Raw genomic sequence first — 461373 nt, 5'->3', positions numbered from 1 at the left:
ACTTTGACCGTGACCACAGGGTTGTCGCCGGTTAGTACCTTCACGGCCACACCGTGCGCCTGCAGCGCGCGAATGGCGGGAGCGGCGCTTTCTTTGGGCGGATCGAAGAAGGTCAGGAAACCGCGCACCACCAGGTCCACCTCGTCGGCCATGCGGTATTCGGCCTTGACCTGGTCGCTCGGGATCTGGCGTGTGGCGACAATCAGCACGCGGTAGCCCTCTTCGTTGTAGTCGGTCGCGCGCTGCAGCAGGGCGGCGCGGGCGGTGGCGTCAAGCACCTGCACCTGCTCGCCCTGTTGCCAGTGGGTGGCCACGGCCAGCATTTCTTCGACGGCGCCCTTGGACACCATCATTTGCGCGCCGTGCTCGTCGGCCACCACCACCGACAGGCGGCGGCGCACGAAGTCGAAAGGCATCTCGTCCACCTTGCGCCAGCCCGACAGCCGTGCTGCGATGGCAAGCTCCTCGGCGCGATGGACCACCGCGATGTCCATCAGGTTCTTTTGACCGCTCTGGTGGAAACTGTTGAGCCAGCCCAGCTCCAGGATGTGCGGATCTTTCTTGCCTTGCAGGTCGAAGTGGTGCTCCAGGATGATCTTGTCCTGCGTCAGGGTGCCGGTCTTGTCGGTGCACAGCACGTCCATGGCGCCAAAGTTCTGCACCGAGTTCAACCGCTTGACTACCACCTTGCGGCGTGACATGGCCAGCGCGCCCTTGGCCAGATTGGCCGACACAATCATGGGCAGCATCTCAGGCGTCAGGCCCACCGCTACGGCCAGCGCGAAGGTCAGCGCCGACATCCAGTCGCCCTTGGTGAGACCGTTGAGCAGGAAGACGATAGGCACCATCACCATCATGAATTTGATGAGCAGCCACGAGACGCTGCTGACACCGCGGTCGAAGCTGGTCTCGATGCGTTTGTGGCTGACCACGTTCCTCGCCAGCGAGCCAAAGTAGGTTTCTGCGCCGGTCGCTACAACGATCGCCGTAGCGGTGCCGCTGACCACGTTGGTGCCCATGAAGCAGATGTTGGCCAGGTCGAGCAGGTCGCTGGGGGCCTGCTCATTGACCTGTACCGACTTCTGCGACACCGCGCCCAGCGTGTCGTACTTTTCGACCGGCAGGGCCTCGCCAGTCAGCACGGCCTGGCTGATGAAGAGGTCGCGCGACTCGATCAGCCGGATGTCGGCGGGAATCATGTCTCCGGCCGACAGGTAGACGATGTCGCCCGGCACCAGCTCGCGCATCGGCACTTCCTGCTTGATCGGGCTGTTGGCACCTGAAATGCGGCGCAGCGCCGTGGCCGTGTTGCCCACCATCGACTTGAGCCGCTCGGCGGCCTGGCCCGAGCGGTACTCCTGCCAAAAGCGCAGCAGGCTGCTGATGATCACCATCGTCACCAGAATGATGATGCCGGTCCACTCGGCTTCACCCGGCGCCGCTAGATACACGTCGGTGACTGCGCTGACGCAGGCCAGGAACAGCAGCACCAGTACAAAAGGGTTCTTGAATGCCAGCAGCAGCTGGATCAGCGCGTGCGGCGGCTTGTCGTGCGCGACCTCGTTGAAGCCGTGCCGGGTCAGTCGTTCGCTGACCTGCGATTCGGTCAGTCCCGAGAGAGAGCCGCCGACGTTTTTGAGTGTGCGCTCCAGCGAGTTGTTGGCTTCGCTTTCAATACGGGCCGAGATTTTTTCTCCCTTGCCCAGCGCATTGCTGATAAATCCTATTTGCCGGGATTCGGTCTTGATGCTGTCGTGATGTGTCATGGATGGCTCCTTGCGGATGGGTCGGTGGCATGCGGTCACCGACGCCAGGGTTTTTCAGGACGAGTGAGGGCTGGCCAAAGAGAGAGAAACTCATGGCAAAGCCTGTAGCGTGGGCGCTCAGTGGCAAAGGGCTGGCCGCGCCAAGTCGTGCTCGGGTGGGCGCGCGACCGGGCGACGGGCCGCCTCTGGGCGGTCTCGTGCGGGGTTGAGACGGGGGGAAGGGGCCAAGGGCACGCCGGTCGGTGCGACGTCACGCGGCGGGTGGGCAGCGGCTGGCGGCGTGTTGCGGGGCGTCAGGCCCGCCGCGCGCAATGCACGGCCGTTGGCGGCCGGCAGGTGGAGCCAGACCGCCGTGCGCATGGCCGGCGGCAGGAGGGACAGCACGTCGGCAATGGCGCGGGCCGACCATGGGGACAGCGCCTGGGCAAACGCCACCAGACCGTGGCGCTGCAGCAGCTCGTAAATCTCGGAAGTGGCGCGCTGCGCAATGGCGGCGCGAAGAAAAAAAGACAGGTCGTTGTTCTTCACAGGAGTTCTCCTCGGGCAGGCGCCGAGAAGAATTCCTTTACGTGATCACGCGCAGGAACACCACCGAAGCCAAGCCGGGTTCATTTGAAAAAGTCAATTTGGAAATAAGAGGCGCAATCAAGCGCCAACTAGAACTGGGGTCCATGACTTCTCCTTTCGTATGAATGTGGTGAATGCGAAATGCGCAATATCAATCGCCGCGACGATGCGTTGCCTGCAGCGGTTGCGTGATGAGAAAACTGCGAATGCGATGGGTCGGCCAAAGCGTCACCTGATCCAGACGTGACTCGTGGCTCAGGGTAGGCGCATGCGCCGCCAGCGCGGGGGACGCGGTGGCGGGCAACTGCTGGGGTGGGTTGCAGAAACGCACGACAAAACTCCTTGGCGACAAGGGAGTCGTTCACGCAAAAGGGCGTTGAAAACAGATGGCCGCTTCTGGATGGCGCTGCAGGTTCAAAAGAACCCAGCCACGCCAGACCAGAGTGCTAAGCCTCAGTGCGTGTAAAAAAAGACCGGAAAGGACGAGGTACCTGATTGAAGCGGGTCAATCAAGCGGCTGCGGTACGCCAAGGTGGCTCCGCAGCCCAGGGAATTGGGTGTCAGGAAGCCAGGCGTGCCGCACCGACCAGGTCGGGCTTTACATCACTGAAATTACAACTGCCACTATCCACGGACGGACTCCAAAATAAAGATGTGGCGATTATTGCATTGCAGCATGGCCTCGGCAACCCCCATAGCCAACGAATCGATGCTGTTTCTTTGAAATACTGTGGAGTGGTTGCTGGCGCTGGGTTGTCTTGCCCGTTGCTGCGCGGGGCCGTGTTCGATTCATCGCTGACACTGCAAAAAGCCGCTGCGCAAGGGACAGCACATGGCCCACCTGTCTTTGGCGCAAAGCCCTGCCGGTTCAAGCTGGCAGGGCTTTTTTTGCTGTGTTTTAGGAAGTCAGAATCCCGAGCCGTCGGGATAAGCGCAGCAAGTTAGACCGATCAACGTGCAGCGCACGTGCGCTGCTGGCAATGTTGTGGTTATGTGCTTGGAGTGTCTGCATGATCAGCGTGCGTTTGAACTGATCGACGTGGGCATTCAGACTGGTGCTGTCGCTGGTGATGGCGTCGGGGAAGGCGCTGGCAGCGTCGCTCACAGGCTGTCCGGCGCTCTGTCTGGGCGCGGTCGGTGGTGTGTGAGGCAGCTTTAAATCTTCGGCAGTGATGCCCAGTGTTTGCTGGTGCGTGCGTGGGCGGCGCATGGCGTGCAGCACACTGCGGCGTATGCAGTGTTCCAGCTCGCGGACATTACCGGGCCAGTGGTAGTCCAGCAGGGCCGCTTGGGCGGCAGTCTCCAGCCGCACTTGGTCAAGCCCGAGTTCTGAGCGGGCCCGCTCCAGAAAATGGCCAGCAAGTACCAGCAGATCACCGTCACGATCCCGCAATCGGGGCACCTGAATGGGGAAAACGCCCAGACGGTGAAAAAAATCAGCGCGCATGTGCCCGCTGCGAACGGCCCTCTCCAGATCTTGATTGGTTGCGGCAATGATGCGCACATTCACCGTGCGTTCACGGTCCAGCCCCAGGCGCTGGATGTGGCCACTTTGCAGTACACGCAGCAGCTTGGCTTGGGTTGCCAAAGGCAGCTCACCCACTTCATCCAGAAACAGGGTGCCCTGATGGGCTTGCTCGAATTTTCCGGCTCGCTCCTGTACCGCGCCTGTGAACGCGCCACGGACGTGGCCAAACAGCTCACTTTCGACCAGGTTTTCTGGCAGGGCTGCGCAGTTGATGCTGACAAATGCCTGATCGGCGCGCAGCGACTGCGCATGTACGGCTTGTGCAACCAGCTCTTTGCCCACGCCTGTTTCTCCGGTGATCAGTACCGCTAAGTCGCTGGCTGCCACGGTGGCAATGTCGCGCTGCAGGTTGCGCATGGCTGCGCTGTGACCCAGCAGGCGGGTGTGGATTACCGGTGTGTGCCGACGAAAATGCTCCGCGCGTTGGCGCTCTTGCGCTGCGGTCTGCTCCAGCTCACGCATGCGCGCGGCAGTGGCGACGGTTGCTGCCGCCAAATTGCTGAAAGCCTGCAAGGCCGCCAAAGGCGCATCGCCTGCAAAGCTGCCGGGCTGCAGTGCATCGAGGGTGAGCAAACCCCATGGTTGCTCGTTCACCATGAGCACACAGCCCATGCAATCGTGCACGGGCAAAGGGGCATCGGTGTGGTGGGTGACCAGGCCGTCGTAAGGGTCGGGCAGCTCGGTGTCGGTGGGAAAGCGCATGGCCTGCCCGGCAGCCAGCAAGGCCGCAAAACGTGGGTGTTCGCTCACCCGGAAGCGGCGACCCAGTGTGTCAGGGCTCAGACCATCGATAGACAAGGGGCGCAGCCATGTTCCATTTTCTTCAAAACGTAAAAGTGCAGCTGCGTCTGCTGGCAGCACCGTGCGCAAAGCGGCCAGCAGACGGCGGTAGCGTTCAGGTTCAGACAGGTGGTTGGAGAGTTGCGCGATCAGTGGAAGCAGGGCGCTAAGCAAGCTGGCATCGGGAGTCATTTTGACATCTTATGGTGTCAAATTGACGGACATCATGCAGTGTCAAAAAGACATGGGTGCATGTAAGTGCATGAATTACAAGCTGTGCAAACCTGGCATGTACTTTGCCAGTGCTCAAGATGTCCTGGCGCATTGCGCTGCCGTGACTTTGTAAAAAGGAAAGATCTCATGCTGAATGAACGCCAACGTGCCATTGTCAAATCCACCGTGCCTTTGCTGGAAGCCGGGGGCGAAGCGCTTACTACCCATTTCTATCAGCTGATGCTGTCTGAAAACGAGGCTGTACAGCCACTGTTTAACAGCGTGCACCAGCAAACCGGTGCACAGCCTCGCGCACTGGCGCGCAGCGTGCTGATGTATGCCAAGCACATTGATGACTTGTCGGGCCTGGGCGATTTGCCTGCGCAGATCATTCATAAGCATGTGTCTTTGCAGGTGCAGCCAGAGCATTACCCCATCGTTGGTGCTTACTTGCTGCGTGCTATCCGCGAAGTGCTGGGTGCAGAAATTGCGACCGATGAAGTGATTGACGCCTGGGGCGCTGCCTACGGGCAACTGGCTGATATTTTGATCAGCGCCGAAAAAAGCATGTATGCAGACAATGCGCAGCTAGAAGGCGGCTGGGCAGGTGTTCGTCGTTTCGTGGTGGCACGCAAACAGGCTGAGACGTCAGAGATTACGTCGTTTACCTTGCACCCTGAAGACGGCGGCAAAGTGGTGGCTTACCAGGCGGGTCAATTCATTGGTTTGCGTCTCTTGGTCAATGGCAAAGAGCAGCGGCGCAACTATTCGCTGTCGCAGGCGGCGGATGGACGCAGCTTGCGCATCAGTGTCAAGCGTGAGGCACAGGGCGTGGTGTCATCGCACTTGCATACGCAGGTGCATGAGGGTGATGTGCTGGAAGTGTTTGCACCTGCCGGTCACTTCACGCTGGACGACAGCGACAAGCCTTTGGTGCTGATGGCCGCGGGCGTTGGCATCACCCCCTTGATGGCGATGCTGGAAAAAGCATTGGCTGCACAGCGGCCCACTACCTTGATTCATTGCACACGCAGCCCTGACTTACAAGCCTTTCGCACCCAGCTGATCGAGCTGGCCGCGCAGCATTCCCACTTGCAGCTGCGCTTTAGCTACGAGCAAGAAGCCGCACCCGAAAACACTGAGGGTGTGCAAGTTGCCACGGGCATGCCAGATGCCGCTTTGCTCCAGGCCTGGCTGCCGGTGCAGCGTGATGTACAGGCCTACTTTCTGGGCCCTGTCGGCTTTATGCGTTTGGCGCAAACCGTTTTGCGTGATGCTGGCGTGCCTAAGGCACAAAGTCATCACGAGTTTTTTGGCCCGGCACAGGCGCTGGCAGCTTAACTGGCATGATGGCCAAAGTTGGTTGGTGAGTGCTGACAAAGCACTGATCCACTGCGTTGGCACTTGAGCAACCCCGTCTGCCGTGACGGGGTTTTTTTTGTTATTAGATGAATATTAAAAATGCCTGGAAGCCCGCTGTTGCCCCTGCGGCGCGCCTTGATGTCTTTCGTGTAGGGCTGGGCGCTACGCTGGGTCTGGCCTTGGCCATGTTGCTGGTCTTTGAGGGCCGGCAACTGGGGTTTGCCATGGGCCTGAGCTTGTTTGCCCCTTTGGGGGCCAGTGCTGTTTTGCTTTTTGCAGTGCATACCAGCCCGCTGGCACAGCCTTGGTCCTGCGTGGCAGGTAACACTGTCTCGGCGCTGTGGGCGTGTCTGGTGGTCAGCTGCATTCCGCTGCAATGGGGGCCTGCTGTCGCTGTGGGGGGCTCCATCGTGCTCATGCAGCTGACGCGATCTCTGCACCCGCCGGGTGGGGCCGTGGCGCTGTTGTGGGCGTTAGAGGCACAGGCCGGTGTCGTGCATGACTGGGCGTACGCTCTGTGGCCCATAGGTGCCATGACGTTGTGCCTTGTGCTGGTGGCCATGCTCTACCACCGACTGTGGGGCAAAACGTACCCGCTACAGCCGCAGGCACCTGTGCGCGCATCAACAGCCCAGCACTTGCCGGCCATGGATTTGTCCACTGCGGATCTGCAGGCCTTGCTGGCGCGGTTTGACCAAGGCAATAACTTGACGGCACAAGAGCTGGGGCAACTGGTGCTGGCAGCCGAAGAGCAAGCGATTGCGCGGCGATTTGGCAGTGTGTCTTGCGGGCAGGTGATGTCGTCTGCCTTGTGGACGTGCGGCCCGCACGATTCACTGGCCTCCGTGGCGCTGAAGTTTCAGCAGCATCCGATCAAAAGCCTTCCAGTGGTGGATGCGCAGGGCCGTTTGCTGGGCGTAGTGGCGCGGGCCGCCTTGCTGGACTGGGCATTGGCACAGCGCACCAATGTTCACGAGCGCAGGCGTCAGCGGGTGTGGCGTTTGTGGGGCAAAAAACCCGTTCATGACACCGCATGTGCCGCAGATTTAATGCACGACGCGCCCATGCATGTGGATGCCAGCACGCCTGTGTCTCAGTTGCTGGAAACGCTGACACACCATGCTGTGCCTTTTGTGGCAGTGCTGCAGGCAGGCAAACTGGCTGGGCTGATTACGCGTACCGATGTCATGCGCTTGCTGCTGCACTGACCCTCAGTCAACCTCTGCATCAGCGCGCGTCAGCCCGCATCGCCCCGAATCTGGCCAGAAGCATCACTCAGGCACAGGTGCTAGAGCGATTACCTACAATCGGTCTGCCCACAAAACCGTCCAGCGCTGCTGCGTTCGATGGTTTTTGTTTTTGGATGCGTACGCCTTTTCAGGGAACGCAATGCCTGCGTACCCACTCTCTTTTCTCTATGCGCCTTTTCGCTTCGATTCCAGAATTTTTTCGCGACAACTATCCCTCATCTGAACGCCTGGGGGTGCCGGTGGCACGCTGGCGCCAGAGCATTTATCGCACGGTGTTTGAGAGCAACACCGAGATGGGCAAGCGCTTTGAGCGGCGGCTGACACTGACCATTATCTTGAGCCTGTGCGTAGTGATTGCGCACAGCATTCCATCGATTGCACAAGACTGGCGCCTGTACTACCTGCTGCGCGCGCTGGAGTGGGTGTTTACGCTGGGCTTTACTGTGGAGTATGCGCTGCGCCTGATCTCTGTGCGCCATCCACTGCGGTATGCGCTGAGTTTTTATGGGCTGGTGGATTTGCTGGCCATTGTGCCCACGTATCTGGGTATCTTCTTTCCCGAGGCGCATTTTCTGGTGGCCGTGCGGGCGCTGCGTTTGGTGCGCACGTTTCATGTGTTCCCGGTGTTGCGCAATTTCCTGGATGAATACCTGATGCTGGGTCAGGCGCTCAAGGCCAGTGCGCGCAAAATCTTTGTGTTCTTGAGCGTGGTGGCGCTGATTGTGTTTGTCATGGGCACGCTGATGTACGTCATCGAAGGCCCAGAGCATGGCTTTACCAGCGTGCCACTGGGTATTTACTGGGCCATCTCGACGGTGACCACGGTGGGCTATGGCGATGTGACGCCGTCCACTGCCATTGGCCGCATTTTTGCGTCCATCATGATGTTGCTGGGCTGGGGCGTGTTGGCCGTGCCAACCGGCATTGTCGGGGCTGAGCTGTCACGCAGCGCAGGCACCAAGGCCCGACTCAAAGGGGTGGACTGCGAAGTGTGTGGCCTGGCCCGGCATGAAGATGATTCGCGCTATTGCCGTCGCTGCGGCTCTCGGCTGCAACTGCCCGGCGCTGCGCGCGCGGGGGCCACGCCCACGGCCCCGGCCACGGCTGCGCAGCCAGCGGGAGCAGCCGCGCCGGCCCCATCCCGCCAAGACCAGGCATCAGCCACAGAGGCAGAAACTGCCTGAATGCGTTATTGATTTTGATAGTGGCTTGCGCGCATGGTTACCTCATTTGGTTACGTCATTTGAAGTACGAATGCATTGCAAAGTGCTGCGAACAGAGTGCAGGCAGCTCTTGTTTTAAATAATTTTCAGCCCATCTGTCATAGCTGATGCGCTGTGATAGCGCGGTATCCGGAGTAAAAAAATGCTTTTTAGTACCTACCAGCTGGGTCACCTGCAACTGCCTCATCGCGTGGTATTGCCGCCCATGACGCGCTCGCGCGCCGCAAAAGGCGATGTGCCTACCGATTTGATGGCCGAGTACTACGCCCAGCGCGCAACGGCCGGGCTGATCGTCAGCGAGGGTACGCAAATCAGCCCTGAGGGCCAGGGCTATGCGTGGACGCCCGGCATCTACAGCGCCGCGCAAATCGCGGGCTGGAAGAAAGTCACCGATGCCGTACACGCCAAGGGCGGGCGCATTTTTGCGCAGCTGTGGCATGTGGGCCGCGTGTCGCATGTAGCTTTGCAGCCGGGTGGCGTGCAGCCCGTGTCATCTTCTGCATTGCAGGCGCAGGGCGTGAAAGTGTTTGTGGACCCCGAAGGCAAAGGGCCTGAAGGCGGCGTGGGCGGCATGGTGCAGCACAGCATGCCGCGTGCGCTGCGTGAGGATGAAATCCCCGCCATCGTGGCTCAGTACGCACAGGCTGCGCGCAATGCGCTGGAGGCGGGCTTTGATGGTGTTGAGCTGCATGCGGCCAATGGCTACCTGATCAATCAGTTCATCGACTCGCAGGCCAATCACCGCACTGACGGCTATGGCGGCACCTTGTCCAAGCGCCTGCGTTTCTTGAAGGAGGTGACGCAGGCCGTGATTGCCGTGCTGGGCAAAGAGCGTGTTGGTGTGCGTCTGGCACCGCTGACCACGCTCAATGGCGCTGTGGACGATACCCCGCAAGCCACCTACCTTGCCGCAGCCAAACTGCTGGATGACTTGGGCGTGGCCTACATCCATATTGCGGAAGTAGATTGGGAAGATGCCCCGCAGATGCCGCTGGCGTTCAAGGAGGCGCTGCGCATGGTCTACGGCGGTACGCTGATTTATGCCGGCAAGTACACCAGGGAAAAGGCCGAGGCCGCACTGCAAGCGGGCTGGGCAGATCTGATTGGTTTTGGCCGCCCCTACATTGCCAACCCTGATTTGCCGCGCCGCCTGCAGCATGATTTGCCGCTCAATCAGCCCGATCCCAGCACCTTCTTTGGTGGCGCTGCCAAAGGGTTGACTGACTATCCGTTTGCGCAAGCTTGAAGGCAGCCCCGGGCATTCATGGCAACATAGGCGCTTTGAATGATTGGTGAGGGAATTCGCATGAAGCAGTGGCTGTGGGCAGTGGTGGGTGCAGTGGCTCTGGCAGGTTGTGCCAGCTCGGGGAAAAATGGCGTAAAAGACGCCGTTGTCCAAGTCAAAGAAGACAAGGTTGCACGCGTGAAAACCGTGGAGTTTGCCCCGCAACTGATTGATTGTGGCCGTACAGCGCAGTGCCCGACACTGGGCGTGCACTGGAGCAGCGAAGCCCCCAATCGCGCCATCTTGCTGGTGGGCACCTGGGGCGGCAAAGCCAAGGTAGAGGCGATTGAGTTCAACGTTCGCCCGCATGCACCATTGCGCGTGCGCTCCAAGGCGAGCGTGGCATCTGCATTGCCGGGCGTGACGGCATTTGCCGTTCCCATGGACACGCTCGAGCGTGTGGCCCTTGGCAAGGGTGCATGGGTGCGTGTGACCACCGATGGCGGCGTGCTCGAAGAAAACATGTACACCGGCGAGCGTTCCAGCCCTGCGGCAGACGCATTCAAGCGTTTTGTCTATGAAGCCTATAAGGGCACGGACAAGGAAATCAGCACCGGGCTGTCAGGCATCTTTGGTGACAAGCCCTATGAGCCTAATTACGCAAAATAAGAGCTACTAAGGCTTTCTGGCTCTACGTTTCAATGCTCTAGGGCATTGAAAGCTAGAGCCATTAAGCGTTAGGCGCTCATTTTTATAGAGTAATGGGGCAGAGCGCCACGTGTATTCGACATGGTTTTAGCCCGTGGTGAAGCGAGCCTGGCGCTATTTCAGGCATCATCGTGGGTTAGCCTTAGGCTCGTCGATATAACCAATGCATCTTATTACTTAAGCATTGCTTCTTTGGTGTTTTTATACCGACGCGTTACATTCCAACATCCCAATTTTTGAAAGCACGTAACTGGCGCCGGGTGGCGCAGCGTGCTGTGGCTCAATACATGATCGACATTCGGGATCTGTCCCTGACTTACCAAGGCTCCAAGGGGCCTGTCGAAGCGCTCAAGCACATCAATTTGCATATTGAGCAGGGCGAAATCTTCGGCATCATTGGTCGCTCCGGCGCGGGCAAAAGCTCGCTGGTGCGTTGCATTAATTTGCTCAACCGCCCCACATCGGGCCAGATGCTGGTTGATGGTCGTGATCTCATGACCATGAACGATGCGCAATTGCGCGCGGCACGCCATGAAATTGGCATGGTGTTCCAGCACTTCAACCTTCTGTCGTCGCGCACCGTATATGACAACGCTGCGCTGCCGCTGGAGCTGGCGGGCATGACCAAGGCACAGATCAAGGAACGCATTGATCCGCTGCTGGATCTGGTGGGGCTGTCGCACCTGTCAGACCGCTACCCCGCGCAAATCTCGGGCGGCCAAAAACAGCGCGTAGGTATTGCTCGCGCGCTGGCCTCCAACCCCAAGGTGCTGCTGTCGGACGAAGCCACCTCCGCGCTGGACCCTGAAACCACCCGCTCCATCCTAGACTTGCTGCGCAAGGTCAACCGCGAGCTGGGCGTGACGGTGGTCTTGATTACGCACCAGATGCAGGTCATCAAGCAGATTGCTGACCGCGTGGCCGTGATTGATGCGGGTGAAATCGCCGAGCTTGGCGCTGTCATTGACGTCTTTACGCAGCCCCAGCAAGCCATTACCAAGAGCCTGATTGACGAAATCGTGCCGCAAGAGCTGCCCGAAAGCGTGAGCAAGCGTGTGCGCACCCTGGCAGCCAAGTTGCCAGAAGGCCAAAGCGGCCAGTTGCTGCGCCTGTCTTATGCAGGCGAGAGCGCGTACGAGCCCATTTTGTCGCACCTGATTCGTGAGCTGGGGCTGGATTTATCCATCCTGCACGGCCAGATCGATGAGATTCAGGATCAAACCTTTGGCTCTTTGGCGGTGTACGCCAGTGGTGAGGCAGCCAAGATTGAAGCGGCCATTACGCACCTGCGAAACAGCGGCGTAGTGGTGCAAGTGGTGCAAGTGAAGGGCTAAGCGATGTTCGAGAATTTTTCCGAAATGATGATCGAGTTGTTCATCGACTCGTTCTGGGAGACGCTGATCATGGTCGGTATCTCCGGCCTGCTTGGCGGCATTATTGGTATTCCGCTGGGCGTCTTTCTGCGCCTGACCGACAAGGGCGGCGTGCTGGAGAACGCACCGCTGAACAACTCGGTGGGCTGGGTGGTGAATGCCGTGCGCTCCACGCCTTTCATCATCTTGCTGGTGGCCATTATTCCGTTCACACGCCTGATTACGGGCTCTTCGATCGGCACCTGGGCCGCCGTAGTGCCTTTGACCATTGCCTCCGCGCCGTTCATTGCGCGTCTGGTGGAAACCTCGCTGCGGGAAGTAGACAACGGCTTGGTAGAAGCTGCACAGTCCATGGGCGCAACCACCGGACAAATTGTCTGGAAGGTGCTGCTGCCTGAAGCCATGCCCGGCATCGTGGCTGGCCTGACCATCAGCTTTGTCAGCTTGACGGGCTACTCGGCCATGGCTGGTGCCATTGGCGGCGGTGGCCTGGGTGACTTGGGTATCCGTTACGGCTATCAGCGCTTCCTGCCGGACATCATGCTGGCGGTGGTGGTCATTCTGATCTTCTTTGTGCAGGCCATTCAAAGCTTTGGCGACTGGATTGTGCGCCGTATCAGTCACAAATAACTGGTGCTTCAAGCCCCAAAAAGCCCCGCAGGTTTTAAGCCTGCGGGGCTTTTTTAATGGGCGCCTGGTGCGGGTGAAAGTTCGTCAGGTTCTGCGCGAACACTTCGCAGCATCCGCTCAATCCTGCGAGCCGGGTGCAAGCTGCTCGCGCAGCGTCTGCAGTATTTCTTCTGACAGCTCGGGGTTGCCTGCCGCCGTTGCACGGGCGAGCACCAAGGCCCCCACCATGCTGCTCAGTGTGGAGATGGTCTGCGCGCGTCTTTCCGTGTTGTCGCCTTCTATGACACGCATAAACCGCTGAATATTGCGCTCTACCCCCTGGGCAAACACTTCAGACATTGCGGGGCCGGCACGCGCTGCATCCGTGGCCAAGGCGGCTGCCGGGCAGCCTTGGCCGGGTTGATCGCGGTGGCTGGTTGAAAGATAACCATGAACCAGAGCCCGGAAGTGGTCTGCCGTGGTGATGTCTGCAGGGGTGTCTGTGTCTGCAGTGGCACAGCCCGTGTGCTCCAGAGCATCCAGTGGTGTGATCGTCCATTCAAAAGCGCGCAAACACGCCTCGCGTGCCAGCGCGTCTTTGGATTCGAAGTGCCGGTACAAACCACCGTGCGTTAACCCGGCATCGCGTGTGATCTCGGCGACGCCCACGCCATCCAGTCCTTTTTCACGGTAGAGGCGAGCCGCTGCATCCACGATGCCTGCGCGGTTCTCTGCGGCCTGTGTTTTGCTCACTTTCATAAGTTAGATGATAACCATCATCTAAACTCATTTATGATGATTGCCATCATCAATAAGACCGGGCACACGAGACGTGCCTGGCAAGACAGGCGAAAGGCGCAGTATGAACAGGCGTGTTGTCATTACGGGCATGGGGCTGGTATCTCCTTTGGGCTGCAATGTGGAGCTGGCATGGAAGCGGCTGCTGGCAGGCCAGTCGGGTGTGCGTACCCTGGATCCTTTACTGGGCGCAGGCACGGGTGTTGCCGTTGCGGGGCGTGTGCCCGGACTGGATGAAGACGCTGAGGCTGGGTGGAATCCTGAGGCAGTCATTGCAGCCAAAGAGCTGCGGCGCATGGATCGTTTCATTGCATTTGCGCTAGGCGCTGCAGACCAGGCCATCGCGCAAGCGCAATGGAGCCCTCAGACAGCGCAGCAGCAAGAGCGCTCGGCCACTGTCATTGGCTCGGGTGTCGGGGGCTTTAGCACGATTGCAGAGGCGGTTCGTACCACCGATGCCAAGGGCCCTCAGCGCCTGTCACCGTTCACGGTTCCCGCATTTCTGGCCAATCTGGCAGCAGGGCAGGTGTCCATACGGCATCAATTCAAGGGTCCGCTGGGCGCACCTGTGACGGCATGTGCCGCCAGCATTCAGGCCATAGGCGATGCGGCACGTCTGATCCGTAACGATGAAGCCGACATTGCCTTGTGCGGCGGCAGCGAGGCCACGATCGATCGCGTGGCCCTGGGCAGTTTTGCGGCAGCCAAAGCACTGTCAACCCATTTCAACGACCATCCCGCCCAAGCGTCTCGGCCCTTTGATCTGGCTCGCGATGGTTTTGTGATGGCTGAAGGGGCAGGGCTTTTGGTGCTGGAGTCGCTCGATCATGCGCTGCGCAGGGGTGCAACCCCGCTGGCGGAGGTGATTGGCTATGGCACATCGGCTGATGCGCACCATGTCACGTCAGGCCCTGAGGACGGATCAGGGGCCGCACGGTCCATGCAGATGGCCCTGCGACAGGCGCAGCTGCAGCCTTCACAGGTGCAGCATTTGAACGCACACGCCACCTCGACCCCCGTGGGCGACCGCGGGGAGCTGGCCGCTATTGGCCGAGTGTTTGGTGCCGGCCACGGGCCATCCATCACGGCGACCAAATCAGCGTTAGGCCACATGCTGGGTGCTGCAGGTGGCGCAGCGGCCATTTTTACAGCGCTGGCCTTGCGCGATCAGCTGGTACCGCCTGTGCTCAATCTTGAAAATCCGGACCCATTGGCTGCGGGCCTTGATCTGGTCACAGGTGGTGCCAGAGCGCAGAAAATTGAGCACGCCATGCTCAACGGTTTTGGCTTTGGCGGGGTGAATGCCTCGCTGATACTCAAGCGTTATTGAGCTTGAGCACTGGGCTGGCCTTGCGGTTATTTGACGCGACACTGCCGCTGCGTTGAATCCGCATTCCACTCCATGGAGGCGGTGGTTTGTCTGCCCATGCCTTGTGCAGCCACGCAGATGGCCTGAGCGGCACTAAGAACTCTGGCGAGCCAAGGTGTGCGACCCCTGGATGCATAAATCTTCACTGACTTGCTCGTGCAGTACATGCTGGGTCAGCACCGGTTCAATATTGCTTGAGTCCATGGGGCCGTACCACTGGCCACCGGGGTAAACAATCATCAAGGGGCCATGGTTGCAGGGGTACTGGCAGCTGGTTTGCAGCAGCATGACCTTTTTCTTCAGGCCCGGGTTCTCGCGCACTGTGCGGGCCAAATGTGGCCACAGCTGCACGGCACCCTTGGCGGTACAGCGCGGGCCTGTGCACCACAGCACATGGTGCTGATGCTCGGGCACTATCGACCAGCCCTTGGGGTCGTGCTCCCAGTCGTCCTCACCCACTACGGCAGGCACATCGTGTGCAGGGGGTTGCGCTAACGCACCCTGCACCGTTGCGGCCAGTACATCGGCCAGCTGCGGTGTCTGCACCAGGGGGGCGGCAAAGATCAAGCGTTGGCTGTGTGGGCCGCTATCAGTACGGTCAATACGGTCAGCACGCCAGCGCATGATCAATTTGTGCAGCCAGCGGCGCAGCGATGGCTCGTCAGGCACCATCACCGGCAAGATGACGATGGTTTGCGCCGCGGCACACAGGTCCAGTGCTTGGGGCAGCGCGGGCTGAAAACGGTCCACAAACGCGGGCTGCACCGACAAGAGTGGCAGCCCCCGTGCCACCAGCGTGGCATGCAAGTGCTGGGCCAGTACAGTCAGCTCGCTCTCACCGCTGGCGTAGCCAGCACCCCGGCTGAGAAGAACGATGGCCAGTGATGCTCTGCAGCCCGCCGCGGCACTGGTACTGGGGGGCAAGGGGGTGCAGGTCATAGCAAGTTATCCGGCAGAAATTCAATCAAGGGCTTGCCACTGCGCGGGCTGGTACGCACCAGCGCACGCACGCCATACACATCGGCAATGATCTCGGGCGTCAGCACCTGTGCCGGCGTGCCTTGAGCGACTACAGCGCCATCCTTGAGCAGGTACAGCCGGTCACAGTAATGTGCGGCCAGGGGCAGCTCGTGCAGTGCAGCCAGCGCTGTCATGCCCAGGCTTCGGATCAGGTTCATCAGCTCGAACTGGTGTCGCACATCAAGATGGTTGGTGGGCTCGTCCAAAATCAGTAACGGCGCTTGCTGTGCCAGGGCGCGGGCCATGAGTACACGCTGCTTTTCACCGCCGGAAAGGGTGGAGAACATGCGCTCTGATAAAGCCTGCGCATCCACCCGCTGCAGCGCCTGTGCAACGATGCGAAAGTCTTCTTCACCATCCCGTGCGAACGGGGACTGGTGGGGGGTGCGACCCATCAGCACCACATCGCGCACGCGCAGCTCAAACTCGCTGGCGTTTTCCTGTGCCAGTACAGCCATGGCGCGGGCATTCTCGCGTGCACTGGTGTGCCAGACATTGCGCTCGTTGACTTGCACGCTGCCGCTGGCCGGTTTCAAGATGCGGTAGATCATGCGCAACAGCGTGGACTTTCCGCTGCCATTAGGGCCCAGCAGGCCAACCAGCTCACCTGGCGTCACATGCAGGCTGACATCGTGCACGATGCGAGCTGCAGCGGCTTGCCAGCTCAGGTTCCGGGCCTGCAGATGCGCGCTGTGTGATGGGCCGCTCATACAGACAATCTTTCACGTGCGTTCTTGCGGCACAGCATCCAGACAAAGAAAGGGCCACCGAGCAACGAGGTGATGACGCCGACTGGCACTTCTGCCGGTGCAAATGCAATGCGTGAAACCACATCCACCCAGATCAGAAAAATCGCCCCTACCAGTGCAGCCACAGGCAGCACGCGCCGGTGCTCGGCCCCCACCAGCATGCGGGTGACATGGGGCACGATCAGGCCCACAAAACCAATCGGACCGGTCAACGCCACCAGCACGCCGGTGACCAGCGAGACCAGTACAAACAGCCAGCGCCGTGTGCGCGTGGTATCCACGCCCAGCGTGGCGGCGCTTTCTTCGCCCGACAGCAGGGCGTTGAGCGCACGTGCCTGCGTCAGCAGCAAAGCGGCGCCCACCACCAGCAGCGCAGCAGGCAGACCCAGCTCATCCCAGCGGGTGCCGGCCAGGCTGCCCAGCGTCCAGGTCAGTACCGAGTTGGCCAGCTCACGCTGATCGGCAGTCAGAACGATGAGGCTGGTGACGCCGCCCAGACAATACGCAATGGCAACGCCGCCCAGGATCAGGCGCGATGCCTGCAAGCGCCCATTGGCGTAGGCCAGCAAATACACGCTCACGCAGGCGATCAATGCGCCGCCAAAAGCGCCCAGCGGTAAGGCCAGTTCACCCGCAAAAGCCAATGCACCAAAGGCAAGCACACTGACCGCACCCACCGATGCGCCCGACGACACACCCAGCAAATACGGGTCGGCCAGCGGATTGCGCACCATGGCCTGCATCGCCACACCCACCAGCGCCAGCCCTGCGCCAGCAAGCGCCGCCAGCAGTACGCGCGGCATGCGCACGCGCCAGACAATTTGAAATTGCGCCGTGCTCCAGTTGCCGGGCTGCAGATCCATGCCCAGCCGGGTGCCGATCTCATGTGCAGAAATCAACCAGGCTTGCTGTGGCGCAATGCGCACGGGCCCCAGCGTGATGGCCAGTGTGAGCGACACCAGCAACACAGCCAGCAGGGCTGCCAGCCATAGCGTCAGCTGGCGACGTTGCAGCGCAAAGGCCACGGTGGTGGATGTCTTCATGGCAGGGTGACTAGCTGGGGGTGCAGCGCGTGGGCCAGCCTGCGCGTTGCCTCCACGTTGCGTGGGCCGGGCGTGGCTTCAGAGAAATCCATCAGTACAAAATTTTGCTCGCGTATGGCGGTGACATCTGCCAGTTCAGGCTTGCTGAGCAAAAACTGGCGCTTGCCGTCGGGTGTGGGCTGGTCGTTGTCCACGATGACAATCCAGTCCGGGTTGCGCGCAATCACGTCTTCCCAGTTGCCTCGCATCCAGCTGCTGTTCAGGTCGGCAAAAATGTTGCTGGCCCCCGCTGCTTCGATCATGGCATGTGGCATGGCATAGGGGCCCGTGGTGACGGGAATGTCGGTGCCGCTGTCAAACACAAACACCTTGGGCTTGTGCGTCACATGCTGGAGTGCGCCGGTGATGCTTTTCAACTGGGCGCGCTGGCCATCCACCAGTTTCTGGGCCAGTGCTTCGATATCAAAAATACGGCCCAGCGTGAGCAGGTCTGCAAAAGTGTCTTCCAGCGAGACACGTTCACGCGCCACTTGGCGAATGCACGATTCAGTCAGTACATAGCTGGCAATGCCCAGCTCTTTGAGGCCGTTGGGCGTGATCTGCCCTTGGCGGAAACCGTAAGACCAGCCGCTGAAAACAAAATCTGGCTGTGCGTTCAACAAGGTTTCCAGATTCATGTTCTGGTTCGACAGATCGGGTACCTGTGTCAGCTGCGTTTGCATGGCGGGTGGCAGGCGGTGGATGTCTCGCAAGCCACCGTAACCGACCAGACGATCAGCTAAGCCCAGGTACAGAAATGTTTCAATGAGATTGATGCCGTGGACCACAGCGCGCTGCGGTACGCGGTCATAGGTGGTGGGCTGATCGCACACGGGCACGGTAATGGGGCCGCGCGGCGGTGCAGCCGCTTGCGCCATGTCTGGCTTGGATGACGCAGCATGGGAGGCTGTGGCCACCGGTTCTTTAGAGCAGCCCACCAGCACTGCGCTGGTCAGCAAAGAGGATATTAAAAATAAGAGCTGTTTGCGCATGAATACTGCGGTTTTCATATAGTTTTATATGTGAAATCGTTTAAATACAAGCGCTGATAGCTCTTATTTTTATAAAATTTGCAGATTAGAACGCGAACTCTGCAGTCACATCAAAGCGACGGCCTTCGCCGGGATAAGCCTGCCCCGCACCGCTGTTAGAGACTGCGGAAGAGACTGCTGAGTAGGTGTAAAGCTTATCGGTCAGATTGCGTACCGTCAGGCGGTAGGTAGTGCGGGCGCTGGGGTTCCAGCTCAAAGCAGCATCCCATACGGTATAGCCGGGGCTTCGGGACGTGTTGGCATCGTCCGCAAAGCGTGTACTTACAGCGCGCGCACCCAGTGATGCCTGCCAGTAGCCCATGGCATTGACGGTGTTGTAGTGCACCCAAAGATTGGCAGTTTGGCGTGCCACATTGGAGGGGGTTTTGCCGCTGAGGTCCTGGCCGCTTTTGATCAGCTCGTCATATTGGGCATCTACGAGCGCGAGGTTGCCGTCAATACGCCAGTGTGGGGTCAAGCGCAGCGCGGCAGTCAACTCCAGCCCTTGCGAGTATTGCTTGCCACCTTGTGTTTGCAGCTTCGTTTGCTGGTCGGTCGTGACGATGTCATTTTTCTCGATGCGGTAGGCCGCGACGGTCCATTCGCTATGTCCATTTGCAGACTGCTGCTTCAGGCCCACTTCCACCTGGCGGGCGGTTGTCAGTTTGTAGTGTTTGTTGGTGGTGTTGAGCGTCAGGATGTTGCCGACGGGGTCATGCCCTTGCGTGAACTGGCCGTAAAGGTTTGTGTGTGCGTTCAGTGCGTAGGTGCTACCCAAGCGCCAAGCTGTACCGTGCAAACGTGTGTCAAAAGCACCCACGCCAGATACCGGGTAGCGCGACATATCAGTCACGCCCTGGCGGATGCCACCCAGCAGCAGCCAGCGTTCAGACAGTGACCAGGCATCTTCGACATAAAAGTCATGCGTAGTGGCCTCTGTACGGAAGTTGGGCAACAGCGGCGAAGTATTGGGCCAGTGACTCCATCTTGGATCATTGACCCCGATGGTGTCGCTACCGGCGTAATCATTGCGGGCAAAGCGGAACTTGGCTTTGCTCACCTCCCATCCCAGCACCAGCTTGTGCGTACCGGCGTTGACGACAGCTTCCAGCCGGTTGCCGGTTTGATCCAGGTCGTGCGACAGTTCCAAATAGTCTGCAAGCTTAATCTGCTGAGTTGCTGGCCGGTAGCTGTACGCCTCAATATTGCGCCAGTAGCGGTCTGCCTTGAAGTGGTAGAGCTCATTGCGCACGGTCAGCTGGTCGTTGAGCTGGTACTCCACGCGCGCCCGCACACGTTGATCCTTGATGCTGATGGCACTGTCTTGCGTGTTGAAGTTGCGGCCCAGCAGGCTCTTCACGATGCGGCCATTGAGAGTAGGTGTACCAAAGTAGCGGGCCGGTTTTTGGTCGCTGCTGTCAACCAGCAACTCTGCGCGTAGTACGCCGCTGGGTTGCCAGCGCAAGGTGCTCATGAACTTGCTACCGTGGGATTGGCTCATTGCATGCTCGCCGCTGCTGGTGTGGCCGTACACGTCCATGCGGTAGCTCAGCGTTTCGCCCAGAGGGCCACTCATGCCCAGGCCTAAACGGCCTGTGTCGTACGAGCCAGCACCCACCATCACTTCACGCATCAGCTCGCGCGTGGGCTGCTTGCGTACCACGTTGGCTGTTGCTCCCACGGTGCCGCTGCCGTACAAAATAGACGCTGGGCCGCGCAGCACTTCGACGCGCTCGTAACCCCAGCTATCACTGGGGTAGGGCGTGGTGCTGGAGGCCACACCCAGCTTTACGCCATCTTCGGCAATTCCAACCGAATTGGTGCCTGTAAAGCCCCGTGCGCTAAAGTTCAGGCTGCTGTAACTGGTAGGCGACAGCGGCGTCATGCCTACGGTGCGGCCAATGATGTCGGCCATGCGGCTGTCGCCACGCTCTTGCCAGGTTTGTTCGTCCACATAGTCCAGGCTGGCTGGCAAGTCGCGCGTGGCAATGCCAGTGCGGCTGCCGGAGGTGCTGGCTTGCGACAGGCCCAGGCCGACATTGCCCAGGACCTCAACTGTTGGCAGTACAGGCAGTGCATAAGTGCTGGAAGGTATGGCCTCCTGCGTCTGCTCAATGCCGATATGCACAGCAGCAGGCTCAGCAGCGATAGCCATAGAGGCGGGCACCAAGCCGATCAGAACGGCAGGCAATTTGAAATGATTCATGGTGATCAGAGAATGCTGACCGCCTGCCTGCTGCTGATGAGATCTCGCTAGGGTTGTGGGCCGGTATCTGGTCCTGCCACTAGCTTGTTGCCATCACGCTGCTCCCCGCAGACGGTCGTTGCAAATGCTGGCGAAGAGGGGGGTGAACCCCATGTTGCACAGCGTTCAAACAGGCCGGTATCCGGGCTCACAGATGGCTTTGGGCTTGCCGCTCGCCTTCCCAATGTTGCCGCGCACCTCATGTTGAGGCCACGTAAAACATCAGTGGCTGGCCCTTGCACTGCATGCAAGAGCCTCGAGTCGGATTTATCTGTTTACCGTTGCGGGGGCAGCCAGGGCATTGCACCCTGTTCCCGTTTAACCCGGGAGTGAACCCGAGCACCTGTTGTACGAAATTGAATAAAAACATGGTGCACATCAGTTGTGCACAGCATCTTCATTCAATAAGCTGCGCAGTATATCGTGGCAAATCTCCGCACCGAGCGGCAGCGCCATTGAACAGCTGGCGCTTTGGCAAAGCGTGCATCGTCTTTTTCGAAGGGGCAGGCGTGCGCAAGCGACGTGTATGTCGATTGCCGGTGCTAGCAGCGAACGGCAGGTGATCGGAAAAACGGTGCACCAAGCAATTTCAGCAATGAAAAAGCCCCTTTCGGGACTTTTATGGGTTGCTTTGAACCCTGAATTTGGCGGAAAGCAGCTTCCGCCCCGAGCCTATATTTCATGCGCCTTGCGACGAGATTTATGAAACCTATAGACCATCCTACAGACCAATTCGTTTAGGACGCACGGGATACAGGCGGCTGCATTCGACCTCGAGCAGTCAGTGAGACGCCACTTTCTATTCGTAAAGGAAGTCATTAGACTCCAGCCAGTTTCACGTCACTAGCCTTGTTGAATGCCTGAAGAACCGACCTACTCACTCACTGACATCCCATTTATCGATCTTCAGAACGTCCAAGGACGATTCCTCATCTCAACATTGTTCTATAGCCAAAAAGCGTGGCGTATGTGGGTGCCTGCAGGAGGAAAACTGATGGAGATGCAGGTTGTTAGACCGGCGGAAATGTTCTACTTCGGGTCCGAGCCAGCATCAACAAACGATACTAAGTTTGACTTCCTGACCTTTATTGCCCAACAAGCAAGCTTTCCTCCGGTCAAGAAAGCGGTTGGAGGGCTGATGGATGACATTTTCAACCTCACCGCTTCAATAGCCAAGATCAAGCACTTGCACACCTCTAGAGCGGTACTTGGTGAGGGTGTGTCAAGGATGGCTGTCACGGAGGTTGAATACCTGATCTTCTTGTGCAGAGGAATCTTCGACTTTTTGCAGGAGGTGATATCCCGCTTATGGGAGGATGTAACTTTCTCCAACTTTTCACAGCAAAAGAGAAGTCTCAAAGATCGGCAGACGTTTTCCAAGGTCGTTGTTTACAACGGCGCTGAAGCCAGCTTCGAACAAATCAAAGAGCGTACTTCGATGCCTGACAGGCTGGTCGCTTGGTACTGCCGTCATACTCGCTTTTTTATGAGTCTCCGGGCGTTTAGGGATAACCTTGTACACTGCGGAACTCCCATTCAAACTCTTCTGGTTATGGAAGATGGTTTCGCTATCCAAGAACGAATGACGGCCTTCAAGGATATGGACGTTTGGTTTGACGAAGAAAGAGGGGCTAACAACATCGTTCCTCTGATGCCTGCCCTAGCGATGATCGTCTATAACACCTTGGCTGCATGCGAGGATCTCAGTCTTACCATGCGCGAGTGCATCAAATTCCCAGATGACCTCGCTCCAGGTATGAGCTTGTATATGCGCAGCTACTTCAACGAGACGTTCATGGAAATGCTCTTTGACCTCAACAAGCGCATGCAACTCTTGAGCCAACAACCAGGAGCGACGATGACAGGGATACGCATTAAATGACAGCAATGGGTCGATCTGCGACTGTCGCAGTCCGGTCATCTTGAGTCGCCCAACGGTCGACCCGCTCCGTCATTCGAGTATCAGCAATGATCCCAAAGCGCCGACACGTTCAACATCTCAATTTGCAGTCTCTTGCTGGCGCTGGAAACGGCCCAATAGCAAGGTATCGTGTCAGTCGCATCGCACGTCGTCAACCCAACATTAGGGTGACCGACGACATCGAGCTCGCGGGGTCGCCACCCCTCCACGCGTGTCACATGCTGATGACGACCGGTGACAGGCCCATCGATGTCACCACGACAACATATTGATCAATAAAAGGTTCTCAAACTATGAAGTTCATTCACGGCAGTGACATTCAGTGTGGGCTGCGTGAGATTTCACCGATCCAGATTGCAGTCGCGTACGTCGGAATCGATTGGAAAGCCTATATCGTTCCCGAGAAACTCCAAGACATCGTGGTATCTCCGACTGTCGGCACTAACCCCGCCGCGATCGTCGAGATCGCCGAAGCGATCGGCTGGGAACACGTCCATTTCCTCGACAACTTGCATGCCAAGATTTACCTCGGAGAGCACAGTGCAGCGGTCGGCAGCTTCAACCTGACGGCTAACGGCCTGAGCGCCGAAGGACTACAGGAAGCCGGTTTCCTTGTCGAGGATGCGCGGACGCTACTCGAATTGCGCGCGCGGGTGGATGACTACCGACAGCAGGCAGCAATGGCCTATCCGACCACTTCGGCTAAACTCGCGCGCCTCGCTGAACTGCGTGCGCTTTGGGATCGCGCGATCAAGCAGGGCGTAATTCGCAACGATGCGCGTGCTACCGCATTGGATGCTTACCGACCGGTGTCCGGCGATGAAATTTACGTGTGCTGGGGGCTCGGCAACATCGCATACACCGATCAGATCGTTTCGCCCGGGACGGTTAAAAACTCAATGTCGTTCCTCGAATCCGATATGGTGCGGTCTGACCGCTGGATTCTCTGCTGGACATCGACTAGCAGCGGGCACCCGGACAAACGCTACCACCCCTACTGGCTGCATATCGACGAGGTGGTCGAGGGGGGTGCGCAGGAAGTGCCCTATACAAAGGTCGCGGTCGAGCGAACCGGCCGGGCCGAGCTCTCTCCGCCGTTCGAGATTACTGACGCGGCTAGGAATGCATTGTATGCAGTACTGAACTCGGGTGAATTCCCGGAATTTCTCGACCATCACGAAACATGGTCGGTCGAGCCCACGCTGCCGCGCCTACCCGCGTTCCTGCGTGCGATGAGTGAGGCCGCAAGGCGCACCACCGTCAGCCCCCCCGAATCGGATGAGGCGCTGGTCCATGAATTCGATGCGCGCATCCGTGAGGCGATGGATATTTCGCTTTCGAAAAAGTACGTTAAGACAACAATTGATGGCCTGCTAAAGAAGTATTCGCCCGTCATTCTGGCCAAGCGGCTAGTGAAGCCCAACTCCGACATCAGGAGCGGCCTGAAAAGCCTCGCGAAGCACGGAGCGCTGCACCTGTCATTCGAAAGCATCATGCTCGAAACGTGTTTCGCCTCCCTGTTCAACAAGAACGACCTCGATTGCGCGCGCTTCAACTTGCGTGAGGCAGATCCGTCCTACCGACCTCCATTGGCGTAGCATGTCTTGGCTGGTGCTGTCCCTGCAACTGGCCCTAGCCGCCCCTCCTGCGATTCTCGAATCTTGACGGTCGTGAATACCGACCAGAAAAACAACGCCAGGTGACCGCTGAACTCCGATTTCTGCCTGTCGTGCAATTACGCAATGAATGGCTGCAAAGGGTCGAATTGCGACGGTCGCAGAACGGCCAGAAGCAGCCTCTCGCCAGCGACTGCTTAGCGGGCCACGCCAATGCATCCACGACAACGACGTTGTCATTTCAGGCAACAGCGTTTGTACTTACTCCCGCTCCCGCAGGGACACAGTTCGTTGCGACCTATTTTTCCGAACTCTACCGTCGACCGAGCAACTCGTCGCTCCTTGAGTGTCTTGGCTTGTTCACGCAAGACTTCGACCTCAGCATTAGACAAGCCCTTCAACGTTACTAATGTCATCGACAGCTCGCAGAGCACTAAATCGTCATAGGTCAGCTCTAGAAGCATACGGGCATCTTCGCCTGAAGCAGCCATGACTGTCCGACAGTGCTCAACAGATTTGTCGTGCGCCATGGCCACCACGCGCTTGATCCCCAGCACGACTGTCAGGCGTCCTTCCTTTACCACTGACATCGGTACGCAGCGGCCCCGAGCAACGACATCTGCTAACTCCGAATCGATCCAATCATTTAGTGCTGCGCGAACGTCAAATGGTAAGTCGAGTAGGTAACTTGCATTTTGTGATCTGCCTGACTGCGACTGTGACATCAAAAAATTGATGATCTCGTGAAGTCGATGCGGCACTTGCTGCAACGGTGCTTGCGCCGTATTTGGTGCAAGCAATTTTTCAGTATAGAACCTGTCGATGGACGAGCGATAGCCGTTGAACTGCACCCTAGCATTACTCTCCGCCAGAGACTCTGCATACTTGGCGTACTGATTGTGCGCAAGGTAGAGACCAAAATGATCCAGTTCGTCGTCTAGGCGCAGTGTGCTCGATATGCTCGCACGCATACGTTGCTCCACGAAGTGCAAGAACTCAAGCGGCCCTGCGAAGACATCGCGATACACCCGCAAGTCAGAGATCGATAGCGACCAGACTGGTCGACGTGCAAGTTCAACTCCCACTGCGTGCAAATGCTGGGACTGGGCAGCAAGCTCGGTGAACGGGTCCAGCGTCACCGCGCAGATCGTCTTGACCCGAAAGTCGGCCTTTCTCAGCGATCCGACCACCCGGTGTTTCGCGTCGAAGATTTCCACTTCGTCAGCGCTGTCCAGGTAATCCAAGAATCGGTCACCTTGTTGCGCAGGTGCACCCACCAGCGCCTGCAACGACTTCACGTAGGCCGGCAAGTCGTTAGAGGGCGACGTATAGGTAAATGCACCGGCTTTCACCTCAATGGCGAAGAGATGGTCGTCGTATATCAATATGCAGTCAGCTTCTGCAAAGTTCCGTCGCTTGCCTTGCTCTGCAACCATCGGGTAATACACCTCTGGCAAAACTGTTGCGCCCGGCAAGAGGCACAAAAAATGATCAATAGGCAATCTTTCGGAGATGTCCTTACGGTTTGCGATCCAGCGTTGCTTTTCCATCTCCGAGCGCAGAAAAATTCTCTTCTCGATCTGACGGTAAAAGTTATCGAACAAACATTGCAGATCGAAGCACAGGTATTTCCCGCTGACTTTAATGAACGGTCTGCGAAAAATAGGTTGAATTCGCAGCGGCCATCCCTTGAACACTCCCTCCGCCAGAAACTCTGAATCCTCCCCGGGTGACCAAGAGAAGTCGTCTAAGAATGCTTGGGGCAGGTTTGTGATCTGCTGCACATCGAAAAGTCCAAGACCCATGACACGCTCTGTATTTTTCTGTATTTTCTCAGTGAGCCCCAAGCGTTCGGTAATCTCCCGGAAGAAATCGCCTGGAGTCTTCCCCTTGAACTCCATATCGCCAGACTCGGACAGACGTTCGAGCTCAACCTTGAATACTTCATGTGCGTTCTTCAAAGCCGTCATTGCTTCGCTCAACCCATAAGTTTGAGCATGCCAAAGCTTATTTAGAGCCTCAATCAGTTGGGCTGTAGTTATCCCGTAGGCAGCCTCAATAAGCTCTGATTGGTTGAGTAAGAGGCCAGAAATGGCTTCAATCTGATGCTGGGAGTAGTGATCTCCACGAACGTTGCACCATTGCAACTGAGCCCGGACCATGAACTCCTCCAGCTCAAGCGAAAGCGGGGCATCGCTGGCCTGGCGGTGAGCAGTAGCGCAAATCAGGTAAGCGCCATGAAGCAGCTTGTACAGCTTCTCCACATTTGTTTTTAGCTCTGCCCAATCGCCGTCTGAGACTTTGGTTTTCTGGTCATTCCCCCGAGGAGCTGACGCGATAACACTCTGTATATAGTCGACCATTCGAGATGCGAGCGCATCGTCTTGTGTCACCTCAGCCTCAACTTCGATGTGCATGACTTGAAGGACTCGCTCGTGCCATGCACGCGATAGCAGTTGATCTGGCGGCAGGTTTCCTACGGCGGCGACGATCGAAGAGACATGCTCGTCGATCTTGTTCACAACCTGCGGATAGTCAGCAACTGCCTTGGCCATCATCTGGGCGTGCGCTGCTTCGTTTATTGTGGACTGCATAACTAGCCGGTTTCCAAACAGTGCGCCACTAATTGGTCCAAAGGAAATGACCTCATCCGGTCTCGCCGTCAAATTGTGTTGTGCGCGTTTTCTTTTGCTTCTCATGAGATATTTTCTAAACAGTCGAGTAATACAGTGCCCGTCGGCGTCGATAGCGCTGTTGGGGCAATGGCAGACTAGCGAAACCACAACCAGGAAATCAGGGTGGCGCTGCTGCGGGTATCGGAACCGTCAATCTGCGGCGGGATTCGCAAATGGTCAGGGTACCTGATGAGGTGTCGGAGCGCCCATGTACCTCCAAGAGTTCGTGAGCCAACTTCTGCTCGACTTATCTCTGTAACTCACAGAAGCGCAACAGTACACAGTGTACGTAGTTGAGCGTCCGCTCTGACGACCTACGTTTATCCAAGGAGTTGGCCGTTCCGTATCGCAAGCAGGCCTTGCCAGTAGGTTGATACCGGCCCATAACAGTGGCCTCGGCAGATAAGCAGCTTTGCAGGCCAACGTCAAAAGAGATTTACAAAACTGAGAACCGTCGACCAGGCCAGCTCAAGTAAAGCAAACGCAGAAAATAGTCCGTTCACAACAAGCAAAATCGCGCCAACGACAGCCACTAGCACTATGAGTTGCACAGTCTTCATACGGTGAAGTCTCCCGAAAAACCCATTCAATGATCCATCTTAGGTTGGTTATGCGCTGCACCCACTAGTTCGTTTGCAGTCAAAGGTAATGATGGTTCTTAATAAAAAAGCCCGGTGAGCTTTGATCACCGGGCTTTATGTCTTGTGGGCAGTCCCAATCGGAATTTAATTCAGGGCTTCCGCCAGCGCGACAGTGGGGCGGCTTTCCAGCCACTCGTCCACGTTGTTGGCCTTCCATCCAACTGCGCGGGGGCCCAGCTGGATGGGTGGCGGGAAGCCTTCGTTCAGCATCCAGTTACGCAGCGTTGATTTTGAGATGCCCAGCTTTTCCAGCAGCGTGGTACGGCGATAGATAAGGGTTTGAGTTTTTGCCATGGTGGTGCTCATGCGGGAATCGGTCGTTGTTCGGGGCGTAGCGATGGCTTGCTTGCCAGTTGCTGCAACTGTTCTTGCAGCACGTCGTCTTGTTTTACGTGCTCATAAACCGCCCAACCCAGCTGCTGGGCCACCATGTATTCCAGGCTGGCGCCTTTGGACTGTTGCCAGCCGGGCAGCAGGTAGATGGCGTGACAGGTCATGAGCTGGCTGACGCCCATGCGCATGTATGCGGTCCAACTGCAGTTATCGTTTACGTGCGGTACGGGGTTCTCGGCGGGGTTTTCTACATGCCAAGCCCTTTTCCGTAAGCGTGCTGCAGCGTCGTGAAAGGCGGGGTAGTTGTTATCTGGCAGGCCCGTCATGGGGCCGGCAATGTAGATGCGCAGGCTAGGGCACTCACGCATCAGCCACATCTGCATGGTGCTGATGCAGTGGAGTTCTCTTTTTTGCTAGAGACAAAGTCACCAAAGCGCTGGCACTCATCCACGATCAAGCGAGTGGCCATGCGCCAGCCGGTAGACCGGGTTGAGGGCACGCTGGAAATGTGCATGTGAACCTTGATGAACAAGGACAAAAAGACCAGTGGTGATTTCAAGGAAATTGACCTGCTGGGCCGCCAGATTGAGCATCTGGCCCGAGTGCACAAGTACAGCGAGACGGGCAAGGAAAGCGACCTGAACCCAAAGATTGACGCTGGCAACGCTGGCCCCAAGGCGCAGCCTGAGCGCAATCAGCTCGGTGGTCAGGAGAGGCTGGAAAGCTCACTCAGAAGGCCAATTGAAGTTGATATTAGTGGTCAGTAGCTGACCGTTAAAAACCAATAGGTGAGCAGTCGCCCCAATGAAAAAGCCCCTTTCGGGGCTTTTATGGGTTGCTTTGAACCCTGAATTTGGCGGAAGACAGCTGGAGTCGAACCAACCCAGGAGTGACTGACACCCCTCACCGGGTTTGAAGCCCGGCCGCACCACCGGGCACGATTGCCTTCCTTAGAAGAAGCTGCAGATTGTAGCGCGCAGTGGGTGTCGTTTGCCGCAAGTGCAAGTCAAACGCGGTATCAGCTTTGGGTATGCCACTGCGTATCGGGGCGCAGAACGTGGGCATCGCGCACGCGGCGCGTGTAGCCCAGGCGGTCAAAGCATTCAATGATCTGGATAGCGCGCTTGCGGCCCAGACCTGTGACATCGCGGAACTCGCGTGCCACCACTTCGCCGTTGGGGGTGGCGCTGGCCAGCTCTTTGATGGTGCGGGCCAGCTCATCCATGTTGGCAGCAGTGTAGAACAAGTCTTTGACCACCTGAAACACCAAGCCCTGGCGGGCCAGTTTGCGCAGTAACTGGCGCACAACCTCCTCGCCTGTGCCGGTGTCTGCGGCCAAGTCACGCACCCATGGTGGGTCAAAGCGGCCTGCGTCCAGCAGGGGCAGTAGTTGTTCTGACAGGGCTTGCTCCTGGGCGCTGAACTGCACGCTGTGGCTTGGCAGGTGCAGCCACGCGCCGCTGCTGGCCAGTTGCTGACCTTGCAGCAACTGATCAATCAGTGCTCGCCACAGTTTGTCGTGCTGGCTGTGTACCAGACCGGGCCATGCCATGCGGCGCAGGCGGGCCGCGTTGATACCGGGTTCGTCGGGGTACTTGTCGTGAAAGCGGGCAATGGTGTCCATGACCTGCTGCTGCAGTTGCTGCCAGCGTGCGCTGTCAAGCAGCAGTGCGTCGCCATCGGTTTGTGCAATACGCTGGGTGCCGGGTAAGTCCATGCCATCCATGGTGCGGCCACTCAGGCGCTGTAGTTGCGACAAGCTGATGCCGTGTGCCGCATGCGTTACTAAGGCCGCAGGTGCGCCTGTAGTAACCAGCGACTCCAGCGCTTGCAGATAGGCCAAACGCGCAGCACTGCGGCGCTTACGGGCCGGGGCGTAGGGGTCAAGCACCATGCCGCCCGCAATGGTGCGGCTGGCTTGGGCATTGCGAATGATGAGGCGGTCGCCCGGAATGGCGTAGACGGGGTGGTCCAGCACCAGTTGTGCGGCCACTTCCGTGCCCGGTTCAATCGCGCCATCTTGCAGCAGGGCTACGTGAGCGGTGCAGCGCTGGGTGCCGATGTGCACATGCACGGCAGTCCACTGCTGCATGGGCTGGGCTTCTGCCAGCAGGTGAAGGCGAATGTCTATGCGATCACTGGCTTGCAGTACACGTGCGTCGGCGATCCAGTCACCGCGAATGATGCCCTCTTTGGCAATGCCTGCCAGATTCAGTGCGCAGCGCTGGCCCGCCAAGCCCACTTGTGCCGCCTGATTTTGTGCGTGGATGCTGCGCACGCGCACGGCTTGACCACTGGCCGAGTGCTGCAACACATCGCCCACAGCGACTTGGCCGCTGAACACGGTGCCCGTCACCACCGTGCCTTGGCCGGGCAGGGTGAAAACGCGGTCTACCGCCAGGCGGAACAGTCCGTCTTGGGGCCTAGAAGGCATCATCAGCGCCTGTACTTCCAGGTACTCGCGCAGCGCCTGCACACCGCGGTCGCCGGGTTGGCTGGCTGCCGTTTCAAAAATGGGGCTTTCGTGCAGGCTGGAGACGGACAGGATGGCTGCAATTTCCAGCTTCACTTCTTCGATGCGCTGGGGCAGCACGCGGTCCACCTTGGTCAGGGCGACGGTGCCTTTTTTGACACCCAGCAGCTGCAAAATTTCAAGGTGCTCCAGCGTTTGCGGCATCACCCCGTCGTCGGCCGCCACCACCAGCAAGGCGTGGTCAATGCCCACAGCGCCGGCGGCCATGGTGTGCACAAAGCGTTCATGGCCGGGTACGTCAATGATGCCCAGCACATCTCCGTTGGACAGGGGGGCATAGGCATAACCCAGCTCAATCGAAATGCCCCGCGATTTTTCTTCTTTGAGGCGGTCAGTTTCCACGCCTGTGAGGGCGCGTACCAACGTGGTTTTGCCGTGGTCAATGTGTCCAGCGGTACCGATGATCATGCAAACACTTTCTAGTCAGCAAAAATATTTAAGCCAAATATGCCTCTGGCGCTTATCTAGTAAGCGCTGGTAGCTATTGATTTATTGAAGTGCGGCCAGTTGCTGCACAAACTGCGCTTGCATGGGCTCTTCCAGGCAGCGCAAGTCCAGCCAGAGTGCATCGTCGTGCAAGCGGCCAATGACCGGGCGGGGCAGGGCACGCAGCCGCACTTCCAGCTGGGTCAGCTGGCGGCCAGCTTGCTTGCCGCTGGCTGGGTAAAGCTTCAGCCCAAAACTGGGCAGGTTCTCTACGGGCAGGGCGCCACTACCAATTTGGCTGTGCATTGCGGCAGGCTCTACCACCCACGTATCCCCCAGCACGGTTTGCAGCTGTGGTGCCAGGCTTTCGGCCTGGGCCTGCATTGCAGCTTGGGGGCGGGTGAACAGGCGCAGCGTGGTCAGACGTTCGGCCAGTTTTTCTGGGTGCAGGTACAGGCGCAGTGTGGGCTCCAGGGCGGCCAGCGTGAGTTTGCCCACGCGCAGGGCACGTTTCATGGGGTTCTTTTTGATCTGCGCAATCAAATCCTTGCGGCCTACGATGATGCCCGCCTGCGGGCCACCCAGCAGTTTGTCGCCAGAGAAAGTGACAATGTCGGCCCCGGCATCCACCGTTTCTCGTACGGTCACTTCGTGGGGCAGGCCCCAGTGGCGCAGATCGACCAAAGTGCCGCTGCCCAGATCCACCATCATGTTCAGGCCGCGCTCATGGGCGATGGCTGTGACTTCAGCGTCTGAGACACTTTTGGTAAAGCCCATCACCTCGTAGTTGCTGGTGTGTACCTTCATCAGCAAGGCGGTGCGATCGCTGATGGCTTCTGCATAGTCTTTGGCGTGGGTGCGATTGGTGGTGCCCACTTCGAGCAGCTGGCACCCGGCACGCTTCATGATGTCGGGGATGCGGAACGCACCGCCAATTTCCACCAGTTCGCCGCGCGAGACCACAACCTCTTTGCCTGGGGCCAGGGTGGACAGCGCCAGCAGCACGGCAGCAGCATTGTTGTTGACGATGGTGGCAGCCTCGGCGCCGGTCAGCTCGCAAATCAGGGCTTCAACCAGATCATCGCGGTCGCCACGGCCACCGGTTTCGAGGTCGTATTCCAGGTTGGCAGGGTTGGTCAGTGCTTCGACCACTGCATCCACGGCCTCTTGAGGCAGCAGGGCACGGCCCAAATTGGTGTGCAGCACCGTGCCCGTGAGGTTGAACACGCTTTTCAGGCGGGGGGAAAAACGCTCGGTCAAGCGGCTTTGTACGGCCTGCGTCAAAGCGTCAGCGCTGACTTGTCCGGCTTGCAGGCTGCCATCGAGCAGGTGGTGACGCAGGCCATCGAGCACATGCCGTACTGCATCGGTCGTGCTGGAGCGACCAAATTCAATCTGCAAGCCTTGCAAGACGGGGTGTTGGAGCAGTTTGTCAACCGAGGGAAGACGTGGGGCGGCAGTGTTCAATGCAGCACTCTCAATGTGAAAACAATAAAAAAAGGCCGCCGCAGCGGCCTTTCGGCAAGTGGGCACAAGTGCTTATTCTGCCGCAGGGTCAACCAGAGCTTCGTCTTGGCTTTCTGTCTGCTCTTGCGAGACAGCGACAAATAGCAAGGGGTTCGCACTGGCGCGCTTGAACGTGGTGCTTTCGCTCATCAGCAAATCCAGCATCAAGCTGGCCAAGTCGTCTGCCAATGGCTCTGCCATCGGGTCTTTTTCTTGATTGACGATTTTGCGGTAGGTGCCGCATTCATCACAGGTTTCTGCTGTGATGACGTCTTTGCTGCCCTCAATGGTCTGGTAGTGAATGCCTGCAGTGGACTCGCAGTGCGAGCACTTCACGCGCACCATGTGCCACTCGGTACAGCAAGTGCCGCAGTGCAGGTAGCGGTGGCCGTTGGCCTTGCCGCCAATGCGCAGAACGCTGGCCACAGGTTCGCTGGCGCAAACAGGGCAGATGGAGGCCGGGTCGGTGTAAGGCACATCTGCTGCATTCAAGGCCGCTGCGCGCTTGGCGTAGGTGACCTGCAAAGCAGCCATGATGAAAGGTGCCATGCCAATGTGGCGGGCAGCGACTTCTTTTTCCAGCAGACGTTGAGCGATCTCATCGCGCTCTTCGTGGCTCAGTTCGCGCAAGGACTGAATCAAGGGCTGTAATGGCTCTGGCAGACCTTCGCTGCCTGCCAGGGTATCGAGCATGGCATTGAGTACTTGGTGCCATGCCGGATCGATGTGCTCAGCTGCAGGCAGCAAGGGCATGGAGTGCTGCTGTGCACGAGCCACGTCCGTTGTGTTCAGTGCTTGCAACTCTACTTTGGAGACAGCAGCATGCTGTGCATCCACAATTTTGGCTGCAAATTGCAGGTAATCGGCAATCGGATTGCCTTCGGAAAGCTGACGCAGTCGGGCTGCGCGCTCGGCAAACAGGCTGGCTACTTGAGGCAGCAGGATGCGAGGGAAGGAAGTCTTGTCCAGCGATTCAATTTCGCCGGGCTGAAGAATGCTTTGTTGCATGAAAAGGGGTTCCCTAAATTGAAGCCGCCGGTACGCCCAGCATGGGCTGTACCGGCGGCAATCAACAAGCGTCTAAGTGACTTTTATTTCGCGGCCAAACCAGCGACTTAGTCGTTGTCGCCGGTCATCTTGCGATACCAGCCGCGGTGGTGTTGCTTGGCCCAAGCACGTGTGACTGTGCCATACAACATTGCGCGAATGGTTCCACGGGTCCAAATAGCCGCGTAGACGTGCATGACGATCAGGCCAATCATCCATACTGCTGCAATAGCATGCAGGACGGATGCTGTGCGGACCAAGTCCACAGGCAGGTTCCACCAAGCGCGCCACATCAGAAAACCAGTGATGGTGATCAATGCCATGCCAATGACCAGACCCCAGAACAACAGCTTTTGACCACCGTTGTACTTGCCTTGTTCAGGCATGTCGTGGTCATCACCATCAATCATTTTGTTCACGTTCTTGAGCCACTCGATATCGCGAGGCTCAATCACGTTCAAGCGCCAGAAGCGGAACGCCATGATGATGAAGAACACAGCCATCACTACACCAATGTAGGGGTGCAGGATGCGGGTCCAGGGTCCGCCACCGAACAATTGAGTCAGTGGGAAGAACGCTGGATGAAAGAACGCCAAGCCAGACAGAGCCAGCAAGATGAAGCAAATGCCTACCACCCAGTGGTTGGCGCGCTCCGATGCGTTATAGCGCACGAGGTCGCGTGGATTGCGTTTCATTGGCCGTTCTCCTTCTTGTCGGCTGCTGCATCCTTGCGGTCCATTTCATCTTCCAATTCTTTGGACACGTCGTTCGGGCCCTTGGTGATGTAATGGAACAGGCTGCCGACAGCGGCTGCGCCCAAAGCTGCCATGGCCAGAGGCTTGGCAACACCCTTCCACAGAGAAACCATGGGGCTGATCTTGGGATCATCCGGCAGGCCCTTGTAGAGCGATGGCTTGTCAGCGTGGTGCAGCACGTACATGACGTGTGTACCGCCGACTGCAGCTGGGTCATACAAACCAGCATTGGCATAACCACGGTTTTGCAAATCGCCAATGCGGCGTTCTGCTTGCTCATGCATTGCTTTCTTGGTGCCAAACATGATGGCACCCGTTGGGCAAGTCTTGACGCAAGCAGGCTCGCGGCCCACAGCCACGCGGTCAGAACACAAGGTGCACTTGTACGCCTTGTGGTCCTTCTTGGAGATGCGTGGAATGTTGAATGGACAGCCTGTTATGCAGTAACCGCAACCCACGCACTGGTCTTGCTGGAAGTCCACGATGCCGTTGGCGTACTGCACGATCGCACCAGGCGATGGGCAGGCCTTCAGGCAACCGGGGTCTTCACAGTGCATACAGCCGTCCTTGCGGATCAGCCATTCCAGATTGCCTGTTGCTTCGTTTTCGTACTCGGCAAAGCGCATGACAGTCCAGGACTCGGCCGTGAGGTCGGTAGGATTGTCATAAACGCCAGCAGCCAAAGTGCCGACTTCGTCGCGCAGGTCGTTCCATTCCATGCACGCTGTTTGGCAAGCCTTGCAGCCAATGCATTTGGAGACGTCAATCAGCTTGGCCACTTCTCCACCATGCGCACCGCGTGCGCTGGGGGAAGGGGTAGTGGTCGCGGAGCGACGCTTGATATCGAGGGACATGGTTGAAGACATCAGCTATTTCTCCTTATGCCTTCTCGACCTTGACCAGGAAGGTCTTGGACTCAGGGGTGTAGCTGTTGCCGTCACCAATCGAGGCGGTCAGATTGTTCGCCAGGTAGCCCTTGCGTCCAGTTGACGAGAAGCCCCAGTGAATGGGCACACCCACGTGGTGGATGGTCTTGCCGTCAATCTGCATGGGCTTGATGCGCTTGGTAACTACAGCAGCGGCCTTTACAAAACCGCGTTTTGAGGAAACCTTGACCTTCTGACCCGTCTCGATACCCAGCTCCTTGGCCAGCGCTTCACCAATTTCGACAAACTGCTCAGGCTGAACAATGTTGTTCAACTGAACGTGTTTGGTCCAATAGTGGAAGTGCTCAGTCAGGCGGTAAGTGGTGCCTACGTGTGGGTACTCCTTTGGATCGCCTGCAGTGCCCTTGGTTGATTCCAAGATACGTGCAGCAGGATTGATGACCGCCAGTTTGTTTTCTGGATACATCGGGTTGTAGCCCAATGGATTGTCAAACGCTTCGTAGTGCGTTGGGAACGGACCTTCGTTCATTCCCTTGCGAGCGAAGAAGCGGGCCACGCCTTCCGGATTCATCGTGAACGGGTTGCAGCTAGGCGGCAGTGTTGCGCCAATGTCTGGTACGTCGGCGCCTGCCCACTTTGCACCATCCCACTTGACGAGCACGCGGTTCGGGTCGAAAGGCTTGCCTTGCGTGTCGCACGATGCACGGTTGTACAAAATGCGGCGGTTTGCAGGCCATGCCCACGCCCAGTTCAGCGTATTGCCGATGCCGGTTGGGTCGCTGTTGTCGCGGCGAGCCATCTGGTTGCCCGAAGACGTCCAGCAGCCCGACCAGACCCAGCATCCGCCCATGGTGGTGCCGTCTGCACGCATTTCACCAAAGCCAGCCAGCTGTTCACCCGCCTTGCGGATGACCTTGCCGTCAGCATCGGTCAAATCAACCAGTGCCTTGCCGTTGTATTCCTTGGCAATTTCCTCGGAAGTAGGGTGTGCAGCTTGCGCGTAAGGCCACCACAGGTTGACGATGGGGTCGGGGAACTTGCCACCGTCCGTTTCGTACAACTTTTTCATGCGCAGGTGCAGCCCGGACATGATGGCGATGTCAGTCTTTGCTTCACCTGGGGCATCAGCCGCTTTCCAGTGCCACTGCAGTACACGCGAAGAACTCACTACTGCGCCATCTTCTTCGGCAAAGCAGGTGGTGGGCAAGCGGAATACTTCAGTCTGGATAGACGCGGTATCTACATCATTGAACTCGCCGTGGTTCTTCCAGAACTCGGAGGTTTCAGTGACCAGCGGGTCCATGATCACCAAGAACTTCAGCTTCTTCAAGCCTTCACGTACGTTGTTCGAGTTCGCCAACGCAGCCAATGGGTTAAAGCCCTGGGCAATGTAACCATTGACCTTGCCTTGCACCATCATGTCTGTGATCTGCAGCATGTCGTACTGCTTGTCCAGCTTGGGCAGGTAATCGAACGCCCAGTTGTTTTCAGCAGTTGCAGCAGGGCCGAACCATGCCTTCATCAGGTTGACGTGGAACTTGGGCGTGTTCTGCCAGAAGTTCATCTGACCCGGACGCAGCGTCTTGGGTGTGCGAGCACCGATGTACTTCTCGTACTCTTGTTCGCTTTCGTTGGGTAGCGTCAGGTAACCCGGCAACGAAGCAGACAAGATACCCAGGTCAGTCAGACCTTGGATGTTGGAGTGACCACGCAGCGCATTCATACCGCCGCCAGCAACCCCAATGTTGCCGCACAGCAGCTGAATCATGGCGCCGGTACGCAGCATCTGTGCACCGGTGGTGTGCTGTGTCCAGCCCAGGGCGTACATGATGGTGGCGACACGGCCTGCTTCAGCAGTCGATGCAAACTTCTCCGCTACGTGCAGGAACTTTGCCTTGGGTGTACCGCAGATGCTTTCCACTTTTTCAGGTGTATAGCCTGCGTAGTGGCGTTTGAGCCACTGGTACACGCAGCGTGGGTGCTGCAGTGAAGGATCGACCTTTACAAAGCCGTCTTCACCCATCTCGTAGTCCCACGACGATTTGTCGTAAGTACGAGTTTCGGGGTTGTAACCCGAGAAGATGCCTTCGTCGAACGCAAAGTCCTCACGCACGATAAACGAGAAGTCTGTGTAGTTCTTCACGTACTCGTGGTGGATCTTGTCGTTGGTCAACAAGTAATTAATGATGCCGCCGAGGAAAACGATGTCCGAACCCGAACGGATAGGGGCATAGAAATCGGCAACCGAGGCAGAACGGTTAAAGCGCGGGTCGACCACCATGAAGTGGGCACCGTTGTGCTCTTTCGCTTCTGTAACCCATTTGAATCCGCAAGGGTGTGCTTCTGCTGCGTTACCACCCATCACCAAGATGACATCAGCATTTTTGATGTCTTCCCAATGATTGGTCATGGCTCCACGGCCAAACGTCGGGGCAAGACCTGCCACCGTCGGGCCGTGTCAGACACGTGCTTGGTTATCGAGCGCCAGCAGACCCCAGGAACGGGCTACCTTGTGTGTGACGTAACCGGCTTCATTGCTGGAGGCCGAGGCGGCCAGCATGCCAGTGGTGAGCCAGCGGTTAACCGTCTGACCCTTTTCGTTCTTCTCAACGAAGTTGGCATCGCGGTCATCTTTCAGATGCTTGGCGATGCGGTTCAGTGCTTCGTCCCAGGACATGCGCTTCCACTCATTGGAGCCAGGAGCGCGGTACTCGGGGTACTGAAGGCGGTGGGGACTGTGCACGAAGTCGAGCAGCGAAGCACCCTTGGGGCACAGTGTGCCGCGGTTGACAGGGTGATCGGGATCACCTTCAACGTGCATGACGGACAGCTTGGCATTTTTCACGCCGTCGCTGTACGAATACATCAATAGACCACAACCGACCGAGCAGTACGTACATGTCTGCCGTGTAACGGTAGCTGCGGCCAGCTTGAACTGGCGAACTTCAGCTAGTGCAGCGGTGGGCGAGAAGCCCATCACTGCCAAGCTGGATGCCGCCAGACTCGAACCAGTCACTTTCATGAACTGGCGTCTGGAGAATTGCACCATGGGGTTACCTTTTTTAAAACTTGACGCTTGTAGGCGGAATTCTAGTTATATGTCTCATACAAGACCCACTCACCTGCCTTTATCCGATGGCAGTGGCTGGTGAATGTGTGCATATGTTTGCATGGATCAAGTTTGCATATAGATGGGCAAACCCTTGGGAGCGGGTAAGACAACGTCTGAAATACAGCTGCTGCGCTTGCGGACAGCACAGTCAGACAAGAGCGGAGACAATTGCAGGCTGGTTATGAAGGTTCTCTGCAGCGCAGAGGGGTGTCGAGGCTCGACCAAGCTTTCTCTTGTCGTCCACACGGTTCTTGGATGCTTTGTTGAGCCTGAGCACCTTTTCTTTTTTGCACTGTTGAATTCTGATGTCCCACCGCCAACCCGTTCGTGTCACTGAGATTGCACAGTACAGCGCCATCATTGATGCCCGCACACCTGCTGAATTTGAGCTGGACCACATTCCGGGGGCCATCAATTGCCCTGTGTTGAGCAATGAAGAGCGGGCCATTATTGGCACTATCTATAAGCAGGTCAGTCCGTTTGAAGCCAAGCGTTTGGGCGCATCCATGGTGGCGGCCAACCTTGCTTTGCATTTGAAAGAGACATTTGCAGACAAGCCTGCCAACTGGAAACCATTGGTTTACTGCTGGCGAGGCGGCTTGCGCAGTGGCTCCATGGTGACTTGGCTACGCTTGGTAGGCTGGGATGCCCAGCAACTGGCTGGTGGCTACAAATCTTTTCGCCACCAAGTGGTCGAGCAAATTGATGCCATCGTGCCGCAACTGCAGTTGCGTGTGCTGTGTGGTGCCACAGGAAGTGCCAAGACGAGTGTGTTGCTTGCGCTACAGCAGCAAGGTGCACAAGTGCTGGATTTGGAGGGGCTTGCAAGGCACAAAGGCTCGCTGCTGGGTTCTCTGCCTGGGGTTGCCCAGCCCAGTCAAAAGAATTTTGAGACGTTGCTGGCACAGCAAATGCAGGCGCTGGATTTGAGTCGGCCAGTTTATATCGAGGGGGAGAGTCCCAAAATTGGCCGAGTGGGGTTGCCTGTATTGCTGGTGCAGCACATGCGTCAGTCTCCGGTGGTCGAAATCAAGGCCACCCCCGAAGCGCGCTTGGCATATTTGCTGCGTGACTACGCATATCTGGGCGACGACGTGGATACTTTGTGCGAGCGCTTGGGCTTTCTCAAAGAAATTCAAGGCGGCGAAACCATTGCACGCTGGCAGCAGTGGGCGCAGGAAGGCAATCTGCCAGCCTTGTTTGAAGAGCTGATGCGATTGCACTATGACCCACAGTATGAGCGCTCGCAGTCCAAGCATTTTGAGCAGTGGAGTCAGCGATCGAGCATTGCTGCGAATGACCTGTCTGAAACTTCTATTCAACAGCTCGCACAACGTATTGCTGGGTTAAATTCACCAGTATCTGTGACGTGATGACTGATTTCTTCTAAGCAGGAGCACCGTATGCCTGAACATGCATTTCCCCCCATCGATCGCATCCTTGCCAGAAAAGGCAGCTTGGGAGAGGGGATGGAGATTTCTCGTGCACTGCCCACACGCGGACGGCGCATGGTCGGTGCTTGGTGCTTTCTTGACCATCTCGGGCCTATCGCTTTTGATGAAGGTCAGGGCATGCATGTGGGGGCGCACCCGCATACGCGCTTGCAAACCTTTACCTGGATGATTGAAGGGGAAGTCATGCACCGCGATAGCTTGGGCTCGGAACAAGTTGTGCGGCCGGGGCAGGTCAATTTGATGACGGCCGGCTATGGCATATCGCACACAGAAGATTCAGTGACGCCCGGTGTACGCTTGCATGCTGCGCAGCTGTGGATTGCGCTGCCCCATGCGGTGGCGGATCAACCCCCCGCTTTTTCGCACTACGCTGACGTGCCGCAGTGGCAAGAGCAAGGCTGCCAATGGTCGTTGATGTCCGGTAGCTATCGCGCTTACACAGCACCCACCGATTTGCACTCGCCCATGCTGGGTCTGGAAGTGCTGAGTGCACAAGGTGCTGATTTCGTACTGGAAATGCGCCCAGATTTTGAATACGGGCTGTTTGCACTGACAGGTGGCTTTGCCCTCGAAGGCGAAACTTATGGGGTTGATGAGTTGGCCTACATAGCGCCGGGGCGCGTGTTTTTGAATGTACAAGTGCCCGCTGGTACGCGTCTGCTGGTGATCGGAGGAACTCCGTTTACCGACCCTATCACCATGTGGTGGAACTTCGTGGGTGCAGATATGGCCAGTATTCGCACATACCGTGCAGCTTGGGAGGCGGGCGATGCACGTTTTGGCAGTGTGCCTGGTGGTGAGCACCGCCGTTTGTCCGCACCGGCCTTGCCTTAGTCATTCAAAGCTCTACTAAGAGCCTGCCTTTGACAGGCAGTGGCAGCGCTTCGTGGTAGAGGCCGCATACCCCTGCTGCGTTGATTTGATGAGGTTTGAAATAGATCTTTGTAAGCCATTTGGACGGGGAGAATTTCTTCAGTGCATTCTCAGAGCAACGCCGCGCGCCGGTCACTGTGGCGCATGCAGGCAGGCATGGCGATTTTTTGGATGGTGGTGCTGGGTGTGATGTATGTGGCCATGGACCGGTACTTGCAGCCCTCGGCCTCCGTGATCACTTCTGACGGAGGGCTGCAACTGCAGCGCTACCGGGATGGGCACTTTTATGTAGACGGCAGCATCAATGGTCAGCCTGTGCGGTTTATGGTGGACACGGGTGCTACGTCGATTTCCGTAACCGATGCCCTGGCTCAGCGCGCAGGTCTTGAAGGTGGAGAAGTAGTCCAGTTTCGCACCGCCAATGGCGTGCGCATGGGGCGTCTGGTGCGTGCGCAAAGCGTGACTGTAGGGCCGTTGCAAGCGCGCAATTTGACCGTGGGCACCGGCTATACCGGCACCAGCGAACAAGACGCCCTGCTGGGGCAGAACTTCTTGCGCCAGTTTGATGTGCTGATGCGTGGAGACGTTATGGAGTTGCGGCCTCGCTAAATATTCATAGCTGTTAACACACGCTTTAGATGTGCTAACAGCCATTTTTATTCAAGTTTTGATGTGTGCTCACGCTGCAATGGCAGGCGTCGGTTCTTTGGTCTCCCGCAAAACCTCTACGGACAAAAACCGCGATGGCATGGTGAACTGCTTGACCGCCTTGTCCAGCACGCTGGCCTGGTCGTGCAGCGACGATGAAGCCGCACTCGATTGCTCCACCAAGGCAGCGTTTTGCTGGGTCATCTGCTCCAGTTCATCGACTGAGCGCATCACATTGGCAATCTGGCGGTGCTGCACGTGTGTGGCTTCGGTGATTTCGGCAATCACCTGGGCCACGCGGTCAACGCTGCCCACAATGTCATCCATGGTGCTCCCCGCCTGGCGCACCAGCGATGTACCGCTGTCGACACATTCTGTGGATGCGGTAATCAGCGCCTTGATTTCGCGGGCCGCCTCGGCACTGCGTCCAGCAAGTGAGCGCACTTCGTTGGCCACCACGGCAAATCCCCGGCCTTGCTCGCCTGCGCGCGCGGCTTCCACTGCTGCATTCAGTGCCAGGATATTGGTTTGAAAGGCAATGCCGTCAATCACTCCGGTGATTTGGGCAATACGCTCAGAGCTGTGTGCAATTTGCTGCATGGTGTGCACCACGTTGGCGGTCACTTGCTTGCCACGCTGTGCCACATTGGTAGCAGCCTGCGCTTGCTGGTGGGCCATTTCGCTGGATTGGGCGCTGTGTTGGACGCCCTGACCCAACTCTTCCATCGCGCCTGCAGTGGTTTGCAAATGGGTGGCTGTGCCTTCGGTGCGCTCACTCAGGTGGTGGTTGCCACTGGCAATTTCTGCACTGGCGGTAGAGACCTGACCTGCCGCTGCCTGCACTTGCGCGACCAAGCTGCGCAGAGCGCTTTGCATCTCGGCCATGGATTGCACCAACTGACCCACTTCGTCTCGGTTGAGCGGCACGATATCCTGCGATAAATCTCCTGCGGCCACCCGCTGGGCCATTTTGCGAGCCATTTGCAAGGACCGCATGATGTTGCGCACACTCAAGACTGTGATGGGCAGCATGACGAAAATGGAGGCCAAAACCACTGCTGCCATCAGCATTTTCATGTGCAGGGCTTGCTGTGCAATGGTGGCGCGGCCCGTTTCTAGCTCAGACTGGGCCTGCATGACCGCTGCGCCCAGCAGTGCATCGGCGTCATGGATGGCGCTGCGCACCACCTCAGCTTGCTCGGCGCCTTCCGCCGGGCTGACCAGACCTTTGTGCACTTGTTCCATGACAGGGGCGAGATCTTCACCGTAGCGCTCCAGTGAGGTGCTGACGACGTTGAGCTTTTGCGCATATTCGGAGGAGGGCGGTTGCAGCATCAGCAGCATCTGGACACGCTCTTTGAGGCTGGCAAGAGTGGTTTGCCAGCGTCCCAGCATTTCTGCGACCATGTCCGAGTTGTCGGAATTGACAATCGTGTTTTTTTCGGCCAATTGCACATTCCCTAAGTTGGTGCGCAGCTCGCTGATGTCTACCAATGTCTGCACCCGCGTGGTGAAGATATCTTCTACTGTCTTGCGCGTTTGCTCTAAGGCATAAAACCCTGCCCCGCCAATAATGACCAGCATGGCCAGGCAAAACAGGGTGCCGCAGTAAAGACGGCTTTTGATCGACAGGTTGGCTACAAACTTCATCCCAAATCCCTTCCATGTGCACCGCAACTTGTGGCTGCGATAGATGTAAGCATTCGTTGCAACATTCGCGCCAGCCATCGGGTTGTGGCGGTAAATGTTGAGAGTGGGCTTAGAGACCCAGATTTTTTGCAAGATAGTCGGCGTCTTTATCGCCACGACCAGACAGGCTGAACAGAATGTGATGTGCTCAGATCAGCGTGGAAGCCATTGCACATGGCCTATCCCACGGGGTGTTCGATTTTCAGTGCAGCAATGTTCAGCGTAAGAGGTTCACCCATATTGATAGCACACGATGTTTGTTCTCCACCATGGGCGATTGCCTGGCTTGTCAGAGCTACGGTGGTGCGATGGTGGATTCTTTATCGTTGCTTGTGTGCGGTTTGATAGCCGATTGCGGCACTAGGTCAGCACACTGACACCAGTCAACATGCCGACCGCTCTAAGCCAAATTGGCTGGAATGTCTGCTTCCACCAGCAAACTCAACAAATGCAGCGATTGCTGCCAGCCCAAATAGCAGGATTCCACGGGAATCATCTCAGGCAGGCCTTCTTGGACGATCTGTATTTCCGTGCCACAGGCAACTGCGCGCAGGTCGACTGTGGTGATCATGCTGCCGGGCAAACCGGGATCGTCAAATTGGTCACTGTTGCGAATGCGGGTGTTGGGTACCAGCTCTAGATAGACGCCACCAAAGCTGCTGCGCTCACCAGTGCTCAGGTTGATGAAGGCCATGCGAAAGTGCCCCCCGGGGCGTGCATCCATTTCCTGTACTTCGCAGACAAAACCGTGTGGAGGCATCCATTTGACGAGGGCTGCAGCGGTAGTAAAGGCGCGGTAGATGCGTTCTGGTGGCGCCTGAAGTACGCGGTGCAACTGAATGGTGTGCGACATGGCTGGATCTCCTGAACATTGAGCGAGCAGAACCAGCCTAGCTGCATCGCGGAAGCAAAGCGAGTCAAACCCATGGCGGCGAAATGGCAAAACAGGTACCACTGGTGCAGCCATCTGAGCGGTAGCGAACGAGCACTGGTTACTTCACTCAGGACTGGCCAGGGGTGCCCACGCAAAAGGTTGGATAAGCGTGTTAGCGATATTTTTAGGACTGTTTCAATGAATGTGCGCAGGCCTGAATACCCAGACGATAGGTTGTACCTGTCTATGCTGCAAGGGTGCCGCCAGCAGGGCTGTCAGGCTTGTCAGTGGCGCAGCAGGCTGGGGTGTCTTGTGCAGCTACACACGAGAGCGCCATGCTGCCTCCAGTCATGACGCTTATAGGTTGCAAGCTGCGCAGCGTTGTCTGCGCGGCCTGCCCTTACGGAATTCAAAAAGTATCAGAGCATTACTGCTTTTGCAGCAGCTTGATCACGCTGGAGAAGTCTTCTTTGCCATTCCCTGCAATGCTGTGCGCTGCATAAATGGCGCGTGCCATGCCGCCCAGCGGGGTGCTGGACTGGGTTTGGATAGCGTTTTCTTGTGCCAGCCCCAAGTCCTTGAGCATCAAGTCGGTGCCAAAGCCACCGACATAACCTTTGCTAGCCGGAGCGGCCTCGTGCACGCCTGGAAAAGGGTTGTACTTTTCCAGCGCCCAGTTTCCACCCGAGCTGCGGCGCATGATTTCGCTCAGCACTTTGGGGTCTAGTCCGTTGGCTACGCCCAGAGCGATGGCCTCGCTGGTGCCCACCATCAATATGCCCAGCAGCATGTTGTTGCAGATCTTGGCAGTCTGGCCTGCGCCGACGGTGCCAGCGTGGAAGATGTTGGCACCCATTTTTTCCAGATAAGGTTTCGCGCGCTCCAGTTGCGATGCAGTGGCACCCACCATGAACGTGAGCGTACCGGCAATTGCGCCGCCGGTGCCGCCAGAGACGGGAGCGTCAATAAAGTCGATACCTGCGGCATCAGCTGCTTTGGCCACTTTTTGGCTGGTGGCGGCCGCAATGGTGGAGCTGTCGATCACGAGGGTGTCTTTGGCAATGGCTGACAGCAGGCCGGGTGCCCCGTCTTTGCCTAGAAACAGCGCTTCTACGTGCTGACTGGCGGGCAGCATGGTGACCACCACTTTGGCACCTTGGACTGCATCTTGCGCGCTGAAGGCCGCGGTAGCCCCTTCGGCCACGAGCTTTGCGACGGCATCTTTGGACAGGTCAAACACGCGCACGTCGTGCCCGGCTTTTTTCAGATTGATGGCCATCGGGCCGCCCATATTGCCCAAACCGATGAATGCAATCGTTGTCATGTGTTGTCTCCTTGGGGTGGTTGTAATTGCGGTTTCAATAGCTGTCAGTGCTAGATGTGTACGCCTTAGACGGCTCAAAGTCTTTGTTCTTATGCATTGCAAATGTTTGCGCTACGTGCTGCCAGCAGACTGCGCAAAATGCTGCGGTGACAGTGCGCCTCGTCTTTGCAGTAACAGCCCACGGAGAAATTGGTCTGGTGTGACAGCGTGGCCAGCAGTTGCAAGGTGCGCTCGGCAGGTGGGTGGGCCAGTTGTTTGTGAAATTGCCTGGCAAAGAGTGCCCACTGCTTGTTAGCCTCTGCGGTCTGGCCAGCATCGTATAGGCGGTGCGACTCTTGTGCCAAGGCCATTGTTTCCGGCTCGGGCGACAGTTCTGGGTACCACACATCGTAGAAATCGCGACTTGCAAACGCGGTTTTTGGCACGCCACGCGGTGGGCGGCGCACAGTGCCAATACGCAAGCCTTCGTCGGGCGTGCGTGGGGTACCGAGCTGGACGATGCGAAGTGCCATGGTGTGTTTCCTGCGTGAGTCGAGCTTTTAAATACGGTGAAGGGCCTTGTTACAGCACATCGTCGTCATCAAACACCGAGTGCTTGCGCGCAGGTGCGGCGGCGCTGGAATGGTGGGCAGCATCGCTGCCCCTTGCTTTGACAGTGCGTTGGCCTGGTAACGTGGGCTGAGCTGCGGTGGCAGACGTCTTGCGTACTTTTTTGGGTGATGCCTTGGCCAGCGGGTTGTAAGTCAGAGCGGCATCTATCCAGTGCTGCCATTGCTCACGCGTGGCATAGGCAGTTGGGCTGATGTAGAAGTAACCGTCCATCAATCCCCTGCTGGAAAGAGGGCGCACGCCCGGTGTTTCTGCCACTTCAGCATGGGTAGCTGGCAGCAGACGCACCAATACCTCGTCACCTTCAACACCCAGACACAGCTTGCCATTGACCATGAAGACATGGCAACCAAACATGCGCTTTTCCTGCACATCACTGCAGTCTTGCAACGCACTGCGTACGGCGTCGATCAGGTGCAGGGTTTCGTCAGACAGTGGCTTGGCAGGCATTTTGAGTTGCAGTCAAATCGGTATTTTTTTTGGTGGCGTAAGCGTGTACAGCTATGGTTGTTGAGTTTAGCGAATGGCCTCAGGTGCATCGCCTTCCAGCATGCGTCGCGCAATGATGACGCGCATGATTTCATTGGTACCCTCCAGAATCTGGTGTACGCGTGCGTCGCGCACCAGGCGTTCCAGCGGGAAGTCGCGCAGATAGCCGTAGCCCCCGTGCAGTTGCAGTGCTTCGTTGCAGACCATAAAGCCAGCGTCGGTGGCAAAGCGTTTGGCCATGGCGCAATAGGTGGACGCATCGGGTGCTCCCGCATCCAGCTTGCTGGCAGCCAGACGCACCATCTGGCGTGCAGCGACAAGTTCGGTCGCCATGTCGGCCAGCTTGAACTGCAGTGCCTGAAAGCTGGCAATTGCCTTGCCGAACTGTTTGCGCTCTTGCATGTACTGCTGTGCTTGAGTCAGAGCCCCTTGGGCTGCACCCACCGAGCAGGTGGCGATGTTGATGCGCCCGCCATCCAGCCCCTTCATCGCAATCTTGAAGCCTTCACCCTCGTGGCCCAGCAAGTGGTTGGCCGGAATGCGCACATTATCAAAATTGATAACACGCGTGGGTTGGCTGTTCCAGCCCATTTTTTCTTCTTTTTTACCGTAGCTGATGCCGGGCAGGTTTGCAGGAACCGCAAATGCGCTGATACCTGCTGAGCCTGAGGCAGCTTCTCCTGTGCGTGCCATAAGCACCAGTACATCGGTGCTGCCCGCCCCGCTGATAAAGGCTTTGGCTCCATTAATCACATATTCGTGGCCCACTAACTCAGCCCGTGTCTTGAGCGAAGCCGCATCGGAGCCTGCACCTGGCTCAGTGAGGGCATAACTTGCCAGTTTCTGGCCGCTGGTCAGTGCCTCACCCCATTCAGCGCGCACGACATCGGTGGCCCAGGTGCCCAGCATCCATGTGGCCATATTGTGAATGGTAATGAAGGCGGTCGTGCTGGGGTCTACAGCAGCCATTTCTTCAAATATCAGGGTGGCATCCAGACGGGGCAGGGCCAGACCACCAGCATTTTCGGGGGCGTACAGACCGCAAAAACCCAGTTCGCCAGCTTGAGCAATCGCTTCGCGCGGGAAGATAGCTTCTGCATCCCAGTTCGCTGCGTGCGGTGCCAGGGCGGTTTGCGCAAACTGGCGCGCTGTGTTGGCAAAGGCGCGCTGGTCTTCGGTGAGTTCAAAGTCCATGGCATTGTCTCCTGGTCGATTGTTGTTGTTCTAGCTTGGGTCAGCCTTGAGTGCTAATGTGCTGCGCGCCCGTTGTGCAGCCAGTGCAGCAGGGTGGTGCGGCGGGTTTGCGTCTCTGTGTTCAAGCAGTCATGCAAGAGCTGTGGCCATTCGGCGCGCTGTTCATCGGTAGCGTGGCGGGCCTTGCAGGTCTGACTGCGCTGCCGGCTCCAAGCGTTCTGGTCTTTGCGCAACGCTGGGCGCTCGTTGGCCGATAGTGCCAGCATCACATCGCCGTAGAGAATGTTCTGCGCAGTATCGGTTTGCTGAAAACGCTGGACAGCACAGGCATTGCGGCTGGCGATACTGTCTGACTGAGGGTCGCAGGCTGCGCCCGCTTGGGCAAAGCTTGTACACGGCAGCAGCAATCCCGCCAGCACGGCCAAGGAAGAGAGGTTCAAACGCATGCGTTCAATCATCTCAAATCCTTGGCAATGCGCGTGCGTTTTACTTGAGGCTGATGGTGGTGTTCACGCCGTGACTGGTGGTGCTGTCATCAAACCAGCGGGCTGTAATGGTCTTGGTCTGGGTGTAGAACATCACCACTTGCTTGCCGTAGGGACCCAGATCACCCAGTTTGGAAGCGCGGCTGCCGGTGAACGAGAACAAAGGTACAGGCACAGGGATTGGCACGTTGATGCCCACTTGGCCCACATCAATGTCTTCCTGGAACTTGCGCGCGGCTGCACCCGACTGCGTAAAGATAGCTGTGCCGTTGCCGTTGGGGTTTGCGTTGATAAATTCAATGGCCTGATCGATGTTGTCGGCCGACACAATGCACAGCACGGGGCCAAAAATCTCCTGGTCATACACGCTCATGCCGGGTTTGACGCCGCTGAAAATGGTGGGGCCAACAAAGTTGCCCTTGTCGTAGCCAGTCACTTGGGGCTTGCGGCCATCCAGCTCCAGCACAGCACCATCGGCAATGCCGCGCTCGATAAGGCTTTCTACACGTGAAAGCGCAGCGCAGCTGACCACTGGGCCTACATCGGTTGCAGCTTCGGTGCCGCCAGACACTTTCAGGGTCTTGGCCTTGGCTACCAGATCAGGAATCCATTTCTGGCTTTCGCCCACCAGTACCACCACTGACAGAGCCATGCAGCGCTGGCCTGCTGCACCAAAAGCTGCTCCGGCCAAGGCGTTCAGTGACTGCTCTTTGTTGGCATCAGGCATGACGATGGCGTGGTTTTTAGCACCCATCATGCACTGCACGCGCTTGCCATTCAGGCTGGCGCGGTTGTAGACGTGTGTGCCGACCTTGGTGGAACCCACAAAGCTGATGGCCTTGATGTCTGGATGGTCGCAAATTGCGTTGACTGCATCTTCACCACCGTGGATGACATTCAATACGCCCGGTGGAACGCCAGCTTGCAGCGCCAGCTCGCACAGGCGCATGGTGACCATGGGGTCTTGCTCTGAGGGCTTGAGTACAAAAGTGTTGCCAGTGGCAATCGCCATTGGGAACATCCACAGCGGAATCATGGCCGGGAAGTTGAAGGGTGTGATGCCGGCACATACCCCCAATGGCTGGTTCAGGGTGTAAGTGTCAACGCCATTGGCCACATTATTGGCCAGCTCGCCCAGCTGCAGGCTGCCAATGTTGGCAGCGTGCTCCACCACTTCCAGGCCGCGGAAAATGTCACCTTCTGCGTCGGGCAGCGTTTTGCCTTGCTCGGCGGTCAGAGTGGCCGCCAGCTCTTTCATGTTCTCGCGAATGAGCTGCTGCAGCTTCAAGAAAATGCGGGCACGGGTGCCAATCGGGGTTTTCTTCCAGCTCTTGAACGCTTCTTTGGCGTTGCTCACTGCCAGATTGATTTCTTCAGGCGTGGCAAAAGGCACGCGGGCCAGCACCTCTTGCGTGGCGGGGTTGACCACATCACGCCATTGCGTGGTTTTGGATTCCACCAGCTCGCCGTTGATCAGCAGCTTGACGGTGGGGGCCAGCACATTCGAAGAAGTAGGTGCGTTCATTGGGCTTGTCTCCTTGTTTATAGGGTTGGGCTGGCCTTGTAAGCCATTCGTCGCATGGTAGATGTGCAAATCTGCTTGGGCAATACGCGTTTACGCACCTTGGCTTTGCAAAAAAGCACAGGCAAACTGCGAGCATGGACTGGGATCACTTGCGTTTTTTTGCGGCTCTGGCTCAAACAGGTACTCTGGCGGGTGCTGCGCGTGCTCTGGAGGTTGAGCACACCACGGTAGCGCGCCGCATTCAGGCGCTGGAGCAGCAACTGGGCCATCCACTGTTTGTGCGAGAAGCCTCGGGGCACAAGCTCAGTGAGGCTGGGCGTCAGCTATTGCCCGTGGCACAAAGCATGGAAAAAGCCGTGCGCGGCATTGAGTATCTGACGCAGCAGACCGCCTCGCAGCCAACCTCGGTGTCTGGATTGGTGCGTGTAGGAGTGACGGAGGGCTTTGGCGTTCAGCTTCTGGCCGCTCCCTTGGCGCTGATGGCCCAGCAATATCCGAAACTGTCTGTCGATCTACTGGCTTTGCCACGTTTAATGCAGTTATCACGACGTGAAGCCGATATCGTAATTTCACTCGAACGGCCCAAACGTGGCACGGTGGTGGTCAGCAAGCTGGCCGACTATCACCTCTACTTGTATGGCGAGCGGCAATATCTGGCGCGCAAACCACTGGTACGCACCAGCGAAGATTTGCGTCACCACCAGTTCATTCATTACGTGGACGACATGCTTTTTTCTAAAGAACTGCAATTGCTGGCGCAACTGTATAAGCCCACGCAGTTTGTTTTTCGCAGTACCAGTATTGCCGCACAGTACGAGGCAGTACGCGCAGGTGCTGGTTTGGCAGTGCTGCCCGCGTTCATGGCTGACCGTGATCCTTTGCTGCAGCGGGTGTTGCCAGAAGCAGCAAAATTTGAACGCACGTTTTGGATGTCTATGCCGCAAGAGGCCAAGGGTGTGGTGCGTATTCAGACGGTCTGGCGCATGCTCAAGCAACTGGCACTGGAGCGCCTTGCGCAGTTAAGGCCGATTTGACCCGGGTTTAGTTCTTTCATTAAACGACTGAGATTGTTGTAGCACGTGCTGTAGCAGGGTTATGCTTGAACGCTGGTTAATCTTTGTTAGCAATCGCTGGCAAGCCTCACCGTCTTTCTTCTTTTTTGTGCTTTGCTAATGAAATCACGCTCCAAACTCCAACAGCGGCTGCAAATGTGGTGGCCTACCGTTGCTGTGCTGGCTTTTGGCTGCGCGTTGAGCGTAGGTCTATGGCAGAGCCTTGAAGAGCGGCAAGCGCACACCGTGCAGCTGCGACTGGATCAGCAAGCTGAGATGTTCAGCGCTTCAGTGGCGCAAAGGTTCTATGCCTATGGCGACATCGTCCATGGGATGAAGTCTGTGCTGGAGATGAGCACAGTGCCTGCCCATGAGGTGTTTGCAGCCTCCAAGCTCACGCAGGACGCTGCTTTTCGCTACCCGGGTCTAGAGGCATTGAGCCTGATACGGCGAATGGATGCGGCCACCTATGCAGAACATAGGGAGCGCTTGCTGCGGGATATATCCGCGCAGCAGCGCGTTGATGAAAGTCAAATGCCTTCGCTGCCTTTGGTGCAGCCCGATTACTACATCGTCGACGATGTATGGCCTCTGGGCGCGCGGCGTGCTTTGAGGGGCATGGATGCTGAACGTTACCCGCCAATCAAAGCGTTGATTGCAAGTGTGCAGCACGTGTCCGGGCCTGTCATGAGTGCGCCGTTGGTACTGTCGCCAACGAACAATGCAACCACAGGGGTTCTGATCAGTGTGCCCTTGCGTACGGCTGGACAGGGAGGCGAGCTGGGTGCCCTGACGGGTGTCTTGAATCTCAGTGTGAATTTGGAGCGCATGATGGAGCGCTTTCTCGCACGAGGCATGCTTCCGCATACGGTGGTGTCCATTGAGGATGTAGGCGTTGTACCTGAGGGAATTCCTACCACGCAAGCAGACCAGGTGGTCTATGTCTCAGAGGGATGGGCTGATGTACCAGCTTCTGCGCCAAGGGCCAAAAAAGCGATTGTGATCTGGGGACGCATGTGGTCTCTGGAGTTTGCCTCCAATGGCTCGGTTCTGTCGGATGTAGAGCGCTCGTTCCCGGTGATTATTGCCAGCAGTACTTTGGGTGCCACATTGCTCCTGGCGGCCGTTGTGCTGCTGCTTTCGCTGCAGCGAATGCGTGCGCAAATTCAGGCAGAGGCCAAACACAATTTATTGAGCGAGCGTACGGACAGGCTCAAAGCCTTGTTCAACCAAACTGCGGTGGGTGTGGCTGAGATAGAACCAGCTAGCGGCCGCTATCTCAGCGTCAACGCGCGTTTCGCAGATGTCGTAGGGTTCGGCTTGGAAGCGCTTGAATCAATGACGATTTATGAGCGTATTCACCCGGACGACCGTGCTGAGTGCGAGAGGCTGGAGCGACAGCTGACCAGTGGCCGGCTTCCGCACTTTGTGAGCACACAGCGGATGCTGCGTGCAGACGGCGGGGTTATTTGGACCGAAGTCTGGGTTTCTCCACTGTTGAATGCGGGCGGCAGGGCTGTTGGCCGCCATATTGTCTTGCTGATGGATGTGACCGAGCGCCGTTTGCTGCAAGAGCAATTGCAGGCGCGTGAAGCTTATTCCAGCGAAATGTTGCGTTATATGCCGGTGGGTCTGGTGGTCGTCGGACCTGTAGGCAATATCGAGTTTGTGAACCACCAGTTTGAGGTCATGACAGGCTGGGAACAAAGCGATGTGCAGGATGAATCTGCTTTGTGGCGGCATTTGTGTGTTGATGCGCAGCAGCATGCAACGCTGTTGCAGCGTTTGAATATGGGCCGCTGTGAAGTGGTTCCAACAGGTGTGAACATGCCAGCCATGGAATACCTGTTGCGCAGCAAGAGTGGGCAAGAGCTGACGATGGAAGTCTCTGGCCGTTTCTTGGGTGGGCGCATCCTCTTGAGCTTTGTTGATGTGACGCAGCGCAAGGCAGCCGAGGCCGAGATTCGCTGGCTGGGCTTTTACGACAACTTGACGCAGTTGCCCAACCGTCGCCTGCTGCTGGACCGTTTGAGCGAGGCCCTGACACGCAGCCAGCGTGGCCATGCGGGGCGTGGTGCATTGCTGCTCTTGGATATTGATAACTTCAAGTCGCTCAACGAAACCCTGGGACACCAGCACGGTGATGCATTGCTGCGTCTGGTGGCAACGCGGTTAAGCAACTGTATTGCAGGGCGGCACACTCTGGCGCGGCAAGGGGGCGATGAGTTTGCGGTGGTTCTGGAAGATTTGCCAACTGACGCTTTGGAGGCGGGGCGTTACACCGAGCAAATGGGGCGCTCTATATTGGAGGCCTTGAGAACGCCTTTCTATTTAGGCAACCAGGATTTCCACGTCACCGTCAGCATGGGCGCTGTCATGTTTTGTGGTGCAGGCGATTCGGTGGAGGAGTTGCTCAAGCGGGCGGATCTGGCCCTGTATCAGGCCAAGAGCGCCGGACGCGATACTTTGCAGTTTTTTGATCCCAGCATGCAAAAAGCGGTCAGTGCGCGTGTTGAGATGGAAAAGGACATGCGCCTGGCTTTGGAGCGCCATGAGTTTGATCTGTTCTTTCAACCTCAGGTTCAGAGGGACAAGGTCATTGGCGCGGAAGCCTTGCTGCGCTGGAAGCATCCCACCAAGGGATTCATTCCACCAGGGGTATTTGTTCCAACGGCAGAAGAGTCCGGCCTGATTTTGCCTTTGGGCGAATGGGTGCTGTACGCGGCATGCCGGCAGTTGGCGCATTGGGCGCAAAACCCGGCGTTGGCCGAGTTGACCATGTCGGTGAATGTCAGTCCACGCCAGTTCTATCAGCCCAATTTTGTTGAGCAAGTGCAGCAAGCTTTGCAAGTTACAGGCGCCAAGCCGGGTTTGCTGGAGCTGGAGCTCACGGAGGGCATGCTGCTGACCGATGTGGAAGACACGATTCAGAAGATGGTGCAGCTCAAGGCCATCGGCGTCATGTTCTCGCTGGATGATTTCGGCACGGGCTATTCGTCGCTGAGTTACCTCAAGCGTTTGCCGTTGGACAAACTCAAAATCGACCAAAGCTTTGTGCGTGAAGTAGTCACAAGCACCAATGATGCGGCGATTGCACGCTCCATTATTGCCTTGGGTAACAGTCTGGGGCTGCAGGTGATTGCTGAAGGTGTGGAGACTGAAGCGCAACGGGTATTTCTGGCCAAAAATGGCTGCAGCTACTGGCAGGGCTTTTACTTCAGTCGTCCGCAACCAGCAGCTGAGTTTGAGGCGTGGGCCCATGCGTATGGTGCCGAGGGTAAGGCGCTGAGCGAAGCAGGTTGAAACTCAGTCTGTACTGAATGGTGTAGCACTCAGGCTGTAGTCTGCGTCAGATCTGCAGCGTGTGCTTTGTTTCTACTCCTGAATGTAGAGCTGCAAGCGCTTATTGTGTAAGCGTAAAAGCCTATTTTTGTTACAAACTCGCTGCTATCGCGTTCTCAGTATCTGTAACCGGGGGCGTTATCATCCCTGTTCATCTTCCCCCGTTGCATCGTCTGCTGCTGATTTCAAACCTCTGTGCGCCTTAACTCCATCAAGCTTTCTGGCTTTAAGTCTTTTGCCGAACCCACCAATTTTCTGCTGCCCGGCCAGCTGGTTGGCGTGGTGGGGCCCAATGGCTGTGGCAAGTCCAACATCATGGACGCCGTACGCTGGGTGCTGGGTGAAAGCAAGGCCAGTGAGCTGCGCGGCGAGAGCATGCAGGACGTTATCTTCAATGGGACCACGCACCGTAAACCCGCCAGCCGCTCCAGTGTAGAGCTGGTGTTTGATAACAGTGATCACCGAGCTGGTGGTCAGTGGGGGCAGTTCACCGAGATCGCCGTCAAGCGCGTGCTCACGCGTGACGGCAACAGCTCTTACTTCATCAACAACCAGCCAGTGCGCCGACGTGACGTGCAGGATGTGTTTTTGGGTACGGGTTTGGGACCGCGTGCCTACGCCATCATTGGTCAAGGCACGATCAGTCGCATTATCGAATCGCGCCCTGAAGAGTTGCGCCTTTTTCTGGAAGAGGCTGCCGGTGTTTCCAAATACAAGGAGCGCCGTCGCGAAACTGAGAACCGGCTCTCTGATACGCGTGAGAACCTGACACGTGTAGAAGACATCTTGCGCGAGTTGAATGCCAACCTCGACAAGCTGGAAAAACAGGCCGTGGTTGCTGCCCAGTACAACGCACTGCAAGGCAGCGTCACCCTCAAGCAGCACCAGTTGTGGTTCTTGAAAAAGCAAGATGCGGAAGGCGATCTGTCAAGAATTCGCCAAGAAGGCATGCAAGCCGTCAATGACCTGGAAAGCCGGATGGCAGAAATCCGCCATATCGAGGCTGATCTGGAAGCCATTCGCCAGGCGCACTACGAAGCGGGTGACAAAGTCAACCAAGCACAAGGCCGCCTGTACGAAGCAACTGCTGAAGTCGGTAAGTTGGAGGCGGAAATTCGCTATGTGGTGGAGGGTCGCCAGCGCGTTGAGCAGCGCATGCAGCAACTGGCCGAGCAAATTACCCAGTGGGCGCAGCGCAAGGACGATGCAGACATGGAGCTGGAGAGCCTGGCCTCCAGCGGCATGGATGCCGAAGAGCAGGCTGAAATGCTTGCAGCGCAACTGGAGGAGCAAAGCCTGCGTTTGCCTGACCTGGAAGACGCATTGCGCGTCACCCAGAACAAGGCCAATACCCAGCGCCAGCAAGTGGTGCAGGTGCAGCAGCAAATTCAGGTGCTGGCTGCCGAGCAGCGCAGCATCAACGAACAAAATCGTCAGCATGAAAGCCGCTTGGAGAGGCTGCGTAACGATCGCAATGCTTTGGCAACCCCCGACGAAGCACGGTTGCAGCAAATTACGGAGCAGTACTCCGATGCCGCTGAGATGGCAGAGATGGCGGAAGCGGCCTTGGTGGAGCTGCAAGACAGCGTTCCACAGCTTGATGATGGGCGCCGTAGTCGCCAGCACACACTGAATGCAGAAACAGCCAAGCAAGCAGAGCTGGCCGCGCGCATGGAAGCGCTTAAGGCGCTGCAGGAAAAGGTCAAAACCGACGGCAAGCTTCAGCCCTGGCTGGCCAAGCACGGCCTAGATGGCTTGCAGGGACTGTGGACACGGATTGCTGTGGAAAGTGGTTGGGAAAATGCGCTGGAAGCCGCCTTGCGCGAGCGTATGGGCGCGCTGGAAGTGAGCCGCTTGGACATGGTGCGGGGGTTTTTGGGCGCATCGGCCAAAGATGCTCCTCCCGCTCGCTTGGCCTTCTATTGCAAACCCGATGCCAGTATCAACCTGAGTGGAAATGGCTTGCCGCTGATGGCGGAGTTGTTGCGTGTCAGCGATGCCAGCCTGAAGGCGTTGCTGACCGAGTGGCTCACTGGCTGCTACACCGCCCAGAGTTTGGATGAAGCGCTGAACCACCGTGCCCAGCTTAAAGCCGGTGACACCATTTATGTGCCGACAGGCCATGCGGTCACCGCGTACAGCGTGAGCTTTTATGCCCAGGATTCTGAACAATCAGGCTTGCTGGCGCGAGCGCAGGAAATTGAACATCTGGAAAAAGAGCTGCGGGCACAGGCGCTGATCAGCGAGGAAGCGCGCAGCGCCTTGGTGAAGGCTGAGGCTGCCTATGCCGATGCCTCGCAGCGTTTGGTCAGTGCGCGCCGTGAAGCAACGGAGGCCAAGCAATCTGCCCACGAATTGCAGGTAGACATGCTGCGCCTGACACAGCAAGCAGAGCAAGCACGTGCACGCACCGCGCAGATTGAGGCCGACGTGGCCGAAGTGCAAGCTGCACTGGATGATTTACAAGAGCGCGCGGTGGCTGCAGAAGCGCGGTTTGAAGAACTGGATATGCAGCTGGCCGACAGCCAGGAGCTGCACGCCCAGCTGGATGACAAAGTTATTGAGTCTGAGCGCAAGCTGGCAGAAAGCCGCGAACAGCTTCGCACTTTGGAGCGCCGTGCGCAAGAGGCAACCTTCAGCCAGCGCAGCATGCAAGCGCGGCAAGGAGAGTTGCAGCGCACGCTGGAAACCGCTGAGCAGCAAACCAAGTCACTGCTCGAAGAGCGCGAACGAGCCCAGGTGGAGCAAGGGCGTTTGAACGACGCCGCCGCCCAAGGCGGTCTGCAGGATGCGTTGAACCTCAAAATGGAGCGTGAGCAGGCCGTGTCTGCTGCGCGCAGTGAATACGAAGACCTGACCAACAAGCTGCGTGCCAGTGATGAGCGCCGCGTCCAGATTGAACGGGCTTTGGAGCCCATGCGATCGCGTATTACGGAGTTTCAGCTCAAAGAGCAGGCCGCTTCGCTGGGCAGTGCGCAGTATGAGCAGCAGTTGGCGGAAGCGGGGGCTGATCTGGCCGCTGTGGCGCAATCCATTTTGGAAGGCAACGTCAAGCTGCATGGATTGCAAAGCGAAATTGATCGTTTGCAACGCGACATTGTGGCGCTGGGCGCGGTGAACTTGGCGGCTCTGGAAGAGCTGCAATTGGCCAAGGAGCGCAAGACCTTTCTGGATGCCCAGATGGCTGATTTGACGGAAGCCATGAGCACGCTGGAAAACGCGATCAAGAAGATTGACAACGAAACGCGCGAGCTGCTCTCGGGGACCTTCAACACCGTCAATGAGCACTTTGGCCGCATGTTCCCTGAGCTGTTTGGTGGAGGGCAGGCCAAACTGGTGATTACCGGTGACGAAATTCTGGATTCTGGTGTCCAGGTGATTGCGCAGCCCCCGGGCAAAAAGAACCAGACCATTCATTTGCTCTCGGGTGGCGAAAAGGCGTTGACCGCAATTGCGCTGGTGTTTGCCATCTTCCAGTTGAATCCAGCGCCATTTTGTCTGCTCGATGAGGTGGATGCCCCCTTGGACGATGCGAATACAGAGCGCTATGCCAAACTTGTGGCCAGCATGAGCAAGGGAACCCAGTTCCTGTTCATCAGTCATAACAAAATTGCCATGGAAATGGCGCAACAATTGATTGGCGTGACGATGCAAGAGCAAGGTGTCTCGCGCATCGTGGCCGTGGATATGGAATCTGCCCTGTCCATGGCCCACGCCTGAGTATGGATAACGGGACAAAGCACTTTCATGAGTACCCTTCAAATCAGTTTGGCCGTGGCGGGCGTGATCCTGCTGGGTCTGATCGTTGCCTACAACACATGGTTGTACCGTCGCAATGCACCCAAGCGGGCAGATGCGGATACCCGCGTCAGTGATGGTCACTCTCGCTTTGACCCCGCGCTGGATGGCGTGGATGTGACCAATCTTCCAGAGCACGCACATGTATCAGCGGCAGATCCGCTGTTTGACAGTACCCCAGCTTCTGCGGAGAGCAGCGGGCACACATGGGGCGCAGATACCGCTTTGGATGCATCGCCTGCTGCCGATGCTGCCGAGGGCATGTTGACCGCAACGCCTGAATCTGCTGCACGTGTTGCACAGCAAAATGCGGAACGCAAGCAAGCGCTAGACGGGTTGATTGATGCGATTGCTCCTATCCGTATAGAAAATGTGGTGACGGGTGATGCCGCGTTGATGGTGCAGCCCACCACGCGGCGTGCGGGTAGCAAGCAGTTTCGGATTGAAGGCTTGAATGCAGCGTCTGGCGAATGGGAAACCGTGCGTGCCGGGCAGCGCTATTCGGCTTTTCAGGGCGGTGTGCAATTGGCCAATCGTCTGGGTGCACTCAACGAGATTGAATTTTCTGAATTTGTGGCCAAAGTGCAGGGCTTTGGCGATGCACTGAACGCTGCAGTGGACTTGCCAGACATGCTGCATGAAGTGAGCCGCGCACGCGAGCTGGATCAGTTTGCCGGGGAACACGATGCCCAACTGAGCTTTATGCTGCGGCCCCGTCGTGCAGCCTGGAGCCCAGGCTATATCGAGCAGCATGCTGCAGCGGCGGGTTTTGTCTCTGCGGCGATGCCAGGACGTATGCAATTGCCCTCAGTAACACCGGCCCATGCACCACTGCTGACGTTGGTCTATGACGCACAAGCTGCGCAGGCTGACAATCTGGACCAGACTGCAGTGCACGAAGTGTGGCTGAGTTTGGATGTACCGCAAGTGCCGCGCACTGAAGAGCCATTTACGCGCTTGCGTGAAGTCGTTCAACAACTGTGCGAAGGCATGGACGGCATGCTGTGTGATCAAAATGGCTACCAGTTGCTGCCTCAGGTGCTGGACCCGATTGCTGCGGATCTGGACAAGCTGTACGACAAGCTCGACAGCCGTGAGCTTTCTGCAGGCTCCATGCTGGCGCGTCGTTTGTTTAACTAAGATGGTCAACGTGTGAATTTGGATCTTTTTGGCGATGCAACGCCTGAACAGCCTGCTCCTGCAGCGCCCAAAGCTGTGGTGGAAAAGGTGCAGGCGCTGCGCAGTCAATTGCAGCAGTGGGCACATGAATACTATGTGCAGGACGCCCCGACAGTTCCTGATGGTGAGTACGACCGTGTTTTTCAGCAATTACAGGCTTTGGAAGATGCCTACCCCGCATTGCGTACAGCGGAGTCACCCACCCAGCGCGTGATTGGTGCGGTGCTAGATGGTCTGAAACCTGTGCGCCATGTGGTGCCGATGCTTTCCATTCGTACTGAAACCGACAACGAGGCAACGGGCGCACAGGCATTTGATGCGCGCATTCGCCGCGAGTTGGAACTTAGTGACAGTGCCCCCGCGGTGGAGTACGTGGCTGAACCCAAGTTTGATGGCTTGGCCATGAGCTTGCGCTACGAAAATGGCCGCCTTGTGCATGCAGTCACTCGCGGCGACGGTGAGGTGGGTGAGGATGTCACCCACAACGTTCGCACCATTCGCCAAATCCCCTTGGTGCTGGGGGCATCCAACGTGCCTGCGGTGCTGGAAGTGCGTGGCGAGGTCTATATGCGCCGTGCAGATTTCGCCCAGCTCAATGCCAGGCAGCAAGCCGCGGGCGGCAAGCAGTTTGCCAACCCTCGCAATGCCGCTGCGGGTTCGGTGCGTCAGCTCGATTCCAGCATTGCCATGCAGCGACCCTTGTCGTTCTTTGCCTATGGTGTGGGCGAGGTGACTGCTTCTGCCCAGGGTGGGCCAGCTTTTGCGACGCATTACGACATGCTGCAGCAGCTGAAGGTTTGGGGCTTTCCGGTTGCTGAGCAAGTACGGATTGCGCATGGCGCTCCTGACCTGATTGCGTTTCATGCTCAATTGGGCGCGCAGCGCGCTGCATTGCCTTACGAAATTGATGGAGCGGTCTATAAGGTCAACAGTCTGGCTTTACAGCGGCAACTGGGTTTTGTGACGCGCGAACCCCGTTGGGCGGTGGCGCACAAGTACCCGGCTGAAGAGATGCCAACAGTGATGGAAGGTATAGACGTACAGGTGGGGCGCACAGGTAAGCTCACCCCCGTGGCGCGCCTGGCACCGGTCAGCGTGGGTGGCGTGACCGTCACCAACGCCACGTTGCACAACCTGTTTGAAATTCGCAAGAAGCGCGTGCGTGTGGGCGATACCGTTATCGTGCGCCGCGCTGGCGATGTGATTCCAGAAGTAGTAGGCAAAGTGCCTGGTGAGCGCCCCGCTTATGTGCCCAACTTTCAGATGCCCAAGAAATGTCCCATTTGCGGCTCTGAAGTGGTGCGTGAAAAAGGCGAGGCCAACCACCGTTGTACAGGGGGGCTGTTCTGCCCCGCACAGCGCAAAGAGGCGATTTTGCATTTTGCAGCGCGCCGGGCTCTGGATATTGAAGGCTTGGGCGGAAAACTGGTAGACCAGCTGGTCGATAGTGGTGTGGTGCGTACCTTGCCTGACTTGTATCGCCTTGGTTTGTCTGGGCTGGCCGCACTGGACCGCATGGCCGAGAAATCTGCGCAGAACCTGCTGGATGCGCTGGAACAATCCAAATCAACGACGCTGAACCGTTTCTTGTTTGGTTTGGGAATTCGCAACGTAGGCGAGGCAACGGCTAAGGATCTGGCGCGTCACTTTGGCCTGCTGGACGCCATCATGGATGCAAGTGTCGAGCAGTTGATGGAGGTGCGCGATGTAGGGCCTGTCGTGGCTGAAAGCATTCACACCTTTTTTGCCCAGCCGCACAACCGCGAAGTGGTAGAGCAATTGCGCGCTTGTGGCGTGCAGTGGGCAGAAGGCGCACCCGCTGAGAAGTCCCCGCAAATTCTGGCGGGCAAAACCGTGGTGCTGACTGGCACGTTGCCCACCATGGGGCGTGATGAGGCCAAAGAATTGCTGGAAGCAGCAGGGGCCAAGGTCAGCGGATCGGTCAGCAAAAAAACCAGTTATGTCGTCGCTGGCGCTGAAGCGGGCAGCAAGCTGGCCAAAGCCCAGGAACTGGGCGTGCCAGTGCTGGACGAGGCTGGCTTGCTCGCATTGCTTCAAGGCAAGGAACTCTAAATGGCACTGACCCCGCGCGCACCGAAGATTGGTTTAGCGCTGGGCAGTGGTTCTGCCCGTGGCTGGGCGCACATTGGCGTGCTCAAGGCGCTGGATGATGCAGGCATCAAGCCCGATGTGGTGTGTGGCGCTTCAATTGGTGCGCTGGTTGGCGCCGCCTATGCCGCAGGGGAGATAGAGCGGTTTGCTGATTGGGCGCAGAGTCTGGGCATGCGCGATGTGTTCGGCTTTATGGATTTCAACCTCTCGGGCGGCATGCTCAAGGGGGAGAAGCTGATTGATTTTTGGCGCCGCAATTTCGCTGACTTTGACATCGAAGACTCTGCGATCCCATTCGGATCGGTGGCGACCGACCTGCATTCAGGCGCTGAGGTGTGGTTGCGCCATGGCTCGATTGCCAGGGCCGTGCGTGCTTCTATTGCCTTACCAGGTTTGTTCACGCCTGTGGTTCGCGATGGTCGGTTGCTGGTGGACGGTGGTCTGGTCAATCCCGTGCCGTCTTCGTTGGCCCGTGCCATGGGGGCCGACATTGTGATTGCCGTGGATCTGAATGCGGATCTGGTGCATCGGCACATGCGCCCTCTGGCGGTAGTCCCAGCTATTCCTGGCGGCCAGCTGCCCGAAGTGGTGGAGGCGCAAAGTGCCGCATGGATCAGCCGCCTTCAGCAGGGTCTTCGAAGCTGGATGCCCGGGCAATCGCCAGCAGACTTGGCACCAGAGGAAACGATGCAAGTGCCTTCGTTGCTGGATGTGGTTATGACCAGTGTGAACATCATGCAAATGCGGATCACGCGTAGCCGCATGGCAGGTGACCCTCCAGAGCTGGTGATTGCACCACGCCTGGCACACATGGGTTTGCTGGACTTTCACCGTGCCAAAGAAGCCATGGCTGCTGGTTATGCAGCAGCGCAGGCCGCTTTGCCCGGTTTGCAACACTTTGGCTGGAAACCGGTCGATCAGAAAAAATAGCTGTTAACGCTTGTGCAATAAGCGATTACGTTGATTTTCGTTATTGCAGCGTTTGCTTATCGGCGGCGTACAGCACCCGCACGGCCTGCTTTGCTCCAGTCGTACACTTCGCCATCCGGGGTTCGGCCATTCTCAACCGCTGAAACACCCATGATGCCGACCATCTCGCGCAGCTCTGAGGAGATGCACACATGCGCATTGCGTGGGTCCATGCGCAGGCTCTGGCAGTGTGCAAGGGCCTGACTCATCTCGCTGTCGCTGTAGGCATGGGATTGGGGTAACCACTCGGGTGTCTGGCCTTCAGGCTGGAGGTTGTACATGTGGAAGACAACAATGCTCATGGCAACTCATTTACGTGGGTCGAAAAAATACTTTGTAACGCAAGCGCGGCTTGGTTGCAGTGCTATAGACCTACAGACCCCAATGTTGGCAGTGCAAAAGTAAACTGCGGGGTTAGATTTTTCGCACAAATCCCCCGATGAACGCACCGATTGATGTTTCCTTTTTTCAGCGTGATGCCAAGCCGCTGACCAGCTATCGTCCCTACTGGGCGAAGCGCTTTGGTACGGCACCGTTTTTGCCCATGAGCAGGGCAGAGATGGATCAGCTGGGCTGGGACAGCTGCGACATCATCTTGGTCACGGGCGATGCCTATGTGGATCATCCCAGCTTTGGTATGTCTGTCATTGGCCGTGTGCTGGAGTCTCAAGGCTTTCGCGTCGGCATCATTGCCCAGCCCGATTGGCAAAGCGCTGAAGCCTTCAAGGCTTTGGGCAAGCCCAATCTGTTTTGGGGTGTGACAGCAGGCAACATGGACTCCATGATCAATCGTTACACAGCGGATCGCAAAATCCGCAGTGACGATGCCTACACTCCTGGAGACGTGGGCGGCAAGCGTCCAGACCGTGCTGCCATTGTGTATTGCCAGCGCTGTCGCGAAGCCTTCAAGGATGTGCCCATCGTGCTGGGTGGTATCGAAGGCTCGCTGCGCCGCATTGCGCACTATGACTATTGGAGTGACAAGGTCCGCCGCTCTATTGTGGTAGACAGCAAGTGCGATATTTTGCTGTATGGCAATGCTGAACGTGCGCTGGTAGAGGTTGCCCACCGTATTTCACGCCGTGAGCCGGTGGAGCAAATTACCGACGTGCGCGGTACCGCCTTTGTGCGTCGTGCCTCTGAAGAAGGCTGGTTTGAGGTGGACTCCACCGAGGTGGATGAGCCTGGTGTGGTGGAAGCCCACATCAATCCGTACATGACAACCAGCGAGCAGGCAGCGGCACAAGGCCAAAGCTGCTCCAAAGAAGATGCACCAAATACAGTAGCTGTTAACGCAGGTACAGATTGCGCTACGGGCCAAAAAGATACTGCATCTGCCATGCCTTCGGTACAGCCCATTCAGTTTGTGCCTAACCTGTCTTTGCGCAGCAAGAGCAAGATGCCGCCTCGTGACAAGACGGTACTGCGCTTGCCCAGCTATGAACAGGTCAAAAGCGACCCCATTTTGTATGCACACGCCAACCGCGTTCTGCATCTGGAAACCAATCCTGGCAATGCCCGCGCCATGGTGCAGGCCCATGGCGACGGTGCCACGGCGCGTGATGTCTGGTTGAACCCGCCGCCCATTCCGTTGACCACCGCGGAGATGGACTGGGTGTTTGGCTTGCCGTATGCGCGGGGGCCGCACCCTAGTTACGCCGACGCAAACGGCAGCCATGAGGGCGAGACCAAGATACCTGCCTGGGAGATGATTCGCACTTCGGTGAACATCATGCGTGGTTGTTTCGGTGGCTGCACTTTCTGCTCGATTACTGAGCACGAAGGCCGCATCATTCAAAGCCGCTCCGAAGACTCCATCATTCAAGAGATTGAGGACATCCGCGACAAGGTCACCGGTTTTACAGGCACCATCTCTGACCTGGGCGGCCCCACGGCCAATATGTACCGTCTGGGCTGCTCCAGCCCCGAGATTGAAAAGCACTGCCGCAAGCCCAGCTGCGTGTTCCCCGGCATCTGCCCGAACCTGCACACTGACCACGGCCCGCTGATCAATATCTACCGCCGTGCCCGCAAGCTCTCGGGCATCAAGAAGATCTTGATTGGCTCTGGCCTGCGCTATGACCTGGCGGTGAAATCACCCGAATACGTCAAGGAGCTGGTGCAGCACCACGTGGGCGGCTACCTGAAGATTGCCCCTGAGCACACCGAAGCTGGCCCGCTCAATAAGATGATGAAGCCGGGCATTGGCAGCTACGACAAGTTCAAGCAGCTGTTTGAAAAGTACAGCGAAGAAGCAGGTAAGAAGCAATTTCTGATTCCATACTTCATTGCTGCGCACCCCGGCACCAGCGATGAAGACATGATGAATCTGGCCATCTGGCTCAAGAAGAATGGTTTCCGTGCTGACCAGGTGCAAACCTTCTACCCCAGCCCCATGGCTACGGCGACAGCCATGTACCACAGCGGCCGCAACACCTTGACCAAGGTGCGCAGAGAAATGCGGGACGAGGATGAGGAGCGCGTAGACATCGTGCGCGGTGAAAAGCGCCGTCGTCTGCACAAGGCCTTTTTGCGCTACCACGATGCAAACAACTGGCCGCTGCTGCGCGAAGCGCTCAAGGCCATGGGGCGTGCTGACCTGATTGGCAATAGCAAGCAGCATTTGATTCCTACGTTCCAGCCTTTGGTGGATGGCAGTTACCAAAGTGCCCGTAAGAAGAACAGCACGCAGACCAAGGCGACAACGTCAGGTCTGGGCTATACGGTGAACAAGGACGGAAAGGCTGTTGCCATGCGTCCACGGCCTATCGACGAGAACGCAGCCAAAGAACCCAAGGGTGATGTGCGATTCCGCGGCAATGATGCCGGTGGACAACCGCGTCCCGGCAGGTTGCTCACCCAGCACACAGGCCTGCCGCCACGTGCAGGTGTGAAAGCACGCCCTCAGGCGGGTAAAAAGCCGCAGCGCTAAAGCGGTGTTGCAAAAAAGGGCTGGTACAAATTGTGCCGGCCCTTTTTTTATGTACGCGGGATGCCTGCAGGCGTGCTGTTTTTTCTGGCCGGTCTTAGCTGTGGCGGTGGGCGCGATGCCTGCGTGAAAAAAGCAGCATCCAGCAAGACGGGGGGCGCAATGTAATAGCCCTGTGCGTAGTCGATGCCCATGGCCTGCAAGGCTTCGAAGGTGGCTTGATCGCCGACAAATTCTGCGACGGTTTGCTTGCCCATTACATGGCCAATGTGGTTGATGACTTCCACCATGGCGAAATTGTTGGGGTTTTTGAGCATGTCGCGCACAAAACTGCCGTCTATCTTCAGATAGTCAACGGGGAGCTGTTGCAGGTATTTGAAGCTGGCCATGCCGGAGCCGAAGTCATCCAGCGAGAAGCGGCATCCCAGTTGGCGCAATTCATTGATCATGGATGTTGCGCTGTCCATGCTGGCAATCGCACTGGTTTCCGTGATTTCAAAACACAGTTTTTCTGCAGCAACACCTTGGCTCAAAATGTTGTGGCGAATGAATTCGAGCAACTCGCTGTCGCCCAAACTGGTGCCAGAAAGATTGATGGAGCAGGTGCTGATATTCGCACCCTGGGCAAGGTGCATTTTCAGCAGCGTGAGGGTATTGCGCACGACCCAGCGATCAATCAGCGTCATCAGGTCATAGCGTTCAGCAACCGGAATGAATTCGGCAGGAGATAGCGGTTGCCCGGGCTTGTCAAATAGACGCAGCAGCACTTCAAAATGAATGCCGTCCATGCCCTTTCCCTGGGGTGTCAGGGGGTACACGGTTTGCGCATACAAGGTGAACTTGTCCTCTTCCAGGCTGGTGCGCAGGCGCTGCACCCAATCCATGTCGCCCTGATAGCGTTGAAATACACGGTTGTAGGGGTTGTAGACGGTGATACGGTTGCGGCCACTGTCTTTGGCGTGCTTGCAGGCACTGTCTGCCATGCCCAGAAGGTTTTGCGGATCGTTGTTCTGGCTGGGGTCAATGTGAACGACACCAATGCTCACCCCGGTGTGCAGGTTGTGCTGTCGCCACTGCACATTGAGCTCATGCACGGACTTGCGTAAACGCTCGGCAGTTTGCATGGCTGCATGGGGCTGGCAATGGTTGAGCAGGACGGCGAATTCGTCACCACCGACACGCGCCATTACGTCGCTTTCCCGCAAGGCCAAACGCAGCTGCTGGCACACCTGGCGCAAGATTTCATCACCTGCGGCGTGACCGTAGCTGGCATTGATCATCTTGAAATGATCCAGGTTCAGATGCAGCAGGCTGGCTTGGTATTTGCCAACGGCTTGAAACAGATACTTTTCAAAGGCTGCGCGATTGTCCAGGCCGGTGAGCAGGTCGTGGCTTTGTTGCCATGCCAGCATGCGCATGTAGTTTTGCTCTTGAGAAACATCGTGCAAGACCATCACCGAGCCAGAGTGCACGTCGTCTTGCTCCAGCGAAGTGATGGAAACACGCACAGCCACACTGTCTTGCTCTGCCCGGGTAAGCCAATGTACGCTTTCATCTCGGTGCTGGTGAATGCCTGGTGGCTGCAGCATTTCTGCGGAAAATGGCAAGACTTCAATCACGCTGCGACCCAGCAAGCGGCCAAGAGGCATATCCAGCAGGCGCGATACCGCTGGGTTGGCATATCGAATGCGTTGCTGCGTGTCCAGGGTGAGTACACCATCGCCTAGCGCCGCTAAGGTGACGTTGCTGCGCAGACGCTCTACCTCCAGTTCGCTGTTGGCTTTAATGCTTTCAGCAATGGCGCGCTGTACAGATAGCCAATACAAAATGCTCAAGACGAGCGCAGTCAGCAAGTTCACCAAAAGCAGCATATTGCCCAGACTGCGAGAATTTTCGCCCAGCGATGCGCTGAACTGCTTGGCCAGCGGCATGACGGTGCTGTCTATGGCCGCAATCTGCTGGTGCCATGCGGCGATTTCTCTGGGAGAAACTGGCTTGTCTGAGGAGCGGCGGATAAAAATCTGTTCACCCAGTTCACGGATGGACTGAACGTGTGCATCTCCTTGGCGCCATAGCGCTATGGTCGGCTGCAATACCTTCATGTTCCAAAACCATGGCAACACACGCAGCAGGCTGTCGATGTCTGCGGGGTGGTTTTCGCCTTGCAGCAGCCCTTCCCGCATAGCGTGCGTATCTTGCTGGCCTGCATCTAATGCTTCTCGGGCCTTGCCAACGCCCAGCGGAATGGAGAGTGCTTCTTGAAAGTTGATGTAGTCTTGCGCTGCCCCGCTGTCTGCATATTGGTGAAGGTTGGAGAAAGCGACATACAGCCCTTTGCTCCACAGACTTTCACCACTGACCACGACACGGACAGAGGACATCAGCACAATGCTTGCACTGGCGACCAAGAGCTGTACGGCCACAGCGCTGATGAATAACCAGCGCCGCCATTTGTAATGTTTACTGGTGAGAAGGCGGTTGGACATACAAGTCAGCTTTAAAGGGTTAAGAGGCGACTTGCTCTGGCGCTAGGGGAGTATGTGTCTCACACAAAACAGGTGGCAGGTGGCTTGCGTGCGGTCTGCGTGTCTCAGTGCAGCGCGCTGCATGTGTTAGTGGCTTGCTAGCTGCGACGCCATGGTGTGGCATGCATTGCTTCAGTGGCAGCGTTGTCAAAGGCACCATGGCCCTTGGTTGCTGGGCCTTGCCGGTGGTTAGGCGTACAACTTGAACTTGCAAACGACTGGCGGCGCACAGCGCTGAAAGCTGAACCATCTGAACCTTTCAAACAAGGCAATACACAGGGTGAGCAGTAAAGATTTAACGCGGTATGCCAATGCTGTGAACGCACCGTACTTGACGGTGGGTGCCTGATGTAATTATTTGTGCTTGACAGGGGTTAAATGTAGGGGGATGCCGCTTTGTCCTGCCATCGCCGCCAGTTCGTTGCATGTATGGCGCGCAAAAAAGCGTTTAAACGCTTGGTGCGTAGCGTGTTCGCGCATGTGTTCAATGCTGCCGTCAGCGCTCGGCAGCCCTGCGACGACGCACAAGCGCTGTGCAAAATGGGGCTCCAGCGCAGCCAGTGCGACCCAGCCGTCAGCGCAGCGGTACATGCCATAGCCTGCATGCGCGCCACCGACATCGCCTTGTGGTGTGGTCATCTGCCACTGGCGGGGCAGGGCCGTCCAATGGGCGGCCTGGGCCAGGCCAATGTCCACGCAGTGACCGGAGCCGCTGTGCGCTCGTGCCAGCAGGGTCTGCATGATGGCTTCACTGGCCATGACTGCGCCGGTCATGTCTGCAAATAAGCTCGCGGGCATATGTCCGCTATCGAGCAAGCCTGCCTCAGCTTGGTAGGTCAGATCGTGGCCGGCATGCCCCGCTTCTTGGGGGTCAGTGCTGCCAAAAATGCGCACCATGCACAGGCGGGGGTACTGTGCTTGAAGCTCGCTCCAATCCAAGCCCAGCTTGTGCAGAGCGTTTGGGCGAAAGGAGGTGAGCAGTACATCAGCTTGGTTGAGCTGCTCGTGCAGCAGTGCCTGTCCTTCAAGGGTTTTTAGGTTGGCCTGCAGCAGCTCAATGCCCTGATGCAGTTGCGTATACGCTGGCGCACTGTAGGCCTGCATGGGGTCTGCACTGAGCTGGCCCTGCGCGGCCACGGGTTCGAGCTTGAAGCACTGCGCGCCCATTTGGTGGCAGCGCATGAGGGCTGCAGGGCCGGGCAGATTCAGTGCCAGACTCAGAATGCGAGTGCCCTGCAAAGGCTGCAAAGTGGTAGAGGCTGATGGTGCGTGCATGCTGCTTTGTATGCTCAGCCGAGGGAAAAGTCTGCCGCTTTGGCGTCAATTTATTTATTGATAGCTGTCAGCGCTTATGAGATATGACTTTCAAATAGTTTTATATTTGAAACTGTTTGACAGTAAGCGTTAGTAGCTACCCTTTATGAAAACTGTGAACAACAAAAAACCGCCCGAAGGCGGTTGATTGCGCACAGGCGCAGCGCTTTAGATCACGGCAGCAATCGATTTGCAGACGTGCTCGATGTTCTTGCTGTTCAGTGCGGCCACGCACATGCGGCCAGTGTCTGTGCCGTACACGCCGAACTCGGAGCGCAGACGAATCATCTGTTCTTTGCTCAGGCCGGAGTACGAGAACATGCCGATTTGCGTGGTGATGAAGGACATGTCTTGCGTCACGCCAGCAGCCTTCAGGCCGTCAACCAGCTTTTGGCGCATGGCCTTGATGCGCACGCGCATTTCGCCCAGTTCTGCTTCCCACTGCGCACGCAGTTCGGGGTTGTTGAGCACTGCGGCAACCACGGCACCACCGTGTGTAGGTGGGTTGGAGTAGTTGGTGCGAATGACAATCTTCAGTTGCGACAGCACGCGTGCCGCTTCTTCCTTGTCGTTGGCAACCACAGACAATGCACCTACGCGCTCGCCGTAGAGGCTGAAGCTCTTGGAGAACGAGGTGGACACAAAAATATTCAGGCCAGCGGCCACGAACTTGCCGATCACGGCGCCGTCCTCGGCAATGCCATGGCCAAAGCCTTGGTAAGCCATGTCCAGGAACGCCACCAGATTCTTGGCCTTGACCACTTCAATGACCTGGTCCCATTGCGCGGCCGTGATGTCGTAGCCAGTAGGGTTGTGGCAGCAGGCGTGCAGCACAACCACGGTGCCAGCGGGGGCTGCGTTCAGGTCAGCCAGCATGCCGGCAAAGTCGATGGAGCGGGTGGCTGCATCGTAGTAAGCGTAGTTGACCACTTCAAAACCGGCATTTTGAAAAATGGCGCGGTGGTTTTCCCAACTGGGGTTGGAGATCATCACCTTGGCGTTGGGGTTGAGCTTCTTCAGGAAGTCAGCGCCAATCTTCAGGCCGCCCGTGCCGCCAATGGCTTGCACTGTGGAGACGCGGCCAGACTTGACCACATCGGAATCGGCACCAAACACCAGCGCCTTGACGCCGTTGTCATAAGCGGCAATGCCATCGATTGGCAGATAACCGCGGGGTGTGGGCTTGTCCATCATGGCTTTTTCAGCGGCCTGCACGCATTGCAGCAGGGGCAGCTTGCCGTTGTCGTCGAAGTACACGCCCACGCCCAAATTCACCTTGCTGGGGTTGGTATCGGCAGCGAATTGATCATTCAAACCCAAGATAGGGTCGCGGGGGGCCATTTCGACGGCAGTAAACAGAGACATGAATCGTCCTTGAGGGTAGAAAAATTGCAGCTCGCCCCCAACTGACTCCTGCGTTAGGCTTGAGGGTTAGCGCGCCATTTTACCCCGGCATCTGCCTATGCGCTGAAGACATAAAACCATGCAAGAAGAAACAAAAGCTGCGGTGCTGTCTGGCACCTTTGTCACTTATCCAGACTCGCCGTTTGAGTTGTTCCAGCCGTACCCGCCGGCAGGCGATCAGCCTGCGGCCATCGAAAAGTTGGTGGAGGGGGTGCAGGACGGCGAGGCTTTTCAGACCTTGCTCGGGGTTACGGGTTCGGGCAAAACCTTCACCATGGCCAATGTGATTGCGCGCTTGGGTCGGCCCGCCATCATTTTTGCGCCCAACAAAACGCTGGCAGCGCAGCTGTACAGCGAATTTCGCGAGTTTTTCCCCAAAAACGCCGTGGAGTACTTTGTCAGTTACTACGACTACTACCAGCCTGAAGCCTATGTGCCGCAGCGCGATCTTTTCATTGAAAAAGACAGCGCGATCAACGAGCACATTGAGCAGATGCGCCTGTCGTGCACCAAAAGCTTGATGGAGCGGCGCGACGTGGTGATTGTGGCCACGGTCTCGGCCATCTACGGTATTGGTGAACCAGAGAGCTACCACCGCATGGTGATGACGGTGCGCACTGGCGACCGCATGAATCAGCGTGATGTGATCGCGCAGCTGATTCGCATGCAGTACCAGCGCAATGATCAGGATTTCTCGCGTGGCACGTTCCGCGTGCGCGGCGACACGATTGACGTGTTCCCGGCAGAGCACTCAGAGCTGGCGCTGCGCATTGAGCTGTTTGACGATGAGGTGGACAGCTTGCAGCTGTTTGACCCGCTCACTGGGCGTATCAAACAAAGCATTCCACGCTTTACGGTCTACCCGCGCAGCCACTATGTAACGCCCCGCGACAAAGTGCTGGCGGCGGTGGAAACCATCAAGCTGGAATTGGCAGAGCGCAGCAAGCAACTGGTGGGCATGGGCAAGCTGGTGGAGGCGCAGCGCTTGGAGCAGCGCACGCGCTTTGATCTGGAAATGCTCAGCGAAGTGGGCCACTGTAAAGGGATTGAGAACTACACACGCCACCTGTCGGGCGCTGTGCCAGGTGAGCCACCCAGCACGTTGACCGATTACATGCCCAAAGACTCGATCATGTTTTTGGACGAGAGCCACCAGATGATTGGTCAGCTCAACGCGATGTACAGCGGTGACCGCTCTCGCAAGACCACCTTGGTGGAGTACGGCTTTCGTTTGCCCTCTGCCATGGATAACCGGCCACTCAAGTTTGAAGAATTTGAGCAGCGCATGCGGCAGGTGATTTTTGTTTCGGCCACGCCGGCCGATTACGAAAAAACCCATTCCGGGCAGGTGGTCGATCAGGTCGTGCGACCCACAGGCTTGGTGGATCCGGAAATTGAAGTTCGCCCAGCTACGCACCAGGTGGACGATGTGCTGCAGGAAATCCGTCTGCGTACGGAGCGTGAAGAGCGGGTGCTGATCACCACTTTGACCAAGCGCATGGCCGAGCAATTGACAGACTATCTGACTGAAAACGGCGTGAAAGTGCGCTACCTGCACTCGGATATCGATACGGTGGAGCGTGTCGAGATCATTCGTGATTTGCGTCTGGGTGTGTTTGATGTCTTGGTCGGCATTAACCTGCTGCGCGAAGGTCTGGACATTCCCGAGGTGGCTTTGGTGGCCATCTTGGATGCGGATAAAGAAGGTTTCCTGCGTGCTGAGCGCAGCTTGATTCAGACCATTGGCCGTGCGGCGCGCAATTTGAACGGCAAAGCCATTTTGTATGCAGACCGTATCACCGACTCCATGCGCAAAGCCATGGATGAGACCGAGCGCCGTCGTGCCAAGCAAATTGCGCACAACGAAGCCAATGGCATCCAGCCGCAGGCCATTGTCAAGAGAGTGAAAGACCTAATTGATGGCGTGTATAGCGAGAAAAGTGTGCGGGCATCCGATGAGCAAAGTCGGGCAATGGTTCGCCATGGCGCTTTTGAGCACATGTCCGACGCCGAGCTGGCCAAAGAAATCAAGAGAATGGAAAAAGAGATGCTGGAGCGAGCCAAGAATCTGGAGTTCGAAGCCGCAGCGCGCTTGCGAGATCAGTTGGCAGTTCTTAAACAAAAACTGTTTGGGGCTTGATTTCAAAGCTTTTTTTCTGCGGCAATAGTCTGAGTTAATGGCGTTGATTGCGTGTATCCGACAAAATTGATGGGGTTTCTGATATACTTCGTTTCAACATTCAACAACAACAAAAGACTTCTTAGAAGAAGGGCTCTGTGCCTTGACGAGGTGGCAGAGTAAGGGCGGAGACGGTAGTCAATCCGGTTGCCGCGATTGATGTTTCTGTAACTAACAGCCTGACTGAAGGAGCTCACGATGCGTCTTACTACCAAAGGCCGCTTTGCGGTCACAGCCATGATCGATTTGGCACTGCGCCAGAACAACGGTCCTGTCACGTTGGCTGCTATCAGTCAGCGTCAGCAAATTTCCCTGTCTTACCTTGAGCAGCTGTTCGGTAAGCTGCGCCGCCACGAGCTGGTTGAATCCACACGTGGTCCTGGAGGTGGCTATACCTTGGCACGCAAGGCTTCTGAAATCACTGTCGCAGACATCATTGTCTCGGTTGACGAGCCAATCGACGCTACCCAGTGTGGTGGCAAGGAAAACTGCATGGGTGAAGCAGGTCGTTGCATGACCCACGAACTGTGGTCTGCACTGAATCAGCGCATGGTGGAGTTCTTGGACTCTGTCACCCTGCAAAAGCTGGTGGATGAGCAACTGGCAAAGGGTATCCAGATCGAGGATAAGCCTGTTGTGCGTCGCGCCATCTCCACAGCTCCTGTGGTCAAGCCGATTCGTGTGAATGCGCCCAACTCAGTCTTTGCACTGGGCAACGTATTCGCCAAGTCTTGAGCGCATGAGTAGGCCCGCCGAACGTATTCGGCAGGTGTTATGAGTTTTCAATAGGCAGCTTGGTGCTTGCCAGACAGATATCAGTAGAGCCAGCCATGGACATGACCCCACATTTCCCCATCTATCTTGACTACGGTGCAACAACGCCTTGCGATCCTCGCGTGGTGGATGCCATGATTCCGTGGTTGCGCGAGCACTTTGGTAATGCGGCTTCCCGCAGCCATGCTTGGGGCTGGGAGGCGGAAGAGGCTATTGAGAAGGCGCGCACACAAGTTGCAGACCTGATCGGCGCTGATCCCCGCGAGATCGTGTGGACCAGTGGTGCCACAGAATCTGATAATTTGGCCATCAAGGGCGCTGCACACTTTTACCAAGGTAAAGGTAAGCACCTGATTACTGTCAAGACCGAGCATAAGGCAGTGCTGGACACCATGCGCGAGCTGGAGCGTCAGGGTTTTGAGGTGACCTATCTGGATGTGCAAGAAAATGGCTTGCTCGATCTGGAAGTATTCAAGGCGGCTGTTCGCCCTGACACTATCTTGGCCAGCGTGATGGCCGTTAATAACGAAACTGGTGTGATTCAGGATCTGAATGCCATTGGTGCCTTCTGCCGTGAAAAAGGCGTTATTTTCCACGTGGATGCTGCGCAGGCAACGGGCAAGATGCCTTTGGACATGTCCAGCATGCCGATTGACTTGATGAGCCTGGCCTCGCACAAGTCATACGGCCCCAAGGGGATTGGTGCGCTGTACGTGCGTCGTAAACCTCGTGTGCGTTTGGAAGCGCAGATGCATGGCGGTGGTCACGAGCGTGGTATGCGCTCTGGTACGTTGCCCACCCATCAAATTGTGGGTATGGGTGAGGCCTTCCGCATTGCCAAAGACGAGATGCAGCAGGACTACGCGCATGCACAACGCTTGCAGCAACGCTTGTTAGATGGTCTCAAAGACATCGAGCAAGTGTTTGTGAATGGTGATCTTGAGCACCGTGTGCCGCACAACCTGAATATCAGCTTCAACTATGTTGAAGGTGAGTCGCTCATCATGGGTATCAAAGGCTTGGCGGTTTCTTCGGGGTCTGCCTGTACATCGGCTAGCTTGGAACCTAGCTACGTATTGCGCGCCTTGGGCCGCAGCGATGAATTGGCACACAGTTCGCTGCGCATGACGATTGGCCGATTCACCACGGAAGAAGAGATCGATTACGCCATCTCGACGATTCGACAAAATGTGGCCAAGCTGCGTGAGTTGAGTCCTCTGTGGGAAATGTACAAAGATGGTATTGATCTGAGCACCATCCAGTGGGCTGAGCACTAAGCACACTGACGAACAGATTTTTTGAATTTGAAGAGGTAAACACCATGGCTTACTCCGACAAGGTTATTGACCACTACGAAAACCCCCGCAACGTTGGCTCCTTCGAAAAGGGTGACGACACGGTTGGTACCGGTATGGTTGGCGCTCCTGCTTGCGGTGACGTAATGAAGCTGCAAATCAAGGTCAATCCTGAGACTGGTGTGATCGAAGATGCACGCTTTAAGACTTACGGCTGTGGCTCTGCGATCGCCTCTTCGTCTCTGGTGACTGAATGGGTCAAGGGCAAGACGCTGGATGAAGCAGCTGCGTTGAAAAACAGTGTGATTGCTGAAGAGCTGGCTTTGCCTCCAGTGAAGGTGCATTGCTCCATCTTGGCTGAAGACGCAATCAAGGCGGCAGTGAATGACTACCGAGCCAAGCGCGGTGAAGCGGTTGTTGCTGAATAAAAATGGCAATTACGCTCTCTGACGCAGCAGCGCGCCACGTGAATCGCTATTTGACGAAGCGTGGCAAGGGGGTTGGGGTTCGCTTGGGGGTAAAGACCACGGGCTGCTCAGGCCTTGCCTATAAGCTGGAATACGTGGATGAACAAGATCCGGATGACGTTGTCTTTGAAAGCAATGGCGTAAGGGTGATGATTGATCCAAAAAGTCTGGCGTACATCGACGGCACAGAACTGGATTTTGTGCGCGAAGGTCTGAACGAGGGTTTTAAATTTCACAACCCGAATGAACGTGACCGTTGCGGTTGCGGTGAAAGCTTCCGCATTTAATTGCTAACGGGCTAGAGCCTTTAAAACAGAACCGCCAATGCTCCCGTGCTGGCGGTTTTTTATTGACATGAATCTGCAGTCTGATGATTTTGAGTTGATGGGTTTGCCCAGGCAGTTTGCGCTGGATCGTGTGCTGCTGGATGAGCGCTGGAAAGCGCTGCAAAAACAGGCTCACCCCGATCGCTTTGCAGGTGAGGGTGGGGTGGCTCAGCGTGTGGCCATGCAATGGTCAGTGCGTATCAATGAGGCATACCAGCGCCTTAAGCACCCCCTCAAGCGTGCAGCCTACCTGTGCGAGCTGTATGGCGTGCCGGTGCGTGCGGAGGACAACACGGCCATGCCTGCTGCATTTTTGATGCAGCAAATGGAGTGGCGCGAAGCGCTGGACGATGCGGTCAGCGAAGAGGGCATCAATTCTTTAGCGCTGGAGGTGGCATCAGCCAAGCGTGAGATGCTTGAAGAATGCGAGCAATTGTTGACATCTTCAGAGGGCGCTAAGGCGGCGGTTCAAACGGTGAGATCCCTCATGTTTGTTGAGCGCTTTGCGCAAGACATCGAACGTCGTCGCGAGCAACTGGAACAATAGTTGGCTACATCGACCTGCAGCTTGTGCTCAGGGTATTGGGACGGAGTGCCGTTCATTCAGAGACAGATTTACCATGGCTTTATTGCAAATTTCCGAACCCGGTCAATCGCCCAATCCGCACCAGCGTCGCATCGCGCTGGGTATTGATTTGGGAACAACGCACTCCCTGGTAGCTGCTGTACGCAATGGTGTTGCAGAGTGTCTGCCGGATGATCAGGGTCGTATCTTGCTGCCTTCGGTAGTGCGCTATGCGCCTGAAGGCAAACGCCAGATTGGATATGACGCGCGCGTGCATGAAGTGGATGACGCTGCCAACACCATCGTGTCCGTCAAGCGCTTCATGGGGCGCAGTCTCTCTGACCTGGGTGATCAGGTGCAGCATTTGCCGTACGCATTGGCGCAGGTGGCCGAAAACGCAATGGTTGCGGTGCAAACCCGCACAGGTCTTAAAAGTCCGGTAGAGATCAGTGCGGAAATTTTGGCCACTTTGCGCTACCGTGCAGAAGATACGTTTGACGACGATATTCACGGCGTTGTCATTACGGTGCCTGCATATTTTGATGATGCACAGCGCCAAGCTACCAAAGATGCAGCGCAATTGGCTGGACTGAATTTGCTGCGATTGATCAATGAACCAACCGCAGCAGCTATCGCCTATGGTCTGGATAATGGCAGTGAAGGTATTTATGCTGTCTATGACCTGGGCGGAGGTACGTTTGATATTTCAATATTGCGGCTGACAAAGGGCGTCTTTGAGGTGATTGCAACCGGTGGTGATTCCGCCCTGGGCGGGGATGACTATGACGCAGCTTTGGGTCAATGGGTGCAGGAGCAGGCTGGCGTTGCTTTGGTGGCGGCAGAAGATCGAGCGGCGTTGCGGGTGGCTTCAAAAGCCTGCAAAGAGCGCCTGACGCAGGCTGCGAGTACGCGGTTTGTTGTGACTTTGCCAAGTGGCCCCACTATCGATCAGATGGTGTCGCGTGAAGACTTTGTGCAATCTACCGCTGCCTTGACAAAACGATCACTGCAGGCCGTGCGACGTGCATTGCGCGATGCAGATTTGGCAGTGGAAGACGTCAAGGGTGTCGTCATGGTGGGAGGAGCTACTCGCATGCCTCAGGTGCAGGATGCGGTGGCGCAGTTGTTTGGGCAGCCTCCCTTGACGAACTTGAATCCAGATGAAGTGGTGGCGCTGGGTGCATCGATTCAAGCCAACCAGCTGGCAGGCAATAATTCAGCCGGTGAGCTGCTGTTGCTGGACGTGATTCCGCTGTCATTGGGTGTTGAAACCATGGGCGGTTTGGTGGAGCGCATTATTTCGCGCAACGAAACCATTCCCACGGCACGTGCACAAAACTTCACCACCTACAAAGATGGTCAAACCGCCATGGCAATCCATGTCGTGCAAGGTGAGCGAGACCTGGTGCAAGACTGCCGCAGCTTGGCACGCTTTGAGCTGCGCGGTATTCCTCCGATGGCGGCTGGTGCAGCCCGTATTCGCGTGAGCTTTACGGTAGATGCAGATGGCTTGCTTGCTGTGCATGCCAAAGAAGAAATCAGTGGCGTTGAGGCGCAGGTGGATGTCAAACCATCTTATGGCTTGTCGGATGAGCAAGTTGCCCAGATGCTGCAGGACGGATTTAGTACAGCGCAAGAAGATATGAAAGCGCGTGCACTGGTTGAGGCCCGTGTGGATGCGGATCGCATGTTAATGGCAACGCAAAGTGCGCTGGATGCGGATGGAGATGTCCTGACCGCGCAGCAGCGTGACGACATTTTTGCGCTGATGCAAGCCTTGCGCCAAGCTGTAACTTCTGAGGATGCTGCGCACATTGAAGCTTCGACGCAGGCGCTGGCTAAGGGTACTGAGGCATTTGCTGCAGAGCGTATGAACCGCGGCATTCGTGAAGCCTTGGCGGGCAAGAGTATTCAATCTATTTCGTGAGCGATATAAAACATGGCTGTTATTAAAATTCTTCCCCACCCAGAATACTGCCCTGAAGGCAAGCAACTGGAAGTGCCTGCCGGCACTTCAATTTGTGAGGCACTGCTGGACAACAATATCAAAATTGAACATGCATGTGACATGAGCTGTGCATGCACGACCTGTCATGTGATCGTGCGTGAAGGTTTTAACTCGCTCAATGCAGCAGAAGAAGAGGAAGAAGACTTGCTCGATCGTGCATGGGGCTTGGAGCCGCAATCGCGTTTGAGCTGCCAGGCCATCGTTGCTCAAAAAGATCTGGTGGTCGAAATTCCAAAGTACTCGATCAATCACGCTAAAGAAAATCACTGATCTATGTCGCGTCTCATCGTTCTGGATACGGAAACAACAGGCTTGTCTGCTGAGGGTGGTGATCGCATCATCGAGCTGGGCTGTGTAGAGCTGGTAAATCGCAAGCTCACTGGCAATAATTTGCACCTGTATTTCAATCCAGGGCGTGACAGCCACCCTGATGCGCTGCGTGTGCACGGCTTGACCACTGCTTTTTTGAGTGACAAAGCCAAGTTTGCTGAAAAAGCGCAAGAAATTTTGGCTTATCTGCAGGGTGCAGAACTCATTATTCACAACGCACCATTTGACGTGGGCTTTCTGAATAAGGAGTTTTCGCTTCTGGGGCTAAAGCCTTTGAGCCATTACGTGGATGGTGTGACCGACACGCTGGCCATGGCCAAGGATCTGTTCCCAGGCAAGCGAAATTCTCTCGATGCGCTTTGCTCGCGCCTTGAGGTGGATAACAGCGGGCGAACGTTGCACGGGGCTTTGCTGGATGCGGAGCTGCTTGCGGATGTCTACATCAATATGACGCGCGGGCAAAACGCCCTGGTCATGCCTGATGACGATGATGTCAGTGAGCAGCAATCGGGTGCAGATGTCCCGCAGGGCATTGATTTGCGTTCCATTCGCTTGCCTGTTTTGCAGGCGAATGAGCAGGAGCTTGTTGCTCACGAAGCGGCACTCAGCGAGCTTGACAAGGCTTCTGGCGGCAAAACAATTTGGCGTATTTGAAAAAAGCATAAGTCAAGCTGTGCAATAATCTAAGTCTTGTCGAAATAAAGGCAAGGGTGATTAGCTCAGCGGTAGAGCACTGCCTTCACACGGCAGGGGTCACATGTTCGATCCATGTATCACCCACCATTTTTAAGTCTGCAGCAATGCTGATTTGCGTGATTAGCTCAGCGGTAGAGCACTGCCTTCACACGGCAGGGGTCACATGTTCGATCCATGTATCACGCACCATCTCTTTGAAATAAAAAAGGGCTTAGCAAATTGCTAAGCCCTTTTTTGTTTTTGGAACAAAAATCTGACGAAGCGGCATTTTTGCAGCAGCACAATTTATATGTGGCGGTCAATGCTGCCCAGCTATTAGGGATGAATAGCTTGCGTTTGTCAGTGCGTCGTTCAAAGTCGCACCAATGGTGCCACGTCCCGCTAGAACGGGGGTGAGAGCGGGGTAAGTTTCATGCCTCAACTGAGCATGCAGGTACTTGCCCAGTAGGTGAACCATTAAAATGGGGCGCTGGCATGAGTTCTATGCCTCTTTTTTGCGGAATAACCGTTAAGGATTTGTTGTGCAGGTTGCGGCTTCTATTTTCAAGGCTTATGACATTCGTGGCGTGGTCCCTTCCACTTTGACGGATGAGGTGGCGCGCAGTATTGGCCGTGCTTTTGGAGTTGCAGTGCTGTCGGAGGGCGAGCGAACCGTGGCGGTTGGTCGTGATGGCCGTATCTCCGGACCCGCGCTGAGCCAAGCCTTGATGGCGGGGCTGGTGGATGTGGGTGTTGAGGTGATTGACATCGGCATGTGTACAACACCCATGCTGTATTTTGCAGCCAGTACGCTGTGTACCAGCGGCATCATGGTGACGGGTAGTCACAATCCCAAAGATTACAACGGCTTCAAGATGGTGCTCGCTGGCCGCGCCATTTATGGCGCAGAAATTCAAGCACTGAGACAGACCATCGAAGCCGAGAGCTGGGCGTTGCAAGAGGGTGGCAGCATCCGTAGTGCGGATGTGCTGGGTGACTACACCGCACGCATTGTGGGTGATGTGAAGCTTTCGCGCCCTGTCAAAGTGGTGATTGATTGCGGCAATGGCGTGGCAGGGGCAACCGCACCTGGTATTTTTCGCGCACTGGGCTGTGAGGTGCTGGAGCTCTTTTCTGATGTTGATGGTAATTTTCCCAATCACCATCCGGACCCCAGCAAACCAGAAAACTTGCTCGATGTGGTCAAGGCCCTGCAAGAGACTGATGCTGAATTAGGCTTGGCATTTGATGGAGACGGCGACCGGCTGGGTATTGTGACCAAAGATGGGCAAACCATTTATCCCGATCGCCAGATGATGCTGTTTGCCAAGGATGTCCTGTCACGCGTTCCTGGTGGCACGATCTTGTTTGATGTGAAGTGCACCCAGCGTCTGGCGCCAGTCATTCGCCAAGCAGGGGGTGTCGCTGAGATGTATAAAACTGGGCACTCCTTGGTCAAAGCGCGGATGAAAGAGTTGAACTCTCCTCTCGGTGGCGAGATGAGTGGCCACATTTTCTTCAAAGAACGCTGGTATGGATTTGACGATGGAACTTATGCTGGCAGCCGCTTGCTGGAGATTTTGAGTCGTGAATCCAACCCCAGCGCAGTACTTAATGCATTGCCTACCAGTTTTTCAACACCAGAGCTGAACGTTGCGTGTGCCGAAGGCGAGCCGCATGTCCTGACTGCGCAGTTGCAGGCGCTGGCACCAGATGTATTCGCCACGCCAGCACACATCAGCACAATTGATGGTTTGCGTGTGGATTGGCCCGACGGATTTGGTTTGATTCGCGCCAGCAACACGACGCCTGTGCTGGTGCTGCGCTTTGAAGGTCACACCGAAGAAGCGTTGGCGCGTATTCAGGCGCAAATGCTGGCACTGCTTGAACGCGTGAAGCCTGGTGCACAAGTCGGCAGTGCCGCGCATTGACTGATGGTGGGCTAGTAGCAATGGCGCAATACGTATGAACTGGAGTTTGGCCGCTTACTCGGTTTTGGCTTGGGCGGCGCAGCCGTTGCTTAAGCGCAAGCTGCGCAGACGTGCACAGGCCGAGCCTGGCTATGCTGAGGCTGTGCCTGAGCGATTTGGTCATTACACCCCGCCTCATTTTGGCGCGGATGGCAAGGGGCAATGGGTGTGGGTTCATGCCGTCTCGCTGGGCGAGACGCGTGCAGCGGCACTCTTGATCACAGAACTGCGTGCAGCACTGCCTGGCATGCGTTTGTTGCTGACGAATGGCACGGCCACAGGTCGTGCACAAGGGCGCAAACTGCTGCAACCAGGCGATGTTCAAGTTTGGCAACCCTGGGACAGTCGCAAGGCCGTGCGCCGGTTTTTGAAACAGTTTCAGCCCGCTATTGGTGTGCTGATGGAAACCGAGGTATGGCCCAATTTGGTGGCTGGCTGTCACCAAGCCGGAGTGCCCTTGGTGCTGGCCAATGCACGTCTCAATGCCAAGTCGCAGGCGGGTGCTCAGCGCTGGCCGTCCTTGTTCTTGCCTTGCTATGCGGCGTTGAAAGCGGTGTGGGCGCAGTCTGAGCAAGATGCACAGCGCTTGCGCAGTTTAGGGGCGCCTGTGCGCGCGGTACTGGGCAATCTCAAGTTTGATGTCCAACCTGATGCGGGTTTGCTGGCGCAAGGCACTGCATGGCGTGCTGCAAGCCCCAGGCCGGTTGTGATCATGGCCAGCTCGCGAGAGGGGGAAGAAGAGCAGTGGATTGCCCAGTGGGTCGGGCGAAAATTTCATGGTGTTGCCGGTCAATGCCAATGGCTGATCGTGCCACGCCACCCTCAGCGTTTTGAGGAGGTGCATGCGCTGCTGGAGAGCGCAGGCTTGAGTGTGGCGCGGCGCAGCCAGTGGGGCAGTAGCCTGCCTCCCATGGATGTCGACGTGTGGCTGGGCGACAGCCTGGGTGAAATGCCGCTGTACTACGCCGCCTCGCATGTGGGTTTGCTGGGTGGAAGTTTTGAGCCGCTGGGCGGGCAAAACCTGATCGAGGCTGCAGCCTGTGCTTGCCCCATGGTACTGGGGCCCCATACGTTTAATTTTGCGCAGGCTTCTCAAAATGCCTGTGAAGCGGGGGCGGCGTTTCGTGTGCTGGACATGGAGCAGGGCGTACAACTGGCCGCTGCGCTGGCACGCGATGCGCAAGGACTGGATCGTGCCCGGCATGCAGCCTTGGAGTTCGCACAATCACATCGAGGCGCTGCCAAGGCAACGGCACAGGCCATTGCCGCCATCGTGTGTTTGAAGCCTGCTCGCACTCCATAAATAATGTGAGCGGCTAGCGATTGCTGTATATATGTTTTCGGCCCATTTGGCTGAAAGCGCACACTTGCTTTTAATTGTTCATGCACAACACCCACGATCCCCGAGTTCTGCCTTTGCGCGAGGGCGTCAAGCCCAGTTGCATCGTCTTGCCGGGTACGGGAGCTGGCAGTTGCCTTGATTTTTTGGCGCAGCGGTTATCCGGTGTATCGCGCCAAGGCTGGCTGGACCGTATCGAGCGGGGGGAGGTTGTGGATGAGCTGGGGCGCTGCATTGAAGTGGCCACGCCTTTGCTGCACGGTCTGCGCGTGTATTACTACCGTGAGGTGGTGACTGAGCCAGAAGTGCCTTTTGAGGCTAGGGTGCTGTTTCAAGATGCACACATCCTGGTGGCGGACAAGCCCCATTTTTTACCCGTCACGCCCGGCGGCAGTTATTTGCAAAACACCTTGCTGATTCGCTTGAAAAATCAGCTGGGGCTGCCAGATTTATCGCCTGTGCATCGGATCGATCGCGATACTGCAGGCTTGGTGCTGTTTGCCATCAGGCGGCAGGACCGCGGCGCATATCAAGCCTTGTTCAGGCAGCGCACTGTGCATAAAGCCTATGAGGCGATTGCGCCCTGGAACCCGGCTGTTGCTTTTCCGCGCGAACATGCCAGCCGCATGCAAGAGAGTGAAAATTTCATTCGTATGCAGGAGGTCGACGGTGTTCCCAATAGCTTCACGCACATGGAGTTGCTGGAGCACAACGAGCGATGGGGGCGCTACGCGCTCAGTCCTGTCAGTGGCAAGCGGCATCAGTTGCGCGTGCATATGGCATCGCTGGGCTTGGGTCTCAAAGGTGATGGCCTGTACCCGGTTGTAGATGATGCTGCAGAGGGTGATTTTTCTCGGCCTTTGATGTTGCTGGCAAAAACACTAGAGTTTCAAGACCCCATTACCGGGCAGCAACACAAGTTCTCAACGCAGCAAAGCTTGGGTGCATTGCCCAGCGATTGACGTGTAGCAGCCAGCGCCAGTGGCTAGTGCGCATGTGCTGTATTGGTGGGCGGTAAGTCGCATACCGAAATGGCAGGATTTCTCAATCCTTTGCACGTCAAACAGCATGTATTTCTGGTGCTTGGCTTCATAAGCCTGCTGGGTTGTCGGTACGATGAAGACTCTCTCGTACGAAGCAGGGCATGAAACCTATAATCGCAGGTTGTCCCGTGCCGCAGGTTTGCGCACAACGAAAACACATATCCATGAGCACTCCCACTTTTTCCGTAGCTGACATTCGTAAGTCGTTTCTGGACTTCTTTGCATCCAAGGGCCACACCATTGTGGAATCAAGCCCTCTGGTGCCCGGCAATGACCCGACTTTGATGTTTACCAACTCCGGCATGGTCCAGTTCAAGGACGTGTTTTTGGGTACGGACAAACGCCCCTACACCCGCGCAACCTCGGTGCAGGCTTGCCTGCGTGCCGGCGGCAAGCACAACGATCTGGAAAACGTGGGTTACACCGCGCGCCACCACACCTTCTTTGAAATGCTGGGCAACTGGTCTTTTGGCGATTACTTCAAGCGCGAGTCGCTCAAGTGGGCCTGGGAGCTGCTGACCGAGGTGTACAAGCTGCCCAAAGAGCGCCTGCTGGCCACTGTGTACGCAGAAGATGATGAGGCGTATGACATCTGGACCAAGGAGATTGGCCTGCCCCCAGAGCGCGTGATTCGCATTGGTGACAACAAAGGTGGCCGTTACAAGTCCGACAACTTCTGGATGATGGCTGACACTGGCCCCTGTGGCCCCTGCTCGGAAATCTTCTATGACCACGGTGATCACATTGCCGGTGGCCCGCCAGGCAGCCCCGATGAAGACGGTGACCGTTTCATCGAAATCTGGAACAACGTGTTCATGCAGTTCGACATGGACGAAAACGGCAAGGTCACGCCACTGCCAGCGCCGTGCGTGGATACCGGCATGGGGCTGGAACGCCTGGCTGCCATCTTGCAGCATGTACACAGCAACTACGAGATCGATCTGTTTCAGAAATTGATCGCTGCTGCTGCCCGTGAAACGCACATTACGGATCTGGAAACACCGTCGCTGAAGGTCATTGCCGACCACATCCGCGCCACAGCGTTTTTGGTCAGCGATGGCGTGATTCCTTCCAACGAAGGTCGTGGCTATGTGCAGCGCCGCATCGTGCGCCGTGCCATTCGCCATGGCTACAAGCTGGGACAGAAGACACCGTTTTTCCACAAGCTGGTCAAAGACCTGGTGCAAGTGATGGGCGATGCCTACCCCAAGCTGCGCGAGCAGGAGGCTCGCATTACTGAAGTGCTGCGCGTGGAAGAGGAGCGCTTCTTTGAAACGCTGGCTCACGGCATGGAAATTTTGGACAGCGCACTGGCAGGCGATGTCAAGGTGCTGCCTGGCGACGTAGCCTTCAAGCTGCACGATACCTATGGTTTTCCGCTGGATCTTTCCAACGACGTGGCCCGTGAGCGTGGTTTGAGCGTGGATGAGGCCGGCTTCAAGATCGCCATGGAAGAGCAAAAGAACAAGGCCCGCGCGGCCGGCAAGTTCAAGATGGACCGTGCGCTGGAGTACACCGGTGCAGCCAACACTTTCACGGGCTACGACAAACTGGCTGAATCTGTAAATATCGTAGCGCTATACGCTGACGGTACGCCAGTCTCCGTATTGAATGCTGGTCAAAACGGCGTCGTTGTTACGGATAGCACTCCTTTTTATGCTGAATCCGGTGGACAAGTGGGTGATCAGGGCGTGATCTTTGCACCCGCAGGGCGCTTTGTGGTGGAAGACACGCAAAAGATACGAGCAGATGTGTTTGGTCACCATGGTGTACTGGAGTCGGGTAGCCTGAAGGTGGGCGATGCGGTGCAGGCCCAAGTGGATACACAGTTGCGTGCGGCTACCATGCGCAACCACTCTGTCACGCACATCATGCACAAGGCCTTGCACGAAGTGCTGGGCAGCCATGTGCAGCAAAAAGGATCGCTGGTCAATGCAGACCGTACCCGTTTTGACTTTACCCACAACGCCCCAGTCACCGCCGCTGAAATCCGCGAAATTGAACGCCGCGTGAATGCCGAAATTTTGGCCAATACGGCAACCGATGCCCGAGTGATGGACATCGAAGCGGCCAAGGCCACCGGCGCCATGATGCTGTTCGGTGAAAAGTACGGTGAAACTGTGCGCGTGCTGGACATCGGCACCAGTCGTGAGCTGTGCGGTGGCACGCACGTGCATCGCACGGGTGACATTGGTATGTTCAAGATTGTGGGCGAAAGCGGTGTAGCCGCTGGCGTGCGTCGTATTGAGGCCGTGACAGGAGAGAACGCATTGGCGTACCTGCAGTCTTTGGAGTCCACCGTAGACCAAGCTGCCGCCGTGCTCAAAGCCCCTGTGGCCGAGCTGACCACCCGCATCGGTGGCACGCTGGAGCAGATCAAGGCATTGGAGAAAGAAGTCGCGGCGCTCAAGGGTAAGCTGGCTTCCAGCCAAGGCGATGAAATGCTGAGCCAAGCGGTAGAAATCAACGGCATCAAGGTGCTGGCCGCCAAGCTGGAAGGCGCTGATGCCAAGACGCTGCGCGACACCATGGATAAGCTCAAAGACAAGCTGGGCGCTGCTGTGATCGTGCTGGCGGCTGTGGATGGCGACAAGGTGCAGCTGGCTGCAGGCGTGACCAAGGCCGAGACTGCCAAGGTCAAGGCAGGTGAACTGGTGAACTTTGTGGCCCAGCAAGTGGGGGGCAAGGGCGGTGGCAAGCCCGATATGGCCATGGCTGGTGGCACAGATGCTGCGGCGGTGCCTGCGGCGCTGGCATCGGTGCAAGCCTGGGTGACTGAGCGTATCTAAACCGCAATCACTGTATGCAAAAAGCCAGAGTGCATGAATGTGCTCTGGCTTTTTTTATCGGCAGGTGGTGGTTGGCAATGGGGTGGGAGGCGTTGGCCGGAAGCCGAGTCGCTCAATCAGCAGTACAAGGTCTTGTCACAAAGAGAGTGGTGCTGCTTGCAGATTGATTGAAGCAGCTCTGCCCACACTGCGCTTGAGCCAGAACTTAGAAAAGTTCAACGTCGTCGTGAGAAACCTGAGAGTTTTGCAGCAAGCCCTGGTCTTGCAGACATTCGTAGTGGCATACACGGTTGCGCCCATTTTCTTTGGCGTAATACAGCGCCTGGTCTGCTTGGCCCAAGATTTCGACAGGCGAGGACAGCTTGGCGCCCGCAAAGCCGACGCTGACAGTGACACGGCCCACTTGCGGAAATTCATGTGCTGCCAGCAGGTTTCTGAATGCTTCCAGGGCGGCCCTCGCTGCCTCTTTGCGTGAAGGGGGCATGAGGACGACAAACTCTTCACCACCAAAACGGAAGATGCGGTGCTGTGAGCCAAAGGCTGTGCGCAGTAAATTGGCGACCAAAATTAGCACTTCGTCGCCAAACAGATGGCCAAAGCGGTCGTTCACCTGTTTGAAGTGGTCAATGTCAATGACTGCCAGCCAAGAAAACTCTTCCGATGCCGTGGTCTGCGCTGCAGCAGCAAATCGCAGCAGATGCTCATCGAAGGTCTTGCGGTTAAGTAATCCCGTTAAGGCATCACGCTCGCTGTAATCGAGCAAGCTTTGGTAGTTCTGGTAGACATTGAAAACACCCGTAATGACGTCCAGGCTGTGCGCAGAAATTGGCTCTGACTGCGTAATCTCCACGCAGGCGCGCACTTGATCGTGCATCCATACGGGCAGCCAGATAATGTGCTGGCCAATGCCGGGTGAATGCTGCGCTTGCTGCTGCTTGTTTGCAATGCAGGCGTGCAGGTACGGTAATTCGTGTAGCGCAAAGCGCTGCGGGTCGTTGGCAAAGTCTTGGGGCGCCGAGACCAGTTGCCCGGCTTGCTGCCAGGTGCGTGGGCGAACCCAGTATTCATCGTCCAGTTTGAGTAGTTCCAGCGCCCGAACATTCGTAATGCGAGGTAACTGCAAAAAAGTCGATAAAACGGAGAGTTCCAAGCGCAAGTGATCGCGCTGGCCGGTCATCTGAACCAAGTTTTGCAGGATATGCATGAAGTTCGGGTCTGTTGGGGCGATGGCAGTGACGGGTGCTAGCGCTTGGTAAATACCAAGTCCCAAACCCCATGACCGAGCCGCAAACCACGGTTTTCAAATTTGGTCAGTGGCCGGTAGTCTGGCTTGGCGGCATAGCCCTGTGCAGTGTTGACCAACTGACTGTCAGCGCTCAGCACTTCCAGCATCTGGACAGCGTAAGGCTCCCAGTCTGTCGCGCAATGGAAATATCCACCCGTTTTCAAGCGCGAGGCCAGTTTGGCAACCAACGGGCTTTGAATCAAGCGGCGCTTATTGTGCTTTTTCTTGTGCCAGGGGTCTGGGAAGAAAATGTGCACGCCATCAATACTGCCTTCAGGCAGCATGTTGTCGATCACTTCCACTGCATCGTGTTGCAGGATGCGGATATTGTGAATGTCTTGTTCGCCAATGCGCTTGAGCAGCGCACCTACGCCAGGCTCGTGCACTTCGCAGCACAGAAAATTGTCTTCTGGTCGCACGCGTGCAATGTGCGCAGTGGCCTCGCCCATGCCAAAACCGATTTCTAGAATCAGTTTTCCTTCACGACCAAACGCAGCCTGCGCATCCAGAGGGGCGTTCGTGTAGGGCTGCAAAAATTGCGGGCCGATATCTTCGAATGCCTTGGCTTGGCCCGTGGTGACACGGCCAGTTCGGCGTACATAGCTGCGGATAGTTTTGGGAAATGCCACGTCCGCTGGAGGCTTGCCTTCAGCGGATTGGGAGGGGGAGGCTGCATTGGTGTCAGCCATGGGGTTGATTTGATGCTCAGTCACGGGGCACATTGTAAATGCCTTGCCATATGTTGACCCATTGAGCTAGCGCATCAGTCATCGTAGTTTCAGGGCATACCGCAGGTAGCTCCAGGCAGATTGCTGCAGCGTTCAATGCTTGGAGTGGACAACTGACATCCAGGGGCGGTGCGCCGTGCTGCTTGGAAAGTTTCTCGCCGTCAGGCATGCGTACCAGTGGGGTGTGCATATAGGTAGGGTGCGGCAGACCCAGAGCATGCTGAAGCAGCAGCTGGCGTGGGGTGTTGTCGGTCAAATCTTCGCCGCGTACCACGTGGGTGATGTCTTGCAAGGCATCGTCCACCACGACGGCCAGTTGGTAGGCGTACAAGCCATCAGCACGTTGCAGGACAAAGTCGCCTGCCACATCTGCGGGTCTTTGCTGCTCAGTGCCCAGACGGCGGTCTTGCCAGCACAGGAGGCCCTCTTTTATGCAAAAAGGAGCAGCTTGAATTTGTCTATCTTCGGACTGAGGCCAGCTGGATATATATTTTTCTAAAGCAAAACGCCAGCTGCGTGCGGTTTTGCCATGCAAACCGTCCCGGCAGGTTCCAGGGTAGGGGCGTTCGATGTGGCGCGCATGCGTCAGCCCCATGTGTGTCCAGGCTGCTTCGATGTCTTTGCGGGTGCAGCCACAGGGGTAAGCCAGTTGCGCGTCTTGAAGCTGAGCCAAGGCTGTTGCGTAGTGGCTGTGTCGTTGCGACTGCCAGGTGGGTGGCTCGTCCGGGATCAGCCCGCATTGGGTGAGCTGCTGCAAGATCACCGTGTCGGCACCTGCAGGACAGCGCGGAGGATCGATGTCTTCAATACGCACCAGCCATTTGCCGTGGTGGGCGCGTGCGTCCAGCCAGCTGGCCAGGGCAGCCACCAAAGAGCCTGCATGCAAAGGGCCCGTGGGAGAAGGGGCAAACCGCCCGCGATAAGCGCTAGAACGCATGGCCTACAGTTTTAGCGCGCTGATGTGGTCAGCGACAGGTGGTGATTTTCAAGCAAGGCTTGCTGTGTCACGGGGCTTTGCAGCTGGGTCAACCACCAGTGCAAAGCTTTACCCAATCCACCATTGCCTGGTTTTTTCCATGCATAGCGCATGCGGATCTGGCGTGTAGGGCGGGTGACAGCCTTGGTGAGCAGTAAACCTGCTTGCGCATAGGGCTGCACCATCGTCTCGGGCAGGAACCCGCAGCCCAGGCCACGCACCTGGGCATCAATCTTGGCTTGCACGGTGTCGACCGTGAAGATGTCCTGCCCATTAAGCAGTCCCATGGAGACGCGTTCTTTTTGTGCCGAGTCAGCCACTACGACCAAACGGTGCTCGAGCAGCATTTCATCTGTGATCGGCGTTTGTATTTGTGCCAAGGGGTGAAAAGGTGCCACGGCAAAGGCGAAGGTGATATCGCCCAGATCGTCCAGTTGCAGTCCCGTCACGCTGGTGTTGGTGGTGCCAACGCCCAAGGCTAGATCGGCACGCCCGGTGGTCAGGCATTCCACGGGGCCGGTGAGCGTGCCCATGCCCAGCTTGAGCTTGGTGGGTGAGCCCAGTGCATAAAACGCCTCGACCAGATCAAACAAGGTGGCCTGAGAGATTACGCCATCTGCCACGATGGTCAGCTCTGGCTCCCACCCTGTTGCCACACGGCGAACGCGGTGTGCGACTGCATCAATGTCTTGCAGCAGGCGTATGCCTTCGGATAGCAGCGCCTGGCCTGCTTCCGTGGGCTGGGCCTGGCGTGCGCTGCGGTCAAACAAGAGCACGTCCAGTGCTTCTTCCATTTGCCGAACCCGGTAGGTCAAGGCGCTGGGCACCAGCCGCAATTGCCGCGCTGCAGCCGCAAAACTACCAGTGTCGGCAATGACTTGCAGCATGGCGAGGCTGTCTGGGGTTAAAACGTCACGAGGGCTTGGCATGCTGCGATACGTTCATTCAAAGAGTTTGAATGATGCCATCAAACTGGCTTGATCTGTAGCAAGGCTTTCACTTTTACAGTCGAGGTATTGCAGCAAACCGCTGCCGATATTAAGGAGCCACTCATGATTCATATTCGCAAATCTCAAGACCGTGGTTTTGCCAACCATGGCTGGCTCAAGTCATTCCACAGTTTTTCATTCGCAGGCTATTACGACCCCAAACATATGGGCTGGGGTAATTTGCGTGTGATCAACGAAGACCGTATTGCAGCAGGTACGGGCTTTGGCGCACATCCCCACAAAGACATGGAAATTGTCAGCTATGTGATGGATGGTGCGCTGTCTCACGAAGACAGCATGGGCAATGTGCAGACCATTCAGCCCGGGGAAGTGCAGCGCATGACGGCGGGCACTGGCGTGGTTCACAGTGAGCACAACCGTGCCGAAGGCAAGGCCACCCATTTCCTGCAAATTTGGCTGCAGCCTAGTGGCACGGGCCTGGAGCCTGGTTATGAGCAAAAGCGTTTTACAGATGCAGAAAAAACCAATGTGCTGCGTTTGGTGGCCGATCCTCAAGGGTTGCAAGGTTCAGTGCATTTGAATGCGGATGCGCGTATGTATGCCAGCTTGCTGCGCCCCGCTGCAGGCCAGGTCGTGCAGTTGACCCATGAGATTGCTGTTGGCCGTAAATGCTATGTTTTTGTCATCGACGGTGAGGTGGTCGTTGCGGGCAAAAAGCTGACAAGCGGAGATGCCTTGCTTGCAGAAAATGAGCATGCGTTGCCGTTTGAAAGTGATCAGACCGCTGAATTACTGGTATTCGATTTGGCTGCATGAAAACTGCTCGGCATGGGGGAAGAGTTTTTATTCACAACACGGGCATTGCCCAAGGAAAGTACCGTATGAATCATTCAATGACTGCCACATTCGCACTGGTTGGTCGCATCTTGATGGCCTGGCTGTTCATTCCCGCTGGATTTGGAAAGCTGATGGGTTTTTCTGGTGCGGTCGGTTATGCCAGTGCCATGGGCCTGCCAATGCCAGAGGTCGGCGTTGCGGTGGGCCTGCTGATTGAACTGGTGTGCGGCATCATGATCTTGATTGGTTTTATGACGCGCCCTGCGGCTTTGCTGCTGGCTTTCTTTACGCTGGTTGCAAGTTTCTTCTTTCATGCTTACTGGTCGTTGCCAGCAGATCAGGCCATGGTGCAGCAACTCATGTTCAATAAGAACATTGCGGTCGTGGGTGGTTTGCTCGTGCTGGCCGCCTTTGGTGCAGGCACTTTCAGCGTGGATGCCAAGCGCAACCGTCTGTAATGCCAATCAACGCCACATTGCTGTGGCGTTGATTGCGGTGTAGACAAGCATTTGCACTGCTTTAAATGAAAAAAGAGCTACCTGTAGGTAGCTCTTTTGAGTGGGTGTTCTCTATGCTGGTGGCTTACACGGGCTGTGTGGGGGTCACCATGGTTTTGATGCGGTTGGCCAACTGGGCAATTGCCAAAGAGGCTGCGCAGCCTGGAGAGGCTTGAATCAGTAGCTGGCGACGCATGACGGCCTCACGAACTGCTTTGTCTGCAGGAATGTCTCCCATGTGAATCAGGCGCATAGGCAAGCCTGATTCAGAGTGAACAAAGCGATTGAGCACCTGCTGCAATTGACCGGTGATGGCGCGGCCATCGCCTGGACGCGCAGCTTGGTTGATCACCAAGCGCATGTTGTGGCGCTTTTGTTGCGTGGTCAGTACTTTGATGGCGGCGTAAGCGTCGGTCAGAGATGTGGGTTCCGGGGTTGCCACAATCAAAACTTCGTGGGCCAGAGAGACTGAAAACAGCACTACGTCCGAGATGCCGGCGCCTGTGTCCAGCAGCATGATGTCGTAGTTGGGAGCCAGGGTGTCAATGACATGAATGAGCTGGTTGCGCACTTCAGGGGTCAGGCGTGAATACTCCACCATGCCTGAGCCGGCAAGCAGCACATGAAAGCCGCCCGGGGCTGTGACAACCGCTTCTTGCAGCGAGGCCTTGCCGGTGAACACGTCATGCAATGTGACTTTGGGGTACAGGTTGAGTACCACGTCCAAGTTGGCCAGACCCAAATCTGCGTCCAGCACCAGAACGCGCAAGCCATGGCGCGTCAGAGCCGCAGCCAGGTTGGCGGAAACAAAGGTTTTACCCACACCGCCTTTACCGCTGGTGACAGCAATGATGTGGGCGCTGGATGCGTTGCGCGGGCGCGGGCCGTAGGAGGTGGTAGCCACTTTGGTCGGAGAGAGGGGGGACAGCACGTCGCTCATTTCAATGCATGCCTTCAGTTGACGCCATCAGCCGAATCCGTAGACGCGGCCAACACTTCGATCCAATCACCAGACCACGTGGACGTGTCGGCGCTTAACTCAGGGATGAAGAGCAAGTTTTTTTCCTCTGCAGTCACGGTGCTGTCAGGTTGTTGTTCGATTTCAATGCGGTTGCGGCCAGCGCCTTTGGCCACGTAGAGCTGCTGGTCTGCACGCTCTACCCAAAGTTTGCGTGTGCTGCGAATCCATTGCAGGGCATAAGCGCCGCCGATGCTGACGGTCACCTTGATTTCGTGGCCAGAGGCAATGCGAATGTGCAATGCTTCTACAGCCCGGCGTACTCGATCCGCCACGTTTTGGCCATAAGCCGGCTGGCAGGCGGGCAGCACAATGGCGAATTCTTCACCGCCATAGCGCGCCAGTGTGTCCATGGGCCGCACACATCCAGTCAGCGCATGCGCAACTTGCTGGAGTACAGCATCACCGACGTTGTGCCCATATTGATCGTTCACTTGCTTGAAGTGATCAATGTCAATCATGAGCAGCAAGGCCACATCCCCAGAGCGCGCAACGCGATCAAGTTCCCGGTCCAGTACCGAGTCAAAATGGCGGCGGTTGGCGGTGCCTGTTAAGGGGTCTCGCAAGGACAAGTCACACAAACCGTCAATGATGGCTTGCAGCCGGGCGACTGCATCGATTTGCGCGTGGGGCAGTGCGACACTTTCTTCTTCTCCAAGCAATGCCAAAGCTCCGTCCAAGCGGAGTTGCTGAAAAGCGGTCAGTGATAAGAAGTTAGTGCCAGTCACAAAACGATGGTTTAGCGCCATTAATGCGGTCAAGTGTAGCAGTCTGTGCAGTAACGATGCGGGCTTTCAGCCTATTTGGTTGTGCAAGATACACGCATTGTTAGCAACGCTTGCGCGTTGGTGCGTGACAGTTGCAAATCAGGCCCTGACGCCAGAGCGCCAGCCTTGTCCAGTATGGCCTGTACTGGCAACTTTAAACCGCCAATATGCAGGCAAATACCCTGCTTTCTCAAGCTTTGGCGCAGTCGCATGAAACTTTCTACCCCAGTCACATCAATGCGGTTAATGGGTTGCGCATCCAGGTACACGATTTGAATATGTGGCTGCTGCTGGAGTACTTGGGTGACGTAGCGCTCCAGAGCGGCTGATGAAGCGAAGTCCCACTCTGCATCCATGCGCAGTGCCAAGACGTGCGGAGCAATGGCAGGCAGGTCCCAAATGCCACGCGAACGCAAACTGCCATCGGCGTGTTCCCCAATTTCGAGAATGCGAGGGTGCAGCCGCTGGTAGAGAAAATGGCACAGACTGAGCAGCACACCTGTTAAAACGCCCCAGTACAGGCGCGGAGCAGTGGCCAGAGTGAGTACAAATGTTGTCAGTGCAATGCCGCCTTCAATGGGCGAGATGCGGAACAGGGCGCGCAAGCTGCGTGGCTGAATCAGGTTGATCACGGCAGACACTACCACTGCAGCCAATGCCGCCTGTGGTACGTGGTAGAGCACAGGGGTGAGCCACAGCACAGTCACCAGCACCATGGCAATTGCAAAGACAGTTGCCCAGCCTGTTTTTGCGCCCGAGTGCAAGGTGACTGCGGAGCGCGAAAAAGATGCGCTGATGGCAAAACTGCCACTCAAACCAGCGACAACTTTGGCCATGCCCTGTGCAATCAGGTCCTGGTTTTCATTCCAGCGCGTTCCGGTGTGGCGGTGTTCCACTTGCGCGCTGGATGCAACCTCCAAAAAGCTCACCAGGCTGATCATGAGCACCGGCAAAAGTAGCCGGGTGAACTGATCCATGGTGATGGCGGCAGGAATCGCCAGGCCAGGCAGGCCTGCAGGTAAGTGGCCTACGATGTTGCCATCGTGTTCGGCATAGCCCACTGCAGCGCTGATGATGCCGCACAAGGCAACCACCATGACGGCAGCCGGCAGTTTTGGGGCCAGCTTTTTGAGCAAGAGCAGGGCGGCCAGCCCACCGGCACCAAAGCAAAAGGCCAATCCATCAAAATGGTGAAGACTGGGGTCGTGAAACAAGGCGCTCCAGGAGCTGCGCAAACCCAGCAAGTCAGGCAACTGGGACAGGAAGATCAAAATGCCTGCAGCTTGGGTGAAACCGTTGAGGACAGGCGAAGTCACCAGATTCACCAGCCAGCCACTGCGCAGCGCACCCAGCAGCCACTGCACTGCACCCGCCATGATGGCCATCCATGCGGCCAATGTGACCCACTGGGCACTGCCGGGCTCGGCCATGCCTACCAATGAAGCGCCGATGAGCAAACTGGTCAACGCCGTAGGGCCAACTCCCAGACGTGGAGATGCGCCCCACAGAACTGCCACCAGCGAAGGCAGTAAAGCGGCATAAATGCCTGTAACCAGTGGCATGCCTGCCAGTGCTGCATACGCCACGCCCTGTGGCAGCAGCATGAGGCCAATGGTGACCCCGGCCAGCACCTCATCGCGCGCCATGGCGGGACTGAGTCTGGGCCATGACAAAAAGGGGAACCACTGTTTCAATTGCATAGGTTCGCAATTGTGGATGCTTTTTAGGCCTCGTTACATGATCGCGATTGTCCTACGGATGCTTAGGAGCCATCCCACCAGTTGTAACAAGCAGAGAATCTACATTGCATCCACGTGGTCATGATGCGCAGTCTTGACCTTTTTTCATTACGACCAAGGATGAGGAGCTTTCACACTATGTCTATTACTCAAAAGAATTTGCTGCAGGTATTGGCTGTTTCTGCTTTGGCACTGGGTTTGACCGCTTGTGGCCCTAACGATGGTCAAACAACTGGCCAGAAGCTGGATAACGCTGTAGATCGCACGGAGCAGGCGGCTGAAAAAGCCAAGAGTGAAGTCGAAAAGGCAGCAGAGACCACAGGCCAGAAGCTGGAAAATGCGATGGATGCCACCAAGGATGCTGCCAGCAACGCAACCGCAGCCATGGGTGAGGCCGGTGTGACTGCCAAGGTGAAGGCAGCGCTGGTCGGGGATTCTGAACTGAGTGCACTGAAGATCGAAGTAGACACCAACGGCGGTGCGGTCACCCTCAGCGGTGAAGCGCCCAATCAAGCTGCCAAAGACCGTGCCGAACAATTGGCCAAGGGTGTAGAAGGCGTCACGTCGGTCAACAACTTGCTGACCGTGAAGTCCTGAACCCATTCACCAGAGCATCTCTAAACAGCAAGGCTGCCTTCGGGCAGCTTTTGTTTTGGGGAGCCAGCGCAACTTGCCGCTTAACATGTCACCATGACTGAACAAGCACGCCACATCTCGACCGACTTGGTGCATCACAGCTACCAAGCCCCGCAAGCATTTTCTGCGCCACAGCCCGCAGTGCACAAAGCATCGACTGTCATTTTTGACAATGTGCAAGACATGCGTACACGCCGGTGGCTGGATAAAAGCGGCTACACCTACGGCCTGCATGGCACACCGACGACGTACCAGCTCGAAGAGCGCCTGTGCAGCCTGGAAGGCGGCAAGCAATGTCTTTTGGTGCCCAGTGGGCTGAGCGCCATCAGCACGGTGTCTCTGGCGCTGCTGTCGGCAGGCGATGAGGTTTTGATGCCTGATAACGCTTACGGGCCGAACAAGGACTTCGCCGCGCATGAGCTGTCACGCTGGGGCATTCGCCATGTGCTGTATGACCCCATGAATGTGGCCGATCTGGAGGGCAAGATCACACCCGCAACCAAGCTGGTCTGGCTGGAGGCACCGGGCAGCGTGAGCATGGAGTTCCCGAACCTGATCGCCATGGTGCAGACATGCCGTGCACGAGGGGTCACCTCGGTGCTGGATAACACCTGGGGCGCTGGTCTGGCCTTCAAACCTTTTGATTTGCTGGCGGATGGCGGAAGTCTGGCGACCGATGTGTCAGTCCACGCACTGACCAAGTACCCCAGCGGTGGTGGTGATGTGCTGATGGGCAGCATCATGACAGTCAGCCCGTCGCTGCACATGCGCATCAAGCTGACGCACATGCGCCTGGGAATCGGTGTGGGCGCCAATGATGCGGAGATGGTATTGCGTTCGCTATCGAGCATCGCGTTGCGCTACCACGCACACGATGTCAGCGCCCGCGTTCTGGCCGCTGGCCTGCAGCGCCAGCCTGCGGTGGTCCAGTTGCTGCACCCGGCGTTCGAAGGGGCGCCGGGGCATGCGCACTGGAAAGCACTGTGTGGCAGCGCACACCAGGGGCAAGGGGCTGCTGCAGGTTTGTTCAGCGTGGTCATTGATGCACAGTTTGGTCAGGATGCGATTGACCGTTTCTGCGACAGCTTGCAGTACTTCAAGCTGGGCTACAGCTGGGGTGGGCCCATGAGTCTGGTGGTGCCTTACCAGATTGAAAGCATGCGCGGCTGCGGCGGCGGGGCCCTGAAGGCAGGCACAGTGGTGCGCTTTTGTGTGGGGCTTGAGGACACGCAAGACTTGCTGCGCGATCTGGCGCAAGCCTGGGAAAAGGCGTTTAGCCAAGCTTGGCAAGCATAGATATCATTGAAAATAAGAGCTGCAATCGCTTGTATTAAGGTGCTTTCAAGATAAAAACTATCTGAAAGTGCCGGCTGTACAGCGAAAGCAGCTTCTTTTTTTGTGCACGTGTTTCTCTGATTGACGCCCGAACGAGGCTGTGGTCTTCTGTCTTCATACAGGAGGCAAGGCTATGGCGACACCTGATTCCCAGACGATGGCTGCATCTTCCACTGTGGGGGCTGCGATTCATCTGCGGCCAGTGAGCTTGGCTGCGCCACTGCACTGGCTGGCGGCAGGCTGGCGCGACATGCAGCGTGCATGGAGTGTGTCGCTGTTTTATGGGCTGTGTTTTTGGGCAATGGCGCTGGTGCTGGGCTGGGTATTTAATGCCAGCCCGCAATACACCATGTCGATTGCCAGTGGTTGCCTGCTGGTAGGGCCTTTTCTGGCGATGGGCCTGTACGACACCAGCCGCAGACTGGAGCAAGGGCTGCAGCCTGACCTTGGTCAGTCCATTACCTGCTGGGACAAGCAACTGGGCAGCATGGGCATGCTGGTGTTTGTTCTGATCGTGCTGGAGCTGCTGTGGGGACGCGCTTCTTTGGTGGTGTTTGCCGTGTTCTTCAATACCGGCATGCCATCGACCACAGGGGTGCTGCAGGCGGTCTTTAACCCTGAAAACTGGCAGTTCTTGCTGGCCTACGCCGTGGTTGGTGGTGTTTTTGCCGCCGTCGTCTTTGGCAGTACCGTAGTGGCTTTGCCGCTGATGCTCGATCGCGGCACCGATGCGCTGACCGCTGCCATCACCAGCTTTCGGGTGGTGTTCAGCCAGACAGGGGTTATGCTGCTGTGGGCAGTGCTGATCGTGACTCTGGTAGCTGGGGCGCTGGTAGTGCCCTGGCAACTGCCGTTGATTGTGGTTGGCCCCTGGCTGGGCTGTGCCACCTGGCATGCATACCGCGCCTGCATAGCGCCTGCAACTGGCTTGTCAGCAACATCTGAAGATGGGTGTTAGAGTGGCCGCATTCACTGCAAGCCCTTCAACGAAAGCAAACATTGGCTACACCCAACTACGGATACGAAAAGCGTCAACGCGAACTGGCTAAGAAAAACAAAAAAGCAGACAAGTTGCGTGAAAAATCGGAGCGCAAGACTAACCCAGAGCAAGCGCCTGAAGGCGAGCCGTACCAACCGCAAAACTCGCTGCCCACACCGCCTGCAGCGGAGTAATGCCTCAACCAGCCTCGGGCTGGTTTTTTTATGGTTTCAGCAGCGGTTGCAGTAGCGGCCAGACGTTGTTGAGCATGAGGGGCTGCGCGGCCGCGGTGGGGTGAATGCGGTCAGTCTGGAAAAGGGCCGTAGGATTGGCGGCATCAGCCACCCCCTTCAAAAAGAACGGCAGCAATGTGGCCTTTTGCTCTTTGGCCACTTGAGCGAACAGCTGCTCAAAGTCTTGCGCGTATTTTTTTCCATAGTTTGGGGGCATTTGCATGCCAAGCAACAGCACCTTCGCCCCCGCGTTTTGTGCAGCCTGCGTCATGGCGCGCAGATTGTCCAAAGTGCCGGTCAATGGCAAACCGCGCAGCGCATCGTTGCCGCCCAACTCAATCACCACCACACTGGGCTGGTGCTGCTTGAGCAAGGCTGGCAAGCGTGTACGGCCGCCAAAAGTGGTTTCACCGCTGATACTGGCATTGGCCACCTTGGCAGGGCGTTGCTCGTGAGCCAGTTTTTGTTCCAAAAGTGCCACCCAGCCAGTGCCTCGTGCCAGACCATATTCCGCGCTCAGTGAGTCGCCCAGAACCAGAATGTGCGGCGTATTGGCCGCGTAAGCCAGTGGCCAAACTCCGAGTGCGGTCACAGACGCGATAAAGTGACGGCGGTTTCCCCATGTGTATGCGTTGTGCATGCTTGCTACAAGGTCTTTCATGTCTAAGAATGCTCCCCTTTTGCCCGTGATTGAGGTTGATCACCTGTCCAAAGCAGTATCTGACTCCACTGGCACTCTGGAGATTTTGCGCGATATTCACTTTAGCCTGCAGCCGCAGCAAACGGCAGCCATTGTCGGCGCGTCGGGCTCTGGAAAAAGCACTTTGCTGTCGATGCTGGCGGGGCTGGATACGCCCAGCCAAGGCACTGTGCGTCTGCAAGGCCAAGATATTTTTGCTTTGAGTGAAGATGCTCGTGCTGCGTTGCGTGGGCAAAAGATCGGTTTTGTTTTCCAGAGTTTTCAACTGCTGCCCAATCTGACTGCGCTGGAGAACGCCATGCTGCCTTTGGAGCTGGCAGGTGTGCGTGGCGCGCGGCAGATGGCCTCTGAGATGCTGCAGCGCGTGGGTCTGGGGCAACGCCTGGGGCATTACCCCAAATTGCTATCCGGTGGCGAGCAGCAGCGCGTAGCGCTGGCGCGGGCTTTTGTGGTGCAGCCTGCAGTGCTACTGGCCGATGAGCCTACGGGCAGCCTGGACCATGCCACCGGAGCGTCCGTGATGGACTTGATGCTTGAGCTGAACCGCGAGCAAGGGACAACCCTGGTGCTGGTCACGCACGATAGAAGCATTGCAGCGCAGTGTGAACGTACGCTGACCATTGAAGCGGGCTGTTTGGTTTAACTGCCAGGATGTTCCAAATGCTGGACAATCGCCGCATTCGTGAATTGGGGGCTTGATCCCCGCTGACTTGGAAAAACTATGACTGAAGCTACTGCGCGCCCAGAACTGCCTGATCACCTGTCGATCGACCCTTCCAGCAAATTTTTCAATGCTGCCGTGTTTGAACACGATATTGGTATTCGCCTCAACGGCAAAGACCGCAATGATGTGGAAGAGTACTGTGTGAGTGAAGGCTGGGTCAAAGTACCTGCCAGCAAGACGCTGGACCGCAAGGGCCGCCCTTTGCTGATCAAAATTAAAGGTGTTGTGGAAGCCTACTACCGTTAAGTCGTGTCGGCTTTGGCCCGCCAGGCAGCCCCTTGAGGCTGCTTTTTTATGCCTGCTGCGCATGCGCAGGAAAGAAAAAAGCTCCCTCATGGGAGCCTTTTTCTTTGAGCGCACCAGCCAGTTACATCAGCTGTTGCGCTCTTCCTCAGCCATACATACCGCAGCGGTAAAGATGACATCGGTGGAAGAGTTGAGCGCTGTTTCTGCAGAATCCTGCAGCACCCCAATGATGAACCCAATGGCAACCACTTGCATGGCAATGTCGTTGGAGATGCCAAACAACGAGCACGCCAAAGGGATGAGCAGCAGCGATCCGCCGGCGACGCCGGATGCACCGCAAGCGCACACCGATGCCACTACGCACAGCAAAATGGCGGTGGGAATGTCTACCACGATGCCCAGTGTGTTGGCCGCAGCCAGCGACAGCACGCTGATAGTGATTGCCGCACCCGCCATATTGATGGTGGCCCCCAAAGGAATGGCGACGCTGTAAGTGTCTGCATCCAGATTCAAACGCTTTGCGATCGCAAGATTGATCGGAATGTTGGCTGCAGAACTGCGTGTAAAGAAAGCAGTGACACCACTTTCACGCAGGCACATCAGTACCAGTGGATAAGGGTTGCGACGAATTTTGCACCACACGATCAGCGGATTGATGATCAAGGCAACGACCAGCATTGAACCCAGCAGCACGGCCAGCAAATGGGCATAGCCTGTCAGCGCCTGGGTGCCGGTAGAGGCAACGGTCGAAGCCACCAGGCCAAAAATACCGATGGGTGCCACACGGATGACGGCCTGAATGATCAAGGTAATTCCGTTAGAAAAATCGGCCATGGCCTGGCGGGTGCTTTCAGCGCCCCGACGCAGGGCGATACCGATGGCAATGGCCCACACCAAAATGCCGATGTAATTGGCGTGCATCAAGGCGTTGACGGGATTGTCGACCGCATTTTTAAACAGTTGCATCAGCACTTCTGCAATGCCGCCTGGTGCGGCCATGCCTGTTGCGGCATCCTTGAGCATCAGCGTCGTAGGGAACAGCATGCTGGCAAAAACGCCCACAATGGCAGCACTTAAAGTGCCAATCGCATACAGCCACAAAATAGGCTTGAGGTGGCTGGTCTGGTCAGGCCGCTGGTTGCTGATGGCCGCAATCACCAGCACGAAGACCAAAATGGGGGCCACAGCCTTTAGTGCGGAAATAAACAACGTGCCGAGAAACTCAACGCGCAGGGCCGCCTGTGGCCAGAAGATGGCCAGCGCAATGCCCAAAACGAGTCCAATGACAATTTGCGTGACGATGCTGGTTCGCTTTGACCAGCTCAGCAAAGGTTGAAAGATCATGGAAAAACTTGCACCACTTACATTGAAAGACGGCGAGTTTAGGTGCTCAAGCTTCAATGCTGATGGATATACCCTCATAACTGCATGGCATGAAGTGATGCTTTGGAACAAAAGATTTATCTAAGTCAACACAAGGTATCTTGAAGCGGCTGTTCTGCAATGTGCGCTTCGCTGGATAATCCCTTCCCTATGTCGTCCCCCAAAGTTCTTTTCGGCTTTCATGCCGTCGGCGTGCGCCTCAAGACCGCGCCCCAATCCATTATTGAAATTTATTACGAGTCCACGCGCCGTGATGCCCGCATGCGCCAGTTTTTGGAAAGAGCCAAAGAAGCTGGTGCACGACTGATTGAGGCCGATGCCATGCGCATTGCCAAGCTGGCTGGCAGCCATGGTCACCAGGGTGTGGCAGCGCGTGTGCAAGAGGTTCAAGATACCCGTACGCTGGACGAGTTGCTGGATGATCTGGAGGAAGCCGGAGTCAAAAACCCTCTGCTGCTGGTGCTCGATGGCGTGACCGATCCCCACAATCTGGGTGCTTGCCTGCGTGTGGCTGATGGTGCCGGCGTGCATGCGGTAATTGCGCCCAAGGACCATTCCTCGGGCATCAATGCCACTGTGGCGAAAGTGGCCAGTGGGGCTGCCGAAACCGTGCCGTATTTCATGGTGACCAATCTGGCGCGCACGCTCAAAGAACTGCAAGCGCGCAATATCTGGATCATTGGCACCAGCGGCGACGCAGACAAGCACCTGTATCAGGTGGACTTGAAGGGGCCTGTGGCTCTGGTGCTGGGTGCCGAGGGCGATGGCATGCGCCAGCTGACCCGCAAGACCTGTGATGAACTGATCAGTATTCCGATGCAAGGCGCAGTGGAAAGTCTGAATGTGTCTGTGGCCAGTGGCGTTTGTCTATACGAAGCGGTGCGCCAGCGTCAGGCCCATTGAGTTTTAAAACTGTAGTTGCGAGCCAGCGTCATGCCAGACTTAGAGGTCGAAAGCGCGAAGAGCCTTGAGCTGGCGCGCCAATGGGCGCATGCGGCGCAGCACTTGGTGGTCCTGAGCGGGGCTGGCGTCAGTGCGGAATCGGGTGTGCCCACGTTTCGTGATGCTCACACGGGCTACTGGGCGCAGTTTGACCCGCAGGAGATGGCTTCTGAGGCTGGCTTTCGTGCGCATCCACAGCGGGTATGGCAGTGGTACAGCTACCGGCGCGAGCTGGTGGCTGCTGTGCAGCCCAATGCGGCGCACCTGGCTTTGGCAGCTTTTGCAAAAGCTCATCCCGGTAAGCTAAGTGTGATTACGCAGAATGTGGATGGTTTGCACCAGCGTGCAGGCAGCCACGATGTAATTAGCTTGCATGGCGATGTAATGCGCAACCAGTGGCTCGATGCCTGTGGCCCGTGCTGCGAGATGGCCAAGACAGTGGCGCTGGGTGGACAGCCGCCACGCTGCAGCACCTGCGGCAATATGCTGCGCCCTGGTGTGGTCTGGTTTGGAGAGCATTTGCCAGTTGATGCGCTGGCGCGCGCAGAAGCGGTCGTGAATGCCTGTGATGTGATGCTGGTGGTGGGTACATCGGGCGTGGTTTATCCTGCTGCGGGTCTGGTATTTCAAGCCCACCAGCAAGGTGCCAAGGTTGTGATCGTGAATCCGCAGGCCACTGAGCTGGATATGCTGGCAGATGCTCTGCTGCGAGCCCCCGCAGCGAAGGTGTTGCCAATGATGCTGGACGGCGTTGTTTAATGCGGCTCTAAATCCAGCCCAAAGCACCGAGCAGTGCACCGGCAGCGAGCATCCAGAGCAAGTGCAATCTTGTTTTCCATACGAAAAGTGTGGCTGTGGCAGTCAGCAGCCATGGTGCCCAGGCATGGGCTGCGCCGGTATCACGAGCCGCCAGAATCCAGCCCGTGGCGAGCACCATGCCAACCACCAGAGGCATCATCCCCCAGCGAAAAGCGCGCACGCTGCGTAAAGCGTGGTTGCGGCGCATCCAGCGGGTACTGCTCCATGTGAGCAAAGAGCTTGGTAGCAGCATGCCACCCATGCAGGCCAAGCAAGCGGCCAAAGCCGCCAGCCAAGCAGACCAGCCGGTGTAGGGTGCCATGGCGTTCAGGCCAATGTTCCAGCCCAGCAGGGCCACGTACATGATGTTGGGGCCCGGGGCGGCTTGGGCAATGGCAATCGAGTCGGAAAATTGCTGCGCAGACAACCAGCCTTGCTGTTCTACGGTATGTCGGTACATCTCGGGTGCAGTGGCCATGGCACCCCCAACAGACAGCAACGAAAGCGACAAAAAATACGCAATCAAATGCAGCCAAGCAGAGGTATCCAGGGCCAGTGGCGTCAGCGTAGAAGTCATGGTGTTGTTCGCAGCCAGGTTAATCCACAGCCAATGCCGCCAATAATGGGCAGCACCCACCATAAGGGCCACTGCAGAAAGACCACCATGGAAAATGCAAGCATGGCCAGGAGCCAGCCCAGCCACAAGGGCAGTGGGTGTTTGTGCAGCGCCACTGAAAGTTTCAGGCCCGTGCCAATGACCAGTCCTGCAGCAACTGCACCCATGCCGCGCAGCGCACCACTGACTGCCGGGTGGCTGGCCCACTGAAGGTACAAGCTGCCTACAGCCAGTACCAGCAGCGTAGGCGCAATCAGCATGCCTGCTGTGGCTGCAAAAGCCCCGCGCCAGCCAAAATGCCGCTCGCCAAACATGATGGAAAGGTTGACCACGTTAGGGCCCGGGAGAATCTGTGCCACAGCCCAGTCCTGCGCGAACTGTTCTTGCGTCATCCAGCGTCTGCGGTCCACCAGTTCGCGTTGAACAACAGCCATGACGCCGCCAAAGCCTTGAAGTGCCAAGCTTGCAAAAGCCCAAAAAAGAGCACGGGGTGAAGCTGGGCTGGCAGTGGGCGCAGGGGAGGTCATGGGTATCTAGAAAAGGACTGCGCCGATGCTAGCGCAGGAATCCGCGCTCGGCATGGTTCGTGGGTTGCTGCAGTCAGTCTGTGTCAGGTGAGTGAGATGGCCCTGCTTACACCGCAGTGCGTTCTTGTAGCCATTGCTCGTGCGCCTCATGCAGTTGAGCCGGAATGACAACCAGTTCCTGGCCCAGCACCCGGGCCATCTCTTGCAAGGTGGATAGACGTGGGTCTAAGCCGTTGCTCTCCAGGCGCTGTACGGTCATGCGCGACAAGCCGGCCTGGCTGGCAAGATCGGCCTGCGTCATCTGGCGTGACTTGCGTACGGCAGTCAGTGCAGCAACCAAAGGGTGGGAAGGCTTGTCAGCTAGTTCTGGCGTTGGCGTGGTGTGGTTCATCCCCGCAATGTAATGCGATTTACCTCTGCCAAAGTCGTGGCTCACGCCTTAAGCGAACAGATTAAGTTTGGTGCCCAGGTTGCCATAGCGCGCCAACTCGGGTTGCAAAATGCCCATCTGTGTAGCGTTGAGTGTGGTTGCCGTCTCTTGCGCAGAATTTTTTTGTTCTGTGTGCGCGCGCCTTTTGAGGTCCTGCATGGTGGTGGTGTCGGTCACACGGTTGTGAGACCAAGCATTGGTCGCGTTGCGCAAGGCATTGGTGTAGCGAAGATCCATGATGTTGAGCCCATGCAGTCAGAAAGTCAGAATGGACTGACTCTAAAACTGCACCGCCACAGCCAAAGGCGCAATAAAAAGTGCAATCGCCGCCTTCATCCGGCATTGGTGTTTTCAATTGGGCCAGAACTTCAGCCAGTCGATGCGCCCCTGACCGCCTTCGTTCAGGCGCTGTATGAGGGGGGCGCTTTGCGATTCAGCGAGGCTCCACTGCATGTGCACTGCAGTTTGGTGGCGCACGTTCAGCAGCGTGGCCTGGGCCAGCTCCAGTTCGCGCCGCAGCCATCCTTCCATGGAATAGGGGATGCTGCATTGCAGAGTGATCACGCGTTGCAATGTGATTTTTTCGGCGAGGAGCAATGTTTGTGCAACGCTGTCTGTATAAGCCCGCACCAGCCCTCCAGCACCCAGCTTGATGCCTCCAAAGTAGCGCACGACGGTGGCCAGAACACCTTCTAGCTCTTGATGTCGCAGCACTTCCAGCATGGGGCGGCCCGCAGTGCCGCTGGGCTCGCCATCATCAACCGCTGCTGATTGCCCGCCCGCCAGCAGTGCCCAGCAGACATGGGCTGCACCGGGGTGCTCTTTGCGCAGCGCATCGACAACAGCCTGGGCTGTGGGTCGATCTTGCATGGGTTGCACGCAGCAAATGAAACGGCTTTTTTTGATGATGAGTTCGTGGTGCGTAGCACGGGAAATGGTTTGCGGCATAGCCCGGCGAGCTTAAACCAAGGGAGTGGGCCCGCAGCGCAGGGCTTTGGGATCTCCGTGCGCGACAGTGTATTGAGCGACACGCCAAAAGCAAGCTGTCCTACGGGCTGCTGGGCGGTATCTTTTTAAAGTGTGCACAAGGAGATAACTGCCATGACCACGCTACCTTCTACGCCCAGCCTGCTTGCCAGTCATACTTTTGGTCGCGAGCATCTGGAGCCACCGCCGCTGCCATCGTCGACGCAGCTTGGTCAAGGTTTGGGCGCTGGATCAATGGGTGTTGCCAGCTCTCCAGCTGTTGCTGGTGCAAGCCTGCCGCAAGATTTTGATCACATAGTTCGCAGCGTGGGCGAATGGTGATCAGCGAATTACCGCGAACTCAGAAACAAATAATCCGCCAGTTGGCGGATTATTTGTTGAAGCCTCGGCTCACCCTTTTTCGGGCAGTTGCTGCGGGCTAAAAATATCCCAGCATGCAATAAATAGGGCGGCAATAGCAGGGCCAATGACAAAGCCCGTGAGTCCGAAAATGGACATGCCGCCTAATGTTGAGATCAAGACAATGTAGTCGGGCATCTTGGTGTCCTTTCCGACCAGGATAGGACGAAGTACGTTGTCAACCAAGCCGATGACGAGGACACCATAAGCTGCAAGGACCAGTCCTTGTGTGGGGTTGCCAGTGGCGAGGAAATAAATGGAGACAGGGCCCCATATCAAGCTGGCGCCTACGGCAGGCAGCAGCGACAGGAACGCCATCAAAACACCCCACAGCACTGGGCCTTGAATATCCAGAATCCAGAAAATCAAGCCACCCAGTGCGCCTTGTGCGGTAGCCACTGCAAGATTGCCTTTGATCGTGGCGCGAATCACCGTAGCGAACTTTTCTATCAAACTTTGCTTGTGCTCTTTTTCCATGGGAATGGCATCGCGGATGCGAGTGGCCAGCCTGGTTCCGTCGCGCAGCAGGAAAAACAGCAAATAAAGCATGACACCAAAGCTCACGACAAAGCCCAGTGTGTTTTGTCCAACCTCCATGGCTTTGCCGGCAATCAATTTTCCGGCTTCTGCGGCAACGCCAGAGAGTTTTTCTTGAATTTCTCGGGCAGATGCCAGGTCGATACGCTCTAAAAATTGCAAAAGCCAGCCGGGCATGGCGGCATTGATTTGCTGAAAGTAATTGCCAAAGTCCAGTTGGCCAGAAGACATGCGGTTGTAGATAAGCACTGTCTCATTGACTACCGATGTTCCAATAAGGACCAGTGGCAAGATGACCACCAGCAAACACAGGACTAGAGTGACCAGTGCCGTTAAATTGGGCTTGTTGGGAAATCTGTGTAAAAGCTTTTTGTTGAGGGGATGAAACAAAATCGCTAAGACCAGTGCCCAAAATACTGCGCCGATGAATGGCCACAAAATCATGGCAAAACCAGCGCTTACTGCCGCAAGCAGCAGTAGGAAAGTTTTATTGGTAGTGTTTTGAGAAGGCATGAGCCAAAAGTGCAGGGCACCAAGAGCAGGGAATATCCGGAATGTACGCGAGTTGCCTGTGTCTCAACAGATGGGCAGCGTCTGCGTGCAGCAACTTGGGCGATGAGGCCGGGGTTTCTGAACGTGGTAAGCCAGCCAGGCCATAACAGGGATCTGCATGACTAGCATTGGTAAATTGAACATTAATGATCTGACACCGGGTGCGTTTTGGCCTTACGGCTGGATGCTGGGTAAACCCATGCCCGATGGCAATGGCGTGCCGCTGTTTTCGAACCCTGCCACCGATTTCTGGCAGGAACACCTGTTCAATACAGGCGAGGGCGGTGATGCAGAACTGTTGTGGGTCAACTACCGCAACCGCTCTCCAGAGTTCTCCAATCTGGAAAAACACCTGCTGACGCAGCAAGCTATCGTGCCGCTGACAGGGGAAGTCATCCAGGTTGTTGCGCAAAGCGCTGTGGATGGCAGCCCCGATCTGGACACCTTGGCCGCATTCCGTGTGCTGCAAGGGCAGGGTGTATGCATGGCGCCGGGGTGCTGGCACACCACGCGTGTCGCAGGTGCAGAGGTTACATGTTTGATGATGACCCGTTGTTCGACCACGGCGGACCTGATTCAGCACTTGACGACGTCTGTTCGCGCTGCGGAAAGCGCCATCGTGGATATCCCTGTGCAGCGGTTGCAAGGCCTGACAGCACGTGCAGAAATATCGGAATAAGCAGCGCAATAGTGTGGCATCGGCCTGAGTGCGCACTTGTGGATGCGATTTTTGCTGCAGTGCAAGAACAATTTACTTCAGTCTTACATAAGACCTTCGCCGCTAACTATTGCTTTCAATGGCACAATACTGGCAGCAACATCAGGCCCTTCCTTAGCCACAGTCGCATCCGCAAATCGGTATAGCCGTGTCGCGGGAGGTTTACCAACCAGCTAATGCTTTCTCAAGGAAAGCTGAGGTCAGCGGAATATGAGCGATCAGCCCACTGTCTACCAAGCCTATCAAGGCAACACGTATCTCTTCGGCGGCAATGCCCCTTATGTCGAAGAAATGTATGAGAACTATCTGTCTAACCCAGGTAGCGTCCCAGATTCTTGGCGCGAGTATTTCGACGCCCTGCAGCACGTTCCTGCTGTAGATGGCTCAGATGCCAAAGACGTTCCTCATCTTCCTGTCATCAATGCTTTCGCTGAACGCGCCAAGCAAGGTGGTACCAAGGTGGTGGTGGCTTCGGGCGCAGATTCTGAGCTGGGTCGCAAGCGCACCGCAGTTCAGCAGCTGATTGCGGCATACCGCAACGTGGGTCAGCGTTGGGCGGATCTGGATCCCCTCAAGCGCACCGAGCGCCCCGAAATTCCTGAACTCGATCCTGCTTTCTACGGCTTCTCTGATGCCGACCAGGAAACCGTGTTCAACGTTGGCAACACATTCTTCGGCAAGGAAACGATGTCCTTGCGCGAGTTGCTGAACGCACTGCGCGAAACTTACTGCGGCACCATTGGTGTCGAGTACATGTATGCCACAGACCAGGTGCAAAAGCGCTGGTGGCAGCAGCGCCTGGAAACCATTCGTTCCAAACCCGTACTCAATGCAGACCAAAAGAAGCGCATTCTTGACCGTCTGACTGCTGCTGAAGGCCTTGAGCGTTATCTGCACACGAAGTACGTGGGCCAGAAGCGCTTCTCGCTGGAAGGTGGCGAGTCGTTCATCGTTGCGATGGACGAGCTGATCAGTGCCAGTGGCAAGCAAGGCGTGCAAGAAGTTGTGATGGGCATGGCCCACCGCGGCCGTCTGAACGTGCTGGTGAACACCCTGGGCAAGATGCCCAAGGACTTGTTTGCCGAGTTTGACCACACTGCACCTGAAGATCTGCCTGCTGGTGACGTGAAGTACCACCAAGGTTTCAGCTCTGATGTCTCGACCGCAGGCGGTCCAGTTCACCTGTCACTGGCGTTCAACCCTTCTCACCTGGAAATTGTGAACCCGGTGGTGGAAGGCTCTGTGCGCTCGCGCATGGATCGTCGCAATGACCCTCACGGCAAGCAAGTACTGCCTGTGCTGGTGCATGGTGATGCAGCTTTTGCTGGCCAAGGCGTGAACCAAGAGACTTTGGCGCTGATGCAAACCCGTGGTTACTCCACCGGCGGCACAGTGCACATCATCATCAATAACCAGATTGGTTTCACCACCTCTGACCCTCGCGACAAGGGATCGACCACATACTGCACGGACATCGTGAAGATGGTGGAGTCGCCCGTGCTGCACGTCAACGGTGACGACCCAGAAGCCGTGGCGCTGTGTATGCAGCTGGCACTGGACTACCGCATGGAGTTCCAGCAAGACGTGGTGGTGGACATTGTGTGCTTCCGCAAGCTGGGCCACAACGAACAGGACACCCCTGCGCTGACACAGCCGCTGATGTACAAGACCATTGCTGCCCACCCCGGTACGCGCAAGCTGTACGCAGACAAGCTGGCGGCCCAAGGTCTGGGTGACACGCTGGGCGAAGACATGGCCAAGGCATACCGCGCGGCCATGGACGAAGGCCGTCACACGCAAGAAGTGGTGCTGACCAACTTCAAGAGCCAGTACGCTGTGGACTGGAGCCCCTTCCTGGGCAAGAAGTGGACCGATGCCGGTGATACCGCCATCCCGCTGGCCGAGTGGAAGCGTTTGGCTGAAAAGATCACTACGCTGCCTGAATCTGTCAACCCGCACTCGCTGGTCAAGAAGGTTTATGACGACCGCGCAGCCATGGGCCGTGGTGAAGTGAATGTGGACTGGGGCATGGGCGAGCACATGGCTTTCGCATCGTTGGTGGCTTCTGGCTATCCCGTGCGTCTGTCTGGTGAAGACTGTGGCCGTGGCACCTTTACCCACCGTCACTCGGTGGTTCACGATCAAAAGCGTGAAAAATGGAGCGAAGGCACCTACATTCCGCTGCAGAACGTGGCTGAAAATCAGGCTCCGTTCGTTGTCATTGACTCCATCCTGTCTGAAGAAGCAGTGCTGGGCTTTGAATACGGCTATGCCTCGAACGATCCCAACACACTGGTGATCTGGGAAGCGCAGTTCGGTGACTTCGCCAATGGCGCACAAGTGGTGATTGACCAGTTCATCGCCTCGGGTGAAGTCAAGTGGGGCCGTATCAATGGTCTGACATTGATGCTGCCGCACGGCTATGAAGGCCAGGGTCCTGAGCACAGCTCGGCCCGTCTGGAGCGCTTCCTGCAATTGGCAGCAGACACCAACATGCAGATCGTGCAGCCCACTACGGCCAGCCAGATCTTCCACGTGTTGCGTCGTCAGATGGTGCGTAACCTGCGCAAGCCTCTGGTCATCATGACACCCAAGTCGCTGTTGCGTAACAAGGATGCAACTTCGCCATTGTCTGAATTCACCAAGGGTGCGTTCCAGACCGTGATTGGTGAGCGTGATGAGTCGATTGTTGCCAAGGGCGACAAGGTCAAGCGCGTGATTGCCTGTTCTGGCAAGGTCTACTACGACCTCGTCAAGAAGCGTGCAGAGAAGGAAGTTGACGACGTGGCCATCGTGCGCGTTGAGCAGGTTTACCCCTTCCCGCACAAGGCTTTTGAGACTGAACTCAAGAAGTTCCCCAACGCCAAGGACCTGGTGTGGTGCCAGGACGAACCGCAAAACCAAGGTGCGTGGTTCTTCATTCAGCACAACATCTACGAAAACATGCAAGAAGGCCAAAAGCTGGGTTACGCTGGTCGTGCTGCCTCTGCATCTCCAGCCGTCGGTTATGCACACCTGCACCAAGAGCAGCAAAAGAACCTGGTCGAAGCCGCGTTCTCCAAGCTCAAGGGTTTTGTCCTGACCAAGTAATCAAAGCTGACAGACCCTGCGCATGACGCAGGGTGTCAAACACTTTTTGGAAAGAATTCAAAATGGCAATCGTAGAAGTTAAAGTTCCCCAGCTGTCCGAGTCCATCGCTGAAGCGACCATGCTCACTTGGAAGAAAAAGGTCGGCGAGGCCGTCGCAGTGGACGAAATCCTGATCGAAATTGAAACCGACAAGGTCGTGCTGGAAGTGCCTGCCCCTTCGGCTGGCGTGATCACAGAGATTTTGCAAGGTGACGGCGCTACCGTGACGGCAGAGCAGTTGATCGCCAAGATCGACTCTGAAGCTGTTGCCGGCGCTGCCGCGCCTGCTGCAGCCCCCGCTGCTGCTGCTCCTGTGGCCGCTGCGCCTGCCGCTGCTGCCAACAAGGGTGATGTGGCGATGCCCGCTGCAGCCAAAATTTTGGCTGAGAACAACCTGTCGGCTGCCAATGTGGCGGGTTCCGGCAAGGATGGCCGCGTCACCAAGGGTGATGCACTGTCCGCCATCAAGGCAGGTGCAAGCATTCCTACAGGCGCACCCAAGGCTGCGCTGCCCCAAGTGGCCGCTCCTGCAGTCAAGGAAGACCTGTCGGGTCGCCCAGAGCAGCGCGTGCCCATGACACGTCTGCGTGCACGTGTGGCTGAGCGTCTGCTGCAATCGCAATCGACCAACGCCATCTTGACCACGTTCAACGAAGTGAACATGGCTCCCGTGATGGCCCTGCGCAAGAAGTTCCAGGACGACTTCACCAAAGAACACGGTGTGAAGCTGGGCTTCATGTCCTTCTTTGTGAAGGCCGCAGTGCATGCTCTGAAGAAATACCCCGTGCTGAACGCATCGGTGGACGGCAACGACATCGTCTACCACGGCTACTTTGACATCGGTATTGCGGTGGGCTCGCCCCGTGGTCTGGTTGTGCCGATCTTGCGCAATGCTGACCAGATGAGCTTTGCCGATATCGAAAAGAAGATTGCTGAATTTGGCAAGAAGGCTGCTGACGGCAAGCTGGGTCTGGAAGAAATGACTGGCGGTACCTTCTCCATCTCCAATGGCGGCACTTTCGGCTCCATGATGTCCACCCCCATCATCAACCCCCCACAGTCCGCTATTTTGGGCGTGCACGCCACCAAGGACCGTGCTGTGGTGGAAAACGGCCAGGTTGTGGTTCGCCCCATGAACTACTTTGCCATGTCGTATGACCACCGCATCATTGACGGCCGCGAAGCTGTGCTGGGCCTGGTTGCCATGAAGGATGCGCTGGAAGACCCATCGCGCCTGCTGTTTGACCTGTAATTGCTACGGGTTCACAGATCGATAAAACCCACCCTCGGCCACGCCCAGCGGTGGGTTTTTTCCAAGCACTTCAGACAAGAGATTTTGAGTTATGAGCAAGCAATTTGACGTTATCGTGATTGGCGCAGGCCCCGGCGGCTACATCGCAGCCATTCGTGCTGCCCAGCTGGGCAAGAACGTGGCCTGTATTGATGCATGGTCCACCAAGGCCGGCACACCAGCACCTGGTGGCACCTGCACCAACGTGGGCTGCATTCCTTCCAAGGCGCTGCTGCAGTCGTCCGAGCACTTTGAACACGCCAAGCTGCACTTTGCTGACCACGGTATCAGCACAGGCGACGTGGCCATGGATGTGAGCAAGATGATCGCCCGCAAGGACGCCATCGTGAAGCAAAACAACGACGGTATCCTGTACCTGTTCAAGAAGAACAAAGTCACCTTCTTCCACGGTACGGCTTCGTTTTCCAAGGCCGTCGAAGGTGGCTACGAGATCAAGGTGGCAGGCAAGGCTGAAGAGACTTTGGTGGCACCGCAGGTGGTGGTTGCAACTGGCTCCAATGCCCGTGCATTGCCCGGACTGCCTTTTGATGAGCAAAAAGTGCTGTCCAACGACGGCGCGCTGGACATCGGTGCTGCGCCCAAGAAGCTGGTGCTGATTGGCGCTGGCGTGATCGGTCTGGAAATGGGCTCCGTATGGCGCCGTCTGGGTACCGAAGTGATCGTGCTGGAAGGTATGGACAAGTTCCTGCCTGCCGTGGACGAGCAAATCGCCAAGGAAGCCAAGAAGGCCTTTGACAAGCAAGGTCTGAAGATTGAGCTGGGCGTGAAGATTGGCAACGTTGACACTTCAGGCAAGGGCGTGAAGCTGGAATACACCAACGCCAAGGGCGAAGCACAGACGCTGGAAGCCGACAAGCTGATCGTCTCGATTGGCCGTACTGCCAACACCAACGGCCTGAACGCTGAAGCGGTGGGCCTGGCGCTGGACGAGCGTGGTCAGATCGTGGTGGACGACAACTGCAAGACCAACCTGCCTGGCGTGTGGGCGGTGGGTGACGTGGTGCGCGGCCCCATGCTGGCACACAAGGCTGAAGAAGAGGCCGTGGCCGTGGCCGAACGCATCGCTGGCCAGCATGGTCATGTGAATTTTGCGACACTGCCTTCTGTGATTTACACCAGCCCTGAAGTGGCATGGGTGGGCCGCAATGAGCAGCAGCTCAAGGCTGAAGGCGTGAAGTACAAGGCGGGCTCTTTCCCCTTCCTGGCCAATGGCCGTGCCCGTGCGCTGGGTGACACCACCGGTATGGTGAAGTTCATTGCCGATGCTGAAACCGACGAAATTCTGGGCGTGCACATGGTGGGCCCGATGGTGTCGGAGCTGATCTCTGAAGCCGTGGTAGCCATGGAGTTCAAGGCCTCGGCCGAAGACATCGCCCGTATCTGCCACGCACACCCCTCGCTGTCGGAGTCGACCAAGGAAGCCGCTTTGGCGGTGGACAAGCGTACGCTGAACTTCTAATCTTTTTTTAGAAGCCACATAGCCGCCAAGCCCAGGTTTAGCCTGCGCTTGGCGCTATCGTTTTAAAGGTTTGTGTTTCACCACCTGCGGGTTGGGTTGCACAACGAGAAAGCTGGATGAGCATGAGTCTGTCTGTCCGTGCGGCCTACGAGGCCGAACTCGCCGCTAAAGGTTTTACCGCCGACCCCGCCCAGCTGCGCGCCGTAGATGCGCTGCAGCGCTGTGCCGACGACTGGGCGGCGTACAAATCCAAGCGATCGAACGCGATCAAGAAGATTTTTCAGAAACCAGAGATTCCGCGTGGCGTGTACATGTACGGCGGGGTAGGGCGTGGAAAAAGTTTTCTGATGGACTGTTTTTTCAATGCAGTGCCTATCAAACGCAAAGTGCGCTTGCACTTTCACGAATTCATGCGCGAGGTGCACCGTGAGCTGCACCTGCTGCAAGGTACGCAAAACCCGCTGGATGCCCTGGGGCTGAAGATTTCCAAGCGCTACAAGCTGATCTGTTTTGACGAATTTCACGTGGCGGACATCACCGACGCCATGATCTTGTACCGCCTGCTGGTGTCGCTGTTTGATAACGGCGTGGGTTTTGTGACCACTTCCAATTTCACGCCAGATGGCCTGTACCCGGATGGCCTGCACCGCGACCGTATCCTGCCAGCGATTGACCTGCTCAATACCCGCATGGATGTGGTGAATGTTGACAACGGCACAGACTACCGTCGCCGCACGCTGGAGTTGGTGCAGCTTTACCATTGCCCGCTGGGGCCTGAGGCCGATGCCTCCATGCAGGAGGCTTTTGAGCAACTGGCCGATGTGCCGGACGAAAAGCCGATATTCAAGATCGAGTCACGTGAAATTGCAGCAGTGCGCCGTGCTGGTGGCGTGATCTGGTTTGACTTCCGTGAGCTGTGCGGGGGCCCGCGCTCGCAAAATGATTACCTTGAAATTGCCTCGCAATTTCACACGGTGCTGCTGTCCAACGTGCCCTTCATGCCTGTGAACATGGCTTCACCTGCACGCCGGTTTACCTGGCTGATTGATGTGATGTATGACCGCCGTGTCAAGCTGGTCATGTCTGCCGCAGTACCGCCCGAGCAGCTGTACACCGAAGGGCCACTGGCCCACGAATTTCCGCGTACAGTGTCACGCTTGAACGAAATGCAATCTCAGGAATTCCTTGCCCTCGAACGTCGGGTGGTAGATACAGGACTGACCTGAACTTAGGCACTATGAAATCTTCTTGCTTGCTCTCCCGTACTCTGAGTGTGCTTGCCTTGGGCACGCTGACCTTGACTGCTTTCGCACAGCCTGCAAATGCCGTGAACGAGCAGGCGCACCAGGCCGAGCTGCAGCACGGTGCGCAACAGCGTGCGAAAGAGCGCCAAGAAATTGCGACCCAGCGTGCCCAGATTCAGCAGCGCAAGCTGGAAGCGGAAAAAGAGTGCTGGCAGCGCTTTGCAGTTGAAAGCTGCTTGCGCCAGGTGCGCAGCAAGGCGCGTGAGCAAGACACGGTGCTGCATGAGCGCGAACTGCAGCTCAACAGCGCAGAGCGGCAGGAAAAAGCGGCAGAGCGCTTGCGCACCATTGAGCAAAAGCGCAACGAAAAGCGCGTTCCTGCCCCTGTCAACGCTACATCCCGCTCGCAGGAGTCGGGGGCGCATCCGGCAAAATCACAGGCGGATGTGGAGCAGGCGCTGTCTGAGCGTGGCACGGTAGCCGGGGAGCGTGCGGCGGCGCAAGCTGCGCGGGTGCAAAAGCACCAGGCAGACACGGCCAGCCGTGAATTGACTGAGGCTGAGCGAAGTGCCAAGGCTCAAAAAGACACGCAAGACAAGCAAAAAGCCGCACAAGCGCGCCGTGCCAACAAAGCCAATGACATCGCCAATCGCAAGGGCGTGCCGTTGCCAATTCCATCAGAATTACCCAAGCCTTAAAGAAATAGGAGCTGCCAGCGCTGTGTTTGCAAGGGTTTCAAATAGAAAACTATTTGAAAACCCCGTCAATAAAGCGCTTTAAGCTACTTTTTTAATACCTTTGCCCAACAGCCCATGAGTTTGCACGACCAAGTGGCCGCCGCTTTTGCACAAGACGGCTGGCTTTCGCGTGCAGAACCCCACTTTCGTCCCCGCGCCGGGCAAACCGAGATGGCAATGGCGGTGGCACAGACCATTGAAGATGGTGGCGTGCTGGTGGTGGAGGCGGGCACCGGGGTGGGTAAAACCTTCTCTTACCTGGTGCCTGCGCTTTTGAGTGGGCAGCGCGTGCTGGTTTCCACGGCCACCAAGGCATTGCAAGACCAGCTGTATCTGCGCGACTTGCCTCGGTTGGTACAGGCGCTGGGCCTGCCACTGCGTGTGGCCCGCTTGAAAGGGCGCTCCAGCTATGTCTGCCTGCACCATCTGGGGCAGGTGCACCAGAGCAAAGTGCCGCTGGATCCACAAGTGCTGCGGGCTGTGGCACGGGTACAGGACTGGTCGCGTGGCACGCGCTCAGGAGATCTGGCCGAGCTGCCCGGGCTGGCAGAAAACTCTACGGTGGCGGCCTTGGTCACGTCCACCAAAGACAACTGCGTGGGCAGCAGCTGTGCGCACTGGGAACAGTGCCACGTCAACACGGCACGTGCGCAGGCCCTGCAGGCTGATGTCTGCGTGGTCAACCATCACCTGTTTTTTGCCGACATGGAAGTGCGTGACTCTGGCGTGGCGCAGTTGCTGCCAACGGCTGGCGTAGTGGTCATTGACGAGGCGCACCAGCTCAATGAAACAGGCATTCAGTTTGCCGGCTGGGTGCTGGGAACGCGCCAGCTGCAAAGCTATATCAAGGATGTGCTGGCCGATGTAACGTTGCATGCACGCGGTCTGGCAGACTGGATGCAACTGCTGGGGCAGCTTGAGCAAGCGCTCAATGAATGGCGTGCTGTAGGCGCCGGCATTGCCCCCGGCAGCCGCCTGCGATGGCTGGGGGCCGCCCCAGAAGGGGTGTCAGACAAAGCCTGGCGCGGTGGCCTGCATGCCGTAGGGCAATCCTTGCGCGCCTTGCTGCTGGTTTTGGCCAAGGTGGCAGAAACCGCCCATGCCTTGGTGGCTCTGTATGAGCGCGGCGCACGTCTGCTTTCGCAACTGGCCAGTTTTGCGCAGCCGGTGCCCGATGATGCCGTGCGCTGGCTGGAAGTAACGCGCCACCACCTGCGCTTGATGGAGTCACCCCTGACCATTGCGCATTTAATGCGTGCGCACATGCAGCCGCAAGAAGCGGACGATCCGGCATCGCAGCCCAGCAAAGCGTGGGTGTTTACCTCTGCCACGCTGGGAGATGACGAAGACTTGCGCTGGTTTACTGAAACCTGTGGTCTGCGTCAGGCCCAGGTGCTCAGAGTAGACAGCCCCTTTGATTACGCAAGCCAGGCCGTGCTGTATGTGCCCGAGGACATTCCAGAGCCCGCGCAGCAGGTGGCACACAGCGCTGCTGTGGCTCAGCTGGCGGGCGATGGCGCCGCCGCCTTGGGAGGGCGCACCTTGGTGCTGACCACAACGCTTAAAGCGCTGGGTGCCATTGGGCACCAGCTGCAGCAGCGCTTTGGGTTGCTGGAACCCATGGACGTACTGGTGCAGGGCCAGGGGCCAAAACATGTACTGATGGAGCGCTTTCGCGCAGGCACGCTCCATGGCCGTGGCTGCATTCTGGTGGCGTCTTCCACGTTCTGGGAGGGGGTCGACATTCCCGGCGATGCGCTCCAGCTGGTGGTCATCGACAAGCTGCCTTTTCCGCCGCCCGATGATCCACTGGTAGAGGCGCGTTCACGGCAAATGGAAATGCTGGGACGCAGCCCCTTTGCCGATTACATGCTGCCCGAGGCTTGCATGGCCCTCAAGCAGGGAGCAGGGCGCCTGATCCGCCGTGAGACGGACCAGGGTATTTTGGTGGTGGCAGATGCACGGCTGCGCACCAAGGCCTATGGTAAACGCCTGGTTGCCGCGTTGCCGCCCATGCAGCGCATTGGTACCCAGGAAGCCTGGCAACAAGCCTTGCTGCAACTGGTGCAGGGCAGCGCGCCCGTGCTCAGCATTCCTGCCAGCACACGCAACGAAGATGACACGTCCAAAGACCTGGGCTGAATATGGCGCAACTGCAGGGTTGGCCAGTCTGGCGCAACGAGGAGGCGGGCTTGAACGCCCTCAAGTCGCAGTACATGCAGCGCAAAGAGCGGAAGAGCGGATATAGATCCTCCAACCCTCAAGCTGCCCCCGTATGCCTAGTGTTTGCTGAGTTCTCTCGCCGCCTCGTCTATCAGCGCCGAGACCTCGGCCGCCCTCGAAGCCAGGGACGCATGGCTTGCTGCCAAGGTGAGCACCTTGCGCGGATTCATTCGGGCCGACATCATCTTTTGGTTTTCCGGATGAATCATTCGGTCTTCGCTGGAAATCTGGTACCAGCAGGGCTTGTTCTTCCATGCTGGTGCTGTGACGTTGTCGCCAAAGGTGCTAGCCAGTGGCGCTTTCTGCGTCACCGCCATGACCAGTGATTCATCTGCGGTCAAGTCCTGACAGAAACTCTCGTGAAACTTGTCATACCGGGCCCACAGGTAGCCATCACTGTCGGGTGCAAGATTGGCAAGCGCGGCAGGTGGGTGGGCTTGGCTGATACTGGCCGGGCTTTCGCCGGCGTCGGGTGCAAAAGCGGCGATGTAGACCAGGCCGACCACATTGTTCATGTCGCCTGCTTCAGTGATGACCGCGCCGCCGTACGAATGTCCAACCAGCAGCACCGGGCCCGGCTGCTGCGCCACCATCTTGCGCGTGCGCTCAGCATCTTCGGCCAGCGAGGTCAGCGGCATCTCAACCGCGCGCAGCTTGGTATAGCCCTTGCTCGAAAGTTCAACGATAACCTTGCTCCAATGTGCCGCCCCTCCCCAGAAGCCATGCACCAGGACGATTGTGGGTTTGTCGCTCATGATTTAACTCCGTAGTATGGAAAAGTTGCCCTTGTGCTTGCACATTCCATCGGATTTCGACGGGAGGGGCCTACGCATCCTACGCGCAGAGCAAGTGCTGGCTCAAGTTCTATCCACCATGAGCAGCGAGCCGCAGCCGCCTCGCTATGCTGGCCAACGCGCGCAGAGCGTGCACTCAGATGTGACCTGCATCCGCAGGCAGAAGGTGGCCGTTGCATCCACATTCGAGAACAGCCATCCCTCATGGGTGAAAGCATTCTGAGCCGGCTTAATCACGCGTTCAGCTCAGGAATTTCTACCTTGGCGTAGACCCAGCTTCATAAAACTGTATAAATGCACAGTAGACTTTGGATTTGTTAGCTGCAAAAAAGGCCCAGCATGTCAGTACAACTCGAACAAGAAGACCTCTCCATCTTCGAAGACCGCCTTTGGCATCACAAGGGCTGGCAAGCCCGCGTAATCAAGAATGAAGACGACGATGGCTGGGCTGTATCAATGACCCAAGACGGCCAAGCGGAACCCGCCTTGGTCGGCCCATGGACCATGGGCCGTGACAAGAAAAGTCCCAAGCCACTCGACGTGTCGGCCTTCAATACGCTGGTGAAAACTGCCAACGAAATAATACGTCGGCATGAACAGCACCAGGCAGCGCTGCTGCACAAAACGATTGAGATTGAAGTTCGCGGATTTCGCGTGACGGTGGCCCTTGATATTGAGCCTGATGAGGAGAACCCCACCGCCACTCTTACGGCCACTGCTGCAGACGGCAGCCAGCTGGCCAAGGTACAAGCCCGCCCCGATCACAGCCTCACCCGCACATCTGCGCAGCGCTGGGCAGATGCAGGCTACCCGCGCGCCAGTGAGGACTAAACCTCAGGGCAGGGCCCTTGCCCTGAGCATATGAATGATTAGAAAACGATGAGACCCTCATCGATCAGGTCTGTGGACGATTGCAACGAGTCGTTTGCGGCAGTCGAAAAACGGCACCAAGCAGCCACTCAGGAATCTTTGGCTTTACGAACTGGCGACGCTATCGGCTCACGTTGCCTAGAGATGGCTGCACGCATCAAGCGCTGAAATGTTGGGCACTCCAGATGATTTTGTTCAGGGCAATTGGCCGCATGTCTCAAGCCATCTCTGACTGCTTTTAGCCTTTTGATGTCGCTGTCCACCTGCTCGGCCTTGGCGAGAAGCGTGTCGCGCGATACCTGAATTTTCTCGTTCACAGGCAGCATCGAGTGAATTTCTGCGAGCGAAAACCCCGCCGACCGACCTAAGGCTATGACTGACAAACGCTCCAGCACCTTAGCGTCGAACAAGCGCCTTTGCCCTTGTCGGCCCACAGACTTGATCAATCCCTTCTCTTCGTAGAAGCGAAGGGTAGATGGGGGCAGCCCTGTTTGTTTTACTACTTCAGAAATATCCATATTTAGAGTTTGCGCTCAAGTGCACTTGAGCTTTTACAGTAGTTCTCCTTACTGTAACCACTCTGACTAGGGACAAAAAATGATGAACCAAACAAGCCTCTTGGCGATGTCGTTGGGCATTGGCATAGGCGCCACATTGATCATGGATTTATGGTCTGCAATCATGCGCCGCATAGGCATTGCTACCCTGAACTATGGATGGCTTGGGCGCTGGTGCCTGCACTGGAAAAACGGCATCTGGTTTCACTCATCCATCAGGGATGCTGCTCCAGTAAGAGGCGAAAACATCATTGGCTGGGCGCTGCACTACCTAACAGGAATTGTCTTTGCATTTGCACTGCTGAGCATCGTATCTCCTGCATGGATACACAGCCCAACAGTTGCACCCGCTTTACTATTTGGTGGAGTCACGGTTTTGATTCCTTGGCTGGTGTTGCAACCCGCGTTAGGAGCAGGTTTGGCAGGCACAAAGATGCCTCACCCATGGAAGAGTCGTGCAGCAGGATTTGCAACACATCTGATTTTTGGATTGGGTGTGTATCTCTCTGCTAAAGCCATTTCTCTGACCTGAGACTCATCGGTACAAATGGCTGCTTCTGGCCGCTTCTGATCGATTTGCGATTACCGCTATCGACCCTGAGCAGCCATTGGCTGCTCATCCTTTTGCAACTATGCTACCGTCAGTATCAAAAGGAAATTGAAGATGTAGATCGGATATGACTACCTGCAGTGCAGAGATGCCTTATGTCTCGCGCATGAATTTCAACCCAACTATTTATTAGCAAATGAAAATTTTAAAAAATATATTTCTTGCTTTGAGTTTTCTGCCAATACTAGGTACTGCTGCTGATCTTTCCCCAAAAGAAGAAAAAGAACTTTCTGAGCAAGTTGGCAGTATTTTTATTGCATACGAAAATGATGATGTAGATAAAATAGTAAAAATGACCATCAAACCTATTGTTACTATGTCTGGTGGTACTGAAGCCATGAAATCCATGATTTACAAATCACTTAATGCACAGAAGAATGCAGGAATATCCATCGAAAGTACGAATATCGGAAAACCAACTGAGCCAATAGTAGCGGGTGATGATATATTTACATTTATTCCTAAAATTACGATCATGAAATCGCCCGGGAAACGCGTTAAAAGTACTTCTTTTATGATCGCCTCACGAGGAATTAATGATAAAGATTGGTATTTTATGGATGCATCTGGTCTTAGAAAAAACCCAGGTATGCTTTATGTGATTTTTCCCAAACTACCTAAAGATATAGTTCTACCCAGCAATAATATTGAATTCATCCAATAGAATAATAGCATCTATTGGATGGAATTTAAATTCATCACGACATTGATATTGCACTGGTAAACCAATCGCGGTAACTAACTCTTTTTAATTCGCACTGGTCGGTCGGTAGTTAAAATAATCTTGCAGTTTTTTGCTGAGTTTTCTCCAAAGGCAAGGACTGCTTCTGGCCGATATGCGACTGTCGCTGATCGACCCAAACGTGACATTGGACACCATACCTCAATACTGTTGACTGAATTTCCAGCATTGCCTTTTCATTCAATTTAACGCTTTTCCCAGAACACTCTCAGTTCACAATAATTTGTAAAAAGTTAAATTTAAATTAATATTTGGGATTATTACTATGGATTGGAAATACTGGATCACAACAGCTATCGCTCTGTACGCCGCAGTTGTAGCTTGGATGGCACGTAAAGAGGCCAGAGAAACGTCGGAGAAAACACACTATCTGCAGGAGCGATTAGAAATTTATGAGCATTATCCAATTATTAATATTTCAATTGAGCCGGATGATAAAAAAATTCGGATAACCTTAACGAATTCCAGTTCAAAGAATATGGCGCTCAACGCTGAGATAATGGTCAATATAAGAATAACAGCAGGTAATGGAATGTACAGGGTCGAAAAGGAAAGAGTTAAATTTTCGACGGGCGTGATTGAGCCTAACTCCACTATATATATTGATCCAAAAGAGATTAATGATTTGATTTTCGATTCAATTCCTTTCTTGAATAGATATCCCAAAGAACAAAATCACTTCGTTGTCCGCGCTAATTTGGAGTGTTCTGCTCCACATCCGAAGTCGGAGAAAATACATGAAACAAAAGTGGCTTTCTTTTTAGTTGAAGGAGGCTGCCTTGCATTACAGCCTGAAGCCCATGGCTATATATAGCGCGCCAATCAAACCAAGGCTTGAACGTCTGCTCACTAAAAATTGCGATGACTGCTCCTGGCCGAATTCTGACAGTCGCAAATCGATCCAGAGCAGCCACTCCGATCAATGCCGTAAAAGCGTTATTTACCGTATCGATATGATCGCGCCATGACCCAAGAGACTCAGGCAGAAGAGGACACCAGCCAACGGTCGATTCCACTCGAGTGGCGACAAATGCTCCGAGATATCGTGACTGCATTTGTTGCTAGCGACCATCCACTAAGGGACGGCATCACTGGGGTCGAACCTATTCCTGCTGAGACAGCCAGCCAGATTCAAGATTACGTCCGAGACTATGGCGCCACATTAGTAGAGCTACCGGAAGCGACGTGGGAGTCTTCGGTTTGCATCTGGACCGGTAGTCATTGGAATGCGCTCATTGACCTATGGACTCAAGAGGAAGGAAGGAGCGACTTGGTGCTCGAAGTGCACGTAGCCGAGTCCGGCTCCGGTTTATGTGTCAAGGTTCATATGGTTTATGTGCCGTAACAAGGTAGCACCTAGCAAATTAGTCAGGCCGCGCCTCCTGATGCGAGACTGCGTATTTTTGCCCAGAATGGCCGCTTGCCTTTGCCACCATCGGCTGCTTCTGGCTGACCTGCGACTGTCGCAAGTCGACCCGTTGCTGTCGTTCGAGCTTCAACCGGCAATGTCTGATGTGCAGCGTGCTGCCGGTCACATCAGCCAATCGAAGACAGCTTTCAGCTTGATAACAGTCATCCTGATTACTGCTGCGGCCGATCCTCAATGACAGGTTTCTGGGGTGCAGCAGACAGTCGCGACGCAGGCCAATCTGAATGGCTGCGATCATGAGGTTGGTGTCATCGCTCCGCAAGGGAACGGACGTCGTCCGGAATTCGGTCTTCATCTGAAAGCGTCTTCTCTTATTCAATCACTGAGCGCTCGACAGAACTGCTGGATGGCTTCGCCGGCACGTTGCAGCGACGCATCATCCAGCGCGTAAGCGATTCGGATGTAGGGGCCCAGACCAAAGGCGCTGCCGTGCACGGTGGCGACGCCTGCCTCATCCAGCAGGGCGTTGACTACGTCTTCGTCGCTCACGAGCCGCTGGCCCGCAGCGGTCGTCTTGCCCAGCAGACCCTCGCAAGAGGCAAAAGCATAGAACGCACCTTGTGGCACTTGGCAATGCAGCCCCGGTGCCTGGTTGAGCAAATCGACTACCCTGTTGCGTCGGCGCTGGAACACCGCGCGCGACTGCTGGATGAAGTCCTGCGGCCCGGTGAGCGCGGCCAGCGCGGCGTGCTGCGAGATGGTGCAAGCCCCCGAAGTTTGCTGGCCCTGTAGCTTTTCCATGGCCTCGATCAACCAGCCGGGGCCAGTGCCGAAGCCGATGCGCCATCCGGTCATGGCGTAGGCCTTGGACACGCCATTCATGGTCAGGACGCGCTCGCGCAGCCGTGGTTCGATCTGCGCCAGGGTGAAGTACGCCAGCCCATCGAAGATCAGGTGCTCGTAAATGTCATCCGAGAGCACCAGCACCTGCGGATGGGCCAGCAACACCTCGGCCAGCGCCTGTAGATCCGCGCGGCTGTACACCGCGCCAGTGGGGTTGCTGGGCGAGTTCAGGATCAACCAGCGCGTGCGCGGCGTAATCGCGGCTGCCAGCGCATCAGCCGTGAGCTTGAAGCCGCTGTCAGCCCCGCAGGCAATAGTCACCGCCGTGGCGCCACATAGCTGCACGATCTCCGGGTAGCTGACCCAGTACGGTGCTGGCACGATGACCTCGTCGCCTTCATTGAGCGTGGCGGCCAGTGCGTTGAAGATGACCTGCTTGCCACCGCTGCACACCAGCGTGTCCTGCCAGCGCACGTCCAAACCGTTCTCGCGCTGGAACTTGGCGGCAATCGCCTCACGCAGCGGGCGCAGACCGGCCACCTGCGTATAGCGCGTGTGGCCGGTGCGAATGGCAGTGATGCCAGCCTCGCGCACATGCTCAGGCGTGTCGAAATCCGGCTCGCCGGCACTCAGCGAGATAACCTGAGCACCGCTGGCGCGGTGGGCGGCTACGCGATCCATCACCTTGTAGGTGGCCGAGGGCTTGGCACCCGCCAGGTGGCGGTTCAATTGATGCGGCTCGACTGTCATGCCTTGTACCTCCACTGGGTCAGGCCCATCAGTTCCAGCGTGGACTGTCCCTGGGACAGCGCCTCCATCATCTTGGTTTCTTTCTCGAAACGGGCTTGGCCCTGGTTCAGCGTGGCTTGCACATGGGCTGCTGGAATCACCAGCACGCCATCGTCATCGGCTACCACCAGATCGCCAGTGGCCACCGGCGTGCCGGTGAAGCTGATCGGCTGGCCCACCGACGGTGCGCTGGCTTTGATGGTGCCGCGCATCGAGATACCCCGGCTGAACACTGGGAAGCGTCGCGCCTTCAATGCCGCGATGTCGCGCACGCCGCCGTCGATCACCAAGCCAGCCACGCCAGCGGCCTCGGCGGCCACCGTGAGCACCTCGCCCCAGTAGCCTGCCACGAAAGCGCTGGTGGACACCACCAGAATGCTGCCGCGTGGCACACGCTCCATTGCAATGTGGATGGCCAAATTGTCAGCCGGATGGCATTCCAGCGGATAGGCCGCTCCCGCCACCGAAGCACCTGCCCACACGGGACGGATTGCCGGATCGACAGAGCTAGTGGCTAGGCCCGAGGCCTCGAACAGCGTGGAAGTGCCCAGTTGCCGGGCCTGCGCCAGTTGCTCGGCGCTGTAGGTGTGCGCTGTGTTCATGTGCTCATTCCTTGGTTTGCAGCGTGTGGTAGCCCAGCGCGGCGCGGGCATCGCCCAGCGATTTGCCCAGCGCGATCTGTTCACGGATGCGGGATTCGACGTTCTCGATCTTGCGTGCGGTTTCAGCCACTTCACGGGCACGCGCACGCGGCACGATCAGCACGCCGTTGGCGTCGGCCACCACGATGTCGCGCGATGCCACGCGCACGGTGCCGATGCCGATCGTGGTGTTGACCGATTCGACCTGCACGCGATCCTTGCCAGTGCGCATGAAGCGCCCTGCGGTGAACAGCGGGTAGTTGTCGTTCAGCGCCTTGCCCACGTCGCGGCAGACGCCGTCGATGACGGTGGCGGCGATGCCGCGCAGGCCGGCGTACTGGGTCATGATGTCGCCCCATACGGTGCAATCGGTGCGACCGTCGTTATCGATTACCACCACGTCGCCCTCAGCCACGTCATCGATAAAGTCGCCCACTGTGCCCGGCGGGTTGCTGGCCGGAACGTATTTGACAGTGAAGGCCGGCCCGACCGCAGCCTTGGTGTAGTCGGCCAGCGGCATGATGGCCAGCGCTTGGCCGTGCAGGCCCAGCTTGTCTAGGGCGTCGGATACGCCAGGCGTGTCAAGCCCTTCGAACAGCGCGACCAGTTCCTGGTCTTCGGCGGTGGCCTTCTTGGGATTTGTGCTCATGAAATTCTCCTTGGGTTCAGTGAGCGGCCTTGGCGTTGATCGCCTCGAATTCCTTGTCGTGCATGACATCGGCGACCGAGCGGCCCTCGCGCACGGCGGCTACCATGCCGTCCTGTCGGCGGGCAATTCGTTCGCCCAGATCCAGTACCTCCTCAATGCGGGCCGCCGCAATGAACACCGCGCCGCAGCGATCGGCGATCACGTAGTCTTCTTCGTGCACGGTCACACCAGCGATCTGCACGGGCTTGCCGGAGTCGATCTGGATCACGCGATTGCGCGCGCTGATCATGGTCACGCCGCGACCGTAGACCGGGTAGCCGATGGACTCGCTGCCCTCGATGTCGCGCGATAGTCCGTCGATGACCGAGCCTCGAATGCGCTTGGTCGTCGCTGCGTTGGCCAGGATGTCGCCCCAGCACGAGATGCCATCTACGCCGCCTGCGATGACCAGCACGCGGTCGTCGCTGACCACTGCGTCGATGACGGGCGAGATCAGATGCACGGTGGGTTTGGCATCAGCCTTGGGGCCAAGCTGGATGGTGCTGGCGCGGCCCACGATCTTGGGGCAGCCCCACAGCGGGCGAAGTCCGTAGGTGGCACCGGTCAGGCTCAAGAAGTCCAAGGCATCGGACACTGTATTGGTGTCTAGGGAGGCAAGGCGGTCGAGCAGGGAGGGCGAAGACATGTCGGTAAGGCTCCGGGTCAATAAAGCAGCCCGAAGCATCACTCGCTTCTTCTGATATGTAAATTTTCAATCTAGTATTACGGTGATACTAATTATTTAACACGCAATCAGGAGAACTCGCATGCTCGATAGCAGCTTTGACGTCCGGTTGATCCGCCAGCTCTGGATGTTTCTGGCCGTGGCTGAGGAAGAACACTTCGGGCGTGCAGCACAGAGGTTGCACATGTCGCAGCCGCCGCTGACGGCGCAAATCAAAGTGCTGGAGAACGCGTTGCGCCTGCAGTTGTTCGAGCGGTCTCGCCAGGGTACCAAGCTCAGCCCGGCCGGCGCGGCTATCCTGCCAGCCGTGCGCCAGTTTGCCGAACAAGCGGCACGGCTGGAGCGTGTGGTGCGCGAGGTTGCCGCTGGCCAGTCGGGTGTGCTGCACATCGGAGCAATCACCTCAGCCATGCTGGACACGGTGCCGGGGCTGTTGCAGGCATTACGCCAAAGCCATCCTCGGCTGACCGTGCTTGTGCAGGAAATCGACAGCGTGGAAGCGGTGCCACGACTTCAGGCTGGCGAATTGGACTTGGCCTTCGTGCGCCTTGACGGCGAGGTGGGTGGCGGCATCGCGACATTGCCGCTGACCGAGGATCGATTGGCCGTGGCCTTGCCCAAAGATCATGCGCTGGCCGCGCTGCCGCGTGTGCGGCTGCGTTCGCTGGCCGACGAACAGTTGGTGATGTCAGCGCGCCAGATCAGCCCGGTCTATTTCGACATGCTGACGGCGGTTTGCCGTGAGCATGGTTTCGCGCCACGGATTACGCATGAGGTGCGTTCCGTCACTGCGCAGATTGCCTACGTCGGTTGTGGGCAGGGTGTGGCCCTGGTGCCCGCATCCATGCGCAGGCTGGCACCCGAGAATGTCGTCGTGAGGCCATTGAAGGAGCGTGTCATGGTGGTCACGGCAGCTTTGGCCTGGAATACCGAGCGGCACCACCCATTGGTAGACGTTGCGGTGGCCTGGCTGCGGGGACAGCGGCAGCCGAATCTGCGTCCTCAGTCTTGAGTCCATCGGGCTATCCGTCTGAAATCGTGAGTACGAGAGTGAAAATAGAGATTCCTGGCCCCGTAGGCTGTATTCAGTTGATGATTGAAATGCCACGGCAGGCGGCTGCTGGAATTGCGTTAGTGAGCTATCTCCAACTGATGTGCCGCTCAGGTTGAACGTCTGCTGTGGGGATTCTTGTCGACCTCACGCTCCTGGCCAACAGACGACTCTCAGTGAGCCACAGAATGCAGATAAAAAGAAAGGTATGGTGAAGCTCCCGCCGGGGCAATACAGCGATACTTCAGCACCATGAACACCTCGCTCTCCACATTGCTCATCTATGCAAAGGACATGCAGCGTACAGCGCGTTTCTATGCAGAAAACTTTGGATTTGCCACGAACTATGAGGTGGTTGATGGCCTGATTGAACTAGTTGCTGGTGACGATGGTGCAGGGATTCTTATCCACCAAGCCGCAAAGAGTCTCAAGTTTGGCTCGGCGGTTCTGAAACTGTCTTTCAGCGTGACTGATGTCGACCAATTTGTTGCAACAGCAACTGCTGCTGGCCTCAAGTTCGGAGCAATTCATCGTGCTAACGGCTACGCTTTTGCCAATACAAAGGACCCGGACGGGAACTCCATCAGCGTATCGAGCCGCAAATACAGAGCGTAATACGACCTGTGCAGCAAACATGCCAATTGCTCGGGCATGAGCGCAGCTCGCCACAAGGCAGTTATCGGCCACTACCGGTCTTTTGCAGTTGTCGATTGAACGGTCGCTTGTTCAAGAAATTGATATTCCATGCCGAGTAAATGAAAATTTCTATCGCCTGAATCATTTATGGAGTGACTGCAATGAATGAAGCACTTGATTTCGTGATAGCTGACATGGCGCCACTCAGAGTAAAGCCCTCCAACTATCCGGAAGAATTTGCGCGACGCATGGGTGGACGCGATAAGCGACCACTTGGCGACCTATTTGGGTTGGGTCAGTTCGGAGTCAACTTGACAACATTGCACCCTGGCGCAGTCTCGGCACTTCACCACCAACACTCACTACAAGATGAGTTTATTTATGTGTTGTCTGGGGAGGTCGTGCTCCATATAGGTACTAAAGAGCACGTCTTGAAGACCGGTATGTGTGCTGGCTTCAAGGCCAGTGGGAAAGCGCATCATCTTCACAACTGCTCACAGACAGCCGCAACAATTCTCGAAGTCGGTAGCCGAGTTCAAGCAGATCAAGTTAGCTACCCTGAAGATGATTTGGTCGCCGTAATGGATACAAAAGGTCAGTGGTCCTTTGAGCACAAGAACGGTCAGACGTATTGAGTCCTGAACGGCTCAAATGGGTTGATAGCACCAAGTCAGCACACGCCCAAGCAATCACCTGGTGATCGTCAGATTCCAGTGGCAGCTTTGAGGCCTAGACCTGAGCTTCTCGAAAGTCTTGGTGCGATGACTGTTCTTGGGTAACAGCAGTCATTGGAACTTCTGAGGTGAACGACGGCAACCAGCCTGAGCCTGCTTCTGACAGTCTTGTGCTGAATGGCAGCTGATGACCCAGAGCACCAATTCAAGCACATTGCTCAATGTGATCTATGGCAGCCATGGCAATCAAATCGAGCATCTGCTGGCGCAGGCCATTTCCACCCCACACATTCGGCCAAAAGCTGCCATTTGATGTGTCGCGCATGGTGTCTGGCCGAAAGCGAACATTCCATAGCCCTGGAGTAGTCATGAGGCTGCTTGGTCATTCTGGCAATAATTCAACAATAGTTGTATTATTGAATGATGCAAGAAGCCCAAGTTATCCGTTCTCTTTGCGCTTTGGCCCATGAGGCACGGCTGCGCATTTTTCGTGCATTGGTCGTTGCCGGGCCAGAAGGCCTAATACCCAGTGCATTGGCAGAGCAGCTGGGTATTGCACCCAATGCACTGTCGTTTCACCTCAAGGAGCTCACCCATGCGGAGCTCGTGAGTCAGGAAAGGCAGGGGCGCAACGTGCTGTATCGAGCGGCGTTTCCTGTCATGAACAGGCTGCTGGCCTACCTCACCGAGAACTGCTGTCAGGGCGCAGCCTGCCCTCAAGACGCTGCGGCTTTGTGCAAGTGCTGATCACCAGCAGCCTTAGTTGCTAGGAACACTTCATCGTGCTGACGGCCATCCTGATTTTCATCTTCACGCTGACGCTGGTCATCTGGCAGCCACGCGGCCTTGGCATTGGCTGGAGCGCCTCGATGGGGGCGACTGCTGCGCTGCTGCTGGGGGTCGTGCATTTGGCTGATATCGCCGTGGTCTGGATTATCGTCTGGAATGCCACGGCGACTTTTGTCGCGGTCATCGTCATCAGCCTTTTGCTGGACGAAGCCGGATTCTTTGAGTGGGCCGCATTGCACTTTGCCCGCTGGGGGGGCGGCAGCGGAGTCAGGCTATTTGCTTTCATCGTGCTGCTGGGTGCCGCCGTATCGGCCGTGTTTGCCAATGACGGGGCTGCCCTGATTCTCACGCCCATCGTGATGGCCATGCTGGTGGCATTGGGCTTTTCTGCGGCAGCAACGCTGGCGTTTGTCATGGCTGCCGGGTTTATTGCAGACACAGCAAGCCTGCCATTGATTGTCTCCAATCTGGTGAATATCGTGTCCGCCGACTTTTTCAAGATTGGCTTCAACGACTACGCGTCGGTGATGGTGCCTGTCAGCATTGTCTCGGTCCTGGCCAGCCTCGGTGTGCTGCTGCTGTTTTTCCGGCGCGATATTCCTGCCACCTACGATGTGGCCCAGCTCAAGCAGCCGTCGGCTGCGATCAAGGATGTGGCCACCTTTCGGGCTGGCTGGGTCGTACTGGTCTTGCTGCTGGCCGGCTTTTTCGCGCTGGAGCCTCTGGGCGTCCCTGTCAGTGCGGTGGCAACCGTGGGTGCCGCCATCTTGCTGGCTGTCGCGGCGCGTGGCCATGTCATCAGCACCAAAAAGGTGCTTCATGGCGCTCCATGGCAGATCGTGGTGTTCTCGCTGGGGATGTATCTGGTGGTCTACGGGCTGCGCAACGCGGGTCTGACGGATTACATCGCCGTGTTACTCAATCAATTTGCAGATGGTGGTGTGTGGACCGCATCACTGGGCACAGGCGTGCTGTCTGCGGTGCTGTCTTCCATCATGAACAACATGCCCACCGTGCTGATCGGAGCCTTGTCCATTGATGCTTCCACGGCCAGCGGGGCGGTCAAGGAGGCCATGGTCTACGCCAATGTGATTGGCTGTGATCTCGGTCCAAAAATCACCCCGATTGGCAGCTTGGCCACGTTGTTGTGGCTGCATGTGCTCGCCAAGAAAGGTACAAGGATTGGCTGGGGCTACTACTTCAGAGTGGGGGCTGTGCTGACCATGCCTGTGCTCCTCATTACCCTCGCAGCGCTGGCCTTGCGGCTCAGTGTGGGTTCATGAACCTTTGCAACGTAAATCTAGCGCTATGAGTGACATCACGATTTATCACAACCCAGCTTGCGGCACCTCCCGCAATGTTCTGGCCCTGATCCGCAACAGCGGGGAAGACCCCACGGTCATCGAATACCTCAAGACGCCCCCGGATCGCTCCACGCTGGTGGGCCTGATCCAGGCCATGGGAATACCAGTGCGCGATGTGTTGCGCCAAAAAGGCACGCCGTATGAAGAGCTGGGCCTTGGCGATCCCAAATGGACGGACGAGCAATTGATTGATTTGATGCTCCAGCACCCCATCCTGATCAATCGTCCGATCGTGGTCTCCCCTTTGGGAACCCGTTTGTGCCGTCCCTCGGAGGCCGTGCTGGACATCCTTGCGCAGCCTCAACAGAACGCATTCTCCAAAGAAGACGGGCAAGCCGTCATTGACTCCAAAGGAAATCGAATTGGCAAGCTCTGACCTACCGAACCTCGACGAACAAGTCTTTGAAAAGCCCAGCCTGGAAGGTCTGTTGCCCGCACAGCGTGCTGCACACGGGCCGCGCATCTTGCTGCTGTACGGCTCGGTTCGCGACCGCTCCTACAGCCGGCTGCTGACCGAAGAGGCGGCGCGATTGCTGCGCAAGATGGGGGCAGAGACGAGGGTCTTTGACCCACGCGGACTGCCGCAGCCCGATGGCGCACCTGACGATCACCCCAAGGTCAAAGAGCTGCGCGAGCTGGCTGTTTGGGCCGAAGGTATGGTCTGGACGTCTCCTGAGCGCCATGGTGCAATGAGCAGTATTCTCAAAGCGCAGATTGACTGGATTCCTTTGTCCGTTGGCGCGTTGCGTCCAACACAAGGCAAGACGCTGGCGGTGATGCAAGTCTCGGGCGGCTCTCAGTCCTTCAACGCAGTCAACCAGATGCGGGTGTTAGGCCGCTGGATGCGCATGATCACCATCCCCAACCAGTCCTCGGTTGCCAAGGCATTCATGGAGTTTGATGAGGCTGGCCGGATGAAGCCCTCTTCGTATTACGAACGGGTGGTGGACGTGATGCAAGAGCTGGTCAAGTTCACGCTGCTGACGCGAGACTGTGCGGGCTATCTGGTGGATCGCTACAGCGAGCGCCGTGAAAGCGCTCAAGAAATGTCCAAGCGGGTCAATCAACGCAGCATCTAAGTGATATGGGCAAATAGCCCCCCCACATTTTGACGAAATTCTGTGGCTGCCTACCTTCTTTTAAAAGTGCAGCAATGGGTCAGCTGCTCAACTTCAACGTATGCGAGAGCGGCTACTTGCTCTGTGTCACTCTCCAATGAGCGCTTTAGGGGGGGGCAGACATGCCAGTGCCGCAGGTAGTGCCCCAGCTAGTGCCCCAAGCAAAAAGCCCAGCAACAGATGTGCTGGGCTTTTTGTTTAGGAGCCAAATTTCTCCAGCGCTGAGCTGGCAGCGCTGGCAGTTATGCATGCATTATTGAATGCTGGCACCAGATGCTTCAACCACTGCTTTGGAGTTGGTGAAGTCAGCGCGGTACATTTTGTCGAATTCGGCAACGCTCATGGCTTTAGGCTCGGCACCCTGGGCCAAAATGGCTTGCTGCACTTCGGGCTGGGCCAGCAGCTTGTTGATCTCGGCGTTCATCTTGGCAGCAATGTCGGCAGGGGTGCCCGCTGGCATGAACAGGCCGTACCAGGTGCTGACGTCAAAGCCCTTCATGCCTTGCTCTTGCATGGTGGGCACATCGGGAAGCGATGTAGAGCGCTGGGCCGATGTAACGGCCAATGGGCGCAGCTTGCCAGCTTTGATCTGACCAATAGCGGATGGGATGGAGGACACCAGCAGATCGACATTGCCCGCGATGGCATCCATCAGTGCCGGGTTGGAGCCTTTGTAGGGTACGTGCGTGAGCTGCACGCCAGCGGCTTTTTCAAACTGGTGGCCAGCAATGTGAATGCTGGTGCCGTTGCCTGGCGAGCCGTAGGTCACCTTGCTGGGGTGGGCCTTGGCGGCGGCAACCACGTCAGCAATTGTTTTGTACGGGGAGTTCACGCTGGTGGCGATGATGACGGGCGTGTAGGCCACGTGTGCCACGGGCGTCAGATCCTTGAGCGGGTTCCAGGGCAGATTCTTGTAGAGGTAGGGGCCCAGAATCAGGTTGTCTTTCTGGCCCATCACCATGTCGTAGCCTGTGGCTGGTGCTTTGACCGCTTCAGAGATACCAATGGTGCCGCCAGCGCCGGCTTTGTTCTCGGGAACCACGGTCCACTTGGTGGCTTCTGTCAGCTTGTTGGCCATCACGCGCGAGAGGATGTCGGTACCGCCACCTGGAGGAAATGGAATCACCAGGCGAATGGGCTTGCTGGGGTACTGGTCTGCCGACTGGGCAAAAGCGGGTGCTGCGGCACCAGCAGCCAAAGCCAATGTGGTGCAGGTGATCAGTTTGCGGTACATGAAGGTCTCCAAAAACACAGACATCTAAAACAGCGGTTGGTTCTGACATTGCAATGCAGAACAAAAACCATTTTCAAGCGAATTTGTGGGCCCTTAGATGGCACAAGGGTGGGGGCCATCGACATGGAGTACCTGTATGAACCTAGTCTGCGCACAGCCTGCCGGGGTTTGTGGCAGGTTGATCACGGGCTGCTACCACCGATCGGGTGGTGCAGCGCTGTGTGGCCCACTTGGCGCAAACAGGTTCTTGGGAATCGTCGATATTAGCGCTGGAATGCTCAAAGAGAATTCAAAACGAACAAAAAATGCATTCCGTTTGGGCATCAAGGCTTGGGCTCAAGCCTGCCGGACATCGGCCACTACAGGCTGGCCAAAGTCAGCACGATCGAGCCATGCCAGAACGCGAGCGCCAGCATCTTCAGCCGAGGTCAGCGCTCCGCTTTGCTTGAGGTTGGCAAACCGATCCACATCTGGAAAAGCCTGCGCACTGGCGCTGCGCAATTGCAGCTGCATGTCGGTGTCGATCACGCCGGGTGCGAGTGAGCAGATCTTGGCCCCATTAGGTTTGGCGGCTTCATCCAGTGCCACGGATACAGAAAAATGGTCCATGCCCGCTTTGGCTGCGCAGTAGGTTGCTTGTGAGGCAATCGCACGGCGGCCTAAACCCGAGGAGATGTTGAGTACCTGGCGCTGAATCTCCCATTCCTGTGTGGCTTGAAGGAATGCGGAAGTCAGGATCATGGGCGCTTCCAGACCTACGCGCAGGGCCTGACTGATAGCGGCCCAGTCGGTGTGGGACAGTGGGGCAATGGGCGGAATGACGCCGGCATTGTTGATGAGCACCACGCGGTCAAAGTTTTGTGCATGGTGCGTGCCCAGCCACTGCTGCAATTGCTCGGCGGCAGCGTATGGCTCGGCCAGATCATGCTGCCATTGACTGAGCTGGGCCTGATGCTGCTGGGCGAGCAAATCCAAATCTTCATTGCGCTGGCGTGCAATGGTCAGCAGGTGGTGGCCCTGGCTGAGAATTTGGCGGGCCATGGCCAGACCCATGCCGCGTGAGCCACCAGTGAGGATGTAGAGCTGAGGTTTCATGGCTGTCATCGTACTGCCTGCAGCTTTGCGTTTTGCCTTTACAGCAAACCTTCGCTCGACAGCGCTGACAGCGCGGGTCGGGTGGTGGGTGAAGTGATATTCGTAAAAGAAGAGCTACCAGCGCTTGCCAGTGCTTGTTTTCAGTATGAATACGTTCTGAAAGCTAGCATCAGCAAGCATTGGTAGCTCTTTTTATTGAATGACCTTTACCCGCCCAGATAGGCTTTGCGCACTGCGTCGTTCTTGAGCAGGTTGGCGCCGGTGTCTTCCAGCACCAGCTTGCCGGTCTCCAGCACGTAGCCGCGGTCTGCAATTTGCAAGGCGCGGTTGGCATTTTGTTCGACAAGGAAAACGGTCACGCCTTCACTGCGGATGGTTTGAATGATGTCAAAAATCTGCGCAATGATCAGCGGCGCCAGGCCCAGTGTGGGCTCATCCATCAGCAGCAAGCGGGGTTTGGACATCAGGGCGCGGCCAATGGCCAGCATCTGCTGCTCGCCACCGGACATGGTGCCTGCCCGCTGGGGCGCGCGCTCTTTGAGGCGCGGGAACAGGTGAAACACATGCTCAATGCCCGCCTCAATGTCTTGCTTGCTCAGGAAGAAAGCGCCCATCTGCAAGTTCTCCACGACCGTAAGGTCCGGAAAAATACGGCGACCTTCCGGAGAGACGGCAATGCCGCGCTGCATGATGTGGTGCGTGGCCAGGTTGGTGATGTCTTCGCCTTCAAAGTGAATACTGCCACCGGTGGCGCGCGGGTTGCCGCAGACGGTCATCAGCAGCGAGGTTTTACCCGCACCGTTGGAGCCGATCAGACTGACAATCTCACCCTGGTTCACATGCAAAGACACCTTGTCTACCGCACAGATAGAGCCGTAGTGGGTGCTGATGTGCTCAAGCTTGAGCATGGGGTTGGATTGCGTCATCAGGCTTCTCCCAGATAGGCCTTGATGACCCGCTCATTGTTTCTCACTTCTTGCGGCGTGCCATGGGCAATGGGCTTGCCATATTCCATGACGGTAATGCGCTCAGACACGCCCATCACCAGACCCATATCGTGTTCGATCAGCAAAATGGCCACGCCATACTGGTCACGCAACTGGCGGATCAGGGCTTGCAGGTCGAGCTTTTCCTGGGGGTTCAGGCCCGCTGCTGGCTCGTCCAGCATCAACACCTTGGGCTCGGTGATCATGCAGCGCGCAATTTCCAGACGGCGCTGGTGGCCATAGGCCAGGTTGCCGGCCTCACGGTTGGCAAATTCACGCAGGCCCATGTAGTCCAGCCAGTGCAGGCTGCGCTCCATGGCTTCTGACTCCTGGCGGCGAAAGCTGGGGGTGTTGAACAGTCCGGCCAAAACCGATGCCCGGTTCTTCTGGTGCTGTGCAACCAGCAGGTTTTCCAGGGCCGTCATTCTTTTGAATAAACGCACGTTCTGGAACGTTCTGACGACACCTTTGCGCGCCACCGTGTGACTGCCTAAACCGGCAATGCTCTGGCCCTGCAAAATCACGCTGCCGCTGGTGGGCGTGTAGAAGCCGCTGATGCAGTTAAAGACCGTGGTTTTACCGGCCCCATTGGGGCCAATGATGGCGAGAATTTGCTTCTCGCTAAGTTCGAGGTTGACGCTATCGACCGCAAGCAATCCGCCAAAGCGCATGCTCAGATCCTTGACGTCCAACAAATGGCTGCTATGCATGTTGGAGTTTCTTCTTCAATGTGTGCATGGGATGGAAGGTATTAAGGGGCCGTTTTCTGCGGCACTTGCACCTGAGGTCGCGTCACGGGGAACAGCCCCTGTGGACGCCACACCATCATCAAGATCATGACCAGACCAAAAATCAGCATGCGGTATTCCGAGAACTCACGCGCCAGTTCCGGCAGCACGGTAATCAAGATGGCAGCCACGATCACACCCAGTTGAGAGCCCATACCACCGAGCACCACAATGGCCAAGATCAGTGCTGACTCGATAAAAGTGAAGGATTCGGGGTTCACAATGCCCTGGCGGGCGGCAAAGAACGCCCCACCAAAGCCGGCAAACATGGCTCCCAGGGTGAAGGCCGACAGCTTGATGCGCATAGGGCTCAGGCCCAGTGAGCGGCAGGCAATCTCATCTTCACGCAAAGCTTCCCAGGCACGGCCAATGGGCATGCGGATCAAGCGGTTGGAGATCCACAGCGTGACCAGGGCCAGCATCAGTGCCATCAGGTACAGGAAAATGACCATGTGCACGGAGCTGAACTCCCAGCCCATCAGCTGGTGAAATGTGGTGCCGCCTTCCACGCTGGCGTTGCGGCTCATCTCAAAGCCCATGACCGTAGGCTTGGGGATGCCGGAGATGCCGTCAGGGCCGCCCGTCCAGTCGTTCAAATTGATCAGCAGCAGGCGAATGATTTCGCCAAAGCCCAAGGTCACAATCGCCAGATAGTCACCGCGCAGGCGCAATACCGGAAAGCCCAGCACAAAACCGAACAGGGCAGCTACGGCGCCCGCCAGCGGCAGCGCTTCCCAGAAGCTCCAGCCCGCCCAGTGAAACAGCAGGGCGTAGGTATAGGCACCGACGGCATAAAAACCGACAAAGCCCAGATCCAGCAAGCCAGCAAAGCCCACCACAATGTTCAGACCCAGCCCCAGCATGACGTAAATCATGGCCAGCGTGGCAATGTCCACTGCGTTGCGGCCTGCAAAGAACGGCCAGGACACGGCCATGAGCAGGGTGGCAAAAATCAAGGCATTGCGCACACCGGGCGACAGGCTGGGCACGCGGGGCAAGACAATACTTTTGGTGGCACCTTTGATTGCCGGCTTGAGCAGTTGCACGACAAAGACGAGCAGCGCCGCCCACAGCACGTAGCTCCAGTGGGGCTCCAGGCTCATCTGACCGCCTACGCGCTGCAGCTGCAGACCAAAAATCGGGGTAACCACCAAAGCCGTAATGACCGCAGCCATCAGCGCTGGGCCCAGGTTCAAGAGAAGACGCTGCATCAAACTTTCTCCACTTCAGGTTTACCCAGCAAGCCTGTGGGGCGGAAAAGCAAAATGAGCACGAGCAGGCTGAACGCCACGATGTCTTTGTATTCCGAGGAAATGTAGGCGGCGGCCAGCGTCTCGGCGACGCCCAAAATGACACCCCCCAGCATGGCGCCAGGAATGCTGCCGATACCGCCCAGAACAGCGGCAGTGAAGGCTTTGATGCCAGCAATAAAGCCAATGAATGGATTGAGCTTGCCCACAGCCAGGGCAATCAGGACACCACCCACGGCGGCGAGCATGGCACCCAAGATGAAGGTGAACGAGATCACGCGGTTGGTATTGATGCCCAGCAGGCTGGCCATGTGCATGTCTTGCGAGCATGCACGTGAAGCGCGGCCCATGCGTGAGTGCTTGATGTAGATCGTCAGCAAGATCATCAGCACCACTGCCACGGCAATGATCAAGATACGGGTGTAGGGGATAAAGACTTCAAAGCCATTTCCCATCTCAAACTGCAATGCGCCCGGCAGCAAGGATGGCACGGCCATGTCACGCGCGCCCTGGCCCAGAGCAACCCAGTTTTGCAGAAAAATGGACATACCGATGGCCGAAATCAACGCCACCAGTCTGGGGCTGTTGCGTACAGGCTTATAGGCGACTTGCTCAACAGCAAAACCATAGATGCCGGTGAGGATGACGGCAACGATCAGCATCAGGCCAATCACCATCCAGATGGGTACGGTGCCCTGAATGCCCACGGCAGACAGCGTGACCAGACCCACATAGGCACCGATCATGTAGATGTCGCCATGCGCAAAATTAATCATGCCGATGATGCCGTAGACCATGGTGTAGCCAATGGCGATCAGGGCGTAAATGGCTCCCAGAGAGAGGCCATTGAAAAGCTGCTGTAGCAGCTGGGGGAGAAATTCGTTCATGTGCGCGGAGGTCTAACAAAAAGGGGGGGCGCAGCAAAGCAAGCGGTGAACTGAAAAGCCCACAGGCTTAGAGGCAAGCGCTGTGGGCTATTTCTTTGGCTACGGTTTACTTGGCTGCAATGGATTTGCTGCCGTCCTTGTGCCATTGGAAAATTTGGAAATCAAATGCGCTCAGGTCGCCTTGCTTGTTCCAGGAAACGGGGCCAATCACGGTGTCAATCGTTGCCTTGTGCAGGTGGTCAGCTACTTTTTGTGGGTTGTCGCCCACGGCCTTGATGCCTTCAGCAATTGCTTGTGTTGCGGCATAAGCGGTCAGCTGGAAAGCGCCGGAAGGATTGCGCTTCTTGCTTTCGAACGCTTTGACAATGGCTGCGTTCTTGGGGTTGGATGCAAAGTCAGCAGGCAGTGTCACCAGCATGCCTTCGACAGAGTTGCCAGCAATGGCGTTGACTTCAGGGTTGCCCACACCTTCAGGTCCCATCATGCGTACTTTCAGGCCTTGCTCAGAAGCTTGGCGCAGTAGCAGACCCATTTCGGGGTGATAGCCACCGTAGTACACAAAGTCAACGCCAGCGCCCTTGAGCTTGGTGATGATGGCGGAGTAATCGCTGTCGCCGGCATTGATGCCTTCAAACAAGGCGACGTTGACCTTGGCCTTTTGCAGTTCATCGCGAACGGAAGAGGCAATGCCTTGCCCGTACGACTGCTTGTCGTGCAAGACAGCAACTTTGCTTGGCTTGGCTTTTTCGATGATGAACTTGGCTGCTGCAGGCCCTTGCTGGTCATCGCGGCCAATGGTGCGGAAGATGAAGTGGAAGTTCTTGCCTTCAGTCAGTGCTGGCGATGTGGCAGAGGGCGTAACAACGACAACGCCTTCGTTGTTATAGATAGGTGCTGCGGCAATCGAAGCGCCCGAGCAGACGGGGCCAATGACGTAGCCGATTTTGCTGTTAACCACGCGGTTGGCCGCTACAGGACCTTGCTTGGGCTCGCATGCATCATCGACAGCCGTCAATTCGATTTTCTTGCCATTGATGCCACCCGCTGCATTGATTTGCTCAACGGCTGTGGAAACACCTTCCTTGACCATGTCCCCGTACTGTGTCAGAGGGCCAGTGGTGGGAATCACCATGGCAAATTTGATATTTTGTGCGTGGACTTGGCCAGTCACGGCTGCGCCAAGCAGACCCAAAGTAGCCACAACAGTTTTCAAACGAAACGAAGCACGCATGGTTCAATGTCCTCTTAGTTAGTTTTACATCAGGCAGTTTCAGAAAAGATGACTGCAAATTGCATGCCTGACGCTAAGGGTGCAAGCTTAAAAATTAGCCCATAGAGGACGCAACCGGGTTTGTATCTATAGCGAGAAGGCGCGCAGGAAAGTTTGCATTTGGCTGCGAAAAATCAAAATAAATGCGTAGTTATGGTTGCAGTAAAACTGCATTTTTGTGGTGTTGCACCATTGCACCAGACCAGCACCGCTGCAGTGCAATGCCTTAAAACGGTGCAGGGCTTTCGATGTGCAGCGGGTTGCCATGCACGGGATGCGTGAACTTCAGCTCCATGGCGTGCAAAAAGAGTCGAGGGCTCAGCGCTGCAACCGGCGCGGGCGCGTACAAAGCATCGCCCAGCATCGGGTGGCCGATGTGCATCATGTGCACCCTGAGCTGGTGTGATCGCCCTGTCACAGGCTCCAGGCACAGCCGGGTGCAGCCACCGGGAACGCCTGCTTGATCGGAGGCGGGCCGGTATTGCGTCAAACTGGGTTTGCCTGTTACAGCGTCAACCATTTGCAGCGGCCTGCGCTCCCAGTCGCAGATCAGGGGGGCATCCACCAGACTCCAGGAATTGTCAGCATTTGCAGCAACATGGCCATGCACGATGGCTGTGTAGCGCTTGTACACCTGCCGGGCAGCAAATGCGTCACCCAGAATGCGTTGAACCTCTTTGCTGCGGGCGAAAATAAGCAAGCCAGAGGTTGCCATGTCCAGCCGGTGCACGACCAGAGCATCCGGCCAGTCTTGCAGTGCGCGGTGGATCAGACAATCTTGCTTGTCTGGTCCTCGCCCGGGTACGGACAGCAAGCCTGCGGGTTTATCGAGCACAAGCAGGTGCTCGTCTTCATAAAGACAAGTGGGGCGGGGCGCAGTGAACAAAATACTCAGAGTTTGGGGTGAATGAGGCGATCCACTGTTTCACACAGTTCATCGACATCATTGGGCTTGTAAATCAAGGCCATCGCGCCCGCAGCAATAGCCTGGGCTTCAATTTCTGCGGTGATATAGCCAGAGGCCAGCGCGACAGGCAGATCGGGTCGAATGATTTTGGAGTCGCGCACCAAATCGACACCGCAGTACCCGGGCATGTTGTAGTCAGTGACCACCAGATCGTAGAAAAACGGGTTTTTGCGCAGTGCCTCAGTGGCTTCTCGCGGGTCCAGAAAGCCAGTCACCTGATAGCCGCGGCGGCGCAGCAGTCTTTGCACCAAGGAAACCAGGGCTTGGTCATCATCGACATACATGACATGTTTGGGGGCATCCACCTGGGGGGTGGCGCTGGCAGGCGGGACGGCACTAATGGCAGAGTTGGCCGGCGGCGCAGGCGGGCGATCAGCCAGAATGTCTGGGTCCACGGTCGTGGGGAAATACAGCGTGAAGCTGCTGCCTATGCCCATCTGGCTGTGAACATCCACAGCACCACCGTGGGTGCGCATGACCCCGTGAACCACCGCCAGACCGAGCCCTGTGCCTTGCCCTACGGGTTTGGTTGTAAAGAAGGGCTCAAAAATGCGCTGCAGGGTTTCAGGGGGGATGCCCGGGCCGTTGTCCTGTACGGAAATGACGATGTAGTCGCCCAGCGCAAGGCCCAGGCGATCGCACATGCGCTGCTCGGACATGCTCAGCGTAGCTTCCATGCGAATCAGGCCGCGTGTCTCTCCCAGTGCATGTACGGCATTGGTCGTGAGATTGAAAAGAGCCTGTTCCACCTGGGTGGGGTCTGCCAGCATGCAAGGCAGCTCATGCGGTGCATTCACATGCAATTCAATCGCTGGGGGTAGGGTAACCCGCAGCAAGCGCTCTGTATCGCGCATGACTTCGTGGGCCTGAACGGCATAGCGTTTCGGCGGTTCATTGCGGCTGAACGTCAAAATCTGTCGAACCAGATCGCGTGCGCGGCGACCTGCTTTTTCAATTTCCAGCAGGCTTTCGAGTGCTTGCGGGTTGTGGCCGCAATCAGCCTTGGCCAGCTCCACATTGCCCAGGATGGCGCCGACGATGTTATTGAAGTCGTGTGCAATTCCGCCAGCCATGGTGCCCAGGGCTTGCATTTTGTGGGATTCACGCAGTTGCAGCTCCAGCTCGCTGCGCTGTGCTTCTGCACGCTTGCGACTGGTGAGATCACGTGCAAAGACCGTGGTGACTTCGCCATCGGACAGTCGCTCAAACGACATGCCCACTTCAACCGGCAAAGTTTTGCCCATGGCAGTGCGTGCCGTCATTTCGCCCAGCATGGCTTGCGTAGTCAGGGGCGCAAAGTCCAGTGCGTGAACGGCGCCGGGCAAAAAACGCTCCAGCTTGCTGCCCAGTGCATCGGCGGCCGGGCAGAGAAACAGTGCTGCAGCGGTGGGGTTAAACACCGTAATGCGCTGATCCTTGTCGACGCAAATGATGGCGTCGAGCGAAGAGTTGATGACGGATTCAAGCCGTCGTTCGCTGGCATACAGCTGGTCATTGCGCTCTTGCAATTGATGGCGTTCTGCCAGCAGGGGGCCTTGGTCAACCACGGCGCACATGAACTGTGCGATGGCTGGCCCCTCGCGCTGCGGAATCTGGATGCACGCAATGTGCAGGTCACCTTGAATTTGCTCGCCGCTGCCCAGCGTGAAAACGACCTCGTGGGCTTCACTGCTGCCTTGCACCCGGGCGCTCAGAAAGGCCTGGGCCACCCGATCGGTGTCTGTGGGGCAGACAAAGGGCATAAAAGAAACCAGCAGCCGGTCATGCCCTTCCGCCTGGAATGCGTTGTGTGCCATGGCATTGGCCTGAATGACCATGTCATGCTCATCCAGCACCAGCAAAGGCAGGGGCACGCTGGAAAACAGCGCCTCAAAGCGCTCAGAAGCACTTTCCGCTACGGCCTGGCTGTAATCCAGTACTTTGTTCTGGATTTCCAGCTCATTTTGGTAATTGCGCAGCTCTGCAATGAGCGCGGCCAGCGGATCATCGCCCGGCAGCTCATCCGGGAAATCGAATGACGGCAATGCATCCAGTGGTGCCACATCCAGTTCAGGAGGCAATGGGGGCTGTGATGGGGCGTCTTCGCGGTTGATCAGGAAAGAAAGGTCTGGACGACTCATAAATGGCAGCGCGCGGCTGGAGCAAGAGCCGCAGTGTAAGTGCTTGACTGATCAGAGAACAATGTGGCGGCAGATGGTCCGGGGCTTAACTCAGGTAAGTCTCCAGCGGGGGGCAGGTGCATACCAGATGACGGTCGCCATGCACATTGTCGATGCGCGCAACGGGGGGCCAGTATTTGGTAGCCAGCGTTGCGGTGCCCGCTGCCTCTGCGCGGCTGTATGGGTGCGCCCATGTCTCTTGCAGCAGCACAGATGCTGTATGGGGCGCATTTTTGAGCGGGTTGTCATCACGCGGCCACGTGCCGTTTTCAACTTGCTCAATTTCTGCACGGATGGCCAGCATGGCGTCAATGAAGCGATCCAGCTCTTGCAGAGGTTCGCTCTCGGTGGGCTCAACCATCAGGGTGCCGGGCACAGGAAAGGACAGTGTCGGGGCGTGAAAGCCGTAGTCCACCAGGCGTTTGGCAACGTCTTCGGCCGTGACCCCGCTGGTTTCCTTGAGAGGGCGCAGATCCAGAATGCATTCGTGGGCAACAAGCCCACCAGGGCCGGCATACAGCGTAGGGTAGTGCTCCTGCAGGCGTGCGCTGATGTAGTTGGCGTTCAAAATGGCCGTTTCAGTGGCGTGGCGCAGGCCCTGGGGGCCCATCATGCGGATATACATCCAGCTGATGGGTAAAACGGCTGCATTGCCATAAGGGGCGGCAGATACGGCGCCTACCAGCGCGGCCTTGCCAGCGGTGGCATGCCCGGGCAGGAACGGCACCAGGTCTTGCGCCACACACACCGGGCCGACGCCGGGGCCCCCACCTCCGTGCGGGATGCAGAAGGTTTTGTGCAGATTGAGGTGGCTGACATCGCCGCCAAAATTGCCGGGTGCGGCCAGGCCTACCAGGGCATTCATGTTGGCGCCGTCTACATACACACGGCCGCCGTGCTGGTGTACGAGTTCGCACAGCGGGCGCACTGAATCTTCAAATACGCCGTGCGTGCTGGGGTAGGTGATCATGATGCAGGCCAGCTTGTCGCTGTGCGCCTCGCACTTGATGCGCAGATCGTTCATGTCCACATTGCCTTGCGCATCGCAAGCTACCACCACCACCTGCATGCCGCACATTTGCGCGCTGGCAGGGTTGGTGCCGTGCGCGCTGGATGGAATCAGGCAGACTGTGCGATCGGGCTGGCCGCGCGATGCGTGCCAGGCGCGAATGGCCAGCAGGCCCGCGTATTCACCTTGCGAACCAGCGTTGGGTTGCAGGCTCACCCCGGCGTAGCCGGTGATGGTGCACAGCCAGTCGCGCAGTTGCTGGTCAAGCAGGGCGTAGCCTTGCTGCTGATCGGCGGGGGCAAAAGGGTGAATCTGTGCAAACTCTGGCCAGGTAATGGGCAGCATTTCGCTGGTGGCGTTGAGCTTCATGGTGCACGAGCCCAGCGGGATCATGCAGCGGTCCAGCGCCAGGTCTTTGTCCGACAGGCTGCGTATGTAGCGCAGCATGGCCGTTTCGCTGTGGTGGCTGTGAAAGACCGGGTGTGACAGATAGCCTGAGCTGCGTTGCAAGGCGGCTGGAATGCGCGGTGCTGCAGATGTCTCAATGACTGCAGGGCTGCTTGCCCCGAACAAGCGCAGCAGCAAGCCAACATCGGCTGGGGTACTGGTTTCGTCCAGCGATATGCCCAGGGAGGATTCAGAGACTTTTCGCAGATTAACGCCTGCCAGCAAAGCGCGGGTAGCAATGTTTAATGCATTTTTAGGCGCAATGACAGTCAGGGTGTCAAACGCGGTGGCGTGCTCAAGTGTCAGCCCCAGCTCCTCCAGCCCTTGTGCCAGTGCAGCAGTCAGTCCGGCAATGCGCAGCGCAATATCTCGCAGGCCTTGGGGGCCGTGATAGACCGCGTACATGCTGGCTATTACTGCGGGCAGGACTTGCGCTGTACAGATATTAGAGGTGGCTTTTTCCCGGCGGATGTGCTGCTCGCGTGTTTGAAGTGCCAAGCGCAAGGCGGGTGCACCCTGCACATCGACACTGACACCGACCAGACGGCCTGGCAAGGAGCGCTTGTGCGCGTCTTGGCACGCCATGAATGCCGCATGCGGTCCACCCGCTCCCATGGGCATGCCCAGGCGCTGGCTGTTACCAACGACGATGTCTGCCCCCCATTCACCGGGAGGTGTCAGCAAGGTCAGCGCCAGCAAATCCGTGGCGGCAATCAGCAAGGCTTTGTGGCTGTGGCAGTGCGTGGCGGCTTCGCGCCAGTCATCGATGGAGCCGGTGCTGCTGGGGTACTGCACCAGTGCGCCAAAGTGCGGGCTGAGCAATGCGGTGGTAAAGGCGGCATGGTCTTGCGGGCAAGCAATGCTCCAGGCCATGGGTTCTGCACGGGTGCGCAGCACTTCCAGTGTCTGTGGGTGCACGTCGGGATGCACCAGAAAAACGTTGCTGCTGGCGCTGGAGCAGCGGCGTGCCAAAGCCATGGCCTCTGCTGCTGCGGTGGCTTCATCGAGCATGGAGGCGTTGGCAATGGGCATGCCGGTAAGGTCGCACACCATAGTTTGAAAATTCAGCAAGGCCTCCAGCCGGCCTTGTGAAATTTCCGCCTGATAAGGCGTGTAGGCGGTGTACCAGGCCGGGTTTTCCAAGATGTTGCGCTGGATAACGCCAGGGGTGTGCGTGCCGTAATAGCCTTGGCCAATAAAACTTTTGAGGATGCGATTGCGACCGGCAATGGCTTTGAGTTCTTGCAGCGCTTCGTATTCAGTGGCCGATGGCGGCAAGTCCATGGGCGTATGGCGCGCAATATTGGCGGGAACCAGGGCGTCAACCAGTGCCTGGCGTGATGGCAGGCCAATGGTGTGCAGCATGTGCGCTTCGTCCTGCGCACTGGGGCCAATGTGGCGTCGCGCAAAAGCGTCGCCCTCGTGCAGTTGAGACAAGGGTGCTTGCAGTCGCTGATTCATCATCCAACCTCCCTCATTGCCGTGCGCGGGAAGGGGTCGCCAAAGCGGCGTGCCCCATGGACCTGACAATGCGCCATCAGGCCACTTTGGGTGAACGGCAGACCCATCGAAATGTGAGCCGGTGGATCTGGCCGTTGGGTCGCTTAGCTGTTGGCTGCGAAGTCGCCGTAAGCAGTTTCATCCATCAGGCCATCGAGCTGGCTGGGGTCGCTGAGCTTGACCTTGAAGAACCAGCCGGCGTTCAGCGGGTCGGAATTGGCCAGCGAAGGATCGGCGCGCAGGGCTTCATTCACTTCCACAATTTCGCCCGTCACGGGCATGTAGACGTCGGCGGCGGCTTTGACAGACTCCACCACGCCAGTGATATCGCCTTGCTGGAAGGTGGTGCCCACGGCGGGCAGGTCTACAAACACCACATCACCCAGCGCGTCCTGGGCGTGGACAGTGATGCCCACAACAGCCGCCTGCGGGTTGGCGGCGTTGATCCATTCGTGTTCTTTGGAAAACTTGATGCTCATGAGGTAGAACTCCGGTACTCAATTAACGTTGGCAGGTCATGACATGCATGGGCATGTCTGAATGGCTGACACTTTAGCGGTTTGCAATGACTGTGGCGCGCTACAGCACCAATACGGCCTAGTTTTTGCGATAGCGTGTGCCTACAAAAGGCAGTGGAACCACTTCCATGGCAACCGGTTTGCCGCGCACCAAAGCGTCAATGCGCGTGCCGATCTGTGCATGTGCCGGTGGCACATAGCCCATGGCGATGGGGCGATCTAAAGTGGGGGCCAATGAGCCGCTGGTGACATAGCCGATGGCCGCGCCATCAGGAATGTGCAAAGGCGTGCCATCGCGCACGGGCACCCGCTCCATGGCGTGCAGGCCGACGCGCACGGTATCTACCGGGGCGCTGCCTTCAATTTGTGGCAGCACCACATCGGCTCCGATAAAACCTGCGGCACGCTGGCCGCCTGTGCGACGTACTTTGGGAATGCTCCAGTTAAGCGTAGCCTGGGTTGGTGTGGTGGTGGCGTCCATGTCGGTGCCGTACAGGCACAGACCGGCTTCCAGCCGCAGGGTGTTGCGTGCGCCCAAACCTGCGGGCTGTACGCCGGGCTGTTTGAGCACCCAGCGCGCAAAGGCTTCAATATGGCTGGCGGGCAGCGAGATTTCAAAGCCGTCTTCGCCGGTGTAGCCGCTGCGTGTGATGTAGCCGCGTGCGTCCTTGAAATCAAAGGGTGTGCCCTGCATGAAGCTGAGCAGACTGGTGGCTGGCACGGGACGCTGCAGCACCGCCCCTGCTTGCGGGCCTTGCAGCGCAAGCAGGGCCATGTCTGGCAGGGCTTGCACCGTACATTCATGGCCGATGTGTGACTGAATCCAGTCCAGATCTTCGTGCTTGCAGTTGGCATTGACGATGAGCAGGTAGTCCTGGCCGCGGTTGACCACCATCAGGTCATCCAGGATGCCGCCGTTTTCGGCCAGCAGCAAAGCGTAGCGCTGGCGGTTAAGACCGAGATCCATGACGTCAATGGGCAGAATTTGCTCCAAAGCCGCAGCGGCAGAAGGGCCGCTGACACTGATCTGCCCCATGTGCGAGACATCAAACAGGCTGGCCTGCTCACGCGTATGACGGTGCTCTGCTACCAGGCCTTGCGGGTATTGCACGGGCATTCGGTAGCCTGCAAAGCGCACCATGCGTGCGCCGAGTTCTTCGTGCAGTGCATGCAGGGGGGTGTCGAGCGTGTCAGGGTCAGCCGGGGGAATACTGGTCATAGCCTCGTCCTCGTTCAATTGTTGGAACGATTCTAGGTGCGAGGCTGGCGCTTGTCGCTGCGCATTGTTGCTTGGATGCAGCGCTAGCCTCAACGCCCATGGACGATGCAGTCAGACAGCCTGCACAACACGTTGAACATAAATAAAAAGGAGCTACCAACGCTTGTGTTTAAAAGGTTTTAGATGAAAAAGTATCTGAAACCGTTTGCTTGTAAGCGTTGGCAGCTCTCTTTTTAATAAATCAGTCAATCCGTCAATCAGACTGCGGACGCACTTCAAAGTAGCAGCCGTCTTCACCGCCCAGGCCTTGCATACCGGCCTCAGCGGCTGCGCGTGCAGCTTTTATCCAGCGGTGGTAAATGGCTTTGACTTCTTCGGTGATCTCTTCTGGGGGCGCGTCTTCCAGGCTTTCAATAGTGCGCAGCGCGTGGGCCACTTGGGGCTCTCCGCCGAGCTGGCGCGCCAGTGTGCGGGCGTAGCGCGCTTCAGCACGCTGGCGCTCGTTGTCGGGCAGGCTGGGGTAGTCGCACAGGGCAACGGTAAAGCAGGGCAGGTCTTGGGGAGTAGAGGTTGCAAACATAGGTATGTATAAAACAACAGTGACTGTATGAATGTACAGTTTTTTGATGGCGCTGTGTAAATTTTTTCTTGGTGCATTCACTAGGCTTTGGCTTCGCCATGGCGACAGGCCGCAGGCGCGTTGCCCACGCACAATGAAATCGAGACCTGTCCCGTGACTTTTCCCTTCACTTTTCAAGCTATCGCAGGAGATACAAGCTATGACACGCAGCGTGCAACAACTGTTTGACCTCAAAGGCAAAACCGCTTTGGTAACCGGGGGCTCACGCGGTTTGGGGTTGCAGATGGCGCAGGCGCTGGGCGAAGCGGGTGCGCGCGTGGTGCTTACGTCGCGCAAGGCGGGGGATCTGGAGCAGGCGGCAGACATGTTGAAAGCGCAGGGCATCAACGCGCAGTGGATTGCCGCCGATTGCGCTAATGAGGCAGACATTCATCGTCTGGTGCACGAGACCACGCAACTTGTGGGGCAGATAGATATTTTGGTCAACAACGCGGGTGCCAGCTGGGGTGCGCCTGCAGAAGACCACCCCACGGCGGCGTGGGACAAGGTGATGAACCTGAATATTCGCGGCTACTTTTTGCTCAGTCAGGCGGTGGCAAAAGCAGGCATGCTCGAGCACGGCGGGCGCATTATCAATCTGGCATCGATTGCTGGCCTGGGCGGCAACCCGGTGGAGATGAAAACCATTGCCTACAACACCTCCAAGGGTGCGGTGCTGAACTTCACCCGTGCACTGGCTGCCGAGTGGGGGCCGCGCAATATCAATGTGAATGCGATTTGCCCCGGTTTCTTTCGCACCAAGATGGCTGAGGTGCTGATTGACACCATGGGCGAAGATGTGATGACCAGCCGTGCACCGCTGCGCCGCCTGGGTGACGATGAAGGCTTGAAGGGACTGACCGTGCTGCTGGCCAGCGATGCAGGCAAGCACATTACCGGCCAGTGGGTCGCAGTGGATGGTGGCGTGAGTGCGGTGCTGGGGTGAGCCATCGCGCAATGAGAATGTCGCCATCACCGCAATGTGACATCTTTGTGTCTCGCGCACAGGCTGCACGCCGCTATGCTTGCGGCGATTTCTTAAGCGCCCACGGAGACAACCTATGCTAAGTTTTGGCAACCATCCCATTCCCTTTGTGAACCATTTGGGCTTTACGCTGCACAAGATGGAGAACGGTGAATCGGAACTGCGCTACACCGCCCAACCTGAGCACCTGAACACTTTTGATGTGACCCACGGTGGTGCCAGCATGACGCTGCTGGACGTGACCATGGCAGTGGCAGCACGCAGTCTGGAAAGTGATGACTTTGGCTGCGTCACCATTGAAATGAAAACCAGCTTCATGCAAGCTGCACGAGGCCCTTTGGTAGCCAAGGGGCTGGTGCTGCACCGCACCAAGACCATGGCTTACTGCGATGGCAAGGTGTATGACAGTGACGGTCGTTTGTGCACCCATGCAACAGGTACCTTCAAGTACATGCCGCGTACGGTAAAGCCTGGCCAAAAAGCGGGCCAGACACAGACGGTCATTGCTACGGATTGACTCTCAGGCCAGCAGGCGCTGGCATGAGTTCTTTGAATGAAATTGCCCTCTAACGCTTGTTCATCAAGCGCTGTTAGCTATTTAAAAGGAGATAAACCATGCCACGCAATCAACAAATCCTGCTGGACAACCGCCCGCAAGGCGAAGCTGCGGTCAGCAACTTCAAGCTCGTAACTGTCGATACGCCTGCGCTGCAAGAGGGGCAGGTACTGGTGCGCCACCACTACCTGAGCCTGGACCCCTACATGCGCGGTCGCATGAATGACTCCAAAAGCTATGCAGCCAGCCAGCCTTTGGGCGAGGTCATGATTGGCGGCACTGTCGGTGAGGTGGTGCAAAGCCGCCACGCCAAGTTCGCAGTAGGCGACAAGGTGGTTGGCATGGGCGGCTGGCAGGAGTACAGCGTGGTGGATGGCGATGCCCCCGGCATGCTGCGCAAGGTCGATACCCAGCACGTCCCGCTGTCGTATTACCTGGGCGCCGTGGGCATGCCCGGTGTCACGGCCTGGTATGGCCTGGTGAAAATCATCAACCCCAAGGCGGGCGAGACCATGGTTGTCAGTGCCGCTACCGGGGCGGTTGGCAGTGCTTTTGCCGCCTTGGCCAAAGCCCGTGGCTGCCGTGTCGTAGGTATTGCCGGTGGGCCAGAAAAATGTGCCTACGCAACCAACGAGCTGGGCTTTGATGTGTGCATTGACTACAAGCTGCACCCAGATGTGAAGTCCATGAGCAAGGCGCTCAAAGAGGCTTGCCCCAACGGTATTGACGGCTATTTTGAAAACGTGGGCGGCCACATTCTGGATGCGGTGCTGCTGCGCGCCAATGCGTTCTCGCGCATTGCCATGTGCGGCATGATTGCTGGCTACGACGGCCAGAGCCTGCCTTTGCAAAACCCGGCTCTGATTTTGGTCAACCGCATGAAGATAGAGGGTTTCATCGTCAGCGAGCACATGCAAGTGTGGCCCGAGGCGCTGACCGAGCTGGCCACCCTGGTGGCGCAAGGCAAGCTGCGCCCACGCGAGACCATTGCGCAAGGTATTGAAAGCGCACCACAAGCATTCCTGGGCTTGCTCAAGGGCAAGAACTTCGGCAAGCAACTGGTCAAACTGGTCTAAGCAACCGCGCAAAGGCAGCCATGTGCTGCCTTTTTTACGTGCCACCCCTTCGTCATAAAAAAACCTAGGTCATAAAAGGAGACAAACATGCTCAATGGATTGGCGGGCAAGACCGCCGTGCTGACTGGCGCAGGTTCAGGCTTTGGTCTGGAGTGCATGCGCATAGGTGCCAAAGCAGGCATGCGCCTGGTGCTGGTGGATGTGCAGGCCGATGCATTGGCCAAAGCCGCTGAGCAAGCGCGCAGCCTGGGTGCCAAGCAGGTGATGGCCTGCAAGGTGGATGTCAGTGATGCCCAAGCCATGGAAAAACTGGCCGCAGAGGTGCAAGCCACCTTGGGCGCTCCCCACTTTGTATTCAACAACGCTGGTGTTGGCGGTGGTGGTTTGCTGTGGGAGCAATCCGTGCGCGACTGGGAATGGGTGTTGGGCGTGAACCTGTGGGGCGTCATTCATGGTGTGCGTCTTTTCACACCCATGATGCTGGAGGCAGCACGGCAAGACCCCAGCTGGCAGGGCCACATCGTCAACACCGCCAGCATGGCCGGTTTGCTGGCGCCGCCCAATATGGGTGTGTACAACGTCAGCAAGCATGCCGTGGTCAGCCTGACGGAGACGCTTTACCAGGACCTGCGCCTGGTGACGGACCAGGTGCACTGCAGCGTGCTGTGCCCCTACTTTGTGCCCACTGGCATTGCCCACAGCGAGCGCAACCGCCCTGATGTGGTCAACCCGCAGGGCGTCACCACCAGCCAGAAGATTGCGCGTGCCATGTCGCAAAAGGCGGTCAGCTCAGGCAAGGTGACGGCGCAAGACATTGCCAGCAAAGTGTTTGCAGCCATGGCTGATAACCAGTTCTACATCTTCAGCCACCCGCATGCGCTGGGGAATGTCAAGACGCGCATGGATGACATTCTGGAGATGAACAATCCCACCGATGCTTTTGCCGATCGCCCGGAAGTGGGCGAGCAATTGCGCGCAGCGTTGCGGGCCACTCCTACTGCCTGACCGGGCTTGAAGCATGCAACAGCCCCGCTGAGCGGGGCTGTTTTTGTATGCAGGCTGTGAATTGCTGACGACTTCACCAATAAGTTGGTGTGAACGGTGCCAAGCAGTGTTACAAATCTGTTCGCTCCATCGACTGGGAAACATTCGTGCGTGAATGCTAAACAGAGGTGAGTGCGCATTCCATCTGCGCGTGTTGCTATGCATTTCCCCTATTTTTCGCCCAATGCTTTACACAAGCGCAACATTGCGGGCTGAGAATGGCATCGTTTTCCGAATCTTTGATTGCTCTCATGACGTTTGCTTCTGCCTTTTTACGTGCCGCTGACCGTTTGCCGGATCATTTTTTACCTGCGCACCAGCAGTTGCAACGCACAGCAGGCATGGTCGCCGTGATGTTGGCAGTCGCCTTGCTCAGTGCTTGTGGCAACAAGTCCGATGCACCCGAGGCACAGGCAGCATTTGCCAAGGTGGGCGTGGTCGTTTTGCAAAAGCAAAGCCAGGTTCTGGATACCGATCTGCCCGGACGCACCAACGCATTCTTGAGCGCTGAAGTGCGGCCTCAGGTCAGCGGGATCGTGCAAAAGCGGCTGTTTACAGAAGGCGGCATGGTCAAGCAGGGGCAGCCCCTGTACCAGCTGGATGCATCCAGCCTGCGTGCAGCAGAGGCCAGCGCAGTGGCCGCGTTGGCCAAGGCAGAAGCCAGCCAGCAAACCCTGGAAGCAACGGCACGCCGCAATGCCCAGCTGGTCAAGATTACTGCCATCAGTCAGCAGGCATTTGACGAAAGCCAGGCCGCTGCCAAGCAGGCGCGCGCTGATGTGGCAGTGGCCAAGGCCAATGTCGAAACGGCCCGCATCAACCTCAAGTACAGCCGCATTGAAGCGCCCATTAGCGGGCGCATCAGTCTGTCTAGCGTCACGCCTGGAGCGCTGGTCACGGCCAACCAGACCACACCGCTGACTTCCATTGTGCAGATGGACCCCATGTACGTGGACTTCACCCAGTCCACCGCAGATTTGCTGCAATTGCGCAATGACTGGGCCGCAGGCCGCTATCAAAAAGTGGAAGGTGACCGGGTTCCCGTGCGCATCCGGCTGGAAGATGGCAGCACTTACGGGCATGAAGGCAAGCTGGAGTTCTCTGGCCTGATCGTCAACACCACCATGGGTACGGTCACGCTGCGTGCGGTGGTGCCTAACCCCGATGGCATCTTGATGCCCGGCATGTTCGTGCAGGCACAGCTGCCCACGGGTCTGGCCCCCGAAGCTATCTTGGTGCCCCAGCGTTCGGTCACGCGGGACTTGACAGGGCGCCCCAGTGTGCTGGTGGTCAAGAGCGATGACATCGTCGAAAAGCGCACGGTGGAGCTGGGGCGTGCAATAGGCGTGAACTGGCTGCTGGACAGCGGCCTGCAGGCCGGAGAGCGCGTGGTGGTTGATGGCTTTCAGCGCATCAAGCCAGGCGATCAGGTCAATGCCGTGGAGATTGATCTGAGCAAGCGGGCGGCTGATAAGCCAGTGGACCCCAAAGCCGCCGCCGCTGCACTGCGTGCTGCCAACTCCTCGAAGTAATAGCTAAGGTCGCAGTTCATGGCGCAGTTTTTTATCAACCGGCCCATTTTTGCGTGGGTCATTGCCATCGTCATCATGCTGGCGGGGGCGTTGTCCATCTTTACGCTGCCGCTGGAGCAGTACCCCGACATTGCTCCGCCGCGCGTGACGATTGGCGCGCAGTACACCGGGGCCTCGGCCGAGACGGTCGAAAACTCGGTCACCCAGATCATTGAGCAGCAGCTCAAAGGTATCGACAACATGCTCTATATGAGCTCCACGTCTGATGCCTCAGGCCGTGCGCGTACCACGCTGACCTTTGCCCCGGGCACCGACATTGACGTGGCCCAGGTGCAGGTGCAAAACAAGCTGCAGGCAGCCATGAACCGGCTGCCAGATGCCGTGAAAAGCCGCGGCGTGTTTGTCAACAAGGGCGGGCAGGATTTTCTGGTTACCTATAGCTTTTACTCCACCGATCCTTCCATGGACCAGGTGGACATTGGTGACTACCTGAACTCCAACCTGGTGGATGTGATTGGCCGCATCGACGGTGTGGGCGATATCAACGTCTTTGGTACCAACTACGCAATGCGCATGTGGATGGACCCGGCCTTGATGCAAAAGTATGCATTGATGCCTTCGGACCTGATCAGTGCGCTGAATGCCCAGAACGCGCAGGTCTCAGCCGGTCAGCTGGGGGCTTTGCCTGCGGTGCCAGGCCAGCAGCTCAACGCAACCATTACGGCGCGCACCAAGCTGCAGACGGTAGAGCAGTTTGAAAACATTGTGCTCAAAGCGGCACCGGATGGCTCCGTGGTCACCATGAAAGATGTGGCGCGCGTAGAGCTGGGGGCCGATGGCCTGACTGTCAAGGCCAAGCTCAACGGCATGGTGGGTGCCGGTTTGGGCATTGTGCTGGCCGATGGTGCCAACGCCATGCAGGTGTCAGATGCGGTCAACGCAAAGCTGGCCGAGCTCAAGCCTTTCTTTCCCAATGAGATCGATTATTTCGTCAGCTCAGACTCGACGCCTTTTGTGCGCGCCTCCATCCACGAAGTGGTCAAGGCGCTGGCAGAGGCCATGCTGCTGGTGGTGATCGTGATGTTCATCTTCCTGCAGAACTTCCGGGCCACGCTGATTCCGGCCATTGCTGTGCCTGTGGTGCTGCTGGGCACTTTGGGCGTGCTGTCGGTGGCGGGCTACTCCATCAACACCTTGACGATGTTTGCCATGGTGCTGGCCATTGGCTTGCTGGTGGATGATGCGATTGTGGTGGTGGAGAACGTTGAGCGCGTCATGCACGAGACGGGCCTGTCTGCCAAAGAAGCGACCAGGCAGTCGATGAAAGAAATCACCTCAGCGCTGATTGGCATTGGCGTCACGCTGTCGGCAGTGTTTGTGCCCATGGCCTTTTTTGGTGGATCGACGGGTGTGATTTATCGCCAGTTCTCTATCACCATCGTGGCGGCCATGGCCTTCTCGGTATTCGTCGCGCTGACGCTGACACCCGCGCTGTGCGCCACCATCTTGAAGCCCCCATCGCAGCAGGGCCATGAAAAGCTCATTCGCCGTGGCTTGCTGGCCTGGAATGACCGGTTCTTTCGCTGGTTCAACCACCACTTTGACGCCACCGCAGCGCGTTACCAGCGCACGGTGGCATGGAGCCTGCAACGCGCCAAGCGCATGATGCTGATTTTCCTGGTGGTTCTGGCTGCGGTGTGGCTGCTGATGAGCCGCCTGCCCACGTCTTTTCTGCCTGATGAAGATCAGGGCTTTGTCAGCGTGAGTGTCAATCTGCCTGCTGGCGCTGCCGATGCACGCTTGCAGGAGGTGCTGGACCAGGTGCGTGAGTACTTTGCGCAGCAGCCCGATGTGATCAGCTTTAACCAGGTCTCGGGCCTGAGCGGTGACCAAAGTTCGGCCCGTGGTTTTGTGCGTCTCAAACCTTGGGATGATCGTCCTTTGAGTTCGCAATCGGCTGCAGCGATTGCACACCGCGCAACCGAGGATCTGGCCGCCATTCGTGACGCCCGCATCTTTGTGCTGCTGCCGCCAGCGGTGCGGGGGCTGGGGTCTAACTCTGGTTTTAATTTTGTTCTGAAAGACATCAATGGACTGGGGCACACAGCATTGCTGGATGCCAAGAACCAGTTCATTGCCGAGTCGCGCAAGCACCCGGAGCTAACGCGCGTGCGCTCGACCAATCTGGATGACGCCACGGAGCTGCGACTGGACATTGATGACCGCAAGGCTGCGGCCTTGAATCTGTCGTACAGCGATATCAACAGCGTGCTCTCCAGCGCCATGGGCGGCACCTATGTGAATGACTTTTTGAACAATGGCCGCGTCAAGCGTGTGTACATCCAGGGTGATGCGCAATACCGCATGCTGCCGCAAGACATTGCCAAATGGAGTGTGCGCAACAAGAACGGAGAGATGGTGCCTTTCAGCGCGTTCTCCAGCACCTACTGGGCCTATGGCTCGCCCCAGCTCATGCGCTACAACGGTGCGCCGGCCTATGAGCTCGAGGGAAGTGCCGCACCGGGTGTCAGCTCGGGCGTGGCAATGAAGGTGGTCGAAGACATTCTCAAGACCATGCCCAACGGCATTGGCTATGAATGGACAGGCGCTTCGCTGCAGGAACGCCAGTCTGGTGCACAGGCTCCGCTGCTGTATGCCATCTCTATCCTGTTCGTGTTCTTGTGTCTGGCCGCCTTGTATGAAAGCTGGACCGTACCGCTGTCAGTGATGCTGGCGGTACCGCTGGGGGTGGTGGGTGCGCTGCTGGCCACTTACACCCGGGGCCTGACCAACGACGTGTACTTTCAGGTCGGGCTGCTGACAACGGTGGGCCTGGCCTCCAAAAATGCCATCTTGATTGTGGAGTTTGCGGTGCAGCTGCAAGAGCAGGGCAAGAACCTGTTTGATGCCACCGTAGAAGCTGTGCGCATGCGCTTGCGTCCCATTTTGATGACGTCGCTGGCCTTTGGCTTTGGCGTGGTGCCACTGGCCATTGGCTCGGGCGCTGGTGCTGGGGGGCGCAATGCCATTGGTACTGCGGTGCTGGGGGGCACGGTGGCCTCGACCGTGCTGGGCCTGTTCCTGGTGCCTGTGTTCTTCTTGCTGGTGCGCAGCTGGTTCAAGAGCCGATCGCGCATTGAAGACGCACCTACCAACCCACAGGAACCTGTCGCATGAAGACGTATTTGACCTTGCGGCCTGTGGTGGCCGCAGCAATGGCTGCAGTTGCACTGTCAGCCTGCAACCTGGCCCCGAAGTTTGTACAGCCTGCACTGAGTGTGCCCGAGACCGTATCGGCTCAGGCGGGCACGCCTGTGGTGGCGAATGCGCCCGCGCTGAGCTATGCACAGGCGCAGGCCTGGATCCAAAGCAGCCAGCTGCGAGAAGTGGTGGCACTGGCGCTGACGCACAACCGCGACCTGCGCATTGCCGTAGAAAACATCGAAAAAGCACGGGCCCAGTACGGCATCACACGGGCTGACTTGTTGCCCAGCATTACGGCGCAGGGGCAGGGCACGCGCAGCCGTACCAGTGCAGATCTCAACAGCAGTGGGCAGTCCAGCATCAGCGAGCAATTTACGGCGCAGCTTGGTTTTACCAGCTACGAAATTGATTTCTGGGGGCGGGTGCGCAATCTGAGCGAAGCGGGATTGCAGGCTTTTTTGCAGTCTGAAGAAAACCAGCGAAATGTACAAATTGGCCTGGTAGCGGACGTCAGCAACGCCTGGCTGAATCTGGCTGGCGACATGGCACGCCTGCAGCTGGCAAAAGACACCTTGGCCAGCCGCGAGAAAGCCTATGCACTGACCCAGCGCATGTTTGAGATTGGCTCCACCTCCGGGCTGGTGCTGGCACAAAACCTTTCTACGGTGGAGACTGCGCGCGCCGATGTGGCTGCCTTTACATCGCAGGTAGCCCGAGACCGCAATGCACTGCAGTTGCTGGTGGGCGGTGTGGTAGCTGCTGATTTGCTGCCCACTGCGCAGACGCTGGTGGTGGCAGATGCCAACAACCTGGCCTTGCTGCCGATGCCAGAGCAATTGCCATCAAGCGTATTGCTCAAGCGCCCCGATGTGCAGGCTGCCGAGCACAACCTGCGCGCCATGAACGCCAACATTGGCGCTGCGCGCGCCGCCATGTTCCCCACCATCTCGCTCACGGGCAGTGTGGGCTCTGGCAGCCGCGAGCTCGATGCCCTGTTTGGCAGCGGCACTGGCACGTGGAGCTTCATGCCGCAAATCAGGCTGCCTATTTTTGATGGCGGGCGCTTGCGCGCTGGCGTTGAGGTGGCCAACGCAAACCAGCGTATTGCGGTGGCGCAGTACGAAAAGGCTGTGCAGACCGCTTTCAAGGAAGTGGCCGATGCGCTGGCTGACCGCTCGCAATGGGGAGAGCGGCTGGGTGCCCAGACGGGCATGGTGCTGGCCACGCAAAAGGCGTTTGACTTGTCTGAAGCACGGTTTCAGGCCGGTGTTGACAACTACCTGACCGTGCTGGACGCCCAGCGCAGCCTGTATGCCGCACAGCAAACGCTGATTACGCTGCGCCTGGCCGAGCAAACCAACCGCACCACGTTGTGGAAAGTGCTGGGCGGGCAGGAAGTGCCGCTGCAGTAATGCGGTGCTGGCAGGCGCTGCATGCTGCACGGCGCCCAGCAAAATAAAAAGGCCGATTTGCGCGGGTGTGCAAATCGGCCTTTTTACGTCAAGCACTGGGTGCTAAGGTCACATGGCAGCGGGCAAACGGTAAATTGCTGTAGCGATGAAATGGCGTTGAACATCGCCGGTGGGCGCTGCTTCCATACCTTGTAGTGTGCGCACATTGCTACAGAAAATGATGCTGCATTTTCTAATAAATCAGGCTGCTACAGAAAAAATAAGAGAAATCAACAAAAATGCAGCAAAATTTACCGCATGGACAAAATTGATCGAAAAATTCTTTATGAACTGCAGCGCAATGCCCGCGCCAGCTTGCAAGAGATTGGGCAGGCCGTGGGCTTGAGCCCCTCACCGTGCTGGACACGCATCAAGCGCATGGAAGAAGAGGGCGTGATCGAGGGCTACACCGTGCGCCTGAACCCCCAGGCGCTGGGGCTGAGCGATACGGTGCTGCTCATGGTGACGCTCAACAGCCACAGTGACAACACGCTGGAAAAGTTTGGCGAGCAACTGGCCACCATTCCCGAGGTGGTGGAGGCGCATCTGGTCTCAGGCACTTACGACTATCTGCTGCGCGTCATGGTCAAAGACACGCGCGACTATGAGCGGCTGCTGCGCGAGAAACTCTACAAGATCAAAGGCATTCAGCACAGCCAGTCCATGTTTGTGCTGCGCACGCTGAAACGCTCCGAGATGCCGCTGGGGCAGTAAGGCGAGCTTTGACACTGCGAATCTTGGCGCTGTGAATCTTGGCGCTGTGAATCTTTGTGTTGCCAAGGGCGGACGGCGATACAGGCCCTTAATGTTCTGGATGCCCTTTGTGCATTGTGAAAAAGCGGCTCGATGCAAGCTGCTGGTTCAGGCTGCGCAAAATGGTGTTCTTTGGAAGAACTCGCAACCGTGAGCTATCTATAAGAGAGCTACTTACGCTTATGTATAAACGTTTTCAGATATAAAACTATCTGAAAACCCCGCTCAGTAAGCGCTAGTAGCTCTTTTAAACTGAGCGGTCAAGAAAAACGGCCTGTTTTCAGGCCGTTGTCAGCGCACTTGTTGCGTGCATTGTGTGAAGCGATGACCGCCTTGGGGCTGTGTGCCATTACCCCGTTGCCCCGTTGCCTATTGCGCAGGCACAGGGTTGCTTCAACGGTAATGCCAGCTCTTTAGTGGCAATCCTCAAAGCGCCCACTGCTTCTGTCTCATGCCTTATGCGCTATGCCTTGACGCTGCGCTGGCCCATGGCCAGCAAGGCTGCAATGTTGCGTGCCGCCGAGCGCACATTGTGCTCGGCTTCTGCAACAGCCTCCTCAATAGAGCAAGGGCGGCTCAGTACGCTGAAGATGGCATCAATGCCATGCGCATGCACCACATGGGCATTGGTGCCCAGGCTGCCCGCAATGCCGATCACGGGTACGCCGTGCCTGCGTGCCACAGTGGCCACACCAAATGGTGTTTTTCCAAAGATGGTTTGCTGGTCAATGCGGCCTTCACCGGTGATCACCAGATCAGCGTTGTGCACCGCCGCATCCAGATCGACCGCTTTGGCAATGATCTCGCAGCCGGGGCGCAGCTGGCCTTTCAAGAACGCCAGCATGGCTGCACCCATGCCGCCCGCAGCACCTGCACCGGCTACGCCGTCCACATCAACGCCCACATCTCGCAAGATGACTTGCGCAAAGTGCTGCAGGTTGGCATCCAGCGCCTGCACCATGGCCGGCGTTGCCCCTTTTTGCGGACCAAAAATGGCTGAGGCGCCACGCTCGCCGGTCAAAGGGTTGTCTACATCGCAAGCCACTTCAATGGTGCACTCCAGCAGGCGTGCATCCATGGCTGAGACATCAATGCTTGCCAGCAGCGCCAGTGGGGCACCACCGGGGCCAATGCTCAAGCCCGACTTGTCCAGCAGTCTGACGCCCAGCGCTTGCAGCATGCCGGCACCACCGTCATTGGTGGCGCTGCCGCCAATGCCCAAGATGAGGTGGCGTGCACCGGCATCCATGGCAGCAGTGATCAGCTCACCGGTGCCGTAGCTGGTGGTCACCTCGGGATTGCGCTGCGCCGGGGGCACCAGTGCCAGACCGCTGGCGGCCGCCATTTCAATCATGGCGGTGCCGCCATCACCTGTCAGGGCGAAGAAACTGCGAATGGTCTGGCCCAGCGGGTCCGTCACATCCACATCCACGCGGCGGCCTTGCGTGGCCTCAATCATGGCCTGCACAGTGCCTTCGCCGCCATCGGCCATGGGCACTTTGACGCAGTCGGCATCTGGGAAAATCTCCTTGAAACCCAGCTCAATCTGCGTGGCAACCTCTAGTGCAGACAGGCTTTCTTTGTAGGAGTCTGGAGCGATGACAATTTTCAGTTGGCGATTGTTTTTGGAAGTCACTGATTTATTTGTATAAGTCGTTGCGGGCATTGCGTTATTTGCGAAGCTGATAAAGAACTTACGCATAAAGCTACGCCACCACATGCCCAATTCACACCCACTACACTCCACATTTCGGCGTAGGTTTTGTCGTAGTTTTAGAAGATCTACGCTTTAAAGCGGAGAGTATGGATGTTTTTTGATGCGCGATCAGCGAAAAGCCTGACCATTGATGACTGTGAGGTTTTTCAGGGACTGCAATGACTTGAGGCCCAGATCACTGCCCCACTGCATGGCGATCAGGCAATTGCCGGGCTTGCCCTTGACGTCTTGGGGCACCATGTCACTTTCTGCCAAGTAGTTGGAGAAGGACAAAGCCTGCTTAAACGCCTGAGGGCTTAAATCAAACTGACCAGTAAGGCGCAAAGCGGTGCTTGTGGTTGATTGGACTACGGCATTCATTCAAACCTCACAGTGGAAAAACAGGGTTGCTGGTCCACTGAGCGATGACGCCAGCGCAAAAGAGAGCAATGCAGGGGATTGCGACCAACCAAAACATGGCGGGCTTCTGGGGGCGGCGGCGCTTGGGGATGCACTGCAGCTGCGAAGACGGTGTGGACATGTGGAGCACTCCATGCACATCAACGTGACTGAGCGGGCCATGGGCCAGCAGACTTGGGCCCAGGTGCGGGCAGCGAAAAACGAGGGGAAGGGCAGTTCAAACTCTCCTGCACCGCGCACTTTGATTTTGAAAAGCATGGCTTCCTCCTAAAGCGCGTCTGCGCTGTGTTCTGAATCCGTGAGCCCCAGCAGCTCGCGCATCTCTTCGGGTGGAAGTAGGCCTGGGTACTCAGGGGGCGGGGGGTGTTCAAACTGCACTTGGCCCCCCGTTATGTCGCGCCAGTTGTACTTGGCCATGAGCGACGCCAGCGCCAGGCGCAGCTTGATTGCTGCTGGGGCTGGATCAGTCATCAGCTCGGCAAAGGCGTCAGTCACATCGTCATCGTTGCCAATAGCGTCGCTCAGGGCTTCATCAGGCGTCAGCAGCATGTCACCGACGTCGTGCGCCTTGTACTAGCTGGCTTGTCTGGAGCTGATGGCAGCCAAGGCAATATCGTAAGCCTTGATTTCCAGTGATTCGGCCTGAGTCGAGTGGCAGTCTTGCTCGTTTTGCCAGCGCTCGGTATCCGCGCATGGGAAATGGAGGAATATCTCAAGTTTGGGGAGACGACGAATGGCAGGATTAGGCTTGTATAAAAACACGCGTGTCGAAGAGTTGTTGAGGCGCATTGCTGCATCGACACAACGGGTTCATGAAGGCAAGGTCACGTACGTTATTGGAAATAACGGAAGCTGAAAAAGCAACGTATTAGGTGGCACCACTTCTGTTTGCATAAAAAGTTACCAATAGTGAAATTTATCCGACCTGAAACAAAGCGTTTCTTGTTGCGGTTAACTTCGGCGCTCGTGCAGGAAAGCTGCATGGTTTTGAAAGCGTCTCTTGTGTGGCGTACATGGATTGTGGGCGATGTGGAGACTCAGATTGAACGTATGTAGTAGGTGGCAGCCCGCGAAAGCCCGCGGCTTTACGCTGATTGAGCTGATGATTGTGGTTGCGATCGTGGCCATTTTGGCGGCGGTAGCCATGCCTTCGTACAACCGTTATATGGAAAAAAGCCAAGCACGCGCTGCATCCGCCGATTTGGTTGCGCTGAGCTTGGTGATGGAAAATCGTTTCCAAAAAACACTGCTCTATCCCAGCTATAGCAACGCCGTCATTCCCGCCTCTGTGGCGGGGCGTGATAGTGACATGACCCGAGACTTCAGTGCCTGGACTCCCACGCAGGGAGCATTGTTTGACTACACAGTGGACTCCGACGGTGCGCACTACACCTTGATAGCGACACGTAAAAATGGTAGCTGTACGCTGAGCATGGATGCCCACAATGTGAGAGATGCCAGTGCTTGCAAAGTACTGGGTTCATGGTGATGGGCTGCGCTGTTCAAGGAAACTACTCCCGCGCACATGGGCTAACGCTGGTTGAACTGATGGTCACGCTGGCGGTGCTGGCTTTTTTGTTGTTGCTCGGTCTTCCTATGGGGAGTGACTGGATCAATAGCGCACGCACCCAGCAAGCGCGCAGCGATATCGAACAAGGCTGGGGCATGAGCAAGGCCTTGGCTTTACGCAATCCATGCCAGACCTTTAGCGAAGATGCCGCAGCTTATTTAGCGCTGCAACATGACGCAGCAGGTGGATATACGGCTGCGGTACATGCATGGGGCACAGCAGAGAACTGTGCGTATGTGGCGAACCGTCCGGACCCGGTATGGACTGTGCAGCTTCCTAAAGGCATAGAGATTCATATCAATGGCGTGGTGTTGGCAGCCGGTGTACAGCAGCGTTGGTTGATTAATAGCCGAGGCTTGTTGGCCAGTGGCGGAGCAGATACAACTTCGGTCGTGGTACGCAGAGGTGGGACACAGAATGACGAAACCATTCAGTGGCGCTAAGTACCGCGTCCAACGCGGAGATATGCTGTTAGAAGCTCTGGTGGGCTTGGTATTGCTCAGCATTTTGGGGCTCGGCCTCACTTATGCGGCAGCGCGTGTGCTTGCGCAGCAGCGCTATGCCAATACTCATGACATCGCTTTGCGTCAGATGCGGCATACGCTTGAGACTCAAGGCGTTGCTGCACTGTGTGAATCCGGCAGCTCAGAGCTTCAGCTTGCTACGCAGGCTCAGACGTTTCAGATGACCGCCACTGTGCAGTGCAGCAGTCACGCGGTGATGGTGACGGTTGCTGGAGACTTGCCTGCCATCAATGCACCAATTACGAATGTTGTGACCGAGATGCGTTTTGCCACATCAGCGCAGGAAGCTCAGGCGGTGCAACTGCTGGGTGAAGGAAGTTTGGTGATTCAGCAGTGAAGACAATACGGATGCAGGGTGTGAGTTTGATCAGCCTGATGGTAGGTTTGGCCATTGCCTCAATGGTAATGCTGGCCGCGCTGGGGCTCTTTCAGCGCATGGCGAAATCGACAGGTGAAGCGCGGCAAGACGCGCAGCGCAGTGCCCAGCGCAACGCGGGGCTGGCTGCGGTGGAGCTTTTGCTGCAGTCTGCTGGCTTTGGCTTGGAAGGCGCACAGTGGGGCCTGCATGTGCAACAACTGAGCGTGCAATGGGATGCCGAGCGAAAAAAGCTGCTGCCCGCTGACGGTCAAAGCAATGCGGTAGTTTGGGCAGAAAATACAACGGGCACGGTGCAATGCCATGTGCTCTGGAGTCCCTATGACGCGGGAGGGCTGCGCTTGCTGGGGCCTGCAAGCTGTACAGACACCGAAGCGTGGCAAGACAGCGTAGATTGGGGTGAGCCTCGGAGCCTTAACGGTGCTGGTGCGGACGTAGTGCATATGCAGTATGACGCTGTCGCTTGCATGCCTTTTGGGATTGGTTCCGCGCTGGATCGTGAAACTGCTCGCGCACAGATTACGTTGAGCGCCACCAGCAATCAAGGGCAGGTGCTTGCGTCCAGCGTGTGCTTGGTCAATGTCAAATTGCCAGCAGCGGCACCATAAAGAAGGGGCTGCGATGCGCAGTGCAGTGAAATCTTTCCGACGAGGGGCGGCCTTCAGCTTTCCCGCAGCACAACGAGGGGTAGCCACCATTTTGTTGATTTTAATGGTGGGTTTGATGCTCACGGTCATTGTGTTGGGAACTTCCGCTTATTTGCGTCAGCAGCAAGCATTTTCAGTGAGCACCCATGCGCAAACACAGGCGCAATTGAAGGTGTGGACCGGCGCTGAGCTGGTGCGCCAGTACTTGGCGCAGGTGCAAGCACAAGGGGCGTGGACACAGCTGGCGGGGGCTACATTGCCACAAGTGCTGACGCTACAAGGTGATGGCGTGGATGGGCAGATTCAAGCCACTTTGATGCGCTTTGACGCGGCGACGAAAACGGTGACGGCACAAATTGCAGGAGCGACAGCACAAGGCTCACCCGCTGAAGCCCGTTCAATGCTGGAAGTGGTGTACGCACTGGAGGCTGGTGAGGGCGATGATGGAGGTAGCACGCAGACCCCGAAACCGAACAACGTCATTAGGTTCAGCCGCAATTTACGCTTGGGAGGAAACATCAATGTGCTCCAGGATACTGATGCAGCGCAAGATTATGAAATTGCGGTGCTGGGCGATGTTTCGACGGGTGGAAACTCGATAACTGGTGTGAAAAAAATCACATCGACGGGATCTATCCGTATTAGCAGCGGCTCGCACTTTGAAGAGCTGCATGCGAACTGCGATGTCTATATCGATGGCAGTGTTACAGCCACCACTGTCTTGGCACGACGCAATGCCTGTGTATTGGGCGGGGCCGGAGTATCTGGAACTTTGCGTGTCAACGGCTCTGCCAAGCTGGATAGTTCCATGTCGAAAAATGGTGCCATCTATTCTCGAGTGAATGCGCTAGATGCTGGTGCGTGCTCTGTCTCAGGCTTCAAACCTTCTTGGAATTCTGCGGAGGCGGAAACTTGTGCCTCGCCGGTTATCCAAGGTGTGGATCTCACCGCAGGCTCGGCAGGCGCGCAAAAGGTAGAGACCCTAGGAAATGTCAGCATCGCTTCGGGCTCTGTTGCAGCTCTTAAAGCCCACGGGGATCTGGATGTGAACAGCAACGCCAGCGTGGTCGGCAGTATTGGTGGGGTGCTGCGTAAACCGGATTGGAATCAGAACGTCAAAGTTGATGCTTTGGCTGGTGCTTTAAACATTGCTGCGGTGCCCAAGGTAGAGCTGGCGCAGGAAACTTTCAATGCCAATGATGTACGCGCTTTGGCGAACTATGTATTTTTTACCGATACAGCCGGAGCCAAAAAAGTCACCGTACGCCATGTCAATGGCGTGAAAGATGGCGAGTATTACCTCGCAGACTATGCCAGCGGAGCCTACAAAGATCGGTTGTGCAGCCAAATCACAGGCTCTGGTTTGAATGTGCGTTGTGCGGATCCTTATCCTGAAAAGTCCATCACGGTTTGCAAGGGCTACTCGACATCGAACAACTGTTTTTCCTACGATGCCAAATCGCAAACATGGTCGATCAACGGGGTGAGCGCTGCGCAAGGCGTAGCTTGGTTTCAGGGTAATTTGGTGGTGGGCAACGGGGTTTACTACAACACATTCATTGCCAGCGGCAATATATCCACTTCCGGCAGCACCAAGGTATATGCCCCCAACTACGCTGGTTACAGTGGGCTAGCAAAAGGCGTGCAATATGCGCCGACGGGCATTTGTGACAACGTGCACTTTCCGCTGCTATATCCGTTGGATATCTGTAACAAGAACACGCACGAATATTTGCCGTCTGGATTGGGGGGCTTGGGCAACTACTCCATGATGGCTGGCAGCCGGTTAGACCAGCATTACGATGATCTGAGCGGCTATATAGGTGGAAATATTGCAGTGGGTGCTTCGGTAGAACTGTTTGGCAGCGTGAAGGCCGGTAATGAATTTACTAGTGGTGGCAGTACCACGGTGCATGGTTATGCCACTGCGCTCGCTTTGGGACAGGTTCACTACAACTCGATGGGCGGCAGCACCACTTTTGATCTGCGAAAACTGCCCCCCACCATGCAGCCAGGGGGGGAGAACCCCTCGCAGCCAAGCGATGGCGGCGGGAGTTCAACAAATACCGAAGCACAGATTCGTGTGAAGTGGTCACGCTACCTTTAGCGTCAACTGATGAATCTCCATGGCACGAATAGCGCTGTCTTGCAGTGCTTGCCGAAAGGTTGCTTTCGTTCAGGCGCATCAATACCTTGCAACCTGACTTTGACTTGTTCATATTGACCAGGCTGACCACAGCGAGCGGTGAGGGTGTCGCCGTCTAAGATGTCGACGACAAGGCAGAGAAGGGCGGCAGAGAGCATGCCAAAAAGTCTAGCTACAAAGCCTAAATAAAAACGCCCCGGTACTTAATTGCATCGGGGCTTTTTTTATTTTTGGCGTAGCTTTTTAATTTAGAGCATCGCCTTCATTGGAGGTTGCATTCCGGAGCGATGACAATTTTCATGGTCACTTGTGCCTGAGTCTTTAGAGCATGAAGGCAGAGGCCAGCCAGATGAAGGCAAAGCTGACCAGGCCCATGACCAGTGTGGACGTGGAGAAGACGCGCAGTGACTGCTGCATTTCGATGTTGGAGAACTTGGTGACCACCCAGAAATACGAGTCGTTGGCGTGCGATACCACGATGGAGCCGGCGCCGATGGCCAGCACCGCAAACAGGCGGCCCATCTCAGAGTCCAGACCAAAACTGGCTAGGCTGGGGGAGATGATGGCCGCGCTGGTCAGTGCAGCCACGGTGGATGAGCCTTGTGCAGTCTTGAGCAAGGCCGCAATGATGAAGGGCACCAGCAGACCGATGGATGCATTACCCAGCGCTTGTCCCAGTGCCGCGCCGACACCGCTTTCCTTGATGACTGCGCCAAACATGCCGCCAGCGGCGGTGATGATCAGGATAGGACCGGCCTTGACAATGGCTTCTTCCAGCACGCGGGTGAAGTCCCCTTTTTGCCCGCCGTGCTTGCTCAGCAGCCACAGGCCACACAGCATGCCGACCAGCAGGGCAATCACAGGGTTGCCCAGAAAGTGAAAGAAGTTGGCTACGCCTGTTTTGTGGCCCAGAGTGGTCAGCAGTGTGGAAATCGAAATCAGCACCAAAGGCAGCACCACAGGCAGCAATGCGTGTGTGAAGGCGGGCAGGGCACGGTCGTCGCCTTGCTGCTCGTTTTCTTCTGCCGCTGCAGGCGCATAGTTCTGGCCCTTGCACATGAAGCCCGCCCAGTAGTAAGCGGCCAGCAGACCGGGAATGGCAAACACCACCCCCGCCAAGATGAACAGGCCCAAATTGGCGTTCAAGGTGGTGGCCGCAGCCAGCGCGCCGGGGTGGGTAGGCACCAGGCAATGCACGGCAAACAGCGAAGAGCCCAAAATGGCGGCCATCAAAGGCATGGGGGTCTGGGATTTGGCGCTGATACTGCGGGCAATGCCACTGAGGATGATGTAGCCGGTATCGCAAAAGATAGTCAGGCCGGGGATGAAGCCCGTCCACGCCATGGCGGGTTTGGCGTTGTGTTTGCCTGCTTTTTGCAGGATATGCGTGGCAATGCTCAGCGCTCCACCACTTCGTTCCATGCACACCGCAATGGCCGCGCCAAAAATAATGATGAAAGAGATGCTGCCCAGCGTGTTGCCAAAGCTGCTCTTGAGCAAGTCCACCACTTTTTCAAGCGGCACATTGGTTGACAGTGCCAGCACGATGGACACGGCAAACAGTGAGCCAAACACACTGAATTTGACTTTCGCCGTGAGGTAGACAATGGCTACGATACTGAGGGCCACCAAGGTGGATGAGATAGCGATACTGCTCATGGTAATTACCTGATCTTGGGGAAATCGTGCGCAGGGGCGGAGCCTGCGTCTTGGTGCCAGGCGCTAGCGCTGTGGTGAGCCTGCGGTAGCGTTGTGCACAGTGATGCATCAGGGAATGCATGTGTACGTGCCATCGGCTCGCAATTATAGGAGCGCACCTGGGCACGGCAGTCGCAGTTGTTCAAGTGCCGGGGCTGTGAAGGCGCAGACAATGAATTATTTAGTTTTAATAGCTTGCATCGCTTGTCAATAAACGATTCCAAATACAAAACACTTTGAAAACAAGAAAGGGAGCGCGTAAGCAGCTCCCTTTTTATGTATTTAAAACCCAGATGTGTGGATTACAGCTTGCGCAGTCGCTCCAGTGCGGCCTGCAGGGTTTCATCTTTCTTGGCAAAGCAAAAACGAATCACTTTCTGGTCAAAGCCATTGCCATAGAACGCTGACAGCGGAATCGCCGCCACGCCCACTTCTTTGACCAGCCATTGGCAAAACTGGGATTCATTGAGATCGGTGACCGCTGAAATGTCCACGCACTGGAAATAAGTGCCTGTGGTGGGCAAAAGCTTCAAGCGTGTCTCACGCAGGCCCTGTGCAAACAAATCGCGCTTGCGCTGGTAAAAGGCTGGCAGCTGCAGATAGGGCGCGGGGTCAGCCATGTAGGTGGCCAGTCCCACCTGCATGGGTGTATTGACCGTGAACACATTGAACTGGTGCACTTTGCGAAATTCAGCCATCAATGCGGCAGGCGCTGCCACGGTACCCACTTTCCAGCCGGTGACGTGGTAGGTCTTGCCAAAACTGGAAACGATGAATGCGCGTGCGGCCAAGCCGGCAAAGCGGGCGGCGCTTTCGTGCTGTGCACCATCAAACACCATGTGCTCGTACACCTCATCGCTGATCAGCAGCACATTGGTAGGCGCCAGCAAGGCCTCTAGCTGGCGCATCTCATCGGCGCTCCAGATGGTGGCGCTGGGGTTGTGCGGGGTGTTGACGATGAGCAGGCGCGTTTGCGGCGTGATGGCCGCAGCAATCTTGGCAAAGTCAGGGCGAAACGTGCCCGGCGTCAGGGGCACGCGTACGCAGGTGCCGCCTGCCAGCTCAATATTGGGTGCGTAGCTGTCGTAGCAGGGGTCCAGCACGATGACCTCATCGCCGGCATGTACGGTGGCCAAAATGATGGTCAAGATAGCCTGCGTGGCACCTGCCGTGATGGTGATTTCGCTGTTGGCGTCATAGCGGCATCCGTGCAAGGCTTGCATCTTGCTTGCCACGGCTTCGCGCAGCTGTGGCATGCCGGGCATGGGTGGGTACTGGTTGTGGCCCGCCTGCATGGCTGCCGTAACAGCGTCTACCAGCTTGGGGTCGCAGTCAAAATCTGGAAAGCCTTGACCCAGATTGACGGCCTGGTGCTGGTTGGCCAGCGCAGACATGACAGAAAAAATAGTGGTGCCCACATTGGGCAGCTTGCTGGGAAATGCTGGAGTCACAACAGTCATGGCAGGAAACACGCCCTGGCGGGGCAAAAAAAGGGTGCCCTTTCGGCACCCGGATCAAAAAGTGCTTACAGCTCGTAATCGTTCACATGGCCGCTCATGGCCCGCAAGATGAGATCGCGCGAGAGGCGGTCACTCAGCGTCTCGGCAAACTTGTAAACAAAATTGCGCAGATAAGCACCGCGTTTGAAGGCAACGCGCGCCACGCTCTGACCAAACAGATGGCCCACAGGGCGAGACACCAGGTCTTGCCCATGGTCATCGCGCATGGCCATCTCGGCCACAATGCCGATGCCCAGGCCCAGTCGCACATAGGTTTTGATCACGTCGGAGTCAATGGCTTCCAGCACGATGCGCGGCTCGATTTTGCGCGTTGCAAAAGCGGCATCCAGCTTTCCGCGGCCCGTGAATGAGGGATGGTAGGTGATCAGTGGCTCGCCAGCCAGATCGTCCAGCCCAATGCGCTCCTTGGTGGACAGGGGGTGCCCGCTGGGTACAACCAGCACGTGCTGCCATTCATAGCAGGGCAGGGTGACCAGCTCGGGGTAGTCGGCCAGCGACTCAGTGGCCATGCCGACCTCAGCGACTTCATCGAGCACCATGCGTGCCACTTCGTGCGGGGTGGCCTGGTGCAGACTGATGTTGACTTTGGGGTAGCTGTTGCGCAGCTTTGCCACTGCCTGCGGCAGTACGTAGCGAGCCTGCGTGTGGGTGGTGGCAATGCTCAAGGTGCCGCTGTCCTGTGCGCTGAACTGTTCGCCAATGCGCTTGAGATTGCCCACCTCACGCATGATCACTTCAATGCTCTTGAGTACGTGCTGCCCGGGCTCTGTAATGCGTTTGAGGCGCTTGCCGTGCCGGGCAAAGATATCCACCCCCAATTCCTCCTCCAGCTCAATGATGGCTTTGGAGACACCGGGCTGCGAGGTGTGCAGGGCTTTGGCCGCTTCTGTCAGGTTCAGATTGCGGCGGGAAGCTTCTTGGACGAAACGGAATTGATGGAGATTCATAAGAGGATGACAGCAAGGATGCTTTCATCATTATGAATCAAATATCTAAAGAAGTGTTGTTTTATGCAAGATGCTCGGCCGCAATGCTGGCCAGCAGTGCAGTCACGCGGGGGTCTTCACCCACTGGGGTGGCGATGTGAAAAAGAACCTGCGGGTAGGTTTGTGCCAGTTGTGCCACCAGTTTGGGCAGGTCGTTGCGTGCGTGGCGACCAGTCCCCAGGAACATGGGCACAACAGTGATCTGGGTGCAGGCTTGCGCCACAAGGCTTTGACACGCTGCAGGCAAATCTGGCTCAGTCAGCTCCAGGTATGCGCAAGCGCACAGTGCTTGAGGGTGCTGGGCTTTCAAGGCTTGTGCAGCAGCCTCAATGGGCGCGCTCCACAGCGGATCGCGTGAGCCGTGGGCAAAGAAAATGACGCCGCGCAACGGCGGCGTCATGTTTAGCGGCGAATCACCAGCCATGCAAAAGCACCCAGTGAAAGTATGGAATAGATCAGCCCCGGTGCTGCTGCCGTGAGCATTGGAGACCAGTTTTGCAGGTTGCCAGCATAGCCAAAGACGTTGTTCAGCAAGAAAAAGCTGATGCCGGCCATTACGCCGCCAAACACGTAGCCGGCAATACCACCGGAGCGAAAGTGCAGGTAGGCGAATGGCAGCGCCAGCACCACCATGACCAGGCAGCTCAGGGGGTAGAAGACCTTGCGCCAAAACTCGATTTCGTACTTTTGGGCTGACTGATCGTTGGCCTTCAAATGCTGAATGAACTGAAACAGCTCCAGCGTGGGCATCCGGTCTGGTTTGTGCACAGCGGCCACCAGCATTTCGCTGCTGATGGTGCTGGGCCATTGCAGCGTGCTGCTGTTTTCGCGCGTGAGCTGTGCCGCCTCTGTGCCACCGGTGTCGGTGTACTGAAAGCGCGTCAGCTGGGCATTGTTGAGCATCCAGATGTCCGCATCTTCCAGCACTTGGCCGCTGTCAGCGTGAATTTGCAGCACCATGCGCCCTTGTGTATCAAATTCGAAGATTCGCACCTTCGTCAATGCACCGTCGGCACGCACAGCGCGGACATTCACCGCCAGGGTATTGCCCTTGTTTCTTTCCTTCAGCCAGGCGCCAGTGGAGCCTACGGTAGAAGTCTTTCCTAGGTACTTGGCTTTGGCAGTCAGCGCAATGCGCTCGGCTGCTGGTGCAATGTAGTCCCCCACAGCCACGGTGAGGATGACAAAACAGGCACCCAAGGTGAGCATGGTGCGCAATGCAAGCCATGGACCCAGGCCGCTGGTGCGCATGATGGTGAACTCAGAGCTCTGGGCAAACCGCGCCATGACAAAAATGCTGCCAATCAGTACGGCAATAGGCAGCAACTCATAGAGGTGATTGGGCAGCCCCAGGCTGACAGACAGCAAAGCGTGCCAAATGTTGTAGGTGACATCACCAAACTGGCGGCCTACATCACTCATTTCATCGAGCAGATCGAAGAAAAAGAACATGGCAAGAAAGGCCAGAACGACAAAACCAATCGCACTGATGGTGTCGCGGTAGATAAGCTTGCGCAGTGTTTTCATGCGGTCACCTCACGACGCTGCCAGAGGTCTTTGAGGTGCCAGCGGTTGTGCCGGATGGTCAGCCCTATGGCGGCAATGGCAAAAATACCGCCGTGCATACCCAGCAGATAGGTTGGCAAGGAAATGCGCCCGGAGGCAACCCAGCTTTGTCCCATGCTCATTAAATTGTAGTAAACCACAAAGGCCAGAAGGGCGACCACCAAGCTGGTGCTTTGGCCTGCCCGGGGATTGACGATAGTGATTGCCAAAGCAAGCACCAGTAGATTGAGCGCTGCCAACGGCAGGCCAGCACGCCAGCCAGCTTCAGCCAGATTGACTGCGGTGGGTGCTTGGAGCAACGCAGTTGTTGACAGCGCCCGCGCTGTCAGGTTGGTTTGCGCCGCAGAGGCAGGCTCTAAAAGCAGGGTGTATTTGTCGAAATGAGTCAGCTTGATCTGGCCTGTGGCCTGGTCTGTTTCCACGCGCTGGCCTTCAGTCAGCACAACGTTGCGCTGGTCTTCAATGGTCTGCAGCTGGGCCGTTTTGGACGATGTCACATATTCGCGGCCCTGGCGCTGCTCGACCAAGAAAATATTGCTGGCCGATTCATCAGAAACACTGTCTTTATCGATGAAGATCACGCGTGTGCCATCGGAAGATTCCTGAAACTCGCCCGGAGCAATCCGGTCAATGTCGCTGCGTTGTTCAAATTGACTGCGCAATTCCTGAATCTGCTGGTTGCTCCACGGCCAGACCAGCAAACCCAGCACTGCAATCGTGACCACGATGGGCCATGCAAATCGCAAAATGGGCTTGAGCTGGCTGGCAAGACCCTGGCCGCTGGCGAACCAGATAGCCATCTCGCTGTCGCGGTACATGCGAGACAGTGTGCCAACGACAGCGACAAAGAGGCTGAGCGTCAAAATGGTAGACATCTGCCCCAGGACCGTAAAACCCATAACGAGCATCACATCGGAGGGGCTGACAGTGCCTTTGGTGGCTTGACCCAAAGTGCGGATCAGCATCATGGTCATAACCACGGTGATAAGTACCACCAGCGTGGCACCGAAGCTGCGGCCCAGCTCCTTGCGTATGGATGAATCGAATAACATTGGCAGAAAAGGAAAACGCCGATTATGAACTTTGAACTGAAGACTTTGAACCTGTCCAGCGCCGCTGCAGCAAAGTGCGATCTTCTTTTATTGTTGGTGCCTGAGTCATTCAAGCCTCAACAAGACCCCTTGTCTGCCTTGGTGCAAAACGCTGTCAGTCATGGCGACTGGTCTGCAGCGACCTCCAAGCAACTGCACTTGTACCAAACTCAGGGCGTGCAAGCACGCCGTGTTTTGTTGCTGGGTGTGGGCAAAGGAACTGTACGCGATCTGCGCAGCGCATTATCGAGTGCAGCCTCTGTTTTCAAGGCTGAAGGTGTCAAACACGCCATTGTGTGCCTGAGCGCGCTCAATGATGTGAACGAAGCCGTGCGCACTGTGGTGCAATCTGCTGCCGATACCACCTACGCTTATACGTTGACCAAATCGCAGAGCAAAGTTGCAGAACTTACCAATATCAGCATTGGTGTTCTGGACAAACGCTCGGCAACCAGCAGTTTTGATCAGGCTGTAGCTGTTGCGCTGGGTCAGGCGTTGGCCAAGGAATGGGGAAACCGGCCCGCTAACCATGCAACGCCCACACTGCTGTCCAAGGCAGCCAAGGAGCTGGCCAAGCACTCATCTATCCAGTGCAAGGTGCATGGCCCCAAGGAAGTGGCCAAGCTGGGGATGGGCGCATTCTTAGCCGTTGCGCAAGGTTCTAGAGAGCCACTGCAGTTTATTGAGCTGACATACAGCGGGGCCGCCAAATCTCAGGCCCCAGTGGTGCTGGTCGGCAAGGGTATTACGTTTGATACCGGTGGCATTTCGCTCAAGCCAGCAGCCGCAATGGATGAGATGAAATTTGACATGTGCGGAGCCGCCAGCGTTTTGGGCGTGTTTCGTGCATTGGCACAGCTCAAGCCTGCGATCAATGTAGTGGGCTTGATCCCTGCCTGCGAAAACATGCCCGATGGTGCTGCGATCAAGCCTGGCGATGTGGTGACCAGCATGAATGGGCTCACCATCGAAATTCTGAACACGGATGCCGAGGGGCGCTTGGTGCTGTGCGACGCTTTGACCTATGCCGAGCGCTTTAAGCCTTCGGCAGTCGTTGACATTGCCACATTGACGGGTGCATGCGTCATCGCTTTGGGTGGCGTGCGCTCTGGCTTGTACGCCAACCAGGACTCTTTGGGCGAGGCACTGCAGCAAGCTGGCGAAAAGAGCCAGGATCTTTGCTGGCGCATGCCTTTGGATGATGACTATGCCGAAGGCTTAAAGAGTAATTTTGCAGACATGGGCAACGTTGCCGGTCGTGCGGGTGGATCCATTACAGCAGCAAAATTCCTGCAGCGTTTTGTGGGTAGCATGCCCTGGGCGCATCTGGATATTGCGGGCACTGCCTGGAAAGAAGGCGCGGCCAAGGGTGCAACCGGCCGCCCGGTGCCTTTGCTGATGCAATACTTGCTCGATGCGGCGCAACAACCGGCACCCAAAGCCAAGAAGGCGGTAGCAGCTGTCAAGCGCGCTAGCAAGCCAGCCACGGTGCTGACAGGTGCGCAAGCCAAGTCTTCAGGCAAGGCTGCCAAAGTTTGATGACAGAAACACCCATGCCCCAAGTGTCTTTTCACTTTAATGCGCCAGACAAACTGGAATATGCGTGCCGCTTCATTCGCAAAGCCATGCGCCATGATGCACGCGTCACTGTGGTGGCTCCCATGGAGCGGCTGCGCCAGTTGTCTGCGCGTTTATGGAAGTTCGCGGGGCATGAGTTTCTGGCACATGCTGTGCAAGGCGAGGATGCTGAAATTTTCACCCTGGCACCCGTGGTGCTTGTTGAGTCTGCAGCCGCCAGCACGCACCAAGAGGTGCTGCTTAATCTGGGGGGCGAAATGCCTCAGGGCTTTGAGGCGTTCGCCAGAGTCGTCGAGGTGGTCTCCAGTTTTGACGAACAGGACCGCGCTCAGGCCCGTGTTCGCTGGCGCGCCTATCAAGAGGCGGGCCATGCCATCGAGCGCTTTGATTTGGTACTGAAGGAGGGTTGAGCGATGTTCAATTCAGATGCTCGCCAGCCTCCGCGCTTTGTACCGACGCTGACCGACGTCGTGCTGGAGCAGGCAGCACCGGCGCCACAGGAGCCAATGCCAGACAGGCTCAGTACCGTTACACCAGAGCCACCTTTAGAGGAGAACTGCGCAGAACCGCTGGCAGAGGTGGCAGAGGTGGCAGAGGTGGCAGAGGTGGCAGAGGTGGCAGCAGTATCACTGCCAATGTCACCGCCGATCCAAGCGCCTGTTGCCACGCAAGACTGGTCATTGATGGCACAGGCCATGCAGGTCAGCGTGATGGCTCGACTGGATGGTGCGCTGCAAGAGCGCCTGCGCTATGCGCTGTCTGACTTGGTGCAGATGCACACGCAAAGCCTCTACCAAGCCATTCGGCAAGATGTGGAGCAACTGGTCAGCGTGTCGGTGCACGAAGCCATTGCTCAAGAACTAGCGCACCTGCAAAAAACTCAGGAAGACTGAGCAGGCGGCAGGGCGCTTTATGTGCGCAAGGCTTCAGGGTTCAGAATATTGTTGGGCTGGCCTTGTGCAAAGTGCAAAATATTTTCAAACGCTGCACCAAAGTAAAGCTCATAACTGTCTTGCTCCACATAGCCAATGTGGGGTGTGCATATGCAGTTTTCCATTCGCAGCAATGCATGCCCCTGCAAAATAGGTTCGCTTTCAAATACATCGACAGCAGCCAGGCCGGGTCTTCCTTGCTGCAGCCCTGCAGCCAGTGCATCAGGCTCGATCAGTTCTGCGCGTGAGGTGTTGACCAGCAAGGCGGTGGGCTTCATCCACGCCAGATCAGTGCGTTGCACGATGTGCGTCGTCTGTGCAGTCAGACGCAGGTGCAGGGAAAGAACGTCACTGTTAGCGAAAAATTCCTCTTTGCTGCTGCAAGCGTGATAGCCATCTTGCTGCGCTGATGCACAGGACGAGGCGCTACCCCAGACCATGACATTCATCCCAAAAGCTCTGCCGTAGCCAGCCACAATGCGGCCGATGCGCCCATAACCCCAGATGCCCAAAGTGCGTCCACGTAACGCACTGCCAATTGCAAAATTGGGCGGCATGGAGGCTGCTCTGAAACCGGATTGCTGCCAGGCACCGTGCTTGAGGTTGGAGATGTACTGCGGCAATCTGCGCATTGCAGCCATGATGAGCGCCCATGTGAGCTCGGCAGGAGCTACCGGTGAGCCAACGCCTTCAGCAATAGCAACGCCATGCTCGGTGCAGGCTTGCACATCAATGTGCGGGCCAGCTTTGCCCACTTGCGCAATGAGTTTGAGTTTCGGGAGTTTTTCAATCAACTGGCGAGTAATGGGGGTGCGCTCGCGAATGAGCACAATGACATCTGCATCACGCAATCGAACAGCCAGCTGACCAACACCTTTGACCGTATTAGTAAAAACTTTGGCGTTAAAGCCGTCCAGGCGTGTGGCGCATTGCAGTTTGCGCACCGCGTCCTGGTAGTCGTCCAAAATGACAATGTTTAGTGACATGCTTTAACTGTAAGTTGTTGGTTTGTTTAGTTAAGTGGCTGTTGTGATTGACGTTTTTTTTCGAATGTCGGGACAAAAGCTTACGCCAAGACTACGCCAGTACATACCCGGCAGTCTGACTTTACACTCCCCGCTTTGGCGCAAGTTTTGGCATAGGCTTTCAGTATTCAAACCATGCCGCCGCACCCACTCGGTGAATGTATTTTGATGCAAGAGCAGCTAAAGTCTTCGCAGCCAAAGGCTACATTGTCACCGAAGGTTGCCTGACACTTGTGCTGGTGGCGATGACACCCCGCGCTTGAGCCGCACCTGGATTGCCCCGGATCTGCATCAGCCAAGCGCCAGACGCGCACACTGCCGTGCCCAAGCGCTTGGTGAATTTGATGACTTTGGCGGCATGCTGGGCTGCAGAACGCTTCAATGCAGTCCAGTACATCGGGATGGGCAATACCCCAACTGACATGTTGCACGATGAAGCAGCAGACACCAGCAAAGGTATTCAAGCCGCTTGAATGCAGCCGGCAAGCGCTATTGCTGAAACACAATGCGCCCAATGCCGGCGTCATCCGCCGGACGAAGGCTCCGCATGGTCAGCGCTGATGACAGATCTTTGCTGGCGCATGCACAGTGCCTGCGCTCATGGTCAGGTGGGTTGCTGGGGCTTGTCTTTGCCCTCGCTCTGCAGTGGTGTGATTGCCAAGTCTGCGCCTACGGCTCGGCGTTCATCAAACACAAAGCAACCACCGTCGTAGAAAGCACCATCAGTTTCCTCAAAGTATTTGAGAATGCCGCCTTCGAGCTGGTAGACGTGCTCAAGCCCCTCGTTGCGCATGAGGATGGCGGCTTTTTCACAGCGAATGCCGCCGGTGCAGTAGCTCACCACAGTTTTGTCGGCCAGACTGGCCTTGTGAGTACGCAAAGCCGGAGGGAATTCGGTGAACTTGGTCAGGCGCCAGTCCACTGTATTGCGAAAGGCGCCTTCATCCACTTCGTAGTCGTTGCGAGTGTCCAGCGTGATGACCTCGCGCCCCTCGTCGTCATGGCCTTGTTCCAGCCAGCGGCGCAGTGTGGCGGGAGCCACAGAGGGCGCGCGACTTGCTGCGGGGCGAATGGTGGGATGGTCCATGCGGATGATTTCACGCTTGACCTTGACCAGCATCTTTCGAAACGGCACGGTATCTGACCAGCTTTCCTTGGGGTCCAGGTCCGCAAAGCGGGGGTCTTCACGCAGGGCGTTGACAAAGGTGTAAATGGCTGCGGCCGGGGCGGCCAGAAAGAAGTTGATACCTTCTTCGGCCAGAAGCACTGTGCCCTTGAGGTTCAGTGCACTGGCACGCTCTGCCAGGGTGGTGCACAGGATGTCGGCATCCGGCAGGGGGGTGAACTTGTAGCAGGAAATATTCAGAATATCGGGCACGTTGTATATCTGGTTGTGCGCTGAGGCCACACATGCCCCCTGCAGGGTTTACAGGGTCGTGGCGTGTGCAATTGGACTTGGGGACTTGATACCCAGTTTAAAACAAGCATCGCCATCCAAGCGGCAGCCGTGCGGCAGCGGCTGCGGGGGCATTGCTTTGCAAGTCGGCGCGCGTGAAGAATGTGCAAGCCAGAAGCGAACTCGAAGCTTGCACTGGCTGCTAACCATAATTTTATTGGACCGTGGCGAAGTCAGTGGTTCAGCGGGTTGTAACGGGACTGTCGCAGCACTGTCCTTACTTGGGCTTGAACGGGTTGCCTGCCTGTAATTCCTGTACATAGCCTTCAACAGCCATGGTTTCCTGCTCCAGAAAGTCTCGAATGGCTTGCGCAAACTGAGGGTGGGCCACGTAATGCGCGGAATAGGTGCTCACGGGCAGCAGGCCTCGCGCCATTTTGTGTTCACCTTGGGCGCCGCCTTCAAAGATCTGTAGCTGATGGGCAATGCAGTAGGCAATCGACTGCATATAGCAAGTTTCAAAATGCAGGCCACGAACAAACTCCTGGCTTCCCCAATACCGGCCATACAAGGTGTCTGCGGCACGTACATTCAGTGCACAGGCCACCGGCTGCTTGTCGCGCTCAGCCAGTACAAGCACAAAATGCAGCACGCCCTGTGCATGGGCCTGCTGGAAAAAATCTTCGCTCAGATAAGGCTGTGAATGGTGCTCCACATAGGTTTGCACGTAGCAGCGGTAGAAAAAGGACAGGTGCTCAGGCGTGAGCTGCTCGCCTTCCAGCCAGCGATAGCTGATGCCAGCGGCGGCCACATACTTGCTGTCCTGGCGCATCTTTTTGCGTTTGTCCTGGGATAGCTGAGCTAAAAAGCTTTCTGTGCTGTCATAAGCCTCGTTGCGCCAGTGAAACTGCACACCTTCACGCACCATAAATCCGGCGCGCTGCAGGGCGTGGCGATCTTCGGGGTTCACAAACAAGCTGTGTACGGATGAAGCCTGTGACTGCTCACAGAACTGACGAAGCCCTTGGGCCAGGGCCAATCGCGCCTGCGCATCCACGGCCAGCAGGCGCGGGCCTTGCACTGGTGTGAAAGGCGATGCGATGACCAGCTTGGGGTAGTAAGGCAAGCCATGCGCTGCAAACGCCTGCGCCCAGCCTTGATCAAATACAAACTCGCCGCGTGAATGTGTTTTCAAAAAGCACGGGGCTGCGCCAACCAGAACACCCCCTTGGTGCAGCAGCGCATACTGTGGATACCAGCCTTGGCGAGCATGTACGCAGCCGGTCGCTTGCAGCAGACGCAAGAAGTGGTAGCCCACGAAGGGACTGCCCTGGGCCATGGCTTTCCAGACGGCAGGGTCTACCTCATCCAAGGTATCGGTGACAGTGAGCGTATAGGCAGTGTTCATTCAAATGACAGGACAGATGCCTGCGCGTGCTGATGCAATGGGCGTGGGGCGGATTGCCAGCAATATGCTCGCTTGCTGCTGACAAGCTTGCACAGCAAGTGCGATAGGCATTAAAAAACGAATGGCTCCGTGGCAGTGGCATGTTCAGTCGCCTGTCGCTCTCAGGTCGATGTCGCAGCAAGAGTTGTTGCCAGAGTGTGTAGGGGCGATTGTCTGAGATTTGGCCGGCGCAATCCGTATCTCTTTGAGCACCGTTTTCCGTGAACGGTTTTCATGGGGCACAAACAAGAATGCCCGCTTGCTAGCGGGCATTTGTGCTGCAAGCCTTGGTTGAGCTTGCTAAATTTGGTAGGCGCGATTGGATTCGAACCAACGACCCCCACCATGTCAAGGTGGTGCTCTAACCAACTGAGCTACGCGCCTGTGTCTGTTCGAAGCTGTAACTATAGCAGTGTTTGTATGCCTCAAAAGAGAAAAGCGACAATTGCATCAAACAATTGCCGCTTCTAAGCCTGTCAGTACAGAAATCGGGATACGAGTTCTGACTCAAGCGAACGCAATTACCAAATTTTCCACCATGGGCCTTTGGCTGCTGGTGTTTTTGTCACATCAGCTGCATTGGCAAAATTTCCATCGCGAACGCGTTTGGCGTCATCTCGCAGGTCGTTCATGCCCAGCTTGTCGTAGGAATTGATCAAAATATCCAAAGCCTCAAGGCTTGCAGGGACGCCCTGGTAATCAGACAGTGCGGTTTGCGCGCGTGCAATGGCCGCAACGTAGGCGCCGCGCGAGTAGTAGTAGCGTGCTACGTGTACTTCGTACTGAGCCAGCGAATTGACAATGTAAGTCATGCGCTGGCGTGCATCAGGGGCGTAGCGAGAAGCGGGAAAGCGCGTCACCAGTTCGCTGAATGCCTGGTAAGAGTCTTTGGCGGCTTTTTGATCGCGTTCAGACAAATCCTGGCGCGACAGCCATGCAAACATGCCCAAATTGTCATTGAAGTTCACCAGACCCTTGAGGTAAAGCGCGTAATCAATGGCTGGGCTGGCAGGGTGCAGACGGATAAATCGATCCAGCGTTGCGTGAGCTTGCTCTTTTTCACCGGCCTTGTACTGGGCGTAGGCTTTTTCAATCTGAGCTTGTTGTGCCAAGGGCGTGCCTGCTGCACGGCCTTCCAGCTTTTCAAACAAAGGCACAGCTTTGTCAAAGCCGCCAGCCTGGACTTCATCGCGTGCCTCGGTGTAGATCCGGTCAGTCGACCAGTTTGCTGTGGGATCTTCTTTGGTTGAGGAGCATCCGGACAACAGGCCTGCTGTGAAAATAATAGCAAGAGCAGGTCGTGAAATACGCGGCATAGCGAACAGCTTTCGGACAGAGGTTGTCATAAATTCTAGTAAGGCGGCTGCTCTAAATGAGCTGGGTGCAGTCTGCAATATGTGCTGCATTGTATAGGGCTAAATCTTTCACTTCGCAAGCCTTGTGCTGCCACTTATTGCTACGGACATGCAACGAAGTTCAGGCATGGGCGGCAGGGTGTTTCTACAATGGCGGCTATGTTTGTTCACTTGCGCCTGCACACCGAGTTTTCCGTCATCGATGGAACTTGCCGAATCAATGATGCCATCAGTGCTGCTGCGGCAGATGGCCAACCCGCACTGGCTATTACAGACCTGAACAATTTGTTTGGGGCACTCAAATTTTACAAGGCAGGCAGAGGCAAAGGGGTAAAACCCATTTTGGGCGCAGAGCTCAATATGGAAGGTTTTGCCACGGGCACGACTTGCCGTGTACTGGTCTTGGTGCAGAGCCAGCAGGGTTATCACAACCTTTCGGAGATACTGGCCCGAGGCTGGACAGGCAATGTCTCCAAAGTCCAGGCACAACCGTTTTTCAAATGGGAGTGGCTGCAGGAGCTCAATGAAGGGCTGCTGCTGCTTTCTGGCGCAAATGCGGGGCCAGTGGGGCAACTCTTGCTGCGCGGCGACTCTCAGGGGGCAGCAGATGTTGCATTGCAGCTGGCCAGTACGTTTACACACAGATTTTATTTAGAGCTGCAACGCGCCGGACGCAGTGAAGATGAAAAGCTGGTGGTACAGACTGCACAACTGGCTTCGCGGCTTAACTTGCCTGTGGTTGCCACGCACCCCATTCAATTTTCCAAGCCAGACGACTTTGAGTCGCATGAGACGCGGGTCTGCATTGCCGAAGGCGAAATTCTTGGCAATGCCAAGCGTGTGCGCCGTTTTACGCGCGAGCAATACTTCAAAAGCAGCGCGGACATGGAGCAGCTGTTTGCGGACATTCCTTCCGCCATCGAGAACACGCTGGAAATTGCGCGCAGATGCAGTGTGTCGTTGAAGCTGGGGACCTATTTCCTGCCAGATTTTCCGGCCCCTGGCGGTATGACCATGGCGGATTACTTTCGCAAGGCTTCGTTCGAGGGGCTGGAGGACCGGCTTCAGTTGCTGTTCCCAGACGCCAAACTGCGCAGTAGCAAGCGACCAGAGTACGTAGAGCGGCTGGAGTTTGAACTGGGCATCATCTTGAAGATGGGCTTTCCGGGCTACTTCCTGATCGTGGCTGACTTTATTAACTGGGCCAAGAACAATGGATGTCCGGTAGGGCCGGGGCGTGGTTCTGGCGCTGGTTCGCTGGTGGCTTATGTGCTCAAGATTACCGACCTTGACCCTATTCACTACAACCTGCTGTTCGAACGTTTCTTGAATCCAGAGCGTGTTTCCATGCCTGACTTTGACGTGGACTTTTGTCAGGCTAACCGTGATCGGGTGATTGACTATGTCAAGGACCGTTACGGGCGCAACGCGGTGAGCCAGATCGCCACCTTCGGAACCATGGCTGCTCGTGCGGTGATCCGCGATGTGGGCCGGGCCATGGACATGAGCTACGGCTTTTGTGACGGTATCTCCAAGCTCATTCCAAACAAGCCGGGCTTGCATGTCACGCTGAAGTACCCGCCCAACCCCAAGAAAGACGGTGACAAGTACACCTATGCGATTGAAGCCGAGCCTGTGCTGGCGCAGCGCATTGAGCAGGAAGAAGACGTCAAGAACCTCATCGAGCTGGCGCAAAAACTGGAAGGGATGACCCGCAATATCGGCATGCACGCGGGCGGCGTGGTGATTGCGCCGGGCAAGTTGACCGATTTTTGTCCCTTGTACCAGCAACCCGGCAGTGACTCCGCGGTCGCGATGTTCGACAAAGATGACGTGGAACAGATCGGCCTGGTGAAGTTCGACTTCTTGGGCCTGGCCACGCTGACTATTTTGGAGATCGCGCGCGAATTCATCATGAAGCGCCACAAGGGGCAGGAAGACTTCAGGTTTGAGGAAATCCCGCTGGATGATCACCCAACTTACAAGTTGTTCCAGGAAGGCAAGACCGAAGCCGTCTTCCAGTTTGAATCACGCGGTATGCAAGGCATGCTGCGCGATGCCAAGCCTTCCCGCCTGGAAGACTTGATTGCCTTGAATGCGCTGTACCGGCCAGGTCCAATGGATCTGATTCCTTCTTTCGTGGCGCGCAAGCATGGCCGTGAAGAGATTGAGTATCCCCACCCTCTGGTAGAGAAGGTGCTCTCGGAAACTTACGGGATCATGGTCTACCAAGAGCAGGTGATGCAGACCGCGCAGATTCTGGGCGGGTATTCACTGGGTGGCGCTGACTTGCTGCGGCGGGCCATGGGTAAGAAGAAAGTGGAAGAGATGGTCATGCATCGCGCCACTTTCTGTGAAGGTGCTAGCAAGCAAGGCATTAGTGAAGACAAGGCGGGCGAAGTTTTCGACCTGATGGAAAAATTCGCCGGCTATGGCTTCAATAAGTCGCACGCAGCCGCGTATTCTTTACTGGCCTACCACACGGCCTGGCTCAAGGTGCACTACACGGCGGAGTTCTTTTGCGGGAATATGACCGTGGAAATGGACAACACCGACAAGCTGAAGGTGCTGTACGAAGATGCCTTGAAGATGGGCATGACGTTTGAGATGCCTGACGTGAACCGTGGGGGCTATCGCTTTGAGCCTGTGACAGACAAGGTGATTCGCTACGGTCTGGGTGCCATCAAGGGCACCGGCCAGCAGGCCATTGAAGCCATCATCGCCGCCCGTGAGGGCGATGGTGTCGGGCCAGATGCGCATGTCAAAGGCCCATTCAAGAGTCTCTTTGACTTTTGTACCCGCGTGGACCGCAGCAAGTTGAATAAACGCACCTTGGAGGCGCTGATCAAAGCCGGTGGGTTCGACAGCATCCATCTCGATCGTGCATCGTTGGTAGCCTCGGTGGATACCGCGTTTGAGTATTCCAGCGCACAGCTGGCCAATGCGAACCAGGGCGGGCTGTTTGACATGATGGGCGCCGACGCCCAGGGCTCAAGTGCGCAGGAGCCGCCCCTGGCAGATACCTTGCCCTGGGGTATCAAAACACGGCTGACGCAGGAAAAGCTGGCGGTGGGCTTTTATATCTCCGGCCACCTGTTTGACGAAGTAGAGCAGGAGGTGCGCAACTTCATCCGCACCCCCTTGAGCGAGCTGAGCGACAGCCGTGAGCCTCAGTTGCTGGCAGGCATTGTGAGCGACCTTCGGGTAATCAACGGGCAGCGCGGCAAGCTGTGTCTGTTCAAGCTGGACGATAAGAGCGCGGTGCTGGAAGCCTCTATTGATGAGGCAACGCTGAACGCCAATAGCGACCTCTTGAAGGACGATGAGTTTGTCGTCATCAGCGGCCGCGTGCAAAACGACCATTTCAGCGGTGGTTTACGCCTGAAGGCCCAGAAGGTTTTCAGCTTGGGCGATGCCCGCTGCCGTTTCGCACGCTATCTGCAGATCGATGCTGCGCACAAGATGCCCGACGTCACGCGTATTTTGCGAGAGTTCCCTGCCTTGGTGGACTCAAGCGAAGAGGGCGAGGTGGTGCGTGGCTTGAAGATTCGACTGGGGGTGCGCTGCCAAGATGGTGATACTGCAGCCTTGGCGGAACTGGACATGGGGGAGCGAAACAAGTTTTACCCCAGTGATGCAGCCCTGGCAGCATGGCGTGCTGAAGCCGGCAATGTCGGCTGCCAGATTGTGTGGCGTAACGCTTGACCGCAGCATGTAGTCCATCAACTTACGGTGTCCTACATGATGTTTCTTGAAATGACCCTTTTCGAGCCCAAATAAAAGCATGAAAAATGAATGCGGGCTGATCGCTAGAATGAAATTCATGGCTACCCAACAACCTCCGCATCGCCCTACATTGCCAGACCAGATCCATAGGGAGGATGATGGCAACTCAGTGGTGCTGGAAAGGCGCAAGCAAAAGGTTGCGCCGCCCCCGATGTACCAAGTGGTCATGCTCAATGATGACTTCACTCCTATGGAGTTTGTGATTGAAGTGCTGCAAGAATTCTTTAGCAAAGATAAGGAGCAGGCTACGCAAATCATGCTCAAAATTCATCTGGACGGACGCGGCGTATGTGGTGTCTATTCCCGCGATATTGCTGCCACCAAAGTGGAGCAAGTGCTTCAAGCTGCCCAGCAAGCTGGTCATCCGCTGCAAGCTGTAAGCGAGCCTATTGAATAAATGGTGTTCGCCCTGACCTATACACACAGTCTCATAAACCGCAAGCACAAAGGAGTTCGTACATGATTGCCCAAGAACTGGAAGTCAGCTTGCACATGGCATTCGTGGAAGCCCGTCAACAGCGCCACGAATTCATTACCGTAGAACATTTATTGCAAGCGCTGCTGGATAACCCCAGCGCTTCCGACGTGCTGCGCGCCTGCTCCGCCAACGTGGATGATCTGCGCGCCTCGCTGAGCAACTTCATCAAAGACAACACCCCACAGGTGTCTGGCTCTGAAGAGGTCGATACACAGCCTACGCTGGGTTTTCAGCGCGTGATTCAGCGCGCCATCATGCATGTGCAGTCCACAGGCAATGGCAAAAAAGAAGTCACTGGCGCCAATGTGCTGGTAGCTATCTTTGGCGAGAAAGACTCGCACGCCGTGTATTACCTGCACCAGCAGGGGGTGACGCGCCTGGACGTGGTCAACTACATTGCCCACGGCATTCGCAAGAGCGATCCGCCAGAGCCCGCCAAGTCTGATACAGGCATGGAAGGCGAAGATACCGGCGGCATGGGCAGTGAGCGTGCAGAAAAAGCTTCTCCTCTGGAGCAATTCACGCAGAACCTGAACCAGGCGGCCAAAGACGGCAAGATTGATCCGTTGATTGGTCGTGACTACGAGGTAGAGCGCACCATCCAGATCTTGTGCCGCCGCCGCAAAAACAACCCGTTGCTCGTGGGTGAGGCAGGGGTGGGTAAAACCGCCATTGCCGAAGGCCTGGCCTGGCGCATTACGGAAGGCACGGTGCCAGAGGTGCTGTCCGAAGCGGTGGTCTATTCTCTGGACATGGGCGCCTTGCTGGCCGGAACCAAGTACCGGGGTGATTTTGAGCAGCGCTTGAAGGGCGTGCTCAAAACACTCAAAGAAAAGCCCAACGCGATTTTGTTTATCGACGAAATCCACACCCTGATCGGTGCCGGTGCGGCCTCTGGCGGCACTTTGGATGCCTCCAATTTGCTCAAGCCTGCGCTGTCCAGCGGTCAGCTCAAGTGCATTGGTGCGACCACCTTTACTGAATACCGCGGTATTTTCGAAAAAGACTCGGCCCTGTCTCGCCGCTTCCAGAAAGTGGATGTGGTGGAGCCTACCGTGGTTGAGACCATTGAAATTCTCAAGGGGCTCAAGTCACGGTTTGAAGAGCACCATGGTGTGCAGTACACCACCGAGGCACTGCAAGCTGCGGCGGAGCTGTCTGCCAAGTACATCAATGACCGTCACTTGCCTGACAAGGCCATTGATGTCATTGACGAAGCTGGCGCTGCCCAGCGTGTCAAGCAGCCCGCTGCACGCAAAGACACCGTCACCCGCACCGAGATTGAAGAAATCGTTGCCAAGATTGCCCGCATTCCGCCTGCCAACGTCTCCAATGACGACCGCAGCAAGCTGCAAACCCTGGAGCGTGACCTCAAGAGTGTGGTGTTTGGCCAGGACAAGGCTCTGGAAGTTCTGGCCAGTGCCGTCAAGATGGCGCGCTCTGGTCTGGGCAAGCCAGAAAAGCCGATTGGCTCGTTCCTGTTCAGTGGCCCCACCGGTGTGGGCAAGACAGAAGCGGCCAAGCAGCTGGCCTACATTCTGGGCGTGGACCTGATTCGCTTTGACATGTCTGAATACATGGAGCGCCATGCAGTCAGTCGCCTCATCGGTGCGCCTCCCGGGTATGTCGGCTACGACCAGGGTGGCCTGCTGACAGAGGCTGTGACCAAGAAGCCGCACTCCGTGCTGCTGCTCGATGAAATTGAGAAGGCACACCCTGACATCTTCAACGTGCTGCTGCAGGTGATGGACCACGGCACGCTGACGGACAACAACGGGCGCAAGGCAGATTTTCGCAACGTGATCGTCATCATGACGACCAATGCGGGCGCTGAAGCCATGCAAAAGTCGGTGATGGGCTTTACCACCCAGCGCCAGGTGGGCGATGAAATGGTGGACATCAAACGCCTGTTCACCCCTGAGTTCCGCAACCGTCTGGATGCCATCGTCAGCTTCAAGCCGCTGGATGAACAGATCATCTTGCGTGTGGTTGACAAGTTCTTGCTGCAACTGGAGCAGCAGCTTGCCGAGAAGAAGGTGGAAGTTTCTTTCAGCGACAAGCTGCGCAAGCATCTGGCCGCCAAGGGCTTCGATCCTTCCATGGGTGCACGCCCCATGCAGCGCCTGATTCAGGACACCATCCGCCGCTCGCTGGCTGATGAGCTGCTGTTTGGCCAGCTGGTCAACGGTGGACGTCTGGAGGTGGAGTGGGATGCGCAGGCCAACGAAGGCAAGGGCGATGTGGTGCTGGACATCACGCCGTTGCCGGACAAGGAAAGCAAGTCCGAACCTGCAGAACCTCAGCAGGCCACTGCGGCAGATTAAAAGCGCCGCATGCTGCAAAAAGCCGACAGCTTTCAAGCTGCCGGCTTTTTTTATGGCTGCACGCTTTTAGCCGCACTTCACAGGCTACAGTCAGCCCCAAACAATTAAGCAAATCAGGAGCAGATGTGGGCACTATGTTGCAGTGGTTCACCCGTGAACATGTCATGTTGACGCTGTCCATCTTGTGGTCGGTCTACGTGGTCATTGTTGGCGTCTGGATTTTGTTGCAGCGCCGCGCTCCGGTGGCAACGCTCAGCTGGCTGCTGTCGATGGCGGTGATCCCCATCATCGGCCTTGGGGTGTACTACTTTCTGGGCCCCAGGCGATTAAAGCGCCAGCGTTTTCGCCGTTTGCGCAGCCGCCGCCGCTCACGCGTGCGCGGCAGCATTGCCCGTTTGAAAGAGAAGGTGCCCCAGGCCCCAGAGCGGCTGCACCAGGTGGCCAAGCTGGTGACGGCATCCACCAATTTCCCGGTCAGCACTGCAGACAATGTGGAGCTGCTGGTAGGTGGTGCGGCCACGTTTGACAGCATCATGGCTGCCGTGCGCAACGCCCAGCACTCCATCCACATGGAGTACTACATTTTTGAGCCCGACCAAACGGGCCTGGGCTTGCTGGAGGCCCTGTGCCAGAAAGCACGGCAAGGCGTGGCCGTGCGTTTACTGGTTGACGCCCTGGGCTCCAAAAAACTCATGAGCAAGCACTACCAGCTTCTGGAAGAGGCCGGTGGTGAATTTGCGCTGTTTCACCCCACCAAGTTTGGCCGCCGCGTGCGGCCGGTCATCAACTTTCGCAGCCACCGCAAGATTGTGGTGATCGATGGGCGCATTGGCTACACCGGCGGCGTCAACATCACTGATGAAGAAGACAAGCGCATCTTGCACAATGCCTACCACGACGTACACGTGCGGCTGGAAGGCCCGGTCGTGAACTGGCTGCAGACGGTGTTTTTGGAAGACTGGAGCTATGCGCTCGATTACAACCGCAAAAACGAGCCCAGCGATATTGAGGCCTTGCTGCCTGACCTGCCGGATGGCGATCAGGTGGTGCAGATCATGGCCTCTGGGCCAGACAGCAGCATGGAAGCCATTCACCGCGTGCACATCTCCGCGATTCATGCCGCACACAAGCGCCTGTGGCTGACCACGCCGTACTTTGTGCCCACTGAGGCCGCCATGCTGGCGCTGACCAATGCGGCTTTGCGCGGTGTGGATGTGTGCTTGCTGGTGCCGGAAAAGTCAGACTCCAAAATCGTGACCGCTGCGGCGCGCTCATACTTTGATGAGCTGATCAGCTGTGGCGTCAAAGTGTTTGAATACCACGCCCGCATGCTGCATTCCAAAACCATGGTGGTGGACGACATGGTGGGCATTATTGGAACGGCCAATTTTGACAACCGCAGCTTTCGCCTGAACTACGAAGTGTGTGCCGTGGTTTATGGCGAGAGTTTTGCCGCCAAGCTCGATCAGCAGTTCCAGGAAGACCTGACCCACGCCCGGCGCGTAGGCTATGCGCGCCCCCAAAGCTTTCTGCAGCGCTTGGGTGATTCGCTGGCGCGGTTGTTTTCGCCTTTGCTTTAGTTGCAGTTGGTGCGCGAGAGGTGCAACAGGTGCAACAGGATAAAGCAGTGTTTATATTCTTTTAATAGCTGCTAAGGCTTATAGGTAAAGGTTTTCAGATATAAAACTATCTGAAAACCTTTGCTAATAAGCGCTGGTAGCTCTTCTTTTAATATATTTGAATCATGGCGCCCAGGCAGCTTGAGCGCTGTGCACGCTGCGCCAGCCAGCCAAAGGGTGGCAGTAGCGGCCAGGTGCAAAACCGCCATGCAGTGTTCGATGGCGCGGTGTCGGGCCTAAAAAAAAGCGCCTTGCGGCGCTTGGGGGTTCAGTCGGCGGTGATGCCGGCCGATTTGATGAGGGCTGTCCAGCGGTCGGTTTCAGTCTTCAGGTGCTGGCCCAGCGCCTGCGGGGTGCTGCCAATGGGCTCTGCGCCAATAAAGTCCAGACGCTTTTTGACCTCCGGGTCGGTCATGGCTTCGTTGAGCGTTTTGCCCAGCTTTTCCACAATGGCCGGTGGCGTGCCTGCAGGCATGAAGGCGGCAAACCATGGCGAGACTTCGTAGCCGGTGATGCCCGCTTCTGCCAGCGTGGGCACGTCCGGAAGGCTGGTGGAGCGGGTTTTGGTGGTCACGCCCAGTGCTTTGAGCTTGCCGGCCTGAATGTGCGGGCGTGCCGAGGTGATGCTGTCAAACATCACATCGACCTGGCCACCCAGCAAATCGGTGATTGCAGGGCCGCTACCACGGTAGGGAATGTGCAGCATTTTGACGCCGGTCAGCGCGGTGAAATTGGCGCCCGCCAGGTGAATGGATGTGCCATTGCCTGCCGACGCGTAGGTCAGCTTGTCGGGGTTTTGCTGCGCCTTGGCGACCAGATCCCTGGCGGTCTTGATGTCTTTTTGATGGGGGCTGACCACCAGCACATTGGGCACCACTGCCAGCAGGCTGACAGGGGCAAAGTCTTTGATGGGGTTGTAGCTCAGCTTGTTGTAGAGCGCGCCATTGGTGGCCATGCCGATGGAGGTGATCATCAGCGTGTAGCCGTCAGCAGGCTGCTTGGCCACGTAGTCAGCGCCAATATTGCCGCCAGCGCCGGCTTTGTTTTCTACGATGAAGGGCTGGCCCAGCTTGCGGCTGGCCACCTCGCCCAGCGTGCGTGCAATGGCATCCATGGCACCGCCGGGTGGAAAGGGCACCACCCATTTCACGGGTTTAGAGGGCCAGTTGCTGGCGTCGTCCTGCGCCCATGCGGGGCTGCCCACGGCTGCCAGTACGGCCAGTGCAAGTGTTTGCTGAATAAAAGTGCGCTTCATGGTTTGTCTCCCTGTTCGGGTTTTGTTTGTGGTGGTGAATGTGGCGTCTGAGGCTGGCGCTTAGCTGGCGATAGCCGATGGGTGGCACGCCAAAGGTGTGACATGGATATCCATGTAGTCAAACAGTGGCAGGCCTTGCAGCAACTGGTGCAGCTCGTCGTTGGAGCTGACGTTGAAGATGCTGTAGTTGGCGTACTCGCCCACTACGCGCCAGATGGACTGCCAGCGGCCATCGTGCTGCAGCGCTTGCGAGTAGGCCTTCTCACGGGCTTTGATATCTTGGACTTGTACGGCGGGCAGGTCATGGGGAATGCGGACATCCATTCTGACGAGAAATAGCATGGTGAATCTCTTAAAGGAGGGATGAAAGAAGGGGCGAAAACTCAGGCAGTGGCACTGCGCCCCAAGTCGATATGCACAGGCGTTTGTCCGCTGCGCTGGCGGTCAAACCTGTCTAGCTGCTGCAAAGACACCTGCACCCCATAACCGGGGCCGTCGGGCAGTTGCAGGCAGAAATCGCGAATCGGCATGGGGTTTTCAACAATGTCGTCTACCAGCAGCTGCGGGCCGAACAGCTCGCAGCCGTGGTGCTCGCCGCTCAGGGTGGAGAACACATGCGCAGAGGCGGCGCTGCCAATCGATGTCTCCAGCATGGTGCCGCCATACCAGCCGATGTCAGCGGCCTGCGCCACCGCGGCGACCTGGCGCGTGCGCAGCAGGCCACCGTGCTTGGCCACCTTCAGTGAAAACACATGAGAAGCGCTGGCGCGCGCCAGCATCATGGCGTCCTGGGGGGTGCACACGGTCTCATCGGCCATCACCAAGGCACCGCGCAGCTCCTGGCACAGCTGCGCCATTGCGGGCACATTCCATTTGGCAACGGGCTGCTCAATCAGGCTCACGCCTGCGTCGATAAGCTCGGGCAGGTAGCGGCGGGCGGTATTGCCGTCCCAGGCCTGGTTGACGTCAACGGTCAGCGTGGCGCTGTCAGGCAAACCGCGAGCAATCTGGGTGACATGAGCGACGTCGGCCTGCGGCGAGCGCGCACCAATTTTCATCTTGAAAATGCGGTGGCGGCCTTGCTCCAGCCGCAGTTGCGCCTCTTGCAGATCGCGCTGCACATCACCGCTTGCCAGCGTCCATGCCAGGGGCAGGCTGTCATGGACTTTGCCCCCCAGCAATTGCCAGGCGGGAATGTCCAAGGTGCGTGCCAGCGCATCAATCAAGGCCATCTCCACAGCCGATTTGGCAAAGGCGTTGCCTTTGCAGGCCTGATCCATGCGGGTGAGCACGTGTTCAATACAGCCAGCCTTTTGCTGCACTACGGCAGGAGCCAGATAGTGCGCAATCGCATGGGCAATGCTTTCGGGGGACTCTTCGTTCCACGAAGGCCCGCCAATGGTGGCGGCCTCGCCAAACCCGCATGCCCCGTTGTTCAGCCATAGCTGAACAATCACCGGGCTTTGGCGCTGAATCGCACCAAACGACAGCTTGTGCGGGCGAATGGTGGGAATGTCGAGGATGCGCGCTTCAATGCGCTCAATGGTGAAGGCGTTGGTCATCAACTGGCTCAAGCAAAACGGGGCAAAGGTGCCGCAATGAAAGCAAGCTTAGTGAAGCCAGAGTCAAGAATCTAATGATTTATTTAGCTCGTATTCATCGATAATTTCGAACGATTGAAGGGGCGAGCATGGAAATACGGCAACTGAAGTACTTTTTGGAAATCACGAAAACTGGGCACTTGACCACCGCTGCCAAGCAGCTGTTTGTGACCCAGTCCACGCTCTCGCATGGGTTGCGCCAGATTGAAGAGGAACTGGGCGTGCCGCTGTTTGACCGTGTTGGCCGGGGCTTGAAGCTGTCTGAGGCCGGGGAGATATTCCGGGTGTATGCAGCCCGCGCACTGCAGGAGCTGGAGGCGGGGCGCATGGCACTGGAGGGGCTTGCCAACATGCAGTCGGGCACGCTGACGGTGGGCATCATTCCCACTTTTTTGCATACCCTGGTGCCTGCCGTGGTGGCGGAATTTAACCGCCTCTATCCCAAGATTCAGCTGGTGTTCCGTGAATTACTGGCACCAGAGATCGAGGCCTTGCTGCTCAGTGGTGACTTGAATCTGGGGCTGGCCTTTGACCGGCGAGGCGTTGAGGGCATGGATTCAGAGCCCGTGTTTGAGGAGGAAATGCTGTTTGTGGCCCACCAGGGCCACAGCCTGGCGCAGGCTAAGTCATTGCATCTGAAGCAATTGCAGGATGTACCACTGGTGCTGCTGTCGCAGCGCTTTGCCACGCGGCGCATTGTGGAGCAGCACTTTCAGGCACAGGGGGTAAAGCTGCGCGTCAGCGTCGAGATGGAGTCTGTGTACGCCTTGATTGAAGCGTGCCGCTACAGCCAGGAGCTGGCCTGCATCGTGCCAGACCGGGCCGCGCACCAGCATGCGCAGGGCATGTGCCAGATACCCGTGCACCCCCGCATACGGCGCACGGCCAGCTTGCTGTGGAACTCCAATACCTCCAGAAGCCCTGCGGCGCAAGCTTTTGCCAGCCTGCTGCAGCAGCGCTGTGGCGTCTTGCAGGCGCAACACTGAGTTTGCGGGTGCAGATGGTGGCTTATCGGGCTGAACGGGTGGTAAGCAATGCATACTTCAGGCCATGGCTGAACACACTTTTCTCTGGCACGACTACGAAACCTTTGGTGTCAATCCCCGCTATGACCGGCCCGCACAGTTTGCGGCCATTCGCACTGATATGGAGCTCAACGAGATCGGCGAGCCCCTCATGCTGTACTGCCAGCCAGCGCCGGACTACTTGCCCAGCCCCCAAGCCTGCTTGCTCACGGGCATTACCCCCCAGCAGTGTCTGGAGCAGGGCATACCTGAAGACCAGTTTGCACGCACGCTCGAGGCTGCTTTCAGCCAGCCGGGCACAGTCGGGGTGGGTTACAACACCATCCGTTTTGATGACGAAGTCACGCGCTTTCTGTTTTGGCGCAACCTGATCGATCCCTACGCCCGCGAGTGGCAAAACGAATGTGGCCGCTGGGATTTGCTGGATGTGGTGCGCATGGTCTATGCGCTGCGCCCTGACGGAATTCAATGGCCGCGCAAGGAAGACGGCAGCGTCTCCTTCAAGCTCGAAGATCTGGCCCGTGCCAACGGCTTGCTGCACGAAAGCGCCCACGATGCGCTGAGCGACGTGCGCGCCACCATTGCCCTGGCGCGGCTGATCCGCCAGCACCAGCCCAAGCTGTTTGAATTTGCACTGGGCCTGCGCAAGAAAGACAGGGTGCTGCACGAAATGGGCTTGCCAGCCGAGCAGGTGGATGCACGGCCGTTCTTGCACGTCTCCGGCATGATCAGCCCAGAGCGCGGCTGCATTGCCATGATGTGGCCGCTGGCGCAGCACCCGAACAACAAGAATGAAATGATCTGCTGGGATCTGAACGCTGACCCCAGCGAGCTGGCCAGCATGGATGCCGACACCCTGCGCCTGCGCATGTTTACCAGGGCAGCCGATTTGCCTGAAGGCATGACGCGCCTGCCCATCAAAGGCATTCACATCAACAAGTCCCCCATGGTGGTGCGCAACCTCAAAACACTCAGCCCGGAGATGGCGGCACGCTGGGGCATGGACATGCAGGCGTGCATCGACAACGCAGTCAAGGCCCGTGCACTGCCCGATATGAGCGCGCTCTGGAAGCAGGTGTACGCCAGGCTGGACGCCCACGGCGCGCACGATGTGGATCAGGACCTGTACAACGGTTTCGTGGGCCCGGCAGACCGTCGCCGCCTGACGCAATTGCGCGAGCTTTCACCGCAGGAGCTGGCAGTCGACAAGACCGGTTTTGACGATGCACGCCTGAAAGAGCTGGTGTTTCGCTGGCGTGCACGCAACTGGGCAGACAGCCTGACGCCACAGGAGCAAGCACGCTGGCAGCAGCGCTGCGCGGCTGCGTTGATTGACGGCGAAGGCGGGGCGCGCACGGCAGCGCAGATGTTTGCCGAAATTGATGCGCTGTCTGAAACCGTAGAAGACGAGCGCGCCGAAGAAATTCTGGGTGCGCTGTATGACTACGCAGAGGCGATTGTTCCCGAGCAGTAATGGCCCGCCCGGTGTAGCACGCAACAAAAAAGGAGGCCTGGGCCTCCTTTTTTACTGACTGGGCAACCTGTCTGGGTGAGCAGGCAGGGTGACCTTGAATCAGGCCGCCAGAGGCTCTGCCATGCCTTGGTGGCGCAGCAGGGCGTCCAGCTGTGGCTCGCGCCCACGGAAGGCCTTGAAGTTGTCCATGGCACTGCGGCTGCCACCCATCTCCAGAATGCTGTGCAGGTATTGCTTGCCGGTCTGGGCGCTGTGGCTGCCATCTGCAGCCTGCGTTTCTTCAAACGCGGCGTAGGCATCAGCGCTGAGCACTTCGGCCCACTTGTAGCTGTAGTAGCCCGCAGCGTAGCCACCTGCAAAGATGTGGCTGAAGGTATTGGTAGAGCGGTTGTAATCGGTCGTGGGCAGCACAGACACTTCGTCGCGCACTTGCTTGAGCAGCGCCATGTAGTCACCATTCTTGGCAGCGCCGGTGTGCAGCAGCATGTCAAACAGCGAAAACTCAATCTGGCGTAGCGTGCCCATGCCTGCCTGGAAGTTCTTGGCCGCAATCATCTTGTCGTACAGCGCGCGGGGCAGTGGCTCGCCGGTCTCGACATGCGATGTCATGTGGCGCAGTACCTCCCACTCCCAGCAGAAGTTTTCCATGAACTGGCTGGGCAGCTCTACCGCATCCCATTCCACGCCGTTGATGCCCGAGACATCTTTCTCGCTCACCTGCGTGAGCATGTGGTGCAGCGCGTGGCCGGATTCGTGGAACAGGGTGATCACGTCGTCGTGCGTCAGCAGCGCAGGCTTGCCATCCACGCCTTCGGCAAAGTTGCAGACCATGTGCGCCACGGGCGTTTGCAGCAAGCCGGTGTCGGGGCGCTGCCAGCGGCTGCGCACATCGTCCATCCATGCGCCACCACGCTTGCCCTTGCGGGCGGGCTGGTCCAGGTAGAACTGTCCGATGACCTGGCCGTTGCGCTCCAGGCGGTAAAACAGCACATCCTTGTTCCACACGGCGGCTAGATCTTTGGTGATCTTGACGTCAAACAGGTTCTCAATGATCTTGAACAGCCCCGCCAGCACCTTGGGGGCCGTGAAGTATTGCTTGACCTCTTGTTCGCTGAAGGAATAGCGTGCTTCCTTCAGTTTTTCGGAGATGTACGTCCAGTCCCAAGGCTGCGGGTCTGTAATGCCCAGCTCCTTGGCGGCGAACTCGCGCAGATCGGCCACGTCTTTTTCTGCATAGGGGCGGGCACGCCGGGCCAGATCACGCAGAAAGTCGATGACTTGCTGGGGCGAGTTGGCCATCTTGGGCACCAGCGAAACCTCGGCAAAGTTGGCGTAGCCCAGCAACTGGGCTTCTTCCTGGCGCAGAGCCAGCATTTCTTTGATGATGGGGGCGTTGTCGTACTTGGTCAGATCGCCTTCGGCCTGATCGGATGCGCGAGTGACGTAGGCGCGGTACACCTTTTCGCGCAGCACACAGCTGTGCGCAAACTGCATCACCGGCAGGTACGACGGAATCTTCAGGGTCAGCTTGTAGCCTTCCTTGCCATCGGCTTGCGCAGCGGCCCTGGCGGCTTGCTGCACGTCGGCGGGCACACCATCGAGCTCTTGCTGCGTGGCGTAATAGGCCCAGCCGTCGGTAGCGTCCAGCGTGTTCTCGCTGAATTTCTGGCCCAGCTCGGCAGAGCGTTCCTGAATTTTGGCAAAGCGCTCGCGGTCAGCGCCTTGCAGCTCCGCACCCGAAAGCACAAAGCTGCGCAGCGCATTGGCGTGGGCCTTCTTTTGCTCGGCTGTGAGGGTGTTCACATCAATGGCCTTGTACTTTGCGTACAGGCGCTCATCGGCACCCAGATTGGTCCAGAACTCAGTGATGGTGGGCAATGCTTCGTTGTAGGCAGCGCGCAGCTCGGGGCTGTCGGCCACGCTGGACAGGTGGCTGACCGCGCTCCACGCGGTGCCCAGCTTTTCGGTAGCCACATCCAGCACCTTGGCAATGGCATTCCACTCAGCCGGGAAGTCCGGTGCGGTGACCGTCTCCAATGCCGCTTGTGCGCGTTCAATCAAGGTGTTGATGGCAGGGCCGACATCTGCAGGCGTAATGCGGTCAAACTGCGGCAGGCTGGAGGATTCAAGCAAAGCATTGGTCATAGGTGGCATTTTGCGCCAAAAGCCATTGTTTCAAGGCGTGTGGGTAACTATTAAGTTGATAGCTTCTTACGCTTTACCTATAAGAGTTTTGAAGTGACAAGAGTCTTAAACGTAGAGTTGACAGGCGCAAGCAGCTATAAAAAAACCCTGCGGCACCAAAGCGCTCGCAGGGTTGGGGCAGGGCCTTGTGCAGAGATTACTGGCCTGCTGCGCGTTCTGCCGCTTCCATGGTGTTGACCAGCAGCATGGTGATGGTCATGGGGCCAACGCCACCGGGCACGGGGGTGATGTAACCGGCAATTTCCTTGCAGCCGTCAAAGTCCACATCGCCGCACAGCTTGCCTTCGTCGTCGCGGTTCATGCCCACGTCAATCACCACGGCACCGGGCTTGAGCATGTCAGCGGTCAGCACGTTGCGCTTGCCCACGGCAGCCACCACCACATCGGCCTGGCGTGTCATGGCGGCCAGATCAGCCGTGCCGCTGTGCGTGATGGTGACCGTGGCGTTGGCTGCCAGCAGCATCATCGCCATGGGCTTGCCCACAATGTTGGAGCGGCCAATCACCACGGCGTGCTTGCCGCGCAAATCCTTCATGCCAATCGATTCCAGCATCTTCATGCAGCCGTAAGGGGTGCAGGCCTTGAAGCCGACTTCACCCACCATCAGCGCGCCTGCGCTGGCCACGTGAAAGCCGTCCACATCTTTCAAAGGCGAGATGGCTTCAATGACCTTGTGGTCATCAATGTGCATGGGCAAAGGCAGTTGCACCAAAATGCCGTGAATGCTGGGGTCATTGTTCAGCGCATCCACGCGGGCCAGCAGCTCGGCTTCGGTCATGGATGCATCGTACTTTTCCAGCACCGAGTGAAAGCCCGCGTCTTCACACGCCTTGACCTTGTTGCGCACATACACTTGCGATGCCTGATTGTCACCAACCAGCACAACGGCCAGACCGGGCTTGGTGCCCTTGGCCGTCAAAGCTGCAGCACGCTGGGCAACTTCGGTACGCAATTGGGCGGAGAGGGCTTTGCCGTCGATGATTTGGGCTGTCATGGTGCTCGGTGGTGGTGGAGTACGTCAGAAATAAAAAAGCTGCCAGACCTGTAAGGGCGCTGGCAGCCTTTGGGGTTAGCCCCTGATTTTATGCCGGGACTTTGCCGCTTGCAGCGTTGGAGCCCAATGCAATCTTGAGCAGGTCGGCCACTGTGTTGGCGCCCAGCTTTTCCATGATGTTGGCGCGGTGCGCTTCCACCGTCTTGATGCTGATGCCCAGATCGTCAGCAATTTGCTTGTTCAAGCGGCCTGCGACGATGCGCTCCAGCACTTGCGATTCGCGGCCCGTCAGCTTGGACAGCAGCGCTTCACGGCTGGCAGCTTGCTGGTGGCCAGCAAAAGCTTCGCGTGCGTGATCCAGCATGCGCTCGACCACGTTGAGCAAGTCTTCTTCCACAAAAGGCTTCTGGATGAAATCCAGTGCGCCTTTTTTCATGGTGCCCACTGCCATGGGGACATCGCCATGACCGGTAATGAACACAATGGGCAGAGGCGACTTGCGCTCCAGCAATTTGTCTTGCAATTCAAGGCCAGTCATGCCGCCCATGCGAATGTCGGCAATCAGGCAGGCGACTTCGCGCTGATCGTAGCGGGCGAGAAAAGACTCGGCAGAGTCAAAACAGCGCACGCGGTAATCTTTGCCTTCCAGCAGCCACTGCAGGGAGTCACGCACGCCCTCGTCGTCATCGACTACGTAGACTGTCCCTTTTTTAGGTGTCAAGCTCATGCAGGATTCCTTGTATTTGGATTAATAACCGTAGAAAGGTTGTCTCCCTTTTCCTGAGTGGCGGCCAACGGTATCCAGAAGGAGAACCGGCAGCCCACCACCTCTGAACCATTGTAGAGGTTCTCAGCGGACATCCGCCCCTGGTGAGACTCAACAATGGAACGGCACAGGTTCAAACCAATGCCCATGCCTTCGTTTTTCGTAGAAAAGAAAGCTTCAAACAAACGCTCTTGTACCTCTGGAGGCAAGCCTTTTCCAGAGTCTTGCACAGAAAATTCTACGCCAGCCTGTCCTTCTGTCTCTTTTGGGACCACACGCAATTCAACATAACGCTGCGTGGCCGGACGTTGTGCCTGGTCAATGGATTCGCCTGCATTTTTGATCAGGTTGATGAGCACCTGTTCAATCAAGATGGCATCGGCCATCACGGGCGGCAGGCGCTTGGCCACAAAATGATTCAGGCGCACGTTGCGCCGGCGCATTTCAATGTTGGCCAGCTCCAGCGCCTCGTCCACCATGGTCTGTACCTGCGACAGCGTACGGTTGGGTTCGCTGCGCTTAACAAAGGAGCGGATGCGCTGAATGATTTGCCCGGCGCGCTGGGCCTGGTGTGCTGTTTTCTCCAGCGCAAACCGCATTTGCTCCTCGGTCAGCGAGCCTTTCTCCAGGCGCGATAGCATGCCGCTGCTGTAGTTGCTGATGGCCGTTAAAGGCTGGTTCAGCTCATGGGCCACGCTGGAGGCCATCTCTCCCATGGTGATCAGGCGGCTGGCTGTCTGCGCTTGCTCAGTCTGGCGCGCGGACAGCTCCTCGGCCATGCGGCGCTGGGTGATGTCGGTGGCAATCACCATTTGCGCCAAGCGCCCATCTACCCAGCTCAGATAGCGCGAGCGCACTTCCAGCCACTTGCCCAGTTCGGCCACGTAAATTTCTGCATTGTTGCTCGATGCGCTGGTCAGTGAATCGGTGGGCAGGCCCATCAAGCCATCTTCATCATCCACAGACTCGCTGCGCTCAGCCGGCAAGCCACCTTGCTGAACCAGCTGCAGGTGGCCCGTCGTCTGAGAGCCAAACCACTGCCGGTAAAGCTTGTTGGCAAACAGCAGCTCTGCACTGCCCAGCGGTGCCACAGAGACCGAAGCATCCAGCGCTTCCAGCACAATCGTGAAACGATCATGAGAGGCAGCCAGCTGGTCACGAATGCGCTTGGACTCGGTGATGTCGGTCATGGACGACATCCAGCCTGTCTGCTGCCCACGGGCATCAATCAGCGGGGAGATATACAGGCGCGCATCAAACATGGAACCGTTCTTGCGGCGCACACGTACCTGAAAACCACCTTGTGCAGTTTTGCCGCTTAGCTCGTCTTTCAGTTTGCTGTGCAGGTACTCGTAGTCGTGCTCGGCCCAGTAGGAATAGGGGGGCATCTGGCCCACCAGGTCTTTTTCGTCCCAGCCTGTCATCTGGCAAAACGCAGCATTGACATAGGTGATGCGGCCCTGCAGATCCAGCGCACGCATGCCGGTCAGCACCGAGTTTTCCATCGCGCGGCGGAAATTGGTTTCCGCAATCAACGCGTCTTGCGCCCGCAATCGCTTGCGGGTGTGACGCCATGTACCCATGAGCAGCCATGCGGTCAGCAAGCTCATGGCCGCCACCAGCCAGAACATGCCGTTACCCACCATGCTCAACGATGTGCGGTAAGCCTGCGCCTTGAGCGTCAGGTCAGAGCCCACGGGCGAGACTGCAATCTGGTACTCGGTCGCCTCTGGCTGGGCCAGTGTGTGCCAGTTGGTTTTGATGCGCGCAGGCGTCAGCGGGGTGCCTGCAAGCAGCTTGCCCTGTCCATCTGAAAGCGTGATGGCGTAACGCGCCAGCAGGTCGCTGGGGATGGCGTAGCGCATCAAATTGTCCAGAGAAAACTCAGCCATGACGGTGCCGCCAAAGCTGCTGGTACCCATGACGGGCGAGTGAAACTGCAGCAATGGCGGGTTGTAGCCAGCGCGCACCGGCGGCTGTGTGTACACCAGGTGGTTGCTCTCTTTCACGGACTGAAAGCTTTGCGCAGCCTCGTCGTGTTGCAGCTTTTCACCCGGCATGCGCAATTGCTCGCTGGGCACGGTAGGCGCTGCATAGCTGGTGATGATGCGGCCATCGCGGTCCACCCAGGTCAAAACCTGCATTTCTGGGTACTGCGTGACCAGCACCTCGGCGCGGTTCACAAATTCAGCTGTACCGATATCGCCGTATGCCAGGTCGCGCGCAATGCGCATGACTTGTTCCTGGCGCTCCAAAAGGCGCAAACGTACGCGCTGTTGCGCATATTCCACATCGCGCTTGAGGGCTTGCTGATCGCGATCGACTTCCTCCGCGCGCAAGTACCAGAAAGCCGCAATGATTGCTGCCATGAAAAATGCGACGGAAACCAGCGGTGCCAATGCGGCCAGACGGTCTTGTCGAGTGGGCGACAGACTGCGCCACCACATGCGCCACCAGCGGGTGGGGTCAGCGCTGGTGAAGGAGGCAGGGGCAGTTGTCTCGGAGTTGTTTTTTTGTGGTGAAACCATACGGGAAGTGTAGGGGGATTCCCTTGCTTTGCGCGCGCTCAAAGTGACGCCAGAAACATCTTCTCCTGTATGTGCAGTTGCAGCAATATTTCACATTATGGGAGTTGGGTGCATCATTTGAAATATGAAGAAAATATGCGAAACTGCGCGCTGAAATGGTCGCCAAATTGGGCGTATTTGTCTCTCAAGTAAGGTGTGAGCCTGCAGCTAAGCTCGGGTTCAATCACTGCTTATCGTTGAGTAGGGAACTACGTTCGATACAAATTCGACTTCCTACCTGCAGCCTCTTGAACAGGAGACAACCATGACAGCTCAGACCGACCCTCAGGCCGGCGCTAACGCAAAGCCTAGCCTCGACCCCCAAGAATCCCGCGAGTGGATGGACGCGCTGAGCGCCGTCATCGACCGCGAAGGTGCGCAGTACGCGCACCAGTTGATTGAAGAGGTGCTGGAGCACGCACGCCAAAACAGCGTGGATTTGCCTTTCTCAGCCACCACTGGCTATGTCAACACCATTGAAGCCAGCCAGGAAGCCCGCTGCCCCGGCAACCTGGAGCTGGAAGGCCGTCTGCGCGCCTACATGCGCTGGAACGCCATGGCCATGGTCGTCAAGGCCAACCGCCATCACCCACCAGAAGGTGGCGATCTGGGCGGTCACATTGGTTCGTTCGCCTCGCTGGCCAACATGTTTGCAGCGGGCTTTAACCATTTCTGGCACGCCGAAAATGAAAACCACGGTGGTGACTGCCTGTACATCCAGGGTCACGTCTCGCCCGGCATCTACGCCCGTGCGTTCCTGGAAGGCCGCATCACTGAAGAGCAGTTGCTCAACTTCCGCCAGGAAGTAGACGGCAAGGGCCTGTCCAGCTACCCGCATCCCAAGCTGATGCCCGAGTTCTGGCAGTTCCCCACCGTCTCGATGGGTCTGGGCCCATTGATGGCCATCTATCAGGCGCGTTTCCTCAAGTACCTGCACGCTCGTGGCATTGCCAACACCGAAAACCGCAAGGTCTGGGTGTTCTGCGGCGACGGTGAAATGGACGAAGTTGAATCGCTGGGCGCAATCGGCCTGGCTGCCCGCGAAAACCTCGACAACCTGGTCTTCGTCATCAACTGCAACTTGCAGCGTCTGGACGGCCCTGTGCGCGGTAACGGCAAGATCATTCAGGAGTTGGAAGGCGAATTCCGTGGCTCTGGCTGGAACGTCATCAAGCTAATCTGGGGCAAGGGCTGGGACGAGCTGCTGGCCAAGGACAAGGACGGCGTTCTCAAGAAAATCATGATGGAGTGCAACGACGGTGACTATCAGGCCATGAAGGCCAACGATGGTGCTTTCGTGCGCAAGAACTTCTTCGGTCGCGACCCCCGCGCGCTGAAGATGGTCGAGCACATGTCCGACGACGAAATCTGGAACCTGCGCCGCGGTGGCCACGACTCGCAAAAAGTCTACGCCGCCTTCCACGCAGCCAACACCACCAAGGGTCAGCCGACCGTGCTGCTGGTCAAGACCGTCAAGGGCTTTGGCATGGGCAAGGTCGGTGAAGGCAAGAACAACGTTCACCAGACCAAGAAACTGAGCGACGAAGACATCAAGTCCTTCCGCGACCGTTTCAACATTCCAATCCCAGACAGCCAGATTGCGGACATCCCTTTCTTCAAGCCTGCGGACGACACCCCCGAGATGAAGTACCTGCACGAGCGCCGCAAGGCCTTGGGCGGCTACCTGCCTCACCGCCGTGTGAAGGCCGAAGAGTCTTTCACCGCCCCGGCGCTGGACACCTTCAAGGCCATTCTGGAGCCCACGCCCGAAGGCCGTGAAATCTCCACGACGCAAGCCTATGTGCGCTTCCTGACGCAACTGCTGCGTGACAAGAACATTGGCCCCCGCGTTGTGCCTATCCTGGTGGACGAAGCCCGTACCTTTGGTATGGAAGGCCTGTTCCGCCAGATCGGTATCTACAACCCCCACGGTCAGCAGTACACCCCTGTCGACAAAGACCAGGTCATGTACTACCGCGAAGACAAGGCCGGCCAGATTCTGCAGGAAGGCATCAACGAAGCCGGCGGTATGGCTTCGTGGATTGCTGCGGCTACCAGCTACAGCACGTCCAACCGGATCATGATTCCGTTCTACGTCTACTACTCCATGTTCGGCTTCCAGCGCATTGGCGATCTGGCATGGGCAGCAGGCGACATGCAGGCACGCGGCTTCTTGCTGGGCGGCACTTCGGGCCGCACCACGCTCAACGGCGAAGGCCTGCAGCACGAAGACGGCCACAGCCACATTCTGGCCAACACCGTGCCTAACTGCATCAGCTACGACCCCACCTTCGCGCACGAAGTGGCCGTGATCATGCAAGACGGCTTGCGCCGCATGGTGCAAAACCAGGAAAACGTCTTCTACTACATCACCTTGCTCAATGAAAACTACCCCATGCCCGGTCTGACCGAAGGCACGGAGCAGCAAATCATCAAGGGCATGTACCTGTGCAAGCCCGGCCAGAAAGTGCCGCAATCGGGCCAGCGCGTTCAGCTGCTGGGTTCGGGCACCATCCTGCGCGAATCGTTCTTTGCGCAAGAGCTGCTGGAAAAAGACTGGGGCATTGCCGCCGACGTGTGGAGCTGCCCATCGTTCAACGAACTGACCCGCGACGGTCAGGACTGCGAACGCCACAACATGCTGCACCCGCTGGAAACCGCCAAGCAAGCCTTTGTAACGCAGCAGTTGCAAGCCACCCAGGGCCCTGTGGTCGCGTCTACCGACTACATGAAGGCCTACGCCGAGCAAATTCGCCCCTACATGCCCAAGGGCCGTACTTACAAGGTGCTGGGCACTGATGGCTTTGGCCGCTCGGACTTCCGCCGCAAGCTGCGCGAGCACTTCGAGATCGACCGCCACTACATCGTGGTGGCCGCGCTCAAGTCGCTGGCCGACGAAGGCAAGCTGCCAATCACCAAGGTGGCAGAAGCAATTGCCAAGTACGGCATCCAAGCCGACAAGATCAACCCCCTGTACGCTTGATAAAGCCCGGAGACACAGATATGGCATTGACAGAAATCAAGGTCCCGGACATCGGGGATTTCGACAGCGTTGGCGTGATCGAAGTGCTGGTCAACGTGGGCGACACCATCAAGGTCGAGCAGTCGCTGATTACCGTGGAGTCCGACAAGGCCTCCATGGAAATTCCTTCCAGCCACGCCGGTGTGCTCAAGGAGCTGCGCGTCAAGCTGGGTGACCAGGTGGCGCAGGGCGGCGTGATTGCAGTGATTGAAACTGCAGACGCCGCTTCCGCCCCTGCACAGGCACCTGCTGCAGAAGCTGTAGCGCCTAGCGTAGCAGCTGCGCCTGTTGCAGATACAAAACAAGCTGAAACTGCCGCAGCGCCTGCGCCAGCCGCTCCTGCAGCTGCAGCAAGCTCTATGAATATCGTCATTCCTGACATTGGTGACTTCAAGGACGTGGCCGTCATTGAAATGCTGGTCAAAGTGGGTGATGTGGTCACCGCTGAGCAATCGCTGTTCACCGTGGAGTCTGACAAGGCATCGATGGAAATTCCATCGCCTGCCGCAGGCACCATCATTGCGCTGGGCATCAAGCTGGGCGATGTGGTCAACGTGGGTGACACAGTGGGCACTATGAGCGTGCAGGGCGCAGTCCCCGCAGCGTCGGCGTTGGCACCTGCCGCCGCGCCAGTTGCTGCAACACCAGCTCCTGCAACGCAAGCAGCACCTGCTGCACAAGCCAGTGCAGCACCAGCAGCGCCAGCAGCTACTGCCGCTGTAGCTGCCCCTGCTGCGGCCCCAGCCCACAACCCCACGGTGGCCCCTTCGGGCAAGCTGCCGCATGCATCGCCTTCCGTGCGCAAATTTGCGCGTGAACTGGGCGTGCCGCTGGAAGAAGTGCAAGGCTCGGGCCAGAAGGGCCGCATCACCTCCGAAGACGTGATGGGCTTTACCAAATCCGTCATGGCGGGCGCGGTGCAAACCCTGGCACAAGCTGCCAAGGCCCCCGCCAAATCGGCAGGCGCTGGCAACGTGGGCGGTCTGGAAGTGCTGGCATGGCCCAAGGTGGACTTTGCCAAGTTCGGCCCGGTCGAGCGCAAAGATCTGTCGCGCATCAAGAAGATCTCGGGCGCCAACCTGCACCGCAACTGGGTGATGATTCCCCATGTCACCAACAATGACCTGGCTGACATCACCGATCTGGAAGCCTTCCGCGTCTCTACCAACGCTGAAAACGCCAAGGCCAAGAGCGATGTGAAGGTCACCATGCTGGCTTTCGTCATCAAGGCCGTGGTGGCTGCGCTCAAGAAGTTCCCTGAGTTCAACGCCTCGCTGGACGGCGATACGCTGGTCTACAAGCAGTACTTCAACATCGGCTTTGCGGCAGACACGCCCAACGGCCTGGTGGTGCCTGTGCTCAAAGATGCCGACAAGAAGGGCATCATGCAGATCAGCCAGGAAATGGGCGAGCTGGCCAAAAAGGCCCGCGACGGCAAGCTGGGCGCGGCAGACATGCAAGGCGGCTGCTTCTCCATCTCCTCGCTGGGCGGCATTGGCGGCACCAACTTCACGCCCATTGTGAATGCGCCTGAAGTGGCCATCCTTGGCCTGTCGCGTGGCGCCATGCAGCCGGTGTGGAACGAAGAGAAAGAAAAGTTCGTGCCCCGCCTGATGCTGCCCCTGAGCCTGTCGTACGACCACCGCGTCATCGACGGAGCCTCGGCTGCGCGCTTTAACGCCTATCTGGGCGCTGTGCTGGCGGACTACCGCCGCATCTTGCTGTAAGGAGCGCTGCACATGGCAATCATCGATATCAAAGTGCCCGACATTGGCGACTTCGCCGAAGTCGGCGTGATCGAGCTGCTGGTGCAGCCCGGTGACACCGTCACCGTGGACCAGTCGCTCATCACTGTGGAGTCTGACAAGGCCTCCATGGAAATCCCCTCCAGCCACGCTGGCGTGGTCAAGTCCATTGCGGTCAAGATCGGCGACAAAATCGCCGAAGGCTCCGTGGTGCTGACGCTGGAAGCCGCACAGGGCGCTGAGCAAGCTGCTGCCCCTGCAGCCGCACCAGCGCCGGCTGCTGCACCCAGCGCACCAGCTGCACAGCCCAGCACTGTTGCAGCGCCAGCAGCACCTGTTGCTGCCCCGGCAGCTTCCAGCTACAGCGGCTCTGTGGATCTGGACGCTGATGTGGTCGTGCTCGGCGGTGGCCCCGGTGGCTACTCCGCAGCCTTCCGCGCAGCTGATCTGGGCCTGAAGGTGGTGCTGGTTGAGCGTTACAAAACGCTGGGCGGCGTGTGCCTGAACGTGGGTTGCATCCCCTCCAAGGCGCTGCTGCACGTGGCGGCTGTGATCGACGAGGTCAAGCACCTTGAAGTTGCAGGTGTCAAGTTTGGCGCGCCTGAGGTGTCGATTGACACCCTGCGTGGCCACAAAGACAAGGTCATCAGCAAGCTGACTGGCGGTCTGGCCCAGATGGCCAAGATGCGCAAGGTCACCGTCGTGCGCGGTGTCGGTACTTTTGTGGGCTCGCACCACATTGAAGTGGCCGAAACCGAAGGCGACAAGCAAGCGCAAACCGGCAGCAAGAAGGTCATTCAATTCAAGAACGCCATCATTGCTGCAGGCTCGCAAGCCGTGCACCTGCCTTTCATGCCCAAGGACCCTCGCGTGGTCGATTCCACCGGCGCACTGGCGCTCAAGGAAGTGCCCAAGCGCATGCTGATCCTGGGTGGCGGCATCATCGGTCTGGAAATGGGCACCGTCTACAGCACACTGGGCGCACGCCTGGATGTGGTGGAAATGATGGACGGCCTCATGCAAGGCGCTGACCGCGATCTGGTCAAGGTCTGGCAAAAGATGAACGCGCCACGCTTTGACAACATCATGGTCAACACCAAGACCGTGGGTGCCGAAGCCACGCCCGAAGGCATCAAGGTGTCGTTCGCGCCAGCCAAAGACGGCATCACCGTGCCTGAGCCACAAACCTACGACCTCGTCTTGCAAGCCGTGGGCCGCACACCCAATGGCAAGAAGATTGGCGCAGACGCTGCCGGCGTAGCCGTCACCGACCGTGGCTTTATCGACGTTGACATCCAGATGCGCACCAACGTGCCGCACATCTTTGCCATTGGCGACATCGTGGGCCAGCCCATGCTGGCGCACAAGGCCGTGCACGAAGCGCACGTGGCCGCTGAAGTCATCGCTGGTGAATTGCAGGGGAACAAAGAGCTGGCAGCCGCCGCTTTCAATGCCCGCGTGATTCCAAGCGTGGCCTACACCGACCCCGAAGTGGCATGGGTGGGCCTGACCGAAGACCAGGCCAAGGCGCAAGGCATCAAGGTCAAAAAGGGCCTGTTCCCCTGGGCAGCCTCGGGCCGTGCCATTGCCAATGGCCGCGACGAAGGCTTTACCAAGCTGCTGTTTGATGATTCACCCGAAGCCCACGGCCATGGCCGCATCTTGGGCGGCGGCATGGTCGGCACGCACGCTGGCGACATGATTGGTGAAATTGCACTGGCCATTGAGATGGGTGCAGACACTGTCGATATCGGCAAGACCATCCACCCGCACCCCACGCTGGGCGAAAGCATTGGCATGGCGGCAGAAGTGGCGCATGGCTCTTGTACCGATGTACCACCCGCACGCAAGTAATTAGCGCTTTCTAAAAAGTGCTTGCAACGCAAAAAGGCAACCTTCGGGTTGCCTTTTTTATTGTTTAAGAGCTGCTAACACCATCCAGTAAAACGAAGGTTAACGGTTGAGACGCAGGTGTGAAGCCGAAAGCAGTACTTAAGTACTGCAAGCAAAACAACGACGTATCAAAGCTTGTGTTTGCTGCTCTAAACCCATGGGGTGATTACAGACGCTTTGAGTTAAGTGCAGGCTGCGATTACTGCCAATGTGACCTGAAAATCTGACCCAATGCTACGGCGGTGTAGTCGATTAATTTTTCTGAGTTTGAAAGCATTAATTGCAAATTATGTGCAAGAGCTTTGGGTTGTGCTGCGCAGGCCAGCTACTGCTGCGGAGCGGGCATAGGTCACTTTTCAGTCAGTCTCTATGGCTTAAAACAGCAGATACTTGTCCGTTAATATGTAAATATTTTCATATTACGTAACTAATAATAATGGTAAATAATTTTACTTTTAGAAGCTATAGTAAAGAATATGCAATGCGTAGCAATGTCTGGAAACATGTATTACATATAATTTATGTGCGTTTTGACTTAAATCATACGTAAATAATATTAAAGGCATATTGCTTTGAAAAATGTTGTCCGGAATCTAAGATGAAAAGCGATAAATGAGGAGGTGAGTTTATGGCTATTTTAAATTGGGTTCCTGCCCTCAATATTGGTATTGAAGAAATTGATAGACAGCACAGGCGTATTGCTGATTACATCAATCGACTCTACGCATTGCGCGAAACACCTGACCGAAAATTGCTGGGAGTCGTGATTGCAGAGACCGTGGACTACACCCTTTCACATTTTGCTTTTGAAGAGGCCATGATTGAAGAAGCAGGGTACATGTTTTCAGGGCCTCACAAGCGCGTGCATGAGCTGTTTATACGCCGGGTCACTGAAATACAGCAGCGCTTCGAAGCAGGCGAGGATGTCGCCAACGAGCTGCACGGCATGCTGTCGCGCTGGTTGTTTAACCACATTCGCAATGAAGACCGTGGCTACGTGGATACCGTCAAGGCGTACCAGCGCATGCGAAACAAGAACACTAAAACGACCGAGCAGAAAATGAAAGAGGAGATCGTGAAAGAGTTGGAGGAAAAGCACAAACGCAAAGGATTTTTGGCAAGAATATTTTCTTGAACCAAGTTATCAAATAATTAATACTTGTTAAGTGCCATTGCAACTTCATAGCAATATTATTGAACTGATATTTAAATCTTTTTGATATAAAAATGCAGTGGTGATTTATTTGACCTCAATGGTTTGAATGTATTGTTAATTATTATTCAAAAATACATTGTTTGCTGCTTGGCAGCTTGTGACAAACCCGTGTAGACGCTGGCTGACTATCTGCAGTCAATCGATCAGCACATCCTACGCACGCACATTGCAGGCGCAACCGACCCCGAAGTGGCATGGATGAGCCTGACCGAAGACCAGGTCAAGGGGAAAGGTATCAAGGTCAAGAAGGGGCTGTTCCCTTGGGCCGCCTCGGGCAGTGCGCCATCGCCAATGGCTGCGACGAAGGCTTCATCCAACTGCTGTTTGACGATTCACCGGAAGCCCACGGCAATGGCCGGGCGCGATTGGCGAGATTGCTTTGGCCATTGAGATGGGCGCAGACACCTTCGCTGTTGACAAGACCATCCATCCGCACCCCACACTGGGTCAAAGCATCGGCATGGCGGCGGAAGTGCTGCACGAGTTTTGGACAGATGTGCCGACGCCCAGGGAGTGATTAGCAATTTCTAGAAAGTGCTTGATAAGCAAAAGGCAGCTATAAATTCTGATTTTTATTGTAAATTTGATAGCAGAAAGCTATTTATTTGCAAAGAGATACTCGTGATTTGATGGTTGGACTTTATTTTTTAATGCAATTTTCACTTTAAAAAATGTAACAGGCTTACTATAATTTTATTTTTAATAAATTTGGGGGAAGCTGTGCCAGAAAGATTGAATCTAACTAGAAGTGCTCAGTTTTATCGAAAGAAATCTGTTTTTAAGGAAGAGTTTGTTAAGGATATTATTAATGGTGCTAGTGATGGGGCAATAAACAAGGATAGTTTTGTTTTAGATGTTTTTAGAGTTTTGGGGGAGAATGATCAATCTTTTGAATTTATTTATTCTGCTAGAGTTTTTGAAATAAATAGGCCTGTTTATTTCCTGGAAGGTGATTTTTATGATGTTATTTACGCCTTTATTCTTGTAATTGAAATTGATGAATATTTGTCGATAATTAAAAAAAGTTGCTCAAATATAAATGATGTTTTGGAATTAAACTTTGATCTGGTTGAAAGTAAAGAAATTACTTCAAAATTTGATAATAATGTTGAATTTCAAAAACTTGCTGTTAGGAATATGACGGTTTCTGATAGTGCAATGCGAGCCAAAGCGTACGAAGCAACAAATTTGAATGGGTTGCTTTCACTTTATGGCGCTGGTAGATCTATTCCTTATTTTTTAAAATTAAGAAAAGGAGGTGAATTGAAAACTATTTCCGGAACAGGGCGTATAACAGAATTTAATCCTAGAGAAAATATTAATGCTATTTCTTTGTGGGTTAAGAATCAAATAGATTTAATAAAATCACCATCAGTAGAGAATTTTCTAGATTCATTTGCCGGGAAAATTGATCTTGATGATGTGCTCGTACGTTCATCACCGAATGCTATCTTGATAGAAGCTGGATCTTTATATGATCGGTTAAAAAAAGAGGGGCTTAAGTTAGGGCGGAATAAGTCTGGAAAAAAAATTGAACTATCTAATGGATTTCAAAAAGCAATTTTTTCTAGGTTGGAAAAGGTCTATGAGATAAATTCATCGCTTGATATTTTGAAGGCAGGTCGTGCTTCAAGAATTAAGAAAAACAAAAAAACACTAAGCGTGCATTCAAAATTTTTAGAAAAAATATATGTTTTTGAAGATGATGATAAATATGAGACTTTGCAAAAATTCATTATAAAGAACGGTTTTTACAGCATAACTTTTGATGATCCTAAGTTTATGTACTTCATGGGGTCATGCTTTGAGGATTCATCTAGTATTTCGCAAATCGATGAGGTTTTAGAAATGCTTAAACCTTTTTCTTTGATGTCTAATGTTAAGTCTGAAAAGGGTAATTTTAGGAAAAATAGTAAAAACTTCTCAAAAGACTCTATGTTTTATATGATTGAAAATCTACATAAGAAAGATAATTATATTTTTTGCGATGATTTGGGTAATGAATGGGCAGATCATATAACATTTAATATAGATAAAAAACAAATATCTTTTATTCATTCTAAGCATGGAGATTTGAGTAAATCTGCAAGTAATCTCCATGATGTTGTTTCTCAAGGTATTAAAAATATTGGTAATATGTATTTTGATACTGAAAGGATTAAATTAAAATTAAATAATTCTTTTAATACTTTGTATACAAGTTCTGGTGGTCTGTCCACTAACATACTAAGAGCTAGAAAAGGTCAGGTATCAACATTTATTGTTGATATAGAAAAAATATTGAAAGATTATGGGTTGAATAGAAGGTGTGTGCTAAGTTGTTCTTTCTTATCTAAGAAGACTTTAGTTGCTGAATTTGGAAAATTGAAAAATGGAGGAAAAGTTGCTGGGAATATTATTCAACTTCTGTGGATATTTTCTTCATTTTCGCATTCCGCCAAAGAAATGAATATAATTCCTGAAATTTATTGTCAAGATTAACTTCATAAAATTATTTTTCATTTTTATTAATTGAAAATATTTCGCAAAATTTAAAGAGACTTTGACTTTAAAAAATAGCGCCGCCTGCAAGGCCCAAGCTGCTTGGTCTGTAGCAGTTTGGGTAATTTGGGGTAATTAAAAATAAAAGCTGATTTCTACTCCCTATAAGCGATGCGTTTTTTCTTCTTTGAATGCACTATTCGCCAGCATTCTCGCCACAGCTAGTGTCGCCAGCGCATCCGCCAAATTGCGGCGTGCCTGTGCTTCCAAGCGGGTTTGAAACAGCGCGGTGCCGTAAATGGGCGCTTGATCTTGAAAACTCTGCAACACCGCCTTGCGCTTTTCCACAAACACATCCTCCGGCACCCACGCATATTCCTGCCGAATCTGTCGCTCATACTCCGCAAAGCGCGCTGGGGCAGCACCCAAAATGGACAGGTCAATATCCACCAGCAAAGCCGCATCGCCCGCCAAGGGCGCGGCAGTGTGTTCGGTGGCCATGATCAGCGCATGCACACGGGTTTGTATTTCAACGCTCACGCTTGCGGTTTGCAAGGCCGTAACTGCCCAGTCAGCGCTGCGCGCTTCGTTGCCATGTGCTTTGACGTCGTACACCGCGTCGTGGAACCACAGGGCAATGGCCACTTCGCCCGGTTGCTGCGCCAGATGGGCGCTTTCGCTTTGCAGTTGCAGGCATTCAGCCAGATGCTGCAGCGTGTGGTAGTGGCGTTGTGGCTCGCTGTAAGCCTGCAATAACTGCTCGTACAGGTCTAGCGGTGGGGTGTGTTGCAGCTCATTCCAAGCGCGGAGCCAGTGGTGGTGCAGGTGCTGCAAGTCGGGCATGGTACAGAGCAGGGTGTGGGGTGACGGCCAAGCCTAGCGCAGTGGTGGTGAAACGAAAAGTGCAAAAGCCAGAGCGTCTGAGCAAACGCCACTAACAATTACACTCGATGTGTTGGTGCTCTGCCTTACTGAGGCGAGGCATATGACCGCATACAGCCTGCGGCTTCATGCCTGTCTAGAGTGCTAATTTCAATTACCACAGCCGTATGCGCGGCTCCAAGACCCGCTTTAAAGCAAATATCTACCTCCAATGAACCAGCCATCGTCGTCCCCCTCTCTTTTCGGTCTGAGCTTTGGCTGGGCGTATGCATTGGCGGCGTTTACCTTGACCATTACCAGTTGCCTGCCGCTGGCTTTGCTGGCCACCATGGCAGGCGGTGGCACGGGGGCTGAGCGGGCCAATGCCTTGATGGCTTGGCTGCCCATCATGGCGGCTCTGGTGGCTATTGCCTGCGCGGTGTTCTTTTTCACCACCTTGCGCCAGCGCGTGGGCTGGCAGCGGCATGCGCTGATGGCGATGTGGGCCTTGTCGGCGCTGGGCATGGTGGGGTGGTGGAAGCTGTAAAGTTGGCGACTCTTTAAATCGCTACACACAAACAAGGCAGCCGGTGGCTGCTTTTTGTTTTTGTGGTTTTTGATAGCTACTGACGCTTTCTGCATCAGCGCTAAATTTGAATTTTTCTTGAATTTCAAAACACCCAGGGCAGGGCGCTGTGCAAGCTGCAGCGATTGCGCAGGCAGCGCTCTTGAACTCTTTGGCTCCAGCACCATTTGTGACAGACAGCGCGGCGGGTGCCGCGTTCTCAATTTTGTCTGGCGCTTGGCGGCGCTGGATTTTTCACTGTCAGATTGCTCCCATGTCCCAACTCCAAACGCCTTTCCAGATTGGTTCTGTCACTTTGCCTAACCGCGTGGTTCTGGCTCCGCTGACGCGTATGCGTGCCTTTGAAGGCCGTGCGCCAGGGGATTTGCAGGTGACGTATTACCGCCAGCGTGCGGGTGCCGGGCTGATCTTGACCGAGGCCACTTCCGTATCACCCATGGGCGTTGGCTACCCCAACACGCCCGGTATCTGGTCGGCTGAGCAAGTAGCAGGCTGGAAGCGCGTGACCGACGCAGTGCACGCTGAAGGCGGCCATATTGCCCTGCAACTGTGGCACGTAGGCCGTATTTCTGACCCCGAACTGCTCGATGGCCAGCTGCCCGTAGCCCCCAGCGCGATTGCCGCCGAGGGTGATGTGAATGTGCTGCGCCCCAAGCGCCCTTATGCCGTGCCGCGCGCGCTGGAGACCGAAGAGGTGGCAGCGGTGGTGCAGGACTTTGTGCAGGCCGCACGCAATGCCAAAGAAGCGGGCTTTGACTTTATTGAAGTGCATGCCGCCAACGGCTATCTGTTTGACCAGTTCTTGCACGACGGCAGCAACCAGCGCACCGACCAGTACGGCGGCAGCATTGAAAACCGTGCCCGCTTCTTGATGGAAACACTGGATGGCCTGCTGCAAGTGTGGCCTGCAGAGCGCATTGGCGTGCACCTGAACCCCATGAGCAACACGCACAGCATGAGCGACAGCAACCCTGTGGCCTTGTTCACCTACGTGGCTGAGCAGATTGCGGCGCGCAAGCTGGGCTTTATCTTCTCGCGTGAAGAGCTCAAAGACGGCGTGCTGCCTATTGGCCAGCACATGCGCAAGGTGTACCAGGGCACGTTCATTGCCAATGACGGTTTTACCGCCGAGCAGGCCGAAGCCGTGATTGCCAGCGGCGCTGCCGATGCCGTGGCCTTTGGCCGCGTCTTTATTGCCAACCCCGATCTGCCTGTGCGCTTTGCGCGTGGGGCGGAGCTCAATGCGCTGAACCCCAGCACCATCTACAGCGCTGATGCCACGGGCTACACCGACTACCCCGTGCTGGAAAGCAGCGCGGCCTAAACCCAAGGCGCTAATCCTCTGCGCGGTTGTGAAGTGCAGAAGGTTCAGACATTAAGGCCAGCGTGTTCGCTGGCCTTTTTTGTTGCTGTGATGATTTGGGTAGCAGCCTGTGCATACGAGCACCGTGCGCAGCATGCCGAAATGATGGTGGTCATGCGCGCTGCGGTTGCCGGGTTAGCGCTCGTTCAAGCATGTTCGTTTGAGTTTTAGAACATCAACGTGTTTTGTATTTGAGAGTTTTTATATATAAACAAAGTCTGTTTGTGAAAGCAATTTGTATAGAAAAATACTTAACTAGATGACAATTAAGGTGCTGCAAGGCACTGATGGTAATTAACCACAAACAGGCATTTCAGTATTTTTCTATACATACTGTGCATGTTGATGCATCTAACTTGTATAGAAAACCTCCAATGAATACTTGTACATTGCAAATTCATGCGCAAGGCCAGTGGCATGATGTGGCGTCGGTGTCGCTGTGGGGTGATGCCGCGCAGGGCTGGCGTGCCAAGACCTATGCGGGCTATGCGGTGGACTGGTCGGTCGATCAATTTGGTCAACGTGATGCGCATGCGCTGAGCGTGAACTACCCCGTGGGGCTGGAGCCGCTGGAGTGCGCGCACTGGCCGGTGTGGCTGATGGACATGCTGCCCCAGGGCTTTGGCCGGGCCGAGCTGCTGCGCCGCCTGGGCCTGCCCACCACGCTGGAGCAGGCGGGCGACTGGCCCTTGCTATTGGCTGGCGCTGGCAACCCGATTGGCCATATGCGGGTGAAAGAGGCTGCCCAGTGGCTGCATGCACAGTCTGCGCAGTGGGCGACGCAGCCCGGAGCCATGGTGCGGGGCTTTGCGGTGGATGAGGTGTCTGCCCGCGTGGAAGAGTTCAGCGAGCATCTGGCGCAGCACGGGCTGTTTGTGGCGGGCTCTTCGGGGGTGCAGGGCGAGTGGCCCAAGCTGCTGCTGACGCTGGACGACGCAGGCTTGCTGCATCTGGACCACACCTTGCCCGATGCGCAGGCGGCAAGACACTACATCGTCAAGTTCAGCCGGGGCAGTGATGCGGCACTGGCGCAAATTTTGCGGCACGAGCCGGTGTACATGGAGCTGGCACGCCTGCTGGGCCTGCGTGTGCACGGGCCGCTGCGGCTGGAGGGCGGGCGTGTGCTGTTCATTCCGCGCTTTGACCGCCGCGTGCAACTGACGGCACAAGGCCGCCGCGTCAAGCGCCTGGCGCAAGAGAGCATTGCCTCGCTGACCGGGCACAACGGTTTTGACAGCGTACCCAGCCACGATGCGGTGTGCCGCGCACTGGTGGCGCACTGTACAGACCCACAGGCTGAGGTGCTGGAGTACCTGCGCCGCGATGTGGCCAACCTGGCACTGGGTAACAAGGACAACCACGCACGCAATACTGCCATTCAGCGCGATTTTGAGGGCCATGTGGCGCTGACACCGCTGTTTGACTTTGCTCCCATGTACCTGCACCCCGACGGCACTGCCCGCCGCATTCGCTGGGAGGGCAACGACAACGGTCAGCCAGACTGGCCGCTGGTACTGGATGCCGTGTGCAGTCCAGACAACGACCCGCAAGGCAAACTCAACCGCACGGCGCTGGCGCAAGGCCTGGCCGCCATGGCCGCCCCGCTGGCGCAGCTGGCCGAGCAGGGCGTTGCGCTGGGGCTGCAAGCCGATGTTCACGCCCATCTGCAGCGCGGATTGGGTGCAATGGCCGAGCGCATGCACGCGCTTGCAGCGGTGCAAGGAGATGAATGATGGACAAGCGCTACAACACCCTCAGCCTGCCCGAGCAGCTCATGCTGCGCAAACAGGCCATTGACGATGTGCTGGCCCACCCGGAATGGACGCTGCAGCAGTCCGTGCGCCACCTCAAGCGCACCATGCGCCTGACCAGTGCAGAGCTGGCCAAGATGGCGGGCATCAATGCAAAAACCCTGCTGGACATTGAACAGGGCCGCAGTCTGGGCACGGTGCAGACGCTCAACAAGGTGCTGGGCGTGCTGGGGCTGAAACTGGGGGTGGTGTCCAGGAGCACTTCCCCGCTCAAAGATGCTGCTGGCGGGTGATTGATGCGTTTGCGTGCGCACCAAACCCCCTGCACCCCATTCACCGCCGTTGTTGCAATCAGCGGCTGCCCATCCCCAGAGCGCAGGTGCCATTGCGCTTTGAATATGTACAGAGGCTTTCGTGCAGATGAATACTGAACTGGATGTTTTGAGACGCTCCCTGAAGGCCGTGCTGGCGGAGGCGTTGGCATGAACCGTTTGCTGGTGTCGGTCAAGTGGCTGTCTTTGGCGGCGTGGTGCGTTGCCTTGGTGGCGCATGTCTGGGTACTGCTGCACTGGCCTGTGCCTTCTGCCGTGGTGCAGCACCTGCACAGGGTGCAAGTGGGCATGACCGCAGGCATCTTTGTGGTGTGGTGGCCCACGGCCTGGGTGGCGCAACGCATGACAGAGCGCCATGGCGGCAGAGGTGGTCAGGGTGTTGTTCAGTTTTCGTGGTCGGAGGCGCTGCAGGGGTGCCCGCCATGGATGCGCAATACGGCTTACGGCCTGTTCATCTACACGTTCATCAATTTCTTTGTGAGCTTTGGCATGGGGCTGACGGGGGCTGGCACGGGAGACGCACTGGGGCGCATGCGCATGTTTTCGGGGGTGTGGCTGCTGTTTTATGGCCTGGCCTTTGCCATGATGTATTCCACGCTGCGCACACCCAGCTTGATAGGCCAGCGCAGTTGCAGTGCAGGCCATGCTGTCAGGCGGGGCGACAACTTTTGCGGCCAGTGTGGGCAGCCCATGCCGCCGCAGTAGCCTGCCCAAATGGTGCAAACCACCAATCAAGGTGGTGCGGTTTTTGGTGAGTGGTGAGTGGCGAGTGGTGAGCCAAAAAAAGTAGAAAAAAATAGCTGTCAGCGCTTGCTGGATAAGCGCTGACAGCCAATGGGGGTGAGATGCTTGCATCGGCTGCGTCTTTTGCGCAGCCTGTACAAGCTTTACAGAGGCAAGTCACCCGCAGGCTGGCCCAGCCATTTTTTGGACAGGCGATCCAGTTCACCGTTTTGCTTGGCCTCCAGCACGATGGTGTTGATGCGCTCCAGCAAGGCAGCTTCGCCCTTGGCGACGCCTATAAAGTTGGGGCTGACCTTCAGGATCAGCTTGAGTTCGCTGTCCAGCTTGGCGGCCTGCTTTTTGATGGCGTCGCCTTCACCTGCGCTGGTGGCAATGGTTTGCACCTGGCCGGTGACAAAGGCCGAGACGGTGGCAATGTGGTCTTCAAAGCGGCGGATTTGCGCGCCTGCAGGTGCCACCTTGGTCAGTTCTGCATCGGCCATGGCCCCGCGCGTGACCGAGATGGTTTTGCCGCTCAGGTCATTCCAGTCCTTGATAGCCAGAGCTTTTGGAGCGAACAAGGCCTGAAAGAACGGTGAGTAGCTGTGCGAAAAGTCCACCACCTTGGCGCGTTCTTCGGTCTTGCCCAGCGTAGAGATAACGATATCGACCTTGCCGGTCTGCAGGTAGGGCACGCGGTTGGCGCTGACCACGGGGATCAGCTCTGCCTTGGTGCCCAGCTTGCCTGCCACGTAGCGGGCCATGTCGATATCCAGCCCTTGCGGTTTCATGTCAATGCCCACCATGCCGTAGGGCGGGTAGTCGGTCGGGATGGCAATACGCACTTTCTTGGTGCGTTCAATCTGTTCAAGCACACCGCTGGCATGGGTGGCACCGCTGACCAGGGCGGTCAGGCTCAAGAGGCTCAAGGCAAGTTTGCGCAATGTAAGAGTCATGGCTGTGAAGGCGAGGGTGGATAAACAGGGTGTAGCAAAAGGGTGGAGGAATAAGCCGGTGCTGGCTTCAAGGGTGGCCAAGGCGTCAACGTGGGCCGTCAGTGCCCCTGTGCCGACAGTGCGTTGTGCAGCCATTGCGCGGCGGCGTCGAGCGGGGCAATCAGGGGCACATCCATGCTGTGGGCCAGCGCATGCGCAGCCTGACCCAAGGGGCCTCCGCCAATGACGACACTGCGCGCACCGTCAACGTCCACGCATTGGTGCACGGCGTGGCGCAGTTGCTGCTGCAGTGCGCTGGCGTGTGCGACCAGTTGCAGCGGGTTGCCCTGGGTGTAACGCGCGCCGGTGTAAAGCTGGTCCAGCCCCAATTGCTGGGCCTGGGCATGCATGACAGCCTCCAGATCGGGGGTGGTGGTGGCTATGCCAAAGGGTTGCCTGCTATGGCTGGCCGCGCGCATGGCAGCTTCGCCAATGCCTACGGTGGGCACGCCGGTGGCGCTGCGCAGCCAGTGCAGTGCCGGATCGGCAAAGCAGGCCAGCACTACGCCGTGCCACGGGCCTTTTTGCTGGGCACGCAGCCAGCAGTCGACCACCTGCTGGGCGGCTACTGCCAGTTGCGCTTCATTGGTAATCATGGGCACGCCCTGCGTGGCGGTCATGCCGTGGACCGTAAAGCCTGCGGGCAATTGCGCCTGCACCAGTTGCACCATCATCTGGGTGGTCTGCGTACTGGTGTTGGGGTTGAGCAGGAGCACAGAGGGCATAAATCAGCGCATGGGGTTGGTGTACCAAAGCTGTATGCAATTTCTAAGCCAGTGTGAGTGCGGCCACGCAAACAGGCGAGGGGAGCACCAGTTGCGCAGCGCTTATTTCGCTTCGCGAAAAGCCTGCATGCCTTGCAGGCAAAACTCCAGAAACCGGTTGGCTGCCGGAGAGAGCTGGCGGCCTGTGCGCGTGATGAGCTGCATCTCTGCATGTGTGAATGCAGGGTTGTTAACGGGAATGGCGCGCACCGTGCCCTGGGCCAGCTCGGTGGTGACGGCGCACTGGGGCAGCAAAGTTACGCCCTGGCTGCTGGTGATAAAGCGCAGCAGTACGCTGATGAGGTTGCTGGTGAGCGCTGGGCTGAGTCGGATTTTCTCTGTCTGCTCGGCATATTCCACCAGTTGCCGAATGCCGTAAACGCCTTGCAGCAGGGCAACCGGCCAGTCGGTGAGCGCCTGCAGTGTGGTGCTGGTGGCGCTGCTCAATGGGTGATTGGCCGCCACAATCGCGTGCATGGGCTGGCGCACAGTGCTGCGTGCGGTGATGTGGCTGTCGGCAGGCGCGTAGTAGACCAAGCCAATTTCTGCATCGTCTTCGCGCACGCGGCGCATGATGTCGTTGGTGCCATAAATCTCCAGTGCAATCGACACTTGAGGGTACTGCGTGCGAAAAGCGCGAATCGGCCCTTCAATCAACTCCTGCGCAAAGCCTTCGCCGCTGACCACGCTGACCGTGCCACTGTGCAGGCCACGCAGGGCGTCAACCTTGGCCAGCATGTCGTGCTGGTGGGCAATGTGCTGGCGGTAGTAATCCAAAATGAGTTGCCCCGCCTGTGTGGGCACCACACCGCTGCGATGGCGCTCCAGCAAAATCAAACTGAGCTCTTCTTCCAGCAGGCTGATCTGCCGGCTGACGGCAGAAGGCACGATGCCCAGTTTCTCGGCGGCATGGCGCACGCTGCCGCAGGTGACGGCTTCATACAGGTAACGCGCTCGGGAGTCTTGAAATGCAGGCATGGGTATGCACTCAACGTGAATGGCAGATGGGCAAGATTGTGTTCTTTTTTTTAGAACAGAAAACAAAATTTAACGCAATCGAGGCACGGATATAGTCTTTGCCAGTTGCGCGGGAGGGGTGTTTGCGCTCTGACTAAGCTGTCCCACTATTCATATCAACCGCGGCACGCAGGCGTTTGCGTGTCCGCAAAAAAGGTCTTCCGATGTCTAAAACCTTTCAGCCCGACAAGTCGGCCGTGAAAATGGGTAGCGTTGTGCAGGTGTTTGCACTGGCGCTGGTGATTGCTGCTTTGTCTGAGTGGATGGGACCGCTGCCCATTGAGCTGGGTATTGGCAAGGTGGTGTTGCTGCCCATGATCTGGGCACTGCTGATTGGCCTGGTGCTGGGCTTGCTGCACCAGCGCTTGCCGCGTCCTGTGAAGCTGGACCTGCACGGCCAGCACTTTGCTGCAGCCGTGCTGTCGTGCGCGCTGTTCCTGTTCATTGCCAAGCTGGGTCTGCTGGTGGGTGGCTCTTTGCCACAGTTGAGCAAGGTGGGCTGGGCGCTGGCGCTGCAAGAGCTGGGCAATCTGATTGGCTGTATCTTGCTGGGCATGCCGGTGGCATTGCTGCTGGGTATCAAGCGCGAGGCCATTGGCGCCACGTTCTCGATTGGCCGTGAACCCGGTCTGGCCATTGTGGGTGAGCGTTTTGGCATGGATTCACCCGAAGGCCGTGGCGTGCTGGCCGAGTACATCACCGGGACGCTGATTGGTGCCATTTTTATCTCGCTGCTGGCGGGGCTGGTGACCAGCCTGAATATCTTTCACCCGTTCGCACTGGCCATGGGCGCTGGTGTGGGTTCGGGTTCGATGACTGCCGCGGCAGTAGGCGCGGTGGCCGCGCAGCACCCTGAAATGGCAGACCAGATCGCTACTTACGCAGCGGCGGCCAACCTGATCGCTACGACGCTAGGCACATATCTGACGCTGTTTATCTCGCTGCCTTTGGCTGTGCGCGCCTATCGCTGGCTGGAGCCGATCCTGGGCCGCAACCGCAAAGCAGTGGCCATTGACAATGGTGCAGCGCAGCAACCTGTGGATGAAGTGCACACCCCGTACCTGAAGCTGGGCATGCGCTTGCTGTCTTGGGTGATGGGTGGCCTGACCGTGCTGATTGCCAACCGTGTAGGCCATGGCATTCCCATGCTGGATGCGCTGCCCGGCGTGGCCATCATGATTGGTGTGGTGCTGGTGGGCGACCTGATTTATCTGGGCACCCGCCGCAAGCTGCCTGCTGTGTGCTGGATCTCTTTTGTGGCCATGGCCATGACCTTTCCCAGCACGCCTTATGCCGCAGAAGTGGCTGCGCTGACTGGCAAGGTCAACTTCTTTGCCATGATTACCACCATGCTGACCTTTGCCGGCCTGTCGCTGGCCAAGGACATTCCGGCTTTCCGTCGTCTGGGCTGGCGCATTGTGGTGGTCTCGCTGCTGGCCAATGCGGGCGTGTTCCTGGCTGCTGCTGCCATCGCCCAGTTCTTCGTGGGCAGTCTGTAAAGCGCGATACAAGAAGGTTGAAGCCATGAACCATGCTGACAACGATTTGAACTGGCCCTTGCAGGAGACCCTGCAGGCCTGGCGCCATGATTTTCACCGCCACCCTGAAACTGCGTTTCAGGAGCACCGTACCAGCGCACGTGTGGCAGAGCTGCTCAAGGGCTGGGGTCTGGAAGTGCATACCGGACTGGCTGGCACTGGTGTGGTGGCCGTGCTGCGTGGTGCACGCGGACAAGGACCATCGATTGGACTGCGCGCCGACATGGATGCGCTGCATGTGCACGAGCTCAACAGTTGCGAGCACAAGTCGGTCAACGAAGGCCGCATGCATGCCTGTGGCCACGATGGTCACACCACCATGCTGCTCGGTGCTGCCCAGACACTGGCGGCGCAACCGGACTTTGCTGGCGTGGTGCACTTTATCTTTCAGCCTGCTGAAGAAAACGAAGGTGGCGCTCGCGCCATGATTGAAGCGGGGCTGTTCGATCGCTTCCCCATGCAGGCCGTCTACAGCATGCACAACTGGCCGGGCCTGCCTGCGGGCACTGCCGCGGTGCATGACGAAGCGGTGATGGCAGCGTTTGATATTTTTGACCTGAGCCTGACGGGCAAGGGCTGCCATGCGGCCATGCCGCATCTGGGGAAAGACGCTTTGCTGGCTGCATGCCAGCTGGTGACACATTTGCCAGCGCTGATTGCACGTGAGCAAGAGGTGCACAAGCCTGCCGTGCTGAGTGTGACCAGCTTTAACGCGGGGGACACTTACAACGTGATGCCCGAAGTGATCAAGCTGCGCGGCACGGTGCGCTGTTTTGACATGCAGCAGCGCGCACGCATTGAGCAGCGCTTTCGCGATGCCATCAACGCCACCTGCACTTTGCATGGACTGCAAGCCGAGCTGGACTACCGCGTGAGCTACCCCGCCACCATCAACAACCCGGTGCATGCGCAAGTGTGCGCCGATGTGCTTGAGCAGGTACTGGGTCAAGGCAATGTGCGCCGCGACTTGAAGCCCAGCATGGCGTCAGAGGATTTTTCGTTCATGGCGCAGGCATGCCCGGGCGTGTACATCTGGCTGGGCAACGGGGAAGACAGCGCCTCGCTGCACAACCCCAAGTACGACTTCAATGACAGTGTTCTGCCATTGGGAGTGCAGTACTTTGTGAAGCTGGTGCACGCCATGCTGCGTGACGGCAAGTTGCCTGCGTCAAGCTGAAAGGCGTGGCCACAGCGCCAGGGCCTGCCCGCAAAAAAGCCAGTTCTGTGACTGGCTTTTTTTGTGGGCAGCGGATTGAATTTAATAGCTTTTAGCGCCCATTTGGTAAATGGGGTGCAAGGGTTTTGAGCGCTTAAACCTTGTGGTTCAAGCGCTGCACCTGATGCACCAGCTGCTACGCAAGGGTTTTAGAAGCTTTCCCATTCGTCGTTGGAATGGCTGGCAGCCGCAGTTGCTGGTGCTGGGGCTTTAGATGTGGCGGGTGTTGGCAAGCCGGGTGCCGCTGGTTTTCTGGCCGCTACGGCGGCAGGGGCAGGGCGAACCATGCTTGCGGTGGCAGGTGCCATGACAGGGCGCGCAGTTGCGCTGGTGCTGCGCTGGGGTTGTGGCTGAACGCTCAGGCTGCCAGTGTGTGTGAGCTTGAATACAGCGACAGCCTGCACCAAATCCTGAGCTTGGCCGTTCAAGCTGGTGGCGGCGGCAGACATCTCTTCGACCAAGGCCGCATTTTGCTGGGTGGCCTGATCCATTTGGGTCACTGCTTCGCCCACTTGGGCCACACCCGCGCTTTGTTCTGAGCTGGCTGCGCTGATTTCGCCCATGATGTCAGTCACGCGGCGAATGCTGTTGACCACCTCGTTCATGGTGGTGCCAGCCTGGTCGACCAAGGCGGTGCCTTGCTCCACGCGCTGCACGCTGGCCGTGATGAGGTTTTTGATTTCCTTGGCGGCTTCTGCAGAGCGGCCTGCCAGGCTGCGCACTTCACCGGCCACCACCGCAAAGCCACGGCCTTGCTCACCAGCGCGTGCGGCTTCCACGGCCGCATTCAGCGCCAGAATGTTGGTCTGAAAGGCAATGCCGTCAATCACGCTGATGATGTCGGCAATCTTGGTGCTGGATTCGCTGATGCCCTTCATGGTGTCCACTACCTGGGCCACGACCTGACCGCCTTGCACCGCCACATTGGAGGCATTTTGTGCAAGCTGGTTGGCTTGCCTGGCGTTGTCGGCGTTTTGCTTGACGGTGGAGCCGAGCTGCTCCATTGAGGCAGAAGTTTCTTCCAGTGCGGAGGCCTGGCTTTCGGTGCGGGCGGACAGCTCTTGGTTGCCCTGTGCAATTTCCGAGCTGGCGGTGGCCACATTGTCCGAGCCCTGGCGTACGGTGCGCACCACCTGAGAAAGGCTGTTTTGCATGTCACGCAAGGCGCTGCGCAGCTGGCCAATCTCATCACCACTGTGGATTTGTACTTCCTGGCTCAAATCGCCTGCACCAATGCGCTGGGCAATGGCACGGGCACCTTCCACGCCCTTGGCAATGCCGCGTGACAAGCGCCAGCTGATGAGGGCAGCCAGCGCCACGGCCAGCAAGCACAGTACGAAAGCCATCTGGTAGAGCTGACTGAACATGGATTTGACCTCATGCTCGGCGGTGGCCACGGCATTGGCTTCACCATCTACCATCTCTTGTGTGGCCTCGATATAGGCTTGCGTGGCAGGAATAAATTTAGTCTGCACAAAGTTCTGCACGGTCTGGTTATCCGAAGCGATGCGCATCTGGTTGACCTCTTCGCGGGTGCTCAGCCAGACCTTGCGCAGATCACCCACTTTCTGGGCGCGCTGCAGCGATGCGGGGCTGTCCTGCGCGGCGCTCAAGAAGGCTTTTTGCTTCTCGTCGGTCGAGCGCGAGGTGGATGCCATGGCTTCTTTGAAGAAATCCAGCATGGCATTGCCATCAGAAAAACCCACGGCCAAAGAGCGGGCCGAGTTTTGACGCACATCACCTTGCCAGGCGCTGGCAATTTTGAGCAGTTCCGAAGATCGCTCCATCACGCTCGTGGCCTGGGATACTTTTTCTACCTGCCAAGCTGCTGTTGCGGCAGTAATCAAGAAAACCAGAATTACCAGGGCAAAGCCCAAATTTAATTTGTGCGATATTTTTAAATTATTCATGACTGTCTCAGTATTTTTTGCAAAATCTAATTTTTGATTTGTTATTCAGAAATAGCGGTAGAAGATTGGGCGATGACACCGATTTCAGCGCTGGTCATAAATTGCTCAATATCCATCAAAATCAGCATGCGGGTGATGTCAGCCTGGGCGATGGTGGCAATCCCGACAATATGCTGTGAGGCAACCGCATTGCCAAAATCGGGTGCAGCCTTGATTTCTTCGGCTTTCAGGGCCACCACGTCTTGCACGGCGTCCACCACCATGCCCACCACGTTATTTGCCACATTGAGCACAATCGTGACAGTCTGGCTGTCATACGCGGGAGTGCAGATGCCCATCTTGATGCGCAAGTCCACAATCGGGACAATCGTTCCGCGTAAATTCAAAACGCCCAGAATATAGGCCGGTGCATTGGCGATACGGGTGCAAGTTTCATACCCTCGAATTTCCTGAACTTTCAGAATATCGATGCCATATTGCTCACCACCGAGTTGAAAGCTCAGATACTCGCCTGCGTGCTGTTTCATAGTGTTTGATTTTCTTTGTGGTTTGAGAGCAAGCATTGGGAATGCATACAACCATGTGCTTGCGTTTATCAGCAAAAATCAAGGCCACGAATTCGCAGGATCACCACTGTCGCTCCAGTATTGCCCGGAGTGTCTCAGCACCGTGTAGTGCGCATTCCTGAAAATTGCAACCCCGCTATCTTTTTCTGCTGAATGCAGAAGGAGGACCGGAGGCTTTGCGACCTTAGCTTTCGCTCAAGTGTGCCAAACCTGCCATCTTAAGAAGAATTAAAGTGAGGCTGTGTGAGCACTTTTTTTCAGGCTTATGTAATTTATTTCAAGTGACTTTTATAGATCTGCTGCACTGAAACAGTTTTCGCAGAACATTGCGGTGAATGAAAAAGCGGCACTGGTCAAGCTTTCTTTCTGCAAAAGAAAGACGGCTGTGCATCCAGCATCGCTTGATACCTTCTTTGAAAACACCGACAGGCTCAACTGCTTGCCGGTGTTTTTTATGGCAGGCGAGCGCTAGGATGCTCGCTTGCGCTGCTGGAGCCAGTGGCCAAGGCACAGTACAAAGGCTGCACCACAGGCTGCGGCGATATAGCGCAGGGCAGGGTATTGCTGGCTGACGGAGGTGAGCAGGTGGTCGTTGACGATGGTCTCGCCTGCAACCCAGCCAATCAGGCCGGCCCCCAGCATGACGATCCAGGGGAAGCGTTCCATCAGCTTGATCATCAAGGTCGAGCCAAACAGCACCAGCGGAATGCTCAGGGCCAGACCAAAGATCAGCAAGCGCATATCGCCTTGCGCTGTGGCGGCGACAGCGATCACGTTGTCCAGACACATGACCAGATCGGCCAGCAAGATGGTGCGAATGGCCACAAAGATGCTGCCCCTGGGCTTGCCATTGCCGGATGTGGCGTCGGCGGCTTCTTCGCCCTTGAGCAGGCCCACACCAATCCACAGCAGCAGGGCGCCTCCCAGAATTTCCAGCAAGGGCAGCTGCATCAGCTTGGCGGCGACCACCGTCAGCGAAATGCGCATCACGATGGCAAAGCCACACCCCCACAAGATGGCCTTGCGCTGCTGCTCCGGCGGCAGCGCCCGGGCTGCCAGGGCGATGACGACGGCATTGTCGCCAGAGAGGATGACGTCGATCCAGATGATCTTGAAGATGCCGAACCAGAAATCGGCCGTCAGCAAAGTTTCCATGGCCACCAGTTTAGACAGAGGGTGTCAGAAAGTGTTGCAGGTCAGCGCCATGTATTCGTGCCCGTTATGGGCATGCTTGCGGCGCTTTACAAGCGCTGTGCGAAAGCGCATAGGCGCGTAGGCTTGTAACTGCGTGCACAGTTCGCTTGTGATGCGTCTGACTGGTGCTGAAAACTGCGGGAATGCGGGCTAAACAGCCTGGTGTGCGTAAAAATTGTGCACCGCAGGTGCGGGCTTGCTGAAAAGTGAGCAAGCGAGTGCGGTTTCTGTGCAAATTTTGCTGTTTTTCATTTTTTCTCCCAAAAAGTAACGGCATAATCGCTGCTTCTCAAGGGGAGTCGCCAAGTTGGTTAAGGCACCGGATTTTGATTCCGGCATGCGAGGGTTCGAGTCCTTCCTCCCCTGCCAGATTCGTGCAGGTATGTTCATTCAGGCCCGCACACCGTAGGGGAGTCGCCAAGTTGGTTAAGGCACCGGATTTTGATTCCGGCATGCGAGGGTTCGAGTCCTTCCTCCCCTGCCAAGATTTCAAGCCCAGTTCGTGAAAACGTACTGGGCTTTTTCTTTGGCCGTGCACGCAGAGGTGTACGGTGTCAAATACATTGCAGCGCAGGTGACGGTTTACGCGGTGGCTTCAAACGCTGCGTGGTACTGCACCGTGCCCTGGGGTAATGCGGGCCCAAAAGACAGGGCCTGAAAATATTCAGGGGGCACATCGGGCAACGTCAGCCCCGCGTGAACGGCAAAGCCGAAGCGGCTGTAGTAGCCGGGTTCGCCCAGCACCACGCAACCCATTGCACCCAGCTGCTGTAACTCTGTCAGAGCAGCTTGCATCAAGGCCGAGCCAATGCCTTGACCTTGGTGCTCGGGCGACACGGAGATGGGGCCAATCCCGAACCAGCCCTGAGCGCCAGAAGAAATTGTGACCGGTGAGGCAGCCACATGGCCAACGATGTCTTCATTGAGCACGGCGACCAGCGAAACGCTCAGCTGCTGGCTGAGGCGCAATGCGTTGACGATGCAATGCTCGGTGTGGCTGGAGTGTGCTGCGCTTGAAAAAGCTGCCACTGTCAGCGCTGTGATGGTGGCAATGTCCTGGGGCTGTTCGTTGCGAATGTGCAGGTGCATGGTGTTTGTCTTGAACGCAACACTCAAGGCTGTGGCGTTGAACGGAGCGCCTTCGGGCGCAAGTTACGTAATCCGACTGACTCGCCCCTGTACCGGATGCGGTGACTGGTGATGCAGTGCCAAGGCATGCGGCTTCACCAGCCACTGTATGGGCAGGGGGCTTGTTCAGCGGGCAATCAGTTTGACGTCGTAGGTCTGGCCAGAGGCAATGACTTGCAGCAGGCGGTCAATATTGGGGTGGCTGCCCGGGTGCTGGCGTGCGGACTCGGTGTGTTCCGCAAAAAGCTCCAGCCCTTCCTGGGCTGCCGCTACGTTGATGCGCCCATGCTTGGCAGCCAATGCTGCATACAGGCGCACTGAGCCAGCTTTGCCCGGCACATTGGCAATGGTGGCGGCAACGTTGCCTTGTGCATCTATCAGTTGCAGCTCAGCCAGATGGTCGATGGGGGGCAGTTGTTGCAGGTTGTCGGCGAAGGCCATGGGGAACACTTTCTGTCAAAAAATCTGGGAAAAACTCAGTTTACGCAGCTTGGCAGTGACTGTGCAGGGCTGGTGCACGGCTTGAGCACGGCGTCAATGGTCAAACGCTTGAATGCGGCGGGTGGCATGCTCCAAAAGCCACAGCCGGTGTTTGGCACGTGTCATGGCGACATAGAGGCGGTTGCGCTCCAGAAAAGCAATTTCTCTGGGCGCGGGTGCCGGAAAGCGGCCGGGCTCCAAAAATGGCAGGGCCACGCATTCAAACTCTTGTCCCTTGGCTTGCTCAATGCTGAGCAGCTGGAAATCAAAGCCTGGGCCATAGCGTAGCGTTTTTTGATAGCGCTGCGCCATACCAGCTACTTGCTCAAGCACTTGCGATACAGACATGCCTGTGATGGCCTGCATAAAGCTCTGGATGCCTGCTTGCAGGCGCTCTTTTTCATCATGAGGCATGGGGGTGGCGGCGAACAGGCCCCAGATATCTGCTTGCTCCAGCAGGGCTTTGGCATTGTTTTGCAGGGCCAGCGGCAAGGCGAGAAAGCTGCCAAACGCAGCAAAGTTGCGCTGGCCACCCTGCAAACTGGTTTGACCAATCAAGAAACGCCAGATGCCTTGCGGGTGGGCATGCATTTGCTCTGCCATGGTGGTCAGTTCACTGTCTTGCTGGCGTGCATCGACACTGCCTTTGCCAAAGTACAGGGCTCCATCGATAAATGCCGAAAGAATGTCTGTGCTCAGGATGCAGGTACTGCTTTTCCAGTCGCTCGCCTGCATGCCATGGGCATACAGCAAGCCCAGCAGCAGTGCCACCTCGCGCTGCAGATAAAACGGTTGAAAACCATGGACGCTGACTGTTTTGCCTGCGGCATGCACCGCCCATTCCAGCGCGGTGGCTTCATGGGGGTGGCGCAAGATGACAGTCAGTGGCAGGCGCTGCGCACCAGCGGGCTGCACGATGGAGGCTTGCGCCTGCAGCAGTTGGCTGATGCATTGCGCATCGCTCTCGTAGGTCCAGCTGGTGACTGTGCTGCGACGGCTGCTGGTGGCTTTCATGTCCACATCAAACCAGCGGTTCACGGCTTGCGCGATTTGCGGGCCAAAGCGGCGTGAATGGGTCAGGGGCAGGCTTTCGGTGGCCTGCGGTAGAAAGTCAGCCAACTGGTGCAGCTTGTCCTGAAAGACAGACCATGCCTGGGCTTCAATGTGCTGGTTAAAGTCACCCGCTCCCAAGAATCTGGCGTTGCTGGCACTCAAAATCTGGCGCAGCACCGTCAGCGAGGTCAGATCCAGGTCGTGCATTTCATCGAACAGCACGAGGTCGTAGGGGGCGGGCAAATTGTCGCCATCTTCCTGCGCCAGCGCGTAGGTGCAGTCGCCCTCGGCGTAGTAGCTGATATCGCCGCAGTGGTCGATACGCAAACGCTCATAGGCCATGAACAGCCGCGCCTGGGTGTAGTCGAGCAGGTGCGTTTCACAGAACTCCACCAGCTCACAGCCTTCCTGGCGCAGTTGCTGCAGCAGCATTGATTTTTTGGCCGCGCGATTGAACGCCAAAAATGCCTGCATGTCGACTTCACTGGGCATGCTGATGAGCTCATCAGGCTGGCGCTGCAGTTGTTCTTCAAGCAGTTGCAGCGCCTTCTGGGCTTGCTGGCGCAGCTCGACAGGCTCGGTCACAAAGCGCACGGCGGGATCGCGCTGGCGCAGAAGGCGGGCGCACCAGCGCTCCAGCGTGGTGACATGGATCTGGGGGGGCATGTCGCGCACCAGCATGTGCAGCCGGTGCTTGAATGCCTGCACCCCAGCCTTGGAGCAGGCCAGCACCAGAATGCGGGTATCTGGGCGCGTACGCAGTGCTTGCACAGCGCTGCATGCCAGCGTGGTGGTCTTACCGGTGCCAGCCAGAGCCGCCATGATGGCCGAGGGCGCTTTACTGGACACAATGGCCTGCTGTTCTGTGGTGAGCAGAAGCGTCTGGCCATGGTCGGTTGGAAAAGCGTTAGGGCGTTGCATAGGCTAAAAATAAAGAAACTGTATAAATGTACAGTTTCTGTGGGATTGACACTCCAAGCCTACTGCATAGCGGCTGTCTGGCTATGTGTTTGCTTGGGGCAGGGTGATTTTTACAGTCAGCACAGTGGCGGTTTGCGGCAAGGATGCCCGCGCAGCCATAGGTTGAGTGCAGCTATGGCTACTACCGCCTATTGAGCCCCAGTTTGGAGTGGAGGCGACGCACGAAACACGACGTAAAAACACGGCGCAAAAAACACGAAATCGCAGTCAAGTACCAAAGACTGCGAAAAGACGCAGTCAGTGCGTACAAAGGAGGGCTCAAAGGGGGCGCTCAGAGGGTGTCTTCGTTGCGGCGTGTACCCATGCCCATTCCAAACCCCATACCACCTCCGCCGCCACCGCCACCTCCGCCACCCGAACCTGCGCGCTGGCCGCCGCCTGCGCTGCCTTCGGCATTGCCACCGCGCCGGCCACCAGCGCCGCCGGAGGTGCTGGGGCGCACAGGGCCTTGATTGGGAATGCTGACGTCTGGCGGAATGGGCTCCAGATACAGCGCGGCGCGAATGAACTGGCGCAGCGATGCCACCAGGGCTGCCGTTTGCACGGGGCGACCGGTCACCATGTCTTGCGCCGCTTGCGCGGCCATGCGCACCTGGTCTTCGGTGCCGAGCAAGATGATGTCGGACAGCGCAGCTTCTACCGCATCGCGTGTGCGCCGCTGGCGTTCAGAGCTGCCGCTGATGGTGGCGCTGTCATCGTCCTCATCAGGCTCGAGCGCATCTGTCAGGCTGTCTTCAGCGCTCTCACTGGCTTGCGCCGTGGCGCGCGCTTCGCGCAAATGCAAGGGGCTGACGGTGAGGTTGCCGGTGAAAGAGCCTCCCAGCGTCTTGTAGGCGGCCATCAGCGAGCGCAGGCGTTCGTTGATCTGGCGATTTTCACGTTCACGGCGTTTCTGGATGGTTTGCATGAACAGCAGGCGCACGCCCATCATCATCAACGTCATCAGCAGCAGCCCCAGTACCGTGGTGGCAAGCGATGACCAGGAGCTGAAATCAAACATGCCGCGCATAGCTGGAGCCTGCTTTCTTTTATTTAAGGAGCGTGTCCATGATGTAGTGCCATTCCTCGGGTGTCACCGGGGTGATGGACAGGCGATTGCCGCGCTGCAGCACGCGCATGTTCTCCAGCGCCTTGTGTTCACGCAGCTCGGCGATGGAGACATAGCGCGTTTTTTTGACAGCCTGTACGTCCACCAGAAGCCAGCGTGGTTTGTCGGGAGGCGATTTGGGGTCGTAGTAGGGATCGGCCGGGTCAAACTGCGTAGGGTCCACACGCAGGTTGCCTGCAATGCGTGCAATGCCGTGGATGCCAGGCTCTGCACAGCTGGAGTGCCAGTAGAGCACACCGTCGCCCACCTGCATCTGGTCGCGCATGAAATTGCGGGCCTGGTAGTTGCGCACACCCGTCCATGCAATGCATTGATCAGGGGCGTTGAGTGCGTGGTCTATGGAGTATTCATCGGGCTCATTTTTCATGAGCCAGTATTGGGTGCTGGGCATTGCGTTATTTAAGCATTGAGCGGCGCTGTGTGCATGCAAAGTTCTGCCAAAAATACCTCAGGCAGGACTTTGGCTCAGTCATGCAGGCGCTGCTTGCCGTGCACCGTCAAGCGTTGACAGGCGTGACGATGCCCGCTTGCAGGCTTTGGGCATGCTCGACCACGCGCACGCAGTCGTTGATGTGGCGCTGGCCCAGATAGCGCAAGGTGCCATAACCGACGGTGGCGGCAATGGCCTGGCCTGCGAAGGGGATGAACTTGGCAAACTGCTTGGTGCCCATGCGGGCTCCCACCGTGCGCGCCAGGCGCAAGACCATTTGTCGCGTGAGCAGTTTGCCGATAAAGACCGAGCCGACCATGGCGACCGCTTTTTGCACCTGATCGCGCATGTGGGGGTCAAGGGCGTCGATCTGTTGCGGGGTCAGCCCAAATTCTTTGCTGATATCGGGCAGCAGCTTGGACAAAATGGCTGCATCTACCGCCCAGTCCAGACCGGGGATGGGTACGGCACTGGCCGCGCCCGCCAGCAAGGCGCGTTGATGCAGCTTGGCGCGGCTGCGCTCAACGGCCTGACTGAGTGCCTGTGCAGTGCTGGGCATGTGCCCCAGCGAAGGGGCGCTGTGCATGTCGCGAATTTTCATTGGCGATACGGGTTAATGGCAAGTGACTTAGCGGCTGGTTTTGCTGCGCACGAGGTTGTAGAGAAACAGGACGACGATGGCGCCAATGATGGAAGCAATCCAGCCGGCGGTGCTTCCTTCGGGGTAAAAGCCCATGGCAACGCCTGCATAGCTGGCCAGGAAAGAACCGACGATACCCAGCACGATGGTCATGAGCCAGCCCATGTTGTCATCGCCTGGTTTCAGGGCGCGTGCAATCAGGCCGACGATCAAACCGACAAACAAAGTACCCAGTATGGACATCATGTGCGTAGCTCCATTGCATTGAATGCACTGACTCTAGAAGCAAGGCCTTGCCGTGCGCGTCAGACAGATGCTTGCATTGGTGCCACGCAGAAAAAATAACGGTCAAACCACTGGCTGAAAAGCGACTGGCTGGCGTGCGAAATTTTGCGCATGCCGCGCAAAGTGGTTGAGCAGCTGTGCGGCATCGGGTGTCTCGGAGCAGCGCAGGTTTTGCGCAGGCAAGCGGGAGCCGTTTTTGGCCAGATCCTGCTGCACATGGTCGATGTAGCCTTGCATGGCGCCGGTGCTGAACTCGGGGTGAAACTGCACGCCCCATACGTTGCTACGCCAGCGGAACGCGTGATGGGGCTCATGACAATTGCCTGCCAGCACGCATGCGCCTTCAGGCAAGCGGCGCACACTTTGGTAGTGCACCGCATGGGCTTCAAAACAAATGGGCATGTGCTGCCAGACGGGGTCCAGTGAGACATCGGCCTGAATCGACACAGGTACGGTGCCCAGCTCCAGCCCTGCCGGGTGCATGCCCACCTGACCGCCCAGCGTTTTGGCCAGCAACTGGTGGCCAAAGCAAATGCCCAGTACCGGCACGCCTGCATGGCAGATCTGCAGGAGCCAGTGCGCGAGCTGCTGCATCCATGGGGCATCGTCGGTCACCATGTCGTGAGAGCCACTGATGACGATGCCTGCGCATGCATGCGGTTCGGGGTAGCAAAGCGGGCCATGACCACTGGCTGTGGCATCAATGACTGCCATGGCAGGGCGCTCGGCTGGCAGCACGTGTTTGGGGTGCAGGCCTGCCTGCATCCACTGTTCAAAGTCACCGTGCTGCTGGCGAATGGCAGGGAACGTACTGCCCGTTTTGATGATGTACAGCGTGCGCATTCCTGCCCTCCGATTGCAAGTTTATGCACGAAAAGCTAGCAAGTTATGCGCCAGAGCAAAGTGTCTCAGAGGGGAAAAGGGAGTCACTCACTGCACAAGTTGCATCACAGGCGGAGAATGTCGCCCTTGTCTTTTGCGACGGCGTCATTTCAGCATGCTCTCGCAGATGCATCAAATTGAAGAATAACGGTATGCAACAACTCACACAATGGCTCCACACGCTCAATGGCATGGTTTGGGGCGTTCCCATGATCGTGCTGATTTTGGGCACAGGCTTTTATCTGCAGCTGCGTCTGGGCTTTATGCCATTGCGCAATATTGGCTACGGCTTTCGCATGATCTGGAAGAGCCGCACGGTCGAAGACAAATCCAGCGGTGATATCTCTCCCTATGCTGCGCTGATGACTGCGCTGTCTGCCACGGTAGGTACGGGCAATATTGCAGGCGTGGCTACGGCAATTGCTGTGGGTGGGCCCGGTGCCTTGTTCTGGATGTGGATGACCGCCATTGTGGGCATGGCCACCAAGTACGCGGAAGTGGTGGTGGCGGTGAAGTTTCGCGAAAAAAATGCCAACGGCCAGTGGGTGGGCGGCCCTATGTACGCCATCAAAAACGGGCTGGGCCCCAAGTGGCGCTGGCTGGCAACGGCGTTTGCGGTGTTTGGCGGTCTGGCTGGATTTGGCATTGGAGCCATGGTGCAGGCCAACGGTATCTCCTCGGCCATGCAAGGTGCGTTTGGTCTGCAGACGTGGATCACCGGGCTGGCCGTTGCAGCCCTGACTGCTGCTGTGGTGCTGGGCGGCATCCAGCGCATCGGTGCTGTAGCTGAAAAGCTGGTGCCTTCCATGTGCATCGTCTACATCATCTGCGTGCTGTGGGTGCTGGGTACTTATTACGCGCAGATTCCTGCTGCGTTTGCGCTGATCATTGAGCAGGCTTTCAATCCTACGGCAGCGGTGGGTGGTTTTGCGGGATCGACCGTGCTGATGGCCATCCGCATGGGTGTGGCGCGCGGTATCTTCTCGAATGAGGCGGGTCTGGGGACGGCGGGTATTGCGCAGGCGGCAGGCCAGAGCAAGGACCCTGTGTTCTCCGGCATTGTGGGCATGATGGGCACCTTCATTGACACCATCATCGTCTGCACCATGACGGGTCTGGCCATTGTGGTGAGCGGTGTCTGGAACAGCGGTGCCAGCGGCGCGCTGCTGAGCACGCAGAGCTTTGAAGCGGCCATGCCCGGTATTGGTAAATATTTGCTGGCAATTTCGCTGGCGCTGTTTGCCTTCACCACCATTTTGGGCTGGGCGTACTACGGCGAAAAATGCTGGACATATCTGGTTGGCCCCGTGTGCGAAAAGCCATTTCGCATTCTGTGGGTGGTGGGCGTATTTGTGGGTGCCGTGGTGACGCTGGATGTGGCGTGGCTGGTGGCTGATACCTTGAACGCGCTGATGGCGATTCCCAATCTGATCTCGCTGCTCATGCTGTCGCCCGTGATTGCCAAGCTGACCAGGGATTACTTTGACGGCAGACAGGCTGGTGTGAAGTAAGGCTTGCAGTTATTAAAAAGAGAGCTGTCAGCGCTTGTGTATGCTTGTTTTTAGATATAAAAGTATCTGAAACGTAATGTACATAGGCGCTAGTAGCTCTCTTTTTTTGTTTAACCTGGAATTTACGACTGCGCCGTGTCATCTCCAAAGTAGGCACGCAGGTGCAGCAAGGCGTTGGGGCTTTTCATGCCTGAGCGTGCCAGCACCTCATCGACACTGCAGCCGCTATCGAGCCACTGCACCAGCACGGTATTGCGCACGACCTGTGGCCCCATGCGCGCGGGCTCAGGCAGCTGGCTGGCCTGGGCTGCTTGTTTGAGCGTTTTGGTGACCAGATGCAGCAAGGTGTGGTTGGACAGCTGGGGGGCTTTGCGTGTGCAAAACAGCGCCGCCTGCCCCTGCATGGCGTGGTAGCCCGCGCGGGCCTGCAGCCAGTGCCGCAGGGCGGCGTACAGCTTGTCGGACACGGGCAGGGCGCGCGTTTGCTTGTCGCGCTCGCCAATGATCTGGATGGCTTCAACCTTGTGGGGCTCTTGCTGTGACCAGCGCAGGCTGCCCATCTCCAGAAATCGCACTTCCTCGGGCGTCAGGCCCAGCTCCATCAGCAAGATCAGGATGGCGCGGTCGCGGCTGCTGATCAGATCATCGGGCTGCGGAATCTGCCGCTCCAAAGCACGCCACATGCGCGGCGAAAGTATGGCGCCCTTGGGGTCCTCGCTGGGCGGCATGTCCTGCTCTGTCAGGCCCTGGGCCGGATTGTCCGGTGCCCAGCGGTGCAGCACGGCGTGGTCATACACCCGGTCCAGCACACGCCAGTAACGCCGGCGCGTGATGTCGCTGGGCTTGGAGCGCTTGGGGCTTTGCGGCCCGTGGTTGATGAACTCGAGCACCTGCACCGGCGTGGCGCTGGCCCAGATGTGCGGATCGCCCGCTTCAGCACCACCGGCCAAAAAGCGCAGCCAGGAGTGCCAGATAAAGCCATAAGGTCTGGCAGCATCAGGGCTCAAAGGCTCCCAGGGGTCTTGCCCGCAAGTGAGCAGCCAATGGTCAAACGCATTGTCGCCGCGCATGGCTGTCAGGGGCAGGCTATCGAGGGTGTTCAGGCAGGCAGACATTCAGGCAATCAGGGGCAAGAGAAATCGAGCAAATATTTTGCTTGATACCCAGTGCTCACCAGTGCACTTGCGCATTGGGATTGCTCCACAGTGGGGCCATATTCTCAAGTGTGGTCTCCATAAGCTCAGTGGCAGTCAAAGAAGACTGCAGCGTCGAGCCAGAGCCCAGCAATATTTCCTGCACCCCGTATTTGCTGTAACTGGCACTGCCCTCGTGCAGGGTGTGGCCCAGGCGCTGGATCAGGGCTTTGAATGCCTGCTGCTCCTTAAAGCCAGGCAGCAGCAAGGCCAGATGGTCCTCTCCAAAGCGAGCCAGTGTGTCGGTACTGCGCAGCTGCTGCTGCAACAGCTGCGCCAGCACGCGCAATGCACCCGTGAAGTCTGTGTTGCCGGGCTGCGTGGCTGGGCCTTGGGCCGGTAATACCTTGACGACCATGATTCCCACGTGGGTGGCCTTGCGCCGCGCTGTCAGCACCGCGCTGCTCAATCGATCCATGAACAGCTTCTGGCCAGGCAGGCCTGTGACGCTGTCGTGCAAGTCGGCGTAGGGCAGCGTGCCTTCAAGGCCCGGGCGCTCGCTCACGTCGCTGACCACGGCAATGAAGTGCTGCGGGCGCTGCAGCTCGCTGAGCACAGGAGAGATTGACAGGCGCTGCATCCACACTGAGCCATTACTGCGCGTGAACATGATTTCACTTTGCCAGTACTGCTGGGTGGCCACGACTTGCCACAGCTTGCTCATATCGGGTGGGATGTCTGTGTCCTCATACAGTGATTCCAGCGACCGGCCCACGCAGCTTTCACGCGTTTTTTCCATCAGGCGCAAAAAGGCGGGGTTGACATCGGAGATGTTGTGATTGGCATCCACAATCGCCACACCTTCGCGCACGTGGTGGAACACGCTGGCTGCAATACGCAGCTGTGCATCGGTGCGCTTGCGTTCTGAAATATCTTGCAGGTAGCCCACAAAAATAGTGCCATCAGGCGTTAGCGCTTTGCCGATGGCCAGCTGCAAAGGAACGTGGCGTCCATCCTTGCGTTTGCCCAGGACCTCTCGGCCATTGATGGAAATGGCCCGGTTGGGCTGGCCCACGTGCCGCTCAAGATGCCCATCGTGCTGCTCGGACAAAGGCGAGGGCATGAGGGTGGACACATTGCGGCCCGCAATTTCGTCCTTGCTATAGCCAAAAATACGTTCCGCTGCGGGATTGAAATCTTGGATATGCCCTTTGGCATCGATGGTGATAAAGCCGTCTTCTGCCGTGTCAATCATGGCGTTCAAGCGCGCATCGCGCACCGCAACGGCCTGCCACAGATCGCGGTAACGCAGCAGCGCATTGGCCAGCCCCAAAATCAGGAACACAACAAAGGACATGGCGGCAATCAGCAACGGCAGCGATTCGCTGTGCTCCATCTGTGCCTGCGCCCCAGGCTGCTGTGGTGCTTGCACTGCAACGCGCAGCGCCAGCATGGAGATGTAGTGCATGCTGGCAATTGCAAGGCTCATCAGCAATGGGGGCAGCAAGCGCCATGACCAGTGAAGGCGGTCAACCCCGTAGCTGTAAATAATGCGCTGGCACACAAATGCCACAACAGAACACATCAAGCCCGCCAGAAGAGACAGCACTGACAGCGGTAAATCAAAAAGCATGCGGCCATCAAGGCGCATGGCGGCAATGCCGCTGTAATGCATGGCCCCAATGCCCAGGGCGGCCATGGTGGCGCTGACCAAGATACGCGTATTTGAGGGATTGACTGACTGCAAGGACCACAGGGCCAGCCATGCAGCGACCATGCCTGGAATGATGGACAGCCCCGTGCCTAAAGGGTCGTAATGCACGGCAGTGGGCAAGCGCATGGCCAGCATGCCAATAAAGTGCATGGCCCAGATGCCCAGACCCAGCACCATGCTGGCGCACAGCAACGACACTCGGCGGTGACTGAGCGCTGCAGCCTGGCGGTTGGCATGCGCCATGTAGAAAGCGGCACAGCTGCTGATGAATACAACCAGCAGCGAAAGTACCACCAGCCCTAGATTGTGGCTTGCATGCACCAGCGCCATGGTGTGGTGGCTACTCGCAGAATCTGTAACGAATGGGCCAAGCACGTTCTTCCTTTGAAAACGAGAGTCGATAAATTGAAGATGAAATTCAATTTGTATCTACATTACATGAGCTGGCTAACAACGTACAACGATTGAAACAGATGGTGCAATTTCAATACATAGTCACAGACTAATGTTACTTAATGTGTCGCTATGTAGGATAAATGCTATAGGGACTTCTTCTCGATAGTTACTGCCGCCATCAATCCGTTTTGAAAGTGCGTCAGCATGGCCGCTCTGGTTGCGTCAGCGTTGCGCTCAACCAGTGAGCGCATCACATCACTGTGCTCTTTGAGGCTGTCTTCAATACGGCCTTGCTTGAACAGTGACTGGTGGCGATTGAGCTTCATTACCTTGCGCAGATCCGCCACAGACTGGCTCAGAAAGCGGTTGCCGCACAGGGTCAGCAATGCCATGTGAAATTGCTCGTTGATCTGAAAAAACCTGTTGGCGTCGTGTACTGCGCGCTCCAGTTGACGGTGCAGGTCGTGCAATTGCTGCAGCTCAGCAGCCGTGGCGGTTTGCGCCACGGCTGCGGCGGCATCGCTTTCCAGCAGCGCAAGCAGGTGGTAGACATCGCGCAGGTCTTTTTCTGAGACTTCTGTCACATAGGCACCACGGCGTACCTTCATGGTGACCAGGCCTTCGGCGGCCAGTACCTTCAAAGCTTCGCGCAAAGGCGTGCGACTGATGCCGAATTCTTCAACCATCTTCATCTCATCAATCCAGCTGCCGGGCTCGAGCTCGCGGCTGTAGATGCGTTGGCGCACCAGTTCAGCCACTTCGATATACAGCGGTTTGGGTGTGAGCAGGGCGGTGGTTTCCGTCATCGATTTCCTAGGGCTAACCCCATGGGGTGTGCAGTAGTTATGAATCAATAATTATGAATCACAAAAAGTTTGGAAGACTTCTCGTTTTCCAGCACACGACCAAACGGAGACGGTTGTAACCATGGGTATTGACGCAAAGCTGGGCCAGACGGCGGCCAAAGTAGCACCGGAATTTCAAGCACCAAGCTTGGCCGATTGGGAAAAGGCTTCAGCCAAAGCATCACCGGGGGGAGATGTTCACAACCTCAACTGGGTCACGCCAGACGGCATCACAGTCAAGCCGTTGTACACCGCACAAGATATCGAAGGCTTGCCGCACGCCAATACCTTGCCTGGTTTTGCACCCTATATCCGTGGCCCGCAAACCACCATGTACGCGGGTCGCCCCTGGACCATTCGTCAGTACGCAGGCTTTTCTACCGCAGAAGAATCCAACGCTTTCTACCGCAAGGCGCTGGCAGCGGGAGGGCAAGGTGTGTCTGTGGCATTTGACCTGGCCACGCACCGGGGCTATGACTCAGACCACCCCCGGGTAACGGGTGACGTGGGCAAGGCCGGGGTTGCCATTGACTCGGTGGAAGACATGAAAATCCTCTTTGACCAGATACCGCTGGACAAAGTCTCAGTTTCCATGACCATGAACGGGGCGGTGCTGCCGGTGCTGGCTGGCTATGTGGTTGCCGCCGAAGAGCAGGGCGTATCGCAGGATCAGTTGTCCGGAACCATTCAGAACGACATTCTGAAAGAGTTCATGGTGCGCAACACCTATATCTACCCGCCCCAGCCTTCAATGAAGATCATTGGCGACATCATCGAGTACACGAGCAAGAACATGCCCAAGTTCAACTCGATCTCGATCTCGGGCTATCACATGCAGGAAGCAGGTGCCAATCAGGCGCTGGAGCTGGCTTTCACGCTGGCCGATGGCAAGGAATACGTCAAAACAGCCACCGCCAAGGGCATGGATGTGGACGATTTTGCGGGGCGGCTGTCGTTCTTCTGGGCGATTGGCATGAATTTCTATCTCGAAATCGCCAAGATGCGCGCTGCGCGCCTGCTGTGGTGCCGGATCATGCAGGACTTTGGTGCCAAGAAACCCAAAAGCCTGATGCTGCGCACGCACTGCCAGACCTCTGGCTGGAGCCTGACCGAGCAAGACCCGTACAACAACGTGGTGCGCACCACGATTGAGGCCATGGCCGCCGTGTTTGGTGGCACGCAAAGCCTGCACACCAACAGTTTTGATGAGGCCATTGCACTGCCTACCGAGTTCTCGGCGCGCATTGCCCGCAATACCCAGCTCATCATTCAGGAAGAGACGCACATCACCAATGTGATTGATCCGTGGGCGGGCTCCTACATGATGGAGACGCTTACGCAGGAAATGGCCGACAAGGCGTGGGCTATTTTTGAAGAAGTCGAAGCCATGGGCGGCATGACCGCCGCTGTAGACAGTGGCTGGGCCAAGCTCAAGATTGAAGCCGCAGCCGCTGAAAAACAGGCGCGCATTGACTCGGGTAAAGACGTGATTGTGGGGGTCAACAAATACAAGCTGGCCAAAGAAGACCCGATCGATATTCTGGAGGTGGACAACGTCAAGGTGCGCGACAGCCAGATTGCGCGCTTGAACGCTATCAAGCAGCAGCGCGATGCGGCCCTTGTGGCGCAAGCGCTGGACGCGCTGACTTCAGCAGCGCAGTCAGGTCAGGGCAACTTGCTGGATCTGTCCATTCAAGCCATGCGTTTGCGCGCTACGGTGGGTGAGGTTTCAGACGCTCTGGAAAAAGTCTTTGGCCGCCACCGTGCGGATACACAAAAGGTGACCGGTGTGTACGCTGCCGCTTATGACTCTGCTGAAGGCTGGGACAAACTCAAGACCGAGATCGATCAGGCGGCTGAAAGCCTGGGTCGCCGCCCACGCGTGATGATTGCCAAACTGGGCCAGGACGGCCATGACCGAGGTGCCAAGGTAGTGGCCACGGCCTTTGCCGATCTGGGTTTTGACGTTGACATGGGGCCGCTCTTTCAGACCCCGGAAGAATGCGCACGGCAAGCGATCGAAAACGACGTGCACGCGGTGGGGGTCTCGACACTGGCTGCGGGCCACAAAACCTTGGTGCCCGCCATCATTGAAGAGCTCAAAAAGCAGGGCGCAGACGACATCATTGTCTTTGTCGGTGGCGTGGTGCCTGCACAGGACTACGACTTCCTGTTCAAGGCGGGCGTCAAGGGTGTGTACGGCCCAGGCACTGCCATTCCTGCCAGCGCCAAGGACGTGCTGGAGAACATCAAGAAAGCGGCTGCGCGCTGAGCGCCCCTCTATATAGAAATAGAGAGCTTGTTGTGACACCTGAGCAATTGCAAGAAGGCATCTTGCATGGCAATGCAGCTGTGCAACGCCGTGCCATGGCCAAGGCCATCACGTTGCTGGAATCTACGCGCAGCGACCACCGGACTTTGGCCGATGGCTTGCTTACCGCTTTGCTGCCTTACACAGGCAAAGCGCTGCGGCTGGGTATCAGCGGCGTGCCGGGCGTGGGTAAATCCACCTTTATTGAAACGCTGGGCATGCAGCTGACAGCACAGGGCCACAGGGTTGCCGTGCTGGCAATTGACCCTTCTTCGACGGTTTCTGGCGGCTCGATCTTGGGCGACAAGACGCGCATGGAGCACCTGTCAGTGAACCCCAATGCCTATATCCGGCCCAGCCCGTCCAGCGGCACGCTGGGCGGAGTGGCCGAGAAAACCCGAGAGGCCATGCTGGTCTGTGAAGCCGCTGGCTACGACGTGGTCATTGTTGAAACCGTTGGCGTAGGGCAGAGCGAAATTGCCGTGCATGGCATGACAGACATGTACTGCGTACTGCAGTTGCCTAACGCCGGCGATGACCTGCAGGCCATTAAGAAGGGCGTGATGGAGCGGGCGGATCTGGTGGTGATCAATAAAGCCGACATTGACCCGCACGCCGCCACCAGGGCAGAGGCACAAATCACCTCCAGCCTGCGATTGCTGGGAATGCATGGCAACCCAGAAAACGCCAGCCACAACGAGCAGTTGTGGCAGCCCAAGGTGCTGCAGATGAGCGCTTTGAAGGGCGAGGGGGTCGAGCGGTTCTGGCAGATGGTGCAGCGCTTTCAAATGCTGCAAACCCGCAATGGCCGCCTCAAGCAACGCAGAGAGCAGCAGTCGTTGGCCTGGATGTGGGAGCGCATTGATGCCGGTCTGAAGCAGGCATTCAAGCAGCACCCCAAGGTGCAGGCATTGCTTCCCGACATTCAAGCTGACGTGGTTGCAGGGCGTTTGCCAGCCAGTACGGCCGCACGGCAATTGCTCAATGCCCAGATGGATGGGTAGATTGTTGAATCTACATTACATGAATTAAAAGTGACTACTTAAAGAAGGCACAGAGGAAGACAAACATGGAACAAGCAAACAACATCCTTGAGCAGCTCGAAAGCAAAAGAGAGCTGGCCAGATTAGGTGGCGGCCAAAAACGTATTGATGCGCAGCACAAGAAAGGCAAGCTCACTGCCCGTGAACGCATTGAACTGCTGCTCGACGATGGCACCTTTGAAGAGTGGGACATGTTTGTTGAGCACCGCTGCACCGACTTTGGCATGGAAAACACCAAAATTCCCGGTGATGGCGTTGTCACTGGCTACGGCATGATCAATGGCCGTCTGGTGTTTGTCTTCAGCCAGGACTTCACGGTGTTTGGCGGGGCGTTGTCTGAAACCCATGCCGAAAAAATTTGCAAGGTGATGGACCAGGCCATGAAGGTTGGCGCTCCGGTGATCGGCCTCAATGATTCAGGTGGTGCCCGTATTCAGGAAGGTGTCGCCAGCCTGGGGGGCTATGCCGATGTGTTCCAAAAGAACGTGCTGGCATCGGGCGTAGTGCCACAGATTTCCATGATCATGGGCCCATGCGCTGGTGGTGCGGTGTATTCACCGGCCATGACAGACTTCATTTTCATGGTCAAGGACAGCAGCTACATGTTTGTGACCGGCCCCGAAGTGGTCAAAACCGTCACGCATGAAGAGGTCACCGCCGAAGAGCTGGGCGGCGCCATCACCCACACCAGCAAAAGCGGCGTGGCCGACATGGCGTTTGACAACGACGTTGAAGCACTGATGATGCTGCGCCGTCTGTACAACTACCTGCCGCTGAACAACCGGGAAAAAGCGCCCGTGCGCGACACGACCGACCCTGCAGACCGTGCCGATGTGTCGCTGAACTCTCTGGTGCCCGAGAACGCCAACAAGCCGTACGACATGAAGGAGTTGATTCTCAAAACGGTGGATGATGGCGATTTCTTTGAGCTGCAGCCAGACTACGCCAAGAACATCATCATTGGTTTTGCGCGCATGGCAGGGCAGACCGTAGGCATTGTGGCCAACCAGCCGCTGGTACTGGCCGGTTGTCTGGACATCAAGTCCAGCATCAAGGCGGCGCGGTTCGTGCGGTTTTGTGATGCCTTCAACATTCCAGTCATTACGTTTGTGGATGTCCCGGGTTTCATGCCCGGCACATCACAAGAGTACGGCGGCATCATCAAGCACGGTGCGAAATTGCTGTATGCGTACGCAGAGTGCACGGTGCCAAAAATTACGGTGATTACCCGCAAGGCCTACGGCGGGGCGTATGACGTGATGGCTTCCAAGCACTTGCGCGGTGACGTCAATCTGGCCTGGCCTCACGCAGAAATTGCCGTGATGGGTGCCAAGGGTGCTGTGGAAATTATTTTCCGCGAAGACAAGAACGACCCCGTCAAGCTTGCAGCCCGCGAGGCAGAGTACAAAGAACGTTTCGCCAACCCCTTTGTCGCCGGCGCTCGTGGCTTCATTGATGACGTCATCCAGCCCCATGAGACGCGCAAGCGTATCTGCCGCAGTCTTGAGATGCTGAAAAACAAGCAGCTTGAGAATCCGTGGCGCAAACACGGCAACATTCCTTTGTGAAAGTGCTGTAGCCATGCGGCCTAAGCTGCTATTTCTGTTCGACCTGCGCAAGGATCAGCAGGATACGAAGGTCATCGACGAAACGGTGCGCATGGGCGCTCAGTTTGGCGGAACCAACCTCTGGGTGCTGTTCTTTGCCATCTTGATTGCTTCCGTGGGGCTCAATACCAACTCCACGGCAGTCATCATCGGCGCGATGCTGATTTCGCCGCTGATGGGGCCTATCGTTGGCATGGGCTACGGCGCAGCGGTGCAAGACCTGGGCCTGATTCGTACGGCAGGCAAAAACCTGGCGATCTTCGTGGTTCTGAGCCTGGTCACTTCGGTGCTGTACTTCACGCTCAGCCCGCTGGAGCAACCTCAGTCAGAGCTGATGGCGCGCACTTTTCCCACGCTGTGGGATGTGCTCATCGCAGCGTTTGGCGGTGCGGCTGGCATGGTGGCAGTCACACGGCGCAGCTATTCCAACATCGTGCCCGGCGTGGCAATCGCAACCGCGCTCATGCCCCCGCTGTGCACTGCAGGCTTTGGTATTGCGCATGGCCGCTGGGACATGTTTGGTGGAGCGTTTTACCTGTTCATCATCAACAGCATGTTCATCGGTGCGTCCACCCTGGCCGTCGCCAAGCTGCTGCGCTTGCCACGGCATGGGCAGCTGGATGAAGCCACACGCAAGCGCCACCGGCTCATCATCGTGCTGGGCCTGACCGCTGTTCTGGTGCCCAGCGTGTGGATGGCGTACCGCCTGGTGCAGCAAGAAGTGTTTGCCAGCGTGGCAGCGCGTGTGGCCCGTGACCTGGAGGCAGAGCCTAGCAGCCACGTGCTCATGCATGAAGTGGATGCTGGAGCACGCACGCTGCGCCTGATTGTGGTGGGCCGCACTGACGAAGCCCAGCTGCGTGAGCAGGTACAGCGGCGCTTGCTGCGTGACGGACAGGCTAATGTGACTGTGCTGGTGCGCGATGCCGGGGACGATTCGCTCAATGTTGAAAAGCTGCGCAGCGAGCTGCAAGAGGGCGTGAACAAAACGCTGGTCGAGCAAGTCAAGTCCATGGATGCGCAGCTCAAAGCCTTGCAGCAGGATGTGAGCAAAACCCGGGAACAGACCCTGGCCCTGGCAGAAAAGCCGGCCCCAAAGCTGGTGGACGCTCAGGCTCTGCTCCAGGAAGTGCAAGCCCAGCATCCGCTGGTCTGCGCACTGACACTGGCGCAAGGTGAACGTACTGCCAGTGTGAACGAACCGCCCAGGCCCACCAGCGTGGTGATCCTGGACGTGGCCCAACCCTTATCCACGCATGACAAAGACGGGTTACTCCGTTGGCTGGGTGTGCGATTAGATAAATCAGAAGTGCTGTTGATGGAGCGTCCAGAGGCGCGCGCTGTCACTGCCAGAGACAAAAACCGAAGAAAGCAGACAACATGTTCACCAAAATCCTGATTGCCAACCGCGGCGAGATTGCCTGCCGTGTCATTGCTACTGCCCGCAAGATGGGCATCGCCACCGTTGCGGTGTATTCAGACGCCGACAAGGACGCCCGCCACGTCAAGCTGGCTGATGAAGCCGTGCGGATTGGTGCTGCACCCAGCCGTGAGTCCTATCTGCTAGCAGACAAGATCATTGAGGCTGCCAAGCAAACGGGTGCCCAGGCCATTCATCCGGGTTACGGTTTCCTGAGCGAAAACGAAGCGTTTGCCAAGCGCTGCGAAGAAGAGGGCATTGCCTTTATCGGGCCCAAAGCACATTCCATTGCCGCCATGGGCGACAAAATCGCCTCGAAGAAACTGGCCAATGCAGCCAATGTCAACACCATTCCCGGCTACAACGACCCCATATCAGGCCCAGAAGCGGCGGTGGAGATTGCCAAGGGCATTGGCTACCCCGTCATGATCAAGGCTTCGGCAGGCGGTGGCGGCAAAGGCCTGCGTGTGGCCTTCAATGACAAGGAAGCCTTTGAAGGCTTTGCCAGCTGCCAGAACGAAGCGCGCAACAGCTTTGGCGACGACCGCATCTTCATCGAAAAATTTGTGCAGGAGCCGCGCCACATTGAAATTCAGGTGCTCGGTGACAGCCATGGCAACGTCATTTACCTGAACGAGCGCGAATGCTCCATCCAGCGCCGCCACCAGAAGGTCATTGAAGAGGCTCCCAGCCCTTTCATCTCGGATGCCACCCGCAAGGCCATGGGCGAGCAGGCTGTAGCCTTGGCCAAAGCGGTGCAGTACCAGTCCGCCGGTACGGTGGAGTTTGTGGTGGGCAAGGACCAGGATTTCTACTTTCTGGAAATGAATACCCGCCTGCAGGTGGAGCACCCCGTCACTGAGTGCATCACAGGACTGGATCTGGTGGAGCAAATGATCCGCGTAGCGGCAGGAGAAAAACTGGCCATCGCGCAAAACCAGGTCAAACGTGACGGCTGGGCCATGGAGTGCCGCATCAATGCCGAAGATCCGTTTCGCAACTTCTTGCCATCAACGGGCCGTCTGGTGCGCTTTAACCCACCAGAGCAAACCATGTGGCAGGCCGACACCGAGCATCTGTACGGTGTTCGCGTAGATACAGGGGTGTACGAGGGCGGCGAAATTCCGATGTTCTACGACTCGATGATTGCCAAGCTCATCGTGCACGGCAAAGACCGCAACGACGCCATTGCCAAGATGCGTGAAGCTCTCAACGGCTTTGTGATTCGCGGCATCAGCTCCAACATTCCCTTTCAGGCCGCATTGCTGGCGCATCCCAAGTTCCAGTCCGGCGACTTCAACACCGGCTTTATTGCCGAGCACTACGCCCACGGCTTTAACGCCAGCGATGTGCCGCACAGCGATCCAGACTTTCTGGTGGCCCTGGCTGCGCACATGAACCGCCGCTACCGCGCGCGCGCCTCCACCATCAGTGGACAAATGCGTGGCCATGAACTGGTGGTAGACGCCAATTACACCGTGGTGGTGCTTGGCGCACAAGGCCATAACCAGCACTTTGATGCCCAGGTGTCAGACTTTGAATTTGACAGCCGCAAAAGCGTTGTGACGCTCAACGGCAAGCGCTACGAATTTCAAAGCCACAGCGCCATGCGCGAGCTGCGCCTGCAAGGCACATGCAACGGGCAAGCCTTTACCGTGCAGGTGGAGCGCGGTACGCCTAAAAACCCGCTGGCTTTGCGCATTACCCACAACGGCACCCAGATTGATGCTCTGGTGCTGTCGCCCAAGGGGGCACAGCTGCACCAGTTGATGCCCTACAAAGCACCGGCAGACATGTCCAAGTTCTTGCTCTCGCCCATGCCTGGCCTGCTGGTCGATGTGACAGTGCAGCCTGGGCAGAAAGTGCAGGCCGGTGAAAAGCTGGCCGTCATTGAAGCCATGAAGATGGAGAACATTCTTTTTGCCACGCAAGATGGCGTTGTCAGCAAGGTCAGCGCAGGCAAGGGTGACTCGCTGGCGGTTGACGATGTGATTGTGGAATTTCAATGACCTGAGCAGGCTTGCAGGTGCAGCCACTGCGCTGCGCTTGCACGCGCTGTTGTGCATAACAAACTTGCGCAATGGCCATTGCGCAGCATTTCATCGGGCACACTTGCGTGGTTACAAGTGATGACAAAAGCATCGATGCGATGCTTTTCTTAATCACCATCAAAACCACTTAAAGCGCTCATGGTTGTAGCGCAAGCAGCTATGTATTTGAAAGCCCCTTTGGCCACATTGCCCACCTCTAGCGTCGGTAGCCCTGCACAACGGGTGCAGCGCATCCTGCTGTCCCTGGTCAGTGCGGTGCTGCTGCTTGATGCGGGGGTATTGATGGCGCTGCGCCACTTCAATGTGGGCGTGACCGTGCCTGCTGCCTTAGGTACTGCCGGGGCCCTGCTGGCTTGGCAATGGCCGCTTGTGCAGCGCTGGCGCCGCAGCAAGCGCAGTCATGCCAGGCTGTGGAACTGGGGCTGGGCGCTGCTGGCTTTGTGGGTGCTGAGCGTGCTGCTTTTTTGGGGCCGCCTGCTAGGTACTGGCGTGCAGCCTGAGCAAGTGCCACCGGTGGCGGCCATTGTGGTTCTGGGCAGCGGCACCCAAAACGGTCAGCCCCGGCCAGTGCTGGCGGAGCGCCTGGATACTGCTGCACAACTGGCCCACTTGCAGCCATCGGCCTTGATTGCCGTTTGCGGCGGGGTGGACTGGGGCGAAACCGAAAGTGAAGCGACCGTGATGGCCCGCTATCTGATGGAGCGCCACGGGATTGCTGCCGAACGTTTGTTGCTGGAAGGCCAGAGCACCAGTACGGAGCTCAACCTGCAGCTCAGCCGCCCCTTACTGCAGGCACGCGGCATCGATGCCACAGCCCCCACGGCCATGGTCAGCAGCGACTTTCACCTGATGCGCGCCATGGCCATGGCCCAGCAGCAAGGCTTGACCGGCATGGTGCCGGTGGCCGCTGCCACGCCGCTGGCCACACGCTACAACGCATGGCTGCGCGAGTACTTCGCCATGCTCAGCAGCTGGGTGCTGGGTGAGCTGTAAAGCACAGAAAGCTGCAGTGCGAAATGGCCTTCGATTGATATCAGAAAAATTTGCCTCTAGCCTAATATTTGCAGGCACCAAAGCTATTAACTCAGGAGTACTTCATGACTGCAGCCCTTCGTCCTTTCAAAGTTCTTGGCATTCAGCAGGTCGCTATTGGCGGCACTGACAAGAGCCGAATGAAGAAACTGTGGGTAGATATGCTGGGGCTGGAGCAGACCGGCACCTTTCAGAGTGAACGTGAGAACGTGGACGAAGACATCCTCGCCATGGGCAAAGGTGTGATGAAGGTGGAGGTGGACATCATGCAACCCATGGATATCGACAAAAAACCTGCCGTGCACACCACGCCACTCAACCACATCGGCCTGTGGATCGATGATTTGCCCAAGGCCGTGCAATGGCTTACCGCCCAAGGCGTGCGCTTTGCCCCCGGTGGCATCCGCAAGGGCGCTGCGGGCTACGACATCACTTTTCTTCATCCCAAGAGCAATGACGAATTTCCGATTGCCGGGGAGGGCGTGCTGATTGAGCTGGTGCAAGCGCCTGCCGATGTGATTGCCGCTTTGGGTTAAGCCCGAGGGGTTGCAATGCGCTGGATTGCTATTTTTACGGACACCCCTGCCATGCTGGCAGTACGACAGCAGCAGGGGCAGGCACACCTGGATTTTCTGGCCCGACACAAAACCGAAATTCAGCTGGCTGGAGGCTGCCGCAGCGAGGCCGGTGGTGACTATATCGGCGGTCTGTGGGTGATGGAGGTGCCCAACCGCGCCCGAGCTGTGGCATTGATTGAGCAGGACCCGTATTTTTCAAGCGGTGCACGCCAGTATGAATTGCGCACCTGGGGAAAAGCATTTGAGGGCGAGATGGTTGTGCTGTAGAGACGGCCCTGGTGTGAACGGGGAAAATTTCGTTGCCACCGCAAGCCGCGAGAAGTCTTTTGTGCAATGGCTTGAGGCTGTAGTGCCCATGCATGCACCAGCCATCACAAGGCTTGTGTTAACGGCGCTAAAAGTAGTAGCCCAGCTTGAGTCCTGCCGCTTTGGCAGTGCCAGGCTCAAAATGCGCCATGGGTATGCCGCTGCTAGAGATATCGGTGGCACCCAGACGCTGGTAGCTGACCCATGGCGTGACCTTGATGTGCGCGTTGTGGTAGTTCACACCCACGGTGTAGCCGGTGCGTCCATTGCTTGGGCGCAATGGGGATAAGGGGTTCTTGCTGCTTTTTTTGTCATACACCAGTGCTACAAAGCCTGACCACTGTGGCCCGAACTTCTGGCCCAGTCCAAGTGTGTAGGTGGTGGAGCTTTGCAGATCTGTGAGACTGCTTCCGTGCGTGGCAGCAGCAAAAGCCTGGGGGCGCAGCTGCAACTGTGCCCAGTCGCTCCAGCGAATCTGCCCAAACAGCAACGTACTGGGTGTCATGCCGGTTTGGACATCCAGATTAAAACTTTGCGGCGAGGTAGAGTGGGTCGTCGTGGTACCTGCTCCTGCCTGCAGGTTTTCTTGCGTTCTGACCTGGTGCTTGATGGCCGAGTAATAAGTGCCCGCAATGCGAAGCGCCATTTCAGGGCGCTCGTAGCTCATGCCCAGCAAGTAACCGGGTTCGATGCTCGGATGAAAACTCACGCGGTAGCCGTTCAAGGCACCAAAGGCCAGGCCTCCCAAAGCCATATGCCCCTCAGAGCGCTGCAGGCGCAGGCCGCCGTGCATCGCCCAGCGTTCATTCCATTGGTAGCGCAGCGCACCCATCAATTCATAGGTGCTGATGCGCGCCTGCGTACCGCCGAACAGGCGTGAATGCTGCCGGCCGTAAGCAATATCTACCCCAAATGGGCGTGTCACCATCAGCAGCATCGAGGTTTGCGGGGCGATGTCCTGTTTGTAGGCAAAGCCCCATTGCGCGTGGTCTGAGGCGACTTGTCCCGTGGATTGCCCCCACGCATCCGTTCCACGCACCTGGGGGCGAGCGGCATAGGTCTCTACCGAGAGATAGCGGCCCTTTTCAAACAAGGGCGCAATGCTCTGGCCAGTTCTATCGGCTCCAGCGGCTTGCGCGCAGGCGCTCAGCGTCATGGCTGTGCAGGCCAAGCTGGTTTTTGTCATTTGCCAGCCATTCAGCGGCATGCGCATTGCGTGCAAGCTCACAGTATGTAAATAAATGTTTTCAAGAGCGCGCATTGTGCATGCAACAAGCTTTTGCGCAAAGGTGCGTGCGGTTGCAGTGTTCCGGTGAGCATGCCGGGGCTCAACAGATAGCCCGGGCACCAAAAAGCGCAGGCCTCATGTTTTTGTCAGCAAGCGGCACGGGCAGGCCGTATGCTGCGCTCAGTTTTTTGAACGTTTGATGAGTGACACGCCAATCCATGTCCATTGATGCTGCCCAAGCCCATTTCGACCGCCAATACAACGCCCGCGCCAGTGTTCAAGATCCATTGGCGTACATGGCCCGCTACGCCCAAGAAAGCCAGGCGGCGTTTGCACTGCCGGGGGCCGTGCGCAATCAGCGCTACAGCCCCAGAGAGACGGATGTTCTAGACATTTATCTGCCACAAACGCTTGCTGCATCAGCGCAGGCAGCACCTGTCTTTATATTCATTCACGGAGGCTACTGGCGCGCACTCAGCAAGAACGATTCGGCCTTCATGGCTCCGGCGTTGACGCAAGCAGGGGCCTTGGTGGTGGTGCCAGATTACGATCTGGCCCCCTCAGTCACACTTGACCACATCGTTGATCAGATGCGTCAGGCCTTTGCATGGGTGGTGCGCAATATCGCCATCTACGGTGGTGATGCGCGCAACATCTGCGTGTGCGGCAGCTCGGCGGGCGGTCAACTGGCAGGCATGCTGCTGGCCAGGGGCTGGCAGGATGACTACGACTTGCCGCTCAGCGCCACGCCTGCATCGGCCTTTCCTTTGAGCGGGCTGTTTGATCTGCAGCCACTGCTGACCACGCACATCAACGCATGGATGGGCATGGATGACGCCGCCGCCATGCGCAACAGCCCCCGGTTTTTGCTGCCAGACAGCAGCACCCACGGCCAGTGCCAGCTGCGCGTGGCCTGCGGCGAGTTTGAAAGCAGTGAGTTTCAGCGCCAATCCAGTGAGTATCTGGCCGCATGGCAGGCGCGCTGCTTGCAAGGCCAGTGGGTACAAGCCCCGGCCACCAACCATTTTGATTTGCCGCTGCAACTGGCAGACCCTGCCTCCAGTGTGCATCGGGCTGCACTGGAACTCATGGGCCTGGCGCAAGCCTAGGTGTTGCATCTGCACCAACAGCCATGGCATTGCTCCTCAAAAATGCTGCGCCTGTGTAGGCTTGCGCCCGCACCCATGCAGCTTTCCTGCACCACCACACACCAACTATTCGTTCAGACATGACCACCTTTGCCGCCTTGCGCCCCCATTCAAGCATTTGTGCTCTCCGTGCCATCGCTGTTGCAGCAAGCTGTGTGGCGGCCCCCTGGGCCCTGGCCGCAGAACCGATCAAAGTGGGTGTGGCACTGGATATTTCAGGCCCCTTTGCAGGCCCCGGTGCAGAAATTCGAGATGGCTTGAATCTGGCTGCCAAGCAACTGGGCAACAAATTGGGGGGCGTGCCGGCTCAATTCATTCAGGCCGACACCGCTGGCAACCCCGAAACCGCACGCCAAGTGGCCGACCGCTTTATCAAGCGTGACAAGGTCGATTTTTTCACCGGCCCCGTAGGCTCCAATGTGGTCTTGGCCGTGGGCCCCGGCTTGTTTGCGGCCAAAGTGCCATTTCTTTCTGCCAACCCCGGCCCCAGTCAGCTGGCTGGCGCGCAGTGCAACCCGTACTTTTTTGGCACCAGCTACCAAAACGATGCCATGCACGAGGCCGCTGGCCAGCACGCAGCCAGCAAGGGCTACAAAAAAGTGGTGGTACTGGCCCCCAATTACCCGGCAGGCAAAGATGCAGTCAATGGCTTTAAGCGCGCCTACAAGCAGCCTGTGGCTGATGAAATCTACACCCGTGTTGGCCAGCTGGACTTTGCCGCAGAGCTGGCCCAGCTGCGCGCAGCCAAGCCCGATGCCGTCTACATCTTTCAGCCAGGCGGCATGGGCATCAACTTCATCAAGCAGTTCATGGGTGCGGGCCTGAACAAAGACATCGTCTTGATCTCTTCGCCCTTTACTGCCGACCAGGACATCATCGCCGCGGTGGGCGAGCCGATGGTGGGCATCTACAACGCCTCGTCGTATGCGCACGATCTGGACAACGCTGCCAACAAAAAGTTTGTGGCCGAGTTTCAAAAATCCTACAACCGCCTGCCCACGCTGTACGCGGCCTTTGCCTATGACGTGGTGATGAACCTGGATGCTGCCGTGAAAGCCGTGGGTGGCAATCTGCAAGACAAGGCTGCCGTGGCCAAGGCCATCAAGACTGCCAAGTTCGACTCGGTGCGCGGCAACGTCAGCTACGGCAACAACCAGTTTCTGGTGCAAGACTATTACCTGCGTCAGGTCGTAAAAACCAAGGACGGCCAGATCACCAACGCCTTGCAGCCCGGCAAACTGTTCACTGCCCACCAAGACAGCTACGCCGCCCAGTGCGCCATGAAGTAAAGAGCACTCCATGCAGCAGATTGAATGGAATGACTTCACCCGCGTAGAACTGCGTGTGGGACGCATTGTGGCGGCCGAAGTTTTTGCCCAGGCGCGCAAGCCGGCGTATGTGCTGCAGGTGGACTTTGGCCCTGCGCTGGGCATCAAAAAGTCCAGCGCGCAAATCACCCACCACTACAGCCCTGAAAGCCTGATTGGCAAACAGGTCGTGGCGGTGGTGAATTTTCCTAAAAAGCAGATTGGCCCGGTCATGTCGGAATGTCTGGTCACCGGCTTTCACGACGAAAACGGTGGTGTGGTCCTGTGCGTGCCAGACCAGACGGTGCCGCTGGGCACCAAGCTGCTGTAAAGACCCTCGTTCATGGATGCAGTTTTTCTTTTCGAACAGGCCCTGAACGGTCTGGGCTACGGCTTGATGCTGTTTTTGCTGGCCGCCGGGCTGACGCTGGTGTTCGGCATCATGGACACGCTCAATCTGGCCCACGGCTCAATGTTCATGGCCGGGGGGTACATCTCGGCCTCGGTGCATACGCAAACGGGCTCATTCACGCTGGCGGTTGCTGTGGGCATTGTGGTCACGGTTGCTTTGGCTGCGGTGCTAGAGGCAGTGCTGGTGCGCAAGCTCTATGTGCGTGACCACCTCTCGCAGGTGCTGGCCACCTTTGGCGTGGTCTTGGTAGCCGACGATGTGGCCAAGTACCTCTGGGGGCCATCGCCCATCATGGCACCCACGCCGTCGGCACTGTCGGGGGCGGTGCAGCTGTTCGGATTTTTGCCATACCCCTCGTACCGGCTGCTGATACTGGCTGCAGGTCTGGGTGCTGCGCTGGCGCTTTATGCACTGGTCAACCACACGCGCCTGGGCATGTGGGTACGCGCCGGGGCATCTAACCGCGCCATGGCCCAGTGGATGGGTATTCGTGTCAACCGCGTATTTGCCGTGGTGTTTGCGGTGGGTGCGGCCCTGGCAGCGCTGGCTGGCGCGCTCTTGGCGCCCATTAGCGCGGTACAGGTGGGCATGGGCGAGAGCATTTTGATTCCCGCGCTGGTGGTCATTGTGATTGGCGGCATTGGCTCTATCCGTGGTGCCCTGGTGGCCAGTTTGCTGGTGGGTCTGGTCGACACCGCTGGCCGCTCCTTGCTGCCACCGTTGCTGCGCGAGGTGCTCAGCCCATCTTTGGCCGCTGACATTGGCCCCGCCGTGGCCAGCATCTCCATGTATGTGCTGATGGCTGGTGTGCTGGTGTTCAAACCCTCTGGCCTGTTCCCCGCCCGTGCTTAATACCGCCCCAAACAAGCCAAACCCAGCTGCCGCCGCTGTGTGCAGCCTGCTGCGTTGCACCGCAAAGCCATTGCGCATGTGTGGTGGGTGCAGCAGTTTTCGCCGTCTTGGTCACCGTATGAATCACTGTATGGATTGCCGTTTTTTCTCCCGTGCCTGCCGTGTCTGCCGTGTCTGATTCTTCCCCATCCATTTCTTCTGCACCGCCGCCACTGGCCGCCGCTGCCGTTTCGAGTCGCACCAGCTACGCGGTGCTGGCTGTTGTTGTGCTGGCACTGGCAGCCTTTCCGTGGCTGGCCCCCATGCTGGATCTGGATTACTACGTGGACTTTGTGCGCCGCATCCTCATTGTCAGCATGGCTGCGCTCAGCCTTAACTTCTTGATTGGGCGTGCCGGGCTGGTGGCCCTGGGCCATGCAGGCTTTGTGGGGGTTGGGGCCTACGCCGTGGTTGCCATGGTGGAGGGCGGCTTTCACAACGCCTGGCTCATCTGGCTGGTGGCCGCCGTGGCGGGCACTGCGGTGTCTGCACTCATGGGCCTGATTGCACTGCGCACACGGGGCGTTTACTTCCTGATGATTACGCTGGCCTTTGCCCAGATGCTGTATTACCTGGCCGTTTCGCTGCGCGCCTTTGGGGGTGACGATGGCTACAACCTCTACAGCCCGCTGCTTTTGTTCAAAGCCGAAGAGGGCGATGTGATTGCACAGGGCAACTGGCTGTTTTACCTTGTGCTGCTGGCAGTCACCGCAGTGTTTTTGCTGTTTTCGCGCATAGAGCGTTCGTACTTTGGCCGTGCGCTGCAAGGCATTCGTGACAATGAAACACGCATGCAGGCCATGGGCTACCCCACCTTTCGCCTCAAGTTGCTGGCCTTTGCGCTGGCAGGTGGCGTTGCCAGTCTGGCCGGTGCGCTGCTGGCTACGCAAAACGGGTTTGTCAGCCCTTCACTCATGCACTGGACGCAGTCTGCACTGCTGATCGTGATGGTGGTGGTTGGCGGCATTGGCCTGAAATGGGGCGCACCGCTGGGTGTGGTGGTGTGGGGCACGCTGGAAGAAGTACTCAAGCAAAGCACCGACTACTGGCACGCCCCCATGGGGTTGCTGCTGATTGCCGTGGTTTTTCTGGCCCCGCGTGGCCTGTCTGCCTTGCTGGCACCCAAGAAGGCGGGGCACTGATGCTGCGCATACAAGGTCTGCTCAAACGCTTTGGCGCACTGACCGCCACCGACCATGTCGATCTGGACGTGCGCCCCGGAGAAATTCACGCCCTCATTGGCCCCAATGGCGCTGGCAAATCCACGCTGGTGCATCTGATCTCGGGCCTGCTGCCCGCAGACGGCGGCTCAATCGAGCTCGATGGGCAAGAGTTGATCCACCAGCCCCCGCACCAGCGTGTGGCCGCAGGCCTGTCGCGCTGCTTTCAGATAACCAGCATCTTTGCGCAGCTGACCGTGGCAGAAAACCTGCTGCTGGCCGTGCAAGCGCACCACAGCAACAGCTTTCGCTGGTTCAAGCAACGAGACAAAGATGCCCAGCTCAAAGCACTGGCCTGGGATTTGGCCCAGCGCGTGCAACTGCAAGAGCGCTGGAACACGGTGGCAGGCACCTTGCCCCACGGCGCGCAGCGCAAGCTGGATGTAGCCCTGGCCATTGCCGCCAGCCCCAAACTCTTGCTGCTGGACGAACCCATGGCCGGCATGGGCCCCGCAGAATCGGCTGAAATGCTTGAACTTATTGAGCAATTGCGCCGCAGCGATGCCGGGCGCATGGCCATCTTGCTCATAGAGCACGATATGGACGCCGTGTTCCAGCTGGCAGACCGCATCACCGTGCTGGTCTACGGCAAAGTGCTTGCCCAGGGCAGCGCGGCAGAGATTCAGGCCGACCCCCGTGTGCAGGCCGTGTACCTGGGGCAAGAAGAAGATGCACACCACCCAGAACCAGCAGCACAACAAGCAAAGGGCACGGTATGAGCAGCCACAGCGAAACCGGCACACCTTTGCTGGAAGTGCGCGGCATTGAGGCGGGCTACGGCGCCAGTCAGGTGCTGTTTGGTGTGAGCCTGACTATCGAGCCGCACCAGGTCGTCAGCCTGATGGGGCGCAACGGCATGGGCAAATCCACCACCATCAAATGCATCACCGGTGCGCTGCCCGTGCGCAAAGGGCAGGTCTTGTTTGAGGGGCGCGATATCACCAATCTGCCCGCCGACGCCATTGCGCGGCTGGGCATTGCCATCGTCCCCGAAGGGCGGCAGTGCTTTCCCAACCTCACGGTGCGTGAGCATCTGGTGGCCTTTGCTCGCCATCCATCACGTCCACCGGCCAAGCCAGCAGCAGCAGCGCTGCCTGCACCGGCTGCACAGTCTGCACCTTGGGATTTGGCCAGAATTTATGAGCTGTTCCCCCGTCTCAAAGAGCGCGAGCACCATATGGGCAATCAGTTGTCTGGTGGCGAGCAGCAAATGCTGGCGATTGGGCGGGCCTTATCGACGAATCCCAAGCTGTTGATTTTGGATGAGGCAACCGAAGGGCTGGCTCCGGTGATTCGGGAAGAGATCTGGAAGTGTTTGCAACAGTTGAAGGCTGAGGGCCAGACGGTTCTGGTTGTAGACAAGTATTTATTTCAAATATCAAAAATAGCTGAAAAACACGCTATTTTTGAAAAAGGAAAAATCATCTGGAATGGGTGTTCAATTCAATTGGAAGACAATTTATGGCATCTCCAATAGAGCAGAAATCACATCCCATTTATCTTGATTAAGGCATTGATGCCTGTCTTGCACATCAGCAAAACTATCGTCAGCGATGATTCCTATTCTGTTGGATACAGCTCATAGCAAAAAAGATGAAAACAATTAAAACCGCCATCATCATCGCCGGTGGCTCCGGCATGGGCGCAGCCGCTGCCCGCAAACTTGCTGCTGACGGTTACCACGTCGGCATTCTTTCCTCGTCTGGCAAAGGCGAAGCGCTGGCCCTGGAGCTGGGTGGCGTGGGCGTTACCGGCAGCAACCAGAATCAGGCAGATATTCAAAAGCTGGCCGATCTGGTAATGCAGCGCTGGGGCCGGGTGGATGTGCTGGTGAACTCAGCTGGCAAAGGGCCGCGAGCGCCCATTCTGGAATTGACCGATGCCGACTGGCATGCAGGACTGGATGCTTACCTGCTCAACATCGTGCGCGCAGCGCGGGTGGTAACGCCCATCATGGTCAAGCAGGGTGGCGGGGCGATTGTCAATATCTCAACCGCATGGGCGTTTGAGCCGGCGGATTTGTTCCCCACCTCTGCCGTGTCGCGCGCGGGGCTGGCCAGCTTTACCAAACTGTTTGTGGATGAGTACGGCCGCCACAACGTGCGCATGAACAATGTGCTGCCGGGCTGGATCAACAGCCTGCCCGAAAAAGAAGAGCGCCGCGCCGCCGTGCCCATGCAGCGTTACGGCACGGTGCAAGAAATTGCCGCAACCATTGCCTTTTTGGCCAGTGAAGGCGGCGCATATATCAACGGCCAGAACATTCGGGTGGATGGCGGCTTGATGCGCTCGGTTTAAGCGCTGCAGATTGCTTGGTTCGCCGCAGCCAGAGCGAGGCTGCGGTGCTTGCAGTGGCAACTACAACGGCAGCGGCAAGCATTGCTCGTTGGTTGTTGGTCGTTGCCAGGACTGATTAATTAATGAGCACTTAGCGCTTGCCCCTGCTTGTTTTCAGCATGTTTTATATCTAAGAACAAGCACTGGTAAGCGTTAATAGCTCACTTTATAAGAAGTCTGCATTTTTAATGCACCAAAGCCTTGGTGCAGGTTATGTGTTTGCAAAAGTGCATGAGTGCATGAATGCATGAATGCATGAATGCGTGCGTAACTGTGCAGCCGTAAAAAAGCGCGGTAGTGCAACCGCGCTGCGCAGCCGCCAGCTTCTCGCAACCTATGTGTTCTGCACGCCGGGCCGATCACAGGCTCTAGAAACAAGAAGATGGCTGGTGCTCGGCAAACCAGCAATGTGTGCGCAGTGGCTGGCGTTGCTGGCGCTTAACTGGGCTGCTGCGGGCTGTTGCGCTGGTCCACGATGCTGGTGAGCAGGTGCAACTGTTCGCGCTGCAGTGCAATCAGCTCGTTCCACTGGTTGTTTTGCAGCTGGTCGATTTTGTCGTGCAGCATCATGATTTCAAGCTCTGCTTTGAGGTTGACTTCGTAGTCATGTGCACTGTGTGCGCGGTCTTTGTCGGCCTGGCGGTTTTGCGCCATCAAGATGACGGGGGCCTGTATGGCGGCCAGCATGGACAGCACCAGATTGAGCAAAATAAAGGGGTAGGGGTCAAAAGTGTGACCCTGCCACGCCAGTAGCAGCACGTTGGCGCTGACCCAGAGCAGCATGGTGACGACAAACAGGATCACAAACTTCCACGAGCCGCCAAATCCCGCAACGGCATCAGCGGCGCGCTCGCCAAAGGTGCTTTGCGCGCGGTCCAGATCCTGGATGATGTTGCGCGAAATATGGCGGCGGTGGGTGATGTGCTCTACCACCTTGCGGGCGCGGACATCAAGTTGATTCAGTGAATCGGTAGGCTGGGCAGAAGGCGCAGTGTCTTTGCTGTGCATGGAGATTCGTCCTAGGTGCGCGGTGGCTGAAAAGGTGCCCGGCTTGTACGTGCAGCGCGGGCGGGCACAGCGCACATGCTAGAGCGGGGCTGTTGATAGATCAATCGTCATCCATCAAATGGGCGGCCTGGTTGTGAATGACAGATTCCGCCCGAAAGTAGCCCAGCACCGTGGCCACGCTCTGGTGGCCAGTGAGTGCCATGGTTTCAGCCAGCGGCACATTGCGTTTGCCCGCTTCGGTCACAAAACCAGAGCGCAGCGAGTGCGCAGAAAAATCACCTTCTACCCCGGCCAGCGCGCAGCGCTCTTTGACGATGGTGCGCACAGCAGGCGCTTGCAGCGGCTCTCCCAGATGGCCACCCTTGCGAATGCGCCTGAAGATGGCACCTTCAGTAATACCGCTGGCAGCCAGCCATGCACTCAAAGCCTTGCCCGCTGCGCCCAGCACGGGTTTGGTGTTTTCAGGTAAATCTGCGCCAGTCTGGTTGGTTTTGGAGACTGACAGCTCGTACAGAAACTGCTCGGGGCCAATGCGCCGGAGAAACTGCATGTCGGCGTTGCTCACTTCTGAGCGGCGGCGGCCACCGCTGCTCCATGCAAACAAGAGCAATGCGCGGTCGCGCTGACCGCGCAGGCTGTCGTCACAGGTGGCCAGCAGTTGCTGCAGTACATCTTTGGTAATGGCCGCTTTCTTTTGCGTGCGCTCGCCACGCTTGGCGTAGGCCTTGCGCGTGCGCGAGAGCAGCTCGCGCACTTTTGCATCGTGGCAGGGGTTGGGCAAACCACGGTTTTGGTGTGCTTTGCTCATTACCGCAATGCGGTGCACCAGCGTGTTGTGGCTGGGAGCGCCCAGCCTGGCTTTGCAGCCAGATTGCACCAGCGCAGCATCAATCGACGGTGGCAACTCGCAGCGCAGCCCATACGGCGTGCTGCGCTGGGCGTGGTCGGCAATGAAGAGCAGCACGGTATCTACCTGCAAGGGCAGGGCAATGGCTTTTGCCATGCGGAACTGGTGCCAGCCAGCCCAGTAGCGCATGGCACTTTGGTAGCTGCGCACCGTGTTTTCGGCTTCACCTTCTCTGAGCAGCTCACGCAGGGCATTGAGCGTGCTGTGGCTCAGCTGCGTGAGTGTTTTTTCAGCAGATTGCGTAGCCAGTGCATATTCATCCTGCATATGTTGTATTTTTTCTATGTTACGTATTAAACACTACGTGCTATGTATGTTGTTATATAATAATATTTAACAACTCGCGATAACAATCTCTTATCGATGGTAATCTAATTCCTATGCAATCCATAGCAACCAAAACGCCGCGTGGCATTCAAGAAGCCGATGTCTGGGCCGCCGCAGACGCGCTGCTGGCCGAAGGGCAGAAACCCACCATCGAAAAAGTGCGCATGCACATGGGCAGAGGCTCGCCCAACACCGTGGCTCCCATGCTGGACGCCTGGTTCAGCACTTTGGGCTCGCGCCTGGGCCTGAATCAGCAAACGCAGACACTGCGCAATTCCGTGCCCGATGAGGTGCTGGAGGCTGCGCAGTCTTTATGGGGCAGCGCGCTGCAGCATGCGCAAGAAGCGGCAGAGCAATCGCTTCAAGAGCGCGAGCAGGCGGCTGCCGCTGCGCAAGCCAGACTGGAGTTGCTGCAGGCCAAACTGCAGCAAAGAGAAGAGGGCTTGCTGCAGCAAAAAAGTGCGATGGATGCCGCGCTGGCGCTGGCGCACGCGCAGCGAGAAGATTTATCGCGCCGCCTCGATGAGATGCAGCAGCAACTGACTGAGCGCGACCAAGGGCTGGAGAAACTGCGCCAGGAGAGCCAGGAGCAGCGCAAAGCCCAGGAAGCTTTGCGCGATCAGCACTCCCGCGAGCTGGATGCCGCCATGCAGGAGCGCCAGCGTCTGGCAGAACAATTTGCAGGCAATGAACGCCGCATGCTGGCCGACCTGGACCGCAGCCGCCAAGAAACGGAAAAGGCCAAAAAGCTGCAAATTGATGCAGAACGCAGTGCCGCAGCCCGCTACGAAGACCTGCACGCACGTTATCTGCACAGCGAAGAAGAACTGCTGGGCGCTCGCGCAGGCCAGCTGAATCTGCAGCAAGCGCTGGATGTGGCCAACGAGCGTGTGGCCGAGATGAAGAAGTTGCTGGAGCTGAAGACGCAAGCTGCAAGCGGGCAGGCGGTCACCGTTCAGGAGCTGCCTGCAGACAAGCTGCGCACCAGCCGTTCATTGCAGCGCCGTGCTTTGTCTCAGCGCTCCCTGCGCATGCCCCGGAAATAAAACGCCCCATCAATGCCTTGACTGGTGGGTGTTGCCAGAGCATTACGGCCAGCACAGCTGGGCTTGCCTGTTTAAATAAAGTAGGCAAACCTGCTGCAGGACACTTTGCGTTGCCGTGCAGTGACAACTTCAAGCCTAGCCATGGCGCAAACAGAAGTGCGAAGGGCGGGGCACCACCCGTGTATCGGCTTCGCGCTGCAGTGATCTTGCAAAACTGGCCAGACTGGCAGTGCGCAGGGGCATGAAGGGAACCATGTGTCGTTCACACAAACGCTTGAGATTGGTGACGGAGTCATGGTCCACACAATCGACCGGAAAAACCACCAGGTGCGCACGCGGCAGCAGTGCGGTCAAAAGAGCTTTGCGCGTTTCTAAGCCTCCGTCATGGTGAAGAAACTCACCGCCACGCTGCTGCACAAAGTCTCGAATTGAAGGCGTAGAGCTTGGTCGTCCTCCCACGTAAAGAATGGTGCGGTCCTGTAGTGTCTTTTGCTGCGACCTGAGAGCTCCATCTTGTGCGGCATTGGCGCTTAAGCGTTGCAGCTCGTGTTCTGCGGCATGCAGCTCTTCGGCCAGATCGTTCATGTGCAGCTCAACCTTTGCGGCATGCTCTTGCAGTCGCTGCACCTCTTGCCAGGCTTTTTCAGCAGACCGTTCAGCTTTTTCCCGGCGGGTGGTATGCAAGGCAACCAGCTCGGAGGCAGAAGCTTCAGATCCACGGCTTGCTGTAGTTTCTTGCATCTGGCTCACACGCGCCTCCAGATGAAGGATACGCGCTTGCTCCTGTGTGAGCACCTGGTCTCTTTCGCGCAGCACTTCTTCATGCCTGGCCTGCCTGCGCTCAAGGCGCTCGCGCAGCGAGGAGTTTTCTTTCTCCAAGGCCACAAAGCGCTTGAGATCATCTCTATTGGCTGATGCCATCAGGTGAGAGAGCATATGTACCTCACCATACGCCAGTTGCAGCAGCGTTGAGGTCACCGCTTTGTGCGTCAGAAGCGCCCAATAGCCCCCAGCGATGTCGCCATGACTCCACGCTGCACGCCAGGCTGTTTCAAGTGCGCGCTCATCTTTCGCGGCCGAGAACTGCTTGAGTGCACCGGCGTGTTTTTGATCCAGCGCTTTTTGAATGGCTTTGCTTGCATCTCCACGCTCCATGGCCATATGGACTGCCAGATGGTGAACATCAAGATCGCTCATCTGCTCGGTTGCACCGTGGCGAAGCATTAATTTACGCAGATCGTTGGGGTGCAGGCACGTTCCAATCACAGAGCAATGCAAGTGCGGATCTAGCTGATGCAGCTTGGTGCGCGTCTGAGGCGTGTGCTCCGTCAGAGTATGGCCGCTGCTGTCACAGCAAAGTTCCAAGTCAAAGCCCAGCGCTCCTGCAGATGTCGCAGCTTGCAGCGTTGCCAAACCACTTGCATTAAGTCTGAAAGGAGGGGCGGACATGTAGATCCTTGCACTGATAAATGGACAAGCGAAATATACACAGGAATATAACGAAAGTCACCGCGCAATCTGAAATGCACCAAAGAACGCTTAAAGTGAAGCTTTGAACGCATCCAAATGACACAACAGATATGCCCGAACCCACAGCGGTGAACGCAAGCGCCCCTGCGCAAAGCTCCCCTACAGATGCCTTACCGGACAGCCACGACAGTGCACCGGTAAAGCTGCGTTTCAGAACGCGCGTACTCAAGGGTGATTCCATCCCCGTGGGCCCGGGGAAAATCGCACTGCTGCTGGCAGTGGACGAATGCCGCTCAATCAGCGCAGCAGCCAAGTTGCAGGGAATGTCTTACCGCCGGGCATGGCTGCTGATTGATGAAATGAACAGAACGCTGAAAGCGCCTGTCATTGCCACGGCCAAGGGCGGTGCCAACGGAGGCGGCTCCATCCTCACAGACTTCGGGCAGGAGCTGGTTGATCTCTATACCAACATCGACAAGCGCGCATATGAAGCATGCAAGACGGATATTCAGCGCCTGCTGTCAATGGTGATGCCGTAAGTCTTTTGCCCCAGCCGACAAGGTTAAGGCGCAAGCTACCATCTTCTGAAAGCAATCGACCCAGCATGCGCTGAAGGTGTGTTGAAGCATGCGTAGACCAAAATAATTTACACGCACGAAAGCTGATTTCAAGTTTGGCGATCGCGGCTCTGTCGCTTTCTTGGCTTGCTCTTTCCTTTGTGGTCTACCTATCATCGCCACATCAAATAAGAGTGGGGGATACATGGCGCGCGATCCAGATCACTGGTTGGAGGATGAGCTTAATCACGGTTTTCAACGTTCACGTGGCCGTCGTCCAAGCGTGTTAACAAGGCTGCTTTGGCGATGCTTTTGGACATTAGCAATGTTTGCTGCCATCTACTTCGCTTATATCGAAATTGGTGAGCAAGCTAAATCGATGTTGCTGAATATGGCTCCTGGTCAAAGCAAGGCTGTGACAAAGCCGATAACTACCAGTGATTTTGATGTTAGACGCCAGTTGGGATTGACCAGTAGTGACTACACAGGGGTGCTTGAGCGGAAAAAAGAGGCTGCTTGGGAGCGTGAATTCAAGCCTTCTGCAGCTTGTAGAAATGACCCCAGTACTATGGATTGTGCCAATGTGTACATCCGCGCACGCCGGGCTTTTGATGCCGGCTACAAAGATGAGTGAACCTCAAAAACCGGACTGTTTGCAGCTCCGGTTGTGCTCTTGTTCAGCTCGGTTTGCAGGCTGTCAGTCTGCTTTTGCATCTGCTGAATCTGCCGTCTGAGCAGCACATCTATCGTGAAATGAATCCGTGCATTGTTCACAGCATGGAAATTTGCGACTGATTACCCCGGCTGCCTGAGTATTCGCAGCAAATCCAACAGGCGTTCGCTCAACAAAAACTCCACCGATTCGCATCCCAAATTAACCAGCGGTTTGCATTCAACCCCCACTACATTTAGTCAGCAGAAACCATAGAACTTATCTAGCAGGTCAAATCTAGGTCATGAGCTGGCTATGAAGAAGCCAGCCGCAACTCTAGTTCTCTTATCGACCCTGCAGTGCAGAGTGGCCAGTGAAAGTTGTTACGCCGTAGTGCAGCAGCTTGGCGTTGATTATTCTATTTTTAATATAAAGCTTATAGCAAAAACCGTATGCGTCATGCGCGATGAGTCTAAAAATACCTAGTTTCAGGGATTGGCAAGTATTGTGCGTGTCGTTAAAGTTTTTGGCTTTCTTGAGGCATTCAACGGTGCGTAAAGCATTCCTTGAATCAAAGCAATAAGACACATAAGCGCTGGGGCAACATTGCGATGAACCATATTTACCAATCTATCTGGAATGCTTCGCTGGGCTGCTGGGTAGCTGCACCCGAAACTGCAAGCGCAGCCGCTGGCAGGGGGCGTAAGCGCCGCGTGCAGGGGGCGCCTGCCAATACGGCTACAGGTTTTGAGGGTGGTGCGGCATGCTGTTCGCGCTGGCAGCCCGCAGCCTTGGTCTTGGCTGTCATGTTGGCATGTGCTGCTGCGCAGGAGGCATCAGCAGGCCCAATTGTTGTGTTGCCTGGCGAGATCGGGAACGTTGTCGTAGTTGAATCCTACGATGGCGGGAATATCGATACTCACAGTTTCCTCATAGTCCAAAGTGGGGGCGTGTTTACCAACAACACTAGCTTCACTCTGACCAACAGCGGCACGCTGGACAACGGCGGCACGCTGAAAAACTTCGGCACGCTGAACAACGAGTTTGGAGGCACGCTGATCAACAATGGCACTTTGCAGCTAGACTCGGGCAGCACATTCAATAACAAAGGCACGCTGGGGGGAAGTGGCACTGTTGTTGGCAGCGTCACCACGCAGGCTGGCAGCACCATAGCGCCGGGGCAGGTCAATACCAATAGCCCCTTGGATATGACGCTGACCATTAACGGCGACATGACTTTCAATGCTACTTCCACTTTGCAGGTGCGGGTAGATCCACTGACCACCACCGCAAGCAAACTGGTAGTCACCGGCACAGCCAATCTGGATGGCAAAGTCCTGCATGTAGGCAATGCAGCAAACCCAGCCACTGACTTTGAGGTGGGCAAGACCTACACCATCTTGACGGCAAACGTGATCAGCGGAAAGTTTACATCTGCGAGTTCTGACTTTGCGTACTTAAAGGCTGATTTGCACCATGACATCAAAGAAGTGACATTGACGCTGGAGCGCAATAACGTTGCATTTGCAGATTTGGCGCAAACGGGCAATCAAGCTGCGGCAGCCAATGCGGTGGCAGGCATGTCGAACACCCATGGGGTGTACAGATATGTGCAAGGGTTGAGTGCAGCCGGTGCGCCGGGGGCATTTGCCGCGCTCTCGGGTGACCCGCACACCAACTGGCAGTCTGGCTTGCAAAGCCTCAGCGCCCGCGCTTCTGGTCTGGGTACCCAGCGCATGCACAGCAACCTGACAGCGGGCTACCGCCCCGGTGCAGCAATTGCCCAGTCTGGCGGCACTTTGCCCGCATCGGCCTGGCCAACCTCTAAAGCCTTGCCTGCGTGGGCAGAAGTGGTGGGCCACCGCCAGAGCCTCAATGGTGATGGCAACGCCGCCAAGCTCACGCAAAACGTGTACGGCCTGTTTATAGGGGCTGACGAAGAAGTGGGCAGCAGCGGCTGGCGCGTGGGGGGCTCTTTGGGCTTTACCACGGCGGACGCCAAGGTAAAAAGCCGTGATGCATCGGCAGACACCAAGAGCTACAGCGCATCGGTCTACACAGGCAAAGGCTTTAGCCATGGGGCAAACCGCGTGAACGTCATGGGTGGTCTGGCTTATACCCACCACCGCATTGACAGCCAGCGCAGCGTAGCGGCCTTGAGCCAGAACCTCAAAGCCAAGTACAACGCCAGCACCTTGCAACTGTTTGGTGAAGTGGGCTACGCCATGGGCCAGTACAGCAAGCAGGGGCTGGAGCCATTTGCAGGCATCAACATCAGCCAGCAGCGCGTGGGCAGTTTTCAGGAAAGCGGCGGTTTTGCTGCCTTGCGCGGCGAGAGCCGCAACGACACCACCACCAGCACAACGCTGGGCGTGCGGGCCCACAGTGACATCAAGCTGGCAGGCAAGGATGTACGCCTCAAAGGCACGGTGGGCTGGCGCCATGCGTGGGGCGGTGTCAAGCAAACCGCCACCTTGGCGTTTGAAGGCAGCAACAGCTTTACCGTAACTGGCGCACCACTGGCACGCAACACGGCACTGCTGGGCCTGCAGGCTCAAATGGAGCTGAGCCGCCGCGCGGCGCTGGAGCTGGGCTACCAGGGAGAATACGGCAGCGGCACGCGTGACAACGCCGTGAATGTCAAAGTGCGCTGGGCCTACTAAACGTTGCGCCTGAGCTGAAAGAACAAACCCTTGCCGGTGCAAACGGGCAGGGGTTTTTTTAATGACTGGCTGCAAAACGGTTGGAGGTCCCCTTGATGCAAGAGTCTGCAGGGTATGACAGGGGTGATGCCCACAAGTTATGGATTACGCACTGTGGTGGATTCCAAAAAACATGGCCAAGCTTGTCGTTGGGAGTGCCGATTGAGGCCATGTTCAGTGTCAAAGAATGATGGCGCACCCAAGTCAGTTGAATCAAGCGCACAATGTATTTAACATAATATACATTGTATATTTATTCAAGAGCTCAAAAAATTGCCCCGTAAGGCCTTTGAACCACTTCTTAACATTCGCAGCGACAACTGACCGTTGACGCACGGTTTGAACTCTATGTGGCAGATCCAGCCCTGAACCCACGCGGCAAGCACGTTCATGCGGTGATTCAGTTTGAATTGCAATGGTCGCTTGCTCCATCTTTTATGCTGACGCGCCGTTTAAGAAATCCAATTCAATTACAAGCTTTTAATAAAAATCCCCAAGATTTCTATCATTGGGGATTTGTATCCAGTAAGATTATTGTTTACTTAAATTCTGATGCGATAATCCAGTTCGCAGCATTTCTTTTAGTATTGGTGTTAATATTTTCGCGATGATCTCCGATTTTTCGTCCACTAATTTTATAGATCTCTAGGCTGACACCTCCTATCTTTAGAGCTTCAATCAAAGCCTTCGGCTTATTCTTGTAGCCAATATTATCTTCTCCTGTTATGAGGTTTACATTCATTGCTTCCTTAATCGCGTCGTTAGGGACTTTTACTGCCCACCCTCCCTGATTATCTTTTACAAGAACAATATTATGAATCCAAGCATTTTCGCTTGATCTCAATTTTTTCTCAAAATTCGAAATAGCCTCTAGATCGTTGGGTAACGCATTGAAAGTCAAATAGTTATGTGGTGGAATATCATCGCGAAGTTTTGGCAATTTGCTTGATTTAATTGATTCTGTAATTAATTTATCCGACGTTGCGTCCCATCCAGGGAAAAAAGGTCCATTTGGCTGTTTAGCGTTCATCGGCTGACCTTTGCCATGTACAAGACTCGACCACTTTGCTCCAAGGCTTTGGATTAAATCAGCTTCCTTTTCCGAAATTTCCCATATCACAAAATTTCCAGACATATAAATCCTAACAATTAAATTTCAAAAAACGAATAGTTTCTCTCTAATAAACCCAATATGCAAAAAATGAGTTTAACTACAATGTTTCTAAGTATAGATAAACACCAATATGATTAAGTGTATTCTGAGTTAAACATTTAGCACACATTTGATCTAGAGGAGAATTACGAGGTGTTTACGTTTTTAACATTTTTAAAAAATTAATCGCTGATACGTAAAAAGTAAACACCTCATAATTTACGCAGCTTTCATCAGCTCCAGTTCTGCCTTGCAATTTTCCAATACTGCAATTCTATTGTCTGACTGCTTTTCTCTATGATGAGAAATTTCTGTCAAACGCAAACTAGCAGTCTTAAAGTATTCTTTAAGCTCTGCGCCTGTTATATAGGCACCTTTAAGTTTATTTAGTTTTGAGGCTCCTTCGGAAAAGGAACTGCTGAAATTTGCAGAAACTACAGCAACCGCATACCAATCTGATGATTGACTCAAAAAGAATAAATCAGTATTTTTAATAAGTGCTTTTAAAGCATTGGAGCGAAGTCGTGTGCTGCTTGCAGTTTTCTCAAAATATTCAAGTTGATTTTCTGAATTTGTAGCAACCTGCCCCATGAAATCCGCAAATGATTTGAAAAAGAAAGCAATTTCACGGACAATTTCCTGCATCCGTTTCAATGCGCTGATACTGATGTTAAGTGATTCAATCGACAGCTGAAGTGTTTCTTCTTCGGTCTGCTGTCCTTGCAGCAAAACTTTAATTCTCTCAAGCTCACCGCTTTGGTTACGCCTTTCTTTTTCGTATTGCTCAGACTTTTCCAACATTTGCATTTGCATTTCACGCAAACTTGTGGCCTGTCCTTGGAGTTTGTCAGAAGCCTTTTCGATTGCTTGACTCATTTTCTCAAGACGACCCTCTAATGCAGCAATACCTTCAGTTATAGTCTTAATACGATCACTTGCATCTAAATTTGCTTGCCTGCGGCTTTCAATTCTTTCTTCAATTTTATCCTTAGTATTATTATTTTCTTCTTTATCTTTAGCTACCTTCAACTCTTTTATTTCATCATTATTTTTTTTAATTAAATCGTTTTCTTTGACCAGCTCAGCTTTTTTGTCATGAATTTCACTCTCTGTACTGATAGCTTCGTCAGTACTTCCCTCTCCGGCCTTAGCACTTGACTTTGAGGCTGCGGATGCACATGCTGCAGCTCCAATCGCGGCACCTCCTGAGCTCATCAATGCAACTGCAGGAATAACTGTGGCCACGACCTGAGCGGCTACATTTACTATGGACATAATAAAAGCACGCTCTTCAGCACTTTCAGCCTGTTCTTTAAAACTTTGTGCTTGTTTCTCAAATTTCTCTACTTGAGCGCGCAAATCTTCGACTAGGCTCTCAATCTTTGCACGTTGTGCGTTGTTTTCATTAATCTGTCGTTTGATCTCTGCAGCGTTATCTAGTCGCTTACTCAAACTAATTTCGCTTTCAGCTGTAATCTTTTCAGTATCCAGAATAATTGTGTCGTATTCAGACTCTACAGCTTGCAGTGCTTTTTGAACCTCAATTGCTTTTTTCTGAATGTTTACAGCGAGCTGGATAAGGTCTACTTTAACGAAGTCAATGACTTCCGCGACATCCTTGTCCGTATGTACTTCAGCAACGACTGGTGCACGAATGTCAAGCCAATCTGGAAAATTATCTCTTAAAGAATTACTGATATTTTGTGCGCAGTTCATTGCATGGTTCATCGTCCGCATGCTATTGTGCTGTGCATCAATTAAGCGACTCATAAGGCTACTGATTTGCACACGAATTTGCCCTTCTGCTTGAGGTGTTGTGTTGTATGCAATGTAGAGTAAATCAATCGCGTTGTCGGTGTCACGCTTGGCGTTAGTAATGTCGTAATTACCTTCTATGCGTTTAACACTCAAGTTAACGATCGACGAATTTGCCAATGGCAGTGTCAATGGTGTATTGACACGCATCTCTTCAAGAGTCATGTCGATTTTATTAATTAACGCAATTTGATCGTTGTTAGTTTCTTTGGACATTTTTTTCCTTTGAATTTAAAATAAATAAATCTGTCTCAGCGAATACTTTTAGAAATTACTTTCACGCCGCTGTACATACATTGGCAATATTCTGGGGAACAGGCTCGTGAGAGCTTATAAAAATCAAGCAAGCCTTACCCATTTCAATAGCCAACTGCTCATTCATTCTCATAACACTTCTTGAAATAACACTAGCGCGCTCGTTTTCTGGCATGCCGTTAATCTTTGCCAGTTCATTATCAAATGCATCCATTGATCCTATGTAGGCATGCTTTGCTTCTATTTTTTTGGAGATCTCTTTATTTAAATCTACTAATTTTTGTTCAGTTCCACTCGCTTCTTCCTGAAGCTTTGCTCGCCCATTTGCTGTTAATTCATATTCCTTCTGAAGCTTTTTCATCTGCTCGACAGCCTTCGCTCTTTCGACCAGTGCAATGTTGCGGCTATTGTTGTTGTTATTTAGATCACTATTGAAATTATTCAGTTCTCTATCCCAGCCTTTTATTGCTTCGATAGTGCAATTCACCCAACCGTAGAATGGAATAGCGCACATTGCCTTTCTTCGTGCTTCATTGTCCTTATATCTCTGAATACTTCTCTTGGTTTCATCTATCTTTTCTTGAGTATTTTTTATTCGTCCATTTAATTCACTAATAATTTTATCTTGCTTACCAATATCTGCATTGGTTTCAACAATACTTTTTTCGAGTTCTTTCTCTTTGTTTATTTGGTCACTCAATTGAATTTGTAATTCATTACTTGAACGCTCTGCTGCTTTTCTTCCCTCTTCTAAATAGTTAATTCGTTGATCCAATTCATACTGAATTATTTGTGCAGACTTACGTCTTTCCTCTAGTTTTTCAATATTTATTTCTGTTTCTGACGAAGTGAACGCAAATACCGAATTAGCACCCACAATCAAGCACAGAACTACTGTACTTGCCTTAAAGAGTGACGAAAAAGAATTAATCATTTTTTCCCCTATACCAAATACGTTTTTTATAAGATCAGATTTGCGCATAAATTATGCGAATTTTAATTTATGCTATAAGCTGCCTGCGCTACAGCAGTATGCAAGAATGAAAGTATGCAGTTGTGGCTTATCGTTTGGAACTAAGCTACGAATATCGCTATTAAGTTTCTTCATTACTGAGGTATCAGCATCTGGCGCATCAGGTAAATTTGTATTGAAATCATGCACGATGAGCTTGATTGGATGACCATCGGAAGTTACTGGGTTAGCGAGTTTGCGATCTTCATCAGCAAATTTTTCTTCTCTTCGCGCTACGACACCTACTTTACCTTTGCAGCGTCCATGGGTTCCAGACATTATGTGAATTGTATGACCTGCTCCTTTCATATTCATTCCTATAGATTTAATGGCAGCTGCAACGTCACTAACGCTCATTGGATCGTGAAATCCCCATATTGCGACTGCGTTTTCTTGATCAGGACTGATTTTTACGAGTTTGGGCATGTTGCCTCCTTTTAGTTAACGTGATTACCGCTAAAAACATTAGCTAAGCGGCTATTAAATGCAGTGCATATACACTGCATGGGGAACACTTTGAAATTTTTTAAAAATAATTGGCTTTTATATTTATAAAAAATAATGTTAGCTGCCCTAAACAACAATATATCTTCGCTGTTAGAAAATATAGTTAACACATTTCTTAAAATTTTTTAAGCGAAATACTTCAAATTGAGAATTACTTAAATTGGTTATTTATCACCTTCTGAATAATTATTGGTATTCAAATTTTTTCTATTTCCAGTTCAACTATCTAGGGTTTATATGAATTTCTGCTTAATAAAGTTGTGTGATTTCTACCTCTAACTACGCACAGGGCATGACTCTCACTAAATTTGGATACAGAAAATTACATCGCATTTGCTTTTGCTTGCACATCACTGAAACTAGGTATTTTTGGGTCTGAACGAAAATTATTTTTTGAATAAATTGACTTTGGTCATGACACCATTTCAGATGGTGAGAATCTCTCGTTAAGTTGCAAAGATTGCTAGAGCTATGGGCAACGCTTAAAAAATAAAAAGCCCAAGCACCGAAGATGCTTGGGCTTTTTTTCTAAGAAAAAAGCGATTCCCTGGCCAAGGCCATTTCAATGCTCTTCCCGTGACTATCGTTTAGGACATCCAGTCCACTTTCAGGCACATAGATCCAGACCTGTTTTAACCAGCTCAGGATTGGTGATGAGCACGTTAATGCCCCGCTCCACCTGATCGGCCACCCAGTCCTCGCGTTTAGACGCATCCACGGTCGCCCGCAGCACGCCTATCTTGAAGCCACGTTCCTCCAGCAAGGCTTTAAGCCGTGCCGTGGTGTCCCTGGTTCCTGAATAGATTGAGTAGGCAAGCACCTTGCGGCGCTGCGCCTTCTCCTGCATGCACAGTTCAATGAGCTTTTCTTCCTTGGGCGACAGAGTTCTCCTTCCTCGAACATGGCCTGTTGCATGAGCAACACCGCCTTGGTGCGTGTATGGCGAACAGTTTCCGCTCTGAGCTGCAATCTGGCCAGGCAAGCTGCACGTTCATCACGACACCCAATAAGGTGCTGTCCTTCATGTCCACCGCCTGCTTGAGAATCGTCACCAGCTTCATAGACGTCTCACGATAGGCCTGCTCCTGGTCTTCCTGCATGGCGACTTCCATGAAGGACTCGTCATAAGCAGGCAGCACCTTCTGGCCAATGTCGCGCAGTTTCAAGAACACCGTGATCAGCAGCACGTAACGCAAGATGCCCACGGGGCCAAAGCCTGGAGCCTTACTCGTACGGACCGTCAAGCCCTTGGCCGTGCGGTGTGAGGTTGTTGCAGATTCCTTGTACACGTCCTTGAGCACGCCATGCTCACGTATGAAAGCCATGGTCGCGCCCGCCATCGATCCTGTCTTGGACGGCCTGAAACCGTCCTCAATCATGACCGTTGGGTTCATCTGCCACAGGAGATGAAACAAGTCACCGTCATGCCCCTGATTCCCGCATGCAGCTTGCTTTTAGGTTCAAGGCTATCTAGCAGTCACTTGGCATGGATTTGCCTGTTTGTGCGAACTTGATGGCTTTTATGCACAATAAGCGCATGCGATTTCTACACACGATGCTGCGCGTTGGCAATCTTCAGCGCTCGATTGATTTTTATACCCAAGTTCTGGGCATGCAGTTGCTGCGTACCTCAGAAAACGCCGAATACAAGTATTCGTTGGCCTTCTTGGGCTTTGAAGGCGGCAATCCTGCTCAGGCAGAGATTGAGCTGACTTACAACTGGGGCACCGAAAGCTATGACATGGGCACCGCCTATGGCCACATCGCACTGGGCGTGCCAGATGCCTATGCCGCTTGCGACAAGATCAAGGCTGCCGGTGGCAATGTGACCCGTGAAGCTGGCCCTGTTAAAGGTGGCTCTACGGTGATTGCTTTCGTGACCGACCCTGACGGCTACAAGATTGAGTTAATTCAGGAAAATTCTCGCGCTCACCAGCATAGTGATACGGCGTCTGTTGACCCCCTGCGCGCTGCCTGATCTACGGGCTGTGATAAGTATAAAAATGGCATCTCACGGTGCCATTTTTTTGTGCCAAAGTGCTGCTCATGTGTGAGCGTACTCAGTGGCTCAACCACAGATGACCCTGCTGTTGAGCGCGGCTGCCTTGGCGCTATCAATCACTCAACCAAAGTGACCTCAACACGCCGAGCTTCTGCGTAGCTGCCCAAAATCACGGCAACAGCTGGCTTTTTAAGCACGATGGATTGCTCTGGCGCACCCAGATCAATCAGACGCTTTTGCACAACGATGGCACGTTTTTTTGCCAGTTCTGTGTTTTGCACAGGGTCGCCGGTTTCATCGTGAAAGCCAGAGATCTGAACGCGCTGGCCACTCTGGACCGAGACGACGATGTCCTTGAGTGCATCGTCTGCGCCATAAACCAGCTCAGTGCGACCAGGTGCAAAGAAAAACTTCACCAGCCCCTGCTCCACGCGGTAGGACGACACTTTATTGAGCACGATGGCCGAAGCTGCCAGCGTGGGTGGCTCATAGGCAGCCAATTGAGGGGCGGCAGCCGCCAGCGTCACGGCTGCAGGTCCGTTCAGCGGCTCTGCATCGACCGAATAAGACACAGTCAAAGCAATCAATGCGGCAGAGAACACCAGAGTGAGCAGCGGTGGTTGAACATCGTCGGATGGTTGTGACATGGCCTCTTCCTCAATGGGTGCAGCATTAGGTAGTGATCGCGCTGATCTGGCTGGCAGCTGCAGGTGTACGGATGGGTGTGGTGTCTATATATGTAACATTATTAACAAATGTGCAAGTATTTTTATCTGCTCATCGTCAGAAAACTCAGGAAACTTGCAGCAAAGGCACGAAGGCGCGCCTTGGGCTGGGTGCACAATTGATGCTATGAGCCAAATTTCTGCCCACATTGCCGATTTGCGCAAAAGCTATGAACGCGCTGAACTGAGCGAGGATGCCTCGCACAGCAGTCCTCTGCTGCAGTTTGACCAATGGCTGCAAGAAGCCGTCAACGCCCAGGTCAATGAGCCCAATGCCATGACCGTGGCTACCGTAGGCAACGATCTGCGCCCAAGCACGCGGATTGTGCTGATCAAGGGCTACGACGAGCGCGGTATTGTCTGGTACACCAATTACGGCAGCCGCAAAGGCACAGAGCTGGCGGGCAATCCGTTTGCCGCGCTGCAGTTTCACTGGGTGGAGCTGGAGCGCGTGGTGCGCATTGAAGGCCGTGTCGAGCGTGTGAGCGACGAAGAAAGTGATGCCTACTTTCACAGCCGCCCTCTGGATTCACGCATTGGCGCCTGGGCCAGCCCGCAAAGCCAGGTGATCAGTGGCCGCGGCGTGCTGGTGGCCAACGCCGCCAAATACGGTGCGCAGTTTTTATTGAACCCGCCGCGCCCTGCGCATTGGGGTGGTTTCCGGTTGGTGCCCGATCGCTGGGAGTTCTGGCAAGGCCGAAAGAGCCGTTTGCATGATCGCCTGCGCTATGAACTGCACCACCGTGAGTGGCTCAGAGAACGGCTGGCCCCTTAAGGCTGGTGCTGCATGGCGTGAAAGCGCAGGGCAAATAAAATAGCTGCCAAGGCTTATGCATCAATGGTTTCATATATAAAAGTATCTGAAACCATTGCCTTATAAGCGTTGGCTGCTCCTTTTGATGATTATTTTGGATTGACTTCAATATCCAATTTTTTCCAGCAGCAGCAATACGATGGGCAGTGTCAGCAAACAAATGCCGGTAGAAATAGCGATGCTGGCTGTCACCTCCTCCTGCCCCACACCGTAGCGCTGGGTGAACATGTAGACATTCGCGCCTGTCGGTAATGCAGCTGCCAGCGCCATGGTGGCCATGGGCACACCGCGCAGGCCAAACAGCCAGGCCACGGTAATGAACAAGACGGGGTGCACCATGGTTTTGACCAGAGCAATGCGCACGGCCGGTTTGATCAGGCTGCCCAGCTTGCTGTATGCCAGCGTAACCCCCACCAGCATCAACGCAATCGGCCCCAAGGCTTGGCCTAGCAACTGCATGGGTTTGTCGATCACGCCGGGAATGCTCCACCCGGTCTGGGCGAAAAGCAGACCGACAATGATGGGTAACGGCACAGGGTGAATCACGCTGTTCTTAATGGCTTGAGCCAGGGTGCGCGCCAGCCCCTGGGGCTGGCCTTGAGTGCTCAACTGCCTTGCCTGTGCCAGCTCAAACACCACGGTGCCGCAGCCCAGCAGCACCAGTGCGTGCACCGAGATCAGCGTGAACAAGGTGACCAGCCCTTCCTGTCCAAAGGCCAGACCGATCAGCGGAATGCCGATCATCACGTTGTTGCTGAAGGTGTGCCCCAAGGCACGGGCGGCGGCCAGCGTGTTGAAGCCAAAGACCAGCATGGTGCCGGCAAAGATGATGCCAGCGGCCAGAAAGTACAGCACGATGGGGCTGAAATCCAGATCGCCCACCTTGACGGTGGACATGGTGCGAAACAGCAGCGCCGGGGTCAGCACATAAAACACCAGATTGGACAGATCTTTGACTGCAGAGGCCCGAATCCAATCGACTTTTGCGGCGATGAAACCCAGAACAATCAACAACACCACAGGCATCAAGGCGGTCAGCGCAGGGGACTCCATGTATTCACACTTTTAAAATACGGCCGCTTTCAAGTCTTGCGTGGCAATCACACAAGGTCTGAAACCGCTGATGGGGCAATAGGTTAGCTCTGTTTGGGGCTGCTGCATGGGAGCGCGGCATTGCGGGCTGGAGCCACGCAGAGCCATGAAAAAGCAAGCCACTAAGGCTTGCTAAGGCGCGTCTGGGGCTCGCTTGGAGATCATAGCCCAACGTTGCGCGTTCCATAGAGAACGAAGGGTGCGCAGCGCTGGGTGGCGACTCGGGCCAAGCCAGCCAGAGGAAGGGCTAAGGGCAGAAAATAGCAGCGGATCTGGTTCGCGCCATGTGCCTGTGCCGCGGCCCCCGTCTTCTAGCGCTCAGAGCACCTTGGCTGTCCACCGTTTTTTCTCTGAGCCTTGTCGCGTTCAGTGCCGGGGTGCCAATCGGCTGCCGCTTCAGCCCGCTTGTGTCTTGAGCCAGCTATCGTGCAGCCACTTTTCGGTCTTGCGATGCCCAGGAAAGGTGACCCAGACGATGTCGCGCTCAAAAACCATCGGCTTTTCATCGCTGCCAACAATGACCCAGAACCAGCGCCCATCGGCCAGGTTCCGGGCCTTGACTTTCATACCCGTCAGAACAATGGTTTCGCTCTTGCCATCGCGCTGCACAAGGATGGGCTCATCGTGCGGGTCAATCCAGCTGATTTTCATGCGTGGCAGCAAATCTGGAGCGGTTTGTTGCAGAAATTCGCGTGCAATCTGCTCACTGCGCTGGCGCGTTGGCAGCGGTTTGCCTGCCAGATCTAAAGAAATGTTTGCAAAGCCTTTCAGCTTGCCATCAGCCGCCAGCACGGCGCTGAAGTGCTCGCCCTCCAGCCCGGCATTGCGGCCATCACGGCGTTCATAACGCAGCAGCTTCGCGGCCTGTCCATCGACAGACACGGTGCGCTGGGATGCCTGTGCGTGCGTGCCGGGAACTGAATAAGAAAGATCGGTTGTAACGTTGGTCGAATGCGAAGTCATGTCTGAACTTTCCTGGCTGGAAGTGAAGGATTGGGCTAAAACAGCGCTGCCTGTGGCCACTGTAAGTGCGGCAGTCAGTGCGATACGGTGAAAACGTGTCATGGATGAATCTCCTCTTTCAATGGGTTCAGTTGGACAAGGGAAACTGGGGGGCGCCTGGCGGCAGTACGGCCACTGCATCTACCTCGACCAGGACGTCAGGGTGAAACAGCTGCGCCACTCCAATCAGTGCACTGGCAGGTGGCTGCGCCAGGTCAATGAAACGGTCGCGGGCACGGCGGATAGCCGGCAATTGGTTCGACTGCAAATCGCGCACATAAATGGTGATGCGGGCCAGATGGACTGGCGTGGCGCCAGCCGCTTGCAGCGTCACATTCAGATTCTTGAAGACTTGATCCAGCTGGGCTTCAAGGCCTGCCCGAAGCACGATGCCGTTCTCATCCATCGGCACATGGCCGGACAGGAACATCAAGCGGCCACGCTCAACCACCATGGCCGAAGAGATACCGGGTATGGCAGCACCCGCAGGATTGATGGGTGCAAGCATGAAGTTTGCAGGGGGCATGGCGGGCTCCTTGTGGGCTGAAATTTTGGGATTAGCCAGCGCGCTTGCGCACAACGGCAGCGCTGCCGACAACGTTAAAAAACGGCGACGGGGGTTCATGAAATACGGTGCTCCGACGGTTGAGGTACTGAAGGGCTGCGCGACGACCAGCCATTGACCACAGCCGCCGCTCCCAGCAATGCAGCGATGGGTGCCCATAGCAGTGCACCCCAGCCATGCGGTGCCAACGCCTGCGCAACGGGCGGCGCGATGCTGGCGCCAACAAACAAGAAAAAGGTGTAGAGCGACATGGCCCGAGCACGAAAGTCGGCCGTTGCTCTGCTTGCGACCGTGCCAATCAGCCCCGGCACAGCCAGCGCAATGCCAGCTGACAGCAGCACGCTGGCCGCTGCTACCCACCCAAAGCCATCGAGTAATCCAACCATCAGTGCAATGGCCGACAGCACCAGGCCTGCGCGCGCGGTATGCACTGGCCCTGCCCGGCTGACCAGCCGTGCCGCCACAAGGCAAATCAGCAATGGCGGCAAGCCAGCAAGGCGCAGGGTTTGCAGCTGGTTTTCAGAAAAACCAGTGATTTGGGCACCTGCGTGCAAGCTGACGAAAGCAAATAACACGGTGCAAGCGGCCAGCCATGCCCCCATCAGTTGTGTTTGCCGCCACATCGGCACGGAGTTCGCTGCAATGGCACCCTCTTTTTCCCGCGCCATGCCAGTTGGTAATAAACGATACAAACCAACGGCCAGCAGGACATACCCAGCTGCCAATGCCAGCATGATGACGTGCAGGCCCAGACCAGCGAACTGCGCTGCAAGCAATTGGGCGGCTGGCGCTGCTGCCAGAAAGGCAAAGCTCAGCAAGGAAATACCCAGTGGGCGACGCCCCGGTGGCAACGTTTCTGCCACCAGTGCCAATGCCGCGGGCGGAAAGCCTGCCGCCACCAAGCCCTGCAATGCCCGCGCCCCCAGCAGCATGTTGAAGCTGGGCGCAATCGCCACCACGACACTGGCGCCAGCCGTAGCTACCAGACTGAACAGCAGCACTGTTCTCCTGCCGTGGCGATCTGACACGCTGCCCAGCAGCAAAAACCCAGCCGCATAGGCAAAACCAAAGGCACTGCCTGCCCAGGCCGCTTGCCCTGTTGTGACCTGCCAATTTGATGCGAGTGCCGAGGTCATCGGCAGCGTGACATAGAGCTGGCCAACTATCAGCACAGCCCCCAGCATCAGGAGCAGCAGCAATCGGTAATTTTGGGTTTTCATCAAAATCAACCTTACGTTAAGTGTAGATTAAACTTAAAAAAAGGGGCGACGCAAAGCCTCCCCATCTGGATTACGACTGTTTACGTGCCACTTCGATGAGCGTTTTCATGCGCGCAATATTGGTCACAAGGTCACGCTCGAAAGCCTGCATTTCGCCCAGCTTGGCGCGCGTGGCCTGCAGCTGGGTTTGCAGAATCTTCAATACCTCCTCCTTGCCTTTGATACCGCTGGGGTCATCGAAGTACAGATCAATGACCTGACTGATCTCTTCCAGGCTGAGGCCCAGACTCTTTAAAGCGGCAATCTTCTCCAGCCGCTGCACGGCCTGCCCGTCATAGTATCGATAGCCTGCGCCTTCGCGCTCTGCAGGACGCAGCAGACCCATTCGTTCGTAGTAATGAATGGTGCGGTGGCTGACCCCCGCCCGTTGAGCGAGTTCACCGATCTGCAAAAGAGCCTGGGATGACGACATGAAAAAACACAACCTGACGTTAAGTAGAGCTTTGATTCTAGGTGGCAGCCTGAAGGCAGTCAACTCACAAAGCGCCAATGGTGTGTTCATGGTGAGCAAGGGAGCTTGAAGATACGCTTGCTCTCAGTCTGGGCCGTGGCTGCACAACATGCCACCTTTAACTGGGTGCATGACCGTGCCAAGTCATTACATAGCCCCGCAAAAACGACGTTGAAGTCGTGGCCAAATAAAAAACCGAAGGCTGCACCGGCAGCTTGCCGGGCTGTGCTTCGCAGTTGCACCATGGGTGAAGCCATGCCACGCACAGTGCAAATTCCTGGCTCAGAGCCGCTAACACCACACCTGATACGTCGTTGTTTCGCCTTGTCGTACGCCTGTACTGCCTGCGGCTTCACATCTCGTCTCAGTCGCAAATCTGCGATTTGCTAGGTGGTGTTAGCTGCTCTTCGTCGTTAAAAGTCCATGCGCAGACCTACGGTGATATTGCGCCCTTTCAGTGGTGCAGCGCGTTTGATGGCCGAGGTGTGGGCGTAGCCCAGTCGGTCCGTCAAATTCTCGGCCTTCACCGTCAGTTGCAGCGGACTGTTGCTAAAGCGGTAGCTGGCAGCCAGATTGAGCATGCCGTAGCCGCCCGTAGCTGTTTCGTATTCGGCCGTACGGTTTTGGCGCATTACTTGCGCCCATTCGGCCTGCCCTTCCCAGCCCTTCCAGCTGCCATCCACCCGCAGGCCCATGCGGGCAGCCGGAATACGCGGCAGGTGTTCACCACTGGCCAGCTTGGCACGCACCAGATCACCAAACAGGCTGACACCCACAAAACGGTTGATGCGTTGGCGCACCTGGGCTTCTACACCCGTAAAGCGGGCATTGGCCTGCGTGTAGTGCTGCAGCTGAAAGCCATCGTGCGCATCCACTGTGCGACCGTAGATATAGCCTTGAATCTGGTGGTGGTAGGCATTGGCACTCCAGGTGGTGGCCCCTGCGGTTTTGCGCAAACCAATGTCCCATGCGTTGCTGGTTTCTTTGCTCAGGTTGTGGTCGCCCACCTCCCAGCTGTTGGTGGCCATGTGTGGCCCATTGGCAAACAGCTCTTCGGCCGAAGGCAGGCGCACTGCATGACTGAACGATGCGCTTGCCTGCCAGCCCGGTTGAAAATGCCAGACCGTGCCCAGCGAAGCAGAGGTGCCGCTATGGTTGCGCTCGACCTGGCTTTGCAGCGCCTTGACGCTTTGCTGGTCATGGCGCAACGCGGCCTGCCAGCGCCAGTCACCTGTTTTCATCTCTTCGAGCATGAACACGCCCCACTTCTGGGTGCGGGTGGGCTCGACATAGGCTTCTTCGCCATCCGCGCGGAAATTGCGTTGCCCGGTGTGCAAGCCCAGCAAACCGCGCCAGCCGGCAATGGGAGCGTGCTGCAGCTCGAAGCGCGCGTCGTGTGCGCGGTTGCGAAACTGCGTTGCCACCTCATCACCTTCGAGTTCATCGTGGGCGTAGCGTGTATGGCTGCCCTTAAAGCGCAGCGCTTCAATGCCCGCCACCGGCGCACGCCACTCACCGCGTACATCCCAGCGGTGGCTGGTCATATCAACAATCGGTGTGCCCTCACCCTCTTCGTGCACATGGCCCCCGTGCGAGCCGCAGTGCAGGTGATCGCCATGAGGATGGCAGTCGCTGTGTTCATGGCCGGGCAAGCCGTACTCAGCACGCTGGGTGGTATAGGCGGCGCCCAGATAGCCGTCGCTTCCCACCCAGGACAGGCCCATGCTGCCGGAGCTGCCCTGGCTGTAACTGCCGGGCACTTTGCGACCGCCTTCTTCGCTGCGCCAGCCACGGCCTGCGCGGTAGTCGCTGGCGTTGCGGCCTGCGGCTTCTACCCGCAACACCAGCGGGCCTGCACCCGTCGTCAGGCCCATGGCACCGCTCTTTTCATTGGCTGCACTGCCCCAGCGCACTTCGGCAGCACCTTCCACAGCTTTTGAAGGGCGTTGCGTGGGCACTTTCTCGTCCACCACATTGACAACGCCGCCAACGGCACCGCCATGCACCAAGGCTGCCGGGCCTCGCAGAATTTCAACCTGCTTGATCAGCAAAGGCTCGGTAGCCACGGCGTGGTCGGGGCTGATGGTGGAGGCATCGTGCAGCTCCATGCCATTGGCCAGCACGCCCACGCGCGGGCCGTCCATACCGCGGATGATGGGGCGGCTGGCCCCAGCACCAAAGTGGGTAGCGTGGATGCCCGGCTCACCCGTCAGGCTGTCGCCCAGCGTGGCACCGCGGCGCAGTTGCCAGGCTTGTCCATCCAGCACGCTGACAGGAGCCGCCATATCTTGCGCCGCCAGCCCCAGGCCTGTGGCCGTGACGGTCACGCTGGGCAAGTGTGTGGTTTCTTGGGCAGGCGCGCCGTCTTGTGCCAGCGCGGCGTGCACATGCGCCACGTACAAGGTTGCAGCCAGAGCTACGGGGTGGAAAAAGTGCGGATTCCAAGTCTTTGAATGCAAAGGCTTCATGATGTCTATGTATCTCTGTACCGAAGACGCACGCAGGCGCTGCGAGCCCAGCCGTTCAGGACGCAGGCAGCAGACAGCGGCTGCAGCACGGGGTCAGCCGTGGCAGTGCATCAGAAAATTTGAATAAAAAATGCCTATAGCGCTTATGCATAAAGCGCTGACAGCTCATTTTTTTGAGAGAAATAACAAAGGCCTGTTCAGGCCATGAAGCCTTCTGGCGGAGCGCGGGCCAGAAAAATACGAATGGGTGACGGAAGCAAATGCGCTTCACTGGTCCACTCTGGGGGCTGTGCAGGCTGCGGATGGATGACCGCAACAGCTGGTGGCGTAGCGCTGGCACCATGCCCCAATTGATCAATAACCAGACAAGCAAGGGCATCGTGCCCGGCAAACCATGCAGCTACGCCATGGGTATGTTCGGCGGCCTGGGTCTGCTGTGTCAGTTGTGGTGCATGAAGCACCTCGTGCATGCGTCCCAAGGCCGGTGCCAGCACCAAAGCCATGGCCAGCCACCACCCCAGCAAGGGCGTGCGCAGAGCGTGCATGCGGGAAAACAAGTTCATAGCTTGAAAGGGCTACACCTTAATGGCTGTGGCGCATGCCGCAGTTTTTACCCAAAGCCAGTCCCTTGCAGCTGGCTTGCAACTGTTTGAGGCAATCGTCATACAATTTTCCTGATGCCAGGCATTGCGCGGCCTGCTCGTGTGCGCGGGCCATGCTGCGGTGGCGCTCAATGTCTTGCAGAGTATGCGCATCCAATTGCCTGGCAGGTTGCGTCTGCGCCGAAGTCTTGTTCGCAGCATCGGGGGCATGACCGTGGTCGTGCGCCCATGCCGGCATTGCCAGCAGGCATGCCGCTGCAGCTGTGCAGATCAGTGATTTCATAGTTCCTCTTGAGGGTGGTTAAAAAAACGGGGGTTTTGCGTCACCAGCGCACTGTGCGCATTCGCCTTGCACAGCAACATCCAGCATTGGCTTATGCACTCCCGTGCTTTGCACCAGGGCTTCGCGCAAGGCGTGCAGCGCAGCCTGCACAGCGGCGGCACCCGGGTCCAGCGTGATGTGCTGGTGGCAGGCCGTGCACTCCAGGTGTGCCGAGGCGGTGGGGGCTGTGGCATCCACCACAAAATAATGAGTGATGCGCTGTGCGTTAACCGTGCGCTGCAGTAAACCCGCCTGGGCCAGCCGATCCAGCGCGCGGTATACCGTCACACGGTTCACTGGTACGCCCTGCTCGTGCAAAGCCGCTTCAACCAGCGGCTCGGTCCAGCCAGCTTGTGGCTGCTTGGGCAACAAAGACAGCAAAGCCTGCACAGCACGCGTGGCACGCATGCCTGCAGGCAATGTCAAAGCGGTGGGTCTTGGGTGTGTGGGCATGAGGGCGCATTAACGCAATACAGTTGCATTATGCCCGCACAAACCAGCGCAGCAACCTTTGTGAGGCGCTGGTTTTAGTCTTTCTTGGCGTATTGCGAGAAAGTCTGCAGAAACTTGTGCACCTTGGGCCCCACCACGTAGGCACAGTAAGCCTGGTGCGGATTGTTGGCAAAGTAATCTTGGTGGTATGACTCTGCAGGCCAGTAGCTTTGCAGTGGCTGCACCTCGGTCACGACGGGCACACCAAAGAGGTTCTGCTCGTTGAGTGCCTGCACAAAACGGGTAGCAATATCGTTTTGCTGGCTGGACGTGGTGTAGATGCCGCTACGGTATTGGGTTCCCACATCGTTGCCCTGGCGATTGAGCGTGGTGGGGTTGTGGGTGCCAAAAAAGATTTCCAGCACGGCTTGCAAGTCGATCTGCTGTGGATCAAACGTCAGCTTGACCACCTCAGCATGCCCCGTCGTTCCTTCGCAGATCTGCTCATAGCTGGGGTTGGGTACTTGCCCGTTGGCATAGCCACTTTCCACATCCAGCACGCCCTGAACCCGGTCAAACACAGCCTCGGTGCACCAAAAACAGCCACCACCTAAATAAATAATTTCTTGCATGGGGCATTTTTACACTGAGTCAGCGATGCTGGCTGACAGGCGGTGAGTGCTTAACTGTAGGACATTAAGCTGGCTTGACGGCGGTTCCACAGTTTTTTATATTGCATTTACTGACCACCTGGTCATTTCAACCCATCCCACTTTTTCTGGCATTTTGAGCACTGTCCCCACCCCTGCCCCCGCACCATCGCGCCGCGCACGCCGTAAAGAGGCGCGCCCTGCAGAGCTGCTGGAGGCTGCAACCCGCCTTTTTGTAGAGAAAGGCTATGCCGCAACACGGGTGGAGGAAGTGGCCGCACTGGCCAACGTTTCCAAAGGAACTTTGTTTCTGTACTACCCCAGTAAAGAGGCATTGCTCAAAGCCGTGGTGCGTGAAAACATCGCAGGGCGTTTTGCTGAATGGCAGGCACAGCTGCAAGACTTTGAAGGCAGTACGCCCGATTTGGTGCGGTATGCATTTGCGGTGTGGCTGGAGTGCATTGCGCACTCGCCGGCTGGTGGCATTTGCAAGCTGATGAGCAGCGAGTGCTGTAATTTCCCAGAACTGGCGACGTTTTACCTGGAAGAAGTCATCTACCCCGGCAACGCCCTGATCCGCTGCATTTTGGCGCGCGGCATCGCACGCGGGGAGTTTCGCAACGTGGATCTGGACGCCGGCATCCACTTGATCGTGACGCCCATGTTCTCTTACATACAGTGGCGCCATTCGATGGGCGTTTGCTACCCGCAGTCCATGGGTGTCAGTGCTGAAGTCTATTTTGCGACCCATATTGACAACCTCTTGCGCGGCTTGGCTGCATCTGCGGCATGACACAGCCTGCTCAACCCTCAACTTCGCGCCGCCTTCCCACATGGATGTGGCTGCTGGCCGTCGTCAGCGTGCTGGCCATTGTGTGGGGCATGTGGCGCGCGCTGGAAAGCCGCAGTGCCAAAAAAGAAGCACTGCAGACCAGCGTGACAAGCCCGCCCCCCAGCTTGCGCATTCCACCTGAAGAATGGCTGCTAGCGCGCCCCCGTGCCATGCCGCTGGGTATTGCCATCACGGGCAGCCTGTCAGCGGTCAACAGTGCAGTTGTCAAAGCCCGCATTCCCGGGGAGCTGCGTGATTTACAGGTCCGCGAAGGTGATGCGGTAGCGCAGGGCCAGGTGATTGCCCGGATCGACCCCACCGAATCAGATGCCCGCTTTCGCCAGGCCAAGCTGCAAGCCGATGCAGCACAGGCGCGGGTGGCTATTGAGCAGCGGCAGTACGACAACAACCGCGCACTGGTTGAAAAAGGTTTTATTTCCAGCACAGCGCTGAGCACCTCGTCTGCCAATTTACAAGCCGCGCAGGCCAACTACGCGGCCGCTCGCGCAGCACAGGACGGTGCCCGCAAGAGTCTGGATGACACCGTATTGCGCAGCCCCATTGCGGGCCAGGTGGCGCGGCGCATGGTGCAAAACGGTGAACGGGTGAATGTAGAAGCAGCGATTGTCGAGGTGGTTGACCTCTCGGCTTTAGAGCTGCAGGTACAGCTGCCCGCCAATGACTCCGCCTCCGTGCACGTTGGGCAAACAGCCCAGCTGCTGCTGCGTGCAAGCAACGGGCAGGCTGCACAGAACCTGCAAGCCCGGGTGGTACGCATCAACCCCAGCGCGCTGGAAAGCAACCGCGCAGTGCCCGTGTATCTGCAGCTTGCATCCCAGAGAGCCAGCCAGCTGCGCCCTGGCATGTATGTAGAAGGATTTATTCAGACGGGCAGTACCGAGGCCCTGGCGGTACCGCTGCATGCTGTACGCACCGATCAGCCCCTGCCCTATGTGCAGACCGTGCAAAACTACGTGGTCATGCACACCCCAGTCAAGCTGGGCGTGCAAAGTGTGGGAGAGGCACAGACATGGGTTGCAATCGATGCGGGCCTGCAAGCCGATCAGGTGGTGCTGGCAGGCCGCCTGGGCGGTTTGCCAGCTGGCACGCGTGTGCAATTGATGCCGGCAGAGCCTGCCCCGCCCTCGCAGTAACTGTCCAGAAAGCACAGCCGCATGTGGTTTACCAAGGTCAGTTTGCACAACCCTGTCATGGCCACCATGGTGATGCTGGCTTTTGTAGTGCTGGGCTTGTTTTCTTACCAGCGGCTGTCTATCGAGCAGTTTCCAAACGTCGATTTCCCCGTCGTGGTGGTGTCTGTGGATTACCCGGGTGCTTCGCCGGAAGTGGTGGAAAGTGAAGTCACCAAACGGCTGGAAGAGGCCATCAACTCCATTGCCGGCATCAACGCCCTCACCTCGCGCAGCTATGAAGGCAAAGCGCTGATCATCATTGAGTTTCAGCTGCAAATTGATGGCCGCAAAGCGGCAGATGACGTTCGCGAGAAAGTAGCCACCGTGCGCCCACTGCTGCGCGATGAGGTGAAAGAGCCGTGGGTGCTGCGCTTTGATCCGGCCAGCGCACCCGTATGGTCAGTGGCTGTTTTGCCGGACAGCCACACACAAATCGAAGGCACGCAGCCGCTGACACCCGTGCAGCTCACCACCTGGGCTGACCAGGTTCTGAAAAAACGTCTGGAAAACGTACGCGGCGTTGGAGCCGTGAACCTGGTTGGCGATACGCCACGTGAAATCAATATCTATCTGGACCCTGCCGCATTGCAAGCCTATGGAATCACTGCGGCGCAGGTGGTTAACGCCGTACGCAGTGAAAACCAAGATTTACCTGTTGGCAGCATTCGCTCACTCCAGCAAGAACGTGTGGTGCAGATCAACGCCCGCATCCAGCGGCCCGAGCAGTTTGCCGACATCATCGTGGCCCAGCGCAGCGGTGCTGCCGTGCGGCTGGGGCAGCTGGCACGCATCAATGATGGTGCACAGGAAGTAGAAAGCCTGGCGCTGTACAACGGCCAGCGTACGCTGCTGCTGTCGGTGCAAAAAGCACAGGATGAAAACACCATTGAAGTCGTTAAAGGCCTGAACCAGGCCATCCATGATCTGGGTGCCGAGCTGCCTGCAGGCATCAAGCTGGAGACCATTGCCGACTCTGCACGCCCCATTCAGGTGGCCGTCGACAACGTTCGGCAAACCTTGATTGAAGGCGCATTGCTGACCGTTGTGATTGTGTTCTTGTTCCTCAACTCCTGGCGCTCCACCATCATCACGGGGCTGACGCTGCCCATTGCGTTGATTGGCACTTTCTGGTTCATGTACATGTTTGGGTTTTCCATCAACATGGTCACGCTGATGGCGCTGTCGCTGTGCGTGGGCTTGCTGATCGACGACGCCATTGTCGTGCGCGAGAACATCGTGCGCCATGTGCAAATGGGTAAATCGCCCTACAACGCGGCCATGGACGGCACACAGGAAATTGGCCTGGCCGTGCTGGCTACCACCTTGTCCATCGTCGCGGTGTTTTTGCCCATTGGTTTCATGGGCGGCATCATTGGCAAGTTCTTTCATGAGTTCGGCATCACCATCGTGGCTGCTGTGCTGATTTCAATGTTTGTCAGCTTTACGCTGGACCCCATGCTCTCCAGTGTGTGGCACGACCCGAGCATTCATGCGCGTGGCTCAAAAGCACAGCCACAGCCCCGTGGCAAGCCAACGCTGTATGAGCGCACGCTGGGGCGCATCACCGCGTGGTTTGACCGTGCAACCGAAGATCTGTCAGATCTGTACCAGCGTTTGCTTCGATGGGCACTGCGGCACAAATTGCCGACCGTGCTGATTGCTGTGGCAATTTTCATCGGCAGCGTACTCATGCTGCCCCTGCTGGGTTCCGAATTTGTGCCCAGTGCTGATTTCTCTGAAACGCAGGTCAAATTCGAGACCCCGCAAGGCTCCTCGATTGAGGCCACAGAAGCCAAAGCCCTGCAGGTGGAGGCGATCATTCGAGCCATGCCCGAAGTCAGCTACACCCTCACCAGCATCAATACCGGGGGCGCTGAAGGAAAGCACTCAGCCAGCATCTTTATCCGGCTGGTAGACCGCCACCAACGCCAGCGCAGCTTGCAAGACATGTCGCTGGTGCTGCGTCAGGCATTGCGCACGGTTGCGGGCATCATCGTCACCCACGTTGGCTTGCTAGAAGCCGTGGCCGGGCAAAAACAAATAGAGTTTTCACTCATGGGCCCCGATCTGGGCGAGCTGGACCGGTTAAACCAGCAAGTGCAGATGCAGCTGCAGCGCATTCCAGGCCTGGTCGACATTGATACCAGCTTGCAGCCGCCCAAACCCATTGTGAACGTTGAAGTACGCCGCGATGCTGCTGCTGACCTTGGACTGTCCGTAGCAAGTATTGCCGGCAACTTGCGCACCTTGGTGGCGGGAGAAACGATTGGCAACTGGCGCGCCAGCGACGACCAGACCTATGACGTCAATGTCCGCCTGGCGCCTGAGGCGCGCACACAGCCGGAACATTTGCAGCATCTGCCTTTTGCGCTGACGGGTGCCGATGGCAGTACGCGCATCGTGCAGCTCAGTCAGGTGGCTGACGTGGTGCAAGCCAGCAGCCCCAGCCAGATCAATCGCCGTGCCATGACGCGTGAGGTGCAATTTACGGCCAATGTGTCGCTGCGCTCGGTGGGTGAAGTTTCAGCCGACATCACCAAGACGCTGAACAGCATGCAAATGCCACCCGGCTACCGCTGGGAATTTGGCGGCTCGACCAAGAACATGAACGAGTCGTTTGCATACGCCCTGTCCGCCTTGGCTCTGGCAATTATTTTTATTTACATGATTTTGGCCAGCCAGTTCAAAAGCTTTATTCAACCGCTGGCGCTGATGACCTCATTGCCCTTGACGTTGATTGGTGTGGTGCTCGCTTTGATGATGTTCAACTCAGCCATCAGCATGTTTTCCATCATTGGCATCGTCATGCTCATGGGTTTGGTCACCAAAAATGCTATTTTGCTGGTGGACTTTGCCATTCGTGCGCGGGGCGAGCACACCAATGAACACGGCCAGATTCAGCAGGGCCTGCCCCGTGAGCAAGCACTACTGCTGGCCGCCAGAGTGCGGCTGCGCCCTATCTTGATGACCACCTTGGCCATGGTCTTTGGCATGGTGCCTCTGGCTTTTGCCGTGACCGAAGGCTCAGAACAGCGCGCCCCGATGGGACAGGCCGTGATTGGCGGAGTCATCACCTCCTCGCTGCTCACCTTGGTGGTTGTGCCGGTGGTGTACTGTTATTTGGATGATTTGACGCAATGGGTCAGAAAGCTTTGGAAGGGTCGTGAGGCCCGCAACGCGGCAAACCTGCCCCCACACTCGTAGAATCGTGAGTTTGTTCCAGACAAGCCATCCCACAGCGGAGGAGACCACAATGAATTTGCCCCTGAACAGCCTGCTTGATCGCAACGACACTACTGAAAACGCCCGCTACAACATGGTGCAGCAGCAAGTGCGTCCATGGAACGTGGATGACAACGGTGTGCTTGACGCGCTCTACACAGTGCGCCGTGAAGATTTCACGCCCCCCGCACACTACAGCCTGGCGTTCATGGACGTGGAAGTGCCATTGAGCGACGATGCGCTAGCCATCGAGCAGGGTCTGTGCATGTTTCAGCCCCGCGTAGAAGCGCGCATGATCAACGACCTGGAAGTGCAGCCCCACGAGCGCGTGCTGGAAATCGGCACCGGCTCTGGCTACAGCGCGGCCCTGCTGTCCAAGCTGGCCAAAGAAGTTGTGACGCTGGAAATCAATGCCGATCTGGCAGAGATGGCCCGTGAAAACCTGACCGATGCTGGCTGCACCAATGTCACCGTGCGTGTCGCTGATGGCTCTAAAGACACACTGCCTGAAGGTCCGTTTGATGTCATGTTGCTCAGCGGTTCAGTCGAAGTGCTGCCCAAAGAATTGCTCTCGCACCTCAAGGACGGCGGGCGACTGGGAGTCATCGTGGGCCAAAAACCCATCATGCGCTACACCGTGGTGAGCAAGCAAAACGGCACCATTACCACGACCGAGCCATGGGACATTGTCGCTCCTCGCCTGCAAGGCTTTGCCACCGCACCGCGTTTTGCGTTCTAAGTTTCAAGCCTGTTGACATCGCCGGAGAGATTTTTATGTTTTACCAAGTTCGCCCTTCCCTGCTGGATGAGTGGTTGGGCCAATTTGACGGTGGTGTCAGCAAACCGCTGGTACTGGATGTCCGTGAGAAATGGGAGTGCCAGGTGGCCAGCGTTGCACCCAGCGACAAATTTGAGCTGCTGTGCATCCCCATGGGGGAGATCACCTCGCGCCTCAATGAGCTCGATCCTGATCGCCCTGTTGCCTGCCTGTGTCACCACGGTGCCCGCAGCATGAGTGTGGCTGCGTATCTGGCACGCGCAGGCTTTGATGCGGTGGCCAACATCACCGGCGGCATTGCCGCCTGGTCAGATGAACGCGACCCGACCGTGCCGCAGTATTGAAGTTCGATTTCAAAAAAATGGCAGTCCAATGCTGCCGATGAGATTCTTGGAGAAGGTTTCCATGGCGTTTTCATTCGGGCAGCATCTCTCGTTTTCTGCGCACTGTGCACTGCGACAAGTCACACTCGCTGCGGTTGCAGTCTGTGCATGGACCAGCGCACCCGCTCAAAGCCTGGTGCAATTGACAGAACAAGCGCAAATCCATGACGCGGCCTGGCAAAGCGCTAGAGCGCAGCTGGATGCCAGCATCAGCAAGGGCGCGCAAGCCAAAGCGGGCTTATTGCCCCAAATAGGTATTCAGGCAGGCAGCCAGTACAGCGAAACCCGTGTGCGCGGCAACTTTCCTACAGTGCCGCTTGATGGCCGGCAAGACTCGGCCAGCCTGCAAGCCCAGCAGCCCTTGTATAACCCCGCCAATGTTGCCACCTACCGCCAAGGGCAGCGCAACGTTGATCTGGCGTATGCCCAAGTTGACGCCTCTGGCCAGGACTTGCTGGTGCGTTCTGCCAAAGCCTACTTCCAGGTGCTCTCTGCAATGGATACTCTGAGCCTGGTGCAGGCTCAGAAACGTGCCGTGGCCGAACAGCTTGAATACGCGAAGCGCAACTTTGAAATTGGCACGGCAACCGTCACTGATTCGCGCGAAGCTCAGGCTCGCTTTGACTTGGTCCGTGCCCAAGAAATTGCCTCAGAAAATGATGTCCGCGTTGCACAGGCAGCGCTGGAGCAACTGGTGGGCGTAGCCGGCGCCTCTCCCTGGCCACTGGCACAACCCGTGCACTTGCCACAGTTAACACCCAACGATTTACAAACCTGGCTAGACACGGCTGACGCGCAAAACCCCATGGTGCGACAAGCGCAAATAGCGGTGGACATGGCCAAGCTGGAAACCGACAAAGCCTATGCTGGTCACAAGCCCACGGTAGATTTGCAAGCCAGCTACGGCACACAGCGCAACCCCGATGGATCCATGACGCTGCCCCAGCGCAACAACTCCACCGCAGGCACCGTTGGCGTTGTCATGACCATTCCTTTGTTTGCCGGCTTTGCCGTACAGAACCGGGTCAAGGAAACTCTGTCGCTGGAAGAGAAGTCTCGCGCAGATCTGGAAGACGCCAAGCGCCAGGTTGCCCAAACCGTGCGTACCGCTTTCTTCGGCGTGCAGTCCACCTACGGGCAGGTTCACGCACTGCAAGCCGCCGTGGCTTCAAGCCAGAGCGCTTTGGAGGCCAATGTGCTGGGCTATGAGGTAGGCGTGCGCATCAACATTGATGTGCTTAATGCCCAGAGCCAGCTTTACCAGTCGCAAAAAGACCTTGCACAAGCTCGCTACAACCTGCTGGTGGGCCACCTGCAATTGCGCCAGGCAGCAGGTAATTTGCAAATGCAGGATGTGCACACCATCAATGAATTGCTAAGCCCTGCACAGATTGCAACAGCGCCTGTGAGCAACAGCTCTATCAATAAATGAGCTATTAGCGCTTGCACAACAAGGACTTCAAATAGATATCACTTTGAAGTCCTTATACACACTGCGTTAGACGCTCTCTTTCTTGTTACAACGTTTTAGCCGCATAGACAGTGCCATTTAGACATTAGAGCTGAATATACAAATCATGTAAGCTGTATTCAATGACTGAATTGAAAGCTCCTTCCCTGGAGCTTTCAAACGCATGGCGTGCTTACTTGATCAATTCCAGCATCTGCTTAAAAGCTGGGTGCTCGCAGCTGCGCAGCCACTCAAAGGCCACCATCTCAGTGGTCACCAGCTCAGCCCCAGAGCCAGCCAGACGGTCAAAAGCAGCGTCACGGTTGCGTTCACTGCGTGAGCTGCACGCGTCGGTGACTACCCATACCTCCATCTCCTCTTCCAGCAGTTGCAACGCTGTTTGCATCAGGCAAACATGGGCTTCGCATCCTGCAATGATGATGGACGGACGCTCAGGCTCCGGCGCTTCCTGCGGCTTTTGCAAGTGCTTGGGCATGCTGCGTGCATTGCCCCCCTGCTGCTTGCGCACAGGTGGACGCAGCACATCGATCAGGCCTTCTTCGGCCGCGCTGAAGCTCATCTTGGCAAAGGTTCTGTCGCACAAAGCGCGCAGATCGGGCGCGTTTGGCCCCAGCCGTGAGGGGTTTTGTTCTGTCGCCCAGACAGGCACTTGCATCATGTTGGCAATTTTGGCCAGCTTCACAGCATTGGCCAGTACCTGCGGCCCCTCAAAAATGGCAGGCATCAGCTTTTCTTGGTAGTCGATCAGCACCAATTGCGAATCATCGGCATCCAGCAGCATGTAGTTTTCCTAGAGTTTTCTCAAAGAAGACATTGTCGCAGCGATCTGTGCAGCATGCCTTACAGCGCGCTTTACCTCAACTTGCCTGAGACAGATCAAAACGAGTCAATCAAATAGTAAAAGTCCACAACTAGATCACATTTGTAGGGCAATTTCAGCGCACAACGTCAGGCTCTCGTGATAACCTCCGTGCCCATGACTTGTAAATGGCTACTCGTTCTTGCCCTCGCCTGTGGAAGCGTGCAAGCAGCGCCCACTTCCAGTGAACCTCTTTCTCAGAATCGGCTGGCCGAAATTCTGAAAGAGCGCGGTCTCGGCTCCAATTTGCAGTCCATGGGGCAATCGGTCGCAACAAATACCTCTACCGTGATCAATACGGCCATGGGCATGATCGGTATTCCCTATCGCTTTGGGGGCACCAGCGCAGAGACAGGTTTTGATTGCAGCGGCTTTGTACGCGCCATCTACCAAGACACCATGGGCCATCTTTTGCCTCGCAAGGCCGATGACCAGGCCAAGGCCACCCAGAAAATCGATAAAAAAGAGCTCAAGCCGGGCGATCTGGTGTTCTTCAACACCATGCGCCGCACATTCAGCCATGTGGGCATTTATGTGGGTGACGGCCAGTTCATTCACTCCCCCAGCAAAGGCAAATCTGTGCGGGTAGAAAACATGAATACAAGCTATTGGGCCAAGCGCTTCAATGGTGCGCGCCGCGTTGACGTGGCAGCGGCTGAGACCACTGTACTGACAGGCAACGATATCTCGCCCTGACATAAAAAATATTTCGCCCAAGGCCTGCTCCATGCAGGCCTTTATTTTTATTTATTCTTTCTGCTCCCATGACTGACAAAGCTACACCCAAACCCAAACTGGTCCGCTGGATCATTGGCCTGCCAGTGGCACTTTTCGCCGTACTGATGCTGGGCAGCCAGCTTTTCTTCAATGCGTCCCCAGACAAAGAAGCGCAGTGGGTTGAGCGAGAAACCATCCGTTTGTGCTGGAAAGAGCGTGAAAAAGGCCCCAAGGAAAATACTCCGGCACAGTTCACCGAGGGTCAGTGTGAACAGCTGGAATTCGCCTTCAAAAACAAATGGGGCATCAACCCCTAAACCTAAGGCCCTCCCAGCCGGGGCTGGCATAAAGCAGCACAGGGCAACGCACCCTAATACCGCTGGTCACACTCTGCCAGATACCGGCCGGTCTTCATCTCCAAGCCTGCAGCCTGAAAGCGGCACCATTACCGCTGCCCTTAACGCTTGGTCACCTGGCCCTGCGGATGGCCTGCGCTGAGGTTGCTAGACTGCACGGCATGCTTGCTACCCCTTTGCTCTGCCTGATTGTGGGTGTTTTTGACGGTCACACCCTGAGCGCACGCTGCGCTTTGCCAGATGCATTGCAGTTGCATCAGTCTGTGCAAGTACGCCTGCAAGGCGTCAATGCCCCACAGGCTCAGCAGCCTTATGGCCCTGAGGCTCGCGAAGCTTTACGTGCAATGACTTTGGGCCAAACAGCCCAGCTGCGGTGCAGCAAAGTTGACCACCAACAGCACCGTGTGTGCACTGTCTGGGTGGCTCCAGCGTCCGCCCCTGATGGCCCGCGTACGCTGGATGCAGGGCTGGCCATGCTGACCGTGGGACTGGCCCGGTGCTCTCATGCCGATGCTCAGAAGCAGTCACCGCAAGAACGCGGCCAGTATGCGTTTGCAGAACAAGAAGCGAAGGCACGCAAAGCGGGGCTGTGGCGCACCAATGGTGTGGTTGACCCGCCGGATTGCTGAACCCCGCGTTTCGTTAATCAAGCACAACGCAATTGCGTCCTGCGACCTTGCCACGGTACATGGCCGCATCTGCACGGGCAATCACCGTTTCCACGGCTTCGCCAGCCCGGTACAAAGTGGCACCCAGGGTGCAAGTCACCTGAAGATCTTTGTCGATCTTTTTCGACCATGGCAGAGACTCTGTGTGCGTGCGAATGCGCTCCAGCAGGACGCCAGCCTCACTCAATGACGTTCCAGGCAACAGCAGCAAGAATTCTTCGCCACCGTAGCGGCCACCGCAATCCACAGCGCGCAATTGTGAAGACAGAAGCTGGCCAAAAGCGCGCAGTACCTGGTCACCGCCTTCATGTCCATAGCGATCGTTGACATGCTTGAAATAGTCAATATCCAGCAATGCAACGCACAGCGCAGAACCATCTCGCTGTGCGGTCTCAATGCACTGCTGCAACAGCTCCATGACGCCCCGCCTGTTCGCCAGCCCAGTCAATTCGTCATTGCGCATCAATTCTTCGATTTGTGTCAGTGCAATGGCCAGTTTCTCGTTGCTCGCACTGAGGCGAAATTGCATGCTGCGAAAGTACGTCACAAGAATGCTGCAACGCACGACAGCCCCGAACACAACCCCAATGGCCAGCAACTGCCCTGCCAGCGTATCGGTGGTCATGCGCATCTGGGGCCCCAGCCAGCAAATGATGACCGCTACGGCAATGAGCGTGCAGCCCCACGTCATCCAGAAGCTGGTGCGCCGTCGTGCAAGAAAGCCATCTGCACTGAAAACCATCAGCATCACCAGTGCCTGAAATGCAACCTGTGGAGCCGCAATCAGCAGACCCAGCGTTCCAATGATTGCGAGCAGCTGGTGCACAAGAAATAAGCCCGGATCTCGTCTGGTTTGGCTCCAGCCACTGGCGTATGCCCAGGTGATAAATGCCATGCCAATGCCCACCCACAGGCCATACAGCAGCACAGCGTTCAAAGGTGCATAGCCTGCCCAGCTGTGTCCCAGGAAAAGTCCAAAGGCATACAGGTGGCTTAGCAGTACCGACGCATGCAACTGCCAGGTTCGACGGCGCCAACGCTTGAAGTGCAGTGCCTCATCCGTGAGTGGAGACGAAGATTCAGGCCCCCACAGCAAACGGTTGTTTTTTTTCTCGGTGGAAGTCTCGATCACAGGCATCAAAGCGCCCTATTTCTTATGGAGTACGGGAGGTGACTCCCGGCAGCTTCCGGGTTCTGTCAGGCCTACTGCTGTGACCCTGACATCAATGCCGAGATGGTAGCTCGGCTCTGTCACACGCTGCTGCCGCTTCTTGAATGCGCTGTAGTGTTATATCTGCGCTCGTCGCAGGTTGCCCCGTAATTTCTGTCTTGCAGTGGTTGCCCGGAGGCAATGGTGATCAAAATACGCAAAATTTACAGTGAACAAAGAGAGCTGCCAGCGCTTGTGTAATAAGCTCTACATCCCTGATTTACCGAAAAGAAAGCACCTGTGAACAAATCTGAACTGATTGCCTACATTGCAAACAACGCCGACATGTCCAAAGCATCTGCTGCTCGCGCACTGGATGCAACCTTGGAGGTGGTCAAGGCCTCCCTGCAAAAGGGCGACACTGTGTCGCTGGTGGGCTTTGGCAGCTTTGGCGTAACGACACGTGCAGCGCGCAATGGCCGCAATCCACGTACCGGCGAGGCACTGAAGATCAAAGCAACCAAAGTGCCCAAGTTCAGCCCAGGCAAAGCATTAAAAGATGCAGTGAACTAAGAAAAACTAACTGCTAAACCAAGCCTGCTCAGACCGAGCAGGCTTTTTTTTCAAAAAACAGAAGGCATCTGTATTTACAGGCCTGCGAGCAGCTTCCAAAACGTGGCTCCTTTTTTTGCCCATGTGTGTCCGACGCAGTGCCAAACCTCACCAGCATGGCTGCTGTTACGCACAGCGGCTTGCAGGTGCTGCAGCCATGCAAGCAAATACCTTTTCCGTGAAATTTTCCCGTGCTTGTGCACGATAACGACTTGATTTTTCCAGCGTATCTGTGCCGCGTTTGCAGTAGAGCCATCCGCACGCTTCCTTGTTGACAGGGAGCTCTGCCAGCGCTGCGAAGGCCTGCTGCTTAGCACCGGTCAGGCAATTCGGGGTTTGGGGCGTTTTCCGGGGTCCTACAGGCTGTGCTACAGACCGAAAAATCACCCATAACACCCAAGCACACCGACACCGTTGCAAGTCTGGTCCATCTCCACGCATGTCCGCTGCGCTCTTGCTCAATGGGTAATAAAACGACGGATTCACGCGGCTTTTAGATAAACGTGTGCAAAAAACACATCTTGTATGTATCCGTTCGATGCGCCGACAGTTAGCTAAGACGCAGACTCGCGCAATAAAACTCCTTGGAGCAAGGTCCTGACTGCTTGCTCGGCAATTTCGTCAGGGGAGTAAGCTCCTCCGCTGTCGTACCATTTGCCAATCCAGCTCAACGCACCACCAATCATGAAGGCCGTCATTTTTGGATCGCAAGGTGCCAAAAGGCCCTGCTGTACGCCTGCTTCCACCAAACGCCGAAATGCAAGATCAATTTGCGCCTTCATGCGGCGCAATGCCTTCCGACTCTCGGGAGGCAACTGTTCATCCCCGACCCTGATCAAGCACATGCCAAAGTCCATGGTGACGATGCGCGCGTAAACACGCATGCAAGCTTCCAGCTGATCCAACGCCGTTCCACCAGCCTGACGTGACACTTCAATGCCCTCTAACGTCATCTCTAGGCCCTGCCGCACACATTCAAGCAAGATCTGATCCTTACTTTTAACGTAGTAGTACAGCGTGGGTTTGCTCACACCCAAACGGGCTGCAATATCGTCCAATGAAGTGGCATGAAACCCTCTCTCATTAAACAGCTGGGCCGCCGTTGAAAGCACAGCCTGGCGCTTTGCCATGCGACTTTGCTCACGAGCAGAAAGGGCTTGCGACGAGGCAGAGCGCACGTTTATTTCAGTGAACTTCGACATGATGGGAGGCCATAAAAAAACAAAAGTCTACTCTTAGGTAAGCATCCATCAAATCATATTTATCAAGTCATCACACATGTCATTTATTTAAAATTCTTTTGTTTGACAGTGCCTTAAGGTTTTCACCGAATGGGTAAGCACTGATTACGAAAAATGCATATCTCCACAAAATCTACTCGCAAGTAGATAAATTTTGTGGAGCCTTCGCTTTCATGCAAACTCATCAAACCTCACAGGCCACGACATCGCCGCTGCTCAGTGTCAACGGTCTGACCTTGGCTTTTGGTGGCGTCAAAGCCCTGACCGGAGTTAGCTTCGATGTGCAGCCAGGCTCCATCACTGCGGTCATCGGCCCCAACGGGGCTGGCAAGACTTCGCTGTTCAACACCATCTCAGGCTTTTACAAACCCACAGAAGGCCGCATTGCCTTCAAAGGACAAGACATCACCCGGATCCCAGCGCCCCAGCGCGCCAAGAGGGGTTTGGGCCGCAGCTTCCAAAACATTGCACTGTTTCGCGGCATGACGGTGCTCGACAACATCAAGCTGGGCCGCCATGCCCACCTGAAAACTAATGTGCTCGACGCGCTGTTCTACATAGGTAAGGCACGCCGCGAAGAAGCCGCGCTGCGCGCAGACATTGAAGAGCGCATCATCGATTTTCTAGAGATCGACCATATCCGCCATGCGCCCGTCGCGGCCCTCTCCTACGGATTGCAAAAGCGCGTGGAAATGGCCCGCGCGCTGGCCATGCAGCCCGAAATCCTCATGCTCGATGAGCCTGTCGCCGGCATGAATCGCGAAGAGACCGAAGACATGGCCCGCTTCATCCTCGATGTACGCACCGAATGGGATGTGACTGTGCTCATGGTCGAGCATGACATGGGCATGGTCATGGATCTGTCTGATCACGTGGTGGTGCTCAACTTTGGCCAGGTCATTGCACAAGGCTTGCCTTCTGACGTGCAAGGCAACCCCGAGGTCATCAAAGCCTATCTGGGCTCCGGCGATGTCCACGATCTGCGCCATAAATTCCACAGCACCGCAGGAGCCGCATGATGGATTGGGCCTATCTGTTTGAAATCAGCCTCACTGGCATTGCCAGCGGTGGTTTGTACGCCCTCGCAGCACTGGCCTTTGTGCTGGTCTACAAGGCCACGCGGGTGGTGAATATCGCCATTGGTGAAGTGCTCATGATGGGGGCTTATCTGTTTTTCACCTTTGCCGCAATGTGGGCGCTGCCTTTGTGGCTTGCCATACCCGCAGCAGTGTTGGCCAGCGGTGTGCTAGGTGCAGTGATTGAGCGAACCATCATTCGCCCCCTGCTAGGTGAGCCCCCCATCTCGGTGTTCATGGTCACGGTGGGTCTGGCCTCCGTGCTGATAGGCATTGTGGAAATGATCTGGACAGCCGATCAGCGTCGTCTACCGGACTTTATGCCCACTCAGCCCATCATGCTCGGTGAAGTCTTCCTCGCACCTAAGGTGTTTTGGGGCTCTGTAATTGCCGTGGTGTTCATCGCTACTGTGCTGCTGGTGTTCCGTTTCTGGCGCGGTGGTGTGGCACTGCGTGCCACCGCCAGCGATCAGGCTGCAGCCTACTCCGTAGGCATCAACGTGCCCCGGGTGTTCTCGCTCGCGTGGGTGGTCTCCGCCATGATTGCCGCTGTCTCAGGAATCATCGTCGGCTCCATCGGCGGCCTGTCCTCCAGCATGGGCGTGTTTGGTCTATCCGTACTCGTCGTCGTGATTGTGGGCGGCCTCGACAGCGTACTGGGTGCACTCATTGGCGGTCTGGTGATTGGACTAGTCGAAGCGCTGGCCGGGGCCTATCTGGGCGGTGAATACAAGTTGCTAGCCACCTTCATTGTGCTGGTGGTGATCTTGATGATCCGCCCGTATGGCCTGTTTGGTACACACGAAATCGAGCGGCTCTAAGCCCAGAACCAGAACCCAGGAGACACCGAGCCATGCGCATTGGAACGCTCAAAGAAAGTTATGTGGCAGATGCTGCCCTGTTTGACTCTCGCACACAAAAAGTCTGGCTGTGCCTCGCAGCCGCCCTGCTCATGCTCTTTCCCTTTGTGGCGACGGAATACTGGCTCTACATGGCCTGTCTGGTTGCCATCAATGTGGCCAGCGCCACCGGCTTGAACATCCTCACCGGTTACACCGGTCTGGTCAGTCTGGGGCAGGCTGCTTTCATGGGTTTGGGTGCCTATACAGTGGCTGTGCTGGAGACGCACTGGAGCACGCCATTTTTGCTCAATCTGCTGGCAAGCGGCTTGGTCGCCATGGTTGGCGGCATCGTCGTTGGCATTCCTTCACTACGCGTCAAAGGGCTGTATCTGGCAATTGCCACCATTGCGGCCTCTTTCATTGCGCACTTTCTGTTCAGCAATATGAAGCTCACGGGCGGCACCACGGGGCTGTCGATCAACCCAGCCAGCTTGTTTGGCATGCCGCTGGACACCTCGTTCCGGCTGTATTGGCTGATTGTGCCCGTCACCATCCTGATGTTGCTTGGCGCAGCCAACCTGTTTCGCACACGCATTGGTCGCGCTTTTATCGCCATCCGTGATCGCGATATTTCGGCTGAAGTGCTGGGTATCCCACTGCTGCGCTACAAGCTGCTGTCGTTTGGCCTGTCATCGTTCTACGCTGGTGTCGCAGGCGGGATGTGGGCGTATTTTTTCCGTGTGGTCACACCAGAGAGCTTCCCGCTCTTGATGTCCATTTTCTTTCTCGCAGCCATCATCGTCGGAGGCATGGGCTCCATCCTCGGCGGCATCCTCGGCGCGGTCTTCATGACGATGGTGCCCGAGATACTCAAGCTGCTGGTGTCCGTGCTACCCGGTGGTACCGAACTGGCAGTTTTCCTCTCGCCCGTGCGCACTGTCATCTTCGGTTTACTGATCATCGGATTCTTGGTTTTTGAGCCCCATGGCCTGGCGGAAATCTGGCGTCGCATTCGCCGTTACTTCCACCTCTGGCCTTTCCGCAATTGAGTCCTCCGGCACTTTTCTGCCACAACAACCACCAGGAGACAAGCATGGAAAAAACTCTGATTTCTCAGCCCCGCCGCAGCATGCTGATGGCTGCTGCGTCAGTCGGTGCCAGCGCACTGGCCGCATCGCCCTTGAGTGTGCTGGCGCAAATCAACGAAGACATCGTCATTGGCGGCTCCATTCCCATGACAGGCGTATTTGCCTTTGCGGGCGTGGGCATCAACGCGGGGATTGCCGACTTTGTGAAGATGACCAATGACGCCGGTGGCGTAGAAGGTCGCAAGCTCAAATACGTTCCAGAAGACACAGGCTACAAGGTGGATGTCTCGGTTGCCACCTTCAAAAAACTCACAAGCCAGAACAAAATCAACCTCTACTACGGCGACTCCACCGGCTTTGCCAAAACCATCAACCCTGAGCTCAATCGCAACAGCAACATCTTGATGGCGGGTGCCTCATTTGCCACCGAGTTGAACAACCCCAAAAAATACCCCAATCAGTTTTTGGTCGGCCCTGATTACACAGAGATGTTCGGCATCTTGCTGCGTCACATTGCCAAGGAAAAACCGGGCGCCAAAGTGGCCTTCGTCTACTCGGACTCTGAGTTTGGCCGCGACCCGATTGAGAGCAGCGAAAAGCTCGCGAAGGAAATGGGTCTGAACGTGCCCATCAAGATCATGACGCCCGCTGGCAGCGTAGATATCTCCACCGAAGTCATCAAGCTGCGCCGTGCCGCGCCTGACTACACCATCTTCCACGGCTACATCCTTGCCCCCATTCCCGAGTTTGTGACTCAAGGCAAGCAAATGGGCATGACCAGCAAATGGATGGGCACCTTCTGGACCATGGATAACTCCACCGTCATGCAGATGGGTGAAAACGGTGACGGTTTCATGGGCGTTATGCCATTCCGCTACTACTACGACACCGAGAAGGCGCCGATGCTGGAGAAAATCCGCGCGATGCGCCCCGAGTACCAGAGCACGGCCTACATCCAGGGCTTTCTGGCCGCCATGCTATTCACTGAATCGGCGCGCCGCTGTCTGAAGACTGGCAAACCATTGACAGGGGCTAACCTCAAAGCTGCGCTCAACAGCCTGGAAAACTTTGATACCGGAGGCTTGATTGGTGTGCCCATCACTATCAAGGGCAACTCCATTCCTGTTGGCCGCGTCTACCGTGCGGACTTCAAGGCAAAAAAAATGCTTCCCGCGTCTGAATGGATTTCACTGACGAAGTAACACCCGCCAGGCAGCGCACAGAGTGCACCTTCTGAGCTCCCTTGTTTACAAGCTTGATAACGCCATGCAGACCACCACAGACAATGTCCTCGAGATCAACAATATTGAAGTGATCTACAACAAGGTTGTACAGGCCCTGCGTGGTCTGTCCATAGCCGTTCCACGGGGCCAGATCGTGGCTCTGCTGGGCAGCAATGGCGCGGGCAAATCCACCACTCTCAAGGCAGCATCGGGTCTGCTGGAGCTGGAAGATGGTGTTCTGGAATCCGGCGCTATCCGCTTCAACGGGAAAGACATAGGCAGCACTGCGCCCCAGCAACTGGTGCGCCAAGGTCTATCGCATGTCATGGAAGGTCGGCGCGTGTTTGAAGATCTCACGGTCGAGGAGAACCTTATTGCCTCCACCTATGCGCTCACCGGCCGCACCAGCGCCAAAGCGCCCGACTTTGATCTGGTCTACACCTACTTTCCACGCCTGCACGAACGCCGCAAGGGATTGGCAGGCTACCTCTCAGGTGGAGAGCAGCAAATGCTGGCCATTGGCCGCGCACTGATTGCGCAACCCGAATTGATTTTGCTGGACGAACCCTCGCTAGGCCTTTCCCCCAAGCTGGTGGAAGACATCTTCACCATCATTGCCCGCATCAATGCCGAGCACGGTACCTCCATGCTGCTGGTGGAGCAAAACGCCACCGTGGCTCTGGCGGTCGCTCACAGCGGTTACATCATGGAGAACGGAAAAATCGTCATCAACGGCAGCGCCGAAAAGCTCTCCAACGACCCCGATGTGCGCGAGTTTTATCTGGGCATGGGCGGTCATGGCGAGGCCAAAAGTTTCAAAGACATCAAGCACTACAAGCGGCGCAAACGCTGGTTGTCCTGAACGCTTTTGCACCCTGCTTTTCTTCATTTTCTGAATGCCGATTGACGCCATGAACCCCACGCTGCAACTGCCCGAATCCACCCTGCCTCAAATGCTGCGTGAACGCGCTCGCAGCGACGCGCAGCGCGTTGCCATCCGGCAAAAAGACTTTGGGATCTGGAAACCCTTTACCTGGGCCAGCTACTACGAACGCGCCAGCCACTTTGGCATGGGCCTGCGCTGCATGGGCCTGAGCGCCGGCGGCCATGTCGGTGTGATTGCCGAAAACCGCATCGAGTGGGTGCTGGCACAAATGGGCACAGGCTTGATGGGCGGCCTCACTGTCGGCGTGTACCCAACCAGCCCCACGCCAGAAGTGGCGTACGTGGTGGGGCATGCCGACATAGAAATCATGGTCTGCGAAGACCAGGAACAGACTGACAAACTGCTGCAAGCGTGGCCGGAGCTGCCCAAGCTGCGCAAGATCATCGTCATGGAGACCAAAGGCCTGCGCAGCTTCACGCCCGAGCAGCGCGCGCACATTCTGACTTTTGCCGAAGTCGAGCAACTGGGGGCACGCCAAGGCCAGTCCACATGGATCGACCAAGCTCTGCAAACGCAAACACTGGACGATCTGGGTCTGATGATCTACACCTCCGGATCCACGGGCAAACCCAAGGGTGCGATGATTTCGTACCGCAACATTCGCGGCGTGGTGCCAGGCATTGTGGAGCGACTGCACATGCACGCAGACACCACCCACCTGTCCTACCTGCCGCTGTGCCACGTGGCCGAGCAAATGCTCACCACGTTCTGCCCAATCTATCTCGGCTCACAAGTGCACTTTGGTGAATCTATTCGCACCGTGCAGGAAGATTTGCGCGAGATTGCCCCTAGCATGTTTTTGGGCGTGCCACGCATCTGGGAAAAGCTGCACGCCTCCATCACCATCAAGCTGCAGGAAGCCGGCAGCGTCCGCCAGCGCCTGTTCGAGCGCGCCTTTGCAGCCTGCACGCCCTTGGCCGAAAAGCCGCGCAGCCAATGGAGCCTGGGCCAGCGCCTGCGCTTTGGCATGCACTATTGGTTGATTTTGCGTTCGCTGCAAAACTTCATTGGCCTGCGCGAAGCCACCGTGGCGCTCACAGGAGCAGCGCCCATTCCCCCCGATGTGGTGCATTTCTTCCGCGTGATTGGTGTGCCACTGATTGAGGTGTACGGCCTGACAGAATCGACCGGTATGGTCACCGGCCACGAACTGCACCATGTACAAGTGGGCACCGTAGGCATTCCCACACAAGGTGTCAGGCACCGCATTGACACGGTGACAGGCGAATTTCAAATTCAGGGCGACATGGTCTTTGTGGGCTACTACAAAAACCCTGAAGCAACAGCCCAGACCTTGCAGGACGGCTGGCTGCACACCGGCGACGTAGTGCGTGAAGTCAATGGGCAGCTGCAAATCGTGGACCGACTGAAAGACATCATGATCACCGCAGGTGGCAAGAACCTTACGCCATCCGAGATAGAAAACACCATGAAAGGCAGCCCCTACATCAAGGAATGCATCGTAGTGGCAGATGGACGCAAGTTCGTCAGTGCACTCGTCCAAATCGACTACGAAACCGTGGGCAAATGGGCGGAAACCCAGCGTATTGCCTTCACACACTTTCGTTCACTGGTCGAGAACGAACGCGTACAACAGCTCATCACAACTGTCATCGACCAAGGCAACGCACGTCTGGCGCAAGTGTCACAAATTCGCAAATTCCATCTGCTGACCAAAGAGCTGGATCACGACGACGGGGAAGTCACGGCGACGATGAAAGTGCGCCGCTCCAGCATTTACAAAACCTATGCCAATGAGATTGATGCGCTGTATCAGCGAACCTGAAACAGACAAAGTTGTCCTGCCTAAGAATTTAAAAACAAAGCTAGCCCCCTAAAAAACACAAAACTTGGAAGCAAACATATCCCGAGCAGGGATTTGACTATGGCTTATGGCTTATGGCTTATGGCTTATGGCGTCTATTTTTACCAAACTGAAACATAACGGTATGAGCGAACAAACTTCCCAACCCATACACATCGAGCAACAGCAAGGTGTCGCCACAATCACCTTCAACCGCCCCAGCGCACTCAACGCTATCAACGTGCCCATGGCCCAAGCCCTGCTACAAGCCGTTCAGCAACTCACACAAGACGCCAGTGTGCGCTGCATCGTGCTGCGAGGCGAAGGCCGCGCCTTCATGGCGGGCGGCGATCTTGCAGCTCTGCAAGCCAACCCAGAACAGGCTGCCCAAGACCTTATTGCCCCATTGCACATGGCAGTTACGCTGCTAGCCAGCGGCAACGCCCCAGTCATCGCACAAGTACAGGGGGCAGCAGCAGGGGCTGGTCTGTCTTTGATGCTGCACGCCGACATGGTGCTTGCTGCAGAAGGTACGCAATTCAATATGGCATACACCAAACTCGGCGCCAGCTGTGATGTTGGAGCCTCTTGGACCTTGCCACGTCTCGTGGGTCTACGCCATGCGCTGGAAATTGCACTTCTCAGCGAACCACTGAACACTGAGCAAGCACTGCGTCTCGGGCTTATCAACCGCGTTCTGCCAATTGCAGATCTGCCGTCTGCAGTCATGCGGCTGGCCAAACAGCTAGCCAACGGTCCCACACAAGCGTATGGCCAGATTCGGCGTCTGATGAGAGTCAGCTTTGATCAAGATTTGCACACTCAGCTCAATGCCGAAGCACAGGCCTTTCTTCAATGCACAAGAACAGCCGATTTCTCTTGTGGAATCAACGCATTTTTCAACAAATCACCCGCTGCTTTTTCAGGCAAATAAAGCGTGAGCGGCTTCGAGGCTTAGATACAGCACGGATGCACAGTCATTCAGTACGAGCCAGATCCAGCACTGTAAATGACGGCGTTGATCCAGTTGAAATAGCTGCATGTCTCAGGCAACGCCGAACCCAGGCCGGACCATTCAGGACAGCTGCAGCACCCGCAGACTCCAGCCACCGCAGGCACGGCGTAATCCACAAAAACTGCAGCCGCCACTCGGCGGACTACTTCTTCGCAAAGCTACCCTGTATCACATCGCTTGATATTTGGCTTCTTGCTTCGCCCCCAATCAGACACGCCCCCCTGCGCGCTGACATAATCCTGCTAGATATCCAGTAGGCTGTCATCACGTACAGAGTGCTAACCGGAAGACAGCTCTTTTTCCAGCTCAGACTCTCGCCTTGTCTTCCATTCTGCGGCCAGCGCACGCCCGCAGAATGTTTGAGATTCGGGAAAGACGGTTTTGCCCTTCTCCTGACGCCGTATCTGCGCTGTATAGAAAATTGCTCAATCTGCCTTCTTGCGCGCTGCAATGCTTATAGATTGCAACAAGGCTTTTCGTGAAGCTGCATCGTAGCAGCGAGACATTCAAAATGTATAGAAATGTGCTGAAACGCGCTTAAAAAGCAACCACTGCGTGACAGCAAAAAACTCAATGAATTCAAGCACAAACGCTAACAATCAAGCAATTACAAGTCCTTGGCGTATGTCCGTTGCGCCCATGCTGGACTGGACCGACCGGCATTGCCGCTACCTGCACCGCCTGCTGAGCCAGCACACCCTGCTGTACACAGAAATGATTACCACCGGCGCTCTGCTGCACGGTGATGTACCGCGCCACCTGCGCTTTAACCAGGAAGAGCACCCGCTGGCGCTGCAACTGGGTGGCAGCGAACCCGCCGATTTGGCCAAGGCAGCCAAGATGGGCCAGGACTGGGGCTACGACGAAATCAACCTCAACTGCGGCTGCCCCAGCGAGCGGGTACAGCGCGGTGCATTCGGTGCCTGTCTGATGCGAGAGGCTGATTTGGTGGCCGATGGTGTCAAGGCCATGCGCGATGTGGTGGACATTGCTGTCACCGTCAAGCACCGCATTGGTATCGACAAAATTGAGACCTATGACTTTGTGCGCGATTTTGTCGGCACCGTGGCCGATGCCGGCTGTAACGTCTTCATCGTGCATGCCCGCAATGCATGGCTGCAAGGGCTGAGCCCCAAAGAAAACCGCGACATTCCACCGCTGCGCTATGACGTGGTGGCCCAGCTCAAGCGAGATTTTCCGCACCTGACGATTGCCATCAATGGCGGCATCAAAACCGATGACGTTGTGCAAGAGCAGCTGCAGCAAGTAGATGGCGTGATGATTGGGCGCGAGGCCTATCACAACCCCTGGTGGCTGTCGCGCTGGGACGAGCTGTACTTTGGTGGCGCACCCTCACAGCTGACGCACGTGGGTGTAGAACAGGCCATGGTGGCCTATATGGAGCGTGAAGCGCGCGAGCACGGCACGCACTGGTACGCCATTGCCCGCCATATGCTGGGCTTGCGCCATGGTCTGCCAGGCGCGCGCCGCTGGCGCCAGGTGTGGAGCGACCACCGCCTCAAGCACCTGCCGGCCAGCGAAGTGGCCGCCATTGCCAGCACACGACCAGACGGTGCTGCACCAGAATAATTCACATTTACAAAAACATAGCTACTAACGCTTTCAGCTCCTTGATTTCAGATACAAAAGCATTCAAAAACAATGCTGCATCAGCGTTAGCAGCTACTTTTTTAAATATTTAAAAAATAAAGGAGCGCACAACGACCAGTTTGCGCCATTGACAGAAGTTGCCTAACAGCAGAACAGGCAGTGCGTGCGCCCACCTGTCGCCGCAGCGACTGGATATGGAGAATAATCGTTTCCTTTCGTCGGGCACATGCTGCTATATTGCACCGCAACATAAAGAGAAATATCCCCTGCCATGCTCTACCAGCTCTATGAAACCCAGCGCGCATTGATTGAGCCATTTGCAGATTTTGCACAGGCTACGGCCAAGCTCTACACCAGCCCCCTGCTGCCGTTGTCTCAAAACCCATTTTCTCAGCGCATCTCGGCAGGCTTTGATCTGTTTTACCGTCTGGGCAAGGGCTATGAAAAGCCCGCATTTGGTATCACCAGCGTGCCTGTCCAGGGTGTGAACGTCACCATCATGGAACGCGTAGAGATGGACAAGCCGTTTTGCGAGCTGCGTCGCTTCAAACGTTTTTCCGACGACTCCCAAACGCTGGACAAATTGCTGGCCCAGCCGCCGGTGCTGGTTGTGGCACCCCTGTCTGGTCACTACGCCACGCTGCTGCGCGATACCGTGCGCAGTCTGCTCGGTGACCACAAAGTGTTCATTACCGACTGGAAAAATGCGCGGCTGGTGCCAATGGCCGATGGTGAATTTCACCTGGATGACTACATCAACTACGTCCAGGATTTCATCCGTTATCTGCAAAAGCAATACGGCAACTGCCACGTCATCAGCGTATGCCAGCCTACGGTGCCTGTGCTGGCCGCCATTTCACTCATGGCCAGCCGGGGCGAGAAAACGCCGCTGTCCATGACCATGATGGGTGGCCCGATTGATGCCCGTTCATCGCCCACATCGGTCAACAACCTCGCCACCCAGCGCAGCTTTGAGTGGTTTGAGAACAATGTGATCTATCGCGTGCCCGACAGCTACCCAGGTGCTGGCCGCCGTGTCTACCCCGGTTTTCTGCAATACACCGGTTTTGTGGCCATGAACCCAGACCGCCACGCCAGCAGCCACTATGACTATTTCAAGGATCTGGTCAAAGGTGACGACGCCAGCGCCGAACAGCACCGCAAGTTCTACGACGAATACAACGCCGTGCTGGACATGGATGCCGACTATTACCTGGAGACCATTCAAACCGTGTTCCAGGACTTCAAGCTGGTCAACGGCACATGGGATGTGCGTTCACCAGAAGGTCAGCTCGAGCGCGTCAAGCCACAAGACATTCAGACCACCGCCTTGTTCACCGTAGAAGGCGAGCTGGACGACATTTCTGGCGCAGGCCAGACCCGCGCGGCGCAAGACCTGTGTGCGCAAATTCCGGCCAGCAGCCGCCAGCACCTAGAAGTGCAAGGTGCCGGACACTACGGCATCTTCAGCGGCCGCCGCTGGCGCGAAGTGGTCTACCCCCAGGTGCGTGACTTTATTTTGTCCCACCATCCCCAGGCCAGTGTCAACCGTGCGCCTGAAGATGACGGGGAATTGGCCAGCGCTCACAGCACGACTGCACAAGTTGCGCCAGACTTGGCACCCACGAAAAATACGCCAGCCAAGGCAGCGCCACCTCTAGCCAAGCAGCGCCGCCGCGGTTAACACCCCCAGCATGCCTGAGTTTCAGCCCAAGCCAGCCCTGACCGGACTGGCTTTTTCCATTGATGCCGCCCTGCCGCAAACGCAATGCACGCGCTGCGGCTACCCTGACTGCGCCAGCTACGCCCAGGCGATTGCGCACGAAGGCGCCCCCATCAACCAGTGCCCGCCAGGTGGTGCTCAGGGCATTGCACGTCTGGCCGCCATCACTGGCCAGCCCGTCGCCCCGCTCAACACAAAATTTGGCATTGAAGGCCCGCTCACGCTGGCGCGCATTGACGAGAACTGGTGCATTGGCTGCACGCTGTGCATCAAAGCATGCCCCACCGATGCCATCCTGGGCGCCAACAAGCAAATGCACACCGTCATCGCCCAGCACTGCACGGGCTGTGAGCTGTGCATACCTGTGTGCCCCGTCGACTGCATTGAGCTGGATGTGGTCAGCGACGAGCGCACGGGCTGGGATGCCTGGTCTGCCCAGCTGGCCGAACATGCCAAAGCTCGTTATGCCGTGCACCAGGCACGCGCACAAAGCACAGACGCCGAGCCTGCCAATGCACAGGCCACCGCACCTGCGCCCGTGGTGGTGCCCGACAAAAAAGCCGCTATTGCAGCGGCTTTGGCCAAGGCGCGGGGCTTGCGCCAGAGCTGAAACTTAAAACTGCAACCCAGCGCTACAGTCCCGGCAAGCTTGCCGCTAACCGGCAAAACTCTTGTAGACGCCGCAGCCCAGATACACCCCATCTTGCTTGCACACATACGACATCTTGGCCTGCACTTTGCCTAGGACGGGATTGGTGAAGTCGTACTCCACCCATCCCGGCCCATGTTCAGCCTGCGCCACGATAGCGTCGAGCAACGCATTGCCATCCACTCCCTGCACGTCTTGGACACGGCTGCCGCACTTTGCTGCATTGCCGCCAAACGCCAGATAGCGTCCCGCGCTGTCCAGCACAAAAACGTACATATCACGGTCATGAAAGGGCTGCTGCGGATCACTCAGCGCTTTCAGGTACTGCTGCAGCGGCATGCCCATGCGTCGCAGCGCCACAGCGCGCTCAACCAGAGCCACCGCCTCAACCGCCGTGCCTTGCTGCAAGCGAAAGCGCTCCACAGCCTCAGACAGTGTGGCCGCGCGCAACTCCAGCGCCTGCGCTTCCTGCACCACGTTGCGCACCATCAGCGCATTCTCCTGCGTCACCTGGTCTATGCCATGCACCGCCAGATTGATCTGCTGCAAACCCGTCCCCTGACTGTTGCCTGACTCAGAAATAGCTTCTACGTGCCCGGCCACGCTGCGTATGCCGTCTGCCACCTGCTGCATGCCCTCGCCCGCCTGGCGAATCAGCCGCGTACTGCTGGCCACTTGCTGCACCGACTCTTCGATGAGCAGACGGATTTCTTTGGACGCCTCAGAAGAGCGCTGCGCCAGACTGCGCACTTCGGAAGCGACCACGGCAAAACCTCTGCCCTGCTCTCCGGCACGTGCCGCTTCTACCGCGGCATTGAGCGCCAAAATATTGGTCTGAAAAGCAATGCCATCAATCACAGCAATGATCTCGGACATGCGCCCCGCCCCACGCTCAATGGCTTCTACGGAGTGCACGGCCTGTTCCATCACGCCGCTGCCTTGCTCCACCACCTTGCGCAGCTGTGTGGTGTAGCGGTCGGCCGCCACCGCCGCTTCCGCACTGTTTTGCACCACGGCGGTCACCTGCTCCACGCTCACCACCGTCTGGGCCACATTGGTCGCCTGCAACTCGGTGCGTTCTGCCAAAGCCCGGTTGTCCTGCGTCAGCGTATGCCCTGCCTGCGTGACCAGCGCTGCATTGCTGCGAATCTCCGCCACCATGCTCGACAGCGCCACCACCATGCTATCGAGCAGCCGCGCCATGTCTGCAAGCTCATCAGAACCAGTCGCTGTGATCCGATGTGTCAGATTGCCTTGCGCAGCCTGCTCCATGGCGCAAAGCAGACGCACGATCTCATACGACATATTGCGATAAACGCCATACAGCACATACACAAAACACAGTGCGCCAGCCACCGCAATGGCCAGTTGCACATCTGCAGCCACCGAGGCATAGGAAGCTGCCCAGATAGCGCCCATCGACAGCAGGCCAATGATTGCCACACACGACAACTTCCAGCCCAGTTTGCAGCGCCTGAGTAACCAAAGCATCGGTTTTTGCATGGAACGGCCCCTCACCTTTTCAAAATGTATCAAAAGGTTTGTACCGCGCAAGCTCGACCGATGGTCCTAGGCCTTGTACTAAGCGCCCGTGTAATACCCCAGCAAGCAAGGGCTGCAGGCATGCACATTCAACATCAAGACCCCAAACATCGCGCATAAAGCGCCATTGCATGCGCAATCTCACCGCATAATATTTGCACCATGAATCCCCTGCTTCAACACCTTCAGCCGTACCCGTTTGAGCGGCTGCGCCAACTTTTTGCGGGTGTTACCCCACCTTCTTCACTGCACCACATCAGTCTGGGTATTGGAGAGCCGCGCCATGAGACGCCGGAATTCATCAAAACCAGCTTGACAGCCAACCTGACAGGGCTGGCCAACTACCCCGCCACCGCAGGTGATGTGCGTCTTCGTCAGGCTTGCAGTGACTGGATGCAGCGCCGTTACGGTATCTCGGTAGATGCCGCAACCCAGGTTTTGCCCGTCAATGGCTCCCGCGAGGCCTTGTTCTCGTTTGCACAAACCATTGTTGACCCGACGCAGGCCGGCGCAACTGTGCTCTGCCCCAACCCCTTCTATCAAATCTATGAAGGTGCCACGCTGCTGGCGGGTGCGCAGCCGTACTTTGTCTCCAGCGACCCTGCGCGCAACTTTGCCGTGGACTGGGACAGCGTGCCTGCCGATGTCTGGGCCAAGACGCAGCTGATGTTTGTCTGCTCTCCGGGCAACCCGACCGGTGCGGTCATGCCGCTAGATGAGTGGAAAAAACTGTTTGACCTGTCGGACCGCCATGGCTTTGTCATCGCCTCTGACGAGTGCTACAGCGAAATTTATTTCCGTGACGAAGCACCACTGGGTGGTCTGCAGGCTGCCGTCAAACTGGGCCGCAGCGATTTTCGCAACCTGGTGGCCTTTACCAGCCTTTCCAAGCGCAGCAATGTACCGGGCTTGCGCAGCGGTTTCGTAGCCGGAGATGCGCAGCTGCTCAAATCCTTCCTGCTCTACCGCACCTACCACGGTGGCGCCATGGGGCTGCCCATTCAGCACGCATCGATTGCGGCCTGGTCCGACGAAAGCCATGTCGAGCACAACCGGGCGCTGTACAAAGAAAAGTTTGCCGCCGTCATGCCCATTTTGGAGCCCGTGATGGATGTGCGCCTGCCCGATGCGGGCTTTTACCTGTGGCCACGCATTCCAGATGCTCTGGGCATGAACGAAACAGAATTTGCCCGTGCACTCTTTGCACAGAGCCATGTCACTGTATTACCGGGCAGCTACCTGGCTCGTAATATGCTGGGGCATAACCCGGGCGCACAGCGGGTGCGTCTGGCTCTGGTGGCTGAGACACAGGAATGTGTTGAAGCTGCGCTGCGCATCAAAGATTTCATTGAGAAAAACGTCAAGTAAAGATAGCTATGACCCAACAACTGCAACAAATCATCGACACCGCATGGGAAAACCGTGCAGACATCTCGGCCAAGTCCGCCCCCAAAGAAGTGGCAGAGGCTGTGGAACATGCCTTGAACGAACTCAACAACGGCAAGCTGCGCGTGGCCAGCCGTGAAGGTGTGGGCCAGTGGACCGTGCACCAGTGGCTCAAGAAGGCCGTGCTGCTGTCGTTCCGCCTCAATGACAACAAGCTGATGCAAGCGGGTGACCTGAACTTCTTTGACAAGGTTCCCACCAAGTACGAAGGCATGAGCGAAGCTGAAATCGCCGCAACGGGCGTGCGTGTCGTGCCACCCGCAGTGGCTCGCCGTGGCTCCTTCATTGCCAAGGGCGCCATCCTGATGCCTTCCTACGTCAACATCGGCGCTTATGTCGATGAAGGCACCATGGTAGATACATGGGCTACCGTCGGCTCTTGCGCGCAAGTGGGCAAGAACGTGCACCTGTCCGGCGGCGTCGGCCTGGGTGGCGTGCTGGAGCCCCTGCAAGCCAACCCCACCATCATTGAAGACAACTGCTTTATCGGCGCACGCTCTGAAGTGGTGGAAGGCGTGATCGTGGAAGAAAACTCCGTGATCTCCATGGGCGTCTACATCGGCCAGTCCACCCCCATTTTCAACCGCGAAACCGGCACCATCACGTACGGTCGCGTGCCTGCAGGCTCCGTGGTGGTCAGCGGCAACCTGCCCAAGAAGACCAAAGACGGCAAGGACTACAGCATGTACGCGGCCATCATCGTCAAAACGGTGGATGCCAAGACACGCTCCACCACCAGCCTCAATGACCTGCTGCGCGATTGAACCTCGCGATTGATACGCGTCAACCGCCTGAGCAGTTGTCAGGCGATTTCTAGAGGGTTTTGCGGCACACTTTGGTTTGCGGCAAAACCCTCAAGATTTCCAACTACAAGGCATACGGCATGAGCATGATGGAACGCATTCTGCGTTTGATGGCAGAAAAAAAAGCGTCTGACGTATACCTGTCTGCCAACTCTCCAGCACTCATCAAAATTGATGGCAACTGTGTGCCCATCAACAACCAGCTATTGCCCCCAGATGCGCCACGCGCGCTGCTGGCAGAAGTGGTCTCCCCCCAGAGCATGGAGACGCTCAAAGAGACGGGCGAGCTCAACATGGCAGTGCCCCTGCAAGGGGTTGGGCGCTTTCGCATCAGCGCCATGCGCCAGCGCGGCACTGTGGCGGTGGTGGTGCGCTTTATTTCCCAGCAAATACCCAAACTCAAGGAGTTGAGCCTTCCTCCCATTCTGGATCAGCTCATCCTGGAAAAACGCGGTCTGATTTTGGTAGTTGGTGCCACCGGTTCTGGCAAAAGCACCACCTTGGCGGCCATGATTGACAGCCGCAATGAACTGCGCACTGGCCACATCCTCACCATTGAGGACCCTATCGAATTTCAGTTTCGCAACAAGCGCTCCATCGTGAACCAGCGCGAAGTGGGCTCGGATACTGAGTCACTGCAAATTGCCCTGCGAAATGCGCTGCGCCAGGCCCCGGACGTGATTTTGATTGGTGAAATCCGCGACCGCGAAACCATGTCTGCCGCCATTGCCTACTCGCAGTCTGGCCATTTGGTGCTGGCCACGCTGCACGGCAATAACAGCTACCACGCGCTCAACCGCATTTTGAGCTTTTACCCGGTCGAAGTACGCGCCACCATGCTGGGAGATTTGTCCTCGTCACTCAAGGCGGTGGTCACCCAGCGCCTGCTGCGCACCCCCTCTGGCAGCCGTGTCCCGGCGGTAGAGGTGCTGCTCAACACCAAGCTGGTGTCCGAGCTGATTGAAAAAGGTGATTTCTCAGGCGTGCGCGACAACATGGAAAAATCCATGGCTGAAGGCTCTCAAACCTTTGAAGAAGATCTGGCCCGGCTCATCGGCAATGGCACAATTGACCGCAACGAAGGCTTGGCCAATGCAGATTCGCCCACCAATTTGATGTGGCGGCTGCAAAATGCGCCCCAAAACACCATTTACTCCGGCGCCGAGTCTCTGAACCCGAATACGGAACAGGCTGCTCCACCCCCGCCTGAATTTGGTGCTTTGCTGCTCAACATTGGCCTTAAAACATAAAGCCCCGGTTTCGGACTGGGGGCAAGGCTGCACACAAGGTGCAGTCCCATTTGGATTTTTCTCACATGTCCCGCACGCTGCAACTGGCTGAGCAACTGATCAGCCGCCCCTCCATCACCCCTGAAGATGCTGGCTGTCTGGAATTGCTGGCACAGCGCCTGAGCCATCTGGGCTTTCATTGCGAACGCATGGATGGCGGCCCTGATCACTTTCGTGTGCACAACCTCTGGGCTGTGCGCCGCACTGGCCTGCCTCAGGCCAAAACACTGATCTTTGCCGGCCATACCGACGTAGTGCCAACCGGGCCTGTCGAGCAGTGGTCCTACCCACCCTTTACACCCACCTACCACGACGGCAAGCTGTTTGGGCGCGGTGCCAGCGACATGAAAACGTCGATCGCCGCTTTTATCGTGGCTCTGGAAGAGTTTCTGGCTGCCCACGCTGACACCCCGCTGGACATCGCCTTGCTGCTGACCAGCGACGAAGAAGGCCCCGCCCATGACGGCACCAAAACCGTCATTCAGGCACTGCAGGCCCGCCAAGAGCCCATGCACTGGTGCATTGTGGGAGAGCCCACCGCCGTCAGACAAACAGGCGACATGATCAAGAATGGCCGCCGTGGCTCGCTCAGCGGTCGCCTCACGGTGGAGGGCATTCAGGGCCACATTGCCTACCCGCAACTGGCTCGCAACCCGATTCACCAGGCCGTGCCTGCGCTGACAGAACTGGCCAGCATTGAGTGGGACAAGGGCAATGCGTTTTTCCCGCCCACCAGCTGGCAAATCAGCAACATGCATGGCGGCACAGGGGCATCCAACGTCATTCCCGGCGAGGTGGTGATTGACTTCAACTTCCGCTACAGCTCGGAAAACACCGCCGAAAGCCTCAAGCAGCGCGTCAAATCCGTGCTGGACAAGCACGCGCTGGAGTATGACCTGACCTGGAGCCTCTCGGGCGAGCCCTTCCTGACTACCCCGGGCGACCTGGTGACGGCAGCGCAAGAAGCCATCCGCGCAGAAACAGGCCTGGAGACCGAGCTGTCCACCAGCGGCGGCACCAGCGATGGCCGCTTCATTGCCAAAGCCTGCCCGCAGGTGATTGAGCTTGGCCCCCCTAACGCCACCATCCACAAGATTGACGAACACATCGTGGTGACCGACGTCGAGCCCCTCAAGAACATTTACCGCCGCCTGATGGAAAACCTGCATACCCGACTGCGGTCTGCCAGCGCTGAGCAAGGAGCCACAGCATGAGCCACGCATACACCCTGCCCCATGGCAACACCGTAGGCACCTTGATTGCAACAGGCACTGAATGCCTGACCCAGGCAGGCGTGGGCTTTGGCCACGGCACCGCCAATGCGTACGAAGAAGCTATCTGGCTGGTGCTGTGGAAGCTGGGCCTGCCCATCGACGCCCCTTTGGGCGACGAAGAGGAATCTGTAGAAAATCAGCCCGTAACGCCCGAACAGCAAGCGCAGGTAGCTGCGCTTTTCAAAGCTCGCATTGATACCCGCAAGCCTGCGGCTTACCTGACACAAGAGGCGTGGCTGGTGGGTGTGCCGTTTTATGTGGACGAGCGCGCCATCGTGCCGCGCAGCTTTATTGCAGAGCTGCTGGCAGACGGCAGCATTGACCACTTCCTGTCCGATAAAACCCGCAAGGTACTGGATCTGTGCACCGGCAACGGCTCACTGGCCTGTCTGGCCGCAATGGCCTTCCCCGAGGTTGAAGTCACAGGCGCAGACATTTCCACTGATGCACTGGCTGTAGCCCGTATCAATGTGGACAAACACGCGCTGCAAGACCGCGTCACGCTGGTAGAAACAGATGGCCTGTCCAAAGTACCCGGGCCCTGGGATTTAATTTTGTGCAACCCGCCGTATGTGAATGCCGACAGCATGTCCAAACTGCCCGCCGAATACCTGGCCGAGCCTGAACTGGCACTGGCAGGCGGCAGCGACGGCATGGACTTCATCCGCGATTTATTCGCAGCCGCCCCCGGCTGCATGACCGAAGACGCAGTCATGGTGCTGGAAATTGGCAACGAGCGCGACTTTTTTGAAGCTGCCTTCCCGCTGCTGCCCGTGTTCTGGCTTGAAACCAGCGCTGGCGAAGACCAGGTTTTACTGGTTACCAAGCAGTCGTTGCTCGCACAAGCCAAGCTGCAGTCACAATAAGGCCATTGCAGACGCAGGCTTGGCCTGCGGCTGACAGCCCTCTCAGACAACAGCACCCGCCCCGCGCGGGTGCGCCTTTTTTCCGAACGCTCCGATGATCACCCTCAAAAACGTCACATTGCGACGTGGCAGCAAAGCCGTGCTGGACAACGTGTCCGCCACCATCAACCCCGGTGAAAACGTGGGCCTTGTTGGCCGCAACGGCGCTGGCAAGTCATCTTTGTTTGCGCTGCTCAGCGGCAAACTGCACGAAGACGGCGGTGATTTCTACATCCCCACCAGCTGGCGCATGGCCGAAGTGGCCCAGAACATGCCAGAGACCGAACAAGGCGCGACGGCGTTTGTTCTGGAGGGTGATACCCGGCTGGCCGAAGTACAGCGCCAATTGATCGAAGCGGAGGCCAGCGACGACGGCATGGCCATCGCCCACGCCTACTCTGACCTGCACGATGCCGGCGCGCACGATGCCGAAGCCCGCGCCCAAGCTCTGATTTTGGGACTGGGCTTTCGTGCCAGCGAGTTAGACAACCCCGTCAACAGCTTTTCTGGCGGCTGGCGCATGCGCCTGCAACTGGCCCGCGCACTGATGTGCCCGTCAGACCTGCTGCTGCTGGACGAGCCTACCAACCACTTGGACCTGGATGCACTGGTGTGGCTGGAAGCCTGGCTCAAACGCTATACGGGCACGATGATTGTCATCAGCCACGACCGAGAGTTTCTGGACGCCATCACCAACGTCACCCTGCAAATTCAAAGTGGCCAGCTCAACCGCTACGGCGGTAACTACAGCAAATTTGAAGAGTTGCGCGCCCAGCAGCTTGAATTGCAAGCCGCCAGCTTCTCCAAGCAGCAAGAGAAGATGGCACACCTGCAAAAGTTCATTGACCGCTTCAAGGCCAAGGCCAGCAAGGCCAAGCAGGCACAAAGCCGGGTCAAGCAGCTCGAGCGCATGGAAAAGATCGGCCCGGTACTGGCCGAAGCCGACTTCACGTTCGAGTTCAAAGAACCCGCCAACCTGCCCAACCCGATGCTGGCCATCAGCGATGCATCGTTCGGCTACTACGACGAAGACGGTGTGCCCACCACCATTTTGTCGGGCGTCAACCGCTCGGTGCTGGCCGGTCAGCGCATTGGTATTTTGGGTGCCAACGGCCAGGGCAAATCGACACTGGTCAAAACCATTGCCCGCACCATGCAGGCGCTGGGCGGCACCGTCACTGAAGGCAAGGGCCTGAACATTGGCTACTTTGCCCAGCAGGAGCTGGACGTGCTGCGCCCCAGCGAAAACCCGCTGGAGCACATGATCCATCTGGCCAAGGAGCTGGGCCCCGACGCCAAGCAACCCAGCCGCGAGCAAGATTTGCGCAGCTATCTGGGCACCTTCAACTTCACTGGTGACATGGTCAAGCAGGCCGTTGGCACCATGAGTGGTGGCGAAAAAGCCCGTCTGGTGCTGGCCATGATTGTCTGGCAGCGCCCCAACCTGCTGCTGCTGGACGAGCCTACCAACCACCTGGACCTGGCAACCCGCGAAGCGCTGGCCATGGCGCTCAACGACTTCGACGGCACCGTCATGCTGGTCTCGCACGATCGATCGCTGCTGCGCTCGGTCTGCGAAGACTTCTGGATGGTGGGCCGTGGCGTGGTCGGGCCCTTCGACGGCGATCTGGACGACTACCAGCGCTACCTGCTGGAAGAATCCAAGCGCCTGCGCGAGGAAGCCAAAAACGCCGAGCAAGCCGCCCAAGCCAAGGCCCCGGCTGCAGCACCCGTGGCCGCACCCGTGGTGGTCGCCGCAGCACCCGAGCCGCAAGGCGACCAGCGCGAGCAACGCAAACTGGCTGCCCAGGCACGCCAGTTGCTCACCGAAAAGACCAAGCCCTTCAAGAAAGAGCTGGACAAGCTGGACCAGCGCATTGCCGCTCTGGGTACTGAAAAGAGCCAGCTTGAAGCCAAGCTGGCCACACCCCTGTCACCGGCAGACATTGCCGAAGCCGGCAAGCGCCTCAAAGCCGTGGGCGATGAACTGGACAAGCTGGAAGAGCGCTGGCTGGAGCTGAGCGAAACCATTGAAGCGCTGACTCAGGAAGCGGGTCTGGCTTAAACCAGCATTCCTTTAAATGCAACAAAAAAGTAGCTGCTAACGCTTGTGTACATTGATTTTCAGATACCAAACTATCTGAAAACAATGCCTCATAAGCGATGGCAGCTACTTTTTTTATCCAGTACTGGGTTTAACGCTGCGCCGTAGCCAGCAGCCCGCCAGCTGCAATGAAGGCACCGCCAGTTACCCGGTGAAACCATTGCCCCGCGCCACCGCTGGCCAGCCGCGCCATCATCTTGGCGCCGCACAGCGCATAGGCGAACATGATGGAGCCATCCAGCACCATCCACGTTGCGCCCAAAATGGTCATCTGCATGGCAAAAGGGGCACTGGGGTCCAAGAACTGGGGAAACAAGGCGCTAAAAAACAGCAAGTCCTTGGGGTTGCCAATACCCACCATAAAGCCCTTGCGATAAAGCTTCCACGCGCTGCCTGCAGTGTGCAAAGCTGCTGGAACAGCTGCTGGCACGCCAGCATCCGCCTGCTCAGCAGCATCTGTCTGCTTGGTTGCAGGGCGGGTACGCCAGGCAGAAATACCCAAATACACCAGGTACGCGGCTCCTGCCCATTTAATGGTCTGAAACCACGTATCAGAGGCCGCAATCACTGCACCCAGGCCCAGTGCAGAAAGTGCCATCAAGGTCATGGATGCCGTAATGCCCCCCACGATGGTGGCAACCGTCCTGCGCGCACCATGGCTGACCGCATGCGAAACACAAAGTAACGCCGAAGGCCCGGGCGAGGCAATCACAGCAGCCGCCAAAGACACATATAAAAGCCAGAGATTCAAAGACATCAGCGTTACCAGACAAATATCAGCACAGCACGGGCGTCGTGCAGTCAACCAACACAGCCAAAGATTCTATGGCGACGCAATGCACCCTGTGCCAAAAGCCCAAACAGTACTGTTTTAGCGATGCATTTTTTTACTTTTAGGTGTCAACGCCATCTGATTAGACCGCGTTGGTTCTGTACACAAGGAGTAAATCCCCATGAATGCAAACAACATCCTTTCTGCCTGGCCCGAAGACGAACGCGATCGCAAGCGCAGCCCTGCACGCCTGTAACGCGCGCTGACAGCACCGGCATCAAAAAAATTTCACTTCTGCGTCAACCCAGACATTCGCAACGGCGTTGATCAAGCATAAGGAATCAGACCACCATGAATACCATTTTCTCTATCTGGCCCGAAGACGAACGTGATCGCAAGCGCGCCCCTTTGCGCGGTTGATCCAGTTTTTGACTGGTAGCTGCGGCTGCCAGCACCCAGACCCGCTTGCCTCAGCGGGTTTCGTTTTTCTGGCTTCCCATGCAAAAACAAGCTTGAACAATTCATGCAAACGCTTGCACAAACAGCGTCAGCCATGGCTTCAAGCTGCACGTTGAATAGGCAAAGGAGTGAACACAATGCAAACCCCAGCTATTTTTTCTGTTTGGCCTGAAGACGAACGCGACCGTAAACGCGCACCTTCTCGTCTTTAAACAAAATCAGCGCCCGCCTTGCCTGCAAGGTGTCAAACGCAGCTGACTCTGACAAAGTTTCACCCAACAAAAAAGCCCGCATCTGCGGGCTTTTGCTTTGTGGGTTCACATGCTCAATGCATGTGCAAACCGCCGTTGACGGAAAAATCTGCACCTGTGGAATAGCTGCCATCGTCAGAAGCCAGCCACGACACAATCGATGCAATCTCTTTGGGCTCTCCCAAACGCTTGACCGGAATGGTCGCCACGATCTTATCGAGCACCTCAGGACGAATGGCCTTGACCATGTCTGTCCCGATGTAGCCAGGGCTGACCGTATTGACAGTCACGCCCTTGTTGGCCAGCTCTTGCGCCAAAGCCATGGTGAAACCATGCATGCCCGCCTTGGCCGCTGAGTAGTTGGTCTGCCCCGCCTGCCCCTTGGCACCGTTGACCGAGCTGATGTTGATGATGCGACCCCAGCCCTTTTCAACCATGTCGCCCACAACCTGCTTGGTCACGTTGAACATGGAGTTCAGGTTGGTCTCAATGACGGCCTGCCAGTCTTCAGGGGTCATCTTCAAGAACATGCGGTCACGTGTAATGCCCGCGTTGTTCACCAGTACATCGATCGTGCCGTGCTCTTGCTTGGCCTGATTGAAGGCTTCTACAGTAGAAGCCCACTCGCTCACATTGCCAACCGAAGCGTAAAACGTAAAGCCCAAGGCTTTTTGCTCATCCAGCCACTTCTTGTAGTCACGTGTGGGGCCGCAGCCCGCAATCACTTTGAAACCGTCATTGTGCAGACGCTGGCACATGGTGGTTCCAATGCCACCCATACCACCAGTCACATAAGCTACTTTCTTATTCATATTCCCTATCTCCTGATTTATTTATGCCAATTTCAACTATGCATAAAGACTGTAGTTGCAAAGCACGATGGTCTGGGTTGCGGTTAACCCACCTGGGGTATTTGCGCATCAGACCACCTGTGTCCATGGTTTAACGCTCAACGGCCAGCGCCACACCCATGCCACCACCAATACACAGGGCTGCTACACCCTTGTTGGCGCCGCGGCGTTGCATTTCGTGCAGCAACGTCACCAGCACGCGGCAGCCTGACGCACCAATGGGGTGTCCAATCGCAATGGCGCCGCCATTGACGTTGACCTTGGCCGCATCAATGCCCAGCACCTTGTTGACCGCACAGGCCTGCGCTGCAAAGGCTTCGTTGAGTTCAAACAGATCCACATCCCCTACTTGCCAGCCCGCACGCTCCAGCGCTTTGCGTGTTGCAAAGACCGGGCCCATGCCCATGGTCGCAGGGTCCAGTCCACTGGTGGCATAGGCCTTGATCTTTGCCAGCGGTGTCAGCCCCAGCGCCTGTGCCTTGCTGGCGGACATCACCACCACCGCGGCAGCGCCGTCGTTGATACCTGAAGCATTGCCCGCAGTCACTGAGCCGGCCTTGTCAAAAGCAGGCTTCAGACCAGACAGAGCCTCCAGATTGGTTTTGCGGTTGATGTATTCATCCGCGTCAAACACGATGGGATCGCCCTTGCGCTGAGGAATCAGGACCGGCACGATTTCGTCTTTGAACTTGCCCGCATCCTGCGCTGCTGCTGCTTTTTGCTGGCTGCCAATCGCCAGTTCATCTTGCTGCGAGCGAGAGATGTCATTGCCTTTGGCTACGTTTTCCGCAGTGATGCCCATGTGGTAGTGGTTATAGGCATCCCACAGGCCATCCACAATCATGGTGTCCTGCATCTTCCAGTCGCCCATGCGCTGGCCTTCACGCGAGCCTTGCAGCACGTGGGGAGACAGGCTCATGTTTTCCTGACCGCCAGCCACCACAATTTCACTATCGCCTGTTGCCACGGCCTGTGCCGCCAGCATGACGGCCTTCAAGCCAGAACCGCACACGGCATTGATCGTCAGAGCTGGGGTCTCCTGGGCCACACCTGCCTTCATCATGGCTTGCCGCGCAGGGTTTTGCCCTGCGCCAGCTGCCAGCACCTGGCCCATGATGACTTCACCCACTTGATCCAAAGGAATGTGGGCGCGCTGCAGCGCCTCTTTGATCACCGCGGCGCCAAGATCGACTGCCGGCACCTTGGACAGGCCTCCTCCAAATTTGCCCACCGCTGTACGCACAGCTGAAACGATGACGATGTCTTCCATATCGAGTCCCTTGTAGTGAATTGCTTAGTACGCCATTGCTGCGAATGCGAGCGGCGAGGAAAATTTTTACGGTTGATGCACAGCGCCTAAGCACCATGCCAGTTATGCCCTTTGCTGCACGTAGCGGCCTGGAGCATCTTCAATGGCTTTGTATTTAGTGGCTCTGCCATAGCGTTTTGGCGCAGGTACCAGCTTGCCTGCGTGGCCCTGCAGCCATTGAGCCCAGTCCGTCCACCAGCTACCCGCCAGCTCTTGCGCACCGCTGAGCCATTCACTGTGCGTAGCTGGCAAGGCACCATCTTCGCGAATCCAGTGACTGCGTTTTTTCTTGGCGGGTGGGTTAATCACCCCTGCAATGTGGCCTGATGCCCCCATCACAAACCGCTTATTGCCAGGCAGCACCTGCGTGGCTGCATAAGACGCAGTAATTGGCACGATGTGATCTTCGCGCGAGCCATAGATATACACGGGTATATCTATGGCGCCCAGATCCAGCGGTGTGCCAGACACCGACAGTTTGCCCGGCTGCACCATATTGTTTTCCAGGTACATATTGCGCAGATACCAGGCGTACCAGGGGCCTGGCAGGTTCGTGGCATCGCTGTTCCAGTAGAGCAAATCAAACGCAGGGGGAGTTTCCCCCTTCAGGTAATTGCCAACGACGTAATTCCAGACCAAGTCGTTAGGACGCAGGAAGCTGAAGGTAGATGCCAGCTCTTGCCCTTTGAGCAGACCGCCCTGCCCCATCTGGGCCTCGCGCATCTGCACAAAGGTTTCATCAATAAAAACATCCAGTACACCGGTGTCAGTGAAATCGACCAAGGTGGTCAGCAGTGTTGCACTGGCAACGGGGTGTTCATTGCGCGCCGCCAGAACCGCCAGCGCGGCAGACAGCATGGTGCCGCCCACACAAAAGCCCAAAGCATTGATCTGCGGCGTGCCACCAATCTCCTGCACCACCTTGATCGCACGCAGGAGTGCTTCTTCAATGTAATCGTCCCAGGTCAGGTGGCCCAGAGATTCATCGGGATTGCGCCAGCTCACCACAAACGTGCGATGCCCTTGACTGACTGCGTATCGAATCAAGGAGTTCTCAGGCTGCAAATCGAGGATGTAGTACTTGTTGATGCATGGAGGCACCAGCAGGAAAGGCCGCTCATGCACCTTGGCAGTCAGAGGCTTGTATTCGATGAGCTGAAAAATCTCGTTTTCATAGACCACTGCGCCTTCGGTTGTGGCAACGTTCTTGCCAACCTCAAACACGCTCTCGTCCGTCATGGAAACGTGACCCTGCTCCATATCGTGCAACAAGTTCTGAATGCCCTTGGCCAAGCTCTCGCCCTTGGTGTCAATGGCTTTTTGCTGGGCCTCGGGGTTCAAAGCCAGATAGTTGCTCGGCGACATTGCGGCCACCCACTGCTCCACTGCAAAGCGAACGCGCTGGCGCGTTTTTTCATCGGCCTCAATGGCATCGGCCATACCCGTCAAGGCCTTGGCATTGAGCAGATAGGTAGAAGCTGTCAGTGCCGCCAGCGGGTTACTCAGCCAGGGCGCACCACCGAAACGCTTGTCCTGCGATGCGGCCGGTGATGCCAGACCATTGGCCCACAGCTTGGCAGCTTCTTGCACATAGTCTTGTTGCAGGGCCTGCAACTTCGAGGAATCAAACTGCACGCCAGGCTTGTGCGAAGCATCACTGGCGACTGAAGGGAAAGCCGATAAAGCCTTTGCCCACTGATCTGCAAAAAACTGCTGGGCATTGGTACTGGGGTTCCAGGATTCCTCTGAGCTCATGCTTGTCTTCCTTGTTGGCTTGCAAGCAATTTTTTCACTTGCTTTGTATATGCACAGATTGTTGCCCAGGCACATGTTTGTGGCAATGCGGCAAAGGCACTGTTTCAAGCAAAAGCTGTGCTCATTGACTCGAATCAAGAGGAAATTACAAACACCCGCTCATAAATCAGGCACATTTCAGACATGTATTTAATTGTGATTGCCTGGTTTTATGTCACGGCGATGATGGCACTAGCAGAAGCGACAAGCCCGCAAGGCAGTCTGCTGGGCGCCCTTATCACCTTTGTCCTTTATGGCCTGCTGCCAATGGGCATTCTTGTCTACATTTTTGGAACGCCTGAGCGCAAACGCAAACTCAAAGCGCGCAGACAAGCGCAGCAGCGTGCTTACGATGAAGCACTGCCAGCCCAGACAACAGAGGCAGCGGCAGACTCAGTCCTTCCAGATGCAGGCGGCCATGCGCCCGGTGCTACCCAGCACAGCAGCATCACGGCGGTGCGAAAAGAACCGTGACGCATTGGCCACCGTGCACCACGCATCGCTTGCGTCATTGCCATAGATCTGGCTGAGACCCATTTGCTCAAGGCGCTGACGGGCCAGCTGTGGCAAGTTCGCCAGCCACTTTCCCGAATGCGTTGAGGCTACAAAGCACGCGCCTGCCTGCGGAGATGCGTTCACAAATGCCTGGCGGACTTCATCTCCCACCTCAAAGGCATCAGGCCCAATGCATGGACCCAGCCAGACTTGCGTGTCCAGCGCCAGCTGGCGGCTATCAGCCGGCACACGCAGTTGCCTGGCATAGGCCTGCCATACAGCCTCCAGCACGCCATGCCCACCCTCGCCCACAAGCCCACGCCAGCCTGCATGGGCGGCAGCAACGGCCAAGCCAGATCGATGGGCAATCAGCACGGGCAAGCAGTCTGCCACCATGATGGTGCACGCCACCCCGGATTGATCCGTCACGCTGGCGTCAAACGCTTGACCCTCGGCAGATCCATGCTGCATGACCTGTACATCGCATCCGTGTACCTGCTGCATAAAAACGGTCCGCACGGTTTTGCCGGACATACGGTTGATCACGTTGCGCAGCACCTGCCGGTTGGCTGCTACGTTCTGGGGATCATCCCCCACATGGTCTCCCAAATTCATTGCGTTCCACGGGGCAGTGCTGCACCCGCCATCACGCGTGGTAAACAGTGCATGAACGCCAGAAATGGCGGGCCAGTCCGGTTGCAGCCATTGCTGCGAAAGATGCTTGTTATCAGTCACCTGTGCAGCATACCCTGCTCAACAGGCCCAAAACTCATGGCACACTTTGGCCTTCATTCCCTTTGCTGCTCTTGCCATGCGCTTTGTGTTCACACCTCCCGTCCAAGCTTGTGTCCCAGTTGTGGGTCAGTCTGATAGCTTTCCCGTTCACCGCATTTATTGCGTCGGTCGAAATTACGCAGAACATGCCAAGGAGATGGGCTTCACCGGCCGTGAAGCCCCATTTTTCTTTATGAAACCCGCTGACGCCGTCCTGGTCTGTGAAGAAGGCGCAACCGCCGCAATGCCCTACCCCAGCCTGACCAGCAATCTCCACCACGAAATTGAATTGGTCGTTGCCATTGGCAAGGGCGGCAAAAACATTCCTGCCGCACAAGCCATGGAACACATCTGGGGCTACGCCGTCGGTCTGGACATGACGCGCCGGGATCTTCAAGGTGAGATGAAAAAGCAAGGGCGCCCCTGGTGCATTGGCAAAGCCTTTGAACACAGCGCCCCCATCAGCGCCATCACTCCGGTGGCACAAGCTGGCGATGTGGCCCAAGCAGAAATCTGGCTGCAGGTGAATGGGCAGGATCGCCAGCGCAGCCACATCAACCAGCTCATCTGGAACATTGCAGAAACCATTGAACACATCTCCCAAGCGTGGGAGCTGCAACCGGGCGACCTGATCATGACGGGCACCCCTGAAGGTGTTGGCGCAGTCCAGGCTGGTGACGTGCTGCAAGGCGGCATCACTGGTCTGGCACCCTTGCGCGTAGCAATCACGGCTTAAGCGAAGACTGACGCATGAATTTTCGTCCAGCCATCAAGTTTTGCAGCCAATGCGGCAGCGCCACGGAGCAGGCAATCCCCTCTGATGGGGACACCCGCCTTCGCGCTATGTGCACAGGCTGTGGCATGGTGCACTACCAAAATCCATTGAATGTGGTGGGCTGTATTCCCGTCACAGACGATGGGCGCATCTTGCTATGCAAACGCAACATTGAACCGCGCTGGGGCAAATGGACACTGCCAGCAGGCTTCATGGAACTGGATGAAACCACCTCGCAAGGGGCCGCACGTGAAACGGACGAAGAAGCCGGCGCAGACATTGAAATGGGCCGCCTTTTTTCCGTCATCAGCGTTCCCCGCGTGGCACAGGTTCATTTGTTCTATTGCGCGCGCCTGCGCAGTGAAACCCTGAACCCCGGCTACGAAACCATTGAAGCACGCCTGTTTCAGCCTGCAGATATTCCCTGGGATGAGCTGGCGTTTCGCACCGTCAGCATCACGCTGCAGCGTTATTTGGAAGATCGTGCTGCGGGCAGCATTCAAGTGCACAACATCGATCTGACTTAACTTGCATCAAGTTTTGGCCTGGCTTTTGCTTACAAGCAGTTACCGAGGCTGAACGTAAATCTCATAACCAATCAGCCCGGACACGGAGGGCTGGTATGGCAAGAGACAACGAGATCCATATTGACACCTTTATCCCCTTTATGCGGGATGTAGCGCGGTGCGAGCGCTCTTTGCATGAGCTCAACCTCATGTGGCGCTTGATTGAATCTTCAGCCAAGATGAATTGCGCCGAAGAGGCCAGCAGCATGCTGCCCATGATGGCCGCCACGCGCGAGGGCTTTCAACGGCTGGAGCAAGATTTGGTGCAGTCCATGGTCTCGGAATCACTGACAGAGGTCATGTCCGAGATCGCCACCTGTGCCCACCACGTGATCGACATCGTCGTACGTAACCTCTACGAGCGCACGGCCGATATCGGCTTTCTTGCCACCGACCGCAGCTTGTGCAATTACGTCGCCAACCTGACCGACAGCCGCGGCATCATTGATCGGCTGCAGGCGTATCGCAGCAAATACACGGTCTATGACGAAATCATGCTCATCAATACCGAAGGCACGGTATTGGCACAGCTCGATGAAAGCTCGCCTGTAGAAGGCTCCCGCGAACCGATACTGGCGCAGACACTGGCAGCGAGCGGCTATGTTGAAAGCTTTCAGTACTGCGATTTGCGGCCCCACAAGCAACAAGCGCTGCTCTACACGCAACGCATGCTCCACCCCGTATCAGGCCAGCCCTGCGGCGTGCTGTGCCTGTCATTTGATTTTGAAGGTGAAATGGCGGGCATTTTTGCGGGCAGCAGTGCGGCTCAGGGCCGCAGCGTTGCTTTACTGTTGAATGAGCACAACCGTGTGATTGCCAGCAGCGATACCGCCTGGATTGCCTTGGGCACGCTGGTTCCAACCAACCAAGATGGTGCACCCAACCTGTACACCCACTCCGGGCGCACCTATCTTGTGCAAACCGTTTCCGCCAGCGGATACCAGGGCTACCCGGGACCCAGCGGCTGGAAAGGCCAGGTCATGATGCCGATTGAACAGGCATTTGGCACCAAAATAATGCGTTGTGTGGACAGCCTTGCCCCCGATGTGGCGCAAGGCCTGCTGGCCCACGCCAAAAGCTTTTGCCCGCCGCTGTACGACATCATCAAAGCCGCTGACTCTATCCGGCGGGTGGTGTGGAACGGTCAAGTGATGACTGCAGGCCAGCGTGCAGGCTCCAGCCGGTTGAAATCTGTCTTGGAGCAAATTGGCGAAACAGGCGCCCGGACCAACTTTGTTTTCAAGCAATCCATTCGCGACCTGTATGACACCGTGCTGAGCGCCGGCCTGCGAGACAGTCAGTCGCTGACGCAGCTGCTGGTCGATTTGCTTGACCGCAACCTCTACGAACGCGCCAATGACTGCCGCTGGTGGGCGCTGTCTCCCATACTGCAGCAACTGCTCATCCAAAGTCATCCACACGAAACACCTGGCAGTGAGCTACTGGACCAAGCCACACGCGTGCTAGAGCACATCAACAGCCTCTACACCGTCTACACGCGCTTGATGGTCTATGACCGCAATGGCCGCATTCTGTGTGCCAGCCACCCACAGCTGCCCGATGGAAGCAACGTATTAGGGCAGCACATTGACAGCGCCACACTGCAAGCCGTGATGGCGCTCAATCACAGCCAGTCCTACCATGTCAGCCAGTGGACCGCACAGCAGACAGGCGCTGAAGGCGCTACATACATCTATCACGCGCCCATTCGCACAGACGATGACAGCGCCACCACTGTCGGCGGGATTGCTATTGTCTTTAATGCTATTCCTGAACTACAGGCCATGCTCAACAGCGCTCTGATCGGCAAACCGAAGACACGCGCGTTGTACGTGAACCGTGCGGGCCTCGTGCTGGCAAGCACCGACCCGCTTTCACCGCCTGGCAGCACCGTGCAATTGCCCGCCGCGCATTTGCTGCAACTGCAAAACGGCACCAGCAATGCCGTTATCTCGGTGTATCACAACCAGTACTGCATCGTCGGTGCAGGCGTCTCGCGTGGCTATCGTGAATTCAAAATCACCGATGGCTATCGGGACGACGTGCTGGCCATTTCCATTGAGTCTTTTGGTCAGGTGGCCAGCGACAGCAATGCGCCCGACCCGTCTCACCACGCCATAGAGGCAACGGGAAACAACATGCACGGCGTTGAAATGGCCACCTTTTACATAGGCCAGCAATTATTTGCTCTGCGTGCTCAATCGGTATTGGAGGCATTGCCTGCCTCAGCCGTGAACCCTGTCTCTGCAGGTCGCCTGCGCTATTGCCGTGGCACCCTGGCACGCCACTCTCAAGGCCATGTGACAGGCTATGTCTGGGTGTTTGACCTGGCACAGCTGCTGACCGGCAAGCCAACCCGTATGACAGACCAAAGCCAGGTGGTGGTACTGGAGCACGATGACCGCAAGCTGGGCGTGCTGGTTGACGCACTGCATGGCGTGAACCACTTCACACACGACAACATCATTGCCTCGCCCCGCATGGCTGGGGGCGCGCAGTCACTGGTCAATGAACTGATCAAAGCCAACCAAGGTTCGCTGCTGGTGCAATGCCTTGACCCGCAGGGCTTGCTCAATGCGCTGCACTACAACCCTTCGCAGGCCACATCCATGACGCAAACAGAAAAAAGCTGATGCACTGCAACGGCAGTCATGCCGTTGGCCGTGATCTACCCGTCCACCCAAAGAGCAAGTGCTCAAAGAAAAAGAGCAGGCCTATCGAGCTGCTGGGTTGCCTGCAGCCATCAGTACAGCCCGCTTTCCCGACCACGAGACGATCATCTCTAGGGAACAGCGGGCAAGGCCTGTATCGAACGCAATACCTGCCGTGTGATGCCTTGGCGTTTTGCCAGATCGCCCAGTCTGTTTGGTGTGTCGATATTCATCACAAAAAAGACGGGCCCCGTTGGCCATTCAACCCAGCCGGCCCACCAGCCAATCGTTCCTGACCATCCGGTCTTGGCTCTCAAAATCCAGTCAGCACCTGCCTCATTGATCATCAAGTCTTTAACCAGCCGCTGATGCTCAAGCTTGAAGGGCAACTGGTTGCGGTAGAGCTGCTGGAGAAAATCAAGCTTTTCAAAGGCAGAGATTGCCAGGTCTCCTTCGACCCAGAATGGCTCGGCTCCAGTGGATAAGGCATTGCCGTACCCGATTTTTTCCATGAATGCAGTTTCCTGCTTCAGACCCAGCTGCTTTGCAAAGCGCTCATACACCCACACCGTGGAGTTGCGCATGGATGAGCGCAAGTCCTGGTCTTTATCCCAGGATCTATTGCCACGGTGCACCCCATCCCAGGGGATGACTTCAAATTCATCCTTGATCGCCCCCGCCTCCAGCGCAAACAGTGCGTGAGGAATTTTGAAGGTCGATGCAGGCGAAAACCGCTGGGCGGCCCGCTGGGGGTTGTGCACCCACAGCTGCTCCTTTGGTGCTCTGGCATCCAGCACCACCATGGTGCCAACGGCAGGTGCCTTTGCAAACCAGCCTGCCCACTCAGGTCTCTCCTGAGCGGAAGGTGCGGCAAATACAGAAGAGACGGCGCCCAGCGCCACCATTACAAGCAATCGTTTGATCTTTTTCATAGATGACGCCAATTTTAAATGGCAGCTTCATCCCGGCGCATGGCGCAGGCCACGCAACATGGCCCCAGTTGCACATCACACGCTGTTCAATGCAGCATCCGCCATTTGGGCAACCTGCAAAGCGATTTCGGCAGACGTTCCATCCTCAAAATGCCATGCTGCCGACAGGCCAGCCCACGCAAGAATCCACTTCAAAAGCCTTTGCCTGTCCAGATGGGCATGTTCGGCCACCAAGCTCACACGTGACAAAAACCGCGCCGTATTGCCAGCAACTTCAAGCGCTGGATTGCAAAATAGGTTGGCATAGTCAAAAGCACGCTCACCCCACAGCCCCTTCGGGTCAATAGCAAGCCAGCCTCTTGCTTCAAAATCGAGAATATTGTGATGGTGAATATCTCCGTGCAGACACCTGACATCTTGCGGATGCGCCAAAAGCTCCGTCATAGCCTGCCGTGATGGGTGCAAAACACCATGCCCTCCCAGCGCAGATGTTTCTAGCGCTCTGAAGCTGACATTCAATGGCGTCAGCGCAGGCGTTGGCACAGCGCGAGGCGAATGCAGCCTCGCAACCACGGCACAAATAATGCGACAGGCTTCGTCATCGTTTTCCTCTCGGCTGAGCGCAGCGAGGGAACGTGACCCTACCGATCGTTCCATCACGATGGCTGGGCCGGATTGTTCAAAAACTCTGGCAGCGCCATCGCCAGCCCACCACCGCAGCAACGCATAGCCTTCAATCTCCTCACTGGCCGTTGAAATTTTCAGCATCGCGGCCTGCCCCTGCCAGATCACGGGTTGCAGCAAGGCTGTAGGCGTCTGAATCGGTTGGCCGTCAATCGCTAACGACCAGTTGGCCAGATGTTCTGCAAGCAGTGTCTTCATGCTTCGAATCTACAACGCCTATAGACCAATGCGCGCCACAAGGCACTGCTGTTTGCTGTTGCTTACTGCTGCCTGTTTGTGCTGGCCACCTGTAGCATGACGCTTTTATGCAATTCAGAGTCATGCGCCCCACTGCACGCGCAAGCGATCAGCGCTGCAAACGTTTGCTGGCTTCCTGTGGCTGCGGTTGCGGGGTAAGGGGTTGCTCCCAATCGTCACCCCAGAGTTCACAGGGGTGCGGCGTGCGGTCCGAGCCATTGCCGCAGCGCAGATCGTCTGCTGGGCAATACTGATCGCAACCCCAGCACAATCGCTCGGGATGGGCTGGAACTACTGGAAATTTTTTGGCCATGGTGCTTGTCTCTTTTCCTTGTCACTGCGCAAGAGTGAAGGTATCCAAGTTACCGCATGAACTGGGCCACTGTGCTTGAGTCGCATCAATCGATGAGGATTTTTGCCAACTACTCACCAGCAAACCCATATGCCTTGACCAGATACGCTTGGGCTTTTCATTGTGCGGGTGCCAGCATATTGCTTCACCCGTATCCAGCTGCGTTCTTGGTAAACAAAAAATGGCACGCCTTTTCAAGGAGCTATCTTGATTCATATCCGCCAGATTCAAGCCAGTGAATGGCAAAAATACCGTGACGTACGACTGCGTGCGCTGCGCGATGCACCGGACGCCTTTGGAAGCACTTACGCAATCGAAAGCGCAAAAACGGATGCGGCCTGGCAGCGTCAGATAGAGACAGCCCTTTCCTCCGGCAGTGACTGCCCTTTATTTGCTTACTCCCAAGAAGATGTGTGTGGCTTGGTCTGGTGCAAGCTGTCTGCTGCTGAGCCAGACACCGCACACATCTACCAGATGTGGGTAGACCCTGCCTGCCGAGGATCAGGGGCAGGCCACGCGTTGCTGGATTTCGCCGTTAGGTGGGCCAAAAAAATGGCCGCACAACGTGTTCGCCTGGGCGTTACTTTTGCCCAAAGCCCAGCCATGAGCCTGTACCAAAAATATGGCTTTATTCAGGCTGGGAAAGTGGAGCCCCTGCGTGAAGGCTCTCACCTTGAATCCCTGACGCTGGAGCTGCGGCTGGAGCCCAGATCGCAAGCCTGACAACGCGCCAGACGCAGTCTTGAATGCATGTGATTAACGCATCGCATTGCCAGGTTTCAGCGATCAGGTCACAGCCAAAATTTCAAGTTTGCTGCTGCGACAAATCGGCAGCCAGCACAAGGTAGGATCACGCTTTTTGTTAACGTTGCTGCGTACCTATGCCCCAGAGGGTGCCAAAGATTTATCACGGAAGCTGCCTTTGCGCAAAGGTACGCTATGAACTGCTGACACCCCCCAAGGCCGTGACGCACTGCCATTGCAGGCAGTGCCAAAAAAGCCATGGCGCTGCATTTTCGACCTATGGTGCTGTACCGCACAGTGCCCTGCGTATCGTGGCCGGGTCTGCGGACATTCACTCCTATGCGTCGTCTGAATTTGCGCTGCGTCAGTTCTGTGCGCACTGCGGCTCATCGCTATTTTGGTCACAGCCCGAGGGGGATTGGTCTGACTGGGTCTGCATCACCTTGGGTACGCTGGATACGCCTTTCACGCCGCAAAAGCAAAAGCACACACATGTATCGTCTAAAGCACCATGGGATGAATTTGTACCCGCAGCCTCGCCGAAGGAGTAAATGCAGCCCGTGCCAGCGTTCAAGCCATGCCCTCGAAGACTTAGCACGGCATGCATCGAACTGCGTTCAGTTTTTTGAAGCTGCAGCAACTGGCGTATAGCGCAAGCCGCTAAAGCAGGCCGCCAGCACCGCAAACGCAACAGCCAGCCACATGGCACGTTGCTCAGCCACACCTTCAGTGCCCGGCCACAGCACGAACGCCCCGGCCAGACATACGGCACCCAGGCCCTGCCCGGTGTGCCGCGCTGAGCCCAGCATGCCACTGGCAGCCCCGCTGCGGTGCACAGGGGCTGTCGTCACAATCGTGTGATTGTTGGGCGACTGAAACATGGCAAAACCTGCGCCACACAGCGCCAGACGCCATGCAATATCCCAAGCCGCAGCGCCCACGGGCAGTAAAGCCAGTGCGCACAGGCCTGCGGCAAACAGCGACATGCCCATAGCCCCCAGCCGCCCCGCTGGAATACGGCCAATTTTGCGCCCCACCATCGGGGCCACAACGGCCAGCGCCAGAGGCCAGGCACTGATCAGCAACCCTGCCCGGCCAATGCTGACGCCATGAGTTTCAATCAACAAGAACGGGACTGCCAAAAAGGCAATGGTCTGCGCGCTGAAAGCGCTGATCGATGCGCCCATAGACAGGGCAAACACAGGAATGCGCAGCAAATCCAGCGGCAGCATGGGCTGCGTTTCGCGTTTTTGGCGTCGCACATAAAAAACACCTGCTATCAGGCCAATACCCAGCCACAGGGCCGCCCACTGCAAGCCTTGCCCGCCCTGCGAATGGCTGACACGATCCAGCGCCAAGAAAATTGAGCCAAACATGACTACGTTCAGGCCCACGTCCCACCACGACAGGCCGCGTGCGTCAGACCCTTGGCGAGGCTTGGGCAGCGCCTGCATACCCAGCCAGCACACCCACAGCGCCAAAGGCAGGTGCAAGCTGAACAGCCAGCGCCAGTTCAGTTGCGACAGCACCAAAGCCGCCAGCACAGGGCCCATCACCGTGCTCAGCGCCACTACCATGGAGTTCAAGGCCATGCCCTGCCCCAGCATGCCTCGCGGATAAATCTGACGCACCAGCGCACCATTGACGCTCAAGGCACCTGCCATGCCCATCCCTTGCAGCGCACGCGCAGCAATCAGCCAGGGCAGTGAAGGTGCCAGCGCCGCCATGATGCTGGCCAAGCCAAATACCAGCATGCCCCACAGGTACACGCGCTTGTAACCCAGCCTGTCACCCAGCGCCGCCAGTGGCAACAGCAACACCAGTGAAGCGATCTGGTTGGCATTGACCACCCACAGGGTGTAGGACGGGTCAATCTGCCACTGGCGTGCCATTTGCGGCAAGGCCAGATTCAGCATGGTGCTATCGAGCACACAAATCATCAAGCCACAGACGATGACCGCCATGGCCAGCTTGCGCGCACGCCCCTGCATGCCGTCTACAGGTTCAGGCACGGGGGTGGCGGAAGAAAGCAAAATACTCATATTCGATAGCTACTGGCGCTGGCTAAATCAACGCCGATGCCCTGTTTGGGCACAAAAAACCCCGCAAAGCCTTGCGGGGTGGTTGAGCGCAGAACGCTTACAGATGCTGGATCACTACTTGCCCAAAGCCTGAGCAGGACACCTGGGTTGCGCCCTCCATCAGGCGCGCAAAGTCATACGTCACCTTCTTGCTTTGAATGGCTTTTTCCATGCCACTGATGAGCAAATCTGCCGCCTCTGACCAGCCCATGTGCCGCAGCATCATCTCGCCGGAAAGGATCATGGAGCCGGGGTTCACATAGTCTTTGCCTGCATATTTGGGGGCTGTTCCATGCGTGGCTTCAAACACGGCCACGGCATTGGACATATTGGCCCCCGGAGCAATTCCAATGCCGCCAATTTGTGCAGCCACCGCGTCCGAGATGTAGTCGCCATTCAAGTTCATCGTGGCAATCACGCTGTACTCGGCCGGGCGCAGCAGCACCTGCTGCAAGAACGCATCGGTGATGCTGTCTTTGATGGTGATGCGTTTGCCTGTCTTGGGGCTGAGCACTTCCACCCACGGGCCACCATCAATCAGCTCGCCACCAAACTCTTTGACGGCCAGGTCATAGCCCCAGTCGCGAAAGCTGCCTTCCGTGAACTTCATGATGTTGCCCTTGTGCACCAAGGTGACTGAAGGCTTGTCATGGTCGATTGCGTACTGAATGGCTTTGCGCACCAGGCGCTCTGTGCCCTCTTTGGACACCGGCTTGATGCCCAGCCCCGAGGTTTCAGGAAAGCGGATCTTGTCGATACCCAGCTCGTCGCGCAAAAAGGCAATCAGCTTTTTGGCCTTGTCGCTGCCGGCGGCAAATTCAATACCCGCATAAATGTCTTCCGAGTTTTCGCGAAAGATCACCATGTCGGTCTTCTCGGGCTCGCGCACCGGCGAGGGCACGCCCTTGAAGTAACGCATGGGGCGCAGACAGACATACAGATCCAGCTCCTGACGCAATGCAACGTTCAGCGAGCGAATGCCCCCGCCCACAGGCGTGTTCAGCGGGCCTTTGATGGACACAGCGTACTCACGCACGGCATCCATGGTCTCGTCAGACAACCACACATCGGGGCCGTAGATTTGGGTGGATTTTTGACCGGCATACACCTCCATCCACTGAATCTGGCGCGCCCCGCCATAGGCCTTGGCCACAGCGGCATCCACCACCTTGCGCATCACCGGGGTCACGTCGCGGCCCACGCCATCGCCCTCAATAAAGGGAATGATGGGTTGCAGGGGCACGTTAAGGGTCATGTCCGCATTGACAGTGATCTTCTGGCCTTGCGCGGGGATTTGAATATGGGTGTATTTGCTCATGAAACGCGGTCTCCTGACTCCAACTCAAAACCGATGCCGTGTGTATACAGCGTTGGACAATCATTCTAGGTGAGCTTGTAAGTCGTCCAAGACATACACAGGCACCTGCATGACATTGCACAATAGCGCCATGAACCTGCTGCCACTCCGATTAAGCGCCCGCCTGGCACTGGCTGCCCTGCTGGCCACGGGCTTTGCCGCCCATGCCCAAGCGCCTGCGGGCGAGCCACAACTGAACCTGCCTCGTATTGAATTGCGAGCAGGCATGTTCCGCATTGATACGCAAGTTGCAGCGCGCTTTCATGAGCGCCAGACAGGCTTGATGCACCGCACCTCGATGCCCCAGCACGAAGGCATGCTGTTTGTGTTTGAAAGCCCCGGCGTGCAATGCTTCTGGATGAAAAACACCTTGTTGCCACTGACGGCGGCATTCGTGGCTGATGACGGAACCATTGTCAATCTGGCTGATATGCAGCCGCTGGATGAAAACTCCCACTGCTCCGCCAAGCCTGTGCGGTACGTGCTGGAGATGAACCAGGGCTGGTTTGCAGCAAAAGGCATCAAGGCGGGAGCCAAGCTCACCGGCGCGCCTTTCAAGGCACCAACGCCTTAAATCCTGGTCGGCACGACCTTCGCGGCCATGCTTGATGCATGCAAGGACCCAGGCACCTGCCAGCAGTTACCCCACAAAGCCCATTCAAGATGGGCTATGGAACAAGCTGCGCAACCGCAACCGCAACCGCAACCGCAACCGCAACCGATACCCAATTGCTGCAGCTTTTGCTTGTGACCAAGTGCTAGGGCCGCCTTACTGGCGCTGATGCGCACAAGGCTTAGCCAGTCTATGAAGCTGTGATTGCCGCAGGCTCCATCTCAGCTGCCCGTCCTAGCAAGAACGCGTGAATACACCAAGGCAATTCGTTTACACATCGCAATCCGGCGATCGCCACATGTCTTCGTTCAGGAAGCCATGCGTGAAAGAAGTCCAGTGGCTACCACCAGCGAAGTTTGGCGGCCACCACAATCCATTGCATCAACAGGCCAGTTGAACGCTGCTGACCAGCACTTTTGAGCACGAAGTCTATGAGCTGCGATCCGGGCAGCCATTGAATCAATTGCCTGAACTGCGCAGCCCTCAGACTGAAATTAAGGACGCCTGCCTTGAGTTCGACCAAGGCGACTGCCCCCCTCATGAGCAGCAGCACTCGCCGCACTGATGCCCCCGCCACCCTGAATACGGCAGCAAAACGGTCCCTACCTGTATTCACTGCAGGCTAGGGTTAACCACAGGCAAGGGCTGTACCGACGAACTGTACCTACTCACGTGGGTACAGTGAATTTACAGTGCACCGTCGGCCATACAGAGCCGAACACATTGCAGGAAAACGCACAGCCTTATTCCCTGCATGACATACAAGGAGACAAGCATGAAGACAAGCAAGAAATTCGCCTACAGCATGATGGCAGCAGCTTTGTTCACTGGTGCAGGCGCCTTCGCCCAGGACATCAAGATTGGCTATAACGCCGACCTGTCCGGCAGCGGTGTGGCCGAGCTGGGAATTTCCGGACGCTGGGCTTTTGAGGCTGCCATTGAAGATGTCAACAAAGCGGGCGGTATTCTGGGCCGCAAGGTGGTGGGCGTCATCCGTGACGATCTGGGTACGCCACCCAAGTCCATCCAGAACATGACAGAGCTGATCGACAACGAAAAGGTAGCTGCTGTGGTCGGGCCTGCCAATTCCGGCAACGCCCTGGCCTGGCTGCACATCCCGCAGCAAAAGAAAATTCCGGTAGTGGTGCCGATTGCCACCGGCACGGAGATCACAACCCGTTACGCCAAGGAAGCCCAGAACTACCTTTTCCGCGTCTCCATGGTTGACCGCGAACAAACCGCATTGCTGGGTGCCTATGCAGCAAAGAGCACCAAGACCCAGAAGGTTGCCATCATTGCCGACTCCACCGGCTACGGACAAGGCGGCACCAAGGATGCCACCGACATACTGGCATTGCACGGCATCAAGCCGGTGGCGGTGGAAAAATTCGGTCCCAAAGACACGGACATCACCTCGCAGCTGTCCAAGATCAAGGCTGCTGGCGCCGACACCGTGATCGTCTATGGCTTGGCGGACGGCACAGCCCAGGTGGTGCGCAGCATGGAAAAGATCAACTACCAGCCCACCACGCTGGGTGCCTGGGGCAATCTGAGCTCGCTGTTCCCCAAAATGACGGGCCCCGCGCTGGCTCCGAACCTGATCATGGCGGCCTCCACGACGGAGGACACCAGTGCAAAGACCAAGGCTCTGGGCGAACGGATTCGCAAGAACTTTCCCACGCTGACCACATTCCCTGCTGCTGCCCAGGCCTATGACTCGGTGATGCTGATTGCCGCTGCGATGAAGCAGGCCAACAGCACCGATGGCCCCAAGGTTGCTGCCGCGCTGGAAAATCTGGACTCTGTACCCGGTGTCATCAAGACCTACAGCAAGCCTTTCTCCAAGACCAACCACGAAGGTCTGGGCGTACAGGACTTCTATCTGGCTCGCTGGAAAGGCAGTGAGGTCACCAAGTACGAGGACGACATCACCAAGAGCCTGCAGCCTTCTGACCTGAAAAAGTAAACGGATCATGTCACCGCCGCTGGGCGTGCGCGCCTGGCAGCTTTTGGCGGTGACCCAAGCGAGCGGCAGCGGTGTCGCTCGCTTTCATGACATGGCATCCATGCATAAAGACCGGTACTGACCGCTGCCACGCGGCAGCACATCTGCATTTTTCAGGCTGATAGGAATCTCTCAAATGCAAGCCAGCATTCTTCAGGCCATTTTCAGTGGCTTAGCCTTGGGCAGCATTTACTCGCTGGTTGCCCTGGGCTTCAACATTACCTACAACACCACCAAGACGTTCAACTTCGGCCAGGGAGAATTCCTGGTCGCTGGGGCTTTTATAGGCGTTTCCGTGCTGCTGCTGCTGGCCGGTCACGATTTGCAAGGCTCACTGGAAATTGCCGAAGTGACCCTGGCGCGCTACGGCCTGAGCATGGTCACCACCTTTTTGCTCATGGGTGCGCTGGGCGTGCTCCTGTACTACACCGCCGTGCGCCCTTTCTTCGGCAAGCCCGGCCTGGCATGGGTGATGAGCACCATCGGTTTTGGCATCATTGTTCAGAACATTGCGCTCGCCATCTGGGGCCCCTCCCCCATGGTGATGCCCTCTCCGCTGGGCAACGACGTCATTCGCATCGGCGGTGCCGGCGTACTGCCGCAAGAAATTCTGGTGCTGTGCATCAGCGTGTCCCTGATGCTGTGCCTGGATGTCATCATGCGCAAAACCCGTTTGGGCAAGGCCGTGCGCGCCGTGGCACAAAGTGGCCCGGCTGCTGTGCTGATGGGCATCAATGTCACCGCCATCATCGTGCTGGCATTCATTGTCAGCTCCAGCCTGGCAGGCATTGCCGGCCTGCTGATTGCCCCCATCACCACGGCCTCGGTCTTCATGGGCCTGACCTTGGCTCTGAAGGCGTTTTCAGCCGCCATCGTCGGCGGACTGAGCAACCCGCGCGGCTGCATGCTGGGCGGTTTCCTGCTGGGGCTTCTGGAGGCCATGGTCGGTCTGTGGCAGGCCGAACTGCGAGAAATCAGTATCTTCCTGCTGATTATTTTTGTTCTGGTGCTCAAGCCAGAAGGTCTGCTGGGGCAGCGTCTGGTGGAGAAAGTCTGATGGGGCAATACAAACATCTTGCTGGCGTGGCCCTGTTTGCCGCCATTGCCGCCCTGCTGCCACTGATTACGGACAACGGCTTTTACCTGAAGGTCGTTTTCATGGTCGGCATCAACTATCTGGCTGCCGCCGGTCTCAATGTGCTGGTGGGTTATACCGGGCAGAAGTCACTGGGCCATGCTGGCCTGTTTGCGGTGGGTGCCTACACTGCCGCCTTGCTGACTGCCCGCATGGAGTGGAATCCCTGGCTGGCTTTGCTGGCAGCGGGTGTCGTGGCCGGTATCTTCGGCGTGCTGATTGCTCTACCCGCCTTGCGCGTCAAAGGCCCGGCCCTGGCGATGGTGACCATAGGCTTTGGCGTTGTGGTCGAAAAAGTGGTCTCTGAATGGCAGGACGTTTTTGCCGGCCAGCAAGGCATCTACGGTGTGCTGCCCCTGTCCATCAACGGACATATCTTCGACATGCGCGAATGGGTGTGGCTAGTTCTGGCACTGGGCGTGGCAACCCATCTGATGATGCGCTCGCTGCTCAGCGGCAAGTTCGGCCGGGCCTTTATGGCTGTGAACACGGCAGAAGTGGCTGCCGAAAGCGTGGGGGTCAGCGTGTACAAGTTCAAGGTGCTGGCATTTGTGATCAGTGCCGTCACCTGCGGTGTAGCTGGTGCCTTGGTGGCACAGCAAAACCAGTACATCAACTCCGACTTCATCACGTTCAATCTGTCCATCTTCTTTTTGCTGATCGTGCTGCTCGGAGGCAAGTCGGTTTATGGGCCATTGCTAGGTGCCCTGGTCCTTACACTGCTGGACGCTTTTTTGGCACGCTGGCCCGGTGTGCAGCACTTCACCTATGGCGCTTTGCTGCTGTTTGGTCTGTATGTCATGCCCGATGGGCTGTCAGGTACGGTGTCCAGGTTCTTCACCAAGCGCAAGCCAGCCTTGAGCAACCGGGACATACCGCTGCCATCAGTCAGTCTGCGCGAGCTGGCTGGTGCACGTGCAATCGATGCCAAGGGCCCGTTGCTGCAAACCGAGGGGCTGTACAAGGCCTATGGCGGCGTGGTGCCCACCAACAACATCAGTATCGACCTTCAGCCCGGTCATGTGCATTCGCTGATTGGCCCCAATGGTGCGGGCAAGACCACGCTGCTCAACATCCTCTCAGGCATCATCCCGCCAACCAAGGGTGCTATACGTTTTTGCGGTGAGAGCATTCTGGCCAAGCCTGCCAATCAGATCTGCGCCATGGGCCTGGGTCGCACCTTCCAGAACCTGAAGCTCTTTGCCGACATGAGCGTGATCGACAACGTCAAAGTGGGGTTGCACCAGCATATCCACGCAGGATTTGGTGCTTATCTCTTTGCCCTTCCTGCTGCAAAAAGGCAAGAGCGCGAGGCCACTGCACAGGCCATGCAGGTGTTGCAGTTCCTGGGGCTGGACACCAAGGCCTATGAAACTGCGGGCAGCCTGCCCTACGGCCTGCAACGTCGGGTAGAGCTGGCTCGCGCGCTGGCCACCCGGCCCAGTTTGCTGCTGCTCGATGAGCCTGCGGCAGGCCTGAACCCCCAGGAAACACAGGAGCTGACAGGCGTGATCCGAAGCATCAAGGAGCTGGGCATCACCGTGCTGCTGATCGAGCACCACATGGACCTGGTGATGGCCATTTCCGACCATGTAATCGTGCTCGACTACGGCGAAAAGATCGCTGAAGGCACACCCACACAGGTACAGAAAAACCCACGCGTGATCACCGCCTACCTCGGTGCACCGGACGATGACGCGCAGCTCGCTCCTGCCACCTTCGCAACTTCATTGGAAAACAAGCATGCATGACACACCTGTTTTGCAAGTGAAAGACTTGCAGGCCCGCTACGGTGCAGTGGAGGCGCTCAAAGGCATTTCGCTGGAGGTCTATCCCGGCGAGGTCGTCACGATGATTGGTGGAAACGGTGCCGGAAAAAGCACACTGATGAAGGTGATCTCGGGCCTGGAGCCGGCACATTCGGGCAGCGTCTTGTTCAAGGGCCAGGACATCACCCGCATGCCTGGCCACCTGCGGGTGGCGCTGGGTATTGCCCAGTCGCCCGAGGGCCGCCAGGTCTTTGCGGACCAGAGCGTGCGTGACAATCTGATGCTGGGTGCCTACCACCGCAAGGCTACCCGGGCCGAACTGGAGCACGACATTGAGGCACAGTTCCTGGCGTTCCCTCGACTCAAGGAACGTCAGCACCAAATGGCCGGCACCATGTCCGGCGGCGAGCAGCAGATGCTGGCCATTGCCCGCGCCCTGATGGCCAGACCCCAGTTGCTGCTGCTCGACGAACCCTCGCTGGGTCTGGCGCCATTGATCGTCAAAGAGATTTTCTCCATTGTGCGCTGCCTCAAGCAGCGTGACATCACCATCTTGCTGGTGGAGCAAATGGCCAACCAGGCCCTGAGTGTTGCCGACCGAGGCTATGTGCTGGAGACCGGAAAAATCATACTGGAAGGCTCCAGCACGGCCCTGCGCAGCGACGACAAGGTGCGTGCGGCCTATCTCGGCAGCCACTGAAAACGGCACGCCTTCCTCTTTTAGCCCCCGTTTCTTTCACAGGGCGGCCCGGCCGCAGTGCATGGCTCGCCTCCTCTTTTTGCAGACAAGACACCCTTGCGGTGCTTGGGAGTTCCCGTGATCGACATCCACGCCGACAGCACAATCGGAGAAGTCCTTTTCTCCGCTGCACAGCGCTATGGCCACCACAGCCTGCTGTGCATCCCTGAAAATCCGGCCCGCAACTACCTGCCCGCGGGCTGCGAAATCACCTACCAGCAAGCAGCCGATGCCATTCGCGAGCTGATGCAGCACTACACGGCCGCCGGCTACGGCCTGGGCCACCGCGTAGGTTTGCTGCTGGACAGCCGCCCCGAGCACATGCTGCACAAGCTGGCCCTGAATGCGCTGGGCGTGTGCTGCGTTCCCGTCAACCCGGACTACCGCCCGCGTGAGTACGCCTACTTGATCGATCACGCCCAGGTCGATCTGCTGGTGGTCTTGCAAGACAGAATCGAACATACGCAGGCCGCGCTGCTACACAGCGGCAATCAGCCTCCCGTGGTTGCTCTTGAGGCATTCACCGCCGCCCTGCCGCCATGCCCGCGCAGTGCAGAAGCTGGCGCAGTCTGCGCAGACACACCTGCCAGCATTCTGTACACCTCAGGCACGACAGGCAGACCCAAGGGCTGTGTGCTCTCCCACCGCTACGAGCTGGCTGCAGGGCAGGACTATGCCAGGCTGGGGGGTTTGGCCACCATTGGCAAGCAGGACCGGCTGTACAACCCACTGCCGCTGTTTCACGTCAACGCCTCCATCCTGTCCTTTTATTGCATGCTGTTCACGGGCGGCTGCCAGATTCAGAGCGACCGTTTCCAGCCCACCCGCTTTTGGATGGAGGTGGTGCAGACCCGCGCCACCATTGCGCACTATCTGGGCGTCATCATGCAGATGCTGTTCGTACAGCCGCCTTCCGAGCTGGACCGTGCCCACCAGCTACGTTTTGCCGCCGGGGCCGGCGTGGAGCCGCAACTGCATGCCGCGTTCGAAGAACGGTTTGGCGTACCGCTTCTGGAGCTGTGGGGCATGACTGAGATGGTGAGGGTCATGATGGACTGCCACGCCCCGCGCCAAGTGGGCACGCGCGCTTTTGGCCGAGATCGACCCTGCCAAGGACTGCAAGCCCGAGCCGTTGATGAGCTGGACCAGACAGTGCCCGACGGCAGTGCGGGTGAGCTGGTCATACGCCACAGCGCACACAGCCCCCGGCAGGATTTTTTCTCTGGCTACTACAACGATCCGGAGGCCACCGAGCAGGCCTGGCGCAGTGGCTGGTTCCATACCGGCGACATGGTGGTGCGCGACGCAACGGGCATGTTCCATTTCATGGACCGGCGCAAAAACATCATCCGCAGGTCCGGTGAAAACATTGCGGCTGCTGAAATCGAGGCACTGCTGGTTACCCATCCGTGGGTGGAAAACGCCGCCGTCATGGCGGTGCAGGACGAGATACGCGACGAAGAGGTGCTGGCCTGCGTGGTGCTCAAGCCCTCGACCGAGGCCACGGGCCAAGACCGCGATCAGATCGCCCAGGCATTGTTCGACTTCTGCAACCAGAACATGGCTTATTACAAGGCTCCCGGCTGGCTCTGGTTTGCCCAGCAGATTCCCACGACAGGCACGCAGAAGATCCAGAAGCACGCCATCTTCCCCCAGCACAGCGACCCGCGTCTGCTGCCCGGCATGATCGACCTGCGCAAGCGCAAAAAGCGCAACTAATAGCCTTGCAACAATCCCGGCCAGCCCCGGCCAGCCCCGGCCAGCCCCGGCTTGCCCCGGCTTGCCCGGGTGGTGGCTGGCCGGGCTTGGCATCAAGCTGCCTGCAGCAGCTCCTTGGCGCGATCCACGCTGACATTGCGCTCCGCCACCAATGCTTGGGCCACACGCTGCACCTGTTCGCCCTCAGCGCCGGCCAGCAGGGCAATATTGCGGGCATGCAAGGCCATGTGGCCACGCTGAATACCTTCTGTGGACAGTGCCCGCATCGCGGCCAGGTTTTGCGCCAGCCCCACGGCCGCCACGATTTCCCCCAGCTCCTGCGCACTACCCACCTGCATCAGGCGCAATGCCCAGCGGGCCAGCGGATGGGTCTTGGTGGCGCCCCCCACCAAACCCACGGGCATGGGCAGCTCGATGGTGCCCACCAGGTGGCCTGCGCGGTTCTTTTCCCAATGCGTGAGCGAGGTGTAGCGCCCCGATCGGGCCGCATAAGCATGGGCCCCAGCCTCCACTGCACGCCAGTCGTTGCCGGTGGCCACGATCACCGGATCAATCCCATTCATGATGCCCTTGTTGTGGGTGGCCGCCCGATAAGGATCGACGGCAGCAAAGGTATAGGCATCCAGAATGCCCTCTATGACCTCTTCACCCCGGTACTGCGCCGTGCTCAGCTGCTCCGGGCTCAAGGTGACGGCGGCCCGCGCCAGCCGCAAATCCGCCAGATTGGACAGGATACGCAAACGCACGCTGGCCCCGCTGATGCGCTCCAGCAGGGGCGCCACCATTTCGGCCATGGTGTTGACCGTATTGGCACCCATGGCGTCGCGCACATCCACAATCAGGTGCACCACCACCATGGGGCCGCGCGGCGTGTGCTCGAACACGTGCACCTCCAGGTCCTGGCAGCCGCCGCCCAGGCCCAACAGCACCTTGTCCTTGGAGTTAGCCATAGCGATGATCTCCTCACGGTGGGTCAGCACTGCATGGCGTACCCCGTGAGGATCTGTCATGCCCACCATCTGCACCTGTGCACGCATCAATGGCTTGGTAGAGGAGGTAAGGAAACCGCCACTACTGCGCGCCAGCTTGGCCATGAACGATGCCGCAGCCACCACCGATGGCTCTTCCACCACCATGGGCACCAGCACATCGCGGCCATTGACCTGAAAATTGGTGGCCACGCCCATGGGCAGCTCAAATGTGCCCACCACGTTTTCGATCATGCCGTCGGCCGTGCCCAGCGGCAGGGCCCCTGGCCCGGCCAGCAGTTGCCTATCGGCGCTGTCCATCTCGGCCACACGGGCCAGCACGGCCAAACGCTCTGCTGGCTGCATGTCGCGCATGCCACTGACTCTGGAATCCATTTTTGTGCTCCTTGGAGTTTTCTCTGACTGCGAAGACCGGTGGCCCGGCCCCGTCATGTTGGTGTTGTCACGCTAGCCACGACTTTAGGCGTGCTGTACCCTTTAAGACAGGTACAGTTCAACGAAACAGAAAACATGAGCAACCCCATGCCGGGCTTTGAATCTTTGGCGCAATCCATAGAGCGCGAAATACGCCATGGAGCCTACAAGGCGGGTGAGAAGCTGCCCTCCATACGCGAGCTGGCCAGGCTGCGCAAATGCGCCAAGAACACCGTGGTCGTCGCCTTTGAGCTGCTGGTGGCACGCGGCCTGGTGGAGCCGGTGCGTGGTTCGGGTTTTTACGTCAAGGAACGGCCCATCCGCGTGGAGCTGGACACCTCCAACCATTCTCTGGGCAGGGCGCGCGACACCGCATGGTTGATCCGGGAGCAGCTCAAGAGCGACCCAAGCTCCATTCCCGCAGCCGATGGTTTTCCGCCCGCTGACTGGCTGGCTGGAGCTCGCCTGGACAAGGTGCACCACAAGGTCGCTCGCAGCGGCCTGGGCACGCTGTTCAACTACGGCAACCGCTTTGGTTATTTGCCACTGCGCCAGCAATTGGTGCGCAAGCTGGGCCGCCTGGAGATCGCGGCTGATTTGCAGCAGATTGTGCTCACCCATGGTGCCAACCAGGCCATGGATCTGGTCATGCGCTACTTTGTGCCGCCAGGCGCCACAGTGCTAGTGGATGACCCCGGCTATTACTTCTTGTTTGGCAAGCTCAAGGTGCATGGCGCCACCATTGTGGGCATTCCCCGCACAGCCACGGGCCCCGATCTGGATGCGCTGGAGCAGGCCATCATCCGCACCCGCCCGCGCATCTTCTTTACTCAGTCAGTGGGCCACAACCCCACGGGTTCAGACCTGTCGCCCGACACGGCAGCCAAACTGGTCAAGCTGGCAGAAAAATACAATCTGCTGCTGGTGGAGATGGACCCATTGGCTGACCTCAAACCCAGTCACAAGCTGCGTCTTTCCACCATAGACCAGCTACAGCGCACCATCTATATCGGCACGTTTTCCAAATCACTTTCTGCGGCCTTGCGCGTGGGCTTTATTGCCTGCAGCGCAGATTTAGCATCCGAGCTGGCCGACCTCAAATCCATCATCCATGTGAGCACCTCAGAGTACTCCGAGCGTACGGTTGATGCGATTTTACGAGAGCGCTCTTACGACAAGCATTTGCTCAACCTGCAGCTCAAGCTCAGGGAGGCCACGGCCAGCGCCTACCATTTTCTCGAAGAGCTGGACGCCACGTTTTTCTGCCGCCCTCCTGAAAGCCTGTACATGTGGGCCAGCTTTGCCGGTATCCCGGACTCCACACATCTGGCCCAATGGCTGGGCCAGCACAACGTGACCGTGGCTCCCGGCAAAATTTTCTGCCCCCACACCAACACCCCTTGCGCCACCATGCGTCTGAACACCGGGGTTGTGGCCAGCGAGAAACTGCAAACTATCTTGCGCACGGCTATTCCCCAATACCGGGCGCTGGTGGCGGCGCAGACTGGCAGCAACTGAGCAACCAGCCCGCAGGCACGGCACCTGCCCGCATTGTTCAAAGGCCAGCCAGTCACGCACCAGCACATCCAGCCATGATCCGTGCATGGCAGCTCCACCACATTTCAACGGCGATCTTGCAGGGCATCAAGCGATTGAAGCCGCACTGCACAACAGACCGTCATCTGATGCAGCTGCATGTCTTACTCAATTTCGGCAAGCGCCACTGGATTCACCTGATATTCAAAGCAAAGCCATTCCACTGGATGATCTTGGTTTTGCCCATAAACAAAAAAGAGAGCTACTAACGCTTACTGGACTTAGTTTTCAGATAGTTTTATATCTGAAAACTAAGCTGACAGGGCGTTAGCAGCTCTCTTTTTCAAACCAGCACCCTAAACGGAGTGCTGGCTTTCTTTCGCTTTAAGCCAGCGATGCAATCGCAGCGTTGAACGTTGCGCTGGGGCGCATGACCGTATCCAGCTTGGACAGGTCAGGCTGGTAGTAACCGCCAATGTCCACGGGCTTGCCTTGCACGGCGCCCAGCTCGGCCACGATCTTGGCTTCGTTTTCGGTCAACGTCTTGGCCAAAGGCGCGAACTTGGCAGCCAGGCTTGCGTCTTCCGTTTGCGCTGCCAAAGCTTGCGCCCAGTACAACGACAGATAGAACTGGCTGCCACGGTTGTCGATCTGACCGACCTTGCGCGCTGGTGACTTGTTCTCGTCCAGCAACTTGCCGGTTGCCTGATCCAGCGTCTTGGCCAGCAGCTTGGCTTGGGCGTTGTTGTACTTGATGCCCATGTCTTCCAGCGACACGGCCAGCGCCAGGAATTCACCCAGCGAATCCCAGCGCAGGAAGTTCTCTTCCACCAGTTGCTGAACGTGCTTGGGAGCAGAGCCGCCCGCACCTGTTTCGTACATGCCGCCACCGGCCATCAAAGGCACGATGGACAGCATCTTGGCCGAGGTGCCCAGCTCCATGATCGGGAACAGGTCGGTCAGGTAGTCGCGCAAAATGTTGCCGGTCACCGAGATGGTATCCAGGCCACGGGCGACACGCTCCAGGGTGAAACGCATGGCGCGCACCTGGCTCATGATCTGGATGTCCAGACCTTCCGTGTTGTGGTCCTTCAGGTACGTACGCACCTTCTTGATCAGCTCGGCTTCGTGGGGACGGTAAGCATCCAGCCAGAAAATTGCAGGCATGCCAGAGTTGCGGGCACGTGTGACGGCCAGCTTCACCCAGTCGCGGATAGGCGCGTCCTTGACCTGGCACATGCGCCAGATGTCGCCCTCTTGCACGTTCTGGGTCAACAGCACTTCGCCTGTGGCGATGTCCACAATGTTGGCCACACCGGCTTCAGAGATCTCGAACGTCTTGTCGTGCGAGCCGTACTCTTCGGCTTTTTGCGCCATCAGGCCCACGTTGGGCACTGTGCCCATGGTGCGGGGGTCAAAGTTGCCGTGCCACTTGCAGAAGTTGATCATCTCCTGATAGATACGGGCAAAAGTCGACTCCGGCATCACGGCCTTGCACTCGTAAGGCTTGCCGTCAGCACCCCACATCTGGCCACCCTGGCGAATCATGGCGGGCATGGATGCATCCACAATGATGTCGTTGGGCGAATGGAAGTTGGTGATGCCCTTGGCCGAGTCCACCATGGCCAGCTCGGGGCGGCCAGCGTGACAGGCGTGCAAATCACGAATGATTTCTTCGCGCTGCGAAGTGGGCAGCGTCTCGATCTTTTCGTAGAGCGTCGACATGCCGTTGTTCACGTTCACGCCCAGCTCGTCAAACAGCTTGCCATGCTTGGCAAACGCGTCCTTGTAATAGATCTTCACGCAGTGACCAAACACGATGGGGTGCGAGACCTTCATCATGGTGGCTTTGACGTGCAGCGAGAACAAGATGCCCGCTTCCTTGCAGTCGTCCAGCTCTTTTTCATAGAAGTCGCACAGCGCCTTCTTGCTCATGAACATGGAGTCGATGATTTCGCCGTCTTTCAGCGCTACCTTTTCCTTGAGCACGATGGACTTGCCCGACGCAGTCTCCAGCACCATCTTCACATCACGGGCCTTGTCCAGCGTCATGGACTTTTCACCGTGGTAGAAGTCGCCTTCGTGCATGTGCGAAACGTGGGTGCGCGACCATTGCTTCCACTCACCCATCGAATGGGGGTGCTTCTTGGCGTAATTCTTGACCGCAGCAGGTGCGCGGCGGTCAGAGTTGCCTTCGCGCAGCACGGGGTTCACAGACGAGCCAATGCACTTGGAGTAGCGCGCCAAAATGGCTTTGTCTTCGTCAGTCTTGGGGTCTTCAGGGTAGTCAGGCAGTGCGTAGCCCTTGCCCTGCAGCTCCTTGATGGCGGCCATCAGCTGCGCCACCGATGCGGAGATGTTGGGCAACTTGATGATGTTGGCATCGGGCGTCAAAGTCAGCTTGCCCAGCTCTGCCAAGGTGTTAGGTACACGCTGCGCCTCTGGCAGCACGTCGTTGAATTCGCTCAGGATACGGGCAGCAACGGAGATGTCGCTGGTCTCTACATTCACGCCAGCAGTGGAAGCGAAAGCTTGCACGACGGGCAAAAACGCGCTGGTCGCCAGACGGGGAGCTTCATCCGTCAGGGTGTAGATGATGGTGGATTGCTGTGTTGTCATCTCTTGCTTTTGGCTCAATGGATTGCTGGGATGTGGATAGGCACTTATGACCTGCTCCCGACCGGGTTGCCCGCTGCAGTGCTGCCATCTGGACTGCGCAAAAAGCAGCCACAGATTTCGCATGCGTGAAGCAGACTCCCATGATGCAAAATTCTAACCGTTGATCTGCGCTTTTTACCAACTCTTGTACAAGAGTTATTTAAAAACTCTTCTATAAGACTTGATTGACGCAAGCATTGTTTAGTGTTTGCTTTGTGCAATCTAACAGCGCAGCAAAAGAAAAGCCCGCGGGCTTTCACCAGCGGGCTTGACGGACCTCACGGTCTGCGATGACAGCGAAGTGTCAGGCTGCGTAATTTTCTTCCGCGAACTTCCAGTTGGCCAGATTGTTCAGGAACACTTCCAGGAACTTGGGGCGCGCGTTGCGGTAGTCGATGTAGTACGCGTGTTCCCACACGTCCACCGTGATCAGCGGTGTCTTGCCGTCAACAATGGGGTTGCCAGCAGCGCCGGTGTTCACGATTTCAACGGAACCGTCGGCGTTCTTGACCAGCCATGTCCAGCCCGAACCAAAATTGCCCGCTGCCGACTTGGCGAACTCTTCCTTGAACTTGTCAAAGCTGCCGAACTTGGCGTTGATGGCATCCGCCAGCTTGCCTGTTGGTGCTGCGCCGCCATTGGGGGTCATGCACTTCCAGAAAAAGCTGTGGTTCCAGTGCTGGGCTGCATTGTTATAGATGCCACCGCTGGCCTTCTTAACGATTTCTTCCAGCGACAAGGCCTCGAACTCTGTGCCCTTGATCAGGTTGTTCAGGTTCACCACATACGTGTTGTGGTGCTTGCCGTGGTGGTATTCAAAAGTTTCTTTGCTGTAGTGGGGAGCCAGCGCGTCAATAGCGTAAGGCAACTGGGGCAAGGTATGTTCCATCTTGAATCCTCGTCGTGGTTTAAATAATTAGAAGTCCAGCACAGTGCGCGGTAGCGCCACCTGCAATGCAGCAGGCCTGAGCATGCATTTTGACTTGGCGCAAACAACACGCCTTGTCAGCCATTGTAGGAAGAACCTAAGTGTATTGCAGCTACAAGTTAAGCGTTTTAGCTATTAAAGCGAAAGCACCTGGCTTTGTCAGGCCTTATAGAAGCTTGGGCTGAGTGACTGTCACATCCAAAACGCCATCGGCCAACACCGCTTTCAGAGGCGCGCCGACCGCAGCCTGCTCTACCCGGCTGATGACTTGCCCGCTTTGCGTAGTCAGCACACTGTAGCCACGCTCCAGCACCCGCAGGGGATTGAGCAGCTCCATGCGCTGCTGCATTTGCGCCACCCATTGCCGCTGCGTCTTTAAATGTTGCACCGTTTTTTGAGCAAAACCTGTCTGTAATGCTTGATGCCTGTGCAGGTGTTGCTGCATCTTCATCAGCAGCCCATGGTGTGCACGCTGCTTGAGCTGCGACAAATGCAGACGCTGATGTGCCATTTGCTGGCTGGGCCGCCCCAGACGCACTGCGGTGGCATCCAGACGCTGGGCATTTTTATCAATTTGGCGCAGCACACCAGACTGAATGCGCTGCTCCATCAAGGTCAACCCATCCAGCCAGTTCTGGCGTGGCAGCGCTACCAGCTCTGCAGCCGCAGTGGGCGTAGGAGCGCGCAAGTCGGCGCAAAAGTCGGCAATGGTGAAATCAGTTTCGTGACCAACCCCACAAATCACAGGCACCGGGCTTTGCACGATCGTGCGCGCGACTTGCTCGTCATTAAACGCCCACAGGTCCTCCATGGAGCCTCCGCCACGCACCAGCAAAATCACGTCCACCGGCGGCACACCAGCTTGGCCTTGGCGCTGCGCCAGTGCGTAAAGCTGCGTCAAAGCCTGAACAATGGATGCTGGCGCCTCCCCCCCCTGCACCAAAGACGGTGCAATCAGCACAGGGATATGCGGCACCCGGCGGCGCAAAGCAGTGGCCACATCGTGCAGGGCAGCAGCCCCCAGCGAGGTCACCACCCCAATGCCGCGTGGCATGACAGGCAAAGGGCGCTTGCGGGCTGCATCAAACAGCCCTTGTGCCTCAAGCTGGGCTTTGACGCGCAGAAACTGCTCAAACAAAGCGCCCTGCCCGGCGCGCTGCAGGCTGTCCACAATCAGCTGCAGATCACCGCGCTGCTCATACACACCCAGCTTGCCACGCACTTCCACCAGCTCGCCGTCGCGCGGTGTGAAGTCCATCGCCATGGCGGCGCGGCGAAACATGGCACAACGCAACTGCCCCGCCGCATCTTTGATGCTGAAGTAGCAGTGCCCACTGCCTGCGCGTGAAAAGCCCGTAATTTCACCGCGCACCGTCACGGGGTTAAAGCGCGCCTCCAGGCTGTCGGCAATCGCGCGGCACAGCGCGCCGACGTCCCAGACACGGGGTTGAGCAAGGGCGGATGCGTGATCAAAGAAAGACATGAGGAAAGACTCTCAGGCGGACACAGAAAACAACAGCGCAACCCACAGGCATGCGCTTAAGCTTTGATGCCAGCCAAATGCGCGCAAATCAAGGCTGGCAAGCCAGGCACGGCGCAGACGCTGCGTGATAATGCATGGCTGCAAGCAAACAACACACAAGCACGGGAGAAATAAAGTTGCTGTCGATCATACAGGCCGCTGGCTGGCCCATCTGGCCTCTTATTGCATGTTCCATCTTTGCCTTGGCGCTGATTTTTGAGCGCTTTGTCTCCCTGAAAACCGCACGTGTCGCCCCTGCCAAGTTGCTCGATGAGGCCATCGCCGTCTCTAAAGACCGCCTGCCCTCCAACGACGTGATTCAGCAACTGGCGCAAAACAGTGCGCTGGGCGAAGTGCTGGCCAGTGGCATGCAGCAGCTCAACGCCCACCCCAAAAGCAGTGAACAAGATCTGCGCATGCGCATGGAATCAACGGGCCGGGCCGTCGCTCACCGCCTGGAAAAGTATCTGGGCGCGCTGGCCACCATTGCCTCTGCAGCCCCCTTGCTGGGCTTGCTGGGCACGGTCATTGGCATGATTGAAATTTTTGGCTCGCAGTCCGGATCTGGCGCAATGGGTACAGGCAACCCCGGCCAATTGGCGCACGGCATCTCTATTGCGCTGTACAACACCGCGTTTGGCTTGATCGTGGCGATCCCTGCGTTGATCTTCTGGAAGTACTTCCGCGCACGGGTCGATGCCTACCTGCTGCAGCTGGAGCTGGCCAGCGAGCAGTTTGTGCGCCACCTCAATCATCTGCGTACAAAGTAAGCGAAGCGCACCATGGCCATGAATTTTCGCCCCCGCCGCACGGAAGAACCAGAGATCAATTTGATTCCGTTCATTGACGTGCTGCTGGTGGTGCTTATCTTCCTGATGCTGAGCACCACCTACAGCAAGTTCACCGAGCTGCAGCTTACGCTGCCCACGGCTGACACCGAGAAGATGCGCGATCGTCCCAAGGAAGTCGTCATCTCGATTGCTGCCGATGGCCGCTACGCCATTGACAAAAATGCGCTGGAAGACCGCTCCGTAGATGCCATCGCCAGCGCTTTGGCTGGTGCAGCCCCCGCAGGTGGCGATAGCATTGTCATCATCAGCGCCGACGCAGCCGCGCCCCACCAGTCCGTGGTTTCTGCCATGGAAGCCGCCCGGCGTGCGGGGTTAACGCAAATCACCTTTGCCACGCAATCCGCCGCAGCGGCTGGCAAAAAATAAGGCGCACAGCATGCGCACCCCAGCCCATCAGGGCACAGGCTCAGACAGGCTTCGCACGATCTGGCGCAGCCGCAGCCTGGCGGCATGGGCTTTGTTGCCCGCTGCGGCCTTGTACGGCGCGCTCTCTGGCATGCAGCGCAAACTGTATCAATGGGGTTTGAAAAAGGCACAGCATCCAGGCGTGCCTGTCATCGTCATTGGCAACGTGATTGCAGGCGGCGCCGGCAAAACGCCCGTCACTCTGGCCACCGTGGCACACCTGCAGGCACGGGGCCTTACGCCCGGCATCATCTCGCGCGGCTACGGCCGCAGCACCGATGACTGCCGTGAGGCCACGGCCCAATCTGCGCCGCAAGACGTGGGCGACGAACCCCTGCTGATGGCCCGCACCAGTGGCGTGCCCGTGTTTGTGGCTCGCCAGCGCATCGCCGCCGCCCGTGCCTTGCTGGCGGCTTACCCGGCAACTAACGTCCTCGTATGCGACGATGGCCTGCAGCACCATGCCTTGGCACGCGATGTACAGGTGTGTGTATTCAACAGCGAAGGCATTGGCAACGGCTGGCTGCTGCCTGCCGGTCCTTTGCGCGAGCCCTGGCCGCGCCCAGTAACCGCTGTACTGCATTCAGCGCCGCAACCGCCGCAGGGCACGCCTGCAAGCACCCCCAGTTTTCTGCTGCAGCGCCAGCTGGCACCCTTTGCTGTACGCAGCGATGGCACCCGCGTGGCACTGTCTGACTTGCAAGATCAAGCGCTGCACGCCTTGGCCGCCATTGCCCGGCCTGAAGAGTTTTTTGCCATGCTGCGCGCCCAGTCTCTGAACGTGGTCAGCACCGAAGGCTTACCCGATCACTACAATTTTGAAAGCTGGCAACGCCCAACGGATGAGCATTTGCTCGTTGTGTGCACTGAAAAAGACGCTGCCAAAATCTGGCAAACCATGCCGCAGGCACTGGCTGTGCCCCTGCATTTGCAAGTGGATCAAGGCTATTTTGATCTGCTGGATGCCCAGCCGTGCCTATCATCACCCCATTAAAGAACACCCACCGGTACACCGCTATGGATCCCAAACTGCTTGAACTTCTGGTCTGCCCCGTCACAAAAGGCCCACTTCGCTTTGACAAGGAGCGCCAAGAATTGATCTCGCAAAGCGCGCGCCTTGCCTATCCCGTGCGTGATGGCATGCCCATCTTGCTGGAAAACGAAGCCCGCACTCTGGACGACAGCGAACTGCAAGCGTGAGCACCGTGAGCTTCACTGTTCTGATTCCAGCGCGTCTGGCCTCCAGCCGTCTGCCCAACAAGCCACTTGCCGATATTGCAGGCGTGCCCATGGTGGTGCGCGTAGCCCTGCAGGCGCGCAAAAGCGCTGCAACCCGCGTGGTCGTTGCAGCCGACAGCCCATCCATCGTGCAAGCCTGCCTGGCCCATGGCATTGACGCCATCCTCACGCGCGGCGACCACCCCAGCGGCAGCGATCGTCTGGCCGAGGCCTGCACACAACTGGGCCTCGATAGCGACGACATGGTGGTCAACGTGCAAGGCGACGAGCCGCTGATTGACCCGGCCCTGATTGACGCAGTCGCACAGGTGCTGGCCGCAGCGCCCACCGCCAGCATGGGCACCGCTGCCCACCCCATTGCCAGCCTTGAAGATTACGTGAACCCCAACGTCGTCAAAGTTGTCTGCAATGCACAAGGCTTGGCCCACTACTTCAGCCGAGCCCCCATTCCATTGCACCGCGACCAAGCCAGCGCGCAATGGTGGGATGAAAACAGCACTTTCACCCCCTTGCGCCACGTTGGCATATACGCATACCGTGCAGGGTTTTTGCGCGGCTTTCCGCAGCTCCAGCCCGCGCCCACCGAGGCCGTTGAGTCGCTGGAACAGCTGCGAGCCCTGTGGCACGGCTACTCGATTGCGGTGCACATCACACACAGCGCCCCGGGCGCTGGCGTGGATACACCCGAAGACCTTGAGCGTGTTCGCGCGTTGTTGCAGCACGCCTGATCCTTCATATTTCTGAAATTTCTGAAATATGAAGGAAAAATAAGAGCAGTTAGCGCTGGTTGCATCATGTTTTGCGATTCCTTTGATACGTAAAACAAAGTCAGGCCAGCGTTAACTGCTCATTTTTTATACAACAACCCGTCTAGTCTTCTACAAGACATGCAGACAACCCATGGCATTCATTCCTGCCGTGCATAGTTGACAAACACCGCTACACACCGCTGTCAAGCACGAAAAACAGCTGTTCAGAAACTGCATCTACGGGAATATCTCTGCGTTTTGTAAGTCAAAAACAAGGGCGTGCGTGCTATCCTTGAACGAATATCGAGCGGTTGCTGCCTGCTTTTCTTGTTCAAGAAAAGCCCCCGCTCCACCAAGAATTTCTACATTTCGAGGATCTCCATGAAACTGATTTTGTTGGGCGCACCCGGCGCCGGCAAAGGCACGCAAGCCGCCTTCATCTGCCAGAAGTTCGGCATCCCCCAAATCTCTACTGGCGACATGCTGCGTGCCGCAGTCAAGGCTGGCACACCGCTGGGCCAGCAAGCCAAGGCAGTCATGGATGCGGGTCAGCTGGTCAGCGATGATCTGATCATCAACCTGGTCAAAGAACGCATCGCCCAGGCAGATTGCGCCAATGGCTTCCTGTTTGACGGCTTCCCCCGCACCATCCCCCAGGCTGATGCCATGAAGGCAGCCGGTGTGCATCTGGACTATGTGCTGGAGATCGACGTGCCTTTCGATGCCATCATCGAACGCATGAGCGGCCGCCGTTCACACCCAGCATCGGGTCGCACTTACCACATCAAGTTCAATGCCCCTCAGACAGAAGGCAAGGATGACGTGACCGGCGAGGACTTGGTGCAACGTGAAGACGACAAAGAAGAAACCGTGAAAAAACGCCTGGACGTGTACAGCAGCCAGACTCGTCCATTGGTTGATTACTACCAGGCATGGGCCAAGGAAGACCCGGCACACGCACCCAAGTACCGCGCAATCAGCGGCATGGGCTCCGTAGAAGAAATCACTGCACGCGCCTTTGAAGCACTGAGCGCTTAATTGCTGCCATTGCCCACAAAAAAGCTGCCCTTGTGGCAGCTTTTTTTATGCCTGCATCGCCTTTGCACTACCCCTGTACCTGTATCTGCAGCAGTGTCAGCATCAAACTGATACGCGCCTTCACTGGGCTCAGTGGCGTCACACCGGGATCGCACTCGCCATCGGCCAGCACGATCTGCCCCTGCTCGCAACGTGTACTGCGCCAAACCCGCACACCTTGGCTCACCGCCCTGCGAAGGGCTTGCTGCAAGGCTTCATGGATAGAGCCATTGCCCGTGCCAGCCACCACCAGCCCCTTGACGCCCCCCGCCACCAATGCGTCAACTGCCTCAGCGCGTGCACAGGCAGTGCTGGTGACAATCTCCACCCAGGGCCACTGCGCAGCATCCCTGCTCCAGGCGCGCGCAGGCACTGCAGAGCTTTCACCACCAAGCTGAGCTTCAGTCGTCCCCCAGCGCACACGCCCTTCTTCCACCCAGCCTGCAGGCCCTGCCGCACCAGAGGAAAAAGCATTCAACCTATACGGATGCACTTTGCGCACAGATTGCGCAGCATGCACTTCGCCCGCAGCAGCCACCCAGACACCCGGCAAACCATGGGCGGCACAAACCAGCGCATCACGCAAATTGGCAGGGCCATCTGCTGACAGCGCCGTTGCCGGGCGCATCGCACACGTAAGCACCACAGGTTTGGAGCACTGCAACACGCACTGCAAGAACCAGGCGGTCTCTTCCAGCGTGTCTGTGCCATGGGTAATGACCACGCCTGCCACGTCTTCCTGCTCCAGCCAGCTGGCGCAAGCTGTGGCCAGCTGCTGCCAGGTGCAGATATCCATGTCTTTGCTATCGAGTTGCGCGATTTGCGCCACTTCAAATGCGAAGTGTCCTTGCAGGCACCCTTGTGCAATGGGCTGTAGCAGCTGTGCAACACCAATCTGAGCAGCCTTATAGCCAACGCTGCCCCCATCGGCATGACCCAGCCCTGCAATGGTTCCCCCTGTACCCAAGATCACAATTTTTCTTCTCGTAGACACTTGCAGCCTTCCCAAAACTGGTTAAAAATACAGGTACTGGATAAACAAACAGTTATCCCAAGCAAGGACAGGCATGGAGCACACCACACTCACCCCCAGACAGCAGCAAATTCTGGACCTTATCCAAGATGCTATTTCAAGCACAGGCGCACCGCCTACCCGTGCAGAAATTGCACGCACCTTGGGATTTAAATCCGCCAACGCTGCCGAAGAACACCTGAAAGCACTAGCACGCAAGGGCGTTCTAGAACTGGTCAGCGGCACTTCACGCGGCATACGCCTGGTCAGCGACGCTGTGCGCCACATCAATGCTGCACGTGGCACACACTTTGACTTGCCCATGGCCGCGATGCAACCGTTGCTGCTGCCACTGGTGGGCCGCGTGGCAGCCGGATCGCCCATTTTGGCGCAAGAGCACATCGACCAGAGCTTTGCCGTTGAAAGCAGCATGTTTGCCACCAAGCCAGATTACCTCTTGCGCGTACGCGGCATGTCCATGCGCGATGCTGGCATCTTGGATGGAGATTTGCTGGCAGTCCAGTCAACACGTGAAGCACGCAACGGCCAAATCGTGGTGGCCCGTCTGGGTGATGAAGTAACCGTCAAACGCCTGCGCAAGTCAAGCACCGGCATCGAGCTGCTGCCAGAAAACCCAGACTACCCGGTCATCCAGGTAGATGACAACGAAAGTTTTGCGATTGAAGGCCTGGCTGTCGGCTTGATTCGCAACGCCTTCCAGCTCTAACCCGCTCTACCCATTTCATCCTTGCGAATGCGGCGTTGTGTGCCGCAGGGATTACTGCAGCCTGTTTTTGCCTCCCTTCACCCACCCACCAGAGGAAATCGCCATGCAATTTTTTTACTGCGAGCTACCTTTGCCCCGTATCAGCCCAGCCGGCCACAAGGCGTCCAACCAGGCACGCTTCATTGATCTGCCAGCGCACATGGTTGATCGCCAGGTGTGCACAGGCAATGTGCGCTTAATGCGCCGCATGAAAGATGCCGACAATTCCCGCTTTGTATTGTCTGGAAAACTGGGCGATGTCTGCGCAGCCCTGGATGAGCTCGCCGCTCAAGAGCAGAACAACATTTGGCGCGTTGCAGCACAGTAATGGTCTGCTAGCTCGAGCCACAAAGTGAATGTTTTTGAACAGCCACAGAGGGATCGAAAAATCCTGACATGCACCATGGCAAACAAGGCTGATCCAGAGGCATCAAATTGCTGCACGATGCCATCCATGGGTCATCAAGATTCACAAGACCACATTGCACCGGCAGGAGGATTCATGAGCACAACGCCCAACTCCACATCGCGCCAACCCGTTTTACCCAGTAGCGGAGGGCTGATGGGCCGCAGCTTTACTTACCGCACTGCAGAGCAAACCGATGTGCGCTTAACCTGGGAACGTGCCAAGGCCAATCTTCCACGTGCAAAACCGCAAGCCTGACGTGACACGTTCACTGCCCATGCACCCGCTGCATATGCCCAGCATGAAGATGGCACGGACCATGCACGCTAGCAGCAAAAGCCTGGAATACCCCTGCTGCAGCCCAAAACTAGAAGCCTAAGGAGGCGCACATCCTCCGTGCATATGTGACGCGCTTCGCTCCTGTGCATCCATCTGCATTTGGTTATCGCTAGGCCAACGACTTTTCGCAGCTTCTATCCTGCGACATCCATAGCCGCTCTGGATTGCTTTTGTAATATAAAAATATTTTTCAGGCGTTCAATTCATATTGAACAAATGAATACGCCCACCTAGATCAAACATCAAAAACTTCTACGCGATTACGGCCATTGTGCTTTGCCTTATAAAGCATTTCGTCTCCATACTTCAAGACAGAGATAACATCTACCGAATCATCCGGGTAACTAGAGATCCCCAGAGAAATGGTGATTTTTCCGACCATTGGCATTTCGGCCTGTTCCACATTCACTCTCAGTCTTTCAGCAATTTTTGTAGCATCTTCTTTTCTTGTATTAGGCAAAAGTATTAAAAATTCTTCACCACCAATACGACAAGGCACATCGTTCAGACGACAAACATTCGCAAGAATATTGGCTAAATTCTTGATTACTTTGTCACCAACGTCATGGCCATATGTATCGTTGATTTTTTTGAAGTAATCGATATCAATTGTGATAATTGAGAATTTGATTTCAAGATTTTTAAACTCTTGAATTGTCGCATCCAGGTTTCTTCTATTACCAAGTCCCGTGAGCGGATCTTTGTGAAGATCTTCCCGAAGTTTTTTAATATTATTGTGAAGCAAACCAACACCCAAAAGCATGGCCTTTTTTAGTTCTTGAGACTCAAAATACCAGGACCTGACGCTTTGTATATTTTTCTCAGTCTCATCTTCATTCATCTTGTGTGCACTGTCAGCCAGCATTTTCAGTGGCGTTGATATTTTTTTAGCAGACCACAAAATAAAAATAAAACACAAAATCACTGCAGGCAAGGTTTTGTAAATGACTTGCTGCATCAATGTTTCCAGAGGCACCAGTGCTGCGCTCATGGGCCGTTGCGCAATGATGCCCCATTCAGCTTTTTTTGAGACTGCAAAACCTGCAATCATTTCAATGCCCTCGCTGTTCAAGACCACCGACTCACCCTCTTGCCCTTGAACAACTCTATTTATTACCGCATTATTCTCAACTACGCTGCCCAATCTCGCTTGATTGGGATGGTATAGCAGCCTTTTATTCTTGTCGACAACATAAATATAAGAACCATCTTTATGATAATGCTCACCCAACAACCTATGCAGAGCGCTTGCTTGTTTCAAATAAATTGTCCCAGCTATAAACCCCTGATAATCTCCTTTTGAAGAAAAAATAGGGTGAGATATAAATACAAGCAAATTACCTACGGTAGAGATATAAGGATCACTTATAACAGGTGCCTTTTTAGCAATCGACTCTAAAACGCCTTGCGTACTCAGCTTCAGCCCTGTGATTTGCAATGCCTCCGGTGAGGTTGCCAAAACTTCAGTACTCACATCAACGATTAACACAGAGTTGAATGTATCGGTCTGCAATCTGACTCGGTCTACTTCAGCTTCTAAAATATTTTTCTTGTCTAAATTTTCAGCAAGCACAGCCGCCGAAAACATTAGTTGCTGTTGTGCCGAATTTAAGAAATCATCCGTTGTTTTTGCCAGCTTGTCTGCATATACATAATTATTACCAAGCGATGCCTTCACCAGTTGCTGGCGCTGAACGCTGTGGGCCGCATAGAATGCACTGACAACAACAATGAGCCCAGTCAGAATGGAAAGCATCAAAATCAGCTTTCTCAAATCTACAGAAATTCTATTTTTATTTCGCACAGCAACTCAAAATCTTTAATGTAAACATGCAAGACCAGCCATCAATATCATGAATATTACATTCACCAAGTGCATGCAGCCATCTCGGTTCACGCTGAACTGTGCTGCTTATTCAAGTCGGCAGCACAGTTTAATCACGTGACGTTTGCTGGATCAATCTGACATCAGCCAGGGGGCACGGTTGCTGCACCGACTGCAGCAATCCGTCCTCCTTTGCCAGCCAGACCTTCGAGTACAGACTTAGCAGGCTGTGCGCACTTTGCGCTGTGTGCATTCAATACGTTCAGACATGCTGGCAGAGCAGCAGCACACCACTGCAGTGGACGATTTCTGATCCAAACCAACTGCTCAAAGCACGACTTTTATGCAGCCTCATCGTGCAAAATTGCGGATAGCGGCATGGAATGAGCCGTGCCTAGGCAGCGTTAGCCATAGCAGCCATCAGCCTTAAAGCATGGAAGTTAGAGCCACAGCGCCAGCACAGCAAGCTGATGCACCAGCCTGCATTGCCGCGCTACAGCAACACAATGTCGTACTGCTCTTGCACCAGGCCGCCCTCGGCCTTCAGTGAGATAGGCTTGCCAATGAAGTCGCTCAGGCCTGCCAAGTGCTGACTTTCTTCGTCCAGCAGCAGGTCAATCACGTCGGGGTTGGCTACTACGCGAAATTCTTTGGGGTTGAACTGGCGAGCCTCACGCAAAATTTCGCGCAATATTTCATAGGCCACGCTGCGCACGGTTTTCACGCTGCCCTTGCCTTGGCATGCTGGACATGGCTCACACAGCATGTGGGCGAGCGATTCGCGCGTGCGCTTGCGCGTCATCTCCACCAGCCCCAGTTGCGAAAAAGTGCCGGACATGGTTTTGACACGGTCACGCACGAGTTGTTTGCGCAACTCGGCCAGCACCTGCTCGCGGTGTTCTTCGTGTGCCATATCGATAAAGTCGGCAATGATGATGCCGCCCAGGTTGCGCAAGCGCAGCTGGCGTGCAATGGCCTGCGCGGCTTCCAGATTGGTTTTGAAGATGGTGTCATCAAAATTGCGAGCCCCTACGTAGCCGCCAGTGTTGACGTCAACGGTGGTCAGTGCCTCGGTCTGGTCAATGATGAGATAGCCGCCAGATTTGAGATCCACCCGCCGGCCCAGTGCCTTGGCAATTTCTTCGTCAATGGAATACAGATCAAAAATGGGTCGCTCACCCCTGTACAGCTGCAGCTTGGGCACTGCACTGGGCATGAACTCTTTGCCAAAGGCCACCAACTTGTCGAACTGTTCCTTGGAGTCAATGCGAATGCTTTGCGTGGCCTCGCCCACCAGATCACGCAGAACGCGTTGCAGCAGATTCAAGTCTTGGTGCAATACAGACATGGGCGGCAAGCTGGTGGCAGCAGATTTGACGCGCGCCCAGGTTTTGCGCAGGTAGGCAATATCTTCGGCCAGCTCTTCGTCAGACGCGTCTTCACCGTTGGTGCGCAAAATGAATCCGCCGCCACCTCCGTTTTCTTTCAGTCCCACCAGTTTCTGCAGGCGCTCACGCAAGGCATCGCGCTCTTGGGGGGTGATTTTTTGCGAAACACCAATGTGTTCGTCTTGCGGCAAATGCACCAGCAATCGCCCTGCAATGCTGATTTGCGTGGACAGCCGCGCACCCTTGGTACCAATTGGATCTTTGATGACCTGCACCACGATGGACTGGCCTTCAAACACCTGGTGTTCGATGGGTTTGGGCGGCTCGTTCTTGCGCGCAATCATCGGTGCATCGCCACTTTCATGGCGGTGCCATACGTCAGCCACGTGCAAAAAAGCAGCACGCTCCAGCCCGATATCAATAAAGGCAGACTGCATGCCCGGCAGCACGCGCGAGACCTTGCCCAGATAGATATTGCCCACCAAACCCCGCTCCAGCGTGCGTTCGGTATGTAGTTCTTGCACTGCACCCAGTTCCACCACCGCCACACGTGTTTCTTGTGGCGACCAATTGATCAAAATATCTTGCTGCATGTGTACCTGTTGTTTTTGATGAATCGCGTGCAATAAGGCAAGCATGCAAAGCGCATGCCGCGCTTATATCTTCCAGCCGAGTTGACGCAGCAATTGCGCAGTTTCAAATACGGGCAAACCCATGATGCCCGAATAGCTGCCTTCGATGTGCTCAATCATGGCTGCAGCCAAGCCTTGGATGCCATAAGCGCCAGCTTTGCCAAAAGGCTCGCCCGAGGCCACATAGGCGTCGATCTGCGCATCGCTCATGGCCATAAAGCGCACCTTGGAGATCGACAGCGCCTGCAAACGCTGCCCGCCGCTTTGCAAAGCGACAGCGGTCAGCACTTCATGGGTTTGACCAGACAGCTTGCGCAGCATGGCTTGCGCCTGGGCCGCATCAGCGGGCTTGCCCAAAATTTCTTGCCCCAAAGCGACGGTCGTGTCAGATGTGAGCACCGGTGCAAGCGGTAAACCCCGGCGCGCCAGACGGGCAGCCGCCGCATCCAGTTTGAGTCCTGTGACACGCTGCACATAGCTGTGCGGTGCTTCATGGGGCAGCACCGCCTCGATGGCCTCTGCATCTTCAACCACATCTGCCGCTGCGTTGGGCAGCAGCAGTTCATGGCGCACATTCAGCTGCTGCAGCAGTTGACTGCGACGCGGACTTTGGGAGGCAAGATAGATAAATTCAGACATCAGATTCAAATAAAAATGGACGCTGGCACCCGAAATTCAAGCGCCAGAAGCTATTAAAAAAATAGTACCACGCAGCCATGCATGCGGGCAATCAGCACATCTCGCACAGGCGTCATCAAAAAATAAAGCCCTGCAAAAAATGGCAGGGCTTTGAAGACTCAAACAGGGTACAACTTACTCTCGATGGTAAGGGTGGCCTGCGTTGACTGACCACGCACGGTAGAGCTGCTCAATCAGCAGCACACGCACCATCGCATGGGGCAGTGTCAGGTCAGACAGGCGGATTCGCTCATGCGCTGCCTGACGAAACTCAGGGTCCAACCCATCAGGCCCGCCGATCACCAGCGCCACATCATCGCCTTCCAATTGCCAGTGCTGCAAACGCTGCGCAAGGGCCTTGGTTGTCAAGTTGGTGCCGCGCTCATCAAGCACCACAATGCGGGTCCCACGTGGAATGGCCGCTTCAATGCGTTTGCGCTCAGCGGCGTACAAGGTCTCCACCGTCTTGGAGCCGCGAGGCTCCGTTTTGACGGTTTTGATTTCCACCTTCAATTCATGCGGGAACCGCTTGGCGTAATCGTCGTAGGCTGTCTGTGCCCAGTCAGGCACATGCTGGCCTACGGCCACGATCAGCAGTCTCATGGCTGATGCTTACTTGGCAGTGCGCGCTGGGCGCTTGGCGGGAGCCTTGTCAGCAGACGCTGTACGGCCAGCTGCACCACGTGCCTTCATAGGCTTGACAACCACTGTCTTGGCAGGTGCTGCGGCCTTCTTGGCAGCTGGTTTCTTCACAGCCGGCTTGGCCGTAGCAGCCAATTTGGCTGCAGGCTTTTTAGCGGCTGGTTTTTTGGCAGCAACGGGCTTGTCTGCTGCTGCAGCGGCAGCCTGTGTAGCAGCCTTTTTGGAAGCAGCTTTCTTGACCACAACCTTGCCGTCAATCGCGGCTGCAGTTTTCTTGGCTGCAGAGCGCTTGGCAGGCTTGGCTTCTTGTGATGCGTCTTCTGAGGCAAAAATCTTTGATGGCTTGGCAGCACCCAGCTTCAAGCGCACGGGCTTGTCGCCCCAGATTTCTTCCAGGCGGTAGTACTGGCGAATCGTAGGCTGCATGACGTGCACGACACACTGACCACAATCGACAATAATCCATTCGCCGTTTTCTTCGCCTTCGTGGCGAGGCACAGCAAAACCGGCCTTTTTGACGGCTTCACGCACGCTGGAAGCCAAAGCCTTGGTTTGGCGGCTGGAGGCACCAGAAGCAATAATCACACGCTCAAACAGCGGTGACAGGTGCTCGGTATTGAAAACCTGAATATCTTGGGCCTTGACGTCTTCCAAGCCATCGACGATGGCACGCTGGAGTTTGGTCACGTCTTTCTTGGCTGCGGAATCCGATTGTGTGGAGGTGCTCATCAGGCGATGTCTGGTTGGAAAATACCGGTCAATATAGCGCGGTGGCACGAAGGACTTCAAGGCCCATTCATATGCTGCCCCACGCTGACAGGGCTTTTATTATGGTTGTAAAAAGAATGCCGACCACAGGGGCCCTGTCGTCGGCAGCTATTGAAATTATAGTTTTCCTGTGCCAATAGCGTTTTGCCTGGCTCAAAGCCAGTCGCGACGCACCAAGTATTGGCTCAGGAGCTCAGCTTCAGGTGTGTCCACGGCATCTTGGCGCTGGTAGCTCCAGCTGGCATGCAGTGGCATGGACAGCAAGATGGACTCCGTACGCCCTCCTGACTGCAGTCCGAAGTGCGTACCACGGTCCCAAACCAGATTAAATTCCACATAACGGCCACGTCGGTAGCGCTGGAAATCAACTTGATCGGGTCCGTAATGCGTGTCCTTGCGGCGCTCTACCAAAGGCAGATAAGCCGTCAAAAATGCATCACCGACCGAACGCATCAGGGCAAAACCCTGATCCTGGCCCAATTCGCTGAAGTCGTCGTAGAAGATGCCGCCAATGCCGCGCTGCTCGTCACGGTGCTTGAGATAAAAATACTCGTCACACCACTTCTTGAAGCGCGGGTACAAGCCTTGGCCAAAAGGCTGCACCGCATCGCGACAGGTTCGGTGGAAATGCACAGCATCTTCTTCAAAGCCATAGACAGGCGTCAGGTCCATGCCACCACCAAACCAGCAAGTCTTGGGTTGACCCTCGTGGCCTGCAGCAATCATGCGCACGTTCATGTGCACTGTTGGTACATAGGGGTTACGCGGATGAAACACCAGTGACACACCCATGGCTTCAAACGGAGCACCCGCCAGCTCAGGCCGGTGCTGCGTTGCCGAAGGAGGCAGCTGCGAGCCCTTCACATGCGAAAAACCACAGCCCGCACGCTCAAACACCACGCCGTTTTCCAAAATCTTGGTGATGCCATCGCCCTGCAGGCGCTCATCAGCACCTTTTTTCCAGGGGTCTGCCAAGAACTTGGCAGCACCCGCACCGGCAGCTGCTTCCACAGCCTCCAGCGACTGGGTAATGCTCGCCTGCAAGCCCAGTAAATAGGCTCGCACGCTTTCGGCTGTGGTTATTTGCTCTTGCACGTGCAAATTCCTTAGCTTTTGATGGCGCGAAAACCAATGTCGCGGCGGTATTGCATGCCGTCAAAGTGAATGCCACGCGTGACGTCATACACACGCTGCTGGGCTTGGCGCACGCTGTCTGCCAGCACCGTGACACACAGCACACGGCCGCCCGTAGTCACAGGCACACCCGCATCGTTGAGCTGAGTGCCAGCATGGAACACCACGGCATCGTCTTCTTCAGCAGGCAGCCCGGTAATGGCATCGCCCTTGCGCGGGTCTTCTGGATAGCCGGCAGCAGCCATGACGACGCCCAGCGCGGTGCGGCGGTCCCACTCCAGCTCTACATGCTCCAGCTTGCCGTCTACGGCTGCCAGCATGACGTCCACCAGATCACTCTTCAAGCGCATCATGATGGGCTGGGTTTCAGGGTCTCCCATGCGGGTGTTGAACTCCAGCGTCTTGGGGTGACCATTGCCATCAATCATCAGCCCTGCGTACAGGAAGCCTGTAAACGGCACGCCATCTTTTTCCATGCCACGGATGGTGGGCAAGATGATTTCGCGCATGGCACGGGCGTGCACGTCAGCAGTCACCACTGGCGCGGGCGAGTAAGCGCCCATGCCACCCGTGTTAGGGCCTTCGTCATTGTCTTTCAGGCGCTTGTGATCTTGGCTGGTAGCCATGGCCACCACGTTCTTGCCATCGCACAGCACAATAAAAGAAGCTTCTTCACCCGAGAGGAACTCTTCAATCACCACGCGCGCACCACCTTCGTTGTGCTGCACGCCGTATTTGTTGTCCACCAGCATGAAGTCCACCGCGTCGTGGGCTTCTTGCAGCGTCATTGCGACAACCACACCCTTGCCTGCGGCCAGGCCGTCGGCCTTGATCACGATGGGCGCGCCCAAGCGCTCCACAAAATCATGCGCAGCCGCAGGATCCGTAAACGTGTCGTAGTCAGCCGTAGGAATGCCATGGCGGCGCATAAACGCCTTTGAAAAGGCTTTGGAAGACTCCAGCTGCGCTGCAGCCTTGGTGGGACCAAACACCTTCAGGCCATGTGCGCGAAATTCATCCACTACACCTGCCGCCAAAGGAGCCTCAGGCCCGACTACAGCCAGCGCAACGCCTTCCGCCTGCGCCCATTCACGCAGTTTTACAACATCCGTGATAGGTAAGTTCTGCAACTTACCCCCTGCCAACGCAGTGCCCCCATTGCCAGGAGCCACGAACACTTTAGTCGCCTTGGGCGACTGGGCCAATTTCCACGCCAGAGCGTGTTCACGGCCACCGCCGCCAATCACAAGAATTTTCATATTTCAGCGTTGTGGTAGACGTCTTGTACGTCGTCCAGATCTTCCAGTACGTCCAGCAGTTTCTGCATGCGCTCAGCGTCGTCGCCTTGCAGCTCAATGGTGTTTTCAGCACGCATGGTCACTTCGGCCACTTCGGGCTTCAGACCTGCGGCTTCCAACGCGTTCTTTACGGCTTCAAAAGCCCCAGGTGCGGTCAGCACCTCAATGGCGCCGTCATCATCGGTCACCACGTCGTCAGCTCCCGCATCCAACGCAACTTCCATGACCAGGTCTTCCGAAGTACCCGGGGCAAAAATGATCTGGCCGCAGTGCTTGAACTGAAAGGCCACCGAGCCTTCCGTGCCCATGTTGCCACCGTACTTGTTAAAAGCGTGGCGAACATCCGCCACGGTACGCACCCGGTTGTCCGTCATGGTATCGACAATGATGGCTGCACCACCAATGCCATAGCCTTCATAGCGAATTTCTTCGTAGGTGACACCCTCGAGATTGCCTGTTGCCTTGTCGATATTGCGTTTGATGTTGTCGGCAGGCATATTGGCAGCCTTGGCCTTGTCGACAGCCAGGCGCAGACGTGGATTGGCACTCAGGTCAGCGCCGCCTTGGCGGGCTGCCACCATGATTTCACGAATGATTCGAGTCCAGATACGGCCACGCTTTTCATCCTGGCGACCTTTGCGGTGCTGGATGTTGGCCCATTTGCTATGTCCTGCCACAGGAAATCCTTTGGTCTTGATTTAATCTACTGGGCACGGATTCTACTTTTGACAGCGTAACTTGACAGAGGAAACCCGAACATGGCCCCAGCATTACCTATTGCACAGCGCGGTGAGATCGTTTGCTCCATCTTGCCCAACATGGCAAATCGACATGGTTTGATCACCGGGGCCACCGGCACCGGCAAAACAGTCACGTTGCAAAAGATTGCAGAAAGCTTCTCTTTAGCGGGAATTCCTGTATTTTTAGCCGACATCAAGGGCGATTTAACGGGCATCAGTCAAGCGGGCAGTGTGGGAGGAAAGCTGGCGGCCTCTTTGCAAGAGCGCGGGATTGCGATTCCCGAGCCTGTTGCCTGCCCAAGTACGCTGTGGGATGTGTTTGGCCAGCAGGGTCACCCCGTGCGCGCAACGATTTCAGACATGGGGCCTTTGCTGATTGGCCGCATGCTGAACTTGAATGACACACAGATGGGTGTGCTCAACATCATCTTCAAGATTGCCGACGACAACGGCATGCTGCTGCTGGATCTCAAGGACCTGCGCTCCATGCTGCAAAACGTGGGCGAGAACGCCAAACAGTTCACTACGGAATACGGCAACATTTCTGCCGCCAGCGTGGGGGCTATCCAGCGGGGCTTGCTGCAAATCGAGTCAGAAGGGGGTGAGCAGTTTTTTGGCGAGCCCATGCTCAATATTGAAGATTTGATGCAAACCGACGCCCAGGGCCGTGGCGTGATGAACATCCTGGCGGCTGACAAGCTCATGCAGTCACCGCGCCTGTATTCCACCTTTTTACTGTGGATGCTGTCCGAGCTGTTTGAGCAGCTGCCTGAAATTGGTGACCCTGAAAAGCCCAAACTGGCCTTTTTCTTTGATGAAGCGCATTTGCTGTTCAACGATGCTCCCAAAGTGCTGATCGAGCGCATTGAACTGGTCGTGCGCCTGGTGCGCTCCAAAGGCGTGGGCGTGTATTTCGTGACGCAAAACCCCATGGACATTCCTGACAGCGTGCTGGCGCAGCTGGGCAACCGGGTGCAGCACGCGCTACGCGCCTTCACGCCCAAGGACCAAAAGGCCGTCAAAGCCACGGCCCAGACCATGCGACCCAACCCTGAAGTCAACATTGAGGCCGCCATCACAGAGCTGGCAGTCGGCGAGGCTTTGATTAGTTTTCTGGATGAAAAAGGCCGCCCCGGCATTACGCAGCGTGTGTATGTGATACCACCGGGCAGCCAGATCGGCCCCATTGAAGACGCTCAGCGCCGCAGCTTGCTTGCCAACTCGATCGTGGCTGGCGTTTATGACAAAACCGTGGACCGCGAATCCGCCTATGAAGTATTGCAAGCGCGTGCAGCAGAGGCGCCCACAGCCACAGGCGGCGTGAGCGGCAACTCAGCCACAGCGCAGCAGGGCGACAGCGGTTTGATGGGAGGATTGAACGACTTTCTGTTTGGCTCTACCGGCCCGCGTGGTGGCAAGAAAGATGGGCTGGTGCAAAGCCTGGTCAAGTCCACCGCCCGCAACATGAGCAACCAGCTGGGCCGCCAGTTGCTGCGCGGCGTGCTGGGCAGCTTGACTGGCAGCAAGAAATAGCAAACAAAGCTGCCACATCAGGGAATGTGCGGCTTTCCCAAGGCACGGCCACTCTCTAGAGTGCCGTGCCATATGTCTACCAGCACACACCTCCCTATCTTGTCGGTCATGCAGCTTCAGGTGCATGACCACATTGCGCATTTGCAACTGTCCCAGCCCGAGAGCCTGAACACCATGCACCCCACCTTCTGGCGTGATCTGGATACGGCCCTCACGCACATCACCACCCAGGGCGATGTACGGGCACTGGTCATCAGCAGCAGTGGCAGGCATTTCAGCGCTGGCATGGCTCTGGACACATTTGCCAACCCCAACCTGGCACCGCAAGACAAAACCCCGGAAGGCCGCGCTGCGCTGTCTGAGTTTTTGTGGGACATGCAGCAAGTCTTTACGCGCATCGAACAATTGCGCATTCCCGTCATCACCGCCATACAGGGCGGCTGCATTGGCGGCGCTCTGGACATGGTGTGCTGCGCCTGCATTCGCTACGCCACGCAAGATGCGTTTTTCTGCGTACAGGAAATCAATATTGGCATGGTGGCCGATCTGGGCAGCCTGCAGCGCTTGCCCAAGCTGCTGCCCATGGGGCTGGTCAAAGAGCTGGCCTACACAGGCCGTCGCTGGCCCGCCCAGGCGGCACTGGCATACGGTTTTGTCAACGGCGTGTTTGACACCCAGGAGGCCATGCTGGCAGCCGCCATGCAGTGCGCCCAAGACATTGCAGCCAAGCCACCAATTGCCATATGGGGCAGCAAACAGGCGCTCGATTTTGCGCGTGACCACAGTGTGCAGGACAGCCTGCGCCAAATGGGCTGGCTGCAAGCGGGCATCTGGAGCAACCGCCACGTCATGGAATCGGTGCAAGCCACGCAGCAAAAACGCGCGGGAGACTTTCCTGGCCTGACGCCACAGCGCACGTTCGCGCAAATGGGTCTGGATTGAGTTCTTTGGCTTGCGCCAAGCCAGCGTGCATGTGCGCAGGGTCAAAAAACACCCTCGCGCATGCAGACTAGCGAAAGACTTTCCACAAATTCATTCAGAAAAAAGGAAAATGCGGGGCATCGCAATGTGCAGCAGTACCTCCAATGCCTGGAACAGCAACAACAGCAACAACCTTCACGCGTTGGGTGCTGGCTGCACTTTCACTCACAACCTAGACCCCGACCATGAGCACTGTTCATCTCATCGACCACCCCCTGATCCAGCACAAACTGACACTGATGCGCCGCAAGGAAGCCAGCACCAACAGCTTTCGCCGCATGCTCGGCGAGCTGTCTACCCTGATGGCCTACGAAATTACCCGTGATTTCCCGCTGCAAGATCTGGAAATCGAAACGCCCATGGAAAAAATGGTCGGCAAGGTGATTGACGGCAAAAAGCTCGCTCTGGTCTCCATCCTGCGCGCAGGCAATGGCTTTCTGGACGGCATGCTCAACGTAGTACCGGGTGCCCGCATTGGTCACATTGGCCTGTTCCGCGACCCCGAAACACTGCAGCCCGTCGAGTACTACTACAAGATGCCTGAAAACATGTGCGAGCGCGACGTGATCGTTGTCGACCCCATGCTGGCCACCGGCAATTCAGCCGCAGCAGCGGTGCAGCAGCTCAAGACCAAGAGCAACCCCAAGTCCATCAAATTCATGTGCCTGCTGGCCGCGCCCGAAGGCATCAAGACCCTGCAAGCAGCACACCCCGATGTAGACATCTACACCGCCGCGATTGACCGCGAGCTGGACAGCCACGGCTACATCCTGCCCGGTCTGGGTGATGCAGGTGACCGCATCTTCGGCACCAAGTAAACAGCACGCACAGCGTTGTAAAGGCTTCCATCAGGAAGCCTTTTTTTGTGCTCTTTGCCAGCGCAATGTCATCAATTGGCAATTGCTCTGACTTTTTGATGCAGATCAAGCATTGACAGTGCACAGCGGCGCAAAGCCTCTGCAGCCGCGCATCATGGTAAACCCTAGAAACCTCTGTAAGGCACGCCATGATTCCACGCTCCGTCTCCTCACCCAAGAAGTTTCTGATCGGCGCAGGCCTGTTCGACCAGGTGGGCGAATACGTTGCCGAGCATGGTGACTTTGCGTTCTTTGTGGCTGACTCTTTCTTCCTGAGCCGCATCCACAGCCAGACCGTACCCAGCCTGACCGGACAAAGCATTCGCAGCCATGTGGAAAAGTTCTCGGGGGAATGCACCACCACTGAAATTGCACACCTGAGTGCGGCCTTCAAAGCCAGCGGCGCGAATGTGGTGATCGGGGTGGGTGGCGGCAAGGCACTGGATGCCGCCAAAGCCGTGGCGCACAACTGCAAGGCAGCGCTGGTGCTGGTGCCCACCATTGCCTCCACCGATGCGCCCTGCACCGCTTTGGCCGTGGTCTACAAGGACGATGGCACCTTTGACCACTACCTGTTCCTGCCCCACAACCCCGACACCGTGCTGGCCGACACCGCCATCATTGCCCAGGCCCCCGCGCGCTTTTTTGCAGCGGGCGTGGGTGATGCACTGGCCACCTACTTTGAAGCACGTGCCACCTGGCGCTGCAGCGGTACCAACCTGATCTTGAAGAAGCCCTCGCGCACGGGCCTGGGTTTGGGACAGATGTGCTATGAAATTTTGCGCAAGAACATTGACGCGGCCATGGACGCGGTACGCAACAAGGCCGTGACCCCAGCACTGGAAGAAACCATTGAGGCCACGATTTACCTGAGCGGCGTGGGCGCTGAAGCCGCCGGCGTGGCCGCAGCCCACGCAGTGAACAATGGCATGGCCGTAGTGCCTGCGCTGCACAACGCCCAGCACGGAGAGAAGGTAGCCTTTGGCCTGCTGACCCAGCTGGTGCTGGAAAACGCCCCACTGGCCGAGGTGCAAGAAGTCATTCGCATCATCAAGGCCGCGGGTCTGCCGCTGGCGCTGCGCGACTTTGGCCTGACCGAATGGATTGAAGCCGAATGGCGCGAAGTGGCCAAGGTGGCCTGCGACAAAAATGACACCATGGGCAATATGGGCCGTCCCATCAGCGAGCAAGAGGTGTACGACGCCATGCTGGCCGCCAATGCACTGGCAGAGCGCTACCACGACTGAATCTGCCCTGCACGCCCTCTCTGGCCCGAGGGCAAAAGAAGTGCACGCTGCCTTCTTTAAAATTTAATAGCTATTAGCGCTTGATATACAACGTTCTTCAATACTTTTATATATGAAAGCATTGAACAACAAGCGCAAGCAGCTCTCAAAATATTGAGATGCATGCCCAAACAAAGGGGTTGCCGCTGGGCAGCCCCTTTGCACTGAGGATATTGTGGATTGCGTCAATAGATGCCGCTTGTGCCCGTTGGCACCCCGCAAAACACCTAGACTGGGCCCATACACCACCAGTTTTTTTGACTGCGCATGCAAAACCACTAGTTTCAGTGATGTGCAAACCGCTAACTATGCGGTGCAATACACGGCATACCTATGCTATTGGAGCTGCATACCGCTTTATGGACACTCTGCCCCCCCCGCCCCCTGCTTCACTTTTGCTGGCTGCCCCCGTACTGGTGGTGGAAGACGAACCCAGTGTGACCCAGCGCATTCGCGCACTTTTGCTGGACATGGGTTATGACACGACCGCCTTGTTTTGGGCAGAAAGCGTGGCCCAGGCGCGCGAAATCTATGCGCATGAGCCGATTGCGCTGGCTCTGGTTGATCTGGGCTTGCCAGATGGATCCGGCCACACGGTGATTGAAGAGCTGCGCGCACGCGATCCGGCGATGATGATTTTGGTCATCTCTGCCTGGAGCACGGAAGACGCGATCTTGGGTGCGCTGCGCGCCGGTGCGACGGGTTATCTGCTCAAGGAGCGTGATGATCTGGAGCTGCGGCTGGGCATTGCCAGCACCTTGCGTGGTGGCGCACCGATTGATCCGTTCATTGCCAAGCGCATCATGCAAGAGTTTGCGGCAGCCCCCAGAGCTGCAGCCACAACAGGAGCTACCGATGCCCCTGCGCAGCCCTTGAGCGGGCGTGAGCTAGAAATTTTGCAGCTGGTCGCCCAGGGCATGACCAACCGGGAAATTGCTGAGCACTTAAATCTGTCCAAATACACGGTGGAATGCCACGTCAAGAAGATTTACCAAAAAATGGCAGTCTCCTCACGCACCCGCGCCATCCACATGGCGCGCCAGCATGGCCTGATCGATTAGAAAAACCAGGCAGCCCTGTCCGCCAGCTTTGCTGCGACAGGTCTGTGCAGGTGCAGCGCTGCGCCTTGCTCTGAAGCATGTGCCTGGTCATGTTAAGAAATATCCAAAGCCAAAGCCATGCTTGAACAACGCCAAACGCCATGCGTTTAAGGCACGCATAAAAAAAGGACTGCCTGGCGCAGTCCTTTTTTTGGCGAAAACCGCAGAGGCGGCAATCAATCGACCAGACCGGCAAACACGTGCTGCACATCGTCGTCGTTGTCCAGGCCCGCCAGAAAGTCCTGCACTTCTTCTTGCTGCTCTGCCGTCAGACTGGACATGCTCACCGGGTTCTTGGCCTTGTAGCCCAGCTTGACCGACAGCACCTTGATGCCTTGTGCAGGCAGCGCCTTGCTCACGGTATCCAGGTCAGAAGGGTCGGTAATGAACAAGGTCACGCCTTCTTCGTCGCCGGCTTCAAAGTCTTGTGCGCCCGCTTCAATGGCGGCCAGCTCAACGTCTGCGCCATTTTCGGCTTCGCCTTCGATCATGCCCACGTGGTCAAAGTCCCACGCCACAGCGCTCATCTGGCCCTTGCGAAAGCACACACGCATATTGGGTGCAGTGCGGTTGGGGTTGTCGGTCAGGCATTCCACCATCACTGGCACGCGGTGGGGTGCGTAGCCTTCATAGATCACGCTGGTGTAGTTGACGGCATCAGCACCCACGCCCGAACCTTTTTTGACTGCACGGTCCAATGTTTCTTTGGACATGGAAGCCTTGCGGGCAGCTTCAACCGCCATGCGCAGGCGCGCATTGCTCGACGGATCGCCACCACCCAGACGGGCAGCAACTGTAATTTCCTTGACCAGCTTGCCGAACAGCTTGCCTTTGGCGTCCGCTGCCAGGGCCTTGCCCTTGGCTTTCCATTGCGCTCCCATGGGGGGCCTTTCTTCGAAAAAGAACAAAAAATGCCGCGCACAAGGCCGGCATAGAATAAATCAAGGCGTTTTATACACCTGTGGCATAGGCCACGGCGCCTTCAATGCCAACTTTTTCTGCCATCGATTTGCGCTGGCGTTGATGCAACACCCTTACAAGGAGCCACCACCATGCGCTTGAACCCTATTGCCTACCCTGCACTGGCGCTGAGTTTGCTTGCCACAGCGGCGCCGGCGCTGGAGATTGAGCCCGAAGTGGTTGCCCAGGGTCTGCAAAACCCCTGGGCAGTCGCTTTCCTGCCAGACGGCTCCTTTTTGGTGACCGAGCGCCCCGGCCGCATGCGCGTGATTGACAGCAAGGGTGCACTGGGGCAGCCCTTGTCCGGTCTGCCTGCGATTGCCGCGGGTGGCCAAGGCGGCCTGCTGGATGTGGTGCTGGACAGCGATTTTGCACAAAACCGCACGCTGTACTTTTGCTATTCAGAACCCGGCAACAACGCCAGCAACAGCACGGCACTGGCCAAAGCCCGGCTCTCCAGCGATCAACGCCAGCTTGAAGATCTGCAAGTGCTCTTCAGCCAAAAGCCCAAGAAAGCCAGCCAGCTGCATTTTGGCTGCCGCATTGTGGAGCGGCCTGATGGCAGCCTGCTTTTGACGCTGGGCGAGCGCTCTCACTTCAAGGAAGAAGCGCAGAACCTGCAAAGCCATCTGGGCAAGATAGTGCGCATTGGCAAAGACGGCAGCGTTCCCAAGGACAACCCCTTTGTCGGCCGCCGCGATGCACTGCCCGAGATCTGGAGCTATGGCCACCGCAGCCCCCAGGGCGCTGCACTGGCACCTGACGGCACTTTCTGGATGAACGAGCACGGCCCGCAAGGCGGCGATGAAATCAATCGCCCCGAGCCCGGTAAAAACTATGGCTGGCCGGTCATCACCTACGGTGAAAACTATGGCGGCGGCCGCATTGGCGCTGGCATCACTCACCAAAAAGGCATGGAGCAGCCGGTGCACCAGTGGACGCCTTCTATTGCCGTGTCTGGCATGGCCTTCATCACCTCAGACCGCTACCCTGGCTGGAAAGGGAACATGGTGGTGGGCGCACTCAAGCCACAAAGGCTGGAGCGCATTACGCTTGCGGCAGGCAAGGTCACAGGGGTTGAACCCTTGCTGCCCCAGTTAGGCCAGCGTGTACGCGATGTACGGCAAGGCCCGGATGGCTGGCTGTACGTGCTGACCGATCGCAGCAACGGCCAGCTGCTGCGCCTGAAGACGCAGCCATAAACTGCAGGCCGGCGATGGAGCGACGCAGCTTACTGGCTGCATCACGGGGCTACGCCCTGAGCCATCGCAAAGCCTTGTGCATATCAAGCAGGCTCCAGCACGCCTTGCCTGAGCAAAACCTCTGCCTGCTGCGCGGGCACCGGGCGGCTGAGAAAGTAGCCCTGCACCACATCACAGCCTGCCGTTTTCAGGTACACCAGCTGGTCCATCAACTCCACCCCTTCGGCCACCACCTGCATCTTCAGGTTGTGCGCCAAGGTGATGATGGAAGTTACCAGCACACCCGCTTCATGGCTGCTGCGCAGTGCATTGACAAAGGACTTGTCCAGCTTGATGGTGCCAATTGGCAGCGCACGAATTTGGCTCAGGCTGGAAAAGCCCGTGCCAAAGTCGTCCAGCGCAATATGCACCCCCATGTTCTGCAACTGATAGAGCACGCGCGCGGACAGGCCATCGGGCTCTACCAGACAGCTTTCAGTGACTTCCACCTCAATGTCAGACGCTCGCACCCCATAGTGCTGCAGACAGGTGGCGATGCGCGTTGGGAAAGCACAGTCCTTGAGCTGCAAGGGTGACACATTGAATGCCAGCGGCACCACATCCATGCCCTGCATGCGCCACGCCGCGATCTGCCGGCAGCAAGCTTGCATGACCCAGTCGCCCAGCGCCTGAATATGGCCATGCTCTTCAGCCATGGCAATGAAATCGCCGGGATAGATCAATCCATACTCCGGGTGCTGCCAGCGCACCAGCGCCTCCATCCCCACAATGGCGCAGTCTTCCAGCCGCACCTTGGGCTGAAAATGCAGCACCAGCTGCTCATCAGCAATCGCCTGTGGCAATTGCCGCAGCAAGCGGTAGCGACGTTCGTTGTCGGCGTTGTTCACGCGGTCATAGTAGGTAAAGCGGTTGCGCCCCGACTTCTTGGAGGCATACATGGCCGTATCCGCGTGGCGGCACAGCACCTGCACGTCATGCCCATCTCTGGGGAAAAAAGCAATGCCCATGCTGCTGGAGGTATGCACCACCTGGTCAGCAATGCCGTCATAAGGGGCGCTCAGCCCTGACACCAGCTCTTGCGCCAGGCCATCCATGTCCTGCATGTCATCCATGGCGGTCACCAGCACGGCAAACTCATCGCCACCCATGCGGGCAATGATGTCCGAGCCCCGCAGCATGCTGCGCAGACGATCTGCCACAGCCTGCAGCAAGGCGTCTCCCGCATGGTGGCCCAAGGTGTCGTTAATCTGCTTGAAATGGTCCAGATCCAGGTACAGCAAGGCGTAATGCTTGCGACTGCGGCGGGCCAGCGCCAGATGGCTGGATACCAGCTCGTAAAACATGCGCCGGTTGTGCAGCCCTGTCAGCGGATCACTGGCTGCCAGTTCCAGGGCTCGCTGCTTTTCACTTTCCAGCTGTGCAATCAGCGCCTGCTGCTTTTGATCTGCCAGAGTCAGCCCCTCCAGCAAGTGCTGGCGGCGCACCATGCTCCGAAACAGTGCCCATGTGGCCAGCAACATCAGCACCGACACGGTCACTGCCAGCCCCCACAGGCGCTGTGCATGCTCCGCATGGGCCTGGCGGATTTCTTGCCAGTCACGGCTGACCACCACCGTCAGCGGCATGAACTTTGCGCGGTGGTAGCTGCCCAGACGCTCCCTGCCGGGTTCCAGAAAAAAACTGGCTGCTCCAGCCCCTTGTCTGACCTGCCTGAAAGCGTCCAGCCGATATTGGGGCCTGGATGCCAGCCAGCCTCCCCCGGACATGGCTGCTAGTTGACTGCCATCCGGAGCCAGCAGGTGCAAGGTGCCGCTTTGCCCCAGATCCATGTCAGTGTGCAAACGCAAAAAGTAGCCCATATCCATGTGCAGCAGCAAATAGCCTTGCGACGCACCCCGCCCATCGGTGACACAAAGCAGCAAGGGCACCGCTGCGGTGTTCGCTGGTGTGGGTACGGGCACATGCTGGTGCAGCAGCAAAGCACCCTCGCCCTCTTCGCAGGAACCCTGCTGGTGAACAAGCAGCTCCTGCAGCTCCTGCTGCGCCTGTGCGTGCCCAGCCAGCAATTGCAGGTTGTGGTCAAACAAGGCGAAACGCACAAAAACCGGATCACGCTCGAGCATGTGTGTCAGCTGTTGCTGCCAGGCACTGTTGCTGTGCGCGCCTTGCATAGCTACCACGCCCATGAGCTGAGCCTTCTCGATCACCTGACGCAGATTTTCAGAAACCAGCGCCGCCCAGCCCGCTTGCTGCATGCGTGCCGATTGCTCCACATGCGCCAGCTGCACTCTCAAATGCTTGGCCGTGAACCACCATGACGCACACAGGCCCAGCAAGACGATGAGCAGCATGACCCCATGTGATGACTGCTGGCGACTGCGCCAGCTGAAGCTGGCTGGGCCAAGAATCCGGGTAGCGATCAGTGCGCGCAAGCGCTGGGCAAGAAAAAGCATGTGTGCAGACCTGTCTTATCTGCAACATTGTGTGAATAGCCAATGACAGCCGTGTGACGTTGTCAGTCAGCCTCAGCCAAAGAACCAGTAACACACCGCAATGGCAGCCACCACACCAGCCAGCTCTGCCACCAAGGCGCACGCTACAGCATGGCGTGCCCGTTGAATGCCCACCGCACCAAAGTACACGGCCAGCACGTAAAAGGTGGTCTCGGTACTGCCCTGAATGGTGGCCGCAGCCAGCGCAGCAAAGCTGTCGACGCCTTGCGTCTGCATGGTCTCAATCAGCATGGCACGCGCTGCACTGCCAGAAAATGGTTTGACCAAGGCCGTGGGCAAAGCGTCCACAAAGCGCTCATCCATGCCCCAGAAACTGACGCACCAGCGAATGCCATCCAGCACATAATCCAGCGCGCCCGAGGCGCGAAACACGCCCACTGCACACAGCATGGCCACCAGATAGGGCAGCAAGCCCCTGGCGACATCAAAGCCTTCTTTGGCACCGTTGATAAAGCTGTCGTACACCGGCACTTTTTTATACGCCCCCAGACTGACGAACAGCACAATCAAGGCAAACAGGGTGAAGTTGCCCAGCAGCGCAGACAGTGATGCCAGCGCTGCGGCACTCAGCGTGGTCAGCAATGCCATGAAGGCCCCTAACCCCAGAGCCGCAGGCAGCAAATACGCCAGCACCACAGGGCTGAAAATGGGCAGGCGCTGCACCATGGCCACCGCCAGCAATCCCGCCAATGTGGATGCCGATGTGGCCAGCAAGATGGGCAGAAACACCAGCGTGGGGTCCGCTGCGCCTTGCTGCATGCGGTACATGAACACCGTCACCGGCAGCAGCGTCAGTGACGACGCGTTGAGCACCAGAAACAGAATTTGTGCGTTGGTTGCGGTATCAGGCCGGGGGTTGAGGGTTTGCAGCGCCTTCATGGCTTTCAGCCCCATGGGCGTGGCTGCGTTGTCCAGCCCCAGCCCGTTGGCCGCAAAGTTCAGCGTGATCAAACCCAGTGCGGGGTGACCACGCGGCACTCCGGGCATCAGCTTGCCAAACAGCGGCCCCAGCACTTTGGCCAGCCACTGCACCACGCCCGCCTCTTCGGCAATGCGCAAAAAACCCAGCCACAGGGTCAGGGTGCCAAACAGCAGCACCATCACCTCGACCGACAGCTTGGCCATGGCAAACAGCGCCTGCACCATGGCAGCAAACACCTGCGGCTGCCCGCCTACCAGCCATTGGGCCAGCGCGGCCACCGCAGCCACCAGAAAAAAGCCCAACCAGAGCATGTTGAGCATGGTGTTCGCCCGAAGAAGGATTAGTAGGTGATGGTTTTCACGCCTGCTGCTGTACCCAGCAAGCAGACATGGGCCTTTTGGTGGGCAAACACACCCACGGTGACCACGCCGGGCCACTGGTTCACTTCGCTTTCAAATGCCAGGGGCGCGCTGATCGTCAAACCACGCACATCCAGAATGTGCTGGCCATTGTCTGTCACCAAAGGCTGGCCATCCTTCAAACGCAGGGCCGCCGTAGCACCCATGGCTTCAAAGCGGCGCGCAATCTGGCCAGCGGCCATGGGAATCACCTCCACGGGCAGCGGAAAGTGGCCCAGCGCATCGACCAGCTTGGACGCATCGGCAATGCAGACAAACTGCTTGGCCAGCGCCGCCACAATTTTCTCGCGCGTCAGTGCTGCGCCACCACCCTTGACCATGTGGCCCTGTCCATCAATTTCATCCGCACCATCAATGTAGACAGCAAGGGCGTTGACTTCGTTGGCATCAAACACGGTAATGCCCAGCGCCTTCAAGCGCTCGGTGCTTGCCACCGAGCTGGACACCGCGCCCTTGATCTGGTCTTTCATCGAGGCCAGTGCATCAATGAACTTGTTGACCGTGGAGCCCGTGCCCACGCCCACAATTTCGCCCGGCACCACGTATTGCAGTGCGGCTTGGCCGACCAAAGTTTTCAGTTCATCTTGGGACAGGGGTGCAGTAGGTGTCGTCATGGGGGAAAATCCAGTTAATCCTTCGAATTATTCCTTATGTCGCTTATCCCTTACGCCCTCGTTCGCCCCTTTCTCTTTGGTATGGACCCTGAAAAGGCCCACGACTTCACCATGAACACCCTTGCCAAAGGCCAGGGCACACCGCTGCAGCTGGCCTGGTCTGCACCGCTGGTGGACGACCCCATCACATTGGCGGGCCTGAAGTTCCCCAACCGTGTGGGCATGGCCGCGGGGCTGGACAAGAACGCCCGCTGCATTGATGCGCTGGCCGCCATGGGCTTTGGTTTTGTTGAAGTGGGCACCGTCACCCCCAAGGGCCAGCCGGGCAACCCCAAGCCCCGCATGTTCCGCATCCCAGCTGCCAAGGGCCTGATCAACCGGCTGGGCTTTAACAACGACGGGCTCGATGCCTTCATCGCCAACGTCAGGCAATCGACCGTGCGGGCGCAGGGCAAGCCCATGCTGCTGGGCTTGAACATTGGCAAGAACGCAGCCACCCCCATTGAAGACGCCACCAGCGACTACCTGACCTGTCTGGAAGGTGTGTACCCGCACGCTGACTACGTGACGGTGAACATCAGCTCGCCCAACACCAAAAACCTGCGCGCCCTGCAAAGCGACGAGGCGCTGGACAGCCTGCTCGGTGCCATTGCACAGCGCCGTGAACAACTGGCCACGCAGCAAGGCCGCCGCGTGCCCATCTTTGTCAAGATTGCCCCAGATCTGGATGAAGCACAGGTCAACGTCATTGCCGCCACCTTGCAGCGCCACGGCATGGACGGCGTAATCGCCACCAACACCACGCTCAACCGCGATGCCGTTCAGGGCATGCCCCACGCCGAAGAGGCCGGCGGCCTCAGTGGCGCCCCCGCCTTTGCAGCCAGCAACCGCGTCATCACACAACTGCGTGCAGCGCTGGGCGCAGGCTACCCCATCATTGGCGTAGGCGGCATCATGAGCGGTGCAGACGCAGCGGCCAAAATTCGCGCTGGCGCTGATGTGGTGCAGATTTACAGTGGCTTGATCTATGAAGGCCCCGGCCTGGTCAGTGCTGCAGCCAAGGCCATCAAGGCCCTGCGCTAACCATCGGCAAGCATCACCTTTGATACGCGACAAGCCTGGCCTTGCTGGTTGCACGCGCTGCAATGGCAGCGGCTTGGCTGGTGCGCGCCCAGTATCAATATCGCGCATCCTCGATGGGCTGCACGGCAGGCTGCTAACGGCTTCAAAGCTGCAGCATATTCAATAAAATGAGCTATCAGCGCTTACCACAGCTCACTTTCAGCATGTTTTCACTTTGAAATCGTTACCCAGCTTGCGTTAACAGCTATAAAAAAAGCCCGGCATGCCGGGCTTTTTTGTGTTGCACGTGTTTACCGCGCTAGCGCTTGAACTTGGCAATCAACGGCAGCGCCATGCCGCCATAACGCAGCAGTTTGCGCGGCCCTATCATCAGCGCCAAGCCTGCCACTGCCGCTGTGGCCACAGGGTGCAATCTGGCAAACACGGCCAGACGCTCGAGCAGTGGCGCGTCAGCGGGCACCGCCTGGGGCGCGGCATGCAAGGCCTGCGACTGGTGTCTGGCCAGTTTGGCAGCAGCCAAGCGGTCACGCTGCATGGCAATGCGCTTCATCACCGCACGCTCGGCATCACCGGCCGTGAGCCAGCGCCCATCTTGCTCCAGTGCAGCCAGTGCAGTCACTGGCAACGGCGTCTCTGAGCTGCGCACAGATTGAGGTGCTGCAGAAGTGTTCACAGCTTCTCCTTGATGAAAGCCCAGTCGCGGGCCAGTTCAGCACGTGTCAATGCAAATGGATGGCTGGACTTGCGCAGCGCTGCCAGCAAGACCACCAGCGCACTCGCCCAGGCCACCACCCACACGCCAGCAATTACCCAGGCCACCACCGAGCGTTCGGGAGAATCCCAGAAGTGGATCAAGATGGCCAGCGACAGCAGCACCAGGGCAACAATCGTCAGTCCACCCATCACAATGCCCAGTACCAAAATGGTTTGCAGGCGTTTTTTCTGCGCGCTCCATTCCAGACGGGCGAGCTCCATGCGGTCCTCTGCCGCCATGGCGCCTTCATTGAGATTGGCCCGCATGCGAGCAGACACGTTTTCCAACCCAAGGGCTGACATCCAATTCACGGCAGATTTCCTTTGCTGGGCACGTTGCTGAAGGGGGGGAAGGTAAATCGTCGTTTAGCGACGAGCCAGCAAGAAGCCGACTAAAGCACCTACGGCCAACGCAGCGCCAGCAACGCGCCATGGCTCATCGTGTGCATAACGGTCTGCCACGTAGGCAGCTTCCTTGGCCTGACGAGCTGCCTCGTGCGCCGCGTTCAGCGCAGATTCACGGGCCTGATACACACCGTCATCGAGCTTTTGGCGCAGCACATTGATTTGGGGAATCGCGTCCAGATCCTTGTTGGCCAGCAAACCGCGCACGTCGGTGACCAGCTTTTCCAGATCGGCTTGCGCAGAAGAAACGGTGTCAGAAACAGAAAATGCCATGATGAAAGCCTTTCTTATGTCGATGAAGAAATAGTTTGCGGCAGAAAAACTGCCGAACTCGCGATGCTGGTTGTCATCTTAGCCAATGCAGCATGGCTTACCAAGTAAGTCGATGCCGCGCAAGATCAAGTCTTTGGCTGCAATTTTTGCAAAACTTCCTGCGCAATGGCCAGGCAACTGGTCAGACCGGGCGACTCAATCCCAAATAAGTTGACCAGCCCTGCAATGCCATGGACTTCAGGCCCCTGAATGCAAAAGTCAGCAGCCTCGTCTTTGGGGCCAGAAATTTTGGGGCGAATGCCCGCATACCCTGGTGCCAGAGTGCCGGGTTGAAGCCCGGGCCAGTATTTGTGCACCTCCGCGTAAAAGCCCTGGCCGCGCTGGGGGTCCACGGCAAGTTGCTCAGGGTCATCCACCCACTGCACATCAGGGCCAAACTTGGCTTGACCGCCCATGTCCAGCGTCAGGTGCACACCCAGACCCGCTGCCTCGGGTACGGGATAGATCAGGTGCGAAAACGGTGCGCGCCCTGTCAAAGTGAAATAGTTGCCTTTGGCAAAGTAAGCCTGCGGAACGTACTGCGCATCCAGCCCCTGCATGCGCGAGGCCACGCTGGGGGCGTACAAGCCTGCGGCATTGACAACCTCGCTGGCCAGCAGTTCGGTGCCATCAGGGGTGCAGATCAAAATACCGTCTGCCTGCACCTGCGCAGAATCCACCGGCGACATCAAGGCCAGCGCACCACCTGCGTTTTCCATGTCGCCTTGCAGGGCCAGCATCAAGCCATGGCTATCCACAATGCCCGTGCTGGGCGACAGCAATGCAGCATGGCACTCCAGTGCAGGCTCCAGCGCTTTGGCCTGCTCGCGGCTGAGCATTTGCATGTCGTGCACACCGTTGATTTCTGCTTTCTTCTTGATCTGCTCGAGCTGCGCCACCTGTGCTGGGCTGGTGGCCACAATCAACTTGCCACAGCGGCGAAACTCCAGACCCTTTTGCGCACAATAGTCATAAAGCAGCTCTTTGCCTTTGACACACAACTGCGCTTTCAAAGAGCCTGCGGGGTAATAAATGCCTGCGTGAATGACTTCACTGTTGCGTGAACTGGTGCCGGTGCCAATCGCATCCGCAGCCTCCAGAACAATCACCTCGCGGCCCGACATGGCCAGTGCGCGCCCTACCGCCAGCCCCACAACCCCCGCACCAATGACGATGCTATCGACCTTGTCCACCATGCTTGTCATCTCCCTGTTTTGATTTTTCGCCCCCTCAGACACATTTCAAGAAAAATGCGGAGAAAGCATGGCTGCCATCCTAAATTGTTTTTATATGCCCCCATCGCTGCGGGCAGCACGTGCGCCAGCCCACACAGCAAGTATTTGCAAATTTTCTTCCCGCGCCGATTGGCCCGGGGGTGTCAACCAACCGCCCTGCCAACCGACCCCCAGTTGTCATGCGTAGGGCACAAAGCCACTGAGGTTCTCATTGACCTGCAATGGTTTGCCCACAAACGGAAATGCGCGCTGCGGACAAGCGCTGCGCTCACACACTTTGCAGCCCATGCCAATTGGTGTGGCAGCCGCCAGACCGCGCAAATCCAGGCCTTTGGAATACACCAGCCTGTGCGCATGCTGCACGTCACAGCCCAGGCCAATCGAGAACGTTTTACCTGGCTCACCCCAGCCCCGCCCTTCGTGGGTGATGCACCTTGCCACCCACAGGTACACACGGCCATCAGGCATGCTGGCCAGCTGCGGCAAGATGCGCCCCGGCTGTGCAAACGCCTCATAAATATTCCACAGCGGACAAGTGCCCCCCGTTTTGGAAAAGTGAAAATGGGTGGCCGACTGGCGCTTGCTGATGTTGCCTGCGCGGTCCACGCGGATAAAGAAAAAAGGAATGCCAGGGGCATCCTCGCGCTGCAGTGTTGACAGTCTGTGGCAGACCGTTTCAAACCCCACGCCAAACTGGGTGGCCAGCACACCAATGTCGTAGTGCAAGCGCTCGGCCGCCTGCAAAAAAACGCCGTAAGGCAGCACCGTGGCCCCAGCCACATAGTTGGCCAGACCTATGCGCGCCAGTTGCTCTGTAGCTCCATCTTGCCAGGCATGGCTGGCAAGTGCCTGTTGCATTAGCGGCGCCAGCTCCAGCAATGCCAGCTGCGTGGCCAGCTCAAACGCCTGCTGCCCAGTGTTCAAGCTGCCCAGCAAGCGCAAACGCCGGCTGGCCGGATCGAATTGACGGTGGGCACCCGGGTCATGGGGAGCGCGGGTGGTATCCACCACGACCTCTACGCCATGCTGCTGGCGCAAATGCTCCACCAGCCAGTCTTTCAACGGCCTGCCACTTTGGCTGGCTTGCTGCGCCTGGGCCTCGGCAGCGCGGTCCAGTGCATCAAAATAGTTGCGGTGCGCAAAAAAGAAGTCGCGCACGGCTTCAAACGGCATTTGCCGCAATGGCGCGGTGTGCCAGTTGCGCTCCGACAGATCGTTGCGGTCACTCAACCTATCCACCAAGGCTTCCAGCCTTTGCTGGTCTTCGTGGTGCCGGCGGTGCAGTGCCAGCACAACTTCTGACAACTGTGGCAGCTTGTGCGCCATCTCGCGCAACTCGGCATCGGGCACGGACGGCAGCTCTGGCAACGCCGCTACCGCATCGCGCAACTGCGCCACACGCCGGGCCTCTTCATCCTCGGAAAACTGCTGAATGTCTACCCCCAGCGCCTTGTGCACCTTGAGCAGCACAGGAACGGTGAAGGGCCGCTGGTCTTGCTCCAGCTGATTGAGATAACTGGGCGACAGGCCCAGAGCCTGCGCCAGAGCCACCTGCGTCATGCCGCGCTCTTGCCGCAGGGAACGCAGGCGTACGCCCATAAAAATTTTTGCCATGCCGCACATCTCCAGCTCTGTGAAATTTGCAAAATTTGCAAACTCACACTTTGTCATTCGCTATGTTTCGCAAATTCAGTACTTCTGTCAGCCTGCACATTTGCGTAAATTGCGAATCTATCAAGAGCACCGATGAGAGACAAGCACCCCATGACCGTTTTTTGCAAAAACCTGCCAGGCACCACCTTGCGTTACTACGACGCACGCTCTGCCGTGAATGCGTTACAGGCGAACGCCTATGACGGTTTGCCTTACACCAGCCGGGTGCTGGCTGAAAATCTGGTGCGCCGCTGCGCGCCTGAGCTGCTGACCGATGCCTTGAAGCAACTCATTGAACGCAAGCGTGATCTGGACTTTCCCTGGTACCCCGCACGGGTGGTGTGCCATGACATCCTGGGACAGACCGCTCTGGTCGATCTGGCAGGTTTGCGTGATGCAATTGCCGAGCAAGGCGGCGACCCATCGCAGGTCAATCCGGTGGTGCCCACACAGTTGATCGTGGACCATTCGCTGGCCGTGGAATACGCAGGTTTTGACCCTGAGGCTTTTGACAAGAACCGTGCCGTAGAAGACCGTCGCAACGCCGATCGCTTTGACTTCATCGACTGGTGCAAGTCGGCGTTTCGCAATGTGGACGTAATTCCCGCTGGCAACGGCATCATGCACCAGATCAATCTGGAGAAGATGAGCCCCGTGGTGCAGGTGCAAGATGGCATTGCCTTTCCCGACACCTGCGTGGGCACCGACAGCCACACCCCGCACGTTGATGCCCTGGGGGTGATTGCCATTGGCGTGGGTGGACTGGAGGCTGAAACCGTGATGCTTGGGCGCGCCAGCATGATGCGCCTGCCAGACATTGTGGGCGTGCAATTGACCGGGCAGCGACGAGCTGGCATTACCGCCACCGACCTGGTGCTGGCCATTACCGAGTTCCTGCGCAATGAACGGGTCGTGGGTGCGTATGTGGAGTTTTTTGGTGAAGGGGCCGACAGCCTGACGATTGGTGACCGCGCCACCATCTCCAACATGTGCCCGGAATATGGTGCCACTGCAGCCATGTTCTATATCGATCAGCAAACCATTGACTACCTGACGCTGACAGGCCGGGAGCCACAACAGGTCAAGCTGGTAGAGCACTACGCTAAAACCACAGGGCTGTGGGCCGACGCCCTGCAAACCGCGCAGTACGAGCGGGTGCTGCGCTTTGACTTGGGCAGCGTAGTGCGCAACATGGCTGGCCCCAGCAACCCGCACCGCCGCTTGCCCACGCAGGCACTGGCAGAGCGCGGCATTGCTGACGCGGCCAAGCTGCACTCAGCAATGCAACAAGAGGCCAGCGGCCAGATGCCCGATGGCGCCGTCATCATTGCCGCCATCACCAGTTGCACCAACACCAGCAACCCCCGCAACGTAGTGGCCGCTGCCCTGCTGGCCAAAAAAGCCAATGCACTGGGCTTGGTGCGCAAGCCCTGGGTCAAAACCTCGTTCGCTCCCGGCTCCAAGGTGGCCAAGCTGTATCTGGAAGAAGCGGGTCTGCTGAGCGAGCTGGAGCAACTGGGCTTTGGCATCGTGGCGTATGCCTGTACCACCTGCAACGGCATGAGCGGCGCGCTGGAGCCGCAAATTGAGCAGGAAATTATTGAGCGTGACCTGTACACCACCGCCGTGCTCTCAGGCAACCGCAACTTTGACGGGCGCATTCACCCGTATGCCAAACAAGCATTTCTGGCATCACCGCCCTTGGTGGTGGCCTACGCCATTGCTGGCACGGTGCGTTTTGATATTGAGAACGACACGCTGGGACACGACGCGGCTGGCCAGCCCATTACCCTCAAAGACCTGTGGCCCAGCGATGCCCAGATCGACGCCATCGTGGCCGCCAGCGTCAAGCCTGAGCAGTTTCGCAAGGTCTATATCCCCATGTTTGCGCACCAGGAGGTACAGCAAGCGGCCAGCCCGCTGTATGACTGGCGCGCCACGTCCACCTATATCCGCCGCCCGCCGTACTGGGAAGGCGCGCTGGCCCGTGAGCGCACCCTGCGCGGCATGCGCCCCTTGGCCCTGCTGCCAGACAACATCACCACCGATCACCTCTCGCCTTCCAACGCCATCCTGGCCGATTCTGCGGCGGGCGAGTATCTGGCCCACATGGGTGTGCCGCAGGAAGACTTCAACTCCTACGCCACCCACCGGGGCGACCACCTGACCGCCCAGCGCGCCACCTTTGCCAACCCGCAGCTGATCAACGAAATGGCGGTGGTAAATGGCCAGGTGGTCCAAGGTTCACTGGCGCGTGTCGAGCCAGAAGGGCAAGTCATGCGCATGTGGGAGGCGATTGAGACCTATATGGGCCGCAAGCAACCACTGATCATTGTGGCGGGCGCCGACTACGGGCAGGGCAGCTCACGCGACTGGGCCGCCAAAGGCGTGCGTCTGGCGGGGGTGGAAGCCATCGTGGCAGAGGGCTTTGAGCGCATACACCGCACTAACCTGATTGGCATGGGCGTGCTGCCACTGGAGTTTTTGCCGGGCACCACTCGCCTTACGCTGGGGCTGGACGGCACCGAGACCTACGATGTACTGGGCGAGTGCCAGCCCCGCGCCACACTGCTGCTGAGCATTGTTGCCACGACCGGTACACGCACCCAGGTGCCCGTGCTGTGCCGCCTGGATACGGCAGAAGAAGTCAGCATTTACGAAGCCGGGGGCGTACTGCAGCGCTTTGCCCAAGATTTTCTGGCACAGAACCAGGAAACAGAAAATCAGACAAATCACGCCATATCACCCGATACATATACGCATACCGCTATAAAAAACAAGGAGCCAGTGCAATGAGTCATGCCCCCCAGATCAAGATTGCAGCCACCTACATGCGCGGCGGCACCAGCAAAGGCGTGTTCTTTCGCCAGGACGAGCTGCCAGCCGCCGCACAGCAGCCCGGCCCGGTGCGCGATGCGCTGCTGCTGCGCGTGCTGGGCAGCCCCGACCCCTATGGCAAACAGATCGATGGCATGGGCAATGCCTCATCGAGCACCAGCAAGGCCGTCATCCTCAGCCGCAGCGCACGCCCGGATCACGACGTGGACTACCTGTTCGGCCAGATCTCCATCGATCAGCACTTTGTGGACTGGAGCGGCAACTGTGGCAACCTGTCAGCCGCCGTAGGCCCCGCCGCCATTCATATGGGGCTGGTGGATGCTGACCGCATTCCTGCCAATGGCATTGCCACCCTGCGCATCTGGCAAGCCAACATTGGCAAAACCATCATTGCCCATGTGCCAATCACAGATGGGCAGGTGCAGGAAACCGGTGACTTCGTACTGGATGGGGTGACCTTTGCCGCCGCCGAAGTCGCACTGGAATTTGTCGACCCTGCCGATGAAGGCTCTCACGAAGGTGCTGATGGCGGCGCCATGTTCCCCACGGGACATCTGGTAGATACGCTGGATGTGCCAGGCGTTGGCAGCTTTGCTGCCACCCTGATCAACGCAGGCATTCCCACCATCTTTGTGAATGCAGCCGATCTGGGCTACACGGGTAGCGAACTGCAAGACGCCATCAACGGTGATGCTGCAGCGCTGGCACGCTTTGAAGCCATTCGCGCCCACGGTGCCGTCAAGATGGGGCTGATTGCTGACGTGGCCGAGGCCGCGCAGCGCCAGCACACACCCAAGGTGGCTTTCGTGGCCCCAGCAGCCGGCTACACCGCATCCAGCGGCAAACAGATTGCGGCGCAAGACATCGACTTGCTGGTGCGCGCCCTGTCCATGGGCAAGCTGCACCACGCCATGATGGGCACCGCTGCCGTGGCCATTGGCACTGCGGCTGCCGTGCCCGGTACGCTGGTCAATCTGGCCGCCGGCGGGGCAGAGCGCAACGCCGTGCGCTTTGGCCACCCATCAGGCACGCTGCGCGTGGGTGCGCAAGCGCAGTGCGTCAATGGCCAATGGCAAGTCACCAAAGCCCTGATGAGCCGTAGCGCCCGCATTCTCATGCAAGGCTGGGTGCGCGTGCCTGCAGATTGTCTGCAGCCCGCTCCTCCACCCAAAACCACCACCACCGCTTAGAGCGCTTCACGCGGCGCTGAGCACAAACCTGACCTTCCCCCCTGTTTTTCACGCCCATTGCGATGGGCCAAGCCGCTGCTTTGCCCATTTTTCGCCACAAGGAGACCGCACCATGACCACCACAATATCTGCAGCCAACATGGCACCCGCCGCTTCGGCATTCAAGCCCAAGAAATCAGTGGCCCTGTCGGGCGTGACCGCAGGTAATACCGCGCTGTGCACCGTCGGCAAAAGCGGTAACGACTTGCACTACCGCGGTTACGACATTCTGGACATTGCCCAGGTCTGCGAGTTTGAAGAAATTGCCCACCTGCTGGTACACGGCAAGCTGCCCAGCAGTGCCGAACTCAAAGCATACAAAGCCAAGCTCAAAGCCTTGCGCGGCCTGCCGGGCAGCGTCAAGGCTGCGCTCGAACAACTACCTGCCGCCAGCCACCCCATGGATGTAATGCGCACCGGGGTCTCCACACTGGGCTGCGCCTTGCCAGAAAAAGACGACCACAACCTGCCCGGTGCGCGTGATATTGCCGACAGGCTGATGGCCTCGCTGGGCAGCATGCTGCTGTACTGGTACCACTTCAGCAACTCGGGCCGGCGCATTGAGGTGCAAACCGATGATGACTCCATCGGCGAGCATTTTCTGCACCTGCTGCACGGTCAAAAGCCCAGTGCCAGCTGGGTACGCGCCATGCACACATCGCTGAACCTGTATGCCGAGCACGAATTCAATGCTTCGACCTTCACCGCCCGCGTGGTGGCCGGTACGGGCAGCGACATGTACTCGGCCATTACCGGAGCCATTGGTGCGCTGCGTGGTCCCAAGCACGGGGGCGCCAATGAAGTGGCTTTTGAAATCCAGAAGCGCTACGACAGTGCCGATGAGGCAGAAGCCGACATCCGCCAGCGCGTGCATGCCAAAGAGGTCGTGATTGGCTTTGGTCACCCCGTCTACACCATCAGCGACCCTCGCAACGTGGTCATCAAAGGCGTGGCCCGGCAACTGTCCGAAGAAGCTGGCTCCACCAAGATGTATGACATTGCCGAGCGGCTGGAGTCGGTGATGTGGGAGGTCAAAAACATGTTCCCCAATCTGGACTGGTTCAGTGCGGTGAGCTACCACATGATGGGTGTGCCCACGGCCATGTTCACCCCGCTGTTTGTGATTGCACGCACCAGTGGCTGGGCTGCGCACATCATTGAGCAGCGCATGGACAACAAGATCATTCGCCCCAGCGCCAACTACATCGGCCCCGACGATCAGGCCTTTGTGCCGATTGCCGAGCGTGCCTAAAAATCACCACACAAATAGGCTCTATTGCTCACTCAATAAGCACTAGAAGCTCTTATTTTTAAAACCATCCAGCGATCTTTTCTGCCCATGCAACGCCTGCCCTTACAACCCTGCTCCCTGAGCACGGCGATTGCCGACAAACTGCGCACACGCATCTTGCATCGCGAGTGGCTGCCTGGCGCAGACTTGAACGAAGGGGAAATTGCCATGGGTTATGGCGTCAGCCGCACCCCCGTGCGAGAAGCCATGAAACTGCTCGCTCAGGAAGGCTTGCTGCAAGCCCTGCCCCGGCGTGGCATGCGCATTGCCACCCTGTCTAAAGCACAAATTGCCGAAGCACAGGCCTTAACCGAACTGCTGCACGCCTTCCTCAACAGCCCAGCGGCACAGCCAGACACCGACAGCCTAGCCAGCAGCATGCTGCGCATAGCGCAAAGCAGGCTGCAACTGGCACAAGCCAAAGCCTAGATATTTGGAGACAAACCACAATGAAATGTACAAAGCAAGCCCTCAAAGCCCTCGTCCATGCACGCCGTGGCGCTATCGTTCCCGGCGTTTTCAACGCCCTCAGTGCCCGGCTGGTGGCTGACATGGGCTTTGAAGCGCTGTACGTAACGGGCGCCGGAGTCACCAACATGTGGTTCGGCCTGCCGGACCAAGGCTTCATGGGCCTGACCGACATTGCCGAGCACACAGCCCGCATTCGTGATGCCGTCGAGCTGCCACTGATCGTGGATGCCGATACCGGCTTTGGCAACGCACTCAACACCTACCACACGGTACGCACGCTGGAGCGCGCGGGGGCTGACTGCATTCAGCTGGAAGACCAGGTCAACCCCAAGCGGTGCGGGCACTTCAGCGGCAAGGAAGTCATCGAGACCAGCGAGATGATTGGCAAGATCAAAGCCGCCTGCGATGCACGCCGTAACCCCGAAACACTGATCATGGCCCGCACCGATGCGGCCGCTATTCATGGTTTCGAAGCCGCAGTGCAGCGCGCACAGGCTTATGCCGATGCCGGCGCTGACATCCTGTTTGTGGAAGCTGTCACAGACAGCGCGCACATACGCGCTCTGCCGCAACGTTTGCAAACCCCGCAACTGATGAACATGGTGATTGGCGGTAAAACCCCCATCACCAGCACCACCGAGCTGGCTGACATGGGCTACGGCATCGTGCTGTACGCCAACGCTGCGCTGCAAGGCGCTGTGGTTGGCATTCAAAATGCGTTACAGCATTTGCAGGCCACGCATGCATTGCATGAAAACAGCGGCCTGGTGGCGACGTTCCAAGCGCGCCAGCATCTGGTGCGCAAAGAAAGCTGGGATGCACTGGAAAAGCGCTACGAATAAGAAAAGAGCCACCTGCAAAACAAACAAGACAAAAGCCGCTGCGCTAATCAAGCAACGGCTTTTGTCTTTGTCTCATGGGTCCTGCTGACAGGCAGCGCTATTTATTGCTTCACTTTATTGCTTCGTTGCTTCATTGCTTACGCGGCATAAACAGGAAAGCGCGCTGTCAGCGCAGCCACCTGCTCACGCACACGCGCCAGATTGGCTTCGTCGCTGGGGTTCTCCAGCACATCAGCCACCAAGTTGGCGGTAATGCGGGTCTCTTCTTCCTTGAAACCACGGGTAGTCATGGCCGGTGTACCCACGCGGATACCGCTGGTGACCATGGGCTTTTCAGGGTCGTTAGGGATGGAGTTCTTGTTGATGGTGATGTGCGCAGCACCCAAAGCCGCTTCAGCAGCCTTGCCGGTGATGCCCTTGGCACGCAGGTCCACCAGCATCACATGGCTTTCAGTGCGGCCAGAGATGATGCGCAGACCACGCTCGGTCAGTGTGTCAGCCATCACCTTGGCGTTCTTGATGACTTGCTCCTGGTAAGCCTTGAACTCGGGGGACTGGGCTTCCTTGAATGCCACGGCCTTGCCTGCGATCACATGCATCAGCGGGCCACCCTGCAGGCCGGGGAAGATGGCGCTGTTCAGGGCTTTTTCGTGCTCGGCCTTCATCAAGATAACGCCACCACGGGGGCCGCGCAGGCTCTTGTGGGTGGTCGTGGTGACCACATCGGCGTGAGGCACGGGGTTGGGGTACACACCGGCGGCAATCAGGCCAGCGTAGTGGGCCATGTCCACCCAGAAGATGGCGCCAACTTCCTTGGCAATTTTGGCAAAGCGCTCAAAATCAATGCGCAGGGCATAGGCCGAAGCGCCAGCAATGATGATGCGGGGCTTGTGCTCACGTGCCAGCGCTTCCATCTTGTCGTAGTCGATGGCTTCCTGGGCGTTCAGGCCGTAGGAGATCACGTTGAACCACTTGCCGGACATGTTCAGCGGCATGCCATGCGTCAGGTGGCCACCCTCGGCCAGGCTCATGCCCATGATGGTGTCACCGGGCTTGGCAAAGGCCATCAGCACGGCCTGGTTGGCTTGCGAGCCGGAGTTGGGCTGCACGTTGGCTGCTTCAGCGCCAAAGATGGCCTTGATGCGGTCAATGGCCAGTTGTTCGACCACGTCCACGTTTTCGCAGCCGCCGTAGTAGCGCTTGCCGGGGTAGCCTTCGGCGTACTTGTTGGTCAGCTGGGAGCCCTGGGCTTCCATGACGGCGGGCGAGCAGTAGTTCTCGCTGGCGATCAGCTCAATGTGCTCTTCCTGGCGGTGGTTTTCGGCCTCGATGGCGGCAAAAACTTCGGGGTCGACGATCGCGACAGTATGGGTGCGTTGAAACATACGTGGTCTTTATTGCTTGAAAATTCAAAAAAACGGCCCACACCAGTCAGGCAGAGGGCCGTTTCACGGCAAATACCGCTTATGCCGACTGAGCTTCGGCTTCGGCTTCAGCATCCACGTGCATGCTCTGACGCAGGGTTTTGGCCGCTGCCACCATATGGGTCAGCGCCGGCACCACTTCTGCCCACTGGCGCGTCTTCAAACCGCAGTCCGGGTTGACCCACAGGCGATCAACCGGAATTCGCTCTGCAGCCTTTTGCATCAACTGCACGATGTGCTCTTGAGATGGAATGTTGGGCGAGTGAATGTCATACACACCCGGGCCAATCTCGTTGGGATACTGAAAGTGCTCAAACGCATCCAGCAGCTCCATGTCTGAGCGCGATGTTTCGATGGTGATCACATCAGCATCCATATCGGCAATAGAAGCAATGATGTCGTTGAACTCCGAATAGCACATGTGGGTGTGAATCTGGGTTCGGTCCTGTACCCCATTGGCGGTGATACGGAAAGACTCCACCGCCCAGTTCAAATACTCAGCCCACTGGGACTTGCGCAGAGGCAGACCTTCACGCAATGCCGCTTCGTCAATCTGAATCACATGCACACCGGCCCTCTCCAGGTCCAGCACCTCTTGACGGATAGCAAGTGCCAGTTGCTGGCATGACACCGAGCGCGGCTGGTCATCACGCACAAACGACCAGTTCAAGATGGTGACAGGGCCTGTCAGCATGCCCTTCATGGGGCGCGAAGTCAGTGACTGCGCATACTGGATCCATTCCACCGTCATCGCCTTGGGGCGACTGATGTCCCCCAGCAAGATGGGCGGCTTCACGCAGCGTGACCCATAAGATTGCACCCAGCCAAACTGACTGAATGCATAGCCTTGCAGCTGCTCGCCAAAATATTCAACCATGTCGTTGCGCTCGGCTTCACCGTGCACCAGCACGTCCAGATCCAAAGCCTCTTGTTCGCGAACGCTGCGTTCGATTTCAGCGCGCATGGCAGCTTGATAGGCTGCGTAGGCCAGACGTCCGGCCTTGAATTGACTGCGCGCATGGCGAATTTCAGCCGTCTGCGGAAAAGAGCCAATCGTCGTCGTGGGAAACAGTGGCAGCTTCAACAGCGCAGCCTGCTGCGGTGCACGTACGCTGTAGCTGCTTTGGCGCTGACCCAACTGCGCATTGATCTGCGCCAGCGCTGCCTGCACCTCTGGGTTGTGCACTCGATCAGAAGTACGGCGCGCCTGCAGTGCCGCACTATTGGCTGCCAGCTGCACGGAGACGGCCTCACGCCCTTGCGCAAGTGCTTGACCCAGCAAGCGCAGCTCATCGAGCTTTTGAATAGCAAACGCCAGCCACGACTGCACTTGGGCATCCAGTTTTTGTTCGCTGTTCAGATCCACGGGGACGTGCAGCAAAGAGCATGAAGGCGCAATCCACAGTCGCTCCCCCAGACGCTCAGCCAGGGGTTCAACCCAATCGAGCACATCACTGAGGTCAGTTTTCCAAATATTGCGTCCACTGATCACGCCAACCGACAGCACCTTGCTGCCTGGCAACAAACCGATCAGCTGCTGAACGTCATCACGGCTACCGTTGACAGCATCCACGTGCAAGCCGGCCACTGGCAGGTTGGCCGCCAGGTGTTTGTTATCCAGCAAAGCCCCAAAGTAAGTCGCCACCAGCAGTTTCACGCGGCATGCTTTGAGCTGGTGGTAGGCCAGGTTGTAGGCATGCTGCCATTCAGAATCCAGCTCAGTCACCAGCCAAGGCTCATCCACCTGCACCCATTCCACGCCCTGCTCGGCAAGCGTGTTCAGCAGCTGTGCGTACACCGGCAACAGTTTTTGCAGCAAGTCCAGCTTGTTGCTGCCGTCTTTGGCCTTACCAATTGCCAGGTACGTGACAGGGCCCACGATCACAGGCTTGGCATTCACGTTCTGTGACTTTGCCTCTGCCAGCTGCGCCAGCAGGCGCGTGGCATCGAGCTGGAACTGCGTGTCTGCAGTGAACTCTGGGACGATGTAGTGGTAATTGGTGTCAAACCATTTGGTCATCTCACCGGCAGCCACACCACCACAGCAGTGACTGTGCCCATCAGTGCCCTGTGCCGAACGACCGCGGGCTACGCGGAAATAGTTGTCCAGCGCATCCCCATGAAAGTGCTGCACACGTTCGGGCAAATTGCCTAGCGTGAAGCTCATGTCCAGGACTTGGTCATAAAAAGAAAAATCACCCACAGGCACCAGATCAATGCCTTTTTGACTCTCCCAGTGGCGAGCACGCAAGTCTGCCCCCAGACTTTTCAACGCTTCGCGAGAGCTCTCGCCCTTCCAGTACGACTCCAGAGCGAACTTCAGTTCGCGCTGAGCTCCGATACGGGGAAAACCTAGGTTATGAATGGTCGTCATTTGATTTTTCTTTGCCAAAAGTTGCAATGACCGCATCGTATTTGGCTAGATCAATGACGTAAAATGGTCTTTTCTCACATATAGATGAATTTCAGACATATATATGCTCGACCGCATCCATCTATCCATCATCAAAGAGGTGGACCAGCAAGGCACACTCACAGCCGCAGCTGACGTCCTGTGCTTGACCCAGTCGGCACTCAGTCACAGCATTAAAAAACTGGAACAACAACTGGGCACCACCATCTGGACGCGCGAGGGGCGCAACGTGCGTTTAACCCAGGCGGGGGAATATCTCTTGGCAGTGGCCAATCGCGTGCTGCCACAGCTGAACTTGGCCGAAGAGCGCCTGATGCAATTTGCACAGGGTGATCGAGGAGCCCTGCGCATTGGCATGGAGTGCCACCCCTGCTACCAATGGCTGCTGAAAATTGTTTCGCCCTATCTGGCGGCCTGGCCCGACGTGGATGTGGACGTCAAACAGAAATTCCAGTTCGGTGGAATTGGTGCCTTGTTCGGTTACGAAATTGACCTGCTGGTCACTCCAGACCCTTTGTTCAAACCCGGGCTGCATTTTCAGCCCGTCTTCGATTACGAACAGGTTCTGGTCGTCGCCAGCAACCACCCACTGGCTACAGCCGAGTTTGTAGAACCACGGCACTTGTCCAAGGAGGTGCTCATCACCTATCCGGTCGCCACAGACCGCCTCGACATTTACAACCAGTTCCTTTTGCCTGCAGGCATTGCACCACGCAGGCATAAAACGATTGAAACCACAGACATCATGCTGCAGATGGTGGCCAGCAACCGTGGAGTGGCCGCCCTGCCCCGATGGCTGGTGCAAGAGTACGCCAGCAAAATGCCCGTGCGTCCTGTGCAACTTGGTGCACGCGGGATTGCCAAGCAAATTTACCTGGGGGCCAGAGAAGCGGACTTGTCCACCGACTATTTGCGTGCGTTCATTGAGCTGGCTCGCCAGCCACTGCAAAAGACGCTGGAGTCATGAACACCCAGTCTGTTACCAATGGCTACAAAGCCATGCAGCTTGTGGCCTGGAATGTGGCTAGAGGCAATCACCCAGAGTGGATGTGGTGAACTGCCCCCCATTCCCCATTACCCCTAAAGAAGTTGGGCGCAAGCACCGCTCAAATCCCGGCCAATCGCTGCCTCAAGACACACGCGCAGCGTGCTCAAGAACACCTTTAAACGGTCTCGCAATCGATTGAATTCAAAGCAAAAACGAGGTTTTCAACCGCCAGACTTTTTCGCCATCAGTGCAGATTCTGGGGGCTGCATACCACCAAAACACAAGACAAGGCAGTCCGCCAATCCTTTTTAAACCGCTTAGAATTCACCCCGTTGGTGCACTTGTCTGCGCTCTCAGGCAAGTGTTAAACGGGAATCAGGAGGGGCGTTCAAACGCTCTAACCTGAACTGCCCCCGCAACAGTAAGTGCGGCGTGAAACTCATGGTTCACACAGTGACACAAACAGCCACTGAAGATAGTTCTTCGGGAAGGCGTGTGACTTATGCCCCCAGTCTGGATACCGACCAACACACGGTGTTACCCGCCTTGAGCAGGTAACACGTTTCTCAAACCGTACAGGCGGGGACGCCTGGGTGGTTGAATTTGCCTACCGCACGCACTTCTTAGCGCACCCGCATCCATGCGGGATGCCTGCTTGCGTGCTCTGTGCAATCAACGCCCATCCTCGCCAGACTTGGTGCTCTCGTAGGCTTCATGATCAAAATCTTCTCCAAACCTAATTGCGTTCAATGCTCCATGACGCTGCGCACCTTGGATCGTCAGGGTGTCTCGTACCAAGTAGTTGACGTTTCACAAGACGCGGAGGCAGCTGCACAAGTTCAAGCATGGGGCTACCGCCAAGTGCCTGTGGTGCAGTTTGGTCAAGAGCATTGGAGTGGTTTCCGCCCTGAACGACTAGCCGCAATCTCTGCCACTACCTGAAATGGCTCGCTGGGTTTTCTATTCATCGAAAACTGGCAACACCGCACGATTGCTGAGCAACGCAGGCTTGACTGGACTGCGTATTCCACGCAGCCCAGACGAAGAGATGCCCAAAGTGGATGCTCCATTCATTTTGGTGACCCCTTCGTTTGGTGACGCGACAGGCAAGGGAGCGGTTCCCAAAGCTGTGATTCGATTTCTCAATGCCCCAGAGCATCGCCAATGGTTGCGAGCTGTGGTCGCCTGTGGCGACCGCAACTTTGGGGTCACTTTTGCGCAAGCTGGTGATGTGATTGCGCACAAATGCCAGGTACCACTGCTACACCGCGTTGAAATGGCGGGCACTTCCAGCGACTGGCTTCGCCTGCAGCACATCCATCAGCACTTTCCTCTCAATTCCAACGCCATGGATGCTTCGTTATGACCCCTATCTCTCCGACTAAGCTGGATTTCCATGCATTGAATGCCATGCTGAACCTGCCCGACGACAAGGGACAGATTCAGTTTGATGCAGACCGTATGGCGGCTCGCCAGTACTTCCTGCAGCACGTCAATCAGAACACCGTATTTTTCCATTCGCTGGAAGAAAAACTCGACTATCTGCGCACAGAAAACTTCTACGAAGCCGAAGTTCTGGACGCTTACAGCCCCAGCTTTGTAGAAGCTATCTTCAAAGCAGCGTTTGCCAAGAAGTTCCGCTTCCCGACCTTCCTGGGTGCCTACAAGTACTACACCGCCTACACCCTCAAAACCCGTGACGGCAAGCGCTATCTGGAGCGTTTTGAAGACCGCGTGGTCATGGTGGCACTGGCACTGGCACGCGGTGACGAAAAGCTGGCCATGCGCTTGATGGAAGAAATCATTGCTGGCCGCTTTCAGCCCGCAACGCCCACCTTCCTGAACGCGGGCAAGCGTCAGCGCGGTGAGCTGGTCTCGTGCTTCCTGCTGCGCCTAGAAGATGACATGGAAAGCATTGGCCGCGGCATCAACTCCGCGCTGCAGCTGTCCAAGCGCGGCGGCGGTGTGGCCTTGCTGCTGAGCAATCTGCGCGAACTGGGCGCCCCCATCAAAGGCATTGAGAACCAGTCCTCCGGCGTGATTCCTGTGATGAAGCTGCTGGAAGACGGCTTCTCTTACGCCAACCAATTGGGTGCACGCCAAGGCGCAGGTGCGGTGTATTTGAATGCCCACCACCCCGACATCATGCGTTTCCTCGACACCAAGCGTGAAAACGCTGACGAGAAAATTCGCATCAAGACCCTGTCACTGGGCGTTGTCATTCCTGACATTACGTTTGAGCTGGCCAAGCGCAACGATGACATGTACTTGTTCTCGCCTTACGACGTAGAACGCGTCTATGGCAAGCCGTTTGCCGACATTTCGGTCACCGAGCACTACAAGGCCATGGTGGACGACCCGCGCATCAAGAAAACCAAAATCAAGGCGCGAGAGTTTTTCCAGACCATCGCTGAAATTCAGTTTGAGTCGGGCTACCCGTACATCCTGTTTGAGGACACGGCCAACCGCGCCAATCCGATTGCTGGGCGCATCAACATGTCCAACCTGTGCTCAGAAATCTTGCAGGTCAACACCCCATCCGTGCTGGATGAAGATCTGGGCTACAAAGTCATTGGCAACGATATTTCCTGCAACTTGGGCTCGCTCAATATTGCCACGGTCATGGACAGTGGCAAGCTGGGTGACTCGGTAGAAACCGCCATCCGCGCACTGACGGCTGTCTCGGAAATGAGTGCAGTGAACTCTGTGCCTTCCGTGCGCCAGGGCAATGATGACAGCCATGCAATTGGCTTGGGCCAGATGAATCTGCACGGCTACCTGGCGCGCGAGCAGATCCATTACGACAGCCCTGCAGCAGTGGAGTTCACCAGCGTTTACTTTGCTGCGGTGGCCTACCACTGCCTGCGTGCATCGTGTCTGGTTGCGCAAGAGAAAAAACAACGCTTCGTCGGGTTTGATCAGTCCAAATACGCCACCGGCGAGTACTTTGACAAGTACATCACTCGCGACTGGCTGCCGACATCTGACACCGTGCGCGCGCTGTTTGAGAAAAACTCCATGGCACTGCCAAGCCGTGCCGAGTGGGAGCAGCTCAAGCAAGATGTCATGGCACACGGCCTGTACAACCGCAATCTGCAAGCTATTCCACCCACAGGCTCGATCAGCTACATCAACAATTCCACCTCGTCGATCCACCCTATCGCCTCGCGCATTGAAATTCGCAAGGAAGGCAAGATCGGTCGCGTGTACTACCCTGCCCCGTTCTTGAATAACGAGAACATGGCGTATTACCGTGATGCCTATGAGATTGGCCCCAACGCCATCATTGATGTGTACGCCGCAGCCACGGAACATGTGGACCAGGGCCTGTCGCTGACACTGTTCTTCCCCGACACCGCCACAACGCGCGACATCAACCGCGCCCAAATCTACGCCTGGAAAAAAGGCGTGAAGACCATTTATTACATCCGCCTGCGTCAGCTGGCTTTGGAAGGCACAGAGGTCAAGGCCTGCGTGTCTTGCACCTTGTAATTGAAAGACAAAGAGAGAGTCATGACATTACTGACCCAAGCCATCAACTGGAATCGCATTGAAGACGAGAAGGATCTGGAAATCTGGAACCGCGTGACAGCCAATTTCTGGCTGCCAGAAAAGGTGCCACTTTCCAATGACATCCCTTCATGGGCCACACTGCGCCCCAATGAGCAGCAGTTGACCATCCGTGTGTTCACCGGTTTGACGCTGCTGGACACGGTGCAAAACCAGATCGGCGCACCATCGTTGATGCACGATGCAGTCACACCCCACGAAGAGTCGGTGCTGTCTAACTTCACCTTCATGGAAGCGGTACACGCACGCAGCTACTCGTCGATCTTTTCCACCCTGTGCTCGACCGCAGAGATTGATGAAGCGTTCCGCTGGTCTGAAGAGAATCCTTGGCTGCAGAAGAAGGCAGAGCTCATCTTGAATGAGTACAAGGCCATGGAAACACCGCTCAAGAAAAAGATTGCCTCAGTCTGTCTCGAGAGCTTCTTGTTTTACTCCGGCTTTTACCTGCCTCTGTACTGGTCCAGCCGCGGCAAACTGACCAACACCGCCGACCTGATCCGCCTGATCATCCGCGATGAAGCCGTGCATGGTTACTACATTGGCTACAAGTTTCAGCTGGCGTTTGCCAAGCTCTCGGCTGAAGAGAAAGAGGACATCAAAGCGGCCGCTTTCGGCATGCTGTATGACCTCTACGAGCTGGAGTGCCACTATGCAGCAGAGCTGTACGACCCCGTCGGCTTGACCGAGGACGTTAAACGCTTCATGCATTACAACGCCAACAAGGCGCTGAGCAACCTGGGTTTTGAGCCCATGTTCCCTGATGACCTCTGCCAGGTAAACCCAGCCATCATGGCTGCACTCAGCCCCAGCGCTAACGAAAACCACGATTTCTTTTCCGGCTCAGGCTCTTCCTACGTGATAGGCAAGGCCGTAGCCACCGAGGATGAAGACTGGAATTTTTAAACGCTGAGCACTTGCAATAATCGGGGCGCTAGAAAGATAAAAATACAGGAGTCGTGCAAATGCCAGACTGCTTGTACTTTCTGTCCGCCCTTGCATGATTGCGCACGCAGCGGCTAAAGCCCGTGGGCTCGCATAGTGCTGCAAATCCCAAGAATGCCTCTGTGCCTCCAGCACCGAGGCATTTCTTTTGCCTGCTTCAGTCGCGCAAGCAAGGCTCAAGCAGCTCAACGCACGCGCGCTGAAGCACATAACGGCACAACAAAAAAGCCCCAAAGGCATGGCCTTATGGGGCTTGGGAACAGGTGAAAGCGTTTACTTCAGCTTGGTACCGCAATTGCCACAAAAGGCATCAGTTTGGTTAACTGGCTCATGGCACTTCGTGCAACTGGTCTGCTCAGAGACCTGATCGGAAGTCACATCCTTGGCAGGTGGCTGTGCATCGACCTGCAGTGCAGCGGCAGCTGATTCTTGCTCCTGCTGCTCAGCGTCCATCCGTGCAACGGCCTGTGCATGCTGCTCCGCCTCTTGCTTCAATCTTGCCGCTTCACGTTCTGCAGCCAAAGCAGCTTGCACCTTGGCTTGCTCTGCAGCCGCAGCTTTTCGGGCTTCGTTAGCCGCTGCCACTTCTTGTGCTTTGTCAGCAGCCATTTGCTTGGCGCGTTCAGCTGCAGCCATGGCTCGCTCCTTGGCATCTTCTGCACGTTTACGCACATCGTTCCAAACGCCGTTCAACGCGGCCTCCGCTTGTACGCTGTCTACGCTGGCATTCGCCTGCAAATACAGCAGGTTCTGGCCCATTACGGCAACCTGCCACAGCAGCGCAGCCACAACGCCCAGCAAAACACCCAGGCCCAGCAAAAGGCCGGTGACCGAGCCCATTGCGCCCATATTTGAAAGAGCACCAAAACCCATCATGCTCAGATAAGCAAGGTTCACACCCATCACGCTAGCGCCCATGCCCGTCAAGCTCATTGCGGCGGGCAGCAAGCCCATCAGCAGCAAGCCGCTGATGACCAGCATGATGAAATACAGCACGACCTGCATCAGCACCACTTCAACCAGACGGCTGCGAGCAATACCAATCACGCTGGCAAGCGCCGCCTTGAAGGCTAAGCCGCTCCATACTGCGGGTGCGAACAAGGGCATGATCACGCACATCCATGCCACGATCAGCACAGAAGCCACCACGATCAAAACCGGGTGCGCCACGAAAGCCAGCACCGCACCGAGCACTGGAATTTTGCAGATGAAGTAAATGATGGCTGCAACCAGATAAAACAGCAGCGCTGCTATCAAAGACAGCAGCATCAGCCCCAAAAATTTAGGCACGCACAGCAGTCCAGCAAACGCTGCATCACTGAATCCACGCACAGTAATGTTCTGCGCCTTGTCCATGAGCATCACACCGACAGCGGAGATGCCTGAAAAAAAGACCACTACCACCACCAGCATGGACAGCCCGAACAATAAAACGCCCGCCATCCCGCCCACACTTGAGGCCAGCCACTGGCTTGCGACAGTCAGCAGTCCACACAGAACCATGGTGATGAAACCCATCACCAGGGGGCGCCACTGCGTCAGTCCCTCACCCGCACGCGCCAGTGCAGCAAATTGAATGTGCTCAAACCTAGAACTCATACCGCCTCTTTTTCTTTATTGAAAATTAAAAATGACCTGCTAAAGCAGCATCAAGCCGCTACCGCCTGCACGCAGAACGCAGGTTTTCATTGGAACAAGGCGCTTTGTCACGGGCATGAATGCACCAGCAAACCAACGCAATGGAGCGCCAAACACGCTGTGCTTGGCCGCTTCCTTGCTCTGCACGCACAAGTGCTTAAATTACAAATTACCGCGAATCGGGCCAGCTTTGACGGTGTAGCGCTCCACGCCTGCTGGCAGGCCCTGAGCCACTTGCTTTTCTACCTTTATCGGCTGCCCGCCAGGGCTTTTTGTCTCACCCGAAGCCGTGTTCACGCGGCGTGCCTTGACATCTGCCGCAGCTTGCTGCACCACAATGCTTGCACTGCCCCGGTTATCAGCCAGCGTGTTCGCCAGTCCTTTGATTTCATCCATTGCGCGGGTGTAAGCGTCTCTGCCTTTCCCACCCAAAGGCATGTCTATCGTGACGCTATCCAAGGTCCGCATGCTGCGCTTTTGCTGGGTACTGCTGTCTGTTATTTCAACGCTCAACAATTGCACATCACCTGCCGTTGCGCGCAATTTCGGACTCAGTCCCAGCATGGCTTGCACTGCTCGCTCCTGAGCAGCACGAGCGCCCTGAATTTCTTCTTCGAATGCGCTTTGCAACTGTTCAAAGCGGCCTGCTTGCTGGCCGCTTTGAACAGTGCCATCTTGCCCTCCGCACGCTTTACCTGTGGCCCGTGCCAGCATGCAGCTCAGAGAACTTCCTGCCTGGTCGATCGTGGCACAGCCCGCCAATGCAAAAACTGCTCCTGCAATAAGCAATAAATTAATTCGTCGCATCTTAGTCCTCAATATTTCAATAATGCAGTCAGATGGCATGCAAATATCCGGCAAACACCAAGTCAAAAATCTTTGGCGCTTGCATGCTCACCTCACAAAAATAACAGGCATTAATCCAGCAAACCATCCAATGTATTGACTGGCTTTGGAGCTGGTTTCACTACGGCTGGTTTAGGTGGCTGAGCTGGTGCTGACGCCGGCGAGGACACGGCCGCTTCAGCGGGAGACGTTGTGGCGAGACCCGCATCAGGGGATAGAACGGCGGGCGCGGGCAGCAGCGGCACAACTTCGGTCTCCACAGATGCTGCTGTAGCAGAGTCACCTTGCGGCCCGACGATGCTCGCAGCTTTGGCCAAGTCATCCTCTGCAGGCCCACCCTCATTCGGGACATGCAGGCGGTCTGGCGCAATGACAGCCTGTGCGCTGGGCTTCAAGAACATCCAGCCACTGATCGCAACAACGACGGCAATCACTGCAGCGCCGAGCAAAATTTGGGGTTTGAAATTAGGCGCGCCAGACGAATGCGTCGCCGCGGCCTCACCGCCAATGGCAGACGTCCGTACAGGAGATTGCTCCACCAAAGTGCCCACCTGTGCTGGTGCTGGTGCTGGTGCTGGTGCTGGTGCTGGTGCTGGTGCTACGGTAGCCACAGTTTCAGGGATTGGGGGCGTGCGAGGCGCTCCGCACTGAAGGCAAAACTTCGCTCCGGGTTTGCATAATCCACCGCATTCGCCACAGGCATCTTTTGTCTCGCCAGCGTTAGGCGCTGTCTCAGGCATTACCTGCCGAGGTGTTCCGCAATGTTTGCAAAATTTCAGATTATCCGGCAGTACGTTTTGACATTGGTGACAGTGCATGTTGAGAATTGTTATCTAAATTCGCACGAATTTTGTCGAGAACATGGCTAGAAATCAAATATCGATTTATCACTCTGTATAGCCAACCACAATGCAACCCTTTTTTTCGGGCACTTGCCGGATGCATACGGAGCTGCAACAACCACCAATAGTAGAAAAACGATATAAGACAACAACAAAACAATCGTTTGTTTTTATAAGGCCGATGCTTAAAGTTCGCAGTCATACAGAGGGAAGCCATCCGTCGGATGCCTTCCATCCCACGACGATGACCGCGCCATGTACCAATACACAGAATTCGACACAGCATTCCTGAATCAACGCGCCGCCCAGTTTCGCGACCAATTGGAGCGGTGGCAGGCAGGAAAACTTCCGGAAGATGACTTCCGTCCATTGCGCCTGCAAAACGGCTGGTATGTGCAGCGCTACGCGCCCATGTTGCGCGTTGCCATTCCTTACGGCGAAGTCTCCAGCAAGCAAATCCGCGTACTGGCCCGCATTGCTCGCGAGTACGACGAACCTGAAGCGGAAGTTTTCAAGGCCGCCATGCAAGGCCAGGGCAAACTGGGCACGACTTTCTTGCCCACACATTGCGCGCACTTCACCACTCGCACCAATGTGCAGTTCAACTGGATCCCCCTGTCCAAATCCGCCGATGTGATGGAGCTGCTGGCCAGCGCCAATCTGCACGGTATTCAAACCAGTGGCAACTGCATTCGCAACACCACCACGGATGCGCTGGCTGGTGTGGCCATCGATGAAATCGTTGACCCGCGCCCTTACGCCGAAATACTGCGCCAGTGGACCACGTTGCACCCTGAATTTGCCTTCCTGCCGCGCAAGTTCAAGATTGCCATCTCCGGCGCCCGGGAAGACCGCGCAGCCACCGGCTGGCACGATGTGGGCCTGCATGTCCTAAAAAACGAGGCCGGCGAAATTGGTTTTAAGGTTTTTGTCGGTGGAGGCATGGGCCGTACCCCGGTAATTGGCACCGTGATTCGTGAGTTCCTGCCGTGGAACCAGATCATGAATTACATCGAAGCCATCGTGCGTGTGTACAACGAGCTGGGGCGCCGCGACAACAAGTACAAGGCACGCATCAAGATTTTGGTCAAAGCCGAAGGTCAGGCTTACATCGATGCGGTGGAAGAAGAATTCCGCCAGATTGTGGAAGTTGATGGAGGCCCGCACACCATTCCGCAGGCTGAATTTGACCGTGTGGCCGCTTGCTTTGTCGACCCCGCACTGCCTGAAATTGCTGACGTAAAGCCCTCTGATGCCGAGCAGGCCTTGGTGGAAAATGCCGCGCGCCATCCTGCGTTTGCGCGATGGCTCAGCCGCAATGTGCACCAGCATCGCAACCCCCAGCTGCGGGCTGTCACGCTGTCATTCAAGCGCACGGGCCAGGCCCCTGGCGATGCGAGCGGTGATCAGCTTGATGCTCTGGCTCAGTTGATGGACACCTACTCCGCTGGTGAAGCACGCATCACCCACGACCAAAACGTGATGCTGCCTTGGGTGCATGTCAGCCAGCTGTTTGCACTGTGGCAAAACGCCAGGGCCTTGGGTGTGGCCAGCACCAATGTGGCATTGCTGACGGACATGATTGCCTGCCCAGGCGGTGATTTTTGCGCCTTGGCCAATGCCCGCAGCCTGCCAATTGCCGAAGCCATCACCCAGCGATATCAAGACCTGGATGAGCTCGATGACATTGGTGAGATCGACCTGCACATCAGCGGTTGCATTAACTCCTGCGGCCATCACCACAGCGGCCACATCGGCATCCTTGGCGTTGATAAAGACGGCAAGGAGTGGTACCAGGTCACGCTGGGTGGCTCGGACGGCTCCACGCTGTCGGGCGACAACCAAGCGGGCAAGGTGATTGGCCCATCGTTCTCTGCTGCTGAAGTACCCGATGTACTGGAAGCCGTGCTCACTACGTACCGTGACCTGCGTGAACCGGGCGAGCGCTTTATTGATGCCGTGCGCCGTATTGGCCTGGACCCCTTCAAAGAAGCTGGCAAGGGCGCACGCCACCCAGCTGCGCAAGAAGCCGAAGTCGCTTAAGCCACAAGAACAACAAGGACTGCCCTATGAAAATTCTGGCCCACCACGAATACCAAGCACCCGTTGAAGGCGACACCAGCGTGCTGGTGCTGGCCAACGATGTGAATGCGCTGGACGTCAATCTGGATGGCATCACACACATTGATCTGCACTTTCCCTCCTTCACCGATGGCCGCGCTTTCAGTCAAGCCTACTTGCTACGCAGGCGCCTGAAATTTGCTGGCGACATACGTGCCACGGGGGATGTGCTCATTGACCAACTGGTGCAAATGCATCGCACCGGTTTTAGTTCTGCAGTACTGCGCGAAGGCGTCGATCAGGCTGATGCCCAGCGTCAATTTGAGCGCTTTGCCGGCTTCTACCAAGCTGATGCCGTCAATCCCAAGCCCCATTTTGCGGAGCCTGTATGAGCCAGATCGACCTCACCCATGTGAATAACGAGCTGGGCCGCAATGCCCAAGCCCTGGTGCAATGGGCACTGAGCCTGGGTCAGTCCAGCATCGTGACCACCAACTTTCGCCCGTTTGAAGCAGTCATTTTGCACCTTGTCACTCGCGTCAATCCTGATGTGCCTGTGGTCTGGATGGACAACGGCTACAACACCGCTGCCACCTACCAATTTGCGGATGCAGTGACCCGTCAGCTGGGCCTGAACCTCAAGATCTACCTGCCACTGCGCAGCCGTGCCCACCGCGAAGCAGTAGATGGAGCCACCCCGGCACTGGATGACCCACGCCACACCGCGTTCACCGCTGAGGTCAAGCTAGAGCCTTTTGCTCGCGCCCTGCGCGAGACCGCACCCAGGGTCTGGTTCACGGCATTGCGCGCCTCCGACACTGCCGTCCGAGCGCAGATGGATCCGGTGAGCATCAACCCGGACGGTCTGATCAAAGTAGCACCTCTGCTGCACTGGTCGTCCAAAGACCTGTACGAGTACTGTGAAAAACATGCTCTGCCCAACAACTTCGACTATGTCGACCCCACCAAGGGCGAGGACAACCGTGAGTGCGGCCTGCATCTGGCGCATTGACATGCAGCACCGCCAAAGTCGTCTGCAGCAGCAACTTCCCCCCTTTTGGGGCCGACAGCTTCGCTGCGTGGAGGCTCTGGCTCGCTGTCTCTGACCGAGGGTTCAGCCAGTTTTCAAGTTTTCAGGCTTAAAGAAAGATAGCTGTCTGCGCAACATCTATAAGCGCTACAGCCCGATTTGATTGGATAAACAATGAATGCCCGTGTGGAATCTCCCGTGCTGAGCCAGCTCAGCAACCGCCACCTGGATGCGCTGGAGGAAGAAACCATCTTCATCCTGCGCGAAGTTGCGGCCACCTTTGAGCGCCCCACGCTGCTGTTTTCGGGCGGCAAAGATTCACTGGTCATGCTGCGTTGCGCCGAAAAAGCTTTTGGCCCGGGCCGCCTGCCTTATCCGCTGCTGATGATTGACACGGGCCACAACTTCCCGGAAGTGACCGATTTCCGCGATTTTCGCGCCAAGGAAATGGGTGCCGAACTCATCGTGCGCAGCGTTGAAGATTCCATGGCACGTGGCACGGTGCGCCTTGCGCACCCCGGTGAAAGTCGCAATGTGCACCAGTCGGTCACGCTGCTGGAGGCCATTGAAGAGTTTCGCTTTGATGCCCTGATCGGCGGGGCTCGCCGTGACGAAGAAAAAGCCCGCGCCAAGGAGCGTATCTTCTCGCACCGCGACGGCTTCGGCCAATGGCAGCCCAAGGCGCAGCGCCCCGAGCTGTGGACGCTGTTTAACACCCGCATTGCGCCCGGCGAGCACTTTCGCGTGTTCCCCATCAGCAACTGGACCGAGCTGGACGTCTGGCAATACATCGAGCGCGAGAACATCGCCCTGCCCTCGATCTACTACACCCACCAGCGCGAGGTGGTAGAGCGCAAGGGTTTGCTGGTTCCGGTCACGCAGCTGACCCCGCCCCGCGATGGCGAAGCAGTGGTGGTGCGTGATGTGCGCTTTCGCACCGTGGGCGACATCACCTGCACCTGCCCCGTAGAAAGCTCGGCCGCCACCGCTGCCGACATCGTGATCGAGACTTTGGCTGCAGACGTCAGTGAACGCGGAGCTACCCGCATGGACGACAAGACCAGCGAAGCCTCGATGGAAAAACGCAAAAAGGACGGGTATTTCTAAGGGCTCCCCTGAGCGGCTTCGCCGCTTCCCCCTCTGTAGCTGCAGATGCTGCCGCAGGGGACGACACCAGCGCGGCGGGACGACCCTTGCGCGGTGTCTCTAGGCTAGGCCGTGCCGGCGCAAGGGCCATGCCCTTGTTCACAGAAAGAATGCGATGACTGAAACTATTAATTCCGTAGCTCCTAGCGCAGGCACAGCAAGCGCTAACGGCCAATTTAACCCATATCCCGACCATGCTTCGGCTTTGCGCTTCATTACCTGCGGCAGTGTGGATGACGGTAAATCGACGCTGATTGGCCGCCTGCTGGTGGACACCCGAGCCGTGCTGCAGGACCAGCTGGCAGGGGTCACCAAATCTGGTGAAACCGATCTGGCACTGCTGACCGACGGCCTGTCTGCTGAGCGCGAACAGGGCATCACCATTGATGTGGCCTACCGCTACTTCAACACTGACACGCGCAAATTCATCATTGGTGACGCACCAGGCCACGAACAGTACACACGCAACATGGTCACCGCCGTCTCTAGCGCCGATGCCGCCGTGGTTCTGGTGGATGCCACCAAGCTGGACTGGCAAAACCCCGACCTGGCACTGCTGCCGCAAACGCGTCGCCACAGTTTGCTGGCCCATCTGCTGCGTGTGCATTCGCTGGTATTTGCGGTGAACAAGCTGGATGCCGTGGCAGACCCTGCCCAGGCCTTTGCCAATATCCGTGGCGCTTTGGCACGTTTTGCGCATGCCGCAGACATTCGCGTAGCCGCCACCATTCCCGTGTCAGCCCTCAAAGGCTTTAACGTGGTCAACCAGCACGCAGGCTGGGCTGGTTACAGAGGCCCCAGCCTTTTGCAACTGCTCGAGCAACTGCCCAACACCCCTGCAGATACCGATTTGCCTCTGGCTTTACCAGTGCAGTGGGTGGAAAAATTCCACGACAGCGCCGTCACCACCCAAGGCCGCCGTGTGTTCTGGGGCCGCGTGGCCACAGGTGCTGCCCAGGTAGGCGCAGCAGTTCAAATCTTGCCCAGCGGGCAATTAGCGACAGTGGCTCAGGTCATTGACCATGCCCGTGCACCCAAAGTCGTGCATGCAGGCCTGTCTGCCGGTATCACCCTCGATCGCGAAGTCGATGTATCGCGTGGCGACTGGATTGTGGCGGCACCAACGTCATCTGCAGCGGCTGCCGATGATTTCGACACCCCCGCCATCTCCACCGCATGGCCCAGCCAGCGCACCTTGACCGCCACCGTTGCGTGGATGGACAACGAGCCATTGGTTCCTGGCCGCGTGTACTGGGCGCTGCACGGTCACCGCTGGGTCAAAGCCAAAGCTCAGCGCGTGGTGCATCGCCTGAACATCAACACCCTGGCCGAAGAAGACGCAACACAACTCGAACCCAATGCGATTGGTGTGGTGGATTTTGCTCTTCAAGAGGCTATTCCCGCCGCCAGCTTTACCCGCAGTCGCGCCTTGGGGTCTATGATCTTGGTTGACACCGCCAGCAATGCAACTGCCGCTGCGGTTTTGGTGCGCTAATTACCGCCATGCAAACCTTGATTCCCTATGGTCTTGCCCAAAAAGCCACGGATATCCACACGGATCTTCGACTCAGAGGACTGAGCGAATGGCCTAAAGTGCGCACCAAAGTTTGATCTCATCCCTGAAAACACAGGTTTGCAGCCCTGAATCCATGCCCAGCGCTGGCAAGGTTGCGGAAAAAACCTAAAATCATGGGTTAATACTGACCCATTGCATAAGAAGAATCCCTCATGACACACGTCGTCACCGAAAACTGCATCAAGTGCAAATTTACCGACTGCGTGGATGTTTGCCCCGTGGACTGCTTCCGCGAAGGCCCAAACTTCCTCGTGATTGACCCCGATGAATGCATCGACTGCGCGGTGTGCATTCCTGAGTGCCCGGCCAACGCCATCTTTGCTGAAGAAGACACCCCAGCCGATCAACTGGCCTTCATCAAGCTCAACGCAGAGCTGTCTCTGGCCAAAGGCTGGAAAAGCATCACCAAGCGCAAGGCTGCGCTACCTGACGCTGACGAGTGGAATGGCAAGCCCGGTAAGCTGGCACTGCTGGAGCGCTGATCTTTAACAGCGACTGCGCATTGCAGCGCACCCTCTAACACCCTTCAGCCCCAGCCATGGGGCTGTTTGCTTTGTGAAAATCCGACATGCACACTGAAACAACAGCCACCAGCTCACGCCCCATTGAAACAGACACGGTTGTCATAGGTGCCGGGGCAGTCGGCATGTTTCAGGTTTTCCAGCTGGGCTTGCAAGGTCTGCATTGCCATGTGGTGGATGCCCTGCCTCATTTGGGTGGTCAATGCAGTGAGCTGTACCCGGACAAGCCTATCTACGATATTCCTGGTATCAAAGCCTGCACCGGGCAGGAACTGATTGATCGCTTGCGCGAGCAAATGGAGCCCTTTGCACCCACTTTGCACTTGGGCCAGCAAGTGCAAACCTTGGAGCAGCAAGATGATGGCCGCTGGCTGCTGGCCACCAGCACCGGCACACAGCTGCTGGCCAAGGCTGTTGTGATTGCAGCAGGTGTGGGCTCTTTTGTACCCAAAACCTTGAAGATTGACGGTATCGAAGCGTTGATTGACCGCAACGTGCACTACCACCCAGCCAACCTGGCTACGCTGACTTTGCAAGGCCAGCATGTCCTGGTACATGGCGGTGATGAACTGGCCGTACAAGCAGCCCTTGATACGCTCGCCTGTACGCCTGCCAGTGTCACCCTCATACACCGCCGCGATGTTTTCACTGCCCCCGAAGCCTTGCTTGCACAGCTGCAAATCTACAAAGATACAGGTCGCATCCGCGTCGTGGCAGCGCAGCCCCAATCACTGCTGACCACAGACGACCAACTGAGCAGCGTAGAAATTGTTTTACCAGACGGAAGCAGTGAGTCACTGCCTGTCCAGCAATGGCTGGTTTTTCAGGGCATTTCCCCCAAACTGGGACCTGTGGCGCAGTGGGGGCTGGAGCTGGTCAAAAAACAGCTGCCTGTCGATACCTCTACGTTTGTGACCGAGGCACCAGGTATTTATGCGGTGGGCGACATCAACATCTACCCTGGCAAGCGCAAGCTTTTACTGTGCGGCTTTCATGAGGCGACCCTGGCGGGCTTTTCGATTGCCGAATACCTCACCGACAAGCCTGTGCTGCTGCAGTACACCACTACAAGTACCCGGCTTCATGCACTGCTTGGGGTGGCGCACACGGAGAAATAAGACTGACCTGCTTAGCGAACGGGCAGAAACTGCAGAAATGGCCCCGCCACCAGATTCTGCCCAAAGCCAATGGCGGAGCGGCGTACACGCTCAGTGCCAAAGCTGGCAATCAAATCCAGGCGCGCAATCAGTTTGCCCATTTCTCGCTCAAAGCTGAGATTGCGCTCTTGCTCAGACATATGGTTTGAAAGCAAAAGTGGTTGGCCTTGCGCATTCTTTCGGTGATTGAGCACCCAGTTGGCAATCTCTACATTGCGGGCAGCGTTGTAAACGTTCTGGGGATCCAGGCTGTCCACCAAAGTGAAGCTGGTTTTACCACCATGCGAGGTCAGCAGCATGTCCCCCATGGCGTAAGTAAATGCACCAACGCGGTCACCCGTAAATTCTGGACTGAGTGCCTTGCTCAAAGCCTGCACATCACGCTGGCCTTCCAAGGGTGGCCACATCTGCCGCTCCAATAGCGCACTGCGCACATGTGCAATGGCGGCTTCGCGTGTTGCCGCCGTTTTGCGCCACTCGGCAGGGTTACGCTGATAAAGCTTGTCCATTAGCCGCATCAGGCTGTCAATGTTTTCACGCATGGCCAGCGTAGCAATGCGGTTGCTGTCCGATTGCAGCACTTCCCCCATGGAAAAAGCATCTCCCGCAACTTTTCCGTGCGGGGCAGGCGCAGAAGCACAGCCGACCAACAGCAAGCCCATTGCCCATGCGCACACGGTGTGTGACCAACGTATCAACTTACAGTTTGCAGCTGTCATGCCTTCAGCATAGCCAAGGCGAGTGCCCGTGCCAATCGCAAACTATTCGGTTTTGATAATTTTTGACCAATGCCAAAGGCTGAACCAAGCGCCTGGAGTTAGCGACACTTAACTGCCTGTAGGGTCATTAATGCCATCGCCACCCAAGAGACAAGGCATCGCACAAAATCTTGCCCGATACGGAACATCCTGGCCGCATTGATTGCGGCCTTTTTGTTGGCTTGGCCCTGTGTGCACCATGTGCAGCGGGGCTTTTCTACTGGTTTTGTCACTCTTTTTTATGTCAGCTGACTTGCAAGCGTCTTCTCTGCACCGCAGCCTCAAAGCGCGCCACATGTCGATGATCGCCATTGGCGGCTCCATCGGTACAGGGTTATTTGTGGCCTCCGGGGCCACCATTTCACAAGCAGGTCCCGGTGGTGCATTGCTGGCCTACTGCGTGATTGGTCTGATGGTGTACTTCCTGATGACCAGCCTGGGCGAAATGGCGGCGCACCTGCCAGTCTCTGGCTCGTTCGCGACCTATGGTGCCAGGTATGTGGATGAAGGTTTTGGCTTTGCTCTTGGCTGGAACTATTGGTACAACTGGGCCGTCACCATCGCCGTGGACTTGGTGGCCGCTCAGCTTGTGATGGCCTACTGGTTCCCGGATGTCAACGGCCTGCTGTGGAGCGCCATTTTCCTGGCACTGATGTTTGGTCTGAACTCTTTGTCGGCCAAGGGCTTTGGTGAATCAGAGTTCTGGTTTGCCGCTATCAAGGTGCTTACCGTGCTGATATTCATCGGCATTGGTTTGCTGATGGTTTTCGGCATCATCCATGGTGGAGCTCCTGAAGGCATCTGGGGCAATATCGCCAACTTCACTGCTGGAGATGCACCCTTTGCAGGAGGCTTTGCAGCACTGATCGGCGTGGCCATGATTGTGGGCTTCTCGTTTCAAGGTACCGAGCTGATTGGCATTGCCGCAGGCGAATCTGAAGACCCCGCCAAAAACGTGCCTCGCGCTGTGCGCAAGGTGTTTTGGCGTATTTTGCTGTTCTACGTCTTCGCCATCTTGATCATTGGCCTGCTGGTGCCCTACACCGACCCCAAGCTGCTGCGCAACGATCTAGGTGACATCAGCGTAAGTCCCTTCACCCTGGTGTTTGAGCGTGCTGGTCTGCTGGGCGCTGCTGCAGTCATGAACGCCGTGGTACTAACGTCCGTGCTTTCTGCTGGCAACTCTGGCATGTATGCATCTACGCGCATGCTGTACGCACTGGCCAAACAAAACATGGCTCCGCAGATCTTTGCCCGTGTCAATGCTCGCGGTGTGCCCATCATGGCTTTGATTGCAACCACCGTCATTGCAGCACTTTGTTTTTTCACCAATGTTTTCAGCCCTGAAGCGGTTTACATCTGGCTGTTGAATCTGTCAGGTATGTGCGGCTTCATCGCATGGCTGGGTATTGCGATTAGCCACTACCGTTTTCGCAAAGCGTGCATGGTGCAGGGGTTTGATCTGAAGCATCTGCCCTACCGCGCTGCTGCCTTCCCCTTCGGGCCCATCTTTGCTTTTGTGCTGTGCCTGATCATTACCTTAGGTCAGAACTATGAGGCTTTCTTGGCTGACACCATTGACTGGACCGGAGTGGTCGCCACCTACATTGGCATTCCTTTATTCTTGGCCATCTGGTTTGGCTACAAATTCACCAAAGGTACGCACTTTGTGAAATTAGAAAACATGGACATCAGCGGCGCACGTTAAGCACGCTGCTGGCGATGCAATCAAAAAGGCGGTCTATGCTGAGACCGCCTTTTTTCATTACTGATGGCCTTACGCGAAAAAAGCGAACACCAGTAAAGCACATGCTAACGCCCTAGGCGTTTTGGACACTGCACTCAAGAGTGCAGCAGCTCCTTGACCTGCACCAGTGCGGCCGGATCTTCCATGGTTGTCAAATCACCAGGATCCCGATTTTCTGCAACGGCCTGCAATGCACGGCGAAGCAATTTACCACTGCGTGTTTTAGGCAATGCAGTGACAAACAATACGCGTGACGGCCTGGCCACTGCGCCCAGTTGGCTGTCCACCAGTTTCATCACCTCAGCTTCCAGGCTGGCTCGCTGCTGCGCATCAGACACTTTGCTCGCATCGCGTACGACGGCAAATGCCATCGCTGCCTGACCTTTCAAAGCATCTGCCACCCCGACAACGGCAACCTCAGCGATTTCTGCATGCGCAGAAATACTTTCTTCGATTTCGCGTGTGCCCAGACGATGTCCAGCCACATTGATCACGTCATCCGTACGCCCCAAAATAAAATAATAGCCCTGTGCATCGCGAACACCCCAATCGAACGTGCTGTAGATCTGCTTGCCCGCAATGCTCTGCCAGTAGGTGTTAACGAAACGCGCATCGTCCCCCCAAACGGTTTGCATGCAGCCAGGCGGCAAAGGGCCTTCAATAGCCAAAACACCTTTTTCATTGGGCGCCGTCAGCTCTTGCCCGCTTTTGTCATCAATCAGTTTGACGTTGTAGCCATATACGGCCTTACCAGGGCTGCCAAACTTGCTGCTTTGCTGTTCAACACCATTACACAAAGTCATGATGGGCCAGCCCGTCTCTGTCTGCCAGTAGTTATCAATGATGGGCACTTGCAGGGCATCGCTGATCCACTGCGCCGTAGGCTCGTCCAGAGGCTCTCCCGCCAGCCACAGAGCCTGCAAGCTCGAAAGGTCGTATTTACGCAAATACTCAGGATCATGCTTTTTCAGCACACGCACAGCGGTTGGTGCTGAAAACATGTGGGTGATGCGATATTTTTCTACCAGGCTCCACCACACTCCGGCATCTGGCCGGATTGGCAGCCCTTCGTAAAGCACGGTAGCCATGCCTGCAATCAAAGGGGCATAGATGATGTAGCTATGCCCCACCACCCAGCCAATATCACTGGTACAGAAGAAGGTTTGCCCGGCTTTGGCATTGAAAATATGCGGCATGCTGGCCGCAAGTGCCACGGTATACCCCCCCGTGTCGCGCTGCACACCTTTAGGTTTACCTGTCGTGCCGCTGGTGTAGAGGATATAACTTGGGTCGGTGGATTCGACCCAGGTACATGGCACTTGGGCCTCCATGTATTTAGAGCGTAAATCTGTCCATAAATGGTCTCGCCCGGCACGTAAATCCATGGGCGCCAAACCACGGTTGACCATAAGCACCGCCTGTGGCTTGTGGCTGCTTAGCTTCAATGCTTCATCCAGCAACGGTTTATAGGCAACCACACGGCCACCACGTGAACCCGCATCTGCGCTCACAATCACTTTGGGCTGCGCATCTTCAATGCGCGACGCCAGCGACAGCGAAGCGAACCCCCCAAATACAACACTGTGAATAGCCCCCAGGCGCATACAGGCCAGCATGGCAAATACCGCTTCAGCAACCATCGGCATGTAAATTTGAACCCGATCGCCTTTGCCCACACCAAACGACTGCAAAACGGCCGCCATCCGCTGCACTTCGGCATGCAGCTGTCGGTAGCTATAGGTTTTCTCAGTATCGGTCTCGGTAGAGACTGCAATCAGCGCTGCTTGATCGGCGCGTTTGGCCAAATGCCTGTCCAGCGCGTTGTGACACAAATTCAATTGCCCACCGACAAACCAGCGCGCAAAAGGTGGGTTGCTGTAATCACAAATTTGGACGGGCTTTTGATGCCAGTCGACCAAAGCCGCCTGTTCTTGCCAAAATCCATCGCGAGTTTGAGGCTCTATTGAGCGCTGATAGAAATCTGCAAATCGCTCCATGGGGAGTGTCTCCATATCGTTTTAAGTTACAGCCATTATTCATTGGCCTCTTTCGATAAGCTGACACGCCATTTAGAGCACTGTGCAATGCGTCATTGAACAGAAAATTGAAGTGAACACCTGCGTATTTGAAAAATACAACAAAATCATTGCATCCATTAACCATTCCAGCCTGTTTAATTTCCACTGCTCCTATAGAATAAAGAGGCATTGGTTAGTGATCTGCTTTGCTTTGCTTTGCATTTCCTTTCTTTCTGACTCAATACTTGAAATCAATGACTACCTATAAAGAACTGCTGGCTCAGCGTGCCGAACTCGAAAAACAAATTGAAGCTGCGCGCAAAGATGCTCTGTCTTCTGCTATCGCCCAGGTTCGCGCGATTGTTGCGGAATACGAGTTGACAGAAGAAGACGTTTTCTCCAAGAAAACTACTCGTACCGCATCCACTGGTACCAAGACCGTTGCTCCGAAGTACCGCGACCCGATCACAGGTGCCACCTGGACCGGCCGTGGCAAGCCACCACTGTGGATTGCAGGCAAAGACCGCCTGAACTTCCTGATTCAGGATCAGACTGCTGCCTGAGATTACTCTTGGCCCAGCAAAAAAGCCCAAGGCAATTGCCTTGGGCTTTTTTTAGGTCTCTTGCCCAGCGCAGCAGACTTACATGCGGAAAACTTCCAGCGTTCTTCCCAATACGCCTGCATTGGTACTCATGCCTTGCGCATCTCCTGCAGACTCCTCAGCCTGGCGGGCGTTTTCCTGAGTGACATTGTCCAGGTCGTTCAATGCAGCGTTAACTTGCCCAATACCCGCCGCCTGCTGGCTGGTCGCATCTCCCATCGCACGCATCAAGCTGCTTACATGGGCAACCGCCAAAACCACATCTGCAATGGTGCGTCCGGCACCTTGCATGCTCTCAACGCCTTGGTTGATTTGGGCGTTCGAATCAGAAATTAAGCGGCGAATCTCTCCGGCCGCTTGCGCGCTGCTCTGCGCCAGAGCTCTCACCTCGCCGGCCACAACCGCAAATCCACGGCCTTGCTCGCCCGCACGGGCGGCCTCCACTGCCGCATTCAATGCCAAGATATTGGTTTGAAAAGCAATCGACTCAATCGTGGCAATAATCTGCCCCATCTGCAACGATGACTGCCGAATGCTTTGCACCAAAGCACCCACGTGCTCCATCGCTTCGCCACCCTGCTTGGCAAGCTGCGCGCTCTTGGCACTTTCTTGCATCACTTCCTGCGTGGTCTGCTGAGACCTCACCACCGTCTGCGCCAGGGACTGCATGGTGCTCGCCGTCTCTTGCAGCTTGCCAGCTTGCACATCGGTGCGCTGCGCCAAATTGCTGGAGCCTGCAGAAATACTTTGCGACAAATGCGTAAAACTATTGATTTCATGGCGCGCATCACCCACCACCGCACGCAGGTTGATATGAATTTGGTGCAGGCGCTCCATCAGCAGGGCCATCGGATGGCGGCCTTCGAGCAATGCGGGCAAATGGCTATTGAGCTGGCAGCCTGCCAGTGCGCTGGCTAAATCATTGACCTGGGCAAAAGGCGCTGTCACACGGGCATGTAAACGCCACAATGCAAAGCCCATCAAGATGAGCAGCACTGCAGATTGCACTGCCAGCTGCCACCCTTGCGTCCAGCCCATCCACGGAAAAACCATTGCCACCGCAAACACTGGCAGCAACATCAGGGCCATGCGCTGTGTAAACGTCAAACGCTGCCACTTGCCCCAGTGGTTGCGCAGCCCAGTGACACGCACATGCCCTGCATGCAAAGCGATCTCAGGGCTGGATTGCCCACGCTGGGCATGCAGCTGCGCATAGAGCGCTTGCGCGGACTGCACCTGTTCGCGCGTCGGCTTGGCACGCACTGACATATACCCCACGGGCTTACCGTCTTGCATGATGGGCGTGACATGCGCAGCCACCCAGTAAAAGCTGCCATCTTTGCGACGGTTCTTGACCAGCCCCTTCCAGCTGCGGCCATGACCAATGGTGGCCCACATGTCACGGAACGCTTCCGACGGCATATCAGGATGGCGCACCATATTGTGTGGCTGCCCCATCAGCTCCTGCATGGTGTAGCCGCTGACGCGCTCAAACGCCGCATTACAGTGAGTGATGTGCCCTCTGCTGTCGGTGGTAGACATCAGCAGCTCATCTGCAGGGTAGTCAAACTCTTGATCAAAAACTGGCAAATTTTCACGCATACGTCTAGATTTTTCCAGGCCGCCATCGCCATGCATTCAAGCAAAAGACACTGTGTGCAGCCAATTTTCAAGAACGATTTCCTGAAGCGAGAAATGCTAGCGAGATCGAACAGTCCTTTTGACTTCGAGCAGCCATTTCATTGCAAAGAATTTACAGGTGTTGCGCTAAGTACAGAGGCGCCATCCTAGGACTTGACATCTGCAACTTCCGATGGTCGTTTGGGCTTTTTGAAAGTGACTGCCTGCCCCCATCCCTTGCGTGAGATAAGCGCAGCAACCGCAATGACCGTCTGCACAGGCAAAGAAAAAGCCTTCTGATTTTTCAATCAGAAGGCTTGTCTTTATTGGTCGGCGTGGCGGGATTCGAACTCGCGACCCCTTGCACCCCATGCAAGTGCGCTACCTGGCTGCGCTACACGCCGAAGCCTTAGATTATATCTTGGTTTTACACCCACTTTCAAAACGCTAAGGACATCTTGAAAGTGCAACAAGCCAGATTTTCACCTGGCTTGTCAGAGATAAGTTTGGTCGGCGTGGCGGGATTCGAACTCGCGACCCCTTGCACCCCATGCAAGTGCGCTACCTGGCTGCGCTACACGCCGAAGCTCAAATTGTAATCCATTTTTTGTAGCATCCAATGCAAATCAGACGCCACAAAACTCAGATTACGCTCAATCTCTCAAGCGCCAGAATCTGATCCTCACCTTTTAGCCCTGAATCTGCTCCTTGAGCTTGGTACTGGCATGGAACGTCACCACGCGGCGGGCTTCGATCGGAATCAATTCACCCGTACGCGGATTGCGCCCCGGCCGTGGTGCCTTGGTGCGAATTTGGAAATTGCCAAAACCCGAGAGTTTGACCTCCTCGCCTTGAACCAGACTGCTGGCGATCAGATCAAAGTACGCATCGACCATTTCTTTGGCCTCGCGCTTGCTCACACTCAATTGGTCAAACAACAGATCAGCCAGCTGCGCCTTGGTCAAGGCACCCGCTGCCTCCAACTCGCTGTCCAACAACACTTTGTTAGCTTCCATGGTTCACCTTACCCGCGCAGGCGGGCCTCCAGTTGGGTTTGCAACGCAGTAATGGCACCTTGCATGGCGGCATCGATTTGCACATCAGTCAGCGATGCCTCTTCGCTGCCCAGTGTCAAGCGCACGGCCAGGCTCTTTTCATCTTGCGCCAAGCTGCCTGGCGCAGCATCTTCACCAGCTTTGAGCTTCTTCGGGCGGAACACGTCAAACAGCACCGCATTGCGCAAAATACCGCTTGGCACGCCTGCAGCAACTGCCGCCATGACTTGCGCATGGGTGACGCTTTCCTTGACCACAACAGCTACATCACGCTCTACCGCCTGGTGCTTGGAGACAGCCTGGAACACAGGCACTTCACGCGCCAGTACCGCATCGAGTTCCAGCTCAAACAGCACAGGTGCCTGGGCCAGATCCCAGCTTTGACGCCACTTGGGGTGCAACTCACCCACAAAACCGATGGCCTTGCCGTTAACCACGACGCGGGCGCAGCGGCCTGGGTGCATGGCGGGGTGCTCAGCAGCTTCAAACACAGGCGTGAATGGAGCCAGCAACGCTTCTACATCGCCCTTGATGTCGTAGAAATCGACCTTCGTATCAGCCACACCCCATTGCTGCTGAGATGCAGCGCCATAGGCCAACCCGGCGACCCGCATGGGCTGATAAAAGCCCTTGACGGTGGTGTCAGACTCCAGCACCGACGCGTCCTTAAAAAACACACGACCCAGCTCAAACACGCGCACGCGAGATGCTTTGCGATCGACGTTGAACTTCAGCACCTGCACCAGCGAGCCAATCAGGCTCGAGCGCATCACGCTCAGTTGGCTGGCAATCGGATTGAGCAGCTTGATGGGATTGGTGTTGCCCGCCAGCTCAGCTTCCCACTTTTCTTCAACAAAGCTGAAGTTGATGGTTTCCTGATAACCCAGCGCAGCCAGTGCATGGCGCACCGTGTAAGGGCTGCGCTTGTTTTCAGCACGCAACTTGGGCGAAATAGGGGCCAATGGCTTTGTGGTGGGCAGGTTGTCGTAACCAATCATGCGCGCCACTTCTTCAATCAGATCTTCTTCCAGATTGATGTCAAAGCGGAAAGTGGGCGCCGTCACACTGATCACACCCTCTTGTGCCACCACCGCAGGCAGGCCCAGGCCATTCAAGGCGTCCAGGCACTGCTGCTGGGTCACGGGCATGCCAATCACTTTGGCGGCACGCGCCACGCGCAATTGCACGGGCTTGGCTGCGGGCATATTCGGCTTGTGGTCATCCATGGCACACACTTGCGTGTCTGGCGTGCCGCAGATTTCCAGCACCAGCTGCGTAATGCGCTCAATGTGCTCCACCGTGAATTCAGGGTCCACGCCACGCTCAAAGCGGTGGCCCGCATCGGTGGAGAAGTTGAAGTGGCGCGAGCGGCCAGCCACCGCCTTGGGGAACCAGAACGCGGCTTCGATATAAATGTGTTGGGTGTCATCAGACACCGCCGTGGCATCGCCACCCATGATGCCTGCCAGTGACTCGACCGCCTGGTCATCGGCAATCACACCAACCTTGATGAAGTCGTCAAACTGCACCGTATTGCCATTGAGCAGCTTGAGCGTCTCGCCCACATGGGCCCAGCGCACATTCAAACCACCGTGGATCTTGTCCAGATCGAAAATGTGGCTGGGGCGGCCCAACTCAAACATCACGTAGTTGGAAATATCCACCAGTGGCGACACCGTACGCTGGCCGCAGCGTGCCAGACGGTCCACCATCCACTGGGGCGTCTTCACCTGCGTGTTCACATTGCGCACAATGCGGCCCGAGAAACGGCCACACAGATCAGGTGCCTCAATTTTTACAGGCAACGTCTCCTGCGAAGCCACCGGCGCCAGCGGGTAGTCCATCGCCTTCAGCGGTGCACCTGTCAGGGCCGACACTTCACGGGCAATGCCGTACACGCTCAGGCAGTGCGCCAAATTGGGCGTGAGCTTGAGGGTGAACAAGGTGTCATCCAGATTCAGGTATGCGCGAATATCCTGACCCAAAGGCGCATCGGCAGGCAGCTCCAGCAGGCCGCCAGTGTCTTCGGCAATACCCAGCTCTTTGGCCGAGCACAACATGCCGTAGCTGGGCACGCCGCGCAGCTTGCCGATTTTGATCTTGAAGGGTTTGCCATCGGGGCCCGGTGGCAGCTCAGCACCCACCGTGGCGCAAGGGATCTTGATGCCCACACGCGCATTGGGTGCACCACAGACAATGCTCAGCAATTCAGGGGCACCCACATCCACCTGACACACACGCAGACGGTCAGCGTCAGGGTGTTGCACGGCTTCTTTGATTTCGCCCACCACAATGCCAGTGAAAGCAGGTGCGACGGGGTCCAGCTCTTCAACCTCCAGACCCGCCATGGTCAAAGTGTCGGCCAGTTGCTGGGTGGTCAGATTGGGGTTGCAGTATTGGCGCAACCAAGATTCAGGAAATTGCATAGTCAGGCTCTTTGGCTTTCATGCCAGCACCCTCTTGTTGCTCAAGAGGCCGTTGCTGGCTGGGCTGCATAAATACAAAAAAAAGAGCTACTCAGGCTTACCAACACTTGTTTTCAGCATAAAAACCATCTGAAAACCTTATGGAATAAGCGTTAGCCGCTCTCTTTATGAATTACTGAAATTGCGACAAGAAACGGATATCGCCGTCAAAGAACAAGCGCAAATCGTTCACGCCATAACGCAGCATCGTCAGGCGGTCGGGGCCCATGCCAAAGGCAAAGCCAATGTACTTTTCTGGATCCAGGCCCATGTTGCGCACCACGTTGGGGTGCACCTGTCCAGAGCCTGCCACCTCCAGCCACTTGCCGGCCAGCGGGCCGCTTTGGAACTGGATGTCAATTTCCGCCGAAGGCTCGGTGAACGGAAAAAAGCTGGGGCGAAAACGCAGCACCAGATCATCTGACTCAAAGAAGGTCTTGCAAAAGTCAGTGAACACGACCTTCAAGTCCTTGAAGCTCACGTTCTCACCAATCCACAGACCTTCGCACTGGTGGAACATGGGGGAGTGAGTGGCATCCGAGTCCACACGGTAAGTGCGGCCAGGTGCAATGACGCGGATCTCCGGCATACCTTGGCCAGCATCGATCGCATTGCGGTATTTTTTCACATGCTGCACCGCATGACGCACCTGCATGGGGCTGGTGTGCGTGCGCAGCAAGTTGGGCGCGTGCTCGGTGCCGCCTTCTACGTAGAAGGTGTCGTGCATCGAGCGTGCGGGGTGATCTTCCGGCGTGTTCAGTGCCGTAAAGTTAAACCAGTCGGATTCAATTTCGGGGCCTTCGGCCACATCAAAACCCATGGAGCCAAAAATGCCCTCAATGCGCTCCATCGTGATGGACACAGGGTGCAGACCGCCCGCGCCACGGCGACGGCCGGGCAGCGTCACATCCAGCACTTCGGCCTTCAGATGGGCTTGCAGCTCTGCATCAGCCAAGGCCGTGCGGCGGGCTGTCAAGGCCGCTTCAATCGCCTGCTTGGCCACATTGATGGCAGCACCACGCGACTTTTTCTCTTCGATAGAAAGCTGCGCCATGCCCTTCATGAGCTCAGTCATCTTGCCCGACTTGCCCAGAAACTGCGCCTTGGCATTTTCCAGATCAGCGGGGGTGTGGGCCTGCGCAAACAACTGTTGCGCGCTTTCGACCAGAGAATCCAACTCGTTCATATCGACTCTTTAGCGACGATTAAAAATAAACAAGGGCTAGCGCCTTTTCAAGCTCTAGCCCTTGCTGATTGTGCGCCAGTAGCTACTACATCACTAGCAACTACCGATCGTTACCTCAAGCAGCAGCCAGCTTGGCCTTAACTTGGTCAACGATGCTGCTGAAAGCAGCCTTGTCGTGCACAGCGATATCGGCCAGCATCTTGCGGTCGATTTCGATGGAAGCCTTCTTCAGGCCGTTGGCGAACTGGCTGTATGTCAGACCCAATTCACGAGCAGCGGCGTTGATACGGGCAATCCACAACTGGCGGAAGACGCGCTTTTTAGTACGGCGGTCACGGTAGGCGTATTGGCCTGCCTTCATCACCGCCTGCTTGGCGACGCGGAAGACGTTACCGCGACGACCGCGGAAACCCTTAGCAAGGGTCAGAACTTTTTTGTGACGGGCACGGGCCGTTACACCACGTTTGACGCGAGGCATGTGTTTTCTCCTAGTTCGTCAGTGAATTACAGACCAGCGCCAGGCAACATCTTTGCGATGGAGCCCATATCGCCTTCATGCACGGAGACAGTGCCACGCAGGTGACGCTTGTTCTTCGTGGTCTTCTTGGTCAAGATGTGACGCTTGAAGGCTTGACCGCGCTTGACGGTACCACCGGGACGAACGCGAAAACGCTTCTTCGCACCGCTCTTGGTCTTCATTTTGGGCATGTTAATGCTCCTATTTTTTGTGCTCGTGAGGCGTTTGCGCAACTTTGCGCAATCTTGTTGGCCCCGAGACACTTCTTGGTTGCTGGCTCTCACCAGCGTTTTAGCAACTTTTGCAAGCTGCAAAACAGAAACCTGCCCTTGCGGGCAGGTTCCCTAAAATTCTAACTCAGCTTACGCCGCGTCGCTGCTTGGTGCGCTATCAGCCACAGGCTTGGCACTGGCAGACGTGGGCTTCTTGCGAGCCGGGGCGATCATCATAACCATTTGGCGGCCTTCCAGCTTGGGAAATTGCTCAACTTGGATGATGTCAGCCAACTCATCACGCAGGCGATTGAGCAAATCAAGGCCCAATTGCTGGTGCGTAATTTCGCGACCACGGAAACGCAAAGTCACCTTCACCTTGTCGCCATCCGCCAAGAACCGGCGAATATTGCGCAACTTGATGCCATAGTCTCCATCATCGGTACCAGGACGGAATTTCACTTCCTTGATATCGATAACGGTTTGCTTGGCCTTGGCTTCTGCCGCCTTCTTTTGCTCCTGATATTTGAACTTACCGTAGTCCATCAAGCGACATACGGGAGGATTCGCAGTAGCGGCAATTTCCACCAAATCAACGTCTAAGTCACCAGCCATGCGCAGTGCTTCTTGAATAGAAACAATACCGATAGGCTCATTTTCTGGACCAGACAAACGCACTTCAGGCGCCATGATTTCACGGTTCAGACGGTGTTTACGTTCCTCGCGGTGGCGACGATCACGGAATTCTGTAGCTATGGCTCTCACCCTAAATTCATATCGCTACGAAAAGCGTAGCTGCTTGCATTGATGAAGATAGCGCAACCAGGGTTGCGCCACTTGCATCAGACTTTGTTGTCAATATCGCTGGACAGCAATTCAATGAATGCGTCTACCGACATTACGCCCAAGTCTTTATTACCTCGGGCACGCACAGCGACGGTGCCTGCCGCTTTTTCCTTATCGCCAGCGACAAGGATATAAGGCAGCTTCTGCAATGCATGCTCGCGTATTTTATACGTGATCTTTTCATTGCGCAGGTCAGACACCACCTTAAGGCTTTGATGAGGCAGTGCTTTTTGCACCTTTGCCACAACTTCCTTTACGTAATCGGCTTGTGCATCAGTAATGTTGAGCACGGCAACCTGCTCAGGAGCCAGCCAAACGGGCAATGCGCCTGCAAATTGCTCAATCAAAATACCAATGAAACGCTCCATGGAGCCAACGATTGCACGGTGCAGCATCACAGGGCGGTGGCGATGACCGTCTTCCCCTACGTACTCAGCATCCAAACGCTCTGGCATGGAGAAGTCGACCTGGATCGTGCCGCATTGCCACTGACGGCCCAGTGCATCTTTCAAGGTGTACTCAATCTTAGGTCCGTAGAACGCACCATCACCTACCGCGATCTGGTAGTCGCAGCCCGATGCTTTCAGCGTATCAAACAACGCTTTTTCGGCTTTGTCCCAGCTTTCATCTGAGCCAATGCGCGCTTCAGGACGGGTGGCGACCTTGTAAATAATTTCGGTAAAGCCAAAGTCTGCATAGACCTTTTGCAGCAGCGTTGTGAAGTCCAGCACTTCCTTTTGAATCTGGTCTTCAGTACAAAAAACGTGTCCGTCATCTTGCGTAAAGCCTCGCACACGCATGATGCCGTGCAAGCCGCCAGTGGGCTCGTTGCGGTGGCACTGACCAAATTCACCGTAGCGCAACGGCAAATCACGGTAACTTTTGATGCCTTGCTTGAAGATCAGAATGTGGCCCGGGCAGTTCATGGGCTTCAAAGCGTAATCACGCTTTTCAGACTCAGTCACGAACATGTTGTCGCGATATTTATCCCAGTGGCCGGTTTTCTCCCACAGTGTCTTATCCAGAATCTGAGGGCCTTTGACCTCTTCGTAACCATTGTCACGATAGACACGGCGCATGTACTGCTCAACCTCTTGCCACACGCGCCAGCCCTTGGGGTGCCAGAACACAGTGCCGGGCGAGCATTCATCAATATGGTAAAGGTCCAGCTCACGGCCCAGGCGGCGGTGATCCCGTTTTTCCGCTTCCTCAATGCGCGTGATGTAAGCCTGCAGATCTTTCTTATCCGCCCAGGCAGTTCCGTAAACGCGCTGCAGCTGTTCGTTCTTGGCATCACCACGCCAATAAGCACCCGCCAGCTTGGTCAGCTTGAATACTTTCAAAAAACGGGTGTTCGGCACATGGGGGCCACGACACATGTCCACATACTCTTGGTGGTAATACAGGCCCATCGCCTTCTCGTCGGGCATGTCCTGCACCAAGCGCAGCTTGTAGTCCTCTCCACGCTCCTTGAAGATTTGAATGACCTCATCGCGCGGTGTCATTTTCTTAATGACATCGTAGTCTTGCGCGATCAGCTCTTTCATGCGCGCCTCAATGGCGGCCATGTCTTCTGGCGTAAAGGGACGCTCGTAAGAGATGTCGTAGTAAAAACCCTCATCAATGACCGGGCCAATCACCATCTTGGCAGTGGGGTACAACTGCTTGACCGCATGACCGACCAAATGGGCGGCGGAGTGGCGAATAATTTCAACACCCTCTTGATCTTTAGGGGTGATGATTTGCAGCTTCGCGTCCTGCTCGATCAGCTCGCAAGCATCCACCAAGCGGCCATTGACCTTGCCTGCAACGGTATTTTTTGCCAATCCAGGGCCAATTGACGCAGCAACCTGCATCACAGTAACGGGACCCTCAAATTCGCGTTGCGAGCCATCAGGAAGAGTGATCTTTAACATGAAAATCCTTAGCTATCTTTGTCTGTAACCGTAGCGCACGCGCCGCTGCAAAAGCAAAGCGCGGAACTTGTCCGCGCTTTATGGATAACAACCCTGGGCATGCGCGAACTCACAGCCTTACTGGCTGTGCAACATCTCCGTGCTTGTCGTTCGCGGTGTCATAACCAGAATGCCTTTCTCGCCCTTGTTGGTTAGCTCTTTCGCCATTTTAGCGTCGTACAAACAAAAAAACCCGCAGCCAAAGCTGCGGGCATACGCCGCGCCATACATTTGCATGGCCTGAAAGCGCCCCACCACGCTTTCAAGCGGTATAGATCAGTGGAACTGCTCTTCTTCGGTCGAACCGGTCAATGCCTTCACAGAAGATGAACCACCTTGGATGACCGTGGTCACGTCATCAAAGTAACCTGCTCCCACTTCTTGCTGGTGCGACACGAAGGTGTAGCCCTTTTCGCGAGCAGCAAATTCTGGCTCTTGCACCATGTTCACATAGTGCTTCATGCCCTCGCCGCGAGCGTAAGCATGGGCGAACTGGAAGCTGTTGTACCAGTTGATGTGAATACCCGCCAAGGTGATGAACTGGAATTTGTAACCCAAATCCGACAGTTCCTCCTGGAACGAAGCGATCTGGCTGTCGTTCAAGTTCTTCTTCCAGTTGAACGAGGGCGAGCAGTTGTAGCTCAGCAGCTTACCTGGGCATGCAGCATGCACAGCCTGGGCAAACTCACGGGCAAAACCAATGTCAGGTACACCGGTTTCGCACCACACCAGGTCCGCATAAGGGGCATAGGCAACACCGCGGCTGATGGATTGCTCCAGACCATTCTTGACGCGGTAGAAACCTTCCTGCGTACGCTCACCCGTCAGGAATGGCTTGTCATTGGCATCATGGTCTGAAGTGATCAGATTGGCTGCTTCAGCATCAGTGCGTGCCAACACGATCGTGGACACACCCATCACGTCTGCAGCAAAACGGGCCGAAATCAACTTCTCGCATGCTTCATGGGTTGGCACCAGCACCTTGCCGCCCATGTGACCACATTTCTTCACCGCCGCAAGCTGATCCTCAAAGTGAACGCCCGATGCGCCAGCAGCGATCATGTTCTTCATTAATTCAAAAGCATTCAGCACACCGCCAAAGCCCGCCTCCGCATCTGCCACGATGGGCAGAAAATAGTCAATGAACGCTGCATCATCAGGATTGACGCCACGGCTCCACTGAATTTCATCTGCGCGCTTGAATGTATTGTTGATACGGCGCACCATGGTTGGCACCGAGTCGTAGGCATACAGAGACTGGTCCGGGTACATGGTTTCGGAGGTATTACCGTCAGCGGCCACTTGCCAGCCCGACAAATACACAGCCTCCAGGCCTGCCTTCGCTTGCTGCATCGCTTGGCCAGCAGAAATCGCGCCAAAAGCGTTCACATAGCCCTTATTGGCTCCGCCGCTGATTTTCTCCCACAGCTTCTCTGCTCCGCGCTTTGCCAAAGTGTGCTCTGGCTGAAGGCTGCCGCGCAAACGCACAACATCAGCAGCGGAGTAACCACGCTTAACACCTTTCCAACGAGGGTTTTGCGCCCAGTCTTTTTCCAAGGCGGCAATTTGCTGTTCGCGGCTCAGTTGCTGGTTCAGGGATTCAGGCATGTTGATCTCCATTCAAAGTAAAGCAAGGTGTTGAAACTTGGCGCCGTTTGTTGTTCGGCTTGGAGATAAATTTAAGTCTTATAGAAGAGTTAATCAAGCTCTTATATCTTATACAAGACAAATATTTATGCCCATGAAAAACAATAACTTATGCTTGTTTATCTCAATGTGAAATCACATTCCTTCAAGTGAGATGGTTTTGCTGCAGTGCAACACCTCTTCATTTCACATTGCGAAATCACATTGATACTCAGTGAAAAAACACAGATCACTGAGCCGCCACAGACCACTTCATCAGAGATGCAGCGCAGTTGCTGCAATCACAATGCCATCTTCATCGGCATACAGCCAGTCGCCAGGCTGGAGACGCACCCCCGCTATATCCACCACCGCGTCTTTTTGTCCTTCACCACGTTTATCCGTGGGCATCGGCATCAGGGCAAGGGCACAAATCCCGACCTCAGCGGCTCGCAACTCAGCAGCATCGCGAACACAGCCGTAGACCAGCACGCCAGCCCAACCATTGTGAGCGGCTGCAGCCGCCAAATTGCCACCGACCAAAGCTTTGCGCAGCGACCCGCCACCATCGACGACCAGGACGCGTCCTTGTCCGGCGGTATCCAGCGCCTGCTTGACCAGGCTGTTGTCCTCAAAACACTTCACGGTTGTCACTTGCCCTGCAAATTGCATCTTCCCCCCGAAATGCTGAAATACCGGGGGCAAGACGCGGAACGCTCCGCTCTCATCAGATTTGTACACGTCACAAAAATCGCAAGTTTGAAAAGCAATCGTCACCGCCATCTCCTAGTTTCTTTGCATGCAATCCGCCACTGTCACAGCAGCCATCTGGCGCGCATAGTCCCACCAGAGCCTCAGATTGCAAAGAATAGATACAGTTTTTAGGCAATTTACGTGCTGTGATGCAACAAATCACTGGAAAAAATGGTTCGCCCGCTTGGAAAGCCGAATTTTTCCCATTAGCATCTGCCTCAACCAGCTCTGACAAGGTCACGAACTCAGAGATACTGGCGCAAAACTCATCCCAAAAAGGAAAGCAAAAATGGCAACTGCAAAGAAGGCAACTGCTGCAACAGCAGCTCCCGCAAAAAAGCGCACTCCTAACGCAGCCTTCATGAAGCCCCTGACACCCAGCGCTGCTCTGGCTGCTGTGGTGGGCAAGGAGCCCCTGCCCCGCACTGAAATCATCAGCAAGCTGTGGGTCTACATCAAGGCCCACAACCTGCAAGATGCTGCCAACAAGCGCATGATCAATGCAGACGCCAAGCTCAAGGAAGTGTTCGGCAAGCCACAAGTTTCGATGTTCGAAATGGCTGGCCTGATCGGCAAGCACGTCAGCTGATCGACACAGCTTTCAACGAACCGGCTTAGGCCGGTTTTTTTACGCCTGCATGCAGGGCATCAGTGCCTCTTTCAGCACCGGATTGACCCGATGGATAGAAAGTGTTTGCAAATGCGATGAATTCGCATTTATAATTCGTTCCACCATATCAATAGCCAGCCACAACTGTTTGCAGCCATGATCGTTTGTGTATGCCACCGAGTTTCTGATCGCGAAATCGCACACCATGCGCATGCAGGGATGAGTTTCGACGAAATCCAATTTGAGCTTGGTGTGGCCACCCAATGCGGTCGCTGCGAGACCTGTGCACGTGACGTGGTAGCCAAGTGCTGCTCCAAGGGCAATACTGCGGCTATCCACAATGAAACCGTTGTTCAGACAGTTCAGCTTGCCACCCCTATTTTGGAGAGCAAAGCATGGCATTCTTCTCAACTATTGCAGGCAGTCTGATTTTGGTTTTAGGCTGCTCATGGTGGATTTTCCGAAAATAGGGTTTTTGTAACTTTCGCCTTCGCGTACGATTTCGCGCCTCCCCTGCACATGGCCACCATGGCTGGCCACACCGGCTGTGTCAGCTGGTTTTTTGATATTTATGCTTTCCTCCGAACATCTCGCCCCTCACGGTTCTCTTGGCAAAAAAACCATGATTACCGGGATGGTGCTGGCACTGCATGCTGCTGGTATCTGGGCATTGCAAAATGGCATGAGCCGCCCGCCAGAGCCTCAAATCATTGCTGCGGAAGTGATTGCGCAGTTCATTGCACCACCCGCACCAGAGCCTCCAGCAGCGGCACCGCCAGCCCCCCCTCAGCCACAGCCCCCCAAACCGACACCCAAGCCCCAGCCTCCCAAGCCAAAGCCCACACCGGTACAGAAAGCGCCGCCGTTGCCCAAAGCCATTACGGATCCCACACCGGCCCCGAATGCACCAAAAGGCACGTTGGATAGCACCCCGGCGCCCGTGGCTGAAGCAGCTCCGCCAGCACCTCCTGCTGCGCCTGCTGCTCCTGCACCTCCGTCAGGCGGGGCCGTGCAGTTGCCCTCCAGCAATGCGGCTTACCTGAACAATCCGCGCCCTAGCTACCCCTCAATCAGCCGTCGCATGAGCGAGCAAGGCAAAGTCTTGCTGCGCGTGCTGGTGGATGAAAACGGATCGCCTCAACAAATTGAGATCAAGCAATCCAGCGGTTTCGACCGCCTCGACAAGGCAGCCCTTGCTTCTGTTCAGAAGTGGCGCTTTGTCCCCGGTAAACGCAATGGTGTTCCAGAAGCCATGTGGAACATCGTGCCCGTCAATTTCGTTCTCGAATAAACAGTCATCTCAGGAGTTTTCATGGAATCCCAATTCGGCATTGCCCACGTCTGGGCGCAAGGCGACTTTGTCACCCGTGGCGTGGCCATTTTGCTGCTGATCATGTCTGTGGCATCGTGGGTCGTCATCATCGTCAAGGCACTGGGCCTGATGAAATTCAAGAAGTACGCCAAGGAAGCCAAAGATTTCTGGCACAGCGAGGACTTCGGCTCTGGCCTGAACAAGCTGGATGCAGATCCCGCCAACCCTTTCCGCTATCTGGCACTGGAAGGGCGCGAAGCCATCTCTCACCACCGCAAAACCAGCGCGCACTTGCATGACACACTGGATGTCAGCGACTGGGTGACCCGCTGCTTGCGCAACGGCATTGATGAATTTACTGCACGCATGCAATCGGGCCTGGCCATCTTGGCGTCCGTTGGCTCGACCGCACCTTTCGTGGGCCTGTTTGGTACTGTGTGGGGCATCTATCACGCACTGATCGTGATTGGCACTTCAGGCCAGGCGTCGATCGACAAGGTGGCTGGCCCTATTGGCGAGGCGCTGATCATGACCGCCTTCGGTTTGGCTGTGGCCATTCCTGCAGTACTGGGCTACAACGCCATCGTGCGCGGCAACAAGGGCGTGCTGGGTAGCTTGAACAGCTTTGCACACGACATGCACGCTTTCTTTGTGACAGGTACCCGCATGACGGTCGACACCACCAGCCACCAAGACAGCAAAGTACTGCCTTTGAAGAAAGGGGCCTAAATCATGGCCTTCGGCACCCAAGACGACAGCGATGATGTCATGAACGAAATCAACATGACGCCCCTGGTGGACGTCATGCTGGTGCTCCTTATCGTGTTCATCATCACCGTGCCTGTCATGAAGCACGCAGTGAACGTGGATCTGCCCCGCGCCTCCAATGAGCCTGAAGTGGTCAAGCCCCAAAACATCAGTCTGTCCATTGATGCCCAGGGCCAGTACCACTGGAACAAGGAAGCCATCAGCGATGAGCAACTGGTGGAACGCCTGACAGCAGAGGCTGCCAAGGATCCTCAGCCTGATCTGCACATCCACGGTGACAAGGAAGTACGCTACGAGCGCATTGCCAAAGCCATGGCCGCTGCACAAAGCACCGGAATCCGCAAGATTGGTTTTGTCACAGAGCCTGAAAAGTAAGGCCTCCGCCCTCCCCGATCCTAAGCCCTGCATAAAGCGCAAGCCTGCAGGGCTTTTTTTCGTCTGCGGAACACATAAAGTGAGCTTTCAGCGCTTATATATCAATGATTTCAACATCTTTTATATCTAAAACCATTGATACATCAGCGTATGCAGCTACTTTTTTTCAAAACACACTTTTTTACGGGTTATCGCAAAATTAGCGTTGACTATTGAATGGGAATAGTTATCATTACCAAAACGTCAACACACTTCGCACCATGCAAGCCACACTATCCCTTCCAAGCGCACGCCGCACTCCTGTTGAGCAGTCCGTACTGGCAGACAGTGCGGTCAGCCAACCTGCTTTGGCACACGACCTGAGTGTGGACAGCGAAATGCTGCTGCGCGGCAAAAAGTCTGTGTCCATCGTGCACAACGGTGCCACCTACCGTTTGCAGTCCACCAAACTGGGCAAGCTGATTTTGACGAAGTAAGTATCTCAACAGTTTCATCGTGGGGCGATGCGGGTGAGGACCTGGCATCGTTTAGGCCAGCCAACAAACCTTCATCGGGCATTGCGTAGCCAGTCCTTTTTTCCACCCAACTGCAACAAAAAAGCGACCTTGAAGGTCGCTTTTTTCATGGACTTCTTTGGCAAAGACTGCGGTGTTTACAGGCCCAGTGCGGCGATGCCGGCATTGGCCACTTGTGCATCTTCGCTAGCCTTGACCCCCGACACACCCACTGCGCCCAGGCACTGACCATTTTTCATGATGGCCACGCCGCCTTCCAGCAAGCCATCGACAAAAGGTGCGCTCAGGAAAGCTGTACGTCCATTGTTGATCATGTCTTCAAATGCCTTGGTGTCCTTGCGGCCCACGGCGGCAGAACGCGCCTTGGCAGGTGCAATGTGCGAAGAAATGGGAGCAGCACCATCCAAGCGCTGCAGCCACAGCAGGTGACCACCATCGTCCACAACAGAGATCGTGACCGCCCAGTTGTTCTTCAGCGCTTCTGCTTCCGCAGCCGCAGCAATTTTCTTGACGTCTGCCAGTTCCAGCTCAAATTTATTCTTCATCGAAATGCTCCCAAGAGGTTTGGTATCCAGCGTTTGAGCATACTGACTCTTGCCACCCCCGCCCCAACCTTCTGCGCAAAACATTCCAACCTAAAACCACGCAGAAAACTGCCTTAGAAGCCAAGGTTTTGGGAACTTGTGGGTTGGCATTCGTCTCATAGAATGACTGACATAGCCGTTTCGCTATACCTACTAAGGAGAAAACACTCAATGAACCATATAAACACTTTGGACTCTGCAGGCTACGGCATCTCGCAGCAGCAGCGCCACAGAGTGCTGCGCAACACTTACTGGCTGCTGGCGCTGAGTTTGCTGCCCACCGTATTGGGCGCATGGGTGGGTGTGAGCACAGGCATTACTGCTGGACTGACCGGCTTCATGGGCCTGATCGTATTCATGGTCGGTGCCTTTGGTTTCATGTTCGCCATTGAAAAGACCAAGAACTCTGCCGCTGGCATCCCTGTGCTTTTAGGCTTCACGTTCTTCATGGGCTTGATGCTCTCGCGCCTGATTGCCATGGTGCTGGGTTTCAGCAATGGCTCGCAGCTGATCATGACCGCGTTTGCAGGCACTGCCGGCGTGTTCTTCGTGATGGCTTCTCTGGCCACCGTGATCAAGCGCGACATCTCGGGCATGGGCAAGTGGCTGTTTGTCGGTGCTCTGGTGCTGATGGTGGGCGCTGTGATCAACGTGTTTGTAGGCTCCAGCGCAGGCATGATGGCCATCTCCATGCTGGCAATCGGTATCTTCTCGGCCTACATGCTGTATGACATCAAGCAGATTCTGGACGGCGGCGAGACCAACTACATCAGCGCAACACTGGCGCTGTACCTGGACGTCTTCAACGTGTTCCAAAGCCTGCTGGCCCTGCTGGGCATCATGGGCGGCGAACGCGATTAAGCACCGTTTGCTCCACCGAAAGGCCCCTTGTGGGGCCTTTTTTCATGCTCATTCAAAGAAGGGCTTAATTTTGAAAAAGACTTGCCGATAATTGAGGGACATGCCAAACCATCACCACTCCATTCGCCCTGCTTTTTTGCTGCTTCCATTGGGGGCGATGCTGCTGGCGGGCTGTCTAGAACAAGTACCGGGCCTGGGTCCAGACCCACGCACTGTCATCCGCGAGAACGAGGCCAAGGCCATCGGCAGCGGCTGCCGGCATGCCATGCGCGGCATTGAAGACTGCTACACGCTCAACCCCAAAGCCCCTAAATCCATGGTGTTTGCCGGCTGGAAGGACATGGACGAGTACATGCGCGAGCACAAGCTAGAGGGTACGCCCTCGGTGTTCACGCAAAAGCCCGATGCACCGGCCAAGGCACGCCCAGACGAGGACATCGAGACGGAATACGCCCGCCCTCGCAGTTAAACCAAGTGTTGACTGCAACCCGCACACCTCACCATCTAACGGTAGCGGTCTAACACCCAAAGGACCACACAAAAAAGCCCGCAAGCGCATATCACGCTTGCGGGCTTTTTCACAGATCACCACCACACAGTCTTTAGGCTGCCCAGGTTCAATCAATTTAGTTCACGCGCTCAAACACGGCCATGGATTCCACGTGGGCGGTATGCGGGAACATGTTGACCACGCCAGCTTGTACGCAGCGGTAGCCTGCCTGATTGACCAGCAAACCCGTATCGCGCGCCAGCGTTGCAGGGCCACAGCTGACGTACACAATGCGCTGAGGGAACTGCCAGTTTTCATGGCCTTCGGGCAGCGGCGGCAGCACATCAGGCTGCTCTTCGCTGGGCACACCGGTTTGCTTGGCACCGGTGCGAATCTGGTGGATGTCTGCCAGTGCCTGGCACAGCGCAAAGGCACCTTCCCGGGGAGGATCGATCAGCCACTTTTCGGCATTGCCGTCGGCCATCAACAGCGCAGGCGTCATGTTGAACAGGTTGCGCCCCACAAACGTCGTAGGCGCCAGTGGGCTGCCTTCGCCACGCTGGGCGTTGTTGGCCGCGTAGTTGTCCAGGGAGCGCTGCACCAGCGTGTCCGAGCCTTCAATGCCCAGCACTTCGCGCGCTTGGGTGGCCAGCGGCAAGGTGAAGTTACCCAGGCCGCAGAACCAGTCGATCACGCGCTCGTGCTTTTGTACATCCAGCAAGCGCAGCGCACGCGTCACCAGCACACGGTTGATGTGCGGATTGACCTGGGTGAAGTCCGTGGGCTTGAAAGGCATGTGGATGCCAAAGTCCGGCAGACTGTACGACAGCTCAGGGCCGCCCTCTTGCATCTTGTGCACGGTCTCTGGGCCCTTGGGCTGCAGCCACCACTGCACATTGTGGACAGCAGCAAAGTCACGCAGGCGCTGCTGGTCGGCCTCAGTCAAAGGCACCATGTGGCGCAGCAGCAAAGCGGTAACGTGGTCGCCACAGGCCACTTCGATTTGCGGCAATTGCTCTCGCGCATCCATGCTGGCGACCAGCGCGCGCATGGGCATCAGCATGGCATCAATATGGGGGGGCAATACCTTGCAGGTTTCCATATCGGCGATGTAGCGACTCTTGCGCTCATGAAAGCCCACCAACACCTTGCCTTTTTTGATCACATAGCGAACCGACAGACGCGCACGGTAGCGGTAGCCCCAAGTGGGGCCTTCGATGGGGCGCATCATGGTTTCGGCTTTGACCTTGCCCAGATGCCACAGGTTGTCTTCCAGCACACGCTGCTTGACGGCTACTTGGGCATTGATGTGCAGGTGCTGCATCTTGCAACCGCCGCAGGCACCTTCGTGCAGCCCGGCATGCGGGCAGCCAGGCGTGACGCGCTGCGATGATTCGCGGTGAATCGCAAACAGGCTGGCGGCTTCCCAGTTGTTTTTCTTGCGGTGCACATTGGCTGTGACCAGCTCAGTGGGCAAAGCTCCGTCAATAAACACCACTTTGCCATCGGGCTTGCGGGCAATGCCTTTGGCTTCCATGTCCATGGACACCACTTCCAGCCAGCCCTCGGGCAGGCTGGGGTCGCCAGTGGGCATATCAACGTAGGGGGAATCGGGGGAAATCTTGTCGTTCTGAGCACTCATGATGGGCGACATTGTCTCAGGCTCGCAAGGCTGCAGGATATTGGCGGCAACGAAAACCTCGATCTGCGCGTACTGCGCCGCAGCGCTGCACACAGAAATACGCAGCAAAAAGGCCTTTTTTCGCTTATGCAGCCATTGCTGGCCGCTCTTGTTTTTAAGCTTCTTGTGCGCTCAGACTGGCCTGACGCGCCAGCGCATCGGCTTCGGTATTGAGGTGGCGTGGAATCCAGCGCCACTGCACCTGCTCAAATGAGTGCACCAAAGGCTGAACCACCTCCAGCCAGGGAGCCAGCCGCAAGGTGGGCCTGACGTGCACGCCCGGCACTGTCCGGGGTGCCAGCTGTTCAATCACCCATTGGCTGTCGGTATAAATGCGCAGGCTGCTGGCCCCGAGCTCCTGCGCCCTGAGCAGTCCTGCCTGCAAAGCGCGCAGCTCTGCTTCATTGTTGCAGCCCCTGCCATGCAGAACTTGCCCGATGGTGTGCTGCGAGCCGTCTGGCCCGGTCAGCACGACCCCAATCGCCATCCGCCCTGGGTTGGGCATGGCCGAGCCATCGATATGCAAGATCCAGAAATTCGGGGGTGGATAAACGCGCAGCACCAGCACACTCTACACCGGCTTTGCCCCTTGCACGGCCTGCTCCACCAGCTGACGCTGGAGTGTGGGCACAAAACTTTCAATGAAGTCGTAGGCATAGCCCCGCAGCCAGGCACCGCGGCGCAGCCCCAGCCGCGTGACATTCACCTGGAACAAATGGCCGGCATCCAGCGCCTGCAGGTGCTGGTCGCGCGCAGCATCCACAGCAATAGAAGCCACAATGCCCACGCCCATTCCCAGCTCTACGTAAGTTTTGATCACATCGGCATCCATGGCGGTTAACACCACATCAGGGGCCAGACCTTCGCGCTCAAACGCTTCATCGATGTGGGCACGGCCTGTGTAGCCTTGCTCGTAGGTAATGATGGGATAGGCCGCCAAATCCTGCAAAGTAATGGGCGCTTGCAGCTTTAGCAAAGGGTGGCCCTGCGGCAGCACTACGCTGTGCGTCCAGCGGTAGCACGGCAGCGTAACCAGCCCTTCGTAGCTGGCCAGGGCCTCCGTGGCCACGCCAATATCAGCCTCACCGCTGACCAGCATTTCTGCCACCTGTTTGGGTGAGCCCTGGTGCAAATGCAAACGCACTTGTGGGTAGCGCTGGCGAAACTCATGCACCACCTGCGGCAAGGCATAGCGTGCCTGACTGTGGGTGGCGGCAATCGACAGCCGCCCCTGTGCGCTGGCGCTGAAGTCGGCCCCCACACGGCGCAGGTTGTCAGCATCCAGCAGCAGCCGCTCCACAATGGGCAGCAGCACCTCTCCGGGTGGTGTCAGCCCCGTCAGGCGTTTGCCAGCGCGCAGAAAAATGTCCACCCCCAGCTCTTCTTCCAGCTCTCGAATCTGGCGGCTCACGCCCGGCTGCGAGGTGTGAAGTATCTGCGCCACATCGGTCAGGTTAAAGCTGCGCCGCACCGTTTCGCGTACCGACCGCAGTTGCTGAAAATTCATATAGCTTCTTATAAAAAAGCGCCTCTAGCGCCTATCCAATCCGCGCTAACAGCCAGTTTCTGCGCAGCCCTCACCACAGGCAAACTGCTGCACATCTAGCCGTTTGCCACCGCGCACTTAGCCCAGCGCCACCGCTTTCTCAGCAGTTTCTACGGGCACGCCTTGCGGCCATACAGCCCATGGCAGGGAAATTTCTGTCACCGCAGGCTGCAGCAGCTCTAGCGTGTTGCCCGCTGGGTCTTTGGCATAAAAGCGCATGCCTTCGTACACCTGCACCACCGCCAAAGCCGTGGCTCCGTGGGCCAGCAGCCGTTGATGCAAGGCATCAAGCCCAGCCACCCATAAAGCCAGGTGGCCCTGACACTCGCAAGCATGACTGGCTGCGGTGCGGGGCACCAGATCCAGGCGCTGGCTGCCTGCCATGTAACGCAGAACACGGGCTGGTGCGCAAGAGCTGCCCGCTACGCGCGGCAGGCCAAGCAGTTGCCCATAAAAACGCTCAATCTGCGCTTGCAGATGGGCTGGGTACGAAAGCTGCACATGGTGCACTCCCAGCACTGCAGCTTGCGCTGCCAAGCTGGGCGCTGTCATGCTGCCACCTGCCACCACAGCAAACCAGCACAGTTAGCGGCTAGGCTGGGCTTGCGCACCACGGCTGCAGCAATGGCACGGTGCTGCTGCGGCTGCTGCGTGCACATGCCCCACGCCTGCGCCGTAGTGCGCAGCACATGGGCTGCATGGGCGCACAGCGCTTCATGCGGCAATACGCTGTGAGCATCGGTGGGAACAAGGGTATGGGACATGGTGCGCTCCTTCAAACAATGGGTGGCCCCTAGGCCACCCTCAAGCCGCTTGCGCGGCACTGTCACTTTTTGGTGTAAATCTGGTCAAAGCTGCCGCCGTCGGCAAAGTGGGCCTTGTCCGCCTTGTCCCAGCCACCAAAGGCCTGGTCGATGGTGAACAGCTCCAGCTTGGGGAACTGCTTGGCAAAATCAGCCTTCACCTTGTCGTTGGTGGGTCGGTAGAAATTGCGTGCAGCAATTTGCTGGCCTTCATCGGAGTACAGGTACTCCAGGTAAGCCTGCGCTACTTTTCGGGTGCCTTTTTTGTCGACCACTTTGTCAACGACCGCCACGCTAGGCTCTGCCAGGATGGACAGCGAGGGCGCCACGATTTCAAACTTTTCTGGGCCAAATTCGCGCAAAGCCAGGAAGGCTTCGTTCTCCCACGCCAGCAAAACATCACCCACACCGCGCTGCACAAAAGTGATGGTGGAGCCGCGTGCGCCGGTATCGAGCACAGGCACATTGGCAAACAGCTGCTTCACAAAATCTTTGGCCTTGGCTTCATCGCCACCGTTTTTGCGTTTGGCAAACTCCCACGCAGCCAAATAGTTCCAGCGGGCACCGCCACTGGTTTTGGGGTTGGGGGTAATGACCTGTACACCGGGTTTAACCAGATCGCTCCAGTCCTTCAAACCCTTGGGGTTGCCCTTTTTCACCAGGAAAACGATGGTGGAGGTGTAAGGCGCGCTGTTCAAAGGCAGTTTCTTTTGCCAGTCCGTCGCAAGGTAGTTGCCGTTCTTGACCAAGGCATCCACATCGCCGGCCAGTGCCAGTGTGGCGACATCGGCGTCCAGGCCGTCAATGATGGAGCGCGCCTGCTTGCCTGAGCCGCCGTGGGACTGCTTGATCGCCACGTCCTGGCCCGTCTTTTCTTTCCAGTGCTTGGCAAATGCTTTGTTGTACTCCACGTACAACTCACGGGTGGGGTCATACGACACATTGAGCAAAGTGACCGGATCGGCCGCCAAAGCAGGCAGCGCCGAGAAGGTGAAGCCCGCCAAAAGGCTGAGGGCAACAGGAATCTTGATAAAGTTGCGGCGATTGTTCATTTTTGCTTTCGGGTTTTGGTTGGGACAACGGTCCTTTCACCGTTGGAACGCATTCTGAAAGCACGTCTTCAAAACTTAAACCAATAAGATTTCAGTTCGTTATTACCCAAACATCTGAAGTCGCACGAGGAACCCCCATGGCACGTACCATTCAATGCATCAAACTGGGCCAAGAAGCTGAAGGCTTGGACTTTCCTCCCTACCCCGGCGAGCTGGGCAAGCGCATTTATGAAAGCGTGAGCAAGCAGGCATGGGCCGACTGGCTCAAGCACCAGACTATGCTGGTCAATGAAAACCGCCTGAATCTGGCCGATGCACGTGCGCGCCAATATCTGGCCCGCCAGATGGAAAACCACTTCTTTGGCAGCGGTGCAGATGCTGCTGCAGGTTACGTACCACCGTCGGCATAAAGTAGGCACCCAGCACGGGTGTCGCAAAGCCCGGCCCGTAAAGTGCCGGGCTTTTTTGCGTGCGACATGCCCGCTTGCAAGATTGGGTCTTCGCGGCAGTTCATAATCGCGGCTTCTGTTTTCCGTGGGAGAGCGAGGCTGCGCAAGCGCTAGCCTCCGCCGAAGGCGCAAACTCCCATAATCGCTCAGGCACCCAGCACCACGGAACACTATCGCCGACTGGAGAGCAACCGGGGCCCTGCCAGGCCAGCCGGTTCACCGAAGGGGCAAGCGCGCGCATGACGAACATGCGCAGCGCTGAAACTCTCAGGTAAAAGGACAGCGGGAGAGGCTTACCCATGCCCAAGAAGTCACTCTTTTTTCAAGAGTGTCTTGGCTGGTGCATGGACTCACACTTTTGCGTTGTGTCTGCCCTCTCCGACTTTTTCCATTCCCTGTTCAACGTGCAGTTGGACATCATTCTCGTCATCTATGTGATCGCCATCACCGCCGAAGCCATGTCCGGCGCACTTGCTGCTGGGCGGCGCAATATGGACATCTTCGGTGTGGTGGTGATCGCTTTCGTGACCGCTCTGGGCGGTGGCACCATCCGCGACATGGTGCTGGGCAACTACCCCATTGGCTGGACCCAGCACCCCGTTTATGTCTATCTAGTGGTGTCTGCCGGTCTCTTGACCACAGTCATTGCGCGTTATATGCAACGCATGAAACATGTCTTCCTGCTGCTGGATGCAATGGGGCTGATTGCTTTTTCGCTGATCGGCAGCAACGTGGCCATCAAGCTGGGATATGACCCGCTGGTGGTCGTTATGGCCGGCATGATCACAGGTATCAGTGGCGGCATCTTGCGCGATGTGCTGTGCAACCAGGTACCCGTGGTCTTTCGCCGAGAGCTGTATGCCAGTGTGTCCATGGCCGTTTGCTTGCTTTACCTGGGCTTGCAGGCGCTGCAAGTGTCGCTGGGCATCAGCACCGCCATATGCTTTGCCGGTGGACTGGCGCTGCGGCTGGCCGCCATCCGCTTTGGCTGGCGCTTGCCTGTGTTTTCCTACCAGCAGCGCTGGGAGTAAAGGCGGCCACCCCAAGCATGCCTGTTACGGCCTGATGTGCCACTGGCGTCTACCTTATTTGCTACGTTTTTTATGTCTGAACCCTTGAACTGGCTGCCCGACGGAACCCCTTACAGCCCCCGCTTTGGTGATCGTTACCACAGCGAGCACGGCGGGCTGTCACAGGCGCAGCAGGTGTTTGTAGCAGGATGCGGCCTGCCCGCAGCCTGGGGCGGACAGACGCAGTGGCGCGTGCTGGAGACTGGCTTTGGCCTGGGGCTGAATTTTCTGGTGACCTGGGCAGCCTGGAGGGCCGATGCCCAGCGCCCCGACATGCTGCACTTCACCTCCATCGAGGCCTACCCTGTCAGCGCACAGGATCTGCTGCGCGCGGCGCCGCAAGAGCCGCAGCTGCGCCATTTGGCCGAGCAACTGGCTGCGCGCTTTTACGGGCTGCTTCCAGGTGTGCACCGGCTGAGCTTTGAAGGCGGGCGTGTGCAGCTGACGCTGTGGATCGGTGATGCACAAGCCATGCTGCGCCAGCAGCACACGGTGGCCGACAGCATCTATCTGGACGGTTTCAGCCCCAGCACCAACCCCGAGATCTGGGACACCCACACCCTCAAAGCGCTGGCCCGCCACTGCCGCCGTGGCACCCGCCTGGCCACCTGGACCATTGCACGTTCTGTGCGCGACCAACTAACGCAGCACGGCTTTGAAGTACACAAAGTACCCGGTGTGCCGCCCAAGCGCGACAACCTTCAGGCCCACTTCAACCCTGCCTGGCAGCCGCGTGCGCGCGCATCGACAGAGCCGGCACCCGTGGCTCAAGCGGGCACCGCACTGGTCATTGGTGCCGGCTTAGCCGGCTCTGCCGTGGCCCACAGTCTGGCGCTGCGGGGCTGGCGCGTCACGGTACTGGCTGCTGGCGATGCCCCGGCCGACGGTGCATCAGGCTTGCCCGCGGGCCTGTTTTGCCCACACGTCTCGCCCGACGACAGCGTGCTCTCGCGTCTGTCGCGCAGCGGCGTGCGCATGACACTGCAACGCCTGAAAGACCTGTGCGTCGAAGGCTCCGACTGGGGTCACAGCGGCGTGCTGGAGCATTGCACCGACGGCGGCACGGGCCTGCCCGCCAGTTGGGCCCAGGGCCCCGGCGCTGACTGGAGCCACGCCACCGACAGCGCCCAGCTGCAATCTGCAGGCTTGCCTGATGACACCGTGGCCTGCTGGCACGCACAGGCCGGCTGGGTACGCCCTGCCCAGCTGGTGCAGGCACAGCTGGCCCATGCAAACATTCAATTTCAGGCCCATGCACATGTGGCACGCCTGCAAACCACCGCCGATGGCGCATGGCAGGCGCTGGCCGCTGACGGCAGCACGCTGGCGCAGGCCGATATCGCAGTGCTGGCCTGTGGCCCTGCAACGCAAGTGCTGTTGCCCGCCGATACCACCTGGCCGCTGCAAGCCATCCGGGGGCAAATCACCTGGGGGCTGCACAGCCTGCACAACGCCTACGCCCTGCCGCCCTTTCCGGTCAATGGCAATGGCAACCTGGTCACCCACATTCCGCTGCCTCAAGGTCAAGGCTGGGTCATGGGTTCGACGTTTGAGCGCGACGTCACTGAGATGCCCATCTCTGCGGCCGATCAGGTGGCCGCACACACCGCCAATTACGCCAAGCTTTCTACGCTGCTGCCTGCCAGCGGTGCACCTTTGGCCCCTTGGTTTGACCCTGCCGACAGCCGCTGCCAGCCCACCTGGGGCCGGGTACGCTGCGCCAGCCATGACCGCCTGCCCATCGCTGGACTGGTCAGCCCCGCCGCACCGGGGCTGTGGGCGCTGACAGCCCTGGGCGCACGCGGCCTGAGCCTGTCTGTGCTGTGTGGCGAGTTGATTGCTGCGCAGTTGCATGGCGAGCCGCTTGCGCTGGACGCTAAACTCGCACAGCACCTGGGCACAGCACGGCTGGCTCGACAGGTGCACAAAGCCCACAACAAAAAAGAGAGCTAATAGCGCTCACCCATGCTTGTTTTCAAATACAAATATTACTCAAATCAAGCATACATCAGCGCTAACAGCTATATTTTTATTTTTACCTCTGACTTAACCTGCCCCATGTCCGCCGCACTCAAACATTCCCACATGCTGTTCGCAGTGCTCACACTGCTCGCATCCGTCGTCTATCTGGCCATGGCCTGGAAGCCCACGCCCGCAGCCAAGTCCACGCTGATTTATGTCTTTACCCGCATCTTTGGTGGCATCGCGGCCCTGACCGGTCTGGCCGTCACCTTTGTGGGCCCTTGGCAGCACATGATGTATCCGTACATTGGCCTGATTCTTTACGTCCTTCACGGCCTGAGCATTGGCTTTGCCAAACGCAGCGCAGAACCCGGCAAGACCAGCATGCGGCGCATTTTTCTGCTGCTGCAGTTCGTTGCGTTGATCGCTTTGACAGGTTTGATGCGCGCCAAGCCTTTCTAGGCACGCTGCAGCTCTCTCATCAAAAAAAGCCCCGAAGGTGTGACCTCGGGGCTTTTTTAATGCACAGCAACGACTGGGCTTTCTTTCAGAGAACTCTCAAAACGGCAAAGTCCTGCACCGCACTGCACTTTGCTGCAGCGCGCGCAAAGCCAAAGAGCCGCTCAATCTGGCACTTGCACGCCCAGTTTGGCCAACTTGGCAGCAAAAGAATCGCGGCGCTTTGCAGCTTTGGCTGCAGTATCTACAGCGGCCTCGATCGCTTTGGGACCCTTGTTAGCCACGGTTTTGATCAGGTCATGTTTTTTGGATGCATCAGCTGCCGCCCTGCGGTAGGTAGCTATCAGTTCGGCATGGTCAGCGGGGTGAGTCACAATGATCTCCATATAGAGCAACAGCGCGCATTGTCACGCTTTGCGCCGCTAGCGCTGGTCAGCACTCTTCAAAAATCACAGGGGCGCACACGCCTGTCCGGCATCGCAACGCGGCTTGCATATGCAGCAAGCACAGCGGCGCAAACAGCATTTGCGCAGATGAGACACCAAAACGACATCCATCGCTCACAACATCGCGATACTTCCTGGTGTTAGGAGGATTGAATGCACCAAGAACTTCAGTGCTTTATGTACCACAGCGAACTGGCTCCAACCGCAGAGCTCAGCTGTGTGGCGGACATTGTGAAAACAGCGCGGGATTTCAATCAGCTCCATGCCATCACTGGAGTGCTGATATTCGATGGTCAACGTTTTGCCCAGTACATCGAGGGAGAGGCTCAGGCCATTGACTTTCTCATAGGGCAACTGGCCCGCGACCCCCGGCACATCAACTTCACCCCCCAGCACAATGGACCACGCACAGACAAGCGCTGGTTTCCGAGCTGGTCAATGGCTTATGTACTGCTAGAGAGCACCGATCCACTGGGTGAAATGTCTTGTCTTTGCGGTGCATCTGCGCTGGAAAAACTTCAAGAACTGTTGCCCGAACTGGACTTTGGCTAGCGCGCGTGGCAAGCCACAAGCGCAATCCCGCCATCCCACCTGCTGAGGTCCAGCGTTCAGCCCCACAAGGCGCACTTACGGATGCCTGGGGCGTGTTCTTCTTGTGTTCTCTTGTCTTGTGTTCTCTTGTTCAGCTGCGTGTAGTTGCGTGTAGCGGCATGTGCCACATGCTTTCATTGTGGCAACCAGCAACTATGCATTGCCTGGCCTGAAAAACACAGTGCTGCGCCTGCAGCCAAAGCGCCACCCCATCCGACGTGGCCCTGCCCAGATGGCAGCGCGAGCAGCACTTGTTTGCATATCTGAACCACCTGCAGGATCCATCCACGACCGCCCCCGAGCAGACCACGCATACAAGTTGGCCGACAATCGTCGGCATGCAATTAGGTTCGTGGAGCTTTGTGATGCGCAGATTTCGCCACCTTACCAACCGCCACCGGTCACGTTCAACCAACGTGGCTCTCGGATGGCTGCTTGCTTTCAACGCAGGTGCCGTCAACGCCGGCGGCTTTCTGGTGCTGAGCATGTACACCTCACACATGACAGGATTTGCGTCGCAAGTGGCTGACGGCCTGGTGATGGAGAACGGCAAGCTGCTTTTGAATGCGCTGGGCGCCATCCTTGCATTTACCGCAGGCTCTGCCGTTTGCGCCATGCTGGTCAACTGGGGGCGACAGCAGCGCCTGCACAGTGTGTACGCCCTGCCCCTGATGCTGGAAGCGTTGATGCTCTTCCCCTTCGGGCTGATGGGTGCGGCCACACTTTCCTGGAACACCCCCTTTGCCGTGCCACTGACGGTGTTGCTGCTGTCTTTCATGATGGGGCTGCAAAACGCAGTCGGCTCTAAAACATCGGGTGGCAGTACACGCACCACGCACATGACCGGAAATTTCACAGACCTGGGCATGGAAATTGGCAAGATGATTTTCTGGCGGCGTCACGCACTGGCCCGCTCAGCGCAAGCAGTGCCTGTACTGCACGACTGGACGCGCATGCGCACTTCAGCAGGGCTGATTGCCATGTTTGTGCTGGGTGGCATCACGGGTGCACTGGGGTTTAAGCACGTAGGGTTCTTCTGTGTTGTTCCACTGGCGGCTTTGTTACTGGCGCTTTCGGTGCCACCGTTTTTGCGTGATGCAGCTCGTTCCAATCAGTTGCTGGCAGCGTTGTTTGAAAAAAAGAACCCGTAGCAAAGTTGCCCAACCCTCTGCCCCGTTCATCCATCCCATCCTGCCTTTTGCCTTTTGCCTTTTGCCTTTTGCCTTTTGCCTTTTGCCTTTTGCCTTTTGCCCCACAGGCTCACTCCGCACACAGCGACAAAGCCCTCAGCACAAAGAGCACGCAAGCATCCGGCTGCGCCCACTGACGGGCAAGAACCCACAGACGCACCGTCGCAGTTGCAGTCAATGGGCGGTATAAACAGCCATCCACAATGTCGTTACTTGACCAGGAGAGCTTGATGAAGATCGATATGCCGCGCGTTCGCTCACCCTTGGCAGCACTGCTGCTGGGTCTTTCAGGTCTTGCTGGCGTATCTAGCACATGGGCCTGTACAAGGCTGGTGTACCACGGCGCTGCAGGTCAGGTCATGACGGCCCGATCCATGGACTGGAAAAGCGACATCGTCAGTAATCTCTGGGTATTGCCACGGGGTATGGAGCGCACCGGGCAAACGGGAGCCAACACTCTACGCTGGACATCCAAGTACGGCAGCGTCATCACCTCAGGCTACGACATCTCCACCACCGATGGAGTGAACGAAGCAGGACTGAACGCCAATTTGCTGTGGTTGGTGGAATCGCAATACCCGGTGTTCGATGCCAGCAGCAAACCCGGCCTGACGATTGCTGCCTGGGCACAGTACGTGCTGGACAATTTCGCAACAGTCGCGCAAGTCGTGGCTGCACTGCAGGAGCAGCCATTCACCATCGTCTCAGACAGCGTGCCCGGCGAAAACCGGCTGACAACACTGCACCTGTCCATGTCGGATGCAAGCGGCGACAGCGCAATCGTCGAGTACATCGACGGCAAGCAAGTCATTCACCACAGCCGCGCCTACCAGGTCATGACCAATTCGCCGGTCTTTGAGCAGCAGTTGGCTCTAGACGCATACTGGAAGCAAATTGGCGGCACCACCATGCTGCCCGGCACCAATCGGGCGGCAGATCGTTTTGCACGGGCATCGTTTTATGTAAACGCCATCCCCAAAGAACCTGATCCCAACAAGGCTCTGGCCAGTGTATTTAGCGTTATCCGCAATGTATCGGTGCCCTATGGCTTGAATACCCCAGACGAGCCCAACATTTCGTCTACGCGCTGGCGCACCGTGTTCGACCACCAGCGCAAGCTGTACTTTTTTGAATCTGCCCTCACCCCCAACACTTTTTGGGTCGACCTGAAAGCTCTCGACTTCAGCCCGCGAAGTGGCAAAGTTCTCAAACTTGACCTTGGCACTGACCAAAGCCACACATACTCAGGCAATGCTACGCAGCAATTCAAGCCCTCTGCGCCATTCGAATTCCTAGGCATCTAGATGCGTGGCACACGTCTGCGACTCAAACGCCTGCACCCTGAACAACGCCTTTGCTGATTTTTCTTTCCTGAAAATTCACATACCTGCAAGCCACCCAGCACATTGAAGACCCCAACCGTAAATCAGTACCCGGCGATGTACCTGATCAGCGCATGCAGGATGCTGTAAAGCAAGGTTTGGACGTCAAACATCAAGCAGCCTGACCTCCAGCAAAAAGCGCTCTTCGGAGCGCTTTCTTCACTCGCTGGGCACTACAGCCAGTTTTGTCCAAGCCGTGCAGAAATCGAGGGTTCTCCATAGGGAGAAAACGCTGAAGAATCAGATATTGTTAGCAGATGTAAGCGAGCTGTTTGAAGCGCCCCGTTTGCTGACGCAGCGATTTTTCATCAACAAGTTTTCTGCTGGCCCGTGGTTTTCCCTCCCGAACTCTCTTAATTCCCATGGCATGCCGAAAGGCACCGGCACTTTCTTCCCCGCCCGCCCCGCTCACGCTCGGCGGGTTTTTTCATTGCTGCAGCACTCTGTCTCGCGCTAGACCGCCTAACTCCATAAAGCGCGCAAGCATGCGCACTCGGCTTTCAGCTGTCTGAATCGCCCAGAGTTTTGTAGATCGCTATCAGCCTCCTCTTTCCGTTTAAACAGGAGTCCATGTGAACACACAACGCTACCCACAAGAACTCAAGATGCAGGCCCTCCAACAAAACTTGCAACACGGCCATGGCGTGGCCGAGCTCTTATACCGTTGGATAACCGGCATCACCCATATCAGCGCCCACGAAGGGTATCCGCAGACATTCGTCTGCAGATGACCTGGCTTGCATAGCGTTGGAGAAACGCAATGGCGTGAGGCTGGCTGCTATCCAGAAAAAGCGGGTCGATTCAAGCCTCAGACACACTTTCTTCTCAAACTGCAACAAGGCATGCTTGCAGGGAATTACTTGAATGGGATTGCGGCCCATCAGCCAATCTATGCACAAGTCATTACACTGAGCTGTTTTGCCTGATCTAGTGCTGAATGCCGGCAATTGCCGTGGCAACCAGCCCTAGCTGCGCGCATCTGCTCTTACCGGCTTTTAAAGATCCTCATGGTTGCAACCATCCTTGTTGGCATGCTGTGCGCACACCTGCTGTGCTTTGCACTCATGTTTTTGCTTATTAGCAAACGCTTGCAGGGCAAGAGAATGGGTATGGATTTTTTCGCCCTGGGCAGCCTCTTGCTAGGGTTTGCCTATGTATTGCAACTGGCAGAGGGAGGCCCCGCCTGGAGCGTGATGAGCGTAGTCAATCACACCCTGACACTTGCAGCCCCCATCGCCTACTGGCTCGGCTCGATGCGTTTCTTTGGTTATGCCGCCCCGCTGTGGCGACCGTTGATAGCGTTTTCCGTGGTGTACGTGCTTGCCCAAGTACTGGTGCAGTGGAGTCTGGGCCAGGCTGCACGCTATGCCATGCTGGCGGGCATTTCCTCGTTGCTGTTCTTGGGCATGACGCTCACCATCATCTACGGCGTGCGTACATTTGCCAAAGATTTGTACGCAGAAATGGTTATTTTTGCACTGCTGATCAGTGGCATTTGTGTACTGAATGCGATGAAGTTCATGAAGATTTTGGACGGTGGTCTGGAAGCGCTGGACATGGACAGCAGTTTTCAGATGGTTTTCTACATCTACATGTCATCCCTGGCCACGGTGATACCGCCTTCGATCGTCTGGCTGGTACTGCGGCGCTTGACTGATGATCTGCGTGACATGGCGGGGCGTGACCCCATGACGCAGTTACTCAATCGCAGGGGGCTGTCTGAAGCACTCAAGGTTTTTTTCAATACCCGAAACCCCGCCCCCGCGCACCTGCTGCTGATGGATGTGGATCATTTCAAGCACATCAACGACACCTATGGGCACCAGGCTGGAGATACGGTGCTATGCCATGTGGCCGATGTGGTGCGCAACACGGCACGCCATGGCGATTTAACAGGCCGCATTGGCGGAGAAGAGTTTGTGGTCATCTGTCTGGACACGGACAGTGCTGGCGTCATGCGTTTGGCTGAGCGTGTGCGAGCCGGTATTGAAGAGCAGGCCATCGATGTTGCTGGCACCCGGCAGCCTCTGCGCTGCACGGTCACAATCGGTGTTTCGCGCCCCTTCGCAAGCACACAAGCTTTAGAGGGGGCCATGCGCGATGCAGATGCTGCCCTGTACCGTGGCAAGGAGGCTGGGCGCAATCGCATCGAATTACCGCACACACCCCACTTTCACCCAGATCCACATGCGGGCCGAGCAACACCTTGCCAGCGCACGCCCAGCGAGCCGGCTGTTCTATCTGAAGGGTCTGCAACCCACCAGCAGCCCTGAGGTGAGGACGCCTGCAGCCCGCGCTGCGGTGCGAAAACTCAGAAGCGAAAGGTAGCCCCCAGCACCGGGCCGCCCATGCCAAAGTCCAGACGTCGCCCGTTGCTGCGGTAGTCCACACTCAGCTGGCGATAGCCGGCGGATACGTAAATGTTGTCACGCAGTTGGTAGTTCACCACGGCCAGCAACTGCCATGTGAACTCTGACCCCACATTCTGAGTTTCCCTGCCCACCGACATCGGCATAGACCAAGGTTGACCAGCGCGGGTGCACCTGATGGCGCCAGCGCACCGCCACGATAGGGTCCGCGAAAGTGTCCTTGGTCTGAACCTGCAGCAATGGCTGCACCTGCACTGTGGCGCGAATGCTCCACAAGCGCACGCCTGCCAGCACGTCTTGGCTGTCCTCTGGCGACAGCTGCCAGCTGTAGCCGCCACTGAGCGTCAGGGCGCTTTGCGTCACCTTGGCGCGGGCTTTCAGGCCCATGGGCAGGCTGGCGGTGTCCGACAACGTCGGCGTAGCTGCCATCGGCATGCAGCACATGGCGACCTTTGCGCGCGGTGGCATTCAGAAAGACGGCGGCGTCCAAATCACTCAATACATCCGAAAAAGATTGCGACACGTGCGCCGTTGGTGCATGGCGCGCGGGGCGGATGTCACCTTGCAAGCCAGTCATCCAGAGGTAGGGCGTAGCCTGAAAACGCCAGACATCGCCCTGCTCCGGCTGGGCCTGTGCCAGACCAGCCCCCAAAGCAAGCAAGCAGGGGGCAGTAATGCTTAACGCGCGTGCTGTGACGCGGTCGTGGGTGTCAATGTCATGGCACGTGTCACAACGTATTCTTGTGAATCTGGCCGCCCTTCATGATCAAGCGCAAATGCTTGTCAGGGTCAGCCAGAAAGTCGAGGTTATCGGCAGGGTTGCCGTCAGCCACCAGCAGATCAGCCCATGCGCCAGGAGTAATGCGGCCCAGCGCGCCGGGATAGGGGTTGCGTTCGCCGGACAGCGCAAGCAGCTCGCCGTTGATGCCTGTAGCCTGCCCCAGCAAAGTCAGTGGATCGTAAAAGCGCGTTAGCTTGGCCAGTTGCCTGCCCTGAGTGGCGGTGTTTTGGGGGTTGAACAAAATGTCCGTGCCCCAGCCGGTCTTAACGCCATACTTTTGCGCCATGGCATAGGCGTTGACCGTGCCTTCGGCCACCTGCTTCTGGCTGGCGCGGCGTGCAGGGTCAGGGTAGACGTTGCTGTCTTCATCCTGCAGGAACGGCTGCAGGCTCCACCAGACACCCTCATCGCGCATCATGCGCACGCTGGCCTCGTCGGCCAGTTGCCCGTGTTCAATGCACTTGACCCCTGAGCGGATGGAGCGCTGAATGCCCTTGGGGGTGTAAACATGGGTCATCACATACGTATTCCAGTCGCTGGCGGCTTCCACGCCAGCACGCAGCTCGCGCTCTGAAAACTGGGTGCTGTCCAGCGGGTCATACATGGATGCCACGCCACCACCAGCCAGCATCTTGATCTGCGTGGCGCCCAGCATTAACTGTTCGCGCACGCGGCGCAGTACCTGGGCTTCACCGTCGGCAATCATGGCTACGCCAGTGCTTTCAACCAAGCTCAGCGGAGCGTTGTCGGCACGTGGCAGATCGCTGCGCAGGCGAAAGTCTCCATGCCCGGAGGTCTGCGAAATCATGGCCCCGCTGGGGTAGATGCGCGGCCCGGCCACCAGCCCCTCGTCAATGGCGCGTTTGAGCGCAAATGACGGCCCGCCCGCATCACGCACTGCAGTAAAGCCGCGCAACAACGTGCGCTGTGCCTCTTGAGCAGCTACCAAATACAAATAACCCAAATCCGACGACATGGCCGCCATCTGAGAAATTCCGGCCAGCATGGTGTGCCAGTGCACATCAATCAGCCCCGGCATTACCAGCTTGCCCTGACAGTCCAGCAGGCGCGCTCCCTCCACTGTGGCTGAAGCCGGCAGCACATCCACAATGCGCTGGCCCTGCACCAGCACTTGCAGGCCGTTTCGCACCGACTTGCCAGAGCCATCAAACAAACGCAGATTGGTCAGCAGCAGCGGTCGCTTGTCATCCGCCGTGGTTGCCATGGCCCCGGAAGGCAGCACAAAGGGGGCCAGCATGGCAGCCACTCCTCCGATGAAGCTGCGACGCGACAGGTCTTCGGTGACCCGCTGGTGCAGGCGCTGGCACATGGGGCTGCTGCAGACGCAGCCTCTGGCACGGATGGGACCAAAACGCCACGGGAAACCGCAGGAAGCGCCGGAGTTAGAAGCCATGAAGAGATCACCTTGTCTGCAAAAAAAATAGAGGACCACCGCTGATGCCAGACACAGCCAGTGGCCGTTTCAAAGGCATGGCGACACCATAGCGTCAAACAGACCAGGCATTCAACAATGAAATGCTGACGCAGTGACAGCCGTTCATGGCGCCAATCTTCATCGCACCAAGCTTGGTAAAGCCTCGTTCGTGCCAGGCGTTGGTGTATGCATTCCCAACGGTCTCTTTGGCCAGGCACGATGTAAGTGGCATTTTCATTTTTGATAGCAACTAACGCTTTATGAATAAAGAGTTCAGCTCCAAACGACCCGCGCAGTCCCAAAAGCCCTCCCCCGAATGGACCAACGCATCAAAACGATCAGCTCATCAGGCAGCCGCACAAGGAGTGATCAGTGAGCAACCCCAGAGGGGCTGCATCACTTCCCAAGAATAAAGAAATGGGCCCAGTGGGCAACCTTTACCCGGAACAAGGCCCAGATCACCCAGAAAACAAGCCAAACATCCTAAAGCTCCTGAATCAATGTGGATAGCTCTGCCAGAACCTCCCACTCCTATTAGCCCATAGCCTTACCGAGCCAACCCGCTCTTCGCGGCTTTTGTCTTCCCAGCACAAATGCACAAACAAAACTCCACCCACCAACCCATCAATCACCACCAAATACACAAATTTATCGTTAAAAAACATTAAAAATAACGTATTTTGTAATAACAACCATTATTGACAATCCCAGCAGCCATTCACTTACAGGGCGAACGCGACTCCTGTGCGAACCTATCAACAAGGCGAGCAACTTTGCTTGTCTGCCAACCTCAAGGAGCTACGGAAATGTCGCAACACAACCAGCCACAGAATCCCAACCACAAGGAAAAGCAGCAACAGCAGCAAAACCCGAACCAGCAGCAGCCGGGGCAAAGTACCCCCAAGCCCGGGCAACAGCAGCAGCAAAACCCCAACCAGAACAACCAGCCAGGGCAGCAGCAGCCTCAAAAGCAAAAGCAATAACGGGCAAGGCCCTCTGCTTTAAGCAGCAATGGTTTTAGGTTTTAGGTTTTAGGTTTTGAATTCTGAGAAGGAACTCCAATGCAAACAATCAACTCAGCGTCGTCCGTCATTTCGTCCTCCCGAGTCAACGGCACGAACGTCTACAACCCAGCTGGAGAGAAGCTGGGTTCCATCGACTCACTGATGATCGACAAAATCACCGGGCAAGTTCGTTATGCAGTCATGGAATTTGGTGGCTTTTTAGGCATAGGTACCGACTTGTACCCACTCCCATGGAACAGCCTCAAGTACGACCCCAACCAAGGCGGTTACGTGGTTTCAGTTTCCAAAGAACAGCTGGACAACGCTCCTCGCTACGAAAATAGCACTTGGCCTGAATACAACGACGAGTATGGCCGCCGTGTCTACGATCACTACGGTGTTCCTTACTACTAAAAAGCGGCCCTTTTACCTTTTTCAATTTCAGCCCACTTCGGTGGGTTTTTTTACGCCCCAGTTTGCCACTCAGCGCACGGCAGACAACGCCGCTGGGGCAATCAGGTATTAGGTGCCCGCCCCCAAACCAAAAAATAACCACCCCAAACGCACCTAGACTACACACCCGCACTAGCTGCGCTTGGTAGCTGCTCCTTACTTCAACCCCAACCACCATGGCCACAGAACCTGCACCGCAACGAATTATCAAATCATGGCTTGGTATGGGCATCGGCGTGTTCTGCACACTGCTGTCTCTCGTCTCTTGGCTCAACACAAAAGACATTTCTTACCTTGTCGCCATTGCAGGCTTCATCTGCTGGACTTTTGCCTGGAGCCAGATGGGCGCCTCATTCAACCTGCCCCTGCGCGACATGTTCCGCCAGTCCGTACAACTGAGCCGCGCTTCACTCATCTGCACCATCGCTGGCTTGGCTCTGGTATGCACCTCACTGGCAATGCGCTGGCTGCTGTAAAAACAGCCCTCCCCAACATCTACAAAACCCGCGTAGCTCACACTGCGCGGTTTTTTTTTATTCCAGAGAGCTTCACATGCTCATCAAAGCACTACTGCCGTTGATTGCTGTTTTTAAAATTCAAGTGCGGTGGGCACGAAGGCAAATACTTTGGCAAATAAATTGCGCAGCGCTACAAGGCGTGTAAGGGAGAGATCGATCAAGCACCAACTCAGGCAAAAACTGCCGAGCCAACTAACTACTCAGTATTTTTAAAAACTCAATCGATGACTCGCCAGCCCAGCCCCCTGCACAGACCTCAAAACCAAATTTGATACCGTCGCCCCCCTGCCCCTGTGCCCGGCCCTTGGACAAAAGGCCCGGCCCCGCACAGCCACTGACCGCGCTTCAAGTTCGCCCTCGGTTAATGGCTTGTCATTCGCATCAGAAACACCACCGGCCAAGTGCGCACCCGGCGCGATGGAACTGGTTTTGCCAACCAGTACTTGGCTGCATACCAAGGCATTAATGGCCCAGCCATGCAAACCTGGTGGGGCAAGAACCAACGTGTCAGCAATCAAAAGCTGCAGTCACCTAAAGAGCGACGACAGCTCAGTCATCAAGATCCCCATCGTCGTCTTCGTCGGCAAGCAGCTCAACAAACACCTCAACGCGTACGTGCGTCGGTGAGTGCCAGTTAAAGGTTCTGTCCAGAACCTCATAAATTGGCCCATCTTCAAACATACACACGCAGTCTCCTGGCAGTGGAACAGCGGCCAGTGCACCCACTTCATTGACATCAAAGCCGGGGATAGGGGCTGCGTCAGCAACATCTTCATTCACCAGTACAAACTCAAGAGTTACTTGCATGCTTTTTCCTTTGATACGCCCACAAAAGTGGGCATTTTTTTGCCGAGAGATTTTGATATGACCACCTGAGAGCCGCGTGGGCAACATGCCCCCGGCGCGTCAAGCAGAGCCATCGAGCCATCAGGGGATGACTTGAACCACACCACCACAGGCCCCGATCATGAGCGATAACACCGCACAGCGTGCGCCGGCCTACTTCTTCTACCTTGCGCAAGGTCACTGTCACAGCACTGCCGGCGAAGCTGCGCGCATGCTGCTGCACTGCTGCAGCGGCCACCGATTCAGATTTAACGCAACCGATTGACAGCTGCTCGACGCCCAGCACCAGGACATGGCTCTGCAGATCAAGCGCATGGATGTGCACTGCACCCGTGAGGTGCACGAGCGTCTGAATGCCATGTACGACCACACTGAGTGCTTGGGCCTGCGCTTTGAACACTTGGCCTGGAAGTTTGGTCTCAAGGGCAAGGCAAAGAAAAACTGACTTACTCCGGTACTACCTGTTGACCTGCGCCCTTCGTGCGAACCACGTCAATCTTGTCAACGCCAAAGAGCAGATCCAGCACACCTTCAGCCAGAGCTCTGGTGCAGATACCACCGCTTTTAGCCTGCTTATCTACCCATGGGCCAGCGCCGGCCGCACCCAATTGAGCATCTCTGCCGTACTGGTGTGCGAAGCCCCAAGCAAGGGCGCTACAGGACCACACCGAACCCACGCATGGCGCGAACTGCTGGGCAAGCTCGAATTTGTTTTGTGGCAAGCAGTCGAGCAGGTACAAAAGGAAGACCCGTGAAAAGCAATGGGCAGTTACTGGTGACCTACTTCTTTCAAACCATATCCACCACCAACAAAAAGCCCGCTTAACGCGGTTTTCTTACATTAGCTGCCAACAACTCAAGCACTTAGTGACACACGCATGCCATCAAGGCCAATCAGCGCATTGCCTTGTACAAACTTGTACCGGAACGGCAAAAAATCCATTCCTATAACCACTCTTTTGCTGATTGTTCTGGCAGTTAGTCACCACTGAAGTCGAAATACAAAATATTTGACCAATTACCCAGCCCGAGATCATCGATAGATTTCATTAAATCGTGCACAGGAACGGAGAATTTGGAATTGCGGCCAAACAGCTTTGCGAAAAAGCCAGCAGATTTGTGCACCTCGATGGGGGGAGGCACCAAAGATTGCAACGCCCTTTCCACTTCAGGCTGCATATTTTTAAGCTCCTCAAGGAGCGCAAGGTTTTGCTCAAAAAGCGGTGTGTCGCCCATGTCAAAAATTTCACCGCACTCAAAAACAAAGTATTGATTTTGATTTTCTGGTCTGTTCAAAAATTCGATGGTTTCAGCAATCAAGTTCTGGGCTGCTTCAAGCTCAATTTGAGACAAGAAATTTTCAAGATTTTTTACGCCGGAGGCGTAGTCACCTATCAAAGCTATTTCCTCTGGATTTTCCCAAAGTGAAGAACGGCAAGTTTTAGGGTTACCAGAGAGAAGTAACTTGGAAACAATTGGTATTTCGTAATCCCATTCCGCAATCCCAATCATTTTTCGATCGTCAAGCTCATCGCTTGCCCCAGGGATGACATTGGTTGAGTAGAGATAGCAACGGTTAGCCACAGTGATTATTCCGATGTATAAACGTAACAAACGTATGCCACATCAAGCCCCTGGGGCCTGCCCAGTCTGCGCCATGTGTCTCAGACAGTCGCTGGTGGATTAGTTCGTAACTGAATTTGACAGGCACTATAACCGGAGCATCTGCAGGGCCGAAGTCAAAGTCTTCCTTGTGAAGTACTGCAGCGACAAAGGCGGGCAAGAGCTGCCCGATCTGCGGCACACCATTCCTACCCGCGACCGCTTCGTCCTAGTAATGGTCCATGGTGAGCCCTACGCCATTGTTGATATTGGCCTGCGCATGCTGTTTCCACGGGGGCTGTTTCAGGTACAAGGGTTTCCAGATAGCTACGAGCTTGAAACCAGTACGGCTGACAGCCCATGGTCAAGACAGCCCAGGTGCGAATGTGTGGCAACAGCGTGGCCCGCTACTGCCACAGGCACTGGCCGCCAGCTAGGTAGCTAGCTAAAGCTAACTACAGCTAACGGCAGGCACTACACCAAGCCACTTAACTCAGCGCCAAGTCCACCTAGTGCGAACTTTCTTAGCCATGAGCGAGCATGAAGTCACACAGATTGAGTGGTGCGCATGCGTGGCACAACCTTGACCGAACCCATGCCACTGGGACTCGAACACATCCCCTGGAGTTCGCATTTATCTACACGATCATGGTCTGATAGTTATGCAACGCACCAACGATGACGATCAAAAAGAAATACTTTTCCTAAAATAAAACATAGCAAATACCGCTTGCCAGATAAGAAATAGTGGCACTTTTAATGAAAACAAAGCCCGCATGATGATGCATCGAGCGGGCTTTTTATGGGCACGTTGTATTAGCAGTTGCCTTTTTTGGCTTGGCCGGGGGGACAAAAACCCCCGTGGTCGTGCCCACCGCTGTGTCCAGGGTCAACGACAACCGAGCCGCTCGGTGTATACACCGCACAGCCTGTCAAGAAAGTGGCCAGCAAGATCAGACCAAATAGTTGCTTCATTTTTGTTAATGAAAGAGTTGGAGCAGATGCAGTTTAGACCGCGTCATCTTGGAATTTTGTGTACTTTTGTTCATCTCCAGATCGCCCTGCCCACAACGCGCAGTCTTTTTCTGTGGAGCCAACAATTGCACAAAGTATTTTTTCTCCATAAGGAGTTAAAGCAGCTTTTAGATCAACAGTGATATCACGCTCAATGACATCTGTAGCTGCTGCATACTGCCAAATCCGGCTACATAGCAGCAAAGCAAGGCCGCTGTTTCAAAAACACCTCGCTTCTCAACGACGCGAATAGCTTCGAGCAGCTTGCTGCCTGTATTTCCTCTAATGTCATGGCTTCTGACAAGGGAACAAATCTCGCTTAGCAGGCAATAGCAGCGATCCGCATAGGTTTCACTCTGCATTTTTCATTGTTTTTCGTACCATTCATTAGCAATAGCCTTGAATGCGCAGCTGCTGCATTGTTCTTTTTCGCTTGGCATCGAGCTTCAATGGGGTCTATGCGTTCTGCTCAGCTTTGGCCACGAGTACAGCGGCCAGCCCAGCCTGCTCGAGCTGCCACAGCACATTGCCAGGGCAGACACCATGCCCGACGACACACAGCTTGCCGCCCTTGCCGCGGCCTGCACCAACTGCCTAAGCGAACGCGCCCAGATCCACGAGCTACGTGCCGCACAAGCTGCTGCCCCCTCTGCTGCTGCCTCGGTCAGCTCCATCACCTCGGCAGCGCCCATAGCACCCCACATTGGCAGCAACAGCAAGCCCCAGCCACCGCTCACCTTCCGGGCAGTGTTAATGTGACGGGCGGGCAGGCTTTATTTAATAGCTGCTAACGCTTATTGGTTAAACACTAGAGAGCTATTTCATTCAAATTTCTTGAAAAAACCTGCCAGTTTGCACCGGCAGGGTTTGGGTTTGTTGAGCGCAGCAAACCTGATTGGTAGGCCTTGCGCAGCTTTAACTTAGTCGGATTGCTGCGCGCCATGCAGTCATTGCGCCACAGCAAGACAACTTGCCGCGTAAACCACGCCCCTGAACACATATGCCTGCACCCAGATATAGCTACACCTACATTCATGGCGTGCAGTTGTAAACAGCGCCGCTCAAAAATCATAAAAAAACTGAAAAATACCTGAAATCAGTTATTTCCAATGCGAGTTTTTGTTAATAGCATCTAGACAAAACCCCGTGCCAGACCGCGCTGGTTCATTGGCGGTTGCCGGTGCTTGCCACTCGCAGTTTTTCACATCCCTTTTGCTTTGAACTTATATGGCTCCATTCTTTGGTCTGCTGCTGGACGCCGGCTTCCCACAACCATCCACCACGAAGGGGCACCCGTTGAGAGGTTGGCTACATGCCTTCTGGCGTAAGGGGCTGCTGATTTTGAGCTTGCTGCTATGCAGCAGCTATGTGCATGCGCAGGGAGCACCCACTGTCGCTGGTGTAGGCCCCAACAGCGGTAGCACGACAGGTGGCGACAGTGTGATCCTGACAGGCACCAACTTTACCGGAGCCACAGCGGTGAGGTTTGGCGAAAAATCCGCCACCGGCTTTAGCGTCAACAACGCCACCACCATCAGAGCAACCACCCCGACCCATGCTGCAGGCGCGGTGACCGTGGAGGTCACCACACCGGGTGGCAGCGCCGCCCTGACCAATGCCTACACCTATGTCCTACCTGCCCCGACGGTTGGCCCGGTGAGTGCCACAGTGGCGGCCAATAGCAGCAGCAACCCCATTACCCTGAGCCTGAGCGGTGGCGCGGCCACCAGCGTTGCCATATCGACCGCGGCGGCTCACGGCACCGCCACCGCCAGCGGCACCACCATCAGTTACACCCCAACCGCCGGTTACTCTGGCAGCGACACCCTCGCCTATACCGCGACCAATGCCAGCGGCACTTCCAGCCCGGCCACGGTGAGCATCACCGTCAGTGCCCCGAGCATCACCCTGAGCCCCGGCTCCCTGAGCAATGGCATCGTCGGTGTTACCTACAACAGCAGCTTCAGCGCCTCTGGCGGCACCGCCCCCTACAGCTACAACATCACATCCGGCAGCATGCCTGCCGGCCTGAGCCTGTCGCCCAGCGGCACCCTCAGCGGCACCCCCACTACCGGTGGCGCCTATAACTTCAGCATCGGCGTGCAGGACCGGTACGGCGCCACCGGCAGCCAGACGTACAGCCTGACGGTCAGTGCCCCGAGCATCACCCTGAGCCCCGGCTCCCTGAGCAACGGCACCGTCGGCACGCCCTATAGCGCAACCCTCAGCTCCACCGGCGGTACCGCGCCCTACAGCTACAGCATCACATCCGGCAGCCTGCCAACCGGCCTCAGCCTGAACACCGGCACCGGTGCGATCAGCGGCATACCAAGCGTCGCTGGCGCCTACAACCTGACCATCACTGCCACCGATACCAACAGCGCCACCGGCTCCCAGGCCTACTCGATCACCATCGGCGGCCAGGTGCCGGTTTCCACCGCCGTCATCGCAGTGGTGCCGGCCAACAGCAGCTTGAACCCGATCACGTTGAATATCTCCGGCGGCGCCGCCACCAGCGTCGCCGTGGCCAGCGCCGCCAGCCACGGGACTGCCACGGCCAGCGGGACCAGCATCAGCTACACGCCTGCCGCCGGTTTCTCCGGTGTCGACAGTTTCACCTACACCGCCACCAACGCCAGCGGCACTTCCAGCCCGGCCACGGTGAGCATCACCGTCAGTGCGCCCACCCTGACGATTACTCCGACGACTCTGCCCAACGGCACTCAAAGCACGGCCTACAGCCAGACCCTGACCACCTCCGCGGGCACAGCCCCCTACAGCTACCGCATCACATCCGGCAACCTGCCGGCCGGCCTGAGCCTGAACACCAGCAGCGGCGTGTTCAGCGGCACCCCCACTGCCGGTGGTGCCTTCAACCTGACCATTACCGTCACCGACGCCAACGGAGCTACCGGTTCCCAGCCCTACAGCTTGCAGGTGCAGGCCCAGTCCGTGGTAGTACCACCCAGCAACCAAACCGTGGCCGCCGGTCAGACCGCCAGCGTCGACCTGACCCAGGGCGCCACCGGCGGCCCGTTCACCAGCGCCACGCTGCTGTCGGTGAGCCCACCGTCGGCGGGTACCGCACGCATGACCGGCCCATTCACCATGAGCTTTGCCCCGGCTGCGGCCTTCAGCGGCAGCGCGGTAGTGAGCTTCAACCTGCAGGCCGCCAGCGGCAGCGTGGGCAACGGCTTCGTCACCTTCGCCGTGCAGTCGCGCCCCGACCCCACAACGGATGCGACTGTGCGCGGTGTCACCACATCGCAACAGCAAGCGGCCGTGCGTTTTGCGGGCACACAGTTGATGAACTTCACCCAGCGGCTGGAACACTTGCGCAACCCCCAGCGCAGCACATTCACGAGCGGATTGCAGCTGGCCATGCCCCGGGCAGTAAACACCCAAGTGCGCAACTGCCGAAGTGCCACCAGTTTGCTGGAGCAGCAAGAGTGCGTCAGCAGTCAGGGCCGCATGGAGCGTGGCAGCCTGGCACCGGGATGGAGCCGCGCCGCGCAGCACAATGCAGCAGCGGCTGCGCAGGGCATGAATACGGAGCAGGCCTTTGCCTCCAGACCTCAGCCCTTAGGGCAAGACGTACCGCTTTCTGAGGTGGGTAGTGCTTCTGGCACCCAACGCTCTGTGACTGCTTCTCAGCAATTCATGGGCAAGATTGCTCCAGAACATGCGCAAATGACGGCTCTACCAGCGGCAGACACCCCCATCGCCGAGCCGGGTAGCGCAGCACGCCCGCGCTTGGCCTACTGGACATCTGGCATGGTGGACTGGGGTTTTGCAGAAGCCACTGCCGGTCAAGATGATGGCCTGCGCTTTACCACCAGCGGCGTCACCATGGGCATGGACTATTTGCTGAGCAAAGAATGGACGGTTGGCATGGGCATTGGCTTTGCCTATGACCGTACAAAGATTGGCAGCGAAGGCAGCCGCAACCACAGCAAAGGGGTGAGTACCGCTCTGTATGGCAGCTGGAACCCAGCACCTGCTTATTTTGTGGACGGTGTGCTGGGTTACAGCCGCATGAGTTTTGACACCCGCCGCTGGGTAGCCGATGCTGGAGAGTTTGCCCAAGGCGAGCGTGATGGCTCTCAGTGGTTTGCAGCCCTGTCTGCGGGCTATGAATGGCGCACTGAGGAGTGGATGCTTTCACCCTACGGCCGTTTGCAATTTGCCCGCAGCAGTTTGGATGCTTACACGGAAACAGGTGCGGGCTGGCATGCGCTGCGCTTTGACAAGCAAAACATCACCAACACCTCTGCATCGCTGGGCTTGCGCGGCGAAATCAGCCATGACACCCGCTGGGGTACGCTGCTGCCATTTGGCCGTCTGGAGCTGCAACATGACTTTGACCACCAATCCAATATGCGCCTTGGCTATGCGGACTTGGCCGGGTCTTCACAAAGCTACAGCATCAGCAGCACCGCACTTGGGCGTAACCGTGTACAGCTGGG

At 56.8% G+C, this 461373-nt stretch carries 409 protein-coding genes, 8 tRNA genes, 6 pseudogenes and 4 riboswitches (2 of these 427 only partly in view); of the genes and pseudogenes, 227 read left to right on the top strand and 196 right to left on the bottom strand.

All coding sequences use genetic code 11. The features are described 5' to 3' along the window. The 3 genes from mgtA to norR form a co-directional block, all read right to left on the bottom strand. Window positions 1-1766, bottom strand: partial view of a magnesium-translocating P-type ATPase gene (mgtA, locus tag IB213_RS13170; protein WP_192407011.1) — the 5' portion only. The gene continues 979 nt to the left of window position 1, outside the view; the window shows 1766 of its 2745 coding nt (coding positions 1-1766); the start codon lies at window positions 1764-1766; its stop codon lies beyond the left edge, outside the window. 117 nt (window positions 1767-1883) lie between these two features. After that, complete coding sequence (locus IB213_RS13165; protein ID WP_192407010.1) at window positions 1884-2294, bottom strand: hypothetical protein; 411 nt, start codon at window positions 2292-2294, stop codon at window positions 1884-1886. 937 nt (window positions 2295-3231) lie between these two features. Next, window positions 3232-4833, bottom strand: coding sequence for a nitric oxide reductase transcriptional regulator NorR (gene norR / locus IB213_RS13160; RefSeq protein WP_192407009.1), 1602 nt, complete (start codon window positions 4831-4833; stop codon window positions 3232-3234). A gap of 168 nt (window positions 4834-5001) precedes the next feature. Here norR and hmpA point away from each other — a divergent pair, with 168 nt between their 5' ends. From hmpA to IB213_RS13125, 7 genes are all read left to right on the top strand, one after another. Next, entirely contained in the window at window positions 5002-6195 is a 1194-nt protein-coding gene (gene hmpA, locus IB213_RS13155) for an NO-inducible flavohemoprotein (RefSeq protein ID WP_192407008.1), read from the top strand. A 107-nt stretch (window positions 6196-6302) separates the two neighbouring features. Further along, on the top strand, window positions 6303-7424 hold the full coding sequence (locus IB213_RS13150) for an HPP family protein (RefSeq protein ID WP_192407007.1): 1122 nt from the start codon (window positions 6303-6305) through the stop codon (window positions 7422-7424). Between the two features lie 209 nt (window positions 7425-7633). After that, complete coding sequence (locus tag IB213_RS13145; RefSeq protein ID WP_192407006.1) at window positions 7634-8650, top strand: ion transporter; 1017 nt, start codon at window positions 7634-7636, stop codon at window positions 8648-8650. Between the two features lie 181 nt (window positions 8651-8831). Continuing rightward, on the top strand, window positions 8832-9935 hold the full coding sequence (locus IB213_RS13140; RefSeq protein ID WP_192407005.1) for an alkene reductase: 1104 nt from the start codon (window positions 8832-8834) through the stop codon (window positions 9933-9935). Window positions 9936-9995: 60 nt separating this feature from the next. Further along, the gene (locus tag IB213_RS13135) at window positions 9996-10583 is read left to right on the top strand and encodes a hypothetical protein (protein ID WP_192407004.1); all 588 of its coding nucleotides are present in this window, start codon (window positions 9996-9998) and stop codon (window positions 10581-10583) included. Between the two features lie 326 nt (window positions 10584-10909). After that, a complete protein-coding gene (locus IB213_RS13130) occupies window positions 10910-11956 on the top strand; it encodes a methionine ABC transporter ATP-binding protein (protein WP_191721781.1) in 1047 nt (348 codons plus the stop codon). 3 nt (window positions 11957-11959) lie between these two features. Continuing rightward, window positions 11960-12625 (top strand): methionine ABC transporter permease, encoded by a 666-nt coding sequence (locus tag IB213_RS13125; RefSeq protein ID WP_191721531.1) that lies wholly within the window; start codon window positions 11960-11962, stop codon window positions 12623-12625. Window positions 12626-12742: 117 nt separating this feature from the next. On the opposite strand, the gene IB213_RS13120 is transcribed toward IB213_RS13125, so the two are convergent. After that, on the bottom strand, window positions 12743-13363 hold the full coding sequence (locus IB213_RS13120) for a TetR/AcrR family transcriptional regulator (RefSeq protein ID WP_192407003.1): 621 nt from the start codon (window positions 13361-13363) through the stop codon (window positions 12743-12745). A 103-nt stretch (window positions 13364-13466) separates the two neighbouring features. Between IB213_RS13120 and fabF the strand changes: the two genes are divergently transcribed. After that, window positions 13467-14732: a beta-ketoacyl-ACP synthase II gene (gene fabF, locus IB213_RS13115; RefSeq protein WP_192407002.1), complete on the top strand. Its 1266-nt coding sequence runs from the start codon at window positions 13467-13469 to the stop codon at window positions 14730-14732. A 132-nt stretch (window positions 14733-14864) separates the two neighbouring features. Here the strand turns inward: fabF and IB213_RS13110 are convergent, their stop codons facing one another. The 5 genes from IB213_RS13110 to IB213_RS13090 form a co-directional block, all read right to left on the bottom strand. Next, a complete protein-coding gene (locus tag IB213_RS13110; RefSeq protein WP_192407001.1) occupies window positions 14865-15710 on the bottom strand; it encodes a (2Fe-2S) ferredoxin domain-containing protein in 846 nt (281 codons plus the stop codon). Beyond that, window positions 15707-16501 carry an ABC transporter ATP-binding protein gene (locus tag IB213_RS13105; protein WP_192407000.1) on the bottom strand — a complete coding sequence of 265 codons (795 nt, stop codon included), beginning with the start codon at window positions 16499-16501 and terminating at the stop codon, window positions 15707-15709. Before IB213_RS13105 ends, IB213_RS13110 begins: the two co-directional genes overlap by 4 nt. Next, window positions 16498-17583, bottom strand: coding sequence for an iron ABC transporter permease (locus IB213_RS13100; RefSeq protein ID WP_192406999.1), 1086 nt, complete (start codon window positions 17581-17583; stop codon window positions 16498-16500). Before IB213_RS13100 ends, IB213_RS13105 begins: the two co-directional genes overlap by 4 nt. Beyond that, complete coding sequence (locus IB213_RS13095; RefSeq protein WP_225561098.1) at window positions 17580-18581, bottom strand: ABC transporter substrate-binding protein; 1002 nt, start codon at window positions 18579-18581, stop codon at window positions 17580-17582. Before IB213_RS13095 ends, IB213_RS13100 begins: the two co-directional genes overlap by 4 nt. A 118-nt stretch (window positions 18582-18699) precedes the next feature. Next, window positions 18700-20859, bottom strand: coding sequence for a TonB-dependent siderophore receptor (locus IB213_RS13090; protein WP_192406997.1), 2160 nt, complete (start codon window positions 20857-20859; stop codon window positions 18700-18702). 154 nt (window positions 20860-21013) lie between these two features. Further along, window positions 21014-21260: riboswitch (cobalamin riboswitch) on the bottom strand. Between the two features lie 494 nt (window positions 21261-21754). On the opposite strand from IB213_RS13090, the gene IB213_RS13085 reads away from it, so the two are divergent. Next, on the top strand, window positions 21755-22780 hold the full coding sequence (locus IB213_RS13085; RefSeq protein WP_192406996.1) for a hypothetical protein: 1026 nt from the start codon (window positions 21755-21757) through the stop codon (window positions 22778-22780). Window positions 22781-23112: 332 nt separating this feature from the next. After that, window positions 23113-24417: a phospholipase D family protein gene (locus tag IB213_RS13080; RefSeq protein WP_192406994.1), complete on the top strand. Its 1305-nt coding sequence runs from the start codon at window positions 23113-23115 to the stop codon at window positions 24415-24417. Between the two features lie 254 nt (window positions 24418-24671). Here IB213_RS13080 and IB213_RS18135 read toward each other — a convergent pair whose 3' ends face one another. From IB213_RS18135 to IB213_RS13065, 3 genes are all read right to left on the bottom strand, one after another. After that, a complete protein-coding gene (locus tag IB213_RS18135) occupies window positions 24672-27029 on the bottom strand; it encodes a YecA family protein (RefSeq protein WP_225561097.1) in 2358 nt (785 codons plus the stop codon). A gap of 806 nt (window positions 27030-27835) precedes the next feature. Then, window positions 27836-28045: an AlpA family transcriptional regulator gene (locus IB213_RS13070; protein WP_192406992.1), complete on the bottom strand. Its 210-nt coding sequence runs from the start codon at window positions 28043-28045 to the stop codon at window positions 27836-27838. Between the two features lie 8 nt (window positions 28046-28053). After that, complete coding sequence (locus tag IB213_RS13065) at window positions 28054-28467, bottom strand: DUF4406 domain-containing protein (RefSeq protein WP_225561096.1); 414 nt, start codon at window positions 28465-28467, stop codon at window positions 28054-28056. A 141-nt stretch (window positions 28468-28608) separates the two neighbouring features. Here IB213_RS13065 and IB213_RS13060 point away from each other — a divergent pair, with 141 nt between their 5' ends. Further along, on the top strand, window positions 28609-28851 hold the full coding sequence (locus IB213_RS13060; protein ID WP_192406990.1) for a hypothetical protein: 243 nt from the start codon (window positions 28609-28611) through the stop codon (window positions 28849-28851). Window positions 28852-28938: 87 nt separating this feature from the next. Here IB213_RS13060 and IB213_RS13055 read toward each other — a convergent pair. The 7 genes from IB213_RS13055 to fdnG all read right to left on the bottom strand — a co-directional run bounded on the left by IB213_RS13055 (window position 28939) and on the right by fdnG (window position 38287). Continuing rightward, window positions 28939-29034: transfer RNA gene (locus IB213_RS13055), tRNA-Sec, on the bottom strand. 68 nt (window positions 29035-29102) lie between these two features. After that, entirely contained in the window at window positions 29103-31025 is a 1923-nt protein-coding gene (gene selB / locus IB213_RS13050; protein WP_192406988.1) for a selenocysteine-specific translation elongation factor, read from the bottom strand. An 81-nt stretch (window positions 31026-31106) separates the two neighbouring features. Beyond that, window positions 31107-32510, bottom strand: coding sequence for an L-seryl-tRNA(Sec) selenium transferase (selA, locus tag IB213_RS13045; RefSeq protein ID WP_192406986.1), 1404 nt, complete (start codon window positions 32508-32510; stop codon window positions 31107-31109). Between the two features lie 72 nt (window positions 32511-32582). Next, window positions 32583-33557 carry a formate dehydrogenase accessory protein FdhE gene (fdhE, locus tag IB213_RS13040; protein WP_192406984.1) on the bottom strand — a complete coding sequence of 325 codons (975 nt, stop codon included), beginning with the start codon at window positions 33555-33557 and terminating at the stop codon, window positions 32583-32585. A gap of 107 nt (window positions 33558-33664) precedes the next feature. Then, the gene (locus tag IB213_RS13035) at window positions 33665-34291 is read right to left on the bottom strand and encodes a formate dehydrogenase subunit gamma (protein WP_191721549.1); all 627 of its coding nucleotides are present in this window, start codon (window positions 34289-34291) and stop codon (window positions 33665-33667) included. Continuing rightward, window positions 34288-35217 carry a formate dehydrogenase subunit beta gene (gene fdxH / locus IB213_RS13030; RefSeq protein WP_191721550.1) on the bottom strand — a complete coding sequence of 310 codons (930 nt, stop codon included), beginning with the start codon at window positions 35215-35217 and terminating at the stop codon, window positions 34288-34290. Before fdxH ends, IB213_RS13035 begins: the two co-directional genes overlap by 4 nt. 13 nt (window positions 35218-35230) lie before the next feature. Further along, window positions 35231-38287, bottom strand: coding sequence for a formate dehydrogenase-N subunit alpha (gene fdnG, locus IB213_RS13025; protein ID WP_191721551.1), 3057 nt, complete (start codon window positions 38285-38287; stop codon window positions 35231-35233). Between the two features lie 368 nt (window positions 38288-38655). Between fdnG and mnmH the strand changes: the two genes are divergently transcribed. The 3 genes from mnmH to IB213_RS13010 all read left to right on the top strand — a co-directional run bounded on the left by mnmH (window position 38656) and on the right by IB213_RS13010 (window position 41286). Beyond that, entirely contained in the window at window positions 38656-39723 is a 1068-nt protein-coding gene (mnmH, locus tag IB213_RS13020) for a tRNA 2-selenouridine(34) synthase MnmH (RefSeq protein ID WP_192406982.1), read from the top strand. 30 nt (window positions 39724-39753) lie between these two features. Further along, entirely contained in the window at window positions 39754-40638 is an 885-nt protein-coding gene (locus tag IB213_RS13015; protein WP_192406980.1) for a pirin family protein, read from the top strand. 195 nt (window positions 40639-40833) lie between these two features. After that, entirely contained in the window at window positions 40834-41286 is a 453-nt protein-coding gene (locus tag IB213_RS13010) for a TIGR02281 family clan AA aspartic protease (protein ID WP_225561095.1), read from the top strand. Between the two features lie 69 nt (window positions 41287-41355). Here IB213_RS13010 and IB213_RS13005 read toward each other — a convergent pair whose 3' ends face one another. The 8 genes from IB213_RS13005 to IB213_RS12970 form a co-directional block, all read right to left on the bottom strand. Next, window positions 41356-42975 carry a methyl-accepting chemotaxis protein gene (locus IB213_RS13005; RefSeq protein WP_192406978.1) on the bottom strand — a complete coding sequence of 540 codons (1620 nt, stop codon included), beginning with the start codon at window positions 42973-42975 and terminating at the stop codon, window positions 41356-41358. 439 nt (window positions 42976-43414) lie between these two features. Continuing rightward, window positions 43415-43867: an SRPBCC family protein gene (locus IB213_RS13000; RefSeq protein ID WP_192406975.1), complete on the bottom strand. Its 453-nt coding sequence runs from the start codon at window positions 43865-43867 to the stop codon at window positions 43415-43417. Window positions 43868-44315: 448 nt separating this feature from the next. Continuing rightward, a complete protein-coding gene (gene mmsB, locus IB213_RS12995; RefSeq protein WP_191721556.1) occupies window positions 44316-45212 on the bottom strand; it encodes a 3-hydroxyisobutyrate dehydrogenase in 897 nt (298 codons plus the stop codon). 89 nt (window positions 45213-45301) lie between these two features. After that, complete coding sequence (locus IB213_RS12990) at window positions 45302-45724, bottom strand: DUF488 domain-containing protein (protein WP_192406973.1); 423 nt, start codon at window positions 45722-45724, stop codon at window positions 45302-45304. Between the two features lie 49 nt (window positions 45725-45773). Continuing rightward, a complete protein-coding gene (locus tag IB213_RS12985) occupies window positions 45774-46271 on the bottom strand; it encodes a TfoX/Sxy family protein (protein WP_192406971.1) in 498 nt (165 codons plus the stop codon). Window positions 46272-46337: 66 nt separating this feature from the next. Continuing rightward, window positions 46338-47504 carry an acyl-CoA dehydrogenase family protein gene (locus IB213_RS12980; RefSeq protein ID WP_192406969.1) on the bottom strand — a complete coding sequence of 389 codons (1167 nt, stop codon included), beginning with the start codon at window positions 47502-47504 and terminating at the stop codon, window positions 46338-46340. Between the two features lie 53 nt (window positions 47505-47557). Further along, window positions 47558-47962 (bottom strand): lysozyme inhibitor LprI family protein, encoded by a 405-nt coding sequence (locus IB213_RS12975; protein WP_191721560.1) that lies wholly within the window; start codon window positions 47960-47962, stop codon window positions 47558-47560. A 28-nt stretch (window positions 47963-47990) separates the two neighbouring features. After that, on the bottom strand, window positions 47991-49514 hold the full coding sequence (locus IB213_RS12970; protein WP_192406967.1) for a CoA-acylating methylmalonate-semialdehyde dehydrogenase: 1524 nt from the start codon (window positions 49512-49514) through the stop codon (window positions 47991-47993). 134 nt (window positions 49515-49648) lie between these two features. Between IB213_RS12970 and IB213_RS12965 the strand changes: the two genes are divergently transcribed. The 6 genes from IB213_RS12965 (at window position 49649) to rssA (ending at window position 61927) form a co-directional block, all read left to right on the top strand. After that, the gene (locus tag IB213_RS12965) at window positions 49649-50548 is read left to right on the top strand and encodes a LysR family transcriptional regulator (RefSeq protein ID WP_192406965.1); all 900 of its coding nucleotides are present in this window, start codon (window positions 49649-49651) and stop codon (window positions 50546-50548) included. 174 nt (window positions 50549-50722) lie between these two features. Next, complete coding sequence (locus IB213_RS12960) at window positions 50723-53869, top strand: EAL domain-containing protein (protein ID WP_192406962.1); 3147 nt, start codon at window positions 50723-50725, stop codon at window positions 53867-53869. A 234-nt stretch (window positions 53870-54103) separates the two neighbouring features. Then, complete coding sequence (smc, locus tag IB213_RS12955) at window positions 54104-57628, top strand: chromosome segregation protein SMC (protein WP_191721564.1); 3525 nt, start codon at window positions 54104-54106, stop codon at window positions 57626-57628. A 27-nt stretch (window positions 57629-57655) separates the two neighbouring features. Next, window positions 57656-58846 (top strand): cell division protein ZipA C-terminal FtsZ-binding domain-containing protein, encoded by a 1191-nt coding sequence (locus IB213_RS12950; RefSeq protein WP_192406960.1) that lies wholly within the window; start codon window positions 57656-57658, stop codon window positions 58844-58846. A 12-nt stretch (window positions 58847-58858) separates the two neighbouring features. Next, window positions 58859-60958 (top strand): NAD-dependent DNA ligase LigA, encoded by a 2100-nt coding sequence (gene ligA, locus IB213_RS12945; RefSeq protein WP_192406957.1) that lies wholly within the window; start codon window positions 58859-58861, stop codon window positions 60956-60958. After that, window positions 60959-61927: a patatin-like phospholipase RssA gene (rssA, locus tag IB213_RS12940; RefSeq protein ID WP_191721567.1), complete on the top strand. Its 969-nt coding sequence runs from the start codon at window positions 60959-60961 to the stop codon at window positions 61925-61927. Between the two features lie 56 nt (window positions 61928-61983). On the opposite strand, the gene IB213_RS12935 is transcribed toward rssA, so the two are convergent. Next, window positions 61984-62268 carry a hypothetical protein gene (locus IB213_RS12935; RefSeq protein ID WP_191721568.1) on the bottom strand — a complete coding sequence of 95 codons (285 nt, stop codon included), beginning with the start codon at window positions 62266-62268 and terminating at the stop codon, window positions 61984-61986. A 137-nt stretch (window positions 62269-62405) separates the two neighbouring features. On the opposite strand from IB213_RS12935, the gene IB213_RS12930 reads away from it, so the two are divergent. After that, entirely contained in the window at window positions 62406-64898 is a 2493-nt protein-coding gene (locus IB213_RS12930; RefSeq protein ID WP_192406955.1) for a YgiQ family radical SAM protein, read from the top strand. Between the two features lie 47 nt (window positions 64899-64945). Here IB213_RS12930 and IB213_RS12925 read toward each other — a convergent pair whose 3' ends face one another. From IB213_RS12925 to IB213_RS12915, 3 genes are all read right to left on the bottom strand, one after another. Next, a complete protein-coding gene (locus tag IB213_RS12925) occupies window positions 64946-67381 on the bottom strand; it encodes a bifunctional diguanylate cyclase/phosphodiesterase (protein WP_192406953.1) in 2436 nt (811 codons plus the stop codon). A gap of 393 nt (window positions 67382-67774) precedes the next feature. Further along, window positions 67775-68695: a CoA transferase gene (locus tag IB213_RS12920; protein WP_192406950.1), complete on the bottom strand. Its 921-nt coding sequence runs from the start codon at window positions 68693-68695 to the stop codon at window positions 67775-67777. 207 nt (window positions 68696-68902) lie between these two features. After that, window positions 68903-70099, bottom strand: a complete 1197-nt coding sequence (locus tag IB213_RS12915; protein ID WP_191721572.1) for an amino acid aminotransferase — start codon at window positions 70097-70099, stop codon at window positions 68903-68905. Between the two features lie 118 nt (window positions 70100-70217). On the opposite strand from IB213_RS12915, the gene uvrB reads away from it, so the two are divergent. From uvrB to alaS, 15 genes are all read left to right on the top strand, one after another. Beyond that, window positions 70218-72278 (top strand): excinuclease ABC subunit UvrB, encoded by a 2061-nt coding sequence (gene uvrB / locus IB213_RS12910; protein WP_192406948.1) that lies wholly within the window; start codon window positions 70218-70220, stop codon window positions 72276-72278. A 237-nt stretch (window positions 72279-72515) separates the two neighbouring features. Next, the gene (gene iscR / locus IB213_RS12905; protein WP_191721574.1) at window positions 72516-73052 is read left to right on the top strand and encodes a Fe-S cluster assembly transcriptional regulator IscR; all 537 of its coding nucleotides are present in this window, start codon (window positions 72516-72518) and stop codon (window positions 73050-73052) included. 95 nt (window positions 73053-73147) lie between these two features. Then, a complete protein-coding gene (locus IB213_RS12900) occupies window positions 73148-74368 on the top strand; it encodes an IscS subfamily cysteine desulfurase (RefSeq protein ID WP_191721575.1) in 1221 nt (406 codons plus the stop codon). A 44-nt stretch (window positions 74369-74412) separates the two neighbouring features. Then, window positions 74413-74814, top strand: coding sequence for a Fe-S cluster assembly scaffold IscU (iscU, locus tag IB213_RS12895; RefSeq protein WP_191721576.1), 402 nt, complete (start codon window positions 74413-74415; stop codon window positions 74812-74814). A gap of 2 nt (window positions 74815-74816) precedes the next feature. After that, on the top strand, window positions 74817-75140 hold the full coding sequence (gene iscA / locus IB213_RS12890) for an iron-sulfur cluster assembly protein IscA (protein WP_191721577.1): 324 nt from the start codon (window positions 74817-74819) through the stop codon (window positions 75138-75140). A 67-nt stretch (window positions 75141-75207) separates the two neighbouring features. Further along, window positions 75208-75726 carry a Fe-S protein assembly co-chaperone HscB gene (hscB, locus tag IB213_RS12885; RefSeq protein ID WP_191721578.1) on the top strand — a complete coding sequence of 173 codons (519 nt, stop codon included), beginning with the start codon at window positions 75208-75210 and terminating at the stop codon, window positions 75724-75726. Window positions 75727-75799: 73 nt separating this feature from the next. Continuing rightward, window positions 75800-77671, top strand: a complete 1872-nt coding sequence (gene hscA, locus IB213_RS12880; RefSeq protein ID WP_192406945.1) for a Fe-S protein assembly chaperone HscA — start codon at window positions 75800-75802, stop codon at window positions 77669-77671. A 12-nt stretch (window positions 77672-77683) separates the two neighbouring features. After that, window positions 77684-78022: an ISC system 2Fe-2S type ferredoxin gene (fdx, locus tag IB213_RS12875; RefSeq protein ID WP_191721580.1), complete on the top strand. Its 339-nt coding sequence runs from the start codon at window positions 77684-77686 to the stop codon at window positions 78020-78022. 3 nt (window positions 78023-78025) lie between these two features. Further along, window positions 78026-78736, top strand: a complete 711-nt coding sequence (gene dnaQ, locus IB213_RS12870; RefSeq protein WP_191721581.1) for a DNA polymerase III subunit epsilon — start codon at window positions 78026-78028, stop codon at window positions 78734-78736. A gap of 54 nt (window positions 78737-78790) precedes the next feature. Then, window positions 78791-78865: transfer RNA gene (locus tag IB213_RS12865), tRNA-Val, on the top strand. A 27-nt stretch (window positions 78866-78892) separates the two neighbouring features. Continuing rightward, window positions 78893-78967, top strand: a tRNA-Val gene (locus IB213_RS12860). A gap of 332 nt (window positions 78968-79299) precedes the next feature. Next, window positions 79300-80688: a phosphomannomutase/phosphoglucomutase gene (locus IB213_RS12855; protein WP_192406943.1), complete on the top strand. Its 1389-nt coding sequence runs from the start codon at window positions 79300-79302 to the stop codon at window positions 80686-80688. 34 nt (window positions 80689-80722) lie between these two features. Beyond that, a complete protein-coding gene (locus tag IB213_RS12850) occupies window positions 80723-82030 on the top strand; it encodes a 3-deoxy-D-manno-octulosonic acid transferase (protein ID WP_192406941.1) in 1308 nt (435 codons plus the stop codon). Window positions 82031-82110: 80 nt separating this feature from the next. Next, window positions 82111-83028: a pseudouridine synthase gene (locus IB213_RS12845; protein ID WP_192406938.1), complete on the top strand. Its 918-nt coding sequence runs from the start codon at window positions 82111-82113 to the stop codon at window positions 83026-83028. A 245-nt stretch (window positions 83029-83273) separates the two neighbouring features. After that, window positions 83274-85898, top strand: a complete 2625-nt coding sequence (gene alaS / locus IB213_RS12840; RefSeq protein WP_192406936.1) for an alanine--tRNA ligase — start codon at window positions 83274-83276, stop codon at window positions 85896-85898. Window positions 85899-86103: 205 nt separating this feature from the next. Here the strand turns inward: alaS and IB213_RS12835 are convergent, their stop codons facing one another. From IB213_RS12835 to IB213_RS12820, 4 genes are read right to left on the bottom strand one after another with little or no spacing between them, the layout of a single operon-like run. After that, entirely contained in the window at window positions 86104-87102 is a 999-nt protein-coding gene (locus tag IB213_RS12835) for a GGDEF domain-containing protein (RefSeq protein ID WP_192406933.1), read from the bottom strand. A gap of 38 nt (window positions 87103-87140) precedes the next feature. Then, window positions 87141-87872, bottom strand: coding sequence for a tRNA (guanosine(46)-N7)-methyltransferase TrmB (trmB, locus tag IB213_RS12830; RefSeq protein ID WP_192407180.1), 732 nt, complete (start codon window positions 87870-87872; stop codon window positions 87141-87143). Between the two features lie 16 nt (window positions 87873-87888). Further along, on the bottom strand, window positions 87889-88848 hold the full coding sequence (gene gluQRS, locus IB213_RS12825; RefSeq protein ID WP_192406931.1) for a tRNA glutamyl-Q(34) synthetase GluQRS: 960 nt from the start codon (window positions 88846-88848) through the stop codon (window positions 87889-87891). A gap of 11 nt (window positions 88849-88859) precedes the next feature. Further along, the gene (locus tag IB213_RS12820) at window positions 88860-89816 is read right to left on the bottom strand and encodes a LysR family transcriptional regulator (protein ID WP_192406928.1); all 957 of its coding nucleotides are present in this window, start codon (window positions 89814-89816) and stop codon (window positions 88860-88862) included. Window positions 89817-89939: 123 nt separating this feature from the next. Between IB213_RS12820 and IB213_RS12815 the strand changes: the two genes are divergently transcribed. Together IB213_RS12815 and IB213_RS12810 are read left to right on the top strand one after the other, a co-directional pair. Further along, on the top strand, window positions 89940-90653 hold the full coding sequence (locus IB213_RS12815) for a pirin family protein (protein ID WP_192406926.1): 714 nt from the start codon (window positions 89940-89942) through the stop codon (window positions 90651-90653). Window positions 90654-90718: 65 nt separating this feature from the next. Continuing rightward, window positions 90719-91132 carry a DoxX family protein gene (locus IB213_RS12810; RefSeq protein WP_191721590.1) on the top strand — a complete coding sequence of 138 codons (414 nt, stop codon included), beginning with the start codon at window positions 90719-90721 and terminating at the stop codon, window positions 91130-91132. Between the two features lie 124 nt (window positions 91133-91256). Here the strand turns inward: IB213_RS12810 and IB213_RS12805 are convergent, their stop codons facing one another. The 3 genes from IB213_RS12805 to IB213_RS12795 are packed head-to-tail and all read right to left on the bottom strand — an operon-like array spanning window position 91257 to window position 94656. Continuing rightward, the gene (locus IB213_RS12805) at window positions 91257-92111 is read right to left on the bottom strand and encodes a MinD/ParA family protein (protein WP_192406921.1); all 855 of its coding nucleotides are present in this window, start codon (window positions 92109-92111) and stop codon (window positions 91257-91259) included. A gap of 14 nt (window positions 92112-92125) precedes the next feature. Next, window positions 92126-92938 (bottom strand): GGDEF domain-containing protein, encoded by an 813-nt coding sequence (locus tag IB213_RS12800; RefSeq protein ID WP_192406919.1) that lies wholly within the window; start codon window positions 92936-92938, stop codon window positions 92126-92128. 50 nt (window positions 92939-92988) lie between these two features. Continuing rightward, a complete protein-coding gene (locus tag IB213_RS12795) occupies window positions 92989-94656 on the bottom strand; it encodes a SulP family inorganic anion transporter (RefSeq protein WP_192406917.1) in 1668 nt (555 codons plus the stop codon). 177 nt (window positions 94657-94833) lie between these two features. On the opposite strand from IB213_RS12795, the gene IB213_RS12790 reads away from it, so the two are divergent. From IB213_RS12790 to IB213_RS12780, 3 genes are all read left to right on the top strand, one after another. Beyond that, window positions 94834-95292, top strand: coding sequence for a BON domain-containing protein (locus IB213_RS12790; RefSeq protein WP_192406915.1), 459 nt, complete (start codon window positions 94834-94836; stop codon window positions 95290-95292). Between the two features lie 93 nt (window positions 95293-95385). Further along, the gene (locus tag IB213_RS12785) at window positions 95386-96627 is read left to right on the top strand and encodes a PLP-dependent transferase (protein WP_191721595.1); all 1242 of its coding nucleotides are present in this window, start codon (window positions 95386-95388) and stop codon (window positions 96625-96627) included. Between the two features lie 172 nt (window positions 96628-96799). Further along, a complete protein-coding gene (locus IB213_RS12780; protein ID WP_225213916.1) occupies window positions 96800-97624 on the top strand; it encodes a DUF2189 domain-containing protein in 825 nt (274 codons plus the stop codon). A 243-nt stretch (window positions 97625-97867) separates the two neighbouring features. Here the strand turns inward: IB213_RS12780 and IB213_RS12775 are convergent, their stop codons facing one another. Then, the gene (locus IB213_RS12775) at window positions 97868-98539 is read right to left on the bottom strand and encodes an arylesterase (RefSeq protein WP_370551215.1); all 672 of its coding nucleotides are present in this window, start codon (window positions 98537-98539) and stop codon (window positions 97868-97870) included. On the opposite strand from IB213_RS12775, the gene IB213_RS12770 reads away from it, so the two are divergent. Together IB213_RS12770 and IB213_RS12765 are read left to right on the top strand one after the other, a co-directional pair. Then, window positions 98538-99221: an ABC transporter ATP-binding protein gene (locus IB213_RS12770; RefSeq protein ID WP_191721596.1), complete on the top strand. Its 684-nt coding sequence runs from the start codon at window positions 98538-98540 to the stop codon at window positions 99219-99221. The two genes, IB213_RS12775 and IB213_RS12770, sit on opposite strands and share 2 nt — an antisense overlap. Window positions 99222-99299: 78 nt before the next feature. Continuing rightward, complete coding sequence (locus IB213_RS12765; protein WP_191721597.1) at window positions 99300-99548, top strand: DUF3297 family protein; 249 nt, start codon at window positions 99300-99302, stop codon at window positions 99546-99548. Between the two features lie 126 nt (window positions 99549-99674). On the opposite strand, the gene sstT is transcribed toward IB213_RS12765, so the two are convergent. Then, window positions 99675-100892 carry a serine/threonine transporter SstT gene (gene sstT / locus IB213_RS12760; protein WP_191721598.1) on the bottom strand — a complete coding sequence of 406 codons (1218 nt, stop codon included), beginning with the start codon at window positions 100890-100892 and terminating at the stop codon, window positions 99675-99677. Between the two features lie 189 nt (window positions 100893-101081). Here sstT and rlmB point away from each other — a divergent pair, with 189 nt between their 5' ends. Both rlmB and IB213_RS12750 read left to right on the top strand, forming a co-directional pair. After that, complete coding sequence (gene rlmB, locus IB213_RS12755) at window positions 101082-101834, top strand: 23S rRNA (guanosine(2251)-2'-O)-methyltransferase RlmB (protein ID WP_191721599.1); 753 nt, start codon at window positions 101082-101084, stop codon at window positions 101832-101834. A gap of 30 nt (window positions 101835-101864) precedes the next feature. Further along, window positions 101865-102632, top strand: coding sequence for an NAD-dependent protein deacylase (locus tag IB213_RS12750; protein ID WP_192406913.1), 768 nt, complete (start codon window positions 101865-101867; stop codon window positions 102630-102632). 7 nt (window positions 102633-102639) lie between these two features. On the opposite strand, the gene IB213_RS12745 is transcribed toward IB213_RS12750, so the two are convergent. The 5 genes from IB213_RS12745 to IB213_RS12725 all read right to left on the bottom strand — a co-directional run bounded on the left by IB213_RS12745 (window position 102640) and on the right by IB213_RS12725 (window position 105192). Next, window positions 102640-103248, bottom strand: a complete 609-nt coding sequence (locus tag IB213_RS12745) for a chromate transporter (RefSeq protein WP_191721601.1) — start codon at window positions 103246-103248, stop codon at window positions 102640-102642. Further along, the gene (locus tag IB213_RS12740) at window positions 103245-103814 is read right to left on the bottom strand and encodes a chromate transporter (RefSeq protein ID WP_191721602.1); all 570 of its coding nucleotides are present in this window, start codon (window positions 103812-103814) and stop codon (window positions 103245-103247) included. Before IB213_RS12740 ends, IB213_RS12745 begins: the two co-directional genes overlap by 4 nt. A gap of 106 nt (window positions 103815-103920) precedes the next feature. Continuing rightward, window positions 103921-104205, bottom strand: a complete 285-nt coding sequence (locus IB213_RS12735) for a helix-turn-helix domain-containing protein (RefSeq protein ID WP_191721603.1) — start codon at window positions 104203-104205, stop codon at window positions 103921-103923. A 48-nt stretch (window positions 104206-104253) separates the two neighbouring features. Continuing rightward, entirely contained in the window at window positions 104254-104481 is a 228-nt protein-coding gene (locus IB213_RS12730) for a hypothetical protein (RefSeq protein ID WP_191721604.1), read from the bottom strand. A gap of 114 nt (window positions 104482-104595) precedes the next feature. Beyond that, window positions 104596-105192, bottom strand: a complete 597-nt coding sequence (locus tag IB213_RS12725; protein WP_192406912.1) for a YigZ family protein — start codon at window positions 105190-105192, stop codon at window positions 104596-104598. A gap of 153 nt (window positions 105193-105345) precedes the next feature. Between IB213_RS12725 and IB213_RS12720 the strand changes: the two genes are divergently transcribed. Then, window positions 105346-105552 (top strand): hypothetical protein, encoded by a 207-nt coding sequence (locus tag IB213_RS12720; RefSeq protein WP_191721606.1) that lies wholly within the window; start codon window positions 105346-105348, stop codon window positions 105550-105552. 69 nt (window positions 105553-105621) lie between these two features. Here the strand turns inward: IB213_RS12720 and IB213_RS12715 are convergent, their stop codons facing one another. Continuing rightward, entirely contained in the window at window positions 105622-106680 is a 1059-nt protein-coding gene (locus IB213_RS12715; RefSeq protein ID WP_191721607.1) for an AI-2E family transporter, read from the bottom strand. Window positions 106681-106837: 157 nt separating this feature from the next. Here IB213_RS12715 and IB213_RS12710 point away from each other — a divergent pair, with 157 nt between their 5' ends. The 7 genes from IB213_RS12710 (at window position 106838) to IB213_RS12680 (ending at window position 117461) form a co-directional block, all read left to right on the top strand. Further along, window positions 106838-107398 carry an ureidoglycolate lyase gene (locus IB213_RS12710; protein WP_191721608.1) on the top strand — a complete coding sequence of 187 codons (561 nt, stop codon included), beginning with the start codon at window positions 106838-106840 and terminating at the stop codon, window positions 107396-107398. Window positions 107399-107647: 249 nt separating this feature from the next. Further along, the gene (locus tag IB213_RS12705; RefSeq protein ID WP_192406911.1) at window positions 107648-110527 is read left to right on the top strand and encodes a 2-oxoglutarate dehydrogenase E1 component; all 2880 of its coding nucleotides are present in this window, start codon (window positions 107648-107650) and stop codon (window positions 110525-110527) included. 62 nt (window positions 110528-110589) lie between these two features. After that, entirely contained in the window at window positions 110590-111819 is a 1230-nt protein-coding gene (gene odhB, locus IB213_RS12700; RefSeq protein ID WP_191721610.1) for a 2-oxoglutarate dehydrogenase complex dihydrolipoyllysine-residue succinyltransferase, read from the top strand. 91 nt (window positions 111820-111910) lie between these two features. Beyond that, entirely contained in the window at window positions 111911-113338 is a 1428-nt protein-coding gene (lpdA, locus tag IB213_RS12695) for a dihydrolipoyl dehydrogenase (protein WP_192406910.1), read from the top strand. A gap of 128 nt (window positions 113339-113466) precedes the next feature. Next, window positions 113467-114564, top strand: a complete 1098-nt coding sequence (gene zapE, locus IB213_RS12690; protein ID WP_192407176.1) for a cell division protein ZapE — start codon at window positions 113467-113469, stop codon at window positions 114562-114564. Window positions 114565-114575: 11 nt separating this feature from the next. Beyond that, entirely contained in the window at window positions 114576-115280 is a 705-nt protein-coding gene (locus IB213_RS12685; protein ID WP_192406909.1) for a hypothetical protein, read from the top strand. 114 nt (window positions 115281-115394) lie between these two features. After that, complete coding sequence (locus tag IB213_RS12680; RefSeq protein WP_192406908.1) at window positions 115395-117461, top strand: ATP-dependent DNA helicase; 2067 nt, start codon at window positions 115395-115397, stop codon at window positions 117459-117461. A gap of 137 nt (window positions 117462-117598) precedes the next feature. Here IB213_RS12680 and IB213_RS12675 read toward each other — a convergent pair whose 3' ends face one another. Beyond that, entirely contained in the window at window positions 117599-118297 is a 699-nt protein-coding gene (locus tag IB213_RS12675) for an alpha/beta hydrolase (protein ID WP_192406907.1), read from the bottom strand. 378 nt (window positions 118298-118675) lie between these two features. Between IB213_RS12675 and IB213_RS12670 the strand changes: the two genes are divergently transcribed. Further along, on the top strand, window positions 118676-119167 hold the full coding sequence (locus tag IB213_RS12670; RefSeq protein ID WP_192406905.1) for a hypothetical protein: 492 nt from the start codon (window positions 118676-118678) through the stop codon (window positions 119165-119167). Window positions 119168-119295: 128 nt separating this feature from the next. On the opposite strand, the gene IB213_RS12665 is transcribed toward IB213_RS12670, so the two are convergent. After that, complete coding sequence (locus tag IB213_RS12665) at window positions 119296-119724, bottom strand: helix-turn-helix domain-containing protein (RefSeq protein WP_192406903.1); 429 nt, start codon at window positions 119722-119724, stop codon at window positions 119296-119298. A gap of 79 nt (window positions 119725-119803) precedes the next feature. Between IB213_RS12665 and IB213_RS12660 the strand changes: the two genes are divergently transcribed. The 3 genes from IB213_RS12660 (at window position 119804) to IB213_RS12650 (ending at window position 121929) form a co-directional block, all read left to right on the top strand. Further along, a complete protein-coding gene (locus IB213_RS12660) occupies window positions 119804-120295 on the top strand; it encodes a DUF2938 domain-containing protein (protein WP_192406901.1) in 492 nt (163 codons plus the stop codon). A 214-nt stretch (window positions 120296-120509) separates the two neighbouring features. Next, window positions 120510-121037, top strand: a complete 528-nt coding sequence (locus IB213_RS12655) for a hypothetical protein (RefSeq protein ID WP_192406900.1) — start codon at window positions 120510-120512, stop codon at window positions 121035-121037. Window positions 121038-121380: 343 nt separating this feature from the next. Beyond that, entirely contained in the window at window positions 121381-121929 is a 549-nt protein-coding gene (locus IB213_RS12650) for a hypothetical protein (protein WP_192406898.1), read from the top strand. 550 nt (window positions 121930-122479) lie between these two features. Here the strand turns inward: IB213_RS12650 and IB213_RS12645 are convergent. Genes IB213_RS12645 through IB213_RS12625 form a run of 5 tightly spaced genes read right to left on the bottom strand, consistent with a single transcriptional unit; the run spans window position 122480 to window position 126091 of the window. Then, window positions 122480-122839 carry a hypothetical protein gene (locus tag IB213_RS12645; RefSeq protein WP_192406895.1) on the bottom strand — a complete coding sequence of 120 codons (360 nt, stop codon included), beginning with the start codon at window positions 122837-122839 and terminating at the stop codon, window positions 122480-122482. Between the two features lie 20 nt (window positions 122840-122859). Beyond that, a complete protein-coding gene (locus IB213_RS12640; protein WP_192406892.1) occupies window positions 122860-124077 on the bottom strand; it encodes a pyridoxal phosphate-dependent aminotransferase in 1218 nt (405 codons plus the stop codon). Next, window positions 124074-124718 carry an RraA family protein gene (locus IB213_RS12635; RefSeq protein ID WP_192406891.1) on the bottom strand — a complete coding sequence of 215 codons (645 nt, stop codon included), beginning with the start codon at window positions 124716-124718 and terminating at the stop codon, window positions 124074-124076. The genes IB213_RS12640 and IB213_RS12635 overlap by 4 nt, the downstream gene beginning before the upstream one ends. 4 nt (window positions 124719-124722) lie before the next feature. Next, window positions 124723-125406 carry an RraA family protein gene (locus IB213_RS12630; protein ID WP_192406890.1) on the bottom strand — a complete coding sequence of 228 codons (684 nt, stop codon included), beginning with the start codon at window positions 125404-125406 and terminating at the stop codon, window positions 124723-124725. Window positions 125407-125422: 16 nt separating this feature from the next. Then, on the bottom strand, window positions 125423-126091 hold the full coding sequence (locus tag IB213_RS12625) for an RraA family protein (protein WP_192406889.1): 669 nt from the start codon (window positions 126089-126091) through the stop codon (window positions 125423-125425). Between the two features lie 121 nt (window positions 126092-126212). Between IB213_RS12625 and IB213_RS12620 the strand changes: the two genes are divergently transcribed. The 7 genes from IB213_RS12620 (at window position 126213) to arsH (ending at window position 131723) form a co-directional block, all read left to right on the top strand. After that, entirely contained in the window at window positions 126213-127142 is a 930-nt protein-coding gene (locus IB213_RS12620) for a LysR family transcriptional regulator (protein WP_192406888.1), read from the top strand. Window positions 127143-127433: 291 nt separating this feature from the next. Next, a complete protein-coding gene (locus IB213_RS12615) occupies window positions 127434-127796 on the top strand; it encodes a VOC family protein (protein ID WP_192406887.1) in 363 nt (120 codons plus the stop codon). Between the two features lie 182 nt (window positions 127797-127978). After that, window positions 127979-128452 (top strand): cupin domain-containing protein, encoded by a 474-nt coding sequence (locus IB213_RS12610; protein WP_192406884.1) that lies wholly within the window; start codon window positions 127979-127981, stop codon window positions 128450-128452. Window positions 128453-128914: 462 nt separating this feature from the next. After that, on the top strand, window positions 128915-129238 hold the full coding sequence (locus tag IB213_RS12605) for a helix-turn-helix transcriptional regulator (protein WP_192406882.1): 324 nt from the start codon (window positions 128915-128917) through the stop codon (window positions 129236-129238). 35 nt (window positions 129239-129273) lie between these two features. Continuing rightward, entirely contained in the window at window positions 129274-130563 is a 1290-nt protein-coding gene (locus IB213_RS12600; RefSeq protein WP_192406879.1) for an arsenic transporter, read from the top strand. Window positions 130564-130588: 25 nt separating this feature from the next. Further along, entirely contained in the window at window positions 130589-131020 is a 432-nt protein-coding gene (arsC, locus tag IB213_RS12595) for an arsenate reductase (glutaredoxin) (RefSeq protein WP_192406877.1), read from the top strand. After that, a complete protein-coding gene (arsH, locus tag IB213_RS12590) occupies window positions 131007-131723 on the top strand; it encodes an arsenical resistance protein ArsH (protein ID WP_192406875.1) in 717 nt (238 codons plus the stop codon). Before arsC ends, arsH begins: the two co-directional genes overlap by 14 nt. Before the next feature lie 292 nt (window positions 131724-132015). Here arsH and IB213_RS12585 read toward each other — a convergent pair whose 3' ends face one another. From IB213_RS12585 to IB213_RS12525, 13 genes are all read right to left on the bottom strand, one after another. Further along, on the bottom strand, window positions 132016-132996 hold the full coding sequence (locus tag IB213_RS12585) for a tripartite tricarboxylate transporter substrate binding protein (RefSeq protein WP_191721622.1): 981 nt from the start codon (window positions 132994-132996) through the stop codon (window positions 132016-132018). Window positions 132997-133332: 336 nt separating this feature from the next. Further along, window positions 133333-134100, bottom strand: a complete 768-nt coding sequence (locus tag IB213_RS12580; protein ID WP_370551214.1) for an SDR family NAD(P)-dependent oxidoreductase — start codon at window positions 134098-134100, stop codon at window positions 133333-133335. A gap of 197 nt (window positions 134101-134297) precedes the next feature. Continuing rightward, window positions 134298-134999 (bottom strand): ABC transporter ATP-binding protein, encoded by a 702-nt coding sequence (locus tag IB213_RS12575; protein ID WP_191721787.1) that lies wholly within the window; start codon window positions 134997-134999, stop codon window positions 134298-134300. Between the two features lie 17 nt (window positions 135000-135016). Further along, window positions 135017-135787 (bottom strand): high-affinity branched-chain amino acid ABC transporter ATP-binding protein LivG, encoded by a 771-nt coding sequence (gene livG, locus IB213_RS12570; RefSeq protein ID WP_192406863.1) that lies wholly within the window; start codon window positions 135785-135787, stop codon window positions 135017-135019. A 41-nt stretch (window positions 135788-135828) separates the two neighbouring features. Further along, a complete protein-coding gene (locus IB213_RS12565) occupies window positions 135829-137076 on the bottom strand; it encodes a high-affinity branched-chain amino acid ABC transporter permease LivM (RefSeq protein WP_192406861.1) in 1248 nt (415 codons plus the stop codon). Next, window positions 137076-138002: a high-affinity branched-chain amino acid ABC transporter permease LivH gene (livH, locus tag IB213_RS12560; RefSeq protein WP_191721626.1), complete on the bottom strand. Its 927-nt coding sequence runs from the start codon at window positions 138000-138002 to the stop codon at window positions 137076-137078. The genes IB213_RS12565 and livH overlap by 1 nt, the downstream gene beginning before the upstream one ends. 106 nt (window positions 138003-138108) lie before the next feature. Beyond that, window positions 138109-139233 carry a branched-chain amino acid ABC transporter substrate-binding protein gene (locus IB213_RS12555; protein WP_191721627.1) on the bottom strand — a complete coding sequence of 375 codons (1125 nt, stop codon included), beginning with the start codon at window positions 139231-139233 and terminating at the stop codon, window positions 138109-138111. 265 nt (window positions 139234-139498) lie between these two features. After that, the gene (locus IB213_RS12550; protein WP_370551213.1) at window positions 139499-140107 is read right to left on the bottom strand and encodes an RluA family pseudouridine synthase; all 609 of its coding nucleotides are present in this window, start codon (window positions 140105-140107) and stop codon (window positions 139499-139501) included. Between the two features lie 56 nt (window positions 140108-140163). Further along, window positions 140164-142359, bottom strand: a complete 2196-nt coding sequence (locus IB213_RS12545) for an ATP-binding protein (protein ID WP_192406859.1) — start codon at window positions 142357-142359, stop codon at window positions 140164-140166. Window positions 142360-142444: 85 nt separating this feature from the next. Then, the gene (gcvP, locus tag IB213_RS12540; protein ID WP_192406857.1) at window positions 142445-145315 is read right to left on the bottom strand and encodes an aminomethyl-transferring glycine dehydrogenase; all 2871 of its coding nucleotides are present in this window, start codon (window positions 145313-145315) and stop codon (window positions 142445-142447) included. A 143-nt stretch (window positions 145316-145458) separates the two neighbouring features. After that, a complete protein-coding gene (gcvH, locus tag IB213_RS12535; RefSeq protein ID WP_192406855.1) occupies window positions 145459-145833 on the bottom strand; it encodes a glycine cleavage system protein GcvH in 375 nt (124 codons plus the stop codon). A gap of 118 nt (window positions 145834-145951) precedes the next feature. Further along, window positions 145952-147091, bottom strand: coding sequence for a glycine cleavage system aminomethyltransferase GcvT (gcvT, locus tag IB213_RS12530; RefSeq protein ID WP_192406853.1), 1140 nt, complete (start codon window positions 147089-147091; stop codon window positions 145952-145954). Between the two features lie 253 nt (window positions 147092-147344). Next, a complete protein-coding gene (locus tag IB213_RS12525; protein WP_192406851.1) occupies window positions 147345-147671 on the bottom strand; it encodes a hypothetical protein in 327 nt (108 codons plus the stop codon). 199 nt (window positions 147672-147870) lie between these two features. On the opposite strand from IB213_RS12525, the gene IB213_RS12520 reads away from it, so the two are divergent. The 8 genes from IB213_RS12520 to IB213_RS12485 all read left to right on the top strand — a co-directional run bounded on the left by IB213_RS12520 (window position 147871) and on the right by IB213_RS12485 (window position 158272). After that, the gene (locus IB213_RS12520; protein WP_191721633.1) at window positions 147871-148656 is read left to right on the top strand and encodes an SDR family oxidoreductase; all 786 of its coding nucleotides are present in this window, start codon (window positions 147871-147873) and stop codon (window positions 148654-148656) included. 115 nt (window positions 148657-148771) lie between these two features. Continuing rightward, window positions 148772-149212 carry a PaaI family thioesterase gene (locus IB213_RS12515; RefSeq protein ID WP_192406849.1) on the top strand — a complete coding sequence of 147 codons (441 nt, stop codon included), beginning with the start codon at window positions 148772-148774 and terminating at the stop codon, window positions 149210-149212. Window positions 149213-149310: 98 nt separating this feature from the next. Beyond that, entirely contained in the window at window positions 149311-150327 is a 1017-nt protein-coding gene (locus IB213_RS12510) for an NADP-dependent oxidoreductase (RefSeq protein WP_192406847.1), read from the top strand. 87 nt (window positions 150328-150414) lie between these two features. After that, window positions 150415-151332 (top strand): SDR family oxidoreductase, encoded by a 918-nt coding sequence (locus IB213_RS12505; protein ID WP_192406846.1) that lies wholly within the window; start codon window positions 150415-150417, stop codon window positions 151330-151332. 380 nt (window positions 151333-151712) lie between these two features. Continuing rightward, window positions 151713-152903 carry an efflux RND transporter periplasmic adaptor subunit gene (locus IB213_RS12500; protein ID WP_225213954.1) on the top strand — a complete coding sequence of 397 codons (1191 nt, stop codon included), beginning with the start codon at window positions 151713-151715 and terminating at the stop codon, window positions 152901-152903. Between the two features lie 18 nt (window positions 152904-152921). Next, window positions 152922-156080, top strand: a complete 3159-nt coding sequence (locus IB213_RS12495; protein ID WP_192406845.1) for an efflux RND transporter permease subunit — start codon at window positions 152922-152924, stop codon at window positions 156078-156080. Then, complete coding sequence (locus tag IB213_RS12490) at window positions 156077-157519, top strand: efflux transporter outer membrane subunit (RefSeq protein ID WP_192406844.1); 1443 nt, start codon at window positions 156077-156079, stop codon at window positions 157517-157519. Before IB213_RS12495 ends, IB213_RS12490 begins: the two co-directional genes overlap by 4 nt. A gap of 297 nt (window positions 157520-157816) precedes the next feature. Further along, the gene (locus IB213_RS12485) at window positions 157817-158272 is read left to right on the top strand and encodes an Lrp/AsnC family transcriptional regulator (protein ID WP_192406843.1); all 456 of its coding nucleotides are present in this window, start codon (window positions 157817-157819) and stop codon (window positions 158270-158272) included. A 502-nt stretch (window positions 158273-158774) separates the two neighbouring features. On the opposite strand, the gene IB213_RS12480 is transcribed toward IB213_RS12485, so the two are convergent. The 3 genes from IB213_RS12480 to IB213_RS12470 form a co-directional block, all read right to left on the bottom strand. Continuing rightward, window positions 158775-159923, bottom strand: coding sequence for a glycerate kinase (locus IB213_RS12480; RefSeq protein ID WP_192407172.1), 1149 nt, complete (start codon window positions 159921-159923; stop codon window positions 158775-158777). 213 nt (window positions 159924-160136) lie between these two features. Further along, window positions 160137-160388: a hypothetical protein gene (locus tag IB213_RS12475; protein ID WP_225561094.1), complete on the bottom strand. Its 252-nt coding sequence runs from the start codon at window positions 160386-160388 to the stop codon at window positions 160137-160139. Between the two features lie 306 nt (window positions 160389-160694). After that, window positions 160695-160976, bottom strand: coding sequence for a hypothetical protein (locus IB213_RS12470; protein ID WP_192406842.1), 282 nt, complete (start codon window positions 160974-160976; stop codon window positions 160695-160697). A gap of 553 nt (window positions 160977-161529) precedes the next feature. Here IB213_RS12470 and IB213_RS12465 point away from each other — a divergent pair. The 5 genes from IB213_RS12465 (at window position 161530) to IB213_RS12445 (ending at window position 165651) form a co-directional block, all read left to right on the top strand. Further along, a complete protein-coding gene (locus IB213_RS12465; RefSeq protein ID WP_304515609.1) occupies window positions 161530-161916 on the top strand; it encodes a type IV pilin protein in 387 nt (128 codons plus the stop codon). Next, window positions 161910-162440 (top strand): prepilin-type N-terminal cleavage/methylation domain-containing protein, encoded by a 531-nt coding sequence (locus IB213_RS12460; RefSeq protein WP_225561093.1) that lies wholly within the window; start codon window positions 161910-161912, stop codon window positions 162438-162440. Before IB213_RS12465 ends, IB213_RS12460 begins: the two co-directional genes overlap by 7 nt. Then, window positions 162415-162858, top strand: a complete 444-nt coding sequence (locus tag IB213_RS12455; protein WP_192407205.1) for a hypothetical protein — start codon at window positions 162415-162417, stop codon at window positions 162856-162858. Before IB213_RS12460 ends, IB213_RS12455 begins: the two co-directional genes overlap by 26 nt. Window positions 162859-162878: 20 nt before the next feature. After that, window positions 162879-163505 carry a PilW family protein gene (locus IB213_RS12450; RefSeq protein WP_192406840.1) on the top strand — a complete coding sequence of 209 codons (627 nt, stop codon included), beginning with the start codon at window positions 162879-162881 and terminating at the stop codon, window positions 163503-163505. Between the two features lie 355 nt (window positions 163506-163860). After that, window positions 163861-165651, top strand: a complete 1791-nt coding sequence (locus IB213_RS12445) for a hypothetical protein (protein WP_192406838.1) — start codon at window positions 163861-163863, stop codon at window positions 165649-165651. A 29-nt stretch (window positions 165652-165680) separates the two neighbouring features. Here IB213_RS12445 and IB213_RS18130 read toward each other — a convergent pair. The 7 genes and pseudogenes from IB213_RS18130 to lptF all read right to left on the bottom strand — a co-directional run. Beyond that, a pseudogene (locus IB213_RS18130) lies at window positions 165681-165848 on the bottom strand (thermonuclease family protein); the annotation flags it as partial. A 163-nt stretch (window positions 165849-166011) separates the two neighbouring features. Next, the gene (locus tag IB213_RS12440) at window positions 166012-167349 is read right to left on the bottom strand and encodes a GntP family permease (protein ID WP_192406836.1); all 1338 of its coding nucleotides are present in this window, start codon (window positions 167347-167349) and stop codon (window positions 166012-166014) included. Window positions 167350-167690: 341 nt separating this feature from the next. Further along, a complete protein-coding gene (locus IB213_RS12435; protein WP_192406834.1) occupies window positions 167691-168848 on the bottom strand; it encodes a pyridoxal phosphate-dependent aminotransferase in 1158 nt (385 codons plus the stop codon). A gap of 65 nt (window positions 168849-168913) precedes the next feature. Continuing rightward, a complete protein-coding gene (locus IB213_RS12430) occupies window positions 168914-169855 on the bottom strand; it encodes a CysB family HTH-type transcriptional regulator (RefSeq protein WP_191721649.1) in 942 nt (313 codons plus the stop codon). Between the two features lie 61 nt (window positions 169856-169916). Continuing rightward, window positions 169917-170294 (bottom strand): sirohydrochlorin chelatase, encoded by a 378-nt coding sequence (locus IB213_RS12425; protein WP_192406833.1) that lies wholly within the window; start codon window positions 170292-170294, stop codon window positions 169917-169919. 2 nt (window positions 170295-170296) lie between these two features. Further along, window positions 170297-171421 (bottom strand): LPS export ABC transporter permease LptG, encoded by a 1125-nt coding sequence (lptG, locus tag IB213_RS12420; RefSeq protein ID WP_191721651.1) that lies wholly within the window; start codon window positions 171419-171421, stop codon window positions 170297-170299. Further along, window positions 171418-172512, bottom strand: a complete 1095-nt coding sequence (gene lptF / locus IB213_RS12415) for an LPS export ABC transporter permease LptF (protein WP_191721652.1) — start codon at window positions 172510-172512, stop codon at window positions 171418-171420. The genes lptG and lptF overlap by 4 nt, the downstream gene beginning before the upstream one ends. Before the next feature lie 24 nt (window positions 172513-172536). On the opposite strand from lptF, the gene IB213_RS12410 reads away from it, so the two are divergent. From IB213_RS12410 to IB213_RS12400, 3 genes are read left to right on the top strand one after another with little or no spacing between them, the layout of a single operon-like run. Beyond that, a complete protein-coding gene (locus tag IB213_RS12410) occupies window positions 172537-174090 on the top strand; it encodes a leucyl aminopeptidase (protein ID WP_192406831.1) in 1554 nt (517 codons plus the stop codon). Between the two features lie 14 nt (window positions 174091-174104). Continuing rightward, a complete protein-coding gene (locus IB213_RS12405; protein WP_192406829.1) occupies window positions 174105-174539 on the top strand; it encodes a DNA polymerase III subunit chi in 435 nt (144 codons plus the stop codon). A gap of 3 nt (window positions 174540-174542) precedes the next feature. Continuing rightward, window positions 174543-175022, top strand: a complete 480-nt coding sequence (locus tag IB213_RS12400) for a hypothetical protein (protein ID WP_192406826.1) — start codon at window positions 174543-174545, stop codon at window positions 175020-175022. Window positions 175023-175039: 17 nt separating this feature from the next. On the opposite strand, the gene IB213_RS12395 is transcribed toward IB213_RS12400, so the two are convergent. Next, complete coding sequence (locus IB213_RS12395; RefSeq protein WP_192406824.1) at window positions 175040-176047, bottom strand: D-2-hydroxyacid dehydrogenase family protein; 1008 nt, start codon at window positions 176045-176047, stop codon at window positions 175040-175042. Window positions 176048-176406: 359 nt separating this feature from the next. Between IB213_RS12395 and IB213_RS12390 the strand changes: the two genes are divergently transcribed. Continuing rightward, a complete protein-coding gene (locus tag IB213_RS12390) occupies window positions 176407-176559 on the top strand; it encodes a hypothetical protein (RefSeq protein ID WP_192406822.1) in 153 nt (50 codons plus the stop codon). 131 nt (window positions 176560-176690) lie between these two features. On the opposite strand, the gene IB213_RS12385 is transcribed toward IB213_RS12390, so the two are convergent. From IB213_RS12385 to IB213_RS12370, 4 genes are all read right to left on the bottom strand, one after another. Further along, a complete protein-coding gene (locus IB213_RS12385; protein ID WP_192406820.1) occupies window positions 176691-177464 on the bottom strand; it encodes a sulfurtransferase in 774 nt (257 codons plus the stop codon). Between the two features lie 295 nt (window positions 177465-177759). Further along, window positions 177760-178890, bottom strand: coding sequence for a GNAT family N-acetyltransferase (locus tag IB213_RS12380; protein ID WP_192406818.1), 1131 nt, complete (start codon window positions 178888-178890; stop codon window positions 177760-177762). Window positions 178891-179236: 346 nt separating this feature from the next. Then, window positions 179237-179313, bottom strand: a tRNA-Val gene (locus IB213_RS12375). A 137-nt stretch (window positions 179314-179450) separates the two neighbouring features. Beyond that, complete coding sequence (locus IB213_RS12370; protein WP_192407167.1) at window positions 179451-180245, bottom strand: outer membrane protein assembly factor BamD; 795 nt, start codon at window positions 180243-180245, stop codon at window positions 179451-179453. A gap of 198 nt (window positions 180246-180443) precedes the next feature. On the opposite strand from IB213_RS12370, the gene dnaE reads away from it, so the two are divergent. The 4 genes from dnaE to cls all read left to right on the top strand — a co-directional run bounded on the left by dnaE (window position 180444) and on the right by cls (window position 188452). Further along, on the top strand, window positions 180444-183989 hold the full coding sequence (dnaE, locus tag IB213_RS12365; RefSeq protein WP_192406816.1) for a DNA polymerase III subunit alpha: 3546 nt from the start codon (window positions 180444-180446) through the stop codon (window positions 183987-183989). 118 nt (window positions 183990-184107) lie between these two features. Continuing rightward, window positions 184108-184467, top strand: coding sequence for an ATP-dependent Clp protease adapter ClpS (clpS, locus tag IB213_RS12360; protein ID WP_191721792.1), 360 nt, complete (start codon window positions 184108-184110; stop codon window positions 184465-184467). A gap of 62 nt (window positions 184468-184529) precedes the next feature. Further along, window positions 184530-186872, top strand: a complete 2343-nt coding sequence (gene clpA / locus IB213_RS12355) for an ATP-dependent Clp protease ATP-binding subunit ClpA (protein ID WP_191721661.1) — start codon at window positions 184530-184532, stop codon at window positions 186870-186872. A 134-nt stretch (window positions 186873-187006) separates the two neighbouring features. After that, on the top strand, window positions 187007-188452 hold the full coding sequence (gene cls, locus IB213_RS12350) for a cardiolipin synthase (protein WP_192407165.1): 1446 nt from the start codon (window positions 187007-187009) through the stop codon (window positions 188450-188452). 307 nt (window positions 188453-188759) lie between these two features. Here cls and IB213_RS12345 read toward each other — a convergent pair whose 3' ends face one another. The 3 genes from IB213_RS12345 to IB213_RS12335 are packed head-to-tail and all read right to left on the bottom strand — an operon-like array spanning window position 188760 to window position 191308. Then, complete coding sequence (locus tag IB213_RS12345; RefSeq protein WP_192406813.1) at window positions 188760-189746, bottom strand: tripartite tricarboxylate transporter substrate binding protein; 987 nt, start codon at window positions 189744-189746, stop codon at window positions 188760-188762. 60 nt (window positions 189747-189806) lie between these two features. Further along, window positions 189807-190088, bottom strand: coding sequence for a muconolactone Delta-isomerase (catC, locus tag IB213_RS12340; protein WP_191721663.1), 282 nt, complete (start codon window positions 190086-190088; stop codon window positions 189807-189809). Window positions 190089-190129: 41 nt separating this feature from the next. Beyond that, on the bottom strand, window positions 190130-191308 hold the full coding sequence (locus IB213_RS12335) for a muconate/chloromuconate family cycloisomerase (RefSeq protein ID WP_192406811.1): 1179 nt from the start codon (window positions 191306-191308) through the stop codon (window positions 190130-190132). 128 nt (window positions 191309-191436) lie between these two features. Between IB213_RS12335 and IB213_RS12330 the strand changes: the two genes are divergently transcribed. Continuing rightward, window positions 191437-192333 carry a LysR substrate-binding domain-containing protein gene (locus IB213_RS12330; protein ID WP_191721665.1) on the top strand — a complete coding sequence of 299 codons (897 nt, stop codon included), beginning with the start codon at window positions 191437-191439 and terminating at the stop codon, window positions 192331-192333. Between the two features lie 64 nt (window positions 192334-192397). Continuing rightward, window positions 192398-193846 carry an exodeoxyribonuclease I gene (gene sbcB, locus IB213_RS12325; RefSeq protein WP_192406809.1) on the top strand — a complete coding sequence of 483 codons (1449 nt, stop codon included), beginning with the start codon at window positions 192398-192400 and terminating at the stop codon, window positions 193844-193846. A 99-nt stretch (window positions 193847-193945) separates the two neighbouring features. Here the strand turns inward: sbcB and IB213_RS12320 are convergent, their stop codons facing one another. The 4 genes from IB213_RS12320 to IB213_RS12305 form a co-directional block, all read right to left on the bottom strand. Then, window positions 193946-195991 carry a M3 family metallopeptidase gene (locus IB213_RS12320; protein ID WP_192406807.1) on the bottom strand — a complete coding sequence of 682 codons (2046 nt, stop codon included), beginning with the start codon at window positions 195989-195991 and terminating at the stop codon, window positions 193946-193948. 196 nt (window positions 195992-196187) lie between these two features. After that, a complete protein-coding gene (folD, locus tag IB213_RS12315) occupies window positions 196188-197045 on the bottom strand; it encodes a bifunctional methylenetetrahydrofolate dehydrogenase/methenyltetrahydrofolate cyclohydrolase FolD (RefSeq protein ID WP_192406805.1) in 858 nt (285 codons plus the stop codon). A gap of 88 nt (window positions 197046-197133) precedes the next feature. Further along, entirely contained in the window at window positions 197134-197772 is a 639-nt protein-coding gene (locus tag IB213_RS12310; protein ID WP_191721669.1) for a response regulator transcription factor, read from the bottom strand. Continuing rightward, window positions 197769-200339 carry a PAS domain S-box protein gene (locus IB213_RS12305; protein WP_191721670.1) on the bottom strand — a complete coding sequence of 857 codons (2571 nt, stop codon included), beginning with the start codon at window positions 200337-200339 and terminating at the stop codon, window positions 197769-197771. Before IB213_RS12305 ends, IB213_RS12310 begins: the two co-directional genes overlap by 4 nt. A 304-nt stretch (window positions 200340-200643) precedes the next feature. On the opposite strand from IB213_RS12305, the gene aceE reads away from it, so the two are divergent. The 6 genes and pseudogenes from aceE to IB213_RS12275 all read left to right on the top strand — a co-directional run bounded on the left by aceE (window position 200644) and on the right by IB213_RS12275 (window position 210735). Further along, window positions 200644-203361, top strand: coding sequence for a pyruvate dehydrogenase (acetyl-transferring), homodimeric type (gene aceE / locus IB213_RS12300; RefSeq protein ID WP_191721671.1), 2718 nt, complete (start codon window positions 200644-200646; stop codon window positions 203359-203361). Between the two features lie 20 nt (window positions 203362-203381). After that, on the top strand, window positions 203382-205127 hold the full coding sequence (gene aceF, locus IB213_RS12295) for a dihydrolipoyllysine-residue acetyltransferase (RefSeq protein WP_192406803.1): 1746 nt from the start codon (window positions 203382-203384) through the stop codon (window positions 205125-205127). Window positions 205128-205139: 12 nt separating this feature from the next. Next, window positions 205140-206999 carry a dihydrolipoyl dehydrogenase gene (gene lpdA, locus IB213_RS12290; RefSeq protein ID WP_192406801.1) on the top strand — a complete coding sequence of 620 codons (1860 nt, stop codon included), beginning with the start codon at window positions 205140-205142 and terminating at the stop codon, window positions 206997-206999. Window positions 207000-207666: 667 nt separating this feature from the next. Continuing rightward, window positions 207667-208173, top strand: coding sequence for a bacteriohemerythrin (locus IB213_RS12285; protein ID WP_192406799.1), 507 nt, complete (start codon window positions 207667-207669; stop codon window positions 208171-208173). Between the two features lie 258 nt (window positions 208174-208431). Continuing rightward, window positions 208432-208771 (top strand): annotated as a pseudogene (locus tag IB213_RS12280) (dihydrolipoyl dehydrogenase); the annotation flags it as partial. 203 nt (window positions 208772-208974) lie between these two features. Beyond that, window positions 208975-210735 carry a hypothetical protein gene (locus IB213_RS12275; RefSeq protein WP_192406797.1) on the top strand — a complete coding sequence of 587 codons (1761 nt, stop codon included), beginning with the start codon at window positions 208975-208977 and terminating at the stop codon, window positions 210733-210735. A 162-nt stretch (window positions 210736-210897) separates the two neighbouring features. Here the strand turns inward: IB213_RS12275 and IB213_RS12270 are convergent, their stop codons facing one another. Beyond that, the gene (locus tag IB213_RS12270; RefSeq protein WP_192406795.1) at window positions 210898-211578 is read right to left on the bottom strand and encodes an N-methyl-D-aspartate receptor NMDAR2C subunit; all 681 of its coding nucleotides are present in this window, start codon (window positions 211576-211578) and stop codon (window positions 210898-210900) included. Between the two features lie 250 nt (window positions 211579-211828). Here IB213_RS12270 and IB213_RS12265 point away from each other — a divergent pair, with 250 nt between their 5' ends. The 5 genes from IB213_RS12265 (at window position 211829) to IB213_RS12245 (ending at window position 216333) form a co-directional block, all read left to right on the top strand. Then, complete coding sequence (locus IB213_RS12265) at window positions 211829-212143, top strand: hypothetical protein (protein ID WP_192406793.1); 315 nt, start codon at window positions 211829-211831, stop codon at window positions 212141-212143. 292 nt (window positions 212144-212435) lie between these two features. After that, window positions 212436-213506, top strand: coding sequence for an alkene reductase (locus tag IB213_RS12260; protein ID WP_192406791.1), 1071 nt, complete (start codon window positions 212436-212438; stop codon window positions 213504-213506). A gap of 413 nt (window positions 213507-213919) precedes the next feature. After that, on the top strand, window positions 213920-215278 hold the full coding sequence (locus IB213_RS12255; protein ID WP_192406789.1) for a type II toxin-antitoxin system HipA family toxin: 1359 nt from the start codon (window positions 213920-213922) through the stop codon (window positions 215276-215278). Then, a complete protein-coding gene (locus tag IB213_RS12250) occupies window positions 215278-215589 on the top strand; it encodes a helix-turn-helix transcriptional regulator (protein ID WP_191721681.1) in 312 nt (103 codons plus the stop codon). Before IB213_RS12255 ends, IB213_RS12250 begins: the two co-directional genes overlap by 1 nt. Before the next feature lie 189 nt (window positions 215590-215778). Further along, entirely contained in the window at window positions 215779-216333 is a 555-nt protein-coding gene (locus tag IB213_RS12245; RefSeq protein WP_225561092.1) for a hypothetical protein, read from the top strand. A 182-nt stretch (window positions 216334-216515) separates the two neighbouring features. Here IB213_RS12245 and IB213_RS12240 read toward each other — a convergent pair whose 3' ends face one another. The 3 genes from IB213_RS12240 to IB213_RS12230 form a co-directional block, all read right to left on the bottom strand. Next, complete coding sequence (locus IB213_RS12240; RefSeq protein WP_192406787.1) at window positions 216516-217307, bottom strand: transporter substrate-binding domain-containing protein; 792 nt, start codon at window positions 217305-217307, stop codon at window positions 216516-216518. 98 nt (window positions 217308-217405) lie between these two features. After that, on the bottom strand, window positions 217406-218071 hold the full coding sequence (locus IB213_RS12235) for an aspartate/glutamate racemase family protein (RefSeq protein ID WP_192406785.1): 666 nt from the start codon (window positions 218069-218071) through the stop codon (window positions 217406-217408). Window positions 218072-218173: 102 nt separating this feature from the next. Then, on the bottom strand, window positions 218174-219088 hold the full coding sequence (locus IB213_RS12230; RefSeq protein ID WP_191721684.1) for a LysR family transcriptional regulator: 915 nt from the start codon (window positions 219086-219088) through the stop codon (window positions 218174-218176). A gap of 203 nt (window positions 219089-219291) precedes the next feature. On the opposite strand from IB213_RS12230, the gene IB213_RS12225 reads away from it, so the two are divergent. Together IB213_RS12225 and IB213_RS12220 are read left to right on the top strand one after the other, a co-directional pair. Then, entirely contained in the window at window positions 219292-220626 is a 1335-nt protein-coding gene (locus IB213_RS12225) for a DUF3100 domain-containing protein (RefSeq protein WP_191721685.1), read from the top strand. Window positions 220627-220651: 25 nt separating this feature from the next. After that, window positions 220652-221842, top strand: a complete 1191-nt coding sequence (locus IB213_RS12220; RefSeq protein ID WP_192406783.1) for a M20 aminoacylase family protein — start codon at window positions 220652-220654, stop codon at window positions 221840-221842. Between the two features lie 188 nt (window positions 221843-222030). On the opposite strand, the gene IB213_RS18125 is transcribed toward IB213_RS12220, so the two are convergent. Together IB213_RS18125 and IB213_RS12210 are read right to left on the bottom strand one after the other, a co-directional pair. Then, window positions 222031-223791 (bottom strand): methyl-accepting chemotaxis protein, encoded by a 1761-nt coding sequence (locus tag IB213_RS18125; protein WP_192406781.1) that lies wholly within the window; start codon window positions 223789-223791, stop codon window positions 222031-222033. A gap of 41 nt (window positions 223792-223832) precedes the next feature. After that, window positions 223833-224318 (bottom strand): chemotaxis protein CheW, encoded by a 486-nt coding sequence (locus tag IB213_RS12210; protein ID WP_192406779.1) that lies wholly within the window; start codon window positions 224316-224318, stop codon window positions 223833-223835. A gap of 162 nt (window positions 224319-224480) precedes the next feature. After that, window positions 224481-224573, bottom strand: a riboswitch (cyclic di-GMP riboswitch). 115 nt (window positions 224574-224688) lie between these two features. Here IB213_RS12210 and IB213_RS12205 point away from each other — a divergent pair. Next, on the top strand, window positions 224689-224829 hold the full coding sequence (locus IB213_RS12205) for a hypothetical protein (RefSeq protein ID WP_192406777.1): 141 nt from the start codon (window positions 224689-224691) through the stop codon (window positions 224827-224829). Here IB213_RS12205 and IB213_RS12200 read toward each other — a convergent pair. Next, entirely contained in the window at window positions 224826-225512 is a 687-nt protein-coding gene (locus IB213_RS12200) for a TerC family protein (RefSeq protein WP_192406775.1), read from the bottom strand. The two genes, IB213_RS12205 and IB213_RS12200, sit on opposite strands and share 4 nt — an antisense overlap. 331 nt (window positions 225513-225843) lie before the next feature. Between IB213_RS12200 and IB213_RS12195 the strand changes: the two genes are divergently transcribed. After that, window positions 225844-225920: transfer RNA gene (locus IB213_RS12195), tRNA-Gln, on the top strand. A gap of 38 nt (window positions 225921-225958) precedes the next feature. Beyond that, window positions 225959-226035 (top strand) — tRNA-Gln (locus IB213_RS12190). Window positions 226036-226133: 98 nt separating this feature from the next. On the opposite strand, the gene IB213_RS12185 is transcribed toward IB213_RS12190, so the two are convergent. The 8 genes from IB213_RS12185 to IB213_RS12150 all read right to left on the bottom strand — a co-directional run bounded on the left by IB213_RS12185 (window position 226134) and on the right by IB213_RS12150 (window position 232499). Next, complete coding sequence (locus tag IB213_RS12185) at window positions 226134-226640, bottom strand: GNAT family N-acetyltransferase (protein ID WP_192406773.1); 507 nt, start codon at window positions 226638-226640, stop codon at window positions 226134-226136. A 165-nt stretch (window positions 226641-226805) separates the two neighbouring features. After that, the gene (locus IB213_RS12180) at window positions 226806-227120 is read right to left on the bottom strand and encodes a DUF2322 family protein (RefSeq protein ID WP_191721691.1); all 315 of its coding nucleotides are present in this window, start codon (window positions 227118-227120) and stop codon (window positions 226806-226808) included. Window positions 227121-227213: 93 nt separating this feature from the next. Continuing rightward, window positions 227214-229133 carry a UvrD-helicase domain-containing protein gene (locus tag IB213_RS12175; protein WP_192406771.1) on the bottom strand — a complete coding sequence of 640 codons (1920 nt, stop codon included), beginning with the start codon at window positions 229131-229133 and terminating at the stop codon, window positions 227214-227216. 331 nt (window positions 229134-229464) lie between these two features. After that, a complete protein-coding gene (locus IB213_RS12170) occupies window positions 229465-230202 on the bottom strand; it encodes a hypothetical protein (RefSeq protein WP_192406769.1) in 738 nt (245 codons plus the stop codon). 19 nt (window positions 230203-230221) lie between these two features. Continuing rightward, the gene (locus IB213_RS12165) at window positions 230222-230692 is read right to left on the bottom strand and encodes an EVE domain-containing protein (protein ID WP_191721694.1); all 471 of its coding nucleotides are present in this window, start codon (window positions 230690-230692) and stop codon (window positions 230222-230224) included. Window positions 230693-230798: 106 nt separating this feature from the next. Then, complete coding sequence (locus IB213_RS12160) at window positions 230799-231332, bottom strand: hypothetical protein (RefSeq protein WP_225213920.1); 534 nt, start codon at window positions 231330-231332, stop codon at window positions 230799-230801. A 27-nt stretch (window positions 231333-231359) separates the two neighbouring features. Beyond that, window positions 231360-231617, bottom strand: coding sequence for a GlsB/YeaQ/YmgE family stress response membrane protein (locus tag IB213_RS12155; protein ID WP_191721695.1), 258 nt, complete (start codon window positions 231615-231617; stop codon window positions 231360-231362). 102 nt (window positions 231618-231719) lie between these two features. Then, complete coding sequence (locus tag IB213_RS12150; RefSeq protein WP_192406768.1) at window positions 231720-232499, bottom strand: glutamine amidotransferase; 780 nt, start codon at window positions 232497-232499, stop codon at window positions 231720-231722. A gap of 191 nt (window positions 232500-232690) precedes the next feature. Between IB213_RS12150 and IB213_RS12145 the strand changes: the two genes are divergently transcribed. Next, complete coding sequence (locus IB213_RS12145; RefSeq protein WP_192406767.1) at window positions 232691-234049, top strand: sodium:alanine symporter family protein; 1359 nt, start codon at window positions 232691-232693, stop codon at window positions 234047-234049. Between the two features lie 122 nt (window positions 234050-234171). On the opposite strand, the gene IB213_RS12140 is transcribed toward IB213_RS12145, so the two are convergent. The 3 genes from IB213_RS12140 to IB213_RS12130 all read right to left on the bottom strand — a co-directional run bounded on the left by IB213_RS12140 (window position 234172) and on the right by IB213_RS12130 (window position 238098). Continuing rightward, complete coding sequence (locus tag IB213_RS12140) at window positions 234172-235164, bottom strand: site-specific integrase (protein ID WP_192406766.1); 993 nt, start codon at window positions 235162-235164, stop codon at window positions 234172-234174. Between the two features lie 55 nt (window positions 235165-235219). Then, the gene (locus IB213_RS12135) at window positions 235220-237271 is read right to left on the bottom strand and encodes a PAS domain S-box protein (protein WP_192406765.1); all 2052 of its coding nucleotides are present in this window, start codon (window positions 237269-237271) and stop codon (window positions 235220-235222) included. A gap of 164 nt (window positions 237272-237435) precedes the next feature. Beyond that, entirely contained in the window at window positions 237436-238098 is a 663-nt protein-coding gene (locus IB213_RS12130) for a GntR family transcriptional regulator (protein ID WP_191721700.1), read from the bottom strand. A gap of 121 nt (window positions 238099-238219) precedes the next feature. On the opposite strand from IB213_RS12130, the gene scpA reads away from it, so the two are divergent. The 8 genes from scpA (at window position 238220) to IB213_RS12090 (ending at window position 248446) form a co-directional block, all read left to right on the top strand. After that, complete coding sequence (scpA, locus tag IB213_RS12125) at window positions 238220-240409, top strand: methylmalonyl-CoA mutase (RefSeq protein WP_225561091.1); 2190 nt, start codon at window positions 238220-238222, stop codon at window positions 240407-240409. 32 nt (window positions 240410-240441) lie between these two features. Further along, complete coding sequence (gene meaB, locus IB213_RS12120; RefSeq protein WP_192406764.1) at window positions 240442-241452, top strand: methylmalonyl Co-A mutase-associated GTPase MeaB; 1011 nt, start codon at window positions 240442-240444, stop codon at window positions 241450-241452. A 65-nt stretch (window positions 241453-241517) separates the two neighbouring features. Next, on the top strand, window positions 241518-243059 hold the full coding sequence (locus IB213_RS12115) for an acyl-CoA carboxylase subunit beta (protein ID WP_192406762.1): 1542 nt from the start codon (window positions 241518-241520) through the stop codon (window positions 243057-243059). Window positions 243060-243072: 13 nt separating this feature from the next. Further along, window positions 243073-244497 (top strand): DUF389 domain-containing protein, encoded by a 1425-nt coding sequence (locus IB213_RS12110; protein ID WP_192406761.1) that lies wholly within the window; start codon window positions 243073-243075, stop codon window positions 244495-244497. Then, window positions 244479-246527 (top strand): acetyl/propionyl/methylcrotonyl-CoA carboxylase subunit alpha, encoded by a 2049-nt coding sequence (locus IB213_RS12105; RefSeq protein WP_192406760.1) that lies wholly within the window; start codon window positions 244479-244481, stop codon window positions 246525-246527. The genes IB213_RS12110 and IB213_RS12105 overlap by 19 nt, the downstream gene beginning before the upstream one ends. Window positions 246528-246728: 201 nt before the next feature. Continuing rightward, a complete protein-coding gene (locus IB213_RS12100; protein WP_192406759.1) occupies window positions 246729-247562 on the top strand; it encodes a YdcF family protein in 834 nt (277 codons plus the stop codon). A gap of 104 nt (window positions 247563-247666) precedes the next feature. Beyond that, entirely contained in the window at window positions 247667-248137 is a 471-nt protein-coding gene (locus IB213_RS12095) for a VOC family protein (protein WP_192406758.1), read from the top strand. 15 nt (window positions 248138-248152) lie between these two features. Continuing rightward, window positions 248153-248446, top strand: a complete 294-nt coding sequence (locus IB213_RS12090) for a YciI family protein (RefSeq protein WP_191721707.1) — start codon at window positions 248153-248155, stop codon at window positions 248444-248446. 127 nt (window positions 248447-248573) lie between these two features. On the opposite strand, the gene IB213_RS12085 is transcribed toward IB213_RS12090, so the two are convergent. Then, window positions 248574-249671, bottom strand: a complete 1098-nt coding sequence (locus IB213_RS12085; RefSeq protein ID WP_225561090.1) for a hydrocarbon degradation protein — start codon at window positions 249669-249671, stop codon at window positions 248574-248576. A gap of 260 nt (window positions 249672-249931) precedes the next feature. On the opposite strand from IB213_RS12085, the gene IB213_RS12080 reads away from it, so the two are divergent. From IB213_RS12080 to IB213_RS12045, 8 genes are all read left to right on the top strand, one after another. Continuing rightward, on the top strand, window positions 249932-250822 hold the full coding sequence (locus IB213_RS12080) for an alpha/beta hydrolase (RefSeq protein ID WP_192406757.1): 891 nt from the start codon (window positions 249932-249934) through the stop codon (window positions 250820-250822). A gap of 119 nt (window positions 250823-250941) precedes the next feature. Continuing rightward, window positions 250942-252150 carry an ABC transporter substrate-binding protein gene (locus tag IB213_RS12075; protein WP_192406756.1) on the top strand — a complete coding sequence of 403 codons (1209 nt, stop codon included), beginning with the start codon at window positions 250942-250944 and terminating at the stop codon, window positions 252148-252150. Between the two features lie 10 nt (window positions 252151-252160). Further along, window positions 252161-252499 carry a tRNA-binding protein gene (locus tag IB213_RS12070; RefSeq protein ID WP_192406755.1) on the top strand — a complete coding sequence of 113 codons (339 nt, stop codon included), beginning with the start codon at window positions 252161-252163 and terminating at the stop codon, window positions 252497-252499. 12 nt (window positions 252500-252511) lie between these two features. Next, window positions 252512-253432, top strand: a complete 921-nt coding sequence (locus tag IB213_RS12065) for a branched-chain amino acid ABC transporter permease (protein ID WP_192406753.1) — start codon at window positions 252512-252514, stop codon at window positions 253430-253432. Window positions 253433-253602: 170 nt separating this feature from the next. Next, window positions 253603-254613, top strand: a complete 1011-nt coding sequence (locus tag IB213_RS12060; RefSeq protein ID WP_318244899.1) for a branched-chain amino acid ABC transporter permease — start codon at window positions 253603-253605, stop codon at window positions 254611-254613. Further along, window positions 254613-255410, top strand: coding sequence for an ABC transporter ATP-binding protein (locus IB213_RS12055; protein ID WP_192406751.1), 798 nt, complete (start codon window positions 254613-254615; stop codon window positions 255408-255410). The genes IB213_RS12060 and IB213_RS12055 overlap by 1 nt, the downstream gene beginning before the upstream one ends. Window positions 255411-255436: 26 nt before the next feature. Further along, a complete protein-coding gene (locus tag IB213_RS12050) occupies window positions 255437-256168 on the top strand; it encodes an ABC transporter ATP-binding protein (protein WP_225561120.1) in 732 nt (243 codons plus the stop codon). Window positions 256169-256284: 116 nt separating this feature from the next. Then, window positions 256285-256989, top strand: a complete 705-nt coding sequence (locus IB213_RS12045) for an SDR family oxidoreductase (RefSeq protein WP_192406747.1) — start codon at window positions 256285-256287, stop codon at window positions 256987-256989. Window positions 256990-257466: 477 nt separating this feature from the next. Here the strand turns inward: IB213_RS12045 and IB213_RS12040 are convergent, their stop codons facing one another. Both IB213_RS12040 and IB213_RS12035 read right to left on the bottom strand, forming a co-directional pair. Continuing rightward, complete coding sequence (locus IB213_RS12040) at window positions 257467-258036, bottom strand: DUF1003 domain-containing protein (RefSeq protein WP_191721715.1); 570 nt, start codon at window positions 258034-258036, stop codon at window positions 257467-257469. Between the two features lie 100 nt (window positions 258037-258136). Next, the gene (locus IB213_RS12035; RefSeq protein ID WP_192406745.1) at window positions 258137-259210 is read right to left on the bottom strand and encodes a site-specific integrase; all 1074 of its coding nucleotides are present in this window, start codon (window positions 259208-259210) and stop codon (window positions 258137-258139) included. Window positions 259211-259323: 113 nt separating this feature from the next. On the opposite strand from IB213_RS12035, the gene IB213_RS12030 reads away from it, so the two are divergent. After that, window positions 259324-260316, top strand: a complete 993-nt coding sequence (locus IB213_RS12030) for a DNA-binding protein (protein ID WP_192406743.1) — start codon at window positions 259324-259326, stop codon at window positions 260314-260316. 135 nt (window positions 260317-260451) lie between these two features. Here IB213_RS12030 and IB213_RS12025 read toward each other — a convergent pair whose 3' ends face one another. Beyond that, window positions 260452-261513 (bottom strand): DUF2325 domain-containing protein, encoded by a 1062-nt coding sequence (locus IB213_RS12025; protein ID WP_192406741.1) that lies wholly within the window; start codon window positions 261511-261513, stop codon window positions 260452-260454. A gap of 383 nt (window positions 261514-261896) precedes the next feature. Between IB213_RS12025 and IB213_RS12020 the strand changes: the two genes are divergently transcribed. The 4 genes and pseudogenes from IB213_RS12020 (at window position 261897) to IB213_RS12005 (ending at window position 265658) form a co-directional block, all read left to right on the top strand. Next, window positions 261897-262325, top strand: a complete 429-nt coding sequence (locus IB213_RS12020; protein WP_192406739.1) for a winged helix-turn-helix domain-containing protein — start codon at window positions 261897-261899, stop codon at window positions 262323-262325. A gap of 223 nt (window positions 262326-262548) precedes the next feature. After that, window positions 262549-262977: a hypothetical protein gene (locus tag IB213_RS12015; RefSeq protein ID WP_192406737.1), complete on the top strand. Its 429-nt coding sequence runs from the start codon at window positions 262549-262551 to the stop codon at window positions 262975-262977. Window positions 262978-263606: 629 nt separating this feature from the next. Beyond that, window positions 263607-263729 (top strand): annotated as a pseudogene (locus tag IB213_RS18425) (ESPR-type extended signal peptide-containing protein); the annotation flags it as partial. Window positions 263730-263945: 216 nt separating this feature from the next. Beyond that, on the top strand, window positions 263946-265658 hold the full coding sequence (locus IB213_RS12005) for an autotransporter outer membrane beta-barrel domain-containing protein (RefSeq protein WP_192407203.1): 1713 nt from the start codon (window positions 263946-263948) through the stop codon (window positions 265656-265658). A 577-nt stretch (window positions 265659-266235) separates the two neighbouring features. Here the strand turns inward: IB213_RS12005 and IB213_RS12000 are convergent. From IB213_RS12000 to IB213_RS11980, 5 genes and pseudogenes are all read right to left on the bottom strand, one after another. Beyond that, on the bottom strand, window positions 266236-266832 hold the full coding sequence (locus tag IB213_RS12000) for a hypothetical protein (RefSeq protein ID WP_192406735.1): 597 nt from the start codon (window positions 266830-266832) through the stop codon (window positions 266236-266238). A gap of 237 nt (window positions 266833-267069) precedes the next feature. Beyond that, window positions 267070-268881: a tyrosyl-tRNA deacylase gene (locus tag IB213_RS11995; RefSeq protein ID WP_192406733.1), complete on the bottom strand. Its 1812-nt coding sequence runs from the start codon at window positions 268879-268881 to the stop codon at window positions 267070-267072. A 61-nt stretch (window positions 268882-268942) separates the two neighbouring features. Continuing rightward, window positions 268943-269902 carry a hypothetical protein gene (locus tag IB213_RS11990; RefSeq protein ID WP_192406731.1) on the bottom strand — a complete coding sequence of 320 codons (960 nt, stop codon included), beginning with the start codon at window positions 269900-269902 and terminating at the stop codon, window positions 268943-268945. 24 nt (window positions 269903-269926) lie between these two features. Beyond that, window positions 269927-270358 carry a hypothetical protein gene (locus IB213_RS11985; RefSeq protein ID WP_192406729.1) on the bottom strand — a complete coding sequence of 144 codons (432 nt, stop codon included), beginning with the start codon at window positions 270356-270358 and terminating at the stop codon, window positions 269927-269929. Between the two features lie 697 nt (window positions 270359-271055). Next, window positions 271056-271869: pseudogene (locus IB213_RS11980) on the bottom strand (helicase); the annotation flags it as partial. Between the two features lie 107 nt (window positions 271870-271976). Between IB213_RS11980 and gloA the strand changes: the two are divergent. Further along, a complete protein-coding gene (gloA, locus tag IB213_RS11975; protein WP_225561088.1) occupies window positions 271977-272417 on the top strand; it encodes a lactoylglutathione lyase in 441 nt (146 codons plus the stop codon). A 140-nt stretch (window positions 272418-272557) separates the two neighbouring features. Here the strand turns inward: gloA and IB213_RS11970 are convergent, their stop codons facing one another. After that, a complete protein-coding gene (locus tag IB213_RS11970) occupies window positions 272558-273088 on the bottom strand; it encodes an OmpA family protein (RefSeq protein WP_191724389.1) in 531 nt (176 codons plus the stop codon). Window positions 273089-273293: 205 nt separating this feature from the next. Between IB213_RS11970 and pdxH the strand changes: the two genes are divergently transcribed. Beyond that, entirely contained in the window at window positions 273294-273941 is a 648-nt protein-coding gene (gene pdxH / locus IB213_RS11965; RefSeq protein ID WP_192406725.1) for a pyridoxamine 5'-phosphate oxidase, read from the top strand. A 144-nt stretch (window positions 273942-274085) separates the two neighbouring features. Here pdxH and IB213_RS11960 read toward each other — a convergent pair whose 3' ends face one another. The 10 genes from IB213_RS11960 to msrA form a co-directional block, all read right to left on the bottom strand. Beyond that, on the bottom strand, window positions 274086-275033 hold the full coding sequence (locus IB213_RS11960) for an AEC family transporter (RefSeq protein WP_191724387.1): 948 nt from the start codon (window positions 275031-275033) through the stop codon (window positions 274086-274088). Between the two features lie 435 nt (window positions 275034-275468). Continuing rightward, window positions 275469-276137, bottom strand: a complete 669-nt coding sequence (locus tag IB213_RS18120) for a hypothetical protein (protein WP_225561087.1) — start codon at window positions 276135-276137, stop codon at window positions 275469-275471. A gap of 25 nt (window positions 276138-276162) precedes the next feature. Then, window positions 276163-276600: a RidA family protein gene (locus IB213_RS11950; protein ID WP_225561086.1), complete on the bottom strand. Its 438-nt coding sequence runs from the start codon at window positions 276598-276600 to the stop codon at window positions 276163-276165. Window positions 276601-276695: 95 nt separating this feature from the next. Continuing rightward, entirely contained in the window at window positions 276696-277859 is a 1164-nt protein-coding gene (locus IB213_RS11945) for an MFS transporter (protein WP_192406723.1), read from the bottom strand. A gap of 70 nt (window positions 277860-277929) precedes the next feature. Beyond that, window positions 277930-278331, bottom strand: a complete 402-nt coding sequence (locus IB213_RS11940) for a MerR family transcriptional regulator (protein WP_225561085.1) — start codon at window positions 278329-278331, stop codon at window positions 277930-277932. A gap of 452 nt (window positions 278332-278783) precedes the next feature. Beyond that, window positions 278784-280838 (bottom strand): TonB-dependent receptor, encoded by a 2055-nt coding sequence (locus IB213_RS11935; RefSeq protein ID WP_192406721.1) that lies wholly within the window; start codon window positions 280836-280838, stop codon window positions 278784-278786. Between the two features lie 197 nt (window positions 280839-281035). Further along, on the bottom strand, window positions 281036-281401 hold the full coding sequence (locus IB213_RS11930) for a hypothetical protein (RefSeq protein WP_191724383.1): 366 nt from the start codon (window positions 281399-281401) through the stop codon (window positions 281036-281038). A gap of 19 nt (window positions 281402-281420) precedes the next feature. Beyond that, the gene (locus IB213_RS11925) at window positions 281421-281723 is read right to left on the bottom strand and encodes a hypothetical protein (protein ID WP_192406719.1); all 303 of its coding nucleotides are present in this window, start codon (window positions 281721-281723) and stop codon (window positions 281421-281423) included. A gap of 18 nt (window positions 281724-281741) precedes the next feature. Then, window positions 281742-282215, bottom strand: a complete 474-nt coding sequence (locus IB213_RS11920; protein WP_192406717.1) for a transcriptional repressor — start codon at window positions 282213-282215, stop codon at window positions 281742-281744. 74 nt (window positions 282216-282289) lie between these two features. Continuing rightward, entirely contained in the window at window positions 282290-282826 is a 537-nt protein-coding gene (gene msrA / locus IB213_RS11915; RefSeq protein WP_191724380.1) for a peptide-methionine (S)-S-oxide reductase MsrA, read from the bottom strand. 154 nt (window positions 282827-282980) lie between these two features. On the opposite strand from msrA, the gene IB213_RS11910 reads away from it, so the two are divergent. From IB213_RS11910 to IB213_RS11885, 6 genes are all read left to right on the top strand, one after another. Beyond that, on the top strand, window positions 282981-283637 hold the full coding sequence (locus IB213_RS11910; RefSeq protein WP_191724379.1) for a TetR/AcrR family transcriptional regulator: 657 nt from the start codon (window positions 282981-282983) through the stop codon (window positions 283635-283637). Next, a complete protein-coding gene (locus tag IB213_RS11905; protein ID WP_225561084.1) occupies window positions 283634-284830 on the top strand; it encodes an efflux RND transporter periplasmic adaptor subunit in 1197 nt (398 codons plus the stop codon). Before IB213_RS11910 ends, IB213_RS11905 begins: the two co-directional genes overlap by 4 nt. A 21-nt stretch (window positions 284831-284851) precedes the next feature. After that, window positions 284852-288073 carry an efflux RND transporter permease subunit gene (locus tag IB213_RS11900; RefSeq protein ID WP_192406715.1) on the top strand — a complete coding sequence of 1074 codons (3222 nt, stop codon included), beginning with the start codon at window positions 284852-284854 and terminating at the stop codon, window positions 288071-288073. Between the two features lie 49 nt (window positions 288074-288122). Beyond that, complete coding sequence (locus tag IB213_RS11895) at window positions 288123-288830, top strand: protein-L-isoaspartate O-methyltransferase (protein ID WP_191724377.1); 708 nt, start codon at window positions 288123-288125, stop codon at window positions 288828-288830. Window positions 288831-288865: 35 nt separating this feature from the next. Beyond that, window positions 288866-289213 carry a rhodanese-like domain-containing protein gene (locus tag IB213_RS11890; protein ID WP_191724376.1) on the top strand — a complete coding sequence of 116 codons (348 nt, stop codon included), beginning with the start codon at window positions 288866-288868 and terminating at the stop codon, window positions 289211-289213. 61 nt (window positions 289214-289274) lie between these two features. Beyond that, window positions 289275-290684, top strand: coding sequence for a TolC family outer membrane protein (locus IB213_RS11885; protein ID WP_192406713.1), 1410 nt, complete (start codon window positions 289275-289277; stop codon window positions 290682-290684). Window positions 290685-290895: 211 nt separating this feature from the next. Here IB213_RS11885 and IB213_RS11880 read toward each other — a convergent pair whose 3' ends face one another. Beyond that, window positions 290896-291504 carry an isochorismatase family protein gene (locus IB213_RS11880; protein ID WP_192406711.1) on the bottom strand — a complete coding sequence of 203 codons (609 nt, stop codon included), beginning with the start codon at window positions 291502-291504 and terminating at the stop codon, window positions 290896-290898. Between the two features lie 195 nt (window positions 291505-291699). On the opposite strand from IB213_RS11880, the gene IB213_RS11875 reads away from it, so the two are divergent. The 3 genes from IB213_RS11875 to IB213_RS11865 all read left to right on the top strand — a co-directional run bounded on the left by IB213_RS11875 (window position 291700) and on the right by IB213_RS11865 (window position 293284). After that, the gene (locus IB213_RS11875; protein ID WP_192406709.1) at window positions 291700-292278 is read left to right on the top strand and encodes a C40 family peptidase; all 579 of its coding nucleotides are present in this window, start codon (window positions 291700-291702) and stop codon (window positions 292276-292278) included. Between the two features lie 68 nt (window positions 292279-292346). After that, complete coding sequence (locus IB213_RS11870) at window positions 292347-292616, top strand: hypothetical protein (RefSeq protein WP_191724373.1); 270 nt, start codon at window positions 292347-292349, stop codon at window positions 292614-292616. Between the two features lie 200 nt (window positions 292617-292816). Continuing rightward, on the top strand, window positions 292817-293284 hold the full coding sequence (locus IB213_RS11865) for a thermonuclease family protein (protein ID WP_192406707.1): 468 nt from the start codon (window positions 292817-292819) through the stop codon (window positions 293282-293284). 13 nt (window positions 293285-293297) lie between these two features. On the opposite strand, the gene IB213_RS11860 is transcribed toward IB213_RS11865, so the two are convergent. Continuing rightward, window positions 293298-294461: a diguanylate cyclase gene (locus IB213_RS11860; protein ID WP_192406704.1), complete on the bottom strand. Its 1164-nt coding sequence runs from the start codon at window positions 294459-294461 to the stop codon at window positions 293298-293300. Between the two features lie 312 nt (window positions 294462-294773). Here IB213_RS11860 and IB213_RS11855 point away from each other — a divergent pair, with 312 nt between their 5' ends. Then, window positions 294774-295046 carry an HU family DNA-binding protein gene (locus IB213_RS11855; protein ID WP_191724370.1) on the top strand — a complete coding sequence of 91 codons (273 nt, stop codon included), beginning with the start codon at window positions 294774-294776 and terminating at the stop codon, window positions 295044-295046. A 593-nt stretch (window positions 295047-295639) separates the two neighbouring features. Here IB213_RS11855 and IB213_RS11850 read toward each other — a convergent pair. Further along, window positions 295640-296287, bottom strand: a complete 648-nt coding sequence (locus IB213_RS11850; protein WP_192406697.1) for a TetR/AcrR family transcriptional regulator — start codon at window positions 296285-296287, stop codon at window positions 295640-295642. 212 nt (window positions 296288-296499) lie between these two features. Between IB213_RS11850 and IB213_RS11845 the strand changes: the two genes are divergently transcribed. The 10 genes from IB213_RS11845 (at window position 296500) to IB213_RS11800 (ending at window position 308264) form a co-directional block, all read left to right on the top strand. Next, on the top strand, window positions 296500-297345 hold the full coding sequence (locus IB213_RS11845) for an ABC transporter ATP-binding protein (protein WP_191724368.1): 846 nt from the start codon (window positions 296500-296502) through the stop codon (window positions 297343-297345). Next, complete coding sequence (locus IB213_RS11840) at window positions 297342-298223, top strand: branched-chain amino acid ABC transporter permease (RefSeq protein WP_192406695.1); 882 nt, start codon at window positions 297342-297344, stop codon at window positions 298221-298223. The genes IB213_RS11845 and IB213_RS11840 overlap by 4 nt, the downstream gene beginning before the upstream one ends. A 32-nt stretch (window positions 298224-298255) precedes the next feature. After that, window positions 298256-299293 (top strand): branched-chain amino acid ABC transporter permease, encoded by a 1038-nt coding sequence (locus tag IB213_RS11835; RefSeq protein WP_192406694.1) that lies wholly within the window; start codon window positions 298256-298258, stop codon window positions 299291-299293. A 44-nt stretch (window positions 299294-299337) separates the two neighbouring features. Next, a complete protein-coding gene (locus IB213_RS11830) occupies window positions 299338-300534 on the top strand; it encodes an ABC transporter substrate-binding protein (protein ID WP_192406693.1) in 1197 nt (398 codons plus the stop codon). A gap of 64 nt (window positions 300535-300598) precedes the next feature. Next, window positions 300599-301417: an ABC transporter ATP-binding protein gene (locus IB213_RS11825; RefSeq protein WP_192406692.1), complete on the top strand. Its 819-nt coding sequence runs from the start codon at window positions 300599-300601 to the stop codon at window positions 301415-301417. A 49-nt stretch (window positions 301418-301466) separates the two neighbouring features. Next, a complete protein-coding gene (locus IB213_RS11820) occupies window positions 301467-303287 on the top strand; it encodes a long-chain fatty acid--CoA ligase (protein ID WP_192406686.1) in 1821 nt (606 codons plus the stop codon). A 163-nt stretch (window positions 303288-303450) separates the two neighbouring features. Next, on the top strand, window positions 303451-304239 hold the full coding sequence (locus tag IB213_RS11815; RefSeq protein ID WP_192406684.1) for an enoyl-CoA hydratase/isomerase family protein: 789 nt from the start codon (window positions 303451-303453) through the stop codon (window positions 304237-304239). A 654-nt stretch (window positions 304240-304893) separates the two neighbouring features. Next, window positions 304894-305910, top strand: a complete 1017-nt coding sequence (gene dusA, locus IB213_RS11810) for a tRNA dihydrouridine(20/20a) synthase DusA (protein WP_192406682.1) — start codon at window positions 304894-304896, stop codon at window positions 305908-305910. Between the two features lie 292 nt (window positions 305911-306202). Beyond that, window positions 306203-307615: a polyhydroxyalkanoate depolymerase gene (locus tag IB213_RS11805; RefSeq protein WP_191724360.1), complete on the top strand. Its 1413-nt coding sequence runs from the start codon at window positions 306203-306205 to the stop codon at window positions 307613-307615. 10 nt (window positions 307616-307625) lie between these two features. Next, window positions 307626-308264, top strand: coding sequence for an RnfABCDGE type electron transport complex subunit B (locus IB213_RS11800; RefSeq protein WP_192406680.1), 639 nt, complete (start codon window positions 307626-307628; stop codon window positions 308262-308264). 45 nt (window positions 308265-308309) lie between these two features. On the opposite strand, the gene IB213_RS11795 is transcribed toward IB213_RS11800, so the two are convergent. Next, a complete protein-coding gene (locus IB213_RS11795) occupies window positions 308310-309746 on the bottom strand; it encodes a methyl-accepting chemotaxis protein (RefSeq protein WP_370551212.1) in 1437 nt (478 codons plus the stop codon). Window positions 309747-310007: 261 nt separating this feature from the next. On the opposite strand from IB213_RS11795, the gene dapC reads away from it, so the two are divergent. The 6 genes from dapC (at window position 310008) to IB213_RS11765 (ending at window position 317627) form a co-directional block, all read left to right on the top strand. Then, window positions 310008-311213, top strand: coding sequence for a succinyldiaminopimelate transaminase (dapC, locus tag IB213_RS11790; RefSeq protein WP_192406674.1), 1206 nt, complete (start codon window positions 310008-310010; stop codon window positions 311211-311213). Window positions 311214-311221: 8 nt separating this feature from the next. After that, entirely contained in the window at window positions 311222-312055 is an 834-nt protein-coding gene (gene dapD, locus IB213_RS11785) for a 2,3,4,5-tetrahydropyridine-2,6-dicarboxylate N-succinyltransferase (protein WP_191724356.1), read from the top strand. A 119-nt stretch (window positions 312056-312174) separates the two neighbouring features. Beyond that, entirely contained in the window at window positions 312175-313344 is a 1170-nt protein-coding gene (locus tag IB213_RS11780; RefSeq protein WP_192406672.1) for a PilT/PilU family type 4a pilus ATPase, read from the top strand. A 65-nt stretch (window positions 313345-313409) separates the two neighbouring features. Continuing rightward, window positions 313410-314597 carry a succinyl-diaminopimelate desuccinylase gene (gene dapE / locus IB213_RS11775; protein ID WP_191724354.1) on the top strand — a complete coding sequence of 396 codons (1188 nt, stop codon included), beginning with the start codon at window positions 313410-313412 and terminating at the stop codon, window positions 314595-314597. Beyond that, window positions 314594-315523, top strand: coding sequence for a 50S ribosomal protein L3 N(5)-glutamine methyltransferase (gene prmB / locus IB213_RS11770; RefSeq protein ID WP_192406670.1), 930 nt, complete (start codon window positions 314594-314596; stop codon window positions 315521-315523). The genes dapE and prmB overlap by 4 nt, the downstream gene beginning before the upstream one ends. Before the next feature lie 94 nt (window positions 315524-315617). Next, window positions 315618-317627: an ABC-F family ATP-binding cassette domain-containing protein gene (locus IB213_RS11765; RefSeq protein ID WP_192406668.1), complete on the top strand. Its 2010-nt coding sequence runs from the start codon at window positions 315618-315620 to the stop codon at window positions 317625-317627. A gap of 130 nt (window positions 317628-317757) precedes the next feature. Here IB213_RS11765 and IB213_RS11760 read toward each other — a convergent pair whose 3' ends face one another. From IB213_RS11760 to pgeF, 5 genes are all read right to left on the bottom strand, one after another. After that, window positions 317758-318423 (bottom strand): LysE family translocator, encoded by a 666-nt coding sequence (locus tag IB213_RS11760; protein WP_192406665.1) that lies wholly within the window; start codon window positions 318421-318423, stop codon window positions 317758-317760. A 799-nt stretch (window positions 318424-319222) separates the two neighbouring features. Further along, the gene (gene phbB, locus IB213_RS11755; protein ID WP_191724349.1) at window positions 319223-319960 is read right to left on the bottom strand and encodes an acetoacetyl-CoA reductase; all 738 of its coding nucleotides are present in this window, start codon (window positions 319958-319960) and stop codon (window positions 319223-319225) included. Window positions 319961-320090: 130 nt separating this feature from the next. Continuing rightward, the gene (locus IB213_RS11750) at window positions 320091-321269 is read right to left on the bottom strand and encodes an acetyl-CoA C-acetyltransferase (protein ID WP_192406663.1); all 1179 of its coding nucleotides are present in this window, start codon (window positions 321267-321269) and stop codon (window positions 320091-320093) included. A 102-nt stretch (window positions 321270-321371) separates the two neighbouring features. Beyond that, a complete protein-coding gene (locus tag IB213_RS11745) occupies window positions 321372-323063 on the bottom strand; it encodes an alpha/beta hydrolase (protein WP_191724347.1) in 1692 nt (563 codons plus the stop codon). A 432-nt stretch (window positions 323064-323495) separates the two neighbouring features. Next, window positions 323496-324332 (bottom strand): peptidoglycan editing factor PgeF, encoded by an 837-nt coding sequence (pgeF, locus tag IB213_RS11740; protein ID WP_192406661.1) that lies wholly within the window; start codon window positions 324330-324332, stop codon window positions 323496-323498. A 76-nt stretch (window positions 324333-324408) separates the two neighbouring features. Here pgeF and IB213_RS11735 point away from each other — a divergent pair, with 76 nt between their 5' ends. The 3 genes from IB213_RS11735 (at window position 324409) to IB213_RS11725 (ending at window position 328345) form a co-directional block, all read left to right on the top strand. After that, window positions 324409-325107: a fumarylacetoacetate hydrolase family protein gene (locus IB213_RS11735; protein ID WP_191724345.1), complete on the top strand. Its 699-nt coding sequence runs from the start codon at window positions 324409-324411 to the stop codon at window positions 325105-325107. 14 nt (window positions 325108-325121) lie between these two features. Further along, window positions 325122-325673 carry an NUDIX hydrolase gene (locus IB213_RS11730; protein ID WP_191724344.1) on the top strand — a complete coding sequence of 184 codons (552 nt, stop codon included), beginning with the start codon at window positions 325122-325124 and terminating at the stop codon, window positions 325671-325673. A gap of 95 nt (window positions 325674-325768) precedes the next feature. Beyond that, a complete protein-coding gene (locus IB213_RS11725; RefSeq protein ID WP_192406658.1) occupies window positions 325769-328345 on the top strand; it encodes a chemotaxis protein CheW in 2577 nt (858 codons plus the stop codon). Window positions 328346-328494: 149 nt separating this feature from the next. Here the strand turns inward: IB213_RS11725 and IB213_RS11720 are convergent, their stop codons facing one another. From IB213_RS11720 to IB213_RS11710, 3 genes are all read right to left on the bottom strand, one after another. Then, window positions 328495-329268 carry a penicillin-binding transpeptidase domain-containing protein gene (locus IB213_RS11720; RefSeq protein ID WP_225561118.1) on the bottom strand — a complete coding sequence of 258 codons (774 nt, stop codon included), beginning with the start codon at window positions 329266-329268 and terminating at the stop codon, window positions 328495-328497. Window positions 329269-329370: 102 nt separating this feature from the next. Continuing rightward, entirely contained in the window at window positions 329371-330177 is an 807-nt protein-coding gene (locus IB213_RS11715; RefSeq protein WP_192406652.1) for an aminoglycoside phosphotransferase family protein, read from the bottom strand. A gap of 148 nt (window positions 330178-330325) precedes the next feature. Beyond that, a complete protein-coding gene (locus IB213_RS11710) occupies window positions 330326-330529 on the bottom strand; it encodes a DUF3079 domain-containing protein (protein ID WP_191724340.1) in 204 nt (67 codons plus the stop codon). Window positions 330530-330775: 246 nt separating this feature from the next. On the opposite strand from IB213_RS11710, the gene IB213_RS11705 reads away from it, so the two are divergent. Beyond that, window positions 330776-331291, top strand: a complete 516-nt coding sequence (locus tag IB213_RS11705) for an N-acetyltransferase (protein ID WP_192406649.1) — start codon at window positions 330776-330778, stop codon at window positions 331289-331291. A gap of 158 nt (window positions 331292-331449) precedes the next feature. Beyond that, window positions 331450-331863, top strand: coding sequence for a GFA family protein (locus tag IB213_RS11700; protein WP_225561082.1), 414 nt, complete (start codon window positions 331450-331452; stop codon window positions 331861-331863). 66 nt (window positions 331864-331929) lie between these two features. Here the strand turns inward: IB213_RS11700 and IB213_RS11695 are convergent, their stop codons facing one another. Together IB213_RS11695 and icd are read right to left on the bottom strand one after the other, a co-directional pair. Then, window positions 331930-333354: an MFS transporter gene (locus tag IB213_RS11695; RefSeq protein WP_225561081.1), complete on the bottom strand. Its 1425-nt coding sequence runs from the start codon at window positions 333352-333354 to the stop codon at window positions 331930-331932. Between the two features lie 97 nt (window positions 333355-333451). Further along, entirely contained in the window at window positions 333452-334711 is a 1260-nt protein-coding gene (gene icd / locus IB213_RS11690) for an NADP-dependent isocitrate dehydrogenase (protein ID WP_192406643.1), read from the bottom strand. 109 nt (window positions 334712-334820) lie between these two features. Between icd and IB213_RS11685 the strand changes: the two genes are divergently transcribed. Next, complete coding sequence (locus IB213_RS11685) at window positions 334821-335324, top strand: DUF192 domain-containing protein (RefSeq protein ID WP_192406641.1); 504 nt, start codon at window positions 334821-334823, stop codon at window positions 335322-335324. A gap of 379 nt (window positions 335325-335703) precedes the next feature. Here the strand turns inward: IB213_RS11685 and IB213_RS11680 are convergent, their stop codons facing one another. Further along, window positions 335704-335886 (bottom strand): hypothetical protein, encoded by a 183-nt coding sequence (locus IB213_RS11680; RefSeq protein ID WP_192406638.1) that lies wholly within the window; start codon window positions 335884-335886, stop codon window positions 335704-335706. Window positions 335887-336138: 252 nt separating this feature from the next. Here IB213_RS11680 and IB213_RS11675 point away from each other — a divergent pair, with 252 nt between their 5' ends. From IB213_RS11675 to IB213_RS11655, 5 genes are all read left to right on the top strand, one after another. Next, window positions 336139-337329 (top strand): ABC transporter substrate-binding protein, encoded by a 1191-nt coding sequence (locus tag IB213_RS11675; protein WP_192406635.1) that lies wholly within the window; start codon window positions 336139-336141, stop codon window positions 337327-337329. Between the two features lie 175 nt (window positions 337330-337504). Further along, on the top strand, window positions 337505-338425 hold the full coding sequence (locus tag IB213_RS11670; RefSeq protein ID WP_191724334.1) for a branched-chain amino acid ABC transporter permease: 921 nt from the start codon (window positions 337505-337507) through the stop codon (window positions 338423-338425). Next, window positions 338425-340254 carry an ATP-binding cassette domain-containing protein gene (locus tag IB213_RS11665; protein ID WP_192406632.1) on the top strand — a complete coding sequence of 610 codons (1830 nt, stop codon included), beginning with the start codon at window positions 338425-338427 and terminating at the stop codon, window positions 340252-340254. Before IB213_RS11670 ends, IB213_RS11665 begins: the two co-directional genes overlap by 1 nt. After that, window positions 340247-340972, top strand: a complete 726-nt coding sequence (locus IB213_RS11660; protein ID WP_192406630.1) for an ABC transporter ATP-binding protein — start codon at window positions 340247-340249, stop codon at window positions 340970-340972. Before IB213_RS11665 ends, IB213_RS11660 begins: the two co-directional genes overlap by 8 nt. A gap of 117 nt (window positions 340973-341089) precedes the next feature. Beyond that, window positions 341090-342730: an AMP-binding protein gene (locus IB213_RS11655; protein WP_192406628.1), complete on the top strand. Its 1641-nt coding sequence runs from the start codon at window positions 341090-341092 to the stop codon at window positions 342728-342730. Window positions 342731-342822: 92 nt separating this feature from the next. On the opposite strand, the gene IB213_RS11650 is transcribed toward IB213_RS11655, so the two are convergent. Then, complete coding sequence (locus IB213_RS11650) at window positions 342823-344094, bottom strand: hydroxymethylglutaryl-CoA reductase, degradative (RefSeq protein WP_192406626.1); 1272 nt, start codon at window positions 344092-344094, stop codon at window positions 342823-342825. A gap of 135 nt (window positions 344095-344229) precedes the next feature. Here IB213_RS11650 and IB213_RS11645 point away from each other — a divergent pair, with 135 nt between their 5' ends. Together IB213_RS11645 and IB213_RS11640 are read left to right on the top strand one after the other, a co-directional pair. After that, window positions 344230-345651: a PLP-dependent aminotransferase family protein gene (locus tag IB213_RS11645; protein ID WP_225214252.1), complete on the top strand. Its 1422-nt coding sequence runs from the start codon at window positions 344230-344232 to the stop codon at window positions 345649-345651. Between the two features lie 85 nt (window positions 345652-345736). Further along, window positions 345737-346000 (top strand): hypothetical protein, encoded by a 264-nt coding sequence (locus tag IB213_RS11640; protein ID WP_192406624.1) that lies wholly within the window; start codon window positions 345737-345739, stop codon window positions 345998-346000. A 53-nt stretch (window positions 346001-346053) separates the two neighbouring features. On the opposite strand, the gene IB213_RS11635 is transcribed toward IB213_RS11640, so the two are convergent. The 3 genes from IB213_RS11635 to xseA form a co-directional block, all read right to left on the bottom strand. Next, complete coding sequence (locus IB213_RS11635) at window positions 346054-348288, bottom strand: NADP-dependent isocitrate dehydrogenase (RefSeq protein ID WP_191724328.1); 2235 nt, start codon at window positions 348286-348288, stop codon at window positions 346054-346056. Between the two features lie 343 nt (window positions 348289-348631). Beyond that, window positions 348632-349216 carry a superoxide dismutase gene (locus tag IB213_RS11630; protein WP_191724327.1) on the bottom strand — a complete coding sequence of 195 codons (585 nt, stop codon included), beginning with the start codon at window positions 349214-349216 and terminating at the stop codon, window positions 348632-348634. Between the two features lie 205 nt (window positions 349217-349421). Then, the gene (xseA, locus tag IB213_RS11625; RefSeq protein ID WP_192406621.1) at window positions 349422-350738 is read right to left on the bottom strand and encodes an exodeoxyribonuclease VII large subunit; all 1317 of its coding nucleotides are present in this window, start codon (window positions 350736-350738) and stop codon (window positions 349422-349424) included. Between the two features lie 176 nt (window positions 350739-350914). Here xseA and IB213_RS11620 point away from each other — a divergent pair, with 176 nt between their 5' ends. The 6 genes from IB213_RS11620 to adk all read left to right on the top strand — a co-directional run bounded on the left by IB213_RS11620 (window position 350915) and on the right by adk (window position 355059). After that, window positions 350915-351547, top strand: a complete 633-nt coding sequence (locus tag IB213_RS11620) for a MotA/TolQ/ExbB proton channel family protein (RefSeq protein ID WP_191724325.1) — start codon at window positions 350915-350917, stop codon at window positions 351545-351547. A gap of 18 nt (window positions 351548-351565) precedes the next feature. Next, a complete protein-coding gene (locus IB213_RS11615) occupies window positions 351566-351994 on the top strand; it encodes a biopolymer transporter ExbD (protein ID WP_191724424.1) in 429 nt (142 codons plus the stop codon). A 10-nt stretch (window positions 351995-352004) separates the two neighbouring features. Beyond that, a complete protein-coding gene (gene lpxK / locus IB213_RS11610) occupies window positions 352005-353027 on the top strand; it encodes a tetraacyldisaccharide 4'-kinase (protein ID WP_191724324.1) in 1023 nt (340 codons plus the stop codon). 23 nt (window positions 353028-353050) lie between these two features. Beyond that, window positions 353051-353233 carry a Trm112 family protein gene (locus IB213_RS11605; protein ID WP_191724323.1) on the top strand — a complete coding sequence of 61 codons (183 nt, stop codon included), beginning with the start codon at window positions 353051-353053 and terminating at the stop codon, window positions 353231-353233. Continuing rightward, on the top strand, window positions 353230-354000 hold the full coding sequence (gene kdsB, locus IB213_RS11600; protein ID WP_192406619.1) for a 3-deoxy-manno-octulosonate cytidylyltransferase: 771 nt from the start codon (window positions 353230-353232) through the stop codon (window positions 353998-354000). Before IB213_RS11605 ends, kdsB begins: the two co-directional genes overlap by 4 nt. Window positions 354001-354402: 402 nt before the next feature. Then, the gene (gene adk / locus IB213_RS11595) at window positions 354403-355059 is read left to right on the top strand and encodes an adenylate kinase (protein ID WP_192406617.1); all 657 of its coding nucleotides are present in this window, start codon (window positions 354403-354405) and stop codon (window positions 355057-355059) included. Between the two features lie 67 nt (window positions 355060-355126). Here adk and IB213_RS11590 read toward each other — a convergent pair whose 3' ends face one another. Continuing rightward, a complete protein-coding gene (locus IB213_RS11590; RefSeq protein ID WP_192406615.1) occupies window positions 355127-356092 on the bottom strand; it encodes an asparaginase in 966 nt (321 codons plus the stop codon). Between the two features lie 73 nt (window positions 356093-356165). Here IB213_RS11590 and lexA point away from each other — a divergent pair, with 73 nt between their 5' ends. From lexA to IB213_RS11575, 3 genes are all read left to right on the top strand, one after another. Beyond that, complete coding sequence (gene lexA, locus IB213_RS11585; protein WP_191724319.1) at window positions 356166-356837, top strand: transcriptional repressor LexA; 672 nt, start codon at window positions 356166-356168, stop codon at window positions 356835-356837. 103 nt (window positions 356838-356940) lie between these two features. Then, the gene (locus IB213_RS11580) at window positions 356941-357204 is read left to right on the top strand and encodes a hypothetical protein (protein ID WP_192406612.1); all 264 of its coding nucleotides are present in this window, start codon (window positions 356941-356943) and stop codon (window positions 357202-357204) included. A gap of 174 nt (window positions 357205-357378) precedes the next feature. Beyond that, window positions 357379-357540 (top strand): hypothetical protein, encoded by a 162-nt coding sequence (locus IB213_RS11575; protein WP_191724317.1) that lies wholly within the window; start codon window positions 357379-357381, stop codon window positions 357538-357540. A 316-nt stretch (window positions 357541-357856) separates the two neighbouring features. Here IB213_RS11575 and IB213_RS11570 read toward each other — a convergent pair whose 3' ends face one another. The 8 genes from IB213_RS11570 to IB213_RS11535 form a co-directional block, all read right to left on the bottom strand. Beyond that, entirely contained in the window at window positions 357857-359425 is a 1569-nt protein-coding gene (locus IB213_RS11570; RefSeq protein WP_370551211.1) for a diguanylate cyclase, read from the bottom strand. A 514-nt stretch (window positions 359426-359939) separates the two neighbouring features. Continuing rightward, window positions 359940-361427 (bottom strand): ribonuclease G, encoded by a 1488-nt coding sequence (rng, locus tag IB213_RS11565; protein ID WP_192406611.1) that lies wholly within the window; start codon window positions 361425-361427, stop codon window positions 359940-359942. Between the two features lie 63 nt (window positions 361428-361490). Next, window positions 361491-362105: a nucleoside triphosphate pyrophosphatase gene (locus tag IB213_RS11560; RefSeq protein ID WP_191724315.1), complete on the bottom strand. Its 615-nt coding sequence runs from the start codon at window positions 362103-362105 to the stop codon at window positions 361491-361493. A gap of 174 nt (window positions 362106-362279) precedes the next feature. After that, on the bottom strand, window positions 362280-362747 hold the full coding sequence (rlmH, locus tag IB213_RS11555; RefSeq protein ID WP_192406608.1) for a 23S rRNA (pseudouridine(1915)-N(3))-methyltransferase RlmH: 468 nt from the start codon (window positions 362745-362747) through the stop codon (window positions 362280-362282). A 9-nt stretch (window positions 362748-362756) separates the two neighbouring features. Further along, window positions 362757-363515 carry a ribosome silencing factor gene (gene rsfS, locus IB213_RS11550; protein ID WP_192406606.1) on the bottom strand — a complete coding sequence of 253 codons (759 nt, stop codon included), beginning with the start codon at window positions 363513-363515 and terminating at the stop codon, window positions 362757-362759. A gap of 192 nt (window positions 363516-363707) precedes the next feature. After that, complete coding sequence (hemF, locus tag IB213_RS11545; RefSeq protein ID WP_287918235.1) at window positions 363708-364649, bottom strand: oxygen-dependent coproporphyrinogen oxidase; 942 nt, start codon at window positions 364647-364649, stop codon at window positions 363708-363710. 11 nt (window positions 364650-364660) lie between these two features. Further along, the gene (purD, locus tag IB213_RS11540) at window positions 364661-365947 is read right to left on the bottom strand and encodes a phosphoribosylamine--glycine ligase (RefSeq protein WP_191724312.1); all 1287 of its coding nucleotides are present in this window, start codon (window positions 365945-365947) and stop codon (window positions 364661-364663) included. Then, window positions 365944-366663 carry a YebC/PmpR family DNA-binding transcriptional regulator gene (locus tag IB213_RS11535; protein ID WP_191724311.1) on the bottom strand — a complete coding sequence of 240 codons (720 nt, stop codon included), beginning with the start codon at window positions 366661-366663 and terminating at the stop codon, window positions 365944-365946. Before IB213_RS11535 ends, purD begins: the two co-directional genes overlap by 4 nt. A gap of 81 nt (window positions 366664-366744) precedes the next feature. Between IB213_RS11535 and IB213_RS11530 the strand changes: the two genes are divergently transcribed. From IB213_RS11530 to IB213_RS11510, 5 genes are all read left to right on the top strand, one after another. Next, complete coding sequence (locus IB213_RS11530; RefSeq protein WP_192406604.1) at window positions 366745-368259, top strand: helicase HerA-like C-terminal domain-containing protein; 1515 nt, start codon at window positions 366745-366747, stop codon at window positions 368257-368259. 72 nt (window positions 368260-368331) lie between these two features. After that, entirely contained in the window at window positions 368332-369201 is an 870-nt protein-coding gene (locus IB213_RS11525; RefSeq protein WP_192406602.1) for an enoyl-CoA hydratase-related protein, read from the top strand. 224 nt (window positions 369202-369425) lie between these two features. Continuing rightward, a complete protein-coding gene (upp, locus tag IB213_RS11520; RefSeq protein ID WP_191724308.1) occupies window positions 369426-370058 on the top strand; it encodes a uracil phosphoribosyltransferase in 633 nt (210 codons plus the stop codon). Window positions 370059-370246: 188 nt separating this feature from the next. Next, window positions 370247-371344 carry a glycerol dehydrogenase gene (locus IB213_RS11515; protein WP_192406600.1) on the top strand — a complete coding sequence of 366 codons (1098 nt, stop codon included), beginning with the start codon at window positions 370247-370249 and terminating at the stop codon, window positions 371342-371344. A 398-nt stretch (window positions 371345-371742) separates the two neighbouring features. Further along, window positions 371743-372444: a response regulator transcription factor gene (locus tag IB213_RS11510; RefSeq protein ID WP_192406598.1), complete on the top strand. Its 702-nt coding sequence runs from the start codon at window positions 371743-371745 to the stop codon at window positions 372442-372444. A 215-nt stretch (window positions 372445-372659) separates the two neighbouring features. On the opposite strand, the gene IB213_RS11505 is transcribed toward IB213_RS11510, so the two are convergent. Further along, window positions 372660-373364 carry a YebC/PmpR family DNA-binding transcriptional regulator gene (locus IB213_RS11505; RefSeq protein ID WP_191724305.1) on the bottom strand — a complete coding sequence of 235 codons (705 nt, stop codon included), beginning with the start codon at window positions 373362-373364 and terminating at the stop codon, window positions 372660-372662. A 171-nt stretch (window positions 373365-373535) separates the two neighbouring features. On the opposite strand from IB213_RS11505, the gene IB213_RS11500 reads away from it, so the two are divergent. Continuing rightward, entirely contained in the window at window positions 373536-374645 is a 1110-nt protein-coding gene (locus IB213_RS11500) for a PQQ-dependent sugar dehydrogenase (RefSeq protein WP_192406597.1), read from the top strand. Window positions 374646-374728: 83 nt separating this feature from the next. Here the strand turns inward: IB213_RS11500 and IB213_RS11495 are convergent, their stop codons facing one another. From IB213_RS11495 to rpiA, 3 genes are all read right to left on the bottom strand, one after another. Next, window positions 374729-377098, bottom strand: coding sequence for a bifunctional diguanylate cyclase/phosphodiesterase (locus IB213_RS11495; RefSeq protein ID WP_225561080.1), 2370 nt, complete (start codon window positions 377096-377098; stop codon window positions 374729-374731). A 72-nt stretch (window positions 377099-377170) separates the two neighbouring features. After that, window positions 377171-378400, bottom strand: coding sequence for a nucleoside recognition domain-containing protein (locus IB213_RS11490; RefSeq protein WP_192406595.1), 1230 nt, complete (start codon window positions 378398-378400; stop codon window positions 377171-377173). Between the two features lie 20 nt (window positions 378401-378420). Beyond that, window positions 378421-379113, bottom strand: coding sequence for a ribose-5-phosphate isomerase RpiA (rpiA, locus tag IB213_RS11485; RefSeq protein ID WP_192406593.1), 693 nt, complete (start codon window positions 379111-379113; stop codon window positions 378421-378423). A gap of 36 nt (window positions 379114-379149) precedes the next feature. Here rpiA and IB213_RS11480 point away from each other — a divergent pair, with 36 nt between their 5' ends. Then, complete coding sequence (locus tag IB213_RS11480; protein WP_192406591.1) at window positions 379150-380196, top strand: quinone-dependent dihydroorotate dehydrogenase; 1047 nt, start codon at window positions 379150-379152, stop codon at window positions 380194-380196. Window positions 380197-380494: 298 nt separating this feature from the next. Here the strand turns inward: IB213_RS11480 and IB213_RS11475 are convergent, their stop codons facing one another. From IB213_RS11475 to IB213_RS11455, 5 genes are all read right to left on the bottom strand, one after another. Continuing rightward, the gene (locus IB213_RS11475; protein ID WP_191724300.1) at window positions 380495-380869 is read right to left on the bottom strand and encodes a hypothetical protein; all 375 of its coding nucleotides are present in this window, start codon (window positions 380867-380869) and stop codon (window positions 380495-380497) included. After that, window positions 380866-381261, bottom strand: a complete 396-nt coding sequence (locus IB213_RS11470) for a phage holin family protein (RefSeq protein ID WP_191724299.1) — start codon at window positions 381259-381261, stop codon at window positions 380866-380868. The genes IB213_RS11475 and IB213_RS11470 overlap by 4 nt, the downstream gene beginning before the upstream one ends. Before the next feature lie 54 nt (window positions 381262-381315). Then, window positions 381316-381627: a DUF883 family protein gene (locus tag IB213_RS11465; RefSeq protein ID WP_191724298.1), complete on the bottom strand. Its 312-nt coding sequence runs from the start codon at window positions 381625-381627 to the stop codon at window positions 381316-381318. 125 nt (window positions 381628-381752) lie between these two features. After that, entirely contained in the window at window positions 381753-382862 is a 1110-nt protein-coding gene (locus IB213_RS11460; RefSeq protein WP_192407150.1) for an NAD(P)/FAD-dependent oxidoreductase, read from the bottom strand. Window positions 382863-383078: 216 nt separating this feature from the next. Then, window positions 383079-384515 carry a short-chain fatty acyl-CoA regulator family protein gene (locus IB213_RS11455; RefSeq protein ID WP_192406589.1) on the bottom strand — a complete coding sequence of 479 codons (1437 nt, stop codon included), beginning with the start codon at window positions 384513-384515 and terminating at the stop codon, window positions 383079-383081. A 150-nt stretch (window positions 384516-384665) separates the two neighbouring features. Between IB213_RS11455 and acnD the strand changes: the two are divergent. From acnD to IB213_RS11430, 5 genes and pseudogenes are all read left to right on the top strand, one after another. Next, a pseudogene (acnD, locus tag IB213_RS11450) lies at window positions 384666-387266 on the top strand (Fe/S-dependent 2-methylisocitrate dehydratase AcnD); the annotation flags it as partial. 80 nt (window positions 387267-387346) lie between these two features. After that, on the top strand, window positions 387347-388582 hold the full coding sequence (gene prpF / locus IB213_RS11445) for a 2-methylaconitate cis-trans isomerase PrpF (RefSeq protein ID WP_192406585.1): 1236 nt from the start codon (window positions 387347-387349) through the stop codon (window positions 388580-388582). A gap of 112 nt (window positions 388583-388694) precedes the next feature. Beyond that, window positions 388695-389873 (top strand): 2-methylcitrate synthase, encoded by a 1179-nt coding sequence (gene prpC / locus IB213_RS11440; RefSeq protein ID WP_192406583.1) that lies wholly within the window; start codon window positions 388695-388697, stop codon window positions 389871-389873. 87 nt (window positions 389874-389960) lie between these two features. Continuing rightward, window positions 389961-390341, top strand: a complete 381-nt coding sequence (locus tag IB213_RS11435; protein WP_192406581.1) for a GntR family transcriptional regulator — start codon at window positions 389961-389963, stop codon at window positions 390339-390341. Between the two features lie 20 nt (window positions 390342-390361). Continuing rightward, window positions 390362-391225 carry an oxaloacetate decarboxylase gene (locus IB213_RS11430; RefSeq protein WP_192406579.1) on the top strand — a complete coding sequence of 288 codons (864 nt, stop codon included), beginning with the start codon at window positions 390362-390364 and terminating at the stop codon, window positions 391223-391225. A gap of 137 nt (window positions 391226-391362) precedes the next feature. On the opposite strand, the gene glyA is transcribed toward IB213_RS11430, so the two are convergent. Together glyA and metE are read right to left on the bottom strand one after the other, a co-directional pair. Further along, window positions 391363-392610, bottom strand: a complete 1248-nt coding sequence (gene glyA, locus IB213_RS11425; protein WP_192406578.1) for a serine hydroxymethyltransferase — start codon at window positions 392608-392610, stop codon at window positions 391363-391365. Window positions 392611-392689: 79 nt separating this feature from the next. Then, window positions 392690-395023, bottom strand: a complete 2334-nt coding sequence (gene metE, locus IB213_RS11420; protein WP_192406577.1) for a 5-methyltetrahydropteroyltriglutamate--homocysteine S-methyltransferase — start codon at window positions 395021-395023, stop codon at window positions 392690-392692. Between the two features lie 103 nt (window positions 395024-395126). On the opposite strand from metE, the gene IB213_RS11415 reads away from it, so the two are divergent. The 5 genes from IB213_RS11415 to nrdF all read left to right on the top strand — a co-directional run bounded on the left by IB213_RS11415 (window position 395127) and on the right by nrdF (window position 400523). Then, on the top strand, window positions 395127-396029 hold the full coding sequence (locus IB213_RS11415) for a LysR family transcriptional regulator (protein WP_191724673.1): 903 nt from the start codon (window positions 395127-395129) through the stop codon (window positions 396027-396029). Between the two features lie 337 nt (window positions 396030-396366). Continuing rightward, window positions 396367-396594: riboswitch (cobalamin riboswitch) on the top strand. Window positions 396595-396764: 170 nt separating this feature from the next. Beyond that, the gene (locus IB213_RS11410; protein ID WP_192406576.1) at window positions 396765-396992 is read left to right on the top strand and encodes a glutaredoxin family protein; all 228 of its coding nucleotides are present in this window, start codon (window positions 396765-396767) and stop codon (window positions 396990-396992) included. Between the two features lies 1 nt (window position 396993). Beyond that, window positions 396994-397416, top strand: a complete 423-nt coding sequence (nrdI, locus tag IB213_RS11405; protein ID WP_191724675.1) for a class Ib ribonucleoside-diphosphate reductase assembly flavoprotein NrdI — start codon at window positions 396994-396996, stop codon at window positions 397414-397416. Beyond that, entirely contained in the window at window positions 397413-399542 is a 2130-nt protein-coding gene (gene nrdE, locus IB213_RS11400; RefSeq protein WP_191724676.1) for a class 1b ribonucleoside-diphosphate reductase subunit alpha, read from the top strand. Before nrdI ends, nrdE begins: the two co-directional genes overlap by 4 nt. Before the next feature lie 21 nt (window positions 399543-399563). Then, a complete protein-coding gene (gene nrdF / locus IB213_RS11395) occupies window positions 399564-400523 on the top strand; it encodes a class 1b ribonucleoside-diphosphate reductase subunit beta (RefSeq protein ID WP_191724677.1) in 960 nt (319 codons plus the stop codon). A gap of 312 nt (window positions 400524-400835) precedes the next feature. Here the strand turns inward: nrdF and IB213_RS11390 are convergent, their stop codons facing one another. The 4 genes and pseudogenes from IB213_RS11390 to IB213_RS18420 all read right to left on the bottom strand — a co-directional run. Continuing rightward, a complete protein-coding gene (locus IB213_RS11390; protein WP_191724678.1) occupies window positions 400836-402161 on the bottom strand; it encodes a zinc ribbon domain-containing protein in 1326 nt (441 codons plus the stop codon). 201 nt (window positions 402162-402362) lie between these two features. Then, window positions 402363-403007 carry a lipoprotein gene (locus IB213_RS11385; protein WP_192406575.1) on the bottom strand — a complete coding sequence of 215 codons (645 nt, stop codon included), beginning with the start codon at window positions 403005-403007 and terminating at the stop codon, window positions 402363-402365. A gap of 110 nt (window positions 403008-403117) precedes the next feature. Continuing rightward, a complete protein-coding gene (locus IB213_RS11380) occupies window positions 403118-403657 on the bottom strand; it encodes a hypothetical protein (RefSeq protein ID WP_255501875.1) in 540 nt (179 codons plus the stop codon). 42 nt (window positions 403658-403699) lie between these two features. Further along, window positions 403700-403864 (bottom strand): annotated as a pseudogene (locus tag IB213_RS18420) (zinc ribbon domain-containing protein); the annotation flags it as partial. Window positions 403865-404143: 279 nt separating this feature from the next. On the opposite strand from IB213_RS18420, the gene IB213_RS11375 reads away from it, so the two are divergent. The 7 genes from IB213_RS11375 (at window position 404144) to IB213_RS11345 (ending at window position 411340) form a co-directional block, all read left to right on the top strand. Beyond that, window positions 404144-405931 (top strand): nitrite/sulfite reductase, encoded by a 1788-nt coding sequence (locus IB213_RS11375; RefSeq protein WP_192406572.1) that lies wholly within the window; start codon window positions 404144-404146, stop codon window positions 405929-405931. A 26-nt stretch (window positions 405932-405957) separates the two neighbouring features. After that, complete coding sequence (locus tag IB213_RS11370; protein WP_191724682.1) at window positions 405958-406341, top strand: DUF934 domain-containing protein; 384 nt, start codon at window positions 405958-405960, stop codon at window positions 406339-406341. Next, entirely contained in the window at window positions 406338-406961 is a 624-nt protein-coding gene (locus IB213_RS11365) for a phosphoadenosine phosphosulfate reductase family protein (RefSeq protein ID WP_191724683.1), read from the top strand. Before IB213_RS11370 ends, IB213_RS11365 begins: the two co-directional genes overlap by 4 nt. 192 nt (window positions 406962-407153) lie before the next feature. Next, window positions 407154-408086: a sulfate adenylyltransferase subunit CysD gene (gene cysD / locus IB213_RS11360; RefSeq protein WP_191724684.1), complete on the top strand. Its 933-nt coding sequence runs from the start codon at window positions 407154-407156 to the stop codon at window positions 408084-408086. Window positions 408087-408240: 154 nt separating this feature from the next. Then, window positions 408241-409620: a sulfate adenylyltransferase subunit 1 gene (locus IB213_RS11355; protein WP_192406570.1), complete on the top strand. Its 1380-nt coding sequence runs from the start codon at window positions 408241-408243 to the stop codon at window positions 409618-409620. Between the two features lie 233 nt (window positions 409621-409853). Continuing rightward, the gene (gene fdxA / locus IB213_RS11350) at window positions 409854-410183 is read left to right on the top strand and encodes a ferredoxin FdxA (protein WP_191724686.1); all 330 of its coding nucleotides are present in this window, start codon (window positions 409854-409856) and stop codon (window positions 410181-410183) included. A gap of 86 nt (window positions 410184-410269) precedes the next feature. After that, window positions 410270-411340: an NAD(P)/FAD-dependent oxidoreductase gene (locus tag IB213_RS11345; RefSeq protein WP_192406568.1), complete on the top strand. Its 1071-nt coding sequence runs from the start codon at window positions 410270-410272 to the stop codon at window positions 411338-411340. An 11-nt stretch (window positions 411341-411351) separates the two neighbouring features. Here the strand turns inward: IB213_RS11345 and IB213_RS11340 are convergent, their stop codons facing one another. Further along, complete coding sequence (locus IB213_RS11340) at window positions 411352-412041, bottom strand: hypothetical protein (protein WP_192407149.1); 690 nt, start codon at window positions 412039-412041, stop codon at window positions 411352-411354. A gap of 337 nt (window positions 412042-412378) precedes the next feature. Here IB213_RS11340 and IB213_RS11335 point away from each other — a divergent pair, with 337 nt between their 5' ends. Next, on the top strand, window positions 412379-413845 hold the full coding sequence (locus IB213_RS11335; protein WP_191724688.1) for an amino acid permease: 1467 nt from the start codon (window positions 412379-412381) through the stop codon (window positions 413843-413845). Between the two features lie 134 nt (window positions 413846-413979). Here the strand turns inward: IB213_RS11335 and IB213_RS11330 are convergent, their stop codons facing one another. Continuing rightward, entirely contained in the window at window positions 413980-415881 is a 1902-nt protein-coding gene (locus IB213_RS11330; protein ID WP_192406566.1) for a propionate--CoA ligase, read from the bottom strand. Between the two features lie 275 nt (window positions 415882-416156). Here IB213_RS11330 and IB213_RS11325 point away from each other — a divergent pair, with 275 nt between their 5' ends. Beyond that, window positions 416157-416465 carry an H-NS family nucleoid-associated regulatory protein gene (locus IB213_RS11325; RefSeq protein WP_191724690.1) on the top strand — a complete coding sequence of 103 codons (309 nt, stop codon included), beginning with the start codon at window positions 416157-416159 and terminating at the stop codon, window positions 416463-416465. A 78-nt stretch (window positions 416466-416543) separates the two neighbouring features. Here IB213_RS11325 and IB213_RS11320 read toward each other — a convergent pair whose 3' ends face one another. From IB213_RS11320 to rraA, 12 genes are all read right to left on the bottom strand, one after another. Beyond that, window positions 416544-418106 (bottom strand): PAS domain-containing methyl-accepting chemotaxis protein, encoded by a 1563-nt coding sequence (locus tag IB213_RS11320; protein ID WP_192406564.1) that lies wholly within the window; start codon window positions 418104-418106, stop codon window positions 416544-416546. Window positions 418107-418451: 345 nt separating this feature from the next. After that, window positions 418452-418528: transfer RNA gene (locus tag IB213_RS11315), tRNA-Pro, on the bottom strand. Window positions 418529-418631: 103 nt separating this feature from the next. After that, window positions 418632-418708 (bottom strand) — tRNA-Pro (locus IB213_RS11310). A 105-nt stretch (window positions 418709-418813) separates the two neighbouring features. Beyond that, on the bottom strand, window positions 418814-419140 hold the full coding sequence (locus IB213_RS11305; RefSeq protein ID WP_191724692.1) for an integration host factor subunit alpha: 327 nt from the start codon (window positions 419138-419140) through the stop codon (window positions 418814-418816). An 8-nt stretch (window positions 419141-419148) separates the two neighbouring features. Then, entirely contained in the window at window positions 419149-421605 is a 2457-nt protein-coding gene (gene pheT, locus IB213_RS11300) for a phenylalanine--tRNA ligase subunit beta (protein WP_192406562.1), read from the bottom strand. Between the two features lie 172 nt (window positions 421606-421777). Continuing rightward, complete coding sequence (gene pheS, locus IB213_RS11295; RefSeq protein WP_191724694.1) at window positions 421778-422830, bottom strand: phenylalanine--tRNA ligase subunit alpha; 1053 nt, start codon at window positions 422828-422830, stop codon at window positions 421778-421780. Window positions 422831-422945: 115 nt separating this feature from the next. Then, window positions 422946-423308, bottom strand: coding sequence for a 50S ribosomal protein L20 (rplT, locus tag IB213_RS11290; RefSeq protein ID WP_191724695.1), 363 nt, complete (start codon window positions 423306-423308; stop codon window positions 422946-422948). Between the two features lie 26 nt (window positions 423309-423334). Then, entirely contained in the window at window positions 423335-423538 is a 204-nt protein-coding gene (gene rpmI, locus IB213_RS11285; protein ID WP_191724696.1) for a 50S ribosomal protein L35, read from the bottom strand. A gap of 171 nt (window positions 423539-423709) precedes the next feature. Beyond that, window positions 423710-424324 carry a translation initiation factor IF-3 gene (gene infC, locus IB213_RS11280; protein WP_192406560.1) on the bottom strand — a complete coding sequence of 205 codons (615 nt, stop codon included), beginning with the start codon at window positions 424322-424324 and terminating at the stop codon, window positions 423710-423712. A gap of 77 nt (window positions 424325-424401) precedes the next feature. Then, a complete protein-coding gene (gene thrS, locus IB213_RS11275; protein WP_191724698.1) occupies window positions 424402-426321 on the bottom strand; it encodes a threonine--tRNA ligase in 1920 nt (639 codons plus the stop codon). Between the two features lie 315 nt (window positions 426322-426636). Continuing rightward, window positions 426637-427968 carry an isocitrate lyase gene (aceA, locus tag IB213_RS11270; protein ID WP_192406558.1) on the bottom strand — a complete coding sequence of 444 codons (1332 nt, stop codon included), beginning with the start codon at window positions 427966-427968 and terminating at the stop codon, window positions 426637-426639. Between the two features lie 294 nt (window positions 427969-428262). Further along, the gene (rraA, locus tag IB213_RS11265; protein WP_192406556.1) at window positions 428263-428769 is read right to left on the bottom strand and encodes a ribonuclease E activity regulator RraA; all 507 of its coding nucleotides are present in this window, start codon (window positions 428767-428769) and stop codon (window positions 428263-428265) included. Window positions 428770-428888: 119 nt separating this feature from the next. Here rraA and IB213_RS11260 point away from each other — a divergent pair, with 119 nt between their 5' ends. The 7 genes from IB213_RS11260 to hemP all read left to right on the top strand — a co-directional run bounded on the left by IB213_RS11260 (window position 428889) and on the right by hemP (window position 432280). Then, complete coding sequence (locus IB213_RS11260; RefSeq protein ID WP_192407195.1) at window positions 428889-429104, top strand: hypothetical protein; 216 nt, start codon at window positions 428889-428891, stop codon at window positions 429102-429104. Continuing rightward, window positions 429029-429328 (top strand): SWIB/MDM2 domain-containing protein, encoded by a 300-nt coding sequence (locus IB213_RS11255; protein WP_191724700.1) that lies wholly within the window; start codon window positions 429029-429031, stop codon window positions 429326-429328. Before IB213_RS11260 ends, IB213_RS11255 begins: the two co-directional genes overlap by 76 nt. A gap of 177 nt (window positions 429329-429505) precedes the next feature. Further along, complete coding sequence (locus tag IB213_RS11250; protein ID WP_191724701.1) at window positions 429506-429778, top strand: bacterioferritin-associated ferredoxin; 273 nt, start codon at window positions 429506-429508, stop codon at window positions 429776-429778. Between the two features lie 142 nt (window positions 429779-429920). Then, entirely contained in the window at window positions 429921-430640 is a 720-nt protein-coding gene (locus IB213_RS11245; RefSeq protein ID WP_192406554.1) for an energy transducer TonB, read from the top strand. A gap of 21 nt (window positions 430641-430661) precedes the next feature. After that, window positions 430662-431390 (top strand): MotA/TolQ/ExbB proton channel family protein, encoded by a 729-nt coding sequence (locus tag IB213_RS11240; RefSeq protein WP_191724703.1) that lies wholly within the window; start codon window positions 430662-430664, stop codon window positions 431388-431390. Window positions 431391-431393: 3 nt separating this feature from the next. After that, the gene (locus IB213_RS11235; RefSeq protein WP_191724704.1) at window positions 431394-431804 is read left to right on the top strand and encodes a biopolymer transporter ExbD; all 411 of its coding nucleotides are present in this window, start codon (window positions 431394-431396) and stop codon (window positions 431802-431804) included. A gap of 260 nt (window positions 431805-432064) precedes the next feature. Beyond that, entirely contained in the window at window positions 432065-432280 is a 216-nt protein-coding gene (gene hemP, locus IB213_RS11230) for a hemin uptake protein HemP (RefSeq protein WP_191724705.1), read from the top strand. 176 nt (window positions 432281-432456) lie between these two features. Here hemP and IB213_RS11225 read toward each other — a convergent pair whose 3' ends face one another. Beyond that, complete coding sequence (locus IB213_RS11225; RefSeq protein ID WP_191724706.1) at window positions 432457-432864, bottom strand: heme-binding protein; 408 nt, start codon at window positions 432862-432864, stop codon at window positions 432457-432459. A gap of 210 nt (window positions 432865-433074) precedes the next feature. Between IB213_RS11225 and IB213_RS11220 the strand changes: the two genes are divergently transcribed. Continuing rightward, window positions 433075-433764, top strand: coding sequence for a Bax inhibitor-1/YccA family protein (locus IB213_RS11220; RefSeq protein WP_191724707.1), 690 nt, complete (start codon window positions 433075-433077; stop codon window positions 433762-433764). 100 nt (window positions 433765-433864) lie between these two features. After that, window positions 433865-434233: a hypothetical protein gene (locus IB213_RS11215; RefSeq protein ID WP_191724708.1), complete on the top strand. Its 369-nt coding sequence runs from the start codon at window positions 433865-433867 to the stop codon at window positions 434231-434233. A gap of 157 nt (window positions 434234-434390) precedes the next feature. Here IB213_RS11215 and rlmD read toward each other — a convergent pair whose 3' ends face one another. The 6 genes from rlmD to IB213_RS11185 form a co-directional block, all read right to left on the bottom strand. Further along, the gene (gene rlmD / locus IB213_RS11210; RefSeq protein WP_191724738.1) at window positions 434391-435896 is read right to left on the bottom strand and encodes a 23S rRNA (uracil(1939)-C(5))-methyltransferase RlmD; all 1506 of its coding nucleotides are present in this window, start codon (window positions 435894-435896) and stop codon (window positions 434391-434393) included. Window positions 435897-436050: 154 nt separating this feature from the next. Further along, window positions 436051-436497: a ribonuclease HI family protein gene (locus IB213_RS11205; RefSeq protein WP_318244943.1), complete on the bottom strand. Its 447-nt coding sequence runs from the start codon at window positions 436495-436497 to the stop codon at window positions 436051-436053. Window positions 436498-436506: 9 nt separating this feature from the next. After that, entirely contained in the window at window positions 436507-437442 is a 936-nt protein-coding gene (locus IB213_RS11200; RefSeq protein ID WP_192406552.1) for a CysB family HTH-type transcriptional regulator, read from the bottom strand. 117 nt (window positions 437443-437559) lie between these two features. Next, a complete protein-coding gene (locus IB213_RS11195) occupies window positions 437560-438033 on the bottom strand; it encodes a VOC family protein (RefSeq protein ID WP_225561079.1) in 474 nt (157 codons plus the stop codon). Beyond that, window positions 438030-438245 (bottom strand): hypothetical protein, encoded by a 216-nt coding sequence (locus IB213_RS11190; RefSeq protein WP_192406550.1) that lies wholly within the window; start codon window positions 438243-438245, stop codon window positions 438030-438032. The genes IB213_RS11195 and IB213_RS11190 overlap by 4 nt, the downstream gene beginning before the upstream one ends. A gap of 62 nt (window positions 438246-438307) precedes the next feature. Continuing rightward, window positions 438308-439336, bottom strand: coding sequence for a sulfate ABC transporter substrate-binding protein (locus IB213_RS11185; RefSeq protein WP_191724711.1), 1029 nt, complete (start codon window positions 439334-439336; stop codon window positions 438308-438310). Window positions 439337-439473: 137 nt separating this feature from the next. Between IB213_RS11185 and IB213_RS11180 the strand changes: the two genes are divergently transcribed. The 4 genes from IB213_RS11180 (at window position 439474) to IB213_RS11165 (ending at window position 443279) form a co-directional block, all read left to right on the top strand. Then, complete coding sequence (locus IB213_RS11180; protein ID WP_191724712.1) at window positions 439474-439746, top strand: oxidative damage protection protein; 273 nt, start codon at window positions 439474-439476, stop codon at window positions 439744-439746. A gap of 115 nt (window positions 439747-439861) precedes the next feature. Continuing rightward, window positions 439862-439958, top strand: a riboswitch (glycine riboswitch). A 192-nt stretch (window positions 439959-440150) separates the two neighbouring features. Next, the gene (locus tag IB213_RS11175; RefSeq protein WP_287916388.1) at window positions 440151-440816 is read left to right on the top strand and encodes a trimeric intracellular cation channel family protein; all 666 of its coding nucleotides are present in this window, start codon (window positions 440151-440153) and stop codon (window positions 440814-440816) included. A 72-nt stretch (window positions 440817-440888) separates the two neighbouring features. Then, window positions 440889-442808, top strand: a complete 1920-nt coding sequence (gene mnmC, locus IB213_RS11170; protein WP_192406548.1) for an FAD-dependent 5-carboxymethylaminomethyl-2-thiouridine(34) oxidoreductase MnmC — start codon at window positions 440889-440891, stop codon at window positions 442806-442808. Window positions 442809-442913: 105 nt separating this feature from the next. Continuing rightward, window positions 442914-443279, top strand: a complete 366-nt coding sequence (locus IB213_RS11165; protein ID WP_192406546.1) for a hypothetical protein — start codon at window positions 442914-442916, stop codon at window positions 443277-443279. 161 nt (window positions 443280-443440) lie between these two features. Here IB213_RS11165 and IB213_RS11160 read toward each other — a convergent pair whose 3' ends face one another. After that, window positions 443441-443650, bottom strand: a complete 210-nt coding sequence (locus IB213_RS11160; RefSeq protein WP_318244944.1) for a hypothetical protein — start codon at window positions 443648-443650, stop codon at window positions 443441-443443. A 225-nt stretch (window positions 443651-443875) separates the two neighbouring features. Between IB213_RS11160 and IB213_RS11155 the strand changes: the two genes are divergently transcribed. From IB213_RS11155 to IB213_RS11140, 4 genes are all read left to right on the top strand, one after another. Next, the gene (locus IB213_RS11155) at window positions 443876-444274 is read left to right on the top strand and encodes a BLUF domain-containing protein (RefSeq protein WP_192406544.1); all 399 of its coding nucleotides are present in this window, start codon (window positions 443876-443878) and stop codon (window positions 444272-444274) included. Between the two features lie 404 nt (window positions 444275-444678). Further along, a complete protein-coding gene (locus IB213_RS11150) occupies window positions 444679-445464 on the top strand; it encodes a YoaK family protein (protein WP_192407147.1) in 786 nt (261 codons plus the stop codon). Window positions 445465-445733: 269 nt separating this feature from the next. Further along, window positions 445734-446807, top strand: a complete 1074-nt coding sequence (locus IB213_RS11145) for a linear amide C-N hydrolase (RefSeq protein ID WP_192406542.1) — start codon at window positions 445734-445736, stop codon at window positions 446805-446807. A gap of 1085 nt (window positions 446808-447892) precedes the next feature. Continuing rightward, window positions 447893-449158, top strand: a complete 1266-nt coding sequence (locus IB213_RS11140) for a GGDEF domain-containing protein (RefSeq protein WP_192406540.1) — start codon at window positions 447893-447895, stop codon at window positions 449156-449158. Between the two features lie 38 nt (window positions 449159-449196). Here IB213_RS11140 and IB213_RS18110 read toward each other — a convergent pair whose 3' ends face one another. From IB213_RS18110 to IB213_RS11130, 3 genes are all read right to left on the bottom strand, one after another. Continuing rightward, the gene (locus tag IB213_RS18110) at window positions 449197-449334 is read right to left on the bottom strand and encodes a hypothetical protein (RefSeq protein WP_225561078.1); all 138 of its coding nucleotides are present in this window, start codon (window positions 449332-449334) and stop codon (window positions 449197-449199) included. Further along, on the bottom strand, window positions 449312-449683 hold the full coding sequence (locus IB213_RS18105) for a hypothetical protein (protein ID WP_225561077.1): 372 nt from the start codon (window positions 449681-449683) through the stop codon (window positions 449312-449314). The genes IB213_RS18110 and IB213_RS18105 overlap by 23 nt, the downstream gene beginning before the upstream one ends. A 299-nt stretch (window positions 449684-449982) precedes the next feature. Beyond that, the gene (locus IB213_RS11130; protein ID WP_192406538.1) at window positions 449983-451449 is read right to left on the bottom strand and encodes an amidohydrolase family protein; all 1467 of its coding nucleotides are present in this window, start codon (window positions 451447-451449) and stop codon (window positions 449983-449985) included. A gap of 827 nt (window positions 451450-452276) precedes the next feature. On the opposite strand from IB213_RS11130, the gene IB213_RS11125 reads away from it, so the two are divergent. The 3 genes from IB213_RS11125 to IB213_RS11115 all read left to right on the top strand — a co-directional run bounded on the left by IB213_RS11125 (window position 452277) and on the right by IB213_RS11115 (window position 453403). Next, window positions 452277-452453, top strand: coding sequence for a hypothetical protein (locus tag IB213_RS11125; RefSeq protein ID WP_192406536.1), 177 nt, complete (start codon window positions 452277-452279; stop codon window positions 452451-452453). A 78-nt stretch (window positions 452454-452531) separates the two neighbouring features. Next, on the top strand, window positions 452532-452888 hold the full coding sequence (locus IB213_RS11120; protein ID WP_191724721.1) for a PRC-barrel domain-containing protein: 357 nt from the start codon (window positions 452532-452534) through the stop codon (window positions 452886-452888). 215 nt (window positions 452889-453103) lie between these two features. Continuing rightward, window positions 453104-453403 (top strand): hypothetical protein, encoded by a 300-nt coding sequence (locus IB213_RS11115; RefSeq protein WP_192406534.1) that lies wholly within the window; start codon window positions 453104-453106, stop codon window positions 453401-453403. A 591-nt stretch (window positions 453404-453994) separates the two neighbouring features. Here the strand turns inward: IB213_RS11115 and IB213_RS11110 are convergent. After that, entirely contained in the window at window positions 453995-454252 is a 258-nt protein-coding gene (locus IB213_RS11110; protein WP_191724723.1) for a hypothetical protein, read from the bottom strand. Between the two features lie 160 nt (window positions 454253-454412). Between IB213_RS11110 and IB213_RS11105 the strand changes: the two genes are divergently transcribed. The 3 genes from IB213_RS11105 to IB213_RS11095 are packed head-to-tail and all read left to right on the top strand — an operon-like array spanning window position 454413 to window position 455046. Beyond that, a complete protein-coding gene (locus IB213_RS11105) occupies window positions 454413-454556 on the top strand; it encodes a hypothetical protein (RefSeq protein ID WP_192406532.1) in 144 nt (47 codons plus the stop codon). A 27-nt stretch (window positions 454557-454583) separates the two neighbouring features. Beyond that, complete coding sequence (locus IB213_RS11100; protein ID WP_192406530.1) at window positions 454584-454736, top strand: hypothetical protein; 153 nt, start codon at window positions 454584-454586, stop codon at window positions 454734-454736. A 19-nt stretch (window positions 454737-454755) separates the two neighbouring features. Continuing rightward, window positions 454756-455046 (top strand): hypothetical protein, encoded by a 291-nt coding sequence (locus tag IB213_RS11095; protein WP_192406528.1) that lies wholly within the window; start codon window positions 454756-454758, stop codon window positions 455044-455046. Window positions 455047-455269: 223 nt separating this feature from the next. On the opposite strand, the gene IB213_RS11090 is transcribed toward IB213_RS11095, so the two are convergent. Then, a complete protein-coding gene (locus IB213_RS11090; protein WP_192406526.1) occupies window positions 455270-455875 on the bottom strand; it encodes a hypothetical protein in 606 nt (201 codons plus the stop codon). A 169-nt stretch (window positions 455876-456044) separates the two neighbouring features. On the opposite strand from IB213_RS11090, the gene IB213_RS11085 reads away from it, so the two are divergent. From IB213_RS11085 to IB213_RS11075, 3 genes are all read left to right on the top strand, one after another. Next, window positions 456045-456338, top strand: coding sequence for a hypothetical protein (locus IB213_RS11085; protein WP_192406523.1), 294 nt, complete (start codon window positions 456045-456047; stop codon window positions 456336-456338). 1112 nt (window positions 456339-457450) lie between these two features. Continuing rightward, window positions 457451-457666: a hypothetical protein gene (locus IB213_RS11080; protein WP_192406521.1), complete on the top strand. Its 216-nt coding sequence runs from the start codon at window positions 457451-457453 to the stop codon at window positions 457664-457666. A 537-nt stretch (window positions 457667-458203) separates the two neighbouring features. After that, on the top strand, window positions 458204-461373 hold the 5' portion of the coding sequence (locus tag IB213_RS11075; RefSeq protein WP_225561076.1) for an autotransporter domain-containing protein. The gene runs 115 nt beyond the window's last position; only the first 3170 of its 3285 coding nucleotides appear in the window; it begins with the start codon at window positions 458204-458206; its stop codon lies beyond the right edge, outside the window.

Origin of the sequence: Comamonas sp. CMM02 (assembly GCF_014851485.1) — a bacterium.
Classification (GTDB): Bacteria; Pseudomonadota; Gammaproteobacteria; order Burkholderiales; family Burkholderiaceae_C; genus Comamonas; species Comamonas avium.
This window is presented reverse-complemented; position numbering and strand designations above follow the sequence as displayed.

Coding starts and splice junctions, on each gene's coding strand:
- norR (WP_192407009.1), bottom strand. CDS start 4,833: ATGACTCCCGATGCCAGCTTGCTTAGCGCCCTGCTTCCACTGATCGCG.
- hmpA (WP_192407008.1), top strand. CDS start 5,002: ATGCTGAATGAACGCCAACGTGCCATTGTCAAATCCACCGTGCCTTTG.
- IB213_RS13150 (WP_192407007.1), top strand. CDS start 6,303: ATGAATATTAAAAATGCCTGGAAGCCCGCTGTTGCCCCTGCGGCGCGC.
- IB213_RS13145 (WP_192407006.1), top strand. CDS start 7,634: ATGCGCCTTTTCGCTTCGATTCCAGAATTTTTTCGCGACAACTATCCC.
- IB213_RS13140 (WP_192407005.1), top strand. CDS start 8,832: ATGCTTTTTAGTACCTACCAGCTGGGTCACCTGCAACTGCCTCATCGC.
- IB213_RS13135 (WP_192407004.1), top strand. CDS start 9,996: ATGAAGCAGTGGCTGTGGGCAGTGGTGGGTGCAGTGGCTCTGGCAGGT.
- IB213_RS13130 (WP_191721781.1), top strand. CDS start 10,910: ATGATCGACATTCGGGATCTGTCCCTGACTTACCAAGGCTCCAAGGGG.
- IB213_RS13125 (WP_191721531.1), top strand. CDS start 11,960: ATGTTCGAGAATTTTTCCGAAATGATGATCGAGTTGTTCATCGACTCG.
- IB213_RS13120 (WP_192407003.1), bottom strand. CDS start 13,363: ATGAAAGTGAGCAAAACACAGGCCGCAGAGAACCGCGCAGGCATCGTG.
- fabF (WP_192407002.1), top strand. CDS start 13,467: ATGAACAGGCGTGTTGTCATTACGGGCATGGGGCTGGTATCTCCTTTG.
- IB213_RS13110 (WP_192407001.1), bottom strand. CDS start 15,710: ATGACCTGCACCCCCTTGCCCCCCAGTACCAGTGCCGCGGCGGGCTGC.
- IB213_RS13105 (WP_192407000.1), bottom strand. CDS start 16,501: ATGAGCGGCCCATCACACAGCGCGCATCTGCAGGCCCGGAACCTGAGC.
- IB213_RS13100 (WP_192406999.1), bottom strand. CDS start 17,583: ATGAAGACATCCACCACCGTGGCCTTTGCGCTGCAACGTCGCCAGCTG.
- IB213_RS13090 (WP_192406997.1), bottom strand. CDS start 20,859: ATGAATCATTTCAAATTGCCTGCCGTTCTGATCGGCTTGGTGCCCGCC.
- IB213_RS13085 (WP_192406996.1), top strand. CDS start 21,755: ATGCCTGAAGAACCGACCTACTCACTCACTGACATCCCATTTATCGAT.
- IB213_RS13080 (WP_192406994.1), top strand. CDS start 23,113: ATGAAGTTCATTCACGGCAGTGACATTCAGTGTGGGCTGCGTGAGATT.
- IB213_RS18135 (WP_225561097.1), bottom strand. CDS start 27,029: ATGCAGTCCACAATAAACGAAGCAGCGCACGCCCAGATGATGGCCAAG.
- IB213_RS13070 (WP_192406992.1), bottom strand. CDS start 28,045: ATGGCAAAAACTCAAACCCTTATCTATCGCCGTACCACGCTGCTGGAA.
- IB213_RS13065 (WP_225561096.1), bottom strand. CDS start 28,467: ATGCAGATGTGGCTGATGCGTGAGTGCCCTAGCCTGCGCATCTACATT.
- IB213_RS13060 (WP_192406990.1), top strand. CDS start 28,609: ATGAACAAGGACAAAAAGACCAGTGGTGATTTCAAGGAAATTGACCTG.
- selB (WP_192406988.1), bottom strand. CDS start 31,025: ATGATCATCGGTACCGCTGGACACATTGACCACGGCAAAACCACGTTG.
- fdhE (WP_192406984.1), bottom strand. CDS start 33,557: ATGCAACAAAGCATTCTTCAGCCCGGCGAAATTGAATCGCTGGACAAG.
- IB213_RS13035 (WP_191721549.1), bottom strand. CDS start 34,291: ATGAAACGCAATCCACGCGACCTCGTGCGCTATAACGCATCGGAGCGC.
- fdxH (WP_191721550.1), bottom strand. CDS start 35,217: ATGTCTTCAACCATGTCCCTCGATATCAAGCGTCGCTCCGCGACCACT.
- mnmH (WP_192406982.1), top strand. CDS start 38,656: ATGTCCCACCGCCAACCCGTTCGTGTCACTGAGATTGCACAGTACAGC.
- IB213_RS13015 (WP_192406980.1), top strand. CDS start 39,754: ATGCCTGAACATGCATTTCCCCCCATCGATCGCATCCTTGCCAGAAAA.
- IB213_RS13010 (WP_225561095.1), top strand. CDS start 40,834: ATGGCGATTTTTTGGATGGTGGTGCTGGGTGTGATGTATGTGGCCATG.
- IB213_RS13005 (WP_192406978.1), bottom strand. CDS start 42,975: ATGAAGTTTGTAGCCAACCTGTCGATCAAAAGCCGTCTTTACTGCGGC.
- IB213_RS13000 (WP_192406975.1), bottom strand. CDS start 43,867: ATGTCGCACACCATTCAGTTGCACCGCGTACTTCAGGCGCCACCAGAA.
- mmsB (WP_191721556.1), bottom strand. CDS start 45,212: ATGACAACGATTGCATTCATCGGTTTGGGCAATATGGGCGGCCCGATG.
- IB213_RS12990 (WP_192406973.1), bottom strand. CDS start 45,724: ATGGCACTTCGCATCGTCCAGCTCGGTACCCCACGCACGCCCGACGAA.
- IB213_RS12985 (WP_192406971.1), bottom strand. CDS start 46,271: ATGCCTGCCAAGCCACTGTCTGACGAAACCCTGCACCTGATCGACGCC.
- IB213_RS12980 (WP_192406969.1), bottom strand. CDS start 47,504: ATGGACTTTGAACTCACCGAAGACCAGCGCGCCTTTGCCAACACAGCG.
- IB213_RS12975 (WP_191721560.1), bottom strand. CDS start 47,962: ATGATTGAACGCATGCGTTTGAACCTCTCTTCCTTGGCCGTGCTGGCG.
- IB213_RS12970 (WP_192406967.1), bottom strand. CDS start 49,514: ATGAACGCACCTACTTCTTCGAATGTGCTGGCCCCCACCGTCAAGCTG.
- IB213_RS12965 (WP_192406965.1), top strand. CDS start 49,649: ATGGACTGGGATCACTTGCGTTTTTTTGCGGCTCTGGCTCAAACAGGT.
- IB213_RS12960 (WP_192406962.1), top strand. CDS start 50,723: ATGTGGTGGCCTACCGTTGCTGTGCTGGCTTTTGGCTGCGCGTTGAGC.
- IB213_RS12950 (WP_192406960.1), top strand. CDS start 57,656: ATGAGTACCCTTCAAATCAGTTTGGCCGTGGCGGGCGTGATCCTGCTG.
- rssA (WP_191721567.1), top strand. CDS start 60,959: ATGGCACTGACCCCGCGCGCACCGAAGATTGGTTTAGCGCTGGGCAGT.
- IB213_RS12935 (WP_191721568.1), bottom strand. CDS start 62,268: ATGAGCATTGTTGTCTTCCACATGTACAACCTCCAGCCTGAAGGCCAG.
- IB213_RS12930 (WP_192406955.1), top strand. CDS start 62,406: ATGAACGCACCGATTGATGTTTCCTTTTTTCAGCGTGATGCCAAGCCG.
- IB213_RS12925 (WP_192406953.1), bottom strand. CDS start 67,381: ATGTCCAACCGCCTTCTCACCAGTAAACATTACAAATGGCGGCGCTGG.
- IB213_RS12920 (WP_192406950.1), bottom strand. CDS start 68,695: ATGCACGCACCATCAGCCTCTACCACTTTGCAGCCTTTGCAGGGCACT.
- IB213_RS12915 (WP_191721572.1), bottom strand. CDS start 70,099: ATGTCTCTGTTTACTGCCGTCGAAATGGCCCCCCGCGACCCTATCTTG.
- uvrB (WP_192406948.1), top strand. CDS start 70,218: ATGCAAGAAGAAACAAAAGCTGCGGTGCTGTCTGGCACCTTTGTCACT.
- iscR (WP_191721574.1), top strand. CDS start 72,516: ATGCGTCTTACTACCAAAGGCCGCTTTGCGGTCACAGCCATGATCGAT.
- IB213_RS12900 (WP_191721575.1), top strand. CDS start 73,148: ATGGACATGACCCCACATTTCCCCATCTATCTTGACTACGGTGCAACA.
- iscU (WP_191721576.1), top strand. CDS start 74,413: ATGGCTTACTCCGACAAGGTTATTGACCACTACGAAAACCCCCGCAAC.
- iscA (WP_191721577.1), top strand. CDS start 74,817: ATGGCAATTACGCTCTCTGACGCAGCAGCGCGCCACGTGAATCGCTAT.
- hscB (WP_191721578.1), top strand. CDS start 75,208: ATGAATCTGCAGTCTGATGATTTTGAGTTGATGGGTTTGCCCAGGCAG.
- hscA (WP_192406945.1), top strand. CDS start 75,800: ATGGCTTTATTGCAAATTTCCGAACCCGGTCAATCGCCCAATCCGCAC.
- fdx (WP_191721580.1), top strand. CDS start 77,684: ATGGCTGTTATTAAAATTCTTCCCCACCCAGAATACTGCCCTGAAGGC.
- dnaQ (WP_191721581.1), top strand. CDS start 78,026: ATGTCGCGTCTCATCGTTCTGGATACGGAAACAACAGGCTTGTCTGCT.
- IB213_RS12850 (WP_192406941.1), top strand. CDS start 80,723: ATGAACTGGAGTTTGGCCGCTTACTCGGTTTTGGCTTGGGCGGCGCAG.
- IB213_RS12845 (WP_192406938.1), top strand. CDS start 82,111: ATGCACAACACCCACGATCCCCGAGTTCTGCCTTTGCGCGAGGGCGTC.
- alaS (WP_192406936.1), top strand. CDS start 83,274: ATGAGCACTCCCACTTTTTCCGTAGCTGACATTCGTAAGTCGTTTCTG.
- IB213_RS12835 (WP_192406933.1), bottom strand. CDS start 87,102: ATGCATATCCTGCAAAACTTGGTTCAGATGACCGGCCAGCGCGATCAC.
- trmB (WP_192407180.1), bottom strand. CDS start 87,872: ATGGCTGACACCAATGCAGCCTCCCCCTCCCAATCCGCTGAAGGCAAG.
- gluQRS (WP_192406931.1), bottom strand. CDS start 88,848: ATGCGTTCTAGCGCTTATCGCGGGCGGTTTGCCCCTTCTCCCACGGGC.
- IB213_RS12820 (WP_192406928.1), bottom strand. CDS start 89,816: ATGCCAAGCCCTCGTGACGTTTTAACCCCAGACAGCCTCGCCATGCTG.
- IB213_RS12815 (WP_192406926.1), top strand. CDS start 89,940: ATGATTCATATTCGCAAATCTCAAGACCGTGGTTTTGCCAACCATGGC.
- IB213_RS12810 (WP_191721590.1), top strand. CDS start 90,719: ATGAATCATTCAATGACTGCCACATTCGCACTGGTTGGTCGCATCTTG.
- IB213_RS12805 (WP_192406921.1), bottom strand. CDS start 92,111: ATGAGCGACGTGCTGTCCCCCCTCTCTCCGACCAAAGTGGCTACCACC.
- IB213_RS12800 (WP_192406919.1), bottom strand. CDS start 92,938: ATGGCGCTAAACCATCGTTTTGTGACTGGCACTAACTTCTTATCACTG.
- IB213_RS12795 (WP_192406917.1), bottom strand. CDS start 94,656: ATGCAATTGAAACAGTGGTTCCCCTTTTTGTCATGGCCCAGACTCAGT.
- IB213_RS12790 (WP_192406915.1), top strand. CDS start 94,834: ATGTCTATTACTCAAAAGAATTTGCTGCAGGTATTGGCTGTTTCTGCT.
- IB213_RS12785 (WP_191721595.1), top strand. CDS start 95,386: ATGACTGAACAAGCACGCCACATCTCGACCGACTTGGTGCATCACAGC.
- IB213_RS12780 (WP_225213916.1), top strand. CDS start 96,800: ATGGCGACACCTGATTCCCAGACGATGGCTGCATCTTCCACTGTGGGG.
- IB213_RS12770 (WP_191721596.1), top strand. CDS start 98,538: ATGTCTAAGAATGCTCCCCTTTTGCCCGTGATTGAGGTTGATCACCTG.
- IB213_RS12775 (WP_370551215.1), bottom strand. CDS start 98,539: ATGAAAGACCTTGTAGCAAGCATGCACAACGCATACACATGGGGAAAC.
- IB213_RS12765 (WP_191721597.1), top strand. CDS start 99,300: ATGACTGAAGCTACTGCGCGCCCAGAACTGCCTGATCACCTGTCGATC.
- sstT (WP_191721598.1), bottom strand. CDS start 100,892: ATGATCTTTCAACCTTTGCTGAGCTGGTCAAAGCGAACCAGCATCGTC.
- rlmB (WP_191721599.1), top strand. CDS start 101,082: ATGTCGTCCCCCAAAGTTCTTTTCGGCTTTCATGCCGTCGGCGTGCGC.
- IB213_RS12750 (WP_192406913.1), top strand. CDS start 101,865: ATGCCAGACTTAGAGGTCGAAAGCGCGAAGAGCCTTGAGCTGGCGCGC.
- IB213_RS12745 (WP_191721601.1), bottom strand. CDS start 103,248: ATGACTTCTACGCTGACGCCACTGGCCCTGGATACCTCTGCTTGGCTG.
- IB213_RS12740 (WP_191721602.1), bottom strand. CDS start 103,814: ATGACCTCCCCTGCGCCCACTGCCAGCCCAGCTTCACCCCGTGCTCTT.
- IB213_RS12735 (WP_191721603.1), bottom strand. CDS start 104,205: ATGAACCACACCACGCCAACGCCAGAACTAGCTGACAAGCCTTCCCAC.
- IB213_RS12730 (WP_191721604.1), bottom strand. CDS start 104,481: ATGGATCTTCGCTACACCAATGCCTTGCGCAACGCGACCAATGCTTGG.
- IB213_RS12725 (WP_192406912.1), bottom strand. CDS start 105,192: ATGCCGCAAACCATTTCCCGTGCTACGCACCACGAACTCATCATCAAA.
- IB213_RS12720 (WP_191721606.1), top strand. CDS start 105,346: ATGACCACGCTACCTTCTACGCCCAGCCTGCTTGCCAGTCATACTTTT.
- IB213_RS12715 (WP_191721607.1), bottom strand. CDS start 106,680: ATGCCTTCTCAAAACACTACCAATAAAACTTTCCTACTGCTGCTTGCG.
- IB213_RS12710 (WP_191721608.1), top strand. CDS start 106,838: ATGACTAGCATTGGTAAATTGAACATTAATGATCTGACACCGGGTGCG.
- IB213_RS12705 (WP_192406911.1), top strand. CDS start 107,648: ATGAGCGATCAGCCCACTGTCTACCAAGCCTATCAAGGCAACACGTAT.
- odhB (WP_191721610.1), top strand. CDS start 110,590: ATGGCAATCGTAGAAGTTAAAGTTCCCCAGCTGTCCGAGTCCATCGCT.
- lpdA (WP_192406910.1), top strand. CDS start 111,911: ATGAGCAAGCAATTTGACGTTATCGTGATTGGCGCAGGCCCCGGCGGC.
- IB213_RS12685 (WP_192406909.1), top strand. CDS start 114,576: ATGAAATCTTCTTGCTTGCTCTCCCGTACTCTGAGTGTGCTTGCCTTG.
- IB213_RS12680 (WP_192406908.1), top strand. CDS start 115,395: ATGAGTTTGCACGACCAAGTGGCCGCCGCTTTTGCACAAGACGGCTGG.
- IB213_RS12675 (WP_192406907.1), bottom strand. CDS start 118,297: ATGAGCGACAAACCCACAATCGTCCTGGTGCATGGCTTCTGGGGAGGG.
- IB213_RS12670 (WP_192406905.1), top strand. CDS start 118,676: ATGTCAGTACAACTCGAACAAGAAGACCTCTCCATCTTCGAAGACCGC.
- IB213_RS12665 (WP_192406903.1), bottom strand. CDS start 119,724: ATGGATATTTCTGAAGTAGTAAAACAAACAGGGCTGCCCCCATCTACC.
- IB213_RS12660 (WP_192406901.1), top strand. CDS start 119,804: ATGATGAACCAAACAAGCCTCTTGGCGATGTCGTTGGGCATTGGCATA.
- IB213_RS12655 (WP_192406900.1), top strand. CDS start 120,510: ATGAAAATTTTAAAAAATATATTTCTTGCTTTGAGTTTTCTGCCAATA.
- IB213_RS12650 (WP_192406898.1), top strand. CDS start 121,381: ATGGATTGGAAATACTGGATCACAACAGCTATCGCTCTGTACGCCGCA.
- IB213_RS12645 (WP_192406895.1), bottom strand. CDS start 122,839: ATGAAGACCGAATTCCGGACGACGTCCGTTCCCTTGCGGAGCGATGAC.
- IB213_RS12640 (WP_192406892.1), bottom strand. CDS start 124,077: ATGACAGTCGAGCCGCATCAATTGAACCGCCACCTGGCGGGTGCCAAG.
- IB213_RS12635 (WP_192406891.1), bottom strand. CDS start 124,718: ATGAACACAGCGCACACCTACAGCGCCGAGCAACTGGCGCAGGCCCGG.
- IB213_RS12630 (WP_192406890.1), bottom strand. CDS start 125,406: ATGAGCACAAATCCCAAGAAGGCCACCGCCGAAGACCAGGAACTGGTC.
- IB213_RS12625 (WP_192406889.1), bottom strand. CDS start 126,091: ATGTCTTCGCCCTCCCTGCTCGACCGCCTTGCCTCCCTAGACACCAAT.
- IB213_RS12620 (WP_192406888.1), top strand. CDS start 126,213: ATGCTCGATAGCAGCTTTGACGTCCGGTTGATCCGCCAGCTCTGGATG.
- IB213_RS12615 (WP_192406887.1), top strand. CDS start 127,434: ATGAACACCTCGCTCTCCACATTGCTCATCTATGCAAAGGACATGCAG.
- IB213_RS12610 (WP_192406884.1), top strand. CDS start 127,979: ATGAATGAAGCACTTGATTTCGTGATAGCTGACATGGCGCCACTCAGA.
- IB213_RS12605 (WP_192406882.1), top strand. CDS start 128,915: ATGCAAGAAGCCCAAGTTATCCGTTCTCTTTGCGCTTTGGCCCATGAG.
- arsC (WP_192406877.1), top strand. CDS start 130,589: ATGAGTGACATCACGATTTATCACAACCCAGCTTGCGGCACCTCCCGC.
- IB213_RS12585 (WP_191721622.1), bottom strand. CDS start 132,996: ATGTACCGCAAACTGATCACCTGCACCACATTGGCTTTGGCTGCTGGT.
- IB213_RS12580 (WP_370551214.1), bottom strand. CDS start 134,100: ATGACAGCCATGAAACCTCAGCTCTACATCCTCACTGGTGGCTCACGC.
- IB213_RS12575 (WP_191721787.1), bottom strand. CDS start 134,999: ATGCTCAAGCTTGAGCACATCAGCACCCACTACGGCTCTATCTGTGCG.
- livG (WP_192406863.1), bottom strand. CDS start 135,787: ATGCATAGCAGCCATTTGTTGGACGTCAAGGATCTGAGCATGCGCTTT.
- IB213_RS12565 (WP_192406861.1), bottom strand. CDS start 137,076: ATGCAGCGTCTTCTCTTGAACCTGGGCCCAGCGCTGATGGCTGCGGTC.
- livH (WP_191721626.1), bottom strand. CDS start 138,002: ATGAACGAATTTCTCCCCCAGCTGCTACAGCAGCTTTTCAATGGCCTC.
- IB213_RS12555 (WP_191721627.1), bottom strand. CDS start 139,233: ATGCGTGCTTCGTTTCGTTTGAAAACTGTTGTGGCTACTTTGGGTCTG.
- IB213_RS12545 (WP_192406859.1), bottom strand. CDS start 142,359: ATGAGTCGTCCAGACCTTTCTTTCCTGATCAACCGCGAAGACGCCCCA.
- gcvP (WP_192406857.1), bottom strand. CDS start 145,315: ATGAATCAGCGACTGCAAGCACCCTTGTCTCAACTGCACGAGGGCGAC.
- gcvH (WP_192406855.1), bottom strand. CDS start 145,833: ATGAGCATCAAGTTTTCCAAAGAACACGAATGGATCAACGCCGCCAAC.
- gcvT (WP_192406853.1), bottom strand. CDS start 147,091: ATGACCAGTATTCCCCCGGCTGACCCTGACACGCTCGACACCCCCCTG.
- IB213_RS12525 (WP_192406851.1), bottom strand. CDS start 147,671: ATGTTTGCAACCTCTACTCCCCAAGACCTGCCCTGCTTTACCGTTGCC.
- IB213_RS12520 (WP_191721633.1), top strand. CDS start 147,871: ATGACACGCAGCGTGCAACAACTGTTTGACCTCAAAGGCAAAACCGCT.
- IB213_RS12515 (WP_192406849.1), top strand. CDS start 148,772: ATGCTAAGTTTTGGCAACCATCCCATTCCCTTTGTGAACCATTTGGGC.
- IB213_RS12510 (WP_192406847.1), top strand. CDS start 149,311: ATGCCACGCAATCAACAAATCCTGCTGGACAACCGCCCGCAAGGCGAA.
- IB213_RS12505 (WP_192406846.1), top strand. CDS start 150,415: ATGCTCAATGGATTGGCGGGCAAGACCGCCGTGCTGACTGGCGCAGGT.
- IB213_RS12500 (WP_225213954.1), top strand. CDS start 151,713: ATGGTCGCCGTGATGTTGGCAGTCGCCTTGCTCAGTGCTTGTGGCAAC.
- IB213_RS12495 (WP_192406845.1), top strand. CDS start 152,922: ATGGCGCAGTTTTTTATCAACCGGCCCATTTTTGCGTGGGTCATTGCC.
- IB213_RS12490 (WP_192406844.1), top strand. CDS start 156,077: ATGAAGACGTATTTGACCTTGCGGCCTGTGGTGGCCGCAGCAATGGCT.
- IB213_RS12485 (WP_192406843.1), top strand. CDS start 157,817: ATGGACAAAATTGATCGAAAAATTCTTTATGAACTGCAGCGCAATGCC.
- IB213_RS12475 (WP_225561094.1), bottom strand. CDS start 160,388: ATGAATGCCGTAGTCCAATCAACCACAAGCACCGCTTTGCGCCTTACT.
- IB213_RS12470 (WP_192406842.1), bottom strand. CDS start 160,976: ATGCTGCTGACGCCTGATGAAGCCCTGAGCGACGCTATTGGCAACGAT.
- IB213_RS12465 (WP_304515609.1), top strand. CDS start 161,530: ATGATTGTGGTTGCGATCGTGGCCATTTTGGCGGCGGTAGCCATGCCT.
- IB213_RS12460 (WP_225561093.1), top strand. CDS start 161,910: ATGGTGATGGGCTGCGCTGTTCAAGGAAACTACTCCCGCGCACATGGG.
- IB213_RS12455 (WP_192407205.1), top strand. CDS start 162,415: ATGACGAAACCATTCAGTGGCGCTAAGTACCGCGTCCAACGCGGAGAT.
- IB213_RS12445 (WP_192406838.1), top strand. CDS start 163,861: ATGCGCTTTGACGCGGCGACGAAAACGGTGACGGCACAAATTGCAGGA.
- IB213_RS12440 (WP_192406836.1), bottom strand. CDS start 167,349: ATGAGCAGTATCGCTATCTCATCCACCTTGGTGGCCCTCAGTATCGTA.
- IB213_RS12435 (WP_192406834.1), bottom strand. CDS start 168,848: ATGACTGTTGTGACTCCAGCATTTCCCAGCAAGCTGCCCAATGTGGGC.
- IB213_RS12430 (WP_191721649.1), bottom strand. CDS start 169,855: ATGAATCTCCATCAATTCCGTTTCGTCCAAGAAGCTTCCCGCCGCAAT.
- IB213_RS12425 (WP_192406833.1), bottom strand. CDS start 170,294: ATGACGCCGCCGTTGCGCGGCGTCATTTTCTTTGCCCACGGCTCACGC.
- lptG (WP_191721651.1), bottom strand. CDS start 171,421: ATGAAAACACTGCGCAAGCTTATCTACCGCGACACCATCAGTGCGATT.
- lptF (WP_191721652.1), bottom strand. CDS start 172,512: ATGTTATTCGATTCATCCATACGCAAGGAGCTGGGCCGCAGCTTCGGT.
- IB213_RS12410 (WP_192406831.1), top strand. CDS start 172,537: ATGAACTTTGAACTGAAGACTTTGAACCTGTCCAGCGCCGCTGCAGCA.
- IB213_RS12405 (WP_192406829.1), top strand. CDS start 174,105: ATGCCCCAAGTGTCTTTTCACTTTAATGCGCCAGACAAACTGGAATAT.
- IB213_RS12400 (WP_192406826.1), top strand. CDS start 174,543: ATGTTCAATTCAGATGCTCGCCAGCCTCCGCGCTTTGTACCGACGCTG.
- IB213_RS12395 (WP_192406824.1), bottom strand. CDS start 176,047: ATGTCACTAAACATTGTCATTTTGGACGACTACCAGGACGCGGTGCGC.
- IB213_RS12380 (WP_192406818.1), bottom strand. CDS start 178,890: ATGAACACTGCCTATACGCTCACTGTCACCGATACCTTGGATGAGGTA.
- IB213_RS12370 (WP_192407167.1), bottom strand. CDS start 180,245: ATGCCGCGTATTTCACGACCTGCTCTTGCTATTATTTTCACAGCAGGC.
- dnaE (WP_192406816.1), top strand. CDS start 180,444: ATGTTTGTTCACTTGCGCCTGCACACCGAGTTTTCCGTCATCGATGGA.
- clpS (WP_191721792.1), top strand. CDS start 184,108: ATGGCTACCCAACAACCTCCGCATCGCCCTACATTGCCAGACCAGATC.
- clpA (WP_191721661.1), top strand. CDS start 184,530: ATGATTGCCCAAGAACTGGAAGTCAGCTTGCACATGGCATTCGTGGAA.
- cls (WP_192407165.1), top strand. CDS start 187,007: ATGTTGCAGTGGTTCACCCGTGAACATGTCATGTTGACGCTGTCCATC.
- IB213_RS12345 (WP_192406813.1), bottom strand. CDS start 189,746: ATGAAGCGCACTTTTATTCAGCAAACACTTGCACTGGCCGTACTGGCA.
- catC (WP_191721663.1), bottom strand. CDS start 190,088: ATGCTATTTCTCGTCAGAATGGATGTCCGCATTCCCCATGACCTGCCC.
- IB213_RS12335 (WP_192406811.1), bottom strand. CDS start 191,308: ATGACCAACGCCTTCACCATTGAGCGCATTGAAGCGCGCATCCTCGAC.
- IB213_RS12330 (WP_191721665.1), top strand. CDS start 191,437: ATGGAAATACGGCAACTGAAGTACTTTTTGGAAATCACGAAAACTGGG.
- sbcB (WP_192406809.1), top strand. CDS start 192,398: ATGGCTGAACACACTTTTCTCTGGCACGACTACGAAACCTTTGGTGTC.
- IB213_RS12320 (WP_192406807.1), bottom strand. CDS start 195,991: ATGACCAATGCTTTGCTTGAATCCTCCAGCCTGCCGCAGTTTGACCGC.
- folD (WP_192406805.1), bottom strand. CDS start 197,045: ATGACAGCCCAAATCATCGACGGCAAAGCCCTCTCCGCCCAATTGCGT.
- IB213_RS12310 (WP_191721669.1), bottom strand. CDS start 197,772: ATGAGCTTGACACCTAAAAAAGGGACAGTCTACGTAGTCGATGACGAC.
- IB213_RS12305 (WP_191721670.1), bottom strand. CDS start 200,339: ATGGTTTCACCACAAAAAAACAACTCCGAGACAACTGCCCCTGCCTCC.
- aceE (WP_191721671.1), top strand. CDS start 200,644: ATGACAGCTCAGACCGACCCTCAGGCCGGCGCTAACGCAAAGCCTAGC.
- aceF (WP_192406803.1), top strand. CDS start 203,382: ATGGCATTGACAGAAATCAAGGTCCCGGACATCGGGGATTTCGACAGC.
- lpdA (WP_192406801.1), top strand. CDS start 205,140: ATGGCAATCATCGATATCAAAGTGCCCGACATTGGCGACTTCGCCGAA.
- IB213_RS12285 (WP_192406799.1), top strand. CDS start 207,667: ATGGCTATTTTAAATTGGGTTCCTGCCCTCAATATTGGTATTGAAGAA.
- IB213_RS12270 (WP_192406795.1), bottom strand. CDS start 211,578: ATGCCCGACTTGCAGCACCTGCACCACCACTGGCTCCGCGCTTGGAAT.
- IB213_RS12265 (WP_192406793.1), top strand. CDS start 211,829: ATGAACCAGCCATCGTCGTCCCCCTCTCTTTTCGGTCTGAGCTTTGGC.
- IB213_RS12260 (WP_192406791.1), top strand. CDS start 212,436: ATGTCCCAACTCCAAACGCCTTTCCAGATTGGTTCTGTCACTTTGCCT.
- IB213_RS12255 (WP_192406789.1), top strand. CDS start 213,920: ATGAATACTTGTACATTGCAAATTCATGCGCAAGGCCAGTGGCATGAT.
- IB213_RS12250 (WP_191721681.1), top strand. CDS start 215,278: ATGGACAAGCGCTACAACACCCTCAGCCTGCCCGAGCAGCTCATGCTG.
- IB213_RS12245 (WP_225561092.1), top strand. CDS start 215,779: ATGAACCGTTTGCTGGTGTCGGTCAAGTGGCTGTCTTTGGCGGCGTGG.
- IB213_RS12240 (WP_192406787.1), bottom strand. CDS start 217,307: ATGACTCTTACATTGCGCAAACTTGCCTTGAGCCTCTTGAGCCTGACC.
- IB213_RS12235 (WP_192406785.1), bottom strand. CDS start 218,071: ATGCCCTCTGTGCTCCTGCTCAACCCCAACACCAGTACGCAGACCACC.
- IB213_RS12230 (WP_191721684.1), bottom strand. CDS start 219,088: ATGCCTGCATTTCAAGACTCCCGAGCGCGTTACCTGTATGAAGCCGTC.
- IB213_RS12225 (WP_191721685.1), top strand. CDS start 219,292: ATGTCTAAAACCTTTCAGCCCGACAAGTCGGCCGTGAAAATGGGTAGC.
- IB213_RS12220 (WP_192406783.1), top strand. CDS start 220,652: ATGAACCATGCTGACAACGATTTGAACTGGCCCTTGCAGGAGACCCTG.
- IB213_RS18125 (WP_192406781.1), bottom strand. CDS start 223,791: ATGAATAATTTAAAAATATCGCACAAATTAAATTTGGGCTTTGCCCTG.
- IB213_RS12210 (WP_192406779.1), bottom strand. CDS start 224,318: ATGAAACAGCACGCAGGCGAGTATCTGAGCTTTCAACTCGGTGGTGAG.
- IB213_RS12200 (WP_192406775.1), bottom strand. CDS start 225,512: ATGGAAACTTTGCTGACGGCCGATTTCTGGTTCGGCATCTTCAAGATC.
- IB213_RS12185 (WP_192406773.1), bottom strand. CDS start 226,640: ATGCACCTGCACATTCGCAACGAACAGCCCCAGGACATTGCCACCATC.
- IB213_RS12180 (WP_191721691.1), bottom strand. CDS start 227,120: ATGGCCTTCGCCGACAACCTGCAACAACTGCCCCCCATCGACCATCTG.
- IB213_RS12175 (WP_192406771.1), bottom strand. CDS start 229,133: ATGCAACGCCCTAACGCTTTTCCAACCGACCATGGCCAGACGCTTCTG.
- IB213_RS12170 (WP_192406769.1), bottom strand. CDS start 230,202: ATGCGCGGCATGTTTGATTTCAGCTCCTGGTCATCGCTTGCCACCACG.
- IB213_RS12165 (WP_191721694.1), bottom strand. CDS start 230,692: ATGCCCAGCACCCAATACTGGCTCATGAAAAATGAGCCCGATGAATAC.
- IB213_RS12160 (WP_225213920.1), bottom strand. CDS start 231,332: ATGAAAATTCGCGACATGCACAGCGCCCCTTCGCTGGGGCACATGCCC.
- IB213_RS12155 (WP_191721695.1), bottom strand. CDS start 231,617: ATGATGTCCATACTGGGTACTTTGTTTGTCGGTTTGATCGTCGGCCTG.
- IB213_RS12150 (WP_192406768.1), bottom strand. CDS start 232,499: ATGCGCACGCTGTACATCATCAAAACGGGCAGTACGTTCCCTGCCATT.
- IB213_RS12145 (WP_192406767.1), top strand. CDS start 232,691: ATGCAACAACTCACACAATGGCTCCACACGCTCAATGGCATGGTTTGG.
- IB213_RS12140 (WP_192406766.1), bottom strand. CDS start 235,164: ATGTCTGCCTGCCTGAACACCCTCGATAGCCTGCCCCTGACAGCCATG.
- IB213_RS12130 (WP_191721700.1), bottom strand. CDS start 238,098: ATGACGGAAACCACCGCCCTGCTCACACCCAAACCGCTGTATATCGAA.
- scpA (WP_225561091.1), top strand. CDS start 238,220: ATGGGTATTGACGCAAAGCTGGGCCAGACGGCGGCCAAAGTAGCACCG.
- IB213_RS12115 (WP_192406762.1), top strand. CDS start 241,518: ATGGAACAAGCAAACAACATCCTTGAGCAGCTCGAAAGCAAAAGAGAG.
- IB213_RS12110 (WP_192406761.1), top strand. CDS start 243,073: ATGCGGCCTAAGCTGCTATTTCTGTTCGACCTGCGCAAGGATCAGCAG.
- IB213_RS12105 (WP_192406760.1), top strand. CDS start 244,479: ATGTTCACCAAAATCCTGATTGCCAACCGCGGCGAGATTGCCTGCCGT.
- IB213_RS12100 (WP_192406759.1), top strand. CDS start 246,729: ATGTATTTGAAAGCCCCTTTGGCCACATTGCCCACCTCTAGCGTCGGT.
- IB213_RS12095 (WP_192406758.1), top strand. CDS start 247,667: ATGACTGCAGCCCTTCGTCCTTTCAAAGTTCTTGGCATTCAGCAGGTC.
- IB213_RS12090 (WP_191721707.1), top strand. CDS start 248,153: ATGCGCTGGATTGCTATTTTTACGGACACCCCTGCCATGCTGGCAGTA.
- IB213_RS12085 (WP_225561090.1), bottom strand. CDS start 249,671: ATGACAAAAACCAGCTTGGCCTGCACAGCCATGACGCTGAGCGCCTGC.
- IB213_RS12080 (WP_192406757.1), top strand. CDS start 249,932: ATGTCCATTGATGCTGCCCAAGCCCATTTCGACCGCCAATACAACGCC.
- IB213_RS12075 (WP_192406756.1), top strand. CDS start 250,942: ATGACCACCTTTGCCGCCTTGCGCCCCCATTCAAGCATTTGTGCTCTC.
- IB213_RS12070 (WP_192406755.1), top strand. CDS start 252,161: ATGCAGCAGATTGAATGGAATGACTTCACCCGCGTAGAACTGCGTGTG.
- IB213_RS12065 (WP_192406753.1), top strand. CDS start 252,512: ATGGATGCAGTTTTTCTTTTCGAACAGGCCCTGAACGGTCTGGGCTAC.
- IB213_RS12055 (WP_192406751.1), top strand. CDS start 254,613: ATGCTGCGCATACAAGGTCTGCTCAAACGCTTTGGCGCACTGACCGCC.
- IB213_RS12045 (WP_192406747.1), top strand. CDS start 256,285: ATGAAAACAATTAAAACCGCCATCATCATCGCCGGTGGCTCCGGCATG.
- IB213_RS12040 (WP_191721715.1), bottom strand. CDS start 258,036: ATGCACAGCAAAGACACTGCGCCTTCTGCCCAGCCTACCGATTCACTG.
- IB213_RS12035 (WP_192406745.1), bottom strand. CDS start 259,210: ATGCAGGATGAATATGCACTGGCTACGCAATCTGCTGAAAAAACACTC.
- IB213_RS12030 (WP_192406743.1), top strand. CDS start 259,324: ATGCAATCCATAGCAACCAAAACGCCGCGTGGCATTCAAGAAGCCGAT.
- IB213_RS12025 (WP_192406741.1), bottom strand. CDS start 261,513: ATGAGCGATCTTGATGTTCACCATCTGGCAGTCCATATGGCCATGGAG.
- IB213_RS12020 (WP_192406739.1), top strand. CDS start 261,897: ATGCCCGAACCCACAGCGGTGAACGCAAGCGCCCCTGCGCAAAGCTCC.
- IB213_RS12015 (WP_192406737.1), top strand. CDS start 262,549: ATGGCGCGCGATCCAGATCACTGGTTGGAGGATGAGCTTAATCACGGT.
- IB213_RS12000 (WP_192406735.1), bottom strand. CDS start 266,832: ATGTCTGGAAATTTTGTGATATGGGAAATTTCGGAAAAGGAAGCTGAT.
- IB213_RS11995 (WP_192406733.1), bottom strand. CDS start 268,881: ATGTCCAAAGAAACTAACAACGATCAAATTGCGTTAATTAATAAAATC.
- IB213_RS11990 (WP_192406731.1), bottom strand. CDS start 269,902: ATGCGCAAATCTGATCTTATAAAAAACGTATTTGGTATAGGGGAAAAA.
- IB213_RS11985 (WP_192406729.1), bottom strand. CDS start 270,358: ATGCCCAAACTCGTAAAAATCAGTCCTGATCAAGAAAACGCAGTCGCA.
- gloA (WP_225561088.1), top strand. CDS start 271,977: ATGCGATTTCTACACACGATGCTGCGCGTTGGCAATCTTCAGCGCTCG.
- IB213_RS11970 (WP_191724389.1), bottom strand. CDS start 273,088: ATGTCACAACCATCCGACGATGTTCAACCACCGCTGCTCACTCTGGTG.
- pdxH (WP_192406725.1), top strand. CDS start 273,294: ATGAGCCAAATTTCTGCCCACATTGCCGATTTGCGCAAAAGCTATGAA.
- IB213_RS11960 (WP_191724387.1), bottom strand. CDS start 275,033: ATGGAGTCCCCTGCGCTGACCGCCTTGATGCCTGTGGTGTTGTTGATT.
- IB213_RS18120 (WP_225561087.1), bottom strand. CDS start 276,137: ATGACACGTTTTCACCGTATCGCACTGACTGCCGCACTTACAGTGGCC.
- IB213_RS11950 (WP_225561086.1), bottom strand. CDS start 276,600: ATGCCCCCTGCAAACTTCATGCTTGCACCCATCAATCCTGCGGGTGCT.
- IB213_RS11945 (WP_192406723.1), bottom strand. CDS start 277,859: ATGAAAACCCAAAATTACCGATTGCTGCTGCTCCTGATGCTGGGGGCT.
- IB213_RS11940 (WP_225561085.1), bottom strand. CDS start 278,331: ATGTCGTCATCCCAGGCTCTTTTGCAGATCGGTGAACTCGCTCAACGG.
- IB213_RS11935 (WP_192406721.1), bottom strand. CDS start 280,838: ATGAAGCCTTTGCATTCAAAGACTTGGAATCCGCACTTTTTCCACCCC.
- IB213_RS11930 (WP_191724383.1), bottom strand. CDS start 281,401: ATGAACTTGTTTTCCCGCATGCACGCTCTGCGCACGCCCTTGCTGGGG.
- IB213_RS11925 (WP_192406719.1), bottom strand. CDS start 281,723: ATGAAATCACTGATCTGCACAGCTGCAGCGGCATGCCTGCTGGCAATG.
- IB213_RS11920 (WP_192406717.1), bottom strand. CDS start 282,215: ATGCCCACACACCCAAGACCCACCGCTTTGACATTGCCTGCAGGCATG.
- msrA (WP_191724380.1), bottom strand. CDS start 282,826: ATGCAAGAAATTATTTATTTAGGTGGTGGCTGTTTTTGGTGCACCGAG.
- IB213_RS11905 (WP_225561084.1), top strand. CDS start 283,634: ATGACACAGCCTGCTCAACCCTCAACTTCGCGCCGCCTTCCCACATGG.
- IB213_RS11900 (WP_192406715.1), top strand. CDS start 284,852: ATGTGGTTTACCAAGGTCAGTTTGCACAACCCTGTCATGGCCACCATG.
- IB213_RS11895 (WP_191724377.1), top strand. CDS start 288,123: ATGAATTTGCCCCTGAACAGCCTGCTTGATCGCAACGACACTACTGAA.
- IB213_RS11890 (WP_191724376.1), top strand. CDS start 288,866: ATGTTTTACCAAGTTCGCCCTTCCCTGCTGGATGAGTGGTTGGGCCAA.
- IB213_RS11885 (WP_192406713.1), top strand. CDS start 289,275: ATGGCGTTTTCATTCGGGCAGCATCTCTCGTTTTCTGCGCACTGTGCA.
- IB213_RS11880 (WP_192406711.1), bottom strand. CDS start 291,504: ATGCTGCTGGATGCCGATGATTCGCAATTGGTGCTGATCGACTACCAA.
- IB213_RS11875 (WP_192406709.1), top strand. CDS start 291,700: ATGACTTGTAAATGGCTACTCGTTCTTGCCCTCGCCTGTGGAAGCGTG.
- IB213_RS11870 (WP_191724373.1), top strand. CDS start 292,347: ATGACTGACAAAGCTACACCCAAACCCAAACTGGTCCGCTGGATCATT.
- IB213_RS11865 (WP_192406707.1), top strand. CDS start 292,817: ATGCTTGCTACCCCTTTGCTCTGCCTGATTGTGGGTGTTTTTGACGGT.
- IB213_RS11860 (WP_192406704.1), bottom strand. CDS start 294,461: ATGCCTGTGATCGAGACTTCCACCGAGAAAAAAAACAACCGTTTGCTG.
- IB213_RS11850 (WP_192406697.1), bottom strand. CDS start 296,287: ATGTCGAAGTTCACTGAAATAAACGTGCGCTCTGCCTCGTCGCAAGCC.
- IB213_RS11845 (WP_191724368.1), top strand. CDS start 296,500: ATGCAAACTCATCAAACCTCACAGGCCACGACATCGCCGCTGCTCAGT.
- IB213_RS11840 (WP_192406695.1), top strand. CDS start 297,342: ATGATGGATTGGGCCTATCTGTTTGAAATCAGCCTCACTGGCATTGCC.
- IB213_RS11835 (WP_192406694.1), top strand. CDS start 298,256: ATGCGCATTGGAACGCTCAAAGAAAGTTATGTGGCAGATGCTGCCCTG.
- IB213_RS11830 (WP_192406693.1), top strand. CDS start 299,338: ATGGAAAAAACTCTGATTTCTCAGCCCCGCCGCAGCATGCTGATGGCT.
- IB213_RS11825 (WP_192406692.1), top strand. CDS start 300,599: ATGCAGACCACCACAGACAATGTCCTCGAGATCAACAATATTGAAGTG.
- IB213_RS11820 (WP_192406686.1), top strand. CDS start 301,467: ATGAACCCCACGCTGCAACTGCCCGAATCCACCCTGCCTCAAATGCTG.
- IB213_RS11815 (WP_192406684.1), top strand. CDS start 303,451: ATGAGCGAACAAACTTCCCAACCCATACACATCGAGCAACAGCAAGGT.
- dusA (WP_192406682.1), top strand. CDS start 304,894: ATGAATTCAAGCACAAACGCTAACAATCAAGCAATTACAAGTCCTTGG.
- IB213_RS11805 (WP_191724360.1), top strand. CDS start 306,203: ATGCTCTACCAGCTCTATGAAACCCAGCGCGCATTGATTGAGCCATTT.
- IB213_RS11800 (WP_192406680.1), top strand. CDS start 307,626: ATGCCTGAGTTTCAGCCCAAGCCAGCCCTGACCGGACTGGCTTTTTCC.
- dapC (WP_192406674.1), top strand. CDS start 310,008: ATGAATCCCCTGCTTCAACACCTTCAGCCGTACCCGTTTGAGCGGCTG.
- dapD (WP_191724356.1), top strand. CDS start 311,222: ATGACCCAACAACTGCAACAAATCATCGACACCGCATGGGAAAACCGT.
- IB213_RS11780 (WP_192406672.1), top strand. CDS start 312,175: ATGAGCATGATGGAACGCATTCTGCGTTTGATGGCAGAAAAAAAAGCG.
- dapE (WP_191724354.1), top strand. CDS start 313,410: ATGTCCCGCACGCTGCAACTGGCTGAGCAACTGATCAGCCGCCCCTCC.
- prmB (WP_192406670.1), top strand. CDS start 314,594: ATGAGCCACGCATACACCCTGCCCCATGGCAACACCGTAGGCACCTTG.
- IB213_RS11765 (WP_192406668.1), top strand. CDS start 315,618: ATGATCACCCTCAAAAACGTCACATTGCGACGTGGCAGCAAAGCCGTG.
- IB213_RS11760 (WP_192406665.1), bottom strand. CDS start 318,423: ATGTCTTTGAATCTCTGGCTTTTATATGTGTCTTTGGCGGCTGCTGTG.
- phbB (WP_191724349.1), bottom strand. CDS start 319,960: ATGAATAAGAAAGTAGCTTATGTGACTGGTGGTATGGGTGGCATTGGA.
- IB213_RS11750 (WP_192406663.1), bottom strand. CDS start 321,269: ATGGAAGACATCGTCATCGTTTCAGCTGTGCGTACAGCGGTGGGCAAA.
- IB213_RS11745 (WP_191724347.1), bottom strand. CDS start 323,063: ATGAGCTCAGAGGAATCCTGGAACCCCAGTACCAATGCCCAGCAGTTT.
- IB213_RS11735 (WP_191724345.1), top strand. CDS start 324,409: ATGCGCTTTGTGTTCACACCTCCCGTCCAAGCTTGTGTCCCAGTTGTG.
- IB213_RS11730 (WP_191724344.1), top strand. CDS start 325,122: ATGAATTTTCGTCCAGCCATCAAGTTTTGCAGCCAATGCGGCAGCGCC.
- IB213_RS11725 (WP_192406658.1), top strand. CDS start 325,769: ATGGCAAGAGACAACGAGATCCATATTGACACCTTTATCCCCTTTATG.
- IB213_RS11720 (WP_225561118.1), bottom strand. CDS start 329,268: ATGGTGGCGCTGGGCGCCGTCTCTTCTGTATTTGCCGCACCTTCCGCT.
- IB213_RS11715 (WP_192406652.1), bottom strand. CDS start 330,177: ATGAAGACACTGCTTGCAGAACATCTGGCCAACTGGTCGTTAGCGATT.
- IB213_RS11710 (WP_191724340.1), bottom strand. CDS start 330,529: ATGGCCAAAAAATTTCCAGTAGTTCCAGCCCATCCCGAGCGATTGTGC.
- IB213_RS11700 (WP_225561082.1), top strand. CDS start 331,450: ATGCCCCAGAGGGTGCCAAAGATTTATCACGGAAGCTGCCTTTGCGCA.
- IB213_RS11695 (WP_225561081.1), bottom strand. CDS start 333,354: ATGAGTATTTTGCTTTCTTCCGCCACCCCCGTGCCTGAACCTGTAGAC.
- icd (WP_192406643.1), bottom strand. CDS start 334,711: ATGAGCAAATACACCCATATTCAAATCCCCGCGCAAGGCCAGAAGATC.
- IB213_RS11685 (WP_192406641.1), top strand. CDS start 334,821: ATGACATTGCACAATAGCGCCATGAACCTGCTGCCACTCCGATTAAGC.
- IB213_RS11675 (WP_192406635.1), top strand. CDS start 336,139: ATGAAGACAAGCAAGAAATTCGCCTACAGCATGATGGCAGCAGCTTTG.
- IB213_RS11670 (WP_191724334.1), top strand. CDS start 337,505: ATGCAAGCCAGCATTCTTCAGGCCATTTTCAGTGGCTTAGCCTTGGGC.
- IB213_RS11665 (WP_192406632.1), top strand. CDS start 338,425: ATGGGGCAATACAAACATCTTGCTGGCGTGGCCCTGTTTGCCGCCATT.
- IB213_RS11660 (WP_192406630.1), top strand. CDS start 340,247: ATGCATGACACACCTGTTTTGCAAGTGAAAGACTTGCAGGCCCGCTAC.
- IB213_RS11650 (WP_192406626.1), bottom strand. CDS start 344,094: ATGGATTCCAGAGTCAGTGGCATGCGCGACATGCAGCCAGCAGAGCGT.
- IB213_RS11645 (WP_225214252.1), top strand. CDS start 344,230: ATGAGCAACCCCATGCCGGGCTTTGAATCTTTGGCGCAATCCATAGAG.
- IB213_RS11640 (WP_192406624.1), top strand. CDS start 345,737: ATGGCAGCTCCACCACATTTCAACGGCGATCTTGCAGGGCATCAAGCG.
- IB213_RS11635 (WP_191724328.1), bottom strand. CDS start 348,288: ATGACAACACAGCAATCCACCATCATCTACACCCTGACGGATGAAGCT.
- IB213_RS11630 (WP_191724327.1), bottom strand. CDS start 349,216: ATGGAACATACCTTGCCCCAGTTGCCTTACGCTATTGACGCGCTGGCT.
- xseA (WP_192406621.1), bottom strand. CDS start 350,738: ATGTCTTTCTTTGATCACGCATCCGCCCTTGCTCAACCCCGTGTCTGG.
- IB213_RS11615 (WP_191724424.1), top strand. CDS start 351,566: ATGAATTTTCGCCCCCGCCGCACGGAAGAACCAGAGATCAATTTGATT.
- lpxK (WP_191724324.1), top strand. CDS start 352,005: ATGCGCACCCCAGCCCATCAGGGCACAGGCTCAGACAGGCTTCGCACG.
- IB213_RS11605 (WP_191724323.1), top strand. CDS start 353,051: ATGGATCCCAAACTGCTTGAACTTCTGGTCTGCCCCGTCACAAAAGGC.
- adk (WP_192406617.1), top strand. CDS start 354,403: ATGAAACTGATTTTGTTGGGCGCACCCGGCGCCGGCAAAGGCACGCAA.
- lexA (WP_191724319.1), top strand. CDS start 356,166: ATGGAGCACACCACACTCACCCCCAGACAGCAGCAAATTCTGGACCTT.
- IB213_RS11580 (WP_192406612.1), top strand. CDS start 356,941: ATGCAATTTTTTTACTGCGAGCTACCTTTGCCCCGTATCAGCCCAGCC.
- IB213_RS11575 (WP_191724317.1), top strand. CDS start 357,379: ATGAGCACAACGCCCAACTCCACATCGCGCCAACCCGTTTTACCCAGT.
- rng (WP_192406611.1), bottom strand. CDS start 361,427: ATGCAGCAAGATATTTTGATCAATTGGTCGCCACAAGAAACACGTGTG.
- IB213_RS11560 (WP_191724315.1), bottom strand. CDS start 362,105: ATGTCTGAATTTATCTATCTTGCCTCCCAAAGTCCGCGTCGCAGTCAA.
- rlmH (WP_192406608.1), bottom strand. CDS start 362,747: ATGAGACTGCTGATCGTGGCCGTAGGCCAGCATGTGCCTGACTGGGCA.
- rsfS (WP_192406606.1), bottom strand. CDS start 363,515: ATGAGCACCTCCACACAATCGGATTCCGCAGCCAAGAAAGACGTGACC.
- purD (WP_191724312.1), bottom strand. CDS start 365,947: ATGAAAATTCTTGTGATTGGCGGCGGTGGCCGTGAACACGCTCTGGCG.
- IB213_RS11530 (WP_192406604.1), top strand. CDS start 366,745: ATGGCCCCAGCATTACCTATTGCACAGCGCGGTGAGATCGTTTGCTCC.
- IB213_RS11525 (WP_192406602.1), top strand. CDS start 368,332: ATGTCTACCAGCACACACCTCCCTATCTTGTCGGTCATGCAGCTTCAG.
- upp (WP_191724308.1), top strand. CDS start 369,426: ATGAGCACTGTTCATCTCATCGACCACCCCCTGATCCAGCACAAACTG.
- IB213_RS11515 (WP_192406600.1), top strand. CDS start 370,247: ATGATTCCACGCTCCGTCTCCTCACCCAAGAAGTTTCTGATCGGCGCA.
- IB213_RS11510 (WP_192406598.1), top strand. CDS start 371,743: ATGGACACTCTGCCCCCCCCGCCCCCTGCTTCACTTTTGCTGGCTGCC.
- IB213_RS11505 (WP_191724305.1), bottom strand. CDS start 373,364: ATGGGAGCGCAATGGAAAGCCAAGGGCAAGGCCCTGGCAGCGGACGCC.
- IB213_RS11500 (WP_192406597.1), top strand. CDS start 373,536: ATGCGCTTGAACCCTATTGCCTACCCTGCACTGGCGCTGAGTTTGCTT.
- IB213_RS11495 (WP_225561080.1), bottom strand. CDS start 377,098: ATGCTTTTTCTTGCCCAGCGCTTGCGCGCACTGATCGCTACCCGGATT.
- IB213_RS11490 (WP_192406595.1), bottom strand. CDS start 378,400: ATGCTCAACATGCTCTGGTTGGGCTTTTTTCTGGTGGCTGCGGTGGCC.
- rpiA (WP_192406593.1), bottom strand. CDS start 379,113: ATGACGACACCTACTGCACCCCTGTCCCAAGATGAACTGAAAACTTTG.
- IB213_RS11480 (WP_192406591.1), top strand. CDS start 379,150: ATGTCGCTTATCCCTTACGCCCTCGTTCGCCCCTTTCTCTTTGGTATG.
- IB213_RS11465 (WP_191724298.1), bottom strand. CDS start 381,627: ATGGCATTTTCTGTTTCTGACACCGTTTCTTCTGCGCAAGCCGATCTG.
- IB213_RS11460 (WP_192407150.1), bottom strand. CDS start 382,862: ATGGTGGACAAGGTCGATAGCATCGTCATTGGTGCGGGGGTTGTGGGG.
- IB213_RS11455 (WP_192406589.1), bottom strand. CDS start 384,515: ATGGCAAAAATTTTTATGGGCGTACGCCTGCGTTCCCTGCGGCAAGAG.
- prpF (WP_192406585.1), top strand. CDS start 387,347: ATGAGTCATGCCCCCCAGATCAAGATTGCAGCCACCTACATGCGCGGC.
- prpC (WP_192406583.1), top strand. CDS start 388,695: ATGACCACCACAATATCTGCAGCCAACATGGCACCCGCCGCTTCGGCA.
- IB213_RS11435 (WP_192406581.1), top strand. CDS start 389,961: ATGCAACGCCTGCCCTTACAACCCTGCTCCCTGAGCACGGCGATTGCC.
- IB213_RS11430 (WP_192406579.1), top strand. CDS start 390,362: ATGAAATGTACAAAGCAAGCCCTCAAAGCCCTCGTCCATGCACGCCGT.
- glyA (WP_192406578.1), bottom strand. CDS start 392,610: ATGTTTCAACGCACCCATACTGTCGCGATCGTCGACCCCGAAGTTTTT.
- metE (WP_192406577.1), bottom strand. CDS start 395,023: ATGACGACCATTCATAACCTAGGTTTTCCCCGTATCGGAGCTCAGCGC.
- IB213_RS11415 (WP_191724673.1), top strand. CDS start 395,127: ATGCTCGACCGCATCCATCTATCCATCATCAAAGAGGTGGACCAGCAA.
- IB213_RS11410 (WP_192406576.1), top strand. CDS start 396,765: ATGATCAAAATCTTCTCCAAACCTAATTGCGTTCAATGCTCCATGACG.
- nrdI (WP_191724675.1), top strand. CDS start 396,994: ATGGCTCGCTGGGTTTTCTATTCATCGAAAACTGGCAACACCGCACGA.
- nrdE (WP_191724676.1), top strand. CDS start 397,413: ATGACCCCTATCTCTCCGACTAAGCTGGATTTCCATGCATTGAATGCC.
- nrdF (WP_191724677.1), top strand. CDS start 399,564: ATGACATTACTGACCCAAGCCATCAACTGGAATCGCATTGAAGACGAG.
- IB213_RS11390 (WP_191724678.1), bottom strand. CDS start 402,161: ATGAGTTCTAGGTTTGAGCACATTCAATTTGCTGCACTGGCGCGTGCG.
- IB213_RS11385 (WP_192406575.1), bottom strand. CDS start 403,007: ATGCGACGAATTAATTTATTGCTTATTGCAGGAGCAGTTTTTGCATTG.
- IB213_RS11375 (WP_192406572.1), top strand. CDS start 404,144: ATGTACCAATACACAGAATTCGACACAGCATTCCTGAATCAACGCGCC.
- IB213_RS11370 (WP_191724682.1), top strand. CDS start 405,958: ATGAAAATTCTGGCCCACCACGAATACCAAGCACCCGTTGAAGGCGAC.
- IB213_RS11365 (WP_191724683.1), top strand. CDS start 406,338: ATGAGCCAGATCGACCTCACCCATGTGAATAACGAGCTGGGCCGCAAT.
- cysD (WP_191724684.1), top strand. CDS start 407,154: ATGAATGCCCGTGTGGAATCTCCCGTGCTGAGCCAGCTCAGCAACCGC.
- IB213_RS11355 (WP_192406570.1), top strand. CDS start 408,241: ATGACTGAAACTATTAATTCCGTAGCTCCTAGCGCAGGCACAGCAAGC.
- fdxA (WP_191724686.1), top strand. CDS start 409,854: ATGACACACGTCGTCACCGAAAACTGCATCAAGTGCAAATTTACCGAC.
- IB213_RS11345 (WP_192406568.1), top strand. CDS start 410,270: ATGCACACTGAAACAACAGCCACCAGCTCACGCCCCATTGAAACAGAC.
- IB213_RS11340 (WP_192407149.1), bottom strand. CDS start 412,041: ATGGGCTTGCTGTTGGTCGGCTGTGCTTCTGCGCCTGCCCCGCACGGA.
- IB213_RS11335 (WP_191724688.1), top strand. CDS start 412,379: ATGTCAGCTGACTTGCAAGCGTCTTCTCTGCACCGCAGCCTCAAAGCG.
- IB213_RS11330 (WP_192406566.1), bottom strand. CDS start 415,881: ATGGAGCGATTTGCAGATTTCTATCAGCGCTCAATAGAGCCTCAAACT.
- IB213_RS11325 (WP_191724690.1), top strand. CDS start 416,157: ATGACTACCTATAAAGAACTGCTGGCTCAGCGTGCCGAACTCGAAAAA.
- IB213_RS11320 (WP_192406564.1), bottom strand. CDS start 418,106: ATGCGTGAAAATTTGCCAGTTTTTGATCAAGAGTTTGACTACCCTGCA.
- IB213_RS11305 (WP_191724692.1), bottom strand. CDS start 419,140: ATGGAAGCTAACAAAGTGTTGTTGGACAGCGAGTTGGAGGCAGCGGGT.
- pheT (WP_192406562.1), bottom strand. CDS start 421,605: ATGCAATTTCCTGAATCTTGGTTGCGCCAATACTGCAACCCCAATCTG.
- pheS (WP_191724694.1), bottom strand. CDS start 422,830: ATGAACGAGTTGGATTCTCTGGTCGAAAGCGCGCAACAGTTGTTTGCG.
- rplT (WP_191724695.1), bottom strand. CDS start 423,308: ATGCCTCGCGTCAAACGTGGTGTAACGGCCCGTGCCCGTCACAAAAAA.
- rpmI (WP_191724696.1), bottom strand. CDS start 423,538: ATGCCCAAAATGAAGACCAAGAGCGGTGCGAAGAAGCGTTTTCGCGTT.
- thrS (WP_191724698.1), bottom strand. CDS start 426,321: ATGTTAAAGATCACTCTTCCTGATGGCTCGCAACGCGAATTTGAGGGT.
- aceA (WP_192406558.1), bottom strand. CDS start 427,968: ATGCCTGAATCCCTGAACCAGCAACTGAGCCGCGAACAGCAAATTGCC.
- rraA (WP_192406556.1), bottom strand. CDS start 428,769: ATGGCGGTGACGATTGCTTTTCAAACTTGCGATTTTTGTGACGTGTAC.
- IB213_RS11260 (WP_192407195.1), top strand. CDS start 428,889: ATGCAACAAATCACTGGAAAAAATGGTTCGCCCGCTTGGAAAGCCGAA.
- IB213_RS11255 (WP_191724700.1), top strand. CDS start 429,029: ATGGCAACTGCAAAGAAGGCAACTGCTGCAACAGCAGCTCCCGCAAAA.
- IB213_RS11250 (WP_191724701.1), top strand. CDS start 429,506: ATGATCGTTTGTGTATGCCACCGAGTTTCTGATCGCGAAATCGCACAC.
- IB213_RS11245 (WP_192406554.1), top strand. CDS start 429,921: ATGCTTTCCTCCGAACATCTCGCCCCTCACGGTTCTCTTGGCAAAAAA.
- IB213_RS11240 (WP_191724703.1), top strand. CDS start 430,662: ATGGAATCCCAATTCGGCATTGCCCACGTCTGGGCGCAAGGCGACTTT.
- IB213_RS11235 (WP_191724704.1), top strand. CDS start 431,394: ATGGCCTTCGGCACCCAAGACGACAGCGATGATGTCATGAACGAAATC.
- hemP (WP_191724705.1), top strand. CDS start 432,065: ATGCAAGCCACACTATCCCTTCCAAGCGCACGCCGCACTCCTGTTGAG.
- IB213_RS11225 (WP_191724706.1), bottom strand. CDS start 432,864: ATGAAGAATAAATTTGAGCTGGAACTGGCAGACGTCAAGAAAATTGCT.
- IB213_RS11220 (WP_191724707.1), top strand. CDS start 433,075: ATGAACCATATAAACACTTTGGACTCTGCAGGCTACGGCATCTCGCAG.
- IB213_RS11215 (WP_191724708.1), top strand. CDS start 433,865: ATGCCAAACCATCACCACTCCATTCGCCCTGCTTTTTTGCTGCTTCCA.
- rlmD (WP_191724738.1), bottom strand. CDS start 435,896: ATGAGTGCTCAGAACGACAAGATTTCCCCCGATTCCCCCTACGTTGAT.
- IB213_RS11200 (WP_192406552.1), bottom strand. CDS start 437,442: ATGAATTTTCAGCAACTGCGGTCGGTACGCGAAACGGTGCGGCGCAGC.
- IB213_RS11195 (WP_225561079.1), bottom strand. CDS start 438,033: ATGACAGCGCCCAGCTTGGCAGCGCAAGCTGCAGTGCTGGGAGTGCAC.
- IB213_RS11190 (WP_192406550.1), bottom strand. CDS start 438,245: ATGTCCCATACCCTTGTTCCCACCGATGCTCACAGCGTATTGCCGCAT.
- IB213_RS11185 (WP_191724711.1), bottom strand. CDS start 439,336: ATGAACAATCGCCGCAACTTTATCAAGATTCCTGTTGCCCTCAGCCTT.
- IB213_RS11180 (WP_191724712.1), top strand. CDS start 439,474: ATGGCACGTACCATTCAATGCATCAAACTGGGCCAAGAAGCTGAAGGC.
- mnmC (WP_192406548.1), top strand. CDS start 440,889: ATGTCTGAACCCTTGAACTGGCTGCCCGACGGAACCCCTTACAGCCCC.
- IB213_RS11165 (WP_192406546.1), top strand. CDS start 442,914: ATGTCCGCCGCACTCAAACATTCCCACATGCTGTTCGCAGTGCTCACA.
- IB213_RS11155 (WP_192406544.1), top strand. CDS start 443,876: ATGCACCAAGAACTTCAGTGCTTTATGTACCACAGCGAACTGGCTCCA.
- IB213_RS11150 (WP_192407147.1), top strand. CDS start 444,679: ATGCGCAGATTTCGCCACCTTACCAACCGCCACCGGTCACGTTCAACC.
- IB213_RS11145 (WP_192406542.1), top strand. CDS start 445,734: ATGAAGATCGATATGCCGCGCGTTCGCTCACCCTTGGCAGCACTGCTG.
- IB213_RS11140 (WP_192406540.1), top strand. CDS start 447,893: ATGGTTGCAACCATCCTTGTTGGCATGCTGTGCGCACACCTGCTGTGC.
- IB213_RS18105 (WP_225561077.1), bottom strand. CDS start 449,683: ATGGCAGCTACGCCGACGTTGTCGGACACCGCCAGCCTGCCCATGGGC.
- IB213_RS11130 (WP_192406538.1), bottom strand. CDS start 451,449: ATGGCTTCTAACTCCGGCGCTTCCTGCGGTTTCCCGTGGCGTTTTGGT.
- IB213_RS11125 (WP_192406536.1), top strand. CDS start 452,277: ATGTCGCAACACAACCAGCCACAGAATCCCAACCACAAGGAAAAGCAG.
- IB213_RS11120 (WP_191724721.1), top strand. CDS start 452,532: ATGCAAACAATCAACTCAGCGTCGTCCGTCATTTCGTCCTCCCGAGTC.
- IB213_RS11115 (WP_192406534.1), top strand. CDS start 453,104: ATGGCCACAGAACCTGCACCGCAACGAATTATCAAATCATGGCTTGGT.
- IB213_RS11110 (WP_191724723.1), bottom strand. CDS start 454,252: ATGCAAGTAACTCTTGAGTTTGTACTGGTGAATGAAGATGTTGCTGAC.
- IB213_RS11105 (WP_192406532.1), top strand. CDS start 454,413: ATGAGCGATAACACCGCACAGCGTGCGCCGGCCTACTTCTTCTACCTT.
- IB213_RS11100 (WP_192406530.1), top strand. CDS start 454,584: ATGGCTCTGCAGATCAAGCGCATGGATGTGCACTGCACCCGTGAGGTG.
- IB213_RS11080 (WP_192406521.1), top strand. CDS start 457,451: ATGCCCGACGACACACAGCTTGCCGCCCTTGCCGCGGCCTGCACCAAC.